At 47.7% G+C, this 461373-nt stretch carries 406 protein-coding genes, 4 pseudogenes, 2 riboswitches and 1 other annotated feature (1 of these 413 cut by a window edge); of the genes and pseudogenes, 310 read left to right on the top strand and 100 right to left on the bottom strand.

Annotation, left to right across the window (positions count from 1 at the left end; translation table 11 throughout):
- A pseudogene (locus C558_RS34560) lies at positions 1 to 504 on the top strand (type VII secretion protein EsaA); the annotation flags it as partial.
- A 55-nt stretch (positions 505 to 559) separates the two neighbouring features.
- Here C558_RS34560 and C558_RS33565 read toward each other — a convergent pair.
- The gene (locus C558_RS33565) at positions 560 to 808 is read right to left on the bottom strand and encodes a hypothetical protein (RefSeq protein ID WP_040674239.1); all 249 of its coding nucleotides are present in this window, start codon (positions 806 to 808) and stop codon (positions 560 to 562) included.
- A gap of 167 nt (positions 809 to 975) precedes the next feature.
- Positions 976 to 1247 (top strand) — a binding site (T-box leader).
- Positions 1248 to 1294: 47 nt separating this feature from the next.
- Between C558_RS33565 and metG the strand changes: the two genes are divergently transcribed.
- Entirely contained in the window at positions 1295 to 2935 is a 1641-nt protein-coding gene (metG, locus tag C558_RS0101520) for a methionine--tRNA ligase (RefSeq protein WP_018754445.1), read from the top strand.
- Between the two features lie 128 nt (positions 2936 to 3063).
- A complete protein-coding gene (locus C558_RS0101525) occupies positions 3064 to 4353 on the top strand; it encodes an NCS2 family permease (RefSeq protein WP_018754446.1) in 1290 nt (429 codons plus the stop codon).
- 211 nt (positions 4354 to 4564) lie between these two features.
- On the opposite strand, the gene C558_RS30155 is transcribed toward C558_RS0101525, so the two are convergent.
- Positions 4565 to 5083, bottom strand: coding sequence for a hypothetical protein (locus C558_RS30155; protein ID WP_018754447.1), 519 nt, complete (start codon positions 5081 to 5083; stop codon positions 4565 to 4567).
- Between the two features lie 157 nt (positions 5084 to 5240).
- Positions 5241 to 5996: a GTP cyclohydrolase II gene (locus tag C558_RS0101535; protein WP_018754448.1), complete on the bottom strand. Its 756-nt coding sequence runs from the start codon at positions 5994 to 5996 to the stop codon at positions 5241 to 5243.
- Between the two features lie 249 nt (positions 5997 to 6245).
- Between C558_RS0101535 and C558_RS0101540 the strand changes: the two genes are divergently transcribed.
- Positions 6246 to 7505 (top strand): MFS transporter, encoded by a 1260-nt coding sequence (locus C558_RS0101540; protein ID WP_018754449.1) that lies wholly within the window; start codon positions 6246 to 6248, stop codon positions 7503 to 7505.
- A gap of 88 nt (positions 7506 to 7593) precedes the next feature.
- Here the strand turns inward: C558_RS0101540 and C558_RS0101545 are convergent, their stop codons facing one another.
- A complete protein-coding gene (locus C558_RS0101545; RefSeq protein ID WP_018754450.1) occupies positions 7594 to 8088 on the bottom strand; it encodes a DinB family protein in 495 nt (164 codons plus the stop codon).
- A gap of 201 nt (positions 8089 to 8289) precedes the next feature.
- On the opposite strand from C558_RS0101545, the gene C558_RS0101550 reads away from it, so the two are divergent.
- Positions 8290 to 8709, top strand: coding sequence for a VOC family protein (locus C558_RS0101550; protein ID WP_018754451.1), 420 nt, complete (start codon positions 8290 to 8292; stop codon positions 8707 to 8709).
- Between the two features lie 144 nt (positions 8710 to 8853).
- On the opposite strand, the gene C558_RS0101555 is transcribed toward C558_RS0101550, so the two are convergent.
- Complete coding sequence (locus tag C558_RS0101555) at positions 8854 to 9360, bottom strand: vWA domain-containing protein (protein WP_018754452.1); 507 nt, start codon at positions 9358 to 9360, stop codon at positions 8854 to 8856.
- Positions 9361 to 9475: 115 nt separating this feature from the next.
- The gene (locus C558_RS0101560) at positions 9476 to 9679 is read right to left on the bottom strand and encodes a hypothetical protein (RefSeq protein WP_018754453.1); all 204 of its coding nucleotides are present in this window, start codon (positions 9677 to 9679) and stop codon (positions 9476 to 9478) included.
- A 165-nt stretch (positions 9680 to 9844) separates the two neighbouring features.
- Between C558_RS0101560 and C558_RS0101565 the strand changes: the two genes are divergently transcribed.
- On the top strand, positions 9845 to 10459 hold the full coding sequence (locus C558_RS0101565; RefSeq protein ID WP_018754454.1) for a TetR/AcrR family transcriptional regulator: 615 nt from the start codon (positions 9845 to 9847) through the stop codon (positions 10457 to 10459).
- A gap of 65 nt (positions 10460 to 10524) precedes the next feature.
- Positions 10525 to 13641 carry an MMPL family transporter gene (locus C558_RS0101570; RefSeq protein ID WP_018754455.1) on the top strand — a complete coding sequence of 1039 codons (3117 nt, stop codon included), beginning with the start codon at positions 10525 to 10527 and terminating at the stop codon, positions 13639 to 13641.
- Positions 13642 to 13976: 335 nt separating this feature from the next.
- Here the strand turns inward: C558_RS0101570 and C558_RS0101575 are convergent, their stop codons facing one another.
- On the bottom strand, positions 13977 to 14351 hold the full coding sequence (locus C558_RS0101575) for a VOC family protein (protein ID WP_026263673.1): 375 nt from the start codon (positions 14349 to 14351) through the stop codon (positions 13977 to 13979).
- 169 nt (positions 14352 to 14520) lie between these two features.
- Here C558_RS0101575 and C558_RS0101580 point away from each other — a divergent pair, with 169 nt between their 5' ends.
- Positions 14521 to 14784, top strand: a complete 264-nt coding sequence (locus C558_RS0101580) for a zinc ribbon domain-containing protein (RefSeq protein WP_018754457.1) — start codon at positions 14521 to 14523, stop codon at positions 14782 to 14784.
- Positions 14785 to 14907: 123 nt separating this feature from the next.
- On the opposite strand, the gene C558_RS0101585 is transcribed toward C558_RS0101580, so the two are convergent.
- From C558_RS0101585 to C558_RS0101605, 5 genes are all read right to left on the bottom strand, one after another.
- The gene (locus C558_RS0101585; RefSeq protein WP_156825955.1) at positions 14908 to 15582 is read right to left on the bottom strand and encodes a hypothetical protein; all 675 of its coding nucleotides are present in this window, start codon (positions 15580 to 15582) and stop codon (positions 14908 to 14910) included.
- Between the two features lie 49 nt (positions 15583 to 15631).
- Positions 15632 to 16078, bottom strand: coding sequence for a DinB family protein (locus tag C558_RS0101590; protein ID WP_018754459.1), 447 nt, complete (start codon positions 16076 to 16078; stop codon positions 15632 to 15634).
- Positions 16079 to 16098: 20 nt separating this feature from the next.
- Positions 16099 to 17190 carry a sensor histidine kinase gene (locus C558_RS0101595; protein WP_018754460.1) on the bottom strand — a complete coding sequence of 364 codons (1092 nt, stop codon included), beginning with the start codon at positions 17188 to 17190 and terminating at the stop codon, positions 16099 to 16101.
- Positions 17187 to 17870 carry a response regulator transcription factor gene (locus C558_RS0101600; RefSeq protein WP_018754461.1) on the bottom strand — a complete coding sequence of 228 codons (684 nt, stop codon included), beginning with the start codon at positions 17868 to 17870 and terminating at the stop codon, positions 17187 to 17189. Before C558_RS0101600 ends, C558_RS0101595 begins: the two co-directional genes overlap by 4 nt.
- A 91-nt stretch (positions 17871 to 17961) precedes the next feature.
- Positions 17962 to 18405 (bottom strand): SgcJ/EcaC family oxidoreductase, encoded by a 444-nt coding sequence (locus C558_RS0101605; protein WP_026263674.1) that lies wholly within the window; start codon positions 18403 to 18405, stop codon positions 17962 to 17964.
- Positions 18406 to 18537: 132 nt separating this feature from the next.
- Here C558_RS0101605 and C558_RS0101610 point away from each other — a divergent pair, with 132 nt between their 5' ends.
- The 6 genes from C558_RS0101610 to C558_RS0101635 all read left to right on the top strand — a co-directional run bounded on the left by C558_RS0101610 (position 18538) and on the right by C558_RS0101635 (position 24725).
- Positions 18538 to 19020 (top strand): MarR family winged helix-turn-helix transcriptional regulator, encoded by a 483-nt coding sequence (locus tag C558_RS0101610; RefSeq protein ID WP_018754463.1) that lies wholly within the window; start codon positions 18538 to 18540, stop codon positions 19018 to 19020.
- 71 nt (positions 19021 to 19091) lie between these two features.
- Positions 19092 to 19727, top strand: coding sequence for a TVP38/TMEM64 family protein (locus C558_RS0101615; protein WP_018754464.1), 636 nt, complete (start codon positions 19092 to 19094; stop codon positions 19725 to 19727).
- Positions 19728 to 19755: 28 nt separating this feature from the next.
- A complete protein-coding gene (locus C558_RS0101620; RefSeq protein ID WP_018754465.1) occupies positions 19756 to 20799 on the top strand; it encodes a YdcF family protein in 1044 nt (347 codons plus the stop codon).
- Between the two features lie 400 nt (positions 20800 to 21199).
- The gene (locus tag C558_RS0101625) at positions 21200 to 22162 is read left to right on the top strand and encodes an ABC transporter permease (RefSeq protein WP_018754466.1); all 963 of its coding nucleotides are present in this window, start codon (positions 21200 to 21202) and stop codon (positions 22160 to 22162) included.
- A gap of 18 nt (positions 22163 to 22180) precedes the next feature.
- On the top strand, positions 22181 to 23089 hold the full coding sequence (locus C558_RS0101630; RefSeq protein ID WP_018754467.1) for a carbohydrate ABC transporter permease: 909 nt from the start codon (positions 22181 to 22183) through the stop codon (positions 23087 to 23089).
- A gap of 37 nt (positions 23090 to 23126) precedes the next feature.
- Positions 23127 to 24725, top strand: coding sequence for an extracellular solute-binding protein (locus C558_RS0101635; protein ID WP_018754468.1), 1599 nt, complete (start codon positions 23127 to 23129; stop codon positions 24723 to 24725).
- Between the two features lie 73 nt (positions 24726 to 24798).
- Here C558_RS0101635 and C558_RS0101640 read toward each other — a convergent pair whose 3' ends face one another.
- Positions 24799 to 27075, bottom strand: a complete 2277-nt coding sequence (locus tag C558_RS0101640) for a helix-turn-helix domain-containing protein (protein ID WP_018754469.1) — start codon at positions 27073 to 27075, stop codon at positions 24799 to 24801.
- Positions 27076 to 27272: 197 nt separating this feature from the next.
- On the opposite strand from C558_RS0101640, the gene C558_RS0101645 reads away from it, so the two are divergent.
- The 7 genes from C558_RS0101645 (at position 27273) to C558_RS0101675 (ending at position 35623) form a co-directional block, all read left to right on the top strand.
- Positions 27273 to 28652, top strand: coding sequence for an alpha-L-fucosidase (locus tag C558_RS0101645; RefSeq protein WP_018754470.1), 1380 nt, complete (start codon positions 27273 to 27275; stop codon positions 28650 to 28652).
- 19 nt (positions 28653 to 28671) lie between these two features.
- Positions 28672 to 29958: an alpha-L-fucosidase gene (locus tag C558_RS0101650; protein ID WP_018754471.1), complete on the top strand. Its 1287-nt coding sequence runs from the start codon at positions 28672 to 28674 to the stop codon at positions 29956 to 29958.
- Positions 29959 to 29997: 39 nt separating this feature from the next.
- On the top strand, positions 29998 to 30876 hold the full coding sequence (locus C558_RS0101655; RefSeq protein WP_018754472.1) for a sugar phosphate isomerase/epimerase family protein: 879 nt from the start codon (positions 29998 to 30000) through the stop codon (positions 30874 to 30876).
- Between the two features lie 27 nt (positions 30877 to 30903).
- Positions 30904 to 32235 carry a glycoside hydrolase family 125 protein gene (locus tag C558_RS0101660; protein WP_018754473.1) on the top strand — a complete coding sequence of 444 codons (1332 nt, stop codon included), beginning with the start codon at positions 30904 to 30906 and terminating at the stop codon, positions 32233 to 32235.
- A 3-nt stretch (positions 32236 to 32238) separates the two neighbouring features.
- On the top strand, positions 32239 to 33273 hold the full coding sequence (locus C558_RS0101665; RefSeq protein WP_018754474.1) for a carbohydrate-binding family 9-like protein: 1035 nt from the start codon (positions 32239 to 32241) through the stop codon (positions 33271 to 33273).
- Between the two features lie 4 nt (positions 33274 to 33277).
- Complete coding sequence (locus tag C558_RS0101670; protein ID WP_018754475.1) at positions 33278 to 34309, top strand: glycoside hydrolase family 18 protein; 1032 nt, start codon at positions 33278 to 33280, stop codon at positions 34307 to 34309.
- Between the two features lie 495 nt (positions 34310 to 34804).
- Complete coding sequence (locus C558_RS0101675; protein ID WP_018754476.1) at positions 34805 to 35623, top strand: AAC(3) family N-acetyltransferase; 819 nt, start codon at positions 34805 to 34807, stop codon at positions 35621 to 35623.
- Positions 35624 to 35742: 119 nt separating this feature from the next.
- On the opposite strand, the gene C558_RS0101680 is transcribed toward C558_RS0101675, so the two are convergent.
- From C558_RS0101680 to C558_RS0101690, 3 genes are read right to left on the bottom strand one after another with little or no spacing between them, the layout of a single operon-like run.
- The gene (locus C558_RS0101680) at positions 35743 to 36735 is read right to left on the bottom strand and encodes an ornithine cyclodeaminase family protein (RefSeq protein ID WP_018754477.1); all 993 of its coding nucleotides are present in this window, start codon (positions 36733 to 36735) and stop codon (positions 35743 to 35745) included.
- Positions 36736 to 36783: 48 nt separating this feature from the next.
- Positions 36784 to 37680: a sulfite exporter TauE/SafE family protein gene (locus C558_RS0101685; protein WP_018754478.1), complete on the bottom strand. Its 897-nt coding sequence runs from the start codon at positions 37678 to 37680 to the stop codon at positions 36784 to 36786.
- A 5-nt stretch (positions 37681 to 37685) separates the two neighbouring features.
- On the bottom strand, positions 37686 to 38516 hold the full coding sequence (locus C558_RS0101690; RefSeq protein ID WP_018754479.1) for a TrmB family transcriptional regulator: 831 nt from the start codon (positions 38514 to 38516) through the stop codon (positions 37686 to 37688).
- A 213-nt stretch (positions 38517 to 38729) separates the two neighbouring features.
- Here C558_RS0101690 and C558_RS34140 point away from each other — a divergent pair, with 213 nt between their 5' ends.
- Positions 38730 to 38885, top strand: coding sequence for a hypothetical protein (locus tag C558_RS34140; RefSeq protein WP_169445275.1), 156 nt, complete (start codon positions 38730 to 38732; stop codon positions 38883 to 38885).
- Between the two features lie 6 nt (positions 38886 to 38891).
- Here C558_RS34140 and C558_RS0101695 read toward each other — a convergent pair whose 3' ends face one another.
- The 3 genes from C558_RS0101695 to C558_RS0101705 are packed head-to-tail and all read right to left on the bottom strand — an operon-like array spanning position 38892 to position 42177.
- Positions 38892 to 39641 (bottom strand): SDR family NAD(P)-dependent oxidoreductase, encoded by a 750-nt coding sequence (locus C558_RS0101695; protein ID WP_018754480.1) that lies wholly within the window; start codon positions 39639 to 39641, stop codon positions 38892 to 38894.
- Positions 39642 to 39660: 19 nt separating this feature from the next.
- Positions 39661 to 40620 (bottom strand): helix-turn-helix transcriptional regulator, encoded by a 960-nt coding sequence (locus tag C558_RS0101700; protein ID WP_018754481.1) that lies wholly within the window; start codon positions 40618 to 40620, stop codon positions 39661 to 39663.
- Between the two features lie 24 nt (positions 40621 to 40644).
- Positions 40645 to 42177 carry an MDR family MFS transporter gene (locus C558_RS0101705; RefSeq protein WP_018754482.1) on the bottom strand — a complete coding sequence of 511 codons (1533 nt, stop codon included), beginning with the start codon at positions 42175 to 42177 and terminating at the stop codon, positions 40645 to 40647.
- 320 nt (positions 42178 to 42497) lie between these two features.
- On the opposite strand from C558_RS0101705, the gene C558_RS34920 reads away from it, so the two are divergent.
- On the top strand, positions 42498 to 42626 hold the full coding sequence (locus C558_RS34920; protein ID WP_018754484.1) for a hypothetical protein: 129 nt from the start codon (positions 42498 to 42500) through the stop codon (positions 42624 to 42626).
- Between the two features lie 203 nt (positions 42627 to 42829).
- On the opposite strand, the gene C558_RS0101720 is transcribed toward C558_RS34920, so the two are convergent.
- Positions 42830 to 43843, bottom strand: coding sequence for a LacI family DNA-binding transcriptional regulator (locus tag C558_RS0101720; protein WP_018754485.1), 1014 nt, complete (start codon positions 43841 to 43843; stop codon positions 42830 to 42832).
- 224 nt (positions 43844 to 44067) lie between these two features.
- Here C558_RS0101720 and C558_RS0101725 point away from each other — a divergent pair, with 224 nt between their 5' ends.
- The 11 genes from C558_RS0101725 (at position 44068) to C558_RS0101770 (ending at position 54535) form a co-directional block, all read left to right on the top strand.
- Positions 44068 to 44982 (top strand): ABC transporter permease, encoded by a 915-nt coding sequence (locus C558_RS0101725; protein ID WP_018754486.1) that lies wholly within the window; start codon positions 44068 to 44070, stop codon positions 44980 to 44982.
- Positions 44983 to 44992: 10 nt separating this feature from the next.
- On the top strand, positions 44993 to 45880 hold the full coding sequence (locus C558_RS0101730; RefSeq protein ID WP_018754487.1) for a carbohydrate ABC transporter permease: 888 nt from the start codon (positions 44993 to 44995) through the stop codon (positions 45878 to 45880).
- Between the two features lie 52 nt (positions 45881 to 45932).
- Positions 45933 to 47492 (top strand): extracellular solute-binding protein, encoded by a 1560-nt coding sequence (locus C558_RS0101735; protein WP_018754488.1) that lies wholly within the window; start codon positions 45933 to 45935, stop codon positions 47490 to 47492.
- A gap of 23 nt (positions 47493 to 47515) precedes the next feature.
- On the top strand, positions 47516 to 48859 hold the full coding sequence (locus tag C558_RS0101740) for a glycoside hydrolase family 30 protein (protein WP_018754489.1): 1344 nt from the start codon (positions 47516 to 47518) through the stop codon (positions 48857 to 48859).
- A 64-nt stretch (positions 48860 to 48923) separates the two neighbouring features.
- Complete coding sequence (locus C558_RS0101745; protein WP_018754490.1) at positions 48924 to 50270, top strand: glycoside hydrolase family 30 protein; 1347 nt, start codon at positions 48924 to 48926, stop codon at positions 50268 to 50270.
- 100 nt (positions 50271 to 50370) lie between these two features.
- Entirely contained in the window at positions 50371 to 50526 is a 156-nt protein-coding gene (locus C558_RS33575) for a hypothetical protein (RefSeq protein ID WP_018754491.1), read from the top strand.
- Positions 50527 to 50594: 68 nt separating this feature from the next.
- Entirely contained in the window at positions 50595 to 51410 is an 816-nt protein-coding gene (locus C558_RS0101750; RefSeq protein ID WP_018754492.1) for a GNAT family N-acetyltransferase, read from the top strand.
- A gap of 137 nt (positions 51411 to 51547) precedes the next feature.
- On the top strand, positions 51548 to 52210 hold the full coding sequence (locus tag C558_RS0101755; RefSeq protein ID WP_018754493.1) for a FadR/GntR family transcriptional regulator: 663 nt from the start codon (positions 51548 to 51550) through the stop codon (positions 52208 to 52210).
- Positions 52211 to 52240: 30 nt separating this feature from the next.
- The gene (locus C558_RS30160; RefSeq protein ID WP_018754494.1) at positions 52241 to 53473 is read left to right on the top strand and encodes a CynX/NimT family MFS transporter; all 1233 of its coding nucleotides are present in this window, start codon (positions 52241 to 52243) and stop codon (positions 53471 to 53473) included.
- 138 nt (positions 53474 to 53611) lie between these two features.
- On the top strand, positions 53612 to 54124 hold the full coding sequence (locus C558_RS0101765; RefSeq protein WP_018754495.1) for a hypothetical protein: 513 nt from the start codon (positions 53612 to 53614) through the stop codon (positions 54122 to 54124).
- A gap of 102 nt (positions 54125 to 54226) precedes the next feature.
- Entirely contained in the window at positions 54227 to 54535 is a 309-nt protein-coding gene (locus C558_RS0101770) for an antibiotic biosynthesis monooxygenase (RefSeq protein WP_018754496.1), read from the top strand.
- A gap of 164 nt (positions 54536 to 54699) precedes the next feature.
- Here the strand turns inward: C558_RS0101770 and C558_RS0101775 are convergent, their stop codons facing one another.
- From C558_RS0101775 to C558_RS0101790, 4 genes are read right to left on the bottom strand one after another with little or no spacing between them, the layout of a single operon-like run.
- On the bottom strand, positions 54700 to 55305 hold the full coding sequence (locus C558_RS0101775) for a pentapeptide repeat-containing protein (protein WP_018754497.1): 606 nt from the start codon (positions 55303 to 55305) through the stop codon (positions 54700 to 54702).
- Between the two features lie 20 nt (positions 55306 to 55325).
- Positions 55326 to 55955 (bottom strand): pentapeptide repeat-containing protein, encoded by a 630-nt coding sequence (locus C558_RS0101780; protein ID WP_018754498.1) that lies wholly within the window; start codon positions 55953 to 55955, stop codon positions 55326 to 55328.
- A 22-nt stretch (positions 55956 to 55977) separates the two neighbouring features.
- Positions 55978 to 56823: a lipoate--protein ligase family protein gene (locus tag C558_RS0101785; protein ID WP_018754499.1), complete on the bottom strand. Its 846-nt coding sequence runs from the start codon at positions 56821 to 56823 to the stop codon at positions 55978 to 55980.
- Positions 56824 to 56864: 41 nt separating this feature from the next.
- Positions 56865 to 57053 carry a hypothetical protein gene (locus C558_RS0101790; protein ID WP_018754500.1) on the bottom strand — a complete coding sequence of 63 codons (189 nt, stop codon included), beginning with the start codon at positions 57051 to 57053 and terminating at the stop codon, positions 56865 to 56867.
- A 125-nt stretch (positions 57054 to 57178) separates the two neighbouring features.
- Here C558_RS0101790 and C558_RS0101795 point away from each other — a divergent pair, with 125 nt between their 5' ends.
- On the top strand, positions 57179 to 58978 hold the full coding sequence (locus C558_RS0101795) for an SgrR family transcriptional regulator (protein WP_018754501.1): 1800 nt from the start codon (positions 57179 to 57181) through the stop codon (positions 58976 to 58978).
- An 81-nt stretch (positions 58979 to 59059) separates the two neighbouring features.
- On the opposite strand, the gene C558_RS32300 is transcribed toward C558_RS0101795, so the two are convergent.
- The gene (locus tag C558_RS32300; RefSeq protein ID WP_018754502.1) at positions 59060 to 59509 is read right to left on the bottom strand and encodes a hypothetical protein; all 450 of its coding nucleotides are present in this window, start codon (positions 59507 to 59509) and stop codon (positions 59060 to 59062) included.
- 125 nt (positions 59510 to 59634) lie between these two features.
- Between C558_RS32300 and C558_RS0101805 the strand changes: the two genes are divergently transcribed.
- Positions 59635 to 59943, top strand: a complete 309-nt coding sequence (locus tag C558_RS0101805) for an MGMT family protein (RefSeq protein ID WP_018754503.1) — start codon at positions 59635 to 59637, stop codon at positions 59941 to 59943.
- On the opposite strand, the gene C558_RS0101810 is transcribed toward C558_RS0101805, so the two are convergent.
- Positions 59940 to 60722, bottom strand: coding sequence for a lipase family protein (locus C558_RS0101810; RefSeq protein WP_018754504.1), 783 nt, complete (start codon positions 60720 to 60722; stop codon positions 59940 to 59942). The two genes, C558_RS0101805 and C558_RS0101810, sit on opposite strands and share 4 nt — an antisense overlap.
- 133 nt (positions 60723 to 60855) lie before the next feature.
- Positions 60856 to 61833 carry a ring-cleaving dioxygenase gene (locus tag C558_RS0101815; RefSeq protein ID WP_018754505.1) on the bottom strand — a complete coding sequence of 326 codons (978 nt, stop codon included), beginning with the start codon at positions 61831 to 61833 and terminating at the stop codon, positions 60856 to 60858.
- A gap of 326 nt (positions 61834 to 62159) precedes the next feature.
- Here C558_RS0101815 and C558_RS0101820 point away from each other — a divergent pair, with 326 nt between their 5' ends.
- From C558_RS0101820 to C558_RS0101840, 5 genes are all read left to right on the top strand, one after another.
- The gene (locus C558_RS0101820; protein ID WP_018754506.1) at positions 62160 to 63122 is read left to right on the top strand and encodes an ABC transporter permease; all 963 of its coding nucleotides are present in this window, start codon (positions 62160 to 62162) and stop codon (positions 63120 to 63122) included.
- 30 nt (positions 63123 to 63152) lie between these two features.
- Positions 63153 to 64049, top strand: a complete 897-nt coding sequence (locus tag C558_RS0101825; protein WP_018754507.1) for a carbohydrate ABC transporter permease — start codon at positions 63153 to 63155, stop codon at positions 64047 to 64049.
- A 73-nt stretch (positions 64050 to 64122) separates the two neighbouring features.
- A complete protein-coding gene (locus C558_RS0101830) occupies positions 64123 to 65808 on the top strand; it encodes an extracellular solute-binding protein (protein WP_018754508.1) in 1686 nt (561 codons plus the stop codon).
- A gap of 206 nt (positions 65809 to 66014) precedes the next feature.
- Positions 66015 to 67598, top strand: a complete 1584-nt coding sequence (locus C558_RS0101835; RefSeq protein ID WP_018754509.1) for a response regulator — start codon at positions 66015 to 66017, stop codon at positions 67596 to 67598.
- A gap of 14 nt (positions 67599 to 67612) precedes the next feature.
- A complete protein-coding gene (locus C558_RS0101840) occupies positions 67613 to 69373 on the top strand; it encodes a sensor histidine kinase (protein WP_018754510.1) in 1761 nt (586 codons plus the stop codon).
- 88 nt (positions 69374 to 69461) lie between these two features.
- Here C558_RS0101840 and C558_RS0101845 read toward each other — a convergent pair whose 3' ends face one another.
- From C558_RS0101845 to C558_RS32970, 3 genes are all read right to left on the bottom strand, one after another.
- A complete protein-coding gene (locus C558_RS0101845) occupies positions 69462 to 72725 on the bottom strand; it encodes a DEAD/DEAH box helicase (RefSeq protein WP_018754511.1) in 3264 nt (1087 codons plus the stop codon).
- A gap of 118 nt (positions 72726 to 72843) precedes the next feature.
- A complete protein-coding gene (locus tag C558_RS0101850) occupies positions 72844 to 74130 on the bottom strand; it encodes an ammonium transporter (RefSeq protein WP_018754512.1) in 1287 nt (428 codons plus the stop codon).
- A gap of 340 nt (positions 74131 to 74470) precedes the next feature.
- Positions 74471 to 74602, bottom strand: coding sequence for a DUF4023 domain-containing protein (locus C558_RS32970; protein ID WP_018754513.1), 132 nt, complete (start codon positions 74600 to 74602; stop codon positions 74471 to 74473).
- Positions 74603 to 74713: 111 nt separating this feature from the next.
- On the opposite strand from C558_RS32970, the gene C558_RS0101860 reads away from it, so the two are divergent.
- The 7 genes from C558_RS0101860 to C558_RS0101890 all read left to right on the top strand — a co-directional run bounded on the left by C558_RS0101860 (position 74714) and on the right by C558_RS0101890 (position 81855).
- Positions 74714 to 75145, top strand: coding sequence for an EamA family transporter (locus C558_RS0101860; protein ID WP_018754514.1), 432 nt, complete (start codon positions 74714 to 74716; stop codon positions 75143 to 75145).
- Positions 75146 to 75499: 354 nt separating this feature from the next.
- Positions 75500 to 76579, top strand: coding sequence for a nitric oxide synthase oxygenase (locus C558_RS0101865; protein ID WP_018754515.1), 1080 nt, complete (start codon positions 75500 to 75502; stop codon positions 76577 to 76579).
- A gap of 26 nt (positions 76580 to 76605) precedes the next feature.
- A complete protein-coding gene (locus C558_RS0101870; protein ID WP_018754516.1) occupies positions 76606 to 77553 on the top strand; it encodes a 1,4-dihydroxy-2-naphthoate polyprenyltransferase in 948 nt (315 codons plus the stop codon).
- A gap of 34 nt (positions 77554 to 77587) precedes the next feature.
- Positions 77588 to 78274, top strand: coding sequence for a response regulator transcription factor (locus C558_RS0101875; RefSeq protein ID WP_018754517.1), 687 nt, complete (start codon positions 77588 to 77590; stop codon positions 78272 to 78274).
- On the top strand, positions 78271 to 80019 hold the full coding sequence (locus C558_RS0101880) for a sensor histidine kinase (RefSeq protein WP_018754518.1): 1749 nt from the start codon (positions 78271 to 78273) through the stop codon (positions 80017 to 80019). The genes C558_RS0101875 and C558_RS0101880 overlap by 4 nt, the downstream gene beginning before the upstream one ends.
- A 90-nt stretch (positions 80020 to 80109) precedes the next feature.
- Positions 80110 to 81057, top strand: coding sequence for a helix-turn-helix transcriptional regulator (locus C558_RS0101885; RefSeq protein WP_018754519.1), 948 nt, complete (start codon positions 80110 to 80112; stop codon positions 81055 to 81057).
- A 297-nt stretch (positions 81058 to 81354) separates the two neighbouring features.
- The gene (locus C558_RS0101890; protein ID WP_018754520.1) at positions 81355 to 81855 is read left to right on the top strand and encodes a DinB family protein; all 501 of its coding nucleotides are present in this window, start codon (positions 81355 to 81357) and stop codon (positions 81853 to 81855) included.
- A gap of 66 nt (positions 81856 to 81921) precedes the next feature.
- Here C558_RS0101890 and C558_RS0101895 read toward each other — a convergent pair whose 3' ends face one another.
- On the bottom strand, positions 81922 to 82335 hold the full coding sequence (locus C558_RS0101895) for a hypothetical protein (RefSeq protein WP_156825956.1): 414 nt from the start codon (positions 82333 to 82335) through the stop codon (positions 81922 to 81924).
- A 267-nt stretch (positions 82336 to 82602) separates the two neighbouring features.
- Between C558_RS0101895 and C558_RS0101900 the strand changes: the two genes are divergently transcribed.
- From C558_RS0101900 to C558_RS30170, 9 genes are all read left to right on the top strand, one after another.
- The gene (locus C558_RS0101900; RefSeq protein ID WP_018754522.1) at positions 82603 to 83232 is read left to right on the top strand and encodes an NAD(P)-dependent oxidoreductase; all 630 of its coding nucleotides are present in this window, start codon (positions 82603 to 82605) and stop codon (positions 83230 to 83232) included.
- A gap of 227 nt (positions 83233 to 83459) precedes the next feature.
- Positions 83460 to 84245, top strand: a complete 786-nt coding sequence (locus C558_RS0101905; RefSeq protein WP_018754523.1) for a VOC family protein — start codon at positions 83460 to 83462, stop codon at positions 84243 to 84245.
- Positions 84246 to 84377: 132 nt separating this feature from the next.
- Positions 84378 to 84605 (top strand): GNAT family protein, encoded by a 228-nt coding sequence (locus C558_RS0101910; RefSeq protein ID WP_018754524.1) that lies wholly within the window; start codon positions 84378 to 84380, stop codon positions 84603 to 84605.
- A 179-nt stretch (positions 84606 to 84784) separates the two neighbouring features.
- Positions 84785 to 85648 (top strand): carbohydrate ABC transporter permease, encoded by an 864-nt coding sequence (locus tag C558_RS0101915; protein ID WP_018754525.1) that lies wholly within the window; start codon positions 84785 to 84787, stop codon positions 85646 to 85648.
- A 22-nt stretch (positions 85649 to 85670) separates the two neighbouring features.
- Positions 85671 to 86537, top strand: a complete 867-nt coding sequence (locus C558_RS0101920; RefSeq protein WP_018754526.1) for a carbohydrate ABC transporter permease — start codon at positions 85671 to 85673, stop codon at positions 86535 to 86537.
- 30 nt (positions 86538 to 86567) lie between these two features.
- Complete coding sequence (locus C558_RS0101925; protein ID WP_018754527.1) at positions 86568 to 87749, top strand: efflux RND transporter periplasmic adaptor subunit; 1182 nt, start codon at positions 86568 to 86570, stop codon at positions 87747 to 87749.
- 38 nt (positions 87750 to 87787) lie between these two features.
- Entirely contained in the window at positions 87788 to 89149 is a 1362-nt protein-coding gene (locus C558_RS0101930; protein ID WP_018754528.1) for an ABC transporter substrate-binding protein, read from the top strand.
- A gap of 197 nt (positions 89150 to 89346) precedes the next feature.
- Positions 89347 to 90462: an alpha/beta hydrolase gene (locus C558_RS0101935; protein ID WP_018754529.1), complete on the top strand. Its 1116-nt coding sequence runs from the start codon at positions 89347 to 89349 to the stop codon at positions 90460 to 90462.
- 144 nt (positions 90463 to 90606) lie between these two features.
- Positions 90607 to 91356, top strand: coding sequence for a PP2C family protein-serine/threonine phosphatase (locus C558_RS30170; RefSeq protein ID WP_018754530.1), 750 nt, complete (start codon positions 90607 to 90609; stop codon positions 91354 to 91356).
- A 72-nt stretch (positions 91357 to 91428) separates the two neighbouring features.
- Here the strand turns inward: C558_RS30170 and C558_RS0101945 are convergent, their stop codons facing one another.
- Complete coding sequence (locus C558_RS0101945; protein ID WP_018754531.1) at positions 91429 to 93435, bottom strand: methyl-accepting chemotaxis protein; 2007 nt, start codon at positions 93433 to 93435, stop codon at positions 91429 to 91431.
- 327 nt (positions 93436 to 93762) lie between these two features.
- Between C558_RS0101945 and C558_RS0101950 the strand changes: the two genes are divergently transcribed.
- Complete coding sequence (locus C558_RS0101950) at positions 93763 to 95001, top strand: multidrug effflux MFS transporter (protein WP_018754532.1); 1239 nt, start codon at positions 93763 to 93765, stop codon at positions 94999 to 95001.
- 84 nt (positions 95002 to 95085) lie between these two features.
- Here the strand turns inward: C558_RS0101950 and C558_RS0101955 are convergent, their stop codons facing one another.
- Positions 95086 to 95283, bottom strand: a complete 198-nt coding sequence (locus C558_RS0101955; protein WP_018754533.1) for an alpha/beta-type small acid-soluble spore protein — start codon at positions 95281 to 95283, stop codon at positions 95086 to 95088.
- Positions 95284 to 95524: 241 nt separating this feature from the next.
- Between C558_RS0101955 and C558_RS30175 the strand changes: the two genes are divergently transcribed.
- From C558_RS30175 to C558_RS0101975, 4 genes are all read left to right on the top strand, one after another.
- The gene (locus C558_RS30175; RefSeq protein WP_018754534.1) at positions 95525 to 97024 is read left to right on the top strand and encodes an MDR family MFS transporter; all 1500 of its coding nucleotides are present in this window, start codon (positions 95525 to 95527) and stop codon (positions 97022 to 97024) included.
- 135 nt (positions 97025 to 97159) lie between these two features.
- Positions 97160 to 97993 carry a CPBP family intramembrane glutamic endopeptidase gene (locus tag C558_RS0101965; RefSeq protein ID WP_018754535.1) on the top strand — a complete coding sequence of 278 codons (834 nt, stop codon included), beginning with the start codon at positions 97160 to 97162 and terminating at the stop codon, positions 97991 to 97993.
- Positions 97994 to 98163: 170 nt separating this feature from the next.
- Complete coding sequence (locus tag C558_RS0101970) at positions 98164 to 99141, top strand: formylglycine-generating enzyme family protein (RefSeq protein ID WP_156825958.1); 978 nt, start codon at positions 98164 to 98166, stop codon at positions 99139 to 99141.
- A gap of 12 nt (positions 99142 to 99153) precedes the next feature.
- Positions 99154 to 99669, top strand: a complete 516-nt coding sequence (locus C558_RS0101975) for a P-loop NTPase family protein (protein WP_018754537.1) — start codon at positions 99154 to 99156, stop codon at positions 99667 to 99669.
- A gap of 31 nt (positions 99670 to 99700) precedes the next feature.
- Here the strand turns inward: C558_RS0101975 and C558_RS0101980 are convergent, their stop codons facing one another.
- The gene (locus C558_RS0101980; protein WP_018754538.1) at positions 99701 to 100225 is read right to left on the bottom strand and encodes a hypothetical protein; all 525 of its coding nucleotides are present in this window, start codon (positions 100223 to 100225) and stop codon (positions 99701 to 99703) included.
- Between the two features lie 237 nt (positions 100226 to 100462).
- Here C558_RS0101980 and C558_RS34565 point away from each other — a divergent pair, with 237 nt between their 5' ends.
- The 8 genes from C558_RS34565 (at position 100463) to C558_RS0102020 (ending at position 110648) form a co-directional block, all read left to right on the top strand.
- Complete coding sequence (locus tag C558_RS34565; RefSeq protein WP_018754539.1) at positions 100463 to 100567, top strand: DUF6254 family protein; 105 nt, start codon at positions 100463 to 100465, stop codon at positions 100565 to 100567.
- Between the two features lie 178 nt (positions 100568 to 100745).
- Positions 100746 to 101807 carry an amidase domain-containing protein gene (locus C558_RS0101990; RefSeq protein ID WP_245583712.1) on the top strand — a complete coding sequence of 354 codons (1062 nt, stop codon included), beginning with the start codon at positions 100746 to 100748 and terminating at the stop codon, positions 101805 to 101807.
- 95 nt (positions 101808 to 101902) lie between these two features.
- The gene (locus C558_RS0101995) at positions 101903 to 103414 is read left to right on the top strand and encodes an oligosaccharide flippase family protein (protein ID WP_018754541.1); all 1512 of its coding nucleotides are present in this window, start codon (positions 101903 to 101905) and stop codon (positions 103412 to 103414) included.
- Between the two features lie 104 nt (positions 103415 to 103518).
- On the top strand, positions 103519 to 104652 hold the full coding sequence (locus tag C558_RS0102000) for a glycosyltransferase family 4 protein (protein WP_018754542.1): 1134 nt from the start codon (positions 103519 to 103521) through the stop codon (positions 104650 to 104652).
- A 1-nt stretch (position 104653) separates the two neighbouring features.
- The gene (locus tag C558_RS0102005; protein WP_018754543.1) at positions 104654 to 105655 is read left to right on the top strand and encodes a phosphotransferase; all 1002 of its coding nucleotides are present in this window, start codon (positions 104654 to 104656) and stop codon (positions 105653 to 105655) included.
- A 225-nt stretch (positions 105656 to 105880) separates the two neighbouring features.
- A complete protein-coding gene (locus C558_RS0102010; RefSeq protein WP_018754544.1) occupies positions 105881 to 107623 on the top strand; it encodes an ABC transporter ATP-binding protein in 1743 nt (580 codons plus the stop codon).
- Positions 107610 to 109490 (top strand): ABC transporter ATP-binding protein, encoded by a 1881-nt coding sequence (locus tag C558_RS0102015; RefSeq protein WP_018754545.1) that lies wholly within the window; start codon positions 107610 to 107612, stop codon positions 109488 to 109490. The genes C558_RS0102010 and C558_RS0102015 overlap by 14 nt, the downstream gene beginning before the upstream one ends.
- Before the next feature lie 132 nt (positions 109491 to 109622).
- Entirely contained in the window at positions 109623 to 110648 is a 1026-nt protein-coding gene (locus C558_RS0102020; protein WP_018754546.1) for an FUSC family protein, read from the top strand.
- 128 nt (positions 110649 to 110776) lie between these two features.
- Here the strand turns inward: C558_RS0102020 and C558_RS0102025 are convergent, their stop codons facing one another.
- Positions 110777 to 112780, bottom strand: a complete 2004-nt coding sequence (locus tag C558_RS0102025; protein ID WP_018754547.1) for a CAP domain-containing protein — start codon at positions 112778 to 112780, stop codon at positions 110777 to 110779.
- A 348-nt stretch (positions 112781 to 113128) separates the two neighbouring features.
- Between C558_RS0102025 and C558_RS0102030 the strand changes: the two genes are divergently transcribed.
- The 4 genes from C558_RS0102030 to cydC are packed head-to-tail and all read left to right on the top strand — an operon-like array spanning position 113129 to position 119049.
- Positions 113129 to 114541, top strand: a complete 1413-nt coding sequence (locus C558_RS0102030) for a cytochrome ubiquinol oxidase subunit I (RefSeq protein WP_018754548.1) — start codon at positions 113129 to 113131, stop codon at positions 114539 to 114541.
- Positions 114528 to 115544, top strand: a complete 1017-nt coding sequence (gene cydB / locus C558_RS0102035; protein ID WP_018754549.1) for a cytochrome d ubiquinol oxidase subunit II — start codon at positions 114528 to 114530, stop codon at positions 115542 to 115544. The genes C558_RS0102030 and cydB overlap by 14 nt, the downstream gene beginning before the upstream one ends.
- Positions 115544 to 117271 carry a thiol reductant ABC exporter subunit CydD gene (gene cydD / locus C558_RS0102040; protein WP_018754550.1) on the top strand — a complete coding sequence of 576 codons (1728 nt, stop codon included), beginning with the start codon at positions 115544 to 115546 and terminating at the stop codon, positions 117269 to 117271. The genes cydB and cydD overlap by 1 nt, the downstream gene beginning before the upstream one ends.
- Positions 117268 to 119049, top strand: coding sequence for a thiol reductant ABC exporter subunit CydC (gene cydC, locus C558_RS0102045; RefSeq protein WP_018754551.1), 1782 nt, complete (start codon positions 117268 to 117270; stop codon positions 119047 to 119049). Before cydD ends, cydC begins: the two co-directional genes overlap by 4 nt.
- A gap of 59 nt (positions 119050 to 119108) precedes the next feature.
- On the opposite strand, the gene C558_RS0102050 is transcribed toward cydC, so the two are convergent.
- Positions 119109 to 119942 carry a LysR family transcriptional regulator gene (locus tag C558_RS0102050; protein ID WP_018754552.1) on the bottom strand — a complete coding sequence of 278 codons (834 nt, stop codon included), beginning with the start codon at positions 119940 to 119942 and terminating at the stop codon, positions 119109 to 119111.
- Positions 119943 to 120074: 132 nt separating this feature from the next.
- Here C558_RS0102050 and C558_RS0102055 point away from each other — a divergent pair, with 132 nt between their 5' ends.
- On the top strand, positions 120075 to 120815 hold the full coding sequence (locus tag C558_RS0102055) for an SDR family NAD(P)-dependent oxidoreductase (protein ID WP_018754553.1): 741 nt from the start codon (positions 120075 to 120077) through the stop codon (positions 120813 to 120815).
- 146 nt (positions 120816 to 120961) lie between these two features.
- Here C558_RS0102055 and C558_RS32305 read toward each other — a convergent pair whose 3' ends face one another.
- On the bottom strand, positions 120962 to 123460 hold the full coding sequence (locus tag C558_RS32305) for a galactose-binding domain-containing protein (RefSeq protein WP_051106826.1): 2499 nt from the start codon (positions 123458 to 123460) through the stop codon (positions 120962 to 120964).
- A gap of 708 nt (positions 123461 to 124168) precedes the next feature.
- Here C558_RS32305 and phnX point away from each other — a divergent pair.
- The 3 genes from phnX to C558_RS0102075 all read left to right on the top strand — a co-directional run bounded on the left by phnX (position 124169) and on the right by C558_RS0102075 (position 127081).
- Positions 124169 to 124999: a phosphonoacetaldehyde hydrolase gene (gene phnX, locus C558_RS0102065; RefSeq protein WP_018754554.1), complete on the top strand. Its 831-nt coding sequence runs from the start codon at positions 124169 to 124171 to the stop codon at positions 124997 to 124999.
- Positions 125000 to 125047: 48 nt separating this feature from the next.
- Positions 125048 to 126163, top strand: a complete 1116-nt coding sequence (gene phnW / locus C558_RS0102070; RefSeq protein ID WP_018754555.1) for a 2-aminoethylphosphonate--pyruvate transaminase — start codon at positions 125048 to 125050, stop codon at positions 126161 to 126163.
- A gap of 132 nt (positions 126164 to 126295) precedes the next feature.
- On the top strand, positions 126296 to 127081 hold the full coding sequence (locus tag C558_RS0102075; protein ID WP_018754556.1) for a DeoR/GlpR family DNA-binding transcription regulator: 786 nt from the start codon (positions 126296 to 126298) through the stop codon (positions 127079 to 127081).
- A gap of 186 nt (positions 127082 to 127267) precedes the next feature.
- Here C558_RS0102075 and C558_RS0102080 read toward each other — a convergent pair whose 3' ends face one another.
- Entirely contained in the window at positions 127268 to 127513 is a 246-nt protein-coding gene (locus C558_RS0102080) for a DUF4318 domain-containing protein (RefSeq protein ID WP_156825959.1), read from the bottom strand.
- 250 nt (positions 127514 to 127763) lie between these two features.
- Here C558_RS0102080 and C558_RS0102085 point away from each other — a divergent pair, with 250 nt between their 5' ends.
- The 3 genes from C558_RS0102085 (at position 127764) to ric (ending at position 130556) form a co-directional block, all read left to right on the top strand.
- Complete coding sequence (locus C558_RS0102085; RefSeq protein ID WP_018754558.1) at positions 127764 to 128729, top strand: LacI family DNA-binding transcriptional regulator; 966 nt, start codon at positions 127764 to 127766, stop codon at positions 128727 to 128729.
- Between the two features lie 154 nt (positions 128730 to 128883).
- Entirely contained in the window at positions 128884 to 129765 is an 882-nt protein-coding gene (locus tag C558_RS0102090) for a GNAT family N-acetyltransferase (RefSeq protein WP_018754559.1), read from the top strand.
- A 101-nt stretch (positions 129766 to 129866) separates the two neighbouring features.
- Positions 129867 to 130556: an iron-sulfur cluster repair di-iron protein gene (gene ric / locus C558_RS0102095; protein WP_018754560.1), complete on the top strand. Its 690-nt coding sequence runs from the start codon at positions 129867 to 129869 to the stop codon at positions 130554 to 130556.
- An 85-nt stretch (positions 130557 to 130641) separates the two neighbouring features.
- On the opposite strand, the gene C558_RS0102100 is transcribed toward ric, so the two are convergent.
- From C558_RS0102100 to C558_RS0102115, 4 genes are read right to left on the bottom strand one after another with little or no spacing between them, the layout of a single operon-like run.
- On the bottom strand, positions 130642 to 132198 hold the full coding sequence (locus tag C558_RS0102100; protein WP_018754561.1) for an MDR family MFS transporter: 1557 nt from the start codon (positions 132196 to 132198) through the stop codon (positions 130642 to 130644).
- 50 nt (positions 132199 to 132248) lie between these two features.
- The gene (locus tag C558_RS0102105; RefSeq protein WP_018754562.1) at positions 132249 to 132986 is read right to left on the bottom strand and encodes a bactofilin family protein; all 738 of its coding nucleotides are present in this window, start codon (positions 132984 to 132986) and stop codon (positions 132249 to 132251) included.
- Positions 132987 to 133016: 30 nt separating this feature from the next.
- On the bottom strand, positions 133017 to 133688 hold the full coding sequence (locus tag C558_RS0102110) for a polymer-forming cytoskeletal protein (RefSeq protein ID WP_018754563.1): 672 nt from the start codon (positions 133686 to 133688) through the stop codon (positions 133017 to 133019).
- Between the two features lie 11 nt (positions 133689 to 133699).
- Positions 133700 to 134326: a YhbD family protein gene (locus C558_RS0102115; RefSeq protein WP_018754564.1), complete on the bottom strand. Its 627-nt coding sequence runs from the start codon at positions 134324 to 134326 to the stop codon at positions 133700 to 133702.
- Between the two features lie 222 nt (positions 134327 to 134548).
- Between C558_RS0102115 and C558_RS30185 the strand changes: the two genes are divergently transcribed.
- The 4 genes from C558_RS30185 (at position 134549) to C558_RS0102135 (ending at position 137517) form a co-directional block, all read left to right on the top strand.
- Positions 134549 to 135391 (top strand): endonuclease/exonuclease/phosphatase family protein, encoded by an 843-nt coding sequence (locus C558_RS30185; protein ID WP_245583713.1) that lies wholly within the window; start codon positions 134549 to 134551, stop codon positions 135389 to 135391.
- A gap of 184 nt (positions 135392 to 135575) precedes the next feature.
- Positions 135576 to 135944 carry a GntR family transcriptional regulator gene (locus C558_RS0102125; RefSeq protein WP_018754566.1) on the top strand — a complete coding sequence of 123 codons (369 nt, stop codon included), beginning with the start codon at positions 135576 to 135578 and terminating at the stop codon, positions 135942 to 135944.
- Positions 135941 to 136831, top strand: a complete 891-nt coding sequence (locus C558_RS0102130; protein ID WP_018754567.1) for an ABC transporter ATP-binding protein — start codon at positions 135941 to 135943, stop codon at positions 136829 to 136831. The genes C558_RS0102125 and C558_RS0102130 overlap by 4 nt, the downstream gene beginning before the upstream one ends.
- A complete protein-coding gene (locus C558_RS0102135) occupies positions 136831 to 137517 on the top strand; it encodes a hypothetical protein (RefSeq protein ID WP_018754568.1) in 687 nt (228 codons plus the stop codon). Before C558_RS0102130 ends, C558_RS0102135 begins: the two co-directional genes overlap by 1 nt.
- 108 nt (positions 137518 to 137625) lie before the next feature.
- On the opposite strand, the gene C558_RS0102140 is transcribed toward C558_RS0102135, so the two are convergent.
- The 5 genes from C558_RS0102140 to C558_RS0102160 form a co-directional block, all read right to left on the bottom strand.
- Positions 137626 to 138915, bottom strand: a complete 1290-nt coding sequence (locus C558_RS0102140) for an MFS transporter (RefSeq protein WP_018754569.1) — start codon at positions 138913 to 138915, stop codon at positions 137626 to 137628.
- A gap of 102 nt (positions 138916 to 139017) precedes the next feature.
- Positions 139018 to 141333, bottom strand: coding sequence for an FkbM family methyltransferase (locus C558_RS32310; protein WP_018754570.1), 2316 nt, complete (start codon positions 141331 to 141333; stop codon positions 139018 to 139020).
- Positions 141320 to 142393 (bottom strand): tetratricopeptide repeat-containing glycosyltransferase family 2 protein, encoded by a 1074-nt coding sequence (locus C558_RS0102150; RefSeq protein ID WP_018754571.1) that lies wholly within the window; start codon positions 142391 to 142393, stop codon positions 141320 to 141322. The genes C558_RS32310 and C558_RS0102150 overlap by 14 nt, the downstream gene beginning before the upstream one ends.
- Before the next feature lie 175 nt (positions 142394 to 142568).
- Positions 142569 to 142865 (bottom strand): hypothetical protein, encoded by a 297-nt coding sequence (locus C558_RS34570; RefSeq protein WP_018754572.1) that lies wholly within the window; start codon positions 142863 to 142865, stop codon positions 142569 to 142571.
- Between the two features lie 316 nt (positions 142866 to 143181).
- Entirely contained in the window at positions 143182 to 143733 is a 552-nt protein-coding gene (locus C558_RS0102160) for a GNAT family N-acetyltransferase (RefSeq protein ID WP_018754573.1), read from the bottom strand.
- A gap of 218 nt (positions 143734 to 143951) precedes the next feature.
- Between C558_RS0102160 and C558_RS0102165 the strand changes: the two genes are divergently transcribed.
- Positions 143952 to 145679 carry an ABC transporter ATP-binding protein gene (locus tag C558_RS0102165; protein WP_018754574.1) on the top strand — a complete coding sequence of 576 codons (1728 nt, stop codon included), beginning with the start codon at positions 143952 to 143954 and terminating at the stop codon, positions 145677 to 145679.
- Complete coding sequence (locus C558_RS0102170; RefSeq protein ID WP_018754575.1) at positions 145676 to 147541, top strand: ABC transporter ATP-binding protein; 1866 nt, start codon at positions 145676 to 145678, stop codon at positions 147539 to 147541. The genes C558_RS0102165 and C558_RS0102170 overlap by 4 nt, the downstream gene beginning before the upstream one ends.
- Positions 147542 to 147593: 52 nt before the next feature.
- On the opposite strand, the gene C558_RS32315 is transcribed toward C558_RS0102170, so the two are convergent.
- From C558_RS32315 to C558_RS0102185, 3 genes are all read right to left on the bottom strand, one after another.
- Positions 147594 to 149273: a DUF4179 domain-containing protein gene (locus tag C558_RS32315; protein ID WP_018754576.1), complete on the bottom strand. Its 1680-nt coding sequence runs from the start codon at positions 149271 to 149273 to the stop codon at positions 147594 to 147596.
- Positions 149246 to 149824, bottom strand: a complete 579-nt coding sequence (locus tag C558_RS0102180) for an RNA polymerase sigma factor (RefSeq protein ID WP_245583714.1) — start codon at positions 149822 to 149824, stop codon at positions 149246 to 149248. The genes C558_RS32315 and C558_RS0102180 overlap by 28 nt, the downstream gene beginning before the upstream one ends.
- Before the next feature lie 268 nt (positions 149825 to 150092).
- Entirely contained in the window at positions 150093 to 151346 is a 1254-nt protein-coding gene (locus tag C558_RS0102185; protein WP_018754578.1) for a DUF438 domain-containing protein, read from the bottom strand.
- 219 nt (positions 151347 to 151565) lie between these two features.
- On the opposite strand from C558_RS0102185, the gene pepT reads away from it, so the two are divergent.
- The gene (gene pepT, locus C558_RS0102190) at positions 151566 to 152822 is read left to right on the top strand and encodes a peptidase T (protein ID WP_018754579.1); all 1257 of its coding nucleotides are present in this window, start codon (positions 151566 to 151568) and stop codon (positions 152820 to 152822) included.
- 57 nt (positions 152823 to 152879) lie between these two features.
- On the top strand, positions 152880 to 153257 hold the full coding sequence (locus C558_RS30195; protein ID WP_018754580.1) for a hypothetical protein: 378 nt from the start codon (positions 152880 to 152882) through the stop codon (positions 153255 to 153257).
- A 126-nt stretch (positions 153258 to 153383) separates the two neighbouring features.
- Here C558_RS30195 and C558_RS0102200 read toward each other — a convergent pair whose 3' ends face one another.
- Positions 153384 to 155534: a YhgE/Pip domain-containing protein gene (locus C558_RS0102200; protein WP_018754581.1), complete on the bottom strand. Its 2151-nt coding sequence runs from the start codon at positions 155532 to 155534 to the stop codon at positions 153384 to 153386.
- Between the two features lie 168 nt (positions 155535 to 155702).
- On the opposite strand from C558_RS0102200, the gene C558_RS0102205 reads away from it, so the two are divergent.
- Positions 155703 to 156227 (top strand): putative ABC transporter permease, encoded by a 525-nt coding sequence (locus C558_RS0102205; protein ID WP_018754582.1) that lies wholly within the window; start codon positions 155703 to 155705, stop codon positions 156225 to 156227.
- A gap of 484 nt (positions 156228 to 156711) precedes the next feature.
- Here the strand turns inward: C558_RS0102205 and C558_RS0102210 are convergent, their stop codons facing one another.
- Positions 156712 to 157380, bottom strand: a complete 669-nt coding sequence (locus tag C558_RS0102210) for a hypothetical protein (RefSeq protein ID WP_018754583.1) — start codon at positions 157378 to 157380, stop codon at positions 156712 to 156714.
- A 516-nt stretch (positions 157381 to 157896) separates the two neighbouring features.
- Positions 157897 to 160266, bottom strand: a complete 2370-nt coding sequence (helD, locus tag C558_RS0102215; RefSeq protein WP_018754584.1) for an RNA polymerase recycling motor HelD — start codon at positions 160264 to 160266, stop codon at positions 157897 to 157899.
- Positions 160267 to 160694: 428 nt separating this feature from the next.
- On the opposite strand from helD, the gene C558_RS0102220 reads away from it, so the two are divergent.
- The 3 genes from C558_RS0102220 to C558_RS0102230 are packed head-to-tail and all read left to right on the top strand — an operon-like array spanning position 160695 to position 164273.
- The gene (locus tag C558_RS0102220) at positions 160695 to 162173 is read left to right on the top strand and encodes an aminotransferase-like domain-containing protein (RefSeq protein ID WP_018754585.1); all 1479 of its coding nucleotides are present in this window, start codon (positions 160695 to 160697) and stop codon (positions 162171 to 162173) included.
- A 6-nt stretch (positions 162174 to 162179) separates the two neighbouring features.
- Entirely contained in the window at positions 162180 to 163094 is a 915-nt protein-coding gene (locus C558_RS0102225; RefSeq protein ID WP_018754586.1) for a D-alanine--D-alanine ligase, read from the top strand.
- A gap of 6 nt (positions 163095 to 163100) precedes the next feature.
- Positions 163101 to 164273, top strand: coding sequence for a pyridoxal phosphate-dependent aminotransferase (locus C558_RS0102230; RefSeq protein ID WP_018754587.1), 1173 nt, complete (start codon positions 163101 to 163103; stop codon positions 164271 to 164273).
- A gap of 67 nt (positions 164274 to 164340) precedes the next feature.
- Here the strand turns inward: C558_RS0102230 and C558_RS32320 are convergent, their stop codons facing one another.
- On the bottom strand, positions 164341 to 164721 hold the full coding sequence (locus tag C558_RS32320; protein WP_018754588.1) for a YxeA family protein: 381 nt from the start codon (positions 164719 to 164721) through the stop codon (positions 164341 to 164343).
- A 22-nt stretch (positions 164722 to 164743) separates the two neighbouring features.
- Positions 164744 to 164998 (bottom strand): hypothetical protein, encoded by a 255-nt coding sequence (locus C558_RS34145; protein ID WP_018754589.1) that lies wholly within the window; start codon positions 164996 to 164998, stop codon positions 164744 to 164746.
- A 286-nt stretch (positions 164999 to 165284) separates the two neighbouring features.
- Between C558_RS34145 and C558_RS0102245 the strand changes: the two genes are divergently transcribed.
- Both C558_RS0102245 and C558_RS0102250 read left to right on the top strand, forming a co-directional pair.
- Positions 165285 to 168503 (top strand): efflux RND transporter permease subunit, encoded by a 3219-nt coding sequence (locus C558_RS0102245; RefSeq protein ID WP_018754590.1) that lies wholly within the window; start codon positions 165285 to 165287, stop codon positions 168501 to 168503.
- A gap of 15 nt (positions 168504 to 168518) precedes the next feature.
- The gene (locus C558_RS0102250; protein ID WP_018754591.1) at positions 168519 to 169403 is read left to right on the top strand and encodes a TetR/AcrR family transcriptional regulator; all 885 of its coding nucleotides are present in this window, start codon (positions 168519 to 168521) and stop codon (positions 169401 to 169403) included.
- A gap of 65 nt (positions 169404 to 169468) precedes the next feature.
- Here the strand turns inward: C558_RS0102250 and C558_RS0102255 are convergent, their stop codons facing one another.
- Positions 169469 to 170482: a tagatose 1,6-diphosphate aldolase gene (locus C558_RS0102255; RefSeq protein WP_018754592.1), complete on the bottom strand. Its 1014-nt coding sequence runs from the start codon at positions 170480 to 170482 to the stop codon at positions 169469 to 169471.
- A gap of 434 nt (positions 170483 to 170916) precedes the next feature.
- Here C558_RS0102255 and C558_RS0102265 point away from each other — a divergent pair, with 434 nt between their 5' ends.
- From C558_RS0102265 to C558_RS0102305, 9 genes are all read left to right on the top strand, one after another.
- Complete coding sequence (locus C558_RS0102265; RefSeq protein WP_211220725.1) at positions 170917 to 171273, top strand: DUF2085 domain-containing protein; 357 nt, start codon at positions 170917 to 170919, stop codon at positions 171271 to 171273.
- 168 nt (positions 171274 to 171441) lie between these two features.
- Positions 171442 to 172941 (top strand): sugar ABC transporter ATP-binding protein, encoded by a 1500-nt coding sequence (locus tag C558_RS0102270; protein ID WP_018754595.1) that lies wholly within the window; start codon positions 171442 to 171444, stop codon positions 172939 to 172941.
- Positions 172942 to 172969: 28 nt separating this feature from the next.
- Positions 172970 to 173968 carry an ABC transporter permease gene (locus C558_RS0102275; RefSeq protein WP_018754596.1) on the top strand — a complete coding sequence of 333 codons (999 nt, stop codon included), beginning with the start codon at positions 172970 to 172972 and terminating at the stop codon, positions 173966 to 173968.
- Between the two features lie 71 nt (positions 173969 to 174039).
- On the top strand, positions 174040 to 175002 hold the full coding sequence (locus tag C558_RS0102280) for an ABC transporter substrate-binding protein (protein WP_018754597.1): 963 nt from the start codon (positions 174040 to 174042) through the stop codon (positions 175000 to 175002).
- A gap of 103 nt (positions 175003 to 175105) precedes the next feature.
- Entirely contained in the window at positions 175106 to 176710 is a 1605-nt protein-coding gene (locus C558_RS0102285) for a response regulator (protein ID WP_018754598.1), read from the top strand.
- Positions 176707 to 178479 carry a sensor histidine kinase gene (locus C558_RS0102290; RefSeq protein ID WP_018754599.1) on the top strand — a complete coding sequence of 591 codons (1773 nt, stop codon included), beginning with the start codon at positions 176707 to 176709 and terminating at the stop codon, positions 178477 to 178479. The genes C558_RS0102285 and C558_RS0102290 overlap by 4 nt, the downstream gene beginning before the upstream one ends.
- On the top strand, positions 178476 to 179465 hold the full coding sequence (locus tag C558_RS0102295; protein WP_018754600.1) for a substrate-binding domain-containing protein: 990 nt from the start codon (positions 178476 to 178478) through the stop codon (positions 179463 to 179465). Before C558_RS0102290 ends, C558_RS0102295 begins: the two co-directional genes overlap by 4 nt.
- Positions 179466 to 179593: 128 nt before the next feature.
- Entirely contained in the window at positions 179594 to 180361 is a 768-nt protein-coding gene (locus tag C558_RS0102300) for a DUF2087 domain-containing protein (RefSeq protein ID WP_018754601.1), read from the top strand.
- A 20-nt stretch (positions 180362 to 180381) separates the two neighbouring features.
- Positions 180382 to 180774: a GIY-YIG nuclease family protein gene (locus C558_RS0102305; protein ID WP_018754602.1), complete on the top strand. Its 393-nt coding sequence runs from the start codon at positions 180382 to 180384 to the stop codon at positions 180772 to 180774.
- Between the two features lie 91 nt (positions 180775 to 180865).
- Here the strand turns inward: C558_RS0102305 and C558_RS0102310 are convergent, their stop codons facing one another.
- The 3 genes from C558_RS0102310 to C558_RS0102320 form a co-directional block, all read right to left on the bottom strand.
- Positions 180866 to 181741, bottom strand: a complete 876-nt coding sequence (locus tag C558_RS0102310) for an SDR family oxidoreductase (RefSeq protein WP_018754603.1) — start codon at positions 181739 to 181741, stop codon at positions 180866 to 180868.
- 25 nt (positions 181742 to 181766) lie between these two features.
- Complete coding sequence (locus tag C558_RS0102315) at positions 181767 to 182246, bottom strand: hypothetical protein (protein ID WP_018754604.1); 480 nt, start codon at positions 182244 to 182246, stop codon at positions 181767 to 181769.
- A 142-nt stretch (positions 182247 to 182388) separates the two neighbouring features.
- A complete protein-coding gene (locus C558_RS0102320; protein WP_018754605.1) occupies positions 182389 to 182925 on the bottom strand; it encodes a MarR family winged helix-turn-helix transcriptional regulator in 537 nt (178 codons plus the stop codon).
- Positions 182926 to 183054: 129 nt separating this feature from the next.
- Here C558_RS0102320 and aspT point away from each other — a divergent pair, with 129 nt between their 5' ends.
- Both aspT and aspD read left to right on the top strand, forming a co-directional pair.
- Complete coding sequence (aspT, locus tag C558_RS0102325) at positions 183055 to 184737, top strand: aspartate-alanine antiporter (RefSeq protein WP_018754606.1); 1683 nt, start codon at positions 183055 to 183057, stop codon at positions 184735 to 184737.
- 63 nt (positions 184738 to 184800) lie between these two features.
- Entirely contained in the window at positions 184801 to 186426 is a 1626-nt protein-coding gene (gene aspD / locus C558_RS0102330) for an aspartate 4-decarboxylase (RefSeq protein ID WP_018754607.1), read from the top strand.
- A 48-nt stretch (positions 186427 to 186474) separates the two neighbouring features.
- Here the strand turns inward: aspD and C558_RS33580 are convergent, their stop codons facing one another.
- Positions 186475 to 186615: a hypothetical protein gene (locus tag C558_RS33580; protein WP_018754608.1), complete on the bottom strand. Its 141-nt coding sequence runs from the start codon at positions 186613 to 186615 to the stop codon at positions 186475 to 186477.
- 180 nt (positions 186616 to 186795) lie between these two features.
- Between C558_RS33580 and hrpB the strand changes: the two genes are divergently transcribed.
- The 11 genes from hrpB to lpdD all read left to right on the top strand — a co-directional run bounded on the left by hrpB (position 186796) and on the right by lpdD (position 198013).
- A complete protein-coding gene (gene hrpB / locus C558_RS0102340) occupies positions 186796 to 189324 on the top strand; it encodes an ATP-dependent helicase HrpB (protein WP_018754609.1) in 2529 nt (842 codons plus the stop codon).
- A 148-nt stretch (positions 189325 to 189472) separates the two neighbouring features.
- Positions 189473 to 189835, top strand: a complete 363-nt coding sequence (locus C558_RS0102345; protein ID WP_018754610.1) for a YojF family protein — start codon at positions 189473 to 189475, stop codon at positions 189833 to 189835.
- Between the two features lie 4 nt (positions 189836 to 189839).
- A complete protein-coding gene (gene bshB2 / locus C558_RS0102350; protein ID WP_018754611.1) occupies positions 189840 to 190478 on the top strand; it encodes a bacillithiol biosynthesis deacetylase BshB2 in 639 nt (212 codons plus the stop codon).
- A 197-nt stretch (positions 190479 to 190675) separates the two neighbouring features.
- Positions 190676 to 191629 (top strand): ABC transporter permease, encoded by a 954-nt coding sequence (locus tag C558_RS0102355; RefSeq protein WP_026263683.1) that lies wholly within the window; start codon positions 190676 to 190678, stop codon positions 191627 to 191629.
- On the top strand, positions 191619 to 192569 hold the full coding sequence (locus tag C558_RS0102360; RefSeq protein ID WP_018754613.1) for an iron chelate uptake ABC transporter family permease subunit: 951 nt from the start codon (positions 191619 to 191621) through the stop codon (positions 192567 to 192569). The genes C558_RS0102355 and C558_RS0102360 overlap by 11 nt, the downstream gene beginning before the upstream one ends.
- Positions 192563 to 193321: an iron ABC transporter ATP-binding protein gene (locus tag C558_RS0102365; RefSeq protein WP_018754614.1), complete on the top strand. Its 759-nt coding sequence runs from the start codon at positions 192563 to 192565 to the stop codon at positions 193319 to 193321. Before C558_RS0102360 ends, C558_RS0102365 begins: the two co-directional genes overlap by 7 nt.
- 27 nt (positions 193322 to 193348) lie before the next feature.
- Complete coding sequence (locus C558_RS0102370) at positions 193349 to 194308, top strand: siderophore ABC transporter substrate-binding protein (protein ID WP_018754615.1); 960 nt, start codon at positions 193349 to 193351, stop codon at positions 194306 to 194308.
- 236 nt (positions 194309 to 194544) lie between these two features.
- Positions 194545 to 195720, top strand: a complete 1176-nt coding sequence (locus tag C558_RS0102375; RefSeq protein WP_018754616.1) for an MFS transporter — start codon at positions 194545 to 194547, stop codon at positions 195718 to 195720.
- A 47-nt stretch (positions 195721 to 195767) separates the two neighbouring features.
- Positions 195768 to 196418 (top strand): DsbA family oxidoreductase, encoded by a 651-nt coding sequence (locus tag C558_RS0102380; RefSeq protein ID WP_018754617.1) that lies wholly within the window; start codon positions 195768 to 195770, stop codon positions 196416 to 196418.
- 235 nt (positions 196419 to 196653) lie between these two features.
- Complete coding sequence (locus C558_RS0102385; protein ID WP_018754618.1) at positions 196654 to 197571, top strand: EamA family transporter; 918 nt, start codon at positions 196654 to 196656, stop codon at positions 197569 to 197571.
- 70 nt (positions 197572 to 197641) lie between these two features.
- A complete protein-coding gene (gene lpdD, locus C558_RS0102390; protein WP_018754619.1) occupies positions 197642 to 198013 on the top strand; it encodes a prenylated flavin chaperone LpdD in 372 nt (123 codons plus the stop codon).
- An 80-nt stretch (positions 198014 to 198093) separates the two neighbouring features.
- Here the strand turns inward: lpdD and C558_RS0102395 are convergent, their stop codons facing one another.
- Both C558_RS0102395 and C558_RS0102400 read right to left on the bottom strand, forming a co-directional pair.
- A complete protein-coding gene (locus C558_RS0102395; RefSeq protein WP_018754620.1) occupies positions 198094 to 198882 on the bottom strand; it encodes an ABC transporter ATP-binding protein in 789 nt (262 codons plus the stop codon).
- A gap of 31 nt (positions 198883 to 198913) precedes the next feature.
- Positions 198914 to 199180, bottom strand: a complete 267-nt coding sequence (locus tag C558_RS0102400; protein ID WP_018754621.1) for a hypothetical protein — start codon at positions 199178 to 199180, stop codon at positions 198914 to 198916.
- A 241-nt stretch (positions 199181 to 199421) separates the two neighbouring features.
- Between C558_RS0102400 and C558_RS0102405 the strand changes: the two genes are divergently transcribed.
- Together C558_RS0102405 and C558_RS30210 are read left to right on the top strand one after the other, a co-directional pair.
- Positions 199422 to 200624 carry an MGDG synthase family glycosyltransferase gene (locus C558_RS0102405; RefSeq protein ID WP_018754622.1) on the top strand — a complete coding sequence of 401 codons (1203 nt, stop codon included), beginning with the start codon at positions 199422 to 199424 and terminating at the stop codon, positions 200622 to 200624.
- A 153-nt stretch (positions 200625 to 200777) separates the two neighbouring features.
- Positions 200778 to 201032: a hypothetical protein gene (locus C558_RS30210; protein WP_018754623.1), complete on the top strand. Its 255-nt coding sequence runs from the start codon at positions 200778 to 200780 to the stop codon at positions 201030 to 201032.
- Between the two features lie 75 nt (positions 201033 to 201107).
- Here C558_RS30210 and C558_RS0102415 read toward each other — a convergent pair whose 3' ends face one another.
- On the bottom strand, positions 201108 to 201725 hold the full coding sequence (locus tag C558_RS0102415) for a DUF3298 and DUF4163 domain-containing protein (RefSeq protein ID WP_018754624.1): 618 nt from the start codon (positions 201723 to 201725) through the stop codon (positions 201108 to 201110).
- 578 nt (positions 201726 to 202303) lie between these two features.
- On the opposite strand from C558_RS0102415, the gene C558_RS0102420 reads away from it, so the two are divergent.
- The 14 genes from C558_RS0102420 (at position 202304) to C558_RS0102485 (ending at position 219230) form a co-directional block, all read left to right on the top strand.
- The gene (locus C558_RS0102420) at positions 202304 to 203632 is read left to right on the top strand and encodes an FAD-dependent oxidoreductase (protein WP_018754625.1); all 1329 of its coding nucleotides are present in this window, start codon (positions 202304 to 202306) and stop codon (positions 203630 to 203632) included.
- Positions 203633 to 203822: 190 nt separating this feature from the next.
- Positions 203823 to 205130 carry an MFS transporter gene (locus tag C558_RS0102425; RefSeq protein WP_018754626.1) on the top strand — a complete coding sequence of 436 codons (1308 nt, stop codon included), beginning with the start codon at positions 203823 to 203825 and terminating at the stop codon, positions 205128 to 205130.
- Between the two features lie 131 nt (positions 205131 to 205261).
- Positions 205262 to 205945 carry a queuosine precursor transporter gene (locus C558_RS0102430; protein WP_018754627.1) on the top strand — a complete coding sequence of 228 codons (684 nt, stop codon included), beginning with the start codon at positions 205262 to 205264 and terminating at the stop codon, positions 205943 to 205945.
- A gap of 338 nt (positions 205946 to 206283) precedes the next feature.
- On the top strand, positions 206284 to 206475 hold the full coding sequence (locus C558_RS0102435; protein WP_018754628.1) for an S-layer homology domain-containing protein: 192 nt from the start codon (positions 206284 to 206286) through the stop codon (positions 206473 to 206475).
- A gap of 111 nt (positions 206476 to 206586) precedes the next feature.
- Complete coding sequence (locus C558_RS0102440) at positions 206587 to 207378, top strand: formate/nitrite transporter family protein (protein ID WP_018754629.1); 792 nt, start codon at positions 206587 to 206589, stop codon at positions 207376 to 207378.
- Positions 207379 to 207581: 203 nt separating this feature from the next.
- The gene (locus C558_RS0102445) at positions 207582 to 208544 is read left to right on the top strand and encodes a sugar kinase (RefSeq protein WP_018754630.1); all 963 of its coding nucleotides are present in this window, start codon (positions 207582 to 207584) and stop codon (positions 208542 to 208544) included.
- 15 nt (positions 208545 to 208559) lie between these two features.
- The gene (locus C558_RS0102450; protein ID WP_018754631.1) at positions 208560 to 209225 is read left to right on the top strand and encodes a bifunctional 2-keto-4-hydroxyglutarate aldolase/2-keto-3-deoxy-6-phosphogluconate aldolase; all 666 of its coding nucleotides are present in this window, start codon (positions 208560 to 208562) and stop codon (positions 209223 to 209225) included.
- Positions 209226 to 209335: 110 nt separating this feature from the next.
- Complete coding sequence (locus tag C558_RS0102455) at positions 209336 to 210631, top strand: MFS transporter (RefSeq protein WP_018754632.1); 1296 nt, start codon at positions 209336 to 209338, stop codon at positions 210629 to 210631.
- A gap of 96 nt (positions 210632 to 210727) precedes the next feature.
- The gene (fadH, locus tag C558_RS0102460) at positions 210728 to 211501 is read left to right on the top strand and encodes a 2,4-dienoyl-CoA reductase (protein ID WP_018754633.1); all 774 of its coding nucleotides are present in this window, start codon (positions 210728 to 210730) and stop codon (positions 211499 to 211501) included.
- 400 nt (positions 211502 to 211901) lie between these two features.
- On the top strand, positions 211902 to 212768 hold the full coding sequence (locus tag C558_RS0102465; protein WP_018754634.1) for a cation diffusion facilitator family transporter: 867 nt from the start codon (positions 211902 to 211904) through the stop codon (positions 212766 to 212768).
- A gap of 157 nt (positions 212769 to 212925) precedes the next feature.
- Positions 212926 to 214347 (top strand): ABC transporter substrate-binding protein, encoded by a 1422-nt coding sequence (locus C558_RS0102470; protein ID WP_156825980.1) that lies wholly within the window; start codon positions 212926 to 212928, stop codon positions 214345 to 214347.
- A 63-nt stretch (positions 214348 to 214410) separates the two neighbouring features.
- Positions 214411 to 215835, top strand: coding sequence for an ABC transporter substrate-binding protein (locus C558_RS0102475; RefSeq protein ID WP_018754636.1), 1425 nt, complete (start codon positions 214411 to 214413; stop codon positions 215833 to 215835).
- Between the two features lie 186 nt (positions 215836 to 216021).
- Positions 216022 to 217518, top strand: a complete 1497-nt coding sequence (glpK, locus tag C558_RS0102480) for a glycerol kinase GlpK (RefSeq protein WP_018754637.1) — start codon at positions 216022 to 216024, stop codon at positions 217516 to 217518.
- 35 nt (positions 217519 to 217553) lie between these two features.
- The gene (locus tag C558_RS0102485) at positions 217554 to 219230 is read left to right on the top strand and encodes a glycerol-3-phosphate dehydrogenase/oxidase (RefSeq protein ID WP_018754638.1); all 1677 of its coding nucleotides are present in this window, start codon (positions 217554 to 217556) and stop codon (positions 219228 to 219230) included.
- A gap of 366 nt (positions 219231 to 219596) precedes the next feature.
- Here the strand turns inward: C558_RS0102485 and C558_RS0102490 are convergent, their stop codons facing one another.
- Positions 219597 to 222074, bottom strand: a complete 2478-nt coding sequence (locus C558_RS0102490) for an Ig-like domain-containing protein (protein WP_018754639.1) — start codon at positions 222072 to 222074, stop codon at positions 219597 to 219599.
- A gap of 179 nt (positions 222075 to 222253) precedes the next feature.
- Here C558_RS0102490 and C558_RS0102495 point away from each other — a divergent pair, with 179 nt between their 5' ends.
- Together C558_RS0102495 and C558_RS0102500 are read left to right on the top strand one after the other, a co-directional pair.
- Entirely contained in the window at positions 222254 to 223918 is a 1665-nt protein-coding gene (locus tag C558_RS0102495) for a glutamine--tRNA ligase/YqeY domain fusion protein (RefSeq protein ID WP_018754640.1), read from the top strand.
- A 65-nt stretch (positions 223919 to 223983) separates the two neighbouring features.
- The gene (locus C558_RS0102500; protein ID WP_018754641.1) at positions 223984 to 224940 is read left to right on the top strand and encodes an alpha/beta fold hydrolase; all 957 of its coding nucleotides are present in this window, start codon (positions 223984 to 223986) and stop codon (positions 224938 to 224940) included.
- A 96-nt stretch (positions 224941 to 225036) separates the two neighbouring features.
- Here the strand turns inward: C558_RS0102500 and C558_RS0102505 are convergent, their stop codons facing one another.
- Complete coding sequence (locus C558_RS0102505) at positions 225037 to 226179, bottom strand: glycerate kinase (protein ID WP_018754642.1); 1143 nt, start codon at positions 226177 to 226179, stop codon at positions 225037 to 225039.
- A 64-nt stretch (positions 226180 to 226243) separates the two neighbouring features.
- Complete coding sequence (locus C558_RS30215; protein WP_018754643.1) at positions 226244 to 227173, bottom strand: carbohydrate deacetylase; 930 nt, start codon at positions 227171 to 227173, stop codon at positions 226244 to 226246.
- Between the two features lie 210 nt (positions 227174 to 227383).
- Between C558_RS30215 and C558_RS0102515 the strand changes: the two genes are divergently transcribed.
- On the top strand, positions 227384 to 228574 hold the full coding sequence (locus C558_RS0102515) for an amino acid deaminase/aldolase (RefSeq protein WP_018754644.1): 1191 nt from the start codon (positions 227384 to 227386) through the stop codon (positions 228572 to 228574).
- A complete protein-coding gene (locus tag C558_RS0102520) occupies positions 228562 to 229929 on the top strand; it encodes a D-arabinono-1,4-lactone oxidase (protein ID WP_018754645.1) in 1368 nt (455 codons plus the stop codon). The genes C558_RS0102515 and C558_RS0102520 overlap by 13 nt, the downstream gene beginning before the upstream one ends.
- A 39-nt stretch (positions 229930 to 229968) precedes the next feature.
- Here C558_RS0102520 and ytxJ read toward each other — a convergent pair whose 3' ends face one another.
- Positions 229969 to 230307: a bacillithiol system redox-active protein YtxJ gene (gene ytxJ / locus C558_RS0102525; RefSeq protein ID WP_018754646.1), complete on the bottom strand. Its 339-nt coding sequence runs from the start codon at positions 230305 to 230307 to the stop codon at positions 229969 to 229971.
- 149 nt (positions 230308 to 230456) lie between these two features.
- Between ytxJ and C558_RS0102530 the strand changes: the two genes are divergently transcribed.
- A complete protein-coding gene (locus C558_RS0102530) occupies positions 230457 to 231992 on the top strand; it encodes an aldehyde dehydrogenase family protein (protein ID WP_018754647.1) in 1536 nt (511 codons plus the stop codon).
- 174 nt (positions 231993 to 232166) lie between these two features.
- Positions 232167 to 233570, top strand: coding sequence for an L-cystine transporter (locus C558_RS0102535; RefSeq protein ID WP_018754648.1), 1404 nt, complete (start codon positions 232167 to 232169; stop codon positions 233568 to 233570).
- A gap of 54 nt (positions 233571 to 233624) precedes the next feature.
- Here C558_RS0102535 and C558_RS0102540 read toward each other — a convergent pair whose 3' ends face one another.
- Together C558_RS0102540 and C558_RS0102545 are read right to left on the bottom strand one after the other, a co-directional pair.
- Entirely contained in the window at positions 233625 to 234749 is a 1125-nt protein-coding gene (locus C558_RS0102540) for a response regulator (RefSeq protein WP_018754649.1), read from the bottom strand.
- A gap of 1 nt (position 234750) precedes the next feature.
- Positions 234751 to 237879, bottom strand: a complete 3129-nt coding sequence (locus C558_RS0102545; protein ID WP_245583716.1) for a sensor histidine kinase — start codon at positions 237877 to 237879, stop codon at positions 234751 to 234753.
- A 164-nt stretch (positions 237880 to 238043) separates the two neighbouring features.
- Here C558_RS0102545 and C558_RS0102550 point away from each other — a divergent pair, with 164 nt between their 5' ends.
- The gene (locus C558_RS0102550; protein ID WP_018754651.1) at positions 238044 to 238949 is read left to right on the top strand and encodes an HD-GYP domain-containing protein; all 906 of its coding nucleotides are present in this window, start codon (positions 238044 to 238046) and stop codon (positions 238947 to 238949) included.
- A gap of 15 nt (positions 238950 to 238964) precedes the next feature.
- Here the strand turns inward: C558_RS0102550 and C558_RS0102555 are convergent, their stop codons facing one another.
- The 4 genes from C558_RS0102555 to C558_RS0102570 form a co-directional block, all read right to left on the bottom strand.
- A complete protein-coding gene (locus tag C558_RS0102555; RefSeq protein ID WP_018754652.1) occupies positions 238965 to 239639 on the bottom strand; it encodes a M50 family metallopeptidase in 675 nt (224 codons plus the stop codon).
- A 71-nt stretch (positions 239640 to 239710) separates the two neighbouring features.
- Positions 239711 to 240025 (bottom strand): DMT family transporter, encoded by a 315-nt coding sequence (locus C558_RS0102560; protein ID WP_018754653.1) that lies wholly within the window; start codon positions 240023 to 240025, stop codon positions 239711 to 239713.
- Positions 240025 to 240357: a DMT family transporter gene (locus tag C558_RS0102565; protein WP_018754654.1), complete on the bottom strand. Its 333-nt coding sequence runs from the start codon at positions 240355 to 240357 to the stop codon at positions 240025 to 240027. The genes C558_RS0102560 and C558_RS0102565 overlap by 1 nt, the downstream gene beginning before the upstream one ends.
- Positions 240358 to 240380: 23 nt before the next feature.
- Positions 240381 to 240962, bottom strand: a complete 582-nt coding sequence (locus C558_RS0102570) for a TetR/AcrR family transcriptional regulator (RefSeq protein ID WP_018754655.1) — start codon at positions 240960 to 240962, stop codon at positions 240381 to 240383.
- Positions 240963 to 241122: 160 nt separating this feature from the next.
- Here C558_RS0102570 and C558_RS0102575 point away from each other — a divergent pair, with 160 nt between their 5' ends.
- The 4 genes from C558_RS0102575 to sdaAA all read left to right on the top strand — a co-directional run bounded on the left by C558_RS0102575 (position 241123) and on the right by sdaAA (position 244709).
- Entirely contained in the window at positions 241123 to 241458 is a 336-nt protein-coding gene (locus tag C558_RS0102575; RefSeq protein ID WP_018754656.1) for a nitrous oxide-stimulated promoter family protein, read from the top strand.
- A gap of 74 nt (positions 241459 to 241532) precedes the next feature.
- Positions 241533 to 243047, top strand: coding sequence for a cardiolipin synthase (gene cls / locus C558_RS0102580; protein WP_018754657.1), 1515 nt, complete (start codon positions 241533 to 241535; stop codon positions 243045 to 243047).
- A gap of 62 nt (positions 243048 to 243109) precedes the next feature.
- Positions 243110 to 243772 carry an L-serine ammonia-lyase, iron-sulfur-dependent subunit beta gene (gene sdaAB, locus C558_RS0102585; RefSeq protein ID WP_018754658.1) on the top strand — a complete coding sequence of 221 codons (663 nt, stop codon included), beginning with the start codon at positions 243110 to 243112 and terminating at the stop codon, positions 243770 to 243772.
- A 61-nt stretch (positions 243773 to 243833) separates the two neighbouring features.
- On the top strand, positions 243834 to 244709 hold the full coding sequence (gene sdaAA, locus C558_RS0102590; protein ID WP_018754659.1) for an L-serine ammonia-lyase, iron-sulfur-dependent, subunit alpha: 876 nt from the start codon (positions 243834 to 243836) through the stop codon (positions 244707 to 244709).
- Positions 244710 to 244729: 20 nt separating this feature from the next.
- On the opposite strand, the gene C558_RS0102595 is transcribed toward sdaAA, so the two are convergent.
- Positions 244730 to 246121 carry a sensor histidine kinase gene (locus C558_RS0102595; RefSeq protein ID WP_018754660.1) on the bottom strand — a complete coding sequence of 464 codons (1392 nt, stop codon included), beginning with the start codon at positions 246119 to 246121 and terminating at the stop codon, positions 244730 to 244732.
- 1 nt (position 246122) lies between these two features.
- Positions 246123 to 246830: a response regulator transcription factor gene (locus C558_RS0102600; protein WP_018754661.1), complete on the bottom strand. Its 708-nt coding sequence runs from the start codon at positions 246828 to 246830 to the stop codon at positions 246123 to 246125.
- 134 nt (positions 246831 to 246964) lie between these two features.
- Between C558_RS0102600 and C558_RS0102605 the strand changes: the two genes are divergently transcribed.
- Complete coding sequence (locus tag C558_RS0102605; protein WP_018754662.1) at positions 246965 to 248542, top strand: multicopper oxidase family protein; 1578 nt, start codon at positions 246965 to 246967, stop codon at positions 248540 to 248542.
- A gap of 324 nt (positions 248543 to 248866) precedes the next feature.
- On the opposite strand, the gene C558_RS0102610 is transcribed toward C558_RS0102605, so the two are convergent.
- Positions 248867 to 250678 carry a DEAD/DEAH box helicase gene (locus C558_RS0102610; protein WP_018754663.1) on the bottom strand — a complete coding sequence of 604 codons (1812 nt, stop codon included), beginning with the start codon at positions 250676 to 250678 and terminating at the stop codon, positions 248867 to 248869.
- Positions 250679 to 251070: 392 nt separating this feature from the next.
- Between C558_RS0102610 and C558_RS0102615 the strand changes: the two genes are divergently transcribed.
- The 5 genes from C558_RS0102615 (at position 251071) to C558_RS0102635 (ending at position 258722) form a co-directional block, all read left to right on the top strand.
- Positions 251071 to 252417 (top strand): sodium-dependent transporter, encoded by a 1347-nt coding sequence (locus tag C558_RS0102615; RefSeq protein ID WP_018754664.1) that lies wholly within the window; start codon positions 251071 to 251073, stop codon positions 252415 to 252417.
- A 43-nt stretch (positions 252418 to 252460) separates the two neighbouring features.
- Positions 252461 to 253810, top strand: coding sequence for a sodium-dependent transporter (locus C558_RS0102620; protein ID WP_018754665.1), 1350 nt, complete (start codon positions 252461 to 252463; stop codon positions 253808 to 253810).
- A gap of 277 nt (positions 253811 to 254087) precedes the next feature.
- The gene (locus C558_RS32325; RefSeq protein ID WP_018754666.1) at positions 254088 to 256517 is read left to right on the top strand and encodes a hypothetical protein; all 2430 of its coding nucleotides are present in this window, start codon (positions 254088 to 254090) and stop codon (positions 256515 to 256517) included.
- 151 nt (positions 256518 to 256668) lie between these two features.
- Positions 256669 to 258072: a sensor histidine kinase gene (locus tag C558_RS0102630; protein ID WP_018754667.1), complete on the top strand. Its 1404-nt coding sequence runs from the start codon at positions 256669 to 256671 to the stop codon at positions 258070 to 258072.
- Complete coding sequence (locus C558_RS0102635) at positions 258069 to 258722, top strand: response regulator transcription factor (RefSeq protein WP_018754668.1); 654 nt, start codon at positions 258069 to 258071, stop codon at positions 258720 to 258722. The genes C558_RS0102630 and C558_RS0102635 overlap by 4 nt, the downstream gene beginning before the upstream one ends.
- Positions 258723 to 258975: 253 nt before the next feature.
- Here the strand turns inward: C558_RS0102635 and C558_RS33585 are convergent, their stop codons facing one another.
- On the bottom strand, positions 258976 to 259353 hold the full coding sequence (locus C558_RS33585) for a hypothetical protein (protein WP_211220726.1): 378 nt from the start codon (positions 259351 to 259353) through the stop codon (positions 258976 to 258978).
- Between the two features lie 224 nt (positions 259354 to 259577).
- Here C558_RS33585 and C558_RS0102645 point away from each other — a divergent pair, with 224 nt between their 5' ends.
- Entirely contained in the window at positions 259578 to 261182 is a 1605-nt protein-coding gene (locus C558_RS0102645; RefSeq protein ID WP_018754670.1) for a DUF2339 domain-containing protein, read from the top strand.
- Positions 261183 to 261266: 84 nt separating this feature from the next.
- On the opposite strand, the gene C558_RS34155 is transcribed toward C558_RS0102645, so the two are convergent.
- Positions 261267 to 261413 (bottom strand): hypothetical protein, encoded by a 147-nt coding sequence (locus C558_RS34155; RefSeq protein WP_018754671.1) that lies wholly within the window; start codon positions 261411 to 261413, stop codon positions 261267 to 261269.
- Between the two features lie 156 nt (positions 261414 to 261569).
- On the opposite strand from C558_RS34155, the gene ychF reads away from it, so the two are divergent.
- On the top strand, positions 261570 to 262670 hold the full coding sequence (ychF, locus tag C558_RS0102655; RefSeq protein WP_018754672.1) for a redox-regulated ATPase YchF: 1101 nt from the start codon (positions 261570 to 261572) through the stop codon (positions 262668 to 262670).
- Positions 262671 to 262735: 65 nt separating this feature from the next.
- Here the strand turns inward: ychF and C558_RS0102660 are convergent, their stop codons facing one another.
- Complete coding sequence (locus C558_RS0102660) at positions 262736 to 263290, bottom strand: hypothetical protein (RefSeq protein ID WP_018754673.1); 555 nt, start codon at positions 263288 to 263290, stop codon at positions 262736 to 262738.
- Between the two features lie 271 nt (positions 263291 to 263561).
- Here C558_RS0102660 and prfA point away from each other — a divergent pair, with 271 nt between their 5' ends.
- Positions 263562 to 264632: a peptide chain release factor 1 gene (gene prfA, locus C558_RS0102665; RefSeq protein WP_018754674.1), complete on the top strand. Its 1071-nt coding sequence runs from the start codon at positions 263562 to 263564 to the stop codon at positions 264630 to 264632.
- A 51-nt stretch (positions 264633 to 264683) separates the two neighbouring features.
- Complete coding sequence (prmC, locus tag C558_RS0102670; RefSeq protein ID WP_018754675.1) at positions 264684 to 265553, top strand: peptide chain release factor N(5)-glutamine methyltransferase; 870 nt, start codon at positions 264684 to 264686, stop codon at positions 265551 to 265553.
- Between the two features lie 444 nt (positions 265554 to 265997).
- On the opposite strand, the gene C558_RS0102675 is transcribed toward prmC, so the two are convergent.
- Positions 265998 to 266354, bottom strand: coding sequence for a winged helix-turn-helix transcriptional regulator (locus tag C558_RS0102675; protein WP_018754676.1), 357 nt, complete (start codon positions 266352 to 266354; stop codon positions 265998 to 266000).
- A 140-nt stretch (positions 266355 to 266494) separates the two neighbouring features.
- Between C558_RS0102675 and hxlA the strand changes: the two genes are divergently transcribed.
- The 10 genes from hxlA to C558_RS0102725 all read left to right on the top strand — a co-directional run bounded on the left by hxlA (position 266495) and on the right by C558_RS0102725 (position 275213).
- Positions 266495 to 267127, top strand: a complete 633-nt coding sequence (gene hxlA / locus C558_RS0102680) for a 3-hexulose-6-phosphate synthase (protein ID WP_018754677.1) — start codon at positions 266495 to 266497, stop codon at positions 267125 to 267127.
- Between the two features lie 5 nt (positions 267128 to 267132).
- Positions 267133 to 267702, top strand: coding sequence for a 6-phospho-3-hexuloisomerase (hxlB, locus tag C558_RS0102685; protein ID WP_018754678.1), 570 nt, complete (start codon positions 267133 to 267135; stop codon positions 267700 to 267702).
- A 136-nt stretch (positions 267703 to 267838) separates the two neighbouring features.
- Complete coding sequence (spoIIR, locus tag C558_RS0102690; RefSeq protein ID WP_018754679.1) at positions 267839 to 268546, top strand: stage II sporulation protein R; 708 nt, start codon at positions 267839 to 267841, stop codon at positions 268544 to 268546.
- Positions 268547 to 268609: 63 nt separating this feature from the next.
- Complete coding sequence (locus C558_RS0102695) at positions 268610 to 269806, top strand: L-threonylcarbamoyladenylate synthase (RefSeq protein ID WP_018754680.1); 1197 nt, start codon at positions 268610 to 268612, stop codon at positions 269804 to 269806.
- Positions 269807 to 269929: 123 nt separating this feature from the next.
- Positions 269930 to 270490, top strand: a complete 561-nt coding sequence (locus C558_RS0102700) for a manganese efflux pump MntP (protein WP_018754681.1) — start codon at positions 269930 to 269932, stop codon at positions 270488 to 270490.
- Between the two features lie 55 nt (positions 270491 to 270545).
- Positions 270546 to 271121 (top strand): arsenate reductase/protein-tyrosine-phosphatase family protein, encoded by a 576-nt coding sequence (locus C558_RS0102705; RefSeq protein ID WP_018754682.1) that lies wholly within the window; start codon positions 270546 to 270548, stop codon positions 271119 to 271121.
- 52 nt (positions 271122 to 271173) lie between these two features.
- Positions 271174 to 271255: riboswitch (ZMP/ZTP riboswitch) on the top strand.
- Positions 271256 to 271406: 151 nt separating this feature from the next.
- Complete coding sequence (gene rpiB, locus C558_RS0102710) at positions 271407 to 271859, top strand: ribose 5-phosphate isomerase B (protein ID WP_018754683.1); 453 nt, start codon at positions 271407 to 271409, stop codon at positions 271857 to 271859.
- A gap of 42 nt (positions 271860 to 271901) precedes the next feature.
- The gene (locus tag C558_RS0102715) at positions 271902 to 272459 is read left to right on the top strand and encodes a TIGR01440 family protein (RefSeq protein ID WP_018754684.1); all 558 of its coding nucleotides are present in this window, start codon (positions 271902 to 271904) and stop codon (positions 272457 to 272459) included.
- 50 nt (positions 272460 to 272509) lie between these two features.
- Complete coding sequence (locus tag C558_RS0102720; RefSeq protein WP_018754685.1) at positions 272510 to 273760, top strand: serine hydroxymethyltransferase; 1251 nt, start codon at positions 272510 to 272512, stop codon at positions 273758 to 273760.
- Between the two features lie 181 nt (positions 273761 to 273941).
- Complete coding sequence (locus C558_RS0102725; RefSeq protein WP_156825963.1) at positions 273942 to 275213, top strand: MFS transporter; 1272 nt, start codon at positions 273942 to 273944, stop codon at positions 275211 to 275213.
- 26 nt (positions 275214 to 275239) lie between these two features.
- Here C558_RS0102725 and C558_RS0102730 read toward each other — a convergent pair whose 3' ends face one another.
- From C558_RS0102730 to C558_RS0102745, 5 genes and pseudogenes are all read right to left on the bottom strand, one after another.
- A complete protein-coding gene (locus tag C558_RS0102730) occupies positions 275240 to 275950 on the bottom strand; it encodes an ABC transporter permease (protein WP_018754687.1) in 711 nt (236 codons plus the stop codon).
- A complete protein-coding gene (locus C558_RS0102735) occupies positions 275947 to 276795 on the bottom strand; it encodes an ABC transporter ATP-binding protein (RefSeq protein ID WP_018754688.1) in 849 nt (282 codons plus the stop codon). Before C558_RS0102735 ends, C558_RS0102730 begins: the two co-directional genes overlap by 4 nt.
- Positions 276796 to 276935: 140 nt before the next feature.
- Positions 276936 to 277334: pseudogene (locus C558_RS35150) on the bottom strand (LytTR family DNA-binding domain-containing protein); the annotation flags it as partial.
- 381 nt (positions 277335 to 277715) lie between these two features.
- Positions 277716 to 278219, bottom strand: a pseudogene (locus C558_RS35155) (P-loop NTPase family protein); the annotation flags it as partial.
- Between the two features lie 75 nt (positions 278220 to 278294).
- Positions 278295 to 279731, bottom strand: coding sequence for a S41 family peptidase (locus C558_RS0102745; protein ID WP_018754690.1), 1437 nt, complete (start codon positions 279729 to 279731; stop codon positions 278295 to 278297).
- 325 nt (positions 279732 to 280056) lie between these two features.
- Between C558_RS0102745 and upp the strand changes: the two genes are divergently transcribed.
- The 69 genes from upp to C558_RS0103090 all read left to right on the top strand — a co-directional run bounded on the left by upp (position 280057) and on the right by C558_RS0103090 (position 356836).
- On the top strand, positions 280057 to 280686 hold the full coding sequence (gene upp, locus C558_RS0102750) for a uracil phosphoribosyltransferase (protein WP_018754691.1): 630 nt from the start codon (positions 280057 to 280059) through the stop codon (positions 280684 to 280686).
- Between the two features lie 97 nt (positions 280687 to 280783).
- Positions 280784 to 281923: a non-hydrolyzing UDP-N-acetylglucosamine 2-epimerase gene (gene wecB / locus C558_RS0102755; RefSeq protein ID WP_018754692.1), complete on the top strand. Its 1140-nt coding sequence runs from the start codon at positions 280784 to 280786 to the stop codon at positions 281921 to 281923.
- 201 nt (positions 281924 to 282124) lie between these two features.
- Positions 282125 to 282358 carry an AtpZ/AtpI family protein gene (locus C558_RS0102760; RefSeq protein WP_018754693.1) on the top strand — a complete coding sequence of 78 codons (234 nt, stop codon included), beginning with the start codon at positions 282125 to 282127 and terminating at the stop codon, positions 282356 to 282358.
- Complete coding sequence (locus C558_RS0102765) at positions 282351 to 282725, top strand: ATP synthase subunit I (protein ID WP_018754694.1); 375 nt, start codon at positions 282351 to 282353, stop codon at positions 282723 to 282725. Before C558_RS0102760 ends, C558_RS0102765 begins: the two co-directional genes overlap by 8 nt.
- Positions 282726 to 282754: 29 nt before the next feature.
- Positions 282755 to 283558 (top strand): F0F1 ATP synthase subunit A, encoded by an 804-nt coding sequence (gene atpB, locus C558_RS0102770; RefSeq protein WP_018754695.1) that lies wholly within the window; start codon positions 282755 to 282757, stop codon positions 283556 to 283558.
- 77 nt (positions 283559 to 283635) lie between these two features.
- Complete coding sequence (atpE, locus tag C558_RS0102775; RefSeq protein ID WP_018754696.1) at positions 283636 to 283860, top strand: F0F1 ATP synthase subunit C; 225 nt, start codon at positions 283636 to 283638, stop codon at positions 283858 to 283860.
- Positions 283861 to 283950: 90 nt separating this feature from the next.
- Complete coding sequence (gene atpF / locus C558_RS0102780) at positions 283951 to 284436, top strand: F0F1 ATP synthase subunit B (RefSeq protein ID WP_018754697.1); 486 nt, start codon at positions 283951 to 283953, stop codon at positions 284434 to 284436.
- Positions 284433 to 284969 carry a F0F1 ATP synthase subunit delta gene (locus tag C558_RS0102785; protein WP_018754698.1) on the top strand — a complete coding sequence of 179 codons (537 nt, stop codon included), beginning with the start codon at positions 284433 to 284435 and terminating at the stop codon, positions 284967 to 284969. The genes atpF and C558_RS0102785 overlap by 4 nt, the downstream gene beginning before the upstream one ends.
- A 31-nt stretch (positions 284970 to 285000) precedes the next feature.
- Positions 285001 to 286515, top strand: coding sequence for a F0F1 ATP synthase subunit alpha (gene atpA, locus C558_RS0102790; protein WP_018754699.1), 1515 nt, complete (start codon positions 285001 to 285003; stop codon positions 286513 to 286515).
- Positions 286516 to 286624: 109 nt separating this feature from the next.
- Positions 286625 to 287485 carry an ATP synthase F1 subunit gamma gene (gene atpG, locus C558_RS0102795; RefSeq protein WP_018754700.1) on the top strand — a complete coding sequence of 287 codons (861 nt, stop codon included), beginning with the start codon at positions 286625 to 286627 and terminating at the stop codon, positions 287483 to 287485.
- 24 nt (positions 287486 to 287509) lie between these two features.
- A complete protein-coding gene (gene atpD / locus C558_RS0102800) occupies positions 287510 to 288916 on the top strand; it encodes a F0F1 ATP synthase subunit beta (RefSeq protein ID WP_018754701.1) in 1407 nt (468 codons plus the stop codon).
- A 26-nt stretch (positions 288917 to 288942) separates the two neighbouring features.
- Entirely contained in the window at positions 288943 to 289347 is a 405-nt protein-coding gene (locus tag C558_RS0102805; RefSeq protein WP_018754702.1) for a F0F1 ATP synthase subunit epsilon, read from the top strand.
- 444 nt (positions 289348 to 289791) lie between these two features.
- Complete coding sequence (locus tag C558_RS33590; protein ID WP_018754703.1) at positions 289792 to 290151, top strand: hypothetical protein; 360 nt, start codon at positions 289792 to 289794, stop codon at positions 290149 to 290151.
- Positions 290152 to 290803: 652 nt separating this feature from the next.
- Complete coding sequence (locus C558_RS0102815) at positions 290804 to 291172, top strand: NADH-quinone oxidoreductase subunit A (protein ID WP_018754704.1); 369 nt, start codon at positions 290804 to 290806, stop codon at positions 291170 to 291172.
- Positions 291157 to 291675, top strand: coding sequence for a NuoB/complex I 20 kDa subunit family protein (locus tag C558_RS0102820; RefSeq protein ID WP_018754705.1), 519 nt, complete (start codon positions 291157 to 291159; stop codon positions 291673 to 291675). Before C558_RS0102815 ends, C558_RS0102820 begins: the two co-directional genes overlap by 16 nt.
- Positions 291672 to 292469: an NADH-quinone oxidoreductase subunit C gene (locus tag C558_RS0102825; RefSeq protein WP_018754706.1), complete on the top strand. Its 798-nt coding sequence runs from the start codon at positions 291672 to 291674 to the stop codon at positions 292467 to 292469. Before C558_RS0102820 ends, C558_RS0102825 begins: the two co-directional genes overlap by 4 nt.
- Positions 292470 to 292475: 6 nt before the next feature.
- Positions 292476 to 293576, top strand: coding sequence for an NADH-quinone oxidoreductase subunit D (locus C558_RS0102830; protein WP_018754707.1), 1101 nt, complete (start codon positions 292476 to 292478; stop codon positions 293574 to 293576).
- Positions 293576 to 294586, top strand: a complete 1011-nt coding sequence (gene nuoH / locus C558_RS0102835) for an NADH-quinone oxidoreductase subunit NuoH (RefSeq protein WP_018754708.1) — start codon at positions 293576 to 293578, stop codon at positions 294584 to 294586. Before C558_RS0102830 ends, nuoH begins: the two co-directional genes overlap by 1 nt.
- Positions 294587 to 294601: 15 nt before the next feature.
- Complete coding sequence (gene nuoI, locus C558_RS0102840) at positions 294602 to 295057, top strand: NADH-quinone oxidoreductase subunit NuoI (RefSeq protein WP_018754709.1); 456 nt, start codon at positions 294602 to 294604, stop codon at positions 295055 to 295057.
- Positions 295050 to 295568 (top strand): NADH-quinone oxidoreductase subunit J, encoded by a 519-nt coding sequence (locus C558_RS0102845; protein ID WP_018754710.1) that lies wholly within the window; start codon positions 295050 to 295052, stop codon positions 295566 to 295568. The genes nuoI and C558_RS0102845 overlap by 8 nt, the downstream gene beginning before the upstream one ends.
- A gap of 1 nt (position 295569) precedes the next feature.
- The gene (nuoK, locus tag C558_RS0102850) at positions 295570 to 295881 is read left to right on the top strand and encodes an NADH-quinone oxidoreductase subunit NuoK (RefSeq protein WP_018754711.1); all 312 of its coding nucleotides are present in this window, start codon (positions 295570 to 295572) and stop codon (positions 295879 to 295881) included.
- 18 nt (positions 295882 to 295899) lie between these two features.
- On the top strand, positions 295900 to 297780 hold the full coding sequence (gene nuoL / locus C558_RS0102855) for an NADH-quinone oxidoreductase subunit L (protein WP_018754712.1): 1881 nt from the start codon (positions 295900 to 295902) through the stop codon (positions 297778 to 297780).
- Positions 297781 to 299397 (top strand): complex I subunit 4 family protein, encoded by a 1617-nt coding sequence (locus tag C558_RS0102860; protein ID WP_018754713.1) that lies wholly within the window; start codon positions 297781 to 297783, stop codon positions 299395 to 299397.
- A 4-nt stretch (positions 299398 to 299401) separates the two neighbouring features.
- Positions 299402 to 300967 (top strand): NADH-quinone oxidoreductase subunit N, encoded by a 1566-nt coding sequence (locus tag C558_RS0102865; RefSeq protein ID WP_018754714.1) that lies wholly within the window; start codon positions 299402 to 299404, stop codon positions 300965 to 300967.
- Positions 300968 to 301394: 427 nt separating this feature from the next.
- Complete coding sequence (locus C558_RS0102870; protein WP_018754715.1) at positions 301395 to 304232, top strand: S8 family peptidase; 2838 nt, start codon at positions 301395 to 301397, stop codon at positions 304230 to 304232.
- A 29-nt stretch (positions 304233 to 304261) separates the two neighbouring features.
- Positions 304262 to 304507 (top strand): DUF1146 family protein, encoded by a 246-nt coding sequence (locus C558_RS0102875; protein WP_018754716.1) that lies wholly within the window; start codon positions 304262 to 304264, stop codon positions 304505 to 304507.
- Between the two features lie 257 nt (positions 304508 to 304764).
- Positions 304765 to 306105: a UDP-N-acetylglucosamine 1-carboxyvinyltransferase gene (gene murA / locus C558_RS0102880; protein WP_018754717.1), complete on the top strand. Its 1341-nt coding sequence runs from the start codon at positions 304765 to 304767 to the stop codon at positions 306103 to 306105.
- Between the two features lie 386 nt (positions 306106 to 306491).
- The gene (spoIID, locus tag C558_RS0102885) at positions 306492 to 307649 is read left to right on the top strand and encodes a stage II sporulation protein D (protein WP_245583717.1); all 1158 of its coding nucleotides are present in this window, start codon (positions 306492 to 306494) and stop codon (positions 307647 to 307649) included.
- A 391-nt stretch (positions 307650 to 308040) separates the two neighbouring features.
- A complete protein-coding gene (locus C558_RS0102890; protein WP_018754719.1) occupies positions 308041 to 308790 on the top strand; it encodes a M23 family metallopeptidase in 750 nt (249 codons plus the stop codon).
- 447 nt (positions 308791 to 309237) lie between these two features.
- Positions 309238 to 309525 (top strand): sporulation transcriptional regulator SpoIIID, encoded by a 288-nt coding sequence (gene spoIIID / locus C558_RS0102895; protein ID WP_018754720.1) that lies wholly within the window; start codon positions 309238 to 309240, stop codon positions 309523 to 309525.
- Positions 309526 to 309706: 181 nt separating this feature from the next.
- Positions 309707 to 310708: a rod shape-determining protein gene (mreB, locus tag C558_RS0102900; RefSeq protein ID WP_018754721.1), complete on the top strand. Its 1002-nt coding sequence runs from the start codon at positions 309707 to 309709 to the stop codon at positions 310706 to 310708.
- A 70-nt stretch (positions 310709 to 310778) separates the two neighbouring features.
- A complete protein-coding gene (locus C558_RS0102905) occupies positions 310779 to 311690 on the top strand; it encodes a flagellar hook-basal body protein (protein ID WP_018754722.1) in 912 nt (303 codons plus the stop codon).
- Positions 311691 to 311750: 60 nt separating this feature from the next.
- On the top strand, positions 311751 to 312599 hold the full coding sequence (locus C558_RS0102910; RefSeq protein WP_018754723.1) for a flagellar hook-basal body protein: 849 nt from the start codon (positions 311751 to 311753) through the stop codon (positions 312597 to 312599).
- A gap of 24 nt (positions 312600 to 312623) precedes the next feature.
- Complete coding sequence (locus C558_RS0102915; protein WP_018754724.1) at positions 312624 to 312872, top strand: DNA-directed RNA polymerase subunit beta; 249 nt, start codon at positions 312624 to 312626, stop codon at positions 312870 to 312872.
- 110 nt (positions 312873 to 312982) lie between these two features.
- The gene (locus C558_RS0102920) at positions 312983 to 313528 is read left to right on the top strand and encodes a CDP-alcohol phosphatidyltransferase family protein (RefSeq protein WP_018754725.1); all 546 of its coding nucleotides are present in this window, start codon (positions 312983 to 312985) and stop codon (positions 313526 to 313528) included.
- Positions 313529 to 313719: 191 nt separating this feature from the next.
- Positions 313720 to 314142 carry a 3-hydroxyacyl-ACP dehydratase FabZ gene (fabZ, locus tag C558_RS0102925; protein ID WP_018754726.1) on the top strand — a complete coding sequence of 141 codons (423 nt, stop codon included), beginning with the start codon at positions 313720 to 313722 and terminating at the stop codon, positions 314140 to 314142.
- Between the two features lie 63 nt (positions 314143 to 314205).
- The gene (locus C558_RS0102930; RefSeq protein WP_018754727.1) at positions 314206 to 315924 is read left to right on the top strand and encodes a phospho-sugar mutase; all 1719 of its coding nucleotides are present in this window, start codon (positions 314206 to 314208) and stop codon (positions 315922 to 315924) included.
- Between the two features lie 106 nt (positions 315925 to 316030).
- A complete protein-coding gene (locus C558_RS0102935) occupies positions 316031 to 318046 on the top strand; it encodes a DUF5693 family protein (protein WP_018754728.1) in 2016 nt (671 codons plus the stop codon).
- Positions 318022 to 319149, top strand: a complete 1128-nt coding sequence (gene csaB / locus C558_RS0102940) for a polysaccharide pyruvyl transferase CsaB (RefSeq protein WP_018754729.1) — start codon at positions 318022 to 318024, stop codon at positions 319147 to 319149. Before C558_RS0102935 ends, csaB begins: the two co-directional genes overlap by 25 nt.
- Positions 319150 to 319209: 60 nt before the next feature.
- The gene (locus C558_RS0102945; RefSeq protein WP_040674310.1) at positions 319210 to 319974 is read left to right on the top strand and encodes a WecB/TagA/CpsF family glycosyltransferase; all 765 of its coding nucleotides are present in this window, start codon (positions 319210 to 319212) and stop codon (positions 319972 to 319974) included.
- 117 nt (positions 319975 to 320091) lie between these two features.
- Positions 320092 to 321222, top strand: a complete 1131-nt coding sequence (locus tag C558_RS0102950; protein WP_018754731.1) for a glycosyltransferase family 4 protein — start codon at positions 320092 to 320094, stop codon at positions 321220 to 321222.
- 248 nt (positions 321223 to 321470) lie between these two features.
- Entirely contained in the window at positions 321471 to 325184 is a 3714-nt protein-coding gene (locus tag C558_RS0102955; protein ID WP_018754732.1) for an S-layer homology domain-containing protein, read from the top strand.
- Positions 325185 to 325314: 130 nt separating this feature from the next.
- On the top strand, positions 325315 to 325656 hold the full coding sequence (locus tag C558_RS0102960) for a hypothetical protein (RefSeq protein ID WP_018754733.1): 342 nt from the start codon (positions 325315 to 325317) through the stop codon (positions 325654 to 325656).
- 491 nt (positions 325657 to 326147) lie between these two features.
- The gene (locus tag C558_RS30225) at positions 326148 to 329174 is read left to right on the top strand and encodes an Ig-like domain-containing protein (RefSeq protein WP_018754734.1); all 3027 of its coding nucleotides are present in this window, start codon (positions 326148 to 326150) and stop codon (positions 329172 to 329174) included.
- Between the two features lie 186 nt (positions 329175 to 329360).
- On the top strand, positions 329361 to 331877 hold the full coding sequence (locus tag C558_RS0102970; protein WP_018754735.1) for a hypothetical protein: 2517 nt from the start codon (positions 329361 to 329363) through the stop codon (positions 331875 to 331877).
- Positions 331878 to 331886: 9 nt separating this feature from the next.
- On the top strand, positions 331887 to 332402 hold the full coding sequence (locus C558_RS0102975; RefSeq protein WP_018754736.1) for a hypothetical protein: 516 nt from the start codon (positions 331887 to 331889) through the stop codon (positions 332400 to 332402).
- Between the two features lie 50 nt (positions 332403 to 332452).
- On the top strand, positions 332453 to 332737 hold the full coding sequence (locus C558_RS0102980) for an alpha/beta-type small acid-soluble spore protein (RefSeq protein WP_018754737.1): 285 nt from the start codon (positions 332453 to 332455) through the stop codon (positions 332735 to 332737).
- A 177-nt stretch (positions 332738 to 332914) separates the two neighbouring features.
- A complete protein-coding gene (gene metK, locus C558_RS0102985; protein WP_018754738.1) occupies positions 332915 to 334117 on the top strand; it encodes a methionine adenosyltransferase in 1203 nt (400 codons plus the stop codon).
- Positions 334118 to 334363: 246 nt separating this feature from the next.
- Complete coding sequence (locus C558_RS30230; RefSeq protein WP_018754739.1) at positions 334364 to 338101, top strand: Ig-like domain-containing protein; 3738 nt, start codon at positions 334364 to 334366, stop codon at positions 338099 to 338101.
- 207 nt (positions 338102 to 338308) lie between these two features.
- Complete coding sequence (locus C558_RS0102995; protein ID WP_018754740.1) at positions 338309 to 341035, top strand: stalk domain-containing protein; 2727 nt, start codon at positions 338309 to 338311, stop codon at positions 341033 to 341035.
- A 57-nt stretch (positions 341036 to 341092) separates the two neighbouring features.
- Entirely contained in the window at positions 341093 to 342289 is a 1197-nt protein-coding gene (locus tag C558_RS0103000; RefSeq protein ID WP_018754741.1) for a sensor histidine kinase, read from the top strand.
- The gene (locus C558_RS0103005) at positions 342255 to 342983 is read left to right on the top strand and encodes a response regulator (RefSeq protein WP_018754742.1); all 729 of its coding nucleotides are present in this window, start codon (positions 342255 to 342257) and stop codon (positions 342981 to 342983) included. Before C558_RS0103000 ends, C558_RS0103005 begins: the two co-directional genes overlap by 35 nt.
- A gap of 149 nt (positions 342984 to 343132) precedes the next feature.
- On the top strand, positions 343133 to 343540 hold the full coding sequence (locus C558_RS30235) for a hypothetical protein (RefSeq protein WP_018754743.1): 408 nt from the start codon (positions 343133 to 343135) through the stop codon (positions 343538 to 343540).
- Between the two features lie 170 nt (positions 343541 to 343710).
- Positions 343711 to 345828: an ATP-dependent helicase ComFA gene (locus C558_RS0103015; protein ID WP_018754744.1), complete on the top strand. Its 2118-nt coding sequence runs from the start codon at positions 343711 to 343713 to the stop codon at positions 345826 to 345828.
- Positions 345825 to 346700 carry a ComFC family protein gene (locus tag C558_RS34410; protein ID WP_211220727.1) on the top strand — a complete coding sequence of 292 codons (876 nt, stop codon included), beginning with the start codon at positions 345825 to 345827 and terminating at the stop codon, positions 346698 to 346700. Before C558_RS0103015 ends, C558_RS34410 begins: the two co-directional genes overlap by 4 nt.
- A gap of 117 nt (positions 346701 to 346817) precedes the next feature.
- Positions 346818 to 347240, top strand: coding sequence for a TIGR03826 family flagellar region protein (locus C558_RS0103025; protein WP_018754747.1), 423 nt, complete (start codon positions 346818 to 346820; stop codon positions 347238 to 347240).
- Positions 347241 to 347461: 221 nt separating this feature from the next.
- Positions 347462 to 347731: a flagellar biosynthesis anti-sigma factor FlgM gene (gene flgM / locus C558_RS0103030; RefSeq protein WP_018754748.1), complete on the top strand. Its 270-nt coding sequence runs from the start codon at positions 347462 to 347464 to the stop codon at positions 347729 to 347731.
- A 39-nt stretch (positions 347732 to 347770) separates the two neighbouring features.
- Positions 347771 to 348271 (top strand): flagellar protein FlgN, encoded by a 501-nt coding sequence (locus tag C558_RS0103035; RefSeq protein ID WP_018754749.1) that lies wholly within the window; start codon positions 347771 to 347773, stop codon positions 348269 to 348271.
- A 30-nt stretch (positions 348272 to 348301) separates the two neighbouring features.
- Positions 348302 to 349855, top strand: a complete 1554-nt coding sequence (flgK, locus tag C558_RS0103040; RefSeq protein WP_018754750.1) for a flagellar hook-associated protein FlgK — start codon at positions 348302 to 348304, stop codon at positions 349853 to 349855.
- 41 nt (positions 349856 to 349896) lie between these two features.
- Positions 349897 to 350784, top strand: a complete 888-nt coding sequence (flgL, locus tag C558_RS0103045) for a flagellar hook-associated protein FlgL (RefSeq protein WP_018754751.1) — start codon at positions 349897 to 349899, stop codon at positions 350782 to 350784.
- Positions 350785 to 350804: 20 nt separating this feature from the next.
- Positions 350805 to 351380 carry a DUF6470 family protein gene (locus C558_RS32335; RefSeq protein ID WP_018754752.1) on the top strand — a complete coding sequence of 192 codons (576 nt, stop codon included), beginning with the start codon at positions 350805 to 350807 and terminating at the stop codon, positions 351378 to 351380.
- A 58-nt stretch (positions 351381 to 351438) separates the two neighbouring features.
- The gene (fliW, locus tag C558_RS0103055) at positions 351439 to 351864 is read left to right on the top strand and encodes a flagellar assembly protein FliW (protein ID WP_018754753.1); all 426 of its coding nucleotides are present in this window, start codon (positions 351439 to 351441) and stop codon (positions 351862 to 351864) included.
- Positions 351865 to 352092: a carbon storage regulator CsrA gene (csrA, locus tag C558_RS0103060; protein ID WP_018754754.1), complete on the top strand. Its 228-nt coding sequence runs from the start codon at positions 351865 to 351867 to the stop codon at positions 352090 to 352092.
- Between the two features lie 128 nt (positions 352093 to 352220).
- Positions 352221 to 353033 carry a flagellin N-terminal helical domain-containing protein gene (locus C558_RS0103065; protein WP_018754755.1) on the top strand — a complete coding sequence of 271 codons (813 nt, stop codon included), beginning with the start codon at positions 352221 to 352223 and terminating at the stop codon, positions 353031 to 353033.
- Positions 353034 to 353123: 90 nt separating this feature from the next.
- Positions 353124 to 354158 carry a glycosyltransferase family 2 protein gene (locus C558_RS0103070; RefSeq protein ID WP_245583718.1) on the top strand — a complete coding sequence of 345 codons (1035 nt, stop codon included), beginning with the start codon at positions 353124 to 353126 and terminating at the stop codon, positions 354156 to 354158.
- Between the two features lie 69 nt (positions 354159 to 354227).
- Positions 354228 to 355688, top strand: a complete 1461-nt coding sequence (fliD, locus tag C558_RS0103075) for a flagellar filament capping protein FliD (protein WP_018754757.1) — start codon at positions 354228 to 354230, stop codon at positions 355686 to 355688.
- 39 nt (positions 355689 to 355727) lie between these two features.
- Positions 355728 to 356084, top strand: coding sequence for a flagellar protein FlaG (locus tag C558_RS0103080; RefSeq protein WP_211220728.1), 357 nt, complete (start codon positions 355728 to 355730; stop codon positions 356082 to 356084).
- 6 nt (positions 356085 to 356090) lie between these two features.
- Positions 356091 to 356480: a flagellar export chaperone FliS gene (gene fliS / locus C558_RS0103085; RefSeq protein ID WP_018754759.1), complete on the top strand. Its 390-nt coding sequence runs from the start codon at positions 356091 to 356093 to the stop codon at positions 356478 to 356480.
- Positions 356477 to 356836 carry a hypothetical protein gene (locus C558_RS0103090; protein WP_018754760.1) on the top strand — a complete coding sequence of 120 codons (360 nt, stop codon included), beginning with the start codon at positions 356477 to 356479 and terminating at the stop codon, positions 356834 to 356836. Before fliS ends, C558_RS0103090 begins: the two co-directional genes overlap by 4 nt.
- A gap of 52 nt (positions 356837 to 356888) precedes the next feature.
- On the opposite strand, the gene C558_RS0103095 is transcribed toward C558_RS0103090, so the two are convergent.
- Entirely contained in the window at positions 356889 to 358835 is a 1947-nt protein-coding gene (locus C558_RS0103095; protein ID WP_018754761.1) for a glycosyltransferase family 2 protein, read from the bottom strand.
- 177 nt (positions 358836 to 359012) lie between these two features.
- Between C558_RS0103095 and C558_RS32340 the strand changes: the two genes are divergently transcribed.
- The 19 genes and pseudogenes from C558_RS32340 to C558_RS0103185 all read left to right on the top strand — a co-directional run bounded on the left by C558_RS32340 (position 359013) and on the right by C558_RS0103185 (position 381113).
- Complete coding sequence (locus C558_RS32340) at positions 359013 to 361115, top strand: glycosyltransferase (RefSeq protein ID WP_018754762.1); 2103 nt, start codon at positions 359013 to 359015, stop codon at positions 361113 to 361115.
- On the top strand, positions 361109 to 363208 hold the full coding sequence (locus tag C558_RS32345; protein ID WP_018754763.1) for a glycosyltransferase: 2100 nt from the start codon (positions 361109 to 361111) through the stop codon (positions 363206 to 363208). The genes C558_RS32340 and C558_RS32345 overlap by 7 nt, the downstream gene beginning before the upstream one ends.
- Positions 363209 to 363254: 46 nt before the next feature.
- Positions 363255 to 363701: an asparagine synthetase B family protein gene (locus C558_RS0103110; protein WP_018754764.1), complete on the top strand. Its 447-nt coding sequence runs from the start codon at positions 363255 to 363257 to the stop codon at positions 363699 to 363701.
- Positions 363634 to 363855: pseudogene (locus tag C558_RS34580) on the top strand (glycosyl transferase); the annotation flags it as partial. The gene C558_RS0103110 and the pseudogene C558_RS34580, both read left to right, overlap by 68 nt.
- Before the next feature lie 27 nt (positions 363856 to 363882).
- Positions 363883 to 364290: a glycerol-3-phosphate cytidylyltransferase gene (gene tagD / locus C558_RS0103115; RefSeq protein WP_018754766.1), complete on the top strand. Its 408-nt coding sequence runs from the start codon at positions 363883 to 363885 to the stop codon at positions 364288 to 364290.
- Positions 364291 to 364484: 194 nt separating this feature from the next.
- Positions 364485 to 364682: a cold shock domain-containing protein gene (locus tag C558_RS0103120; protein ID WP_018754767.1), complete on the top strand. Its 198-nt coding sequence runs from the start codon at positions 364485 to 364487 to the stop codon at positions 364680 to 364682.
- 250 nt (positions 364683 to 364932) lie between these two features.
- Positions 364933 to 365481 (top strand): ribosome hibernation-promoting factor, HPF/YfiA family, encoded by a 549-nt coding sequence (gene hpf / locus C558_RS0103125; RefSeq protein ID WP_018754768.1) that lies wholly within the window; start codon positions 364933 to 364935, stop codon positions 365479 to 365481.
- Positions 365482 to 365767: 286 nt separating this feature from the next.
- Positions 365768 to 368275 carry a preprotein translocase subunit SecA gene (gene secA / locus C558_RS0103130; RefSeq protein ID WP_018754769.1) on the top strand — a complete coding sequence of 836 codons (2508 nt, stop codon included), beginning with the start codon at positions 365768 to 365770 and terminating at the stop codon, positions 368273 to 368275.
- A 45-nt stretch (positions 368276 to 368320) separates the two neighbouring features.
- A protein-coding gene (prfB, locus tag C558_RS0103135) for a peptide chain release factor 2 (protein ID WP_156825966.1) occupies positions 368321 to 369428 on the top strand; the annotation gives its coding sequence in 2 pieces (ribosomal slippage) (positions 368321 to 368392 and positions 368394 to 369428; 1107 coding nt in all).
- Between the two features lie 87 nt (positions 369429 to 369515).
- Positions 369516 to 370406: a YitT family protein gene (locus C558_RS0103140; RefSeq protein ID WP_018754771.1), complete on the top strand. Its 891-nt coding sequence runs from the start codon at positions 369516 to 369518 to the stop codon at positions 370404 to 370406.
- 229 nt (positions 370407 to 370635) lie between these two features.
- A complete protein-coding gene (gene argC / locus C558_RS0103145; protein ID WP_018754772.1) occupies positions 370636 to 371685 on the top strand; it encodes an N-acetyl-gamma-glutamyl-phosphate reductase in 1050 nt (349 codons plus the stop codon).
- A 24-nt stretch (positions 371686 to 371709) separates the two neighbouring features.
- Positions 371710 to 372939 (top strand): bifunctional glutamate N-acetyltransferase/amino-acid acetyltransferase ArgJ, encoded by a 1230-nt coding sequence (argJ, locus tag C558_RS0103150; RefSeq protein WP_018754773.1) that lies wholly within the window; start codon positions 371710 to 371712, stop codon positions 372937 to 372939.
- Positions 372940 to 372971: 32 nt separating this feature from the next.
- Entirely contained in the window at positions 372972 to 373763 is a 792-nt protein-coding gene (gene argB, locus C558_RS0103155) for an acetylglutamate kinase (protein ID WP_026263695.1), read from the top strand.
- A gap of 49 nt (positions 373764 to 373812) precedes the next feature.
- Complete coding sequence (locus C558_RS0103160; RefSeq protein ID WP_018754775.1) at positions 373813 to 375024, top strand: acetylornithine transaminase; 1212 nt, start codon at positions 373813 to 373815, stop codon at positions 375022 to 375024.
- 23 nt (positions 375025 to 375047) lie between these two features.
- Positions 375048 to 375998 carry an ornithine carbamoyltransferase gene (gene argF, locus C558_RS0103165; RefSeq protein WP_018754776.1) on the top strand — a complete coding sequence of 317 codons (951 nt, stop codon included), beginning with the start codon at positions 375048 to 375050 and terminating at the stop codon, positions 375996 to 375998.
- 30 nt (positions 375999 to 376028) lie between these two features.
- The gene (locus tag C558_RS0103170) at positions 376029 to 377267 is read left to right on the top strand and encodes an argininosuccinate synthase (protein ID WP_018754777.1); all 1239 of its coding nucleotides are present in this window, start codon (positions 376029 to 376031) and stop codon (positions 377265 to 377267) included.
- A 234-nt stretch (positions 377268 to 377501) separates the two neighbouring features.
- Positions 377502 to 378917, top strand: coding sequence for an argininosuccinate lyase (argH, locus tag C558_RS0103175; protein WP_018754778.1), 1416 nt, complete (start codon positions 377502 to 377504; stop codon positions 378915 to 378917).
- A gap of 221 nt (positions 378918 to 379138) precedes the next feature.
- Positions 379139 to 379843 (top strand): PIG-L deacetylase family protein, encoded by a 705-nt coding sequence (locus C558_RS0103180; RefSeq protein WP_018754779.1) that lies wholly within the window; start codon positions 379139 to 379141, stop codon positions 379841 to 379843.
- 217 nt (positions 379844 to 380060) lie between these two features.
- Positions 380061 to 381113 carry a YeiH family protein gene (locus C558_RS0103185; RefSeq protein WP_018754780.1) on the top strand — a complete coding sequence of 351 codons (1053 nt, stop codon included), beginning with the start codon at positions 380061 to 380063 and terminating at the stop codon, positions 381111 to 381113.
- A gap of 66 nt (positions 381114 to 381179) precedes the next feature.
- Here the strand turns inward: C558_RS0103185 and C558_RS0103190 are convergent, their stop codons facing one another.
- A complete protein-coding gene (locus C558_RS0103190; RefSeq protein ID WP_018754781.1) occupies positions 381180 to 382199 on the bottom strand; it encodes an NADH:flavin oxidoreductase/NADH oxidase in 1020 nt (339 codons plus the stop codon).
- 181 nt (positions 382200 to 382380) lie between these two features.
- Here C558_RS0103190 and C558_RS0103195 point away from each other — a divergent pair, with 181 nt between their 5' ends.
- Positions 382381 to 382725, top strand: a complete 345-nt coding sequence (locus C558_RS0103195; protein WP_018754782.1) for a winged helix-turn-helix transcriptional regulator — start codon at positions 382381 to 382383, stop codon at positions 382723 to 382725.
- 57 nt (positions 382726 to 382782) lie between these two features.
- Here C558_RS0103195 and C558_RS0103200 read toward each other — a convergent pair whose 3' ends face one another.
- Both C558_RS0103200 and C558_RS0103205 read right to left on the bottom strand, forming a co-directional pair.
- Positions 382783 to 383889, bottom strand: coding sequence for a TFIIB-type zinc ribbon-containing protein (locus C558_RS0103200; protein WP_018754783.1), 1107 nt, complete (start codon positions 383887 to 383889; stop codon positions 382783 to 382785).
- 10 nt (positions 383890 to 383899) lie between these two features.
- Positions 383900 to 384973 (bottom strand): SPFH domain-containing protein, encoded by a 1074-nt coding sequence (locus tag C558_RS0103205; RefSeq protein ID WP_018754784.1) that lies wholly within the window; start codon positions 384971 to 384973, stop codon positions 383900 to 383902.
- A 189-nt stretch (positions 384974 to 385162) separates the two neighbouring features.
- Here C558_RS0103205 and C558_RS0103210 point away from each other — a divergent pair, with 189 nt between their 5' ends.
- The 3 genes from C558_RS0103210 to C558_RS0103220 all read left to right on the top strand — a co-directional run bounded on the left by C558_RS0103210 (position 385163) and on the right by C558_RS0103220 (position 387228).
- Positions 385163 to 385987 carry a TrmB family transcriptional regulator gene (locus tag C558_RS0103210; protein ID WP_018754785.1) on the top strand — a complete coding sequence of 275 codons (825 nt, stop codon included), beginning with the start codon at positions 385163 to 385165 and terminating at the stop codon, positions 385985 to 385987.
- 361 nt (positions 385988 to 386348) lie between these two features.
- The gene (locus C558_RS0103215) at positions 386349 to 386960 is read left to right on the top strand and encodes a DUF3990 domain-containing protein (RefSeq protein ID WP_018754786.1); all 612 of its coding nucleotides are present in this window, start codon (positions 386349 to 386351) and stop codon (positions 386958 to 386960) included.
- On the top strand, positions 386929 to 387228 hold the full coding sequence (locus tag C558_RS0103220) for a hypothetical protein (protein ID WP_018754787.1): 300 nt from the start codon (positions 386929 to 386931) through the stop codon (positions 387226 to 387228). The genes C558_RS0103215 and C558_RS0103220 overlap by 32 nt, the downstream gene beginning before the upstream one ends.
- 57 nt (positions 387229 to 387285) lie before the next feature.
- On the opposite strand, the gene C558_RS0103225 is transcribed toward C558_RS0103220, so the two are convergent.
- Positions 387286 to 387987, bottom strand: coding sequence for an NUDIX hydrolase (locus C558_RS0103225; RefSeq protein ID WP_018754788.1), 702 nt, complete (start codon positions 387985 to 387987; stop codon positions 387286 to 387288).
- A 16-nt stretch (positions 387988 to 388003) separates the two neighbouring features.
- The gene (mscL, locus tag C558_RS0103230) at positions 388004 to 388495 is read right to left on the bottom strand and encodes a large conductance mechanosensitive channel protein MscL (RefSeq protein ID WP_018754789.1); all 492 of its coding nucleotides are present in this window, start codon (positions 388493 to 388495) and stop codon (positions 388004 to 388006) included.
- 186 nt (positions 388496 to 388681) lie between these two features.
- On the opposite strand from mscL, the gene C558_RS0103235 reads away from it, so the two are divergent.
- Entirely contained in the window at positions 388682 to 389266 is a 585-nt protein-coding gene (locus C558_RS0103235) for a xanthine phosphoribosyltransferase (RefSeq protein ID WP_018754790.1), read from the top strand.
- A 1-nt stretch (position 389267) separates the two neighbouring features.
- Entirely contained in the window at positions 389268 to 390569 is a 1302-nt protein-coding gene (locus tag C558_RS0103240; protein ID WP_018754791.1) for a nucleobase:cation symporter-2 family protein, read from the top strand.
- A 296-nt stretch (positions 390570 to 390865) separates the two neighbouring features.
- On the opposite strand, the gene C558_RS0103245 is transcribed toward C558_RS0103240, so the two are convergent.
- From C558_RS0103245 to C558_RS0103260, 4 genes are all read right to left on the bottom strand, one after another.
- On the bottom strand, positions 390866 to 391771 hold the full coding sequence (locus tag C558_RS0103245) for a diacylglycerol/lipid kinase family protein (protein ID WP_018754792.1): 906 nt from the start codon (positions 391769 to 391771) through the stop codon (positions 390866 to 390868).
- Positions 391772 to 391904: 133 nt separating this feature from the next.
- Complete coding sequence (locus C558_RS0103250; RefSeq protein WP_018754793.1) at positions 391905 to 392183, bottom strand: hypothetical protein; 279 nt, start codon at positions 392181 to 392183, stop codon at positions 391905 to 391907.
- Positions 392184 to 392273: 90 nt separating this feature from the next.
- Positions 392274 to 392615 (bottom strand): hypothetical protein, encoded by a 342-nt coding sequence (locus C558_RS0103255; protein ID WP_018754794.1) that lies wholly within the window; start codon positions 392613 to 392615, stop codon positions 392274 to 392276.
- Positions 392616 to 392618: 3 nt separating this feature from the next.
- Positions 392619 to 393806, bottom strand: a complete 1188-nt coding sequence (locus C558_RS0103260; protein ID WP_018754795.1) for an MFS transporter — start codon at positions 393804 to 393806, stop codon at positions 392619 to 392621.
- A 233-nt stretch (positions 393807 to 394039) separates the two neighbouring features.
- Between C558_RS0103260 and C558_RS0103265 the strand changes: the two genes are divergently transcribed.
- The 9 genes from C558_RS0103265 to C558_RS0103305 all read left to right on the top strand — a co-directional run bounded on the left by C558_RS0103265 (position 394040) and on the right by C558_RS0103305 (position 401912).
- Entirely contained in the window at positions 394040 to 394960 is a 921-nt protein-coding gene (locus tag C558_RS0103265) for an ABC transporter ATP-binding protein (protein WP_018754796.1), read from the top strand.
- Complete coding sequence (locus C558_RS0103270) at positions 394960 to 395706, top strand: ABC transporter permease (protein WP_018754797.1); 747 nt, start codon at positions 394960 to 394962, stop codon at positions 395704 to 395706. Before C558_RS0103265 ends, C558_RS0103270 begins: the two co-directional genes overlap by 1 nt.
- A gap of 233 nt (positions 395707 to 395939) precedes the next feature.
- Complete coding sequence (locus C558_RS0103275; RefSeq protein WP_018754798.1) at positions 395940 to 396119, top strand: hypothetical protein; 180 nt, start codon at positions 395940 to 395942, stop codon at positions 396117 to 396119.
- A gap of 420 nt (positions 396120 to 396539) precedes the next feature.
- The gene (gene coxB / locus C558_RS0103280; RefSeq protein ID WP_018754799.1) at positions 396540 to 397574 is read left to right on the top strand and encodes a cytochrome c oxidase subunit II; all 1035 of its coding nucleotides are present in this window, start codon (positions 396540 to 396542) and stop codon (positions 397572 to 397574) included.
- Between the two features lie 47 nt (positions 397575 to 397621).
- A complete protein-coding gene (gene ctaD, locus C558_RS0103285; protein WP_051106831.1) occupies positions 397622 to 399472 on the top strand; it encodes a cytochrome c oxidase subunit I in 1851 nt (616 codons plus the stop codon).
- Positions 399469 to 400089, top strand: a complete 621-nt coding sequence (locus tag C558_RS0103290; protein WP_018754801.1) for a cytochrome (ubi)quinol oxidase subunit III — start codon at positions 399469 to 399471, stop codon at positions 400087 to 400089. The genes ctaD and C558_RS0103290 overlap by 4 nt, the downstream gene beginning before the upstream one ends.
- A 3-nt stretch (positions 400090 to 400092) precedes the next feature.
- A complete protein-coding gene (locus tag C558_RS0103295) occupies positions 400093 to 400410 on the top strand; it encodes a cytochrome C oxidase subunit IV family protein (protein WP_018754802.1) in 318 nt (105 codons plus the stop codon).
- A gap of 99 nt (positions 400411 to 400509) precedes the next feature.
- Positions 400510 to 401418 (top strand): cytochrome c oxidase assembly factor CtaG, encoded by a 909-nt coding sequence (gene ctaG, locus C558_RS0103300; protein ID WP_018754803.1) that lies wholly within the window; start codon positions 400510 to 400512, stop codon positions 401416 to 401418.
- A 29-nt stretch (positions 401419 to 401447) separates the two neighbouring features.
- Complete coding sequence (locus C558_RS0103305; RefSeq protein WP_018754804.1) at positions 401448 to 401912, top strand: DUF420 domain-containing protein; 465 nt, start codon at positions 401448 to 401450, stop codon at positions 401910 to 401912.
- Between the two features lie 148 nt (positions 401913 to 402060).
- On the opposite strand, the gene C558_RS0103310 is transcribed toward C558_RS0103305, so the two are convergent.
- Complete coding sequence (locus tag C558_RS0103310; RefSeq protein ID WP_018754805.1) at positions 402061 to 403446, bottom strand: peptide MFS transporter; 1386 nt, start codon at positions 403444 to 403446, stop codon at positions 402061 to 402063.
- Between the two features lie 386 nt (positions 403447 to 403832).
- On the opposite strand from C558_RS0103310, the gene C558_RS0103315 reads away from it, so the two are divergent.
- From C558_RS0103315 to C558_RS0103380, 14 genes are all read left to right on the top strand, one after another.
- Positions 403833 to 404555, top strand: coding sequence for a hypothetical protein (locus C558_RS0103315; RefSeq protein WP_018754806.1), 723 nt, complete (start codon positions 403833 to 403835; stop codon positions 404553 to 404555).
- 43 nt (positions 404556 to 404598) lie between these two features.
- Complete coding sequence (locus C558_RS0103320) at positions 404599 to 404988, top strand: GntR family transcriptional regulator (protein WP_018754807.1); 390 nt, start codon at positions 404599 to 404601, stop codon at positions 404986 to 404988.
- A 37-nt stretch (positions 404989 to 405025) separates the two neighbouring features.
- Positions 405026 to 405922 (top strand): ATP-binding cassette domain-containing protein, encoded by an 897-nt coding sequence (locus tag C558_RS0103325; RefSeq protein WP_018754808.1) that lies wholly within the window; start codon positions 405026 to 405028, stop codon positions 405920 to 405922.
- Positions 405923 to 405962: 40 nt separating this feature from the next.
- Positions 405963 to 406865, top strand: a complete 903-nt coding sequence (locus C558_RS0103330; RefSeq protein ID WP_018754809.1) for an ABC transporter ATP-binding protein — start codon at positions 405963 to 405965, stop codon at positions 406863 to 406865.
- Positions 406858 to 408162 (top strand): ABC transporter permease, encoded by a 1305-nt coding sequence (locus C558_RS0103335; protein ID WP_018754810.1) that lies wholly within the window; start codon positions 406858 to 406860, stop codon positions 408160 to 408162. The genes C558_RS0103330 and C558_RS0103335 overlap by 8 nt, the downstream gene beginning before the upstream one ends.
- Before the next feature lie 262 nt (positions 408163 to 408424).
- The gene (locus tag C558_RS0103340; protein ID WP_018754811.1) at positions 408425 to 409528 is read left to right on the top strand and encodes an ABC transporter substrate-binding protein; all 1104 of its coding nucleotides are present in this window, start codon (positions 408425 to 408427) and stop codon (positions 409526 to 409528) included.
- 21 nt (positions 409529 to 409549) lie between these two features.
- Positions 409550 to 410398, top strand: coding sequence for an ABC transporter permease (locus C558_RS0103345; protein WP_018754812.1), 849 nt, complete (start codon positions 409550 to 409552; stop codon positions 410396 to 410398).
- The gene (locus tag C558_RS30260; RefSeq protein ID WP_018754813.1) at positions 410395 to 411204 is read left to right on the top strand and encodes an ABC transporter permease; all 810 of its coding nucleotides are present in this window, start codon (positions 410395 to 410397) and stop codon (positions 411202 to 411204) included. Before C558_RS0103345 ends, C558_RS30260 begins: the two co-directional genes overlap by 4 nt.
- Complete coding sequence (locus C558_RS0103355; protein WP_018754814.1) at positions 411201 to 412223, top strand: ABC transporter ATP-binding protein; 1023 nt, start codon at positions 411201 to 411203, stop codon at positions 412221 to 412223. The genes C558_RS30260 and C558_RS0103355 overlap by 4 nt, the downstream gene beginning before the upstream one ends.
- A gap of 12 nt (positions 412224 to 412235) precedes the next feature.
- A complete protein-coding gene (locus C558_RS0103360; protein ID WP_018754815.1) occupies positions 412236 to 413027 on the top strand; it encodes a DeoR/GlpR family DNA-binding transcription regulator in 792 nt (263 codons plus the stop codon).
- On the top strand, positions 413024 to 413782 hold the full coding sequence (locus C558_RS0103365) for an HAD family hydrolase (RefSeq protein ID WP_018754816.1): 759 nt from the start codon (positions 413024 to 413026) through the stop codon (positions 413780 to 413782). The genes C558_RS0103360 and C558_RS0103365 overlap by 4 nt, the downstream gene beginning before the upstream one ends.
- A 2-nt stretch (positions 413783 to 413784) precedes the next feature.
- Entirely contained in the window at positions 413785 to 414735 is a 951-nt protein-coding gene (locus C558_RS0103370) for a sugar phosphate isomerase/epimerase family protein (protein WP_018754817.1), read from the top strand.
- Between the two features lie 232 nt (positions 414736 to 414967).
- Positions 414968 to 416047, top strand: coding sequence for a Gfo/Idh/MocA family protein (locus tag C558_RS0103375; RefSeq protein ID WP_018754818.1), 1080 nt, complete (start codon positions 414968 to 414970; stop codon positions 416045 to 416047).
- Positions 416048 to 416340: 293 nt separating this feature from the next.
- Positions 416341 to 419679: an NPCBM/NEW2 domain-containing protein gene (locus C558_RS0103380; protein WP_018754819.1), complete on the top strand. Its 3339-nt coding sequence runs from the start codon at positions 416341 to 416343 to the stop codon at positions 419677 to 419679.
- Positions 419680 to 419760: 81 nt separating this feature from the next.
- On the opposite strand, the gene C558_RS0103385 is transcribed toward C558_RS0103380, so the two are convergent.
- Together C558_RS0103385 and C558_RS0103390 are read right to left on the bottom strand one after the other, a co-directional pair.
- On the bottom strand, positions 419761 to 421317 hold the full coding sequence (locus tag C558_RS0103385; protein ID WP_018754820.1) for a response regulator: 1557 nt from the start codon (positions 421315 to 421317) through the stop codon (positions 419761 to 419763).
- On the bottom strand, positions 421280 to 423139 hold the full coding sequence (locus C558_RS0103390; protein WP_018754821.1) for a sensor histidine kinase: 1860 nt from the start codon (positions 423137 to 423139) through the stop codon (positions 421280 to 421282). Before C558_RS0103390 ends, C558_RS0103385 begins: the two co-directional genes overlap by 38 nt.
- A 148-nt stretch (positions 423140 to 423287) precedes the next feature.
- Here C558_RS0103390 and C558_RS0103395 point away from each other — a divergent pair, with 148 nt between their 5' ends.
- From C558_RS0103395 to C558_RS32350, 6 genes are all read left to right on the top strand, one after another.
- Positions 423288 to 424619, top strand: coding sequence for an ABC transporter substrate-binding protein (locus C558_RS0103395; RefSeq protein WP_018754822.1), 1332 nt, complete (start codon positions 423288 to 423290; stop codon positions 424617 to 424619).
- A 194-nt stretch (positions 424620 to 424813) separates the two neighbouring features.
- Positions 424814 to 425689, top strand: a complete 876-nt coding sequence (locus C558_RS0103400; RefSeq protein WP_018754823.1) for a carbohydrate ABC transporter permease — start codon at positions 424814 to 424816, stop codon at positions 425687 to 425689.
- Positions 425686 to 426510: a carbohydrate ABC transporter permease gene (locus tag C558_RS0103405; RefSeq protein WP_018754824.1), complete on the top strand. Its 825-nt coding sequence runs from the start codon at positions 425686 to 425688 to the stop codon at positions 426508 to 426510. The genes C558_RS0103400 and C558_RS0103405 overlap by 4 nt, the downstream gene beginning before the upstream one ends.
- Before the next feature lie 25 nt (positions 426511 to 426535).
- Positions 426536 to 428641 carry an alpha-galactosidase gene (locus tag C558_RS0103410; protein ID WP_018754825.1) on the top strand — a complete coding sequence of 702 codons (2106 nt, stop codon included), beginning with the start codon at positions 426536 to 426538 and terminating at the stop codon, positions 428639 to 428641.
- Between the two features lie 160 nt (positions 428642 to 428801).
- Positions 428802 to 430106 (top strand): L-cysteine desulfidase family protein, encoded by a 1305-nt coding sequence (locus C558_RS0103415; RefSeq protein ID WP_018754826.1) that lies wholly within the window; start codon positions 428802 to 428804, stop codon positions 430104 to 430106.
- 222 nt (positions 430107 to 430328) lie between these two features.
- Complete coding sequence (locus C558_RS32350; RefSeq protein ID WP_018754827.1) at positions 430329 to 433136, top strand: bifunctional diguanylate cyclase/phosphodiesterase; 2808 nt, start codon at positions 430329 to 430331, stop codon at positions 433134 to 433136.
- A 68-nt stretch (positions 433137 to 433204) separates the two neighbouring features.
- On the opposite strand, the gene C558_RS0103425 is transcribed toward C558_RS32350, so the two are convergent.
- The gene (locus C558_RS0103425; RefSeq protein ID WP_018754828.1) at positions 433205 to 434335 is read right to left on the bottom strand and encodes a cytochrome P450; all 1131 of its coding nucleotides are present in this window, start codon (positions 434333 to 434335) and stop codon (positions 433205 to 433207) included.
- A gap of 35 nt (positions 434336 to 434370) precedes the next feature.
- The gene (locus C558_RS0103430; protein ID WP_018754829.1) at positions 434371 to 434946 is read right to left on the bottom strand and encodes a TetR/AcrR family transcriptional regulator; all 576 of its coding nucleotides are present in this window, start codon (positions 434944 to 434946) and stop codon (positions 434371 to 434373) included.
- Positions 434947 to 435110: 164 nt separating this feature from the next.
- Between C558_RS0103430 and C558_RS0103435 the strand changes: the two genes are divergently transcribed.
- The 23 genes from C558_RS0103435 to C558_RS0103545 all read left to right on the top strand — a co-directional run.
- A complete protein-coding gene (locus C558_RS0103435) occupies positions 435111 to 436010 on the top strand; it encodes a DMT family transporter (protein WP_018754830.1) in 900 nt (299 codons plus the stop codon).
- Positions 436011 to 436031: 21 nt separating this feature from the next.
- On the top strand, positions 436032 to 436979 hold the full coding sequence (locus tag C558_RS0103440) for an acetylxylan esterase (RefSeq protein ID WP_018754831.1): 948 nt from the start codon (positions 436032 to 436034) through the stop codon (positions 436977 to 436979).
- 697 nt (positions 436980 to 437676) lie between these two features.
- On the top strand, positions 437677 to 439014 hold the full coding sequence (locus C558_RS32355; RefSeq protein WP_018754832.1) for a histidine phosphatase family protein: 1338 nt from the start codon (positions 437677 to 437679) through the stop codon (positions 439012 to 439014).
- Positions 439015 to 439115: 101 nt separating this feature from the next.
- Positions 439116 to 441617 carry a GH39 family glycosyl hydrolase gene (locus C558_RS0103450; protein ID WP_018754833.1) on the top strand — a complete coding sequence of 834 codons (2502 nt, stop codon included), beginning with the start codon at positions 439116 to 439118 and terminating at the stop codon, positions 441615 to 441617.
- A 250-nt stretch (positions 441618 to 441867) separates the two neighbouring features.
- Positions 441868 to 442086 (top strand): hypothetical protein, encoded by a 219-nt coding sequence (locus tag C558_RS0103455; RefSeq protein ID WP_018754834.1) that lies wholly within the window; start codon positions 441868 to 441870, stop codon positions 442084 to 442086.
- A gap of 108 nt (positions 442087 to 442194) precedes the next feature.
- Entirely contained in the window at positions 442195 to 443358 is a 1164-nt protein-coding gene (locus C558_RS0103460; RefSeq protein WP_018754835.1) for a serine hydrolase domain-containing protein, read from the top strand.
- Between the two features lie 49 nt (positions 443359 to 443407).
- On the top strand, positions 443408 to 444601 hold the full coding sequence (locus C558_RS0103465) for a serine hydrolase domain-containing protein (protein ID WP_018754836.1): 1194 nt from the start codon (positions 443408 to 443410) through the stop codon (positions 444599 to 444601).
- Positions 444601 to 445407, top strand: coding sequence for an ABC transporter permease (locus C558_RS0103470; RefSeq protein ID WP_018754837.1), 807 nt, complete (start codon positions 444601 to 444603; stop codon positions 445405 to 445407). The genes C558_RS0103465 and C558_RS0103470 overlap by 1 nt, the downstream gene beginning before the upstream one ends.
- Complete coding sequence (locus C558_RS0103475) at positions 445404 to 446186, top strand: ABC transporter permease (protein ID WP_018754838.1); 783 nt, start codon at positions 445404 to 445406, stop codon at positions 446184 to 446186. Before C558_RS0103470 ends, C558_RS0103475 begins: the two co-directional genes overlap by 4 nt.
- A gap of 6 nt (positions 446187 to 446192) precedes the next feature.
- Positions 446193 to 447197, top strand: a complete 1005-nt coding sequence (locus C558_RS0103480) for an ABC transporter ATP-binding protein (RefSeq protein WP_018754839.1) — start codon at positions 446193 to 446195, stop codon at positions 447195 to 447197.
- A 269-nt stretch (positions 447198 to 447466) separates the two neighbouring features.
- Positions 447467 to 447667, top strand: a riboswitch (cobalamin riboswitch).
- A gap of 210 nt (positions 447668 to 447877) precedes the next feature.
- Positions 447878 to 448237, top strand: coding sequence for a class Ib ribonucleoside-diphosphate reductase assembly flavoprotein NrdI (nrdI, locus tag C558_RS0103485; RefSeq protein WP_018754840.1), 360 nt, complete (start codon positions 447878 to 447880; stop codon positions 448235 to 448237).
- A complete protein-coding gene (nrdE, locus tag C558_RS0103490) occupies positions 448224 to 450308 on the top strand; it encodes a class 1b ribonucleoside-diphosphate reductase subunit alpha (protein WP_018754841.1) in 2085 nt (694 codons plus the stop codon). Before nrdI ends, nrdE begins: the two co-directional genes overlap by 14 nt.
- 39 nt (positions 450309 to 450347) lie before the next feature.
- A complete protein-coding gene (gene nrdF / locus C558_RS0103495) occupies positions 450348 to 451304 on the top strand; it encodes a class 1b ribonucleoside-diphosphate reductase subunit beta (RefSeq protein WP_018754842.1) in 957 nt (318 codons plus the stop codon).
- Positions 451305 to 451716: 412 nt separating this feature from the next.
- Complete coding sequence (locus C558_RS0103500; protein WP_018754843.1) at positions 451717 to 452442, top strand: TraX family protein; 726 nt, start codon at positions 451717 to 451719, stop codon at positions 452440 to 452442.
- Between the two features lie 254 nt (positions 452443 to 452696).
- Complete coding sequence (locus C558_RS0103505; RefSeq protein ID WP_018754844.1) at positions 452697 to 453428, top strand: hypothetical protein; 732 nt, start codon at positions 452697 to 452699, stop codon at positions 453426 to 453428.
- Positions 453429 to 453508: 80 nt separating this feature from the next.
- Positions 453509 to 453916, top strand: a complete 408-nt coding sequence (locus tag C558_RS0103510) for a BlaI/MecI/CopY family transcriptional regulator (RefSeq protein ID WP_018754845.1) — start codon at positions 453509 to 453511, stop codon at positions 453914 to 453916.
- Positions 453916 to 455808, top strand: coding sequence for a M56 family metallopeptidase (locus C558_RS0103515; RefSeq protein ID WP_018754846.1), 1893 nt, complete (start codon positions 453916 to 453918; stop codon positions 455806 to 455808). The genes C558_RS0103510 and C558_RS0103515 overlap by 1 nt, the downstream gene beginning before the upstream one ends.
- Positions 455809 to 456089: 281 nt before the next feature.
- Entirely contained in the window at positions 456090 to 457289 is a 1200-nt protein-coding gene (locus tag C558_RS0103520) for an ornithine--oxo-acid transaminase (protein WP_018754847.1), read from the top strand.
- 21 nt (positions 457290 to 457310) lie between these two features.
- Positions 457311 to 458210, top strand: a complete 900-nt coding sequence (gene rocF / locus C558_RS0103525) for an arginase (RefSeq protein ID WP_018754848.1) — start codon at positions 457311 to 457313, stop codon at positions 458208 to 458210.
- A 242-nt stretch (positions 458211 to 458452) separates the two neighbouring features.
- Positions 458453 to 459235 carry an MBL fold metallo-hydrolase gene (locus C558_RS0103530; RefSeq protein WP_018754849.1) on the top strand — a complete coding sequence of 261 codons (783 nt, stop codon included), beginning with the start codon at positions 458453 to 458455 and terminating at the stop codon, positions 459233 to 459235.
- 83 nt (positions 459236 to 459318) lie between these two features.
- Positions 459319 to 460227: a polyprenyl synthetase family protein gene (locus C558_RS0103535; protein WP_018754850.1), complete on the top strand. Its 909-nt coding sequence runs from the start codon at positions 459319 to 459321 to the stop codon at positions 460225 to 460227.
- 129 nt (positions 460228 to 460356) lie between these two features.
- Positions 460357 to 460536 (top strand): competence pheromone ComX, encoded by a 180-nt coding sequence (gene comX / locus C558_RS0103540; protein ID WP_018754851.1) that lies wholly within the window; start codon positions 460357 to 460359, stop codon positions 460534 to 460536.
- 47 nt (positions 460537 to 460583) lie between these two features.
- On the top strand, positions 460584 to 461373 hold the 5' end (the start) of the coding sequence (locus C558_RS0103545) for a histidine kinase (protein ID WP_018754852.1). The gene runs 1553 nt beyond the window's last position; the window shows 790 of its 2343 coding nt (coding positions 1-790); its start codon is at positions 460584 to 460586; its stop codon lies off the right edge, out of view.

A 461373-nucleotide genomic window follows, 5' to 3' on the forward strand; every position in this document is an offset into this window, starting at 1 on the left:
ATCGGTGGAGGTCAAGGAGGCGGCATCGGTGGAGGTCAAGGAGGCGGCATCGGTGGAGGTCAAGGAGGCGGCATCGGTGGAGGTCAAGGAGGCGGTACAGGTGGAAGCCAAGGAGGCGGCACAGGTGGAAGCCAAGGAGGCGGCACAGGTGGAGGCCAAGGAGGCGGCATCGGTGGAGGTCAAGGAGGCGGTACAGGCGGAGGCCAAGGAGGCGGCATGGGCGGCGGCCAAGGCTCCAATCAAGCCCCTAACCAAGCACCCAATAATGGCAAGAAGAACACAGCGCCTAAAGTACAAGAAAAGCCTGACAACAGCAATATTAGCAAAGATAACAGCAATATCGGTAAGGATAACAGCAATATCGGCAAAGATAACAGCAATATCGGTAAAGACAATAGTAATATTGGCAAAGATAACAGCAATACCGGTAAAGACAACGGCAATACTGGTAAAGACAATAGCAATATCGGTAAAGACAACGGTAAAATCGGGGATGAGGATTAAATCGTCTTCGGTAATCAGAGCGCCTTACCCCTCATGGGGAGGGCGTTCTTTGTATTTAATCTGCACTGCTTCCGCCGCTATCTCCGCTACTGCCGCTATCCCCGCCGCTATGGCCCAGTGAACTGCCACTATCATTTGGGGAGCTATCATGGTTATGATCGAAGTTCGTACTGCTAGAGTCCGCATAGAAATGGGAGCTCGAATATTCACTGCCTTCACTCGGTCTTTGCGATCCACGTTTGGCAATGATGACGATGATGAATACAACGAATGCCAATAAGATCAAGATGATCAGGTTATTCATAGGGAACACTTCCTTTTTTGCAATAATCACATTGTTATGAAGGATTATACCATTCTCGCTGAGATTCGCGGTGTAAAATTCTGTATTCGTTAGAATCGTAAAAATATGATGAATAGACTTGACTTCATAAGACAAATCCCTTAATATTCCAATAAATGAAAATGAATCTAAAAGCGAAGAAGAGAAAGAGTACCAATGGCGATGTCTCTGAACAGAGAGCTCCGGCAAGCTGAGAAGGAGCAGGGAATAACCTTGGGAATATGGTCTCAGAGCTGCGCATCGAATCCCCGCTTGGGGATGTAGGCTGCGCCGGGTCCTGCACCCGTTACCGTGCTAGGGTATAACCGCTGCTTGCTTGGCGCCGTACCCGAAGAGGTGACTGCTGGAAGGCAGGAATGAAATTGGGTGGTACCGCGTGAGTTGAACTCTCGTCCCTTTGTGGATGAGGGTTTTTTTGCGTTTTCTAAGAAAAAGGAGGCATGAAAGATGGAGTATGTATTTATTGGCGGGGCATGGCCTTATGCGAACGGTGATCTGCACCTCGGGCGCCTCTCGAGCCTGCTGCCGGGTGATGTGCTCGCGCGTTATTACCGTGCGAGGGGGAAGAAGGTCCTTTATGTATCGGGCAGTGATTGCCATGGGACGCCGATTGCGGTGCAAGCGGCGAAGGAAGGCATAGAACCGCAGGTAATCGCCGATCGTTACCACAGGCAATTCATTGAATGCTTTGCTAAGCTAGGTGTCTCTTACGACTGGTATACGCGTACAGATCAGGCTGGTCATCATCATGTTGTGCAAGAGGTATTCTTAGCACTTCTGCGAAAAGGAATTCTGTATCGTAAGACGGTCCAGCAGACCTACTGTGAGACGGATCATCGATTCCTGCCCGATCGATATGTCGAAGGGACTTGTCCGGTATGCGGTAGCACTGCGAGAGGAGATCAATGCGATGTCTGCTCGACACTGCTCGATCCAGCGGATTTGCTGGATCGTACTTGTAAGCTATGCGGTAATTCCCCTGTGGAGCGGGCAACGGAGCATTATTATTTCGAGCTCTCGAAATTCCAAGAAGAGCTCACCTTATACGCCCAACATGCCACGGGATGGCGAGATAATGCGGTGCAGATGACGCAGCGGTACTTCAATGAAGGGTTGCAGGATCGAGCCGTAACAAGAGATTTGGATTGGGGGATCGAGGTTCCTGTGCAAGGGTTCGAAGAGAAGAAGATTTATGTCTGGATCGAGGCAGTCTGCGGCTATTTGTCAGCGAGTAAGCAGTGGGCGAACGAGACCGGAAATCGCTGGGAACCGTACTGGATCGAAGGAGAAGGGGACGTGCTCGCCTATTATGTACATGGCAAAGATAACATACCGTTTCATTCCGTTATTTGGCCGGCGTTATTACGAGGCGTTGGTGATCTCCATTTGCCGGATCGGATCATTTCGAGCGAGTACATGACACTTGAAGGAAGAAAGTTCTCGACGAGCCGGAATTGGGCGATATGGGTACCTGATATGCTGCAACGGTATTCAGCAGATTCTATTCGCTATTTCCTTATTGCTAATGGTCCGGAGCGACGAGATACAGATTTCTCTTGGCGGGAGTTCATTTATAGCCATAATGGCGAGCTGCTAGGTGCCTTCGGCAATTTAGTGAACCGTACGCTCGCATTCATTCAGAAATCGTTCGATGCGCACGTTCCAGCCGGGCACATGGATCCAACGTGGAGAGAGGCGCTCGAAGAACTTTACCAACAATCTGGAACAGGCATTGAGGAAGCTCGATTCAAGGAATCCCTGGATCTCATCTTCGCCCACATTCGTCGTGCGAATAAATACTTCGATGAACGCAAACCCTGGGTGCAGGTCAAGGAAAACCGATCGGCGTGCAGCGATACATTATATACTTGCACACAAATCATCGCGAACCTTGCGAATTTGCTACAGCCGTTTATTCCTTTTGCCTGTGATAAGATTAGAGAATTCTTGTCGCTTAAGGATCCAGTCTGGCAGTGGATCTCAGTTCCGGACAATCAATGGATACAGAATCTCGAATTATTGTTTGAACGCATCGATATCCGTCAGATCGAAGAAGAGACGCGTCTTCTCAGCCAGCAGTCATTCTAAAAGCCTGACACTTTGTTAAATTATTACATTGTGTGCTTGAGATGTTCTTGTTACAATGTACAGCGAGATGTGAGATCTATACACATTTTGGGCGGGCGAGGGGTTTTACGAAGAAGAAGGTTCACCAAATGATTCAAAAATGGTTTCGTCTACAGGAACACGGTACGAACGTAACCCAAGAGATCATGGCGGGGATCGTCTCATTTTTTACAGTAGTCTATATTATTGTCGTCAATGCGTCGATTCTCGCGGATGCGGGGATTCCTTTTGAAATGGGCGTTGCGGCGACAGTATTTACATCGTTTATAGGTTGTCTCATGGTCGGTTTCTGGGCAAATACCCCGAATGTGCTTGTACCCGGTATGGGTGTGAATGCATTATTCACGTACACGATTGTACAAGGTATGGGGTTACCCTGGCAGGAAGCGTTGGCCGCCGTCTTCATTTCGGGCTTGGTGGTTACGGCCATTTCATTCACGTCTTTAACGGATTTGATTGCCAAGGCGATCCCGAATTCGCTGAAACATGCGATTACGGTTGGGATCGGGTTCTTGCTCACGTTCATTGGGATGGAAAAAGGCGGCTTGATCGTCTCTGGTAAGAGCACGCTCTTGGCGCTAGGCAGTTTTTCCGACCCGCACGTACTTCTGACGCTGGCCTCACTTGGGATTACGCTCTTCTTGTTCGTGCGTAATGTCCGGGGGAATCTGTTGATCGGTATCGCACTTGGCACAGCGCTTGCAGCGTTGTTCGGCGGACTGAATACAGGTTCTGGAGGTGAAACGGCCCTATCCCTTGCGGATTATGGTTCGTTCATCGGTGCAATGTCCTTCGACAGCATCGGTTCAATCGTCTTCTGGGTCGCGGTATTCTCGCTCATCTTGGTCGTCTTGTTCGAGAATGTCGGCTTGATTCATGGTCAGATGGAAATGATCAAGCGTCCTGACAAGTTCAAGCGTACGTTCCAAGCTAGTGCGGTATCTGCCGTGAGTGCTGGTCTGCTCGGTACGAGTCCGACGATTTCTTCGGTGGAGTCAGCAGCGGGGATTTCGGCTGGCGGGAGAACAGGATTAACCTCCATTACGACAGGGGTTCTGTTCCTTAGCTCGATCGCGGTCATTCCGCTCATCAAGATGATTCCGAGCTCCGCGATTGCGCCGGTGTTGATGATTATCGGAGGGCTAATGATCCAGGGCATTCGGGAGATCAAATTCGACGATATGACGGATTGGTTCCCAGCGTTTCTGACGATTGCAGCGATTCCGCTCACCTCGAGTATCGTGGATGGAATGGCATTCGGCTTCATCGCGTATCCACTCCTTAAGATCGCAACAGGCAAATGGAAGAGTGTTGGCATCGTATCCTACGTGATCGCAATGCTGTTTGTTATGAATTTTGTGCTTCATACTGCAGGTTAATGGAATAAGAAGTAGATGGTAAAGCCGCCTTCGTCAGAGGGCGGCTTTGCTGTGTTCGCAGCAGCTTGGAGTTAAAAGAAAAAGCACACCGGAACGATTAAGTCCTGGTGTGCTTTATTCGTTATCCCGCTTGGGATGTTTCTTTTCGCATTTCCTCCGCTGCAAGTGTTCGAAGACGATCATAGGTATACAGGCTGGTGCCTAGCATTTACTATTCTTGGCGCTCTGGATCGCGATCCGGGGCAGGCTGCTCCGGTGCATCTGCGTCTACAGGCTCAGAATCAACGGACTTGCTGTGCACGTGATCCGTACTTTCTTCCGAGGAGGGAGTGACGGCAATCGGCTCCTCAGCCACATAAATTTCTTCTTTAAACGGGTTGCCGCAATGACTGCAGAATTTTGCCTCGTAAGGAGCGGCTTCTCCACAGGAACAGAGTTTTTCTCCTTTGACACGCGCGAGTTCTTGTTCTAACGCTACAATTTGGATTTCTAAGTCGGAAATTTCACGGCATAGCCCCTTCATACGCCCTTCAGCGTCATCCATTGAAGTGGATGTGACGGTACTCATCCCGGATGCACGGTACACGAGTTCACCGAGCTGCTCATAGTGCTCCTGAATATCTTTGCGTTTGGACGCAATCTGGGTGTACAGCTTCGTGTACTCTACTGTTTGCTGTGCTTTATCTTTCACTTGGTTCAGACCGGATTTCATTTTATCGAATATGCTCATGGCTATTCCTCCTCTAAATACATACAGGTCGTGCATTTCCCTTATTATCCCATGCAGCAGTAGTCAGGGCAATAGAAGGACGAGCTGGCTACACGAAAAAAGACTGCCGTTCACCGAGGAGCTTCGTGGTGAATGACAGTCATTAGCGTAGACTTCATTATTCGGAGCCAGTCCGTAGATGGCCTGATCGAGCGACCTTGGTCTCCAGGTACCGCTCATTGAATTCGGACACATCACCCCAGAGAGGAACGCGTCCAGATAGGTTCGCGCCAGATTGCTGCAAAGCCTGCAGCTTTCTTGGGTTGTTCGTAATGAGTGTAACCGGTTTGGAACGCAAGGATTGAAGCACGAGAATCGCTTCTTCATAATTTCGTGAGTCATCGGAGAATCCAAGCTGTAGGTTCGCTTCAACCGTATCGAGCCCTTCTTCCTGCAGCAAGTAGGCTAGGGCTTTGCTGAAGAGTCCAATACCGCGTCCTTCATGATTCGCAAGATAGAATAGCGCGCCAGCGCCTCGCTTCACGATCATCTGCATCGATTGACGGAGCTGGAAGCCACAGTCGCATCGTTTACTTCCGAAGATATCGCCTGTATGGCAAATGCTGTGGAATCGAATGATGGCATCATCCGCATGTTCGAAATCGCCGTAGACAAGTACACTGGATTGCTGCATCTCTGCAAGTGAAGCTTGCGATAACCGAGCTACCAGGGCTTCAATCGGAAGCTCTTGTCCCGGGGTCGTATTCGGCAGTGCATCACTAGGCACCCAGCAATACCACTGAAAAATATGCGTCTCCCCATGTAGATTCACCGGCAGCTTGATTGGGCCGGCCAAATAGAGGGACTGGTTGGTATCTTGTATATAACGGACTTTATGCTTCAACACATCTGTGATTTTTTTGGATATAGTCATATCGCGTCGCTCCTAATTTTCAATCTTACTTATTGGTTACTTAATGTAAGTAAGTATATTATTAAAACCAAGTTGAGTCAATGGATTTAACGTTGGATGATTTTGTGCGGCGACTCTACTTTGCTACTTCTTAGTATAGTGATATAAGTCACAGGGAGCAAATAGGTGAATTGTGGTTCTTTTAATGCCAATTGGGGTACGTTAATGCGAGTGGTGTTCAAATGAAGAACAGATGTAGGAGGATTGCAGATGCAGAAGGCGCATTGGGCAGACCGTGCCGAACGGCTTACAGGCCAGTCATGGCTGCTGCTCGCGGTAAACGCATTGTTCGTGATTGCGAGCAGTCTATCGGGAACCTTCCTCGGTGTATACCTTTGGAAAGCAAGTCATAATTTTGCGGCGATCGGCTGGTTTACGCTCTTGACCCATTTGTGTATGGCGCTGACATTCTGGATTGCAGGGTATGTGGTGAAGAAAGGCTATTCCTTATTATGTTTTCGAATAGGGATTGCCCTCTCCGCGGGTTTCTATGCGATTGTCTTGCTTCTCGGGACGTCTGCCGTTCACTATATTTGGCTGTTAGGGCTTGTGCAAGGGCTTGCTACCGGGCTATTCTGGCTTGTGTTTAATGTAATTTATTTCGAGGTGACAGAACCCGATACACGGGATCGATTTAATGGTTGGATGGGGATATTCGGTGCGATTGCGGGGATGGTTGCACCTTGGTGCTCGGGGCTTCTGATTTCGCATATGAACGCAGAGCGTGGTTACCGTATGGTGTTCATGATCTCACTCGGTACCTTCATCGCCGGGGTTGTCGTTAGCTTATGGCTGCGTCAGCGGCGAACAGAGGGAGTCTACGAATGGAGACTGCCTGCCCGTATTCTGCAGACGAAGGGGACACCGTGGCGATCTATTCTCGGAGCACTGGCGGCGCAAGGATTCCGTGAATCTGTATTCGGAGTTATGATAGGTCTGCTCGTGTACATCCAGACAGGGAGTGAGATGAAGCTCGGTAACTTCACATTGATTACATCGGCGATTGCTTTCATCAGTTTCTATTTCGTGGGCAAATGGATTAAGCCGTCTTGGCGGAGCCCGGCCATGCTCCTGGGTACCGTGGCGCTGATCGTGGTGATTCTACCGTTCTTCTTCGGCATGAGCTACATGACGATGCTGATCTTCGGGATTGGGACTTCACTCTTTATTCCGCTCTATACGGTCCCCATGACCTCGGCGGTCTTCGACTTAATTGGACAGAACGAGGAGAGTGTGCGGCAGCGGGAGGAGTATATCGTGCTTCGCGAGTTGGGGCTGAGTGCGGGGCGTATCGTGAGCATGCTTCTATTTATTGTGACGGTATCTGTCAGTCAAGATCCGCTCGTCTTGAACATTCTGCTTCTTGTCGTGGGCAGTGCCCCCTTCGTATGTTGGTTATGTATGCGGGGATATCTCCGTTCAATGGCGGGGCAGAGAGAGAAGATGCCACGGAGAGAAGTTACTCGGTGAGGATTGTGGCAAGTATGGTACAGGCATCGAAGTGGATTAATGAAAGGAGTGGGATTGCCGCCACTCCTTTTTCTGTGGGGTGGGATGATTACGGATTGTGGATCGCAGGCTTATTGACCAATCCACGGCCAATCAGATTGGCGGAGATAGGTTTCTTCCCGATTTCTCTTGCCCATACGGATAATTGGCCCATATGATGGATCTCATGTGCGATAATATGGCGCGTGATTTCACCCCAGGTATCTGTCATGATGCTTCCATCCGGTCGTGTGTCTTGGAAAATCCGATTCTCCATCTGCTCGTTCCAGGCACTTACGAACTCGATCACCTCGGGGCGGAATACGGCTTCCAGCTCACGTACGCGTGCAATGCTCTGATAGTCATCGAAGCTTTCTTGGAAATCCGGTCTTCCTTGCATGGCGCGAATCCAGCTCCACTCGACATCGATGATATGGAAGAGTGTATGTAGAATACCTCCTACGCCACCGGTCCGAACTTTCAACAGCTCATCCAGCGGAACATCTTCACACCAGCGGAACCAATCGTCCCGAACTTGCCAATTGTATTCGAATAATGTTTTCAAGGTGATCCCTCTTCTCTCTGAGTAAGTTCCAGTTCTATCCTTTTAGTATACGGGAATATGTCCTGAACGTGGTTAGAATTTAAATGACTTGTAAAAATTGTTCAGCCCTCTTATCGGTGAGGGAAAATCAGGATATAATAATTTGAGATGGGACGGCTTGTCCGACCTATACAATGCTGCGAAAAGAGGATGAGGAGTAGTATGAATATTGCACCTTATATCAATCTGGATGGTCAATGTGCAGATGCCGTTGCATTCTATGAGAAGGCACTGCAAGCGAAAGTCAAAGGAATCATGCGTTTTGGCGATATGCCAAATGAAGAGCACCCGATCCCTGATGAAGCTAAAAATCGTGTGATGCATGCTGCGATAGAGATTGATGGCCATACTATCATGTTCTCAGATACTTTCCCTGGACAGCCATTTACATATGGAGATCAGCTGAGTATTGCGATCGTATCCAATGATATGGAACGATTGAAGTCGATCTATCATGCACTCGCAGATGGTGGACAGGTGATCATGGAACTGCAGAAGACGTTCTGGAGCCCGCTGTATGGCATGGTGAAGGACAAGTTCGGTATCCAGTGGCAGCTTAACGGCGAAGAGTGTAAAGAATAGTAGCATAAGAACATATAGGATAAGGAGAGGTGTCTCGCGCGCAGCGGGTGCCTCTTTTTTGTGCGTGCCAATCAAAAGGGATGCCTCTGTAACGACCTTTGCAGGTTTACAGGAGGCATCCCTTTTGTATGCGGTGTGTTCCGTTTACACGTAAGATCTCTTGCGGAAGAAGAGAAGCGCTGCACCACCGAGGATGAGCAGCATCGCAAGGATCGGTTGGCCTGTGGATAGTTTGCTTAAGATGGAACCGATCGTGAAGACCACGAAGAAGATCAAAGATAGTGCGAGTAGAATATTGATCGGAATGAGCAGATATTTGTTCCGGCTGCCCATCCAATAGAATTCGAACAATCCGACGGCAGGCGCGAGAATAAATCCTGGCCACATGATGCCCCAGCTGTCGAACAGCATGGAGATCTGACATACAATCCCTACGGTCATTAGAATCCCGCCCGGGATTAATAATCCAACCCCTCGGCGATCTGTTACGGAGAAATACAGCCAATGCAGGAATACACCAATCGGGATGATGAACATGGTAGGCCAGAAGTATTTGAATATCGTGCCCGTACCCCAAGATTCTCCGCCGCTTGTTACGAGCAGAATCCCGAGAACAATCAGAATGCCGCCCATTAGCCAATTTCGGTTCATTTTTCGTTCGCTCCTTATCATTTCGTACATGTCGTTGATTCTCATCTTAGCATGGGGGTCCCGTATTGTCCTCAGACTGGGGAGCGAAGGAACACTAGACCAAAGTCTAGGTTCGTTAATGCTGAGGATTCTTGAACTTATCCATCTGAATGGCAGTATCGATCGATGATTCAATGGACAAGATGCCGAGTACGGTAACGATACTAAATAGGATGCCGTAGAGCACGGTCTGGAAGGAAAATCCGAACATAGCTACGCAAGCGCCCCATTCCAAGACGACTGCAACCGTACTGAAGATAAGCTTCGTTTTCTTATTCATGAGATCATTCTCCTCTCCGTAATAATATTTACCTTATTTTAACAGTGGTTAGGGAGTTGTTACAAGGAAATGTTCATAGAACGTTCAATAAAATAGGGGTTGAAATGACAAAAATCACTAGCTATAATAAACTCATTCGAGACGAAAGTGAACGGGTGTTTACTAATGCAGTATTTAAAAGATGACGTCAAAAACAATATTCTTCGCGCAGCCTTGTCCGAATTTCTGGGGCATGGTTACATGAACGCGTCCATGCGTCAGATTGCGAATACGGCAGGCATTACACCGGGGAATATTTATCGATATTTCAAGAGTAAGGAAGATCTTCTTCACGAGCTGCTGCATCCTACATACGAGCAGTTCCTGCAATACCTCGCGGAGATTCAGCTGAATATTGAGCAGACCTGTACGAATGAGAATACGGATCCGATCGATTATATCAACATGATCCAGAATACATTGCTGGAGCTAATCAAAGAATCGAGCAGTGAGTTCCGGATTATGCTGAATTTAAGTGCGGGATCGAAGTATGAGCATGTGAAGCAGGATTTGATCGAATTTGTCATCCAGATTATCGAGAAGTTCTTCTTAGCGGCACGAGATTTGTCAGGACCATCTCTAGTGGAATTGAAAGACACGATTCGCATGATTTCATCCACCCTTATTGAAGGGGTATGTATGATCCTGCGCGATCATGAAGATGGGGCTACGGTTCAAAGGTTGGCAAATGAATTGTTGCACATTTACTCGGCTGGGATTTGCCAGAGACTCGGCCAGTAATTTTTTTGTTCTAAAAATGAACAGGCGTTCATTAACCTTTTAATGGATAGGGAGTGTGGAGAGAGATGATGAACAAAATTATTAAGTGGCGCTGGGGAATTCTTGCGGCATGGCTTGTTGTGACGGCACTGCTCGTCGCGTTCCAGCCAGATGTCAATGCGATTCTACGGCAGAGAGGTCAAGATCCGCTCACTGATGACAGCCCCTCGAAAGTGGCGGGCGCCCTGCTTAAAGAAATGAGTGGTGGCGGTACATCGCGGAGCAATATTATCGTCTTCCATACGGATCAGAAGATGACCGATGCCGAGATGAAGCAGATTGAGCAGGGCGTCGCTGATTTAACGGCCAAGAAGTCTGAGTTGGGACTTGAGAATATTCTAGATCCGTTCTCCATGCCAGATGCGAAATCATCCTTGATCTCGGACAATCAGACGACGCTCATGGTGAGCTTCGAGTTGGATCGCAAAGGGCGAGAGATCAAGGATATTAAGAATGAATTCGATCATGTGTTGAAGGGGATGGATGTCCCTTACTATTTGACAGGCGAGGATTTCATTCAAGAGGACTATATCAAAGCGTCGGAATCCGGCGTGGAGAAGAGTGCGATTCTAACGGTGGCTTTCATTCTGCTCGTCTTGATCGCCATGTTCCGATCGGTATTGATTCCATTTATTTCGCTCTTGCTCGTGGGCGTCTCCTACTTAGTCTCCATGGGGATCGCGTCACAAGTCATTGATAAGCTGAACTTCCCGGTGACGAGCATTACGCAGATGCTGCTCATCATGATCTTGTTCGGGATTGGCACGGACTATAACATCCTGTTGTTCAATCGGTTCAAGGAAGAGCTGGCACATGGACGTTCGACGAACGAAGCGATTATCGTCTCCTACCAGACGGCCGGGAAGACGATCTTCTATAGTATTCTGACCGTGTTCATTGCTTTTGCCGGACTTAGCTTCTCGAGCTTCGGGATCTATAAATCGGCGAATGTGGTCGCGATTGGGACGGCGGTGTTGGTCCTTGAGATTATGACATTGACGCCGTTCTTCATGAAGACGCTTGGTGTGAGGTTGTTCTGGCCTTCGAAGAACAGAGATGGACATAAAGAGAGCAAGTTCTGGGCGAAGCTGACGGGTATGTCGGTACGTCATCCGATTATTACGACAGTGATCATTATTGCGCTGATGATTCCTGTGCTCTTAACGAGCGGACAGAAGCTGTCCTTCGACCAATTGAAGGAGCTAGGTAATGGTTACCCTTCTACCCAGGGGTTCAATATTGTAGCGGAGAATTTCAGCCGCGGTCAAGCGCTGCCGACGACCGTTGTCCTGAAGAGTGATCAGGCATTAGATAATAACGATAACCTTGCTGTGATCGATAAATTGACGGATAAAATCAAAGGGATTGAAGGTGTGAAGAAGGTTGCGAGTGTAACGCAGCCGCAGTCCAAACCGATTGATGAATTCTATATTAGTTCACAGTCGGAATCGGTTGCGGAAGGGATTTCGGCAACCAAGGATGGCGTTGACAAAATTCAAGACGGGATTCATCAGATGAACGAGAAACTGGTGAGTCCAGATTTCTCCGATGTCACGAAGTTGGCATCCGGAACAGGTGAGATCTATAACGGTTACAATCAGATTACGGGAGCGATGAATCAAGTCGCTGCAGGAATCGATCAGGGTGCGAATGGTGCAGATCAACTGAAGAAGGGGATTTCCCAGCTGAAGACAGGGATGAAATCTGTCTCGAGCTCGACAACGGAACTAAGCCAAGGGATCTCGCAATTACAGCAAGGATACGGTTCTCTAGCTGATGGATATACACAGCTTGAAGCGAAGCTTCCTGGCATCCAGCAAGGACTTGCTGGCATGAACGGGTTGATCGGTGGGCTGGGTGCGAAGTATAGCCAGGTGAGTGAAGACCAAGACTATGCGAAGTTGAAGCAGACTGGGGCATCCCTCGAATCCGGCGTTGCTCAGATGGTTGGCGGAATGCAGGAACTGAACAAGAATTATGGGCAGCTGAATACTTCCTTCGCCAAAGCTTCCGCAGGACTCCAGCAAGTTGCGGCTGCACAGACACAGATGGCATCGGGGATGGATGAGCTCGAGTCAGGCGCTTCAGCGCTTGCGAGCGGCTTGCATAAAGGAGCTGCCGGCAATCGTCAAATTACGGCGAATATGAAGAAGCTTAATGATGGGCTTGCGAAAATTCAAGATGGACAGAAGAAGCTGGGCGTAGGGCTTACCAGCTTATCCGACGGCATGTCCCAATTGAAGGATGGCCTTGGTAAGAGTGGCAACGGTCTTGGAGATATCTCCGAAGGACTGGGTAAGACGGGCAATTTCATGACGGAGCTAAATAATGCGAAAACGTTCTTCATTCCGCGCGAAGCACTCACGAGCGAAGATTTCGGCAAAGCGGTAGATAACTTCATGTCGAAGGATCGTAAAATTACGAAACTGCTCGTTGTGCTTGATAATGACCCGTATTCCCAAGCGGCGCTAGGTACGATTGAGAAAATCAATGATGCCGTTGCGAGTACGTTGAAAGGAACGGTGCTCGCCAATGCACAGTTCGGCGCAGCGGGACCAAGCTCCACAACGTATGATGTGAACAATGCGCAGGTGGATTCCTTCAATAGTACAGCAATCATCGTTATTGTGGGAGTATTCCTCGTCTTGCTGCTTGTGATTCGTCAATTCTGGCCGGCGATTTATATCATTCTCTCGCTTGTTGCGTCCTATTATGTCGCGATGTCGGCATCGAACTTCATGACGGAATATATTCTGAAGGCGGATGGGGTATCGTCCTTCGTACCATTCTTCTCTTTCATTATCATCGTCGCGGTTGGCGTCGACTACAGTATCTTCCTCATGATGCGGTACAAAGAGTATGGTTCCATGGCACCGAGAGATGCCATCGTGCATGCAGCCAAAAATATCGGCGGCGTGGTCATCTCCGCTATGATCATCTTAGGCGGAACCTTTGCGACATTAATGCCATCCGGACTTGTTCTGCTTATTGAGCTAGCGACAGCGGTCATTGTAGGCTTGCTTGTCCTATGCTTCATCTTGCTGCCAATGCTGCTGCCAGCGCTGATGGTCCTTCCAGATGCGTTTAAGCGCAAGGGTGCGCGGGAGAAGGAGCAAGTGTATCAGAACTCGTTCGAATCATAAAATGAATATCTAAGAATGAAAAAAGTCTCCAGAGCCACGGCCCACGTGGTTTTGGAGACTTTTTTCGGTCAGAGGGCTATGCCGTCGGATGAGTCATCCCATGGCTTTTTTGACTTTTACAGATCGTGTTGAGTGGGCTAACGAATCGTATAATTCTTATTGACCGGAAAAATGGCGTTTTTTTAGGCTAACGAATCTGAGCAGCGCTATTGTGACTTTTTGGAGTGAATTTGCTCCTTATTATGCTGAATAGCGATTATGGAGTTCGTTACGATTTTAAATCGGCTCATTCGACACAAATAAGCGTTGCTGGATTCGTTAGCCATTTGTACACACTATTGGCGGAAATGATTCATAACCCAGTTGATGCCGTTGATGTGATCTGTGACTTCACCGTGCAGTGCTCCGAAGAATGTATCTTGCAGTTCAACGGTAGCTTGTCCGTTATCTGCTACTAATTTATCGTACATGCGGCGCATATCCGCTTCACTATCGATGTTCAGAATGACTTTGATGTTGTGGCCTTTTGGTACATGACCGCCATACGTACTGGAGAAATGCAGCAGGCTGTTTCCAATGTAGAGCTCTGCGTGTCTTAGAATACCTTGATGTTCATTGAGGACTTTCACCTCACCGCCGAATAGGCCTTGGTAATATTGTATGGATGCTTCGACATCTTCGACGACGAGAAATGGGCTTGCGCTTGTAATCATAAGAGGACTCCTCCTTCGCATTTAAGAAACCATTCGGTTTCGCTTTTTATTATATGAAACCTTTTGGTTGTATGTCAAATTGAAATTTCGATTGTGGTTAGACGAGCTGGGAAGTATACTTTGTGCAAGATCAAGAACAATGCAAGGAAAGGAACGAGGTGACAGAATGAGTACCGTCTACAAAAACTGTCAGAGCTGCGGGATGCCGATGTCTAGTGACGAGCGTGGCGGCGGATCGGAAGCAGATGGCACGAAGAGTACGATGTATTGCAGCCATTGTTATGAAAACGGGGCATTTACGCTGCCGAATATTACGCTAGATGAGATGCGTGAACGGGTGATCGGCAAGATGAAGGAATTCCATTTTCCAAGGTTTATTGGCAAGCTATTTACGCGCAACTTGCATCAACTGGAGCGGTGGAAGGGATAGAAGTGAAAAAGAAATGCCGTATTTTGCGGCATTTCTTTTCGTTTCATGGATTCTGCAAATCGGAAGAATTCTTCAATTGTAAAATCTTTTTTATTCAGGTATTCCTTGTTACCGAAGGTTATCTTATAATCTGCCTTCTTTTTGAAATCGCAACTCGTAACCGATGTGGGAATTTGTACGATAAAGAACCTTTGTTCCATCATGAAAAGTATGAAATTGATCGTGGAATCCTTTGTATTTCTCCAACGCTATCGTTGCGGGCATAATATAAATTTGGATGATCCCGTTTATAGCCGAGTTGTGATATCTTAGGACCAATCGCTGATGGATATGTTGAATTTCTCCGCTGAAATGGGTAATTTCAAAAGGGAAGTGAGCAGGCACATATATTTCTCTTTGGAATAACTGTTGGTAATCGTGGATGAGCTTCGCTTCGTCTACTAGCGGGTTGGCACCATCGAATACCGTTCGGATATTTGTGATTTTATTGTTCTCAACAGTTATCTCCCATATGAGGGCAAGCCGTTCACCACCTAACGTCTCATCTAGGAAATTCGCTGTCAGAACTTTGACATGCTTTAATGGAGAGTTAACCAATTGATAGCTAGTTATCGGACTATTTTCTCTGATTTCAGGAAGCGTCACTCCATATGACATATAAGATTGAGCTAGTGAATAGTCTTTCACACGTATTGCTTGAGCAAATTGCATAGATACATCTGTATTACGTGCTCCTGCTATTTCAATCGAGAGAAGCAGGCTTGCACATCCCATAAGTAACACAATCCATCTTTTCATCTTCATTTTCGTCACCCATGGTTACTATAACCAGAATGAAGATGGGATATTACCGCTCCCATATTTGCTCCAGATGATGCTCCAAGTGCTTCAGGTAGTCTTCAATAAGCCATTTCAACGTGACCATCTGTCCTTCGCCGATATCGCAGGTGTATATCAGCCTGTCTTCAGGAATGTGGGCAATAATGTTTACCACTTGCGTATTTAATGCAATCCATAGGTTCAAGATCTGTCCCATAGGCTGATTCTGATAATTCATGTGCTCCACCCATTGGTTCTGCGCATATTTAAGCACGACGTAGGGCTGAGGTTCATATTGTGCACGTACAAAACGCTGCATATTCGTTAGAGCAGAGTCGCACAGATGACCGAGGATTTCTTTTTTGGACCATTTGTGAGGTTGTGGTCGTATGGAAGATTTGAGTTCAGACAATGACTCGATCCTAACAGGAACTTCGGTAATCCAATGTTGTAATCTGTCTATTGTTGCTTTCATGTTTTTCCCTCTGTTTTTTGTTATTTTTGTGGTGCTTGTTCTTCAGGCGCCGGAAGGGCGACCGTAAATGTTGTTCCTTCTCCGAGCGCACTCTTCACCGTAATGCCCCCACCATGCATATCCACGATGCGTTTGACAATGGACAGACCAAGGCCGTTGCCGCCAATGTCCCGGTTTCGTGAGGTATCCGCTTTGTAGAATCGCTCGAAAATATGCTTCTGTGCCTTTAAATCAATCCCAATCCCCGTGTCTGTAATGTGTATGCGAGCAGGACCGTGACGGGGATCGTCGCTATCCACTCGTACAGTGATGAGTCCGTTTGCGGGTGTGAACTTGATGCTATTATGAATCAGATTGATCCATACCTGGCTCATCATCTCTTCATCCGCGATGACCATGCACTCAGGCATTTCCGCTTCGATCTCGATCTGCTTCTCCTGCCATTGCGGTTCACAGGCGAGGATCGTCGCTTTCAGCTGCAGATCAAGCCGATACGGCTTCGGATCAAAAGGGTGATGCTTCGACTCTAGCGACGTCAGCTTCAATAAGTTCTCGCTCAGCCTCGATAACCTCACGCTCTCCGTCTCAATGATGTCGAGATAATGCGCTCGCATGTCTGGCTCCAAATCCGTCCGTTGCAAAGCTCTTGCAAAGCCGCGAATAGAAGTGAGCGGGGATTGGATCTCATGCGAGACATTCGAGATAAATTCCTGCCGCATGTTCTCCAATTCATTCAATTGGATGGCCATATCATTGATGTTCATGATGATCCGTCCGAATTCGTCGTCTACTCGCTCTTGCGGGTTGATGTAGGCTGAGAAATCGCCCTTGGCAATTCGCTGCAGAGCTGTGATGACGAGGTTAAACGTCTTCTCGGACTTGCGCTTCGCATAGAAGGCGAGTGGGGTAGCGATCATGGCCATAATGATGAGAGCTGCCACTTGAATGAGAATAAAGCCCCAAAAAGGTGATGATGGCAGCGTAATATTCGTCCCACGCAGCCAATAATAGAGTCCATAAGCGGCCGCGCCGCTGCCGACGAAGAAGAGTAGAATTGTGATGCAAGCTTGCAGGATACGGAACCATATCTGCTCTCGAATGCGTTTGATCATGACTCGGCCTCAATCTCGAGACGATACCCAATGCCGCGTACTGTGCGAATGCGGAATCCATAGGCATCTTGCGGGAACCGATCCCGCAGACGATTCATATGCACATCGAGTGTCCTTTCATTCCCTTCAAAGTCATAGCCCCAAATGTCTTGGATCAGCTGTTCCCTTGTGAATGTCTTCTCCGGGTAACTCCCAAGCTTGAAGAGCAACTCGAATTCTTTGGGCGGCAGTGTGGTGGCCTCTCCGAGGCCATTTGTCACCTCAAGCGTATTGTGGTTGAGCTGCATTTTGCCCAAGGTAACCACGCGGGAAGCCGTAATCTGGTATCGCTTTAACAGCACCTTCACCCTTGCGACAAGCTCTAAGGGATCGAAGGGCTTGACGAGATAATCGTCTGTTCCTAGATCGAACCCCTTTAATTTCTGCGTTGTCTCTCCCTTCGCGGTCAACATGAGGAGCGGTATATCGTAGTGTCTCCGCAGTTCGCGGCACAACTCCCAGCCATCCATCTTCGGCATCATAATATCGAGAATCATCATATCGACTTTCGTGCGTTCAATCAGGTCAAGCGCTTCAAGACCATTCGTTGCTTCACAGGTCTGAAATCCCTCCTGCCGCAAGAACAGGCAGACTAGCTCACGAATATGCGCATCGTCATCGACGATCATAATGTTAGTCATGTATACAACCTCCTACCCAACTATATAAGCAGTATACACGATCTATTTAAACAACATTTAAACGAAATACGGAATGAAGCAGGGCGAAATGTTATTTCGAACGCATCATCCAGCGCCGAATCCAGTTCGGCCGCTTGATTCGGTAATTATGAAAAGCAGCCACCTTCCATTCACCATCGATTTTGACCAGCACATTGGTATTGATGGATTGACGGGCTTTCGGCGGTTTTTTGTGGAATCGCAGTTGCACGACTCCGGTTGCATGGGCGATCACCAGCTCCGGTGTTATGAATCGTAATGACATATCTGTGTCCTGATTTATCAACTTGGAGCCACGAAGTACGCCATCCCATAGTTTTTGGTGTACGGTATGAATGGCCTGTCGTCCTTTAAGATGCTCACCGCTAAACGTCACATAGTCCGCATCCTCTGAGAAGCATTGTCCATAGGCCGCTCCGTCTCCTGCATCCCAAGTTTGTGCCAAACGGTTGAATAGGTCGTGAATCGCCATTCGATCCTCCAATTGACTGTTCATTGGCTTCTCTGCTTATCATGATCCTGTGGTATACTAAATGAAATTTAACGTAATCCATTCATTAACTTATTAAGTTGAATTAAATATCTTAACTAATTAAGATATTATTCATCATAACAGGAGTGTTCTGCCATGTCAACGGATCATAAGCCCGATATGCCCCAGATTAACAGGGCGTTAATCGAACAAATACGAGAGAACAGCGCACGTGCTGTCCTATTCCATCAAGCGATTGCCGATGAATACGGATTAAATGCAACGGATCATAAGTGCCTGATGTTCCTTAGCCAAGGTGAAGGTGAAGGCGTTACCGCAGGACAGCTTGCAGAATTGACGGGTCTTACGACAGGGGCGGTAACGAGTATCATCGATCGGCTCGAGAAGGCAGGATTCGCGAGGAGAGAGAAGGATCCGAATGACCGCCGTAAAGTCATTGTGCGAGCCATCCCGGAGCAGGTTGCACGGATTGGCGAACGCTTCCGTTCCATACAGGACAACACATTGAAATTGTTGTCCCGCTATTCCGAGCAGGAGCTCCAAGTGATCCTCGATTTCTTGCAAGCTTCGAACCAGATGTCGATGGATGAAATAGAGCGTATTCATGGTAAGGATTAATTATATCTACGGATCTCTGTTCGGTGCTATAATAGGAGGAATGAAATCAAGAAGTAGGTGCATCGTAAGAGATGATTGCTGATATTCTATCCTATATATCTGACGGCAACTGGGTGGAGCTGCTGGAGAAGTATCGCTCGCTTGGGCCGTTTCCCGGAATCTTCTTAACCTTTATGAAGTCTTTCATACCGCCACTGCCGACGATTGTCCTGGTTGGGGGAAATGCGGCTGTCTATGGGTTCTGGCTCGGATTCTTATATTCGTGGATTGGACTTGTGAGTGGCTGTGCTGTCACCTACCTGATCGTAGCCAAAATATCCGGCTCCAGATTCGCAAAACGCTGGACGTCGAAGCCGAAGGTTCAGCGGGGGATGCGCTGGGCACGGCAGAATGCATTTAGTTACGTGTTCTTACTTGGCATATTACCTGTAGGTCCGTTTGTCGCCGTCACCGTTGCCGCAGCAGCGGCACGTATGCCATTCCGATCGTTCCTCTTAGCCTGTGGAATGGGCAAAGCGATCATGGTCCTGATGGTCTCCTATATCGGTTATGACATGAGAAGGTTCATGGAGCGTCCGATAGAGCTGTTGTATGTCGTTCTCTTCATTGTGGCATCCTTATGGGTAAGCAAGCGGATTGAGAAGCGATTCGCGCGTGCAGAAGAAGCGATCGATACGACAACGGTGCCGTTGGATTCGATGAAATGATTGTATAGAAGAGGTGTTCTAACGCAGCATGGGTTTTTACTTGTGGATTGTTCCAGTTCTTTCATTCGTTCTTTTCCTGTGGTTCTATCTAAGAGACCCGAGAAGAACGGTAAATGGTTTTTTATTTAACATTTTCATCTGCTCGACGGGAATTGCGAGCATTATTGCAGCCTTTGCGTCCGATCAGACATTTCTCAAGATTCTCGCAATTATCCCGATCGTCCTGATCGTGATCATGCTGACTTTTGGCGTGTACGCTCTGGTCATCGTGTTATTCATTAATGCAAGAATCCTGATTCGCAAAGAAGGCCGGAAGTTTTCGAATTATCTCACGTTGCTCTTGGGCATTGGTATTTTACTATTTATCATTCTTACGATCATCCAGCCGATCCGCTATTTACCGAAGGAGATTCAAATCTTGTATCCCGGGGTTATGTTCATTTTCCTCTACTTCCTGGTGAATTTATTCAGTTTCCTATCGGCCTATTTCCTGTATCAGTTCAATAAACCGAGATTGGATCAAGATTTTATTATCGTTCTAGGGAGCGGTTTGATTCGTAATCAGGTTCCGCCATTGCTCGCGAATCGCATTCTTAAAGCGATTGAATTTTATCGCAAGCAGGAAGCTGTCGGATCGCCGCCAACCATCATTTTATCGGGTGGCAAAGGGTCGGATGAGAATCTGTCGGAAGCTGAAGCCATGCAAGCCTATGCCGTAGCGCAGGGCATTCCTGTAGAGCACACCATCAAAGAGGATCAATCAACGAATACCTATGAGAATATGCGGTTCTCCAAGAAGATCATGGACGATCTAAAAGGGGGCAGCTATAACAGCATTTTCTCGACGAACAGTTTCCATCTGTTCCGTGCCGGAATGTATGCTCGCCAAGCGGGGTTATCCAGCCAAGGGATTGGTGCGAAGACAGCGCTCTATTATTGGCCGAACGCGATGATTCGTGAATATATAGCTGTTGTGGTGATGAATCGCAAGCGCCATGGCATTGTCGTAGGGATTGTATTGGGATTATCCATGATAGGCGTAGGCCTTCAATATTATTTTGGTAAAGGTTAGACGAAGGATGACCAAAGAGGATGAGTAGTCGTGCGACGAAAGCACGCTGCTCGTCTTTTTTTTGTTGTGGCGAAGGTTAAGTGCTGCATGTCATTCTTGTTATCGCTAACACAGTGCATTGTAAAAGCCTGATTTTTCGCTGTTTTTGCGATTGGCCAAAATTGCGAATGGCGTAATGGCGCGGTTTCTGAGCAAGAATAACACATTGTAAGTATGTGGAAACGATCTTGTGAAAATGATGAAAACGTATACTGTAAGCGTTCGCAGGTACCGTCCAAAATGACATATTTACGGTCATTCCAATCCTCGGTATGTTGGTTGTAAGCGCTAGCAAGGTTCGATTCCAAGTATGGATGACGATGCTAACGACAACTATATTCATCAGGAAGGGGTGACACCTATGCAGAATACCAATGGGGCCTTAACGAGCAACACACTTCCAACATTAAAGTCGAAAGACAAAAAATTGTGGAAGCGGATTGTTCAGAACTGGGAACTCTATGTATTCATTGCACCAGCGTTTTTGTATTTCCTGATCTTCCATTATGGTCCGATGTACGGCATACAGATCGCATTTAAAAACTTCATTCCGACAAAAGGGATTCTCGGAAGCCCGTGGGTCGGGTTCGATCACTTCACTCGATTCTTTGACTCCTATTATTTCTGGGACTTGCTATGGAACACACTAAGCATCAGCTTGTATGAACTTGTGGTCGGCTTCCCGATCCCGATCATTCTGGCACTTGCTTTCAATGAAGTGAAGAACGGTTTCTTCAAGAAAATGGCTCAGACCGTCACGTATGCGCCGCACTTTATCTCCGTCGTCGTCATGGCAGGGATGATCATTACGTTCTTGTCGCCTTCAACAGGGCTGATTACACACGTTATTACATGGCTAGGCTTCGATGCACCGCAATTCTTAACCGATCCCAAATGGTTTAAGACGATGTATGTGTTATCCGGTGTCTGGCAGAGTGCAGGTTGGGGAACGATCATTTATTTGGCAGCGCTCTCAGGCGTTGATCCACAGCAGCATGAAGCGGCGATCATCGATGGAGCATCTCGTTTCCAACGTGTGATTCACATTAACATTCCGACCATTGTACCGACGATCATGATTCTTCTCATTCTGAATATCGGCAGTCTGCTCGGTGTTGGCTTCGAGAAAATCTTATTGCTACAGAATCCACTTAATATGGAAGCGTCCAATGTCATTTCGACATTCGTCTACAAATCAGGTCTTGTGGATGCGCAGTACAGTTTCTCGACAGCAGTCGGTTTGTTCAACTCCGTAATTAACGCTATTCTATTAATTACCGTCAACCAAATCGTACGTCGCAGCAGTGAGAACAGCTTGTGGTAGAAAAGAGGGGTGAGACTGATGGTTTCCGGTGTTAAAGAAACTAGACGGGACAAAGTATTTCTAATTTGCAACTATATCTATGTATTCCTTGCGTTTATTATTGTGTTCTATCCTGTCGTCTATATGCTTAGTGCCTCGATTAGTGATCCGAAGTATGTCGGGTCCGGTGAGATGTGGCTGTTGCCGAAAGGCATAACCTTTGAAGGATATAAGCGAGTATTTGAGAATTCAGCGATTTGGACAGGTTATGGGAATACCATTCTGTATACGGCTATAGGGACATTGGTTAACTTAGCGGTCACCTTGCCAGCTGCATATGCACTCAGCCGCAAAGACTTCGTAGGACGCAACTTCTTCATGGGGATGTTCATGGTGACGATGTTCTTCGGCGGTGGCTTGGTACCAAGTTATTTGCTCATCAAAGAACTAGGTATGGTGAACTCTATGTGGGCGCTCATTATTCCTTCCGCAGCATCCATCTGGAATATTATCGTGTCGCGAACCTTCTTCCAGTCTTCGATTCCGAAGGAACTGCAAGAAGCGGCACAGATCGATGGATGTACGAATATGCGGATGTTCGTTAAGATTATTCTGCCATTATCGACGCCGATTATCGCGGTTATGGCTTTATTCTATGGTGTAGGCCACTGGAACAGCTACTTCTCAGCGATGATCTATCTCAACGACGCGGCTAAATTTCCGCTCCAGCTTGTATTGCGTCAGATTCTCGTTCTTCAACAGATGGCGGCACAAGGCGGCGGCGCGATCGACTTAGCATCAGCATCTGCGATGAATAATAAGGCAGAGGTTGCGGCATTGATGAAATATTCCGTCATTATTGTTGCTACGTTACCGATTATCGCCGTTTATCCATTCTTACAGCGTTACTTTGTTCAGGGTGTCATGATCGGTTCCGTTAAGGGCTGATTTTTTGATCCATATATGAAAAGGGGAGAGTATGAACATGATGAAATTACGTAAAGCATCTGCCGTATTACTATGCCTCACACTCGCAACATCTTTGTTAGCTGCATGTGGTTCCTCCAAAGAAGGAGAGAGCGCAGCAGGCGGGAACACGTCTGAAGCGGCTAAAGATGTGAAGAAAGAGGGGTTTCCGATCGTAAGCCAGCCGCTTACACTTAAGATGATGTCGCAAGATGCTGGGCTTGCGGATTGGAATAAAATGCCTGTCCTACAAGAGATGGAGAAATTGACAGGCATTAAGATGGAGTATCAGCTTTCGCCGCTCGATAGCTACGAGACGAAGAAGAACCTCGTATTCGCGAGTGGTAACTTACCAGATGTTTTCTTCGCGGCAGATTTGAAGCCGGCGGAGCAAGTAACGTATGGTACACAAGGCGTTCTTATCCCGCTCGATCCATATATTGACGGTGGATATGCACCGAACTTGAAGAAAATTTTCGACGAGCATCCAGAAATCCGCAAGTCTTTCACGACACCGGATGGTCATATCTATGCGCTTCCGAACATCGACTTGTCTGCTGTGTGGTACCGTGGACCGATGTGGTATAACGGCAAGTTCTTGAAAAAGCTTGGTGTAACAGAACTGCCGAAGACAACAGATGAGCTATACACATACTTGAAACGTGTTAAAGACGAAGATGCGAATGGTAATGGCAAACAAGATGAAGTGCCTCTTGCATCGGTGAAGCTTGACGATCTACGGATGTACTTCCTCGGATTCTGGGGTATTTACGGTGAAGCCTACTATGCAGATAAAGAAGGCAAAGTACACTACACACCACAAGAAGAAGGTTACAAAGGCTATCTAACATTCATGAACAAATTGTGGAAAGATAACCTCTTAGACCACGAGACATTCTCGCAAACAGATGAGCAGAAAAAAGCAAAAGGCAAAAACAATCAAGTGGCATTGTTCAGTGATTACTTCCCGTACTTCACCCTTGGCGGCGAGCCGAGCGAAGACAACCCAATGATGACGCCAGTGAAGAGTGAAATTGCCGACTCTCCTGTATACGGTAAGCATCCAGGACTTTCGACAAGAGGTACATTTGCGATTACGAGCAGCAACCCGAATCCAGAAGCAACCATGCGTTGGGTAGATTATATCTACAGCTATGAAGGTGCTACATTGTTCTCGCAAGGTCCTGAGAACCTCTTATGGAAATACAAGAACAAAGATACGCATGAGAAAGAGTGGCTTCCAGTACCAGGCGGCGGCGATCGTGAAGAATACAAAGGTACGATTACACCGAACTATGCGATCTTGATTCCTGGTATGAATTCCAGCGAGCTTACAAAAGGTTTAAGAAGCACATTTGATGAATGGATCGACAAAGAGAACAAAGAGAAGCTGGTTCCAATTGCGAAATCTCCATTCCCGAACGTGTACCTAACAGATGCGGAGCAGACGGAAGCAACGGCATTGTTATCGGATCTGAACACATACGTGATCCAGATGGAAGCGAAATTCGTAACAGGTCAAGAACCGCTCTCGAACTGGGATAAATATGTAGCACAATTGAAGAAAATGGGCAGCGACCGTATCGTTGAACTGTATCAAGCGGCTCACGATCGTTAAGATCGAATCCCTATATAGCCTCAAACCAACAAATCCCGGTTATGCTAAGGCATACCGGGTGTTGGTCTATCAGCTATGTGAGTTCATCGGGAGGCAGTTCATCGCCCACCTGGGCCGGATCGGCATAGAGCTTCCGGTACTGTCCGGGTGTATAACCGGTCTCCTTCTTGAACTTGCGAATGAAGTTTGGTGTGTCGAGGTATCCGACACGCATGATGATATCTTTTAACGGATCATTGGTTGTCTTCAATTGGTGCTGAACTTCCTCCATTCGTTTCTGCCAGATATATTGGATGAAGTTGATACCCACCTTCTCCTTGAAGGAACGACTTAGATGTGAAGGCGAAATCGTATATTCGTAGGATACCGATTCAAGGCTAAGCGAATGGTCCATATAATGTTCATCAATATAACCGACAATCTGATCCATGAGAGAATGTTCTTCCTTCTGATGGTTCTGCTCGACCTCTGAACATATTTTGGCAGCGAGCACATGGAAATGACGCTCTAGTTCATCCAAGGAGCTCGACATCATATTGGAGGCTACCTCCTGCATGACATTGTGAATGCCAAGCTCGGACGCTGTTTTCAGCATGGTATTCAGAATATCATAGCAAATGCAGCGGGTGAGCAGCGCTGAATGCTCTGATGTAAGAAGGTCACGGATCGCTGTGCTAATAATCTGTTCTGCGACATCATAGCTTCCCTGCTTCAGACTCTGCGAGAGCTTCAGCAGGACGGCATTCGGTATTAAGAACGTATGGTCAGGTGACCCGGATAATTTCTCGAAATACGTAACTACGCCTTGTCCGGTATGAAGTTCTACGGCTGAACAAGCTTCAATAAAGGATTGGTTCAGTTGGTCCGGGCTGGCATAACAGGTTCCGACGCCAAGAGCAGGAATTTCTTCGAACATCTCGAGCATATGGCTGCGTACGGCTTCGACAATGTAGCGGACATGCTGTTCGCTGGCAAGAAGATTATCGTGGTCGAAGCTGACCATAAGTGCAATCTGATTCAGCTGGGGCAGCTCTACGCCATAAGCATGAGCAAGCAGCTGCGGGAATTCGATGCGAGTAAGCAGCTCGACCATGGCTTGTCGATCTTGAATTTCGCTCAGTTCCTCTTCGGGTACTTCCCAACCGAAGACCATCACGAAGTGGTTCGGCTGATCAAGCCGCAGGTCAAAGGCTTCCAGAATATCAGGTGTTAAGCTTCGAGCACTCCCATATTTCAATATGGTTGATAAGACATGGTTGCGTGCATAGGGCTCTTGCAAGTCAACGCGTGAGCTGTAGTCTTGCAATGTACTGCGAATATGCTCCAGTTCATTACCCGTCGAACGAACCGATCCTGATTTGGCACTTGCTAGGTTGACGAGTTCAGAGATTGGGTGATATTGTCTTCTCGCAAGGACATAGGCCATCGCAGCGCCAATGCTCAGGGTAATGAAGAATAACAAGATAATGAAGCTGCGAACATGGATAATGCTGCTGAAAAATTGATCGCTGGCCATGAGTGTTACGTAAGTCCAGCCGTTCTTATCGGATTTGACCGACACAATCGAATGCGACTGGTTGTTAATCTTCTGATCATGAATGCCGGGCTTCAGCTTGGTCAAGGATTGGGTATCTTGGACGGAGAGCTTCTCGCCCGTTCCATAATGCGTCAGGACCTGACCATTGTTGTCATAGATGTAAGTCAATCCTTGATAATTGCCGAGTACGGAACTGATTAGACTGGCGAACTCCGATTCGCGAATCAAGTAGAGCACGCTTCCATGCGGATTCGTACTATTCGGTGTAATCGGCACGGTATAGGCTAGCATGGACTCCTGCAAGTAGGTATTCCTGTTCACTGTATCTGCGGGATGCATCAATGGGAATCTCGCTGTATTCAGCTCTTCCATAAGATCCTTGTGCGACCAGTTCGTGAAGCCATAACGGGCTGCGAACACATCGAGCGTGGACATCCCTTGCGAAGAGTAGATTCGATCATCGTTATGATAATATAAGAAAACTTCCGAGATAATCGAACTGGTAGCTTTATAGTTATTCAGTGCCGATATCGCTTCCATGCTGTCATAAGGGTCATGGACACGATAAGGTGTCAGTCGTTGATCATAAGAGATTCGCGAAGAAATTTCGCTAAGCTCCTTGATTCTCCCGTCAATAACCGTCTTGGTCTGGGTTAATTGGTTGAGGTGTGATTGCTCAATCTCCGATTGAAGATTATTTACGGCATTGCGATATATGAATACGGTTGCAAAAAGTAGAGGAATGAGGAGAATAAGTAGATAGGATCCAATAAACTTCAAGAATAACTTCGATTTAAAATAATTCCGTTGCATGCCTTGGTGGCCTCCTCTAGTTGCGTCCTACAAAAGCTGATTGGTAGCCATCGAAGTACAGGGATGAAAGGTGAACCAATCTTCATTCTATTCTATGATACCAAAAATTTTAGGTTTTGAGATAGGGTGAAGAATAAATTCAGAAATTTGCAAGAAATTGAGGCGAATAGATCGCCAGTATGGAGGATTCGTATCGTATGAGTGAGAATCATGTAGAGGATCAAATTGTCGAGCAAGGTGTTCACAACTATAGCAGCGAAGAGGAGTGGGTGAAGCCTACCGATCCCCTGCTGCTCGAACGTCTGGAATGGTTCAAGGATCAGAAGCTTGGACTGATGATGCACTGGGGTCCATACTCACAGCTGGGTGTCGTTGAATCCTGGGCCTTGATTGACAAGGACAAAGAATGGTCCCGTAACGAGATTGACTGGGATGTGACGGACGAGGAGCTGAAGGAGCAGTATTTTGCGCTGAACAAGACGTTTAACCCTATTCGCTTCCAACCGGAGCTCTGGGCTGAACTCGCTGCAGACAACGGCTTCAAATACTTGAACTTCACGACCAAGCATCATGACGGCTTCTGCATGTGGGATACAGAGACGACGGATTACAGCATTACGGATCCGAGTTGTCCGTTCAATACACACAAATATGCAGACATTTGCCAGCATCTGTTCGATGCGTTCCGTGCCAAAGGGCTTGCGATTTCCGCTTATTTCTCAAAGGCCGATTGGAACACGCCGACGTATTGGGCGCCGGGCATGGAGCGAAGCGATTTTACGACGCGCGGTCCTTCCTATGATCCGAAGGATTATCCGGAACTCTGGGAAGCATTCGTTCAATTCACGCATGAACAGATTATGGAGCTCATGACGCGTTACGGCCGAATTGATATGCTCTGGTTGGATGCGGGTTGGGTCTGTGAACGGAGCGGACAAGACATTCGCTTGGGTGAAGTGGTCGAACGTGCGCGTGAAATCCAGCCTTGGCTGCTCTCAGCTGACCGCACGGTAGGCGGACCCTACGAGAATTTGATTACGCCGGAGCAGACGCTTCCTGAACGTCCGCTGAACGTGCCGTGGGAGAGCTGCATAACGATGGGAAGTGCCTTCTCCTTCCGCTATGAAGATACGTACAAGCCTGTACGTCAATTGATCCATCTGCTCGTGGAAATTGTTGCGAAGGGCGGCAACTTGGCGCTTAACGTGGCACCGCAGCCGGATGGCAGATTGTCGAAGACAGCGATCTCACGCATCAAGGGTATGGGAGATTGGCTCAAGGTCCATGGTGAAGCGATTTACGGCACACGCACGTGCGCGCCTTATTCGGTAGGCAGCTACCAGTTCACGCAAAAGGGCGACACGACATATGCGTTCTATTTATACAAAGATGAGCAAGAGAAAGTTACTGAAGAAATGCATCTGCCGATTCAGCTCGAATCGGATAAGCGGATTGATCTGATTGGCGTTCAGGACAACTTGACCTATCGCCGGACAGAGCAAGGCGTCGCGATTCGTATGCCGAAGGTGGAGCAGCAAGATAAGGCACCGATTGCACATGTATTCCGAATTCAATAATTGAGAGGGGTAAGGAGAAATGCAAAAGTGGTTTGAGGATGCGAAGCTTGGGATTTTTATTCATTATGGGATTTATGCGGTAGATGGTGTGTCAGAATCCTGGTCGTTCTATAACGGACGGATTACGCACGAACAATATATGAAGCAACTAGACGGGTTCACGGCGTCGAAATTCGATGCGGAGAAGTGGGCGGATCTGTTCGAGAAGGCAGGCGCGAAATACGCGGTGCTAACGACGAAGCACCATGATGGTGTTGCACTCTGGGACACGCAGTACAGCGACTTGAACGTGGTGAAAAAGACCCCTGCGAAGCGCGACCTGATTAAGGAGTACGCGGATGCGATTACGAAAAAGGGTATTCGTCTCGGGATGTACTATTCCTTGATCGATTGGTCCCACCCGGACTATCCGAGCGTGTTCGAAGGCGGCAAGGTGCCGGAAGATCTAAGCAAAGTGAACAAACATTCAAGTCCGGTTGACGGCATTCAGGATGAGGAGAAATGGCAGAAGTTCTTGGAATTCAACAATAACCAGTTGCGTGAAATTCTCACGAACTATGGTAAGGTCGATTTGCTCTGGTTCGATGGAGACTGGGAGCGCAGCGCGGAGCAATGGAATTTGCCGGCGTTCAAAGATTACTTGCTGTCTTTCAACCCGGATCTGATCATTAACTCACGCCTTCAAGGACACGGGGATTACAAGACACCTGAGCAGGGAATTCCGATTACGCGTCCCGAAGGTCCGTGGGAGTTCTGTACGACGATTAACAGCTCATGGGGTTATCAGCATGCAGATGATAATTACAAATCGCTGAACCAGATCATTCGGATGTTCTGTGATTGTATCTCGATGGGCGGCAATATGCTGCTCGATATTGGACCGCTGGAGGACGGAACGGTCGATCCGCGTCAAGAAGCGATTCTGCTTGGCCTTGGCGATTGGATTCGTGCGCACGAAGAAGCTGTATTCGGTACCGACGAGGGCATTATGACGCGTTACTATTTGGGCGGAAGTACGATTTCGAAGGACAGAAAGACGCTCTACCTCTTCGTCTACGACGATCCAAAAGAGAATATCTGCCTAAAAGGCCTTTGCAATAAAATCCGTAAAGCTACGGTATTGCACTCGGGCAAAGAGCTGACGCATGAGATCCAAGGCGGCGTGCCATGGTTCAACATTCCGGGCACGACTTGGATTCACATGACACCGGAAGATACGCACGAGCAGGTGACGGTCGTGAAGCTCGAATTCGACGAGGAAATCGAGATGTATGGCGGATCCGGCGCGGTTGTAACACACAATTAGTTCATCGATCGTGTCTATGATTCCTAAGGAGGAAGAGCCATGAAAATCGGATTAAGCTCATATAGTTTGCTCAATGTGTTAAAGACGGGCGATATGACCATTCTTGATGCCATCCAGTGGATTGCGGATAACGGCGGAGAGCATATGGAGATTGTTCCGTACGGTTATACCCTGGTTGATAACCTGGAGCTAGCGGATGCTGTTCGGGAGAAAGCGAAGGAAGTCGGCATTGATCTGTCTAACTATTCGATGCCGGCTAATTTCGTGCAAGAGACGGATGAATTATTCGATGAGGAGATTGCCCGGGTTAAGCAGCACGTCGATCTTGTACACCGACTTGGCATGAAGCATATGCGGCATGATGTGACCGCATTTACAATTCCGCAAGAGAAGATGACCATTGCGTGGTTCGAGAAGAATCTGCATCTGATGGTGAAGGGCAGTCAGCTCATTGCCGATTACGCAATGCAGTACGGCATTACGACGACGATTGAGAATCACGGCTTTAGTGTGCAGGCTAGCGACCGGGTACAGCGTGTCTTGCACGCCGTGGACCGTCCGAATTTCAAGACGACGCTTGATATCGGAAATTTCATGTGTGTGGACGAGCATCCGATTATCGGCGTCAAGAAGAACTTGCCTTACGCATCGCTTGTGCATTTCAAGGACTTCTATTTCCGTCCATATGATCAGCACCCGGGTGATGGCGATTGGTTCTTGACTGCGCATGGGAACTATTTACGCGGAGCTATTGTTGGACAGGGGGATGTCGAGATTCGCAAAATCGTCAAGCTGATTAAGGAATCCGGCTACGACGGATACATTACGATTGAATTTGAAGGGATGGAAGAATGTAAATCGGCCTCCCGCATTGCAATGGACAACTTACGCCGCTTTTGGGAAGAATGCACCCTTTAAGCTAGGTGAATAAAGGAGTTAAAAGATATGGAACAATTCAGATTACCGAAAATTCCGATGCCGCAGCTGCCGCTGCCGAAATCGATTCAAGCGGTGCTGCAAGAAGCGGAAGAGAAGCTGGCACATCGCCCGAAGCTCTTGCAATTATTCAAGAACTGCTTCCCGAATACACTAGAGACGACAACGAAATTGATGGATGACGGTACGACGTTCATCATTACGGGCGACATTCCGGCTTCATGGTTGCGTGACTCTGTGGAGCAAGTGATCCACTATGTACCGTTCGCGAAGGAAGACAAGGATTTACAGCGCATCTTGAGCGGCTTGATCAAGCGCCATATCAACTACATTCATATTGATCCGTATGCGAATGCATTCAATGAGTCAGCGAATGACTGGCACTGGAACAAAGCAGACATCACGGAAATGTCCCCTTGGGTGTGGGAGCGCAAGTTCGAGATCGACTCACTCTGCTTCTCGATGAGACTTGCTTATATGTACTGGAAAGAGACCGAACTGACAGACATCTTCGATGCAGGCTTCAAGTCGGCGATGCGTAAAATCTATGACTTGTTCAAGACGGAACAGCGTCATTTCGAACTGTCGCCTTACCGTTTCACGCGGGATAACGGTATTCCAGAGGATTCCCTGCGCAATAACGGATTAGGCATGCCGGTGAACTATACGGGTATGGTATGGTCCGGCTTCCGTTCCAGCGACGATGCGTGCGATTTCCATTACAACATTCCGGGGAACATGTTCGCGGTTGTTGCCCTTCGCCATATGCAAGAATTCGCAGAATGGGTATTCCGTGATATGGACTTCTTGAAAGAACTGAAAGATCTGGAGAAGGATATCAACCACGGGATTCAATTGTACGGGATCTACCGTCATCCCGAGTTTGGACCGATCTACGCCTATGAGACAGACGGTTTCGGGAACTACTGCCTGATGGACGACGCAGGTACACCGGGCTTAATGTCGATTCCTTACCTGGGGTATGTTGGTGCGGATGATCCAATCTATCAGAATACAAGAAGATTTGCACTCTCCAAAGAGAACCCATTCTACTTCGAAGGGAAAGCGGCCAAAGGCATCGGCAGCCCGCATACACCGGAGGGCTACATCTGGCACATGGCGCTCTCTATGCAGGGCATTACGGCAACAACGAAGGAAGAGAAGCTTGAGATGATCGCGATGCTTGAGAGCACGGATGCCGACACAGGCTTCATGCACGAAGGATTCCACTCGGATGATCCGAGCGTTTTCACACGCAAATGGTTCGCATGGTCGAACAGTTTGTTCTCACAGCTTGTATACCAAGGGATGCAAGAAGGCTTGCTCGACGGGAGGGAATAATCCATGAATTATAGCGGAGTACCAGAGCCGAATATTACCTACGATCCGAAACATTATATGTGCAGACGTGCGGCGGGGCCGCTCGTCTTGGACGGTCGCGTCGACAAGCCATTCTGGGCGGCAGCGGACTGGACCGATGATTTCGTCGATATCGAAGGCGATCTTCGTCCAAGACCGTGGAAGCAGACGCGCGTGAAGATGCTGTGGGATGATGAATATTTCTATTTTGCAGCGGATATGGTAGAAGATCAGATTTGGGCGACGTTGACGGAGCGGGATTCGGTCATTTTCTACGATAATGACTTCGAGATCTTCATTGATCCAGACGGCGATACGCATCAATATTACGAATTCGAGATCAACGCGCTGAATACGGTGTGGGATCTCTTGCTCGTCAAGCCATATCGCGATGGCGGCCCGCCGGTGAATGGTTGGGATATTAACGGACTGAAAACCGCGGTATACATTGATGGCGAATTGAACAACCCAGCTGCGGAGAACCGGAGATGGAGCGTTGAAGTGGCGATTCCTTGGAAGAGCCTGAAGGAATGCGCGCCGGGAGGCCGCGGACCGCTCGCGGGCGAGTTCTGGCGCGTGAACTTCTCTCGCGTCGAATGGCGTACCGAAGTTGTGGACGGCGAGTACCGCAAAGTGATCAACCCGGAGACGGGCAAATCCTATCCGGAAGACAACTGGGTATGGTCCCCGATGGGGCTTATCAATATGCACTATCCGGAGCTGTGGGGATATGTCGTTTTCACGGACGAAAATGGTCCAACCACGTTCGAGATTCCGCAGGATGAGCACATCAAGTGGGAGCTGCGGAGATTGTATTACCGGGAGCGCAATTATTACGAGAGCCATGGCGCCTTTACAGCCGATGTGAAGCTGCTCATGGGTGAGGATGCATGGCGTATTCAACCGACGATTGAGCTTACGAGCCGAATGTTCCAGATTTCTACGCCTTCATCGGATGGAAGCGCAACGTTCTACATCCGTGAGGATGGGAAGCTCTGGAGAGAGAATGGAGGAAAATAAACGTATGGAACAGCAATACATTGTAGCAGGCTACGCCGCGGATGCGAAGCTTCCGGAGATGACGAAGGAAGACTTGAATAAATTGACGCACTTGAATGTCGCATTTGGACATGTGCGGAATGATGCCATTACGATCGAACAATTAAAAAATGCGGATGTACTGCGGAAGATCAAGCAGGAGCATCCATCGCTGAACATTATTCTATCCGTAGGCGGATGGAGTGCGGGCGGCTTCTCGGAAGCCGCTTCGACGGAAGCGGGCAGACAAAAGATGGCGAAGTCGGCGGTTCAGCTCTTAACGGATTTGCCGCTCGACGGCATTGACCTGGACTGGGAATATCCTTGCTATGGCGAGGCAGAGATTCATTCCAGCCCAGAAGATAAGACGAACTTTACACTATTATTGAAAGAAATGCGTGAAGCAATTGACCGCAAGGGTGCGCAGGATGGACGCCATTACTTGTTATCCATTGCTGCAGGAGCAGATCAGTATTATATCGATGGTACGGAGATGGATCAGGTGCAGCAGTACCTCGATTTCGTGCAATTGATGACTTACGATATGCGCGGCGGGTTCCAAGTCTTGACGGGCCACCATACAAATCTGTATACACCAACAGGCGATCTGTTCCGGATCAGTACGGAAGCTTCGGTGAACATGTTCATTAAGGCAGGCGTTCCGCGTGAGAAAATCGTTATCGGCGCGGCGTTCTACTCCCGTCTATGGAAACAGGTTCCGGCTCGGAATAACGGTCTGCATCAAATGGCTGGTACGACAGGCGGTTATGGACCAGACTTCACGGCGCTGGCTGCAGAATATATCGACAAGAATGGATTCAAGCGTTACTGGGATGAGGAAGCATGTGCGCCGTACTTGTTCAATGGCAACACATTCATCTCCTATGAAGACGAGGAGTCCATTGCGCACAAGTGCAAGTATGTGAAGAACAACAACTTGGGCGGCATGATGTTCTGGGAGTACGGTTGCGACGCAACGCATCGTCTGCTGCATGCTATTCATGAGGGTATGAAATAAGTAGAATTGGAAAAGTAGCTAGTGAGTGATATAACCTTGTCATGTTCGCGTATAGGGAGCTGGATAGCCTGCCTCGCGCGAATGTGACAAGGTTTTTGTATGTTGATACAGGATTGCTCCCGACCACCCCTTTGCCAACCCTGAGGCCTATCAGTAGGGTTATGATGGATATTTGCATTAACTTTGGCTCGGAATGACGAATTACATGCGCTATGTTGGATTCCATCCACTTTTTTGGGGGGCAATGAGCCCTAATGCGTCGATTCTGGCGATCTATGCTGCGAAATTCCAACATAGGTTAGCTACATAGCCGATATCGGCTTTGTATCCTGTATAGAATCCAACATAGGGCAAAGTGGGAGTTCGTTGGCGCGTCCGATTTATACACTATGGAACATGCTTGGGTTAAGGTAGAATAGTTAGTATAGTTTGCGCCTATCCTTATGCCGCTTAGGCTGGCAGAAGAGAGTAGGCCTGCAATGTGGAGGAATCATCATGAGTGAATTATCAATTATTGAATCTACACCGTCCCCCGTGACGGTTGCGTCATTATCACAAGATTTGATTCGCCTCGGCGTACAGGAAGGAGATGTCTTACTGGTTCATTCCTCATTGTCCAGCATGGGTTGGGTCTGTGGGGGCGCACATGCCGTTATTCTTGCGCTGCAGGAGGTGCTCGGGCCGTCAGGAACGCTAATCATGCCTGCGCATAGCGGTCAAATCTCGGATCCTGCGGCGTGGGAGAATCCTCCTGTGCCAAAGGGATGGATGGAGGAGATCTACGCTCATATGCCAGCCTTTGATCCGGGAATCACCCCGACTCTCGGGATGGGGGCCATTGCCGAACTATTTCGGACGATACCAGGCACACTGCGCTCGAGTCATCCGCAAGTTTCTTTCTCGGCGCGAGGGCCTTTAGCCAAGGGAATCACCGAGGATCATCCATTGACGCCGCAGTTCGGAACGGCTTCGCCGCTCGGTAAGCTCGTGGCGTATAACGCTAAAATTCTTCTTCTCGGCATCGGCTTCGACTCCTGCACGATACTTCACTTGGCGGAGGCGCTGCATCCAGCCATGCCAAGGAAGGAGATGGGTGCAGCGATCATGGAGGAAGGACAGCGCATATGGAAGTGGTTCGAAGACTATGACTATGATTCGGATGACTTTGCGCAGCTCGGTGCGGATTATGAAGCAGCAGGCGGTGAAGTCGCGAATGGGAAGGTTGCGAACGCGGATTGCAAGCTGTTGTCGGCAAATCCGGCTGTGGCGTTCGCATTTGAGTGGCTCTCGAAGCATCGGTTCTCGGAGAGTTAGATTTGACATTGAAATCCCCTATGATTTTGCCCGCCAGCATCATAGGGGATTTGATTTGTCTGCATGATCTCTTCGTGTTAAGGGTTTGTCCCTGTAATCAAATTCTCGCTATTGTGCAATTAGATCGTAACTTCAATCCCTACACCCATCTCCAGCGCTTTACGGTAAATCATCTGTGCGGTTACTACATCTAGCACTGCAGTGCCTACGGTTTTGAAGAGCGTGATGTCTTCCTCGCGTTCACGGCCCTTTATCTGACCAAGCAGTACTTGTCCTAATTCACCCGCGATATCCTGCCGGTTTATGATTCCTTTTTCCAACGGGATGATTATATCACCTGCCTCAGCCAAAACCCCTTCAATCGTATCGAAAATGATCGTATCCGCGCGCTTAACAATTTCCTCCGGCAGCTCCTGCATTTGTGGTGTATAGGCGCCAACGCCGTTAATGTGAGCGCCTGCCTTTATGCGTGTGCCGTCAAATACCGGACGTGGCGACGTCGTTACTGCCGTAACAATGTCTGCGTTCGAAAGCGCTGCGTTCAGATCCTCAGCAACTACGATCCGGGTATGGAAAGTGTCTGCAAATTGATTCCGCATCTGATCTGTAAAAGCGCGTGCCCGGTCGATATTTACGTCATATACGCGAACCTCCTCCAGTTCCCGTACATTCAGCATGGCCTCCAATTGCGTGCCGGCTTGTCCGCCTGTACCAATGAGCACCGCGGTCTTAGCATCCTTACGGGCGAGAAGGTCGGTTGCCGCACCTTGCACGGCGCCCGTTCTCAGCTGTGTTAAATATGTTCCGTCTATGATGGAGCAGACTTCGCCAGTCTTACCGTCGAGCACAATCATTTGAGCCGGAACCGACGATTTGCCGAGTTCAATATTGTTCGGAAACACCGACACGATTTTAATCCCTGCAGCCTCCAGCGGTTCCACGAAAGCCGGCATGAAGAGGCTCTGTCCTTGCTGTTTCGGCATATCAATATTGACGCGGAGTGGTACATTGCAGCTACCTGCAGAATACATGTTCAGCGCCAGTTTGGCAGCTTCAATCGCTTCCTTCATCGTAAATATCTGTTTTGTATGTTCTTTGGATATCATCAGCATGGTAAGCACCTCGTAGTAAGTATTTTAAATTTGACAGTAAGCCGCTTTTTAAGCCGTCGCTTCCTGCAGATGTTCCTCTTTTTTTCTGAACTCGGCAATAAGCATGCTTACGCCGCTATAAAGAAGTATTGCGGCAACGATCCATTGGAGCATCGATACGTCTAGGCCTTTGACAAGGTATACAGCAACCAGCACCCCAATCACACCAAAGGTCGAAGTGAACAGCGTAATTTTGCGGCTGTATTCACCATATTTAATGAATTGCATGCTGCCGATCGGCACGGAGAAGGTAGCCGCACCCATCATGATTGGAAATGCAATAGCAGGATTCAGACCCAAGGCGTACACGGTTACCATCGTTAGAGCATACGAGCCGATGCCAATATTGTTAAGCGCTCCATAGATGAACAGACAGACCGCCGCGATAACGAGCTTCGAACCGGTTAAGCCGGTCGCTGTTCCGCCCGAAGGGATGAGGCCGAATTTACCTGCTAGGATGAAGAAGGTAGCGATGACCAGCCCAGCTCCGATAAATCTGCGGATCACAGTCGGCGACAATTTCACGACAAACCGTGGTCCAATATATGCCCCGATAATTTGAGCGATGATACACACAGCCAATGTGAGTATATCTACATTAATTACTGTAATGAAGGCCAGCGCCATGACAGCGACGGGAATCACACACTGCGTATTTAACGTTCCCGGCAGCTTCTTGTCCGTTACCAGCTTTGTTTTTCGATAGAAAATCGACGAAATCGCAAAGTCTGAGACACCGAAGGTTGAGAAGAAGAAAATAACAGTCGATGAGATTGCTAGCATAAAGCCATTTCCAGGCTCTTTCCGGATTTCTTCCTTATGCTTGATGACGTCAAAGACGAAGCGGAAAGCAAAAATAACATTAATGATGACGATTAGCGTTATTATGATAGCTGTTGCTGACATAAGGTTCAGCCTTCTTTCTTATCGTTATGGTCATGGGGTTTGAATATACTTCGTATTCCTTGTAACTCCTTGCCGAACTGCTTTCTCGCATCTTCATCGAGGGCATCAATTAGCTTGAGGCAGTAAGCATCGTGGCTAATGTTTTCCTTAGTCAGGAATACCATCGGGAGACTTTGAGTCCAGATCACTTCGGCATTCTTATCATTCTGAATGTGTCCAAAGAGTACTTCTTTGGAATCAATTACAAGGTTAATCCATCTGCCGCCGCTCTCTTCGAGCTTCGCCTCTTCAAATCCATGTCTGTAGTAATAATGAAGCGGTACATCATAATCATGGTCTGTGCTGTACAGAATGATGACAGTTTGCTCAAGTCTTTTCTCCACAGCCTGCAGCTCTTCGAGAATATAAGGTAAATCTTCTCTCCACACTTGGATGTAAACGTCTGATTTCGCTTCCTCCAGCAAATGCCGGCATTTATTGAAAATATTGCTGTACCCGCGTATGTACCATAATGTCTCCAGATCCATCGTCTGGTTATAGCTTGTCAGCTCTTTCTGAACTTCGGCCAGATCCTCTTCGACGTTAGTTCTGATGTTGTTGATCAATTCCTCGATGGGAACGGCACTGTAATTTACCGGATTGGTCTGCTTGGATACGACAGCGCAACCCTTCTCCATAAGTATTTCTAACGTGTTGTACACCTTGGAGCGGGGGACGGAGGACCATTTGCTAATCTCGTATCCCGTGCCCACGCCATTTTTCAATAGGGCAATATACACCTTCGTTTCGGACTCCGTGAAGTGGAACAATTTTAGCAACTGAATGACTCTCTCCAAGCGAGCCCCCTCCTTTTCAAAATACAACTTTATTTGTGATTTAATTCACATGATTATTGATGACTTTTGATAGTAGCTACCCTCAAGAACTACTATATAGCATTCAGACGACTTTGTACATATTTTCACAAACAAATTCACGAGTTAGACATAAAATTGAAAGGAATGTTGTGTTCACTTACGTAGGTAGGGGTAACGTGTAACCTACGTAAGTTGGATTTACTGCTAATCATGCCTGCGCATAGCGGCCAAAATCTCGGAGCCTGCGGCGTGGGAGAATCCCTTGTGCCAAAGGCATGGACAGAGGAGATCTACGCTCATATGCCAGCCTTTGATCCGGGGATTTATCCGTGGTATCTATACGCTTAACTGCTATCATTCCATCGACAATCCACCGGTCACAGGGGTATAGGTCCCTGTCAAGAAACGAGCGTCATCACTTGCTAAGAATGCGATAACGCCCGCGACATCTTCCGGGTCGGCTACGCGCCCTAGCGGCGTAAATCCGCTGATCACGTTCTTCTCTTGCGCTGACAAAAACGCCGTAGCCTCTGTGTTTACAAGGCCGGGTGCAACGACATTGGCTGAGATACCATAGGGTCCGAATTCTTGTGCAATGTAGGTAGAGAACGTATCGAGAGCGCCTTTGGCCGTCCCGTGCGAAATCATGCAGGGGGAGGGGTCTTTGCCCAGTGTGCTGGATATATAAATAATCCGTCCGAACTTCTGCTCCATCATATAAGGAATGACGGCTTGGGTCGTCACGAATGCTGCCTGTAATTCACTATGGAATTTAGCAGCGAATGACTCCCAGGATAGCTCGGCAAACGCTTTGGCTTCAAAAGCCATACTCGCGTTGCTGACCAGAATATCAATACGGCCAAAGGATTGCTTCGCAGCGTCGGCAAGCTTCAAGACTTGATCTGCCTCGCGAACATCCGCTTGAATAGCAATGGCTTCCCCGCCGACGGTTCGAATTGCGGCTACCACTTCTTCAGCAGCTGCAACATTCGTTACATAATTGACGACGATCTTCGCCCCCCGTTCAGCGAGCAGCAAGGATGCTGCGCGTCCAATACCTCGCGAACCTCCGGTTATGATGGCTACTTTACCTTGAAGCATCATGTTGATTCCCTTCCTTCCGTCATTTGAATGATGAATACATCGCCGCGATTTCGAGAGCGGCTTTCTTCACTTCCGCAGCCAAATCAGCAGGTTCGCGCACAATGACATCCGTCTTGAAGTGGAGCAAGAAGCCGATTAGCCATTTCTGACGCGGAACAGTGGTGCGCACAAGCAGTGATCCTGAGGGAAGGCGTTCAATGTCCTGCTCATCAAAATGATCCATAGCCGCTACTTTGGCGTCGCCTAAGAATTCCAGGACAAGGCGACAAGTCTGTTCATGGCGATCCGCCCGCAGCTGCGCATCCATCCGTTCATTAAGCTTCGCAAGCGCGACATCTCTTCGGTCATACGTGTCGGGACGGATTTGAAGATGATGAATGCGAGAGAGCCGGAATGTCCGGTAATCCTCCCGGGTCAGGCAATAGCCATGAAGATACCAAGTGTACCGCTTGAGCACGAGACCAATCGGTTCAACGCAACGCTGCGTTTCTTCTCCTTGACCATCGGTATAGCCGAACTGAATCAGTTTGGTCTCACGGATAGCCTGCTGCAATGCTTCGTATTTGGCACGTTCCACCTCACTCTTCCGCCAAGGCGTGAAATCTACGATGAGTTGTTCCCGCTCAGATAGGCGCCCTTGTTCCGCTTGCGAGACCAGTGCGCCGACTTTATCGAGCAGGCGGTCCATATGGGAATGGTGAACCGCCTGTGTCGATTGAAGTCCGCGGAGCGCGGTAGACAGAGCAATGAGTTCATCCAAGGACAGCATCTGCCGATCCAAGCGGAAGCTATCCATGATCTCATAACCGCCTTCTGCGCCTGTATACGATATGATAGGAATTCCTGCGAGATTGAGCGATTCCAAATCGCGGTAAATCGTACGCAGCGATACCTCCATCCGATCAGCTAACTCTTGGGCTTGAACCCGTTTTCGATTGAGCAGCAGAATCGTAATGGCCATCAGTCGCTCGAGCTTCATGTCTTTTCCTCCATTTGTACAGAATTAATGCGTAGTCGCGTATCCGTCTTCCTCCGGGGATGGATCCAGCTTCTCTCTACTCATGAAGAAGGCTGCGATCAGTGCAAGGACGGCGGGAACGAGGCTCCACGTGAAGGTTGAGATGATTGAATCCGTTAATCCCAACTTGATGGTACTTAGCGTATTCCCATCGATGGACTTGCTGAGTGTAGGATTTAGTAGGACATAAGGGTCATTGTAATTAAAATCTGCAGGCATCTGTGTTGCTCCCTTGCTCGCAAACGTCTGGGTCAGCTTACTGGTAAGCAAATGATTCTGGATGATACCGAATATTGTAATCCCAAGTGTCATACCAAGTGAGCGGTTGAAGTTCAGTGTTGAACTCGCCGCGCCGCGTTGTGTGGCTGGGAACGAGTGGATGGCTGAACTGCTTAGTACCGAGAAGGATGTCCCGACGCCAAGGCCGACGAGAACCATATAGGTCGTAATGAGAACGCGTGGTGAATCCATCGTCAGTCCTGTTAGTAGAGCTAACCCCGCAATGAGGATGAAGAGCGGTGGAATTAAGATGGTCCGATAAGGTAATTTCGCCATTAGGAATCCACCTACAGTCGCCGTAACGACTGAACCGATCATCATCGGGAGCAGCACGAGTCCGGAGTTGGATGCTGTTCCTCCAAGTACACCTTGAATGTATATGGGAATGAACATGGCTGCAGACATGTATGCAGCACCGCTGAATATCGCGATCATATTGCTGGTTGTATAGAGACGATTCTGGAACATGCGAAAAGAGATGATGGGTTCAACAGCTCTTTTCTCCACGAATATAAGCAATACGGTAAAAACAACGAACCCTGCGAATAAGCCAAGGATTTGTGGGGAGCCCCATGCGTACTCTTTGCCGCCTAGCTCTAACCCAAGCATGAGGCAGATGACAGCCCCAATTAAGAGTAACGCCCCGAGAAAATCGATGCTTTGCTTGGCATGTACTGTGGATTCTTTGTAGAAGATCAAGACCAAGAGGAACGCAACGAGACCAAGCGGCAGATTAATGTAGAAAATCCATTCCCATTGCAAGTGATCTGTAATAAATCCACCCAGCATCGGAGCGACGACACTCGATAAGCCGAATAGAGCGCCGAACATGCCTGTCATTTTGCCTCGATTCTCTGGTGGAACAATATCGAACATGATCGTGAATGCGATGGATACCATCGCGCCTGCGCCAATCCCTTGGACCGCACGGTACAGACTTAGCTGTGTGATCGATTCAGCGGTTCCGCATAAGGCAGAACCGATCATAAAGACAATAATCCCGAAGATGAAGAAACGTTTACGTCCATACATATCGGAGAGCTTGCCGAAGATGGGCATGCCTGCCATCTCAGCGACCATATAAGCGGTTGTGACCCAGACGAATTTGTCGAGTCCGCCCATCTCGCCGACAATCGTTCCCATGGCGGTGGCGACGATGGTGTTATCCATCGAGGCCATCAGGATCGCGAGCAGCAGCCCTGCTATAATAACCCCTACTTTGTTGTGTTTCGTATTCATACAATTTCAATCCTTTCGGTTATGGTAACGGGTGAACCGTATTTGAACCCATCATACCCAACTATTGTTGACATCTGTCTGTCAGGGTTTCTGAACAAATTTTTTTAATTCTTTTTGGATCTACGAAAGTTATTCCTTTAATTCCACATTTTAGGTGGTCATATCTTGATTTTCCAAGTACAATGTTAAGCAATCCAGAATAGGAAAGGTGGAGGTTGTAGTATGATGACGAGTGGATCTGCTGCGGGTGGTGTTATTTTTGGGATCATTCCCATCTTGATGTTTCTTGTTAATGTGGGTTGCTCGGGCTAGGGATTTATTTGCTCATTCTACTCATTCGATTGGCCAAGCGGGGGATTGAATTGCTTGATTTGCAGATTGCGGAGAAGAGACGCACCGGACGCGATGATCTCAATCGTGGAGATCAAGGCGGTAATGAGTTTCTGTAAGAGATCACATCAAATATCGGAGGTCGATTGAAGATGTACGAAATATTGGGTCCACAGGATGAGGTGCACATCATGACCTATCGAATATCGAAGAAATATTGAATATCGTATAATTCCTACCGATCCAACACAAAGAACCTTCGTCCCTCTTCACATCGGGGCGGAGGTTCTTCACTTCCCATTGTAATTTTATTCGTCCAACGCTACTTACTCATCGGTACATTCGAAGAATTGCGAATGATCAGCTCGGAATCGAGCACAAATACGCGCTTCTCTGGATAAGTATCCTCATTCATCTGGTCAATCAATTTCTCAACGAGCAGTGCACCCATCGTATATTTCGGCTGATTTACCGTACTGAGCGTCGGAGTGATATATTTGCTAATCCGGTTATTATCGACGCCGACAACGGCGAGCTGCGTTGGAATGGTGAGACCGACTTCGGCGCAAGCTCGATAGACACCCAGTGCCATTTCATCGTTGGCAGAGTACACGGCCGTGAACTGCAATTTCTTCTCGAATAAGCGCATCATCGCTTCATAGCCGCCGACTTCGTTAAAGTTCCCGTTCTCGACGAGCTCGGGGCGGAATGGAATATGGTGATCTCGAAGGGCTTTCAAGTAACCTTCGAGTCGTTCGTAGCTATCGATCGCCGTCGGATAGCCGCTGAGGAACACGATATCCTGATGGCCTCCCTCGAGCAGATGTTCGACCACCGTACGAGAGAACTTCACATTATCTGTATAAATGCAAGGGATACGGTCATGCTCCACATGCCGACCGATGACTGCGATGAAGTAACCCTTGTCAGCGATTTGGAACAGCTGCTCGTCCGCTATGGATGGCGCCACCATAATGAGACCGTCAACCGTACGGTTCATGATCAGATTCAGATACTCCATTTCCTTCTCCGCCTGGTTCTCGGCATCACAGATGATGACGTTGTAATTACTGGCATAAGCCATATTCTCGATTCCTTTAATGATTTCCGTAAAATAGGACGTATTAATATCCGGTACGATGACCCCGATCATCCGTGTTTTCTGAGAGCGCAAATTTTTGGCTGCAGCATTCGGGTGGTAACCCAGCTCATCGATCGCGGTCATCACTTTGTTCTTCGTTTTTTCTGATACGGTGCTGGTTTGATTTAGAACTCTAGAGACCGTAGCGGGTGATACACCAGCCTTTTTAGCGACATCAATGATCTTTGCATCCATAAACGCACTTCCTCACAATTCCGATTTATTTTATGTTTGACAAACAAGTCATACTGTTATTATAATACAAAATGAAATCGATTTCAATATAGCCCTCAATCAGACATATGCTTCGAGGAATAAGGGGTATTTATATGAGTTGAACTTCACTTTTACGACAAAATGAAATCGATTTCACATATTACATATTGAATGATAACAGATGAGAAGGGGAGGAAAGATGGATGTCCGGATTTATTGCGGAGCTGCGTAAGAACAAAATATTATTTTTGATGATTGCCCCCGTACTGGTTTTTTTCGTCGTGTTCAGCTATTTCCCGATGGTCGGAGTCTACTATGCTTTTACCAATTACAATTTTGATGGCGGTTTATTCGGCAGTCCTTTCGTCGGCATGCAGAACTTCAAGTTTCTGTATGAATCCGGGGCACTGTTCTCACTGACCAAGAATACGGTTTTGTATAATTTAGCGTTTATTTTCATCGGGAATTTGCTTCAGATCGTCTGTGCGATCTTCCTTAGCGAGCTGACAGGGAAATGGTTCAAAAAGACGACGCAATCGATTATGTTTCTGCCATTCTTCATCTCATTTGTGCTCGTGGGGGCTTTTGTCTTCAATTTGTTCAACACCGAGACGGGCGTCATCAATGCGCTGTTGAAACAGCTTGGGATGCATACCTATGACTTCTATATGAATACCGAACCTTGGAAATATATTATTGTGTTCTTCAACGTCTGGAAAGGGCTAGGCTACGGTACGGTCATTTACTTGGCTGCGATTATGAGCATCAGTGATGAATACCATGAAGCTGCGAAAATTGATGGCGCGAATATTTTCCACCGGATTCGATATATCACGATCCCCATGCTCGTACCGACCTTTATCTTGCTAATCTTGCTTAGCTTAGGCGGCATTCTCAAAGGCCAATTCGACCTTTTCTATCAGATCATTGGCAGTAACGGTATGCTCTATGAGACGACGGATATTATCGATACCTATGTGTATCGCTCACTCGCCGTCAACTTTGATATTGGCATGGGTACAGCGGCGGGGTTATACCAATCCTTCTTCGGATTCGTGCTGATTATGAGTGTGAACTGGATTATCAAAAAAACACGCGAAGACTACGCGTTATTCTAGGAGGTGCACGATGAAAATTCGTACAGAGCGATCGACCTTGCTCTTCAATATCGTTGGATATGTCGTAATTAGTATCTTGAGCCTTCTATGTCTGCTTCCGTTCTGGCTTATTATATCCGGATCCTTCTCGTCTGAGGCGGAGATTGTGCGGGATGGATTTAAGATTTTCCCATCTGAATTCACGTTCAGCGCATATCAATCGGTCTTCAGCAACCCACAGCAAATTTTCAAAGCATACCTTGTCTCGATCAGTCTTACCGCAGTGGGTACGCTACTGGGATTATTCTTCATCTCCATGGCGGGTTACGTGCTCTCTCGCAAAGATTTCAAATACCGCAACTCGTTGGCCTTCTTCATCTACTTCACCACCTTATTCAGTGGCGGCATGATCCCATGGTATATCTTGATTGTGAAATATTTGGACTGGAAAGACAGTTATCTCGCTTTATTGGTCCCGATGATGATTGGCGCTTGGAATATCATTTTAATGAAAAATTTCATGAAATCGATTCCAGAGTCCATTGTTGAGTCGGCCAAAATTGACGGCGCAGGCGAGTTCACGATCTATTCGAAGCTCGTTCTTCCGCTATCCACACCGGGGCTTGCGACGATCGGCTTGTTCTTGGGGCTTGCTTACTGGAATGACTGGTTCTCTGCGAACATTTTCATTACGACGGAAGCCAAATATCCACTGCAATTTCTGCTCTACAAAATTCTAGCAAGTGCAGCGGTCTTGAAGACGAGTGTAGCTGCGAACTTATCGGCTGATTTCAAGCCTCCTACCGAATCGCTCAAGATGGCGGTCGCGATTGTCGTAACAGGTCCGATTATTTTCTTGTATCCGTTCCTGCAGCGTTATTTTGTCAAAGGCTTAACGATTGGCGCAGTGAAAGGTTAATCCCGGGCATCCGGCTAACATATCAAATCTATATCTATTGGGGGCGTTCGAAATGAAGCAAGGACTGACGAAGATGTTGTCTGTGTTCTTAATGGTTTCTTTCATGACAGGGATTCTAGCAGCATGCGGTGGCGGTAGCGGTGATGATGCAGCAACGAAAGCTGCAGCGCCGAAGACGGAATCGGGCAAGCCGGATATTTCGAAGAAAGTTGAACTGAACTGGTATCTCGTTGGGGATGCGGACAAAGACAGCCCGCAGGTTATTGAGAAGTGGAACCAGATGCTCGCAAAAGATCTGAATACAACCGTTAAATTGAATTTCATGACGTGGAATGATTGGCAGACCAAATACAATCTGTTGTTCGCATCGGGTGAGAAAATCGATATGGTCTTTGCCTCTTCGTGGTCGGATTTCTTCAAATTATCGAAGCAGGGCGCTTTCCTAGATCTGAAGGATCTGCTGCCTACATACGCACCAGAGACATGGAAGACCGTACCTGAACAAGATTGGAAGGATGTAACCGTCCAAGGCAAAATTCTAGCGGTGCCAAGCACATACCCCGAGTACACACCAGACGGGATCGTCTATCGCGATGACTGGAGACAAGAGCTCAATCTCCCAGAAATCAAAGATTTGGATACGATGGAGCAGTATTATGAAGGCGTGAAGAACGGGAAAAAGATTACGCCGATCAACGGTAAAGCGTGGAATGAGGTCAATACCTTGTTCCATTACTACAATGACTTTAAAAATATTGGCGGGGACAGCGGTATCATCGTAGCAAAATCGTATGATACGCCGCGTGATGTCGTTGCTTATCCATTCACAGATGAATTCGTCACCTTTGTGAAGCGCATGAAGACATGGGCCGATAAAGGCTTCTGGACTTCCAGTACGCTCGCGTCTCAACAAGAAGCAGGCGATTTCATCAAGGCAGGTACAGGAGCAGCTTATTGGAGGAATGCACCGGGAGCATCCGGCTTTATTATGGATGTGAAGAAAACTAATCCGAATATCAAGCTAGCGTACTTCCCATTCACGCACTTCCACAATTATGTTGTTCCGAACCTTGGTATCAATAACGGAATGGCGATTCCGAAGAGTGCAGCGAACCCAGAGCGCTCGCTGATGGTACTCGAGAAGCTTCGTAACGATCCAGAGTATTACAACCTGATGACGTATGGTATTAAAGGCCGTAACTACGATTTCACCGAAGACGGTTCAATTGTATCGCCAGCACCGGGTCAAGATCCAGCGAAAGTGAAAGGTTATGGTATCGCGAGCTGGGGTTGGAGAAATATCAAAAATGAACATCCAGCTAAAGACAGATGGGAAGGCGAAGCTAAGCTTATTGAGGAATTTAAGGCGATTAGCAAGCCGGATATTTTCGCGCCCATCTTGATGGATTATCAGCCGGTGAAATCGCAGCTTGCTGCAGTGAACCAGGTGTTCCAGCAATACGGTCAGCCGCTTATGATGGGATTGGTTCCCGACGTGGATGCAGCGATTGAGACCTATCGCAATAAGCTGAAGACGGCAGGCGTAGATACGGTGCTAGATTATGTAACGAAACAAGTTGCGACTTACGCGGATGAAAAAGGATTGAAATAGTCTTCTGAAGGAGAATCACGCTCATGAAACGGGTAGATGTATGGGAGACAACGATTGACCAGCAGAATCTTCTGGCGGTACAGCCGCAAATCCAGATGTTAGACGCATCTGTGGTTGTTGAAGCGTCGATCACGATTCATGTGAATGCACAGGAGAAGTATCAGATTATGGACGGGTTCGGAGCATCCTTCACGGATGCTTCCGCATACCTGGTGTATAACAAGTTGGAGCAAGGCGCACGTGAACGTCTGATGCAGCAATTGTTCAATGCGGAAGAAGGAATCGGCATAAGTCTGCTGCGGCAGCCAATGGGGGCGAGCGATTTCGCTTCGGTACTGTACAGCTATAATGATCTGCCAGCAGGCAGTCAGGATATGACGCTTCAGCATTTCTCAATCGAACATGATCGGGCGTATATTATTCCGCTCCTTCAAGAAGCGCTGCGAATCAATCCGCAGCTCAAAATTATGGCTTCCCCGTGGAGCCCGCCGGGTTGGATGAAGACGTCCGGACAGATGATCGGCGGGACCCTGAAGACGGAATGCTACGACACGTATGCAGCATATTTCGTTCAATTCATTCAAGCGTACGAGCGCGAAGGCATTCCCATCTATGCTGTCACGATACAGAATGAACCGGGCTATGAACCAAAGGAATACTCGGGGATGATCCTGAAACCTGAGGAAGAGCGAGACTTCATCGCACACCATCTCGGTCCCGCTTTCGAGCGTGAAGGGATATCGGCATTAATTCTATGCTATGACCATAATTGGGATGTGCCGGAGCATCCGCTTACAGTGCTTCATGATCCTGTGGCAAGACGTTATATTGCAGGCTCTGCATGGCATTGCTATGGCGGGGCGCATGAGGCGATGTCAATGGTAAGGGATGCTTACCCGGACAAAGGTATCTGGTTCACCGAAGCGTCCGGCGGTGCATGGGTTCCTCCGTTCCGGGAGGCATTCTTGGATCAGATGAAACATGTGATCCGCAGCACGCGGAACTGGTCCAAGTCGGTCGTATGGTGGAACATTGCGCTCGATGAGCATAATGGTCCAACCGTGTTATCGAACAGTACCTGCCGAGGACTTGTGGGCATTCATCAACAAACCGGAGAAATTACGGTTCATTTAGACTACTGTACGTTGGGTCATATTAGTAAGTTCGTCGTTCCAGGGGCGGTACGTATCGGCTCGGACACGGTCGTCGATATCGTGGAGACGGTAGCATTCCGTAATCCAGATGGTTCGACGGTGCTGATCGTATCGAATCGAACAGCTGAGGAACAGACCTTCCAGATCAAGGTGGATGGTGCCTCATTCATTTATTCGCTTTCCGACGAAGGTGCCGTCACGTTCAAATGGTAGATGGAATCGACGAGGGTTAGAATTCGCAGACAGACGATACCTACAACAAAGGAGATGTATGCCAATGACGGTTCTAAAAACTTATCTCACATCCAAAGATTCAGATGCGCGCCTCCAAGAGCAGAATACGGCGGTGGTATCACAGCGCCAAGCAGGCCAATCCGCAGATTTGGAGTTAGATCCTACGGTCAGATATCAAGAAATCCTGGGGTTCGGCGGTGCATTCACCGAAGCTGCAGCTTACACACTGTCCCGTATGAGCGAGGAGAAAAGAGCGGAAGCTCTTCGCAGCTATTATGATCAGGAGAATGGACTGGGCTACACGATTGGGCGTGTGCACATTCATAGCTGTGATTTTGCATTGGAGAATTACACGTATGTCGAGGATCATGACACGGAATTGAAGACCTTCGATATATCGCGTGATCACAAGTGGGTTCTTCCGCTCGTACAAGATGCGGCGAATGTCAAAGGCAGTCCATTCACGATGCTCGCCTCCCCTTGGAGTCCACCTGCTTGGATGAAGACAAACGGGGAGATGAATCACGGCGGTCATCTGAAGCCAGAGTATGCTGAGGTGTGGGCGCGGTACTACACAAAATTCATTCGTGCATATGAAGCCGAAGGGGTGCCCATCTGGGGAATAACCGTTCAGAATGAGCCGGATGCGGTTCAAATTTGGGATTCCTGCATCTATTCCGCAGAACAGGAGCGTGATTTCATTAAGAATCACCTCGGTCCTGTGATGCATGCGGAAGGATTGCAGGACGTGAACATCCTCTTCTGGGATCACAATCGTGATATTATCGTGGAACGTGCATCGGTGGTGCTCTCAGACTCGGAAGCAGCGAAATATATATGGGGTACTGGGCTCCACTGGTATGTTAGTGAGGCATTCGAGCATGTCGGCAAGGTCCATGAGCTGTTCCCTGACAAACATTTGTTGTTCACGGAAGGCTGCCAAGAGGGCGGCGTGAAGCTTGGTGAATGGTTCACAGGTGAACGTTATGGGCGTAACATGATCGGAGACCTGAACAATTGGACAGAGGGCTATCTCGATTGGAATATCGTGCTTGATGAGACAGGTGGACCGAATCATGTCAACAACTTATGCGATGCGCCGATTATCGCGGACACGGTGACAGACACCCTTCACTATAATAGCTCGTTCTATTATATCGGGCATTTCAGCAAATTTATTCGACCGGGAGCTGTACGGATCGGATTGCAGGCAGATCAGAACCCAGAGGGTGTATACGCGACGGCATTCCTGAACCCGGATGGCCGTATCGCAGTCGTCGTTATGAATGAATCGGATCACGACCATCCATTCACACTAGGCCATGGTGAACACATCGCTTCGCATACATTGCCAGCGCATTCCATCGCGACGTATGTCATGAAGTCCTAATTTATTTTTGAAGGATGAACAGTGTATTAGGATGCACTGTTCATCCTTTCTTTTGTGATAGGATGGATTTGGAATTCGTGGATCAATCAATGGTGTTCGTATGGGGGTATTAATTCCGTTATTTTCCAAGTACAATATTAATCAATTCGTCGGTTTGTTTGGCCTAGGCGTTTATTTGCTTATTCTACTGATTCGACTCGCCAAGCGAGGGATTCAGCTCCTAGATCTGCAGATTGCGGAGAGACAAAGAGTCTGACGCGCGGATTTCAATAAGGGAGAAAAGGATGACGTCGTATAAGGAAAGATGTCGGGGGTGGATCAGTTATGTTCAAGATTTTTGGACCGCAAGATGAGGTATTGCAATCGGTACCTTTTATACAGGATGAAGTGCAGTATACCCTAATACATACGATTACTTGCAGTGAAGATGCGATCTGCTATAAATCGCAGGATGGGCTTGTGATTTATGCGCAGACACCGGGTTATCGAGCATGGATTTGGATGAGTGACAAGCTTCGTGAAGCGGAGCGTGAGAGTCGATTGTTAGAATTGTGCGACGTATTACCAGATACGCCGATTCCGGGAATAGCTGGGGATCCGAATGTCGTAGCATTATTCTCAGCTTTGTATGCTGCGAAACATCACATTTCTCATCAACCTCGCATGGAGCTGCAAGCTTATCAATGTCCGAATGTCGTCAACCCTGAAGGTGTAGTGGGAGAGCTGCAAGTAGCATCAGCGAGGGATCTGCTGGAAGTTGCGCGATTTCTCGTGGAGTTCACCTATGATGCGTACGGGAAGACGGTTGAATTGTCATCGCAGCTGCAAGATGCTGATCGATTAATTGGATCGGGTAATTTATATGTCTGGAAGGTAGACGGCACCCCCGTATCGATGGCGAATATTGCGAGTCGAACACCACGCCACGCGCGAATTAATGCAGTCTGCACGCCACTGGCGCACCGAAAGAAAGGGTATGCGAGTGCGCTCGTCGCACAGGTGTGCCGCATTATTTTGGAGGAAGGACGTACCCCGATTTTGTACGCGGACGGGGCGAATCCTGATTCAAACCGAGTCTATCAGCATATTGGATTCCGAGTGAGCGGGAGGATTCGGGAGATCGATTTTATAAGGGAATAGAAAGAGTGAACTTGTCTTGGCTAAACGCCTTTCTTCCATCCGATGATGGACGGGGGCGTTTCTTTTCATTGTCAAATGTTTAAATCTGTGCTAATTTTGAACATAGAACCAATCATCCTATGTTTGGAGGTATTCGATTGAAATTACAGAAAGCCACTCGTGTCACATTAACCGAACAGATCGCAGCGCAGTTGGATCAATTGATTCAATCTGGTGCGTGGCCTGTAGGGCAGCGAATTCCTGCAGAACCGGAACTGGTAGAACAGCTCGGTGTTAGTCGCAATACGGTACGTGAAGCGGTCAAAGCGTTGATTCACGCGGGATTGCTGGAAGCACGGCAAGGAGACGGAACCTATGTATGCTCGAAGAGCGATCTAGGTGCAGCGCTGAATCGACGGTTCAAGAAAGCCGATTTAATCGAAATTATTGAGGTTCGGTATGCCCTTGAACAAGAAGCTGCACGACTGGCAGCAGAACGACGGACGGAGGAAGACGTCGTCTATCTGAAGCAATGTCTCGCGAATTACTTGGATTCGAGAGGGAAGTCGCACTATATTGATGTCGATATGGAACTGCATAAAGCCATCGTTCTTGCGACGCATAACACCATTCTCATTGATCTATACGAACATATGACGGATGCTGTGATGGCGACGATTCATCAGTCAACACAGGAGGAAATTGAAGAGCAGCATGTACAGGTCCACACCCAGTTGATTCACCACATTATTAACCAGGATGCCGAAGCGGCTGTTACGACCCTTCGTCATTTACTTCGAATTTCGGAAAGTGTCATTTAGACCGTTCGATATATAGATAGGAGTATTCATATGAGTTCACGCACAAGAAATTTGACCTTATTATTTGTATGTATTCTATTGGTTGCTGCAAATCTGCGAGCACCGATTACAGGGCTCGGTCCTGTTGTAGGATTGATTCGAGAGGATACGGGACTATCTGGCACGGTTATCGGATTGCTCACGACGCTGACCTTGATTGCCTTTGCCGTTCTATCCCCACTCGTCCCAGCAATTGCAAGACGGTTAGGGATGGAATTGACATTAGTCGTCAGTCTGTTCGTATTGTTGATTGGCGTTATCGTTCGTTCTTTGCCGTCGGCTGTCTCCTTATTCCTCGGAACGGCCTTATTGGGTCTTGCGATTGCCGTCGGGAATGTGCTCGTCCCTACGATGATTAAGCGAGACTTTCCTAAGAAGGTAGGGCTTATGACGGGAATTTACTCTTCCTTTATGAATTTATGGGCAGCGATCGCTTCAGGTCTTGCAATTCCGCTCGCGGAAGGCGCTAACCTCGGATGGCGAGGAGCGCTAGCCATATGGGGTGTCCTTACGGTCATAGCGTTGATCGCCTGGTTGCCGCAGCTTCGTCATCGGCAGGTTCCGCAGCAAGGCAGCCACAATGCCAAGGGTCCCCGTATTAATCTATGGCGCTCAGGACTTGCGTGGTACGTGACCTTGTTCATGGGGGTCCAATCGTTCTTCTTCTACGTGAATATTACGTGGCTCCCTGAAATTCTACATGCCCAAGGGATGAGTACGGAATCTGCGGGTTGGATGATGTTCTTACTGCAGCTCGTGAGTCTCCCGGCGTCCTTCTTGACGCCAATCATTGCAGCACGATTGAAGAGCCAACGGATCATTGCATTTCTCGTGGCTGCGGGATTTGGTATCGGATACGTATTACTGCTTATGGGGGGCTTGATCCTCAGTGTCGTAGGTACGAGTCTGATCGGGATTGCCGGCGGAGCTGGCTTCAGCCTAGCGGTCATGTTCTTCGCACTGCGTACACGTACTGTACAGGAATCGGCCGAAATGTCGGGCATGGCCCAGTCCGTAGGGTATTTTATTGCTGCGATTGGTCCGATGCTGTTCGGCTTGCTCCATGATCTTACCCAGAGCTGGACAGTCACGTATATCACGCTTTTCGTCATGGTGGCGATATTCGCAGTGCTTGGCTTCGGAGCGGGCAAGAACGCCTATGTTGTGGCAGCGCCGCAATCCAGCACGGCAGATACAGCTGTTCGTCCGCAGAAGACATCGTAATATCATAATAGGGTATGAAAAACCTCCGTCTCTAGACCGAGGTTTTTTCCTTTTACAGTCTGATTCTAATCCCAAGAAAAGATTGTACAATAGTAATACTGAAGACGGATTATGAGATAGAATAGGTGGGATGAGTAGATGATGCAATGGATGCATCCTTTGATGGCGTTTATGACGAGGCGGTTCGGGGGCCTTCAAGAGATAGATTACCAATGGCCTTCGCCGCAATTTCCAGTGATTAGTATCCGAAGTAATGCGAATCAGCACCGGAGTGGATTTGCTCCGCGTCCTAAGGTTGCGATCGGCTTGATTGCGATTGGCGACATTGCCGTGGGTCTAATCGCGTGCGGTGCAATTAGCTTCGGCATCCTGTCCTTCGGTGCAGTTGCACTCGGGATTTGGCTGGCACTAGGAGCCGTTGCGATGAGTGGTTCGCTCGCGGCTGGTGCCGTGGCGATTGCTTCCGGCATATCCGTTGGCGCCGTCGCGATTGGGGAATGGGCATTAGGCGCGGTTGCGATTGCCGAGAAAGCACTGGGGGTCGTCAGTATTGGTGAATGGGCTTTTGGAATCGTGGCGATTGGTGCGCATGGGTTCGGTCTTATTCCGATTATCGGGGATTTGTTCGAGTGGTTCTTCAATTTGTTCTAAGGCTAGATCATTCGCTATAATGGAATGGATAGGGAAATCCTGGTTCAAGGACCTATCGGGCCAGCCGATAAGCTCTAATCATTCATAGCGGAGGCGAGAGAGATGTTAGTTGTAACGAATACGATTCGGATCAAAGAAGGATTCGGCAGTAAAATCGCAGAGCGATTCGCACAAGCGAAAGGTGTACAGGCGATGCCTGGTTTTGTACGGATGGAAGCGTGGCTCGGTGCCGGACAAGAAGGCGAAGAAGAACTGAAGGTCTGCACCGTGTGGGAGAATGAAGAGGCATTCAAGAACTGGACATCCAGTGAGGCATTCCGTGAATCTCACCGCGGTGCTGGGGATAGTAAGGAATACATGCTCGGTGCTTCGCTGAATAAATACCAGATGGTTGTTAGTCACAATGCATAGCAGAGGAGGGGACCGATTGAGGTCTCCTTTTTTTCAAAATATAAGAATTTATAAGTTTCACAAATAAACTGTTTTTCTTATATTTCTCGCTTAAACGCTTCCCGTCCTTACAAGGACGACGAAGTCGTTTATGCTTGTCGATGGAGGTATGACGCTGCAACGCCTTAATCCACCTTGGCACCATAAGCACGTAGAAATTGAGCTGCCTGCGTAAAGTCCATGCGCGCACCCTTGACCTCCATGGACTTGAAATCAACACCATCCATTACGGCGCCACGAAGATCTGCTCCTTGCAGATTGGTTTTGGCCAAATGCGCTCGGGTGAGATCGCAGTCTCGAAGATTCGCTTTCTCCAGGTTCGCGCCGTAGAAGTCCGTCTCGACAAATCGAATGTCACGCAAGTCTTGCTTGGCGAGTCGGGTGTATCGAAGATTGGTATAGGACCAGTCGCCTTTCTCCAGCGTGATGCCGTCCATCTGGGTCTTGGAGAAGTCGGACCCGACCAGCTTGCAGTTCGTAAATTTGGCCACGAAGAGGTTCGCCTCATTGAAATTGCAGTTCTCAAAAGCCGTGTCGGTGTGGATTGAACCATTGAGCTGCGCGCCGTGAAAGTTGCATTCGATGAATCGGCAACCGGTCGTCGTGAATTCCTCCAAGGAGGTACCCTGGAACTTACAGCGTTCGAATGTGCAGCGAATCAGTTCGCCGAACCGTAAATCCCGACCGCTAAAGATGACTTCTTGAAAATGTTCGTCGACATACTGATACATGGAATCCCTCCTTATGTTGCTTATTTAATGACAAGTCCTAAGAGTCCGGCAAAAGAGGAAGCATGCTTCGGTGCGATGATACATCCTCTCAAATCCTCAATTTCCACGGCCAAACTGCTGAATTCACAGCTGCTTAAATCAACCCCCTCCAGCTTGGTGCCGGAAAATATGGCTTGATCGATGTGACATTCGTCGAATGCAGTTTTGATCATGGTGGACTGCCAATAGTCAGCCTGCTTGAAGGAACTCTCCTCGAACACAACCTGCTTGAACTTCGCTTGCCGGAAATTCGCATAATCGCCAATGCAGCGCTGGAACCTCACATTCTGGAAGCGGGTTCCGGTGAAGTCCGTCCCCATCAGCTTGCAATTCACGAACAAGCTCCGATGAATGAAGGCATCGGTCAGGTTGACGTTGGAGAGGTCACAGGATTCGAAAATCACGTCCGTAATCTCCATCATGGTCAGCGTTGACGTTGTGATCGTAACGTTCTTGAAGTGGACTTTCTCGAACGAAACCCTACTTGCATCCTGCTCCTCTATGGTGAGGTCGGATAGTACCCCAAGATGATATTCGTCCTTCGAACACAAGGTGAATATCGGGGGCAGTTCTGGGAGTTCTGCTGGGATTTTCGGTGCATCGATCTTCATCTCTCTTACGTACCTCCGATCTTTAGTGAATACCGTAACGTTCGCTCAAAGTCTTCGCCATCGCATGCACGACATCCGGGGAAGGAAGGGATAACGTAGAAGAAGCCATCTGCATGCCTTCCTTCGTCTGAAGGCTGCGAATGACTTGCTTCACCGCATCGGTGAACACGCGTGACGCATCTGCGCCAATGGTGGTCAGCTCTTGAAGACTAGCTGTACTCGATGCTTCCACGAGCGGGAAATCCAGCTGTGCAGGGTCGCCGCCGACCGTGGCACGATCGTAGAATCCGCGTGTCAGCTGTGTACGCGCTTGTCCACTTCCTTCCGCAATGACGAATGCCTGTACGATGTAAGCATGCGACTGTCGGCGCTGAGCAATGCCGCAGAACTTACGCCCATCGATACTAAGGTCGAAATCGCCTGGGCAGAAGGCACCTTGGATTTCCCCTTTTTCTACAAGTGCGCCAGTTGCTTGAAGAGCTTCACGGATCAGAGCATACATTTGTTCGAAATCGTTATGGAAGTGGCGTTCCGTCTCTGCGGTCTTTGGCAAGATCAGCGAAATATTGATGACACCAAGATCGAGCGGCACGGCTGCACCGCCCGTATTGCGTACCGCAGTCGAACGGCCTTGATCTTCAAGCCAAGCCCACGCGTCCGCCACCTGCGGCAATCGGCTGTCTCGCAGACCGAGCACGAAGGCGTTCGGATGGCGCCACAGATGGCAGATGGCAGGGCCGCCGCGTCCGGTCTGTCGGCATAAGATCTCATCCAGCGCGAAAGGATACAGCACGTTCGGTTCATTCAAGTCATTCGTTCGATCCAGCAGCAGCATGTTGCGTAGTCCGTCTAGCGGGTTGATCGTCATGGCAGAGGGAGCTCCTTTTGAACATCGAATCATACGTTCGGTTAGTTAGTTCTATTATGGAACAAATGTACGACATTCTGCAACGATTGTGCGATTCGTAACCACCAAGATTTTCTTGTGGAAGCCAAGTTCGCTTGGTGTCTGAGAATTCCACGTCGATCCTTCTGTGCTAATTCGGATTTCATAAATTCATCCAGCTGTTCTCTGACATATATATCTGACAGTGTCATATCCAAATTCCCCCTTTACTTGAGTTCATTATGCTCTCGCCAACAGGGGAGAAAAAGAGTATAGTTTTATCAAAATATTTCCTCTTTTAACATCATATTTTCCAAATAGGGGAAAGGAGGTACCTATGCTGCCCTTAGAGAGATACGCGGTATTATACGATAAATATGCGATGCCGATCGGGAAGGGCGCGGGGGTGGAGGTCTCGCTCGATCAGTTGGCCGAAGTGCTCTACTGCACGGTTCGTAATGTGAAGTTGATTATCCGAAGGCTTGAAGATGAGGGCTGGATTACTTGGCAAGCGGGAAGAGGACGCGGGAACTTGTCACGGCTAACCTTCCAAGTAGACAAAGACAGTCTACTACTGCAATTGTCGCAAGAGCGTGCGGAGCTGGGCGAATATAAACAAGCTTTTGATATGCTGCATACGTATAGTGATGGGACACAAGTGCTCAGTAAATTTGTCGATTGGCTCGACAGCCAATTTGGCTATAAGACGGAATCATGGGCGGGCAAGCCGCAAGCAGACATTTTGCGAATACCGAGCTATTATCAGATCCAGACGCTCGACCCGGCTGAACTCGTCTACGCTTTTGATAGTCATATGATTCGTCAGCTGTTCGACCAGCTCGTCTATTACAGCGAGGAATATAAGCGATACATGCCCTCCATCGCACACGCTTGGGAGCATAATGAGGATGCAAGTATTTGGACGTTTTATTTGCGCAAAGGGATTCTGTTCCACAACGGGCGCGAGTTAACGGCCGAAGATGTGGTCTTCTCGATGACGAGGCTGTCGGAGCGTAATAAAATCCAGAGCTGGATGCTGCGTACACTAGACCGAGCTGAAGCCCTGGGGTCTTATGTGGTTCGGATTCATCTCACTAGGCCGCATTGGTTGTTCCTGCGCATCCTCTGCTCAGCTTCCTTGTCCATTGTACCGTATGACTTCGGAGGGTTGACGGAAGAGGAATTCTGGTCTTTACCCATCGGGACAGGGCCGTTTCGGTTGAAGGAATGGAGCGAGAACCAATTTGTCTTAGAAGCGCATACGAGCTATTTCCAAGGCCGTCCGCATTTGGACGGCGTGATGTTGGCCTATGTGCCGAGGGAAGCTGCTCCGCGTACGAAGTCGAACAAGTGGCAGAAACTGCTCTACGGTCAGGATTCACTCCATCAAGAACCTAACGATGCATGGACGAAGGTTGAGTTGCTGCCTCGTGGTTGCAGTCTGGTGGTATGGAACATGCGCAAGCAAGGGCCGCAGCGGTCCATTGCGTTCCGTCGAGCGATGAATGCCATAATCGACAGGCAGCGGATGCTCGAGGAGCTGGGAGATAACTGGGTATATCCTGCCTATGGGTTCTACCCGAATGAGCAGACACCGCATGAGGGGGATCCATACGACCCCGATTATGCTCAGGTATTGTTGGCTGAGGCGGGATATGATGGTACGCCGATCACACTCATGACGCATGAGGGTCATGAGAAGGAAGTGCATTGGATCCAGCAGCATTGCGCGGCATACGGGATCGAGGTGCGTATTGAAATTGCCACTTGGCAGTCCATACGTGAACCGGAGGTGATGCATACGGCTGACGGCATCTTGAGCTGTATCGTGCTTGCGGAGGATGAAGTCTGCCTTCTTGAGATGTATGAGCAAGACGGGGGCTCTATCAAAGAATTTATGTTGCCTGAATTCCATCCTTGGGTACGGGAACGCATTGAGCAAGTATTGTCTACGCCGGATGAGACGGAGCGACGTGCTCGTCTATCTGCTATAGAGCGGCGTGCACGGGATGATGGCTTTATTCTGTTCTTATTGCATAATAAAATGGGTACCCATTCCCATCCAAGTGTGCGTGGCGTTGGATTAAATTCGCTAGGGTGGGTGAATTTTAAGGATGTCTGGGTCGCGTCGACATAGGGAGCAGCAACAATTCGCATCCTAACCAAAAGAGACTATCACATCAGTGATAGCCTCTTTTGTCTTTCCCTATGTATTGATCTACAGCTTCTTTATTTTGCCTACCGTGAACTTATCTCTGCCGTTCCAATCAGGCCGTTTGGCGACATTACGGACTTGGTTCGTCTGTTCATCATATTCATAGCCGTCCTCGAGGAATAGATGCTTGACTTCCAGCTTGAATTGAAGAGCACATTCTTTGCATAGATATCCGCGGTGGATTTGATGCTCGCAGAAATAGCAGTTATATCTCAAGTTCGGATGATCGAGCGAAAACAGCTTGCCTTCATTGATATATTTAATCAGCTTGCTAATCGGCACTTCGACGGCTTCACTAAGCTCATGGAGGCTGACGTTCCGATTGTTCTTCAGGTAGGTATTGCTTCGCTCAAGCTCGGATCGAATAAATGCATAACATTCCGGGCAAAATTCCGAAAAATATTTCTGAAAAATATTCCCGCAACGCTTGCAATTATCTACGTTCAATGACATTCCCTCACCTCAATTGCTTCATGAATTACTACTAGTATACCTGTACAGATAAGTAAAAGGATATAATGGGGAGGATTCCACACATTTTGCACGATACAATTCCTGAATCATCGAGGAGGAGAGACATGCAACCTTTTACTATATCTGTTATCGGCATCCTGCGCTCAATTCCTGAGGGTAAAGTGATGACATATGGACAAGTCGCCAGGGCAGCAGGGAGTCCGCGAGCCGCAAGACAAGTCGTGCGCGTGCTGCATACCTTAAGCGGGAAGTATGATCTGCCTTGGCATCGCGTTGTGAACAAGAGCGGAGGAATTGCGCTGCAAGACGATATTTCCCGTTCTGTGCAGCAGTCATTATTGGAAGGAGAAGGAGTGCATTTCGACACGGCAGGCTGTGTGAATCTTGAACGATACCAATGGGATGAGACTTAAACTGGACAGAAGCCGGGATTGCCCGTGCAGAGCTGACGCGCGTAGAGCGGGTCTTCTTTGGTGAGGGCTTCAAAATAACTGCCGATAATGTGATTATTGCCCGGTGACCCGTTCTGGAACAGCATCGACACGGAATGGCGGACATGCGTATAGAAAATTGTCTTTTTTCGTTTCGGGAGTTTATAGATAAACGGCGGGATATGGGTGACGGCATCGACCAGATTGTTGACGCGATAGCTGCCCTTCACTAGGCGGATAAAAGCTTTGGAGAAAGCGGGGTCCCCAACGCGCGGCGATCCGAACGTATAGACCCAAGGGGTCGTGAACGGCGTATTCGAGGCGACATCGATCGCGCAGAAGGTGGCGAGTGCACCTCCCAGGCTATGCCCGGTAATGTACACGGTTTTGCCCGCAGGGAGCTTGCCCAAGAGCTCTAGAATTTGCGTGCGCGCAGAAGTGTAGATATCAGTGAATCCTTTGTGCGTAAGCCCGGCGTTGTTGACGAATTTGAAAGGGGTCTGCACCGCGATGGCGTCGGAGATCCAATCCGAAGTCGAGACGGTTCCGCGAAAAGCGATAATGAGATCGGATTCGGATTCGAGCACAAAGCCGAAGCGCTCCCATTCGCCGCGGAAGGACTTGGCCGAGATTTCCGCCGTGGTTTGGTAGCCGTAGGGGACGACGAATTGGCCATTCGGGTCATTATACTGGTTGTAGGTCTGTTCACAGACAGCCGCTAGAAAAATAGCCATTCGCACCTGAAACCCGTTCGCACTCATCGTTATCCCCACCTCTCCCTACACTATATTAGATGTGGGCGTGTGAGGTGCCTATTTTTCCATGGATTTGTGCTTCATCCAAAAACGCCAAAAACCTTAGAAAGGTCTTTGGCGTTTACGTTAGCGATCTCTATTATTCCTTCACATATGCAATCGTGCTCCGAACCGTATTAATCGGACGAACCATCTTCTCAATCTGTTCACGTTTGGATTCGAGGAATGGTGGGAGTGACAGCTTCTCACCCAGCGTTTCATACGGCTCATCCCCCATAAAACCAGGTCCATCTGTAGCGAATTCGAATAAGATTTGCGGTGCAACTCTCGCATACAATGACTCGAAAAAGAAGCGGTCAACATAGCCGGAATTCGGGAATTTATAGCTGTCCAGACGACCAATCCACTCCTTCAATACCGAACGATCCTCGACGCGGAAGGCTGCATGATGAACGGTACCATACCCTTGCTGCGCCCGTGGAAGAATCACGTTATGCTCCACGACCACTTGCGCGCCGTTGCCGCCCTCGCCAACCTCGAACAAGTAGAGCGAATCTTCTTGTGCAATTTGCTTGAACATCAGTACTTTCGTAAGGACTTCCTTGAAAAACTCCACATCCGAGACGCGTACGAAGACGGGACCTAAGCCGGTAATAGCATATTCGAGCGGGATCGGACCTTTCTGCCACGGTGTACCGGATTCCACGCCGACATTGTGCTCATCAGAGATTAGTTGGTACTGTTGATCATCGAAGTCGACGAACGATAAGGTCTGCTTGCCGAAAAGCGGCTTGATGCCTGTATGCTGTACACCGAGGCGATCGAATCGGCGTACCCAATAGTCTAATGCGGCATCGCTTGGCACGCGGAACGATGTTTTGGAGATTTCATCTGTCCCATGCTGCCCTTTTGGAATGCCCGGGAAATCGAAGAAGGTCATATCGGTTCCTGCGCTGCCTTTGTCATCGGCGAAGAATAAGTGATACGTCTGGATATCGTCTTGGTTAACGGTCTTCTTCACAAGGCGCATCCCTAATACATTGGTGAAGAAATCATAGTTCTTCTCTGCGCTGCTTGTAATGGCTGTTACGTGGTGAATGCCTTTTAATCCGTTCATGATGTCATCCTCCATTATATGTTTAATTTTTGCATTTATCTTTATATCAAATATCTTTACTTGAAGATAATATAACGCTGTTTGCTGTTCTTGTCAACTAAATCGTTGTAAAACATAAATTTCATGGAAAAGTATCACATTTCGTTGATTGAGCACCTATAAGTGTAAGCGCTTAAACTTTACAATGGAAATACAGCATACGAGGACAGACAGACGTCAATGTGCTAGCTGTTTCGGAAGTTGCAGCAGTAGAGCCGTCAAGTGGTTCGCATGAATGATCACCGAACGCACTGTCATATAAGAATTCAGACGAGGGAGGCCATGACATGGCGCAAGTTCAACCAGAGTTAGACACGGATGTAGAGGTCCGAACAACGCAGCGCAGTCCACTCCGCCGGTTTTTGCAGCAGATTGATCTGCAGATGATGGTCATACCGGGGATCCTGCTCATCATTATTTTCAGTTATATTCCAATGTACGGCGTATTGATGGCATTTCAGGACTACAGCATCTTCAAAGGGTTCGCCGCCAGTCCATGGGTAGGGCTCAAGCATTTCGAAATGTTCTTCAACTCACCGGAGTTTTTCAACGTCATGCGGAATACGCTCGTCATCAGTCTCCTGAAGCTGTGTATTGGATTCCCGGCACCGATCATCTTGGCGCTGATGCTCAATGAGGTCAGACACATGCTGTTCAAGCGTGTCGTGCAGACGATTACGTATCTGCCTCACTTTATGTCATGGGTTATTGTTGCTGGGATCGTCATGTCGCTCTTGTCGACGGATAACGGTAGTGTGAACATTCTGCTCGAGAATCTAAATTTGGTCGATGAACCGATTAATTTCCTCTCGATTCCGAAGCTGTTCTGGAGCATCCTGGTGACGACGAACGTCTGGAAAGAGATTGGGTTCGGTTCCATCGTGTACATGGCGGCAATCGCGGGTATTGATCCGCATATGTACGAAGCAGCGTCGATGGATGGTGCCAGCAAATTTAAGCAAATTTATCTAATTACGCTTCCTTCTATCATGCCTGTCGTTATTATCTTCATGATTCTAGCGATCGGGAACCTGCTGAATGCAGGTTTCGAGGATATCTTGCTGCTCGGTGTCAATCCAGTCTTGCGGGAAGTATCCGATGTCATCGAGACGTACGTGTATCGGATCGGGATTCAGAACTCACGGTACTCGTATGCCACAGCTGTCGGCTTGTTCAAAGCCATCATTAGTGTAGGAATGCTCACCATAGCGAACTACCTTGCGCGCCGATCAGGCAATAGCTTGTGGTAAGAATGAAGACATCATGGAGGTGTGTCAAGAATGAATAGACTTGGAATATCGGATCGAATCATGTACATCTTTATATACGCGTTTCTTATTTTGCTTACTTTTGTAACATTCTATCCGTTCTGGAACGCGCTGGTTATCTCTTTCAACAAAGGTATGGATACGGCGATGGGCGGCGTGACGTTCTGGCCAAGGAGCTTCTCGCTGGAGAACTATGAAGTCGTCTTCAAAGATAAACGGTTATTGAACGGCTTTGGGGTCTCGGTGTTGCGTACCATTATCGGAACCATATTGTCGATCCTGATAACGAGTATTTTCGCCTTCGGTCTATCGAAGAAAGAGTTAATGGGCCGCAAGTTTTATATGATTCTCTGTATCATTACCATGTATTTCAGCGGCGGTCTTATTCCTACTTTCTTATTGATCCGCAGCCTTGGTATGATGAACTCTTTCTGGGTATTCATTATCCCGGGACTTATCAGCGTATGGAATATGATCATCTTCAGAACCTTCTTCAATGGGCTTCCGGCAGGGTTGGAGGAATCTGCGAAGATTGACGGCTGTGGCAACTGGGGGACGTTCTTCCGCATTGTACTGCCACTCTCCGGTCCGGTTATCGCAACATTATCGTTGTTCACGGCGATCTACCATTGGAACGACTGGTTCACACCGAGTATCTACATAACCAATGAGAACCTGCTTCCGATTCAGACGATGCTGAAGCAAATTCTGAACTCGAATATTATGTCTGAGCAGATGTCCAACTTGGATGCAGCAGCGCAAAGCCAAATGTCGAAGATGCAGAGTGTAACGAGCAAATCGCTCTCGATGGCGACGATGATGGTGGCAACTTTGCCGATTATTATGGTATACCCTTTCGTACAGAAGTTCTTCGTCAAAGGGGTATTGGTAGGATCCCTGAAAGAGTAGTAAGGGATGTTCGTGAGACGTTTGAAGCATTTGCTTTGGACATAAAACCAATTTTGAAAGGGGAAACAGTCAGATGAAGAACAAGAAAAAAATGATTATGTGTGTGTTATCTGCCTTCCTAGTCGTATCTCTTCTGGCAGCGTGTGGCGGCAACGCCGATACGAAGAAACAGGCGGAAGGGTCAGGTACTACGACGAATGAGGGTACAAAGACAGAAGAGGTAACACCAGCAAGCGATAAGTATGAGCTCGGCAAAGAGCCACTCGAATTCACCTTCTACGGGCACTATGATTGGTACACGATGCCTACGTGGGGACAAGATGAAGCAACCAAATGGATTAAAGAGAATAAAAAAGTCGACATCAAAGCGATTCAATCCGGCGGTAGCGCAGCACAGAAATTGAATACCATGATTGCAACGAACGAACTCCCAGACGTGATTTGGATGGACCGCGGTCCAGATGTGGAGAAGCTGCGTCAGGCTGATATGCTCGTGCCGTTCGATGATTATCTAGATAAATATCCGAATTTGAAAACGTGGTTCGCGGAGAATGGTATGAACATGCTGCGTTCCGAGGACGGTAAATTGTATCAGTTCCCGAACTGGTATACGAGCCAACCAAATGGTAACGCAGGTTATGTTGTGAATAAGAAGATCTACACCGAGCTTGGCTCACCGAAGATCGAGACAACAGAGGATCTGTACAACTATTTGAAGCAAGTGAAAGCGAAATATCCAGATGTCATTCCATTCGAGACAGGTCTTGCGAAAGACGGTCAAGGACTTGATATCCTGTACTCCGCGTTCAAAGCGGATAACAAAGGCTATTCTGCGAAGGGCCTCATGGCCGTTCCGGTAGATGGCAAATTGTCTTCGATCTTCAAGGATGAGCCGTACCGTCAATCGATGGTCTATGCATCCAAGTTGTTCCGTGAGAAATTAATCACACAAGATGCAATGACACAAACGAAGGACCAAGAGAAAGAGAAAGTGATGACAGGACGCGTCGCTGTCTATGCGACATCCAGCCCGACAGATATTGCACAGCTGGCACAACCAGACCTTGCGAAGAAAGACCCTAACGGCGGGTACATTATGATCCCTCCAGTTCATGCTGAAGGCGTACCTGCGGATCAAGTATTCCCTGGTTCGTACAAACAATTAGGATGGAACGTATCCGTTATTACCAAAGCAGCCAAAGATCCGGAAGCAATCTTCGCATTCTTGGATTGGTATACAGGCCCAGCAGGACAATCGGTTCAAATGTGGGGACCCGAAGGTAAGTACTGGCAGGGTGTAGAGGAAGATGGCTTTACGCCGAAATTTACAGACGCTTATGTGACGGATGCAGATGGTCTCGCGAAGCTTCAAGGTGAGACGGTGAACCTGATGTGGAACGGTAACACCGTATTCCTAGATAAGACGAAAGCGAAATACGAAGCAACATTACCACTTGAGAAACGCAGCTGGGCAACTCACTGGCAAAGTACAGTAACATGGAAATCGCAATCCGATGCGACAGAACTCGTGAACTTGTCTCCAATGCCTGAGAGTGAGGAAGGTATCGCACAGCAACGGATTAATGATATTTTCATAGAGTCCAGAGCGAAAGCATTGTTCGCGAAGAGCGATGCAGAAGTGCTTGCGATTCTAGACAAAGCGGCAGCGGATGCCGACACAGCAGGATTCCCTAAACTGTTAGAGTTCGAGACGAACAAATGGCAAGAGAACTTGAAGAAAATGAGCGGCGGTAAATAAGCATGACAGAAATGAGCTAAAGCGAAGGGTATACTAATCACATTAGTATACCCTCGTTTTTGTGAATATAAGAATTTATTAGTATCACAAATAAACTGTTCTTATATTTAAATTCAAGCGCTTTAACTTTAAGAGATGGTATACTTGGTAGAGTATTTTACATAGAACTCTAATGATCGAATGGACAATCAAAGGGGGCTGCATCCATGTACAAAGTATTGCTAGCGGACGATGAAATGCTTGATTTGGAAGGGATGAAACAGTTTATCCCTTGGTCAGAGCTGGGGATGGAAGTCGTCGGGGCCGTAAATAACGGATTCTCTGCATGCGAAGTCATGGAGAAGCAGTCCATTGATATATTAGTCACCGATATTAACATGCCGAACATGTCTGGACTTGAGCTGGCACGTCGTGCACTCGGATATAAAAGTGATTTGCGCATTTTATTCGTAAGCGGTTACCAGGATTTCCACTACGTGAAGCAGGCTTTATCCCTAAAGGCAGTTAGCTACGTATTGAAGCCGATGGATGATAACGAGTTGATTGCCTCACTGACTAGCGTGAAGCAAGCGCTGGATGAAGAGAAGCAGCGCCGTGATGCGGAGGAAACCTATCAGGATATGATCCCGATGGCGAAGAATGATCTGCTGATTCGCCTGTTCGAAGGGGAGTTGTCTTGGGGACAATCGGAGAAGCTGCAGAAGCTCGCGGTTTCCTATCGATTGAATCTGCTGCTGTGGCCGCTGCATGTTGTTGTGCTGGAGCTCGATGCTCTGGCATGGATGCCGGTTGAGCATGTGGGTGCGGCGCAGCAAGAGATGCTGAACTCGTTTCTCTATGAGATGAACGAAGTTGCCAAACGCCATGGCATGGAGCATGGATGCAAGCTGTCCAGATATCGCCTTGCGATTCTGATGCCGGATAGCGGGATACACGAATGCCTAAGTGATATGTATCGTACCGCCAAGGCGTTGTTCTCGGGTTCGATGACCGTCGGGGTTGGCGAAGCCGTTCATGGTCTGGATCAATTGAATATTTCCTATCAGCAAGCGCTGGAGGCGATTGACGGGAAAATGTTCTTCGGCAAGGGACAACGCATCGACTATGTCGATGTTCGTCGTGCACCTGCGCTGGACGATGCCCGGATCTTGGAATTCCGACTAGATGCCTTGTTCAACGCAATGTCGCACTATGAGTTGGTTCGTATTCACGATGAAATCGATAATTTGTTCTACTCGGTTAATGCGCTGCGCTCGAAGTTTACCGTCCACAACCTCGCCATGTACATGGTCTGGAAGCTGGATCAATATTTGCATACGCTGGGCGAAGATTTGTTCGAGATGTTAGGCATGCAGCTGCACAACCTGGATGTGCTCCTTCAATTCGATACGACGCTGGAAATTCGCTCTTGGTTCGTGCGCAAAGTGTTCGAGATCTCCGAAATCCTGCACCAGAAGGCAAGTTCGAAGAACAGTAAGTTGATTCGTGAGATTCTGAAAATGGTGAAAGACCAATTGCATGAAAATCTGACGCTTAAAGATATTGCGTATCAATTCTCCTTCTCCCCGAATTACTTGGGACATTTGTTCAAGGAAGAGGTCGGAAAGACCTTCAGTGAGGTTCTCATTCAGATGCGGATGGACCGGGCGCGCGAGCTGCTGAAGGACCCGGTGCTCAAGATCTATCAGATTGCGGATCAAGTGGGTTATCGGTATCTGCCTTATTTCAGTAGACAATTCAAGGATACGTTCGGGATGACACCGATGGAATATCGTAAACGCGAAGGGTAACGGGGGATAGTCGCATGCAAGTACAGACACAGAGGAAGAAATCGATGTACCTCCCGATCGGCTTCAAGCTCATGCTGACCTATATGTTGTTCATCGTGATTCCGGTCATCGTCATTGGATATGTATCGAATTCGATGTATCAGAATTCCATCCGCACGCAGACGGAGAACAATATTCAAGGCACATTGCTGCAGATTCGCGATAATATCGAATACAAGCTCGAAGATGTAAAGCGTGTCTCTTCGATGCTCTATTACGATTATTCCTTGGCAACGCAGCTACGAAGCTTCCGGGAAGGCTGGGAGAGCTATGAACGGACAACGAAGCTGGTCCTGCCGAAGTTCGATATTGCAGTCAATGCGACGGGGATGAATATCGCCATGTCCGTATTCCTTGGGAATGACTCGCTTCCGGAGGTCTATCACGGGTCCTATGAGCGAGAAAATCCCGATTTGCTCGGGCGTACTTATAATTTATATCATTTGGATCGGATTACGGAGAAGTCTTGGTACAAGGAGTTCCCTGAAGAGAAGTATGGCGAGACAATGGAGTGGCGACAGATCGAACGTGACGCCGAGTTCAACCGCATATCGCTATTGCGCCGTATGGTAGACAGCTTGGACCCCGTACGACTCAAAGAGTTCGGCTTCATGCGATTGAGCGTTCAAATTCCGGAGATTTTTAGAAGCGTCGACTTTGAGAAAATCGGAGAGGGCACCGTACTCTCGATTCGGGATGAGCACGAACGGGTGATGTATCAATCTGGGGCCTTGCCCAATCAGGTGCTTGAAGCAGAGAATCCTGCAACGCATTATCTGATGATTGAAGAACAATTAAGCAGTATCCCTTGGAAATTGGTGGCCCAGATTCCGACGACGATTATCGAACGTGATGCACATAAGATTCGGATATTCATTATGGGGGTATGCCTTGTCTGTCTGCTTGTATTTACGTTCCTCGGCGTATTCGTCTCGAAGTACTTCTCCGTACGGATTCAGAAATTCGTATCGGTGTTGAACGCCTTCCGCGAAGGAGATCTGCATAAACGCATGTCCTATCGAGGGCGAGATGAGTTCTCACAGATTGCAACGGCCTTGAACGAGATGGGTGAGAATATTGATGGGCTGATCAAGAAGGTCTATCTCACGCAGCTTCAGAAGAAGGAAGCAGAGCTCGAGATGCTGCAGTCACAGATTAATCCGCATTTTCTCTATAATACGTTGTCATCGATTAACCGGCTGGCGAAGTTCGGCGAGACGGAGAAGGTGCAGCAGACCGTACTGGAGCTTGCGAAGTTCTACCGTCTGACCCTCAATGAAGGACGGACGATGATCCCTGTGGCATCCGAGATTGAGCAAGCCAACGCGTATCTGGAGATTCAGAAGATCAAATACGGTGACCGGATGGAGATTATGTTCGATATCGATCCTGGTATTTGGCCGTACGAGACCATGAAGCTGATTCTGCAGCCATTCCTCGAAAATGTCCTGAAGCATGCATGGTGCGGGGATCGCATCCATCTGCGGATTGTCGGACAAATGGACAAGGGAGATATTCTATTCCGTGTTATCGACGATGGGATCGGCATGAAGCAAGAGCGCATCGACCAGCTATTTGGTCCTGAAGGACATATGAATGCGGGATACGGGGTTCGCAATGTCGATCAGCGGATCAAGCTGCAATATGGATCGCCTTACGGCGTATCGATCTATAGCCGCGTTGGGATCGGCACATCGGTGCAGATTCGAATCCCGGCGCAGCGAGGGAAGTCGTAATTCGATTCCTCAACGAATGATAAAAAAAGGATGATGCGCAGTGTGTTCCATACACTGCGCATCATCCTTTTTTAGTGTGCCGCCTGGATTAGATCATCAGAATCTCGCGAATCTCTTGCTCGGTTAACGCAGACAAGCCTTCATGCCCCGGTTGAATGACTTCGTCGATGAGGTTCATCTTGCGCTTCTGCAGCTCGTACATTTTATCTTCGACGGTGCCTTGGGCAACGAGGCGAATAACTTGGACGACTTTACGCTGCCCGATGCGATGCGCGCGGTCGGCCGCCTGTTGCTCCACCGCAGGATTCCACCAGAGGTCATAGAGAATAACGGTGTCGGCTCCCGTCAAATTCAGTCCGGTACCGCCTGCCTTCAGTGAAGCGAGGAAGAGGTCGCGCTCCCCGTCATTAAATCGGCGGCAGAGCTCTACGCGCTCCACGGCTGGCGTCTGGCCATCCAGATAGAAATACGGTATCTCTTGATGGGACAGCTTTCTGCCGATCATCCCGAGCATTTCAGTGAACTGGGAGAAGATGAGCAGACGTCTCCCCGTACCCCTACATTCTTCGATCATCTCGAAGAGCTGCTCGAATTTGGCGGAGCTCCCTTCGTAGCCCTCCATGAACAGTGCAGGGTGGCAGCAGATTTGGCGCAATCTCGTTAGACCGGCCAGAATCCGAATGCGGGTCTTGTAGAAGTCCTTCTCAGCGAGGTGCTTCAATGTTTCTTGCTGCAGCTCCGCCAAGAACGAAGCGTACAGCTTCTTCTGTTCCGGGAGCAGTTCGGATGCTTGTGTCGATTCAATCTTCGCAGGCAGCTCTTTCAGCACATCGGATTTCAACCGTCGCAGCAAGAATGGGCGAACGCGCTTCGCAATGGTGTCTCGAGATAAATCCCCGAAGGCTTTGAGTCCTGGCAACAGATCCGGAAACACGGCGCTGAAGATGGACCATAACTCTTCCAGCGTATTCTCGATTGGCGTACCCGTCAGTGCGAAGCGATAGCGGGCATCCAGCTCACGCACGGCTTGCGCCGTCTGCGTCGTATAATTCTTGAATGCTTGAGCCTCATCCAAGATGAGGGTATGGTATGAGCGCTTCGTGTAGAGCGAGACATCGCGTCGCAGCAGCGGATAGGAGGTGATGATCACGTCGACCTCTGAATCGTCAGCACGAATGATGCCACTGCGCTCCGATTTGCTGCCGTCGGCAATGATGGCTCGGATCTCTGGGGCGAACCGTTTGAGCTCATTCAGCCAGTTGTACACGAGTGACGCGGGACATATGATTAGTGCTTGCCGCTTCTCCCTTCGAATCTCGGATAAGACGGAGACGAGGAAGGTGATGCTCTGAATCGTCTTGCCCAGTCCCATATCGTCGGCTAGTATACCGCCGAAGCGGTAGTGGGCCAGTGTCTTCATCCACTGGAAGCCGTACGTCTGGTAATCCCGCAGTACCGTTGCGAGAGATTCCGGTACTGGGAAGTCCAGATGGTCCGGGTTCCGCATGTGCTCGAGCAGCTTGCGGAAGGACTTGCCCAGCTTCACGGACGAACTATGCTGCGTGGTATCCAGCAGGTGAAGTCCGCGAACGATTGGAACGCGAAGCTGTGTCCCTGTAATCTCGCTCTTCCGAATGCCGACTTCATTGATAAGATAGATTATTTCCTGGAATGCTGAACCCTCTAGCGGCATGAATGCCCCGTTCGGCATTTTATAATATTTGCGTTTATCTTCAAGTGCTTGGATGACCTTGCGTATCTCGGCATCGGAAATCCCGTCCAGTTCGAATTGGAACTCCAGCCAGTCGGTCCGTTCATCGGCATTTACCGTTATTCGCGGCGGCACACTCGGCAGGTGGAGTCTCACCTTGACTGCGGAAGTTGCGTAGACCTGCACGAGCTTCTCAAGCTCAGGCACGATCCGGTAGAGGAACTCATACTCATAATCCTCATTCTCCATATAATACCCTGCATCCGTCTTGGCGAAGGCGCTCTGCTCCAACAGGGCTAAGATGCGCTGCTCCTTCTCGCCGTCACGGATCAGAATCCGGTCGTCCCCGTGCTGCTGGCTTCGGTCTTCCAACGGATTGAAGATCATCTCTCCATAGTGGAATTCGAGGCCTGCGAGCAGCTTATCGTTTACTCGGTCAAGGAATAGCTTGGCCTTCAGCGGGGTATTGACGATTCGATCCGATATGGATTGTGCGATATGAACGGTGCCGAGCTTTCGAAGGCCGGGAACCACTTCCTCCATGAAGGATTCGATTTGCGCGCGTGGGATGTGAAGCCGCTCCTGACGAGCGGTATCGATGAGATGCCTTATTTCGGCGATGCGTCTGGCCTCAAGCGGCTGCATCTTCAATAGCTTCCCATCATACAAGAGTACATTGTAATCTTCCAGAACCGTAAGTTCGTCGAATCCTTGAATGTCGAGCTCGCAGCCTTCACCCGGTCCTTCGCCAAAAGAGAATCGGAGCGGAACCGGTTCATTCGAAAGCTCGATTCCTTCGTAGATTCTGCCCTCATGTTCAAGCTTAACGGAAGTTGCCAATTGCAAGAGGGATTGCAGCCTCTCCCACGAGAAGGGAGGGATCAAGATTGTTCGGCTATCGCTGGTTGGTCTGGTCGGTGTCGAAGAGATGAGCGTGCGCTCCTGATACAGCTTGTCTTGATTGTGGATGCGAATCAGCTCATGAAGGACCGCGTCATCATCTTTCGAGAATCTATACTGGGTGGGGTTATAGGTAAAATGTTTGGTGAATTCGTAGGATGCCCCACGCTCAATGTGTTCGAGGAATTCACGAATGCGCTGCACCATATAGAGTCGTTGAGGCCCTACTTTTAACTCGATACCGAACATAAACTTGCGAGCACCATAAGGGATCAGTCGGCAATGAAATTCGACTTCCAGTAGAGTTCTTGCATCAAGGAATGTCCCTGTCGCACTTGACCGAACCGGCTTGTCGCGGAACAATCCCAGCATGTTCTGCATGAATTGCTGATCGCGTGCTACGGTTTCAGAACCCCTTGGCATCAGAGTTCCGGTCGGCGCTGAGTCAATGCCGTGAAGAATATCATGAATTTGAATCAGGACCGCGGCTGCATGTTTGCAATAGTGATCATAGGAGTAGAAAGCAAGACAGCTGCACTCCGCATCAATTTCCCCGCTTGGTTCGATCTCGACCGTCACCTGATACGCACTGTTGCCTTGGACGGTGGCCGAATAATAAGGGGTTAGCGGATATTTGTTAACGAACTGCACTTTACCAGCTAGGCTGTAGGCTTCACCCCGCTCATAAGCAGACTCGCCGCATAATGCTCGAATTCGCTTCAGGGTCAACGGTACTTGCATCGCGAATAAATCCTTTCTCTATCTGAAATGATGGTGTATTTGAACATAATTAGATCCATCATAACAGAAAATACCGACTGCATGCTGCAGTCGGTATTTTCAATTCGAACGAGGTTGTTTAGGCGGAGTGTCCTTGGCTCGAGGTGTGTGCTAGTTCCTTCATTTGTTCAGGGTAACCATACGCGCCGTGTTCACTAAGATCGAGACCGATCGTCTCTTCCTCTTCCGTCACGCGAATGCCGATGGTTACTTTCATCAAGTAGAGGACCAGATAAGATACGACGAACGTAAATGCTGCACATACGATGACGCCGAGCGCTTGAACCCCTAATTGCTCGAATCCGCCGCCATAGAACAATCCGGCTTTACCAACGCCGACCTTGGCAGCCAGTTCAGGTGTAGCGAAGAAACCATTAGCGAGTGTGCCCCATACGCCGGCCATGCCGTGCGCTGACATCGCGTAGATCGGATCATCCATCCGAAGACGCTCGAACAGACGCATGCTAAGGAAGACGACAATCCCTGCGATCAAACCGATTACAATAGCGGCCCAAGATTCGACGAACGCGCAGGAAGCGGTTATTGCGACGAGACCAGCGAGTGCGCCGTTCAGCATAACGGAGATATCTGCTTTTCCCGTAACCATCCAGGAGATTAAGAGTGCAGCTACTGCACCTGCTGCAGCACCGAGCTGTGTGTTGATGGCGATGAATCCGAAGAAGCTTCCATCGCCTGCTGCAATCGTACTGCCTGCATTGAATCCGAACCAGCCTACCCAGAGGAGCATGACGCCAAGCGTTGTGAACACTTGATTGTGCCCCATAATATTGTTCGGTTTGCCGTTCTTGTTGTATTTGCCAAGACGCGGCCCGAGCAGCATGGTCGCAGCCATCGCCGCGACAGCGCCGGTAAGATGCACGACTGTGGAGCCGGCGAAGTCTTGATCCCCATGCTTCGCAAGCCATCCGCCGCCCCAGATCCAATGCGCAATCACCGGATAGATGATGGCTGAGAAGACAATCGCGAAGATCAGATAAGCGGATAGCTTGGCGCGTTCTGCGAAGCCGCCGAATGCAACGGACATCGAGATAGTGGCAAAAGCAAGCTGGAACATAAAGTTCACGGTCGGAGCCACAATACTGCCCTCCGGTACGGACATACTGCTGAATCCGAAGTAATCTCCCCATCCGATGAAGGGATTGCCTTGAGAGCCGAAGATAAAGGCGTATCCGACGGCCCAGAATACCATAGAGACGATACCGATGGTGAAGACGGTCTTCCCGGCAATGTGACCTGCATTCTTCATTCGTGTGGAGCCGGCTTCGAGCATAATAAATCCGCTCTGCATGAATAACACTAAAATTGCACTCAACATCGTCCATACTGCATTAATCCCTAATTCCATGTCACATTACCTCTCTCCTATAATAATGTAGTCAACCCACGTTGTTCCCAAAGACGGACAATCACTTCGTATAAATGATATTATGTTCGTATCTTATTGAATATGAAACAAAATGTCAATATAACTAACATCATAATATAAAGTATTATCTCATTAGTGCAAATCGAACCTAATTTTAATGTGTTATAGTCCGATAAATGTGAAAATACGGGTTATCTCAACGTTATTAATGAATACATGTTATGTTTTATTACATAAAAAGGTGAATGGAGATCAATATCTATAGAAAAACCGCCATCCATAGGATGGCGGCCTAGATCGTATATGGCATGACGCAATGTTATTTGTTGGTGCTGTGCTGTTTGCCGGGCAGTTTCTTCTCTTGGCTGCCTTGGCCATTATGCTGTTTGTTCTTGCGGTCCTTCTCTTGCGTATCATGCACTTTCTCTACAAAATCACGGGTACTGTCCACAGAAATTCCTCCTTGTTCAATAGTTTGCCTTGTTAATGTAACCATTATTGGAGAAAATCATCGGGAGATCGGGTAAGCTATAGTAGATACATAATTAAAGGATGTGTTCGAATGGGAAGTTGGTTAGTTTATGCCCTTGGTTCGGCTGTGATGGCTGCGCTCGTATCCATCTTCGGGAAGATCGGATTGAAAGGGGTCGATTCGAATACTGCGACGACGATTCGTGCAGTCATTATGATGTTGTTCCTCTTAGGCGTGCTTCTGTTCCAAGGAAAGATCTCGCAGATCGGCGACGTTCTGGCGAATAAGAAGGCCATGCTCTTCATTGTGCTAAGTGGTGTGGCAGGTGCGCTCTCATGGATGTTCTACTTCATTGCGATTCAAAAAGGGGATGTCTCGAAGGTAGCGCCAATCGACAAGCTCAGTGTGGTGCTTGCCGTTGCGTTTGCCTTGTTATTTCTAGGGGAGAAGTTATCTCTATGGGGCGGTGTTGGCATAGGTCTCATTGCTATCGGTGTATTAATCACAGCCTTTGCGCCATGAGGTCATTTTGCGTTTTTTTAACTTGAAGGGGTTGTTCAAAAAGTCATCATTTGATAACGAAGTCATTCAAGAAGCATAATCGACATCGAATCTTGCGTCCACCTTCGAAGTCCGGTACTCATTTAGGTTTCGCCTAAACTCCGTTCCTCTGAAAGTTTTTCGAAGAAAAACTCGCTACGTAAGCATTATCCGAGGGTTCTCTCAACCTAAGCTTACGCTTACGATGTAAGTTTTCTTTGAAAACTTTAAGGTGCTGAAATGCCGACTTTTTGAACACGTACTTGAAGGGGATTTCTTTATAATAAGTCAAGAAGTTTCATATATTCGGACAATGGGATAGGGGATTTAAACAAAATGAGTGGTCTTGTGAATCATGAAGAAGCAATGCAGTTCATACAAACCTGTTATTACGAATGGGGGAAATCTGAAGAGGAAGCGAAGGCACGCTGGGCCAATATTGAAGCAGAGATCGCCCGGCAAGGGACATATGAACATACCGATCAAGAATTAATCTATGGAGCCAAATTAGCATGGCGGAACAGCAATCGCTGTATCGGGCGCCTGTTCTGGGATACGTTGACGGTGCTGGATGCCCGGCATGTAACCACGGAGGAAGCGGTCGCAGATGCGTTGATTCAGCATTTGCTGTTCGCGACGAATGAAGGGAAAATCAGGCCGACGATCACGGTGTTTAGACCTGCGGCGGAATCGAGGGAAGAGATCCGTATTCTGAATCATCAGTTGATTCGCTATGCGGGATATACCACCGATGAGGGGATTGTCGGCGACCCGCATTCGGTTCCCTTCACGGCCTTGTGTGAAAGTCTAGGATGGCGGGGCCAAGGTGGAGCCTTCGATATCCTGCCCCTCGTTGTGAAGATTGGGTCGCGGGAGCCCAAGTGGTTCGAGCTGCCGGAGTCAGCTGTGCTGGAAGTGCCCATCACACATCCGGAGTGGCCTGCATTCTCAGACTTAGGACTGCGATGGTACGCCGTTCCGGCGGTGTCGGACATGCTGCTCGACATTGGCGGGATATCCTATCCAGCGGCGCCGTTCAATGGCTTCTATATGGGAACGGAGATTGGGGCGCGTAATTTCGCGGATACAGAACGGTACAATATGCTGCCGAAGGTCGCTGAGATTATGGGGCTCGACACGAGCAGTGAATCAACGTTATGGCGGGACAAGGCGCTCGTGGAGCTTAATGTTGCGGTGCTTCACTCTTTTCGCGAGCGAGGGGTGTCGATTGTCGATCATCATACAGCTGCGCAGCAATTTATGCGATTCGAAGCGAATGAAGCGAAGGCGGAACGCCCAGTGACAGGGAATTGGACGTGGCTCATCCCGCCGGTATCGCCAGCGACGACGCATATTTTCCACAAACCGTATCGCAATACGATTGTGAAGCCGAATTTCTTCTATCATCGGAAGTAGCTACAACAAGAGCAAGGGGTTTAGCAATGACATTAGGACGATTCTTACAGCTTGTGGAAATCAAGACGAAAGTGGCCAGCATGATTCCTTTTCTGATGGGGACGTTCTATGCGTTATATCGTTTTCATGCGTTCAATGGGATTCATTTCATGCTGATGCTTGTTTCTCTGCTTAGCTTTGATATGGCAACGACGGTTATTAATAACTATTATGATTATAAAAAAGCAATCAAGACGGAAGGGTACGGCTATGAGACGCATAATCCGATCGTAAAATACGGAATGCGGGAGCGAACTGTTGTCGGAATCATCGCGATACTGCTCATCTTGGCGGTAGGTGCGGGGATTCTGCTCGTTGCGGAGACGGGTTGGCTTATTTTCTTCATAGGCGGATTATCCTTCTGTGTGGGGATTCTCTATTCCTTCGGCCCGATTCCGATCTCACGTATGCCTCTTGGGGAGCTGTTCTCGGGTTTGTTCATGGGGTTCGTCATCCTCTTCTTATCTACTTATATCCATGTTCCTGGCAGTGAACTCGTAGAGCTTGCATTTGATCACGGCATCGCACATCTGAATATTCAGATTCTGGAGGTGCTCCTTCTGTTCGGAGTGTCAATCCCGGCGGTACTCGCGATTGCGAACATTATGCTGGCGAACAATATATGCGACATGGAAGATGATGTTGAGAATCGAAGGTATACGTTACCGGTTTATATCGGGAAAAGAAATGCATTACGATTGTTCCGATGGATTTATTACTCAGCTTATTTGGATATGTTTGTGTTGTTTTATCTCGGCGTGCATCCGATCCTCTTGCTGTTATTGTTAGGTACATTGATACCGGTGAATCGCCATGTGAACCAGTTCGAGAAGCTTCAGACGAAGAAAGACACGTTCGTGCTCGCGGTGAAGAACTTCGTGATCATGAATGCAGCGAGGATTGTCGTGTATGGCATTGCGATATGGATGGCGTAGCTATAAAAAAGCACGCTAGATGAGGAGGGGGATTATGGGGGATGTGGGCAAGTCGCCTGTTATTCTCATTGTGGATGACGAACAGCTGATTCGCGAGTTGGTGGCGGATTATCTAAGTGATGAAGGTTATTCGGTGCTGCAGGCGAAGAATGGCCGCGATGCCCTAAATATATTGCGTGAACAAGCCGTGGGTTTGGTCGTGCTGGATGTGATGATGCCGGGGATGAATGGGTTCGAGGTGTGTGAAGAGCTGCGGACGTTCTCTAGGGCGATCGTCATTATGCTAACGGCCAAATCGGAGGATGAGGACAAGATATCGGGGTATGAATGCGGTGTCGATGATTATGTGACGAAGCCGTTCAGTCCGAAGGTGTTGTCTGCCAAAATTAATGTGCTGCTGCAGCGGTTCAGAGCGGCAGACTCGGCGCTAGGGGCGGGGAAAGATGATTTTTTCGTGCTGGATGAGGCGGCGATGGAGCTGCGAATTGGCGGTGAGGTCGTAGCGCTGTCGAGTAAAGAGTTCGAGATCCTCGTCTATCTGGCAAAGCATCCGAATCAAGTGTTGACGCGGGATCGTCTGCTTGATGTGATATGGGGGTTTGATTATTACGGTGATGCAAGGGCGGTCGATACGAGTATCAAACGACTGCGGCGCAAGCTTGGCGTGGAATCGGAGCGGATCGTCACCGTGAGGGGAAGCGGGTATAAATATCAAACATGAAAAAATGGAACTCGGGTCGATTAACGACAAAAGTATATTGGACGACGGCTATCGGATTCCTTGGGTTCGTCACGTTGTTCATGGTTCTTCAGCTTGTGTTCTTCCAACCGTATTCTTTGAAAGTGCGCAGTTCGGAGCTTGAGAGTGATTTTCGAGGCATGTATGAAGAGCTTCAAGACCAGCCGCTGAATGAGCAATGGATGAATAAGCTAGCTGATTTTGATGTCGCACATTACTCGCTTACAGGGGTTGTTCATAAGCAGGGGAAGCTTGTTGATGTATATTTGGGAACGCGAGAATTAAAAGCATCTCCGCTAACAAAAGCGCAGATCGGCGAGCCAATGGAGGTTCAACTCATTATGGCGGATCCTTGGCAGAAGGTAACTCCTGCCGTGCCTGTGACCCCTACTGAGCCCATTGATACGGAGAATCCACAAAAGGCTGTGCCTATGCGCACGGTTGCTGCTGTTTCTTGGTACAGTCAGGACGCGATGCGTCTCAATGACTTGCTGCAGGAGAAGCTTGCAGAGATGCTGCTGCGTCCGATGGATCAAGGGATTACTTCGCAGTTGTTCAATCAAGGTGTAGGTGTGGATTCGAATAAAGAGCGGGTATGGGCTGCGATGGCCCCGTTGCCTCCGGAGAAAGGGCAAGAACGTTACTTGGTTACGGTGTCCACGTTAGAGCCGGTGTCGGATGCAACGGCGTTGCTCGGCGGGTTCTATAGATATTTCTATATTGCAGCGGTCATTATGATGATGGGTTTCGCATTCTTGTTCAGCCGGATGATCTCGAATCCGCTCGTGAAGCTGAACCATGCGGCGAAGCGTCTTGCGAAATTGGATTTCTCCGTACGTACGGATATGAAGCGTGAGGACGAGATTGGCGAACTTGCACAGACCTTCGATTATCTCGCTACAGAATTGCACGACACAATGGGGGAGCTCCAGGAAGCGAATGACCAACTACAGCTGGATATTGAGAAAGAGAAGCAGCTTGAACGGATGCGCAAACGGTTCGTCGCGAATGTCTCGCATGAGCTTAAGACACCGATTAGTCTGATACAGGGTTACGCGGAAGCACTGCGTGATAATGTAGGTCAGGGGGCGAAGCGTGATAAATATGCTACCGTCATTATTCACGAGTCGGAACGGATGTCGAGGCTTGTGAATGACCTGCTTGATCTCTCACAGCTCGAGAGTGGCAAATTCCGTCTGCAGTGGTCAGCTATACCGCTTCGGGAGCATATTCGGTTCGTGGTAGGGACCTTGGAGCAGATCGCGAATGATCGAATGATTCAACTGGAATGGTTGTGTTCGGAAGTTGAAGTGCTTGTCCGCTCAGATGCGCAGCGGCTGCAGCAAATTCTAACCAATGTGTTAACGAATGCCATCCGTTATACGGGTGCTGGAGATCGAATTCAGATTACGGTACGCCCTGTATCCGGCCCTGCTGAGGGGTGTGAGTTGCCTGGATCTCTCGATGGGGTCTCGATAGTGTCGTGGGTTCAGGTCTCTATCTTTAATTCGGGAATCCCGATTGCAGAGGAACATCTGCCGTATATATGGGATGCCTTCTATCGACCAGATGAATCCGGCATTCGTGGCGACACCGGGAATGGGATTGGATTATCAATTGTGAAGCATCTGCTCGAAATGCATGGCAGTATGTATTCGATTGGCAATGTAGAAGGGGGCGTCGAAGTCACGTTCATGCTGCCCGTCATGCCGCGATCGGAAGCATAGAGACGAGAGAGTCCCTCATAGGATGTTATAGAGTGCTTCGGTGTGAGCGGCTTGGCTGCACGCGCTGCAGCGGTCCTAGGAGGGAATCAGATGAATCAAGCAGAACGTCGGTTGGCCTTGATCGAGGTGTTGCAGCAGAGCGGTATGCAGCGCGCGAAAGACTTGGCCGCCACATTTAGGACGAGCGCGAGAACGATCTATCGGGACGTCGATGCGCTAATTCATGCAGGCGTACCGATTTACGGGGCGCCGGGACGAGGGTATGCGCTTGCGAATCAAGAAACGCTTCCGCCTGTGAGTATGACGGCTGAAGAAGCGTTGACGCTGTTGCTCGGCATCGATTGGATAGCAGGACAATTGGGGCGCGATTACCATGCTGCTGCTGAACAAGTCAGAAGTAAGGTGGAGGGCGTACTTCCAGGTGCGGTGAAGCGCAAGGCCGATCGCCAGCGTGCGGGGTTGTTGCGGGCTTCCATTCACCCACTGCATCAGGAGGAGACGCTTGGAACAATGGCGCTGCTAAGGCAAGCGATTGTGACGGAGACGACGGTAAAGTTTCGTTATGAGCGCCGGACACCCTACCCGGACGGCAGCTTGGAGACGGTTCGATCGATCGACCCATATGGCTTGGTCTTTGCAGCAGGCGCATGGAGTGTGGTTGGCTATTGTCACCTGCGACAAGGGATTCGCCAATTTCATATTGATCGCATCTATGATTTGCAGCTTGAACCAAGAATATTTACTCGACCTCTTGATGTGGAGTATCAACGTCCGGCTGTGAAAGGCCGTTCTATTGCTGTTGAGGTACGCTTCGCTGCCGATATGGCCCATGCGATTGCAGAGAGACTCAGCTCAGATGTGACGCGAATGAAGAGCACGCCTGAAGGATTGCTTGTCACACTTCATGTCGGGAAAATCGAAGAAGCCTGCGCATGGATCTTAAGCTGGGGAATCCATGCAGAGGTGATTGAGCCGGATGACGTGAAGGTGATGTTAGGCGAGGTGGCGGGTGTGCTCTCGCGACGCTATGCCCCGTGAGTCCCCTATGGATTGATCGCTAGTGAAATGTCAGCCCGAAATAATTGCCAAAAAGCAGTTAAATGGCCCGAGCAGGCGCGAAGAGATCGAAATAGCTGCTAAAAGGCAGTTGATTGGCCCCAATAGGCGCGAATTAGCAAATTTGTCCGAGTTCTAAATGTCGTGCAGGGATTAAAGTTTGCGCCACGAATATTTTAAGATGACCCCGAGAACACTGACAACCATCTGTCAGTGTTCTTGGTTTATAGTAGAGATAAGAAGAAGTTCATTGAAGAAAATTATGGGAGGTAATGAAGCATGTATCAATCGTTACAAAGTTTTATGGAGGAGTATCGACTCGAATCAGCTTCCACACAGAAGTTACTCGATGCCTTAACGGATGCGTCTTTGAAGCAGGAAGTAGCTCCGGGGTATCGGTCATTAGGCCAACTGGCGTGGCACCTCGTCCATAATGATGAGGGGATGCTGCTCTCTATGGGTCTTAAGTTTGAAGCGCCTGCTGCGAACAGCGAGCTGCCAATATCGGCTTCTGCCATCGCAGATGCATATCGGAGCGTGTCAACTGGATTGCTTCATGCATTGGAATCCCAATGGACCGATGCCAATTTGCAGGAGAAGAACAATATGTACGGTCAAATCTGGCCAAATGGACTGACATTGAACATTTACTTGAAGCATGAAATTCATCACCGGGGTCAGTTGACGATCCTAATGCGTCAAGCAGGTCTACAAGTGCCTGGCGTATACGGTCCATCCAAAGAAGAATGGGCGAGTATGGGTGTTGAAGCTCCAGTATAAGTTGAATAAATAGAAGCACGTCCCCTTACGACGGTAAGGAGGCGCGCTTTTTTTGTGTTCTGTCTCTTAAAGTGCTTGGATAAACCCTGTACCCTGGAAAAATTGATGTTCGTATTCGGTACTCTCCAAGTAGCCATTATACGAAATTTGCAATCGCTGATCCGTCTGTACGGTGCCCTTAACATAATTTGTGATCAGATTCTCACCCTGTGTGGTCGTTGCAGTGAGCTGCTCGGAATGATCAACGACATTTATGAATTTTCTCCCCATCGATCCGCCGAACATTACCTCTTGTATTTGGACCTTGGCTGTTGCTTTGGCTGTTTTCCCTTCCCCAAGATCGATTATCGCAGTAACCTGAAGGTTTTTGTTGCTTGTCTCTGATTTGGATGTTAGGCCGAGGTCTGTAATCTCCCAACCTGAGATAGGGAAATAGTCCACAGCAGGATCTACTGCCTTAAGCTCGACATATTGCGTCATATTAGATGTTTCATGGATTATGGGAGTCTCAGAAGGTCTTTTGCTTGAGGGTACGGTGATAAGCATAATGAATCCTATCACAACGCATAATAAAAGATAGTGTTTACGTCGTAATCCCAAAGATTCGCCCTCTTCTCATTTAGATATAATTTCCAATTATTGTATCATAAATCACGGGGTGTTGACAAAACATCTAAATGTAACTACAATGGTTACAGGTTGAGAAATTGAAATCAATATTTAAGATTCCATGAGGAGGTTATTCATATGAAAATTGCAATTGTAGGTGCATCAGGTAAAGCGGGAAGCCGGATTATGAAAGAAGCATTGGATCGGGGCCATGAGGTAACAGCGATCGTGCGCGATGCCTCGAAGGTAGCGGGAAATGCTGCAGTCATCGAGAAAGACGTATTCGATCTATCGGCAAGCGACCTTCAGGTGTTCGATGTTGTGGTGAATGCATACGGTGCGGCGCCGGGACAAGAGCATTTGCACGTCGATGCTGGCAATGTGTTGATCGCAGCATTGAAAGGCTCGAATACGCGTCTTATCGTTGTTGGCGGCGCGGGCAGCTTGTATGTGGATGAGGCGAAAACCTTGAAAGTGATGGATACGCCAGACTTCCCAGCGATTTATTTCCCAACAGCGTCTAATCAAGGTAAGAACCTGGATATTCTGAAAGAAACGACAGATGTGAAATGGACATTCATTAGCCCATCCGCATTGTTCGCATTAGGTCAACGCACAGGTTCTTATGTGAAAGGGAAAGATCATCTCCTCGTGAACAGCAAAGGCGAGAGTTATGTCAGCTATGAAGATTATGCGATCGCAGTGATCGACGAGATCGAGCATCCGCAGCATATTGGTGAGCGATTTACCGTTGTGTCGGAATCCTAAAATAGGTTACAATAGAAAAGATTACACCCCCGAAGGCCGAGGATATCGCAAGATATCTTCGGTCTTCCTCTGTTTTTTCAATATAATGGGAACACTCCTGCGAAAGATGTACCTCATCTCCTTCTTTAGCCTGAGAAAAACTTCTGCAAATATCCATCCATTAACGGAGGTTCAAGGAATACCCGGCTGGTAAAATAAGGGTATCAACGTCAAGGGAAGTGATACTCATGATTACACATTTCGCAGGACTGAGCTTAAATACGGTATCCATACAAGGCGTGAAGCAGTTCTACCATCATCAGTTAGGATTTCCGATTCAATCCTCATCGAAATATGCGATTACCTTTCAGCCTACACCGGACATGACGTTAACCTTTGAAGAGAGCCATGAACCGATATCGCCTGCACATTTTGCCTTCGAGGTTCCTTATTCGCAATTCGATGTCCTCGTGGATCAATTGCACGCGAGGGGGATCACGCTGCTGACTTGGCCAGATGGTGAAGCTGTTAAGGCGTTTGAGACGGGGATCAATGTCTATTTTCGCGATGGGGATGGGAATCTATTGGAGTTGATTGCACATCACTATGTGCAAGGGGATGTCATTGTGCCGAGCGGGGATTGGCAGATCCTCTATATGCGTGAGATTGGAATGCCTGTGGATGATGTGCGAGAACTTACGCAGTGGATGCGAGAAACGCTGCAGATGCGCGTAAGGGATGAGTCGGATTGGTTCAATTTCGTCATTGGCGGGACGGCGCATGCGGTCGTCGTATCGACGCAGCGGCGCTGGATTCCGATTCAAATGGTTGCTTTACCACCCCGAATGACGGTAACCTTCGGCGTACAGGATTTCGGTCGCCTCCTACAAATGAAGGAGCAACTGGACGATCAAGAAATCATCGAATGTTCGGAATCGGAGCTTATCATCAAGAGTTGTAATTATATCTTCCGCTTCGTTCCTTCGACACTCGCCATGGATATCCCGGAACGCCTGCATTTGCCCCATTTCTGATCATGCTCTATGCTTAAGGGTATATTTGTAAATCATCATGATCAGAGGTGGAACTATTTGTAATCCGTTATTAACCGTCCGTCGTCACGACATTCCAAGAGCTGCCGAAGTGCTGGCGCGAGGCTTCTGGTCGTGCAGGAGCCATACCGTGGACAAGGTTATGCATCATGGATCATGAAGCCGCTGCTTGCCGAATGCAATGCGAGGCAGATCCCGTGCACATTGGAGACGCAGACACCGAGCAATCTTCCAATTTATGAACGTTATCAGTTCCGTACGGTGCAGGTCATTCCACTGCAAGGCAGTACGCTAGAGCAATATTGCATGGTATATTCGCCGCCTGATGCGGTATCGACATAGAAATGAATTAAGAGACGTTTAGGGTCCTAGCCTGGATCTTAAACGTCTTTTTTTGTGCACAATTTCTGTGAATCATGGGGTTGCCACATAGGTGACACATACGGGTGATAGGATAGCTCTTGTACCAACGGAGTAATTCAAAATCACACTTCAATTCAAGGCGTATCGGAGGAGAAGTTATGCGTTATACACGTCGAGCACGTCAAGAGATTTATATCGCGTTGTTCTTTCTAGTGCCGAGTTTACTGGGCTTTGCAATTTTTTATTTGATCCCTTTCGTGGAGAGTATCGGAACGTCCTTTCAATCGTCATCGGGCGGATTCTCGCTGGAACAGTATGGCGCGGTGCTCGGGAGCAGTTCTTTCCGCAAGGCAGCGGGGAATACGATCTGGTTCACGGCCACCGCTGTTCCGCTCATCGTCGCATTATCCTTGCTCATTGCGATGTGGCTGAATCAGAAGGTGTACCTACGTAATGCCTTGCGAACCACTTATGTCCTTCCGCTCGTCGTTCCTGTCGCTTCGATCGTGCTCTTGTGGCAGATTACATTCGATTGGAATGGCGCACTGAATTCCGTATTGTCGTACTTCGGTGTTGAACGCATCGATTGGATGAAGTCGAATTGGTCCGGGACGGTCGTGATTCTGATGTATATCTGGAAGAACCTTGGCTATAACGTCATTTTGTTCCTTGCGGGGCTTCAGAATATTCCCACTTCGTATTATGAGACGGCGGATTTGGAGGGTGCAGGGAAGGTGAAGCAGTTCTTCGGGATCACCTTGGTGTATCTAATTCCTACAACATTCCTTGTGATCTTGATGTCCATTCTGAATTCCTTCAAGGTTTTCCGGGAGACCTATCTGCTCGCAGGCAATTATCCGCATGAGCGGATCTATTTTCTGCAGCATTACATGAATAACATGTTCGTCTCCCTCGATATGGAGAAGTTATCCGCAGCGGCGGTGATTATGGCGATTGGGATTCTCTGCATCGTCGGCATTCTGTTCCAGGTTGAACGCAGATTCCGTTCCTTCATGGAATAAGAGAGGGGAGGTAGAAGACAACATGCGAAATCTTAGATTATCCAGTGCATTACCCATTTTGCGAACGTTGTTCCTAGCATCACTTGCTCTGATTCTCGTGACGCCGATCTTGCTGACTGTGATTAATTCCTTCATGACAGAACATGAGATTACAGCCAATTATGCATCATTAGGTCAGACATCGATGAATACGTGGGTCACGCTGAAGCTTATTCCGGATTGGGTATCCTTTGACCAATATTTTACATTGTTATTAAAAACGCCGGAATTTCTACGGATGTTCTGGAATTCAGTCGGGCTGGTTGTTCCGATCATTGTGGGGCAGTTAATCTGTGCTTCTCTGGCAGCCTTTGCCTTTGCGAAGCTAAATTTTCCAGGCAGAGATTCACTATTCTTTATCTATTTAATTACTTTGATGCTGCCGTTTCAGGTAACGCTGGTACCGAACTATATGATGGTGGATCGTCTCGGTCTGCTCAATCACATGGGATCAATCATTCTCCCGGGTATATTCGCGCCGTTCGGCGTGTTCTTGCTCAGGCAGTTCATGCTGAATATACCTTCTGGTTATATGGAAGCGGCGAAAATGGATGGTGCGAGCACATTACGAATCTTCCTGAAGATCATCCTTCCGATGGTTCGACCTGGGATTGCGGCACTCGTCGTCCTCTTGTTCGCGGATTACTGGAACATGGTCGAGCAGCCGTTGATCTTCTTGCAGGATGCAGCACTCCAACCCTTGTCCTTGTTCCTAACAACAATTCAGAAGGGGGCCTTCGGGGTTAGCTTCGCGGCTTCTACGCTGTACATGATTCCGATGGTGCTGCTGTTCTTGTACGCAGAGCCGCATTTTGTGGAAGGAATCGAGATGTCAGGGATTAAAGGTTAAATCGATTTTGAAAAGTAGGAGGAATAACGTATGGGGGCACGGAGGAATAAGGTGATCCTTACCATTGCAGTCATCTTCTTAAGTGTTATGGCCATTTTGGCGTTTCTGAGCAATACGATATCAGCAGCTATGCTGCCTAAGGTGACGACGGAGCACGCATCGGTACAGGAACTCGAGGTGTCATTGTCTGGTAAAGGGACACTACAGCCCAAAGCACGGGAGGATGTGATGTCCGATACCGGGTTCGAGATTACAGGTGTCAAGGTAGAAGAAGGCGATAAAGTCAAGCGTGGTCAAGTGCTGTTCACCTTGGATGCGACGGATTTGAAGGATCAAATTGCGGATGAGCGTACGCGTCTTCAGCAGGCGGGACTCGGAACAAAGGCGCTGCAGCAGGCTTTTATTGATGCACAGCTCACAGGAGATCCCGTTGCGATCGACAAGGCGAAGCGTGATCTAGAGAGTGATCGTCTGAATACGACGTTGTCACAGCGGAAGATCGCCCGGATGGAGAAGGAGCTTGGGGAGAAGAGTCAAGTCACAGCGCCTTTTGACGGTATTATCAAGAAAGTGAACGCCCGAAAAGGTGACAAAGCAGCAGCGAGCAAGGCACTGGCTAGCGTCATGAATGCATCCGCAGGCTATCAATTCTCGTTTACCGTTCCGGAAGCGGAGGCGTCCATCTTAGCTGTAGATGAGAAGATCTCTGTGAGAGTGAAGCAATCGGGCGGCAAGGAGATCTCGGTCCAAGGGAAAGTAGCGGATATTAGCGACGCGGCTTCGGGTTCAGGTGATGGAGGCAATTCTGGCGATGACACGACGATGGGGGCTCCAAAGGCGGATCGTGGAGGATCCAGTGAAGGAAGCCAGGAGGATAGCGGACCGAAGATGAGAGTTACCATGGAGGTTAATCATCCGAAGCTGCACGGCGGGGAGTCCGCAAGCGTGAGTAAATCGAAACCTCTTGGCGAGAAAGGAATGGTCATTTCGAAAAAACGTCTAAAAACGGATTCCGATGGTTCGTATTTGTTGATTGTCCGTACGAAGAAAAGTCCGCTGGGCAACAGTTATGTGGCTGAGAAGGCCAGGGTGCGGCTTAGTGCAGAGATGAAAGATAAGGTCATTATATCCCAAGGGTTAAATTCGGACGATGACATCATCGTCGAGACTAGTGAACCATTGCAAGATGGCAATGAAGTTCGGGTGAAATGAAAGACTTGCAGCGTTAAGGGAAAAAGGGAGGAGAACTTATGATGAAGATAAAGCAATGGGGATTCATTGGATTGGCAAGTGTGATGATGTTGGCAGGATGCAGCAGCGGCAAGGAAGTAGGACCCAAATTGACAGAGGATGGTAAAAAGATCGTTGTTATAGGGACTCCCGGATCAACCCGGTTCTTGGAGGAGGCCGAGAAGAAGTTCGAAACTAAGCACCCGGATATCGATATTCAGATCAAGAAATATGGACCGGAAGAGAAGAAAAATGACGGTGGTGGCATGGCGACAGGACAAGTGATGACACGCGATGAATATGACCAATTCATTTCACGTCTGAATACGGAGGTGTTATCCGGCAAAGGTCCCGATATCATGGATACATCAGGTCTATCGCTCGGTGTCTATGCGAACAAGGGAGCGGTCATCGATCTTCATGAGATGATGAAGAAGGATAACGCGTTCAAGACATCAGACTATTTCGAAGGCTTGTGGAAGGCAACCGAGATTAACGGCGGATTGTATGCATTGCCGACACGTTATTTCGTGAACACGATGATGGTCAATACCAAACGGCTTGAGCAAGCGAATGTGAAGCTGGATGACGCCAAGTGGACATGGAATGATTTCTTCGATATTGCTGATAAGATCAAGAAGTCTTCTAGTGATGAAGTGTATGCGTTAGGAACAAATGGTCCGAAGGGGGAGCTGCTCTATTCCATCGTGGAGGCGGATTACGAGCGTTACGTACAGCACGATAAGAAGACGGCGAACTTTGATTCCGATGAATTTAGACAAATGATGCAGCATGTCAAAGGCCTATACGATAAGGGGTTCATCACGAATTATGATGGAGGTATAGACAGTATGGACAAATTGATGTTCGTGCAGAATACCTATATTACACCCGATATGTTGGCGGCATTCTCGTACACGCCAGGCTGGAAGAGCGTTCTTCCTCCGACAGCAGCAGGGACATCTACGGGGCTACCATTCCAACCGATGGGTTCCTATTCGATCAATGCCAAATCGGGTATGAAGGATGAAGCATGGCAGTTCTTGAAATTTATGGTCTCGCCTGAAATGCAGCAATCCCCAGAGCTTGGCGGAATCCCGATGCTCAAAGAACTTGTGAACACCAAATTCGAAGAGATTAAGAAGCAGGTCGCCGATGGTACATCGAAAATGGCTATTCAAATCAATGACCCGAAAGATTTCGCACGTCACGTGGATGAGATGAAATCTATGTTAGATAATACAGGCAAACCGTCGGCCATGGATCCGAAGATCAGTACAATTATTAGCGATGAGTTTAAAACCTTCATGGACGGTTCGAAGTCAGCGGACGAAGTTAGTAAATTGATTCAAAATCGTGTAACGACCTATTTGAACGAGTAGCCATGTTTGTTAGAGACGTCTCAAAAGTCATGCTTATGATTTAGGGGCGTCTCTTTGCATTGTCTGAATATCATAAAAATCAGCCCTATTTTGCATAAAAAAGAGGAAGTTCTGGCTGTATAGAGGTTGTATAATTAAGAATATTAGAAAGCGTTATCATTCAGATGTTTATGAGATATATAAAGGAGATGGCGAACATGGTGAAGAACGAAGTGTATGAACAATGGGTCAAGTCCTTGCAGGAACGTACGGAAGTGGTAGAACGGAAAGGGTCGGAAGTCATCATTAAAAGGCTACCGGATACAGATTCAGTTGGCGAGCTTGATCCGCGTGTGTACGAAATCAATGCAGAGGCTGCAAAAGCGATGGCTGGTGCGGAATTTCCAGATCCAAGTCAAATGGATATGGTCAGCTTCGCGCTCAAGATGCGTGAATTCATGGGTTGGAAGAACTTCGACGTCACAACGACGGAGATTCGTACGGAAGCCAGAATGATCCCGGGCACCGATGTCGAGATTCCGGTTCGTATCTATACACCAGCTGCTGTGGCAGGCAGACAAGTGCCTGCGATGATCTTCTTCCACGGCGGTGGATTTATGGGCGGTACGCTCGATGTGGTCGAGAATCCATGCAAAGTGATCGCGGAACGTGCTGAAGCAGTTGTTGTGAGTGTAGATTATCGCCTCGCGCCAGAGCATGCATACCCTGCGGGTCTGACAGATTGCTTCGATGTTGTAAAGTGGGTCTATGCGAACGCAGAATCGATCGGCGTCAACCGGGAACAAATCGCGGTTAGCGGTGATAGTGCAGGAGGCAACTTGGCAACGGTCTGTGCGATGAAGGATCGGGATCAAGGGACGAACATGATCAAGTATCAAGCGTTGATCTATCCAACCACGAATATGGCAGGCACGACAACAGATGACTTTGCATGGACGATCGATCAATATACCATCAATAATCATCAGGAATTGATCATGGGCGGGCTCATGGGCATGGGCGGCTCGACCAAAATGCTGGAGCATGTCTATGTGCAAGGTAACGAGCATGTGGAGCACCCGTACTTATCCCCATTACTTGCAGAAGATCTTAGCGGAATGCCGGAAGCCCTCGTCATCTCGGCGGAATTCGATTACCTGCGTTTAGAGAATGAGGCTTATGCTAGGAAGCTAGAGCGTGCAGGCGTGAAGACGAGTTGTATGCAATATAGCGGCATGGATCATGCATTTATGGATAAAATGGGTCAATACCCGCAGGCAGAGGATTGTATGAATGAGATTGCTAAAGGAATGAAGCGAGTATTCGCATCCTAGGAACCAGGAACCTTCAAGATCACGTTAAGTTGTGGTTTTGAAGGTTTTTGTTTATTTGTCGTTCGAATCGCACGAATGACATAAATGTGACATCCGACTAATAAGGTATTATATTGGCGGAGTTCGAAATAGGAGGGTTGCCCTTTGCGATGGATATCTGCAGCACGGTCGAGTGCGGGTGGAAGGCCACAGAATGAGGACAGCTTGTTGGAATGGGTACGAGATTGCAAGGGGTGCTATGTCGTCGCGGACGGCATGGGCGGCCACCGTGGAGGAGAAGTAGCTGCTTCCATTGTGACGAGTGCATTTGCGACGGCTTTTGCGGCTGTGGAGCCGCTGAGTCATGCGAGTTTAACGAAGGTGCTCCTACACACGCATGATGAAGTGAGACGAGCACAGCACGATATTCATACACTATCGGGGATGAACTCGACGGTTGTAGCGTTGTGTCGCCAGGATGAGACCGTGCTCTGGGGACATGTTGGTGATTCAAGATTATATCATCTGCGTGATGGGCGGATTATCGAACATACAAGGGATCATAGTGTCTGCCAATCGCTTGTGGATCGCGGTGAGATTATGCTGCAGGATATTCGATTCCACGAGGATCGCAGTCAGCTTTTGTGTGGCGTCGGCATGGCAGGTGAACTACGGGGGGAAGTCTTGCTGAAGCCTTGTTCGGTGCAACCGGGTGATGCTTTTCTGCTATGTACGGATGGATGGTGGGAGTACGTCATTGAACCGGAGATGGAGGTTGACTTTATGAAGTCTCAGAATCCAGCAGAGTGGCTGTCGCGCATGGAAGAGCGTATCGTGAAACATGCTCAAGTCGGCCATGATAATTATTCAGCCATTGCCGTGTGGGTAGTCGAATCGGAGTCTGACCATGAATAGGAGCATAAGTAAACCGCCTGACAATGCGTAGTGTGCTGCGCTGTCAGGCGGTTTACTTATGCTCGTTTTCGATTATACTTTGAACTTACTGACCATTTCTTGTAGTTCGTTAGCTAAGGTGCTGAGAGATTCGGAAGCCGATAGAATCTCCTCCATGGAATGGTGCTGATCATTCGCTGATTGTGAGATCCCACTTAGCTTATTTGCGGAGTCCTTCAGAATGACCGACATCTCATGGGCAGAAGCGGATACCTCTTCGGTTCCTGCGGAGATTTGTTCTGTGACAGCGGAAACCTCTTGAATCTGATCATTCACATGCTGGACAGAACGTTGAATGCGTTCAAAGGTCGTACCGGCCTTCTCGACTTGCACGACGCTCATATCCACTTCCGTCAGTCCGTCTTTCATCGAAGCTGCTGCTTGGTTGATGGATCGCAGGATCTCATGAATATGACTGGAGATATGATTCGTCGCATGCCCAGTCTCTTCAGCTAGCTTGCGTACTTCACCGGCTACGACAGAGAATCCTCTGCCATGCTCTCCGGCCCTTGCAGCTTCAATGGAGGCATTCAAAGCTAATAAGTTGGTCTGATTGGCAATCTCGGATATGAGCTGAACCGTCTGCTGAATGGCTTGGGATTTCGTCTCGAGTGACTCTATCATGGACGCCGTATTGGCGACGGTATGGCTCATTCTAGCCATTTGATCCTTGGCATGGTGAATCTCTTGATTGCCGACCGTGACCTCCTGTACGACCGATAGTGCCGTATCCGCTACGGTAGATGCAGAGACCGTGATCGTCTGAATGCCGGTTGCCATTTCTTCCATTGCAAGGCTTGTTTGTTCCGACCCTTGAACCTGAATATCCGATCCCCGTACAATGTCGTCTACTGACTTTACAATATGTTCAGACGATTGGGTCGAATCGTTCGCAATGGCGGTCAGCTCCTCGGAAGACGCGGCGACGTGCTCCGTCGTCTGCGTAATCTTGCGAATCATCTCGGCGAAGGAGCTGAGCATGAGATTGATATTTTCCTTGGCCTTCTCCAGCTCGTCTCTACCTTTCACTTGCAGCCTGAGTGTCAGATCGCCTTGGGATACCTTGGCCATCATATTGGAGATATCCAGGATCGGTCTTGTCATGTACGATGCGACGTATACAGCGATGAAGGATATGATAATCGCAGAGATCAGGATAACGAGAAGTGCTCTGATCTGAATTTGCTTCACGCCCTGGTACACATCTTTCTCAGGAGCCGTTACGATCAGCTTCCATCCTGCAGCTTGTATTGTCGAATATGCAGCAGATCTAGAGCCTTCCTTCTCGGGGTAGGCCATATGTCCATGTTCATTTTGGAATACGGAATTCTCATAAATAGAGACTTTCTCCGGCAGTGCGAATGCTTTGAAGTCTTTGCCGACCTTCTTCTCGTCCGGATGGGCGATATACATCCCATCGGATGACAAGAGATATGCATAGCTGGATTCATCTAGCTTAATACCCTTGATCCGCTCGAGCAGTGTGCTCGCATCGATTTCGGGTTGAATGGCGCCGATAAATTCGCCCTGATTGCTCAGAATAGGAATCTCGAGGAATATGGTATATTTATTTGAAATTGCGTTTTTATAGACATTGGACACCATGACCTTCTTGTCCTTCATGACCTGCATGACATTGTCGAATTTCGTTCCATCCAGTTTATCGCCATTGGTGTCGGTGAGTTGGGCGTTGCGGTCGATAAAGGTGATAACACTCACATCGGGGTCGCTTTGCTCCACCAGCGTCAATTTCGAGAGGATGTTGTTCACATCGCCGTTCTTAAAATCAGGGTTTTTCTGAATCAGTTCTTCGATTGAATTGATCTTCTCGTTGAGCCATGCGTTAATGAAATCGGCACCAATCTGGGCTGCTTGTGTCTGTTCATCGATGGCCTTCTGTTTGAGCTCTGTGGAGGCTTGAGCGCTTAGAATAAATGTTAAGGCAAGCATCGGAACTAATGAGAGGAATAAGAAGATTGCAATGAATTTTACTTTCAGGATACTGAGTTTACGTGCCCAATTCTTAAAACCTTTTGTCATGGTGTTCTCTCCTTCATGTCTTGTTGGTTCTGTCGATCCTGTGGTTGGAGGCTCTAATAGTAAATCATCGGAATATGTTTCCCATTTTTTTAGTTATTTTTGGATGGAATTTGGTAAGATGGGGTCATGTTTTGTTGAAAAGGAGATCGTAGTATGAGCGTTTTATTCTCGTCATGTTGATGGGGCTTACGATGTCGGGCGATTCTATCAGAAGCAAGCTGGATTACACGCGCAGGAGTCTAGCATATAAAGAAAGATTGATCATTTGGTAATCTGTAATTATAATAGTTACAGGAATCGTAGTAACTAGATAATGGAGTGTTAGAAATGAAAAATGTAACAAACGAGACGATTATAGCGGATTCACCCAGACGTCTCGCTCGATTATGGATTATCCTGCTGCTCGGAGGGTTATCTGCCTTCGCGCCGCTTACGATCGATATGTATTTGCCTGCGCTGCCGGAGCTTGCGCAGGATTTTGGTACGAACGCGTCATTCGCACAGATGAGCTTGACCGCCTGCATGTTCGGCATTTCCTTCGGGCAATTGATTATAGGCCCGTTAAGTGACCTGTGGGGACGACGTAATCCGCTGATGGTGGGGTTGATCATCTATGCTGTGGCATCCATCATCTGTGTGCTCGCGCCTTCAATTGAGTCGTTCATTGTTCTTCGGTTCATTCAAGGGGTAGGCGGTGCGGCGGGGATTGTCATCTCGCGTGCGGTTGTCCGAGATATGTATTCGGGCTCCGAAATGACTAGATTCTCTGCGATGCTGTCGCTCGTGAATGGCGTAGCGCCAATTATCGCACCGATCTCGGGCGGTCTATTGCTTAAGTTCACCTCATGGCGTGGTGTATTTATTGTATTGTGTGTGATCGGTGTGCTCATGTTCTTGGGTGTCATCTTCGGTCTCCGTGAGACACTGCCGTCGAACCGCCGGTTGAAAGGCGGGATTACAGGCACATTCCGTTCCTTCGGTTCTTTGTTCCGGGACCGTGTGTTTATGGGTTATGCCTTGTCGCAGGGACTTGTGCTGGGCGCCATGTTCGCGTATATCTCAGGCTCCCCGTTTGTCTTACAGGAGATTTACGGGGTGACACCACAGATGTTCAGCTTGATCTTCGCGATCAACGGGATTGGCATTATCCTTGCGAGCCAAGTGACCGGACGTCTTGCGGGTCGCGTTAGTGAGACGAAGCTGCTTCACTATGGCTTAGGACAAGCAAGTATCGCAGGCATTCTGCTGTTCGTGATGATTCTGCTCGATATCGGAATCATGGGCTTGCTCATCCCGCTATTCTTCGTCGTATCCAGCGTGGGGATCGTATCAACGGCGACCTTCACCCTTGCAATGCAGAATCAAGGCAAGGCTGCTGGTAGCGCATCGGCATTGATTGGACTGATGTCGACGATATTTGGCGGCATTATGGCGCCATTGGTTGGTATCGCAGGCAGTCATACGGCGGTGCCAATGGGCCTCATTATCGCATTACTTGGCGTGCTTGCGGTATTATGCTATGTCGTGATGGTACGCGGTGCGAAGCAATCGGTATCGATGAAATAACTCGTAACATCAAGAAGACCTCGCTTGGAGGATGGACGGTGGCGTTCAACCCAGGTGAGGTCTTTTTTTGATCTTCATTCCGACTTACCGCTTCGACAATTGCAATCCCATCTGTACAAGCCGCTTGGTCATGCCTCCGCCAATCGTGCCGATATCTTTCGTAGACATTTTGCCGTAATAACCGTCCTCAGGCAGCGAAATACCGAGTTCCTGTGCGATCTCCATTTTCATTTGGGCTAGCGCAAGCTGCGCCTCGGGTACCAATTTACTGTTTCTCGCCATGATGCATACACGCCTTTCAATTCAATTTTAGGGTTATTTTGTCAACAACGGATACGTTCTATACAAATATTTGGAAAATGAATGTAATGAAAAATCCATTTGCAGTAGGAGGTGAATTTCCGTCTCGAGACCGAGGTGGATTCACATCGGCGCAGTACAATAGAGAAGCAGTGCCAACATGGAAGAATGTTAGGCAGTTAGGCAGATCGGCATTGTAAGAACAAGAGATAGAGGTGGATCGGTGAAAGAGAATAACAAGACTTTGATTATGATTGGATTGCTCATTGGCATCATTTTCTCAGCGCTTGATGAGACGATCGTGACGACGGCGATGCCTACGATCATTCGTGATCTGCATGGGCTGCAGCTGTACGGTTGGGTTGCAGGGGTGTATATGCTTACGATGACGGCATTCATGCCGATTCTCGGCAAACTGGCTGATTTATTTGGGCGCAAGCGTATTTATATGATTTGTATGGGGTTATTTATCGGGGGATCGATTATTAGCGGACTTGCAACTTCGATGGACGTGCTGCTGATCGGCCGGGGGATTCAAGGGATTGGCGCTGGTGGCATGATGCCGCTCGCGATGATTATTCTCGGCGATACCTATCCACTCGAACAACGGGCCAAAATTCAAAGTATGATCGGACCTATTATGTTCCTGCCACAGCTGTTAGGCCCGATGGTGGGCGGCGTAATCGTCGATCAATTGAGCTGGCACTTCGTCTTCTTGATCAATATCCCCATCGGGATTGTATCGGCGATATTCATGGCGAAAGGGCTGCGCGAGAACCGGAGGGAAGGCAAGCCGAAGATCGACTGGGCCGGGGCGGCTGTGCTCCTCGCTGCACTGGTATCACTGCTCCTGACGCCTGTTCTGAAGGATACACAAGGCTATGCTTGGAGCTCTCCAGTTATTGTCGGCTTACTCGTATTCGGCTGTATAATGATTGGTCTTCTCATCTGGATTGAATCGAGAGTCGAGGAACCAATCATCCCATTACACTTGTTCAAGAATCGGAATGTTGTGGTGTTATCGACTCTTGTGTTTATCGTTGGTCTCGGCTTGATTGGCTGCTTCGCCTCCTTCCCGTTCTATGCGCAGAACATTATGGGGCTATCACCGACAGGAGCGGGATACTTGACGATGGCGTTCATGCTCGGTGCTATACCAATGAGTATGTTGAACGGCTTTACGCTGACGAAATTGCGTTATCGGAACGTATTCATCGTTTCATTTATTCTGCCGATTATTGCTTTCTTCTTCTTGTCGCAAATCAGCGTGGATACATCCATCGCTGCCATTATCATCTATTTCGTCATTATGGGTGCAGGACTTGGCGTATTGTTCGCGGGGGATAATCTGATCGTACAAGAATCCGTGAATAAGAACGAGAGCGGGATTGCCCTCTCGACGGTGCAGCTGTTTCAAGCATTAGGTACAACGGTTGGGATGAGCTTGTTCGGCAGTCTGTTGGCTTCACATATCACGAATGGGGTAAGCGCGCTGAAGCTTCCAGCTGGCACGGCGGAGAAGATCGCGACAGGCGGCATTCCGAAGGATTTGGCGCCGGATATCGCGGCTCAGGCGAAGACAGTCTTCGCAGGGGCATTCCAGAATTTATATATGATTGCGTTAGTGATGTCTGTTGCTGCGTTTGTCGTTTGTTTCTTCCTCAAAAACGAGATTCTGTCGAAGAAAGTAGCGGAGGAGAAGCTGGTCGCGCAGGATATGTAGTTGTTGTAGTGGGAGGCGTTCCTTTTTTGAAGGGGCGTCTTTTTTTATGAAAAAATAAAGTAAAATTGTCCACTAATAGTCTATAATTGGAAATGTAGTTAAATTGTTTCAAATATTTGATGGGAGCTGGTTCGATTGCGTAGATTTATGGTTCTTGGAAAAGTACTTCTTTCGCTTGTACTCTTTATGGGATTAGGCGGGATGGTGAGCAGCTTGGTCTTGGGGGCGCAATCCAGCAGCCCGGAATGGAAGCTAATCATCATAACAGGGATGAGCATGCTGATCCCTGCAATACTGATGTTTTTCCTGTTCGAGAGAGGTAAGGGGTGGTCGCTTGGATTTCGTCAGTCTCATTTGATGACACGTGCGCTACAAGGCATTGGACTCGGCATATTGCTTATCAGTATTGGGGCGGTAGCAATATGGATCTGTGGCGGCGTTGAGTTTCAATCGGTACATACGGATGCGGATACGTGGACTTCTGTCCTTGCAGGGGTAGGGTTGTTCGCCTTGGTCGCGATCAGCGAAGAGGTGTTCAATCGAGGGTACTTGCAAGGTCTTCTAGAGCATCAATATGGCGTTACTTGGGGTGTTGTGGTTTCTTCGATCATCTTCGCGCTGCTGCATGGGGCCAATCCGGGTATTTGGAGCACGCCTTTTACCATGATTAATATTTTCCTGATCGGTGTTTTCTTCGCGTTGACGCGAGTCATGACGGGCGGGATATGGCTCCCTATCGGATGCCACCTCGCATGGAACTTCTTCCAGGGGCATGTCTATGGGTTTGCGGTATCCGGTACGGACACCAAGCCTATCCTGTCCATCCTCGTAAACGGCAATTCGCTCGTATCGGGCGGTTCATTTGGTGTGGAGGGAAGTATCCTGACGACAATCCTAATGATCCTTGTCTGCGGGATTTGCGTGAAATTGTACGTACAACGGGAGCATAACATCCATCTTGCTTCTTGAGAAGAACCATTGTAGAAATAGGGATGATTATTGTACGCGAAAATAGGAAGATTTACAGGGGCTGCGGCATGCAGCTCCTTTTTGCGTGGAAAAGAGGTTGCTGGTGTATGCAGTACATGGGACAATGGGAAAAAGAGACATTCGAAGGTGTACCAAAGGGAGGAAACGCAATGACGACACCAAAAGGCACATGCTGCTCCGTTCGAAGAGATACTGTAGGTGTGGGGAATGATGAAATCGCTGTATCCCAAGCGGCAATGGAAGGTTCGGACACGTGTAAGAAGCATGCAAATACATCCAGGATGATTCTGCTTCAGGGCGGGGAGTTCCTGATGGGGACGAACGATGCAGAAGGCTTCGCGGCCGACGGGGAAGGACCTGTGCATACAGTGAAGCTGGATCCGTTCTACATGGATGCTTGTACAGTAACCAATGCGGAATTCCGCGAATTCGTGCAGGATACGGGCTACCAGACGGAAGCCGAACAGTTCGGCTGGTCATTCGTGTTCTATCAATTCGTCTCGGAGACAGTGAAGCAAGAGGTCGATAGTGCGGTACAGTCCGTGCCATGGTGGCTCAAGGTGGACGGCGCGTTCTGGGCGAAGCCGGAAGGCCGAGATTCCTCCATTGATGATCGATGGGATCATCCGGTCGTTCATGTGTCGTGGAATGATGCTCAGGCGTATTGCGCATGGGCTGGCAAACGTCTACCTACGGAAGCGGAGTGGGAGTTCGCAGCGCGTGGCGGGCTGGTGCAGCGACGTTATCCGTGGGGCGATTCACTGCTGGTGGATGGCGAACACCAGTGTAACATTTGGCAGGGACCTTTCCCCAAAATCAATCGGGCATCCGATGGCTATGCTGGGACGGCGCCTGTACGTGCATTTAAGCCGAATGGATACGGGCTCTACAATACCTCCGGAAATGTGTGGGAGTGGTGTGCGGATTGGTTCCGGGCAGATACGTATCGGCATAGCGAGTTGTTGAATCCGAAGGGACCTGCGCGCGGTGAAGCTCGCGTTATTCGCGGCGGCTCGCATATGTGTCACAAATCGTATTGCAACCGCTACCGTGTGGCGGCGCGCTCGTCGAATACACCGGACAGCTCGACGGGGCATATGGGCTTCCGCTGCGCGGCGGATGTGTGAGGAGATATAACAATGAAAATTGCAATCATAGGCTCCAGCGGTTCGGGCAAATCAACCTTCACTCGCGAGCTTGGACAAATATTAGATTTACCGATTCATTATTTGGATTTGTACTATTGGCAGCCTGGTTGGGTACCGACGCCAACCGAAGAATTCACTGCGTTGAATCGAAGCTTGGTCGCGAATGATACATGGATCATAGATGGGTTATATGGGAAAACACTAGACATCCGACTGCAAGCGGCGGATGTTGTTTTTTTCTTCGATTTATCTCCATGGATCACCACATATCGCGTCATTAAGCGCAGAATTCAATATCACGGGAAGACAAGGGTGGACATAAACGAAGGGTGTCCCGAGTCGATTGACTGGCCCTTTATCAAATTTGGATGGAACTTCCGCAGGGATAAGCGACCTGGTATCCTCGCCAAGCTTAAGGATCATGCCGAGAATACCAAGATCATCGTGATTCAGAGCCCTAAGGAAGCCCAACGGATATTAAATGAGGTGAAGGCTACGGGCAAATGATCGGTGTTGAGCATTTTTGGCATAAGATCGCTTACAGCTTCCCCAGCTTCCCCAGCTTCGCCAGCGTCTGCAGCATATGATCTAGCAAATTCGGAATATCCTCCATCTGGTCCTCGTTAATACGGCGGTTGAATCGCAGTTCGACGGTATTTTGATATATAGGGCGATTTTGCCCATATTCGAAGCTTAGTGTCTGCACGGCCGGCAGCTCAGGCTCCCAGATCTTCCGTACGACCTCAGCAATACGCTCACACTGGGAATCAGGATTCTCGATTTTCATATAGAATCGTATGCGAAGTGTACAAGCCGGCGTCTCACCAGGCATTTCTAGAATTTCAGCAGCAAGATCTTTCAGCGAAGTGTCGAGCCGGATCTCGGCTGTAATATCCGGATGATCGATGAGTACGAATTGAAGTGCAAATTCTCGTGCCATGACGGACAGCTCCAGACGGTCGACCCGGTCTGTGACACGGATGATCTCGTCCAGATTATCTAGATCGTAGACTTGGTTTTCTATAGCGACTTTTAAATTTTCGAATACAGTAGGGTCGAACATCACAGGAATGGGCCTCATTTCGTCTTGTTTTTACATAGGAATGATTCATGGTGTTAGCATACCAAATTTGTTGCTCCGAATGACATATTGATTCCCTTTTCTGCGCATATTAGTGACGTGCTCCGATAACTTCATCACGCAATCACTTGGGCACACTTGTTGTGAATCGGTTTTTGCCGCTGGAGACATTCTTGAAGATCGATTAAGCAAGTTCATCTCGAAGGAGGAATTGTAATTATGACAACTTCCAAACATCGTCGTGAAAATGCCGACAAAATCCGTAAGCAAACTCCGCATGCGCACGGAAAAATCAAGTCTTTTAAGGAATTATCGGAGTTCTAGATGAACAAGGGCGCCCATAACGGGTGCCCTTGTTGTACAACGGGCAGTCGCAGTGTTAGCGTTGCACGGGCTAAAAAGACGTGAAATTTTCAAGCGAATAGGGGAGAGCAAGTAAGTGTACAAGTATAGATTCAGAATAGGGATGATCTTTCTCCTTCTTGTTTGTGTTTCTTTCTCCATGGAACCTAGGAAGATGGTAGCGAATTCCGACGAGGAACGTAACGTTACTTCTTTTCTAAATGAATTGTACGCTCTTCGGGCGAATTTACTCATACATAATCATCAGGTCCAAATCGAGCAGCACTATGTTCACGGACATAAAGCCAGCGATTATGCGATGCGTCAAGAATTCAAGCGAGCGGAATACCTCCATACATGGGGGGAGAAAAGAGGAATGCAATTCATCGATGCCAAGTCGAATATTCGCATTACCCGGATTCATTTCGATGGAGATTTGGCCAGAATATCACTCGTTCAATCCTTGAAACTTAGTTATTTTTATTTACAATCGAATGCTCCTTCACAATCTTTTGGCATAGGGACAAGGCATGCGCTCACACTAAAGAAAAATAATCACGGATGGTTATTGTATAAGGAGTGGTATTTAGACCCTCTTGAAGAAAACCCCAATTTGATCCCTGTCACCTCAGATGGTTCCGCACTCCCTTTTGTTCCTAATCATCAGGACATCCCACCTGGTAGCAAATACAATCGCAAACGTGCAATTGCTTATGCCAACAAATATGCAGGAATCGCATGGGGGGCAGGAAACCGTCATCGATATAACCGAAGCTATAAAGATTACACCACGGCAGGTGGGGACTGTACGAATTTCGCTTCGCAAGTGATCGGCGATCCCAAGGAAGGCGGCGGGCTCCCAATGACAAGCAAGTGGCGTTATTTTTATGGCAAAGAAGGGAGTGAGTCTTGGATCCGAACGGATTCGTTCCACCGTTTCTTGATTCAATCTGGGTATGGGAAAATGATTGCCAGCGGTTTATTTAGCGACATCGTGAAACCAACGGAAAAGTTCCCTCATGGAGCTGTGTCACAGCTGTTACCTGGCGATTTAATCGGATTTGTCATGCATGGGGATGTAGATCATTTCTCCGTGGTGGTTGGCTATGATAATCAAGGATACCCGCTTGTTAATTCTCATACAGCAGATCGTTATCGCGTACCTTTCGATCTAGGCTGGGATAAGCATACCAAATACATTCTGATTCACATTCGGGATTGAAGCAATTCGCGGACTTGGGCCTCGACTGGACATACCTCTAACTTCATCGTCATAGGATAATGAGGACGAGTATGAAATAGAGGTGAAGTGAGACCATGCCGCTGCTGTTGAAACAACTGGCAATAAGGACCGGCTCTATATTTATTGTGAAAATGATGGGGCTCATCGGGCGGGTCTCTTTAATAAGACTTGTTGGTGCAGAAGGTATCGGGCTTTACCAAATTGCATATTCTTATTATGGCCTAGCATTGATGGTGATCGTTGGCGGGTTCCCAACGGTGCTGGCCATGCTTACAGCGAAGGACCCTGCACAGGGATGGTTCTGGTTCAGAAGAATCTCCCTGCTATTGATTGGTCTGGGTGGGGTCATTAGTTATGTTACGTTCTTGCTATCTCCTCAAATTGCTGAGATTCTTGGCAATCCAAATCTCCACTTCGCAATACGCTGCATTGCACCCGCACTATTTGTTGTCCCCTTGCTAAGCTTGTTAAGGGGTTATTTACAAGGATTAGAGCGCTATAGCGTCATTGCGTTCTCTGAACTCATCGAACAAGCAGTCCGAATGGGCGCCTTGGTGGTAATCGTTATTCTTTTGCTCCCTAAAGGTTCCCCGATCGCTGTAGGAGGCGGTATCCTAGGTACTTTCTTGGCGGCATTAGTTTCATTCTTGCTATTAATATTTGCTTGCAGGTTTATCCAGCAAGACAGCCTAGATAAAGGTTATCCGTACCAGCATCGTACAGATCGGAATTCCATGTTCTCCTGGATTCTCCATACTTCCCTTATCATTTCATTCACGAGGCTTCTAGTTCCACTGTCTGATTGTATTGATGCCATCATCATTCCGAATCGCCTGCAAGCAGCTGGTTTTACAGCATCGGAAGCAACATCGATCTTTGGGGTCATTACGGGGATGGCCATGATCGTAGTCTATATGCCGACGATCGTTACAGCAGCGCTATCCCATACCCTAACAATGAAGATTGTCAGCGACTGGAAAGAGGGACAGGTAGCAAAATTTTATGAACGAACCCGTTGTGCGCTTGAGCTTGGATGGGTGTGGGGTTGTACAGCGGGAATTCTCATCTTCACGTACAGTAAGTACATTTCATGGTATATCTTCGGTACATACGAAGCGTCGGAGCCTATACGATATCTGGCAGCTGTACCGCTTCTTGTCGGACTACGAGAATTAACGACGAGCATGTTATGGGCACAGGAACGCAAAAAGGTACCTCTTGTGGGCCTTATCGTAGGGATTTGCATAGCAATCCCCATTCAGTATTTTCTGGTAGCCGTACCTGGGTTCAGTTATGCTGGACCTTCAGTAGGCATTCTGTGTTTGGAGCTTGTTACCGTAAGCTGGAATATTGGGGCATTAAAGTTGAGTAGGGTAGGTATACGATTAAAACCTTTGATCGTCGATATGATCCTTTTGTTCATACTCATGTTAGTAGTTACTTTAGGGATGAATTCGCTGATGACGTATCATGTATCCAATACATTTCAACTAGCACTTGGTATAACGCTGTATAGTGGTGGGGCAGGACTCTATATCTTTTGGCGTTCTCGATCCATGAATGACGTTCTTTTTCAATCTAAATGAACAATGAAGTCTTTCCTAAACTTAAGAGTATTTTATGGATAGAAAATTCGTACATTTTTGTTTCTAAAGCATAAAATACTCGAAAGTATTACAGGAGGATTCCAATGGGCAGCAGAAATAGACTGAAATTATGGGTCATGACGAGTGAATATCACCCTCGCATTGTTGGCGGGCTCGGAATTGTTGCCACACAATTGACCCGAAAATTGAGCAAAACAGGTATGGATGTGACGGTGTTATGTACGAGTGAGGATGGCGAGAATCAGCTTGATAGATCGAGAGTGAATGGAAAAATTGGTATCATTAGGATTCCGAAAGACAAGAAGCATTACCGTAAGTCCTCTCGTTCGTTCAGACCAAAACCCCTATTAGGATTATCCACTTCGACAGCCTCTGACCCGCCAGACCTCATTCATGTTCACAGTACAGAATATGCAGCTGCTGCAAGGGCGGCGGCAAGCAAGTTCGGTATTCCTCTCGTGTATACCTGCCATTCCCTTGCATCCAAAGGGATTCATTCCAGACAAGGGAAGAATCAGACCCAATTAATTCGCAGTGCAGCAAAGATTGTCGTCCCAAGTAAATGGCAAGCAGCTGAAATTAAGGATTTATATCCAAAAAGCAGTCGGGGGAAGGTCAGTGTCATTCCTAATGGTGTGAAGAGCGTCAGGAGAAGGAGAAAACTAAAGGGTTCATCTCATGAATTGCTTTATGTTGGAAGGATAATTCCTGATAAAGGCATCAAATCCTTGATCAGAGCCATTGCTTTATTGTCACGTGCGCACAAGAATGTACATCTAACCATCGTTGGGAAAGGGAAATCGATGAAAAGTTCACGTGCCCTAACACGACGTCTAGGGATTTCGAAGAACATACACTGGATCCCTAACAGAAAGAACGAAGAAGTCCTTGCGATGTATTCTTCTTATGGTGCTGTTATTGTACCAAGCAAGAAAGAATCATTCTGTCTGGTTGCCCTGGAAGCCATGGCTAGCGGTGTCCCCCTCGTATCCACCCTATCTGGCGGGTTAAGTGAATTCGTAAATGCGAAGAATGCTCAAATTATACGATCCGTTGATAGCAAATCGATCGCTAAAGCGATCACATCGATGTGGAACAAGCCTGCCAAGACCAAGAAACGTATCAAAAACGCTCGACTCACTGCGAAGCGTTATCGTTGGCGTGCAATTGCCCGTCAGTACAAATCGCTATTTTTGAACATGACGAAGGTGATTTAATATGAATGAGCGGATGTTCAACATCGCAGATGGTTTTGGGCTTGAGGTCAGTCGTATGAAGAAAATCCGGAAAGGGATCTATCGCGTTATCACACGTGATCATCGGTCCTTTAGCCTCAAACGTATGCCCAAACGACTTGCACGGCTGAAATGGACGGATCGGGTGCTGCAACGGATCAGGAAGCGTGGCGTGCTGATTTCTTGGCGTAATCCTCAAACGCGAGCTGGAAGTAAGCTCTATGTTCTTTCCGCTAAGGGTACGCCCTTCGTACTAACGCCTTGGCTGTCGGGAAGAGAACCTTCTCCCACATCATTGAAAGATATGCGAGCTTGCGGTGCTGCATTGGCGCGAATGCATGAATCTGGGAAGGATGAAATCCTTGGTGGGATGAAATACAGCCGAATTAGGACCTGGAAATCTACGCTCCTAGCGCAGCACAAATTTCTGAAAAAAAAGATAAAAAAAGCGAAGCGGAATGAATTTCGGCCTTCGATTAATTCATTTGTGCAGGAGCATGGTGCAGAAATTTTACGTTACTCGAATCAAGCGAGGACATTGCTGCGACTTAGCGATTATCGTAAGTACTGCAAAAAGCCTGGTCAATTCGGTGTTCTGTGTCACGGAGATGGAGGCCCGAGCAATTTTATCTGTAATGCCAAAGGAACACATCTCATTGATTTCGAGACATTGCACATCGATTTACGCGCCTTTGACTTGTATCGCGTCATCTATAATTCATGCAAGGACTATCATTGGGATTTCGCGATAGCCAAGGCGATTCTGAACGGTTACCGTCAGGTCGCAAAACTAAGTAAACACGATTATGAACTCATTCGAGTATGGTTGCGATTCCCACTCACAACATACCTCGTGCTATCACCCTTCCCAAGATTCCCTCTGAACATAAAATATTTACGATGGGCGATTCGTTCCGAAAGACGAATTGGAACATTCCTGCAGAAGCTTGATAAATATGCAGTTAAGCATAGCACTTCATCATAGGTCTGAACGAGGTTATATCAGCGTAAAAAGTTGATTCGGATACAATGGCCTTGCTGCGGCAAGGTCTTTTTTTGTGCGGCGTGCCTGTGTGGGGGTCGGTATAGTAACACGTTAAAAGAGTCTTTATGGACGTTTTACTTTTCCAACATATAGGAGTATCGTGGAAGGGAAGGGTTTATTTAGATTGTGCTATGGATAGAAATCTACATTGGAGAGGAGAGACATATGAAGTTTCTTAAGCCTTATATTCGAAAGTATTGGAAGCTGTTTGGGATTGCGGTATTCTTCCTCATGATTGAGGCGTTATGCGATTTACTCCAACCGACGATTATGGCGAAAATTATTGATGACGGCGTAGCGAATAGTGAGATGAATGTTGTACTGCGTTTGGGCAGCCTCATGCTCATGATTACGTTGTTCGGCGCATTGACTGCGTCGCTGCGCAGCGTTATATCGTCCAGGGTATCACAGCGGTTCGGAGCAGAGCTTCGAGCGGATTTATTCCGTAAAATTCAGGGTCTGTCCTTCGAGAACATGGATCAGTTCGATCGCGCTTCGCTCGTCACGAGACTGACCAATGACGTCACACAAGTGCAGAACTTCGTCAACGGCTTGATGCGGATTTTCGTCAAAGCGCCGCTCGTCTGTATAGGCAGTCTGATCATGGCGGTGCGGCTCAATATGCAGCTGTCCGTGGTCTTAATCGTGGTAGTTCCACTCGTGGCTGTATTTATTTTTCTCAATATGAAAATTGGCTTTCCTTTCTTCGTGAAGGTACAGCAGGCGCTGGATAAGGTCAACGGCGTGATGCGCGAATACCTCTCCGGTGTGCGTGTTGTGAAAGCGTTTAACCGCTTCGATGTGGAAGTCGATAAATTTGAGCAAGCCAACCAAGGGCTTCAATCCCGGTCGACGACGGCGATGCGCGTCATGTCGGTGTTCAGTCCTCAGATTGTGCTTACGGTGAATCTCGGCATTATTGCGGTGCTCTGGATCGGAGGCCTGCGCGTGGATCAGGGGCAAATGCAGGTCGGCCATATTATCGCCTTCATTAACTATATGACACAAATTTTGTTCTCCCTCATGATGATCTCGATGATCTTCAACATGTTCGTACGTGCCAAGGCTTCCGCAGAGCGGATCGGCGAGGTGTTCTCCACATGGAATGCGATGACGTGGGACAGCAAGGTAGAAGGTCAAGCCGATCAGCGCGGTCGGATCGATTTCGACGAGGTGACGTTCGCGTATACGGGGACATCGGGGGACCCGGTGTTGAAGCAGATTTCATTCTCCTGTGCGCCGGGTCAGATGATCGGGATCATAGGCTCAACAGGTTCGGGGAAGAGCAGCTTGGTTCATCTTATTCCGAGGTTCTATGACGCAACATCCGGTACGGTCAGCGTCAATGGCGTTGACGTTCGTCAAATGGATCCGCAGAAGCTGCGCGAGACAATTGCAATTGTACCGCAGAAAACCGTACTATTCTCGGGGTCTGTAATCGAGAATATTCAATACGGCAAGGAAAATGCGACGCAAGAAGAGATCGAATTGGCTGCGCGGATCGCAGAAGCGCATGATTTTATCGCGGAATCGCCCGAAGGGTATCATTCCCGAATCGGGCAAGGGGGAGTCAATTTCTCGGGAGGTCAGAAGCAGCGATTGTCTATTGCAAGGGCACTTGTCCGTAAGCCGGACATTCTCATTCTCGATGATTGTACGAGTGCCGTCGATGTCGCGACGGAGTCCCGCATTAAGGCGGGGTTGAAGCAATACGCAGCAGGACTCACTTGTCTGCTGATCGCACAGCGCATTACATCGGTCATGGATGCGGATCGGATTATTGTTCTGGAGGACGGCGTCATCGTTGGGCAAGGGACGCATCATGAGTTGATGGCCGATTGTACGGTATATCAAGAAATATTCCAATCCCAATTGGGAAAGGAGATGAATCATTATGCCGCAAAATAGTGGCTCAGACCGCGCAGCAGGTACAGCAGCGGCAGCAGTAAGACCGGGGCCAGGCGGTCCGGGAGGAGGCTTCGGCCAACGCGGAGCGGGGAGAGCTGTCGTGAAGCCGAAGAATTTCAAGGCGACGCTCTCAAGGTTATGGCAGTATGTCGGGACCGAACGCCGCTGGCTGACGACGATCTTCATGTTCCTGGTTGTCGATGCTTTACTCATGCTGTTCGTCCCGTATTTGATCGGCAAATCAATTGATACGATGACGGGCCTAGAGGGCCGTGTAGACTTTGATCTGCTCGAAGTAATTATTATTGTACTCGCTTCGGCCTACCTCATAGATGCCGTCCTGACGCTTCTCCAAGGTTGGTTCATGGCGGGGGTCTCCCAGCGGATCGTAATGAAGCTGCGCAGCGCGTTATTCGCGAAGCTGCAGAAGCTGCCTGTCGCCTATTTCGATCGGCAGTCCCATGGCGAGGTCATGAGCCGTCTCTCGAATGATATCGATAATGTGAGCAACACGATTTCCCAATCGACGACGCAGCTGATGTCCGGGGCGATTACGATTGTAGGTTCGCTCGTCATGATGATCGTGTTAAGTCCGATTCTGGCCTTGGCGAGTCTCATCACAGTGCCGCTTGTCTATCTGCTGACCCGGACGATTGCACGGCGGACGAGTGTATTGTTCAAGGAACAGCAGGTTCAGCTTGGCAAATTAAACGGACATATTGAGGAGACGATTTCGGGCATTGAAGTCGTGAAGGCGTTCAATCATGAGGAACGTGCCATTGCGGACTTTGATGCGGTGAATGACCAGTTATTCAAAGTTGGGCTTAAGGCGCAAATTTGGTCAGGATTCCTTATGCCGATCATGAACGTGATCAATAACCTCGGGTTCGCCGCAGTTGCGATGGTCGGTGGGGCACTCGCTGTGAAAGGGATGATTACAGTCGGCGTTATCGCGGGCTTCATCAGCTATTCACGGCAATTCGTTCGCCCGCTCAACGACATGGCGAATATATTCAACGTGCTTCAATCGGGTGTAGCGGGTGCGGAACGAGTCTTCGAGGTGCTGGATGAGCAGGAGGAGCCCGAGGATGCACCGGGAGCCATTGAACTGCGGAATCCGAGTGGACATGTCGTCTTCGAAGATGTGCAATTCGGTTACCGCCCGGATGTGCCCATTCTAAGTCACGTCAGCTTTGAGGCGGAGCCAGGAAGTAGTACGGCGCTCGTTGGACCGACAGGTGCGGGCAAGACAACCATTGTGAACCTGATTACACGGTTCTATGATGTGACGGGCGGCCGTATCCTGATTGATGGCAGAGATATTCGGGATTACACGCGAGATAGCTTGCGACGCGCTTTCGGCTTCGTGCTGCAGGATACGTACTTATTCTCGGGTACGATTAAGGACAATATTAAGTACGGCAAGCCGGATGCGACGGATGCAGAGATTCGGGCGGCGGCTGCCATGGCGAATGCGGATGTATTCATTCAGCGGCTGCCGAAGAAATATGACACGGTACTCTCGGAGAATGGCGGCAATCTAAGTCAAGGTCAGCGGCAGCTGCTGGCGATTGCACGAGTGATTCTGGCGAAGCCATCGATCTTGATTCTAGACGAAGCGACGAGCAGTATCGATACGCGTACGGAGCTGCATATCCAAGATGCGCTGCTGAACATTATGCAAGGGCGGACCAGCTTCATTATTGCGCATCGGCTGAATACGATTCGAGATGCCGATACGATCATGGTCATTGACCATGGCTCGATTGCTGAGGAGGGTGGACATGACCAATTGCTGCAAGAAGAGGGCGTCTACGCGAGAATGTTCAACAACCAGTTCCGCAACCTGGAAGAGAAGCTGTCGTAATCTTATAGGTAGGGAAGCAGCAGATGGAGGGCGAGAGCCCTCCTTTTCTCATAACTTGCCAACGCGCTGATGCACCATGTAATATTAGGCTGTACAGAACTCAGCACGTTGACAGAGGGAAGGAGGTGCGACATGGCATTAGGACCGCGTGTATTAAAAACAGGAATTGCTGTCGCGATGGCACTATATATCAGTAAGTTTCTTGGATTCCAGACGCCTGTTATTGCAGCCGTTGCCGCGATCTTTGCTATGCAGCCTTCTATTTATCGTTCTTGGCGTTATTTCTTGGACCAGCTTCAGACGAATACATTGGGTGCAGCTATTGCACTTCTCGTCGGCATGGCATTCGCGAATGATCCACTCATTATTGGTTTAACTTGTATTATTGTGATCATGATCTGTCTGAAGATGAAAATGGAAGAGACCATTGGTCTGACGCTCGTGACAGTCATTGCCGTGTTGGAAGCTTCCGGGCAATGGGATTTCGCATTAAGTCGGTTCTTACATACGCTCGTCGGGATTGGTTCGGCTTTTGTCATTAACATTCTGTTCTTCCCGCCGAAGCCGAATGTACAGTTCTTGAAGCAGATAGATGCTGTGTTCAATCGGATGTCGCTGCTCCTTAGGACCGCCATCTCCGATGAGATGAAAGAATCCTCTTTCCGCTCCGAATATCAAGCGCTCGAGACGGAAATGTTGTCCTTGCATGATAAATTTAAATTGTTCGAAGAAGAGATCAAGAAGATCAAACGCGCCAAGTATCGCAGATCGCGGCAGATTGTTGTCTACAAACAGATGCTGAACACGCTCCAGAAAGGGCTTGAAGTGCTGGAGACGATCGATAATCATTACTTCCAATCCACACGAACGCCGGAGATCAATGCAGCCTTCGACAGACATTTAGAGCTGCTTGAGAAAGCGCATGAATTAGTCCTGTTGAAATTAGACGATAAAATGAAGCCGGAGCTTGAGAGCATCGAACAGATGGAGATCGAGAACGAGAAATTCCTCCAGACGGTCATGCAGGAAATTCATTTCGATGATGGCTCCCGCCGTTTATCGATTGTTGCAGCGGCCTGTTATGAATACGGGTATCAGATTGCCCGACTGGATCGACTCGCAGGACATGCAGATATTGAGGAGAAAGTTACGTCGTAGTTCTATATCTTTTCCTAGAATAGGAACAAAACCTGCGTGCAAGGGATGCTCATCAGGCAACCGGCACGCGGGTTTTGTTCTGTGTATAGAGAACGAACCGCTAACCGCGGTCGTTTCTCTTGTGAGGATTACGGCGTGAATTCGCTAATATTCATGGCGTTCTCTTCGACCGAAATCCAATACATCGCGCCTTCTGTTCTCAAATACAGATTCAACGCATCTTCTGTGTAAGGGCCGGACGTTATTTTGAAGTTGCCCTCACGGTCAATGGCTACTTGAACTTCTTCAATCGCCTTCGGCTTCTTCCCGCCAGTCTGAACCATCAATGTCGTCTGTTGCCCGGCGATGACGGTGAATTTCCCTTCGACGGTTAATGTGCGATCTGGATGATAGGTTGCAATAAGCGTGTAATCCTTGAGAACGGCAGGCTTCTTGTACGACTCTCGCTTCGGCAGAGGTGGCAAAAGTTCTGCTGGCGTTGGTTTGATTGGTCTTCCGCGTAGCGATTTCATTTTCGGCTTCAGATCAGCGAGCAGCTGTATGGCTTCCTGTTGTGTCATTGTGCCTTCGTTATTGAATCCGTAAATCGTTGAATCGGTATCCCCTTTGAGGTACCCCATGCCTAGCACGTACCAGATGGCGTTGTACTGTGTAAAATGAACCCCATCCACGGATGCGAGGACTTCGGCGATTTTCACGCGCGTAATCGGCTTGTCTCTAGCCGGAATGGATGTTAAGCCGAGTAACGGAATATTGCGGCTTGCGGCGATCTGGTAAGCGGCATCTGCCGCATGTTTCTTGCTCGCCGGGGCATATGCATCCACATCGACCTGATGCTGCTTCAGCAGCATTGTCCAGAATTCAGCTTCGGTCACCGCGGCGTCTGGTTTGCTCGCGGTTAGCGGTGGATAGGTCTTGGTTTTCAATTTCGGCAACACCTTAATCAGGACTCGCTCGGTGGCTAAGTTTCCGACATGCGCCGTGATGTAATAATTAGCAGCCTTGATTCCTTGGAAGCTGGAGGAGGATACGGGTTTTAACCCTGCCGGGTTATTGCTGACATAACGTACATGGCTTGTGATCGGTTCAGTAACGGAATCATCGTAGAAGCCCGTGACGCGTATAGACGTTTCTTCCCCTTCATTGATAACGAGTTCATCGGGAGAGCCGGCAATGCTCAATAATTTATGGCCCTCGCCCGTCTTGAAAGACCAGGATTGATGCTGGGTTTCGGACGAGCCCTCCGTTCGGTAAGCTAGCTGGACGCGATAGGTATGAAAGCCCTCCAAAATCGTTTTCGGATACAGGAAAAGCGTATTACCGCTATAGATTTCCTCATAGAATGGAATGGCTGCACCTTTCTCGTCAATTAAGCTTGCCTCGTGCCAATCGATGGCATCGATCGTTGTAGCCGAGATAATATAACCAGAATAATCCACACCCAACTGGCTCAGCGGATTGGGAACTTCGTTGCCGTAGAAGCCTACAGGGGCTTGGGTCATCCCTGGAAAAGGATAGGCGGCGATGCCGTTCTGAAGCGGTGCAGGCGCACGAGTGCCGCCTAGATTCACGACCGCGGTGCCGTCAACGAGTGCGATTCCGACTTCATTGTATTTGGGGCTAAGGATGATCGCGCGATGGTATGCGGTATCCAGCCACCCCTGCATGGCCTGTCTGCTCGTCTTCTGCTTGAAATGCATGACTTCGCCTGAGCTGCGGTAGGTGCCCGCCTGATTCCATCCCGCCGCCTTCATGCGATCCATTGCGCTCGTGCCGGTGAATCCTTCCATGCCTTGTTTCTCTTGATGGGCACTTAGAGAGACCTTCTTGTCTCGTTCGTGCCGGTTGTAATAGGCGGCGTGGCTTCTTGCAGCTTGTGTAATCTCCTTGCTGAGTACGAGGGCAGGCACGCCAACTTGGGCACGGATTTCATTCAGCATCGCTAGCGCGTCGAGTTGATCCTGTGCATCGCTGGACGAATCCGTGCTGGCTGCTGCTCGAGTCTGTTCTAGAAGAGCGGATTGTACGAAATACATGCCGAGCGTCAGCAGCAAGATGATGCTGAGGCGGGCGAACTTGCGGCGATGCTGCCCGTGCGCTTGGATGGTGTTACTTGGTGTGTCGGTAGACATTTGAATGATTTTCCCCCTGTCGAATGATGTCAGTTCTATATGAGACAGTTCGACGCCGCCTAATTATTACCTTCTTTGGGTATGGGTTTTTGGAGTTTCGCATTTTCGTGCTCCACCTCTCCCGGCTACTCGTCTCTCAATGCAAGTGCATTTAATCGTCTTTTCCGTCTTATTCGGGATATTGTGTGACGAAATCGGGAATGTTCCCTTGCGAAAACGGATTCGCGCGAAATAATGTGATAAAAATCACATTAGAATATTCGAGGCCATGACAGAATACAGGAAGGAAGTGGGGCGGGGAGCCTTCGCCTCCAAATTAAAATGTTATCGAAAGGTGGATATGAACGGATGGATGCTGTATTTCTGGCAAGATTACAATTCGCATCGACGACAATCTTTCACTTTATCTTCGTACCGATATCCATTGGTCTTGCGTTAACGATTGCGATTATGCAGACCATGTACGTCGTTAAAGGCAAAGAAGAATACAGAAGCATGGCGAAATTCTGGGGAAAATTATTTCTCATTAACTTTGCAGTTGGGGTTGTTACGGGGATTCTGCAAGAGTTCCAGTTCGGTATGAACTGGTCGAACTACTCGAGGTTTGTCGGAGACGTCTTCGGGGCGCCGCTGGCGATCGAAGCATTGCTCGCGTTTTTCTTAGAATCGACGTTTATCGGTCTATGGATTTTCGGATGGGATCGACTATCGAAAAAGGTGCATTTGACCTGCATATGGCTCGTTAGCATCGGTACGGTGATGTCCGCATTCTGGATCCTACTTGCGAACTCGTTCATGCAGCGTCCAGTTGGATTTCAAATTCAGAATGGCCGCGCGGAGATGAATGATTTCTGGGCACTGGTGACAAATGGTCAACTGCTTGTGGAATTTCCGCATACGGTTCTAGCTGCTTTTGCAACAGGCGCGTTCTTGATCACAGGGATTAGTGCTTACAAGCTGCTGAAGCGTCAAGATGTACAATTTTTCAAGAAGTCTTTCCACATTGCGATTATTATTGGCCTGATCTCCTCCGTCGGCGTTGCGCTATGGGGACATCAACAAGCACAATATTTGATTCATACACAACCGATGAAAATGGCTGCCAGTGAAGCCTTGTGGGGCAAGAGTGGCGATCCTGCGGGTTGGACGGTCTTCGCGACCATTGATCCGAAGAAGCAAGAGAATGGGATGGAGATTCAGATTCCGTACCTGCTGAGCTTCTTGTCGTATAGTAAATTTTCCGGTGAAGTTAAAGGGATGTTAGAACTGCAAGCGGAGTATGAGGCGACTTATGGTCCGGGGAACTATATTCCACCGGTACGCACAACCTTCTGGAGCTTCCGTATCATGGTCGGAGCGGGTACACTAATGATTCTATTTGGTCTATATGGTACGTATCTGGCATGGCGCAAGAAGCTGGAGCAGCCGAACAAATGGTTCATGCGTTTGATGGTCTTAGGCATTTCGTTACCGTTTATTGGGAATACGTTCGGATGGATTATGACGGAGATTGGGCGCCAGCCATGGACGGTCTTCGGATTAATGCGTACGGAAGATAGTATCTCACCAAGCGTGAGTGCAGGTGAAGTTCTGTTCTCGGTGATTGCTTTTTCAACCATTTACATGATTCTGGGGATTATCCTCGTCTATCTATTCATCAAAGTGATTCGCAAAGGGCCATATGCGCCGGATGATCACCATGATGAACATGCCCACGATCCATTTGATAAGGAGGAGGTGAAGCAGCATGCACTTACTTAATGATCTCTGGTTTGTACTTGTAGCTGTGCTGTTCATTGGGTTCTTCTTCCTCGAAGGATTCGATTTCGGTGTCGGGATGTCGACCAAATTGCTCGCGAGAACGGATGGAGAGCGACGCGTGTTGATCAATTCGATCGGACCTTTCTGGGACGCGAATGAAGTCTGGCTGATTACCGCAGGGGGCGCAATGTTCGCGGCTTTCCCGAACTGGTATGCGACCTTGTTCAGTGGATATTACACGCCGTTTGTGTTCCTATTGCTAGCTCTGATTGGGCGCGGGGTTGCGTTCGAATTCCGTGGCAAAGTCAAACATGAGAAGTGGAAAAAGACGTGGGATTGGGTGATTTTCCTCGGCAGCTTATTGCCGCCGTTACTATTTGGGGTTGTCTTCGCAGGCTTGATCAAAGGGCTTCCGATTGACGCACAGATGGAAATGAAGGCGGGCTTGTTCGATATGGTGAACGGGTACACGCTCGTTGGCGGTCTAACGGTGGTTATGTTGTGTCTTGTGCACGGCTTGATGTTTACAACATTGCGTACAGTGGGAGACTTGCAAGTAAGAGCGCGTAAGCTTGGACAGATGCTGCTCATTCCACTTGGGGTGTTGCTGGCAGCCTTCGGGATCATGACGTATACAATGACTGATGTGTTCGAAGTTCGCGGCGGCATTCTTGCAGCGGTCGGCGTCGTTGGCCTCATTGCGTTCTTGTTGTCAGGTTACTTCATGAAAGTGAAAAAAGACGGCTGGGCGTTCGGGATGACGGGTGCGGTGATCGTGTTGTCGGTTGCATCGGTATTTATTGGTTTGTTCCCGCGTGTTATGATTAGTTCGATTGATCAAGCGTTCAACTTAACAATCGATAATGCAGCATCGGGAGCGTACTCCCTTAAAGTCATGACGATTGTAGCGTTAACCCTGCTGCCATTCGTATTGGGTTATCAGATTTGGAGTTACTTCGTATTTCATAAACGGGTTCACGAGAAGGAGCACTTGGAATACTAATGGGAAAAGACATAATGGGATTGAAGGGGGCAAAGTCGGTGCTTGCGCTGACGGCCTTCCTGACCCTTGTTCAAAGTGTGTCTATTATATTGCTGGCGACATGGCTGGCGGAGGTCATCTCCGCCTTGTTCGCTGGACAACCGCTGCAGGAACAGTATGGCAAAATGGCCATGTTCCTGTTTGCTTTTATATTGCGGCAAATCACGGGTCTTGCGATGCAGAAGTTAGCCTATCGGTTCGCGGAGACGACGGGCAGAGATTTGCAGCAGCAGCTGCTGCAGAAGCTGTTCGAGCTTGGCCCTCGGTTCGCGAAGAAGGAAGGAACGGGCAACCTCGTGACGCTCGTGCTCGATGGCATAACGCAGTTCCGCACCTATCTGGAGCTGATCGTTCCGAGGATGATGGGCGTGGCGATTACGCCTGCGCTCATTGTCCTCTTCATCTTCGTGAAGGACCCAACAGCGGCGCTTATCCTGATCGTAACGTTGCCGATTCTGATCGCCTTCATGATCTTGATTGGGCTCGCGACGAAGAAGCATACCGAGAAGCAGCTTGAGACCTACCGGAAGCTATCGAATCACTTCGTCGATTCCTTGCGCGGACTCGAGACGCTGAAGTTCCTCGGCCGTAGTCGATCCCATGGGGATACGATTGAACAGGTGAGTGACCGCTATCGCAGCGCGACAATGAAGACGCTGCGGATGGCATTTCTCTCTTCTTTTGCGTTGGATTTCTTCACAATGCTGTCGGTTGCTTCGGTGGCGGTCAGCTTAGGGCTGCGGCTCATTAATGGCGAGATGGGGCTTGAAGTTGCGCTGCTCGTGCTGATCCTTGCGCCGGAGTATTTCTTGCCTGTGCGAATGGTCGGAGCGGACTATCATGCGACGCTCAAAGGGAAAGAAGCCGGCAAGGCCATGCAAGCGATGATCGCGGAGGAAGGGCTGAAGGTCGGGGAATCCGTACTGCCGGTTGGCTTTACATGGACGAAGGACAGCGTTCTGTCGTTATCGCATGTGAATGTTCAGCATGAAGCAGAAGGGCCGAGTTCCTTGCAGGACGTATCGCTTGAGATCGCAGGCATGAAGCGCATCGGGATCATTGGGGAGAGCGGCGCAGGTAAATCGACGCTCATCGATGTACTTGGGGGCTTCTTGCAACCGAATGTGGGAACCTTCCGATTGGATGGCGTGACCATCCCGGGGCTGCATGATGCAGCATGGCGCGGAGAGACGACGTATATTCCGCAGCACCCGTATATTTTCGATATGTCGCTCGCAGATAATGTGCGCTTCTATCGTCCTGAGGCTTCGGATGAAGAGGTGGCGGAGGCGATTGCGGCCGCAGGACTTCAAGAACTGGTGGCACAGCTTACGCATGGCATGAACGAGGTGATCGGAAATGGCGGTCGGCAGCTCAGCGGCGGGCAGGAGCAGCGGGTTGCGCTGGCACGGGCTTTTCTAAGTGATCGATCGGTCATTCTGTTGGATGAACCGACAGCTCACCTAGACATTGAGACGGAGATGGAAATCAAAGAGACCATGCTTCCGCTGTTCGCCGATAAGCTCGTGTTCCTCGCGACGCATCGATTGCATTGGATGACGGATATGGATCTCATCCTGGTGATGGATCAGGGACGGCTGGCTGAGATGGGGACACATGAAGAGCTGCTCTTGCAGCGCGGCGTCTATTACGGACTGATGACTGCGGAAATGGAGGGGATATTGTGAGAGAAGAATCGTGGTTCCGCCCTTACATTCGGCAACACGGATGGCGATTCGCCATTGTCATTGCACTGTCCCTCCTGACTGTGCTGGCAGCGAGCTCGCTCATGTTCACGTCAGGCTTCTTGATTTCTAAATCGGCGCTCCGTCCGGAAAATATTCTGCTCGTCTATGTCCCGGTTGTCTTAGTGCGTACGTTCGGGATCAGTCGGGCTGTCATTCATTATGTGGAGCGTCTGGCCTCACATGATGCCATTCTACGTATCTTATCGAAGATGCGGGTGCGGTTGTATCGCATGCTCGAACCGCAAGCTTTGTTCATCCGTTCGCGGTACCGGACGGGGGATGTGCTTGGGGTACTCGCGGACGATATCGAATATTTGCAAAATGTCTATTTGCGCACCGTATTTCCGACGGTTGTCGCGCTTATCATGTATATTGCTGTAGTCGTCTTGCTAGGTTGGTACGACATCGGCTTCGCGTTCTTGATGGGGTTGTATTTGTTCGTTCTTGTCTTCGTACTGCCTGGCGTATCATTAAGGATCACGTATGCGCGGCATGAGCAGATGAAGCAGCAGCGCAGCCGGTTATACCGTAAACTGACGGATGCCGTGCTTGGCATGGGCGATTGGATGATTAGCGGGCGTGCTGCGCAATTCGCGGCGGCCTATGAGGCCGATGAACAGCGGGTAGCGGCGATTGAACGATCGCTTAGCCGCTGGGCGCGCGGACGGATGTTCATCGCACAATGTATCGTGGGACTCACGGTGGTATCGATGGCATATTGGTCTGGACAACAGGCTGCCTCGGGTTCGTTCACCGTGACGTTGATCGCGGCGTTCACGCTCGTCGTGTTTCCGCTGATGGATGCGTTCCTGCCGGTCTCGGAGGCGATTGAGAAGATTCCGCAATATCGGGATTCGCTCGCACGTCTGAATGAGATGAGAGATGACGGCGGGGACCTTGGAGTGGATCCTTCTGCGACAGGATTACCGCTTCCTGCGGGGCAAGCTGCGTATATTCAGCTTACAGATGTCTGTTATCGTTATCCATCATCGGAGCAGCTGGCAAGAGAGGTTGCCGATCCGCAGGTTTCAAATTGGACGCTGGAGGATATCCAGCTTGATCTGCCGCAAGGGAAGCGCGTAGCGATCATCGGCCGCAGCGGCGCAGGGAAATCGACGCTGCTCAAGCTTGTGCAAGGCGCACTGGTGCCGAATAATGGCGAAGTGCTGATCAATGGCGTTCCCGCTCATCATTATGGGGAGCAGATTGCCTCGGTTGTCTCGGTGCTGAATCAGCGACCGCATCTGTTCGATACGACGGTGGCGAACAACATTCGCCTCGGACGGCGCGATGCCTCAGACGAAGAGATCGCGGTGGTTGCGCAACAGGTCAAGCTGGACCAGCTCATTGCATCGCTGCCGGAAGGGTATGCGACGCCGATGCTCGAGACCGGGCAGCGGTTCTCCGGCGGCGAACGGCAGCGGATCGCCCTCGCGCGCGTACTGCTGCAGAACACGCCCGTCGTCATCCTCGACGAGCCGACGGTGGGCCTTGATCCGCGCACGGAGCGCGATCTATTGCAGACGATCTTCCACGCACTGCAAGGCAAATCGCTGCTCTGGATCACACACCATCTGGTGGGTGTGGAGCAGATGGACGAAGTTATCTTCATCGAAGATGGGCGCGTTGCGATGCGAGGTACGCACGCAGAGTTGATGGAGCGGGAGCCGCGGTATGCGAAGCTGTACCGGTTGGATCGTCCACAGATTCATATATAATGCAAAAGCGGTACCTGCGATGGAAGTCGTAGGTACCGCTTTTTTTGTTTCCGTTGATTCTATGAATCTTTCTCCATCATCTGGATGAAACTCGTAAGCGCAATCGATCTAGCATGGGTTCGCTTGACGATAAATTGAATCCCGACGTGGCGCAATCCATCAGGTAGAGGAATACAACTCACATCTGGCGGGACGACACTCTTCGGCAATAAGGAGGTGCCCATGCCTTCTTTGACACCTGTCAGAATGGCGTTCAGCGTATCGAATTCCATGACAGACACAGGCTGGTGATTCTGTCGATCGAACCATTCAAGCAAGCGTCGTCGGTATGGACAATCGGGAAAAGCATTTACAATAATAGGTTGTTCCAGCGGATGAGGGTCACTCGATGACGATATGAGAACGAGCTCTTCTTCCCAGTGCATGACAGCTTCGACGTGCTCATCATGGAATTGATCGCTAATGAACGCACCATCGAGCTCGCTATGTGCGACATGTCGAAGCAACTCCATTTGATTACCAGTCTTCATGGATATCTGTACTTGCGGAAAGTCGCGGTTATATCGGCTAAGCAGGACGGGCAGGCGCTGAGCGGCAAAGGTCTGTGTAGCCCCGATCCGCAGGACAGCTTGGGCTGGCGTCGCAGCTATCTCTTTTTTTCCATCTTCCAGTAAGTTAATCACTTGGTCTGCGTAGTGGAGCAGCTTCTCGCCTGCAGGCAGGAGGGTTACACCTTTATTCGTTCGTTCGAATAGGGGGACGCCGAGCTCCTGCTCCAGCTTTTGAATGCGAAGTGTAATATTGGATTGTACGTAGCCTAGTCGATCCGCTGCTCTAGAGAAGGATAATTCTTCGGCAACACATTGGAAAATTCGAAGCTCAGGACTTTCCATGACAATCCCTCTTTTCCCGGTATCAGTTTTATTAATAGTCAGTATGATATCTAACAATTATACAACGAGATCAAAGGGAAGTACGATGGTAACAGAAGGACAGCAACGAAAGGAAAGGATCGGTGAGTCTCAATGGAATTGCAAAATAAAGTGGTGTTAGTAACGGGTGGAGGAACTGGCGTAGGTCGGGCAACTAGTATCCTGCTTGCGAGAAAAGGGGCCATCGTCGCGGTGAATTATTCCAGATCGGAAGCGGAGGCTCTTGCAACCGTCCAAGTGATCCGGGACAACCAGGGTCAGGCCATCGCCGTCAAAGCGGATGTATCCAATGAGCAAGAGGTGCAGCAGATGATTGCGGACATTGCGCATAAGTATGGGACTGTGCATTACCTGGTGAACAATGCGAGCATTACGGCGCAGCTTCCGATGAGCGACCTGGATGCCGTGACGGATGAGATGTGGGATCGTCTGCTCGCCGTGAATGTCAAAGGGATGTTCTATACGGCGAGAGCCGTGGCTCCGTATATGAAGAAGAATGGAGAGGGTGCGATCGTGAATCTCGGCAGCGTCGCGGGAACGACAGGGCTCGGCTCCTCGCTGCCTTACGCCGTATCCAAAGCAGCCGTGCACGGACTGACCAAGTCACTCGCCCATGCGCTTGCGCCAGATATCCGCGTTAATGCGATTGCCCCGGGCGCAGTCGACACACGATGGTGGGCAGGCCATGAGGCGAAAATGCATCGGTTAGCAGGTAGCATCATGCTGCAGCGGATATCGACACCGGAGGATATTGCGGAGTCAATCGTCTCCATGCTGCTGCAGAAGTCACTGACGGGCCAGATCATCACCGTGGATAATGGTCAGACGATGTAGAACGAAACCTTGCGAGCGGCACCATTGGATGAATACAGAGGGACGGGGTACAAGCTAAAACCAGCCCAGCACAGTGTCCCGTGCATGGGCTGGTTTTGTTATTAGGGTAAGAACCCGATATCAGGTTTTACGCGTTGCGAATCGAATCAGCTGCCGTATACTGCGAATTCATAAAGGGAGTACCAGTAGCCGGTGCCTTGATTTGTCGCAAGCATCCTGACATACCTTGCATTTAGCGGTTCGAAGTAGATGTCGTCGATGCCGCCATCGCCCTCCGATGTCACATACACATCTGACCAGTTGAGTCCATCGTTCGACAACTGGATCCTGTAGCCCTTCGCATAGGCAAACTCCCAGTTTAGCTTGACATTATTGACGCGGTACTGCTGTCCGAGGTCGACGTAGATCCATTGCGGGTTGGAATATAGACTGGACCATCGGGTCGTCAGGCTGCCATCTACCGCTTTATCGGCCGTGTATGCGGCTGTCTCGTTGGAAGAGGAGGTTGCCGTTTTGTTCAGCGCTAGATTCGGTTTGCCGTAAATCTGGAATTCGTACAAGGAATAGCCGTAGAAGGAGTAGGCTCTTTGCGTCCCGTACATCCGGACATATCTCGCGTTAACCGCAGCAAAGGAGATATCGTCGATACCGCCGTCGCCCGTTGTCGTCGTGTATACGTCCGTCCAATTGGCTGCGTCGTTGGATACTTGGATCTTGTAGCCTTTGCCATAGGCCAGCTCCCAATTCAAGATGACGCGATTCAGGTTATAAGCCTGCCCGAGGTCGACCGTAATCCATTGCGGGTCCGCGAATGTGCTGGACCATCTCGTCGTTCCGTTGCCGTCCACCACATTGTTCGCCGTCAAGGTGGCGTCCTGATAGGTTGATGACGTAGCTGTCTTGTTCAATGCTAGATTGGTCGTTAAGCCGGATCCTACGCTATCTCCGAATACTTGGAACTCATAAATGGAGTAGCCGTACATCGTCCCCCGTTCCGTCGCACTCATTCTCACATACCTTCCCGTTGTAGGCGCGAAGCCGATATCGTCGACTCCACCGTCGCCTGTCGTTGTCGTATAGACATCCGTCCAATTGGTGGCATCGCTGGATACTTGGATTTTGTAGCTCTTACCGTATGCGTACTCCCAGTTCAGCCTGACGCGGTTGACGTTATAGTCCTGCCCGAGATCGACGTAGATCCACTCATTGTTTGAATTCTGCTGGCTTGACCACCTGCTGCCGAACAAATTGTCGACAGCCTTGGAAGCGGATACGGAAGAACTCTGGCTGGAAGAGGCGACGGCCGTTTTGCCGGATGCCAGGTTGGTTGGAATTGTGTACGTCCCTTTGGTGAATTTGTAGATGTCTTCATACATCTGTCTACCGTCATAAATGCCGTTTATGCCGCTGTTGTTCTTGTTTTTATAGAAGTTATATATCGCGAAGATATCTTGGTACCAGCCCTTGACCGCTCCCGACATATATCCGTATTCCGCGCCAGCTTTTAAGTAATTATCGAACCGGTTTTTGAAGTCGAGGTCGTGCATCGCCCTTTCGTCAAATTCCATCTCGATGCCTTCATTGTAGGTCTGGGCTTGGGTGGTTACCGCCGTCATTCTCGAATAGTCTGAACTTGGAACGAAATAGTGGTTGGGCTGCTGAATGCTGAAATCGAAGGTGTAGTTATGCCAGTTGTTGCTCTGCCCGGCGCCAAAGTACGGAATCCAGCAAAATTTCAGGCCAAGCGTATGGAGATAGTTGCCCGAGTTGTTGATCGCATTCACTTCATCATACGGGGAGTAGGGGTAGATATCTTCGTTGAACCAGTAGAACCCCTTTAATTCAAGGTTGCTGTAATTTGCTTGGTTCCATCTGCTTCGTACGGTGTCGATATACCATTTGATTACCTTGGTCATGTTGCTCGGCGTCGAATTCAGGTTTTCGCTGATTCCGTCGTTATCGACATCCCCGAAATTGGTGATTTCGCTGTTGGGGTAAGGGATCATAATGTATACTTTGGATTTATAACTTGGTTGGTTGAGTGTGGTCGCAACCTGTTGGGTGGCCTGATTCAGGGCATCTAGTTGTTGATTGGCGGTGAACAGGCGGTTCATGTACCACTCCCAATCCGTCTTATAGGTCCACTTGGCAGAGTCCGCTGTATCGCCGAAATCTCTATAATCGGGGGTATTGATTCCTAGGAACAGAAATGAGTCGAAAAAAGTGTCGTCCATCGTGTTACTGCTGTTGTAGTGCGCAACATAAGGCAATAATGTATTTTTGTCATACGTGCCGAGTTCTTTTCCCTCGTATGTCGTTCGTCCGCCGTAATATCCCGTATACAACAGGGCCATATTCTTCACGTTACCGGATGCTGCGGTATTCGGAGGGAAATATCCCGTCGCAGCGGCAGCAACGGCTTCGGTATCGAGTGGCTGCTCAAGGTCTGGTGAAGGCTCCGGTTGCGGCTCGGGCTGACTAGGAATTTCGGGTAACGTCTGTTGATCCCCGGGCTGCGTAGCCTCTGGCGGCGTATCCCCTTCTGCCTTCGCTACCGATGGATGAATCGATAAAACAATCGAGAAGATTAGCGCAAATAGTAACAACAACGAAATTCGTCTTTGATGCCCCTGACTACGTTTCATTTTTCATCCCCATTTCTTAGATTGAAATGATAGTTACGTTGTTACAAGTCGAGTACATGGGATTTGCCCGGGCGCCCATTCACTCCAAGAGGCCTCTTCACAGTTAATACTATGAGACAAATTCATGCGTGCTAAATAGATATTTTATTACTTTTGATATACACTTCTTTACTTTCATTACATTTTCTCACCTAAAAATAAAAAACCTGCCATCAACCTGACAAAATATTGGTAAAATTTATAATTTTTCAAGGTGTCATCTTAGATACTGTGCAAATACGTCGTCGTGGTCAAGCTTCGTTCGGAGCCTGCAGTCGCTTCATCTCTAGCCGATCGCTAAGGCGGCGTTCTTATTTCGAGAGAGTGATTTGAACAAGGGCTTCAGCCAGCTGATAACGTGATTGAGATTTACATGTAAGGTGGATTATATCCCCTCCAAGTTGACAGACCACGCGCATTGGATTTCATATGCGTTGTGAGCGGCTTGGAGGGGATTTTGTTTTCGGGCCCCGGGTTATTTAGCGCCCGGACAAGGCATTATGAATTTTACGTAAATATGGCTGTAGGCAATTGACACTACCCTAGTGGTGTCTTATGATTTGATCATAAACACAGGTAAAAACAACTAAAAACAATTAAATAAAACTAATGGATTAGGTATTAATTGTTTTCCAGGCGAATCTAATCATATAAAAGGAGTGTGTGGCGATGGCATTACCGTATCAAGGGAAAATAAAAGGCGTTATATTTGACTGGGCAGGGACGATGGTGGACTATGGTTGTTTTGCTCCATTGCTTGTATTCGTCAATGTATTTAAGAAGTGGGAGATTGAGATTACAGCCGAAGAAGCGCGTGGGCCGATGGGCATGCTGAAGCGTGATCATATTAAGGCGCTGCTCGCGATGGAACGTATTGCGGGATTGTGGCAGGAGCGCTACGGAAGAATGCCGGAGGAAGCCGATGTCGATGCGCTTTACGCTGATTTTGAGCCGATGTTGTTCACAGATTTAGCAAGTTATACCGATCCGGTACCGGGAGCATTGGAAGTCGTTGCGAACCTTAGAGAACGCGGTCTTAAAATTGGCTCAACGACGGGCTATACGGCAGAAATGATGGAGATCGTCGCGGCAGAAGCGAAACGCAAAGGTTATTTCCCAGATACACTCGTCACACCAAATGATGTGTTCGCAGGACGGCCTTACCCTTGGATGTGCTACCGCAACGCGGAACTGCTCGGCATCTATCCGATGGGAGCGATGGTCAAAGTCGGGGATACAATCAGCGATATATTGGAAGGCGTGAATGCCGGCATGTGGAGTGTAGGCGTCATCCAAGGCGGCAGCGAGTTAGGTCTGAGTGAGGCAGAAGTAGCAAATATGCAGGCAGAAGAACTGGAAGCTCGGATGCAAGTGGTTGAAGAGCGGTTCAAGGCCGCAGGCGCGCATTATGTGATTAAGCAAATCGGAGAATTTCCAGCCTTAATCGACCGTATTAACGAACGTATTGCTCAAGCTGAGGTCGTTGAGGTGTTGGTTTAGTTACAGACCGATGCTATCCATCATTTCATAATCGAGGAGCGTAACGATATGAATACTGAACTGTTAGATGATAATCCGTATTTGCTGCTCACCCCAGGTCCGTTATCGACGAGCAAGAGGGTCAAAGCTGCGATGCTCAAGGACTGGTGCACATGGGATCGCGATTATAATGATCTGGTACAGAGCATTCGTCGCCGGCTTGTTACGCTTGCAACGCAGCGTATTGAAGAATATTCCGCCGTGTTACTGCAAGGCAGCGGTTCGTATTGCGTGGAATCAGTGATCGGAAGCGCACTGGGCAGTACGGACAAATTACTTGTCATGACGAATGGTGCTTATGGCAAACGGATCGTTCAGATGGCTCAAGTGCTAGGGGTTCAGGTTGTGGTGCTCGACAGCGGCGAAGTCTCTCTTCCGGATTTGGATGATCTGGAATCGATGCTTCAGCAGGATCCTTCGATTACCCACGTAGCGATGGTCCATTGTGAGACGACCACGGGGATTCTGAATCCTATTGCGGAGGCGGGCCAGATTGTGAAGTTACACAATAAAGTGTTCATCGTGGATGCGATGAGCAGCTTTGGCGGCGTGCCGCTAGATGTGGCTGAGCTCGGTATCGACTTCTTGATCAGCAGCGCGAACAAGTGTATTCAAGGGGTTCCGGGCTTCGGATTCGTCATCGCACGCATCGATCGGCTTCAGGCTTGCCAAGGTCAAGCGCGTTCACTCTCGCTGGATTTGTATGATCAATGGCATCATATGGAGCAGAATGGCGGCAAATGGCGCTATACATCTCCGACGCATGTCGTGAGAGCATTTGATGAAGCGATGCTGGAGCTTGAAGAAGAAGGCGGCGTTGCAGCAAGATATGCGCGTTATCGTCAGAATCAGCAGACCCTTGTGCGAGGCATGCGGGATCTGGGCTTTGAGACGCTTTTGGCGGATGAAATGCATTCTCCGATCATTACATCATTCTATTATCCAGACGCATCGTTCAAGTTCGAAGACTTCTATAAGGAGCTCAAAGCTCAAGGATTCGTCATCTATCCAGGTAAAATCTCCAACGCGGACACGTTCCGCATCGGCAATATTGGCGAAGTCTATCCCGGTGATATGGAGCGGCTTGTATCTGCTGTTGGTCGTGTGGAGTCGAAAAGCTTGTAGATGATTGATAAGTCTGTCAAGGGCGATGCGAGTGCAATACTTGCATCGCCCTTCTACATGTTCTGGATAGCGAAGCCGTTGTTCTAAAGTTATAATGTGTAAGATAAGTTGTATGACGGAGGGGATTCGCAGTTGTCGTTGATTGGCGAAGAACGTAAAGGAATCATATTAGAGCAGTTGAACGCAGAGGGACAGGTTAAGACATTTGACCTCGTGCAGAAGTTAGGTGTGTCCTCGGAGACCATTCGTCGGTACTTGGAGGAGCTGGAGCTCGAGAACCGGTTGAAGCGGGTATACGGGGGCGCGGTGAAGATTAACCTCCTCGGCGAAGAGCCTTCCTATCTCAAGCGCGAAGTGATTTATGCCGAGGAGAAACGAATGATTGGGAAGGCTGCGGCCGCACTGGTGGAGGATAATGACGTCATTTTTATTGATGACGGGACGACGCCGCTTGCGATGATTGATTTTCTGATGAATAAGAATAACCTGACGGTGCTAACGATATCGATTCCGGCGCTGCATCAGCTGATTGAATACAAGAATAAGGAACTGTTCAATGGCGAAATCTATCTGATTGGGGGCAAAGTGAATTCGAGGCATTCTCGAATTACCGGCTCCATCGCCGAGAAAATTGTGGATCTGTTCCATGCGGATAAGGCGTTCATTTCCATCGATGGGATGGTGCTGGGCAAGGGGATTACCGCCTTTGATGCAGAACGTGGGCAACTCGTCAGTAAGATGATGGGCAATTCCAGGCAATCCATTGTCATGACCGATGGCAGCAAAATAGGACTTACTCAGCTCTATCGTATCGCGGAATGGCGAGATATGAATACGGTGATTAGCGATGTTCATATGCCGAAGGATTGGGTCAAACCGCTTGAGAAGTTTGGCGTGGATTGGATCGTGGCGCAGTAATATGTGCTGTACGGCAGGATGTGCAGTGTGTAGAAGGTGGAAGAGCTATCTCCTTCAGTGTAGGTTGGCTGCTATCATGGATTTTAGCATCAACTATGACCTAAACTGCGCCTATATCAGAGTTATCATAGCCCCGACAATGAAAAAACGAGCCGTTAGCTTCTCTTCTAAGGCTCGTTTTGTAAATTATATTTCTTTGAAATGAAGTACAAAGCCTGCTCTTCCAGCGTTTTCAACTTGGCATTGATAGACGACATGGTCGATCGTGACTACGGCAGGTCTATTGTATTCTATAAACGTATAGGTTACATTCTCTTTCTTACAATAACGTTCAATTTCATCTAGGAACTCTTGTTTGTTCTTGGGCGGATGATCCAATTCGACTGAGAATCCCTTCTTCATAGCCTTGTCCCATAGAGATTTCAACATCATAACACCTCTTCCATTATCGATGACATTTCATTTAAGAATCGTAGTATACCTCTATTATACCCCCTGTTTTCTGATATTCACATTGTTTTTCATCACTTCTTTACATAAGCTGGATCGACTGCTCCTGAGTAAGCCGAAGTGAATACAATTGTATTGATGTTCGGATTGGCGGTCCACTGTGATCGCCAATCTTTTGTGGTATATTTAATTTACATGAAGTCGGAAGGTTTGATAGATAGGGGCGAATGTATTGGTCAGTATTAAAGATATCGCTAAAAAAGCAGGGGTTTCCGTCTCAACGGTATCTTACGCACTGAATGGGAATCCGAAGGTAACCGAGGAGACGCGTGCTCGAATCCTGGTGATCGCTAAAGAATTAAATTATGTTCCGAATGCGGCGGCCAGATCCCTGAAGAAGAAGGAGTCCCGAATTATCGGTGTGTTCTTAACCGATTTCAACGGTGCTTTCTATGGCGGTCTGCTGCAAGGCATTAAGGAAGTTCTGAATGATAAGGAATATGATCTGGTCGTGTGCAGTGGAAAGGAATCTCATCGGATGCTGCCGGAGCGGATTATTGACGGTGCCATCATTCTGGATGAGCAGTTCAATAGTGAAGAGCTGCTGCAGTATGCAGATCGTGGACATAAAATCGTGGTGCTGGACCGTGAGCTGAGCCATCCGAACGTGAATCAAGTGCTGTTGGATAATAAGGCAGGCGCGATGCTAGCGACGGAATATTTGCTTGAACAGGGGCATCGGAGAATCTATATCGTGAACGGCCCGAAGGGATCTTATGATGCTAGACAGCGTCTCCAAGCGTCGAAGCAGACACTCGATCGCCACCCGAAGGTAGAATATATCGAGATCGACGGCGATTTCAACAAATCCGCAGGGGAGCAAGCGGCGAAGCTGATTATCGATGCGTACACAGAGCCTGTTGCGGTATTCTGTCTGAATGATGAGATGGCGATTGGATTCTACAACTACGTAGCTTCAACGAAATATCGCATTGGGGAGCATATTCATATCGTCGGGTTTGATAACATCGAACTAACGGAATATACACAGCCGCGTCTTGCGACCATTAACTATTCGAAGAAAAAATGGGGCGCGCTCGCAGCAGAACAATTGATTAAGCTGCTGCAAGGCGAAACCGTGGAGAATGAACGGATTTATGTGACGCTCGTGACGGGGAATTCGGTTGGGCGTGTTTAGAGGGATAGCGAAGAAGGCTTATCTTCAAGCGATTTATATCGCTTAGGATAAGCCTTCTTTTTTCAATGGGAAGATTTATGGTCTATGGCATCGATTAATCCAGAAGGGGTTGACCATAGGTGTAAAATAGGGAATAGATGGGAGGGTTTACCTGATGGAAATACGGAAAAGACAAGGATTGACCGAGCAAGAATTGCATGACATCCGCATATTGGCGGATATTTGTGATGCGCTGGATGGAATTAAGCTGAAATTGAACTGGGTATCCTTACAGACGCGGCCCACACAAGAGACGAATGATTTTCTCATTTATGAGAATGGCGATCTGGTCGGGTACTTAGGCATTTATAGCTTCCAATCTTCGGAGGCAGAAATTAGCGGAATGGTTCATCCACTCTACCGGAGACGGGGAATGTTCACACAGCTTGTGGATGCGGCAGTGGAGGAGTGCAGACAGCGGGGATTCGGCAATATTCTCTTCATTAATCATCATCGTTCTACGGCGGGGCAAGCATTCCTGGTCGCGCGGGGCACGAAGTATAAGGTATCTGAGCACTGGATGCGTTGTGAGCGGACGGATGCAGATCTTAGTGGCTTTCATGTTCGTGGCATGAGCGAGAACAACATCCAACTTCACGTCGCGCGAGAAGCGGATAAAGAGCTGTTGGTTCAGCTTAATGTTGACGGATTCGATATGAAGGAAGCGGATTCGCGGGATTATGTAGAACGTACCTTCAATAGCCCACTGGAATATACGTATATCGCAGAAGCTGAAGGCCAGCCGATCGGCAAGCTGGGTCTTACCTTCGAGGATGGCAGTGCCTTTATTTATGGGTTCTGTGTGAGTCCGCTCCAACGGGGGAAAGGGAATGGTCGACGTATTCTTGTCGAGCTCATGAACATGTTACAGCGCGAACAAGGGAAGACGCGGTTCGAACTCGAAGTCGCTGTAGAGAATGCGCGCGCGCTTGGCATTTATGAGGATTGCGGATTCCATGTGATTAGCGCGAACGATTATTATGAATTGATTTTATGAAAAATGGGGCCAGAGTGACTGAGATCACGATGGCTCTTTGTCTTCCGTCGTATGATGATCTTGCATGAACCAAGATCTATTGAACTGGAGGCGAATCCCTTATGATTACACAAGAAATGACCGTTCGTGATGCGGTATTGCAATATCCAGCTGCGAGTGATGTGTTCAAGCGGCTCAAAATTGATTTTTGCTGCGGTGGCAACCGTCCGATCCAAGAAGCAGCGGAAGAACGCGGACTGGATGCGGCGGCCGTTGTTCATCAGCTGAATACGATGAAGCAGGATGCACCAAGTATAGGAATCGGGATGGATTGGCAGTACATGTCCTCACGGGCGTTGATTGAATATATTGTGAAGAAGCATCATCAATATTTGCGAGTCCAACTGCCGCAGATCGCTGCGAATGTGGAGCGCGTCTATCATGTGCATGGCGGTGATCAACCGCATCTTGTTCAGATGGCAGAGCTATTCCGCCAGCTTCGAGCAGAGCTTGAGGCGCATATCGCCAAGGAAGAGGAGACTTCCTTCCCAAGCATCATTCGAGCAGAAGAAGATGCGAATGCTGTCTCGCATGCAGATGTACGGGCAGTCGTGGCAGAACTGGAAGGCGAGCATGATGGTGCCGGGAACCTGCTGAAGCAGCTCCGTCTCGTCACGAATGATTTCACCCCGCCTGAGCACGCTTGTACGACCTACCGGATCACTTATGCCCGCTTGGAAGAGTTGGAAGGGATGACGTTCGAGCATGTGCATCTGGAGAACAATGTGTTATTCCCGCGGTTTGATCTGTAATCGATCCATGTGATATGAATAAAGGCACTCCTTCCAGGATCCATGATATGGAACCCTGGGGAGTGCCTTCTTGTATTCTAAAAGATTATGAGCTGGTTGTTGCTCTCGCTTCCGCTTCCGCCTTCGCTTCAGCGGCTTGCTCTTGGTAGCTCTTCATGCGATCGTTCGTCATGTAGAAGGTGAATAGCAGCGCGAGGACAGTCGGAATGAGTGCCCACATAAATGTCTGCACGATCGATGAAGAGAGCGCATGTGTAATTTTATCTAGAATATCCGGAGGAATGCTGGCCCGTGCTTCTGGCGATAGAATCGCTCGCGGATCGGATAGCATATCCATGCCTTGCGGTGCCGAATCCATTCCGGCAAACGAGGATTTCAGGCCATCCGTGAAGACATTCTTCTGCACCATACCGAAGATCGTAATGCCGATCGTCATGCCAAGGGAGCGGATGAAGGCAATCGTAGAATTCGCGGAACCGCGCTGTGATGCATCAAAATGATGAATAGCCGCCATCCCAAGGACGGAGAATGATGCACCGAGCCCAAGTCCTGTAATAATCATGTAGAACGTGATCATGCCTCGTGAGGTGTCCGTCGTGATCGTTGTGAGCAGCGCAATCCCGATCAGGAAGATGAGCATGAATACGACCATGACCTTCCGATACCCGAATTTGACCGATGACATGGCTCCGACTTGTGCTGAGACCGTCGTTCCGAGCATCATCGGCAGCAGAATCATGCCGGAGTTCGTGGCTGTACCGCCTGTCACGCCTTGGACGAAGATCGGAATATAGACCGCCGCCGCAATGAACGCCGCACCGGAGAACAGACCGATGATCGTACTAGACGCGAACAATCGATTCTTGAACATTGAGTACGCGATGATCGGTTCTTTGGCAGTACGTTCAATGAACAAGAAAATGATGAATAGGACGGCGAATCCTGCGAACAGGCTTAAGATAACCGTGGAATCCCATGCATACGTACCTCCTCCGAACTCTAACGCGAACATGAGGCAGATAATGGAGCCGACCAATGTCGTAGCACCTGCCCAGTCGATTTGCAGCCGCGAATGTTCATGCGATTCGTGATAAAAGAGCACGACGAGCAGTAGGGCAACCGCTCCGAGCGGCACATTGATGAAGAAGATCCAATGCCATGTGAAGGTATCGGTGATGAATGCACCAAGCAGCGGTCCGAAAATACTGGATAGACCGAAGACTGCCCCGAATAATCCCCCCATTTTACCGCGTTTCTCAGGAGGGAAAATATCGAACATGATCGTGAACGCAATCGGGACGAGCGCTCCGCCGCCAATCCCTTGAATAGCACGGTAAATGCTGAGCTGCGTGATGGTCTCAGCGGTTGCACATAGAATCGAGCCCGCTAAGAAGAAAATGAGTCCGAAGATGAAAAACCGTTTGCGTCCGTACATGTCGGACAGTTTGCCGAAGATGGGCATGCCGGCCATTTCCGCCACCATATAGGCCGAGGTGACCCATACGAATTTATCCATGCCGCCAAGATCGGAGACGATGGTGCCCATGGCCGTCGATACGATGGTGTTATCCATCGAGGCCATGAGAATGCCGAGCAGTAGGGCTGTTACGACAAGCCCTAAATTATTTTTTCCTTTAACCACGGGTTATTCCTCCACGTTATATATTGTTCATGGCTTTCATGGGAAGCCATCTATGTCTGTATGCATTGCTCCACGGAAGCATCGGGCGCCTGTTGGTAGCTGCTGCGGTATTCCACCCGTTCAATGATACAGCCGCTGCCGATAGTGACGCGATTGCCGCGGACGATTTTGGCGGACGTATTCTCCAGGTGAATGTCATCTCCTTCAATACTGTCTGCGATTAATCGCGAATCCGGCTGCGTTTTGAAGATGTCGAGCAGTGATTTCAGCATACTGGCCATGCCTTGCGGTTTACGCACGTTAATCTGTTCACCGCCGATTTCACGCGCTCGTGACGGCCAATAAAGATCGAGATCCATTTGGCCGACGTTCAACAGTCCTTGGATCTCGAATGCCCCTTTGCCGCGCAGGTGGTCAATGGCACAATCGCCATCGACGCTGATGAGGCCATGGAGTTTAATCTCTTCGCTCGTTAAGTTCTGTCTGACGATGACATGGCCGCCGATTTTGGCATCGTTCAGGGTAACGTTGCCCATCGCCTTAAGTTCACCATGAAGGTTCAATCGATCGGTTGTGATATCACCGTTCACGACGGTGGTCCCTGTGATACGGGTGATTTTGCCTTCGAATGCACCCGATACATTCGTATCGCCTGTGCAGCGGAAGATTTCACAGCTAATATCACCGGTAATCTGAACCTCGCCTGTTATGCTGACATTCCGATAATAACCGCCAGCGGCACTAGAAGAGCCCGTTATACGAAGATCTCGAACGTTATTGTTGCTCATTGGTTTTGCCTCCTTTTGTCAGAATTCCCGTTAGATCTGGGTGTGATATTTTACTTTGGAGCTAGGATGAATATGAAGTTCGTCTTTGTATTCGACGCGCTCGATAATACAATCGGGACCGATGCTGATGCGGCCTCCGCGGACGACAGTTGCAGTAGCATGCTCGAGCGAGATGTAGTCTCCTTCGATGGTCGTTGCCGTGACATGCGTGTTCATGAAGACACCGAGCAACTTCGTCATGAACTGAGAGCCTGCATGTTTAATTGTTATTTGTTCGCCCACAATTTCATGCGCCGAACAACCGCCTTGCGCAGTAATCTCGATGATATCAGCGTTCAGCATACCTTGAATGATAAAGATGCCATTCGATTCGAAACGTTCGGCTTCGCAATTGCCATGGATCTTGATATGTCCGTTCATCTGGATGTCTTCCCCTGTGAGTTTGCCTTGAATCGTAACCTTGCCATCAATCCGCAGCTGATCGGCATGCGCAGCGCCTTTAATTTTCGCAATGCCGTTGATGCTGGCACGTTCTGAACGTAAATTCCCTTCGACTTTACTGGTTCCGTTGCAGCTGAATTCCATGCAAGTCACGTCGCCGTGGATTGTCCCCATGCCATCGATAGAGACTTGGCGGAAGCTGCCGCCGTTGGAGCTTGCGATGCCATTGATCTGGATATCGCCGCTTGGATAATCATTCATATACCTTCCTCCTATTCAGATAATCGTGTTTTGAGCGCTTCGATGGAGTTGGATAGGGCGATACGTTGGACGAGTTTGGCATGGTCCTCCAGGTACACTTCGCTGCTGCCTGAGATGAGCAGGAATGTCGCAACCCCCATTTTGCGGATAAAAATCAGGTCACAGCTCTTTCCATCGAATTTCTTATAATGATCATTCAGTACCTGCAGTAGAATGCGGCCTTCATCAAGGCTCATTTCACCGGTCTGCAGCATCTGATTCAGGACATAAAGGGCAATTAATCGCTCATAGGTGAGCACTTCTGCCTCCCCGAACTGTGCTGTGAGCAGCTGCCACGAGACATCAGATACAATACTGCGTTTCTTCAGGTCTGCGCTGTACAAGGCCATCTCGGTCAAGTTGGGTGAGAAGAGATCTGCGAGATCATCGAGCGATGCATTGTCTTTCAGGTTCAAGATCTTATCGATCCGATCTAATATTTTATCTTTGGGAAAAAAGGTCTCTTGGCCCGTAAATGTAGATTTGCGGATAAACCAATCCTCAGGGATGAGGTCCTTGCGTTTCCATCGATATAATTGACCATAGGAAATGCCAGTGAGCTCCAGCAGGTCTTTTTTAGATATGAGATTGTCTTCCATCGGGTTGAACCTCCTTCACTCGCGTCAGTAAAACAATGTTACGCACACATCGTAACACTGTTTCGTTGACAGTGCAAGAGGCAGGCTTGAACTTTTGGGTGAGGAGGCATACAGTAACAATATTGGAATTGTTTTTATATGATGAATCATTCTTTTTTCTAAAGTATATGAATGAGGTGAAGAGGCATGAAGGAACAAGCGTTGATGCACGAAATGAGATGTATGTCGTTCAATATCCGTAATGCATATGGGGATCAAGACGAGAATGCTTGGTCGACGCGTGCGCATATGGTGGCAGGGATGATTCGTTTTCATCGTCCAGACATTGCGGGCCTTCAAGAAGTACTGCTGAGTCAGGTTGAGGATTTGGAGCGGTTGCTTCCGGAATACGGTTTGGTAGGCGTAGGGCGAGATGATGGAGATAAGGCAGGGGAATTCGTCAATATCCTGTACCGCAAGCACCGGTTCGAGCTGCTCACGAGCGGTTCGTTCTGGTTGTCAGAGCAGCCGGAGCAGCCAGGTTCCATGGGGTGGGATGCAGCTTGCACACGTGTAACGACGTGGGCGAAATTCCGCGATCGGCAGGATGGTGCAGAATTCGTACATATGAACACACACTTTGACCATGTTGGCGTTGTTGCTGTAGAGCAGAGCGCTTATCTGCTGCGCGAACGGGCTGCAGGAGTGGCAGGAGCGAATCCGGTCATCATAACAGGAGACTTCAATTGTACTTCTTCTTCGTTGCCGTATCGCATCATGTGCGAGGAAGACGGAGGCCTGTTGAAGCTGCGGGATGCTTCCGTAGTGTCCGCGTACCGCCACTTTGGCCCAGGCTTTACGTTCCACGGATTTGATTGTCAAGCGATGGCGGCGCAGATGTTCCCTCGGGAGTTCCAGCATACGCGCGACGCAGCGTTTGAATTCGATTCGCCGATTGATTTTATTTTCGTTAATGAACAGGTATCGGTGCAGACGTATGGCATTCTAGGCGACCATCTAGCAGGTAAATTCCCTTCGGATCATTTGCCGATTATGGCGGATATTGCTTGGACCATCGAGGGATAACCAATAAGAACAAAGAAACCTTTCTTTAGTGATGGGGGTAGAGTTACCTCCGTGTCACCAAAGGAAGGTTTCTTTTTTGTCTTCAAACTACTTAAGGCTATTTTTGGAAAATAGGATTGACAAAAGAGTTGATTACTTATATAGTTAGTTACATGAGTAATGAACCAACTTGGTGGTGATAAAAATGATATCGATGGATGACAGTCGTCCGATCTTCATGCAGATCGCAGAACGGATCGAGGATGACATTATTGAAACAAGATTGCCTGAGGAGTCGCAGGTGCCGTCAACGAACCAATTTGCTACGTTCTATCAGATCAACCCGGCTACTGCTGCGAAAGGCGTCAATTTGCTAGTGGATCAAGGTATTCTATATAAAAAGCGAGGGATCGGGATGTTCGTAGCAACAGGTGCACGCGCGCAATTAGTGGAGAAAAGGAAAGATCAATTCTATGAACAGTATGTCGTTGCTATGATGCAAGAGGCTGAGAAGCTCGGAATTACAAGCGAGCAGTTGGCAGAGATGATTCGTACAGGGAGGAAAGGATCATGAGTCGTATAGTCGAGGTAAAGGGATTAACGAAAGTATATGGTAATTTCGAAGCCGTCAAGGATGTGACGTTCACGATTGAGGCGAACAAAATCTATGGTCTACTCGGACGGAACGGAGCCGGCAAGACGACAATTATGCATATGATTACGGCGCAGCAGTTCAAGACGAGTGGGGAGCTGAAGGTGTTCGGCGAAGAGCCCTATGAGAATAATCGTGTGTTAAGCCAAATCTGCTTCATTAAGGAAAGTCAGAAGTACCCAGATAATTACCGCGTCATCGATGTGCTGGAAGTGGCGTCCATGTTCTTCCCGAATTGGGATCAGGCCTTTGCACATGAACTGATCGAAACGTTCCGTCTGCCGCTCAAGCGGCGGGTGAAGAAGCTGTCTCGCGGTATGCTGTCTGCGGTGGGGATCATTGTAGGGCTCGCGAGTCGTGCACCGCTTACGTTCTTCGATGAGCCTTACTTGGGACTCGATGCCGTTGCACGGGAGCTATTCTATAATCAATTAATTCAAGATTATGCGGCATATCCACGTACTGTGGTGCTGTCGACGCACTTAATAGACGAAGTCAGCCAGCTACTCGAGCATGTGATGGTGATCGACCAAGGGAAGCTGATCCTGAATGAAGACACTGAAGTATTGCGCGGGCAGGCGATCTCTGTGGCAGGAACAGCATCGCAAGTGGAGGAGTTCATTCGAGGGAGAAAAGTGATTCACCGCGAGCCTTTCGGCGGACTGCTTACGGCAACCGTGATGGGAGCCGGAAGCACGGAGGATCGCAAACGGGCAGAATCGTTTGGATTAACCATTACGCCTGTATCGTTGCAGCAGCTCATCGTTTATTTAACAGGCGGATCGGTAAGAAAGGCTGGTGAGGCATAATGAATCGTTCGATAGGTGTAATGAAAATGCATCTTCGTGATAAACTTGGCTACTTGTATTTACCATGGATCATCTGTCTGGGCTCCTTCTCTGTTAATTTACTCATTGGTGGCTTGATCCAAGAGGAGAAGGGCTTCTACTCCGGCGGGGTGATGTCTATCTTTGTTTATATGCTTGTCGCGGGGATTGTTGTGGTACCTCAGACGATTCCATTCGCGCTCGGACTTGGGGTGCGGAGATCGGATTATTTCACCGGCACAGCGAGTACATTAACCCTACTGAGCTTCGTCTTCTCCATCGTACTGTCTTTGCTCTCCTGGATCGAGGCGGCCACATCCGGCTGGGGCGTGAAGCTAGGATTTTTCCATTTGCCTTATCTATATGTGGGAAGCTACTTGCAACAGTTCCTTGTGTTCTTTTTGATCATGCTCATGTTGAGCTTTTGGGGGTTCATTATTGCATGCTACCATCGTCGATTCGGAAAAGCAGGAACGTTCACATTATTCATCGTATTGTTCTTGCTTAGCAGTTTATTCTCATTCTATATGACGTATTTTGGGGACTGGATGGCCGTGTTCCAGTGGTTCGCGGACAAAACAGCGCTGGACCTAGCGATTCGCACCATACCATTCTCGATTATTTTCGCCGCTTTGTCGTATTTGTTCTTGCGTCGTTCGACAGTGTGATCATGTAAATCATTGTCAAAGACCGCCTTCCGGGAAGGCGGTCTTTCGTATGTTCAACAAGCGACTTGTCTTGTGTGAAAACGGATATAGGAACGTGGTGTTGCGGCATTATTTCGATGCCGTGGGTAGGCGTGGAACATTGCGGGACTTCGCTAATTCAGACTTGCGCTCTCTGAACATGAAGTAATACAAGGCCGAAGCGCAGATATAGAGCGCGCCCGTCATGCAGAAGGTCACGACGTACCCCCAATACTTGCCGTAGGTGCTGAGCAGGTGCGATTGCACAGGACCCATCGTAGCCCAGCCGAGCATGAAGGCGGTCTGCGTCATGGAGTTCGCGATGCCGCGCCGTGCATCTGAGATGCGATCCACCATAATCGATGATTGAATCGGATTCGCGGCGTTCATCAGTGCTTGCCGGAATAAGAAGCTGATGCAAGCAACGAGGAAGATATTCGTGAAGCCTGTGAGCAGCAAGAACGGTAGAGACAGCATCTGGAAGTAGACGACCGCGCGCACTTGTCCCACACGCTGTGCCAGGTACGGTCCAATCAGCATCGATATGATCGTCATCACTTGTCCGAGGGAGATGAGGATACCGACGGCGGTCAGGGATACGGCGAATCGATTGGTGAAATAGAGATTCAAATAAGGCACGACGAGCCCAGAGCCAAATCCGACGAGTAGTTGGGCGGTGGTAAATTTGCTGATCGTTTTCCAATCTCCACGCGGAGCGGGTGGAACTGCAACCGAGGCAGACGGATCTGGCTTCATGGCAGCCTGCTGCTTCACGGAATCCTTGACCAACAGAAGCGGGATAAAGGCAAGGCAGCTCGCAACGCCACCAGTCAAGAGTGCAATCTGTAAACTAGAGATCTTACTGACTCCCGCAGTTTGGAGTACGTCAGCCCAGAGTCCTCCGCCGATGCTGCCAACAACTTGTGCTGCGAGAACCATCGAAGAGTAGTAGCTGAACAGCTTGAGCCGATGCTCTTTGCCCGCATTCTCAGCGAGGAAAGGGATCGCGATAATCTGGAAGAAAGCCATGAACAATCCGGCAGATACGGCATAAATCATGAGTGCCGACTCCCCGCTTGCGAAGGCGCGGCCCATGAAGCTGATCCCCGTGAATAGAGCGCCGATGATCAATAGCGACTTACGGCTTGTACGATCACTTATGAGACCGATCGGAATAAAGATAAGCGCTGTAGCTAAGGATTGAACACTGACAATCGTCCCGTTCATATCATCTTGATAACCCAGCGCTTGAATATATAAATTGTATAGAACACTGAACATGCCCGTGCCGATCTGAAATAAGATATTGGCGATGAAGAATAGGCGGATGTTACGATTCCACGCGTTCCAGGTCGTCGTAACGTTCTGAATAAGTTGCATGAAGTGATCCTCCGATAGTCCATGTTAGTTATTTCCATCATAACAAGACGGAAGGAGGATGCATAGTTAAAAATAAATGAGAATAACTAGCTTGCTCGGACGTTATGTTGTTAGATTGCAGCGATGCTCCGGAATCGCGATATAATCATTCTGATACCCCGTCGGATCGGGTTCATCGAGCGTCACCATTTCCCCTGTCCAAGGCTGAATTTTGAACCATTGGTAATGAGGTAACAACGTCATGATGGCATGCAGATTATAGCGGGCATAGCTGTGGTATTCCAGGAAAATGACTGGCTTCGATTGCCTGATCGTATCGAGTGCTCCACAAATGACCTCGAATTCATGGCCTTGCGTATCGATTTTCATGACCTGCACACGTTTCTTCGCTGCCTGATCTAGTTGTTGATCGAGTGTCGTGATGTTCACTTGAACACGTTCCACGGCGTTCCCCATCTCGGAATGATATAGAATCCCTGACATGCCTCGATTGTAGCAGGAATCATCCTGCATATAGAAATCGATCTTTCCCTTCGTATTCCCGACAGCCAGCTCAAAAGCTTGAACATGGTTAAAAGCATTCAATTGAATACTCTCCTCAAGCTGCTGATACAACGATGGGTGTGGCTCGAAGCATAGGCATGTCGCCTCAGGGAACTCGCTTGCAAGATAGAACGTATGATAGCCAATGTTCGCACCAATATCGATAAATACACCGTCAGGCTGCTGCATATATTCACATATTTTGCGAATAAGGAAGGGCTCCCAGCTCCCTTGTGCACACAGCGTTTCTTCAATAAACCCAGGCAGTTTCAACGCCAATGTAAAGAGTTCTCCTCGACCATTCAATAGATCGACTTCGACTTCAGGGCCGAGCGATTCAAGGACGGATGGCTCCTCCGGAGATAAGCTAGGCTTATCTTCTTCAACAACGGGCGGGGCAGAAGTATTTGCGGTCATGCTTCTGAGTTCATTCTCGAGGAGCTCTTTGTTGCTCAGGATGTATTGATCTAGCGGACTAAAGGCCCGTGCAGCCTCGTTATGCGCGTAGGATTGGGCAAGATTGCCGAGCCGATAGTTGATGACACAGAGTTGGAGATGCGGCAGCCAAGTACGGCATGCTTCATATTCTGGATCATCATTGTTGTCAGAGATGGAGATTTGATCGATGTTCAGAGCCAGTTCATACCAGAACCTTGCTTGATTCAGATCGTTTCTCTTCAAATATTGATATCCGAGCCGGCAGCAGAACTCCGCACGAGGCGCATCAAGCTCAAAGGCTTGGTAGACATAATTCCGTTCCATATCTAGGTTACTGAACTCATAATAGGTGTGCGCAAGACGCCCGCAGGCAGCTAACTTCTCATCCGTAGTAGCAAATACAGAATGAAGCACTTGCAGGTCGCCGGGCTCATTCATATATTGATGAATGGCGTGTTGATAGAGCTCCAGATAACGCTCTGCCATTGAGGTGCTGGAATAATGTTGTTCCACGTAATCACGCAGTGATTCTGGGGAAGGGAAGCAGCTCTTACGCAGGCGATCTTGCATCTCAGCGATGGATCGGCAGATCAGTTCAGGCATGCCTGTGAGTACTTCGGGTACCGCCCCGTTCGCTAGAGCCAGGACGGGTGTCCCGCAAGCCATCGCTTCAATCATGACGAGACCGAAGGCTTCCTCACAACAAGTCGGGAATAACATGCATTTCGCTTGTTGCAACAGACGAATGCGATCTTCTCCGCCGACCTCGCCAATATATTGTAAATTCGGATTCCGCTTAAGGCGGGGCTCGATATATGTCGTGTAGTAGCTTGAATCAAAGATGGGACCCGCAATAATGAGTCGATGCCCGGTGCTCTCCGCCATGTCAATGGCTTGCAATATCCCTTTGTGCCAGCTGAGCACGCCCAAGTACAGCAAGTAATCCTGCTTCACAGCAGGGTCGGCTAGCGGATAGTCATCGATAGGAAGACCGTTGTAGGCATATTCGCCTTGATCGGTGCCCGCGACGAGACGGGAGTGTTGACTAACGTAGACAGGGAAATCCACGGGGTTATGGACGGTAGCATGGAAGGTACAGAGTGTCGGGACGGGCAGCCGTGTCATGCCGACGGCGGATTTATGCGTGTGGTCATGGATAATATCAATAGAGGAAGGCAGCGTCCGGGCGACGAATGCAGCGATCGACTGCGGATTCGCATCGGTATGTTCGTAGGCAATCAGATTGGCTTGCGTCTTGCTCCCAGCAGGGGCATAGAGATAGACTTCATGTCCATCTGCGACTAGCGCTTCGGTCAAGGAATGAACGACGCGTTCTATACCGCCGTATTTTAGCGGGGGGACCGGGTAATAATCGGGAGCGACTTGGACAATGCGCAATTTCTTGCGAGTCGGGGCAGGGGGGCTAATTGTGGACATAGAGATCCTCCAAAATGGCTTTGTTATTCCGAATACTCTCATCATTCGGCCGATAATGCCTTGCCACCTCATTATGGTCATAAGAAAGTTCGAAGTTACCGAGGCGATAATAACAGACACATAGCTGAACGTGGGGAATCCAAGTCCAGTAGGCATCATCGAAAAATCCAAGGCTCTCAGGCTTTGTTAATTTGGTGGCTAAGGTATACCAGAATACGGCTTGCGTGAGCTCGTCATGGTGTAGCTTGTATGCGCCTAGACGACAGCAAGCTTCTGCGCGCGGCGGGGCATAATCGAATGATTTCCAGAGCATTTGAAGCTCAAGTTGCTCTTCATTGCGTTGATGATAAATGTCAGCGAGCTTCAGGCAAGAAGAGATGTTGTCCTCAATCCAACCGGCTCCCGTATCTAGAAATTGATGGTATTGTTGTGCGGCAAGCTCATATCGCTGATGATCCACCAGCTCATTGGCATAGTAGTACATATCCCGAGGGGAGAATTGCTCTCCTCGTGCCAGCCGATTCTCAAAAATTCGAATATTGCGATCCGAGTGCTGATGCACGCGGCAATGGGTGATGATCACGTCACTATTCAACGTCTTGCCATGAACAGCCAAATATTCATGAACGGGACCGTGCCACTGGAAGTTGCAATGTCGCTGCACGAGCCGATTTCTTCGAAGTTCGACAGTGACGTTGCCATGATCGTCAAAAGCGTAGTGATAGATCATCGTGACGGAGTGGATGTCGTCATCTAACGATTGTTTGAGCTGCAGGAGCTTCTGACGATCTGCTTCGAGCAGTACATCATCTGCATCTAGCCATAGAATATGGCTCATGGTGGCTTGTTGGAAGGCAAAATTGCGGGCAGCCGCGAAATCATCAATCCATTCGAAATCGAAGATGCGGTCCGTGTACTGGCGAACAATGTCCTTTGTTCCGTCCGTTGAGCCGGTGTCGACAATATTGATTTCATCGGCAATGCCGAGGACGGATTCCAGACAGTTGCCGATGGTCGACGCCTCATTTTTCACAATCATACAAAGACTGATCGTTATCATACAGTCCTCCTTTTTGTGCACATAGGCATTGGTTTGTATAACATATATATTCCGGCTCAAGGAAATGGGTTAATGCTGGGATAGGTTTAATATGTAAAAAAGAGCCACAGGTTGCGGCTCTCAGTAATCCAGCGAGTTGAAGTGACATTTGTGCCTGTCGGTCCCGTTGTTCCAGTCACACCTGAGGGCCCGTCGATCCAGTCGGCCCAGCAACACCGGTCATCCCCATAACCCCTGTGGGTCCTGCCGGTCCCGCGGGACCTGTTCCGCCCATCGGCCCTATTGGCCCTTGCGGTCCCGCTAGACCTTGATCACCGACGGGGCCGGTTGATCCTATGTCCCCCGTCGGCCCTTGCGGCCCGGTTACCCCCGTTGGTCCTGTCGGTCCAGCTCGACTTTGGCTAGAGGGTCCTGTGGATTCTGGTACTTCCGTTTGTTCAATAATATTCTTTTCTGTTTTTAATTCGATCACAACGGTTGGAGATCGCCTTGGTTTGTGTTTCTTTTTAGGTTTGTGTATCTTCGGGCTTAATGGAACAGTGCGATCTGCTCCTTTTCGATTTTTCGGTTTGCTCGGACGAATGTGTATCACCACCCGTATAGTAAAATGTAGGATTTTAGAAAACGGAAAGACAGGTAAACGGCCTAGATAAAACCTCCTATTCAATATATTCAGGCTATTTGCCGCGGTGATAGATACCAGTCTAATATGACAAAAGACCCGTGAGCACGAGCTTGTCACGTGATCGTGTGACAAACGGATACTCCGGGTCTTTTGGATAGGATGATTAGAGGGTAGGTAAATGCTGTTCGAAGCAATGGAAACCATTCGGATGCGTACCTTGGTGCACATAGCCGAGGCTGCTGTAGAATTGGTAGAGGGTCTCGTTGGTTGCAATGCAATCCAGGCGAATGCGATCTTTACCCTCGAAGTGTATGCCGTTCGCTGCCCACCGCATCATAGCTTCGCCGAGTCCTGTTCCCGCATAATCCCGATTAATCGCCAGTCGATGAAGATAGATTGCTGTGTTGTGATCGTCTACGGTATCCCATAGCTCTAGATCCCAAGGGCTTGGTGTTGTGAGAAGGATGACGACACCTGCCAGCTTATTCACCTCGACATCTCTGAAAATAAACACATCGCCCCGCGCAATGGCATCAGAGGTGCCATGGACATCTTCACCCGTGAGCAGTCCGCTCCATTGGGTGGATCCTTTACTTTGCAGCCAAGAGGCTGTCTGGCGCAGCAATTCGGTAACAGACTCGGAATCCGCTGGTCTCGCTTGCTCTGCCTGAATTCGTTCGCGAACCCAAGTCTCTTTAATAGTGAATCGGCTCATATCATTTGCTCCCTCTCTCACGAAAAATTCTCTAACGGTTGGAATAGAATATAGAAGCAGTATACAACCTATATAATATTTTTTAAATCTTCATGTCCAATTTATTTCCAAATAAGTGTGTGGGATTGTTGGTTGACATGAAAATATTTACGTGTATATAATTAGACCATCTAATAAATAGAATAACGAAATATTGTGGATCTAGGAGATGACCATGCATGCTCAAGTTGTTTCGATTTCTGAAGCCGTTCTGGCTTCCCATTGTGTTTGTGCTGATGCTCGTGTTCCTGCAGTCTCTATCTGAATTGTACCTGCCAACCTTGATGGCGGACATTGTGGATACGGGTATTGTTAAAGGTGATACGAATTACATTATGAGCATAGGCGGATTCATGCTGCTCGTTGCTGCGGGCGGAGGTTTATGTGCGATTGCGGCTAGTTATTTATCGGCGCGCGTTGCGTCGGGGTATGGCCGTCAGCTGCGCAGCAGAGTGTTTAAGCATGTCGAGAATTTCTCATTGCAGGAGTTCGACAAAATTGGTACGGCTTCGCTTATTACGCGGACGACGAATGATATTACGCAAGTTCAGACGGTGCTCGTGATGATTCTGCGTATGATGGTGATGGCGCCGATGATGTGTATCGGGGGGCTGATTATGGCCATTTCCAAAGATGCGCATTTAACTTGGGTGCTCGCCATAGTTATTCCAATCTTAGCCCTAGCCATCTTCGCAGTTGCGAGTCGCGGGATTCCTTTGTTCAAAGCGATGCAGAAGAAGCTCGACCGCTTGAACCTTGTACTGCGTGAAGGATTGACAGGGATTAGGGTTATTCGTTCCTTCAACCGGATCAACTTTGAGAAGGAACGCTTCCGCGATGCGAACGCGGACTTAACGAATACGGCGATCCGTGTCAATCGGATCATGGCTTTTCTGATGCCAGTTATGATGATTGTCATGAACTTCTCGTCGATTGCAATTATCTGGTTCGGAAGTAAACGTATCGACACGGGGCATATGGCAGTCGGCGATTTGATGGCGTTCCTGCAATATGCGATGCAGATTATGTTCTCGCTATTGATGGTATCGATGATGTTCGTCTTGATACCACGGGCTTCGGCATCCGCAGCACGGATTAATGAAGTGCTCGATATGAAGCCGGAGATCGAAGATCCTGCGCAAGGTAGAAGCACCGATGGACGTCGTGGATATATCGAATTTAATGATGTCACGTTCAGTTATCCAGGGGCCGAGCAGCCAGCATTATCGAATCTGTCTTTCCGTGCAGCTCCAGGGCAAGTAACTGCGATCATTGGCGGAACAGGTTCAGGGAAATCAACGCTGCTAAGTCTAATGCCGCGGTTCTATGATGTCGATAGCGGGGCTGTGGTGATCGATGGGGTAGATGTGAAGCAACTGACTCAAAGCGAGTTGCGTTCGAAGATCGGATTTGTGCCGCAGAAAGCCGTGCTCTTCACAGGAACCATCGCCGAGAACATTCGTTACGGAAAAGAGGATGCGACGGATGAAGAGGTGCGGCATGCCGCTGCTATTGCACAAGCGAGTGATTTTATAGGTGAGATGACCGATGGTTACGATTCCTTGATTGCACAGGGCGGGACGAACGTATCGGGCGGTCAGAAACAACGGCTTGCAATTGCACGCGCACTGGTTCGCAGACCAGAGATTTATTTGTTCGATGACAGTTTCTCCGCATTAGACTTCAAGACCGATGCGAAGTTACGGGCTGCGCTTCGTGGGGAGACGACGGAGTCAACGGTACTTATCGTGGCTCAGCGGGTCAGTACAGTCATGGATGCCGACCAGATTATTGTGCTTGAAGAAGGACGCATTGCAGGCATCGGTACGCATCGTGAGCTCTTGGATACGTCGGATGTCTATCGTGAAATTGTATCCTCACAGCTGTCAGAGGAGGAGATCGCATGAGTAAGGAAACTCAAGGCCAGAAGCATGGCGGACACGGCCCGATGGGTGGCGGTATGGGCATGGGTATGCCCGTACAGAAAGCCAAAAATTTCAAAGGCACATTAAAACGATTGATAGGATATATGGCTCCACGTAAATATCAGTTGATTGCGGTATTGATCACGGCGATCTTGAGTACGGTCTTCAGCATTGTCAGCCCGAAAATCATGGGGAATGCAACGACCAAATTGTTCGAAGGACTGATGGGCAAATTAAACCACGTACCGGGTGCTTCGATTGATTTCACGTATATCGGGGACATTCTATTCATCTTGGCAGGCCTTTATATTGTGAGTGCTGCGTTCTCCTATTTGCAGCAATATATTATGGCGGGTGTGTCGCAGAAAATCGTATTTGATATGCGGGCACAAGTGAATGATAAGTTAGCGCGGCTGCCGCTCAAATATTTTGATGGTCGCACGCATGGTGAGATTCTAAGCCGGGTTACGAATGATATCGATAATATTAGTACAACGCTGCAGCAAAGTTTGACGCAGCTCATTACGTCGATCATTACGATTATTGGGGTCATTGTGATGATGCTGACGATTAGCCCGCTGCTGACGCTCATTACGGTCATTACGCTGCCGCTCAGCTTCTTGGTAACGATCATGATCGCGAAGCGGTCACAGGTCTATTTTGCAGGACAGCAGAAATCGCTGGGTGAACTCAACGGTCACGTCGAAGAAATGTACACCGGGCATCGCATTGTCAAAGCTTTCGGACGCGAAGAGAAGTCCCTAGCGAAATTTGAGGAAATAAACGAGGGGTTGTACCGCTCAGGATGGCGCGCCCAATTTATTTCCGGGATTATCATGCCGCTGATGAGCTTTATCACGAACATTGGTTATGTGCTGGTCTGCGTGGTCGGCGGGGTGCTGGTGACCAAGAAATCCATCGAAATCGGGGATATTCAGGCCTTCATTCAATATGCTAGACAATTCGGACAACCGATTGCTCAGACGGCGAATATCGCGAATATTATCCAGTCGACGATTGCTTCGGCGGAGCGGGTATTCGAGGTGCTGGATGAAGAAGAAGAGGTGCCGGAAGTGGCGAAGCCAACGCTTGTCAATGAACCGAAAGGTTTCGTGAAATTCGAGCATGTGAAATTCGGTTATAAGGCGGATGAAGTACTGATCGAGGACATGAACATCGATGTGTTGCCAGGGCAGACGATTGCGATTGTAGGTCCGACGGGCGCAGGGAAGACGACGCTCATCAACTTGCTCATGCGCTTCTATGAAATCAATGATGGCAAGATCACGATCGACGGTGTGGATATTCGGGATATGAAACGTGGCGATCTGCGCGGGATGTTCGGAATGGTGCTGCAGGATACGTGGCTGTTCAACGGGACAATCCGCGACAATATTGCTTACGGTCGAGAAGGTGCGTCCGAGCATGAGATCATTCGTGCTGCAAAAGCAGCGCATGCGGATTTCTTCATTCGTACGCTGCCGGACGGATACAATACGGTGCTGAATGAAGAAGCATCGAATATCTCGCAAGGGCAGAAACAGCTCCTCACGATTGCTCGGGCCATTCTTGCCGATCCAGCGATTCTGATCCTGGATGAAGCGACAAGTAGCGTGGATACGCGGACGGAAGTCTATATTCAACGGGCGATGAAGGAATTGATGAATGGCCGCACGAGCTTCGTAATTGCCCATCGTCTGTCGACGATTCGCGATGCAGATCTTATTCTAGTGATGAATCATGGTACCGTTATTGAACAAGGGAACCATGATGAGCTGATCGCACAGGGCGGCTTCTATGCGGATCTGTACAACAGTCAATTTACAGGCAAGTCGATTAGTTAGATAGGTGTTAGTATGCGAAAAAGGCTGCCGTAGGGCAGCCTTTTTTTGCGTGTTACGGTTGAATTTGGATCTCAGCTTCACGGCTCGGATCATGATAGAGGTAGATGCCCGGGTTGATTTCGATCGTGGAATCGCGTGGGATATCTTTGTAGCGTTCCACTTTTTTGCCGATGGCGTTCGGCCCTGCAGGACGGTATTCTGGGAGAATCTGGTTGTCATTACCCTTAAGCCGCAGGACGCTCTGGCTGATCAGATAAAAAACGGGTGAAGGAGAGCTTGACTCGACGATGAGGTCTTCTCCATCGCGATAGTAAGTATATTGAATGTCGAAGCCTTCCGGCATACGGACGGAGGCTTGCTGCTTCTCTTCCCTCGGTGTCTGCAGCGTGATCCAATTGCGGGAGGTATCCCTCTTGTCAACGATCGGTTTCTTCAGGATCAGCTTCATCGGTACGCCGGACCAGTCTTGGTACCATCCTGGAGTTTCAAAACCGAAGTACTCCCCAGTTAGCTCGTTACGTTCATTTGTGATGGGTGAGACCCATCCTTTGATGGTCTGATCGCCGACTTTCAGCGTAATGTCTTTGAAAGAGACGTCTCCGATCTTGATCCATCGGTCGCGGCCAGTCATGGTCCGTTCGAATGGGATTTGGATGCTGAGCGGTGCGACGACAAGTTTCTGTAGTGAAATCGCGGAATGTTCTAACAGCTTAGCATCCGGCGTTAACGGCTGGGTGTAGATCTCTTCGCTCGCTTTCTTGCCATCGACGGCAAAATGGAAATCCCAAGTACCGTCGTAACGTTGTGCCTCAGCGAGGTACGAAACATTCCAAACAGCAGATTTCAGCTGCTCGTCGTTCAGTTGATATACATTTTCCAAGAGCATTTCATTTCCCTCCGAAGGGAGAAGGGTTCGGGACACCGTGTTAACCCGCTGACCCTGCAGTGACAACTCTAATCTGGGGTCATTTCTGCTCGCTTGCTCCATCGGTTCGGCTGTTGCGATGGTGTAGCGAATGGCCACTTTGCCTTGATCTCGAATGATCGACTGCACAGTGATTGAAAGATATGGCTTCGATGGCAGGTCCAGCTTCTCATTCAACTTACCGTTCCAGGGGACGGGTACAGACTCCGTCTGGTAGAAAATCAGGTCCTTGGCGCTTAAATGATAGTCCTTCTGCTTCGACTTCAAGGTATCATTCAGCGTGTACATGCCGAGCAGCTTGCCACTGTCTTTGTCTTTGCTGAAATAGCCGTGAATTGGCTTTGCTTTTTGTCCATATTCAGATAAGGTTGTGCTGTCAAAATCAATGACTTCGTACTTCGGCATATTTGGTATATCGAGCGAGACGAGGATTTTCATCTGATCATTGTCCGTTACGACCCCATGCAGGTTCATGGTGACGCCCTGCTGTGTCTCCCGAAGATCATATTGCTGCCCGATTCCGTTCTTCAGCGCCGAATGTACGGTCTGCGTGCCGAATAGATTGCTCCAATTGATCTTTACGTCTGCGAAGACGGGGACAGATACCGTCAGGCAGCAGGCAATGACGATGGCGGCGGGCGCCCATTTGCGTGTAACTGTTCTTCGCGTATTGGATGGGTCCGCATGACGGGCTTTATGGGCTGCAACCTTCCGTTCAATATTGGCCCACATCGTCTCATAATCGGGTGATTGTTCATCATTTTTTTTAAGCCGTTCTTTTATTTCGTTTTCACGGATGGGGTACATGTCCATGCATCTCCTTCGCTTATGAGATTAGGGGCGTCCTTCATGAAGCTGCGCAGCATCTGTAATCCACGATTGACCCGGGATTTCACCGTGCCCTCGGGGACCCGGAGTACTTGCGCCGTCTCGGCGATGCTCATATCGTTCCCGATTCGGAGCACGACTGCAACGCGCAGCTTGTCGGGCAGCTTGCTAAGTATGGCACTGAATTCGTCTGCGATCTCGACCTGCTCGTAGTGCTCCTCGATTTTCATCGATGGGCGGGTTAGGGAGAGCAGGAAGGATAGCTTCTCTTTGCGCTTCCCATTTAGTCGGCGCTTCAATACCGTGTTGCACTCGTTCACAGCGATTCGCATTAGCCAAGGTTTGATGTCCCTTATTGCGGTGCGATCTACGGTCATGGCTTTGAAGAACACTTCTTGGCAGACGTCCTCAGCATCCGCCTGCTGCTGAAGCATATGCCTGCATAGCCGATAGACTTGTTCTTTGTACGTCTCGAACATTTCCCGATCGTTCAAGGCCTCGAGCACCTCCTCGTTCAGTGTGAGTTTCATAGGCTAAGACCATTAAGGTGTCAAAAAGGTTCCCTAGCAGATAAATGATGAAGCGACGAGCGGCGTGGATAAGCGGACTGAAGTATAGATCAACGTGTGATGAAGGAACTCATGAATGGCCGCATCGGCTTCACGATTGCCCATCGCCTGTCCACGATTCGAGAAGCAGATCTGATGATGTATTGATCGAGGATCACTATTATATGTTTAATTATAAAGGGACTGCTCTTTGTCGACATCATCGACTTCAGGGCAGTCCCTTGATCTATTATGAGAGAATCCGTTTTTGACCATCAAGTTCGCGTATAGGCGCAATATTTTGCGTGAATTCCAACGTCCCTTGATAGGTTCCTGCATCATCACGTACAGCGAAGTACCGGATCAAGACGAACTTATCCTGAAAAGGAATCCAGAAATCTTCGACATCTTTGGTTCCAGCTTTAAATTCTTCTAATAGCTGATTGACCACGTGAACGCTTTGCGGTGGATGGCAGTTCTGAACCGTACGACCGATGACGGCTTTGGTGCGTGCGAATATTCTCTCTTTGCCATGGGAGAAATACCGAACGACATCGTCCTGATCGATAAAAGTAATATCAACAGGCAAGTGGTTCATCATCAGCTCCAACTGCTTAACGGATAAGATTCCTGTCTCGAGTCGAATGAATCCATCGGAAGCAGGAGAAGGTTCATCTCCTTCGGATGGAGCACCTTCAAGTGGGTGGCGAGTCGGCTTCCATTCTGCAGTCGGGGCGATCAAGCAGAATCCGATTTCTGCACTTTCCTGCGCGATTTTAAGCCATTCATCTTCGGTTAGTGTCTCAAGAGCCATAGGGAATAGGATGTTCTCTTCTTTCGTAATCATTTGAATGACTTCTTGTATTGCAAGTTTGAGTGAAGCAATAACCGCTTGTTTGTCTCCGTTATATGCAAATAGCTGCTCGCGTGTATCTTTGATGATACGTCGGATTTTATCGTCAACGCCCCACATGACTTTAGAGGGCCCGGTAATCCCGTATTGTTCGAGATAAGGGAATAATAAATTTTCTTTACGACTGTAATGTTTGTCAACGTCCAATAATAGATTGAGATCCTCAATTAGTTTGAAGATGTGATCTTTAGAATCATCTTTCTGAAATTGCTCCAGGTGTAGTTCAATCTTGAATTGAACAAGCCATTCAAGTTCTTTATTCTCTAGCTTGAAGGTATGAATAGGATGTCCGGGTTGTTCTTCGGGCCGATCGGAACGGTGAATCTCATCAATGGATCCATCGAAGATTGAAGCATGCACAGAGCAGAGGCGTTGTACCTCCGATACAGGGATCCCATCTTCTTTCATCAAGGCTTCTTCCAATTGCGAAATTTCGGCGACGCTAATATGTCCGACGGCTTGCTTGAAACGTTCGCGAACCTCTTCTTCAGGTGCGCCTTGATGCAGCTCGTGGATGATGTCCTTTAGTAGTTGTTGGCGTTCGGATGCAGTCTTCGCCTGTTGTTCACGATTGTTTATCATTTCACTCATCGGAATACCCTCCCAGTGTTGAGAATGTCATTGGCTCTGACCCTACAATAACAAAGGAAGTGGAAGCGAGGTTTGATTCAAATCACATTTTGAAAAAAACTTCGAAATTGCTAGTGGGCAGCCTTTAATGCGGTACAGATTAATGCTCCCAAGAAGTGGTATGATAAGGATATTACGGTTTGGAGTTTGTGTAATGAAATGAGAGGAGATCGATACATAATGAATTTAGCACATTTAAAGTCCGAAATGATGGAACGGTTTATTTCTTACGTGAAGGTCGACACACAGTCGAATGAGGACAGCACGACCTGTCCTTCGACGCCGGGACAGCTTACTCTTGCAAACCAACTGGTCGATGAATTGAAGCAGATTGGTATGGAGGACGTGACGATCGACGAGAACGGTTATGTCATGGCGACACTCCCATCGAACTCGGATCACGATGTGACGACGATTGGGTTCCTAGCTCATGTGGATACGGCAACAGATTTTACAGGTGCTGGTGTCAATCCGCAGATTATCGAGCGTTATGAGGGCGGGGACATTGTCTTAAACAAAGAGCTGAAGGTGATCCTCTCGCCAACCAAGTTCCCAGAACTGGGCAACTACCACGGGCACACGGTGATTACGACGGATGGGACAACCCTGCTTGGCGCTGATGATAAAGCCGGCATTGCCGAGATTATGACAGCGATGGCGTATCTGATCCAGCATCCAGAAATTAAGCGCGGTAAGGTTCGGGTTGCCTTCACACCGGATGAAGAAATCGGCAGAGGTCCTGACAAATTTGATGTAGCAGCCTTTGGCGCGACCTATGCGTATACGATGGACGGCGGCCCACTAGGCGAGCTGGAATTTGAGAGCTTCAATGCAGCAGCGGCGAAGATTACGGTTAAAGGCTCGAATGTCCACCCCGGTACGGCCAAAGGGAAGATGATCAACTCGGCCAAAATCGCAATGGACATCCATGCACGACTGCCCCAAGAGCAAGCGCCGGAACATACGGAAGGCTACGAAGGCTTCTACCATCTGAGCTCTTTCCAAGGCGATGTGGAACAGTCCAAATTGAGCTATATTATACGGGATTTCGATACCGAGCAATTTGAGGCGAAAAAAGAAAAGCTGGCGGAGATCGTGAGCGAATTCCAAGACAAGTATGGTGCGGACAACGTGATTCTTGAGATGCGCGACCAATACTACAACATGCGGAATAAAATCGAGCCCGTGAAACATATCGTAGATATTGCCCATCAAGCGATGGAGTCGCTCGGAATCACGCCGATTGTCATTCCAATTCGGGGTGGTACGGACGGCTCGCAGCTATCCTATATGGGATTGCCGACACCGAACATTTTCGCAGGCGGAGAGAACTTCCACGGGAAATTCGAATATGTGTCCGCAGACAATATGATTAAAGCGACAGAAGTGATTGTCGACATTATACAGCGGTTCGAGCAGCAAGCAGATAAGCAATAGATCAAGGGACCCGTTCATTTGTGTGGGGGGATAGATATCCGTTGGGGAAAGAGTGAGTTGTCACTAATCGTTCTCACGATAGTCATCCTGTTATGGGGTGTTGGCTGCGGCAAGCAGGTAGAACCAGAGCCGGAGTCCATCTCGAATTCATGGGCTTTTGAACTTATTCGTTGGCATGATGTGACCTACCGACTTACCGATGAGGTAGTAGAGTCTATTGGAGAGCCCATTGGAGTTGTAGAAACGTACGCATTGGATGAGCTGGCGAGCACGGATGAAGGCGTTTTTTCAAATGCTTTCATCGTTGGCACTCGAATCTATTCGATCGATCAAGTCAGTACCGAGGATGCGATTGCGGTCGAGCAGGACGGGAAGTGGGTTCGATTATTCAATACGGAGAAATTCGGATGGAAACTCCCAGAGAAAAGATCGTGATATGTTTAAAAAAGGCTGCCGCAGGCGAAGGATTATTTTCGCGATGCGGCAGCCTATTTAATTTCGGGTCCTTCGCAACACTGAATCACTTCGAAGGTAAAGCAACACGTTGTGGGGTTATTTTCGTTAGTGGATCAACTTACTCTTTTTCGCCTTCTGAACCATGCCTGCGCTGATCTTATTAATTGGTGTTTTCAATGCGAGACCCAGGATAAGCGCGATCCCAGCAAAGATCAGCAGCATCCAGAAATCCATCTGGACGATGTCCCAGAGAATGCCGCCTGTTGCCTCGCGCATCATGCTGATCGCATAGGTGAACGGGAGGAACGGGTGGATCACTTGGAAGAAATGCGGCGTGACTTGAATAGGGAAGGTGCCGCCTGCCCCAGCTAATTGCAAGACGAGCAGGACAATGGACATCGCCTTGCCGACATTGCCGAAGATGGAGACCAGGGTATAGACGATCAGCATGAAAATGATGCTGAGGAACACCCCGAACAGCACGAACCATAGCTTCTCGCGAACGAAGACGCCGAGGAGGTAAATATCCCCGAGCGTGTCGATTAACGATTGTAGAATCGCGATGGTCATGAAGGTTAAGTATCGACCGAAATAGATTTGATAGCCGCGGAATTCGACGCCTTCATGGTGTACCTCGACAGAGAGCAACGAGACGAGCAGCAGCGCACCAACCCAGAGAGATAATGTGGTGAAGAAGGGCGACATCCCTGAGCCGTAATTCGGAATGGGAAAAAGCTTGTTCTCTTTCAGCACGACAGGCTTCGCGAAGAAGGAGCTCTCCTTCTCGAAATTGTTCTGCAGCAGGTCGATAATTTCTTCAATATTGCCATTCTTCTCGAAGTCTCGAATTGTATTCGCAATTTGGGTAATCTTGGATTTAATCATCGGCAGATCTGCGGTGACGACCTTAATCCCTTGATTACCGAAGGTGAGTCCTTTATTTGCATCATTGAGCAGTTTCTCAATATCCGGCACACGGGCGGATGCTTGCCCCAGTATTGTATGAATCTGATCGGTCGATTGTTTGGCTTGTTTCACGGTGTTCACGATGTTCGGAGTAATCTCGGTATCGAAACGATCGATGAGATCGCGTAGATCTGTGGCTGCCCCATCAGACAAGGTGTTCAACCGGTTGAGTAACGTATCGGATACGGCTTCCCCACGACTAACAGCGGATTGAATTTCTTTAACGGTCGAGGCTTGTTTTTCGAAATTATCATGGATGCGCTGGAGCCGAGCGATCGTCCTGTTGAATAGCTTGCCACGCGAGATTTGGTTCAACTGTTCGAACCAGGATTGCGCACCGCTTGCCAGACGAGCGGCCCCATCAAGACGGGACGCAGCGTGCTGAAGCGCTAGATTGACGGCAGAAGGGCCTGCCGTAGTATCTTTCAGTACGCCGGTTAGATCTTTTGTTGCTAACGCAGCTTGCAGTAGAGAATTGAGGTCTTGTTTGACAAAAGGAGCAGCCGCTTCAATGCCTTTCTGGCTATAATCAAGCAGTTCGCTCACATTCTGGCTGAACTGTTTGCCTTTCTGCGCTACATCGGCGAGGATCGGCAGACTGTGCTGCGATTCTTTGACAATGCTCTGCGCGGTCTCGACGTCCTGGAGCGCAACTTTCAAGATGCGCTCCAATTCAGGGAAACCCTTCTCAACCTTAAAGACAAGGTCGCGCACCTTCTCAATCGTGGGCAGCTCTTTGTGGAGCTTGACGCCAATTTCATTGAATTTCTTGAAGATCGCTTTATTCGCTTCTTTCACGAAGTTGGAGCTAACCTCTTGAATGATGGAGGATGCGCCGCTTGATGTGATTTTGGGTGCGATGGCATTGATCTTTTCATTGACGTAATAGTCAATCTCCGCTTTGATCGGCTCCTTGGATAGGACGGTGGCAATGCGGGCGGAGAACGATTTGGGGATGATGATGCTCGCATAGTAATCGCCATGCTCCGTACCGGAAATGGCTTTCTTCGTATCGACGAATTCCCACCCAATCTGATGATTCTCTCGTAAGGAGGCGATGACTTCTTCACCAATGTTGATGGGCTTGTCCATGATCGTAGCGCCTTGATCATCATTGGAGACGGCCACCTTAATTCCCTTGGTATTCCCATAAGGATCCCAGGAGGCTTCAATATTGAACCAAGCGTAGAGCGAGGGTAATATAATGAGCCCCAAAATCATCACACCCGCTGCCCAATTTGTGCATATATGACGCAAATCTGTTCCGTAGATTAGAAATATTCGGCGCATAAGTCCCCCGTTTTCCATGGTATGGCATCATTTCTCATGAGTTCAGTTTAAATCTTACGGGTGGGCTTTATGCATGATGTAGGAAATCAGTTCGCCGAAAGGATATTTTTGGAAAAATATCGCATACTAAACTAACTTTAATGATAGAGAGTGACGGTGTGCGTTCAAATGGTGAATGTTGCGGAGATATTCTTTTATTTTATCGGCTATGCCTTTGGTGGATGGTTGCTGGAGAATGTGTATAGCTGGGTGACGACAGGGGTGTTCTTCAAGGAAGGGTTCCTCTATGGTCCGCTGAAGCCGATGTATGGATTCGCGCCAGTACTTATTGTGTATTCGATGAATGAATCGACGCATTGGAGCTTCTTGCTGCTACTATGCCTCATCATTCCTACAGTGATCGAATATGCGAGTGGCGTGCTGCTGGAGCGATTGTTTCATCAACGTTACTGGGACTACAGACATCTGCCGCTGCAGCTGCAAGGACATATTTGTATGTCGTTTTCGATTTGTTGGGTGCTCTTATCACTGGTTGTGGTTGTCGTGCTGCATCCATTATTTCAAACGCTGTATTCGCATGTATCGGTTGTGTGGGGTACACTCTGGCCAATGTTCGCGCTAATCTTGCTGGCAGATCTTGTAGTGACTGTGCGGAATCGCAGTCGAGCGGTGCATGGGCATCAGCCGGTGTAGTGAGGTGTAGGGTGCTTGTGATATGCGTATCTGTTAGTTGAAGTGTGCTCAGGTAAGGGTTCGGATACAAAGGTGCTGGCCGGATGCCGGATGCAATAGGTGATTAACTCAGTTGTCTACCGACCGCTGTCATGAAGCACCACCGCGCGCTGGGAGCTGCGCGCAGTGCGAGATGTGTGCACTAGTGAGCCTATCATGGAGTTTCGCACTAACTTTGGGCTGAAATGTCCCTGTTGTACTGCTATGTTGGATTATTGTAGGATAAGGTGCCGATTCTGTTCGTTATTGGCGTGTTATAGCAAAAGTTACTGCAAGAATCCAGGATAGACGGCACGTTAGATGAAAATAAGTTCCTATCCTGTATGAAATACAGGATAGGATGGCGCTAGATAGCGCAGTAAGCTTGAACTCGCTGTTTCAACAAGAAGGGCTAACCTAAGATAGTTAAAATAAGGGAGAGCAGGAAGAGGACAAGCTCCTCCTACTATAGGAGTTGCTCTAGCGCGCTTTCTTGTATTTCATAATAACGCATGGTTTGACCTCTGGAGGAGGGCGATAGCAACCCTTTATCGGTGAGCGATTGAAGGTGCTTGCGCGAGGTGCGATAATCAAACCCCCAAGCATGACTCACGTCCTTAGGTCGAATGGGTCTGCCGAGCTGCCATGCGAGGTGGAGAATTTCTTTCTCTACTCTGGTTACCTTATCGATCGGGTTGTTGCGCAGTGAATAGGGTCCGATCGCAAGTTGCAGCAATGTGCGGCAAATCTCCGGGTGCTGCTGCACATCGTCGAATGAGAAGTGGATCATCCGCCATCCTAATCCCGTAAGGAATGTGTCACGGTTCAGAGCGTAGCTAAATCTCTCGCGATCCATATCTTTGACATGACTCTGGTAGCCGTCACATTCAATACCGAATCGTCCAAACGGGGTGATAAAGGCAAAGTCAAGAAAATGCGACTTACGCTTCCAATCATAGACTTCGTATTCTGGATGCAAATGATCGAAATTCCCGAAGAGCGGCCACCATATATTTTGGAGCACCAGCTTCTCGGCATATTGATGCCCACGGATTAATCTCCCTTTCCGTTCACCTGTGCGATTTTCAATGTGTTGGCGCAGAAATGCTTGGTGCGCTTGTTCAAATAAGCTCAATTTATTCGCCTCCTTCATGGAAATGCATACAAAAAAAGAACGTCCATCTGCCTTCCGGCTATGGACGTTCTTCGTCTGTTTATATTTTACTGGGTGGATGAAGCGCAGTCCAGCCTAAATTCGAGATGGGCACTTGTGCTGCGTGTCCATCATGGAATTTTGCATTAATTTGTGCCATATGCGACCACTGAGATCATCTATCGTGGATTCCTGCAGTAACTTTGAGTGATTTCCTTAGAAATACGACTCATTCCTGACTCTATAATGCAGGAATACATGATAGGTGGCCATATGCATGAATTTCGGCTTCTATCCTGTATGAAATACAACATAGACCACGCAGCAGAAGTGTATGGTGCGAGTTGGCGCAGGGGATAGGGTCCAGATCCATCGACGCTGATGCTCAGTACCTTTTCGGTAAGTTCAAATCCCCCGGCACCACTTCAACGGGTAAGCGAAAGTGATGCCCCTACCTTGAATTCTACGCGATTGCCAGAATGGCTGCCAGTTAAGGACCTACATGTTCGCCTTCTCCACCACATACGTCGATGCATCCACCTCAGCAACAAATGGACTCACATCCCCAATTGCATAGAGATGAAGCTCATGCATCGCTCGTGTACACGCTGTGTAGAACAGCTTCCGTTCACGCTCATGCGCATATTGTGCAGCTGAGGCGTTGTATAGAATAACAGCGTCGAATTCCATCCCTTTGGCAAGGTAGGAAGGGATGACGACAGTCCCACCTTCGAAGGCCGCCGTCTCTTTGTCAATCAGGCGAAGCGGCGTATGCGCATGCAGTGTATCGTAAGCTTCTTGGCATTCCGCCACGGTCTTGCCGATGATGGCGATGCTATTCAAGCCTTCCGCTTGAAGTGCAGCAATTCGTCCGGTGATGTGATCTGCAAGATCTTCTACGCCTGCAGCATAGGTCAGTGTCGGTAAGCGACCATCACGATTGAACGGTTCAATCTGCTCGCCGCCTGGAATCATGCCTTGCGTGAACTCGGCAATCGGACGTGTTGAACGATAGCTGCGCTTCAGCACATGCGTCTCGGTATGCTCAGGCTCGAACAACGCCATCAGCGAGGCGAAGCCCCCTGCATCTGCGGCATGTGTATAGATCGTCTGATTGAGATCGCCAAGCGCTGTAATCTTGGCGAACGGGAACAGCTGCTTCAAGAAGGCGAACTGGAACGGCGAATAGTCCTGCGCTTCATCAATAAATACATGGCGAATCGAAGTATTCGCGTGGAAGCCTTGCAGTAATTCCTTTAGATATAAATACGGCGTCGCATCTTCATATGACAGCTTGGATTCTTCGAGCCCCGCTAACGTATGCTCACAGATGAGATCCCACTGTGCTGAAGAGATATCAGCATTGCTCGCTTTCAGACGACCAACCCATTGTTCGTCACGGAATATCTGACGATAGACGGCAGGAATGTCAATGAAATGGAGAAGCTTCACGTGCCGGCGAAGCTTCTTAAACCGATCTTGGACGATCATAGTCGCAAGCGCGTCACGTTCCCGATCATAGTCATCGAAGGATTCCGCCGTGTACTGCTTTTTCTGGCGCAAGCGTTCGAAGGCCTCGGCATAGGCGTCTTTATCAAGTAATTCAATAGCCTCTTCGACCCAGCGTTTCTTCTTCTCTCGTTTCATCAGCTGCGTTAACTCACGGAGCAGAGACTCTGCGACGAGCTTCATCCGATTCGGAATGCGCATGGAATGGTCGAGTGCATAGAATTGATCTGCAATCGATTCGGCGGAGATGAGTTCCCGCCCGCGGAATCGGATCGGTTTGAACTTCATACCAGCTTGCTTCAAACCATCGGCATATTGCTCGATGAATGTCATATAGGAAGCTGATGTCTTATATCGAATGCTTGCGAGACGCGCTTGATCCTGCGGAGCATCGGTAGCATTTAGCGTATATTCCAATTGCTCGAATGGATCTTCAATCTGGAAGGACCCTGATAGACGTTTCTCCAGATATTGCTGGAACGTCGTCTGCTGCATATTATTCTCGCCAAGCTCCGGCAGGACGGTTGAGACATAGCTGTTGAACAGCGGATTCGGTGAGAATAGCACGATCTGCTCACTGCTCAGCGTGTTCCGGTACCGGTATAACAAATATGCGACACGTTGCAGAGCAGCGGAGGTCTTGCCGCTCCCGGCAGCACCCTGTACGACGAGAAGCCGGCTCCGCTCATTACGGATAATCCGATTCTGCTCCTGTTGTATCGTCGCGACAATCGTCTTCATCTGATTGTCGGCATGTTTGCCGAGTACCTCTTGCAGCAGTTCGTCACCGATCGTTACACCGGTATTGAATAGACTGCGGATCGTGCCATTTCGAATAATGAATTGCCTCTTTAGGTCCATAACGCCGCGGATTGTACCGCTCGGTGTCTCATATTCCGCAGGACCTGGAGGGTAGTCGTAATACAGACTGGAGACAGGAGCGCGCCAATCATAGATCAGATATTGTTCACCGCTGGAATCGAGCAGGGAAGCAATGCCGAGATAGATCTGCTCCGTGTGAGGATCACCGTCCTCGGTAAAGTCAATGCGTCCAAAATAAGGCGATTGCTGCAGCTTCGTCAGTGTCTTAAGCTGCTCGCGTGCATGACGGTGCGTCGATTCTCGTTCGAAGAGCACCTCAGCTTGCTGCTTCATGCTCGCAAACGTCTCCGCCGCTTCCGCGGAATCCTCGAAATTGACCGTGACATCATCCCAGAAATTTTTGCGAATGTCGACGATTTCGTCCCTGGCGTGCAGCACCTGCTCCTGCAGCTTCGCGATTCGTTGATCGATTTCGGTGACGACCTGCTGGACACGGTCTTGTTCCTGCTGCTGCCAATCTTGCTCTGCTGTACCCATTCGATTCACTCCTTTGGTTCTATAATTGTGGAAATCCCATGTTGACAGTCCCTAATTCGCTATGCTATAATTAATTTAGAAAAGACTGTGAACGGAACGTAAACTCATAAAAATAAAACGTTGCTCTCCATTTTAACATGGGGATTTTTTTAGTTCAACCTATATTTTGTGAGACCTTGTATTGTTAGGATGAGTCACGCAAAGAGTATAATTCTCTTTGCGTGACTCATTTTTTATTTATATTAATTATATAGTTCATGGATTAATCCTCCTAATTTACAATTGCTTGGGTTAGAATGCTGGTTATCTATAGATACCCGATTGTGAAGGAGATGAAACAGGGGAGCCACGCACGCATCGAAAGTCGCCTGCTGTGGTTCTTTTGCTGTATCGGCAATTATGACATGATAGGGATAGGAGGTGTGGGGATGTATTCTGATTTCAAGTTCGCGGATAATCGGCCTGTGTATATTCAGGTCAAGGATTATATGAAGCGTCTAATACTAAAAGGTGCGTTGCAGGCGAACCAGAAGCTCCCGTCCACACGAGAATTGAGCGTATTAATGAATGTTAGCCGCAACACGGTCTTGACCGCATACTCCGATCTGGAGGAGGAGGGCTTCATCTACGCGTTGAAGGGCAAGGGCAATTACGTGGCTTCTTCATCAGGAGAGGTTAAGACTCCGGCAGGCGAGGAAGCAGGACATCAGCTGGATTGGAGCCAGCGCATCAATGATTATGCGCGATTGGCTGAGCAGGAGGACCTGATGAAGCATGGCATACGGGCAGAAAAGGGTTCAATTCTATTCACGAGCATCGCTCCGGATGAGAAGCTGTTCGATCTGAATAATGTGAAGCGGGCGTTCCTTGATCGGATGTCGATTGAGGGGGAAGTGCTTCTCAACTACGGGTACGCCAAGGGCTACAAGCCGCTCATTGACTATCTGCTGCGGTATATGGAGAACAAAGGCGTTGATCTGACGGGTAAAGATCTTCTCATTACCGATGGTTTCACCGAAGGCTTCGACCTTGTGCTGACCGGCCTTGGGAAGTCCAGCGGCCATGCCATCTGCGAGAATCCGACCCATCATACTGCGCTTAAAAATATGAGGCTCCATCAGTTCGCCATCACAGGTATCCAGATGGAACCGGACGGAATGAATCTGGAGCAGTTGGAGCGGGAGCTAACGGCACAGCGCTTCGATCTGGCTTATCTGGTTCCCTCCTACCATAATCCAACGGGGATTGTCATGTCTCCAGAAAAGCGAGTGGAGGCCATTCGGTTATTAGGCAGGAGCCAAGTTCCTATTATTGAGGATGGCTTCAACGAGGAGCTCAGGTACTCAGGCTCCCATGTGGCGCCATTGATCGCAAGCGTCGGCAAGAGCAATAATGTCATTTATATAGGCAGCTTCTCCAAAATACTATTTCCCGGTCTGAGGGTTGGTTGGGTGCTGGCGGACAAAGTATTGGTCAGCTACTTGGAGAGCGTGAAGCGGGCGCGCAGCATTCATACCTCTACGCTAGATCAGTCTTTGCTGTACCAGTATCTTCATAATGGCAACTTCGAAAAGTATTTGAAGCGTGCGCGGGCGGAATACAAAAGAAAATACGAGCTCGCCTTGCACTGCTGCAATACGTATATTCCATTTGCTCGATTATCTGGAGATGGAGGCCTACATTTGTTCATCGAGTTCGAACCGTCCTTCCAGGCTAGGGAACTGTTAGAGGCATGCACGGAAAAGGGTGTGGTGTTCACGCCAGGTGATATATTCTACGTCAATGGCAGAGGGCAAGGCAGTCATACGATGCGTCTAGGTTTCTCCAGGGTAACGGATGAAGACATTGTAAAAGGGATTCGAATCATAGGCGAGACAGCTGGAGCAATTAGACAAACGAGAGGATGAAGGTGTGTGAAGATCGGCGTAATTATGGGAGGGTTATCATCGGAACGGGAGATTTCACTCCTTACAGGGCAAGAAATGATGGGTAACCTGGACAAAGTTAAGCATGAGGTATATCCAATTGAGATCAACGGTAAGCGGGATCTAATCGACAAAACAGCAGGGCTGGATCTAGCGTTGCTCGCCCTTCATGGGAAATACGGGGAGGACGGAACGGTCCAGGCAACGTTGGAATCGCTCGGTATTCCTTATACGGGAAGCGGTGTCCTAGCTAGCAGCGTATGCATGGATAAGGAGATGTCCAAGAAATTAATGCGCTGTGAGGGGCTTCATACCGGGGAGTCGGTCCAAGTAAGCCATATGGATGAGTTAGAAGCAGTAGATGTTGATCGTCTAGGGTATCCGGTGGTAGTGAAGCCGAATTCGGGAGGCTCCAGCATTGGCATTCAGATTGTCGAGCATCCCGGAGCACTATCGGCAGCTGTGCAGGCCGCTCTGGAATGGGATGATTCTGTAATGATCGAGCAGTTCCTTGCAGGAGAGGAAATTACTTGTTCCATATTGAACGGTGAGCTGCTTCCAGTCATCTCTATTCGAGCCAATGCAGGAACTTTTTTTGACTATACATCCAAGTACGAGGACGGCGGGGCTGACGAACGAGTCATTCAACTGCCGCAAGAGGTTCATGAGCGGGTTGAGGCTGCAGCGCTGTCTTGTTATCGGGTACTAAGGTGCAGCGTGTACGCTCGCATCGACATGATTGTGAAAGACGGCATCCCTTATATTCTTGAAGTGAATACGTTGCCTGGCCTGACGAAGAATAGCTTGCTGCCCAAAAGTGCGGCTGCAGCCAATATTTCATTCCCTGAGCTATTAGAGCTTATTATGATATATTCCTTGGAACAAAGAGATAGAAAGGAGTAGGACGATATGAACGGAACGAGTGCATTCTTGTCCCCATTGGCGCGTACGATGCCGCCGTCTGGGATTCGACAGTTTTTCAACGCAGTCAATGCAAATCCACGTGTGATCTCACTTGGCGTAGGAGAACCAGACTTCCGGACACCCAAGCACGCCAGGGAGGCATGCATGCGCATGCTGGAGGCGGAGAACATGACCTATACGCCGAACGAGGGGCTAATGGCACTTCGGGAGGCTATAGCCGACTATTTGTACGAAGGCTGGCGGTTGGCCTATGAGCCTTCTAAGGAAGTACTGATCACTGTTGGCGGCAGCGAGGCGATTGATCTAGCGCTTCGCGCATTGATCACTTCCGGCGACGAGGTTCTCGTTCCTGTTCCTAATTATGTTGTCTATACACCTATTGCCCTTCTGAATGGTGGAACGGTGGTCGAGATCCCCTTATCTGCCTCCAAAGGCTTCAAGCTGACGGCAGAAGCTTTGCGTCAAGCGATAACGCCGCGTTCCAAGGTGCTTGTTGTTAATTTTCCGAACAACCCGACCGGAGCTATTATGACGTATGACGATTGGTTGCCGATTGCCAAGCTTATTGAAGAGCATAATCTAATCGTATTATCCGATGAGATTTATGCCGAGCTCACCTATGAACAGAAGCATATCAGTCTCGCTTCTCTGCCGGGAATGAAGGATCGCACGATTGTGATCAGCGGATTTTCCAAAGCTTTTGCAATGACGGGGTGGCGGATCGGCTACGCCTGCGGTCACTCTGATTTAATCGGTGCAATGACGAAGATTCACCAATATACCGCGATATGCGCGCCAGTTCTTGGGCAGATTGCTGCTCTGGAATGCTTGCGTGGCTGTATGGAAGAGAAGGACAGGATGATTCAGTCCTACGATCAACGCAGACGCAAATTCGTTCAAGGGTTAAAAGATATCGGCCTGCCCTGTAAGGAACCGGAAGGGGCCTTATATGCTTTTCCGTCCATCGCTCATACGGGAATGAGCTCTCAACAGTTTGCGAAGAGATTGCTTGAGGAAGCTAACGTTGCGGCAATTCCAGGAGATGTGTTCGGACCGGGGGGAGAAGGACATCTGCGCTGCTGCTACGCGGCCTCCTCCAGTCAATTGGCTGAGGCTTTGCAGCGTATGGATTATTTTCTGCGAAGTCAGAAGATATAGAATTCCCAATAGGTTAGAAGCGTAATAACAAAACCCGGCAGCTAAGCTGCCGGGTTTATTTGCTTTGTTATTTTGCCGCGAGTAAAGGTTTTGCTGCCGAAGGGATATCGCTCGCTTGGACCTCTTCCCAATGGGTCACGACATCAGCTTTGATCGTAACGGCGAGATAAGCATCCTTGCGTAGTACTTTGTTTGCTGTAAATTCAAGATCCTGCTTTTTTCCGTCTTTATCGACGCCAGACAGGTTATAGAGATATCGGGTATGTTCTCTGCCGTCTGAATCTTTATCGGTCTTTTCCTTATAGGAATCACCGACGATCGTGAAGTAATCATTACCTTTCAGGAAGGGATTGTGCTCGGGCGCATATTTCGATACGGCTGCAGCGCCCCCGAGCATCACGATGAAGATTACGGCAAGAACAAAAATGAATTTGGTCGATGTTTTCATAGGTTGAATCTCCCTTCTGAAATTAAATGTATTGCTCTTGATTATTGAAACGATGCTGTGGCGGTTGTGGACGCTCTTTGCGCACGAACATATAGACGATGATGCCGATAATAGGGAACCAGAATAAGACGGCTGTAATGATCCAAGCGACCGTGTTATCTTGATAACGTTCGGAAGCATCTCGGAAAGCCCAAATCATGAGTGCGATATGAATAACGAATAGAAATGCGGGAATAAGAAACAATGCTATACCTGCGAGAATAATAAGTGTGTGCATAGTGATCTTCCTTTCAAAATGGGATAAGTCAGCGCCATGTTTCGTGTGGATATGGTGCCAAACTGTTGTCTCGTTGTGATGTATTAAGCTTACGACGGAATCAAATGGGGAACCATAGATTTAACTTTCATGATTCTTACATCTTTGTAATTTAGGCATGCTAAGTATTGAACGGTCATTCAACTCGCGTAAATTTGATTAATGGAAATCGATTAGATATACTAAATATTAGATTGAACAACCGGTCAAATGGTTGAAAAAGAGAATGCTTAGGGGAGGAAGAAACGTGAAGAGTATTATCCGTTTTTCGTTGAATAACAAATTCGCGATTTGGATCCTGACCATTATTGTCACGGTGGCAGGATTATATGCGGGAATGACGATGAAGCAAGAGACGCTTCCGAATCTGGATCTGCCGGTACTACAGGTCATGACGGTGTATCCAGGCGCAGCGCCGGAAGAGGTCGTCGATAAAATATCGAAACCGCTCGAACAAAGGTTCAAAAATTTATCCGGTGTAAAAACCGTGACATCGACTTCGATGGAGAACGTGTCCGCCATCACGGTGGAATATGATTATGGACTAGATATGGAGAAGGCCGCCTCGGATATTCGCGAGGCAGCATCGACGGTACCGATGCCCGACGGGGCGCAAGATACATCGATTTCGCGAATAAGCATGAACACTTTCCCAGTCATTACGCTCAGTGTATCGGACGAATCTTTGTCGATGGAAGAGCTGACGAAGGTCATCGAGAACGAAGTGAAGCCAAGCTTCGAAGGCCTGAATGGGGTCTCCGATGTTTCGATTGCTGGACAGCAGTTGAAGGAAGTACAGCTGACGTTTAATCAGGCCAAAATGAAGGAGCTCGGTCTTTCAGAAGATACTGTAAAAGGGATTGTGCAAGGATCGGCGCTCAATGTGCCGCTTGGTCTCTTCGAGATGGGCAAATCCCAAAAGACAATCGTTGTCGACGGGAATGTGCAAAGCTTGGATGATCTGAAGGCAATTCGTATTCCACTCATCCCAAGCGCAGCAGGAACACCAAGCGGAGCACAAGGTGCACCAATGGGCGCAGGTAAAGCAGGAATGCCGGCAGGTGGCGCAGCGGGGAATACAGCAGCTGCAGGACAAATGCCTGCAGGCGGGGCACAGGCAGGTGCTGGAGCAGCGGCAGGGATGCCTGCGGGCTTGCCGACTGTCGCCTTGAAGGATATTGCAGATATTCAATTGGTGAGCAAAGCTGAATCGATCTCTCGCACGAACGGCAAGGAATCGATCAGTATTCAAATTGTAAAAGCCGCGGATGCGAACACGGTTGAAGTCGTGAATGCCGTGAAGAAGCAGTCGGAAAAGTTCGAGCAAGATTATAAAGGGATGAAACTCGTTGTTATGCTCGATCAAGGGAAACCGATTGAGCAATCTGTATCCACGATGTTGAGTAAGGCTGCATTCGGTGCATTATTCGCGGTCATCATTATTTTGTTGTTCTTACGCAACTTCCGGACAACAATCATATCCATCATTTCGATTCCATTGTCCTTGCTTATTGGGATACTCGTACTGCGTGAAATGGACATTACGCTGAATATGATGTCGCTAGGCGCCATGACGGTAGCCATCGGACGGGTCGTGGATGACTCGATTGTCGTTATTGAGAATATATACCGAAGAATGACGTTAAGCTCCGAGAAGCTTAAGGGTAAAGCATTGATCCTGGAAGCGACGAAAGAAATGTTCATGCCGATCATGTCTTCGACCATTGTAACGATTGCCGTATTCCTGCCATTAGCGCTTGTTAGCGGCATGGTTGGTGAGTTATTCATGCCATTCGCGCTCACGATGGTGTTCGCATTGCTTGCTTCCCTGCTCGTAGCGATTACGATCGTACCGATGCTGGGACATCAGATGTTCAAGAATGGCATCAAGAATGCGAAAAATCATGATGAGAAGCCTGGCGTTTTGGGGAATTTCTACAAACGTGTGTTGACGTGGTGTCTGAACCACAAGCTCATTACATTCGGCGCAGCGATTCTATTGCTTGTAGGCAGCTTGTTCTTAACCAAAGCGGTCGGTGTGAGCTTCTTGCCTGAACAAGAAGAGAAGATGGTCATGGTCACGTACTCCCCAGCACCGGGAGAACTCCGTGCAGATGTCGAGAAGCATGCGCTTGAAGCTGAGAAATTTATTATGAAGCGTGAAGGCGTCGAGAAGATACAATATTCGATTGGCTCTAGCGGCAACCCGATGATGAGTATGGGTGGCGGGTCTTCGAATTCCGCGTTGTTCTATGTGATTTACGATCCAAAGACGAAGAACTTCGCAGAGGAGCAGAAAGCACTCGTCGAAGGAATTAAGCAAGCGGCTCCGTCCGAGGGGCAGTGGAAGCAGATGGACATGGGTGCTGGCAGCTTTGGCGGCAGCAAGATGACCTTGACGGTATACGGGGATTCCCTGGCCGACATTAAGCCAGCTGTTGAGAAGATTGAAGAAGTTATGAAAAAGGATAAGACGTTCGAAAAAGTCGAGTCTAGCATGAAGCAGACGTATGCGCAGTACACGCTTGTTGCGGATCAAGAGAAGCTCAGCAAGCTGGGCTTGACGGCAGGGCAAGTTGCGATGAAGCTAAGTCCTGTTCGGGAGCGTCCTGTGCTAACGACGATTGAGAACGAAGGCAAGGAATACAAGGTCTACGTTCAAGTAGACGAGAAGAAATATGCGAATATTGATGATATCAAAAATACGAAAATCACATCCCCACTTGGTATGGAAGTACCGATCAAAGATGTTGTAGAAGTGAAGGAAGGCGAATCGCCGAACACAATTACACGCAAAGATGACCGGATGTTCGTCAGTGTCACAGCGGATATGACAACGGCGGATGTGTCCAAAGCATCTACGAATCTGAAGACGAGTATTGACGCACTGAACCTGCCTTCGACAGTTAAGGTTGAATTCGGCGGTGTAACGGAGCAAATTACAGAGACCTTTACTCAACTCGGTCTTGCAATGGCTGCAGCGATTGCGATTGTCTACTTCGTCCTTGTCGTGACATTTGGTGGCGCACTCGCTCCACTGGCGATCCTATTTTCCTTGCCGTTCGCGATCATTGGCGCACTTGTAGCGCTCTGGCTTGCAGGCGAGACCATCAGTGTATCCGCGATGATGGGCGCATTGATGCTCATTGGTATTGTCGTGACGAATGCGATCGTATTGCTCGACCGTGTTATTCATAAAGAGCGAGAAGGACTCACGACGCGTGAAGCACTTCTCGAAGCAGCAGTGACTCGTCTTCGCCCGATCCTTATGACAGCACTTGCGACGATTGGTGCATTAATTCCGTTAGCGCTCGGATTTGAGGGTGCAGGGATTATATCGAAAGGTCTTGGGGTAACGGTCATCGGCGGTCTGACAAGTTCGACACTGCTCACCCTTGTGATCGTGCCAGTCGTGTATGAATTCTTAATGCGGTTCCGCAAAAAAGAACGCGAGGAAATGATCTAAGGAGACGTGTTCAAATTGAATTCAAAACGAGTGCTGATATTAGAAGCCGCGATGAAATGCTTTGCGCAGAAAGGGTTTCATGCGACATCGATTCAAGAGATTGCGGACGTGCTCGGCATCGCTAAAGGCTCGCTGTACTTCTACTTCAAGTCCAAGGAAGATGTGCTGATCTCGGCCTTTGAACATTATTATGATCTCATGACACGCGAAATGTTGTCCGTGGCGAAGGATCAGAGCCTCTCGCCACGGGATCGATTATCGAGACAATTGCTGCTCCAGCTCGAGCAGATCATGCAGCATCAGGAATTCATCGTGATGATGATGAACGAGCAGGCGATCCAGATTAATGAAGAGATGCATCGTTTCATGTTCAAGTCGAAGTCCACGACATTATATTGGTTCTATGAAAGTATCGTGGAGATCTACGGCGACGAGGCCAAACCGTATGCGATTGATGCGTCAACGATTATCCAAGCAATCGTGGCTGATTATACGAGTTACATGCTGCTCTATCGCAAGAAATTTGAACCGGTCCGTCTAATCGCCTTCTTCATGGAGCGATTGGATGATGTGGTGCAAGGGATGATGAAGCAGGGTGGGAAGCCGATCCTGTCCATGGGCAACATGCGTAATTTCATGAAAATGGCGGAGGAAGGGCGAGGAAAGCTGATCTCGCCCGTGGATCAAGCGTTAAATCAGTTACGACAGCTTGTAAGTGACATGCCAGGCACGTCGCCAGTACAGGCCGAACTCTTGGCTTGCTGTGATGTAATGGATGAAGAATGGGCCAAGCCGGGACCACAGCGGCTCATTATGAAAGGGCTGATCGCGTATCTGCGTACGTTCGAGCAGCCCGAATTGCTTCCGTGCCTCCATGCGCTGGAGACGGAACTGAAATAAATAGAAGAGGCGGTCCTTAAATCAAGGGCCGCCTCTTTTTTCTTCAATTTATTAGAAAGGAATGGTTAACCAATCACTTCGATATCATCTAGCGATGATCCATACACGGACCACCATGGTTTAGCGCCACGCTCGAGCTCAGCATTAAGCAGATCGATATTCTCTTTCCCTTTCGTTTGCAGCCAAGTGGCAAGCCCTGCATCTCCGCCTTCACCATACGCAGCGACACCGTCGAACCAAGTGGCTCGGCCGCATAAGACGCCGCAGAAGTTCGCGCCTGCTGTGGCCGCGAATGCAACTGTCTCCCGGAAGAGTTCGGAGGTGACGCCAGCGCTAAGGTAAATGAAAGGAACAGTCGCAAGGTCGGAGGCTTCCTTGAAATGGGCGGCTGCTTCAGCTTGCGTATAAGCAATCTCACCTTTCGCAAATCCTTCGACATAGTTGAAATTGACCGGAACTTCGAGCTTCAGCACGTCAATGGCATAACGAGGCTTCGTGAATTCTTTGATCGTCTCTTTAACTTTAGCCGGCTTCAATCTCGCAAATTCCAAGCTCTTGTCATCGGCAATGTCCGAATCATAGACGATCGGCTCTACGAAGAGCGGAATATCGACGGCTTTGCACTCCGCGCCTATACGTTCTAGAAAGGCATGCTTTTGTTCGTTAATCTCAGCAGGTTCATTCGGATCGTAGTAGACTAATATTTTGACGGCATGCCCGCCGTGTTCTTGAATTCGTAGCGCAGACAGATCTGTGATGAGGTCAGGCAATCGACCCGGTTCAGTAGCGTCGTAGCCTGTTTTCTCGTAAGACAAGAGGAGTCCAGCATCTGCAGCTTTGGTCTTGATTCCTTCGGAACCCGTCTCCAGATCGAGTAGAATCGCACTAACATAAGGAGTTAGCTCGCGAGAGACAGCTGCTTTGAAGGCATGGACTTGCTCGATGCGATAATCGTCGCCTTTAACCTTCTGAATCATCTTCTTCATCGATCCCCGTTGGTCAATCGCTAAGGCGGCAATAACGCCTTGTTCATTGGACAATTGCTGTAATCCTTCGAATTTTCCGCGTTGCATTTGCATGGTTGTCACTCCTTATTTGTAGAATTCATATATGTGTAAATTTCAACATGAATCAACATTTTTTTCAAAGATATCGCGCATTTTCATCGCGCGTAAACTGGGATTATGATATGTTATAACTATGGATTTTATCCATAAATTCCCTCATTCAGTCGTTGCTTGAACGGGAGGAAGGTACATAATAAGTTGTTGGAGAGTTTAAGACATGAGAGGGGAATGAAGATGGGTTGTCCAAAGTGTGGCAGTGATCAAATCCAAATTATCTCGGAGACGGAGACGAAAGGTTTCGGTGCAGGGAAAGGGTGTCTTGGATTTTTGATACTCGGGCCAATTGGCTTTTTGTGTGGGCTATGCGGGATGGGGAAGAGCAAGTCGAAAGCATCCCGGATGTGTGTATCATGTGGAGCCAGATTTAAGTAATGGGACCGACCACTTTGTCACGAAAAGATGCGATTTGGCTGCGTCTTATGCGGATTGGCTGCCAATCCGGTTGTCATCAGCGAGCGGACCGCAGCTTTGCCTGGCAAGGTTATCAGTTCCCGATCTGCGCACGTTGTACGGGGGTTATTCTTGGTCAAATCGGTATGGTCATTCTTTTGCTGATGTCCGTTCGGATCACACTTGGTGTCAGCGTGATTGGTCTAGGTATTATGTTCATCGACTGGCTGCTTCAGCGGCTTAAGGTGAAGGAATCAACCAATTGGCGGCGATTGATTACCGGAATACTAGGCGGATGCGGACTGATTGGGTGTTATGCTTGGTTATTTACATGGATTCGAAGTTTATGGTAAGTCGAAAGAAGCGTTTTATCGTTCAAGTAAGGGACGATCGGAACGTTTCTTTTTTATTTTTAGAGCATGAAATCATAAAATAATAAACTTTTTTGCAGAGATTATTCCATTTCATGTCAGTGACTTTGGTCCTACAATAAGTTTACAAGATAGCGGGGGGATATAACGATGAGCGAAGCGCTGCTGCGCATGGAAGGAATCGACAAGCATTTTCCAGGTGTACACGCCTTAGACCGATGTCAGTTCGAGCTATTGACCGGTGAGGTGCATGCGCTTGTCGGGGAGAATGGAGCTGGCAAGTCGACGATGATGAAAATCGCGACAGGCGTTTATAAGAAGGATGCGGGACGCATTCTTTTCAAGGGACAGGAAGTGGACATTCCGGATACGCGGACCGCGCAGCAATTAGGGATTAGCATTATCCATCAAGAGCTGAATCTCATGCCGCATCTGACGGTGGCACAGAACATGTATATCGGTCGTGAACCGCGTTATCTCGGGTTGTTCGTCGATGACCAAGAGTTGAATCGACGTGTACAGGTGCTGCTCGATCAGATGAATGTGAAGATAGATCCGCGGACCAAAGTATCGGAATTATCAGTTGCAAAGCAGCAAATGGTGGAGATTGCGAAGGCGCTGTCCTTTCAAGCAGAAGTCCTGATCATGGATGAGCCGACGGCAGCATTAACAGACTCGGAAATTCAGGAGCTGTTCCGTATGATTGAACAATTGCGCCAGAAAGGCGTTGGCATTGTATATATATCGCACCGAATGGAAGAGCTTAAGCAGATTACAGACCGGATTACGGTCATGCGAGATGGCTGTTATGTGGATACCGTCCACACGGAATCAGTAACGATCGATCAGATCATTAGCATGATGGTAGGTCGCGAGCTCTTTAACAAGGCACAGATTGAAGAGACTTCTTCGGATGCCGAGATGGTGCTCGAAGTGGAGGGGATTTCTCGTGGTAAGGAGCTTAAGGATATTCATTTCCATGTGAGAAAAGGAGAAATTGTCGGGTTCGCCGGACTCATGGGCGCAGGTCGAACCGAGGTCGCACGTGCGATATTCGGAGCGGATCCCGTGGATGAGGGGAAGATTCGCATGCAAGGACAGCAGGTGCGCATACGAAATCCGCATGATGCAGTAAGACACGGGATCGGTTATTTGTCCGAAGACCGCAAGCGGTACGGGCTGCTCGTGGATATGGATATACGAGAGAATATCGCGATCTCGAACTATGCCAGATTCAGAGGGCTTGGATGGATGCGAACGAAGGAGATGCACCGAAACGCAGAGTTCTATACCGAGGCCTTGTCCATTAAGACCCCGGGTGTACATCAGACCGTGAAGTTCCTCTCTGGCGGCAATCAGCAGAAAGTCGTTATTGGGAAATGGCTGACACGGGATTGTCAGGTGCTTATCTTCGATGAACCGACGCGCGGGATTGATGTTGGTGCTAAGGCGGAAATCTACAAGCTATTAGAACAGTTGGCAAGCGAAGGGAAGTCGATCATTATGATCTCTTCGGAGCTGCCGGAGATTCTGCGGATGAGCCATCGTGTAATCGTTATGTGCGAGGGGCGGATTACCGGCGAGTTGAGTAGAGAAGAGGCGACACAGGAAGAGATTATGCGGCTGGCTACGATGCGAATCAGTGGATAGAGAAGGATAACGGGAAGGGGTTCATGTTATGAAGGGTACTACCATTGTAGAGAAACAGCCAGTTCAGACGCACCAGAAGAAGGCTACTGCAGGGTCTGGTGCGAAGCAGAAGATTCTAGCCTTCGCCAGCTTGATTGTATTGATTGTCGTCTTCTCTTTATCGTCTAGCAATTTCTTCGTCTTCGATAATCTGGTAGGGATCATGCTATCGACGGCCGTCATTGGCGTGCTCGCGCTCGGTTCCACCTTCGTTATTATCACCGGAGGGATTGATCTCTCGGTTGGTACGGTCATGACGTTCTCGTCGGTCATGGCAGGCGTGATCATTAATTTCTGGCATGTACCGCTGCCGCTCGGTGTTGTTGGGGGGATTCTAGCGGGAGCGATCTGCGGATTAACGAGTGGCCTCATGGTCGCGAAGATGAAGATTCCGCCGTTCATCGCGACACTTGCCATGATGATGATTACGAAGGGGTTATCTCTTGTCATTTCGGGAACCAAGCCGATCTACTTCAATGATTATCCGAATTTCGCCAAAATTTCGATGGGGAAGCTGATTCCAGGCATTCCGAATGCGATTCTGATCTTCCTAGGGCTGGGCGTGATCGCGAGCATTATTCTCACGAAAACCTTAATCGGCCGTTATACCTTCGCGCTCGGTAGTAATGAAGAGGCGACACGCTTATCCGGGGTGAATACCGTTCGTTGGAAAATCGTGATTTATACGATGACAGGGGTATTCAGTGGCATTGCAGGTATCTTGATGGCATCACGTCTCAATTCCGCTCAGCCTGCACTCGGCAGCGGCTATGAGCTCGATGCGATTGCAGCGGTCGTGATTGGCGGTACATCCCTGAGCGGCGGCGCCGGTTCGATTCTGGGTACCGTCATCGGTGCGTTGATCATGAGTGTATTGACGAATGGGCTGCGCATTCTCTCGGTTGCACCGGAGTGGCAGACGGTGATCGTCGGGTTTGTCATTATTCTTGCGGTGTATGCGGATATTCTTCGTCGCCGGAAAAGGTAAGCTGGGTAAGGTATCTTCTCTGCGGTGCAGGGTGATATAGGAACATGATAATAATTGAGGGGGAAACGAACATGAAACGGAAACAATGGTTCATCCTGCTGGCGATGATGTTGTCTTTGACAACTGTACTAGGCGCTTGTTCAAGTGGAGACAAAGGGGACGGTAAGACATACATTCCAGTCATCTCGAAAGGGTTCCAACATCAATTCTGGCAAGCGGTGAAGAGCGGTGCGGAGAAAGCGGCGAAGGAATTCGACGTGAAAATTACCTTCGAAGGCCCGGAGACCGAATCGCAGGTCGACAAACAAATTGAAATGCTGCAGACGGCATTAGATAAGAAACCAAGCGCTATCGCGTTCGCGGCGCTGGATAGCAAAGCGGCATTACCGCTGCTGGAGAAAGCGAAATCGAACAATATCCCGGTCATTGGCTTTGACTCCGGGGTGGATAGCGATATCCCAGTCGCTACAGCTGCGACGGACAACGTCAAAGCGGCTGCACTTGCAGCAGATAAGATGGCAGAATTTATCGGCGGTTCTGGTGAAGTGGCCTTGGTCGTTCATGACCAGACGAGCCGCACGGGCATCGATCGCCGCGATGGCTTCAAGAATCAGATCGAATCGAAATATCCCAATATTAAAATCGTCGATATCCAATACGGCGGTGGGGACCAGTTGAAGTCGACCGACCTCGCGAAGGCAATTATGCAGGCGCATCCGAACCTTAAAGGCTTCTTCGGTGCCAATGAGGGCTCTGCAATTGGGGTTGTCAATGCCGTGAACGAGCTGAAGAAAAATGGCCAGATTACGATTATCGGTTATGACTCCGGGAAGCAGCAGACGGATGCTGTACGCAGCGGAACCATGGCAGGCGCGATCACACAAGATCCAATCGGTATTGGATACTGGTCAGTTAAAGCCGCTGTCATGGCGATAAAAGGCGAAGCGGTAGACAAAAACATCGATACCGGCTTCCACTGGTATGACAAGAACAACATCGATTCCGATGAGATCAAACCGCTGCTGTACGATTAATCGAATCCGAATACATCCGAACAAATTAGAGGTTGCCCATCGGGGCAGCCTCTATTATGCTATTGCTAAGATATGACCAATCCGAGAGCAGAGGGGGCACGTCATGTATCGAATCATCTTGGTGGACGATGAAGATGAAGTTCGCGAAGGTATTAAGCGAAAGACCAATTGGCAGGCTTGCGGATTTGAATTCATCGGTGATTATGATAATGGAAGAGACGCACTTGCGGCGATTGAGCAGCAAAGACCGGATGTTATTATTACGGACATTTGCATGCCATTTATGGATGGTCTGGAGCTGACGCGCGAGGTGTTCGAGCGTTATCGAGATGTCAAAGTCGTGATTGTCACCGGCTATGAAGATTTCGATTATGCGAAGCAGGCCCTTCAGCTAAAAGTGAATGACTATTTGCTCAAGCCGATTAATTCGAAGGAATTCAATGAATTTCTAGGTAAGATGAAGCAGGAGCTTGATATTGAATGTAAGCAGCGAGAAGACCTGAGCGCACTACGAATTCAATTGAATCAGAGCTTTCCGCTGCTGCGGGAACGGTTCTTGGAGAGTCTTACGGCATCCCGGATGAAGCGGGAGGTGTTCGAGCCGAAGCTACAGCATTTCCAGATTACCTTGCCCGGTCCGACCTATATCGCATTGGTAGGTGAATTGGATACGAAGGTGAGCGATAACAAAGGCGATGATGCGCTGCTGCGGTTCGCGGCATTTAATATCATGCAAGAGCAGCTCGAGCAAGAAAATGGCGGAGTCGTCTTCCAGACACGGGATGATAAAATAGCAGCCATCCTGTCCGGACCCCTTGAAGAGTTGGAAGTGAAGGCACAGCTCTGGTCAGAGCAAGTCCGCAGCAGTATTGAACGGTACTTGAAGCTGACGCTCACGATTGGAATCGGGCGTAAATGTACAGATCTCGCTGAAATTTCAAAATCATTTCAGGAAGCGCTATCATCGCTTGATTACCGGTTCTTGCTCGGCAAGGATAAGGTGATCTCCATTCAGGATCTCGAGTATGGCAATGGGTGGGATCACACAAGGTATACAGCTTGGGAGAGAAACATGCTCGCAGCGATGAAAACGGGTAAGAGTCACGCTGTCTCTGGGGTGCTTCGTGATTGGTTCGATGAACTGAAGAGCTTCTCCTGTCCGATAGATCAATGCCGGAGCACGATTTATCAGCTGCTGGTCTCCCTTATGAACTTCGTCGCAGACATCGGATTCGAGTTATCGACGATGCTGCAGGGCGATCCTTTCGCACAAGTGAAACATTTCCGTACGCTCGACGAGGCACGGGCTTATCTGGAAGAACTGTGTCACAACATGATTCAGCAGTTATCCGAGCAGCGTTCTACGATGGCGAGCTCCCAGATGCAGTTGGCCGAAGCCTATATTCGAGAGCAGTATGGGGATGAGAATTTCTCGCTCAATCAATTATGTAATCATATATTTATGAGTATAAGCTACTTCAGCGCTACCTTTAAACAGCATACCGGCGAGACCTTTGTGGAGTATCTGACCCGTGTGCGGCTTGAGAAAGCCAAAGAATTGCTCACCATTACCAACTTGAAAACCTACGAAATCGCAGCCCGCGTCGGGTATGGCGATCCGCAATACTTCAGCGTTATCTTCAAGCGGAATATGGGAATGACGCCGAAGGAATTCAGACAGACGAACAAAGGGAGCGGCGTCGTATGAACGGCTGGAATCCGCTCAGACACCACAGTATCCACACCCATATTGCCATTGCATTCTCCTGCCTCATTTTATGTACAACGGCACTCCTCAGCTATAGCACCTACAAGCTCTCCTCAGACGCCGTGACCCACAACTCCTTAGAATACACCTCTCAGCTTATTGAACAAGTCAAAGTGAACATTCAGACCTACATCAGCAATATGGAGAGTATCGCTGCGCTTGCGATGCGAAGCAACGATTTGCAGCGGTATTTGAAGCAGAACGAGCCTGCCTTCGTGAAGCCTCTAATGAAGAAACAGGTGAGCCAGTATTTCAATTCGATTGTCACCTCCAGAGATGATATCTCTTCGATCCTGTTTATTAGCGACCGAGGCGATGAGATCGTATCGAATCGTGAGCAGGCCGATTTCAATTCGATTGCACAGATCAAGGAGCAGGACTGGTATAAAAAGGTCATTGGGACAGATCAGGCCTATATCTCTTCATCGCATGTGCAGCGTATTTTTCGTGATGAGTATCGATGGGTTGTATCGATCAGCAGAGAGCTGCCTGCTACAGATGACACGATCGGTGGTGTCTTGCTTGTCGATCTGAATTACAAGCTGATTAATAACCTCTGTAAGCAGATCGAGCTCGGGAAGCGCGGGTATGTCTTTATCGTGGATCCGACGGGCGATCTCGTCTATCATCCACAGCAGCAGCTCGTCTATTCGCAGCTCAAGTCGGAACAGCTGGATAAGGTATTACAGACGTGGAATGGCTCGATGACGTTGGGGGAGGGGAGTGACAAGAAAATCTATACCGTTGATACGACGAGTTTTGGCTGGAAAATTGTCAGCGTCACCTACCCAGAAGAGCTTGTCGGAAATAAGCGGCAAATTCAGTATACTTCGGCACTATGGGGGATCATCTGTCTTATTGCGGCGCTCGCCATCTCCATTGTGCTCTCCTATGCTCTCACGAAGCCACTGAAGAAGCTTGAAATGAACATGAAGCTCGCAGAACGAGGAGATTTCGATATTCGGGTCGAGATTGATAACACGAACGAGATTGGCAAGCTGGCGCGAACCTTCAATATTATGATCAGTAAGATCAAAGAGTTGATGAACCAGGTTGTTGAGGAGCAGGAAATGAAGCGGGTGAGTGAACTGAAAGCACTTCAAGCCCAAATACAGCCGCACTTCCTGTATAACACATTGGATTCGATCATTTGGATGGCCGAGATGGGCAAGATGGAGGAAGTCGTGGATATGACTTCGGCATTGTCCAAGCTGCTTCGCTCGACGATCAGCAAGGGGGATGAACTCATTCCGATCTCCGTCGAGCTGGAGCATATACATAATTACTTGACCATTCAGAAGATGAGGTATCGCAAAAAATTCACCTATTCGATTGATGTCGACGAGGACATTGGCAACTGCCAAATTCTGAAGCTCGTGCTTCAGCCGATTGTTGAGAATGCGATTTATCATGGGATGAAGCATAAGCCAGAGACAGGACATATCCGAATCACCGGTAAAAGAGTGGATAACGACATTGAATTGCAAGTGATCGATGACGGGATTGGGATGGATTCCGAGCAAGCTGGAACATTACTGGAACGTAAAGTGGCAAGCAAGAGCGGAAATGGTGTTGGGGTTGTGAATGTGGATCATCGGGTCAAGCTGAATTTTGGAGCAGCTTACGGGCTCAGGTTCGAGAGTGAACTGGAAGAGGGGATGATCGTAACTTTACGGATTCCCCTGCTGCGATTGGAGGGTGATGCATGAGAAGGGGATGGACACGCATTAGACTCATCTCGGTTGTGCTCCTCGGAGTTATCGCCATGGGCTGGGTCGGATTCCGTATTGTATCGCATGAACTTGGCTCGGGACAGAAGACAATTATTTACGTGCCGAAGGCAATCGATCCGACAATAGAGTTCTGGCAGGTGATGCGCCAAGGTGTGGCTAGCGCCGCGAAGGAATTTGATGCTGAGATCGAAGTGATGGGGACGAGGGCGGAAGTGGATGTGGATGAACAGATTGCGCTGCTGCAAGAAGCGATCAAGAAGAAGCCGAAAGCCATTATTCTGGCTGCGACAGACTACAATCGAATTGTTCCCGTTGCGAAGGAAATTGTGGCTGCTGGCATCACGCTCATTACGGTTGACTCAGGTCTCAATGGCGGGATCTCGAAGAGCTTCATCGGAACGGATAATACCGATGCAGGCAGGCGGACGGCAGAAATCTTGCGTACGCATGTAGATTCGCATGCGGAGATTGCGGTGATTAATTTCGTCAAGGAATCGGCTACGGCAATGGAGCGAGAGAGCGGGGCGCTTGAGATTCTGCATCGATACGGGAACTACACCCTGCTCGGCCCGTACTACAGCAATGGATCCGTTCAGACCTCTTATGATATTGCGAAGTCGCTGCTCAAGACGAAGCCGAACTTGAAGGCGATTATCGGATTGAACGAACCAACCACGTACGGCATTGGCAAAGCGATTCAAGATCTGAAGATGCAATCGCAGGTCGTTGCTGTCGGCATCGATAGCTCGATGGGTGAGATTCGGATGCTAGAGGACGGCGTACTGCTGGCGACGGTCATTCAGAAGCCTTTCAACATGGGGTATTCTGCCGTAAAGACGGCGGTAGAGGCCATAGATGGGAAGCGTGTGAGCCCGCGAATCGATACGGGTTCGAAGGTGATTACCAAGGAAAATATGTATTCGAGCGAAAATCAGAAGCTGTTGTTTCCGTTTGTAGAATAGCTGGAACCCGGTCTGTGAAGGCCTGGGAGATACTACGAAAGAGGTTTTCTCATATCGGACATTGATATATTATAAACATTTTGTTATCATATCTATATAAATTACAAACGTTATTAGGATGTGTTTATGTGAGTGAAGTAAATGAATTGTTCTGGAGCGCTACTGTTGAACAATTGAAGCAAGGTTATGTCTATGATGCAGCTCAGGATCAATATATATGTCTTGTATGTGGTGAAGCATTCACCACCGGAATTATCTATACCGATGAAGGTGTCATGTATGAAGCGAAGAAGTTTGCTCAAGTGCATGTTGCTCGGCAGCATGATTCCATGTTCGAGGTCTTGATCGGCATGGATAAGAAGCTGACGGGACTTACCGATCTCCAGAAAGATTTGGTGCAGCGCTTCTACGACGGCATGAACGATAATGAAATCGTCAAAGAGCAGGGCGGCAGTGCCTCGACGATTCGCAACCACCGCTTCTCGATGCGAGAGAAGATGAAGCAAGCCCGGATCTTCCTCGCGATTATGGAGTTGGCGGAGGGGAAGGGCGGCGCAGAGCGGCCCAAATTCATGGCGGTGCCGCGTACGGCGACGAGCCTGGATGAGCGGTATGCCATTACGGAGCAAGAACATGAGTCTATCATTAATAAGTATTTTCCAGACGGTACAGATGGCAAACTCACAGAGTTCCCGCGTAAGGAAAAACGCAAGATGTCGATTCTAATGCATCTCATGCAGCGGTTCGAACGGAATCGCAAATATACGGAGCACGAAGTGAATGAAGTGCTGAAGACAGCAAGTGACGACTTCGTTACGCTCCGCAGATACCTCATCGAATACAGCTTCTTAGATCGTCTTGAAGATGGGAGCTCCTATTGGGTGAAGGTTCAATAAAGCTGGAAGGAAGGTTGAACATGACAGAGAAACAAACACGCAAACAACTTGCGAAGCAAATCGGACAGACGCTGCGTCCAATGGGCGTGTATCAAATTCAAAATAAGGAAAATGGCAAAATTCTACTCGGCAGCAGTATGTATCTCGACACGATCTGGAATCGGCACACGTTCCAGTTGAAAATGGGGTCGCATATGAACAAGGCTCTGCAGCAAGATTGGAATCAATATGGGGAGGAAGCCTTTACGTTCGAGGTGATCGAACAACTCAAGCCCTCTGTTGAGACGTATTCCACGGAGGAGGAGCTTAAGGAATATGAGTCGGAGATTAAAGTGCTAGAGGAATTGTGGGCTGAGAAGCTGCAACCCTACGGAGACCAAGGGTATCTCAAAGCACCTCGGGTAAAAGGATAGACCAATTCATAGGATATGAAAATCCCCCTAACCTTGAACGAATACGAGTTAGGGGGATTTTTCACGATCATATCTTCAACCTACTTCCTGGTTAACGTCTTGCCTGAAAACTATTTCTATTCTCCTGTAGAAAAGCATCTAAAGTACGGGGTTCTCTGCCGAGCAGACTTTGTACGGTATTCGTAGGCTTCTCCGGTACAGCGGTAGACATCGTTTGAATTTCCACGACGTGTTCTGCGAGCCAAGGCGGCATGTGTCCATGTACGATCAAATCGCTCCGCAGCGCCTCGGGCTTCAGGTTGATGAATCGGATCGGCCGATTGAGCAGGGTAGACAGTTTATCTGCGATCTGTGGGTAAGTGAACGTTTCTGACCCTGTCAGTGTATAGATGCCGCAAGCCGGCTTTTGATTGGTCAGAGCTACTGCAGCAACATCAGCAATATCTCGGCAGTCAATGAAGTTGCATGGCGAATCTCCGATACAGCCGAAGAAGACATCTTGGGTTGTAATGGTTGGTGCGAGACGCAGTAAATTTTGCATAAACGCATAGGGACGCAGCACCGTATAGATCAAGCCGGATGCAACCAAAGCTTGCTCGATTTCGGCATGCCAGCCCGCCACAGCGACAGGAGAACTCTTCTCATAAGCTGGACTGGATATTTTGACGATATGTTCGATTCCTTCTTGAGCAGCGATCTGAATGATCGATGTTTCTAGTTCGACTTGTCTTGGACTGTTGGACAAAGCGAGGAATAGTTGACTGGCTCCTTCTAATGCACGGCGCATCGATTCGGGATCATTCGCATCGGCAGCGCAAATCTCAACCTTAGACAACCCTAAATCCCCCATTTGTTGACGAAGCTTATCAGGCTCCCTAGTCAGTGCCCGGACTGGCACGCTAAGCTCCATCAAACGTCTCAAAAGTTCATTTCCAATTGTACCTGTTGCTCCAATAATAGCGATCATCTTTAAATCTCTCCTCTAAATGAATTTATTTGGTGATTGAAGCTCGCCACCGCCAACTCATGGTTGTGCAGGCAATTGCCCCTGATAGTGGAAAATCAAACCCGATTTGATCGAACCCAACCCAATGATGATTCGGATTGATAAGGTCCAGCAGAATCGGAGTCCCCCACGCCGCGAATAGACCGAACAATGCACCTACAAGTGCAAACGCCCCTACGACAACCACGCGTGGTGCACCCGCGACCCATCGTTTACGGCTCCCACGGCTATTCAGCCAGAGGCCGACTAATAAAGCTACTAGCAAGGATGTTCCTCCAATCGTCGTTAAAGCTCGTATTTGCAGCACCTTGTCGGCCGTGACGAGTCCCCCAATGCCTGCCATGATGGCAGGGGCCAGATAAGCCGGAATCAATTCGCGCCACAGCACAAAAGGCTTCCTGCGAGAACGGGCGGATCGAATCCCATAAACCTCTTCTGATTGATGTGGGTCATTCATGTTGCGCATGTTATTACTCCTTTCTTGTTTAGATCGAACAGCATTGTTTTATATAATTAGGAGCCTAACTATATGGTGGTTAAAAAGGGCTAGCTAACCTAGCCCGTTTTTCCTCTCTGGGATGTGCTCCTATGATTTGGGTTCTGTTGATTCAAAGTGATTCGTCCGTAAGCGCCGAGATTCCTTGCGTAACACGCCCTAGCAGATCGAGAAACACGGTTCGCTCTTCGATGCTTAGTAAGCCGACCATAGCTTCGAGTCTAGCGTAATGCTCCGAAGCCATATCACGCAGCTTCTTCGCTCCTTCCTCTGTTAAGACGACCGACTTCTGACGGCCATCGACAGAGCTCGTACGACGAGATACAAGTCCATCCCGTTCTAGAATCTCGATTAAGCCAGTGACGGTAGCGCGTGTGACGCCTAGATTTTCCGCGAGCTGTGAGGGCAGCTCTTCTCCATCGTTATCTTCAAGATCTGCGAGCAATCGATATCGCCCTGTCGATAATCCGAATCTGGAGAAATGGATTTCTGCGGCATGCCCAAGCTTGGCTCCTGCTGCCATCAAACGGGCTGCGACGAGCACGGCTTGTGCATCTACGTCTAGATCGTAGCGCTCAACCTGGCGCTGCGTTTGTGCAAGCGAGGGAATAAGATTCATGTCAGCTGATTCTTTATTGTTATTGGCCATGAATATAGTATGGCACCTAACTATATGTGTGTCAACTCATTTGTGCTGATTCTTCTTGCATGATGCGTTGTAGAGTAGGAAACGCTAAGAGGAAATGTTGTCAAATTAGGCAGTGAAAGGCGGATTGGAATGCAATGGGTGCATGATTTGTTTCAGAAGTATCCGGAGCTTGCTGTGTTTCTGACCCTAGGCGTTGGATATGCTGTTGGCCGAATTAAAATTGGTTCTTTCCGTGTTGGAGCGGTGACAGGGGTTCTGCTGACAGGTGTGCTCATCGGTCAATTGGACATTACGATCTCACCGACGGTCAAATCGATTTTCTTCCTCCTCTTCCTGTTCGCGATGGGGTACCGTGTTGGTCCACAATTCGTTCATGGGTTGAAGAAGGACGGGCTGCCGCAAGTGCTATTCGCCGTCATTGTCTGTGTTACGGGACTGGCAGCTGCGTATGTTGCTGCACGAATCTTGGGATATAACTCGGGTCAAGGCGCAGGCTTGCTCGCAGGCTCCCTAACCCAATCGGCGGTCATTGGGGTCGCCTCGGATGCGATCAATGGATTAAAGCTTGCTGCAGCTGAACAGAAATCGATGATCAGCTTCGTCGTCGTCGGTTATGCGATTACGTACATATTTGGAACCGCTGGGGCGGCTTGGTTCTTGTCTGCCATGGGTCCCAAAATTCTAGGGATTAACCTTGCCGAAGCATGCAAGCAGCTTGAAGAAGAGGTTGGCGTGACACAGGAAAATCCAGAGATTAGCTCGGGCTACCGCTTCAATGTCTATCGTGCCTATGTCGTAGAGAACGAGCATTATATTGGACAGACCGTCGGTGATATAGAGCAGCGATTCAAAGGAAAGGACAAGCGGATCTTCATTCTTCGAATCAAGACCAAATTAGGGATGATCGATGCGACGCCGAACATGGTCCTGGAAGCGGGCGATATTGTCGTGATTGGGATGACCAAGCGCAACATGGATCTATTCGTGGATGACGTCATAGGAGAAGAAATGTTCGATGAAGAGTTGTTTGACTTTCCGATTGAAACATTGGAGGTAGTGGTGACGAGCAAAGCCGTTATCGGTATGACGACCCATGACGTGAGCTTCAAGATGTTATCCCGCGGCGTTTATGTCTCAGCGCTGAAACGGCAGGGTGAAGAGCTTCCGCTGCGCCATACGAAGCTGCATCGCGGGGATGTGCTCGTGATCGTTGGTCCTCAGTCGGCGGTGGAGGCGGTTGCCAAACGTATCGGTTACGCTGCGCATAAATCAAGCGAGACCGACATGATCTTCGTCGGATTCGGCGTGCTGCTCGGCGGTCTGATTGGTATTCCAACGGCACATATCGCAGGGATTCCGATCAGTCTGACGACGAGTGGTGGGGCGCTCATTATGGGGCTCATCTTCGGCTGGCTGCGATCCTTGCACCCGACCTTCGGGCGCATTCCAGAAGGGGCCGTCTGGGTCTTCAACAATGTCGGTTTAACGACCTTCGTTGCGGTCGTCGGTATCTCGGCGGGGCCCGGGTTCGTCTCCGGCATTAAGCAGTCAGGACTCAGTATGTTCATAGCAGGTATCTTCGTGACGTTAATTCCGCTGCTCGTCGGACTGCTAATCGGCAAATACTTCTTCAAGTTCCATCCGGCGATTACGCTTGGCGCCTGCGCAGGGGCGCAGACGACTACGGCTGCAATCGGTGCGATCACAGAAGTCGCGAAGAGCCAAGTCCCGGTTCTAGGATATACGGTGACGTATGCCATCGGGAATATCCTGCTCACCATTTGGGGCGCCATTATCGTAGCCCTACTCTAGACATATGATCACGAAGAAAGACAAGAAGAGGGTCCGACAACGAGAAAAGGAGAGATACTTGATATGACCGATAATATGCAGCGTCGCGAGATTGAGGAGCGATACGGCAAGCTCAGTCCTTTTGAGCTGAAGGATAAATTAATTAGCTATGCAGAAGAGGGTTCACGTAAGAGTACGAAGATCATGTTAAATGCAGGCCGGGGAAATCCGAACTGGATCGCCAGCACGCCGCGGGATGCTTTTTTTACATTAGGGCATTATGCGGTGACGGAAGCGAAGATGACGTGGGAGGATGGCGACTTGGCAGGGATGGCGAAGAAGCCGGGGATTTATAATCGGTTCATGGCCTATGCCGATCAACATCCTGATTATCCGGGCATGGATTTCTTACGGAAAGCCGTCGAATTCGGAATTGTGACGCAAGGGTTTGATCCTGATGCCTGGGTGCATGAGCTTGTAGATGGCATTATCGGCGATAATTATCCCGTTCCCGATCGGATGCTGCGTCATATGGAGGAAATCGTCAACGACTATATTATTCAAGAAGTATATGGGGATAAGGACATCGGCAAATTTGATCTTTTTGCCGTCGAAGGGGCGACGGCAGCGATGTGTTATCTTTTCGATACGTTAGTTGCGAATGCGCTGCTTCATCCTGGGGATCGGATTGCGATTATGGTTCCGATCTTTACGCCGTATTTGGAGGTTCCGCATTTGCCGAGATATCATTTCGATACTGTCGAGATCCATGCGTCTGAGCTGCGGGAGGATGGATCGCATACCTGGCAATACCCGACTTCTGAGCTCGAGAAGCTGAAAGATAAGACGATCAAAGCACTGTTCATTGTGAATCCGAGCAATCCACCGTCCGTCGCGATTCGTCCAGAAACGGTCCGTGAGCTGAAAGAAATCGTCTCGGAGCACAATCCGGAATTGATGATTATTTCGGATGATGTGTATTGTACCTTTGTGAAGGAGTTCCGTTCCTTAATGACGGAAATGCCTTATAATACGGTCGGTGTCTATTCGTTCTCAAAGTATTTTGGCGTAACGGGTTGGCGGCTTGGAGTAGTAGCGGTTCATGAACATAATATTTTTGATGAGAAATTAAAAAACCTGCCAAAGGTTGAAACTGATCGGCTCGCGGTTCGTTATGGCGCCTTAACGGAGCACCCGGAAGAAGTGCGATTCATCGATCGAATGGTCGCCGACAGCCGTGCCGTCGCACTGAATCATACGGCAGGATTATCCACCCCGCAGCAGGTGCAAATGGCGCTCTTCTCGATTTTTTCCTTGCTGGATCGAGAAGACGTCTATAAGAGGCAGACGATGGATATCTGTCGAAGAAGACAGAGGCTGTTATTCGAAGGGCTTGGTGTGGAGCTGCGGGAAGATCCGCATGATGCAGCGTATTATTTCGAGCTCGATTTGATGGAATGGGCGCAGCGGAAGTATGGGCAATCTTTTGCCAATTACTTAATACAGAACTATTCCTCGCTCGATCTACTCTTCCGGCTTGCTGAGGAGCATTCGATTGTGCTCTTGAATGGCGGCGGGTTCCGAGGGCCGGAATGGTCCGTTCGTTTCTCCCTCGCTAATCTAAATGATGAAGCCTATCTGCATATCGGTCAGATGGTCCGTCAGACGTTTGAATCCTATGTCGCTGCATGGAAAGCAGCAGAGAATTAACAAAAGAAACGCCTTCGATGTCTATCGTAGACACGGAGGCGTTTGTTGTCATTCATGAAAGATGATGTCGAGCAATGATTGGACGATACCGATATCATCTGTAATGAGGAACGCTGGAAGAAAGGCGATTACCAGAAACACCAGCATAATAGACAGGATAAATTTCAACGAAACATTCAGAACGGCCATGGTGCACCCCTCCCATCTAACAAATTTTCCTCTTGTTCTAATGTATGCTTTGAAATGTTGAGAAGACCGGACAGGTTGCGAAAATCCACGGCCTGGGCTGAGGCTATTTGACTGAATAACTATGATATGATGATTATGAAGGTGTACAATGGATGAGAAGGGTTTGTGGGAGTGAAGGATATGGTTAGCTTGCCAATACATGCGGTGATTCCGCAATTAAGAGAATCACTTGAAATACATCAGAATACGGTGTTGATTGCTGCACCGGGTGCCGGGAAAACGACGCAGGTGCCTCTTGCACTGCGAGATGAAGGCTGGCTCGAAGGTCGACGGATTATTATGCTGGAGCCTCGCCGCATTGCGGCTAGAGCATCTGCAAGATTTATGGCATCAACACTTGGGGAGCAGGTAGGGGAGACCGTTGGGTATCGTGTTCGTCATGATACACGCGTCGGTCCGAAGACGCGTATCGAGGTAGTGACCGAAGGGGTTCTCACGCGGATGCTGCAGGAGGATCCAATGCTATCGGATGTAGGGCTTGTCATCTTCGATGAGTTCCATGAGCGGAGTTTGCATGCGGACCTCGGGCTCGCACTTGCACTAGAGGCGCAGAGTGTGTTTCGTGAGGATCTGCGAATTCTGGTCATGTCAGCGACGCTCGATGCAGAGCCGGTGGCGGCGATGTTAGAGAATGCTCCTGTCATTACGAGCGAAGGACGTGTCTTCCCTGTGGAGACCGTCTATACGGATCGTCGCAGTGATGCTCCGATGGAAGCTGCGGTTGGCGCAGCCGTCATTCGCGCCTTGGGACAGGATGAAGGCGATATTCTCGTCTTCCTGCCTGGTGCGGGCGAGATCCATCGCACGATGCGTTGGTTGGAGGAGCGGGTGCGGAGCATGTCGTTCCGCGTTCGAATTGCACCGTTGTATGGCGGGCTTACGCAAGATGAACAGGATGCGGCCCTGCTACCGAGTGGATCGGGGGAGCGGAAAATCGTACTCTCAACCTCGATTGCGGAGACGAGTCTGACCGTCGAGGGCGTACGCGTCGTGATCGACAGCGGGTATATGCGCGTGCCGCGGTTCTCGCCGCGAACAGGCATGTCGCGACTCGAGACCGTGCGTGTCTCCCGCGCTGCCGCGGATCAGCGTCGCGGCCGGGCTGGGCGCGTCGCGCCGGGTGTCTGCTACCGCCTGTGGACGGTAGCAGAAGATCGCGAGCTAGCGGCGCGTACGACGCCGGAGATGCTCGAAGCTGATCTGGCACCGCTCGTGCTCGAGCTAGCAGTGTGGGGCACGAGCCCTGCGGCGCTGCGCTGGCTCGATGCGCCGCCCGCGCCGGCCCTTGCGCAGGCGCACGAGCTGCTGCGCTGGCTGGGTGCGCTGGGCGCGGAGGGCGCCGCGACCCCGCACGGGCGCAGCCTCGCGGCGCTGCCGCTGCACCCGCGGCTCGCGCACATGGTGCGCTGCGCGGGGCCGCTCGGCCGCGCCACGCTCGCGTGCGAGCTCGCGGCGCTGCTGAGCGAGCGCGACATCGCGCGCAGCGGCGGCGCAAGCGCTAGCGCGGCTGGCGCAGGCGCACGAGCGCCCGGCGCCGACATGCGCCTGCGCGTCGAGGCGCTGCGCGGCACGGCCCCGCCGCAGCTCGCGGTCGACGCGGCCGCGTGCCGCCGCGTGCGCGCCGAAGCCGCCGCACTGCAGCGGCAGCTGGGCGCCGCCGCGGACCGCGCCGAGGGCGATGCGCTCGCCGATTGCGGCGTGCTGCTCGCCTTCGCCTACCCGGACCGCATCGCCGAGCGGCGGCCGGACGGCCGCTACCTGCTGCGCTCCGGGCGCGGCGCCATGCTTCCGGGGCCAGAGCCGCTGTCGCAGGCGCCGTACCTTGCGCTGGCGGAACTCGCTGATTATGGCGTGGACAGCCGCATTCAGCTCGCGGCGCCGCTCTCGCTCTTGGATCTGGAGCAGCATTTCGCCGACCAGATCGAAGAGGAGCGCCTCGTCGCGTGGGATGCGGATGCGCGGTCAGTCCGCGCGCGGAGACGATTGCGCTTCGGCGCAATCCGCTTGAAGGAGGCGCCGCTGCCGGATCCCGATCCGGATGAGGTGCTTCGCGCTCTGCTCCAAGGGGTGGAGCAGGAGGGATTGCGCGTGCTCCCTTGGTCGAAGGCCGCGACGCAATTCCGCGAACGGCTGCAATTCATGCATGACCATGAACCGGACAGCTGGCCGGATGCGACGGATCAAGGGCTGGGTTCGACGCTTGCCGAATGGCTCGGACCGCATTGTTATGGCATGAAGAAGCTGTCCGATTTGAATCAGCTGAATATGGTTCATATCCTGGAATCGCTGCTGAGCTGGGAACAGCGCCGGGAGCTTGATGATTGTGCACCTACGCATATTACCGTTCCTAGCGGTTCACGCATTCCCGTGGATTATCGTAACCCTGAGGCGCCAATCCTTGCCGTACGTCTGCAAGAGATGTTCGGTCTGCAAGATACACCGCGTATTGCACACGGGCGCGTGCCGCTTACGCTGCATTTGCTCTCGCCTGCGCAGCGCCCGGTTCAGGTCACGCGAGATTTGGCAAGCTTCTGGCGGGATGCCTATTTTGAAGTGCGCAAAGATTTGAAAGGACGTTATCCGAAGCACTATTGGCCGGATGATCCATCTGCTGCCGTTCCGACGAACCGCGTTCGTCCGAGGACGTAGTAAGATTTTTCAAAATATAAGAATTTATAAGTTTCACAAATAAACTGTTCTTATATTTCTCGCTTAAACGCTTCCCGTCCTTACAAGGACGACGAAGTCGTTTATACTTGTATATATTACAGAGGTAGAGATGAGGAGGGGACGCCGGATGAAATCGATTGAACCAGCCCGTATTCAACAATTGCTCGATCAATTGAAGGGGCAAGAAGTCTACATCCATTTAGAAATGACGACAGGTGCTTATGCCGCACATCGCGGGGAAGCCAAGCTGGCTGCGACAGCGTTCATCACCAATGCTACCGTGACATACAGCCAGGGCCTCATTGCAGGAGATGGCCCATATCGTGTAGGGCTTAAGACAGCGCATGGGTGGGTCTTCGCCCAAGGACTTACGCATTGGGATGAGACAGAGACCTCGCGTCTTATTGCCGCAGGCCACGATCCCGATGGGAAGCTGGTTGTTGCGCTGCAAATCGCACAAGAGCCATTCTCAAGCCATGAGGAGGACTGAACACATGGATCCGAAGCAAATATTAGTCGTACTGGCGCATCCCGATGATGAAGGGATTATTGGTGGAACACTCATGGAGCATGCGCAGCAAGGCGCGAAGATCACTTACATTTGTCTGACGCTCGGCGAGATGGGACGGAATATGGGCAAGCCACCTTTTGCGACACGCGTATCGCTCCCTATGATTCGCCGACAGGAACTGAAGGAAGCTTGCCAGCTCATTGGCATTCAAGATGTCCGCGAGTTCGGCTTGCATGATAAAATGGTTGAATTTGAGGATCAAGAGGCTGTTGCAGACCGTGTCCGCGAAGTGATTGAGGAAGTGAAGCCTGATCTTATCTATACGTTCTATCCGGGGCATGGCGTACATCCAGACCATGATGCTTGCGGGGCGATCACGATTCGCGCCGTTGCGAAGCTGCCTGCCGATAAGCGTCCGGTTACGCGCTGTATTGCGATGACACCGGGAAGCTATGCGGTACTTGGACAGCCGGATTTCGTGAATGATGTGAGCGATATCGTTGATCTGAAAATACAGGCGATTGGCGCACATAAGACGCAATTTCAACTTATGCTCGGCAATTATAGTCAAGAGACCAAAGATCGCCATCGCCATGAGCGATTGTGGGTCTATCGCTTCTAAGCAACATCCTTATTCTTATTCATATTTCTTTTTCGATGAACGTCTCCAGGTGGGGGCGTTCATTTTTTTGTCACAAGTTTTATGGGAGAGCGGTTGATCCGCTATGCAGGGTTCTATATAATGATAACTGTTCTCATTGATAATGATATTCATTACCGTTTCAGAACTTATCACGGCAAAAGGAAGATTCAATCATGTTGAAATTGAGGGTCTTAATCCCTGCCTTTATTGTGCTCTCTATCATCTCGGTATTCGTGGGCGTCAAAGATATATCGCTGCTCGATTTGTTCTCGCTTACCGAAGACCAGATACATATATTGCAGATCAGCCGGTTGCCCCGTCTGATCAGTATCATACTAGCTGGCGTCAGCATGAGTATCTGTGGATTGATCATGCAGCAGCTCAGCCGTAACAAGTTCGTCTCGCCGACAACAGCTGGTACGATGGATTCGGCAAGATTCGGGATCCTCATCGCAATGCTGCTCTTCACATCCGCCACGCCGCTGCAGAAGATGCTGGTGGCCTTTGCCTTTGCCTTGATCGGGACGTTACTCTTCATGAAGATTCTCGATCGGATTAAGTTTAAGGATACCATTTTCATCCCGCTCGTCGGGTTAATGTTCGGGAATATCGTGAGTTCCGTCGCGACCTTTTTTGCCTACAAATATGATTTGATCCAGAACATGTCTTCTTGGCTCCAAGGGGATTTCTCCATGATCATCAAGGGTCATTACGAGCTGCTCTATATTAGCGTTCCGCTGATGATCGTTGCCTATCTGTTCGCGAATAAGTTCACCGTGGCAGGCATGGGGGAAGAATTCTCGACGAACCTGGGTCTTCATTACAAGCGGGTGGTGAATTTCGGATTAATTATCGTCGCACTCTCGACAGCATCTGTGGTGTTAACCGTTGGGATGATTCCGTTCCTTGGGCTGATTATTCCGAATATCGTTAGCCTGTACTATGGGGATCACCTGAAGAATACGCTGCCGCACACCGCGTTGCTCGGCGCTGTATTCGTCTTATTTTGCGATATATTAGGTCGGATCATCATTTATCCGTTCGAAATCTCGATCAGTCTGATGGTTGGGATTATCGGGAGTATCATTTTCGTGTATTTATTGATGAGGAGAAAGGCATATGGCTTATAAACGGAAGACGATCTATCTCGCGGTGTTTGCACTTGCGCTGATTGCTACATTTATGTTGATCAATGTCGGGAGCAACTGGGGGTACGTCATTCCTCGGCGTGTGACGAAGGTATTAGCAATTATGCTGACAGGGAGCGCGATTGCGTTCTCGACGGTGGTGTTCCAGACCATTACGAATAATCGAATCTTAACCCCGAGCATTCTCGGTTTGGATTCGTTGTATATGCTGATTCAGACCTCCGTTATTTTTCTGTTAGGTTCATCAGCGCTTACGATGGTTAGTAAGAACATGCATTTTATCATTACCGTCATGGTGATGGTGCTGTTCTCTGGCTTGCTGTATAAATTCATGTTCCGACGCGATCAACAGAATATTTATTTCCTGTTATTGATCGGGATCATCCTCGGGACGTTGTTCCAGAGCTTGACGACATTTATGGAAGTGCTGATTGATCCGAATGAATTCATGATTGTGCAGGACCGGATGTTCGCGAGCTTCAACAACATCAATACGGACGTGCTTCTGATTGCTGGCATCTTAATCGTTGCCGTTACGCTCTATTTCCTGAAATTCATGAAGTATTTGGATGTCATCTCGCTTGGTCGGGATCAAGCTGTGAATCTGGGTGTGCCTTACGATTATGTCGTGAAACGATTGTTGATTATCGTCGCCATTCTCATTTCGATCTCTACGGCTCTCGTCGGTCCGATTACATTCCTCGGTCTTCTAGTCGTGAACGTGACGTATCAATTCCTGCGAACCTATCGGCACAGCTACTTGATTGGCGGTTCCATGCTGATTGCGATCATTGCACTCGTCGGTGGACAGCTTATCGTGGAACGTGTATTCACGTTCTCGACGACGATCAGTGTCATCATTAATTTTATCGGCGGTGTGTATTTCATCTATCTGCTGCTAAAGGAGAATAAATCGTGGTAGAAGTCAGTAATGTCTCCAAGTCATACGGCAATAAATCGGTTGTCGATCAAGTATCGGTCTCCATACGTAAAGGGCAAGTGACATCCTTCATCGGTCCGAATGGGGCCGGTAAGAGTACGCTCTTGTCGATGATCAGCCGCCTGATTAAGATGGATAGCGGTAAGGTGAAGATCGAAGGCAAGGAGATCAGCGAATATAAGAGCAATGATCTTTCGAAGAAAATTTCCATTCTGAAGCAGTCTAATCATATTACGTTAAAACTCACGATTCGCGAGCTTGTGGCCTTCGGCCGCTTCCCTTATTCGCAAGGGCGGTTAACGGAAGAGGACTGGAAGTTCGTCGATGAAGCGATCGATTACATGGATCTGCGTGAGCTGCAGCATCATTACCTCGATCAACTTAGCGGCGGTCAAACTCAGCGTGCCTACATTGCCATGGTCATTGCACAGAACACCGAGTACATCCTGCTCGACGAGCCGCTGAACAATCTGGATATGAAGCATTCGGTTCAGATTATGAAGACGCTACGAAGACTCGTGGATGAGCTGGGCAAGACGGTTGTGATCGTGATTCATGATATCAATTTCGCTTCCTGTTATTCAGATTATATCGTGGCCTTGAAGGATGGAAAGATTGTCCGAGAAGGGCCTACGGATGAGATTATTAGCACGCCCGTCCTTCAGGAAATCTATGATATGGACATTCCAATTCAGGAGGTGGAGGGCCGTAAAATCTGTGTTTACTTTTCTTAATTAAAATAAATCAGTTGAGGTGGAATTATGAAAAAAACATTCGTATTCTTATTTACAATCGTATTAGCGACAGCTCTTGCGGCTTGCGGTACGAAAAATGCATCAGAGCCAGCTAGCGGCAACAGCACCGAATCACAGCAGAGTGAAGAAATGACGATTAAACATCAACTGGGCGAGACCGTCGTGAAGAAGAATCCTTCTAAAGTCGTCGTGTTCGATTTCGGTACACTGGATACATTGGATAAGTTAGGTGTTGAAGTAACAGCCGTTCCTCAGACGAGCATCCCATCTTACCTAGAGAAGTATAAAGATACGAAGTATGTTAATGCAGGCGGATTGAAAGAGCCAGATTTCGAGAAGATCTCTGAGGTGAATCCGGACTTGATCATCATCTCAGCTCGTCAGGCAGATTCCTATGAGGAATTCAAGAAGTTAGGCCCGACAATTTACATGGGCGTGGATACAACGAAATACATGGAATCCTTTAAGGAAAATGCGAAAACGCTTGGACAAATCTTCGGCAAAGAAGCTGAAGTCGATAAAGAATTAGCTTCGATCGATGAGAGCATCAAAGCGCTCAATGAGAAAGTAACTGCGAACAAGAAGAATTCATTGATCATCCTTGCGAATGAAGGCAAAATAAGCGCCTATGGGCCGGCTTCAAGATTCGGTATTATTCATGATGTGTTTGGCTATCCAGCCGTGGATCCTTCACTGGATCCGAAGCAGACGCACGGTAACAGCATTTCGTATGAATATATCGCTGAGAAGAACCCTGAAGTATTATTCGTTGTAGACCGCAATAAAGTTGCAGCGAAGAACAGTCAATCCTCTGCGCAAGAAGCGATTGAGAACGATATTGTGAAGAAGACAACAGCGTATAAGGATGGCAAGATCATCTACTTGAATCCAGATTACTGGTATTTGTCCGGAGGCGGCCTTGCTTCGGTCTCTGAAATGGTGAAGGAAATCGAAGCTTCGGTGTAGTATTCGAAGCAAGTCAGCATAATATTAACGTATACGAGCCCAGTATCTTTACGATACTGGGCTTTCTTCAAATGACAACCTGACATACGGCCCCGCGCCCCGCGCCCGAAATAACTGCAAAAAAGCAGTTAATGGAGTGATTACCATACCGAGTGTTAACACATTCATCCCGTGCACAATGGAGACCATTATGGTAGGATAGTGTGCGACAGTTGGTCAAGCGGGAGGAAGCATCTTTGAGAATACTATTGAAATGTTTACAGGCGATCTTCTATTCAACCAATGCGATTCTGATTCCCTATTTGCCGCTTCTGATGAAGTCTCATGGATTTAGTCCCATGGAGACGGGAAGCCTACTTGCTATAGGGCCTTTTATTGCGATATTCGCACAGCCGCTTGCAGGAATGATCAGCGATAAGATCGGTGCGATTCGTCCGATCCTTATTGCGCTTTGGACCTTGATGGGCATCAGTGCGCTTCTCTTATTTACGACGGGGGAACAGTCCGTTGCTGCGGTTGCGGTCGTGGCCCTCAATGTATTCTTCTTGCCAGCGGTATCGCTGCTTGATGCCTTAATGGTGAAGAATGCGGAACAATTGAATGAGACCTACAGTTCACTGCGATTATGGGGCTCAGTCGGCTTTATGCTGACGCTTATTATTGTTGGCGGGCAGTTCGATGCGTGGGGTGGCGTTCATGCGTTAGTCTGGATTTTCGCGCCAATCTGGATCGGGGTGTTCGTGATCTTCCTGATCATGCGTGAACCAAAGATAGAGCATACGGCTGGGGAGAACTCCGAAACTAGACTTTCTCGGCCTATGCTGCGCCGGGCCCTGTTGAATCCGTCGTTATTTATCTTCTTAGGCTTAATTTTCTTGGTTGCTATCCCACATCGGATGAATGACACGCTCTTGTCCTTGCATATGGAACATCTGGGTGCCAACTCAAGTCAAATTTCCTGGGCATGGGCGGTAGCTGGAGCGAGCGAGGTCATTGGATTCTATGTGATGGCTAAGATCATTCGAGGCGATCGATTGAAGCAATTGCTCGGTTTAACAGCCCTCTTATACGCGATCCGTTGGGGGTTGTATATGTTCATTACCGAACCGTGGGCGATTGTGGCCTTGCAGGTTACACATATGTTCACGTATGTTGTGATTTGGGCGGGTTCCATTGAGTATATCTCGACGGCATTGCCGAAGCAGATTGTCGCTACCGGACAGGCACTGCTGAGTATGGTATTCATCGGTCTAGGTGGACTGGCCGGGGGTTCGATCGGTGGAGCGATTCAGGAGCACATCGGGGAATCGGCCATGTATGCGATGGGCGTCGTGTGTGCTGCGGTGGCTTGGATTGGATTCATGGTGTGGAGCCGCCGAAGTAAAGTTGAAGCAGTGCTCCAGGAAGCGTAGTATGTACAACATAATATATAAATGACATAAGGCTGGTGTGACACGATATGAAAGTAGAAATATGGTCAGATTATCAATGTCCGTTCTGCTATATGGGCAAACGGCAATTTGAGGAAGCACTCAAGCAATTCCCGCATCAAGACGCCATTGAGATTGTATTCAAGAGCTTCGAGCTTGATCCCAATGTACCTGTAGAGCCGAAGGAAACGATTGATGAGATGCTCGCGTCAAAATACGGCATGTCCATTGAACAGGCAAAGGCGATGAATTCTGATGTTGCTGCTCGTGCTGCTGAAGTGGGATTAACGTATGTATTCGATGAAATGAAGCCATTAAATTCGTTCAGGGTACATCGCCTGACACATTTCGCTGCAACTCGTGGACTGCAGCAACAATTGACCGAGAGGTTATTCGCTGCGTATTTCACCGAATCGAAGTCGTTGGGTGACATGGAGATGTTATTAGCTCTAGCTGTAGAAGTTGGATTAGATCGTGAAGAGGCCTCAGCGGTGCTGGCTAGCGATGAGTTCGCTAATGAAGTCCGCGCGGATGAACAGGAAGGAAGTCGTTTGGGCGTCCAAGGCGTACCGTTCTTCGTATTCAATCGCAGATACGCGGTATCAGGGGCGCAGTCGCAGGACGTCTTCAGAGACGTCCTTCAGAAAGCATGGGATGAATCGGCGACGAGTGGCAACTAACCAATACCTTCATATTGACCTGAAGGGTTAATCATCATACAATAGACATCAACAGCAAGCATCATATGGCTTTTAAATTCACGCGTGGACATCCATGTCGTTGAAGGCGAAATTTTAACAAAGCGTGATCCGCTTTGGTTTCATTCGCCCCTTGTTCAGTTATTGAACAAGGGGCTTTTGTTCGTGTTTTCTTAGGAAAATTGACATCATTGTTGATACAGAAAGGGGTCATTTGATGGAACGATTCAAATATTCGACGCTCGTATTCCTTGGCGCATGCAGTTACGGGGTGTTATCCACGATTCTTAAGCTCGGACTCGGTGCTGGGTTTACCGTACCGCAAATTCTAGGCGGGCAATATTTCTTCGGATGGTGTATCCTGCTTATTCTTATGCTGCTATTCTCCAGGGTAAAGGTTCAAATTAAGCAAGTTGGAGCCTTGCTGCTGGCAGGGATTCCAATGAGTTTGACGGGGCTTTTCTATAGTGTGGCTGTAGCCCAGCTTCCAGCATCACTTGCGGTGCTCTTATTATTCCAATTTACATGGATAGGTGTTATTCTCGAAGCCATCTGGGAACGTAAATTTCCGAGCCGCGGTAAAATCATCTCCATTATCGTGTTGATTCTGGGTACGGTACTCGCAGGAGGCGTATTGGAACAAGCAGGGGGCAGCTATACGCCGCTTGGCATTACAATGGGCTTGTTATCTGCGCTAACTTTCGCAATCTATATCTTCGTGAGCGGTAAGGTGGCGACGAATGTTCCGGTATTATCGAAAAGTTTCATTATGGTTAGTGGTGCGGTCATCGTGCTGTTCATCGTTCTTACACCAAGCTTCTTGTTCGACGGTTCGATCGCACAAGGCGCATGGATCTATTCGGTACCACAGGCGCTCTTAGGCAGCATTATTCCGGTCATATTCTTCGCCATCGGCGTGCCGAAGGTTGGACCGGGGCTTGGAACCATTCTAGGCGCAGCGGAACTACCGGCAGCGGTCATCGTTTCCGTCCTCGTGCTGCAAGAGCAAGTGTCCGGACTGCAGTGGACAGGTATTCTTCTTATTATGGTGGGGATTGTGATTCCGCAGTTCACTTCCTTCGGGGGCAAGGATGATCTGCAGCCGCGTAAACTTCGAGAGTCCAACTCGATTTGATCATCGATCATTGGCATGATACGATTACCGAAATGGCCTCATCAGTTAATGGTTGAAGGAGCGTATTTCGATGTTTGAACAATCGATTATTCCTTGTGTAGGCAGCGAGATTACATTCTCGGTTGTTGCCCAAGGGGAGGATTTATGCGTGACGATTGCAGGGGGAACCAAGCCGCATATCGGAGCGGTCGCCCTTGCTCAAGTTCGTCCTAGTCTAGCGGATTCGAGCCGTTTGAGTGCTTCGGTATCCGTACTGACATTGCTCGGGCACAAGGAAGATGAGATCGCCAAGTACGTTGCACAGCAAATTGCTGTCGCACGCGGGGCGAATGTGGTTGTATCCTGCGGCGTGCATATCGATCACGCAAGTCTGGACCAATTGCAAGAAATCGATCAGGCGATACGAACGTGGTGTGCGGACTTTGTCCGCCAAATCAGTTGATTTTCTAGAAAATACACAAAGCTGCCATGCTAATGCTTGGCAGCTTTGTTGTCGTATAAGTGATGTTCGGGCAAGGTATCCTAAATATCAGCGGCAAGGGTGAGCCACTTGCGGTTATGATGTTCTTGAACTTCAACTGGAGTATCGAAGAAATCGCTCAATACATCGGACTGCAGACAGTTCGTCGTCTCATCCGCTTTGTAGATCGCTCCATTTTTCACGAGGAGCGTATGTGTGAAGCAGGGAGTAATCTCTTCAATATGGTGCGTAACATACAGCAGTGTAGGTCCGCCGGGCTGCTCTGTTATCCGCTCAATCATTTGCAGCAGCTGTTCCCGTGCGAAGATATCGAGTCCTGTACATGGCTCATCTAATATCAAGAGGTCTGGATTTGCCATCAATGCACGTGCGATCAGAATTTTCTGGCGCTGCCCTTGCGATAAGGTGTCGTATGTACGTGCAGCCAACGTAGAACAGCCTAGGAAACCCATTAATTCTTCGGCTTGCTTCAAATCCTGTTCTTCGGTTTTGTCATACAGACCGATGGTTGCAAACTTGCCGCTGAGTACAATGTTAAGCGCGGTCTGATGACCATACAGCTTCTGCTGCAGCGACGTACTGACCCAGCCAATGCGTTTGCGAAGCTCTCGAAGGTCTACTTCACCAAATTTATGGTCCAGTACTTCGACTTCACCGCTAGTTGGCCAGATATAGCCATTCACGATATTGAGCATCGTTGTCTTGCCTGAACCATTCAGGCCCACGATACACCAATGTTGTCCATGCGCTACTTCCCAGTTCATATCACGTAATATCATAGTCGTGTCACGCCGCCATGATACATTGTTCAGTGATATAATCATGCCCAAGTTCCCCCTCCTTATGCACGTTCTGCACCGCTTATTCTTTGGCTAGCGCTTCCTCCGCTGCATCTAAGATTAGATTGAACAAATCATCATCCGTCTCAATGAGGCTATCTGCTGCCAGTAATTCCTCTTCACTTCCAGATTCTTTGGCGAAATTCAAGCTGTAGTCCCAATCGATGCCTCTTTTGCTGTGTAAAGAAATTTCGTATAGGGACGCATGTTGTTCGAGTGTGAATTGAACAGACCCGAAGTATCCTTCTTCACGCTTCTCCATCACGGCGTTTACGATTGTTAATTTCATATGGTTTGCCACCTGTTCTTATGGATTCTTTAATACTCAATTACGGTTATTATATCATTTCTTGGTAAATTTCACGATTGTAACGCAGGGATTTGATCTACTGACGGCGTCTTAACTATGGAAGGGGTACGAACTCGACCAAAGTCTAGGAAGAAATACCGCTTTAAGTCAGTGTTGAAACTTCTCATAACGGACTACAATGTTATTAGGATCAAGTATTAAAAAAGGAAGGAAGCTTGAGATGATACGAAATGAAGCCGCGGCGATGCCATCGCGAATTTTGGTTCTATCCGGTCCTCTGGGACACGGACATTTGCAGACAGCAAAATCAATTGTAGAAGCTTCGCAGTTAATTCGCAGCGACATTGAAGTAGAAATTGTGGATTATATGGAGATTACATCACCGCATTTGCATCAGGTTGGTGCATTCTGTTATGCCCAATGGGTACGGACATTCCCGAGCATTTACGGTTACTTATATAAGAAGACACGGCATGAGAATTTTATGGTCAAAGAGGCGAAGCGTGTTCGAGGATCGAGCCTGCGTGCGCTTTTGAGACTGATTGAAGAAAAGAAGCCTTCGGTGATCGTCAGCACATTCCCGCCGGCAGCGGTTGCGGTATCCAAGCTGAAAATGCGCGGCTCTATTAACTGTAAGACCGCAACGGTCATTACGGATTATACGGACCATAGCTTCTGGCTAAACCCTGGAACGGATTTGTATTTGGTTGGGTCGGAGCGCGTAGCGCGTTCCTTAATGAAGCAAGGGATTGCCCGCTCGACGATTGAGGTCACAGGAATTCCCGTACGCCCGAAGTTCTATAAGACGTATGACCGTGAACAGCTTCGGCGTAAATATCAATTGGATCCGAATAAATTAACCGTCCTGCTCATGGGCGGAGGCTGGGGATTAATCCCGGACGCCGTCTTGCGTTCGATGCAAAATCCAAAGTGGAAAGACCGCGTACAATTCGTCGTGATCTGCGGTGCGAATGAGAAGCTGCGGCATCGACTCCAGGGCGTTGCCGATCATAGCGAAGTATCGATTACGGTCCTTGGTTATGTGGAGCAGATTCATGAGTGGATGGCTTGCTCGGATCTCATGATGACGAAACCAGGGGGGATCTCGACCAGTGAGGCACTCATGCAGCAGCTGCCGTTATTGCTGTATAAAGCTTTGCCAGGGCAAGAGGAAGATAATGTTCAAGAGCTTGTTGAGACGGGGATGGCCGTATATGCACCAACAGAAGCGGAGCTTGAAATGCAATTTACGTGGATGATGACAGATCCAACTCGGATCCGAGAAATGCGTGCGCGGGCCAAATCCTTGCGGAAGCATTCCCCGTACCATGCATTATCTGCCATCCTGACCTTAGAAGAAAGTTCACCATTATCCATATCGATGTACGAACGGGCCCCTTTACAGGTTAATCCGCTCGTCTAACCATACCAAGAGGATTAACCGATCATCATTTTGCCTTCCGGGCGTCGGTATCCTCTTTTTTGTATAAAAAAATGAAATGTAGAGTGGGACAAAGTATTCTAACTTGCTAATCACCTTCATATAGTAAGAGTACCAAGAGAGGAGGTGATTCGGATGTTACAAGAAGAACTCAACGAGGAGTTGGAAGCGGTTTCCGAATCTGAGGCAGAAGAGGCTGCCGAGGAAGAAGCAGAGGCTGAGGCGGAAGTGGCAGAAGAAGAGGCGTCTGCGGAGAGCGTCGAAGAGGAAGCTGAGGAATCGGAAGAATCGGACGAAGATGCCGAGGCGTCAGATGAGGACGCGGAAGCGGATGAGGAATCAGAAGAAGATTCGGAAGACGAAGCAGCGGAGGAATCGGAAGAAGCTTAGTCGCTGCGGCTTCGTTCAAGAATGGCGAACACCCCCAATCGGTCATTGGTTGGGGGTGTTCGTTCGTTGTGTTCCTTAACTCGCGGAGAGGATGCCAAGAGGACCATTCTCATTGATAATATCTTGTATTTGATAGACGGAGATGGGGAACATCGGGAATCCATAATAATACGGTGTAATTTCATACAATTCGAAATATATGACGAGTGATTTGTCCGCAACATAATAGTCTTGATCCGGTCGAATGCTGGTGAACGGTTCGAGCAAATCGATCTTACGTTCCTTGATTTGAACGCAAATGATGTCTGACAGCCGCGCTACATAGTTACTGCCTGGCTTGAAGAGTTCAGCAAGGCTGTAGAACTTGCCGGTCTTCACATTGCTTGTTAATGATTTCTGGTAGGTCATGCCATGGGCTTGGTGGTCATAGAATGCATAGTTGCTTTGGGTTAGGCTCAAAATAGCTCTTTCATTCGTTTTGATCTCGTAGCCGCCCTGCATGTCAGATTGGGGTGTGTTTGGATCAAAGTTTTGCATTTTGATAAGGGATTCGGTTTGATTCTTAATCGTTGTGTTCATTCGTTTCTCAACGACGGAATTCGGTAAGTTAATGATTTGCGGGTAATATATTTTTACGTTTTTGGATTTAATCGAAGCGGTCTTCAGTTGCACGGGGAAAGAGAATGGATCCATGGGGTTCATCCTTTCATGGGGACAATCGCCTATAAGTTCTGGCATTTTATCCTATGTCGTTAGGGTCAAAGTGCAACTTGTCCTCCGCTAATGATGGCAAAGTATCGTCAACTCAAACATACTACGTTATATTTTCGAGGGGATTTTCTACATTTTGGGCCCTTAAGTGAAAGGGATAGTGCGTTCGTCACATTCAATATGTGAAATAATGAACAAAGTTTGAACGTTATAAAACACCACTTGTTTTTCTGGAGAAAGTGCTATATGATTGGTTCATCAACAAGTTGTGAAAAAAGTCACATTAAATCTTAAGAGATTGTGGTAAGGGATTCCGGTTGTAAGCAGCCATGAGATTTAAGCAACGTGCAGTATAGAAGTCAAGGCGATCACATCGTGCACCCTCAGAAGTGAAAAGTTTCACGATCTAGGATGAGTAACGATAGACGAACGATTCCAAATAGGTCATGGAACGTCAGGATGGGTCACCATGAACTGCTCGTATCATAAAATGTGAATCTATTCACAAATTAAATGAAGAACTACCCATTAGAGGTTACCATATCGAGGAGGCGTTATTTATGAAAATCGCAGTTATCGGATGTACACACGCAGGAACAGCAGCCATTGTGAATGCAGCAAATTTGTATCCAGAAGCAGAAATTACTGTTTATGAAAGAAATGATAATATCTCGTTCTTATCGTGTGGGATTGCACTTTATGTCGGCGGCGTTGTGAAGGATGCGGAAGGTTTATTCTACTCCTCGCCAGAGAAACTGGCTGAACTGGGTGTAACGACAAAGATGCGTCATGATGTGATCGCGGTTGATACCGATAACAAGATCCTTCGTGCACAGAATTTGGAGACGAACGAAGAAGTGGAAGATACGTTCGACAAGTTGATCATTACAACAGGCTCGTGGCCGATTCTACCGAAGATTGAAGGCTGGCAGCTCGATAATATCGTACTCTCGAAGAACTTCAACCATTCGAATACGATTATTGAAAAAGCAAAACAAGCAGAACGCATTGTCGTCGTCGGTGCAGGATACATCGGAATTGAACTTGTGGAAGCATTCGAGATGAACGGCAAACAAGTAACCTTGATTGACAGCACCGAGCGTGTGCTCAGCAAATATCTAGACCCTGAGTTCACGGCACAGACGGAAGAGACGTTGAAGTCGCACGGCATTGAGCTCGCACTAGGACAGACGGTCACACGGTTCGAAGGCGAAGCGGGCAAAGTGACGAAGGTCGTGACAACGAAAGGTGAATACGAAGCAGATCTCGTCATCTTGTGCATCGGCTTTAGACCGAATACGGAACTCTTCAAAGGACAGCTCAAGATGATGGACAACGGTGCGATCATCGTGGATGCATATATGCGTACGAGCCAGCCAGATGTCTACGCCGCAGGCGATAGCTGTGCGATTGTCTACAATCCAACAGGTCAGCATGCTTATATTCCACTCGCAACAAATGCTGTACGGATGGGAACGCTCGTCGCTCGCAACTTGGTAGAGCAGAAGATTGCCTATATGGGAACGCAAGGTACGTCGGGAATCAAAATCTACGAGGAGAACATTGCAACAACAGGCTTAACGGAGACTGCGGCTCTCGACATGGGGATGAATGTGAAAAGTGTTACAATCAAAGAACATGATCGTCCTGAATTCATGCCAACGTATGAGGATGTAACGCTTAAAGTCGTCTACGATGCGAAGACACGCCGCATTATCGGAGCACAGCTGATCTCGAAGGCGGATCTAACCCAATCGGTGAACACCATCTCGGTCTGTATCCAGAATCAGATGACGGTGGATCAACTCGGATTTGTGGACTTTTTCTTCCAGCCACACTACAATAAGCCGTGGAACTTCTTGAATACAGCGGGATTGCAAGCACAATAATTTAAGAGAATAAAGGGCGAGGGGCTTCGATGAATCGATAGCTGCCTTGCCCTTTTTGGCATGCTCACAGGTTATGTTTGTCATATAAATCCAGTTGTTATATGCAATCATTTGTGGTTAAATATTTGTAGTTTTGTGCAAAAAATCTGATTCTTTCAGAAAATAAGGCAAGAGATTACAGGGGGATCTTATGAACAACGTAGTAAGTCAGAACAGTCTTGAAGGTGAGCCAACCGAGACGCGAGGACAGCGAATCAAGACACTCGCAGGCTCCATCCTTGGGTATGCGGCAGAAGGGCTCGATATGCTGCTTCTCTCATTTGTACTTGTATTTATTATTAAAGATTTCTCGCTAACAACGGTGCAAGCCGGGAATTTGACATTAGCAACGACGATCGGGATGTTGGTCGGTTCATACTTGTTCGGTTTCCTAGCGGATCTATTTGGACGGATTAAGATGTTGTCGTTGACCATTCTATTGTTCTCGGTTGCAACAGCGCTCATCTATTTCGCGAATGACTATTGGCATTTACTCACACTGAGATTTTTCGTTGGTATGGGTGTCGGTGGGGAATTCGGTATTGGGATGGCCATCGTAACAGAGACATGGTCCAAGAAAATGCGTGCACGCGCAACATCGGGCGTCGCATTTGGTTGGCAGCTTGGCGTATTGTGCGCTTCCTTTCTACCTGCATTAATCGTGCCACAATTCGGCTGGCGTGCAGTGTTCTTGTTCGGATTGATTCCTGCATTGCTCGCGATCTTCGTGCGTAAGAGCCTCAGTGAACCGAAAATGTGGGAAGCGAAGCAAAACCGTAAAAAATTATTACTTCAAAAAGAACGTGAAGGGACGATTCTTCCTGAAGAGCAAGTGGAATTGAACGGGATGAAGAAGTTCCCATTGCGCAAACTTTTCGCGAATAAAAAGCTGACGATGACAACGATCGGCCTTATTGTCATGTCCTTTGTTCAGAACTTCGGCTACTATGGGATCTTTACTTGGATGCCGACGGTATTGTCTGAGAAGTATGGATTTACCCTCGCGAAGGCGAGCGGTTGGATGTTTATTTCGACGATTGGGATGTTGATTGGGATCGGGGTATTCGGTGTCCTAGCGGATCGCATTGGTCGCCGCAAGACTTTCACCATCTACTATATTGGTGGAACGATCTACTGCATTATTTACTTCTTCGTCCTTAACGATGCTACATCCTTGTTATGGGGAAGTGCGCTGCTTGGTTTCTTCGCGAACGGGATGATGGGCGGTTTCGGTGCGATTCTGGCAGAACATTATCCATCAGAGGCGCGTTCGACGGCGGAGAACTTTATTTTCGGTACAGGACGAGGTCTTGCAGGCTTCGGGCCAACGGTAATTGGCGCAATTGCAATCGGGGGGAATATCATGGGGGCGATGTCCTTGATCTTCTGCATCTATCCGATCGGTCTACTCTTCATGCTCTTGTTCGTACCAGAGACGAAAGGCAAAGCGTTGGATTAATTTAACGAAGTTCGCAAGGCTAGTCAGCACTTGGAAGTCTGTGATATAGTGGTATGTGCTTTGGTAAAAAATGAGTCCCAAAGCCGCGGTTCGTAACCATCCCGCGTTATCAAAACTAGGAGGAGAGGCAATTGTTTAATTTGGGTTTCGGGGTTTGTTTTGCCCTGGTTAATTTCGCACTATTTCTAATCTGTTATCGATTTTTCGGTAAAAAAGGGCTGTACGCTTGGGTCGGGGTTGCCACGGTCATCGCCAATATTCAAGTGACGAAAAATATCGAGATGTTCGGCTTTGTTATGACACTCGGGAATACGATTTACGGCACAATTTACTTGACGAGCGACTTGCTGAATGAGAAATATGGCGAGAAGGAAGCGAAGAAAGCCGTGTGGTTCGGGTTCTTCACATTAATTACGACGACGATTATGATGCAGATGGCCTTGCAGTTCAAGCCACATGAGTCCGGTATGGAAGCGCAGTCCGCGCTTGAGATGATCTTCGGCTTAATGCCACGATTAGCGCTCGGAAGTCTTGCAGCCTACTTCATTAGTCAGTTCTTGGATGTACGCATTTATACGTTCTTGAAAAAAATGTTCAATAAGCCGAATCAGCTCTGGATCCGGAGTAACGGTAGTACAGGAATCAGTCAATTGGTCGATTCCGCCGTCTTCTGCACGATTGCGTTCGCAGGTGTGTATTCTTGGGATGTCTGGTTCGATATTTTCATTACGACATATGTGCTTAAATTTATTATATCTGTCGCTTCGACGCCGGCTTTATATATCGCGCGAGGCTTTAAGTTTAAGGAAGAATAGGGGAGACGCCGCATGTTCAGGGGAGCTGAACATGCGGCGTTTTTTTTTTTTTTTTTTGTGCTTCGAAGTGAACAGATCACCTGAGGGTGGGGAGGGGTGTCCCTCTCCAGCCGACTCTTGTCCGCCCATTCCTTGATTAGATAGAAGGATAGAATGGGCTACCAAAGGCCGGACGCAGGCTCTTCCGAGGGACACCCCTCCTCCCTTGTTAAAGGTGATCAACGTTCAAATGCAAAAAAGCCGCATGCGCGGGGAGGGAAAAGAAGGGAAGAGCAGTCGGGCTTTGCTTTCGCATAATACGCCTGGAATCACAACACACTAATCCCAAAACCTGATGGATGGGGTACGGATGGACCTTTAAACCGGATGCGCGAATTACACGTGCAGAATTTACGAAAATCGTGGTGAATGCCTTCTGCTTGAAGCCGAATGTTGGAAAAGTGTTCGAGGATACTAAAGGGCATTGGGCGAAACTGCCCAAGTTGACACATAGCAATCCGGAAAGACGGTTCAAGGGTATAAAATGCTAGAAATTGTTGCCGTCCCTACATTGTGATTTTTATAACTTTCTCAAAGGATCGACAGAGGTACAATGAAAAAGGCCAAAATTTTAAATATTATTATCGAGGAGGCCTTGATCGATGTCTTATTACAAACCGAATGAAATTGCTGAAATGACTGTCGATACCGGGGTGAAAAAAGCAAATAATCCAATATCAGCCGTGCTAACGCTTGGTTTTCTCGGTGGAGCCTTTATTGCTATTGGGTATTTGCTCTATATACGCGTTATTGCGAGTGCGCCTCCGGCATGGGGTAGCTTTACTTCATTCATCGGCGGCAGTGTGTTCCCCGTTGGTCTGATCTTGGTGTTATTAGCCGGGGGAGAATTATTAACGGGGAATATGATGGCTGTGCCGCTCGCTTGGTTCAAACGCCGCATTTCCGCCGGAGCGATGATCCGGAATTTAATTCTTATTACGCTAACGAACTTCGTTGGTGCGATCTTTATTGCGTATGCTTTCGGGCATGTCGTTGGTTTAACGGAGAGCGGACCTTATTTAGAAGCAACCGTGAGCATCGCGGGTCATAAGATTGAAGCGACGTTCCTCCAAGCGTTCGTCTCGGGGATTGGTTGTAACTGGCTTGTTGCACTCGCTGTGTGGCTGTCATACGGTGCGAAGAGCTTTGGCGGCAAAATATTAGGGATTTGGTTCCCGACGATGGCTTTCGTCGCGATTGGATTCCAACACGTCGTGGCTAATATGTTCGTCATTCCAGCAGCGATCTTCGCGGGTCACTATACATGGGCAGATTATTTTGGGAACTTCGTGCCTGTGTGGCTCGGCAATTTGGTCGGCGGGATGATCTTTGTCGCTGGTTTCTATTACGTTGCTTATTTGCGCAGAGAAGAGAATATGACATCCAAGCCTTAAGTGAACGAATACGCATGGAACAGAAGCCTTCGGATTCCACGAACACATGTGGAGCCCGGAGGCTTCTTTACGATAACAAGAAAAAAGGCAAATATATGTCAAAAAGATATGAAAATCCATCATAGAAGTATCGACTCTAGTAAGCTATACTATAAGGCAGTAATTCTAGCTAGACACGAACTGATCGAAGATGAGGTGTCCATATGGAACGAAATGAAAGATCACTCGACGTCGTTACGTTCGGTGAATCGATGGCTTTATTCATGCCTACCGGGACGAAAGGAATCGCGTATTCGAACCAATTCGAGCGTCTGTTCGGCGGGGCGGAGAGCAATGTTGCTATTGGTCTTGCTCGGCTGGGTCACAAGGTGGGATGGTGCGGGAGCTTAGGAGCCGATCCGTTCGGCAAAATCATTGCGAAGACGCTTCGCAGTGAAGGCGTCGATGTATCGCGCGTGCATTTCTCCGACTGCGCAGCAACGGGACTCATGTTCCGTGAGGTGGTAGCGGGTAAATCATCTGTCTATTACTACCGCCGGGATTCGGCTGCCAGCCGGATGACGCCTGCGAATTTGGATCCAGCCTATGTGGGACAAGCACGAATCCTACACATTACCGGGATTACCGCTGCGTTAAGCGAGCCGTGCCGTGATACGCTGAGAGAAGCGATTCGAATTGCGAAGGCGCAAGGGGTTAAGATCTGCTTTGACCCGAATTTGCGGTTGAAGTTATGGAGCATTGACGAAGCGAGACCGGTTCTGCTAGAGCTTGCAGAGCTGGCCGATTATTTCTTACCAGGTCTAGACGAATTGAAGCTGCTCTACCAGACGGAAGATTTCGATACCATTATCGCAAGGTTGAAAGCGTTGCCAGGTGTTGCGGTGGTGAAAGGCGGCGATGATTGTACGTACCTGCTCGAAGCGGGTGAAGTGCACGCGATTCCCTATTTCCGCGCACCACACATCGTAGATACGGTAGGTGCTGGCGATGGATTCTGTGCAGGGTTTATTGCGGGTATTGTACGCGGAGAGTCCTTACTAGAAGCGGTACGTCTTGGAAATCTAATCGGGTCGATGGTAATTCAGATGGAAGGCGATTGGGAGGCGCTTCCGACCGCGGAAGAGGCCAATGCCGTCTTGCATAATATTCAGCATATTGAACGCTAGGAGGCTAGGTGAGAGATGAAAAAACTGAGATTGGTGCAACAAATCGTAGACGGTGGTGTCGTTGCGGTACTGCGTGGGAATTCACCGGAGGAAGTCGTAAGCATGGCGGAACAAGCTATCAAAGGAGGAATCAAGATCATCGAAATTACGATGACTGTTCCATTCGCATTGCAAGCCATTGAGACATTAGCGAAACGTTATTCAAGCGCGGATCCCTCTGCAGACAATTATGCGGTGATCGGCTCTGGCACGGTATTGGATCCAGAGACGGCGCGTGCAACCATTCTGGCAGGTGCCGAGTTCGTCGTTGCGCCTTGTCTGAATGGTGAGACGATCAAGTTGTGCAATCGTTATCGTGTGCCGATGATGCCTGGTGTGATGACGATTCAGGAGATCCAGACAGCGCTCGAATTAGGCGCAGATGTGGTGAAATTATTTCCGGGTAACCTCTATTCGCCATCGATGATCAAAGCGATCAAAGGACCGCTTCCTCAAGCGAATGTCATGCCAACGGGCGGGGTATCGCTGGATAATTTGGGAGAGTGGATTGAAGCGGGTGCGGTCGCTGTCGGCATCGGATCTGATCTAACGAATGAAGCGGTGAAAACAGGCGATTATTCGATCATAGCTGCGAAAGCGGCCCAATATATCGCTGCATATGCGCAAACGAAGCGGAATTAATCGTTATTTGATCATTTCAGCGTATCGACCTTATCCACTATAGACCATAGAATGAAGGGGTAATCACAATCATCACGTATGTATTGACTAACAAGGAGTGCTGAACCCAGATGAAATCCTTACGCATGAAGCGTAATGCAAGATCGTTCTCAGATTATCGAAAAAATTTATGGGTGTTAACGTTGGAAGGTGTTCCAGCGATTATTATGTTGACCCTGTTAGGAGGGCCTTTCCTAACAGGGTATTTGCTGCACCTCGGTGCAACGTCCCAGCAGATCGGGCTTGTGCTCTCGATGGCGAGCATCGTCAATGTGGTTCAAGTGTTCGTCGCTTACTGGATGCAGCGGATTACGAACCGTTATTGGGTGCTCGTCACGTTCAGTGCGATCCACCGGATTGGCTGGGCGGCAACGGGATTGATCCCGTTTATTTTCCCTAGCGATTACTGGATTCCCGTGTTTCTTACGATGTATTCGATTGCATTCCTCGGGAATGCGATTTCGGGTCTCGTCTGGACGTCGCTCGTCGGTGATATGGTGCCGGCAGGGATTCGCGGGCGGTACATGGGCATTCGGAACACAATGCTGAATGCGCTAGGCAGCTTGGTGTTGTTCATTGGGGGACAGGCGTTGGATCGGTTCCCGGGGCAGCAAGGCTTCAATTTATTGTTCATCGCAATCGGGATTTGTACGGTGCTCAATATTATCGCTTTTGCCAATTATCCCAAAATTCCGCTCGCCAAGTCGACGGAGTCTGAGTTTCTGCCCATGCTGAAGAAGCCATTCCAGGATCGGGCGTTCCTGCGCGCCGCGCTGTTCATTTCATTGTGGCTGTTCCTGCAAGGCATTATTGTGCCGCTGTTCTCGTATGTGATGCTGCATATTCTGCATATCAGCTACAATTGGATCTCCATCATTACGGTCGTTCAGACGGCCTTCATGATGATCAGCTTCTACATATGGGGCAACCTGAACATGAAATATAGCAACAAAAGGTTGCTCTATTGCACGCTGCCCATCATTGCTTCGGCTTGTATGCTGTGGAGCTTCATCTCTGTATTTCCTGCTGTTGCGGTTCTGATCGCGATCCATGCTCTACTCGGGATCGGAATTGGGGGATTCAACCAGTTATCCTTCAACTTCATTATTGGGGATACGCCCAAAAGCGAGCGTCCGATGTTCATCGCCGTCTATTCTGCATTAACGGGCTTCGCCGCCTTCCTAGGTCCGATCTTGGGTGGATGGCTCTATGAGATGCTGCGAGAAATGCCGGCGTGGATGCAATCGTATGGACTCTCGACCTTGGTGGGCTTTATGATGCTCCTATTGGGTCTGATCTTAGGACGGGTTGTGCTTCGAGATTCATACGCACCGCGTCCAACAGAGGTCGCACGTGAACTGACATGATGTGCTCGCGAAGCTCATATAATACATGGAAAGGCTGTCGAACGGACGTTTCGGCAGCCTTTTTCTTGAAGTTATTTCGTTCAAGGGGGCGGTGGAATGAACGGGAAGGTCGTGATCGTCACAGGCGGGTCGAGCGGTATGGGCAAAGCGATGGCTGCTCGATTCGTACAATTAGGGGCTTCGGTTGTAATTACAGGACGTACGCCGGAGAAGCTAGAAATTGCGCAGCGCGAAATAGCGATGTTCAGCGATGGGCAGGGGTGCGTTCATCCGGTAACGATGGATGTCAGGAAGCCTGAAGACGCGGTGCGGATGGTGCAGGAGACGCTGCAAGTTTATGGTCAGATCGATGCATTAGTGAATAATGCAGCAGGCAACTTTCTCTGTCCCGCAGAATTGCTTAGCGTCAATGGCTGGAATGCCGTCATTCAGATTGTGCTGAACGGCACCTTCTATTGCAGCCAGGCGGTTGGTAAGCACTGGATTGCAACTGGAACCGCAGGATCTATCTTGAATATGGTAGCGACTTATGCTTGGGATGCCGGACCAGGCGTCATTCATTCCGCCTGCGCGAAGGCAGGCGTGCTCGCTATGACCCGGACGCTCGCCGTGGAATGGGGCCGGGCCTATGGCATCCGCGTGAATGCAATCGCACCCGGCATGATCGAGCGCACAGGCGGCGCAGAGCGTCTGGTCTCGAGCGTGGAGGCTGGGGAACAGCTCAAGCATCGCATCCCGGTGGGGCGCTTCGGCACGCCAGAGGAAATCGCGGGCCTCGCAGCGTTCTTGCTCTCTCCCGATGGCGCCTATGTGAACGGCGCGTGCTACACGATGGACGGCGGGGCGTCATTGCAGCAGACGTTCATTTGATCGGTTTCTTCTTACTCCTCCTGCTCCCTCTCTAAATATGACCTACGCCTTCTTGGGGTGGGGGAGCTCGACTGCATATTGCAATTACGGAGGGCAGGGGGTATCCGATGCAGAGCGAGAGCGTCCGCCTTTGAATACTGGGAAACATCTACTATAGTCCAATCAAAGTTTCCCGGTATTCAACAGCGGCGAAATCGGATACCCCCGTACCGGAGTGTTCATGCAATATGTTTTCGGCGATTTCCCCCACCCCACAAAGGCTCGTCATATTTCCCTCAACCAACTTCTTTGACCCCGTCAACGTTAATAGTCACAACCCAACACTGTTTCTCTAGACCCACACGGGTTTCATCCGTTACGATAGTTCTATCGGAATTGATGAAGACGTGGAGGGTTACCCGTGACAGAAGCATATCGAGATTTACAACAAGGAGAGCGCGGGGCTTGGACGAGTATCATTGCTTATCTGGGTCTCGCCGCGGTAAAGCTGATTATTGGATGGTTATTCTATTCGGAGGCGCTGCTAGCGGATGGATTAAATAATAGTACCGATATTGTCGCATCGATTGCGTTATTAATCGGATTACGGATTTCCCGCAAGCCGCCGGATGAGGATCATCCCTACGGGCACTTCCGTGCGGAGACGCTCTCCGCATTAGTTGCCTCTTTTATCATGATGGCTGTAGGTCTTCAGGTGCTGTATCAAGGGATTACCAAGTTGGCAACAGGAAGCAGTCAGATGCCGAATATGCTTACCGCATGGACAGCGCTAGGGTGTGCGGCTGTGATGTATGTGGTATACCGCTCGAATCTTCGACTTGCGAACAAAGTAAACAGCGAAGCTTTGAAGGCAGCAGCGCAAGACAATCGGTCGGATGCCTTGGTCGGCATTGGTGCATTCGTCGGGATCGTCGGCACGAACCTTGGCTTGCCATGGCTGGATGTGGTAGCGGCAATTGTGGTCGGATTGATTATCTGCAAGACCGCGTGGTCGATTTTCCGCGGCACGGCGCATTCCTTGACAGACGGTTTCGACGAACAGGAGCTGGAGCAGCTCAAAGAGACGATCATCACCACACCGGGTGTGGAGCAGCTCAAAGATATCCGTGCTCGTCTACTAGGCAACCAAGTGCTCGTCGATGCTACGGTGCAGGTAGATAATGATCTGAATGTGACAGAGAGCCACGAGATTACGGAACGAATCGAACGGCAAATGCTAGAGAAGCATAATATCCAGCATGTGCATATTCATATTGAGCCGATTTGATAGAAGCAGTCCTTCATGGGACTGCTTTTTTCTATGCCGTTTTTTAAGAATCTTTAAGAAAAACTAATCTAATCTTTAGGAAATGTAAGGCAAATTTACCTATTATTCGTATATAATTAGGATAATCTTGTCAGTTCATAGAGAAGAAAGGAAGTTAATGATGCGCAAAACGTATAGTTTGCTGCTAGTCAGTCTTCTGACGATGGCCCTATTATTGGCGGCATGCTCTGGGGAGAAGGCTGCACTTGAACCGTTAGATGCAGAGCAGAATGTGAAGTTGAAGGTTATTTTCTGGGAAGAGGATTATTTCTATCAGGAATACGGCAATTATTTTACGATGAAATATCCGAATGTTGAATTTGAAGTCATCTCCCAGAATCAATTGCAGAAAGAAGTATCTGAATCAGGCGAGGACTATCAAGAAGCGATGAATAAGTTCATTGAGAAGAATCAGCCGGATATTTTGATGCTGCAACCGGACCAGTATGAGAAATTCTCAAGCGAAGGCAAGTTGTATGAGCTGGACACGATTATCAAGCAAGAGAAGTTCGATACGGAGAATATCATTCCGGCCGTGATGCAGATGCTCAAAGATAAGGGCGGCGGCAAAATCTACGGTTTAGCTCCAACCTTTGGCGCACAAGTTATCTTTTACAACGTAGATCTTTTCCAGAAGAATGGGGTAGAACTGCCGAAGAATCAGATGACATGGGAAGAGCTCTTTCAATTGGCGCAGCGGTTCCCGACCAGCGGGGCGGAAAAAGACCGCATTTATGGCTTGGGCATGGAATATGGCGGGTTCTCCAGCCTGCTTATGAATGTGGGATCAACAGAGAACTTACGATGGGTTGATAAATCAGGGAAGAAGATTCAGTTAGAATCGGAGAGTTGGAAGAAGGCCTTCAACCTGGTGACGCAAGGCATGAAGTCCGGGGCGATCTACCGCGAGAAACCGCAAGATAATCAAGCGCAGACGATGGAGAGCTACTATGCTCGGAATCCGTTCACGATGGGAAAAGCGGCGATGACGATGGGCGGTTCTTGGTATACTAATCAGCTTCGCCAAGCGAAAGATCAAATAAAGGATTACAAGCCTTTTGAGTGGGGAGTTGTGACAGCGCCTGTCAGCCCTTCAGATCCGAATGTGACGGATAACATGTATCTAAGTGAGATCATGGCAGTTAATGCGAAGTCGACGAACACGCGCGCTGCCTGGGAATTTGTAAAATTCATTAATGGTCCAGATATGGCCCGCATGCAATCAAGACAGATGAGCGGTAACCTGCCGACGCGCAAGGATTTCATCAAAGATAAAGAGAATCATGATCTCTCAGCCTTCTACATGCTTACGCCGAAATTTACATCCTATAATTCGAAAGAGTATCAGGTGCCAAGCAATTTCTATATGATGCAAAATCAAGTCCTAGAGACGCAGTCCAATCTATTCCTTGATAATAAGCAGTCGGCAGAGCAGACCCTGGCAAATATCCAGAAGCAGCTGCAGGATGGACTAGATAAAGGTTGGCAAGAGGACGAGGCGAAGAAGAAAAAAGAGAAAGAGAAGGAAGCTAAAAAGTAAAGAGCCATACACGTACATACTTAAACGGTTAATTTGTCAGTCAATAGAGAAGAAGGGAAGTTAATGATGCGTAAAAAGTTTAGCTTGCTGCTGGTCAGTCTTCTAGCATTGACCCTATTATTGTCTGCTTGCTCTGAGAAGCTTGCACTTGAACCGCTGGATGCAGAGCAGAATGTGAAGTTGAAGGTATTATTCTGGGAAGAGGATTATTTTTATCGGGAATATGGTAATTACTTCACCATGAAGTATCCGAATGTTGAATTCGAGGTCATCTCGACCGCGAAGTTACAACAAGAAATGGAGAAATCGTATGAGGACTATCAAGAGGCCATGTACAAGTTCATCGAGGAGAATCAGCCGGATATATTGATGCTTCAGCCAGATCAGTATGAGAAGCTTGCGAGTGAAGGGAAATTATACGAGCTCGATACCATTATGAAGCAAGAGAAGTTCGATACGGAGAGTTTCCTGCCTTCTGTCATGCAAATGCTCAAAGATAAGGGAGGCGGCAAAACGTATGGGCTTACTGCGACCTTTGGAGCGCAAGTGCTCTATTATAATGCAGATTTGTTCCAGAAGAATGGCGTAGAACTGCCGAAGAATCAAATGACGTGGGATCAGGTGCTGCAATTAGCGCAGCGTTTCCCAACGAGTGGGTCTGATAAAGATCGAATCTATGGTCTTAAAATGCAAGGGATGGGTGGAGCATCTGATCTCGTCATGAACTTGGGCCGAACGGAGAATCTTCGCTGGGTAGACAAAGAAGGCAAGAAAGTTCAGTTCGAAGCAGAGAGCTGGCGGAAGGTCTATCAGCTTGCTACGAATGCGTTAAAATCAGGGGCGATATATCAGGAAAATAGAGATATGCCGCAGTCGGGCGATACGATGGAAAGCTATATGTCCCGTAATCCTTTTACGGTCGGGCGAGCTGCGATGACCGTCAGCAGCTCATGGTATATGAATGAAATCAGTCGCGCGAAGGACCAGATCAAGGATTTCAAACCGTTCCAATGGGGCGTCGTCACGGCACCCGTCAATCCTGCTGAGCCGAATATGACAGACAATATGTATTTAAGCGAAATTATGAGTGTGAATGCAAAATCAGCAAACACACGCGCCGCATGGGAGTTCGTAAAATTCGTTAACGGTCCAGAAATGGCACGTATGCAATCGAGGCAAATGACGGGTAATTTGCCGACACGCAAAGAGTTTATCAAAGACAAAGAGAATCATGATCTATCCGCATTCTATCTGCTTACACCGAAATTCACAACCTACAATTCTAAAGAGTATCCCATGCCGAATAGTTTCTATATGACGCAGAATACTGTTATTGATGAACAAACGAAACAGTTCTTAAATAATAAACAGTCGATGGAACAGACTATCGCCAATATCCAGAAGCAGTTGCAGGATGGCTTAGACAAAGGCTGGCAAGAGGACGAAGTGAAGAAGAAAAAAGATAAAGAGAAGGAAGCTAAGAAGTAAGTTCTCCTATATACATGTCAACCTATCTTGAAATGGATCGTTGTGCCGCAACTAAAGGGTGCCGCGGTCCTTTCGTTTTTTTCGCCAAACATTCTGTGCGAGGGTTCGATTAGAGGCTATAATAAATATGATTGTAGAAAGATCGGAAAAACTTGGCACACGGATTAAGATGAGGGGGAGTCATTCATGGAAGAAACCTATATTTTGACGCTCGATCAAGGGACGACAAGCTCTCGTGCCGTCTTGGTGAATCAAAATGGCGATGTCGTGGAGATGGCGCAGCAGGAATTTATGCAGTTTTTTCCGAAGCCGGGTTGGGTTGAACATGATGCGAGTGAAATTTGGGTCTCCGTGCTCGGAGTGATGACGACGGTGCTCGCCAAATCGAATATTAGACCAGATCAAATAGCTGGCATTGGGATTGCGAATCAGCGCGAGACGACGGTCGTCTGGGATCGGCATACCGGAAGGCCCATTTATCCTGCAGTCGTATGGCAATCGCGGCAGACGGCGGAGATCTGTGAACAACTGAAGGATGAGGGACATGAAGATCGAATTCGGGCCAAAACCGGGTTACTGATCGATCCGTATTTCTCCGGAACTAAAGTGAAATGGATACTCGACCATGTCGAAGGAGCGCGGGAGCGTGCGGAGCAAGGGGATCTATGCTTCGGAACGATTGATACATGGCTCATTTGGAAGTTGACGGGCGGAAGTGTGCATGTGACGGATTATTCGAATGCTTCACGGACACTAATGTACAACATCCATGAATTACGTTGGGACGATGAACTATTGCGGATCTTGGATGTACCAAGAGCCATACTGCCGGAGGTACGGTCCTCATCTGAAGTCTATGGGGTAACAGCAGGCGGTCTATTATTCGATCATGGAATTCCCATCGCAGGCGCTGCCGGCGATCAACAGGCCGCTCTATTCGGTCAGGCTTGTTACGAAGTGGGCATGGCGAAGAATACGTACGGTACCGGATGCTTCATGCTGATGAATACGGGTGAGCAGGCGATTGCCTCGGCGAAAGGACTGTTGACGACGATCGCTTGGGGGATCGATGGACGTGTGGAATATGCGCTGGAGGGCAGCGTCTTCGTCGCGGGATCTGCATTACAATGGCTGCGTGACGGACTTCGTATGATCAAGTCTGCGAAGGATTCCGAGATGTATGCAGGGCGTGTCGATTCGACCGAGGGCGTGTACGTTGTTCCAGCCTTCGTTGGGCTGGGTACGCCATACTGGGACAGTGATACACGCGGCGCAGTATTCGGATTGACGCGTGGAACGTCGAAAGAGCACTTCATTCGTGCGACCCTCGAATCGCTTGCCTATCAGACGAAGGACGTCTTAATGGCGATGGAGGAGGATTCGGGGATTACGCTGAAATCGTTGCGTGTAGACGGTGGTGCGGTGCAGAACCATTTCTTGATGCAGTTCCAGAGTGATATGCTCGGCGTTCCCGTTGAGCGGTGTGCGAACCCGGAGACGACAGCCCTTGGTGCAGCATACTTGGCGGGGCTTGCCGTTGGATTCTGGCGGGATCGCAGTGAAATCGCGGGACAGTGGAAGAAGGAGCATGTCTTCATGCCTGCGATGGAGCGGGAAGTGCAGGAGCGGCTATATACCGGGTGGACCCGTGCGGTTCAAGCGGCGATGATATTCAAAAATTAGCAGTATGTGATGACAATGAAAAGGTGGTGGGCCGAATGGGAAAATCGTTGTCTAGTGATCAGCGCGAAAGACTGCTTAAAGAGATGGCTCAGCAAACCTTCGATGTACTCGTCATCGGCGGTGGTATTACGGGTGCAGGGATTGCGCTCGATGCTGCATCACGCGGTCTGAAGACGGCGCTAATTGAGATGCAGGATTTTGCTGCGGGTACGTCCAGTCGGTCAACGAAATTGGTCCATGGCGGACTTCGATATTTGAAGCAGCTTGAAGTCAAGGTTGTTGCTGAGGTGGGGCAAGAGCGAGCCATTGTCTATGAGAATGGTCCCCATGTAACAACGCCGGAGTGGATGCTCCTGCCGCTCTATGCAGGTGGCACGTTCGGGAAATGGTCTACTTCGCTAGGTCTTCGATTCTATGATTATCTAGCTGGTGTGAAGCGGCATGAGCGGCGGCGGATGCTGACACGGGAAGAAGCGCTAGAGAAGGAACCACTCCTGAAGCCGGAGGGACTTCGGGGCGGCGGAATCTATGTGGAGTATCGGACGGATGATGCACGATTAACGATGGAAGTCTTGAAGAAGGCTGTTGAGCTTGGTACCTATGCGGTGAATTATACGCAGGCAACGGCATTTCAATATGATAAGGGCCAGGTGTCCGGCGTACAGACGGTGGATAAGATAACGGATCAGAGCTTCTCGATCCAAGCTCATACGATAATTAACGCTGCCGGACCTTGGGTCGATGATCTTCGTGCCATGGATCATTCACGGATGGGATCGAAGATTTATCATACGAAAGGTGTTCATCTTGTGTTCGATCAATCGCGATTCCCACTTCGCCAGGCGATTTATTTTGATACACCAGATGGTCGGATGGTCTTCGCTATTCCGAGAGCGGGTAAGACGTATATTGGCACAACGGACACGGAATACAACGGGGACATGACCAAACCGCGGATGACGGTACAGGATCGCGATTATTTGCTCGCAGCAGCGAACGGCATGTTTCCCTCGCTAGAACTTACCGTGGAAGATGTCGAGTCCAGTTGGGCAGGGCTTCGGCCGCTCATACACCAAGAAGGGAAGAGTCCGTCGGAAATATCGCGCAAGGATGAAGTATTTCATTCCCCTTCTGGCCTGATCTCCATTGCTGGGGGCAAATTAACGGGATATCGCCATATGGCTGAGAATGTCGTAAATGCTGTGGTGGAGCGACGGATCGAATCAGGACTCGATACGGCAGAACGTCCATGTAAGACGAAGCAGCTGCCGATATCCGGCGGGGAATTCGGAGGTTCGAAGCAGTGGGAAGCCTTTGTGCGTGATCGGGCGCACCAGGGGAGAGCTTTTGGTCTGACGCTGGAGGAGGCCGAACGATTAACACGTCGCTATGGTGCGAATGTAGATGTTATATTCGATCTGGTGCCTGCTTGCCAGAAGGAGCTTCGGCGCTATAACGATATGCCGCTTGGTCTTCTTGCAGAGCTATCCTATGCGATCCAGTATGAGATGGCTGTGACGCCAGCTGATTTCTTCATACGCCGTACAGGAGCGATGTTGTTCGATGTGGAGTCGGTACGGAAATGGCGAGAACCCGTTATCCGTTACATGGCCATTCAATTGAATTGGTCCTTTGAAGAGCGGGAGAGATATAGCTTGGAGCTCAAGCATCTGCTGCAGGAAGCGGTGTCTGCTGCGAGTCGAGATGAATAGAGAACAGCCGCCCAGTGCGCTGCAGATTGCAGTGTGCTGGGCGGCTGTTTTTTGTATTAGGTGCTCAGTTACGGCCGAGATCATCCTCCACCTTTCGCATCGCTGGCACCCCCCATCACACTTTCTATCCTGTATATTTGCACGAACTTTGGCTGGAATGGCCGCCGGTGGTGATCTATGATGGATTTCTGCATGAATTTTACTCGAATATGCAGCTGAAACCCCTAATTTTCCGCTATATCATGCAGTAAATCTGTAGGTATCGCGAAATGTCGGCGCTATGCTGGACGAAATCCATCGTAGCAACGATCCAGCTGTCAAAAGAACGAAAAAAAGGCGAGGGCTTCATTGCCCTCGCCTGCGTTATTATTGAACAACTAAGTAAACTTTCGTATTCTTGCCGCCGTAGGTTACCGTGAGGGTGGTCTTGCCTTTACCGTTCACAGTGATGATGCCATCGATGATGTCTGCCACCTTAATGTTGGAAGATTTCCAAAGACCTGCTGCAGATACATCAAGGCTCGAGCCGTCTGCATAGTAGGCAGTCGCTTTGACGTTAGAGGACTTATCGGATACTTTCAAAGACAGGTTAACAACATCCGTCTTCAAATACTTCAACTGGTCGACTTCGACATCAAGCGAAAGGCTCTTGGTGCCGTACTTTGCCGTTACTTTGGCTTTACCGTAACCAACCGGGGTTACTTTGCCATCCACTACGTCGACGACACGGTAATTGCTTGTCTTCCACTCGGCTTCTTTCGTGACATCTTTCTTGGTCTTGCCGTCTGAGAACGTTACTATCAGTGTTACATCAACCGACGCTGGCGCATTTGGATCATCGCTCTTGCTCTTCATAGACAAGAACTTCTTCGATAATTCGATCTTCTGAACCACTTCTACCTCAACCGGGATTGAAACCGATTTACCGCCGTATTTTGCAGTAATCGTTGCTTTACCGGAAGAGAGAGCTGTAATCGTGCCGTTCGAAACAGTGGCGATTTTCTCGCTGCTGGAGCTCCATTCTGCTTTATCTGGGAGCACTATACTATCTTTACCAGAAGGATCCCACGAAGTTAGTTTAACTTCAGCCGTCTCGTCGATCATCATGTAGATCAATTTTTTATTTGCTTCGAGCTTATCAGACTTCGCAACGTCTACTTTCACGGATGTCGACTTCGTGCCGTACTTCACAGTAATTGTAGCTGATCCCTTGTCCAAAGCCGTAATGGTTGCTTTGCCTGTTACGGCATCATAGGCTACCTCTGCAACCTTCTCATCGCTGGAGGACCATACGGCTGCTTTATCTTTTAACTCCGTACCCGTGTTGCTGTTCCCCTTTAAGGCTATGACCATTAACTGTTTTGTGCCTTTCGGATCCAGGGAAAAGGATTTGATCTCTTCCTGATTCGTTATTTCCTCAACGATTTTCAGTTTACGCGGAACGTCAATGTTAACGGTAAAGGAAATCGATTTGCCGCTATATGTCGCGGTGATCTTGGATTCACCTTGTCCATATGACGTAATTTTCGCGGATCCGCCATCCATACTAACGATCGCGATATTTTCATTGCTGGAAGTCCAAGTTGCTTTGGTTGTAAGGTCACCTGTCGTACCGTCCGCGAAGACGGATTGAAGTTTAACATTGATTGAACTATTCTTATCCATCGCAATTGAATCATCGATAACGACATTGTTAGACAGAACCTCCAATCGACGAGGAACTTCAACATCGACTGTTAGTGAAGCTTCTTTATCGCCATATTTGGCTTTAATCGTCGCTGTACCTGTCTTTAGAGCTGTCAATTTGCCTTTGTAAGCGTAGACGATGCTCTCATCGCTGGATGACCATGTCGCTTTGTCTGTTACAGGTACACTTGTTGGAGCAGCGCCTGCTGCTTGTGCGTATGTAGCTTTAAGTGTAACATCGTAGACGTCATTTACTTTCAGGAACAAGTTCTGAACACTAAGTTCAAGCTTGCTCGTCTTATCGACATCGACTTGAATTTGAGTTGTCTTTGAACCATATTTCGCAGTGATTACAGCTTTACCTGGTGTATAGGCATTCAAAATACCATTGATAACGTCAGCGACCTTCTCATTGCTTGACGTCCACTCCGCTTTGGTGGCAACATCGATGGGCGTTCCGCCATCGGGATATGTCGCGTTCAATACGATAGCTTTCTTCTCGTTAACAAGCATATTCACTTCAGGGGTTAAGGTATCTAATCGTTGGACAAGCTCTACGGTAACATCGATCGTTACAGACTGGTTACCGAATTTCGCAGTCACTGTTGTCGTGCCTGAGTCATGACCCGTAATCTTACCATTCGCTACCGTTGCAACTTTATTATTCGCACTGGTCCATTCGGCAGTATTAGCCGCATTAGGATTTGTGGCTCCGCCTTCATAATAGGCTGTTAATTGTAATGTAATCTCGCCATTCGTGCGCAAATCGACTTTTTGTTGATTGACGGAAAGTGTTGTGACTTTTTTGGTAACCTCTACCGTCAAGGAGGATGTCTGTGTTGTGGCACCTGCTCCGAACTTACCCTCGATAACCACGGTACCTTCCTTAACCGCTTTAATAACACCATTGGTAATCGTTGCAATCGTGTTATCGCCACTGCTCCAGGTCGTCGCGAGCGTTACGTCTTTGGAGTTGCCATCAGAATAGACGGCAGTTGATTTTATGGCTTTCGAGCTTCCTGTCTCAAGTGATAATTTCGTATCAGACAATACTAAATTTACTAACGTCGGATCTGCAGCTGCCGCCGCTACCGGCTGTGCCCAACTCACCATCCCGAGCATCAAAATCATACATAGCAATACTTTAAGCTGTTTCAATCGTCTGTCCTCCTATATCCGAGTTTTATACTTTTATATCGGCTGTAAAACGCGAAAATTTGATAGAAATCGTCAGTTTGTGTAATTTTAACATTTTGCGTCAGAGTTGAACTCTTGGGCCGTAATGGGTATATTTATTTAATATATGTAGGAATGGAATAGATGAAGGGATGGTCAGGATGGAGAACGAAAACAAGCCAACAACATCAAATTTTATCAAAAATATAGTGAGTGATGATCTACAGAGCGGACGTGTCCAAGAGATCATTACCCGTTTTCCTCCGGAACCGAACGGTTATTTGCACATTGGACATGCCAAGTCGATCTGTCTGAACTTTGAATTGGCGGATGAGTATAAAGGAAAAACCAATTTGCGTTTTGATGACACGAACCCGGTGAAAGAGGATACAGAGTACGTAGAAGCCATCAAGGAAGATGTGAAATGGCTTGGGTTCGAGTGGGATGGATTATTCTTCGCGTCGGATTATTTCGATGAAATGTACAACCGTGCGGTATTGCTCATTAAAAAGGGGAAAGCTTTTGTCTGCGATCTAACGCCTGAGCAAATGCGCGAATATCGCGGTTCTCTAACAGAACCGGGCAAAGACAGCCCTTATCGTACACGTTCCGTGGAAGAGAACTTGGATTTGTTCACGCGTATGCGTAATGGCGAGTTCGCGAACGGTGAGAAAGTATTGCGCGCCAAAATCGATATGAGCTCCCCGAACATCAACCTGCGGGATCCGATCATTTACCGCATTTCGCATACCGAACATCACAACACAGGCGACAAATGGTGCATCTATCCGATGTATGCCTATGCGCATCCACTGGAAGACGCAATTGAAGGCGTAACGCATTCCATCTGTACTTTGGAATTCGAAGATCAACGTCCATTGTACGATTGGGTCGTAGCAGAGTGTGAAATGGAACATGTTCCGCATCAATATGAGTTCGCACGCTTGAACTTAACGAATACGATTATGAGTAAACGTTATTTGAAGCAATTGGTGGATGAAGGCCATGTGGTAGGCTGGGACGACCCTCGGATGCCGACGATTTCCGGTCTACGCCGTCGTGGTTATACACCAGAGTCGATCCGTGAATTCTGCCGCAGCATCGGTGTGGCGAGAAGCAACGGGGAAGTGGATTCCAGACAACTGGACTTCTTCATTCGTGAAGATCTGAAGCTGAAGGCTCCGCGCACAATGGCTGTCGTTAGACCGCTGAAGGTCGTTATTACGAACTACCCTGAAGGCCAAGTCGAAATGCTGGAAGCGGAAAATAACGTGGAGAATCCGGAAATGGGCAATCGTCAAATTCCGTTCTCACGTGAAATTTATATTGAACAAGATGATTTTATGGAGGTTCCTCCAGCGAAATATCATCGTCTGTATCCAGGGAATGAGGTTCGCTTGAAGCACGCGTATTTCATTACTTGCAACGAAGTGGTGAAGGATGCAGAGGGAAATGTGATTGAGCTGCATTGTACGTACGATCCAGAGACGAAGAGCGGCAGTGGATTTACAGGGCGTAAAGTGAAAGGGACGATCCATTGGGTTGAAGCAACACAAGCCCGTCCAGCAGAATTCCGCCTTTATGAGCCGTTAATTCTACCGGAAGAAGAGCGTACCGGCGAGACGTTCATTGAAAATTTGAACCCGAATTCGGTCGAAACGGTTCAAGGATTCGTTGAAGCGAATATGTCGGAAGCAAAAGGGCAAGATAAATTCCAGTTCTTCCGTCATGGATACTTCAATGTGGATCCGAAGGATTCGACAGCTGACAAAATCGTGTTTAACTTGATTGTGTCGCTCAAGAGTTCTTTTGATGTGAAGAAGTAAATAAGATAGTTAGGGTAAAAGCCAACTTTTTAGTTACCTCTTATAGCTGAAGGAAGATGATGGTTATGATGGGCATACGAATTGTTATGGCGGCTGCGATTGCAGCTGCCCTTTTGTTCATGGGAGCAGGGAATTACTTCTATAACTTCGCCATTCGTCGCAGTAAGAAGGAATTCATGGAGAAAAACACGGATTTAGCCGATCTGCCGGGCAAACCGTGGGAGGATCGGTCCTCGTGGATGGAGGCTCAGCCGTATGAGACGCTGCGAATGACATCGAAAGATGGAATCCAGCTGACAGGCTACTATTTGGCGGCCCCTTCACCAACTAACAATCTCGTGATTCTGGTCCATGGCTACACGGGTAAAGGTAAGGATATGGCATGCTTCGCGGAGCTCTATCGGGAGCAGTTCGGCTATCATGTATTCATGCCGGATCTGAGGGGGCACGGTGAGAGCGGAGGTAATTATATCGGATTCGGCTGGCATGATCGGTGCGATGTGCTGCGATGGATCGATATGATGCTGGAACGGCATGGTCCACAGGTTAAGATCGTGCTGCACGGGGTCTCCATGGGAGGTGGAACCGTGCTCATGACGAGCGGTGAGTCCTTGCCGGATCAGGTGAAATGCATCGTATCGGACTGCGCATACAGCTCGGTCAAGGATATTCTGTCCTATCAACTGAAGCAGATGTTCAAGCTGCCTGCGTTTCCGTTGATTCATGTGACAAGTCTGATCTGTAAGTTCAGGGCCAATTATTTCTTCGGTGAGGCCTCGGCGATTGAACAAGTGAAGAAGACGAAGAAACCAGTCTTGTTCATACATGGGGGCAAAGATGATTTCGTGCCTACCTTCATGATGTATCCACTCTATGCTGCATGCAGCAGCGAGAAACGGATGTTTCTCGTCCCCGATGCCGGACATGGAAATGCATATTGGACGGATGTCGATGGATACAAAGAACAGGTGCAAGAATTTGTACGGAAGTACGTTCAGATTCAGGGTCCGATGAACGTTTAGCTTCGTGCGGGGCTTTAAACCGCCGACGAAAAAATAGAACCGTTACCAAACTTCTCTGGGGGGTTTGGTGACGGTTCTATTTGTTATGACATGGGGTCATGAAAGACGCTGCCCGCATTGCAGTACCCTTGCGATGTGCTGCGCAGTCCGTTCCAGATTGGAGGAGGCCTGTAGACAGGCTTCCTCCAAGGTGCAGACTCCGGGGACGAGAGAGAACAGCATATCCATCCCAAGTAGCTGCAGTGATTCAGAGCCAGGGCCCAAAGAACCGCCAATCGCAATAACAGGAACGCCGTGCGAATGCGCGATGCGGGCGACGCCGCTTAATGTTTTGCCGTGCAGGGTCTGTTCGTCTATCCTACCCTCACCGGTAATGACAAGGTCTGCATCTTGGATATGGCTAGGTAGTCCTACGGCGTCGATAACCATATCGACGCCGCGCTGCAGCTTGCCTCCGAGGAATGCAAGCACGCCTGCGCCAAGTCCGCCTGCTGCTCCGGCTCCGGGCTTGTCTGCTACATCGCAGTGAAGATCTTCACGTATTCGCCACGCAAGATGGGTCAGGGCCATATCGAGCTGTTGTACCATCGCGGGCGTAGCGCCCTTCTGCGGTCCGAAGACAGCGGATGCGCCTTGCTCTCCGATTAGTGGATGATCGACATCGCAAGCGGCAATGAATTCCGTGTGTGCAAGCCGAGGATCGACATCGTGAAGAAGAATGTGGTCCAGCTCTGCAAGGCTGGCGCCACCAGGCGCAATCTCGGTGCCGTCATGCCGGACGAAACGAAAGCCCAGTGCCTGAGCCATCCCGACACCGCCATCATTGGTGGCACTGCCGCCAAGGCCGATGAGGATCCTCCGTGCTCCGGCATCAAGCGCGGTACGGATAAGCTCGCCCGTGCCGCGTGTTGAGGTGAGGAGCGGGTTCCGTTCTGCAGGAGAGACCCGTGCAAGGCCAGATGCGGCTGCCATTTCAATAATGGCTGTGTTGCCATCGCCGAGCAGGCCAAAATGTGCTTCAATAGGGCGTCCGAGCGGATCGCTCACTCGGGCTGGAATCAGCTGCCCGCCAAGGGCATCCACGAGTGTCTCCATCGTCCCCTCGCCGCCATCCGCTAAGGGGACCTGCACAATTGTGGCTTCTCGGAACACCGCTTGGAAACCGCGAGCTATCGCGACTGCTGCGGCTTTGGCCGACAAGCTTTCTTTATATGAATCAGGAGCTATAACGATTTTCACTGGGACCTCTCCCCTTACTCATCAATCGAATGTACGCTCAGTATAGAAGATTCTGAGGCAGGCATCAATAGAAGCCCCGGGTACGCCATTTTTTTGCTTTGACACGTGCTTCTACACGTTGCTTTTTCCTGCGAACTAGGCGGGAACGGGGGCGGGAAGAGCGGCGTTTGGGCTGTGCTAACAAGTTGGATAAGGTGCTGTTCTGTTCGGGGAGCGGTTCGGGTTCTGGCGGCATATGGAAGGTCGGCGGATCGGGTAATTGTCCATAATGAATGAGATGCAGTCCGTAAGCACGGATGACGGTTCCGATTTCCCGGTGGGTGAGGTGAGTGAGCTCTGCTTCCCGTTCCCCAATCATTGTGCTGTGCCGTTTCAATTCTTCATCGACATATCCAGGATGGCACATGATCTCGGTGGTTCCGTCTTGGATCCATTGTATATGACGAATGAGGCGCACGACGCTATCCGGTTCATTGTATTTGTCACGAATGAGCGTATCTGTTGTTCTTACTGGGACCGGGGGTGTTACCCAATCTTGTGATAGATCGCAACGGACGGGAACGAGCTCCCGGAAGGCTAGTCTCGCAACAGCATGATAGACATGGAGCAACTCCAAGTGGATGTGCATATGCGAATCAATATGTGTCGGATAGATGCCTTTTCGCCGCATAAGCTCCCACTGGGCATGAAGTTCGCGTTCCACATCTTCTTCACGCCATTCATGACTTTGGTTATGAAAGGAGCCGTGTGTATTCACGAGCGATGGTACTAGAGATGGCGGCGTGATGGGCTTCCCATCCGATAGATTGAAATGGAGACCTACACCGAGTCGGGGGTTCCGCTTGGCCTGAGCAACCGCGTCCTTTAATCCCGGTTTGTTCACAATGAGGGATGCGCTTGTCACTATGCCGGCCTGATGGGCTTCAATAATCCCGCGATTTACACCTCGTGAAAGTCCGAAATCGTCTGCGTTAATAATGACATATTTGGTCATGCAAAGGCCTCCCATTAGCCGACTCATTAAAGTTTGTGTTCAAATTTATTCACCAATCAGAATGTTCAGATTCTGATGTGGACAATAGCTGACTTTTTGATTTCAAATTGAAGGAAAAATACCTGTAAAATAAAGGTTTATCTCTCTGTTGTTAGAATATTTATTAATACATGAAATTGTGCATCTATCCGGGTAAAGGGGACGAAAGATTTGCGTGATTATCATTACTATAAAAAAGTGTGTGCAGGTTTACCGATGCCGTTTGCCTTCGTGGATCTAGATTTATTACAGGAAAATATGCAGCGCATCATAGACCGATCGAATGGCAAGAACATTCGCATCGCGAGCAAATCGATCCGCTCTGTGGATGTGCTAAGGCGCATTCTGGATGCGAATGCGCAGTTCCAAGGCGTGATGTGCTTCACGGTGCCCGAAGCACTCTATCTCGCGCAGCAAGGCTTTACTGACTTGCTGCTGGGTTACCCCGCGGCGGACTCGCGTTTGCTCGAGTCCGTCGCCATGCATCAGCGTGAAGGGCGCAGCATCACGCTGATGGTCGACTGCGAGGCGCATGTCGAGCAGGCGGAAGCAGCCGCCGCGAGATACGGCGTGCGGCTGCCGCTCTGTGTGGACATCGATATGTCGATCGATGTCCCGGGGCTGCACTTCGGCGTATGGCGCTCGCCCATACGCCGGGCGATTGATGCGCTCAGCCTCGTTGAGCGCATCGCAGGCTCGAAGCACGTCGTGCTCGACGGGCTCATGGGCTACGAAGCGCAAGTGGCCGGCATGGGCGACCGCGTGCCGGGCCAAGCGCTCAAGAACGCGATCGTGCGGCAGCTGAAACGCCGCTCGATCCGCGAAGCCGCTGCCCGGCGGGCGGAGCTGGTCTCGGCGATTCAGCGCCTCGATCTCCCGCCGCTGCGGTTCGTCAATGCAGGCGGCACGGGCAGCCTGCATACGAGCAGCGCAGAGCCAGCCGTTACCGAAGTGACGGCTGGCTCCGGGTTCTATTCTCCCGGTCTGTTCGACCACTACCGGGACTTCAGCCTGCACCCCGCGGCGGGGTACGCTATCGAGATCGTGCGCCAGCCGCGCGGAGATCTCTATACTTGCTTAGGCGGCGGGTATACCGCTTCAGGCGCCGCGGGCCGTGATAAGCTGCCGCGTCCGTATTTGCCGCAAGGAGCGAAGCTCCTCGCGATGGAAGGCGCCGGCGAAGTCCAGACGCCGATCCGTTATAACGGACCGGAGGAGCTGGAGCTCGGCGACCCGATCTTCATGCGTCACAGCAAAGCAGGCGAACTCTGTGAACGCTTCACACAGCTTTACTATATATCGAACGGCAGTATTGTTGGAGAAGCCACGACATATCGGGGGGACGGGCAATGTTTTCTGTAGATTTGAAGGCGCGTAATACAAGAGTGTGGCGCAACTGGTCGGGACTCGTGCGAAGTGTACCGCGAAGTATCGTATATCCGGCGAGCGTGGAAGAAGTGATCGCGATCGTCAAGTCTTGCGCGGCCGAAGGAAGGAAGCTGCGTGTCGTTGGATCAGGACATTCCTTTACCCGACTGGTCCAGACGGATGACGTGCTCGTCTCGCTAGATCAATTGCAAGGTGTCATTGCTGTGGATCAAGAACGGGGCATTGCCGAGGTCTGGGGCGGTACGAAGCTGGACCGTCTGGGCGAAGAATTGCACGCGCATGGGGTCGCGCAAGAGAATCTTGGCGATATTAATGCGCAATCCATTGCGGGGGCGATCAGCACGGGAACGCATGGTACGGGAGAGCGCCTGGGTAGTCTAGCAACCCAAGCTGTTGGACTGACGGTGGTGACGGCAGCTGGAGAGATTCTAGAATGTACGCCTGAGCAGGATGAAGATCTTTTTCGTGCGATGCAGGTATCCTTGGGGATGTTCGGCATTATCGTGAAGCTGAAACTCCAGGTTGTGCCGACCTATGTGCTGCGCTATTCGAGCAGAAAAATGTCTTTCACAGCGTGCTTGTCTCAGCTTGAACAGTTGAAGTTGGAGAATCGCCATTTCGAATTCTACTGGTTCCCGTATACCGATGTGGCCCAAGTGAAGCTGACGAACGAAACCGATGAAGTCCCTGGAACGCCGAGCAGGTGGAGCTATTGGAAAGTGATGCTGATGGAGAATGCGCTGTTCTGGGCCTTGTCGGAGTGCTGTCGCTTCATTCCACGCCTCTGCCAACCGATAAGTCGATTATCTGCTGCCGGTGTGCCAAATGTGCAGGCAGTAGGCTACAGCCACCGTATTTTCGCAACGCCAAGGCTTGTGCGGTTTTACGAAATGGAATATAGCGTACCTGCAGAACGAATGAAGGTTGTGCTGGAAGAAATTCGCGATGCTGTTGATCGTGATCAATTTGCTGTTCATTTTCCGATCGAATGCCGATATGTACGTGGAGATGACTTGTGGCTGAGTCCGGCGAATAGCCGTGATTCTGCTTATATTGCCGTACATATGTACCGAGGGATGGCGTACAAGGAATATTTTGCGAAGGTCGAGGAGATTTGCAGGCGGCATGGCGGTAGACCGCATTGGGGTAAAATGCATACGATGCAGGCGGAGCAGTTCCGCATGGTATATCCGAAGTGGGAGGCCTTCATGGACCTGCGCGAGCAGCTTGATCCAGAGGGCATGTTCTTAAATCCCTATCTGGCTGATATGATGGGGCAGCGTGATCAGGCACATGAGCTGACGACACTAGGAAGTGTGAGTAAATAAAGAGCCCCAAATCCACTAAAGGATTCGAGGCTGGGAATACTAATCAAGCACGGCTGTAATATGTTCTTTGGTAACGGACCAGTGCGAGGTTGTCCAATATTTTTCTTTGTTTTTGATGAAAATAACTTGAGGGGATTCGTGCTTCACTCCTAAATCTCCAGCGATTTGGTTGGATACCGGACGGCTCTCAATGACTTTGACAAGCGTGTAATCAACGTCTTGATTTGGCTGTCCTGTGATGTATTCGTCGAATTCCCGCAGCGCATTTGCGCTTACTGGACAGGTGGTGCTGTGCTTGATGATGAGCTGACCGCGCTCTGCGGAGCGTTGCAATACATCGTTCCATTCGCTCTCTGTCGTGATTTCTTTCCAGTTCATAGGGACACATCCTCTCAGGGTTTCAGATCATGCTAATGATTCTATCACAGGCCTACACCGATCATCAAATTCGATCTAAACATATATATCTTTGCCCGCAAATGCTATAAGATATTTAATAAATTACAATTCAATCAAGGGGGATGGCGATGCGCGCGTTAAAAGCAATGAACCCAGCTACAGGTGAGGAAGGAGAAATAATACAGACGATTGAGCCTTATCAAGTGGAAGAAGTTATGGAGGAGGCTTGGGATGCTTTTGAGGACTGGAGCAGCAAATCGGTCCAAGAACGTGTGTCAACCTTGCGTACCCTACGCATTTATATATCCGATCATGCCGACGAGATCGCACAGAGCGTGTCTTGGAGCACCGGCAAGCCGAAAATTGAAGCGCTAACGAACGAAGTGCTTGTGCTATTGGACTGGATTCACCACACCGAACGAACAGCCGTCAAAGAATTGAAGACGCGCAAGGTGAAGACGCCGATTACGCTTCTCGGGAAAAAATCATACATCGCGTATGAGCCGCGAGGGGTCGTACTCGTTATTTCACCATGGAACTACCCGTTCTATCTTGCGATGGTGCCTGTTCTTAGTGCGCTGATTGCAGGGAACGCGGTTATCATTAAACCGTCGGAAGTGACGCCAGCGATTGGTCATCTCATGGAGCGAATATTCACAGCAGCGGGCTTCCCGAAGGGGCTTGTCCAAGTCGTCCAAGGGGACGGTGCGATTGGCGCGGCGCTGGTTGCAGCCAGTCCGAACTATGTATTCTTTACAGGTTCGGTTGCGACAGGCAAGAAAATTCAAGTCGAAGCAGCCAAGCGGCTTATCCCGACGACGCTCGAACTCGGCGGCAAAGATCCGATGATCGTCTTCGAAGATGCTCATCTCGAACGAACCGTGCGTGGCGCCGTATGGGGATCGCTTGCGAACAGCGGGCAGGTCTGTATGTCCATCGAGCGAATTTATGTCGAAAGACCGATTTATGATAAATTTATTGCGCGGCTGAAGCGGGAATTGGAATCGCTGAAGCAGAACAATCGTGAAGATACGGATCTTGGTTCCATGACGTTTGCGAAGCAAATTGATATTGTGCGTGGACAGATTGACGATGCGCTGGAACAAGGGGCGGTGCTCGAATTCGGTGAGCGGCCGGTCGAATGGAAGATGAAGAAGTCAATGCATCTCCGTCCGATCGTGCTCACGCATGTGCGGCATAGTATGCGTGTGATGCAGGAGGAGACGTTCGGCCCGGTGCTCTGCATTATGCCTTTCGATAAGGAAGAAGAGGTCATCGAGCTTGCGAACAGCACAACATACGGACTGAATGCGAGTGTCTGGACCAATAATCTGGAACGGGGCCGCCGGGTTGCGAATGCACTGCAATCTGGAGCTGTCTGCATTAATGATGTGAATGTGAGTATCGCGAATCCGAATTTGCCTTTTGGCGGCGTCAAAGACAGCGGAATTGGGCGCTCTCATGGATCTCTTGGACTCCAAATGTTCTGTCACGAGAAATCGATCATCGAGGATCCGGGTCGTAACAAGGGAGAACTGCACTGGTATCCCTATGTGGGCAAATATCCGTTGTTCCTGCGAATGATTCAAGGCCTATATGGAAGGAACCGGAATTATGTGCAGTTCATACGCGCATTTTTAAGTCTATCGAAGAAATCTCGCTAATAAACTAGAAGACGAAAGAGACGAACGTTATCGTTCGTCTCTTTTTTTACAAAAAAATTTATTTTTAATTCATACTTTACAGGTCGGAATTATTATGTTAGATTAATCTCATTAAATAACAAATCACCGGATTGAACCATTAGATTAAAGGGAAATATGGGGAGGATGTTCGATATGGAAGTGTTGTCAACCATCGTAAATGTTGTTGTTCTTATCGCACTAATAGGTGTACTCTTGTACATGCAGAAGAAGCATGTTAGTTTCTCGAAGCGGGTATTTACGGGTCTTGGACTCGGAATTCTGTTCGGGGTATCGCTGCAGCTGATCTTCGGAAGATCGTCGGATGTGATCAAAGATTCTGTGGATTGGTTCAGCCTTGTCGGTAACGGTTATGTGAAGCTGTTACAGATGGTTGCGATTCCGCTGATCATGGTATCGATCATCTCCGCGATTATTAAAGTTAAAGCGAAGAGCGGCGTAGGTAAGCTAAGCACATTGATTATCGGTCTATTGTTATTCACAACAGCGATTTCTGCTGCGGTTGGTATTTCGGCGGCACTCGGATTTAACTTGAAGGCTGTGAACATTGAGCAAGGGGAGAAGGAACAGAAGCGCGGCGAATACTTGAACGGTAAACTCGCTGACGTAGAAGATAAGACAATTCCTCAACAAATTCTAGATGTGGTTCCATCCAATCCGTTCGACGATATGACAGGCTCGCGTCCAACATCGACGATTGCGGTTGTTATCTTCGCGGCTTTCATCGGGATTGCGGTTCGCGGAATTGCGAAGAAGAAACCGGCGGAAGCGGAGTTATTCACGAAGTTCGTGGAAGCTGTCTATGCGGTCGTTATGCGAATTGTCACGATTGTACTACGCCTAACGCCTTATGGAATTCTAGCGCTGATTGCCAAAGTCACAGCGACGACGAACTATGCTGAGATTGCTAAGCTTGGACAATTCGTTATCGCATCGTATGTTGCATTGATCGTGATGTTCATCATTCACTTGATTATCATTGCGTTAAATGGTTTGAATCCTGTCACTTATGTACGCAAAGCATTGCCTGTACTGTCCTTCGCATTCACATCCCGTACAAGTGCCGGCGCATTGCCGCTTAACGTGGATACGCAAGTGAAGAAGCTAGGCGTGTCGGAAGGGATCGCGAACTTCTCCGCATCCTTCGGTCTATCCATTGGACAGAACGGCTGCGCAGGGATTTACCCGGCGATGCTCGCGATAATGATTGCCCCAACGGTTGGCATTGATCCATTCAGCTTCAACTTCATTGCAACATTGATCGCAGTCGTAACGATCAGCTCCTTCGGGGTTGCTGGTGTAGGCGGCGGTGCAACCTTCGCAGCGATCATCGTATTGTCGACGATGAACTTGCCGGTTGCTCTTGCAGGTCTTCTAATCTCCGTCGAGCCATTGATCGATATGGGTCGTACAGCATTGAACGTCAGTGGTTCCATGACGGCGGGGCTGGTCACGAGTAAAGTGACGAAAGATCTGGATGTGAATGTCTATAACGCGCCAAGCCGTGTAGAGGACGTTGATGGAGGCGTAACAGCTTAATCGGATATATCAATAAGGCAGAGATCCAAGTCATGGATCCCTGCCTTATTTGTGTCACATCGCCCTATGAAGCTTACCCCAGTTTACAATCTCCTCTGGAAGCCCTATCCCCATCTCGGCGAGGTATGCGCGTTCGTAATCGGCGTATTTTTTCTCCATCTGATCTTTCCGATCACTCGTGAAATAGACTTGCAATTGATATAAATTCATTTCTTCATCGAGCGGGTAAATGCTAAAAAAATGGTTAAATCGTTGATCGGCCATCTTCCAGTTCTGCTGCTCTACGTCATACAGAATGAGGCTGCGCATATAAGCGAGATATTGCTGTCTGTATTTCTCCTCAAGCGCGGTCTTCCAGATATACGCTTTGCGGTCCAGTAATGGTCCCTGATAGAGGGAACATCGTTTTTCCGTTATTAGCAGATCCACCGATTGGGGTTGAGGCTGCATTGCCTCATGGTCACGTTTATATTCGAGCAGATCATAGGTTTGTTGATGGGTTTGGAGCAAATAGCCCTCATTGATTTTGATGATCTCTAGGTGAATCTCCTGTTCTTTCAATAGCTTCTTCAGACGGTACAATGTATTGTGCAGGTTATGCAGGACCCGTTCTTCTTCGAGGTCGGGCCATAGCAGTTCAACCAAATGCCACTTACTAATTTCGTAATTCGGATGACAGAGGAAATAAGCAAAGAGCTCCTCGGTTTTGCGTGTTGGGAAGCGGACAAGCTCACCTCGAGGATTCCGCACCTCCAGTCCTCCAAAGCATTTGATGGTAGCCGCCTGATTCACAGAAGGAGCAGGGGGCACAACAACCGTTCGCTGTTTATGGAGTCGATTCGTTACGCGTTCGATCGCACTCTTCGTCACTGGCTTTAAGATGTAGTCTGTCGCCTGCACTTGGAAGGCTTCTAGCGCATAATTTTTGTAAGCTGTTGTGAAAATAATCTGTGTGTGCTCCGATACCTCATTAATCATCTGCGCCAGCTCGAGCCCGTTCATTCGCGGCATCTCGACATCTAGAAATGCAACATCGGGCTGCAGGGTCGCGATCTGCTCCAGCGCTTCTAGCGGACTGCTGAAAGCACCGATGATCGTGTAGTGAGGGTTCTGCCCAACAACATGCTTCATTAATTCAAGGATCGGTTTCTCGTCTTCGACGATAATGGTCTTGAACATATTACTTCCCTCCATCGTGCATCACCTTCGGGCTCTCGTCGTGATATTCCTGCTGCGTCAGTGGTAAATAGATGGTGACTTGCGTTCCGCTGCCTAACTCGGAATGAATCGATACCGAGGAGCCTGGAATTGAGGCAATCCGTTTCTTAATATTGTGAAGGCCGATCCCACCAGTGCGTCCTTTGCCTGTCTGTAGATGGTAGAGTTGATCGTCGGATATTCCAGTACCATTATCTTCGATCATGATCTTGATATATTGGTCGCCTTCTGAAATGTTCAAGCTAACATGACCGTACCCCTCTTTCTCGAATAATCCATGCCGAATCGCATTCTCTACGATGGGCTGGATGCATAACGATGGAATTTCTATATCAAGCAAGTCATCGTCTACATGAACAAAATAATCGAATCGTTCCCCGAAACGTGCTTTCTCAATTTCCACATACGCATGAATTAATTCGAGCTCGCGATGAAGGGGGACGAACAATCTTGTACGGTCCATGTCCAAGATATATCGCAAATATTGGCTCAGCATGGATAACAAATCAGCGGCTTTCTCCCCGTCGGTATAGCAGAAGGAGATGACGCTGCTGAGCGCATTGTACAGAAAATGCGGTTTAATTTGTGCCTGGTGGAAAGCCAGTTCATTCTGAATCGCTTCACGGATGGCTTTTTTCATCGAAATTAAGTTCTGAACACGTGCCATCAGGGTCTCCGTCTCGAACGGCTTCGTAATAAAATCATTGGCCCCTGCACGCAGACCGAGTGCGATTTCTTTCGATGATTCTTGGGCGGTTGCGAACAGGATGGGTAGATCAAGTATCGAATATTGCGCCCGGATCGACTGACTGAGCTCGATCCCGGACACCTTCGGCATCATCATATCGACAATGGCGAGATCAATTTGAGCATGGCTGCTTAATTTGAGTAGGGCCTCTTCTGCTGAGAATGCGGTAATCACATTATAGTGATTACGATTTAGTATATTGCGCAAGGTATGGATATTCTCGACTTCGTCATCCACGATTAAGACGGTATGATCATGCTGATCCGTAATGTCCAGCGGCTCGTTGTCTATCTCTTCACGGGTAGCGGCATATTGATTCCATTTTATCTCGGTCTGCATCTGGAATTGTTCCACGGCAGGCAGGGTAAAGGTGAATCGTGTGCCAATATCGAGTAGGGACCATTCCACATAAATCTCGCCCTCCATCAGTTCGACCAGCTTGCGACTAATATATAGCCCGAGCCCCTCATGCGTATATTCCTCTTGCATTAAGAAGGAATCAAGCTGCCCATAGTTGTTGAAAATGGTCTCGTGTCGTTCAACAGGGATCCCTGTCCCGGTATCCTCCACACTGATCAGAACATCCGAGTCTGTCTGCAGCGCCTGAATTTTGATGACCCCTGAATCCGTGTACTTGATTGCATTTTGGACGAGATTATACAGAATTTGACGCAAGCGATTCTCATCAGCAAGCACCCAGACATCGGCATCAACGTCATTAACGAATTGAACTTGCTTCCCATGCAATTCGAATTGCAGAACTTCGAGCACAATTTGTGCGACCACTTTCAGATCTACAGCTGTGGGATAGAGCCGCAGCTCGCCATGATTCAGTCGCGTGACATCAATCAGATCCTGAATCAGCATCGACAGCTTAAGGGATGTATCTTTAATTAGCCACAAATTCTGTTTCTGCTTGCTGGTCAGCATCTTCTTATCATCATCCAACAGATGAGAGGTGATATTCATAATGCCATGCAATGGTGTCTTAATCTCGTGCGACGTATGCGTCAGAAATTCATCCTTAAGGCGATTAGAGAGCGTCAGCTGGTGCGTGAGCACCTCCGTCTTCTCATAGGCGTTCGTAAACCGCAAGGCGAGCAGGATATTCATAAAGATAATGAATCCAAGTATGCCAAGGATACCAAATACTTCACTATGAACTTGATATTCGGCGTAGAGCACGCTAAATACCAAATAGATGCCTAATGACAGAACGGATCCGATAAATAGAATCAGTTCTTTACGGTCAGCATGATCCCGATCCTTGCGAAGGAATAGGTAGACCATGCGGCAGAATAAGAACAACGTCACGACAGCTATGTATTGAAATCCATACACCTTCATATCAATAAAGACCGGATAGGGCAGGAGCAGGACTGCAAGCAGATAAGCCATAAGCGGTGAGATAACGAGCAGAAGTCTACGCCTGGACATCAGCCTCGAATCAATGGAAAAGAAGAAGATGATGATCAAGATCGGACCTAGAAATTCACTAAGTTCAAGCAACTTATAGGTAAAAACAAACGGCAAATTTGGCAGAAATCGCAGCGCGATTTTTTCCCCCAGAAGCAGATGAGTAACGAGCAGGTTAAGCAAATAGAGACCGCTGTAGAGATAAGGCTTCTCCTTTCTGCGTAAGAGATAGAAGCTTATATGATAGATGCCGAACATCCCTAAGACGAGAATTGTGCCCAGACTTGAGCCAAGCTGAATACCGCTCAGGGTATTGATATCCTCGTAGTGTCCGAACTGAATCGCATTCACAATCCCGCCATTGACGAACATGAAGTTCGCCGTCTGAACGACAATATCAATTTTCGAACCTGTTACATGAAAATAAGCGGTATAGGGCGTATTCCCTGGCGCATGCAGTTCTGCTCGACTCGCAGGCGTGCCGCTCTCTCCTAGCAACTGACCGTTCAGATAGAGGCGATGCGACATGCGAATGTTATTCACTTTGATCCCGTAAATTTGCTCACGGTTAGGAACGATCACTGCCAGGTGATAGGTCCCGTAACCTTTCTTGCTCATCTGGTCAGGGGCTGGTTCACCAGACCAACTCTGGGGCACGGTTAAATCGATGGATGCTTCCGTAAGACTACCGCCATGACTGAAATCCTCAGGCTCCAGCAATTGATGCTTGTAGAACGTCCATTCTCCGTTTAGACTGACCACACCCTCCTTTTGGAAATCCCATTTCGATAGGTCTAACACGCCGTGGACAGCCTTAGGCGCGCTGGAATTGGTTAGGCTAAGCGAATACACACCAACAAAAAATGCGATAGATAGAACAAATATAAATAAAATGCCAACGAGTGGACTAAAGTGACTTTTTCGCAATGTATCTTCCCCATCCATATTATGACTATCCAATGTATTCTATCATTCCATACTCACGAAATTCTCACAAGATATTAGAATGACGAAGGAGTGTACCGTTTGTGAGAAATTTGAGAGATGGAATTGGTAGAGTAGAGATAAACAACAGAGAGGGAGAGATTCGTATGGTCCGTCATATTGATACAATGATTGAACCTGTATCTGCATTTGCAGGTGATCCTGATCATGAATTCGTGAAGCAAATGGATGCCAGCGTAAGTCTAATGAAGGATATGACTCGGTTTATTATACCGACGAAGAAAATACCGCTGTATGAGATGCGCAACCACTTCTTGCCGGTTATGCTGCAGGCAGCGGATGTGACGAACGTTGCGAGTCTACTGGCAGCACTGCAGTCCAAAGATGATTATCTCTATCGACATCTGATCGGCGTGGGAGTGATTGCTACGTTAATAGGGAAGTGGATGGGGATGAATGAAGGGGAGCTATCGTCGCTCTCGATGGCGGCCCTTTTGCATGATATCGGGAAGCTTAGGATTCCGGAGGAGATCTTGAATAGACCGGGGAAACTGACGGTTGAGGAGCAGAAGCTTATGCGCAAACATACGATATTCGGCTATAAAATGCTGATCGAGACCGTCGGGTTGAATCACCGGCAAATGCTTGTCGCACTTCAACATCATGAACGGCAGGATGGCAGTGGATATCCCTTTGGGGTTGGCGCAGCCAAAATTGACATTTACAGCCGTGTCGTCGCGATTGCAGACATATTCCATGCCTTGTTATCGCACAGAATCTATCAAAGTGCACACTCTTTCCACGATAGTCTCCATCAATTGAAACAAAATGCCTTTGGAACTCTTGATCCGCAGATCTTAGGAGTATTCGTCCATAAATTGATGCTGTCGCTGATCGGGAATAAGGTCGTCTTAAGTGATGGAAGAATCGCAACGATCGTGATGATGAATCCAATCGATCCGTTCTATCCGCTAGTCCAGACCGATCGTGAATTCATTGATCTTAGTAAAGGCGTTCATTTGAAAATAAAGCAAATCATTGCTTCATCGTGAAACTAGAAGGGCATATTAGGCTGATTTGCGGAATTCTTTCATGAATTGTCCCAAAGAAACACGTGCACAGATGAGCGCTATGATAGCGAATACCAAGGCCCAGATGACAGCGGGGATAAAGGTTGCTTCACTCAAATTCGTCGCATCCCCTGCATATCCCGGTGAATGGAGTGCGGTGAACACGAGGTAGAGCGGGGCAATGACAGATTCGACCAGGCAGATGAATGCAATGAGTACGAAATACAGATCGCGAACCAAGAGCCATGGAATCCACAACATGATGAGATTGATGGCGAGAAAACCGATGCCCCAGAGGACCCCAAACCCATTACGAATAAAGAAAATTAAATTAATGAGTGTAATAACGCTCAGTAAAATCAGCCCTACACGAGCTTTGTCGCGAGCATAGAGGGTGAACAGTACCACCGTGAACAGGGAGGACATCGTATAGCCAGCCATGGAGATCGGAATGTCACGCCATGAATCCGAGAACTCGATATAGGTTACCCCGCTATGGTCGTTAAATAAATGAATATAGAGCACTTTACCCGACAACAACAAAGTGACGAGCGCGTGCCCAAATTCGTGGATCATCGTGTCTACATTTCTAAAATAAGAATTAAACGGAATGATATATGTTAGGACTGCTGCAATAACGATAAAGATGATTGTCGTTCCCCATTTACCCATATGGCTCGCACACCTCATTTAATGAATACTTCGATTTTTAGCATAGATGATGTGCGGCGGGTTGTAAACGATTAGGTCAACAATTTAAGGCCAACCGCAGAACAGAGGACCATAGAAATGAACAGAATCCGGCGCCACTCCTTGGATTCGCCATAGAAGAACATTCCGAGCAGTGCCCCGCCTGCCGTACCGATTCCCGTCCAGACGGCATAGGCCGTACCCATGGAGATGGAGCGCATGGAATAGGACAAGAAGCCGAAGCTGCATGCGAAGGTGATGGCAAGGAGTACGTAAGAGATGAATTTACCGTCGCGATTGATCTTGTTGATCGCCATCACGCCCGCCACCTCACAGAAGCCTGCAATAATAAGAGATAACCATGCCATTATGCTTCAGCCTCCTTCGGTTTCGTAATGGATTTTAAGCCGACCACGCCAGCTACTAGCAAGGCAATGAGCAAGATTTTAATTAAGTTGAAAGGTTCGCCGAAAAACAACATTTCCGCAATGACAGCTCCAGCTGTACCCAGCCCCGTAAATACTGCGTAGACCGTTCCAAGCGGCAATGCTTTGGATGCCCGCATAAATACCGTAAAACAAATTGCAATGATAATGACGGTGCCAAGCCATTCATACCAGGTCGAAGCATGCTTCAATCCGGATACCCAGACCACTTCGAGCATGGAAGCGATCAGCACCATGAGCCAATGTTTATTCATGATTCATTCCCCTATCTGTTGTTCTAAGCTGAAGATATACCTCTCCAGAAAACCATCCATGACGCATTAAGGCGTCGTTGATAACGTTCTTTGCCGCTATATAACAGCTCGATTTGCAGCCCATCTGATAGACACAGGAAAGCGGATGCCGCATGTGCCGCCCCAATCCCGCGAAGTTCTCCTTGGTCACATGAGGCTTGAAGCGTCCTCACCAGCGCCTGCTCCCATTGGTCGATATGCGCATAAACCTTCTCTGAGACTTGATCGCACAAACTCTTCGGTGGAATGAAGGATACCCGCAGCAAGAATTTAGCGGCTTCACTCTGTTCATACCGATGAAGCTGGTAGTCTAAGACGCCATGCAGGCGTTCTTCTAACGTAATGTGCGAATGATCGTGCATATATTGGATCAGCGCTTGATATTCCTCGTGAAGCACCTCATCCAAGACATGCAGGAATAAGTCCTCTTTTCCCTTGAAATGCGCGTAAATGGAAGGCTTCTTAATCCCGACGTCTTCAGCGATCTGTGAGAGAGAAGCTCCACTATAGCCATGGACGGCGAAATGTTCTAAGGCAACTTGTTGAATACGCGCTGCGGTGGACATGTACGACGTACCTCCTTGTGCTGTCTACCTACCGTTCGTTAGGCACAATGCAATATAGCACATGAAATGTTCGAATGTCAATGCATAGTTGATAGAAGTCACTGCCGAACTTGGGGGACTCAAGGTAGATTGAGAATGGTAGATGAAGAAAGGAGCGTGAATGGGTATAGTGAACACTGGCCCACGTATTCAGCAAGAGAAAATAACGGTTGATCAAATGATTCGAATCGCTTGTCGAGGTAAACACCACCGTAAGGAAGAGCTATGTGATTCATGCCAGCAATTGCTTCAGTACGCACATGTGCGGCTCAATCATTGTCGCTTCGGAGAACAGAAGAGCACCTGCGGCGCATGTTCTGTGCACTGCTATAAGCCGGCAAAGCGCGAGGAGATTCGAGCGGTCATGCGGTATGCGGGACCTCGCATGGTGCTGCATCATCCGATGGCGCTCTTACGCCATACGATCCATGGATTGATGCGCATGCGTAAGAAGTAATTCCCTTCCATCCGCCTACAGCATGGGGTATAGTATTAATGCAATGGCACAACCCCATGGAAAGAGGAATTGAAATGAATCGCATATTGAAACTGCTTATCTTCATCCTCGTATGCGTGATGTTCGTGTACTCGAGCATCGGTTTATTCGGCTATACCGTACCTGCTGCAGTCAGTATTTCCACCTCGCTTACGGTAATATTTATCGGGCTAATTATTTTTATGGAGAATCGGCATCCTTCAAGCACGATGGCATGGATTTTGCTACTAGCATTATTGCCGGTTGTTGGATTTGTTTTTTATTTGATCTTTGGCCAGACGTATCGAAGCAAACGGCGCAAATATGTTGAGAAGGGGATGCAAAATCAAGAAGCCTATCAGCATTACAAACAACAAATTCTTCGCAATGAAGAAGAAATCAAAGATTACTGCGAGAATCAGCAGAAGATGTTTCGGTTATCTCTAAAGCTCGCTAAGAGCACGATTTCGTTCTCAGGCAGCAGCACCGAGGTACTCACGAATGGGAAGAAAACATTCGATGCGCTTATTCGGGAGCTGGAGCTCGCGCAGCATCACATCCATATGGAATATTACATTTTTCGAAATGACCACATTGGAACGCAGATTAAAGATATTCTCGTTCAGAAGGCGAGAGCAGGGGTAGAGGTTCGTTTCCTGTACGATGCGGTGGGGAGCTATCAACTGCCGTCATCTTTTCTCCAAGAAATGCGGAATGCGGGAATCGAAGTGATGTCCTTTATGCCGGTGAAGTTCCCGACCTTCTCGAATAAGCTGAACTACCGCAATCATCGTAAAATCGTGGTCATTGACGGGAATGTCGGATTTATGGGCGGATTAAATGTGGGAGACGAATATTTAAGCCGCAGCAAGACGTACGGATTCTGGCGGGATACGCATATGATAATTAAGGGGCAAGCGGTCCGATCGCTGCAGATTATTTTCATGCAGGACTGGCAGTACATGACCGGCAAGTCGTTCATGCTGCCAGAGTACTTCTCCCCTGCGGAGGTGGAGAGCACGCCTGGTGCGGTGCAGATTATTCCGAGCGGCCCGGATAGTGAATGGACGACGATGAAGAGCTTGTTCTTCTCCATGATCACATCGGCGAAGGAGTCCATCTGGATGGCGACACCATATTTTATCCCTGATGAAGATATATTAAGTGCATTGCGGATCGCCGCGTTGTCAGGGATCGAAGTGCGTATTCTTTTCCCAGCCAAACCAGATAAATGGCTTCCGTTCCTTGCTTCACATTCGTATTTCAGTGGATTAATTGATGCGGGTGTCGAAATTTATGAATATGAACGCGGTTTCTTGCATTCCAAATTAATGATTATTGATGGTGAGACGGCATCCATTGGTACGGCGAATATGGATATGCGCAGCTTTCATTTGAACTACGAAGTGAATGCGCTCTTAGTGCGTACAGCAAGTGTGCAGCGGATGGTGCAGGATTTTGAACGTGATATGACGTTTGCAAGCCGTATTGACTCGAAGAAATTCGCGAATAAGAAGGTGGTTGTCCGTTTCCTGGAGTCGGCCGCAAGGCTGTTCTCTCCGTTGCTATAAGTTAACAGGGGTATGGCGGGCAGATTGAGTTACTTTAATAGGAAGAAGGGGTGAGCGGGATCATGAAATATAACAGCGTATTCGATATTATCGGGCCGATTATGGTCGGTCCTTCGAGTTCCCATACCGCGGGTGCGGCGATCATCGGTCGTCTGGCTCGCAGTGTGTTCGGAAGAGAGCCGAAGCGGGCGGATATTCATTTGTACGGCTCTTTTGCAGAGACCTATCGCGGGCATGCGACGGATGTGGCCATTGTAGGTGGGCTGCTTGATTTCGATACGAACGATGAGCGTATTCCGAACTCGTTACAGCTGGCGAAGGAAGCGGGACTTGTTGTTGAATTTCATAAAGAAGAGGCGGTCCCGGAGCATCCGAACACGACGAAAATTCGCTTGGAAGATGAGCGGGGATCCCTTGAGGTCATTGGCATATCGATCGGTGGCGGCAAAGTAGAGATTACGGAATTGAACGGCTTCAAGCTGCGGCTGAACGGGATGTATCCGGCGATTCTTGTGCTGCATGATGATCGATATGGCGTGATCTCAGGTGTGACGAATATTCTGACACAGCATCGTGTGAATATTGGGCATATGGAAGTATCGCGGAAGGAAAAAGGCCAAATGGCGCTCATGGTCATCGAAGTGGATCAGAATTTGGAGGATGCCATTCTGGATGAGATTCGGAAGCTAGATCATGTGACCCAAGTGACGCGGATGAGCCCATAACGGGATTGAGAAATAGAGGCAATAAGGAAAGTAACATTTGAATGAGGGGAGTCGAAGGGACATGTTCCGAAATGTAGCAGAGCTCGTAGAAAAGGCACAAAGTCAAGGCATTTCGATTGCAGAGGTCATGATTCAACAGGAGATGGAGTTCGCGGAGCTCAGCCGCGAAGCCGTCGTCGCTCGCATGGAGCGTAATTTGGATGTCATGGAACAAGCCGTCGATAAAGGGCTGGCAGGCGTACAATCCTTGTCTGGATTGACGGGTGGGGACGCTGTCCTTATGCAGCAATACATTGCAAAGGGGAAGACCTTATCCGGGCCATTCATCCTCGATGCGGTATCGAAGGCGGTCGCGACGAATGAAGTGAATGCGGCGATGGGGATGATCTGTGCGACGCCAACGGCAGGTTCGGCAGGTGTCGTGCCGGGAACATTGTTCGCTGTTCGGGAGACACTAAAGCCGACGCGTGAGCAAATGGTTCATTTCTTGTTCACGGCAGGGGCATTCGGCTTCGTAATCGCGAATAACGCGTCCGTATCGGGTGCGGCAGGCGGTTGTCAGGCGGAAGTAGGCTCTGCGACAGGGATGGCCGCAGCAGCGCTTGTGGAACTGTCAGGCGGAACGCCGGAGCAGTCTGCACATGGAATGGCCATTGCATTGAAGAATTTGCTCGGACTCGTGTGCGATCCTGTAGCAGGACTCGTCGAAGTGCCCTGCGTGAAGCGGAACGCAATGGGGGCAGCCGTCGCGATGGTTGCGGCAGATATGTCGCTTGCAGGCATCAAGAGCCGTATCCCGGCTGATGAAGTCATTGAAGCGATGTACCGCATCGGACAAGGTATGCCAAGCGCGCTTCGCGAGACGGCTCGCGGCGGATTAGCTGCGACACCGACAGGCAAGAAGCTGGCTGAACAGATATTTGGCGAGAAGCAGTAAAAAGGGAGCCGCTGTTCGTTTCAATGGGGCCGATAGGGTAAGGTGAGAATGAAGCAAGCCCCTTGTCCATACCGGCTCTTCACTTCAATCTGGCCATGATGCAATTCGATGAGCTTGGACACAATCGACAGACCAAGTCCGCTGCCGCCGTGCTGGCGGGATCTGGATTTCTCCACACGGTATAGCCGGTCGAAGAGGTAGGGAAGCTCGACTTCTGGAATGCCGATGCCCGTGTCTTGAATGGATATCCGGCATTGCTCCGTACCTGGCTCGATTGACGCTGTAATAGAACCTTGATCGGTATAACGAATGGCATTGTCGAGTAGATTCATCAGGATCTGCTCTAGACGTCCTTCATCGCCCCAGATTTGGATGACGGATGCTGGTGTCTGCAAGCAAAGTTCAATGCCTTTCTGGGAAGCATTCAGAGATACATTCGAGAGAACGCGTTCCATTAATGGGACGAAGTTCAAAGTTTCGGGTTCCAGACGGATCTGGCCGTCCTCCAGCTTCGATAATTCGAACAGATCATTAATTAATCGATTTAATCGCTTCGCTTCATGATGGATAATCATGAGGTATTGCTGTTCTTCCTCCTCGCTCTCATAGAGCCTCTCCGCAACGACCCGTGCATAACCCTCTAAATAAGTAATTGGGGTCTTCAAATCATGTGATATATTCGCAAAAAACTCACTCCGCGTATTCTGATACCGCTCCAAATCCCGTGCCATATCATTGATCGATGCGGCAAGCGCACCGATTTCGTCTTTGGAGCTGACCGTTACGCGCGTGTCCAAGTGACCGATCGCAATATTGCGCGTCGCGGTCACCATCTGTTGTATGGGCTTCGTTAATTTGCGTGATAGAACAAACGAGAAGGCTAGACCGATCACCATGCCAACGATACATAGAATCAGTAGCAGTTGTCGGATGTTATGGAGGAACGCAACAATCGGTGCGAGGGAGGCAGTCATAATGACACTTCCTTGGAAGATGTCGCGATCCATTAATGGCAGTCCTGAGATGATAAAGCCTTGGCCTGCCGCAGTCGTAATCTCGGTATCGATAGATTGGCCCTTCTGTAGCACCTGCAGCATGGAAGGCGTTAGATATTGTTCCAGCGGCTGCTCCATGTTGGAAGATCGGCTAGCAATTGCGCCAGTCGCATCGAGCACGTGAATGCCGACCTTGGAGAATTCGGCCATCGTTGTGATGGCATCAGGATTGATGCCATGCTGCGTATTTGCCATTTTCAGAAAATGGGCCGCAAGCTCCATATTCTCCTCATGGGATTTCTGGATATAGAATTTCGTAATGACGCGATCTGTCACAAAGCCAAGCAGGGCGAACACGAGCAGGAAGATGGAGAGCATTGTAACGCCGAGTTTTATATCTACACGATTCCACTTCACCTTAGTGTCCTCCTGATTGGAATTTGTACCCTACACCCCATGCCGTCTGTATGGGTGAGAATGATAAATTTGCACGGTGCGCTTTTTCACGGATGTTCTTCACATGGTTATCGACCGATCGAACATCCCCGTTGTAATCGAAGCTCCAGAGCTGTTCGACGATATGGTCGCGCGTAAAGACCCGATGCGGATTCGAGGCAAGCAGATATAGAATATCGTATTCTTTGGGCGTGAAATCGACGAGCTGGTTCTGAATATGAATCTCACGGCGGTCAGGGTAGATCGTCATGTCTTCAAAAGACAGCGGCCGTGTGATCAGTGAAGGCGTTGGTATATTCAACTGCTGTACGCGGCGGAGCAATGCACCTACGCGGGCGACGAGCTCGCCTGGATCAAATGGTTTGATTAGATAGTCATCTGCACCGAGATTGAGCCCTGTAATCCGATCCTTGGTCTCACTACGTGCGGTAAGCATCAGGATCGGCAGGGTTTGAATGCGGCGGATTTCGGTACATACCGCATAGCCATCCATTTCCGGCATCATAATATCGAGAATGACGAGATCGATCGGCTGCCGGTTCAGCCATTGCAGTGCCTCGATTCCATTCTGAGCTTCATAAATGAGATAACCTTGTCTCTTGAGATAAATCCGTATTAAATTACGCATTTGGGGTTCGTCGTCGACGACGAGGATATGGTTAGCGGTCATTCGCTTCAACCTCCATTCATGAGCTCCCTCTCCATTATAACGAGGAAATATGTACATTTTGTATGTGATCTACATCATTTACACATAATTGTTCGATATAATCCGACTCAGAAATGAACGAAGGAGATGAAATGATGAAGGGAACATATAAGCTTGGTATGCTGCTCGTGATCGGCACGCTTGCGGTTCTGCTTGCGGGCTGTAAGGATCAGAGCACCGAAGTGACAGCACCTGTAGAGGTATCCAGCAATAAGACCATTACATTGACGGCGCAGGCAAGCACGCTGGAGGTGAAGGATGGGGTGAAGCTTCCGGTCTGGACCTACAACAATCAAGTACCGGGGCCGCAGATCCGTGCTAAAGTTGGCGATACGATTCATGTCACGTTGAAGAATGAACTGGATGTGCCTGTATCGATACACTGGCACGGCTATCCGGTGCCGAATGAGATGGACGGTATTCCAGGTGTGACGCAGGATGCCGTAGTCCCTGGCAAGAGCTTCACGTATTCTTTCAAAGCGACGGTTCCCGGAACCTATTGGTACCACTCCCATCAGGACAGTGTGAATCAAGTGGATAAAGGACTGTATGGCACCCTGATCGTAGAGGATCCGAAGGAGAAGTACGACCGGGATTATACACTCGTATTGGATGAATGGGTCAATGACGGAAAGTCAGAGACAGACAGCAATGACATGGCAGGTATGGACCATGGGAATATGGATATGTCGGGCATGAGTGAAGGCGGCATGGAAGGCATGGATCATTCGCAGATGGGAAGCGATTCGAAGGGTTCTGAGGATTCATCGATGGCGGGTATGGCCGGGATGGACCATGACATGAGTATGTACAATATATATACGGTTAACGGGAAAGCCGGGGCGAGTATACCTGCACTTGAGGTGAAGCAAGGGGAGCGCGTCCGTGTCCGGTTCGTTAACGCGGGCTACATTGAACATAAAATGCATCTGCAAGGCCATGATTTCAAAGTCATTGCGACAGATGGGCAGCCGATTATGAATCCCGCGTTGATCCGCGACCAGCTCCTGGCGATCGCACCTGGCGAACGATATGATGTGGAGTTTATAGCGGATCAGTCCGGTAATGTGCTCATTGATGAGCATGGGGTGGATGCGCGGTCTGACAATATGCGTGTCGCGATTGCCTATGAGGGAAATAAGGGTAAGACTTCACCGTCTGATGCTTCGCAATCCTTTCCCGTATTTGATCTGACGAAGTATGGCGAGAAGCGTGATGCCGCGGCGAAGCTATCGCTGAATACAGCTTTTACACAGGAATTAACCCTGCGTCTGAACACGGCGATGAAGGGTGGGAAGATGGTCTATATGATCAATGATAAAGTGTTTCCAGACACGGATCCGATTCCGGTAAAGTCGGGGGACAAGGTAAAAGTAACGTTGATGAATGAATCCAAGACCGATGACCATCCGATGCATCTGCACGGTCACTTTTTCCAAGTGCTCAGCAAAGACGGCAAGCCTATTGAGGGATCCGATCTCGTAAAAGATACGTTAAACCTGAAGCCGGGAGAGCAATATGTGATTGCATTTGAGGCGGATAATCCGGGAGAGTGGATGTTCCATTGCCATGATCTGCACCATGCTTCCGCAGGAATGGTAACCGAGGTGAACTATTCGGATTATAAGAAGGCGTACGTACCAGACCCGAGTGTAGGGAATATGCCGGAATAAGATATATGAAAAAAAACACCCTCTTGCGACATGATCACTTGTAGATAAGGGATCAAGACGCAGAGGGTGTTTGTTGTTATTGAAGAGTTAGTAGCAGTAAAACGGCGGTTTATGTTGGATTTTGTCCAAGATAAGACGCTGAATTGCGGCTATTGTTCCTCTATATTGTATTTGTGTAGGATAGAAGCTTTATATCGCCACATGTTCCACTTATACTGCCTAAAGTTCGTGCAAAAATACAGGATAGCGCGCTATTGGAGGATAATAACCCCTTAGTTAATGTAAATATCCATGATAGCGGGTGCTCGAAGTTAGACGTGTAATCTATCTTCTGCCGCGCCCGCTGTTGCCACCACGACTACCGCGGCCTGAATCTTGGCGTCCGCCACGTCCCGCTGGTTGTGTAGAGCGACTACTGCTGCGCTCACCGCGCCCTGCGGATTGCGCCGCGCGCCCGAAGTCGCGCTCACCGCGCCCCGCGGATTGCGCCGCGCGCCCGAAGTCGCGCTCGCCGCGCCCTGCGGATTGCGCCGCGCGCCCGAAGTCGCGCTCGCCGCGCCCTGCGGATTGCGCCGCGCGCCCGAAGTCGCGCTCGCCGCGCCCCGCGGATTGCGCCGCGCGCCCGAAGTCGCGCTCGCCGCGTCCGGCAGATTGAGCCGCGCGTCCGAAGTCGCGCTCACCGCGTCCCGCGGATTGAGTCGCGCGCCCGAAGTCGCGCTCACCGCGTCCCGCGGGTTGAGCCGCGCGCCCGAAGTCGCGCTCACCGCGTCCCGCGGGTTGAGCCGCGCGCCCGAAGTCGCGCTCGCCGCGTCCCGCGGATTGCGCTGCGCGCCCGCCGCTGCGCTCCTCGCGCTGTGCGCCACGGCCTGCTGCGCTGCCGCGGGAAGCCCCGCGCTCGCTGTTGCGCCCTGCGCCTCGACGCTCACCACCACCACCACGACCCGCCTTCGGCGCGTCCGTGCGGTTCTGGCGTCCCGCTTTGGCTAGGGATGCCTTCGCGTCGCCCGTGCGCTCAAGCCCTGCGGCACCGAGCTGGCGCTTCGGCAGCGTCATGCGGATGCCGCGCTCGATGACTTCTAGCGCTCCGCGATCATGCGATGTCACGAATGTAATCGCGGTACCTGTATTCCCGGCACGGCCTGTCCGTCCAATGCGGTGAATGTAGAGCTCAGCGTCAGCCGGGATATCATAGTTGAAGACATGCGTGACGCCTTCGATATCAAGGCCGCGTGCAGCCATATCTGTCGCGACGAGGATTTGCAGCTTCGCTTCACGGAATTTCTTCATGACCTGTTCACGCTTCGCTTGCGTCAGGTCACCGTGAAGTTCGTCCGATGCGTATCCTTGCTCTTGCAGCTCTTGATTCAGCTTGCTCGCCCGGCGCTTGGTCCGGCAGAACACGACAGCTAGATACGGATGCTGCTGCTCGATCAAGGTGCAGAGGTCGTTGAATTTCGAGCGATCCGACACCTGCATCGCAATTTGAGTAATTTCCGTTAATGTAACTTGTTTCGCTTCCACTTTCACATGGTGCGGCTGCTTCATATAAGCTTGTGCTAATTGACGCACTTGCTGCGGCATCGTCGCAGAGAAGAGTAATGTCTGACGACGTGTAGGCGTCTGAACAATAATATCCTGAACATCCGTCAAGAAGCCCATGTGCAGCATTTGGTCCGCTTCATCCAGGACGAGCATTTTCAGCTTGCCGAGCGTGATCGAACCGCGGCGAAGATGGTCGAGCAATCGCCCAGGCGTTGCTACAACGATGTGGACAGCGCCTTCAAGCTTACGCAGCTGTCGTTCAACATCTTGTCCACCGTAAGCTGCGAGGACGCGTGCACCTACGACGGGAGCAAGCTTTTTCAGCTCCGATGTGATCTGGATAGCAAGCTCACGCGTCGGTGTCAGGATAAGCCCTTGTACACCGTCATTATTTACATTAATACGCTCGAGCATTGGCAATACGAATGCGAGCGTCTTCCCCGTACCTGTCTGCGCTTCGGCGATGACATCATGTTCATTTTGTATAAATGGAATGGACTCTTCTTGAATAGGTGTCGGGGATGAGATCCCGAGCTCCTGCAGCTTCAGGACGAGTTCCGTTCGAAGGCCTAATTTGTTAAATGGTTTTGTCATGAGATTGATGAGCTCCCTTATCATAAATTCCTGTTGCTATTGTAACATGCGCGGCGTCTTAAGCAAGCAGCGGCGGCATCTTCCGTTTTCTTGTTACCGCGGTACAGCATATATCCTTTACTGTGGTTGGGTGGATTTGGTATGTATTGTTTTCCAGTTATCTATTGACTATTATCATTGAATCAGGGCATACTGTGAAAACATTCTCATAGAAGAAGTTCATAAGCTAACTTCGTTTCATCCGAACTAAGTAATTGCATATGAGGTAGTTTACTGCAAAATCGATAAGGTACAAGTATGATAATTATTTGAACCATATCATATGAAGGAATTAATGAATCAAGCAGTGTTTTCCCACACTACATCTTAGATTACACAATAAGGGGTTATTTATGTCAAAGAAGTCACAGCAGCGCAACAACACGGATCAATTCTCATCTTTTGGTTTCATTATGGCTGCAATCGGCAGCGCCGTAGGTATCGGGAACATGTGGAAATTTCCCTATCTTACCGGGAGTAACGGAGGGGGAGCCTTCCTCTTTGTCTTTATCATTTGTTTAGTCTTGGTAGGTATTCCGATTCTACTCGCAGAGCTATCTTTGGGTCGTGCAGGTCGCGGCGATGCGATGACTTGTTTTCAAGTATTGGCGGTTAAGCAGCGCAAGTTGTGGGCTAGCTTTGGGCTGTTATCCATCATCGCGGCATTTATGATCTATTCGTTCTATATTGTTGTTACGGGTTGGACGTTCAACTATGCGGTAGTATCATTCTCCGGTGCGTTATATCGTCAACCGGATTTTGCTGCGTATTTTAAGGAGTTCTCAGGAGGGGGCTGGCCTCTCTTCTATATGATCGTGACCGTCGTGATTGCGGCTCGCGTGCTGATGAAAGGCGTGTCCAAGGGGATTGAACTGTTCAATAAAATTCTGATTCCCGTCCTAGGCGTCTTACTTGTTGTATTAATGGGGGTATCCTTAACGCTTCCTGGTGCAAAAGCAGGCGTTGAGTTTTTCCTAAAACCTGATTTCTCGGAGCTATCGATTCAATCGACGCTCGTCGCACTTGGACAAGCGTTCTTCTCGTTATCACTAGGGATGGGGGCGATGGTCACGTACGGCGCTTATGTGGAGAAAGATCAATCGCTAGGCAAAGCAACGCTCGCCGTGAGTGTCGGGAACATTATCTATGCGGTTATCGCGGGACTTATTATCTTCCCGATGACCTTCTCGTATGGACTCGAGCCTACGGCAGGCCCAGGGCTGATCTTCGTTGCATTGCCAGCGGCTTTTGCGAATATGCCATTTGGACATATGCTCGGCGGTTTGTTCTTCCTGCTTATCGCATTCGCAGCGTTGACATCCTGCGTATCCGTTCTGGAGGTTATTATTGCGTTCGTCATCAAGCATTTAGGTTGGACACGTCGTCGTGCCGTCACCGTGCTGTCCTGCTTATCAGCGATTCTTGCGATTCCGATCTCCCTATCCGTCGGTGGTCCTATCGCGGAATGGAAGTTATTCGGCTTCAATCTGTTCGATTTGTTCGATTATATAGCATCGAATATATTCCTGCCGATTGCCGGGTTAGGGGTTACATTATTCATTGGTTATATCACCAAAGCTGGGGCGCAAGAAGCGAACCTGCAGCCGGGAATGAACAAGGTATGGCTCACCTTACTGCGTTATGTGGTCCCCGTCTTCGTGGTCCTTATCTTCCTGTATTCCACAGGGCTTATTGCATAATACTTCACGACAACTCGTGCAGACAGGAGAAATTGCATTTATTATGGCGAACAACAGAACAGCGCTTGAGACAAAACAAGCCACAGATCAATTCAGTAGTGCCGGCTTTATTCTAGCTGCGATCGGCAGTTCCGTCGGCCTTGGAAACATGTGGATGTTCCCTTATATTACGGGACAGAACGGAGGCGGAGCTTTTGTTCTCCTCTTTTTCTTATGTCTCCTCGTCGTCGGGATGCCTGTCTTGTTGGCAGAGCTTGCGATTGGGCGGGGTGGGCGCGGGGATGCAGCTTCCTCATTCCGTAATCTAACCACACGCAGAATATGGCATAAGAGCGGAATTTTCCTTGTTATCGGCGCATTCTTGTTATTTACGTTCTATAGTGTCGTTGCCGGTTGGACGCTGCAGTATACGCTGCAATCGTTTGTTGGTGATCTCTATTCGAATCCGAATTACACGGAGACATTTGCGCAATATACGAGCGGATGGATGCCAATATTCTGGCAGATTATAATTTTCATCATTACAGGCTGGATTGTAGCCAAAGGGATCTCCGGCGGGATTGAGAAGTTCAATAAAATCGTACTTCCAGCACTATTGATCATCTTAGTCGTTCTTATGGTGCGCGCGTTATTTTTACCTGGTGCAGGGGAAGGGGTTTCTTTCTTCTTGAAGCCCGATTTCTCGGAATTGACGGTGGATTCCTTACTGCAAGCACTGGGTCAAGCGTTCTTCTCGCTCTCACTTGGGGTCGGGGGGATGATGACGTACGGTGCTTATGTGGAGAAGAATCAGTCGCTCAGTCAAGCAACCGTAGCGATTACGGGGGGCAGTGTGGTGTATGCGTTGATTGCCGGACTCATTATTTTTCCGACCACCTTCTCCTTCGGCATTGCGCCAAGCTCAGGGCCAGGACTTGTGTTTATCGCGCTTCCTGCTGCGTTCTCATCGATGCCTTTCGGGCACATGTTCGGGGCCTTCTTCTTCATTCTGCTCGCCATTGCGGCGTTGACTTCAGCAATTTCGATGGTTGAGGTACCCGTTGCATATTGTATGAATCGTTGGCAGTGGAGCCGGAAGAAAGCAGCCACGCTTGTACTAATTGTTTGTTATGTGTTTGCGTTACCCTGTGTTCTCTCCGCAGGCGGTGTGCTTAGTTCTTATACGTTAGGCGGCAAAAATGTCTTTGACTGGATGAACTACATCACCTCGAATATTATGCTGCCGCTCGGCGGACTCATGATTACGATCTTTGTCGGTTACGTATGGACGAGGTCGGTGGAAGAGGCAGGGCTTAGCTCGGGATGGTTCAAAGCTTGGATTTTCACACTGCGGTATATTGCTCCATTATTAATTATATTGATCTTGTTATCATCGATTGGTCTATTGAAATAAAGCGAGAACCGAGTAGCGTCTACAGCCCTTTTACGTGGTTAGAGTAGACGCCTTTTTTATGTGTATACATAGAGAATTCTAACGCATCTTGTTCAGATGAAATTAAGATTGAGTTAAACTGGGGGAAAATTTTTTTATGTATTTTCTTGCAACATTTTGTGGAACCCTCCCGTTAAGGAGTATGTATGCAAGAGCACATCATAGAAACATGGCCATGAAAAGAATGAAACACCAAGCAGCAACCATAAAATTTAGATGACAATGGAGGAATTACATCATGAACAAATTTTACAAAGTACTCGCTACGGCAACAATTCTAGCAATGGCAGCAGTCCCTGTGGCAAGCGCGCATCAATCGCAGCAAGTACCTAGCATTGCGGTATGCCCTCCAGGTCCAGTTGATCAAGCGGATCTGAAGAAAGATGTATCTATCTTGAATGCGAATGCGAAGAGCAACCAGAACAAACACGACAAAGAACATAACGAGAACAAAGAAAATAAAGAAAACAAACATAATGAAGATAAAGAACATAAAGAACATAAAGAACATAAAGAACATAAAGAAGATAAAGAACATAAAGAGCAAAGACAAGTTCTTGGTACAGTCGGCCAAATTACGAACTATACAAATAATCAGAACGGCAAGTACATAACAGTAGTCGGGAGAGGCGTTACGGCGAAAGATCAAAGCGATATGATTCTCGCGATCACAAAAGATACAAAGATTATTAATTCCAAGGGGAAAAAGGTTAGCATAGATTCCATCATCAAGGGTGGAAAAGCGGTAAAAGTATTCTATGGTCCAGTGATGACAAAGAGCTTGCCGCCAAGAGGCACGGCGATAACGGTAATCGAACAAGATCAAGCGATGAACGGTGTTATTGGTAAAGTTACGGAAGCGAAGAATAGCAAAGTCGTCGTGACAGGCAAGAACATTTATAATGGCAAAGAAGAGACGATTGTGCTTCAGCTTACAGGCCACACGCCAATCGTGGATCAAAACGGCAAGAAGATTGAGCGCAAAGACATTACAAAAGGTATGAGCATTGAAGCGTTCTACGGCCCGCATACAACAAAGAGCGTTCCTGCACAAGCGAAAGCGAGCTACATTATTGTGAATAAGGAGCAACAAGTGCAAGAGCTTGGAACAAGCGGCGTGATCGTGGAGAAGAATGACAGTCAAATCACGGTTGTAGGTACGCCTGCAGCGCAAGGTGGACAGAAGGAAATCAAGCTTAATGTGACTGATAACACAGTTATCGTGAATGAAAAAGGCGAGAAGCTGACGAAAGATACACTTAAAGCGAACCAAAACGTAGATGTCTTCTACGGACCAGCGATGACATTCAGCTTGCCACCAATGGGCAATGCAACGAAAATCGTTGTTAAAGGACAAGAATCGGTTAAAGCCGAGGGAACAATCGAGAAATCGGATTTTGCCAAAGGTTCGCAAATTTATCTGAACGTAAACTCGGATGACAACAAGGTGAATGATATTGTTCTAAATATCAACAAAGATACGAAAATCGTGAACCTTCATGGCAACCAAGTGGAATTGAAGCCAGGCATGAAAATTGTTGCTTTCCATTCTCAAATCATGACGATGTCGATTCCTGGAATCACAGATGCTAATATGATCGTTATTACTGAGGAACAACAAGTACAATTGCCAGGTACTGACGGCATCGTGACAGATGTGAACGGGGACCGCGTGACGGTTGTCGGCAATCCGCTTGAGCAAGGTGGACAACAACAAATTATTCTTACTGTCGATAAAGATACAGTGATCGTGAATGAAAAAGGCCAAGTGCTCAGCAAGGATGCTATCAAACCGAATGTAAGTGTCGAAGCAACGTATGGCCCAATCATGACGGCGAGCTTCCCAGCGATGTCGCATGCGAGCAAAATTGTTGTTAAAGGTCAGGAGACTGTAAAAATCGAAGGTACAATCATGAAGGATCGTACAAACGATAAGCAGCTCTATGTGAACGTGAAATCCGATAATGAAACGTCGAATGACGTGATTCTGAACGTTACAAAAGATACAAAAATCGTGAACATCCATGGCGGCGAAGCAAAATTGACACCAGGAACGAAGATCGTTGCGTACCACTCGCCAATCATGACGATGTCGCTACCAGGCATCACGAATGCGGAGTTGATCATCGTAACTGAAGCACAGCAAGAGCAATTGCCAGGTACAGACGGCATCGTGACAGATGTGAACGGAGATCGCGTGACGGTTGTCGGCAATCCGCTTGAGCAAGGTGGACAACAACAAATTATTCTTACTGTCGATAAAGATACTGTGATCGTGAACGAAAAAGGCCAAGTGCTTAGCAAGGATGCGATCAAACCGAATGTTAGTGTAGAAGCAACGTATGGCCCAATCATGACGATGAGCTTCCCAGCGATGTCGCATGCGAACAAAATTGTTGTTAAAGGTCATGAGACTGTGAAAATCGAAGGTACAATCATGAAAGATCGTACGAACGATAAGCAGCTGTATGTGAATGTGAAATCCGATAATGAATCGTCGAATGATGTGATTCTGAATATCACGAAAGAAACGAAAATCGTGAATATCCATGGCGGCGAAGCGAAATTAACGCCAGGAACGAAAATCGTAGCTTACCATTCGCCGATCATGACGAAATCTCTTCCAGGCATCACAAATGCAGAATTGATCATCGTTGTCTCTGAATAATCACTATCGTACAACAGAGCAGCCGCTCCCAGAAATGGGGCGGCTGTTTTTTGATGAGAAAATTGCTGAAGTGAGGGATTTCTTATAGGCGCTAATTCCACCAAGATATGTCAGGGAATGTTTAGTGATTATGTTATAATGATGAAAATGCATGGTTTATGAGGACGGGGAATATCATTTGATTTTTGTGCTGATTGTATTGTGGATTGCGTCTCTATTATTACTACTATCCGGCTGGCGCAATCGCTCGGCCCGCTGGCTGAGCAGCGTCGCATTCTGCGGTGGTTCGGGTGCCCTGGCATCCGTGCTGCAAGAAGTGATACGGCCTGTCGTATCGGTTCTTGGGGGAACAGCAACAACGGATGAAGGTCTCTATATCGCTATGACGGTCTTCTCGTTAATTAGCTATTATGGATTGCCCTACTGTTATGTAAGATTCGCGGGAACATACCATGGATTACCGCAACTGCAGCCGAAATGGCGCTCGCTCCATTGGCTCTTGCTATTACCTGTCGTAGGTATGTTCCTCATTCATCACTATTATCCACCAGATTATAACGTGCTTGTCTACTGGGCGGTACCTTATATTGTCATCGGGACAGTGCTTATTGTGCGTAAGCGCGGTGTCCAGCCGTGGGAGCAGCGTTCCCATCAGGTGACGATGATAGCGGTCGTTCCTGCTGTCTTATTCGCGATGGTGATGAATTATGTGATGCCGGCGCTTGGCATCTACGAGATGTGGCGGTATAACGTCTGGACGATCACACTTGCTTTTCTGATCTTCGTGACCGCTTTGTTCAAATCGGGCTTCCTTGGGGTCCAGCTCTATATTGAGCGCCGCCAAATGGATCGGACGCTCCGAGCGATTACTTCCGGGACAGCGATTCTAAATCATGCGATTAAGAATGATATTGGCAAAATCCAGCTCTACTGCGACAAGCTTATCTCTTCGCCAAACAAAGATTCTCAGGATGAGCTGAGGCAAGATGTGAAGGTGATAGCGCGTGCTGCGACACATATTCAGGAAATGGTGAGCCGTGTGCAGCATAATACACAGGATTTGGTCCTCAGACCGGAACCGGTACAACTTGAGACATTAATCTCGGAGACGATCGAGATGCTTCGTCCAAAGCTTACGCAATCGGGTATCGAGGTCAGCACGTCATGGGGCGATGATCAAGCGTTGATGGAACTTGTCATTGATCGCGCTCAAGTTCATGAGACACTACATAATATTATGATGAATGCCATTGAAGCGATGCTGCAAGGGGGCAAGCTGAGAATTCTACGGAATGAGACCAAGCGGTTGTGGATCGTAAGCATTGAAGATACAGGGGACGGTATTCCGAAGGAACATCTGGGCAAGGTGATGAACCCATTCTTCACGACGAAGGCAAGCAGCTCGAACAACTTTGGGCTGGGACTGGCTTACTGTTATCAAGTGATGAAGAAGCATGGCGGGACGATGCGAATCGAGAGCCGTCCATCGGGCGGAACAACAGTCTATTTACATTTTGCCAAAAATAAACGAGCAAGTCGGGAGGCTGGAGCATGACAATGATTCGCGTGCTCCTCGTGGAGGATGACGAGGATTGGAGAAGGGGGTTGTCCGCTTATGTCACGAAAGAGGCGGATATGGAGGTCATTGGTACGGCTGCAAACGCGGCTGATGCACGTACGCTTGCTCCAGCCTTGAACCCGGATGTCATCCTCATGGATATCATGCTGGTTGATTCGATGGAGGGGATTGCATTAACCGCCGAAATTAGTGCGTTGTGTGAGGCGAAAATTATTATGCTCTCGTCGTTGACGGAGAAGCAGGTGATCTTCGATGCGTTCAAAGCGGGGGCGGTTAATTATCTGGTGAAGTCCGACTTTGGGGCGATTCCTGGGGCGATACGTGAGGCTTATCGTGAGAGTTCGCCGATTGACGCGCAGGTTGCCGAGCAAATCCGAGAGGAGTTCCGCCGCTTGAAGCAGATGGAACAAGAGTATGAGGCGAAGAAGCTGAAGGATCTGATCACGCCGGCCGAAATTCAAGTCTTGTCGATGATCGACCAAGGTTATACGCAGACACAAATCGCCGATAAATTCGTGATCTCCATTCGTACCGTGAAAAATCACGTAAGCCATATTCTGAAGAAGCTGCCAGGCAAGAGCAGTAAAGAAGCGGCTAAGAAGGCGAAGGACATGGGCTTGTTTTAGGTAAAGGAGTACCTGCTTGATGTAAGAGCAGGTACTCTTTTTCATGTATGCAATGAATAGTGGATCGGGGAGGGTATCTCTTTCCAGTCGATTCTTGTCCGCCCTTTGCGATGATTGGAATAGTCGGTGGCAAAGGGCTCCCAAAGATCGAACGCAGGCTCTTCCAAGAGACACCCTCCTCCTACGGGTTATTCATTGAACAGGCCATGATGCCCGTACCTACCCTTAAATCAGGGCAGGTACGGGATGGGGATTAGCGGGATTTACGGTTGCTGCGAGTGCTTTTACGAACGGCTTTAGTACGGGCACGCATGCCACAGTGTACGTCTGATTCGGTGACGTGGCAGAAATGTTGCGGGACAGGGATCGTGTGATGTTGGTTAACGACATTGACTGGATGAACGATCGGTTGTGTTGCTGTGTGGTACTTGTTGTTAACAACCGTTTGCGTTGGAGCTACAATCGCTGGCAATGTGGATGGTTGCATAGGCATAGGCATAGGCATAGGCTGCATTGCGTAAGGGCTAACATTCGATGGACCCATGTTAGATGGACCCATGTTGGATGGACCCATGTTCGACGGGCCTACGTTCGCAGGACTAACATTAGAAGGATATCCCATTGGTTTCATGTTGCTTCCACAATTACGTTTCATTTTTAAATTCATCTCCTTTAGCCGAATTAATATACAATACGTAATACGCCTCCGCCCTGCTTGTTCATTTGCCCCTGGTATAACAGTTTATTTTTTGTGGTGAAGGTACTATAAGAAGATGGTACTATTCGTTATCGGATTCCAAGCTACAATGGAATTATGACCAGGTCATAAAGTTCCAGGTGAGGAGAGGGTAACGGATGATTCATCGAATAGAGCGGAACTGGCCGACATTGCTCGGCGCAATATTCATATTCATTGCATTAATCACATTGCTCAAATATTCCATTGATCTCGACTTCATTCATGATTCGACGAAGATTGGCGCAGGTATTCTGGCGGGGTGCGGACTGGTCGTGGCAGGTCTTCGTGGGGCCCTGCGTTCTAACACGGTCATCAGTGAGGTGTTTACGGGACTCGGTATCGCACTGCTCTATATGACCTGCTCCTTCGCAGGTGTCTATTATAGTCTGTGGGACTCGATGGTTGTCTTGTTATCCATGCTCGCAATCACCGTTGGTACATGTACCTATGCAGTTCGGTTCAACTCTCGACTCTTGATGTCCATTGGGCTGGTCGGAGCGATTTTGTCACCTATTGTCATGCAGCCGGTGACGGATCAAGTATTCTCGTTGTTCCTCTATCTGCTCGTTATTAACTCAGCATTCTGGTATATCAGCGTCATGAAGAAGTGGCTCGAGCTTCGGTTAGTTAGCTTTATTGGCACATGGATTCTCTATGCCGTGTATTTCATCTTGTTCCATCCGGACGTCGATAGGTTCTGGAGTAAGCCTTTTTTATATGCTCTTGCCGCATACGGCTTTTATTTCATCGCCATGTTCATCGCTTCGTATAAGGAACAGCTGAAATTCAATGGCTTGCATGTGTACTTGGGAATTGCAAACGCAGTGATCTTCGGGTTATGGTCGCTCGTGCTGGTTCGAGGCTTCGTGTCATTCGCGGTACCTATGTTCGTGATGGGTGTTCTGTACATTGCAGCGGCCATTGTGGTGCAGCGGCTTGTAAAGGTATGGAGTATGCCAGTCATGACGAAGCTTTTTGGCGGATTGCTGCTTGTCATTATTGCAACATCGCAATTCGGCAAAGGATGGGAATATAAACCGCTGATTAGCGTCTATCTCTGGGTCTTCATTGCCGCAACTGTACTGGTTACTGCGAAATGGTGCGCGATAGAGGGGCTTAAATACGCAAGCGTGACGATCTGGGCTTCCATTGGTCTCTATTGGTACGTTGTCACGTGGAGTACGCCGCGCGGGGAATGGTTCGGTGTATTCATCCCTTTTCTGAACTGGGGAGCAGTTGCATGGATGCTGCTTGCTTTATTCGGCTTCTATATGTCGCTTCATTTGGATGTGAAGGGGTTAAGTTCGTGGGGACAAAAAATGATGTCAACGGTATTGTCCCTTATGAGCCATTTTATTGTAGGGGGCTTGCTAACGGTCCAAGTTCAGACGTTATTCGAAGTGTACGAATTCCGGGGTGTGGGATTAACATTATCGATCTCATGGGCACTCTACTCCTTGCTCTTGTTCCTCTGGGGAGCGTACAGTAATCAATGGTTCTTCCGGATTTTCGGTACGGCTGTGCTCTTGCTTGTTGCTGCAAAAACGATGATTATCGACCTTGCTGAACAAGCGACGATTTACAAAGTGGTCGTGTTCCTTGTGTTAGGGGGAATCTGCTTCATGATCTCCTACATTAATTCCAAGTGGAACCCTCCGCAAGTGCCAACAACGCCTGCTCAGCCGCAACCAGAAGAATTGAATTGGGAAGATGATCTATAAATTCATACGCCAAAAAACAAAGTGCCAAGGTCACTTAAGACGCGGGCACTTTGTTTTTTTGAATGCAGGACTAGCCGAACAGGGTTAATCCGTTTTCTTCTTCTTCCCTGTGTTGAAAGGTGTGACCGACTTGGCTCCTTCAATCGTATCATTGACGAAGGCCATGTCTTGATTTTTGGCTTTCATGTTCGTGGTACCGGTATAATTGCCCTTGTGTGTTTTATTTTCCATTGTGCGCTTCACCCCGGTTATGAGATAGTTAAGACGATACAGTTAAAGTCTAGCCAATGACTAGGCTTTTTATGTGTTTGTGGTTATAATGATAAAGATATTTTAGACGAATATGTTATAATGATTAGATGAACCTTGAAGGAGTTGCGAATAGATATGGCATTGAAAGCGGGAATCGTTGGTTTGCCGAACGTAGGTAAATCGACTTTGTTTAATGCAATTACACAAGCAGGTGCGGAATCAGCGAACTATCCTTTCTGTACGATTGATCCGAACGTGGGCGTCGTTGAAGTACCGGATGAGCGCCTAGATAAATTGACAGAGTTGGTTACACCGAATAAGACGGTACCTACAGCATTCGAATTTATCGATATCGCTGGTATTGTGCGCGGTGCGAGCAAAGGGGAAGGACTAGGGAACAAGTTCCTTGCACATATCCGTGAAGTCGATGCGATCGTACATGTGGTGCGCTGCTTCGTAGATGAGAACATCACGCATGTCGACGGCAAAGTTGATCCAATCAGCGACATTCAGACGATCAACTTGGAGCTCGTGCTTGCGGATCTTGAGAGCGTTGAGAAGCGTATCGAACGTTCCAAGAAGAATATGAAGGGCGGTAACAAGCAGTACGCAGCCGAAGTGGAAGTGCTGGAGAAGGTAAAAGAAGCTCTCTATGCAGACATGCCTGCCCGCAGCGTGGAATTAACGGATGATGAGAAATTGGTGATTCGTGATCTTCACTTGCTTACGATGAAGCCTGTTCTATATGCGGCAAATGTGAGTGAAGATGGCGTCACAAGTGCTGACGACAATGAATATGTTATCAAAGTAAAGGAATTCGCAGCGGCCGAGAATGCAGAAGTCGTGCCGATCAGCGCCAAAGTAGAGGCGGAGATTGCAGAACTTGAAGGCGAAGACAAAGCGATGTTCCTCGAAGAATTGGGTCTTGAGGAATCTGGTTTGAACCGTCTTATCAAAGCGGCTTACCGTCTACTTGGATTGTATACGTATTTTACAGCGGGAGTACAGGAAGTTCGTGCTTGGACGATTCGTAAAGGGATGAAAGCACCGCAAGCGGCAGGTGTCATTCATAGTGACTTCGAACGCGGCTTCATCCGTGCAGAGGTTGTATCCTATGATGATCTCGTTGCAGCAGGTTCGATGAACGTTGCGAAAGAACGCGGACAGCTTCGTCTCGAAGGTAAAGAGTATGTTGTTAAAGACGGCGATGTTATGCATTTCCGGTTTAACGTATAGAACTTGTATACCTTTTCTAAGGCTGGGGGCAGATGCCCTCAGCCTCCTCACTATTTGGGGACGCCTCAAGGGACGAAGTAGCTGCGTAAGATCAGGTAGTCGATGGAGAGGGATTGGAATTTCTGACCTTCAGGGCTATTCGGATCATAGGGATTGGACTGCGGCAGTATCCCCAGCCAGACGTAGGATTCGTTACTCTTCAGCACTGTCCCTGGGATCGGCCCATCTTCGGCACGCAGCTTCTGATAAGCTTTGCGAGAAAGGCGTGTGATGGTTAATAAAGGCGCTTCTTTTTGGGTGAACTTACCACCCGGTGAGAAGACGAATACCGTCTCCCATTCCGCTGTTGGAATTTCTTTTCCTCTACGCTCGATCGCAATGAAATTATTTTTCCATTTGGTAGGTAAATTAAATTTGAACTGACATTGTTCACTATGAAATACATTACCTGTATACTTAATCGGCTTCGGGGGTTGGTCGTACATGAGGTGTTCCTGCTCACTCGGTTTTTCCGGTTCTTTGGTCTCTTCCTTATTTGGTTCAGGTTGACAGCTAGTCAGGAGAATCAAGATGATTAGGGCGAGCGCAATACGGAAAGGACCGTTCTTCGATGGTTTCATTGAACGTAAGTCCTCCTTTTATTCTGGTGACTATCATAACACGTAGTATGGCAATTTTCCGCTTGAATTTATGCTGGCTTGGATAATTGACGAATTTTGCAAGAGATGACTAGGTTTTTCGATGGTTTCTGGTTATAATGGTTAAGGACTTTGGGTCCGTACGTAAAATGTGAGAGAGTCAGGTGATTCCGGTGTAGATAGACAATATGCTGGAGACCGTTCAAATAGATAGCATATGTAGAAAATAATCAATAATTGAGGTGATTCCATCATGATCGATAAATTGCAATCGTTAGCAGATCGTTATGATAAATTGAGTGAGTTATTGTGTGATCCAGATGTGACGAACGATTCGAAGAAGCTGCGTGAATATTCGAAAGAGCAGTCCGATCTGCAAGAGACGTATGAAGCGTACACAGAATATAAGACCGTCATGGAAGAGCTCGAAGCGGCGAAAATGATGCAAGCTGAGAAGCTCGACGATGAGATGAAAGAAATGGTCAAAATGGAGATTGATGAGCTTAGCTCTCGTCAGAAGGAGCTGGAGGAGCGTATTCACATTCTCTTGCTGCCAAAAGATCCGAATGATGATAAGAACGTTATCGTCGAGATCCGCGGTGCGGCAGGCGGCGATGAAGCGGCGTTATTCGCTGCGGATTTATATCGGATGTACACGCGTTATGCAGATGCACAAGGCTGGCGTGTTGAATTGATGGATGTGAACATGAACGACCTTGGCGGCTACAAAGAGGTTATCTTCATGATCAATGGTAAAGGTGCTTACAGCCGTCTGAAATACGAGAGTGGCGCACACCGCGTACAGCGTATTCCGGCAACGGAATCGGGCGGACGTATTCATACATCGACTTCAACGGTCGCTGTGCTACCGGAAGTTGAAGATCTCGATATTGAAATTCACGATAAAGATATTCGCGTAGATACGTTCTGTTCGAGTGGTGCGGGCGGTCAGTCCGTTAATACGACGAAATCGGCCGTTCGTGTAACGCATATTCCAACAGGGATCGTGGCAACATGTCAGGATGGGAAATCGCAGAACTCCAATAAGGATAAAGCATTGCAAGTATTGCGCGCTCGGATCTTCGACGTGATGCGTCAAGAAGAAGAGGCAAAATATGCAGGCGAGCGGAAGAGCAAAGTCGGAACGGGCGACCGTAGTGAGCGTATTCGTACGTACAATTATCCGCAGAGCCGTGTGACGGATCACCGTATTGGCCTAACATTGCACAAGCTGGATGCTATCATGAACGGTGACATGAATGAGATTATTTCATCGTTGACGCTTGCCGAGCAGGCTGAAATGATGGAGAAAGTCAACGCGTAACAGCTCCGCTCGAGAGCATGATCTTTCGTAGAGAAAAGAGCGTGGATATAGATGAATGGTACAATTCGCGAAGCCTTGCTAGAGGCTTCTTCTTTTTTAGCACAGCATCAAGTGATGGAACCGTCGCATAATGCGGAGCTCTTGCTCTGCCACTTGCTTGGCTTAGGCCGTGCAGAGTTCTTTATGCGAATGACGGAGCTGTTCCCGGTGGAACATACGGCGGCATGGCAAATGGTGCTGGCGCGCAAAGCGGCCGGTGAGCCTGCACAATATATCATAGGGGAGCAGGAGTTCTATGGGCTTCCTTTTGAGGTAACCCCTGATGTATTGATTCCGCGGCCGGAGACGGAACTGCTCGTCGAAGCGATCGTGAAGGAGGGGCGCCGTCTCTGGCCTGACGGCGAGCCGACGGTCTGCGACATCGGCACCGGGAGCGGAGCGATTGCGGTGACGCTGGCGGTTCAGTGTCCGATGTGGCAGGTTAACGCATCGGACATCTCAGGCGCTGCGCTGGCTGTAGCGCAGCACAATGCAGCGCGCCACGGCGCAGCGGCGCGCATCGCGTGGCACAGCGGCGACCTGTTGGCGCCGCTGGCGGGCATGAGATTGGACATCCTGGTGTCCAATCCGCCTTACATCCCCGCGGAGACGATCGCGGGGTTGCAGCCCGAGGTGCGCGACTTCGAGCCGCGCACCGCATTGGACGGCGGTACGGACGGACTCGATCCGTACCGCCGTATGCTCGCGCAGCTGCCGCTGCTGGCAGCCGTGCCGCGCGTCGTGGGCTTCGAGCTTGGGCAAGGCCAAGCTCGTGAGGTCGCCGCCTGGATGGAGGCGGCGGGGCATTGGGACACGGTGTACATCGTGTCTGATTACGCGGGCATTGAGCGGCATGTGATCGCGGTGCGTGAGCAGGCATAAGCGTGTTATGAACGGTATATAAGAAAAAGGGGCTGTCCCACATTGTTCGTATGGCGGGGGAATGCCCCGAATTTAAGCGAAAGGACCTCAAACTCCACTGTGATGTGGGGCAAGAGGTCTTTCTTTTTAATACACAATATTCATCACTATGTGGGGGGCGTATCGTCTTGTCTAGCTGTCCGTCACGCAAGCTCTATACTGGATTATTGCACTAATTTCCGTACAATTTTCCCCAATACAGTGCCTATGTTGGAAAATTGCACTGTAGCTGTTGAATTTCAAGGTATATCGTAGGAATTAGCCTACGTATCCTGCAAATATCCAACATAGGTGCGTAATAGGCACTTATTGATGCTCTATCCTGCATATATCCAACTTAGGCCACACCGCAGGACGTGGCATCCCCATGGCCTTCAGACGACGATCTCCGAGGATTTCACCACCTCAGTCCTTCCACACCACTTCTTCGCCATACTCCTTGCCCCACTTGTACATCATCTGCAGAATCGGCATCAAGCTCTCACCATAGGCCGTCAGTGAATATTCCACACGCGGCGGAACCTCCGCGTACACTTTGCGCGTGACGAGTTGATCTTCCTCCAGTTCACGGAGCTGATTGGTCAGCATTTTTTGCGTAATCGAGGGGATGCGTTTCTTGAGTTCGCTGAAGCGCAAAGTGCCATCTAGTCCCATATGCCAGAGGATGATGAGCTTCCATTTGCCGCCGATGACCGCTAAGGTAAGCTCCTTCTCACAGTTGATTTCTTTGAGATTGATTCGTTCTTTAAGTTCCGTTGCCAAGGCGGTTCCCTCCTCCAATAGTATCCTTCAAGTAACTACACCACTTCAAAGTGCGTACTTCCTTTTTGATCCGTCTGACTCTAGAATATACCTAGTTTCCCGAATAAACAATCATGGATATTATGGAGGTATATAACATTATGGAATTACAATTAGCGCTGGATCTCGTGAACATTCCTGAGGCAATCGAAGTGGTACGTGAGGTTGAAGCATTTATCGATATCGTAGAAATTGGCACACCTGTCGTCATTAACGAAGGTCTTCACGCGGTAAAAGCGATGAAAGAGCAGTTCCCGAATTTGAAAGTATTGGCTGACCTCAAAGTCATGGATGCAGGCGGATATGAAGTGATGAAAGCATCCGAAGCAGGTGCGGACATTATTACGGTACTTGGCGTATCCGATGACTCGACAATTAAAGGCGCTGTGGCTGAAGCGAAGAAACAGAACCGTAAAGTGATGGTCGACATGATCAATGTCAAAGACATGGAGACACGTGCACAAGAGATCGACGCGATGGGCGTAGACTACATCTGCGTGCACTCCGGTTACGACCACCAGGCGGAAGGCAAAAACTCATTCGAGGAATTGAATGCCATCAAACGCGTTGTTAAACAGGCTAAAACGGCTATCGCAGGCGGCATCAAGCTCGATACCTTGCCAGAAGTGATTCAAGCGAACCCGGACCTCGTTATCGTTGGCGGCGGGATTACAAGCCATGCGGATAAGAAATCAGTGGCTGCCGAAATGCGTCAATTGATTCAGCAAGGGTAACGCCGATGTCGATGCAGACAACGATGCAGAGCTATGCGACAGGGATTCTAGAAGAGCTCTCGCGCACCGTTCAAGCGGTGGATGAAGCATCCATGAACGCCTTGATCGCTCAGATTGTTCGTGCGGATCGGATCTTGGTTGCGGGGGCAGGTCGGTCGGGATTGATGATGCGTGCCTTCGCGATGCGGCTCATGCATCTCGGATTCAATGCTTATGTTGTCGGGGAGACGGTGACGCCGGGCCTCGGGGAGAATGGGCTGCTTATTATTGGTTCAGGATCGGGGGAGACGAAGAGTCTCGTTGCGATGGCGGAGAAGGCGAGAGCCATTGGCGCATCTGTTGCGGCCATCACGATTCACCCGGGATCAACCATTGGCGAGCTTGCACATACCATCATTCAAGTACCGGCTGCGTCTAAGGAGAACACCTCTCTGGCGCGTGCGACCATTCAGCCGATGGGGGCTTTGTTCGAACAGTCGCTGCTGATTATATTTGATGCGATCATCCTGCAGTTGATGGGCATCGGAGAAGTTGATAATACGGCGATGCTCGGGCGGCATGCCAATTTGGAATAGGGAAAAGGGACGCGGTTCTGCGTCCCTTTTTTGCATGGATTTATTTTTTCATAGAATGCTAGGTTGATAGGTTTATCCCCCTCTGTTCTGGACATACTGAGAAATACCAAAGGATAGAGCGGGGAGGCTTCATCACATGGCAAATCTTATTCAGATTCTTAAGAAAAAAAGCACTTATTCGATCATGATTATTCTTATTCTATTAGGTTGGTTCTTAAATCTGGTAGGTTCGGCAGCTGTCGTATCGGCGGCTTCAACAGAGGTAGGGGCAACGCAAGAAATTCCGAAAGAATCAATCCGGCTGCGCATTCTTGCGAATTCGGATTCGGCGTTCGATCAGAAGGTTAAGCGCGAGATTCGTGATAAAGTCGTAGATCAAGTGAACACTTGGGTAGCAACATTAGAGGATCCACAGAGTTTGAAGCAAGCGCGTGCGAAGATTAAGGATCACCTGTCCGATATTGAGAAATTGGTGGGCAAGGAGCTAGCGGCTCGCGAGCAGGATTACGGGTATAAGGTTGAACTTGGCGTGGTGCCTTTTCCGACGAAGATGTACGGGGATCAAGTCTATCCTGCTGGGGATTATGAGGCTCTCCGCATTACACTGGGTAAAGGGGAAGGTCAGAACTGGTGGTGCGTGTTGTTCCCTCCACTTTGCTTCATCGATGCAGGGACAGGAGAGGCTGTTGCACAAGCTGCGGATACGGAAGGTGCGCCGCTCGTGGCTGACGGAGGATCGACATCGACGACTCCAGCGGATGGTGGCGGAGAGACGGAAGTACGCTTCTTCTTATGGGATTGGATTGTCAAAATATTCGACTTTATCGCGGGGTTGTTCAGCTAGAACGGTTGATTGTCAAATTGTGATATAATAAAGGTTAACTTATTAGTAAGGAACTGAGCGCTCATGCAAGCAAATGAAATGATACGCAACACAACATATTGGGAAGTTCGAGATCTTGAGGCCTCAACCGAGGCACTGGATGAAGCGGCGGAGATTCTCGCATCGGGCGGGACGGTCGCTTTTCCGACAGAGACGGTATATGGGCTTGGTGCAGATGCGCGAAGTACAAGTGCGGTCGAACAGATTTTTGCCGCTAAAGGAAGACCATCGGACAATCCGCTCATTGTACACATCGCGAATATTGCCGACCTAGACACGCTCGTCTTGCCATACAATTCGACGGCACGTCAATTGATGGACCGTTTCTGGCCCGGACCGCTCACGATCGTATTGCCTGTACGTCTAGGCGTCATCTCCCCCCGCGTAACTGCGGGGTTATCGACGGTTGGCGTGCGCATGCCGGCGCATGATGTCGCACTCGCGTTGATCGCGCGTGCAGGCTGCCCCATCGCGGCGCCAAGCGCGAATCGCTCGGGGCGCCCAAGCCCGACGCTCGCCGCGCACGTGCGTGAAGACCTTGCGGGCCGTATCGACGGCATCGTCGATGGCGGGCCGACAGGCGTCGGCGTCGAGTCGACGGTCGTCGAGCTTATCGGCGACCGCGTCAACGTGCTGCGCCCGGGCGGCATCACGGTCGAGGCGCTGCGCGAGGTCGCGGCCGAGGTCACGATCGACCCGGCGCTCACGCGTACGTCCGACATCGCGCCAAGCGATGCCATCGCGGCATCGACGGAGCAGATTACGGACGCGAGTCGCCATGCTGGCGACAGCGCCTTAGCGCAAGGCACAGCGGAGCACGCCGCTCCTGCGGACGACGCAGGCCATACCCCACGTTCGCCGGGGATGAAATACGCGCACTATGCGCCGCGCGGGACCATGAGCATCGTTAAGGGCGATGCGCCAGGACAAGTCTCGGCTTGGATTCAAGCCGAGCTCGATGCTGCATCGCAGCGCGGGGAACGCAGTGGCGTACTTGCCTTCGACGAGCATATCGCCGCGTATCGCGCGGATGTCGTCGTCTCCTGTGGCAGCTTGCATGCGTTGGAGCATGCCGCGCAGCGACTCTATGCCGCGCTGCGTGAATTCGACGAGCAGGGCGTCACGTTGATTCTCGCCGAAGCTTGTCCCGAAGACGGGATTGGCCTTGCGGTCATGAACCGGCTCGTGAAGGCTGCAGGTCACCGAATCATCCAGCTCTAAATTTCGGTTACTCATCCCCTGTTCTACTGCGTTGTTTCCCCCTTGTCCCACAATTTCAATGTATCTTTCCGGCCCTGTCCGCATATGGTTGTACAAGATCACATGGACAATGGAGGAACGTGGATGGAAACGGGCATAGCAATTTGGGGCGAGCTAATCACCATACTGGTCATGGCCGTTGCGTTAGGGTTTGACGCCTTCTCGCTCGGACTGGGTATCGGTATGAAAGGGATTCGCGTGCGAGAGATTATTAAGATCGGGGCCGTTGTTGCGATCTTCCATATCTTGATGCCGCTTGCTGGGTTGTACATGGGGCGGTATTTGGGGGCGCTGCTCGGTAATGTTGCGACGCTCGCTGCAGGCGGGCTGCTGCTATTGCTCGGTGGACATATGATATATAGCTCCCTGCGGGGAGATGCCGTTCAATCCATTAATTATCGCAGCAGTTGGGCGATTGTTTTATTTTCCCTCTCCGTGAGTATCGATTCCTTCTCCGTAGGTGTATCCTTAGGCATGTTCCCTATTAACTTATGGCTGACGATTTTATCCTTTGGACTGTGCGGCGGGATTATGTCGATCCTGGGGCTTATGCTTGGCAGCCAAGTTAGTCATCGTCTAAGCGAATATGGCGAGGCGTTTGGCGGTGTTATTTTATTTACATTTGGCGTATTATTTATTTTATAATTTGAATTCGATGAGACGAATTTAATCTAGCAAGCAAAAAGGAGATGAGCGTGTGATGAACATCTTATTCGTATGCACCGGGAACACATGCCGGAGTCCGATGGCAGAAGCGCTGCTGCGCAAGCTTGCGAAGGATGCAAATCTGGATATCGAAGTTCGTTCGGCGGGTGTTGCAGCGTCGCAGGGCGCGTCCATCTCGAGAAATGCGGTTACGGCGTTACAAGACCATCAGATTGCTGCTGCGGGAGCTACGTCTACCCCGCTGACGGATAGCGAAATCGAATGGGCAGATCTGATCCTGACGATGACGAGCGGACATAAGCAGCACGTTGTTCAACAGTTCCCTGGCTCGATTGAGCATACTTATACGCTCAAGGAATATGTGGAAATGGACGAGCAAGTCATTGCAGATTTGATTACGCTTGAAGAGCGCATTGCTGACTGGCAGATGAAGCATGCCTTAGGTGAGCCGATTCCGGATTCGGACCGAGCAGCCATTATTGCGCTGCAACAGCGCATTCCCAGCTTTGATATAAGTGATCCGTATGGCGGTTCTCTGGGAGAATATCGTCATTGCTTGGCCGAAATTCATAGCGCATTAATGAAGCTGCTGAAGCGTGCACAAGGCTGAAAATGCCCCATTGATTTTCATGATCGTTTGAGATATGATGATCCTATCGAGACAGATCCGATGTAACTGGCGACGAAGTGGATATTACCACGGTGGAGCATCGGAACATACGGCCGGTCGCCTGGGCAAAAGAGCAAAGACGTGGATTCGACGCGTCATGCTCTTTTTTTCGTTTTTTCCCCACAAATTAGGTATACTATAAGAGGTTGTTCAATAAGTCAGCCGGTTTTTTGAACACATATTGTTATGGAATACGATTACGATGGGGTAGCAGGAGGAACGACTATGAAAATCGCTATTGGCGCAGACCACGCAGGAACGCTTCTCAAAGACGGGCTAATTCAAGTTATACGTTCATTAGGACATGATGTGGAAGATCTCGGTTGCAATTGTACGGATTCAGTTGATTATCCGGATTATGCGATTGCTGTATGTGAGCAAGTAGTGAAGGGGCAAGCTGATCGTGGAATTCTTGTCTGTGGGACAGGAATTGGCATGAGCATCGCAGCGAATAAAGTTCCAGGTATCCGTTGTGCATTGGTGCATGATCTTTTCTCCGCAAAAGCAACGCGTGAACATAATAATACGAATGTACTGGCAATGGGTGAACGCGTGATTGGTCCTGGCATTGCAGAGGAAATCGTGAAAGTATGGCTCGATACACCGTTTAGCGAAGGGCCGCGTCACGTGAACCGTGTGAACAAAGTGAATCAAATCGAGCAGCAATATCGCTCCTAGAAGACTCTTTTTTAGTGGAAGAAGTGAAAGGAGACGGTTACGATGAATCAACAAGGACAAGAATCTATTCAGCAGCAAGTCGAGCAGATCCTACGTGAGCTTGTCGAGGCGGCACCGATTCGAGCAGGCCAGATCGTCGTGATCGGCACGAGCACCAGCGAAGTCGTAGGTCAGCGTATCGGGACGAGCGGTGCCGAGGCGATAGCGGCCGAATTGTATGCTGGGCTTGAGAAGGTTCGCAGCGAAATTGGCTTCTATCTCGCCTTTCAATGCTGTGAGCATTTGAATCGAGCGCTTGTCGTCGAACGCGCAGCGGCAGAATACTATCGGCTCGATGAGGTGTCCGCGGTACCAATTGTGAAAGCCGGCGGATCGATGGCGTCATATGCGTATCGTCATCTTACGGAGCCATGTCTCGTGGAGACCATCGAAGCGCATGCGGGGATAGACATTGGGGAGACGCTTATTGGTATGCATTTGCGCCGCGTCGCTGTTCCTATACGTCCATCGATTAAGCAGGTGGGGCAGGCACGCGTGACGATGGCCCGAACGAGGCCGAAGTTAATCGGCGGCGAACGAGCAGTTTATACGTGCAATTAGCACTAAATATATTGGAGCCTTGCTCCGCTAATCATGAGGAGGAATTGGAAATGGTAGATCATTTGAGACAGGCAGACCCTGAAGTATTAAAAGCAATGGACTTGGAGCTTCAACGCCAGCGCAACAACATTGAGTTGATCGCATCAGAGAACATCGTGAGCGAAGCGGTTATGGAAGCGATGGGAACCGTTCTTACGAATAAATATGCAGAAGGCTACCCAGGGAAACGTTATTATGGCGGTTGTGAACATGTCGACATCGTGGAAGATATCGCTAGAGACCGTGCCAAAGAATTGTTCGGTGCTGAACATGCCAACGTGCAGCCTCACTCCGGTGCACAAGCGAACATGGCGGTATACCTAGCGGCATTGAAACCTGGCGATACGGTTCTCGGTATGAACCTTGCCCATGGCGGTCATTTAACGCATGGTAGTCCGGTCAATGCATCCGGAATACTCTATAACTTTGTTGCTTATGGCGTATCCGAAGAAGATTTCCGCATCGATTATGATGATCTGCGCAAAGCAGCATTCAAACACAAACCTCGCATGATCGTAGCGGGTGCAAGTGCGTACCCACGCATTATTGATTTTGAGAAAATCGCAGCGATTGCGAATGATGTGGGCGCATTGTTCTTCGTCGATATGGCGCATATTGCAGGTCTAGTGGCTGCAGGATTGCATCCTAGCCCAGTGCCTCATGCACATTTCGTAACAACAACGACGCACAAAACATTGCGCGGACCTCGCGGTGGTATGATTCTTTGCCGCAAATCATGGGCACAAGCGATTGATAAAGCGGTATTCCCAGGTTCGCAAGGCGGACCACTTATGCACGTGATTGCTTCGAAAGCTGTTGCGCTTGGTGAAGCATTGCAGCCATCCTTCAAGACTTACGCACAGAACGTGGTTAACAACGCGCAAGCGCTAGCAGCCGGATTGGTAGAAGAAGGCTTGAACTTGGTGTCCGGCGGAACGGATAACCACTTGATGCTGATTGATACACGCAACTTGAACATTACAGGTAAAGATGCAGAGCATGTGCTAGACTCCGTGAACATTACTGTGAACAAAAATGCAATTCCATTCGATCCAACGAGCCCATTCGTAACAAGTGGTATTCGTATCGGTACACCTGCCGCCACTTCCCGCGGTATGGATGAAGCAGCGATGAAGACCATTGCGAAAGTGATTGCATTGACGCTGAAGAACCCGAAAGACGAAGCTGTATTGGAAAAAGCACGCGGTATGGTACGTGATTTGACAGCGCAATATCCGCTCTACCCGAACTTGAAATACTAATCTTAAAAAGTAGATTGAAGACCGACTCCTCACTGATAGGGGTCGGTTTTTTTGACATTATAGAATATTAATAGGTTTGGGGTCCCTGCAAAGTACCTGAATAAGCATCGAAGCAGTGGCCCCGCTTTGTGGGGGAATTTTGTGGGGATGAAATTTATTGACACGTCACAACCCTTTCGCTATGCTGTCAAAAACAGGAAGACGGGTGAAGCGGTTGGAGAACCAACGAAGAATACAAGCGCTTGCATGGATTACTGCGATTTGCTTATTAGGGGATTCGATGCTCTACGTTGTGCTCCCCATCCATTGGAAGGAAATCGGCTTGTCCTCGTTATGGGAGGTCGGTATTCTACTCTCTGCGAATCGATTGATTCGGCTGCCGCTTAATCCGTTGATTGGCTGGTTGTACCGTTCCATCTCTACTCGTACGGGGGTATTGCTTGCCGTTAGTCTCGCCGCGATTACGACAGCCTCTTATGGCATAGTCGGAAGCTTCTGGGTGCTTCTCTTGATGCGGATATTATGGGGCATTGCTTGGAGCTTTTTGCGTCTCGGAGGATACCTGACGGTGATGCAGCTCTCCGATTCCGGGAATCGTGGGCGATATATTGGTACATATAATGGAATTTCAGGTATTGGCGGTCTTGTCGGCATGTTGGTGGGTTCCTTTGCAGTCGATCATTTCGGTATGCGAGCTGTATCGCTCATTTTTGGCGCGATTGCCCTGCTGAGTATTCCTTATGTCATTCGTCATATCTCAGACTCACGAATTGAGATTCACACGGACCTATCGCAGGGTGCGCCGAGAATGAGCCCATGGAGAGTGCCAACCGTGTTATGGATGCTCGTCACGGGTCTAGCGACAGCGCTAGTCTTCCAAGGAATGTTCAATGCCACGTTAAGTCGACTCATTCAAGTGCATGAATCCACGTTCGTGACGATTGGGGTCTTTACGATTGGAGCAGCTTCGCTTACAGGTATCCTGCAAGCCATTCGTTCGAGCTGGCAGCCGTGGCTGGCGCCCCTGATTGGCAGAGGCTTTGACCGCGCAGCACGTCCGCATCGTGTCGTTGCTGCTGTACTGCTCGCGTCGGCGTGTCTGCTTGCCATGCTCCCGATGCCAATGCCGTTTGGTGTCTGGATCGTCTTGCTGCTTGGCCTGCAGCTGGTCATTAGTGCCGTGACCACCGTCGTAGATTCGTTCGCGACCGAGGTCTCAGCCTCGCAACCGTCGAAAGTGGCCATCATGACAGCCTACACTGTAACGACGGATCTTGGAGCCTCGATTGGGCCAACGCTTGCCTACACCTTGGATGCAGCAACGGGGACGGCTTCGATCTACTGGTGCGCTGCTGTCATTGTCTTAGCGATCAGTCTTCGATGGCTGATTCCTATCCCCGCATCGTCGAATCGCAATCAACACAACAAGGGCTCTGAATCCATCGCGGATTAAGAGCCCTTCCCTTCGTGCATATCGTATTAGTCAAATCTACGTTTCCGGTAGATAATCAGGCAGGCTGGGATCGATAGAGCGGTCCAGATCAAGATGTTCAGGAAGTCGCCTTGAATAGCGCTGAATCCATTTCCCTTCGTGATTTCTGTTAAGGCATGGATCAGATGATCTGTTGGTAAGTAAGATACGATGGTTTCCAAGAACTCATTTTTCAACATGGGTGCGAACATCGGTCCGACCATGAAGATCAATAGGACCGGTAAGCCAGAGATTGACGTCTCTTGTACCGTACGTGAAATGAGACCGATAATGGTACCAATCGCGATGAACATGATAAGTGCTAAGAGGAACATAAGAACTAACCAGAGATAGTCCATCGTTAATGTAGGGCCTACGACGACCACGCTAATGGCAACGACCACGATCGAGATGAGCATTGTGATGAAGCTTTTGCCGAATAAGATTTCAATGGCAGACGCTGGGGACAGCATCAAGACGCGAAGCGTATGCTTCTCTTTTTCCTCGGATACCATGCTGGCTTGGACGAAGGCTGCCGTCATCGACAGGACGAATAGAATCGGCATGCTTAATAGAATACCGGCTTCCATCCCCATTCTCTGGAACAGTAAAGTGAACATGATTGGCATCGCAGCCATTAATAAGACTTGCGGATTTTTAATCGCATCTTTCCATTCTTTTTGAACAATCGCTTGAAATCTTCTCATTGAAAATGTCATTGTAAGTTCCCTCCCGTAAGTTTTACGAATATATCTCCTAATGTTGGTTCGTTGGAATGAATGGATTGTAATTGGCCATTCACCATGTATTCATTGATTTTCTCGATGCCTGCTGCATCTTGAACGATAATTTCTTTTCCGTTGTGTTCTGTGACGACGGTAATGCTGTGATCGCTATACATAAGACGTAAGTTCTGCGGCGTATCGAGTGCCGAAATTTCACCTTCGTGGATAAAGGCAATGCGGTCGCAGAGCTGCTCGGCTTCCGACATATCATGTGTCGTTAAGAAAATCGTTGTCCCGGCGGCATTGAGCTTACGTAAGCTGTCATGAATGTGCAACGTATTTTTCGGATCGAGTGCCGATGTTGGTTCATCCAAGAATAATAGATCCGGCTTGTGGAGCAGTGCTCTGGCGAGCGTGACCCGCTGACGCATCCCTTTCGAGAGTTGCTTCACGAGAGCTTTCTTATCTTGAAGCAGGTTCACTTCGCCCAAGACTTCATCAATGCGCTTCAGGGGCACATCATATAGTTTGCAGAACAGCTCCAGATTGTCGTACACGCTAAGTCGTTCGTATAATCCGCTATTATCGGTTAAGATGCCGATTCGATTTAAATGAGAGAAATCTTTGGTTCTTGTGATGTCTTTCCCGAATACATGAACCTCGCCAGCCGAGAGTGTGAGTTGCGAAGTAAGTATTTTAATGGTAGTTGTTTTACCCGATCCGCTTGGACCGAGGAACCCGAAAATTTCACCCTTGCGTACGTTAAATTCAATATGTTTGAGTGCTGTCTTGCTGCCGAATGATTTCATTAATTGTTTGACTTCAATGATATTCTCCATCGCTTAATTCCTCTTTTCGCTTAGGTCTCTTGCTTACATCCCCAATATTAGAGAAAAACCCGAGAACCCGCATTATATATGGGATGAAAAGAGTATACGAGGGGTTGAAACCTGCAATTTCGGACTTGAATGAATCACATTTAGATGCCAATTAGCGCACGTAATTCATCGAATTTCCCCTTCGATAACGGAATGGAAGACTTTGATTTATCGTCCAAAATAAGACTGTAGCTGTTCCGTGTCCACGTGATCACTTCACGCACATGTTGGAGGTTCACGATGTAGGATCGGTGACAGCGGAAGAAGCCGAATAGCTTGAGCTTCTCTTCTAAATCCCCCAGTTTGATGGTGCAGGCAAATACGCCTTCATTCACATGGAGCTGAGAGACTCCCTCATTGCTCTCGATGAACAGAATTTCGGTCGGATCGAATAAGATGATCTTGTCATTCACCTTGGCGGGAATTTTCTCGATTCGCATCGGGTAGGTCTGGACAGGTGATTCGCTAGGAGCTACCCGGACTTCATCGTGCTCTGCATCGGACTCTCCAGCAGGTGCAGGCGATGCATCCGCGATCGGTAAGTTGGAAGCTATATCCGCTTGTTCAATGCTTGTTGTCTGTTCTAATGGCGTCTCATCTGTCACGGCTGTGTCGGATGGGCTTGATGGCTCGGGTTCGCTAGCGCCCTCAAGCTCGATTTTCTTGAATTGCTGACCTTTCAGGGAATAGACCTCGCTTGTGATCGAAAGGGCATCTTCCATCGACGAAGTCGTCATGAAGATCGCCGTTCCCTGTTCTTGAAGATGTGCGATCACCTGACGGACGATAATACAGCTCTCGAGGTCAATGTTCTGCTCTAGTTCTTCCAGAATAAGCAGTTCAGGGCGATGAATGATGCTGCGGCCGAGATGAAGGCGTCGTTGCTCAGAGAACGTCAGCTTGCCGCAAGGCAGCTCCTTCTTGTCCCATAATCCGATTCGGCGGATGATTTCATCGATGGAGCTCGCATCTACACCGTACAATTGGCAAAAGAAATGCAAATATTGATGCACTTTCAGTCGTTCGTAGACACCATCATGACGCAAGCATACGCCAATCTGCTCCGGCGTCTTGCGATGGACAAGATGGAGTTCGACGCCATTCCATCGCGCGCTTCCATTGGAAACGGGTGTTAGGCCAAGTAATAACTCGATGAGTTGAAATCCGATATCGGGATTGCATTGTATCGCAGCACATTGCCCGGCTTCCAAGACCAAGTCCATAGTAGGGATAATGGTGTTGTTGCCTGACATTTTGCTTAATTGATGGATATGAAAAGATTTGATTGTCATGCTGAGGACCTCTCTATCTAATTCGAAATAAGTGCAATCTAATGATAGCGGAAGAATAGAGGAACGAAAAGGAAAAGGATGTAAATCATTCATTTCTTAGGAAACTCAAAAAGGACAGGCGCATTGGTAGGCCTATCCTTTGCATTCATATATTCGATGATGTTCTGTTTACCCGATCTGCAGCGTCAATGTACCGTCCTTATAGTTCCATTGGAAGGCAGGGAATTTCGACTGGATGGCACCGAGCTCCAGGTAGGTCTCATTTTTCTCGCTCCACACCGATTGGGAAGCTGCGGTGAACGTCAATTTGCTCGAATCAGATTTTTGAAGCGTGAGCGTCTGAGTGGTTTTATCCCACTTTGGCTCTGCATTCGTGAGCGCCGCGACAATGCGTGATGGGAGGTAGACCTTGTTTCCTTTTTGAATAACAGGAATCGGTTCAAGCGTGAGATCCTCGAACGCCATAAGTTGATTATTCTTGATCGTAACGGTGAGTTTGCCGTTATTGACGACCTTCATCGCTGTTAATAACTGTACGTTGTTACCCGTTCGCATGATATCCGGCTTGAGTCCTTTTCCATTGAAGTCCGTCATGTTCGGCGTTACATACTGCTGGGTTGTCAGTTTGAGCAGCCCCCCATCGGACAATGGGATGACGGACTGGATCCGCCCCTTACCAAAGGTGGTTGTGCCGACTAAGGTTGCAATGCCATGGTCATGCAAAGCCCCGGATAGAATTTCAGAAGCGCTGGCAGAATTCTTGTTTACGAGTATTGCGACAGGCATAGGAAGACTTGAGCCGTTCTGAATTTCTGTAGGTTGCAGCTTGCCGGTGTTATCTTTCGTATACATCAAGATGCCTTTCTCGATGAAATGTTCTGCAATATGCTGGGCAGACTCGACATAGCCGCCTGGATTGTTACGTAAGTCGACGATAAGTGACTTCATGCCGCGCTGTTGCAGCTTGGAGAGGTGTTCGGCGAACTCTTCATCGGCCTTGCTTGTGAAGCTCGAAATCTGAATATAACCGATGTGACCCGGCAGCAGAGCGCTTGCAACCGCAGGTATATGGATTGCCTCACGCTTGATATTGAAATCCATCAGCTTACCGCTGCGTTTGATCGTAACGGTTACCGAAGTACCGGCTTTACCAAGGATGTATTTTTGCACAAGGGAGCTGTCAGTAATCGCCTTGCCATCCACTCGGGATAGGATATCGCCTTTCTGAATGCCTGATTTCTCGGCAGGAGATCCCTTGAATACACGCATAATGGCGGCTTTTCCATCTTCAAAGTGAGTCTCGATACCGATCCCTTCATATTGAAGGTTGAGTTGATTCTGGAACGCCTTACTCTCTTCAGGGGTAAAGTATTGCGAGTAGGGATCGTTCAGCCCAGAGACCATGCCTTTTAACGCTTTTTGGACAAGTTCTTCCTTTTGTGCATCGGTGATATTGTAAGCGTCGATATATTGCAAGACTTCATTCAGGATCGCCGTTGAATTCGAAGTAGATTCGGCATACGTGCGTTCAGGAAGGATTGTTGCTGCCGTGAGTAGGGATAGAGATAATGCCATCGTTATAAAAATACGGTTGATTCGGGACATTGCTCAGTTCAATCCTTTCTTCAATTCTTTGAATGAAAATAGCTATGCTTTCACTTATATCACCAACGGAGAAGGGGTGTCAATTTAGATAAGATGCGGGGAAGGTTGGCAATATGATGAATAAGGTTTCCTTGCAATGCGAACAAATAGTATTATGCTTATTGGGAAGTTGTCAAAATTTCTCTTAAAAAATACATAACATGACAAAGATCAGCAGGTATTGCGTGCAGTGTAAAGCCTAGAATGGTATAATATCGAAGGTTATGTTGCTGCAATCATCGAAGAATCTGCAGACGAGAGCAATTGACAATCAGGAGGAAGAAAAATGGCTAAATTAGTAATTTGCGATCACCCTTTAATTCAACACAAACTGACTTTTATTCGAGATGTAAAAACAACAACAAAGGACTTCCGTGAGCTAGTCGACGAAGTTGCGATGTTAATGGCGTACGAGATTACACGCGACCTTCCGCTCGAGACGATTACGGTAGAGACACCTGTGACATCGACGGAGACCAAAGTCATCGCTGGACGTCCACTTGGACTCATTCCGATTCTGCGTGCAGGCCTTGGGATGGTAGACGGCGTATTGAAGCTCGTACCGAAAGCAAAGGTAGGACATGTCGGCTTATTCCGCGATCCAGAGACATTAATGCCTGTCGAATATTATGTGAAACTGCCAACGGATGCAGAAGAGCGTGAGTTGATCGTCATTGATCCGATGCTCGCAACAGGCGGGTCCGCGATTGCAGCGATTGATGTATTGAAGAAACGTAACTGTACACAAATCAAATTGATGTGTCTGATTGCAGCGCCAGAAGGTGTGAAAGCTGTTCAAGATGCGCATCCGGACGTGGATATCTATCTTGCGGCACTCGATGATCATTTGAATGATCATGGTTATATTGTGCCTGGTCTTGGGGATGCAGGAGACCGCTTGTTCGGAACGAAGTAGAGTTAGAGGTTGTTCAAAAAGTCATCTTTTGATGTGATGAAAAGCCGACTTTTTGAACACGTATGATAAGGTAAGACTATGAGGCGAGGTGTAACACATGGAGAAAATTAAAGTCATGACGGTGTTTGGCGTACGGCCAGAAGCGATCAAAATGGCTCCGCTCATTCTTGAGCTGGAGAAACATCCGGACCAAATCGAATCTATCGTCTGCGTGACGGCACAGCATCGTCAGATGCTTGACCAAGTATTGGAAGTGTTCAATATCCATCCAAATTTTGACTTGGATGTGATGAAGGACCGCCAGACGCTTAACGAGATTACGATTCGTGTCTTGCAAGGATTGGAGCCTGTGCTTCAAGAAGCCAAACCGGACATTATTCTTGTTCACGGGGATACGCTAACGACGTTCCTGGCAAGCTATGCGGCATTCATGCAGCAGATTAAAGTTGGACATGTGGAGGCAGGACTTCGCACGTGGAATAAGATGTCGCCATATCCGGAAGAGTTGAATCGCCAGTTAACGGGTGTGATTGCCGATTTACATTTTTCGCCAACCAAGATATCCGCCAATAACTTGTATAATGAAAATAAATCAGAGTCCATGGTATTTGTCACAGGCAATACGGTAACAGACGTGTTTCAATATACTGTACAGCAAGATTACACCCATCCCGTACTCGAGTGGGCGAAGGGAAAAAGATTGATTTTGATGACGGCACACCGCCGTGAATCGCAAGGTGAGCCGCATCGGAATATTTTCCGCGCTGTCAAACGCATCGCTGATGAGTTCGAAGATGTGGCGATCGTCTATCCTGTCCATCTAAGTCCAGCGGTAAAAGAGCCGGCTTATGAAATCTTGGGCAATCATCCGCGCATTCAATTGATTGAGCCGCTTGATGTCGTAGATTTACATAACTTTTATCCGCATACGCACTTGATTCTGACCGATTCGGGAGGCTTGCAGGAAGAAGCGCCGTCCTTTGGAGTTCCGGTACTTGTTCTGCGAGACACAACGGAGCGCCCGGAAGGGATTGAGGCAGGGACATTAGAGCTTGTAGGCACAGATGAAGAGCATGTCTATCAACGCACACGTACGTTGCTGACGGACACGGCTACGTATGACCGAATGAGCGGAGCGGTCAATCCGTACGGCGATGGAAAAGCCTCGGAACGCATTGTTCAGGCGATTTTGTATCATTTTGGCAGAACAACAGAGCGACCTGAGCAATTCCAATAAAAGTTCATAAAGTTGTAATATTTGCGAACAAATGGCTCGCAAATACAGCATACAGTGATACTGTACGGTTTTGGTGAATCAAAAACCCTATAATATCAACGTTTCTAGGGCTTCGTTCAAACACTTTTAACATATAAATGAATTGACAATTCCCATTTTTTTTAAGTAAAATAAACTGGGATTCTAAGGATTGATTGGTAGATGACAACGTCGAAAAATGGCGGATCACCATGGCGAGCAATGGGGCTTGTAACCTTGCTGGGACTGGATCTTGCCGTATGTACACTAGCCGGATACTTCTTTGGAAAATGGCTAGGAGAAAAAGTTGGAAGCGTTCCATTGTGTACAGCAGCAGGGGTTTTGCTTGGTCTTATCATCGGTGTGAGCAATGTCATTGTTCTGATCAAAAAGGTGTTGGAGGATTCAAATGGATGACTTGTCGATCCACCTTAAGGCGCTCCAACGAGTGACTTTCATTTTTTTAGCAATTTGTCTGACGGGCTGGGCTTTAATTCCATCTGTGCGTAGTATTGCAGCTGGGCTTGTGCTTGGCGGAGTTGTGAGCTTGGTGAACTCCTATTTTCTAGCTTATAAAATTAGAAACGTAACCAAGAAGGTACTCGAAGAGGGACAGAAACGCGTGAATCTCGGTCTCCTGACTCGGGTGGCGATGGCCATATTGGCTGTGATGGTTGCTGTAAAGTCTGACAGCGTTAATGTTTATGCAACAGTAGCAGGTCTGCTATTCGCGCAATTCATTATATTGTTCATTGGGTTTACGCAAACGCGCAAAAACAAGTAGACGTTCTGGCTGAGAAAGGGGTGAGAAACATGCATGAAGCACCAATAATTAAACTTGGCGGTTTTAACATCGATATTTCGATCGTAACCATGTTAATTGTTACTTGTGTGGTTGTATTTATTCTAGCGCGACTAGCGGTACGTAATTTATCGGTTGAAAATCCAGGGAAGCTGCAGAACTTTATGGAGTGGGCTGTTGAGTTCGTTCAAGGAATGATCTCCAGCACGATGGATTTCAAAAAGGGTAAAGTGTTCGTATCATTAGGTATGACGCTAATGATGTTTATTCTCGTAGGGAACTTGTTAGGCTTGCCTTTCGGGATTGTGACGGAATATTCTGAACCGGGGCATAAAATCTTCGGCCAAGAGATTACGACGGTGAACGCAGCGGCGTTCGAGGCCATTCACGAGAAGAAGCCGGATGTAGAACATCCTCATATCGGAGTCGCTTGGTGGAAATCCCCGACGGCGGATGTGAACGTCACAATGGGCTTGGCGTTTTTGATTTTCTGTATCGTCCATTTCTTAGGGATGACGAGAAATACGAAAGCCTACTTTAAGAGTTATATCGAGCCTTTCCCAGTGTTCTTCCCCATTAAGTTCATTGAGGTCTTCTCGAACTTATTGACGCACGGTATGCGTCTATACGGGAACATTTTCGCAGGTGAGGTACTCATCTCCGTATTGCTCGGAGCTGGCGTATTCGGGATTCCAGGATTGATCATTTGGCAAGGCTTTAGTATCTTCGTCGGATGTATCCAGGCCTTCGTATTTACGATGTTGACCATGGTATACATTTCACATGCAGTTGAGGATCATAGCGCAGAGCATTAGGACTCCATTCAAGCTAATTTATAGCTTGGTTGTAGATACAAAACAAAAAACATTATTCTTGAGGAGGATATATTATTATGGGAGCATCAGCATTTATCGCAGCGGCAATTGCAATCGGTTTGGCAGCACTTGGAGCAGGTATTGGTAACGGTTTGATCGTAAGTAAAACAGTTGAAGGTATTGCGCGTCAACCAGAATCCGCAAGCAAATTGCAAACAACAATGTTTATCGGGGTAGGTTTGGTCGAGGCGATGCCGATCATCGCAGTCGTACTTGCATTCTTGTTCTACGCAGGAGCTTAATAAAACAAGATATAAGGTTTGGCGGGGAGGCTTAGGCTATCCGCGCCTTCCTTTTGGTTGATTAACCGCTTCAGAAAGGAGTGACTAGGTTTGAAAATTGAATGGACATCGACAGTGTTTACGTTAGTCGCGTTTATTATTTTGTATGTTCTGTTGAACAAATACGCGTTCAAACCGTTATTCAGCATCATGGAGAAACGTAAAGAACTCGTACTCGGACAAATGCAGGACGCCGAGGAAAACCGCAAACAAGCGTCGCAATTGCTTGAAGATCAGAAAGCTGCGCTTCAAGCTGCGCGTAAAGACGCTTACGATATTATTGAGCAAGCAAAAACAACTGGATCGAAGCAGGCTGATGAGCTTATCGCTACAGCGAAATCGGAATCGAACCGTCTGAAAGAAGAGGCTGTTCGCGATATCGAGAGCGAGAAGAACAAAGCGGTTGCTGCACTTCGCAGTCAAGTTAGTGGCATGTCCGTCATGATCGCATCCAAAATTATCGAGAAGCAAATCGATGAGAAATCGCAAGAGCAATTGGTTGCAGAGTACCTTAAAGAGGTAGGGGACAAAGCATGAGCCAAGACCTTGTTGTAGCGAAAAGATATGCCAAAGCATTATTCGAAGTTGCTCAGCAGAACAACAACATTGCTCAAGTCGAAGAAGACTTGAAAGCTGTTGTAGCAGCGATTGATGGTAATGTGGATATTACTCGTTTTTTGAATGCGCCTAATATCGACCTTTCGGTCAAAGTTGACGTTATTCATAAAGCGGTAGAAGGCAAGCTGGCTGAAGCAGTCATTAGTCTTATTTCCGTTCTAATTAAGAATAGCAGACAAGATACCCTCGGCGCAGTGTTACAAGCTTATATCAAAGTTGCGGGTGAAGCATTAGGTCAAGATGACGCGGTTGTCGTGTCCGCCTATGCTTTGAGCACACCGGAAATAGAGTTAGTAGCCGGCCATTTCGGTAAAATCGTGAATAAAAAGATTCGCGTTCAAAACGTAGTCGACAAGAGCATCATCGGCGGGATCCAAGTTCGTATCGGTGATCGTCTGTACGACGGCAGCTTGTCCGGCAAATTGGCGCGTTTGGAAAAATCGTTAAAGTAATCTCAAGCACTGTAGATAGGGGTGAAGCGAATTGAGTATTAGACCTGAAGAAATCAGCACGCTGATTAAAAATCAAATTGATCAATATAAATCCGAGATTCAAGTTGTCGATGTAGGTACGGTCATCCAAGTTGGTGACGGGATCGCTCGCGTCCACGGGCTTGAGAATGCGATGTCCGGTGAGCTTCTTGAGTTCTCAAACGGCGTTGTAGGTATGGCATTGAACCTCGAAGAGAACAACGTTGGGGTCGTTATTCTTGGACCTTATACGGACATTCGCGAAGGAGACCAGGTTAAACGTACAGGCCGTATCATGGAAGTTCCAGTCGGCGAAGCATTGCTTGGTCGCGTCGTGAATTCGCTCGGATTGCCTGTAGACGGCAATGGTCCGATTGCAACGACGGAATTCCGTCCTGTTGAGAACAATGCACCAGGCGTAATCGACCGTAAATCGGTTCATGAGCCAATGCAGACAGGGATTAAAGCGATTGACTCGATGGTACCAATCGGCCGCGGACAACGTGAGTTGATTATCGGTGACCGTCAGACGGGTAAAACAGCAATTGCGATCGACACGATCATTAACCAAAAAGGCAATGGCGTGAAATGTATCTATGTTGCAATCGGACAGAAGCAATCTACGGTTGCGAACGTGGTAGAAACGCTTCGCCGCAACGGTGCAATGGATTACACGATCGTTGTAACAGCTTCCGCATCTGAGCCTTCACCACTATTGTTCTTGGCTCCTTATGCAGGTGTTGCAATGGCTGAGTACTTCATGTACAAAGGCGAGCATGTCCTTATTATCTATGATGACTTGTCCAAGCAAGCGGCAGCTTATCGTGAGCTTTCCTTGCTACTCAAACGCCCTCCAGGTCGTGAAGCGTATCCAGGGGACGTATTCTACTTGCACTCCCGTCTACTAGAGCGTGCGGCGAAACTCAGCGACGAGCTAGGCGGCGGTTCGATTACGGCGTTGCCATTTATAGAGACACAATCTTCCGACGTATCGGCGTACATTCCGACGAACGTTATCTCCATCACAGACGGACAGATCTTCCTTGAGTCCGACCTCTTCTATTCGGGTCAACGTCCAGCGGTTAACGTTGGTATCTCCGTATCCCGCGTAGGGGGTTCCGCGCAGATTAAAGCGATGAAGAAGGTTGCCGGTACACTCCGTCTAGACCTTGCTGCTTATCGCGAATTGCAAGCATTTGCTCAGTTCGGTTCCGATCTGGATAAATCGACGCTTGCTCGTCTGAACCGCGGTGCCCGCATGATGGAAATTCTAAAACAAGGTGTTAACCAACCGATGCCGGTTCAGAAACAAGTTGTAAGCTTGTTCACGGCAACGAAAGGTCACTTGGATGATATCCCAGTTAACGATGTTCTTCGTTTCGAGAAAGAATTCTTATTCTACTTGGAGTCGAATGAGCCAGCAATTCTTCAATCTATTGTCGATACCAAAGACATTACAGCGGATAATGAGAAGGCATTGATCGATGCGATCAATAAATTCAAAAAAGGCTTTAACGTCTCGGCGTAACGAGAACCGAGCCTGCTCGGATCGGTATCCTGTATTAACTTGGCTTAGGACAAGGTCGCTCGCTTATTAGCACTAGACCTTGTCTGCTAAGTTTGAAAGAGGTGAAATCATGGCAAAAGGAATGCGCGATATAAAACGCCAGATTAAAAGCGTTCAGAATACAAAGCAAATTACGAAAGCAATGGAAATGGTCGCAGCTGCAAAGCTAAGAAAGGCGCAGGAGAAGGCGGAAGCCTCACGCCCATACGCTGAGAAGCTTAAAGAAGTGGTCGGCAGTATTGCAGCAGGAACGCAAGGGATAAAACACCCGATGCTGCAAAGCCGCGATGTGAAAAAGACGGGTTATCTCGTCATCACATCCGACCGCGGACTATGTGGTGGCTCCAATACCAACGTCATTCGTACTGTAATGAATACGATTCGTGAAAATCATAAATCGCATGATGAATACTCGTTGTTCGTCATCGGGCGTAAAGGACGCGACTATTTCCGTCGCAGAGAACTTCCGATTGTTCAGGAAGTGACGGAGTTGTCCGATTCTCCGACTTTTTCGGATGTCAAATCGATCGCTTCCAAGGCGGTACAATTTTTCGAAGAGGAACAATATGATGTGCTCTACATTTTCTACAATGAATTTGTGAATGCATTGACTCAAGTTCCTGTGAAGAAAAAGCTGCTCCCGCTTGACGAAGTGAAGGTTGAAGGAAGCGTATCTAGCTATGAATATGAACCTTCTGCGGAAGAAGTGCTTGATGTGCTGCTTCCTAAATATGCAGAGACTTTAATTTATAGTGCGGTACTTGATGCAAAAGCAAGTGAGCTGGGCGCGAAAATGACAGCAATGGGTAGCGCAACGAAAAATGCGACGAAGATGATCAATGAATTGACATTGACGTATAACCGTGCGCGTCAGGCTGCGATTACGCAAGAAATTTCCGAGATTGTGGCTGGAGCGAACGCTCAGTCTTAATAGATGGGTTTAGGAGGGTAAAGCATGAAAAAAGGACGCGTTATATCCGTTACGGGTCCGGTTGTTGACATTGAATTCGAACGTGGTCAATTGCCGGAAATTCTGAACGCGATCAAAATTGAACAACCAGCGAAATCCGAGCACGAAGTTTCTATTAACTTAATCGTAGAAGCTGCGACTCACTTAGGTGATAACATGGTTCGCTGTATCGCGATGTCCACAACGGATGGTCTTGTTCGCGGTACAGAAGCTGTAGATTTAGGTGCTCCAATTTCTGTTCCTGTAGGTGAAGCAACACTAGGCCGCGTATTTAACGTACTAGGTCATGCGATTGATAACGCTGGTGATGTGAGTGCGCAAGTGAAGAATCCAATCCATCGTCAAGCTCCGTCATTCGATGAGCTTTCTGTACAAGCGGAAATTCTTGAGACAGGTATCAAAGTTATCGACTTGCTTGCTCCATATGCAAAGGGTGGTAAAATCGGTCTCTTTGGTGGTGCGGGTGTAGGTAAAACCGTTACGATTCAAGAGTTGATCAACAACATTGCGCAAGAGCACGGCGGTATTTCCGTATTCGCAGGTGTTGGTGAGCGTACACGTGAAGGTAATGACTTGTACCACGAGATGAAGGATTCCGGTGTTATCAACAAAACAGCGATGGTGTTCGGTCAAATGAATGAACCTCCTGGTGCGCGTCTTCGCGTAGCCTTGACGGGTCTGACAATGGCAGAATACTTCCGTGATCAAGAAGGCAAGGACGTACTCTTGTTCATCGATAACATCTTCCGCTTTACACAAGCAGGTTCTGAGGTATCAGCACTACTCGGACGTATGCCGTCCGCGGTAGGTTACCAACCGACACTTGCAACGGAAATGGGTCAATTGCAAGAGCGTATTACATCGACGAAGAAAGGTTCTGTAACATCGATTCAAGCGATTTACGTACCTGCCGATGACTATACGGATCCAGCTCCAGCTACAACGTTTGCTCACTTGGATGCAACGACGAACTTGGAGCGTAAAATCTCCGAGATGGGTATCTTCCCAGCGGTAGATCCGCTCGCTTCCAGCTCCCGTATCTTGGCGCCGGATATTGTAGGGGAAGAGCACTATAACGTAGCACAAGGCGTTAAACGTATTCTTCAACGTTATAAAGAATTGCAAGATATTATCGCGATCCTCGGTATGGATGAGCTTAGCGAAGATGATAAATTGACAGTTTCACGTGCACGTAAAATTCAACGTTTCTTGTCTCAGCCATTCCACGTGGCAGAACAATTTACTTCGATTAAGGGTAAATATGTTCCAGTTAAAGAAACAGTGCGCAGCTTCAAAGAAATTCTTGATGGTAAACACGATGATCTTCCGGAAGCGGCATTCATGTATGTCGGTACGATCGAAGAAGCCGTGGAAAAGGCTAAAACGCTGTAAGTATGTAAGTTTTAGGAGGGTTCCATGTGAGTACCTTTTTATTGGAAGTTGTAACTCCCGAGCGTAAAGTGTACGCGAAGGAAGTCAATATGGTTATTGTGAAAGGGATGGAAGGTGAGCTTGGTATTCAAGCGAACCACGTCCCGCTCGTAACACCTTTGAAGGTTGCTCCAGTGGTCATCAAAATGAACGGCAAAGCGGAAGAAATTGCAGTTCATGGTGGATTTGTTCAAATTGGTAAAGAAAAAGTGGTCATTCTTGCTGAAACGGCTGAACTTCCAGGGGATATTGATTATAACCGTGCGAAGGCAGCAAGAGAACGGGCAGAACGCCGACTTGCCAATAAGAAAGACCATATTGATCATCGCCGTGCAGAGCTTGCTCTCCAAAGAGCGCTTGCTCGTATCGAAGTGAGTGAACACAAAATCTAGCTATCTAGCTTCCCCCTAAATCCCCCTTCACCATTGAAGGGGGACCCCAGGGCGCTGACGCCCCTGGACCCCGTAAACTGGGCGATATGAGCTGCGGTTGCGCGGGTTTAGGTGCGGATGGTGGGTGGAGCGCTACTAAAAAGCCTGATTTATATTGCCTTATGGCAATATAAATCAGGCTTTTTTCGCTTTCAATTGGCGGTGTTTAGTTTCTTCAAAGCGGATTGGTGGAATGAGCGGCGATTGGTGGGTTGTGAGGTAATACGTGCAAGGAACGCTCACTGTGCGACTGTGCTGCCTGCGGCATCCCCAGCGCACCCGCTTACTCTCAGGATTTGCATGTGGTACTTTCGAAGAGAGCGGGGAGCGGAGAGCGGAGAGAGCGGCGGTTGGCGGGTTGTGAGCGCGAGTGTGCAATGAGCGCCCCGGTACGGCCGTTTTGCTATGCAAAACCAGCGTCCCTACTTCATTTCAGGATTTGCGAGCATATTCGTAAAAAGGAGTACGAGGGCGGAGAGCAGCTATTGGGTAAGCAGAGTAAAAGGCGAGAATGACACGCACGCCTGCATGAATGCAATATTGAGCCGGACGCACTTTTTCTCGCCATTTATCTTTTTTTTAAATACTATCTTTGAGAAGTACTCATCATATGATGATAATGATAATGATGGTGATGATGGACGAAGTGATGAGCTTGTGGATGACTTTGGGTATGAAATTGGGGATGATGCATCATGTGTTCATGACCTTGATGTAAATGGGATTGTGGATCGGGATCCCTTTGTTGAGATCCTTGAACACTAAGTTTTTCTTGATTCATTGACTTTCTCCTTTCACCTTTGAATAATTCATATTATGTCTGCACAGGATTAGTGACACTTGACCTAAATGAATTGGGCTACTTATAGTCGCCTTTAAGGGGATTTACTGACGAAGCACCCTCTAACGGACCCATGAGCGCTTATTAGTAAAAGTTCGAGGTTCACGACGTTGGCACAAAGGACGAGCCAATAATTGCAAGTGTTAACCGAGGAAGAGCACGAATTCCAGTTTTCATGGGACAGGAATACTGCATTATCGGTTGGAGAGCGGAGCGCTCGCCTTTGAAATCGGGAAAATACAATAACTCGCCCAATCACATTTCCCGATTTCAACAGCGATGGAAACCGATACACCTGCGTTCCCCCACTACATTTTCATCTCCATCACGCTCCATCGAGCTACCAGCATCCTTTCAGTCACAAACTCTTCACGAATTTGCATTCTCTCCCCCGCATATATAGCAAGTACAAGGGTTGTTAGACACATTAAAAAATACGCCGAAAACTACAAATGAAAACCCAGGTTTTGGATAGACGATATTGGTAGGTTTTGTTATAATTGTTACGGGTTTATTACAGTTTTTTTCGTTTTGTATAATAAAATTATATAGTTGTGAACGGAGGCGAGAGAGGACATGGAATACTCGAATAACTATGTCATTGTAGCGATCTTCATTGCGCTGGGAATTTTGCTACCAGTGGTAGCGCTTACAGTGGGAAGATTTCTAAGACCTAGCAAACCTACCGAAATCAAGCAATCGACCTATGAGAGTGGGAACGAGCCGGTAGGGGTAGGGCAGGTACGATTTAATATCCGCTATTATCTATTCGCACTGATGTTTGTTATTTTCGATGTGGAGACCGTGTTTCTTTACCCGTGGGCCGTGGCGTATCAGCAGCTTGGACTCTTCGTACTTGTTGAGATGTTGATATTTGTCGCATTGTTGCTTGTGGGGCTTATATACGCTTGGAAGAAGAAGGTGCTCAAATGGAACTCAATTTAGAATCGATTAGTCCTGAGGAACGTCAGGAGCTAGAAAGAAATGTATTCATGGGAACACTGGAACAATTGAAGGCGTGGGCGCGAAGCAACTCGCTCTGGCCGCTTACGTTCGGGCTTGCATGTTGTGCGATTGAAATGATGGGAACGGGAGCATCCCACTATGATTTGGACCGATTTGGCGTTATATTCCGAACATCGCCTCGTCAATCTGACGTGATGATCGTAGCAGGGACGGTAACGAAGAAAATGGGTCCTTTATTGCGTCGTTTGTACGACCAAATGCCAGAGCCGAAATGGGTTATCGCAATGGGATCATGTGCAACGGCTGGCGGTCCTTATGTGAAATCGTATGCCGTGATGAAAGGCGTGGATCAAATTGTACCGGTCGATGTTTACATCCCGGGCTGCCCACCGAACCCGGCTGCTTTGATCTATGGCATTAATAAATTGCAAGAGAAGATTCGTTATGAAGCGAAGACCGGGAAGCAGGTGACGAACCAATGAGTGATGAGCAAGAGGTGAAACCTGACAAACCGGAACGCAAGATCATGACGCCGGAAGAACGCGAAGCGAAGGTCAAGGCGGCTGCCGAAGCACGAGCAGCACGCGAACGTGCGAAGGCTGAAGCTGGAGGCGGCGACGTACCGGCACCAGAAGCGGCGGCAGATGGAGCTGCTGGAGCCACACCAGAGCGCAAAGTGCTAACGGATGAAGAGAAAGAAGCGAAGGTCAAAGCTGCAGCTGAAGCGAGAGCAGCCAGAGCCAAGGCCAAGGAAGAAGCCGAGGCAGCTGCAGCAGAGGCTGCGCCGAAGGAGCCTTCCCATAACCAGCCTCGCTTAGATCATGCCATTGCGATTCTGAAAGAAAAAATAGCCGAAGATGTGGTGGAAGAGTCCTCGATTAACGAGAATAACAACCACTTGCCGACACTTACGATTAAGAACGAACATTGGTATACATGTGCGGAACTTCTCAAGCATGATCCGGAGTTTCAATGCGACTATCTTCGGAATGTGTCGGGTGCGGATCATGAGACGCATATGGAAGTGGTCTATCATATGGTATCCATCACAACGCAGCACGAATATTGCATTCGTGTAAAGACGGATCGTGATCAGCCGTCCGTCGATTCGGTGACGCCGATTTGGCAAACGGCCAATTGGAATGAGCGTGAAATCTATGACTTACTCGGTATCGCATTTCCGGGTCATCCCGATTTGCGCCGAATTATGATGTCCGATGATTGGGTAGGGCATCCACTGCGCAAAGACTATGTACCGCTAGATTCGGAGGTGTAATCACGCGTGATTCGGACAGAAGAACTTCTATTGAATGTAGGACCGCAGCATCCCAGTACACATGGTGTATTTCGGATCGTCGTGAAATTAGACGGAGAAGTGATTAAAGAAGCAACGCCCGTGATGGGCTACCTGCATCGTGGTACGGAGAAGCTGGCAGAGGATTTGAACTATACGCAGATCATTCCATATACCGACCGTATGGATTATGTGTCAGCCATGACGAACAACTATGTGCTCGTGGATGCGGTGGAGAAAATGATGCAGCTCGAAATTCCGGAGCGTGCTGAGTTTCTAAGATTGATCGTGATGGAATTGCAGCGTCTTGCCAGTCACATGGTATGGTGGGGGACCTATTTGCTTGATATTGGAGCCATGAGCCCTTTCTTATATGCATTCCGGGATCGTGAGATCATCATCGATTTATTTAACGAATTGTGTGGAGCACGACTTACCTATAACTACATGCGTGTAGGCGGTGTGAAGTGGGATGCGCCAACTGGCTGGATCGATAAGGTTCGAGAGTTCATCCCTTATATGAAGAAGAAGCTTGTTGAGTACGATAATCTCGTGAGCGGTAACGAGATCTTTCTGCAACGGATTATCGGGGTCGGCAAATACGATGCGCAAACGGCCATTGATTATGGTTTAAGCGGGGCAAATTTGCGTTGTACCGGGGTGAATTGGGATCTGCGGAAAAATGAGCCGTACAGCATCTACGACCGGTTCGATTTCGATGTACCGCTCGGTACCAATGGCGATTGCTATGACCGCTATGTCATTCGAATGGAAGAGATGCGCCAGACGTTGCGTATCCTGGAGCAAGCGATTGAGCAATTCCCGAAAGACGGCGAGATTATGGGCAAGGTTCCCCGTGTCATCCGTCCGCCGGCAGGCGAGATCTATGCGCGTATTGAATCGCCGCGCGGTGAGATTGGTGCTTATATCGTCTCTAAAGGAAAAGCAGAACCGTATCGCTTGAAGTTCAGACGTCCTTCCTTCGTGAATCTGCAGATTTTACCGAAGCTTCTCGTCGGGGAGACCATGACGAACCTCATTACGATTCTAGGCGGCGTTGATATCGTCGTTGGGGAGGTTGACTGTTAATGGGCGCTTGGTTGCAAGAATCGTTAACATGGACGAATTTTGCTATATTTCTAGCCTGGAGCATTGTATTTCTATTTATCGTATTGGGGTTTGTAACCTATGCCATATACTATGAACGCAAAGTCATAGGCTGGATGCAAGGGCGGATTGGTCCGAACCGGGTTGGTCCATTCGGATTGTTCCAGACCGTTGCAGATATCCTGAAGCTGCTTATTAAAGAGGATACGATCCCACGAAAAGCGGATCGTTGGTTGTTCATCCTTGCACCCGTTATTACGTACGTTCCTGCATTTGCGGTTCTAGTCACGATTCCTTATACGAATTCACTTTATTTTACAGACCTCAATGTAGGCTTGTTGTATTACGGCGCGTTATCTTGTATTTCAACGATTGGCATCATTCTGGGCGGTTGGGCTTCCAACAATAAATACTCCTTACTCGGCGGCATGCGCTCAGCAGCCCAGATGATTAGTTACGAGATTCCACTGGTTATATCGGTGGTTGGTGTCATTATGGTCAGTGGCAGCTTAAGCTTGCGTACCATTGTAAATGGGCAAGGCGATGCGTTCTGGCAGTGGAATTTCCTTCCGCAGATCATCGGATTTGTGGTGTTCATCATCGCAGCGGTCTCTGAGCTTAACCGTACACCATTCGATTTGCCGGAAGCTGAGTCTGAGCTCGTTGCAGGGTACCATGTCGAGTATAGTGGATTCCGATTTGCATTCTTCATGCTCGCAGAATATGTATACATGTTCGCTATTGCATCGCTTACGACGGTTCTATTCCTCGGTGGATGGCATGCGCCGCTTCCGTTCTTAACGTTCATCCCAGGAGTGATCTGGTTCATCCTGAAATTCACATTCTGTGTGTTCTTCTTGTTCTGGCTACGCGCAACGATGCCGCGTATTCGTGTGGATCAGCTCATGAGCTTCGGTTGGAAAGTGCTGCTCCCACTATCGCTCCTGAATGTGTTCATTACGGCTATCTACATGGAACTATTCATCAAATAGAAGGGGAGAGTACCGATGAAGGGATTGCTTAAAGGGCTGGGAGTCACGTTCAAGACGATGACCTCCAAAAAAGTAACCTATAAATACCCGGATGTACCGCTCGAAATGCCGGATCGCTTTCGTGGTATTCAATATTTTGAGCCGGATAAATGTATCGTGTGCAATCAGTGTGCAAAGATCTGTCCGACAGAATGCTTGACGCTGACAGGCAAACCGAACCCGGATCCAGAGAAAAAAGGGAAAGTCATCGATACGTTCGATATTAACTTTGAACTCTGCATTCTGTGCGATTTATGTACGGAAGTGTGTCCGACAGAAGCGGTTGTTATGACGAATAACTTTGAGCTAGCGGCATACAGCCGTGATGACCTGTTCAAAAATAAAGAGTGGTTGTACGAGAATAACAACCATATTCGTAAGGAGAATAACTCGGCGATGACGACGAGGGGGGGCGTCAAGAAAGATGTTTGATTTGAGCTTCCAGCTTACGGGCGAATATGTTGCTTTCTTTATCCTTGCAGTTTGTATTATCGCAGGTGCCGTCTTAATGCTTAGTTTCAGTAAAGTCATTCACATGGTGGTCTCACTCGCTTTTGCTTTTATCGGGCTTGCCGGGATGTATGTACTCTTGAATGCGGAATTCGTGGCTTTCGTGCAAGTCCTCATCTATGCGGGAGCGATTTCGATCCTGATGATCTTCGGTATTATGATGACGCGGCATGATCAGAAGGATGAAGAGATCCGAAGACCGTGGCACGAAGCAATTACGGCGGTTGGATGTCTAGCCTTGTTCGGATTGTTGTTCTACGCCATTCGCGCGACAGAGCTGCCTGCTGCGGCTTGGGATCCTCCGAAGGACAATACGCTGGAGATCGGTAAGCTGCTCTATACGGAGCACGTGATACCGTTCGAATTGATGTCGGTGCTGCTCACGGTTGCTTTTATCGGGGCGATTGTGATTGCCAAAAGGGAGGAGGACTAAGATGAGCGGAATGTTAGGTTCGTATCTGATGCTCGCTGCCATTTTGTTCTGCCTTGGTCTGTACGGTGCATTAACGAAACGGAGCGCTGTTGTCGTCTTATTATCCATTGAATTGATGCTGAACGCGGTGAATTTGAACCTCGTCGCTTTTTCGAAATATGGGGTTGTTCCTGGACTGAAGGGCCAAATCTTCTCGCTCTTTAACATCTCGATTGCTGCTGCGGAAGCTGCAATAGGTATCGCGATCCTCATCGCGCTATACCGGAATAAGGGAACAGCGAATGTGGATGAATTCAATGAGATGAAGCGATAACCAATAGGAGGAAATGCAATGGAATTTGTCTACTCGCAATATGCCTTTGTCGTTCCGATCCTCCCGCTGATCGCCTTCCTGATTCTTACGGCACTTGGTCGGCAGATGAAAGAGATCGGTGGATGGATCAGTATAGTATTTACGCTCGCTTCATTTATATATGCATTATTAATAGGAATCGAGCGAATCGGCGGTCAGGCAGAGGATTATACCAAAAATATGGATTGGATCCGATTCGGTGATGTGAATCTAACAGTCGGGTTCGAAGTCACGAACCTGAATGCGCTCATGCTCATGATCGTGACGTTCGTCAGTTTACTCGTTAATGTCTATTCCAGAGGATATATGAAAGGCGATGACCGGATCAATATTTTCTTCGCGTATGTCTCTCTGTTCACCTTCTCCATGTTGGGGTTGGTCATTTCGTCGAATTTACTAGAGCTCTATATCTTCTGGGAGCTTGTAGGGGTTTGTTCCTTCCTGTTGGTTGGGTTCTGGTATCAGAAACCGGCAGCCAAAGCAGCTGCCAAGAAGGCTTTTATCGTAACACGTATTGGGGATGTAGGCCTATTTATCGCGATCTTGCTGCTCTACGTCTACATGCCGGATCATGCACTAGATTTCGCATCCATCCATAATGTGTTCACACAGCCTGAGGTGATGACCGCTGCTGGCATTAGCGCGGGGATCTCTACGCTTATTGCGATTCTAATCTTCGTAGGCGCGATCGGCAAATCCGGTCAATTCCCACTACATACGTGGTTGCCTGATGCGATGGAAGGTCCAACACCGATTAGTGCGCTGATCCATGCCGCGACGATGGTTGCAGCGGGTGTGTACTTGGTGGCGAGAACCTTCGAAGTGTTCCATGCCTCACCGGCGGCGATGGAAGTCGTCGCATATGTCGGCGGGTTCACGGCGATCTTCGCAGCGACAATCGGGATTGCGCAGAATGATATCAAACGGATCCTTGCGTACTCGACGGTCAGTCAGCTCGGCTATATGATGATGGCACTGGGAATCGGGTCCGTAACAGCAGGGATGTTCCACTTGTTTACGCACGCATTCTTCAAAGCATTGTTATTCCTTGGTGCAGGTAGCGTGATTCATGTGGTTCATAAGCAAGATGTCAATGAATTGGGTGGCTTAGGCTCCAAAATGAAAATAACGGCATGGACGTTCGGTATTGGCGCATTAGCATTATCGGGTATTCCGCCATTCTCCGGATTCTGGTCGAAGGATGCAATTCTGACCGCAGCATGGGAAGGGCACAAAGGATTATTCGTTATCGGGCTCATTGCTGCGTTCTTCACCGCGTTCTATATGTCGAGACTCTTCTTCTTGGTCTTCACGGGCAAATCGGAAGCCGCTAAAGATGCGCACGAATCTCCAGCGACAATGACGATTCCACTCGTATTGCTCGCCATTCTAGCTGTCGTAGCGGGTTTCGTCTTCACACCATTTAATAGCTGGTTCGGAACATGGCTGGAAGGCACGGAGACGAAGGAGCATGCGAATGTGATCGTCATGATCCTATCGACGGTCGTTGGGTTGCTTGGCATTGGACTCGGCTGGCTCATTTATCGTCAAAAATCAATCTCGCGGGATGCGATTGCTTCCAGTGCGCCATGGCTTACGAAATTACTCGCGAATAAGTATTATATCGATGAAGTCTATCAAGTGATCATTGTAGCACCACTGCGTGCGATCGGACTCGCGCTCTCCGCTTTCGATCAATGGATCGTGGATGGTATCGTTCGCGGCGTAGCCGGGTTGACGGTCCTAACAGGACGGACATCGACACGGATGCAGAACGGCCAGGTGCAGACTTATGGATTGATTACACTGCTCGGCTGCGTCATTCTGATCTTGGGTATTGTCGGAAGGAGGTTATGGTAGATGATTGCCAATATTCCGATTCTTACGCTCATCGCCTTGTCTCCGCTGCTCGGGGTACTCATTTTATTATTCATGCCGCAGGATAAGAGCAGAGCGATGAAAGTGATTGCCATCGCTTCAACGGTGCTTACACTCGGTCTTGCCACTTGGATGTATGCAGCCTATGAATACAGCGGTAAGGGCACGGCCTATGAAGAAAATGTACGATGGATCAATATTGCGCTGAACAAAGAGTTCATGGCTGACCAGTTTGCATCGTACAGTATTCAATTTAATTATCATCTTGCGATGGATGGCATATCGCTTCTCCTCGTCCTACTGACGGCGGTCGTCAGTGTGATGGCAGCACTTGCTTCGTTTCACATTAAGAAGCGCACGAAAATGTACTTCATCTTATTCTTACTTCTTGAAGTGGGCATGTTCGGCGTATTTATGGCGAGAGACCTGTTCTTATTCTTCTTATTCTTCGAAGTGACCTTGGTCGCAACGTATTTCTTAATCGGGATTTGGGGTTACGGAGGCCGCGAGCGAGCGGCGAATAAGTTCTTGATCTATAACGGCTTTGGATCTGCGCTCATGCTGATCGCATTCGTCCTATTAATTGCAACGGCAGGATTTACGATCGATACCACTGCGAATGCGCAAGGGCACTATATGTATTCTGGCAGCTTATCGACCATTATGCAGAACCTGTTGGATCCGAATTCCTATGTCAATATGAATCCAGAGCAAATGACGAGTGCTTTCTTCATGTCGGAAGGGATGAAGACAACTATTTTCGTCTTGCTCCTTGTTGCCTTTGGTATCAAGCTTCCATTCTTCCCGTTTCATACGTGGATGCTCAAGGTGCATAATGAAGCGCCACCAGCCGTCGTTATGATTCACTCGGGGATTCTGCTGAAGATGGGAGCCTATGGACTCATTCGATTTGCACTCTTCTTGTTCCCGCATCAGGCGGAATCGTGGTCAACGACGTTAGCTATTCTTGGGGTTGTGAATATTCTGTACGGTGCCGTGCTGGCTCTCGTCCAACGGGAGTTCAAGCTTGTTCTGGCCTATTCGAGTATCAGTCATATGGGTGTTGTTCTTCTAGGACTTTCGGCACTGAATGAAATCGGTCTGCAAGGCGCGATGTATCAGATGATCTCGCATGGATTTATCTCCGCATTGTTCTTCTTGATTGTCGGCAGTCTCTACGAAAGGACGCTTACGACGCAGCTGGATGAGCTTGGCGGACTTGCGCGAAGCATGCCTTTCATGAGTGGGATTCTACTTATTGCAGGTCTTGCATCCTTAGGTTTGCCTGGTTTATCGGGATTCGTTGGAGAATTTCTCTCCTTCCTAGGCTTGTTCAGTACGATGAAAGTTGTTGCGGTTGTAGGTGCACTTGGAATTATTCTAGGCGCTGTCTACGTCCTACGAGGGGTACTGGGTATCACCTATGGTCCGATGGAAGACCGTTATATCGGCATCCGTGATGCTCGTCTAATTGAGGCTGTGCCCATGATTGCTCTGACTGCATTGATCGTATTGCTCGGTGTCTATCCGACGATACTCATTGATCCGCTGCAGCATAGCTTCGACCAATTTCTAGAACTTATCAAGGTAGGAGGTTAGTCCCATGAATCCAACTGAAACGATCATGCCACTGCAATGGGCCGATCTTGCCACCTTGGCACCGGAATTAACATTGGTCATCGCGGCAATTCTCCTATCTCTGCTAGATTTATTCTTACCGAAAAGGGTCAATCGTGATGGGCTAGGTGTATTCTCCTTGGTAGCTGTACTGATCTCCCTCGGATTTGTCGTCTGGCGGATGATCGATATGAGCAGCGGGGCAGAGACGGCTTCAACAGCTCAGGCGCTGCATCTACTGGGGCAGAGTTACCGGGTTGATGATTTTGCGAATCTGCTGAAAATTATTTTCTTAGGCGGAACGGCACTTATTATTTTCATGAGTCTAGGATCGATTCGTGAGGAAGAGATTCCGCATAAGGGTGAGTATTACTACTTACTACTGCCTGCGGTACTCGGTGCGATGATGATGGCATCCTCTGGCGATCTGATTACGCTATATGTTGGGCTTGAATTGTTGAGTATCACTTCCTATGTGCTCGTAGCGCTTAAGAAAAATGATCTCAAATCCAATGAGAGTGCATTCAAATATGTCGTACTTGGAAGTATCTCTTCCGCCTTCATATTGTATGGTATGTCCTTTCTCTATGGGATGTCAGGATCGACGGATCTTGCTACGATTGCTCAGATGTTATCGCAGCATTTGGACGATTTCAAAGTCTTAATCTATGTCAGCTTCTTCTTGATGCTCGCAGGATTCGGGTTCAAAATCGCGGTTGCCCCATTCCACGTATGGGCGCCAGATGTGTACCAAGGGGCGCCGACGCCAGTTACTGCGTTCCTCGCGGTCGTTTCCAAGGCAGCTGGCTTTGCGATTTTATTCCGAATCGTCTATAACGTATTTTTCCCGCTCGCGAGCCAAGAATATCTGTATATTAGCAGTGATGTCATGCTCACGCTCCTGATCGTCGCTGCGATCGCGATGGTTATCGGGAATACGGCAGCACTTCGTCAACGGAATATGAAGCGATTGCTGGCCTTATCCGGTGTTGCGAACGCAGGGTACTTGCTCGTACCGATCGGGTTATCCATGACACCGCTGCATGTCTCGAATTTCTCCGAGTTCGCGTTTTATCTTATTGCCTATCTATTCATGAACATCGGCGCATTCGCCGTGGCGATGATTGTGAGTCGGGATGCGGGCCATGATGAGATCAGCGGCTTCGCAGGGTTGTACTACCGGGCTCCTTTTACCGCGGTGGGAATGACGATCCTGCTCCTGTCCTTTGCGGGCATACCGCTTACGGGCGGGTTTATCGGAAAGCTCTTCATTGTTCTCGGGGCCGCACAGATGAAGGCCTATTGGATCGCTGCGATCATGATCATTACCAGCGTCATCTCACTGTACTACTACTTCGGAATCATCCGTCAAATGTATATGCGTTCGGTGGGTGAGATGCCTTCCATTCGATTCCCAGCACCACTTGGGATTACGGTATGGATCTGTGTTGCTGCAACGATCTATCTCGGGGTTATGCCGAATACGGTGCTAGATGTGATCAATAAATTTTTTGCCCTTTCGTTTGATTTATTCATTCGAGTAGGGAGTTAGTCGATAAAAGTATTGAAGAGAGCCTTCCTTCGCGGAAGGCTTTTTTTGCCAGATGCAATCTTCTACAAAGTAAAAGGGGATTAAGTCCGGCGTATCGAAGAAGTAGAGGTACCTATTTTTAGAGGTTGTTCAAAAAGTCATCATTTGATCACGAAGTCATTCAAGAAGCATAACCGTCATCGAATCTTGCGTTCACCTTCGAAGTCCGGTACTCATTTAGGTTTCGCCTAAACTCCGTTCCTCTAAAAGTTTTTCGAAGAAAAACTCGCTACGGAAGCATATGCCCTTCAGGTTCTCGCAACCTTAGCATATGCTTACGATGTAAGTTTTCATAGAAAACTTTCAGGTGCTGAAATGCCGATTTTTTGAACACTCATTTTTAGAAGAAACATGAGATAGGTAAATGGATGGTAGAATAGGAGAAGCAATGAAAAGATTACGATACCGCATCGTCGTCGTAGTGATGTGTATGCTGCTACTGCAGTACATGAGTGAAGCAACAACAGGGATGATGACAGCAAAGGCAGAGCAGTCGCAGCTGCATTCAACGAATAGCAATCAGATTGCGCAGGAAGCACAAATCGAAGAAGATCAACCGAAATCCTGGATCGTAAAATGGAAAGGCTCGTCCCAAGATCAGGGTTTATTACATGATACAGAAGTTCTAAGCAAGCAAGAGGCTGTAAATGTCTATGTTGTACGTCTGAAGCAGGGGATTGAACCGATGGCTTGGTTGGCACGGGCTAGAGAATCTGCCGAAGTGGAGTATGTGCAGTCGAATAATCCGGTAACGGTGCTCAAGGTGCCGAACGATACCCATTATGAGAGTCAGAAATATTTGCGCCAGATTCATGCTGATTCGGCTTGGGAACAAGTCACAGGTAACACCAAGCTTACGATCGGCGTCGTGGATACCGGGGTGGATTTGAAGCATGCGGATTTGCGAGATAATTTGGTGGATGGCGTTAATCTGATTAAGCCTAGCCAGCTTCCGCAGGATGATAATGGACATGGGACGAGTGTCGCGGGTGTGATTGGAGCCGTGGGGAATAACCGATTGGGCGTTAGCGGCATATTATGGGATGCAAGAGTAATGCCGATTAAGGCGCTGGATTCCTCGGGATCGGGTGATGAAGATAAGCTCGGCGAAGGGATTGTCTATGCGATTGAACATGATGTGAAGATCGTCGTGCTATCCGTAGGCTTGTATCGGTATTCAACCTATATGCAGCAAATCGTGCAATACGCAGAGAGCAAAGGGGTATTACTCATCGCAGCAACGGGGAATGATGGAGCGGAGTTGGCCGGAAAAGTAGCCGTGAAATATCCTGCGGCATATCCCGAAGTGATCGCTGTCGGTGGGACAGCTGATTTGAAGACCGCAGAGCCACGCTCGAACTATGGTCCAGAAGTGGATGTCGTTGCTCCATGGCGGGTCTATACCACAGCGTTAGGTGGAGGCTACACAAGCGATGAAGGAACTTCGATGGCTGCGCCGCAAGTTGCAGCTGTCGCAGCGATGATCTGGTCCAAATATCCGGATATGAAGCCTTATCAGATTCGCAATTTAATTCGCCAGTCGGCACAGGATCTTGGAACGATGGGATGGGATGCGAAGACGGGGTACGGTCTACTCCGCGCAGATCGGGCATTGACGATGAAACCAAAGGAGGATATTTACGAGGATAACGGAAGTCGTGAGATCGCGAAGGCGTTTCCGATTGATACTTCGATGTCTGCTGTACTGCAAGGAGAGGATGAAGATTGGTTCTATGTCAATGCACCTTATGATGGGACCTTGACCCTTCAGACACAACTTATTCAGGGCGGAACGCCACTGCAGCTGACCTATTACACTTCGACGAAAGCCGGAGGAACCAAAGTTGCAAGTCTAACGAATACGAAGACACAGATTCCAGTGAAAAAGGGCAAAAATATTTTGCAATTTAAGCTGACAAATATGAAGTCCAAAACACCTGTAACGTACAAATTGATTTCAAGATTTACGATATACAGTGACCCATACGAGCATAACAATAAGCAATACCAGGCTTTTACACTTCCGACACGAAGTCAGGAGGTCATTGGAACCTTCCATCAGGACGGAGATGAGGATTGGTTCGTGTTCCGTGTGACGGATCAAGGAACATTACGGCTCAAGCTCGATAGTGATACGGCACGTATCGATCCGGCGATGGAGATCAGCGGTCCTGGGATGGAGAAATTAACAATCGATTCTTTCAGTGAGGATAGCTCAGACAGTGAGAGCATTACGCTTGTGGATATCAAGCCGGGTCAGTATTATATGCGGGTCTATAATGCGATTTCGCCAAAAGCAAGTGCTGTTGCCGGTGAATATAAGCTATCCATCCAATACGTTACGCAATATACGGATCCCAATGAACCGAATGACAAGAGCTATCAAGCGGTAACAGCAGTGTCAGATACCGATTATATGGGCGTATTCGGATCGAATACAGATGTGGACTGGTTCGAATATCGTGTAGACCAGAAGAGTTATGTGGAGCTAAGTGTTAGAGGCATTCCTTCGAACCGTGTTGTTACAATGAACGTATATGATCGCAAGCAGAAGGCATTATTCAAGATGTCGAATAGCTTAGGTAATACATCGCTCAAATCAGCACGAATCATGGAGCCGGGAACGTATCTCGTACGATTGTCGACCAATCAAATGTTTAATGGACAATACTATCAATTCAAAATGCATGCAGAAACACTTATAGCCGGATTTCGAGATATTAAAGGCCACTGGGCGGTTCCAGCGATTACGGCTTTGACGGAGCGGCGATGGATTGGTGGGTATGATGGGTATCGCTTCGAGCCAGATCGAGGGATCACTCGGGCGGAAGCAGTCTCCATCCTAAGCAAGGCTTTTAAGTTCAAAGCAGGGAATGCGGTTCAGTATAGCGATGTCAATGTGAAGCATTGGGCGTATGCCGATATCGCCAAAGCTGAAGCAGCAGGGATTGTACATGGTTATCAGGATGGCACCTTCGCGCCGAACCGGTTCGTTACACGTGCGGAGATGGCAGTGATGATCGGTAATGCGATGAAGGAGAAGCCGAGAGGAAGCGGTAAAGGTCCTTTTACCGATGTGAGTGTGAATCACTGGGCTGCCCCGATGTTGAGTCAAATGAAATCACGTGGATATTTGAAAGGTTACAGTAATGGATCTTTTAAGCCGGACGCTTCGGCGAGCCGGGCTGAATTCACGACCATGTTATACGAAATTTTGGTTAAATAATGGGTTGAAATCGGAAGGAGGAGCTGCGCATGGATGATTCGATGACATCGTTGGTTGGTTTAAGTGGATTGGTCGGTATTATCGTAACGTTAGGCTGTATTGGACTCGCCTGGTGGGCGCTTCAAGCGGTGAAGTTTGATTTGTTCTTGAGGAATGCCAAGGGGCCCCAAGGAAAGCTGTTACACGTGTTCCTATCGGTGATTATCGGTCACTGGGTGTCTGAATTCGTGCTCCAATATTGGGAGTGGACACAGCGGCTTAAGGGTTTGTTCTAAATTGAGCCATGATTAATCTGCAGTCTGCAAGTTGTGTCGAATAACATCGAACAATTGTGTGAAGACTGGTAAATAAGAAAATGAATAGAAATGTTACGATTTTGTAACTATTTTAATAAGTTCTTGATATGATCGCGAAAATAACCCTTGTAAGTCTTTAGGGTTGAATGGTAATATGAACTTTGAGCAAAACAGGCGTGTCATTATCTTTGTTATTTTGGAGAAAATGGTAAAAATTTATCGCGGAGGGAACCAGAATGAGCAAATTTATCGTCCGCGGCGGCAAACGGTTAACCGGAAGTGTTCGCGTCAATGGTGCAAAGAACTCTGTTCTTCCGATAATCGCTGCCTCTCTACTGGGGGAAGATGGAGTAAGCGTGATCTATGACGCACCTCCTCTTGACGATGTTATGACGATCAATAAAGTACTAGGGGTATTAGGGGCAGAGGTTACATATCTCAATGAAACGATCCGTGTCAATGCACAGAACATTGAGTCATGCGAAGCACCTTATGAATATGTTCGTAAAATGCGTGCATCGTTCCTTGTTATGGGACCTTTATTAGCACGATTGGGCCACACTCGTATTTCATTGCCAGGCGGCTGCGCGATCGGCACAAGACCGATTGATCAGCATTTGAAAGGCTTTGAAGCGATGGGTGCGGAAATTGGCCTTGGCCAAGGGTATATCGAAGCGAAAATTAATGGCCGGTTACGCGGTGCGAAGATCTATCTTGATGTCGCAAGTGTAGGGGCAACTGAAAATATTATGATGGCAGCGACGTTAGCTGAAGGCGTGACGATCATTGAGAATGCAGCCAAAGAACCTGAAATCGTGGATCTCGCGAACTATCTGAATGCGATGGGTGCGAAGGTGCGTGGCGCAGGAACGGGAATCATTCGAATTGAAGGTGTTGAGAAGCTGCAAGGTGCGGAGCATACGGTAATCCCGGATCGTGTTGAAGCGGGAACGTATATGATTGCTGCAGCGATGACAGGTGGCGATGTCTACGTCGAGGGTGCTATTGCCGATCATTTAGGACCAGTTATTTCGAAGCTGCAAGAGATGGGCGTAACGGTAGAGCCAGACGAGAATGGCATTCGTGTTACTGCGGATCGTCCACTTCGTTCAGTTGATGTGAAGACTTTACCTTACCCAGGATTCCCGACAGATATGCAATCCCAGATGATGGCGTTGCTACTCATCTCCGAAGGGACATCGGTTGTAACGGAGACGGTGTTCGAGAACCGCTTCATGCATGTGGATGAGTTCATGAGCATGCGCGCATCTATCAAAGTCGATGGCCGTACGGCTGTCGTTAGCGGGGGATCGAAGCTCTTCGGTGCGAAAGTAACGGCAACGGATTTACGTGCAGGTGCAGCTTTAATCTGTGCAGGATTGGTTGCAGAAGGTACGACGGAAGTGAGCGGCGTGCATCATATCGACCGTGGCTACGTGAACTTGGCTGAGAAGCTCTCGAAATTGGGTGCAGATATTTATCGTGTATCCTACGATGAATCTAAGCTGAATCCACTCGAGGTGGAGAAGAAAGAAGAGAAGAAACCGCTGTTCCAAGTGCAGCCTACTTGGGCATAACTTAACCTTTGAATGTAGAGACCGAGATGACGATTTGTCGTTTCGGTCTTTTTGTGTTGTTGCAACGGAGTCGGAGTGAGGCTTTAGAATAAATCGTGAAATACTAGGGTGGTTCTTTTTGGGGAATACTAGATTGGGATGTGTTGGACATCTTATTTAGTACTAGATCATAGAACGTGAATCTAAGCACGGTAAGGTGAAATCGATTCTATTCGAAGTTCTAGCATGTCTTCTCGCTTCATACTAATAAGTAGAGTAGAAAGACAAGCAGACGGAGGAACCTAGCAATGACACGAATGACGGTGAAGCTTTCAGAGGATCACGCCCGTCCTGCGGAGGACGGGCCTAAGAGCAGCGCCAGCGCACGTGCGGACCGCACTGTGCGCGTGAGCGCTAGCCCCACCGCGGGCGTGCAAGCACCCGCCCGCGAACCCCGCGTCCCGCGCGGCGAAGTCGTCGCCCGCGCGGGACGCAAGCCGCCGCGCAGGCTGACGCGGCGGGGGCCGCTCGCCTGGGCGGCGGGAATGCTCCTGCTGTGCATGATCATTCCCGCGCTGCTCGTGCAGCGGCAGCACACCCCTGTGACGGACGAGACAGTCGCCGTCCGTGAACCCAAACCCGCGCCGAGCCCGCCTCTGCAAGAGGCTGTGCCGCGCGAACCGCTTGTCCGCGTCTACCTCGCGGGCGACCAAGCGATCGAGAAAGTCACGCTCGAACAATATGTCCGCGGCGTTGTTGCCGCCGAGATGCCGAGTGAGTTCGAGATGGAAGCCCTCAAAGCGCAGGCGATTGCAGCGCGCACCTTCATTGTTAGACGGATGGCGGATCAAGATACAACCGGCGTTCCTGTGAAGGGGGCGGATGTGACAGATACCGTCACCCATCAAGCGTATTTGCCGATCAAGACACTCAAGTTGAACGAGAACCGCAAAAAGCTCGCTCGGTTGAGCCAAGCCGTCAGTGAGACACGCGGAATCGTCATGACTTATAAAGGTTCACCCATCGAGGCATCCTTCTTCTCGACGAGTAACGGGTATACCGAGAATTCCGAAGATGTGTGGTCGAATAAAATACCATATCTGCGCAGCGTGTCGAGTCCATGGGATAAGGCGATTGCGCCGCATTACACGGATACCGTCCGTATGACGCTCGATCAATTTATGAGACGATTACGCGTGTCACTGCCTTCCTTACCGGCTTCGGCAAGTGTGGCGCGGAAACAGCAGGCTTATGCGAACGCCGTCGAGCCTCGCGTATTATCCAAGACCGAAGGGCACCGGATTAAGCTCATCCGGATTGGCGGCAAAAATTACACGGGCAAGGAAGTGCGAGAGAAACTGGGCCTTCGCTCAAGTGAATTTACATGGAAGATTCGTGATGGCAATATCGAGATCACGACATACGGTTATGGCCATGGTGTGGGGATGAGTCAATGGGGAGCGAATGGGATGGCAAAAGAGGGCGCGTCGGTAGAAGAGATTCTAAGACACTACTATACGGGCATCTCTTTGGAACAATCTGCAGAGTTCCTGCCTCAGGAATAACTAGCAGGCGGGGGTAGATGTATCTATCTTTAACAAGCTTGTCTGGGCTTCAATTCAATAGCCCCGCAAGCCCCCTTGCTCCCCCGAATTGCAGCATGTTGCCAAGTCCCTTCTTCTATATGAAATTAAAAAGGAGAAGAAGGTGTTCCACGTAAGAGTTTACGTCCGGCCTTTGGTAGCCCATTCCATCCATAACATCTAATCAAGGGAATGGGCGGACAAGAGCCGGCTGGAGTGGAACACCTCTTCGGATCTACTTTTCATATCATTAGAATTACCTTCTCCCAAAACATGCTCGTAATTCCCCTCCACTATGAATCTTAAAAATTACTTTTCCAATCACGTATAAAAGAAAAAGCCTTGGTAACAATGGTTATTGAGGTGATAGAGAATGAATAATGAACAAAACAAAAACAAAGCAGGTCATGAAGAATCTCCTAAAAACTCACTAGGGGTAACGGGCGCGAAGCCTTCTTCATGGAAAAGAGCAATGTCGAAGAAATGGGTATTTCCAGCAGTGTACATGGCAGCAATCGCAATCTTATTGACCGTATTGGTCGTCTACCAGGGGGCTAGATCCAAAACTAGTCCAGACCTCAGCACGAGCACCATCACCGAGAATGTAGACGGTACAAAGACAACGGATGCGACCACGGATGGAAAAACACCGGATGCGACGGAAGTTGCTACGAACAGCGAACCAATCGCATGGCCTGTCGAGAATGAGAAAGATGTAAAAGTCGTTATGCCGTTCTATGATACGAACGATTCCTCTGAAGTACATAAGGATGCAATGGTCGAATACAACGACACATTCATTCCGAATGTGGGGATCGACTTAGCACGTAAAGACGACAAACCTTTCGAAGTTCTTGCTGCACTCAGCGGTAAAGTAACAAGAGCAGATAAGAACCCTGTTGCGGGTCAAGTGGTCGAGATTCAAAGTGCTGATGGTACGAAAACGATCTATCAGAGCTTGACAGACTTGAAAGTGAAGAAAGATATGGAGATCAAGCAAGGCGATGTGATTGGTACAGCCAGTCGCAACGAACTCGAGAAAGATCTTGGCGTTCACGTTCACTTTGAAGTCCATAAAGACAACAAGCCGGTCAATCCACAGACTCTATTAGGCAAACAATAAACAATGCTATAACGTCAAACCAAACAGCCTTCATTCGGCTTATGCCGGATGGAGGTTTTTTTATTGCCATAAAGCGTCGAACTTCATGCTTACAAAAATGTTAGCGATCTTGTAAGTCAATTAAATGGTTGGGCACGAGAAAAAGTTCCTCGTCGTAGATGATATGAATCCAACTTTTCAGCTGAGCGTGTTCAGCTTGTTGAAATCAAGTAAGTAACTTGAATCAAGTTCAAGGTGAGAGCATCCTTAGGGTATCCCGGGATGAGCTCGCCTTTTTGGCGTGCAAAGTCAGTCTGGTCAAGAGATTGCAGCCTTTTTACAGAATCGAATTCATGGTTTTCAGAAAATAATTGTACAGATTTCAGCTTGTCTGTCTTGGAAACAAAGAATATATAGGCACGCCCCTCATATAATGTACCAAACTATCTCGAGTAGGGAGGCGGGAGCGTGCACGACTACATCAAAGAACGCACCATTAAAATAGGCCGTTGTATCGTGGAAACGAAGAACACGGTTCGAACCATTGCGAAGGAATTTGGAGTGTCAAAAAGCACGGTGCACAAAGATTTGACCGAACGACTGCCGGAGATCAATTCGGAGCTTGCTGACCAAGTAAAGCACATTTTGGAATACCACAAATCGATTAGACATCTGCGGGGAGGAGAGGCAACTAAGATTAAGTACAAGAAAACGAGCAACAAAAAGCGCGAAGTGATCGTCGCAGGCAAGTCTTAGAACCGTGAGGAGTGAAGTCGTAATTGCTCATATAATCTAAAGTGTGGTAATTTATAGAGGTATGACATTTTTTGAAGGAATTTCCCGGGTAATGTCGAATGCTTTTATATTATCGTGGGTTCAAAAGGTGATTTTGAACTGCCTTTATTAAAACTGTATACTTTGGAGGACATGGTCAATTATGCTTAGCAAGGATATCGGGATCGATCTCGGCACAGCGAACGTGCTGATTCACGTAAAGGGTAGAGGTGTCGTGCTTGACGAACCTTCCGTCGTAGCAATCGAAAGTGAAACAAAACGGGTACTAGCGGTTGGTGAAGAAGCAAGACGCATGGTCGGTCGTACACCGGGTAATATCATTCCGATACGCCCTCTGAAGGACGGAGTTATTGCCGATTTTGAAGTTACGGAAGCGATGCTTAAATATTTCATCGATCGTGTTGGCGGTCGCAAATGGTACAGTCACCCGCGCATACTGATCTGTGCGCCGACGAATATAACTTCGGTTGAACAGAAGGCGATTCGTCAGGCGGCAGAGCGGTGCGGTGCGAAGGAAGTTTTTATGGAAGAAGAACCGAAGGCAGCAGCAATCGGGGCTGGAATGGATATATTCCAGCCTAGCGGGAACATGGTTGTTGATATCGGCGGCGGGACAACGGACGTAGCTGTGCTCTCCATGGGCGACGTCGTTACCGCCTCTTCTATTAAAGTCGCAGGGGACAAGTTCGATGCTGCGATCATGAAATATATTAAGAATAAATATAAATTGTTAATTGGAGAACGGACTTCCGAAGATATCAAGATCAATATCGGAACAGTCTATCCGCATGGACGCCAATCCGAGATGGACATTCGTGGGCGTGATATGGTATCTGGACTTCCGTTTACGGTGACGATTAATTCGAATGAAATACGGGAAGCGCTCTGGGAATCGGTAACGAGCATTGTCGTAGCAGCGAAGTCGGTATTGGAACGGACACCGCCGGAATTGTCTGCCGATATCATCGATCGCGGGGTTATCCTAACAGGCGGCGGCGCATTATTGGACGGATTGGACGAGCTGCTCGCCGAAGAGTTGAAAGTGCCGGTGCTTGTTGCTGAGGACCCGATGCATTGCGTAGTTAAAGGTACGGGAATTATGCTCGATAATTTGGACAAGGTCGTAAAGAAAAACTTCAGATAAACCGATATATGCTTTATACGTAGATTTGAGTGTGTATAGCATCAATCGATTTAGATGAGGGGGATCCACGATGCTTCGAGGTTTATATACGGCTGCCGCAGGGATGATTAGTCAGCAGCGTAGACATGATACAGTAACTAATAATATCGCCAATATTAATACACCGGGGTACAAACAAGTCAATGCTGTGGAACGGTCTTTTCCAGAGATGCTCGTCTCGTTAATGGGGGGCGATCATAACCCGCGCGGCTCCTTAGGGAAGCTGAACACAGGTGTGTTCGCGGAGGAGAGTCTGCCGCAGTATACGCAAGGCGATGTAACGGAGACAGGAAATGGTTCGGATTTTGCTCTGCTTGCGGATCTTGAAGCAATTGATCCGAGTACCAATGAGCCGATTGTCTTTGATGCGAATGGCCGGAAAGTCCTAGATAACGGCGAAGTGAAGTACAAGCCTCAGGCGTTCTTTGCAGTGCAGAATGCAAATGGCGAGACGCGCTATACCCGAGACGGAAGATTCAAGGTTGATAAGGATGACAATCTGCTTAGCAGTACAGGGTCACTAGTCCTCGGTGCAAACGGTCAGCCGATTAAGTTAAAAGATCAATTGGGGAATTCAGTCCCAATCTCGAACCTCCGTGTAAATGCGAAGGGCGAGTGGCTGGATAATGCAACAGGACAGCCTGTGGTGGGGATGAATGCGATTGGGATTACCCGGATAGAGAACCCGAATTTGCTGATTCGCGAAGGCGATGGCAATTATAAATTCACGACCGAAGAAGATGCTGCGAATAATGCAGGACCACTTGGGCTGAGAGATGCTGTGGAAGTGCGCCAAGGATCGGTGGAACGATCGAACGTTGATTCCGCGCAATCCATGGTTGACATGATGGCTGCAGCACGTGCTTATGAAGCGAACCAGAAGATCATTCAGTATTACGATCGCAGCTTAGATAAAGCCGTAAATGAAGTGGGACGTGTCTAGAAGTAGATCATTCTTTGGTATCGCGGAGACTTCCGCTTCACGTGAAAGGGGTACATATCAATGAATAACTCAATGATTTCCGCTATGGTATCGATGACAGGCATTCAGCAGAAGCTCGATATCATTTCCGATAATATGGCGAATTCGAATACGACGGGATACAAGGCGAAGAAAGCTTCGTTCGAAGACGTACTGACGAATATCCAGCAGCATGACTCGAAGATGAAGCAACCGGGACGTTCGACACCACTTGGGTTTACGCAGTCTTGGGGAACACGGATGACCGCACTATCGGAAGATGCGACACAAGGATCACTAAAGGTAACGGACGTTCCGACAGACCTTGCGGTGGAGGGCAAAGCGATGTTCGAGATTGAGTTGGACGCGCAAGGTAATAAGGCTTGGACCCGTGACGGATCCTTCAAACTTAGCATGGTTGATGGTGATCTGGAGAATGCTTACTTGACGACTGATCATGGATATATGGTTATGGATACCAACGATGATCCGATTCGTATTCCGAATGGCTATGTGATGCAAGTGGACCCCAAAGGACATATTACGGCTCTGAAGCCGGGTTCTTCGGATATTCAAGATATCGGGTTTTTGAAAGTAGTTGAACCAACGCAGCCGAATCTGCTCCAACAGACCGAACAGAATTTATATGTGCTCCCCGTTGGGGCGCAGAATACGATTATGCAGACTGTAGACCTAGCCAATATGGATCCTTCTGATCCATTTACGCGGAAAGACATTGCGATTCGGCAAGGTGCTCTAGAGCAATCGAATGTCAATCTTGCGAATGAAATGGTTGATCTCATGCAAGTACAACGCGCGTATCAATTGACAGCAAGAGCCTTAACATCCAGTGATACGATGATGGGACTCGCGAATAATCTGCGCGGCTAGCGCAGTTGAAGTGGGGATAGTCCAATGAATGAAGCTAGTAATGAAATGAGACAGGATGCTCGTGTGAATAAACCAAAACAGACGACGGTGAAGAAACGTAAGCGTAAGCCCGCATGGCGAGCTTGGCGTATTCTGATCTTTATTGCGGTATGGGTTATTGTGATTTATGCCGGGTTATCCGTCGGTTATGTGATCGTTGGCAAACGACCGCTTGGAGATGTATTTCAATGGGCAACATGGCAACATGTATTCGATCTCATCTTTGCCAAATAGAGCATAGGCCATTTTGGCCAGTATGAAACTCCTCCTACCGGGGAGTTTTATTTTTATTACCAGAGTTGTATAATGATTGGGAGAACTGAGACAATGGAGGGGACCCTAGTTTGAATGTGCCCAATTTAATGACGTTGGCCCGCTTTATGCTAATCCCCATTTATATCTTGGTCTTCGCTTATGGGGCTAGATATATCGCATTTCTCATCATTCTGGTAGCGGGACTAACGGATATTGTAGATGGCTATATTGCGCGTAGAACGAATCAAATTACCAAAGTAGGTGTCATGTTAGATCCCCTCGCAGATAAGTCCATGATGCTCGCCGTGATGGTTTCCTTGCTATGGTCAGGAGATCTCTCTTGGAGTGCAGCGGCGGCGATGGCCGTTCGTGATTTGGGTATGATTGTTGGGTCTGCCTTTTTTCATTTTAGGGGACTTCAGACCGTTCCAGCGAATTGGATGGGGAAGCTGACTACGGTATTGCTATACGTCGCAATCATGTGGATTTTCTTCCAGTTCCCATATGCTGAAATGCTGCTATGGGGCGTGATCATCTTTTCATTTGTAACTTCCATCATGTATATCATACAATTTAGAGGGTTAAATCAAGTGGAAGCCCCGATCTCATCCGTCAATAAGGGTGAACGTCTTTAAGTGCTTCTACATTCATGAGCATCTTTACAGGTCAAAAAGAGCTTATTCAGAGGCTAGTTATGCACTCGAAATAAGCTCCTTATCTTAACCTTCACATTCTGCAGCACATGAAGGACGATGGTAGCTTTTGCATCGCATGGGGTTTTTATTCATACGCTGATCGGGCGTGAATTTCGAAAGGGGCAAAAATCGTGTTAAATACGCAACAAATTCAAGAAATTATTCCTCACCGTTACCCATTCCTACTCGTAGATCGCATTATCGAAGTGGAAGAAGGCAAACGTGCAGTAGGGATTAAGAATGTAACGATGAACGAGCCGCATTTTGCAGGCCATTTTCCTGGACATCCTGTCATGCCGGGCGTGCTTATTGTTGAAGCTCTTGCTCAAGTGGGTGCAGCAGCAATCCTAATGAAAGAAGAGAATAAAGGTAAAATTGGATTCTTGGCTGGGCTGGATGGATTCCGTTTCCGCGATCAAGTCACGCCTGGCGATACACTGCGTCTTGAAGTGGAGATCATCCGCTTGAAGGGGCCAATCGGTAAAGGAAAAGCTGTCGCGACCGTTGGCGATAAAGTGGTATGTGAGGGAGAAATCATGTTTGCCCTTGCTTAATGGCAAAGGTGAGTATGTACTCAATAGAGATAAAACCTAAAATACGGAAGGAGCTTATTTCTAATGACAACTGAAACACTTACTGCGCAAGAAATATATGAAAGCTGGCTTCAAGATACACTCATTGATGAAGTGACCAAGCAAGAATTACATGCAATTGCTGATCAACCAGGTGAAATTGAAGAACGATTCTATAAAGAATTAGAGTTTGGTACGGGCGGCTTGCGCGGCATTATGGGTGCGGGAACGAACCGGATGAATAAATATACCATTGGACGTGCGACCCAAGGCTTTGCGTCATTCATTCTGGGGCAACAGGCAGGGGCATCCGAGCAACCTTCCGTTGTTATTGCTTACGATTCGCGTAATCATTCGCCAGAGTTCGCGCTCGAGGCGGCGCTCGTGTTAGCAGGGAATGGGATTGTAGCTAAAGTGTTCAAATCGCTGCGCCCAACACCACAGCTATCGTATGCGGTTCGCGCACTGCGTGCAACGGGTGGGATTGTCATTACAGCAAGCCATAACCCGCCAGAATATAATGGCTACAAAGTCTATAACCGAGAAGGCGGCCAGCTTGTCCCTCATGAAGCGGAGCAAGTTATCGCTGAAATTGGGTCTGTACCTTCTTTTGCAGCCATTCGCAGCATTTCAAGAGAAGAAGCAGAAGCGAAAGGCTTGCTCGTATGGTTAGGGGATGCGGAAGATCAAGATTACATCCAGACGGTTGCCGCTGAGAGCCGTAATCGTGCATTGATTGCTGGAGAAGGCGGACTCGGGGAGAATTTCCGTATCGTCTATACGCCATTGCATGGATCAGGGAATATGCCTGTACGCCGTGTGCTCGAGGAGATTGGATTCCAGCATATTCATGTTGTAGCCGAGCAGGAGCAGCCGGATGGTAACTTCTCAACTGTGAAATCGCCGAACCCGGAAGAGCGTGAAGCCTTTACGCTTGCAATGAAGCTTGCGGAAGAAGTGGATGCTGACATTATTGTAGGTACGGATCCCGATGCTGACCGGATGGGTGCTGTTGTGAAGAATGCAGATGGCGAGTATGTTGTCCTTTCAGGCAATCAATCGGGTGCGATCATGGTCAATTATTTGCTTAGCCAACTCCAAGCGGCGGGGCAATTGCCGGCGAATGGTGCTGTAGTGAAGACGATCGTAACGAGTGAGATGGGTGCGGCGATTGCACGTCACTATGGTGCGACCGTGATGAATACGTTGACAGGCTTCAAATATATTGGCGAGAAAATGTCCGAGTTCGAGCAATCAGGAAATTATACATATTTATTTGGTTACGAAGAGAGCTACGGCTATCTTGCAGGAAACTATGCGCGAGATAAAGATGCGGTCATTGCCGCAATGTTGATCTGTGAAGCGGCTGCTTATTATAAGAGCCAAGGGAAGACGTTGTACGACGTGCTGCATGAATTGTACGAATCCTTTGGATATTTTATGGAGAAGCTAGAGTCACGTACGCTGAAGGGAATTGACGGTGTTGCGCAGATTCAAGCGATCATGACAACATGGCGCGAGCAAGCACCGAAATCGATTGCAGGTGTGAACATCAACGAATGCATCGATTATTCTGCTGGCGTTGACGGCTTACCGCCTGAGAATGTACTCAAGTTCATTCTAGAGGATGGGTCGTGGTTCTGCCTTCGCCCATCGGGCACAGAGCCTAAGATCAAGATCTATTTTGCGGTTCAGGACGAGTCCTATAGCGAGTCTGAAGCGGCGCTAAACCGTCTTGTCGAGGCTGTTGTAGAGCGCTTGTAGCCCTAAGTACCATTTAAACGCATCAAACTTACGACCTCTCCGGAAAATCTTCGATTTTTCTGGAGAGGTATTGAAATTTTATGTACATCATTTAGGAGGTTTTTCTGTGCTTCAACGTTTGCATCCTTGGAATACACGTGTTCGCTCATGGTTATGGTGGATTGTTATTGTGGCCATCATCGCTGCGATGCCTGTTGTCTATGACCGTATCCAGACGGAGAATACTTCGAAAAAAGTTGAGATTGTTTTTGATTATCGCGATTTATTAGATGTCGCTGCGGTTCAGCCGAACCCGGACGCTTTTGTTCAAGAATGGCTTGGTAAATTGAAAGATGCTGGCGTTCAATCCATGTCAATGTACGAGAGTACACTATCTGAATTCAAGTCCAGCCGCAAGATTCAGCTCTTTAATGCGAATGAGTTGGCTTTATTAACAGGACAGCCTGTCAATTTGCAGCAGAACTATACGAACTTGTTGTTTACAAGTGCAGAGAATGAGAAAGCTTTGGCGCCGATCATTCGGGATACGTTTACCCGTCTAGGTTACGAAGTAAGATCATGGTCCTTCAAGGATCAGAATGGGCTTGTGATTGAAGCTTCACCAGATCAGGCTCTGATCAAACCGATGCCACAAGATCCTATGACGATGAAAATGCTCCACGATCGTGGATTTCATATCGTACCGCGTCTGACGGATGCTCTTCCGTACGATTCGCAGAAGACAGAACAATTGCTATCGACCTATTCCGATTTGGGCGTTAGCCGGATTATTTTCGATGGGGAGTCGGTTACAGGATTTACGGATGAAGCGGACAAAGGCACGCTCACGGATTTTGCGAACCGATTGAAGGAACATAATATTGGGATTGCTACAATTGAGAATTTGAAGAAGCCGCAGAAGGGCATCCAAAAGCTCTCCTATCTGATCGATTACAATGTAGTTAGACTTTACTCATTGAGTGAACAGGATTCTTCCTTATCGCCGGCGACCATCTCTGATCGCTTCTCACTTGCGACGAAGGACCGTAATATCCGTATGTTGTATCTGAATACAGCTCCAGCGAAGGATTTGACGAAGGCGGAATTGACGAATTCCCTCGATAATCTGGTGCGCAGCTTACAAGCACCGGGGCATGCGATCCGTGATATTGAGAAACATGGGTTTACGATGGGACAAGCTGAGCCTTTCCAAGTAGCAGACTCAAGCTTGCAGCATTATTTGAAGCTTATCGTGGTGCTTGGAGCGGTTGCGTTTATTGCGTTACTAATCTCGTATTTCATACCACTTTTGATGACGCCGGCGTTCATTCTTGGGCTGATCGGTGCAGCGGGATTGTACAAATTGAAGCCGGCTATGCTCGAACAAGCATTAGCGCTTGGCGTCTCGATCAGTGCACCGACGATTGCGATTATTCTCGTTATTCGTAAGACGCAAAGCCTTCGGGAGGGCAACAGCAACTTATCAAGTGGGACACGTCTTGTTCATACCCTTATTCAGTATGTGAAGACAGCGATTATCTCTTTGATGGCTGTTCCATTTATGATTGCGCTGCTCAACAATATCAGCTACAGCTTGGTATTGAACCAATTCCGCGGCGTAAGTCTGCTGCACTTGGCTCCGATCGGGCTCGTGGCATTGTATGTATTCTTGTATTGCGGGGATTCCGTGGTCAAAGAAATACGCAGATGGCTTCGTATGCCGATTACGGTTATTATGGTCGTTGCATTCGTATTCGCAGCTGCAGCAGGGTACTACTATTTAACGAGAACAGGAAATAGCGGTAATGTATCTTCATTAGAACTGACTTTCCGCTCGCTGCTTGAGAATTTGATGGGCGTTCGTCCACGGAATAAAGAATTTTTGCTTGCGCATCCGTTATTTATGGCGGGACTCTTCATTTCACTTCGTTATGCGTGGGGACGTTTCTTCTTTATTATTGCAGTGATGGGGCAATTATCGATGGTCGATACCTTCGCGCATATTCACTCGCCAGTCATTATTTCGTTCATTCGTGGATTATTAGGTCTTGGTCTTGGCTTAATTATCGGGTTGGTCGCAATTCTGGTCTGGCAAATCGTTGAAAGGTGTTGGAAAAAATGGTCGCCACTCCTCGAAGAATAGTCATCTCAGGATATTACGGGTTCAACAATAGCGGGGATGAAGCGGTGCTCAGATCCATTTTGACGGCGCTGGAACAAGAATCGAAGGCTCAAGGGGTTCCGATTGTTCCAATTGTGTTATCGATTAATCCGCGGTTAACGAAACGTCTATACCAGGTTCAAGCGGTACATCGGATGGACTTCCGTAAAGTGTTCCGTGCGATTTGGACGAGCCATGGTCTTATCAGCGGCGGGGGAAGCTTGCTGCAGGATGCGACAGGCTCGAAGACGATTCCGTATTATTTGGGTGTCATTAAGCTCGCGCAGTGGCTTCGGAAGCCGACGTTTATTTATTCGCAAGGCGTAGGACCGGTGAATCGGAAGGCTTTCTTCCCGTTTATTCGTAACGCCTTCCAGCGCAGCAAATTCGTCTCGGTTCGTGATATCGAATCGGGCGAACTTTTGCAGTCGATGGGACTTGCTGAAGAGCGTATTCACGTGGTTCCTGACCCAGTAATGGGTTTGCCGATTTCCATAGATCCTGAAATCCATGCGGAAGAGTTGGATGCGAGTGAGCTGACGCTGCCTATGGTGGGCGTCTCCGTACGGTTCTGGAAAGAGGATCGTGGCGACATGCATCGAATTGCGGATGCGCTTCGATTGTTATGTGAGGAACGTCCTGTCCATTTGCGATTCCTGCCGTTCCATCTGCCAAGTGATGAAGAAGCTTCAAGGTATATCATCGAACGGATGGGGGATCTTACGGAATTAGGGTGTCAAGTTTCCATCTGTCCGCCGCATGAGCAACCGCAAGCGATGTTAGCGGAAGTAAGTCGGTGTCAGCTGCTCGTTGGCATGCGATTGCACTCTTTGATCTATGCGGCTTCGCAGCAAGTCCCGATGGTCGGAATTTCGTATGATCCGAAGATCGATCATTTCTTGCATCGGTTGCAGATGGAGCCAGTAGGTACGACAGATGTCTTGAATCCTGACCTGATGTCGGCCGAAGCTTCCTATCTATTAAATAACCGAGCGCAATGGCAAGCTGAGAAACGTGAATCTATCGAAAATTTAAAACAACAAGCGAGCGAACCTGCAGAACTAATCGTTGAATATTTCCGTTAATAAGGTAGGGAGCCGCTGAGATCATATTATCATGACCCAAAGGATGAGTTATTCGTGAACATGAGCAGTCAACAGCAAGCAGTAACAGTGGAGAAATTGCCGATCTTCGGCGTACCGTTCTCAACGATGAATATGCAGGATACGGTGCGATATTTAACAGAGGCGATTGAACGGCGTGAATCGAATCACGTTATTACGGCGAATCCGATTATGGTGATGGCTGCAGTGAATGATCCTCAAATGCTGCAAATCATGCAACGGGCCGATCTCGTCGTCCCGGATGGTGCTGGCATTGTATGGGCAGCGAATTATGTGAATCGTCCGCTTCCGGAACGTGTTACGGGGTTTGATCTCCTGCATCATCTCATGAAGCTCGGGGATGAGCGTGAGTGGCGTGTGTTTCTATTAGGCACTTCGCAGGAGATTATTACCGAAGCTGCGCGTAGACTTGCTCTGCAATATCCGAATGTGCAGATTGTAGGCGTACGGAATGGATTTTTTGGCGAGGATGAGGATCACGAAGTGGTGTCACAGATTCAAGAGGCTGCGCCGGATATCCTGTTCGTTGCACGTTCTGCTGCGACACAAGAGCCGTGGATTGCTAAGTATCGGAATGAATTGAATGTTCCGGTTATGATGGGGGTCGGCGGCAGTTTTGATGTCATTTCCGGTAAGCTCAAACGAGCACCGCGGCTATTCCAAAAAATGCGGCTTGAATGGTTCTACCGTCTCATGAAGGAGCCTTGGCGATTCAAAAGAATGCTTGCGCTCCCGGAATTCATGTGGAAAGTGATACGCGAGAAAGAAAACGTCACAAAACCATGAGATTATCGATGAAATCCTCTGAAAATCTCTTCGAAATGGATAAAAACAGGGATAGCATTTCGAATATGAACAGAGTATAATTCATTCCGGTAGATAAAATGGGGGTTGAAAAGACCAATGGGAATGGTTTACGGAATCGGCTTTATATTAGCATTAGGGTTAGCGCTCGTGCTTACGCCGCTAGTGAAGAAATTTGCAGTGAAGGTCGGCGCAATGGATATGCCGAATGCTCGTAAAGTGCATACACGCATTATGCCGCGATTAGGCGGACTTGGAATTTTCTTCGCATTTGGAATTGCTTTTCTATTACTGTTGCCTTGGTTGCCAGACAATATGTTTGCAAGCAGAGAAGGTAATCTCGTAAAAGCGTTGTTCGCAGGTGGATCGATTATTGTATTGATCGGTGCACTCGATGATAGATTTGAATTATCCGCTAAAGTAAAATTACTAGGGCAGATTATTGCTGCATGTGTCGTGGTCTTCGGCTTCGGCATTACAGTAGACTTCGTCAATATCCCTTTCGGCCATGGTTACTTTTCGATGCCGGACTGGGTCGCGATTCCACTAACAATCGTCTGGATCGTTGGCGTGACGAATGCGATTAACTTGATCGATGGACTGGATGGTCTTGCAGCAGGTGTATCGGGTATTGCGATTTCTACAATACTCGCGATGGCCTTCATCATGGGCAACACGACCGTTATCCTAATTAGTCTTTTATTACTAGGAAGTATTGTAGGGTTCCTATTCTTCAACTTCCACCCGGCAAAGATCTTCATGGGTGATTCGGGATCCCTGTTCCTTGGATTCAGCCTTGCGATGCTCTCGATGCTCGGGTTCAAGCAGGTGGCGGTTGTATCCTTTTTAACACCGCTATTCATTATCGGGGTGCCGCTCTCGGATACATTCTTCGCAATTATCCGTCGTTGGCGGAACAAGAAACCAATCTTTGCGCCAGACAAAGGACACTTGCATCACTGTCTACGTGAGCTAGGACTAAGTCACCGCAAAACCGTGCTAGTGATCTACGCGATTGCCACCTTCTTCGGTGTACTCGCGGTAATCCAATCCGTTGCCGCTGCGCATGCAGCGAACTGGGTGACATTCATCGTCGCATTCATCTTAATCTTCCTCTTGCAAATCGGCGCCGAAGTCATCGGCATCGTGGACAAGTCGAAGAAACCGGTCATTCACTTCTTCAGCCGAATCTTGATGAAGACCGAGACAGAAACGCAATCGAAATCATAATATTATAGAATATTCTTAAGAGCCCCTATCGCTTAGCGATTAGGGGCTTTCTGTATTTCCGGGGCCCCCGCAAAGTACCTGAACCGGCTTCGAAGCCAAGTCCCCACCTGGTGGGGTTATTTCGTCATCTACTTTTTCCTACCAAATCTCTAAAAATTCGGCACGATGTGACCGATAACTACACTACATAGACTAATCCATGGAGGGTATTTGAATTCATCGTTAATCTACTAAAGGAGGACATACTTTTGAAGAAGATATTATCAATGATTATGGCGATCGCACTATTGGTGACGCTGATTCCGTTCTCGCCGGATAAGGCGGAGGCTGCGGATTCAGCAACGGATTATTTCCAGATCGCGAATTATAGTACGTCAGCTACTGCTCCAAGTGAAGTGAATACCGAGTCGATTGACTTAACAGGAACTTTTATAGGGGTTGCACCAAGCAGTATTTCGTATGAGGCGGTTACGGTTGTACTAGAAGGATCTAACATTGTAGAAGTTTCTAATAAGCGGGGGACGGATGTTAAGCCAGAAATTATTAATAACAATGCATTTCGTTTTGCATCCGTAAAGTTGGAGCCAGGACTCAATCAGATTACGTTGAAAGGGACCAACTCGGTAGGGAATATCGTAAGCGGGGTCGTATACGTCAGATATACAAATGCACCTATGCTGTATGATATAAAAGCACCAGATGGCCGTTTACTCCGGGATACGACAGACCCAACGGTCATTGATACTAAATCCATTATTCTGAAGGCTGAGAATGCGAAGGAAATTTACGTTAATGGTAAGAAAATGTATTCAGGAGATGGGAAAAGTTTCGTGGCTTCTGACCTTCCACTTGAATTTGGAAGAAATACTCTTGTAATTAGAGCGAATAATGGTACAAAAGAGATTATTGAAACTCGTGACGTTATTTATTATGCAGGCGTTCCAACTGCATTTGATACAAAAATCGGTGGAACAAGTGTTAATCGTGGAAGTGTCGTGAACAATCCAACGGGGGAAGTTGCCGGTTCAATTGCTTTCCGTCAAGATTCAACGGTTACGGATCAGGTAGATAAACTTAAAGTCTCATTAACCGACCCGAAAAGTGTTTTGGTAGAGCTAAATGCAACTGTTACATCTGTGAAGAAGGATGGACGGTTTATTGTCTTTAACTATACTACAGGCGTGGGGAGTAACTTAACAGTAAGTGAACCCGGTTTGCATCAATTGCAAGTTAAAGGCGATTATGGGAAGCAAACATCTGCTTTTGTGATCGATTTTAATAATAGAACTACTAATGATGTGTTTATTACAGATGTTAAGCAAATTTTTAATGTCATTGATGATAAGACGAATGTTACTTATGACAAAAGTGCTCCTCTAACTGATAATACGATGTTTATGAGTTTACCTGTATACATTCTTGTGAAGACGAGTGGAGCTACCAGTTCATTAAAAATGGAATCAGTTATTAATGGATTACCATCGGGCGCGTTTATCAAAGATACTCGGAAACTTTTAAATGGTGCAGCGAATGAATATGTATTCAAAATAGAAGGCATGGCTCCGGGACAGCAACGTTTAGAGATAACTCCAGATAAGGCTGCTGATAAAAAAGTGTTTACAGTAACCTATGTCTCAGCGCCTTACTTAGAAATCATTAATATTCCTAACGGCAAAACGATTTATAAGGCGGATCAATTCGATAAAATTGTTGTGAAACATACGAATTTTTCGAGCACGGACTTAGCGAATATTAAATTAACGATTAACGGTAACCAGAAACCATTTACCTATACAACAGTTAACGGGAATTTAGAGTACACAACAGCACAAGCGGACCGAGATTTAATCGTTCCAGGACAGAATAAAATAACCGTCTCTGGTGTTGCGAACGGCGTACCTGTATCGACAACAATTTCGTTGTTCCTTTTCGCGAAGTATTCACCTGAGATTACATCCATGTTCCCGATACCTTATATTGTAGATCCTTCTGGTGCGCCGATTCCGCAGACAGGAGATCCGAATGGTTTGTTTAAGCTTGTATCGGATCGTAAATATTCAACTTCCGAAAAAGCATACGAAATGTTATTCACAGTTCGAAGTGCGGATAGTTTTGAAGTTAAAGTTGATGGAAAATTCTATGCTTCTGCAAAACTTGAGGCAGCTGGATGGAATATTGACCCGAAGGTGTTCCAACTTGTTTCATTCGAGCCAGTACTTGGAGATGATGTGAATAAGACACCTGTTACGGATGAGAACGGTAAAACGGTGTATCTGTACCATTTCCGATTAATTAAAAAACCAAATGATACGACAGATGCATTGAGCTTACCGAAAACTGGTGAGAAAAGTATTATGATTACAGCTCGTAAAGGCTCAGCTAATGTCTCACAAACGATAACTATCGTTCGTGAGAGTGGGGCATACATTATCCGTTCTCCGAAGCTTCCTGAAGAGAGTGTAATCAATCAGAACTTTTTGAAGGTTAGTATTGAGGCGGATGGGGCAACACAAATCTTGCTTGGTAAAGAAGTAATGAAAAAAGATTCTATTTATGATATCTTCCGTGCTGAGGTCAAGAACTTAAAAGTCGGGAAGAATACGATTAAATTTACAGTAGTCCAAGGAAATCAGAAGACGAATGGTCAATTTACCGTCAATTATGCTGGAGAGAAACTGGTAGGTGGCCTTTTTAAGACAAATATTCCGACTTCAGGCAAGTTATCTTTGTTTAAAGGCGATGTAGCACTGGAGCTTCCTAAAGGTACTTTGTTGAGAGAGTCGAATACGACGCCAGGCCAAGCGCCTCCTGAAATCAATATGTTCGATAGTCAACAAATTCTCTTCGGTATTGCAGATCGTAAAGACGGTCGGATTGTGAAGAAGTATAATGCAGTTGGTGAAGAACTATCGGGTCGCCCGCTTGATGGTACAATGAAAGACATTCCTGCAGATCTAAGTGCGACACAGTATCTAACCCTTCCAAGCCGTTATAGTTATGCATCAGATTTATACTGGATGGATGCAGGTTATTTGAAGAAGGATAGCCAAGGAAATGTCACGGAGGTCGTAGAAGGTAGTCTCCCGTACAAAGCAGTTAGCGATCCAATGAGAGAGCCTAATTTCTATGAGCGTGCTAACAGTCAATGGATGGAGCCCACACAACGTGGGACAATTAAGTTGAAATATGATCCAAAGATTGTTGATGCGATTTCCAGTAATTTAGCCATTTGGCGCTGGGTAGACCGCGATCAGAAGTGGGTTAACCTAGGGGGAACAATCAACGCGAGCAGTAAGACAATCAGCGCCCCATTCGATGGGTTTGGATATTATGCTGTATTTGGAATACGTTACACATTCGATGATGTTATTGGTCATCCATATGCACGGAATAGTGTAGAGTTAATGCTGGCTAATGGTATTATGAAGCCTGTATCCTCGGATGAGTTCGGTGTTTATAATAACGTGTCACGTGGTGAGTTCGCAACAATGCTAGTTAAAATGCTGGATATTCCATTAGAGTATGATGTGAATAATCCGACGTTTGAGGATGTACGCGATTTCGGTAATGTTGATTCTTTATGGGATTTCAGATATGTAGAAACAGCAGTTCGCAAAGGTATCATTCGTGGTGTTGCACCAAGAATATTTGATCCTAATGGGGATCTGACGAGGGAACACGCTGCTACCATGATTGCACGGGCATTGAATCTGAAATTAGCTACACCAGAGAAAGATCTTCCGAAGCTACAAAAGCAATTTACAGATGCTGGAACAATTGATTTTTACATGATTACCGCAGTATCTGCGATTACTAAGGCAGGGTATATTGAGGGTGTTCCTAGTCAAGTGGAGGGCCAGAAGAAACCAACCTATCGTTTCGTGCCTAAATCGAATTTGAAACGTGCGGATGCTGCTGTTATTGCAGAGCGTATTATGAAGAAGTTGAAGAAAATCAAATAGGAATATGTGAAGGGAGCGTTTTTGGCTCCCTTTCGCTATTCATGATTTTAATGTTAAATTTTAGGTACACTTTGTAATTCTTCTCACTTTGGGATACAATAATTGAAAAACGACTAAGGGAGTTCGACATATGAATAAAATTTTGGCCAAACCGCAAGTAGATTATCAAAGAGCGAAAGCTAAATTCGAAGAGAAATCGCAGGTTATGCAGAAACGTATCGAAGAAACTCGAGTGCTGCGTGAGATTACACAAGAGGTTATGGAAGAGCTCGTTCAGGAAACAGGCTTCCACGATGCGTTTAATGCGCTGACAATAGCGGAGAATGAATTGATCAGCTGGTCTCATACGACAATCAAACGTGAGAAGACTTACCTTGATAATAAAGATAGCTTTGATCGGATGTATCAGAACCTGGATACCAATCCTCAAGCACGCGCTACAATCATTGATCTTGCGATGAGAATTCGATAAGATTCACATAACTATTTTATATTTAAATAGCAAAAGACACCTTGACACCTGCAAGGTGTCTTTTTTATTCCTATATTATTTACAGTTTTTTCATGATGACTGTCGTATAGCAGAATGATATACTAACAACCGTGGCTTTTTTATATGGAAAATGTTGATGTTGAAGCTGATAGCAAGTTCTGATTATCTTTTAAAATTTTTTTTGAGAAACCGCAACTTTTTAGAAACTCAGACGTCTAACATTATGTGAATACAACAGAGCAGCGAATAATCGACTCTAGCTTCGCAAAACAGTCATTTTTTGACAAAGTAATAGGTTAAGATTTGAAATTATGCCTTTACGGCAGTATATCCGCATTGTATAATGTTAGGGTGGGTTACAAATCTACATCTATTTATCATGTTAATTGTTTACTAGTTTCTGTGACTATCATGTTACAGACATGAATTATAGGAATTTTGCTCAACTCGAGGAAGGGGGTGAATCGGCGATGAGTAACAAGAGCTACAATTTATCTAAAAATTATAAAGTGAAAGATATTCAAGGAGGAGAAATAAAGGTTATGAAGAAATTTTTATCTATCGCATTATCCACAGCAATGGCATTCTCGATGTTCGCATCTGTAGCATTCGGTGCAGACAACAAAGAACTTTCTACACAAGACAAATATGATGCACTTACTAAAGCAGGTATCTTCTCTGGCTACCCAGACGGTACTGCAGGTCTTGACAAAAACATGACTCGCGGTCAATTCGCGAAAGTTGTTGCAAAACTTCTTACTCTTGAAGATGATGCAGCATCCGCTTCCAAGTATGTTGACGTAAAAGCTAACAACTGGGCAGCTCCATTCATCGGTTCCGTATCCAAAGCTGGATTGATGGAAGGTTCGAAAAACCAAAAAGGTCAATTGGCATTTGATTTCAACGGTAACGTAACTGTTGAACAAATGGCTAAAGTCCTTGTAATTGCATTGAAACTTGAAGTTCCTGCAACTGCTGAAAACGGCGCTTCCGTATGGGCTAAAGGTTATGTTGATGCAGCTGTTAAAGCTGGATTGATCCCTGCAGACGCTAACTTCAAAGCGGCAGCTACTCGTGAACAATTGGTTCTTGCTGCTTACACAGCAAGCGTTGAAATCGAGAAAGCAAAAGTTTCTTATGAAGTAAAAGTTGTTGATGCTAACAACATCCAAGTAACTTTCTCTGATGCAAAAGACAAACCAGAATCCTTCAAACTTGAAAAAGCTCTTGAAGCTAACAAAGAGAACACTGTAACAGTTAAACGTGCAAATGGCGAAGAGAAAACTCTTAAGTTCACTTGGACTGTAACTGATGCAACTAAAGTTGAATCTGTTAAAGCAGATAACCTTCGTGAAGTTCAAGTAGCTTTCGACGGTGAAGTTGACTCCATCACTGCAAACGATGAAAGCAACTACTCGCTTAAAGGTGATGGCAACCCTAAAGTCATCTCCGTATCCTTGTCTGCTGACAAGAAAGTTGCTACATTGACAGTAGAACGTGGCGATGATAAGACTCGTGCTTTGACAAACCAAAAAGAATACAAACTATCTGTAGCTAACGTGCGTGCAGGAAGCAAAGTAATTACTGCTAACGATGTTGCGTTCACACCAGTAGACGCTACATTGCCTGTAGCAACTAAAACTGAAGCTTTGGGTAACAAAGCAGTTCGTATTACATTCAGCGAACCAATCCGTGTTGCTACTTCCAACAACTTCAAAATTGATGGTAAAAATGTAGCAGGTACTGTTGACATCACTGGAAGCACTGTTATCTTCAAACCATTCAACAAAATGGAAAATGCTGAACACACACTAACTGTTAGTGGTGTAGAAGACTACTCTGGTTTGAAAAACCTATCTACAGATCTTAAGTTTACGGTTGTTGAAGATACAACACCTCCAACAATTTCTTCTGTAGTTAAGGCTTCTTTCGAGAAAGTTACTTTGAAATTCAGTGAAGCGATCGATAAGTCTACTGTATTGGCTTCTAACGTTTACTGGACACAAGGTGATAGCAAGAAACGTGCAAGCAAAGTGAACGTTATTGCAGATGATACGTATGAATTCGAATTCAACACATCTGATCGTTTGTTGTACACTACTAACCTGTATGTAACTGGCGTGAAAGACTACTCCGGTAACGTGATTGCTAACGATGCTAAAATCGAAGTTAACCCTGTAGTAGATACAACTCGTCCAGAAGTAGTTACAACTGAACTTAAAGATGATATGAAGACTATCACTGTTAAATTCTCTAAATCACTTGATAAAGATTCAGCTCAAAAAACAGCTAACTTTGTTGTGAAAAATAGCGATGGCAAAGAAGTATCTGTATTGAAAACAGCTACTCTTGGCACTGATGGTAAAACAGTAACTGTTTACCTTTACCAAAAACTAGAAGGTGGCAAAAAATACACATTAGAAGTTAGTGGAGTTTCTGACAACACTACTTTGAAAAATGTTATGATGCCATTCACGAAAGCTCTTGATGTTGCTGATAAAGCACAGCCAAAAGTTGATGGAGTTACTTATGATGGTCAAAAGGTTATCGTAACTTATTCCAAAGCAATGAAACTTGACGGTGAAGGATCGATCACTGAAAAGAAAAACTATCTGTACAAGGATAAAGATGGTAAACCACAAAGCCTTCCAAGTGGTGCATACATCGATACTACACCTGATGGTAAATCGGCAATTATCGTGTTCCCATCTGAGTTGAAACCAGGTGTAGATGTTACAGGAATTAAAGTTCAATTGGTTAAAGATGCAGCAGATAACTTTATCGAGGGCTTCTCTACTGATATGCTGGCAATTACACAAGCTAGCGCAATTGGATTTGGTACTGACGCACCAAAATCTACTTCAAATGTGAAAATCGAAGTACCATTTAACCAAGTATTGCAATCCGGTAGTGCTTATGCATCTGACTTTAATGTGAAAACTAAGTCTTATCAACTTGATGTAATCAATGCTGAAGTTGATGGTAAAAATGTTGTGCTCACATTGTCCGATAACACTAAACTTGATGCAGACGGTCTTTACAAAGGTGAAGCACTAGATGTTACTGTTAAAGCTAATAGCAGCCTTGCTACACCAGCTGGCAAACAAGTAACTGCTGCAATTACATCTGCTATCGTTCTTGATGGAATTGCACCATCTGTTGATAGTGTAAGTCTTCAAGCAACTGCATCTGTTACTCAAGGAACTTATGTAGATGTTAAATTCACTGAAGCTGTTGTTCTTGTACCAAACGCAAAATATGACTTTGAAGTTAAAATTGATGGCGATGTAGTATCCCCTGATGTCTTCAATGTTACTGCAGTTGATGCTAAGACAGTTCGCGTAACTGTTCCTTACAACGCTAAACAATTGGGTAAAATGTTTGATGTTCGCGTTAAACCGAACGCAATCTTCATTAAAGATGCTACTCGAGGAAATGTAGTAAGCGGTAGCGATAAGTTCTCGCAAGCGTACATTCCAGAGACAGCAACTAACTAATCTTTATTAAAAAAGGACCTGCACAAGCAGGTCCTTTTTTTTGTCTAACCCTGTTTACGGAATTTAAGTAATCTCATTAAAATTACGAAAAACCATGGTTTATATAACAAAATCGAAACTAATAGCGTCTATGATGCGTTTATAATATAGATTAGTATATTGCTTTATATTAAGGAGGAAATGCAATTGAATAGACCAAGTAAGATTGCGCTCGTACTTGCAGCTGCAATTTTTATGGGACAATCCATAGCTGGATTGCCCACGACCAATGCGGCACCTGTTACTAACAATAAAAACACTTCTTTTTCATTAGCCAATTTGAAATCTGTAAGTCTTTCTGCGAAAAGCTCAGTTCGACTAACGGACATTAATTTATTGACTCAAGATGATGGGAACGTCCTGTCCTATACGTTGACGTATAAGAATGGTGATAACAAAGAATTATCACTTATTGATTTTTGGACACGGGTAAAGACAAAAGCAGGTACTTCCTTCTCAAGTAACTTAATGACAAAGGATAAAGATAAGAAGAAGATTGCACCGCAATCTGAAGTGAGTATTACATATTATTCCAAGGTCGGTAATATCTCTAAGATAAGTGATTTTAATATTGAAATGGTGAAGTGGGATTTTAGTGCCGCGAACTATGAGAAGAAACTCGGCGTTTTCAATGTCCCTGCAGCTTACAATACGGAAACACCATCCGGTAAGGCAAAGGCAATGAAAATAAATGATGTATCTGTTAATGCCATTATCGATCAGTCGTTTATGTATAAGTCTGATAATTATTACTATGTTAATGTATCGTTAAGATTAAAAAATATGGGGATCAAGGTTCTCGAGGATACTAAGTATAAGTTCGTAGTGAAAACACCGGATGGTGGCAATTATCCATTACAAGCAGATACAACAGGAACTGATTTTAAAATACAACCCAAAGATAGCAAGACATTAAATCTAATTGCTCTCATTCCCGCGAGTGCAAAAACAGATAAACTGCAATTACAAATTCTTCAAGATGATTCAACGGAAAAAGGAGTAAATTCTGCAATTGCTGTAGCAACCTTCCAACTTCCAAGTCAATCGAAGAATACCAACCAAGGTAATGAGGTAGAAAAGAAGATTAAGATCGGTAACAGTACTGTTGTATCTAAGATTTCTGATGTATGGCTCAATCAGAGCAATTCGGAATCTCAAGCAACGATTAGCCTTAATATTAAGAATTCGAGTGCTCAAACAGTCACGATTCCAAAATACAACTTTGTTGTCCATACAGGTGAGGGTTACACACTCCCACTGACCACAAAAGCGTTAGATAATGTTATTCTGAAACCACAAGAAGAAGTGAATATTCGATTAAATGTTAGCCTTCCTTCTTACATGCAGTTCAAGAATTTGAAGTTATTCATGAACCAACCTACAGACCCTGCTCAGAAGGATGCGATTAGTTATCCGGTAGCGATATTCAGTGTTCCTGAAGTAGAAGCTAATCAAACTTCAGTTGGCTCTAGTTATTACATTCAAAACGCTAAAGGCAACTTTAGTCTGAAGTTGAGCTCGATTCAGCGCTTGCCTTGGTCGGATGGCGATATGATTACGGCCAAAATCAAAATTAAAAATGATAGTCTCATTAAATCTATCGAAATCCCTAAAATTGAAGGCCTATTTAAGATTGATGGCATTCAAAATGCAGATAGCTCCAAAATGGTTCAAAGTAATAGCAGCTTACTCGTAGGACCAGGGAAAGAATTGGATCTATACCTCTCAACGAAGGTTCCATATGATTTATCCTTTAATCAATTGCAAATTTTGTTGAGTGAGAAACTTGGAGAGAACTCAAATGATTTAATTCAATTATCTAACACAGGATCAATCAGCAAAATCCCGACGATAGAGAATGGTAAGATCTATACGGTTGATACAGCAGGGAAGAAATCAGAAATCATTGAGCGTCGTACAGTTATTTACCCTGGAACTGGCTCGAATATTATCTATACGGAGCTAGAAATGAAAAATATCGAAGATAGACAAGCAGATCTATCTCACATCGTTGGTTTCTATGCAACAGACAACAACCAATACTATAAAGCCTCTGTTAGCCAAGTAGATCATTCTACAAGTCCTGATGGTAGAAATATAGTGATGTTGTGGACGAAGTTACCTAGAAGTGTTGATAGTAGCAAGTTGAAGCTAATTATCGGAGAAGGTGTGTCTGACGATAAGATGACACCACCAAAAGGCGATGCTACAGGATATGTAAATGCAGTGAAATTTGAATTAAGCCAGACGAAGATTGAATCAAAAATTAACCTTATGGATCTTGATTTGTTCCCTTACAAGCTATCGATTAAGAATTTGGCAGGTTCATTATCAGGTACATCATCCGTAAGAGTAGATTTCGATTATGACTTGTCTAGAAACCAAGATTACGAAATGGGTGAATACGGACATAAAGTCGTGATGGAACTGCAAGACACATCAACTGGTAAGTTGATCAGTAAAGAGCTTACATTGGAATCTGGGGAACTAAAAGTAGGAACGAACTTAAGTGGTTCGGCAAGTTTCGATAATGAAGCATTTGCGAACCTGAAGTCTGGATCCTTCAAAATCAACATCTACGATCAATTCCAAGGTGAAAAAGTGTTGATAGCATCGCAAGGTTACTACTATAGTACGCAAAACCTGAATCGAAACCATGATTAGGAGATTCAAATGAACAAACTACAAAAATATTCATCATTAAGTATTACTGTAATTGCAGGAGTTCTCTTACTAGGCAGTGTCATTTCCACCAGCGCCGACGGAGCCACAGTTAGTGGCTCTCAGCCGGGCTCTGTGGATGATCCCGTCGTAACCAAGAGTTACGTTGATGAGCAGGTCCAGAAGCTTGTAGCGGCTGAACTAGCGAAGCAGACGGGTGGGGCCGGAAAAGACACGGATAAGAACGCTGAAAGCAATGAGTTGAAGGTTGTAACAATTAAGAGCGGAGAGAAGCTTATTGCAAAAGCCGGAGCGGAATTTATTGTACGCGCTGGTAAAGCTGTGGTATATAGCCCAGATGCGAATGGAATATCTGACCTGACAGATGGTAAAGATATTTCCAATGAGCAAGCCGTTGTGAACAATCATTTGCTGCTATTTCCGCGGGATGGACGCGGTGTGATGCCAGATGCGAAGCAGAAAAACGGTCTTACCGTGATGGTGCGTGGCGGATACGATATTAAATAAGTGAGGCATACTAAGGCTGCAACTGAATCCACTACGGAGGTGTAGCTTTCATGTCAAGCCGAAATCGTAAACTGGTACCAGCCAGCCGTGATGCGTTGTATCAAATGAAGTATGAGATTGCTGCAGAATTAGGATTAAGCGTGGCCAACCCGCAGAGTCGTTCAAGTGATTTCTCTTCGGAATTTGCTGGAGAATTAGGCGATCAGATGGGTGGCCAAGCTTATGCAACGAAGGATGATTGGGGACACCTGTCGTCGAGGGATGTAGGATTCGTCGGCGGCGGAATTACCCGGAGATTAATTCAGGAAGCACAGCGCACATTACTTCAAGTATAACCATAGTATACTGGCATGATCTTACATTATTCATTCGTTGACATTGTAGTCCAAATGAAGTAATATTTTTGTCGAAGGATGTAATACAACCTTTTCCAACCGGGAAAGGTCCTTTTTATGTGTAGGTATTATAGATTAATGCCATAATAATATTATTGAGTTGGAGGTTGAAAACTGATGTCTTTAAATGGACGACGCTTATTTACTTCAGAGTCGGTTACCGAGGGACATCCGGACAAAATTTGCGATCAAATTTCGGATGCGGTACTGGATGCTTTTCTAACAAATGACCCGAACGCTCGGGTAGCGTGTGAAGTTTCTGTTGCAACAGGCCTTGTGCTTGTTATTGGAGAAATCAGCACCAAATCGGAATATGTGGACATCCCAGCCATCGTACGTAATACGATTAAGGAAATTGGGTATACACGTGCGAAATATGGCTTTGATTATAATACATGTGCCGTTCTGACTTCCCTAAATGAGCAGTCGGCAGACATCGCTCAAGGCGTTAACGCAGCGCTTGAGGACCGTGACCCCGCTCAAATGGACCAAGAGACGGCAAGTATCGGTGCAGGTGACCAAGGTTTGATGTTTGGTTTTGCAGCGAACGAGACACCTGAATTGATGCCATTACCAATTGCTTTGTCCCACCGTATCGCTCGTCGGTTGTCCGAAGTGCGTAAGGATGGTACATTGGACTACCTTCGTCCTGATGGCAAAACGCAAGTTACGATTGAATATGTTGATGGTAAACCTGTACGTGTAGATACAATCGTTGTATCGACGCAGCACGCAGAAGAAGTCACTTTGGAGCAAATCCAAAAAGACATTAAAGAACAAGTTATTTTGCCTGTCGTTCCAGCAGAATTGCTCGATGATAAGACAAAATACTTCATTAACCCAACAGGACGCTTCGTTATCGGCGGACCACAAGGGGATGCAGGTCTTACAGGACGTAAAATTATCGTGGATACGTACGGCGGTTATGCTCGTCATGGCGGCGGCGCATTCTCCGGTAAGGATCCTACGAAAGTTGACCGTTCTGCAGCTTATGCAGCGCGTTACGTGGCGAAGAACTTGGTTGCAGCAGGCCTTGCAGATAAATGTGAAATCCAACTTGCTTACGCGATTGGAGTAGCTACACCGGTATCCATTAATGTTGATACGTATGGAACAGGTAAAGTGAGCGAAGAGAAACTGGTTGAACTGATTCAGAACAACTTCGATCTTCGTCCAGCAGGCATTATCAAAATGTTGGATCTTCGCAAACCGATCTATCGTCAGACTGCAGCATATGGTCACTTCGGCCGTACCGATGTAGATCTTCCGTGGGAACGCGTAGACAAAGCGGAATTGTTGAAAGAACAAGCGAACGCTTAATCGAATAAATAAACCTAAGGGTTGAAGAACTGCCCCTGTGTGCTTGTCACGCAGGGGTTTTTGCATTTTATCGCCAAGAATGGGGTGTTCTATCTAAACTTATAGAGTGATTCTACCGAAAATATAATTACGAGTGTCTATTTTATGATATGAAGAACTTTCATCCATAAGAATTAGGCCGTTTCTACATACAATCACATGCGAATTAGCGTGATCAATGGAACAATACATAGGGGAGCGGATGAAATGAGAAAGAAAGTATCTTTATGGTTGGCTTGTGTGATGGTGATACAGTTGGTCATTGGACTGTTACCTGTGTCGGCAGCTGGAAGCCAAGGAAAAGCGGGGAGCAAGTCTGCGGTAAAAGTAGCGAGTGTGACGAATGCGGTATATTCGGCTCCTCAAATCTTGAATACGATACCCGCACATAATGCATCAGAAGTTAGTGTAAATACGCGATTGGATATTGTGTTTGATCAGCCTGTAACGAAAGGATCGGGTTATATTACGATTGTGGATCAATCCGCAAGTAGTGAATATCAGAAGATCGACGTGAATACGAGTGAAGTAAGCATTAGTGGTAAATTTGTATCTATTTCGAATAAAGCACTCGTCGCTAATAAGAGATATTACGTTACGATCGACCCGGGTGCAATCAAGAACACGACCGATGGTGGAGATTTGCCATTTGCAGGATTATCGGGGACATCATGGTCGTTTAATACGGTGAGATTGGTAGATACTACAGCGCCAGTCGTAACGAGCTACTATCCAACGAATGGCACGAATGTGTCTTCTGCATCCTCGCTAACCCTGACTTTTAATGAAGTCGTTTACCCAGGTAGCGGGAATATTAGAATTTTCAACGCTAGCAACCAGCCTGTAGATACGATCTCTGCCAATTCATTGCAAGTGACTGGCGGGGGCACAACGGTTATCCGGATTAACCCAACAAGTGGTGCTTTGAACAGCAACACTAGTTATTACGTATTAATCGATGCAGGTGCTTTTACGGATCAGGCGTATAACCCGTACGCAGGAATTTCGAGTTCCTCAACTTGGACATTCCGTGTAGCTACGGATACGACGAAGCCGTATGTCATTAGTCAGTCGCCTTCGGACGGATCAAGTAATGTGGCTATTGGAGCAACAATTTCATTAACCTTTAGTGAAGATGTTCAATTGAACACCAGTACCATATCGCTGCGTCCAATTAATACGAATGCAAACACAATTACAGGTCGTACATCGCTAAGTTCCGATCGTCGTACGGTGACCATTATCCCTCAGTCCAGTATGGGGTTCAGTACGACTTACGCGATTGATATTCCGAGTGATTTTGTGAGGGACTTGGCAGGTAATCCGAATGACGCTAGATGGGGAACAAGTTATTGGACATTCACAACGACAATTCAGGATAATACAGCACCAGTGTTACAATCGATAAAAATGTATAACAATAATGCCATCGTCCTACAATATAATGAATATTTAGATCAGAACTCAGAGCCTTATACATCAAATTTTACAGTAAGTATAAATGACGAGAGTCGAGGCGTATCCAGCGTTAGTGTAAGTGGAGATCGCGTGTATGTATACTTGCAGAGCGGCGTTGCCGTAGGTCAATATGTTAAGGTGACTTATTCACCTGGGGTAAGGCCAATTCAAGATTTAGCAAGAAATAAAGCAAGCAGCTTCTATAATCAAGTTGTGCAGAATACAGTCGAGACGACATTACCAAAGGTTACGAGTGGTTACATTTCCGGTCGTACGCTAAGTTTGACGTTCAGTGACTCTATAAATAACCTCTCATCTTACGCATATACGCAATTTACAGTAACAGCGAATGGCAGTACGAAAAGTATTAGCAGTAATTCAACATATAATAGTTCCAGTATTACTTTAACACTCGATAGTTCGGTAAGTAATGGCGAAGTCATTAAAGTAAGTTATTCACCCGGATCTTATCCATTGATGAGTTATTATGGTACACCGATTAGTTCATTCTCGGATTTCTTTATTCGCAACTACAATGATAATGTAGCGCCGAAGCTGGAGTCGACGAGCGTAAATGGTAACAAGCTAGTCTTGACTTATAATGAAGCCATTGATAGTTCTTTTGTGCCTATGAAGAGTCATTATTCTGTCTTGGTAAACGATAAACCAATATATGTGACAGCCATTAGCATTAACCAGAACATTGTTGAATTGACGCTGGCATCGAGTGTAGCGACGAATCAGACAGTCACAGTGTCCTATGCACCTGGGGACCCAAGACTCCGTGATTTGAATGGTAACTACGCGCCTGCATTCAACCTCGAGAAAGTAGGGTATGGAAACAACACAGGTATTCCTTATGTCAAATCTGCTGTGTTGAATGGAGATATTATTACGCTTACCATGTCTGAGAAAGTATCTACAGCATCAACCTTAGGCTCATCACAGTTTTCTGTACGTGCGAATAATGCTGCGGTGACCGTCAATGCTGTGACTTTAAATACTTACAATGATACGATAACGATTCGATTAGGGTCGACCATTCCTTCTTCCGGGCAATCTGTAATAGTGAGCTACACTCCAGGTTATTATCCAATCAAAGACCTTGATGGTAATGAACTAAAAGCTTTTACGAATATGGCAGTGACGGGTCCGTCAGGAACAACAGGGGTTACAGGCTCTGATCTTCTGAAATCTGAACAGGGTTATAATCCGTATGCAAGTACGCTAAATATACTGAAATCAGATGTTGCACAGATAAGTTCAGATCGTTCTCGCTCAGGTCAGCCGATTAATCGGTATACATTGGATGGGGCAAAACTCAAAGAAGCATTCTTATATGTAATTAAACAAGACCCGTCGTTAAATAAAGTAGTAACTTTTGATGTGTCAACTACTGAGCGTGCTGCTGCAGTTGCTATACCGGTGCAAACTTTGGAAGAGATTCGTTCACAGAATATGAATACATATCTCTCGATTCGATTCGGAGAAGCGACCTATACGCTACCACTTAAGAGTATGGATGTAGGGCAGCTTACAAGAGGCTTAGGTTCATCGGGTAACAATGTTTTAATTTTGATGCAAATTGAGAAACAAAGTTCGGGCAATTCGGCAATTCCAATTGTATCTCAGATCAATAAAGGAAGTATTCAACCCGTATCGGAGCCCTATGACTTTCATATCTCTGGTATTATTGCGAACAGCTCATCTCAGCAGTCACAGGACATGAATATTCGTATGGATCACATGCTGAAATTGAGAACAGTTGCAAAAGAAGATCAGTCGGCTGCGATTCGTTATGATAGTGTTGCGGGACAAATTAGTTATGTACCGACATTATTCGGGAAAGACACCTCAGCGACCTATGCGACCTTCACCGGCCCTAGCAACGACATGTATCGGATCGTAAGCAATAACGCGTACTACGCTGATGTACAGACCCACTGGGCGAAAGCAGATATTACGCAGCTTGCCTCGAAGTTCGTTGTAGAAGGACGTTCGAGTACGGCATTTGTGCCGAACGCTTCGATCACACGTGCGGAGTTTGCCGTATTCGTGGCGAGAGCGCTTGGATTGTCTGGCGATAAAGCATCCGCAGCAAGATTCAAGGATGTATCATCAAACACGATGGAAGGTGCCTATATCGGTGCTGCATCCAAAGCCGGAATTATTCAAGGGAATACGGACGGGACATTTAAGCCGAATAACTTAATTACGCGTGAGCAAATGGCGCTGATGGTTGTTCGTGCGATGGACCATGTCGGCAAAGGGGTTGTACTGGATACAGATTCTAGTACGCTTCTGAAGAAGTTTTCGGACCGCGGCAAGATTAATAAGAGTGCTCAAATCGCCGTTGCGAAGGCACTGCAATCCGAGATTATTGCCGGGATGACAGCGAACACGTTCAATCCGCAAGGAAATGCAACGCGTGCGCAAGCTGTCGTGATGTTGAAACGAATGATGCAATCGATCCAATATTTAAACTAGCAAAACAATGAAATAGAGCTAGAATGAGAACCGCCGAGAGAGATTTCGGCGGTTTTTTGGGCTATTTGGCTCATTTCCTAGGAAATGACGTAACTTTTTGGCGAAAAAAGAGTCTATTATAAGAGAGTAATCTCGAAATAGAAGAATATATCGAATAATGGTAGATGATTTTGACAGACCATGGGATGAATAGGAGAGCTACGAAACATGATGCAGAACAGCAATAACACGGTGCGCAGAGGCGTATACGTGATCGGGAAGAAAGTGTTTATATTAACGGTTGCAGGCGTGTTGCTCTTGCAGCCTATTTGGGCGGATAGCAGCGTATATGGGGCTTCGAGCTCTAGTAGTGGGGTATCAACCACAAGTAAGAAAATAAACGATCATATCGTCCAGGTTCAATCCGGAATGATCACTTCTGGTGCGAAGATGGTTGAATACCAATGGTCAGGGACACGTTCGAATAAGAACGTAACGGCGAAAGTCAATGTGATCGAAGTTGATCTTACGAATCCCAATGTCAAGATGGATGTTATGACGGGACAGAATGGTCAGTTTACAACGACACAATCGGTAGGCGGCATGGCAAAAGAGACGGGGGCAGTCGCTGGGGTGAACGGGGATTATTTCCAGACAGGTTCAGGTGCTGATCGTGCCCCTCTAGGTGCGCAAGTTGCTAACAATGATTTTATGTCGAGTCCCTCGCAATTGAGCGGAATGTATGCCTTTGCACTAACAGCGAATCGGGAGCCTGTGATCGATCTCTTCACGTTCGAAGGGCAAGTGACAGCACCAGACGGTACGACTTTCCCTCTTGCAGGTGTAAATAAAGCGAGTTATATGACAGAGCCGAATAACGCCTATAGCCATGCGAATGCCATGTATGTGTACACAAGCGCTTGGAAGTCGCTGAGTCGCCCGACAGATCCATCGACAACGCCTACCGAAGTGTTGGTGCAGAACGGCGTCGTGATGCAAATCTCAGAAGGCACGCGTCTTGAAATGCCGGTACCAGGCGATGGATACATTCTGCGTACACATGGACAAGCAGCCAATTTCATTCGTGAGCATGTTCAGATTGGTCAGAAGCTGCAGGTAGACTATAACCTCGTGGCGTCATCGAACGGGCAGAAAGTCGATCCAAATTCGCTCCAAATGATGATCGGTGGGCATACGCTGCTCGTCGAGAATGGGAAACCATCTGCTTTTACACGGAGTACAAGTTCAATTAGCGGCGGAAGCGCACGTGCGCGTACGGCTGTAGGATATTCCCAAGATAAGAAGACCTCGTATGTCGTGACCGTGCAAGACAATGGAACGAGTTCTGGCATGACGCTCAAAGAGCTACAAAACTTCATGAAAGATATCGGCATCTGGAAAGCCGTTAACTTAGACGGTGGCGGCTCGACGACGATGGTATCTAGACCTCTTGGGGATACAGATACCTCGCTCACGTTCGACACAGAGTATGGTAAAACGCAACGTGGGGTTGTGAACGGTCTTGGGATCTATACAACAGCGCCTCAGGGTGAGCTGAAGGGTCTCATGGTTAGTGGACAGAATACCCTATTCGTCGGTCAAGAAGCTACGTATGCACTCAAAGGGTATGACTCGTACTACAATCCTTATGATACATCTAATCTTGCTGTGAACTGGAGTGCTTCATCGGAAGCGATGAAGTGGACAGGTCAGAATTTCAAAGCGATGAAGTCAGGGAAGACGGAAGTCACTGCGAAATCCCAGAATGCGAAGACCAGCATGAACGTTGAAGTGGTCGGTGGCAACCAACTGGCGGAAATGAATCTGAGTAACGCCGTCGGTACACTTGAAGCAGGTACTCAGAATGCAACAGACATTACGGTGAAATTAATCGATGGCCGTACGTTGTCGCTTCCAGCAGAATCCGTGAAGTGGGAGTTCATTGGGTTCAAAGGCTCTGTGAAAGGGAACACCATTACGGTCGATGAAGTGAATAAAGATGCCCAAATCGGCTATGCGATTGCGCGGTATGATGGCTTTAGCGCATTGATGACATTGCAAGCTGGAATGACAAAAATGTGGGAAGATTTCGAGAATGTGAAGTATCCGATTCAGTTCACAGGTTCTCCAGCGGAAGTGCAAGGCAGCGCAGCGGTTGTGACTGGTGTGACTGGACGCGAGAAGTCCAAAGTGCTCGATTTGCAATACGATATGACGAAGGCATCAGGTAAATTGTATGCCTATGCGGAATTGAACGGCAAGAATGGTAAAGCATTAGAAGGCAGCCCAAGCTCGATGAGTATCGATGTGATGGGGGATAACAGTCTGAACTGGCTGCGCGCAGAATTCGTTGATGCGAATAATCAATCCATCTATGTGGATCTAGACAAAGCGATTGACTGGTCAGGATGGAAAACGCTCAATATTGATCTCAGCTCTTCCAAGCTAAACAGCTCTATGAAATTGAAGCGGGTCTATGTCGTGAATGTACCGGAAGGACAGGATGAGCGGCAGTTAACGGGTGAGGTTGCTTTTGACAATATTCAGTTCAAGTCACCTGCATCTAGCAACTCTCTCGCTTTACCAACTCCAACCGTTGTACTCAAGGTGAGCAATACGACGGCAGTCGTGAATGGGAAGAACAAGAAGATTGAAGTTGCACCTCTTGTGAAGGAAAACGTGACTTATGTGCCAGTTAAAGTCATCTTGGATGAGTTTGGCGGAAGTGCGCGTTGGGAATCTTCGATCAAAAAAGTCATGGTCCTACGCGCTGATCGGATGATGGAACTATGGGTGGGTCAAAAGGATTATATTGCCAACGGAAAACGCAATACTTCGGAAGTGTCGCCGATCATCTACAAAAATCGTACCTATGTCCCATTACGTCTCGTGTCGGAGCAAATCGGCCTTAAAGTCGAGTGGGATGGCAAAAACAAGTCCATTACATTACAATGATGTGGTATGATACTATTAACTTCTTGGACATTGTGATAGAAATGGAGTAGATCTCTTGTGGAGCAAGTTGATGTGATCGATCGTGTCATAAAGAATGCGATTAGCGTGATGGAGAGCAGCAAATATCAAATCTTTGAAATTCTGGATAACGCGCGTTCAGAGATGCGTTCGCTCAATCAGGAGCTACAACATGTCATGAAGGAAGCGGGGGAGACCGTGGATCGGGTGGATATTCTTGAACGAGATTATCGACTGGCGCGGATTCGCCTGACTGAAGTTAGCCGTGATTTTGTACGGTACACCGAGGCCGATATTAAAGCTGCATATGAGAAGGCAACACAGATACAACTCGATCTCATGATTTTTCGTGAAAAAGAAATATATCTCCGTGCTCGCCGCGATGATCTGCAGAAACGGGTACGTAATGTGGAGAAATCGATCGAACGGGCCGAAACTATAGGTTCTCAAATGAATGTGGTCCTGGAATATTTGTCGGGTGATCTGAATCAGGTCACCCGAATTCTCGAGTCTGCGAAGAACCGTCAGCTCATCGGACTCAAAATTATTGTGGCGCAAGAGGAAGAGCGGAAGCGGATTGCTAGAGAAATTCATGATGGCCCTGCGCAGTCGCTGGCAAATCTAGTGCTTAGGACGGAAATTGTCGAAAGGATGATGCATAAGCAGGATTTTACCCAGGTATTGGACGAAATAATAGATTTGAAATCACAAATCCGTTCCGGTCTGGAAGAAATTCGCAAAGTGATCTTTAACTTGCGGCCTATGGCCCTGGATGATCTAGGACTTATTCCGACGCTGCGTAAATTTGTGCATGATTTTGAGGAGAAGACTCGCATCCGTACGACCTTTGAAGTAAGAGGGAAAGAGCTTCGTCTAAATTCAGGAATGGAAGCTGCCATATTCAGATTGGTTCAGGAAGCATTTACGAACACGATGAAACATGCTCATGCTTCTTACGTTTCACTTGATATTACATTTCAAGTCCAAATGGTTAAGCTTGTGATCCAAGACAATGGTCAAGGATTTAATAAAGATCTATTGTCGGAGAAACAGAAAAAGCATACGCATTTTGGTCTGATTGGAATGCAAGAGAGAGTTGAATTATTAGAGGGGAGGATGGATGTCGAATCCACCGAAAATGTGGGAACGAAGATCATATTCGTCATCCCTACGAATGCTAACAGTAGAGAGGAGTTGCAGGATGGATACGAAAACAACAGGTACGACAAAAATTAAAATTTTATTAGCTGATGATCATCAGCTTTTTCGTGAAGGTCTCAAAAGAATTCTGAACATGGAAGATGACCTCGAGGTGATCGGTGAGTGTGGGGACGGTATTCAAGTCCTTGAATTCTGTAATCATACCAAGCCAGAAGTGGTATTAATGGATATTAATATGCCGATCGAGAATGGTGTTGTTGCAACCGAACGATTACGCGAGATGTTCCCTGATATTAAAGTGTTAATTCTATCGATTCATGATGATGAGAGCTATGTATTTGAGACGCTGCGTAAAGGTGCCTCAGGGTATCTGCTTAAAGATATGGAAGCTGAGTCATTGATCACAGCGATCCGTTCGGTCATTATCGGCCATGCTTACATTCATCCGAAGGTGACTGGGAAATTGATTCAACAGTTACGTCGGATGACGTATTTGGATGAAATCGGCGTCATGAGCGATGGCAATGATGTAGCTCGCGAAGCTGGGGTTAAATTCATGGCATCGGATGATCACCCATTGACACGCCGTGAGGCCGAGGTGCTTCGTTTGATGGCAGAGGGTAAGAGCAACAAGATGATTGGCGAATATCTCTTTATTAGTGAGAAGACGGTGAAGAACCATGTGAGCAGTATCCTGCAGAAGATGGAAGTGGATGATCGTACACAAGCGGTTATTAACTCCATTAAACAGGGCTGGGTGACGTTGTAAAGCAAGATCTTTCTTCGAAGAACACTTCGGGTCCCGTTGAGTGATTCGAGGTACATAAGATAACCCCACATGGCATCAAAGATGAGTTCTTGTCCGAAGAACCGGCTTCTTCCATAGCGCATATAGTGTACTATGGGAGGTGAGCCTCGATGTTACTAACGTTATGTCTGATTATTGTATGTTATGCTGTGGCCGTCGCGGCAGTCCATGTTGCATGGCATTGGCATAAGAAACGTGGTCTCGATGCTACGGGACGAGAATTGGAGTATGTGCTGGTTACCAAGCAAAATCAATTGCAGATTGAATGGGTCATTAGAGCACTCATGATGTATGCAGGACTGCGGGGCGGAAGGTTACGGTTGACGATTATTGATGATCAATCGACCGATTTAACGATTCCGATCGTGAAGCGATTAACGATGCATCGAAGTGTCGATGTGTTGATTATAGATGCATCGGATTGGGATTCGAACGCTGTTATGCAGCATATGCGCCAGCCTATTCGTATTCGGTTGAATGAAGCGGAGGATTGGGCAAAAATACCCTTTGCTGGATGAGTGTAGTAACCGGTTACAATGAATAAGGTTTTATGTTGTTGATGATTAAGGCGGTAAAATAGTAAATGAGTGTGAAGCACACCTCATTCAGCGAAAGCTGAGGGGGTGTGCTTTTTTGCGTTTAAAGCTCCACGAAGATATGAAGTTCAGTTGGACAGGGGGGGTACGAAATGCGAGCTTATGTATATACCGTACGGGTTGGAGACAAGTGGGTGTGTCGATTGTCGCTGGATTGGCGTGTAGATTTGAGGTTTTGGTACGGGAAGAAGGCTGGACAGGCAGGAGGAATTGAGGGGAGAAATGGAGGTGAAGATGCGAGGCTAGGCGAGAATAGAGCTTATGAAGGGCGGGGTGTGGAGGTATGGATGACTGTGTCGTCAATTCCTCTTGGCCTGGCAGTATATGTTACGGAGCAATGGGAGATGGGGCCATTGGAACCAAAGCGTCTAATTCGATTATTGCAAGAAGCGGATCCCCAGGTGATGGAGTGGGTTTCTCAGGGGGATTTGCAGATTAAGCAGGTTAAAAGGGAGGATGTCTGTCGGAGTGCGCAGAGGTTGCAGGAAGTGGCGTGTTTGGGAGTTAGCGATTGGGGTGTTGGGAGTAAGAGCTGGAACGGGAATGGAAATGGAAATGAAGGGATGATTATGGAGGGGGTTTGGAATGGAGACCTGTGGGATGATATCGACTGGGGTAGTCTGAAGCGGGTTGCGTTGCGATTGGCTGTAGGGATACAGGGGCGCTCGCTGTTGGCGCATGAATTGCAGGACTATCTTACAACCCACGGGATGGAGGATGCTGCGCTGTATTGGCGTACGCTTGCGCAGCTCGCGTACGTACAGGGTCTAGTGGAGCTGCGGAGCGGACTAGTCGTCCGCGAAGCGCCGCGTCGCTTCCCGCTGCTGCGTCGCCAGCGGGAGCTCCGCTGCCTGCGCTGCGGTAGCCGCGCAGGCTCGCACCGCCGCACGGCATGCGCCACGTGCGGCAGCCCTGGCTGCGCCTACTGCGAGGCCTGCCTCGCAATGGGGCGCAGCCGGGCTTGCGTGCTGCTGCTGCATGGCACCGCAGCAGCGCGCCTTGCGGCGCACGGCGCCGCCGGCACGGTCGCGGCGGGCTGTGCCCGCGCCGCTGGCCGCGCGCACGCGCACGCCACCGAGCCCGGGGCGCGGTGGCGGCTTAGTGAAGCGCAGCACGACGCTTCGTGTGCTGCGCTTCACTTCCTGCAGCAGCCGTGCGCCGCTGCAGGGAACACGCCCGCCGCCCGTGGCGGGGCGGGCGTGCCGTCTTTCCTGCTGTGGGCCGTAACCGGCGCAGGAAAGACCGAAATGATTTTCCCGCTCATCGCTCATGCGCTTGAGCGGGATCAACGCGTGCTCATCGCGACGCCGCGGCGCGATGTTGTGCTAGAGCTCGCGCCAAGGCTCGCGCAAGCCTTCCCAGACAGCCGCCTAGCGACGCTCTACGGCGGTAGCTCGGATCGCTGGATGTCAGCGGAGATCACGCTCTCCACAACGCATCAATTGATGCGGTTCTATCACATGTTCGATCTAGTGATCATCGATGAGCTCGATGCCTTTCCGTATCACAACAATGAGCAGCTGCAATATGCAGCGAAGAAGGCATGCAAACCGGATGGACGCTTCATACTTCTCTCTGCTACTCCGCCAGATCGAATGCAACGGGACGTACGTCAAGGACGGCTGCCTCATGCCAAAGTTCCAGTACGATTCCATCGACATCCGCTACCTGTACCGAAACGCCTTACCTTAAAACCGCTTAGATTGTATTTGGAGCGGAGGGCATTACCTATCCCACTCATCAAAGCGTTAACCACCTCCATTACACGAGGGGCACAGGTCTTTATTTTTATTACAAGAATTAAGCAGGTCGATCCCTTAGTAGACTTGCTTCGTCGCCATTTCCCGAATCTGCCGATTGAAGGCACATCCTCTGAGGATACGGAGCGCGCTGAGAAGGTAATACGATTCCGTCAAGGTGTCAGCCGAATGCTCGTGACGACTACGATCTTGGAACGTGGCGTAACCATTCCGAAGAGCGATGTTTTTATTTTGGATGCAGATAGTGCACTCTTCGACGCTGCTTCTTTAGTCCAAATGGCAGGAAGAGCAGGTAGATCGTTGGAGGATCCAGCTGGAAATGTCATGTTCTGTGCATCGTCATGGAACAGGGCCCAGCAACATGCGGTTCGCCAAATTACGTCGATGAACCGAATCGCCCGGCGGCAAGGGTATCTGAACACTACATCGCAGAGGAGAAAGGGAATATGAAATTATTCAAAAATTTATTCCGGTCTCTTCCAACCTTGCTTGCTCCGAAAATCCAAAATTGTCTATCCTGTCATCGCGCGATTCATCGTTCAAACAACCATAACGCAGTCCTAGGTATTCCTCATACAGACGCAATGGTACGAGCGCTGCGACGATCAACCAATCCGTTCCACGACCTGTGTGACACATGCTTGCATTCCATGCCATGGATCCGCTCTATTCGATGCCCTGTCTGTGGCCGAGCAACCGGATGTCCGGATTGCAGTCGTCGTGGTAAGGATCATACCTATTTTCAACAAAATCGAAGTGCTGTTGCCTACAGTCCTCAAATGCGGGATTGGTTAGCTGCTTATAAATACCGGGGCGATGAGAGGTACCTCCCTTTGCTTGGTTCGATGCTGTTAACGGCTTACTATCAACTGTGTGGCGAACAAACGAGAGATAACATGCCAGTCAAGTATGACTGTATCACTTATGTCCCAGTCAGCCCATCTCGCTTGCAAGAACGCGGCTTTAATCAGGCTGAGCAATTCGCTAGAACCCTTCACGCGTATACCGGAATCCCTGTCATTGCATTGCTTCAGAGGAATCGTCATACCGTCAAACAAAGTATGAAATCCCGCGGAGACCGGATTGAAGATATGAAGGATGTATTTTCGCTACATATCGACTCTAGACAGCAGCTCTTCTCAAAGCTCAATCTGAATCATATGACAGCCCAAACCCAATTGAGGCCAATTAGAATCTTGCTCATTGATGATGTATACACAACAGGAAGCACGGTAAATGCCTGTGCCAAGTCCCTATCGGAGCTATCGAACGATTTGAATACAAGCATACTAATTTCAAGTCTTACATGGGCGCGATCTTAGGAATCTATAAAGGTTTGACGGGAGAATGACGATAATATTAGTAATAGAAAAACTGCCCAATACTTTGATAAAATAGACATATTATAGGTAGTATTGCAATGAAGGGAAGGTTCACCCATGAATGTAGAAAATTGCCCGCGCTGCGGTAGAATTTTTGCCAAAGGGATTCGTGATATTTGCCCGAACTGTTATCGGGATATTGAAGAAGAATACGAGATTTGCGTGAAGTATTTGCGCGAGCATAAAGAAGCGACCATGCAGGTACTCTCGGAAGAGACAGGAGTGTCGATTAGGCAGATTACGAAGTTCCTTCGCGAGGGTCGGATCTCTATGAAAAATTCGCCGAATATGTCCTATCCCTGTGAGTCATGTAATACGCCAATTCGTGAAGGGCATCTATGTGATGCATGCCGGAGCCGACTTACACGTGATATCACCCATCTATCCGAAGATGAGCGTAGAAGGGAACTTCAGCAACAGCAGCAAAATAAGGACGCGCATGCATATCGCGTAGTCGATCGTTTTAGAGATCGCGAATAGACGTAGGAATGGATATCAACGAAGAGCCGCGGAAGGGGAGTTGCCGCTGCTTTTTTTACTTAAATGGTAAGCTTTCTGGAACATGGAACGATAGTCATACTGAAGCATTTTACAATGATGTCTTTCATGTTATTGGCGATTTTTCTATAAAATAATGTAAACCAATGACCGATAAATAGTATAACAAGAGAACGGTTGGACGATGAAGGAGGGAAGCAATCATGAAAATTAATGAATCCCAAAGAATTAGTGCGATGAATCAATATCAGCGCAATACGGAAGCGCGAGGCCACGTGAATAAGAAAGCACGCCAATTGGATGAGGTATCGATATCCCCTGAAGCAAAGGAAATGCTCGATGCGCAGTCCCGTGTATCAGATCCTGAGCATGCCAAGCGCATAGAACAGTTGAAGCAATCCGTTGCGACAGGTACTTACCATGTCGATGCGAATAAGATTGCGGAGAAGCTGTTGCCTTATTTCCGCAAATAGTGAAGTAACAAGAATGAAGAAGGAATGTGGTGAACGAACTTGGCGATTCAGACATTGATCGATATCTTAGAAGAGATGAATGCGCAGCATACACTGATGCTGGAGCTTGGAGAACGGAAGAAACAAGCGATTATCCAGGATGATGTGGAAGAACTGACGCGAATCGTCAATAAAGAAACGAAGTTCATTAAACAGATTGTTGAACTGGATGCAGCTCGCCAGCAGGCAGTATATGAATTTCTACAGGAAAAAGGGATTAAATCGAATCTCAATCTGAATGTAACGGAGCTGCTTCGGATGGTGTTCCACCCGGAAGAGAAGCGTAGACTGATGGATGCGCAGCAGAAGCTGACGAATACATTGAATGCGCTCAAACAGCTCAATACATTGAACCAACAATTGATAGAACAATCATTGACGATCGTGAACTATACGCTCGATTTGGTAACAGGAGGCCCGGAAGACGAAGTTGTCTATCAACATCCGGGTCATCCGGGTTACTCTCCGAAGCGTAAAGGCATTTTCGACTCAAGGATTTAACCATATAGGAAGATACGAAGGAGGGAATTTATGGCTTCAACATTTCATGGGATCGAGACGAGTAGACGTGCTTTGTCCACACAGATGGCATTTATGCAGACGATGGGTCATAACGTAGCGAATGCGAACACGGAAGGGTATTCTAGACAACGGGTGAATGCTTCTGCTTCGCGTCCGATTGAGGCACTTGGATTTACGAAGAGTAATGCAGCTGGCCAATTGGGTACTGGGGTTCAATATGACAGCATTACGCGCGTCCGCGACAAATTTCTAGATGATCAGTTCCGCAATGAGAGCAAAGACTTCGGCAATTGGAACGTGCAGTCCGATACACTGGGCAAGCTTGAAGCCATTATTAACGAGCCGTCCGATACCGGTATTCGTACCGTATTGGATAACTTCTGGAAATCTTGGTCGGATCTGAGTCAGAACCCTGAGAATGTGACGGGACGCAAAGTTGTTCGTGAGAACGCTATGGCGTTAGCGGACGCTTTTAATTATACGAGTAAGAAGTTAAGCGATTTGAGTGCCGATCTATCGAATAACATTGAAGTGAAATCGAATCAGATCAATTCGATCACATCAACGATCGGGAAATTGAATGATGAGATTCATCGTCTTGAAGGACTGGGCGATCATGCGAATGACCTCCGAGATCAACGTGATTTGTTGACGGATCAGTTGTCACAAATTGTGAATATTCAGGTAACGGAAATGCCAGATGGCTATACCATTAACATGGGTGGCATTAATCTTGTTACATTTGATACAGCAACACCGACGACAGCTGCTTCCCTGGCGGATGCGGTTGGCTCTGGCGATTTGAATAGTGGGGAGGTCTTCGGGACCATTACGGCACGTGACCGTTATGTGGCCGACTATCAGAACCAGTTAAATACGCTCGCGAATACCATTGCGAACGGAGATGTGCAGATCACGATTCCTAAAGGATCTGTTCTCCCACAAGGTACGGTATTGAATGGGACAACCTATACCGGACCATTAGCTTCGGATATTACCGTAACGGTGCAAGGTCTGAATGGACTTCAGAAGCTTGGTTATACCTTGAACAGCCCGTTACAGCAGGGAGTCGACTTCTTTACTTCTAAGGATGGTTCACCGATTACGGCCGCGAACTTTCAGTTGAACAAGATCATCGCTGATGATCCTGGACGGATAGCGACATCCATGCGTTCTGAGACTACAGCATCAGGTGAAGTTGTTGTCAAAGGGAACAACGTTCTCGCTTTATTAACTTCGCAGTTGAAAGATTCTTCTTTTACCTTCGGTGCTGTAGGTTCAGGTACTGTCGTCTCGAATGGTACGGTTGATGACTTCTTCCGTTCCATCGTGGGTCAACTGGGTGTTCAGGCAAGTGAAGCGAACCGCAACACAACGAACCAGAAAGCATTGGTAGATCAGATCGCTTCTCACAAAATGTCGGTGAGCGGCGTATCCATAGATGAAGAGATGTCCAATATGATCATGTACCAACATGCCTATTCTGCAGCAGCTAGAGCGATGACGACTTTTGACCAAGTATTGGACAAAGTAATTAACAACATGGGAATCGTTGGTCGGTAATCACTGAGCACGGGCCATGAATCACGATAGGGGGAGAAAGAATGTCTATACGTGTAACACAAGGTATGATGACGAATCAGTTATTGCGTAACATTACGAGTAACTATAACAATATGAACAAGTATCAAGAACATATGTCAACAGGCCGCAAAATCAATAAGCCGTCTGACGATGCAGTTGGCATTACCTATGCTTTACGATACCGTAGTGAGCTTGCAATGAACGAGCAGTATCAGAAGAATATGGATGCTGCGAAATCTTATGTGGAGCATACGGATACCGTCATGGGGCAGATTAATGATCTTATGCAGCGTGCCAGTGAATTGACGGTCCGCGGCGTAAGTGGCTCGAACCCGCAATCCGCGCTGGACGCCATTAGTGCGGAACTCGGTGGGCTTTATGATACATTACTTACCCTTGGAAATGATCAGATGAACGGCAAATATATTTTTAATGGACAAATGACGGATGTTGAACCTTATCAGGCAGGCGGTGAATCTACAGATACTCAGAAGATTAACTTCCAGTCCGCAGCGGGAGTTTTGATTCCGATCAATGTATCAGGAAATGAAGTGTTTGGTGAGGGTACAGACCCTGACAACATGTTCACAGTGATTAAATCTATTCAGACCGCATTTAAGAACGGAGATCAGACCACAGCGCGTGGGCTTATGAGCCAACTGCAGGGGAGATTTGATAAGTTCCTAGATGTTCGCTCTGAAGTAGGGGCACGTTCGAACCGTATTGATCTCATGGATAACCGCCTCAAAGATTTAAATACGAACCTGACAGAGCTGCAATCCAAGACGGAAGATGCAGATATGGCCGAGACGATCATTAAATTACAAACCCAAGAGAGTGTTTATCAAGCTTCTTTGTCTAGCGGCGCGAAAATTATCCAACCGAGCTTGCTCGACTATCTGAGATAAGTTAGATAAGGGGGAGCATTATGGAGCTTCAACGCTTATCGATTCGCCAGACTTACGGCAGATTAGGGATGGACACGGAGAATGCTCAGCAGACGATTGAGTCCCCTCGCGGTGAATTATCGATCGAGACGAAGCAGCCTGTGATTCAGGCGAACTATGAACCAGGTACCTTGACCATTGATTCATCTGCGGCGTGGGATGCCCTGGGTAAGGGATCGCACATGCAGTGGTTGAATCGGATTTATAGCCAGATGGATCAAATCGCTCTGCAAGCGATCGCAAAGCAGGTTGAGGACGGTCATCGTATGGGCATGATTACGAATAAGAAGAACGCTTTTGCGGATATCGGTAAGAGTGCATCGCAAGAGAAGTTAGGGCCGATTCAGTATGTAGGAGAAGCATCGTTCTTAAATGTGAAAATGAACTATGAGCCGCATCCCTATCAGCCGGATGTGCAGCCTGCAGGATTTAACATGAGCTACACGCCGCAGAAGGTGCAAGCGCAGTACCAAGCAGGGAAAGTGAATATCCATGTCGAACAACCTTATACCATCAATATCCGCGTATCGGATTATTCATGGGACTGGGAATCATGATACCTACGAGACTATAGCACTGCTATAGTCTTGTGTTTATTTTCAAGGAGGAGACAACATGCTGCAAGAATTAGACGGGAAGATCATACAACTGGATGGGACGCTGCTTGGATTCGAATCATTGAATCAATTTACCATCCGTACTATCGAGGGAAATCCGCTGTTTGCCCTGCTTCAATCGGAAGAGGAGGAAGGGGTTGGACTTGTTGTCGCTTCGCCATTTAACTTCTTTAAGGAGTTCACGTTTGAGATCCCTGAACAAGAAAAGGAACAATTACAACTAGAACAGCATGAGGATGCGCTTGTCCTTGGTATTTTGACCCTTCGTAATCCATTTAAAAGCTCTACGATGAACCTCATGGCACCGATTGTCGTGAATATCGCGAATATGAGAGGTATGCAGCTTGTCCTGCCTCCAAAGTACGACTACAGTGCAAGAACTCCTATCTCTGAAAAGATCGCGGCAGAAGGCGGTGGCCAATAGATGCTCATTTTAACTCGGAAGAAAGGCCAGTCGATCATTATCAATGATGATATCGAGATCATTATCTCTTCTGTCGATGGCGATCAAGTTAAAGTCGGAATAAATGCCCCGAAGCATATGAAGATTTACCGCAAGGAAGTCGTTGAAGCCATCGAACAGAGCAATAAGGAAGCCATCTCTTCCACTATGACTATGGACCTATTGAGAAATTTGATAAAAAACGAATAATTTTTTGGATTTTCGACGAAATCCTCTAAACAAACCTAAATCACCATCCGATATATGTATCATGAGGCTTAAAGCACTCACAATCCACATGGAAGTGGAATATCACAATTTCAGGGAGGAAATATCCAATGATTATCAATCACAATCTTAACGCAATGAACGCACACCGCAACTTGCAAGGCAGCAACATCGCTCAAGGTAAATCCAGCGAGAAATTGTCTTCCGGTTACAAAGTAAACCGTGCAGCTGACGATGCAGCAGGTCTTTCGATCTCCGAAAAAATGCGTACACAAATCCGCTCTTTGAACCAAGCACAAACTAACGTTCAAGATGGTATCTCTCTTGTACAAACAGCTGAGGGTGCAATGAACGAAGTATCCGATATGCTTTCTCGTATGAAAGAACTTTCTGTTAAAGCGGCAAACGGAACTTACAATGGTTCTGACTTGAATGCTATCGATGCAGAGTACAAAGCTTTGAGTTCTGCAATCGATAACGTTGCTACAAAGACAGAATTTAACGGAATTAAGTTGTTAAATAGCAGCAGTGCAAAAGTTCAAATCCAAATGGGAGATAAAAATATTGATACTATCAATTTCTCTCTACAAGACATTCAAATGACTGCACTTGGTATTAATGGTACAGATTTGAAATCCGCTTCAACTGCAAGTGCTGCGATGACTAAACTTGATGGAGCAATTGGCAAAATTAACACTGCTCGTTCTGCATTTGGTGCGGTTCAAAACCAAATGGAACACACATTCAACAACTTAGGTGCAACAACAGAGAACTTGCAAGCAGCTGAATCCCGTATCCGTGACACTGATATGGCTAAAGAAATGATGAACTATACTAAATTGAACATTTTGCAACAAGCTTCCACTTCGATGCTTGCGCAAGCTAACCAAGCTCCACAAGGCGTTCTTCAATTGCTTCGTTAATTTAAACATTAACGCTAAGTCAGAAGCCCATTACTTTGTAATGGGCTTCTATTTCATAATTAGGAGGATCTTATGCTTGTTAGCGTATGTATGATTGTAAAAGATGAAGCATCCAATATTGTTAGAGCACTAAGTAGTATTCCGAGTTCCTACGAAAAAATTGTCCTAGATACAGGGTCAACAGATGATACAGTTTCTCTGGCAAAAAGCCAGGGTGCGAAAGTGTTTTTTCATCCATGGAATGATGATTTCGCAGAAGCTCGAAATGTTGCTTGTTCTTATTGCACGGGGAAATATATTCTTGTTATGGATGCTGATGAGAAATTACCTGTTTATGTGGATAGAAATATTCAAGAATTCATCCAAGCTCATCCTAACCATCCAGGAGCTGTAGTCCTTGAAAATATGATTGATCAAGAAATTAATCGACATCGTATGGTGCGTTTTTTTCCTAATCATTCGAAGTATCAATTCAAAGGTGCAGTACATGAGGGGCTTTTTCAAAATGAAGAGCCGGCTGATTATCTTCCTATGGATCTGACGATACAGCACTTTGGATACGAATCAATCTATTATCTAGACAAAGGGAAAGCTGAGCGATATCTGCATCTCTATCAAAAGCATCTTGATCAATATCCCGACGATGGATATATGTTATATCAAACAGGGAAGCTATATTATAGTATGAAGCAGATAGAGACGGCAGAATATTATTTACAACGTGGATTGATGCAACATGAGCGTAATCGACTTTATTTTCCTGTCATGCTAGTCATGTTAGGCTACGTGCTAAAAGAACAAGGGAAGTCACTAGAAGCAGAGCAATTATTGAATCCATATCTGACGTTATATCCCGAGTTTCCTGATCTCCCCTTCTTGCTAGGCTTGCTTGCTATGGATACAGGAAAAATTGATTGTATCGAACGATTTTTCCTTTTGGCCCTAACAATTGGTGATTCCACTAAATACAGTTCTGTTTTGGGTACAGGTTCATTCAAGGCCTCATTTAATTTGGGCTTATTTAATGAACTGACAGGACAGAAGAGCAAGGCTAAGCAATATTATGAATATAGCGCCAAACAAGGGTTTAAACCCGCACGAGATAGGCTAGTATTTTTAGGATAGGTCTTTAATTCCTAGTCAAATATTTCGATATATAGTATAAGGAATAACTAGACACGGGAGGTTATTATCATGCCAATACGTATTACGGGAATGGGTTCTGGGCTAGATATTGATAAACTTGTTACGGACCTTATGAAAGCTGAGCGCATCCCATTAGATAAGTTGAAACAGAAGAAAACATTAGTCGGTTGGACAAGTGATTTGTATCGTGAGGTTAATACGAAATTAACATCATTAAGAAAAGCTGCAAACAATATCAGATTAACCGGTGATTGGCAAAACAGTAAAGCATCATCATCTAATGATAATGCTGTTAGTGCTACTGCCCAAGCAGGTGTCCCACTTACAAGTCATAGTGTATTTGTCGAAAAGTTAGCTACAGGAGCAATGATTACAGGGGCTAAGCAGGCAGATAACTTCGATCCTTCAAAGGTAGTTATAGGTGGTAATGGTACGGAAAATTTAATTATTAACGGAAAACCCATAGAATATAAAGCATCAGACACACTTAAGAGTGTAATGGATAAAGTGAATGCATCAGATGCCGGGGCGCGGATGTATTATGACGAAATAACAAAGCAAGTATCAATCGTTTCGAAAGATACAGGAGATTTGGCGAAGCTCGATTTAGCTGGCTCGACTGGTCCAATATTAGGGGTTGTAGGGATTTCTACTACTTTAGCAAATGGTCAGAATGCAAAAGTGATCTTTGACAAGGGCAAAAATAGCCCAACAGATCCAGGGATTACAATTTCTTCAGCTTCTAACACATTTACGGCTAATGGAATTACTTATAGTTTTAAAGAAGTGACCACAGAAGCAATAAAAATAAATGTTTCAGGCAACGATGATGGAATGATTAATCAGATTAAGGAGTTTGTAGATCAATATAATGCAACGATTGACTTATTAAATGAACGAACCAAAGAAAAAAAATCTAAGGGTTTTAATCCATTAACAGAAGATCAAAAGTCTGATATGAAAGAAACAGACATAAAAAACTGGGAGGAACAAGCAAAGAAAGGGCTATTAAGCAATGATGAGATTATTAAATCAACACTTAGAGATTTAAGATCAATAATAAATGGTGTTGTTTCCTCAAACCCAAAAGATTTTAAAACGCTGTCTGATATTGGAATTGATACGATGCCATATAATGCAGCTTCGCCGAAGGATTCAGGTAAGTTAGTTATTGACGAATCGAAACTGCGCAAAAAAATATCAGAAGATGCCGGAAGTATTGTTGCGTTATTTACTGATCAAAACAATGGGATTGCTAGTAAAACTTATGATCAGGTAAATAAGTCCATTTCTGGATTGGTTGAAAAGGCTGGAGGGGTAGGATCTCCAGCTGAAAATCTTACAACATTTTTAGGAAAACAACTTACAGATATTAATAAACAAATTACTTCATTCGACGCAAAATTGGCGAGGAAAGAGGAATATTATTATAAGATGTTCGCCGCAATGGATTCAGCAGTTTCGAAAAATAATTCACAATTAAATTGGCTCATGCAAAATGGTAGATAAAAAGAGAGGATCGTGAATCAGTTGTTGGATAAATCGGTAATGAATTCTATGTCGGGCATCCGAGTTCAGTCAACCGTAGATATTAGCAACAATACTGAGGGCAAATCAAGTGTTGATAAAGTCATTACATCGACAGAATTATTACATAAGAAAGCAAATGAACTATCCATATCGGATGCAGCACTTCAAAAAGCCTTAGAAAAAGTTAATAAAGTACTTAAGGGAATCGAAACCCGTCTAGAATATAGTGTACACAAAACCACTGGCGATATTATGGTAAAAGTTATCAACGAAGATACGAAAGAGGTTATTCGAGAAGTTCCACCTGAAAAGATCATCGATCTTGTCGTGAAGTTACAGGAATTATCCGGGTTAATTATAGACGAAAAGAGGTAATGACCCTTGATCAATCATCAAGCGCAAGAAACGTATTTACGTATGCAAGTTCAGACAGCTGCACCATGGGAGTTAACAACTCTTTTGTTTAGCGGGTGTATAAAGTTCATGAAGCAAGCAATGGATGCGATTAATCGCAAAGATTATGAAGCGAAAAATCTATATATTAAGAAATCCGTTGATATTATTGATGAGCTTACGATTACACTAAATCGAGATTATGATATTGCTCATCAATTGGCCTCATTATATACGTATATGAAGGATCAGTTATTTCAAGCCAATATTAAGAATCATGTAGATTTCATCCAAGAATGTGTTGTAATGCTCACAGAATTAAGAGATACATGGGTCCAAGCGATGAAGACACTGCATACATCAAGGGTGAATGCATGAGTGTAGTAATCGATCAAGAAAAAATATTTCGTTTGAAGGATATCTCCATTGAGTTATATTCACTCGATTTAGAAGATGGAGAAAATCTGGAAATGCTCTCTCTTCTGCAGGAAGAGCAAGAGAAGTTGAGAGAAGAATTAACGGATTGGATGCCGAGATTCATGAAAGATGAAAATTTAAAAGAGGTTATTCAAGAATGCATTTTCCTTGAACAGCGCCTAGGCGAAAAGTTGATAAACCAGCGAGCGCAGGCACAAGACCAGATACTACGCATGCAAGCTGGTACACGCTCTAAAAATGCATACAGTAGCGTATTTCATCAAACGGAAGGTTATTTTGTCGATAAGAAGAAATAGAGAGAAAGGCAATTCAATGTGACCAATGCTCGGTCGCAAGAATTGCCTTTTTTTATGCAAGCAAGTGGCGAATGATCGGGACACCTTTATGCTCAGGTAAGTGATCCATGAATAGCCGTTTATATATTTGTTTTTCGGAAGGATCATCCAGGAGAGAGAGTGTTTGAATGTACAATGGGATATTCTTCGGTGACAACTCGATAGCTTTTTTTAGAAATTCTAACGCTCCGGTTGAGTCACCCTGATTTAAATATAATTGAGCAATATTTTCATACCCTTGTGCAGATAATTCATCTTTTTGTATTAGAGTATCATAGTAATCTAGGGCTAGCTCCAAATGACCTTGACTATAGAAATAATTACCTAGTGAATTTGCCAATACTTTAAACTGATCCGGGAGTAGCTGAATGATATAATCATATGCTTCGTAATAGCCATATTTAAATAGATCCGCCAGTAATTCCCCGATCTGCTGAAGATCTTCTTGGGAATTAAATTTGATTTGATCGCTGTTTCCATCGATCATTTTGCGGCATGCATCTATTAGGGATGAATCTACAGATTTTGACGAATCTAAGAGATGCTTATCATGCCATGCCATTGATGCAAGTGCCACAAGATGATTATTATACTTTGATGATATATCACTCAGACTATTGCTGGACATTAATTCAATAAAGCCTTTTTTATTATTGGTTAGGATCGCATATTGAATGTGATATGTCGATTCATTGAGGATGCCCGATGCCATGCACTTCTCATAATAGTATTTACTTAACGCGGAATGAGCAGCCAATAACGACGCCTGAAACAATCTTAGTTGATTGGCTGGTTCATTCTCAGGCAGTAGCTTGTCGAGAAATCCTATGATGGTTTCCGGACCATCCGTTTTTGAAAGTAGTTGAATTAATAAGTAGAGGTGCGTAAGTTCATCACATTTTAACTCTATTAATTTGATGAGATCAGAAACTGTTTCTTGGTAATTATGCATACGTATATGAAGAGATAACATTTTTTTGTACGGTTTGATGCTCCCGTAGGCTGGAGTAAGCAGCCAGTAGTTATTGCCGTCCTTAGAGTTTTGATTGGCAAGAGAAATACAATGCTTATAGGTCTGCAGTGCATTTTCATACATACCAAAATGTTCGTAAAAGTTTCCTTTTAAATAATGAAAATCTACGTATTGTGGCCAACGTGTAAGGCATTCTTCGTTCATTTGGATAGCTTCTTTAAAATAACCTAGTAGTGCAGAAATAGATATGATTTTAAATTTACAATGAATGATAAAAGCTTGATTGTAGGTCCTTTTCGTATCGGCTCGTTTGTAATAATAGAGCGCTTTTTTATAATCCTGTAGACCATCGTATTCATTTCCAAGTGTGTAGTAATCATATTCCTCAAATTTTTTCTGCTTCCCCATTGCAGTGAAGATAGACAGATTTCGTTCTGATTTATTTTTGGCTTCTTTCGTCTCTTTGGTATATCCCGTATGAAAAATACTGAATGAGTATCGAGGTGTAGGGATCTCGCCATGCGCGTAAATGACCTGCTCATGAATCGGGCGGTAGAAGTACACATCTGGATGATTATTAATGATTCTGGCTGCAAAGGATTCTACATAATTCCCTGATTTGGACTGATTCAAAATATTGAAGATCGGTAAAATGAATGATTTCGGTTTAGTGTGATCTTCCGACATTAACATTTCCCGTAATTCTTCGTGTTTGTCAGGCTGCACGTATTCGTCAGCATCTAAAATAAGAATCCATTTACTCGTTGCTTTTCTAATCGCCTCGTTTTTTGCTGCAGAAAAGTCATTAACCCACGTGAAATCAAAGACCTTATCCGTAAATTCTAAAGCAATTTCCTTTGTCGAATCCATTGATCCTGTATCTACAACGATGATTTCATCGACCAATCCTTGTACACTCTCTAAACAACGACGAATAACTTTTTCTTCGTCTCTTGCAATCATACATAGTGATAGTAGTTTATTCATGCCTTCCTCCTGTTGAAAAACATTTACTTATACAGTATATCGGCCGTTATCGCTTGGCAAATTAATAAATTTTAATAGCTTATCTATGAATTTAGGGTATGAAATGGCTAAGTTTTATGTAGAATTATGTCGATATAACTACTATATTATCTTCACCATGAATTTGGGGGAATCATTATGAAGACTAGCATCGTCATTGCTACGTTTAATAAACTGGAATACAACCAGCTTTGTATTGAAAGCATTCGTAAGTATACGAGCCATCTCGATTACGAGATTATTGTTGTTGATAATAATTCCACGGATGGAACCGTGGGTTGGCTAAGAGAACAAGAAGATATTGTCACTGTATATAACACAGAGAATATGGGTTTCCCTAGAGCATGTAATCAAGGAATAGAATTGTCTAGTGGAGATGCTATATTACTTCTTAATAACGACACCATCGTTACAACTAATTGGCTTGATAATATGATTATTGCGCTTACAAGTGACGAATTGATTGGAGCAGTGGGTACTGTTACGAATAATTGCTCTAATCTGCAGGATATAGCAGTCAATTATGATAATCTTGAACAAATGCAAGATTTTGCACAAAAGTTCAACAACTCTAGCTCCTCATTATGGGAGGAACGCCCTAGATTAATTGGGTATAATCTTTTAATTAAGAAATCAGTTCTTGAGATAATTGGAGATTTAGATGAACGATTTTCACCGGGTAATTATGAGGATGATGATCTCTGTCTAAGAATCAGATTAGCAGGATATCGATTGATGCTTTGTAAGGATACATTTATCCATCATTTTGGTAGTACATCTTTTAAAGAAAATGCCGATAAATATGATGCTTTACTCAGTACGAATCAACAGAAATTTGAAGATAAGTGGGGTTTTTCACCGTTATTCCTAGCCAATTTAAACTTGAATGCGATTAATCAGTTGCAGTTAGACCCAAATCGACATATACGAATATTAGAAGTTGGGTGTAAACTGGGGACTAATTTAATGGAGATGCGTAATCGCTATCCAAAAGCTGAGTTATATGGCATAGAGCTAGATGAAACTGCTGCATCAGTTTCATCAATGATTGCTAAGATAAATGATTTTTCTTTGGATGGAATTCTATTTGATGTGATATTAATTAGTGAAAACGTACTTTCCTGGGTAAATGTAGAGGATGGCTTGATATTATATTCCGAATATTTAACTAATGATGGACAACTGGTCGTTTCGATACCCAATGTATCATCTTATTCAGTAGTACATGATTTATTACGAGGTCACATTAATCGTGATTGGATCAAAACAATTCAATTGGCAGAGATTGAACCTCTTTTTAAGCGCATAGGATTTAAACAGACGAAAATGACAGGAATAATAGACTCGCTGGATAATGTTGGGCGGAAGACCATTGATCAAATTGCAGAGATTCATGGTAAACAAAGTTCAATTCTATTAGAAACGTCGTGCTATCTTATTAAGGCATCGAAAAAAAGTATAGAAGAAGAGATAAAGTCGACGATTAATGCACTTATACTAAAAGAGTCTTTACCATACTATACCAAGAAGCTTGTTGAATATGATTCAGATCAAGTAATTGAGATTATCCAGTCATCTAATAATGATCAGATCATTGAAATACTCAATTATTTATCGGCATATATCATTGAATACGCTACTGTAAAAGATTCATTACCCTACTTGAATTATGCATTTGAATTAAAACCAAATGTACATTCTACTTTGATGAACCTGGGATCAGCTATGCATTTACTTGGTAACAACAATTTAGCGCTCGAATGGCTAAGTTTGATAGAGAATAAAGATCAGTATGTCTTGAACTGGATCGAGAAGATTCAACAGGAAGAGAAGATTTTATCGTATGGGAAATATAGATTAAAGTTCTTACTGCGTCGGATTGAGAATGATATGCTTGAAACAGAATCGATGCAAGAGATCATTCAGATTATGACAAACAATACAATAACATTAGATCAAATTTACCAAGTAATAGATAACGATATTATTGAAAAGGTAATATTACTCAATAAACTGGCAGCGTTTTGCTATGAAAATCAGTTAGTCCAATGGACAATCCCGTTATTAGAAAAAGCCTTTGAGATAGATCAAACGCATCAGGTGACATTGACTAATTTGGGTGTAGTCATGTTTAATATAGGGGATTTTGAAATGGCTTTCCATTTGCTTATGCAATTGGATGAGAAAACTGATGATATTCTTCAGATGATTGCGTGTGCTAAGGAGGAGACCCATTGTTAGACGAACATAAGGTATGTTTTATCACGTGTGTCAACGATTTTTCGTTATATGAAGAGTCGACTTGTTATATTCAGGGATTAAATGTCCCAGAGGGAATGACTGTTGAGATTCTATCTGTTACTGATGCTAAGAGTATGACATCAGGGTATAACGAGGCTATACGAAAAACCGATGCAAAATATAAAGTTTACTTGCATCAAGACGTATTTATTATTAATAAAAATTTTATTAGTGATATTCTTGAGGTGTTTAGTAAAAATATTAATTTAGGTTTATTAGGGGTTGTAGGTTCTAAGACGATGCCCTCTAACGGTATTTGGTGGGACTCGTCACAGAAAGTGGGATCTGTGTTTGATAGTCACACAGGATCGATTGAAAAGTTGGAGTTTGAAACTCCTATTAATGAATACGAAAAAGTTATCGCATTAGATGGGTTGATTTTAATTACACAGTATGATGTAGCATGGAGAGAAGATCTATTTGATGGCTGGCATTGTTATGATGTATCTCAGTGCATAGAATTTATTAGAGTTGGCTATGAAAACGGAGTAATAAGGCAAGAAAAGCCATGGTGTATTCATGATTGCGGTTATGTAAGTGTAAAGAACTATGAAAATGATAGAAAAAAATACTTAGAAGAGTATACTGATATTGAGGAATCATACATTGAGAATATACATTCAATAGATGCTGTTTTAGCGCGTTTATACACAAACCATCAATATGATTCTATCGTAAAAATAACAAGTAATATATTAGATACATCTGGAGCGACTCCTGGGATTTTTATTTATCGGGCTAATTCGATGAATAATATGGGAAGATTTGATGAAGCCGTTCTATGCTTGGAACAATCTTTGATAATTTATCCTAATCATTACGAACTAACCTTAGCTTTAGCTAATGTGCTTGAAATGAATCATAATTCTAAAAGAGCAATTTACTATTTAAGGAAACTAATAGCGGTGGGATATACCCAATTAGCTAATAGAGTAAAAATGTTGCAAAAAGAAGCAGGTTATCCAAAATTATTACTTTGGAGTAAACATACTACATCCGGATGTAATGTAAGAGCATTATTCAGTAGATTACCCGACAGAATTAGAGAGCAATGTCAAGTTGATTTCTATGCTGAAGAAGTAGTTCCCCAAAATTATATGGAGTATGATGTAATATTTACTGCACATGGCAATCCATTAGCCAATAATTTGCAATACGCTATTGAATTATGGCATGGTTTTCCAATTAAAGGGTTGGGAAATATGGAAAAAAGACCCCACTTTAGTCCTTTTTTAATAAGTAATAATTGGAAGAAAGTCGATACAGTAATCTCTTATTCTACTATGTTTAATACGATATTTAATGGTTGCTTAGGATTGTATGAGCATCAATATTATATCGCAGGTGCCCCAAGAAATGATTATTTGTTTGAATCTAGTGGAAAAAAACATTTAGAAAGAATTTTAGATTCAGATTTATCAAGTTATAAAATAATAATGTATGCTCCTACCTTTAGAAAAGCTTCTGTCGATAATATACGAAACGACGGTGAACGGTTAACAGATAATATTTTTGGATTCAATCACTTTAATGAAAATCAATTCTCTGATTTTTTAATAGAACATAATATTATTCTATTAATAAAACTACATCCTGTTGAAGAAGAAATGTTGAAAGAAAAAATAAGTGAGCGAAACATGAAAAACACAATTTTAATGACAGATCAAATACTCAATAACAACGGAATTGATTTTTACGAGTTTATGAACTGTGTAGATGTGTTAATTACAGACTATTCATCATTGTATTTTGATTACTTATTATTAAACAGACCTATTATTTTTGTTCCAACTGATATTGAAGAATATACTGATCGACGAGGGTTTTTAATGGAGCCCTATGAAGAGTGGACACCTGGTGACAAAGTATTTTCACAAGATGACTTAGAATATTCGATTTTAGATGGATTACGGGACAATAAAAGATATGAGAGAGAAAGAAATCAGATATGTAATTATATTAATAAATATAATGATGGAGAAAGCTCTAAAAGAGTATGGGATTTTGTTGAGAGAATCTTATGCATTGAATGACTAACGTATGAAAAAAATTTTGTATTTTAGAAAGTAGTGAATATTTATGTGTGGTATTTTATTCTCGGGCACAGGAAATAAAGGGAAAGAAAACTTTTTGAATGCATTAAAATTAATAGTACATAGGGGACCTGATGCACCACTTGGATTTTATCAACATGAGGATTATATGCTAGGACATAATAGGTTAAGTATAATAGATATAAATGAACGATCTAATCAGCCATTTTTCTCAAAGGACAGAAGATACATTATTGTATATAATGGTGAGATTTATAATTTTAGAGAGCTAGCGAAACAACATTCAATTAATATGGTTACTGAATCCGATACTGAACTTTTGCTTGAGATGTATATTAAGTTTGGATCGCGGATGTTAAACTGGTTGAATGGGATGTTTAGTTTTGTGATTTTAGATACATATAAAAGTTGGAGGATTAGGAGCATGCACTCTTATCTCAAGATATGCATTAGAAAAAGGTGTTTCTTTTAAAGAAATTCCGAACCTATCCTTCTGGGGAGAAGATAGACATTTCTGTATTAGAGCTGCTGCTATAGGGTTTAAAATGTACGTAGATACACATTTGCCTGCTCTTCATTTATATAGAATGGAAGATTTGGCGAAAGTAACGGAATATAAGATTAAGGGGAAAGAATTGAAAGGAATTTAAGTGATGAAGAAAATAATAACTTACGGTACCTTCGATTTATTGCATTACGGTCATATTCAGTTACTGAAACGTGCAAAAGCATTAGGGGATTACTTAATAGTTGGGTTATCATCTGATGAATTCAACAAATTAAAAGGAAAGAAGTCAGTTCTATCGTATCAAGAAAGAGTGGATCTATTATCTGCCATTAAATATATTGATGAGATCATTCCAGAAAATAATTGGGAGCAAAAATCAAGAGATGTTATTAATAACAATGTATCTATTTTTGTAATGGGAGATGATTGGAAAGGGCAGTTTGATGATTTGAGTGAATACTGTGATGTTCTGTACTTAGAAAGAACTCCAGAAATATCATCATCTAGTATTAAGCAAAATATCTTAAATAAAGAAAAGTTAATAAAAATGTAGAATCTAAATAATTAATCGAATGATTTAGGGCTGTTACTTTGCATCTATAAGAGAACAGCCCTAAATAAGCTGGGCACAAATGTAAACCCTTACAAAATATCTCCCAAAATCATTGACACCGCTTCCATACGGTGGTATATTCAACCTTGTGGACGTACTCCACTTTCATTTGAAGACGAAGGGAATGTATTTGAATGCAAGGTAAAGTGAAATGGTTTAACGCAGAAAAAGGTTATGGTTTTATCGAAACTGCTGACGGTGGGGACGTATTCGTACATTTCTCCGCGATCCAATCTGAAGGCTTCAAAACTTTAGAAGAAGGTCAATCCGTTGAGTTCGACATCGTTGAAGGTGCTCGCGGACCACAAGCAGCTAACGTAATTAAATTATAATCATACCGGCAGTGATGCCGAGCTACATAAGGTTCGATGGTTAAATCGATAGTTTAGCTAGAGAAAGCCCTAGACAAGTTCTAGGGTTTTTTGTTGCTTCTAGAACTTTTGCAACACTTCTGTAATAGTTCTGAACAGTCTTTGACAAGCACCCATCAAAGGAAACAACTACGCCACTTTCATTGTAAAGGAATTTTGAAGTATGCCCAGAGCTGTGTTATAATAGAGCTAAGCAAAGGAGGAGTGCCCTATGAAATACAGCATTCGAGGCCAACATATCCAAGTGACAGATGCTTTAAGAGAGTATGTAGAGAAAAAGCTAAGTAGATTGGAAAAGTATTTTGAAGTGCCGCCTACCTCTGAGGTACATGTTACATTGAGCGTAATCAAGGACAAACATAGCATTGAGGTTTCGATTCCTCTACCAGGCTTGATGCTCCGCGCCGAAGATAAGACAGATGACATGTATGCTTCGATTGACGCTGTGATCGATAAGTTAGAGCGTCAAATTCGTAAACACAAAACTAAATTAAACCGCAGATTCCGTCAAGAGGGCAGCTTGAAGTCCCTAATCGTTGATGGAGGCTCCACAGCAGTTGCACTAGAGGATGAAGAGGATACTCTCGAGCTGGTGCGTACGAAGCGTTTTACATTGAAACCGATGGATGTGGAAGAAGCGATCTTGCAAATGAACATGGTGGGACATAACTTCTTCGTCTTCTCCAATATGGACACGAATCAAGTGAATGTCGTGTACCGTCGCAATGATGGCAAATACGGCTTGATCGAGCAGGATTAATCATAGTTTCAACAAACATTGAAATGAATATACATTGAAGTGAATTACAAAGCTTGACTCCTTCCGGGGAGTCAAGCTTTTTCTAGCTTTAGGACCCATAGGAATTACAATTTTAAGATATACACAGAATGGAAATATTTTTGATGGAAAGTTTTCGAAACAATCCGGCCTGTTAGCGCGTAAGTATATACGTAATGTCCATACTCGATTGTTGCGACAATACCCACAAACTGTTACAATTTATTGCAAACCATCTGTTTGTACGAAATACGAAAGGGGTCTACCCATGCTAGGACTTGTTAAAAAGATATTTGGCGACCAGAACGAGCGCGAAGTGAAACGCCTCATGAAGACGGTTGACCAAATCAACGAAATGGAACCGACGTACAAGGCGCTTTCGGATGAAGAGTTGAGAGCGAAAACGGAGGAATTTAAAGCGCGTCTTGAAAAAGGCGAAACGCTAGATGACATATTGCCAGAAGCTTTTTGCGTGGTGCGTGAAGCTTCGATTCGGACGCTCAGTATGCGCCACTTTGATGTACAGTTGCTCGGCGGTATGGTCCTTCACGAAGGCAAGATCGCAGAGATGAAGACAGGGGAAGGGAAGACGCTCGTAGGTACTTTGCCAGTCTACCTGAATGCATTGCTCGGTAAAGGCGTACACGTCATCACCGTCAATGATTACCTCGCACAGCGGGATAGTGCATTGATGGCTCAAATTTATGAATTCCTTGGCTTGACGGTTGGGGTTAACCTGAACGGGTTGAGTCATGAAGATAAGCAAGCTGCCTATGCTTGCGATATTACGTACGGAACGAACAATGAGTTCGGATTTGACTACTTGCGGGACAACATGGTGCTCTATAGCGAGCAAATGGTTCAACGCCCATTATACTTCTGTATTATTGACGAAGTGGACTCCATCCTCGTCGATGAGGCGAGAACACCGCTCATTATCTCAGGACAAGCCGCGAAATCGACGGAGCTGTATTTTGCTGCGGATCGATTTGTTCGTCGTTTAACGGCAGAAGAGGATTACACGGTTGATATTAAAGTGAAATCCGTTGCGTTGACGGATGTCGGTGTTGGGAAGGCAGAGAAAGCGTTTGGCGTCGAGAACTTGTTCGATCAAAGCCATGTGACATTAAATCATCACGTGTTACAAGCGTTAAAAGCGAACGTGATCATGCGTCGTGACGTTGACTACGTCGTTCAAGATGGCGAAGTCTTGATCGTCGATGAATTTACGGGCCGGATCATGCAAGGACGTCGTTACAGCGATGGTCTTCACCAAGCGATTGAAGCGAAGGAAGATCTCGATGTTCAGAACGAGAGCATGACGCTTGCGACGATTACATTCCAGAACTACTTCCGGATGTATCGCAAATTGGCGGGGATGACGGGTACGGCGAAGACGGAGGAAGAAGAATTCAAGAAGATTTATGGTCTTGAAGTTATTCAAATTCCGACGAACCGTCCGAATGTACGTAAAGATATGCCGGATGTCGTCTATAAGACGGAAATGGGTAAATTTAAAGCGGTTGTCGATGAAATCGTGGAACGTCATAAGAATAAGCAACCGGTGCTTGTCGGTACCATTTCGATCGAGAACTCTGAGCTTCTCTCAGAAATGCTGAAGCGCAAAGGTGTACAGCATAAAGTCTTGAATGCGAAATACCATGCGGAAGAGGCGGAGATCATCTCGGATGCAGGGATTGCGAACTCCGTTACGATTGCGACGAATATGGCAGGCCGTGGTACGGATATTTTATTAGGTGAAGGTGTCTCCGATTTTGGAGGTCTGCATATTATTGGTACAGAGCGCCATGAGAGCCGTCGGATCGATAACCAACTCCGGGGTCGTGCGGGACGTCAAGGGGACCCAGGTTCCTCGCAATTCTACTTGTCGATGGAAGATGAGCTCATGAGACGTTTTGGTGCAGAGAACATCTCTGGTATGATGGATCGTCTGGGATTCGATGAGGAATCACCGATTGAGAGCCGTCTTATTACACGTGCGGTTGAGTCCGCTCAGAAACGTGTTGAAGGCAGCAACTTCGACGTTCGTAAAATTGTCCTTCAGTATGATGATGTGATGAACCAGCAGCGTGAGATTATTTACAAGCAGCGCCGCGAGATTCTGTTCTCCGATAATATTCGTGAAATTGTGCTCGATATGATCAAGCCGACCATCGAACGTATTGTCGAAGCACACTGTTCGGAAGATATTCCAGAGAACTGGGAACTGGATGAAGTTGTAGAATGGGCGAACAACACGCTCCTCGAAGCCGACCAAATTTCGAAAGACGACATTTGGGGCAAGGAAAAAGAAGAGATCGTGGAATTCATCATGGGTCTTGTTGTAGAGCGCTATACAGCACGTGAGGAAATCATGGGCGAAGAAATGATGCGTGAGTTCGAGAAGGTTATCGTGCTTCGCGCCGTGGATAGCAAATGGATGGATCACATTGATGCGATGGATCATCTGCGTCAAGGGATTCACTTGCGTGCATATGGTGGTACGGATCCGCTTCGCGAGTACCAATTTGAAGGCTTCGAAATGTTCCATGAGATGATTAGCCAAATCCAGCAGGATGTGGCGACGTATATCATGAAAGCACAAGTAGAACGCAACCAAGAGCGTCAGGCTGTCGTGGAAGAGAGCCAAATTTCGACGAACAGCAGCAGCGAACCTGCGACGAAGCAACCAGTGCATAACGAGCCGCAAATCGGACGCAACGATCCATGCCCATGCGGTAGCGGTAAGAAATATAAGCAATGCCACGGGAAGTAATCTTCCCGTCTAACGACGAATGTGAAGCCAGATGAGGTGGATGGAATGATCGAACCAAGCGTGAAACAGGATTTACGCGAAATTGCAAAGAGATTATCTGACCTTAGGGGGTCTCTTTGACTTAGATATGAAGCAAGAGATGATTGAAAATTTCGAGGTTAAGATGGCTGCACCCGATTTCTGGGACGACAATGAGCGTGCTCAAGGCATTATTGCTGAGCTCAATGTGGTCAAATCGGCCGTCGATCAATATCAATCATTGAATCAAGAGTATGAAGATACGACGATGATGCTCGAGCTTGCGGCAGAAGAGCAGGATGAAGATTTGGCGAAAGAGCTATATGTTAATGTGGCAGGGCTGATGAGTAAGCTGGAGAATTTCGAGCTTCAGCTGCTGCTGAACCAGCCGTATGATAAGTTCAACGCGATTCTTGAGCTGCATCCGGGAGCGGGTGGTACAGAGTCCCAAGATTGGGGCCAAATGCTGCTGCGGATGTATACTCGCTGGGCCGAGAAGCGGAACTTCAAAGTCGAAGTGCTCGATTATCTTCCGGGTGATGAGGCAGGGATCAAGAGCGTAACGCTCTTGATCAAGGGCTTCAACGCATACGGCTACCTCAAAGCAGAGAAGGGCGTACACCGTCTCGTACGGATCTCACCATTCGATGCATCGGGTCGCCGTCACACCTCTTTCGTATCCTGCGATGTTGTGCCAGAGATTTCAGATGATGTCGTAGTTGATATTCGGACAGAGGATTTGAAGATCGATACGTACCGTGCGAGTGGTGCGGGCGGTCAGCACATTAATACGACGGATTCCGCTGTTCGGATTACGCATATCCCGACAGGCGTCGTCGTAACGTGTCAGACCGAGCGTTCACAGATTAAGAACCGTGAGCGGGCAATGACCGTACTTCGTTCCAAGTTATATGAGCGTAAGATCGAGGAGCAACGGAAGCAGCTTGATGAAATTCGTGGAGAACAGTCGGATATCGCTTGGGGAAGCCAGATTCGTTCCTATGTATTCCATCCTTACAGCATGGTGAAGGATCATCGCACATCTGTGGAGACAGGTAATGTCGGCGCAGTGATGGACGGCGATCTGGATGCCTTTATTGATGGATACTTGCGCAGTCAGATTCGGCACGAATAAAGATAGCCAGAAATTCCTACACTTCTGTATAGTGTGGGAATTTTTTGCGCTCGAGTAATGAAGGAATACGAAATAGGAGCGAACAGCATGAATGTGAGGAAAGTAGACAAAAGGAACGAACGGATTGTAAAGCCGTTGCATCCGGTATTACTCGGCATTATTGAATATACGCTTGTCATTATCGGAAGCTTTAGTATTGCTGTGAGTTTTAACATATTCATGCTGGCGCATCAAATCGCCTCTGGCGGGGTATCAGGGATCTCCATCCTGGTGCAGCACTTTACAGGAATTCAGCCGGCTTATACGCAGTGGATCATTAATATCCCGTTATTTATTATTGGCGTCATGCTTGTAGGCAAAAATTTTGGTCTCAAGGTGCTCGTCGGGACGTTCATCCTTCCATTATTCATCCTCTTAACGAAAGATTGGCCAACGCCTACGGATAATCCACTGCTCGCATCCATCTATGGGGGACTCGGAATCGGACTTGGTCTAGGGCTCGTATATCGAGCGAGAGGGTCAACGGGTGGCTTGGATTTGGTCGCGCAGTTGATCAACCGGTTTACAGGGCTAAGTTACCACCTCGCTGTACCAATGTTGGACGGCATTGTTATTTTAAGCGCTGGAATCTTCTTATCGCCAGAGAAGGCGCTCTATGCACTAATTGGTCTATTCGTAACGAGTAAGACGATCGACGCCATCCAGACCGGGTTCAACGTCTCCAAGGTTGCCTTTATCATCTCCAATGAGGCAGAGAAGCTGCAGCAAGCGATTCTAAATGATTTGGACCGCGGATTAACCGAGCTGGACGGGCGAGGCGGCTTCACGGGGGAAGAGCGCAAGATCTTAATGGTCGTTCTATCGCAGACGGAAGTGAGTAAGCTGAAAGTGCTAGTGAAGATGGTCGATCCATCCGCATTCGTTATTATTAGTGATACGAAGGAAGTCTTAGGTGAAGGGTTCAAACTTCATACATAATTCATATTTTATCAGAGTCGTAAAATCTGTTCGTGCCTTGCCACGATTGGGTTTTGCGGCTTTTTTGTGTTGGTCGAAGCTATCGAAAATAACCGTTGTATAAATATAAATAGAGGTGTATAATGATACGTAATTTCAAATTCGGATAGCATTTCCAAGCAAGTCTACGAGATGTATAATGGAAAATATTGCACATGACATATAGTAGTATATCGGGGAGGAATGAACCATGAATACAACATTACGCGCAGCGATAGTCGGTTCGACGGGGTATGGCGGCGTAGAGCTGATCCGTTTCTTGATCGGACATCCGAAGGTACAGATTACATCTGTTATTTCATCATCTAGCAGCGGAGAGCGCCTATCGGACGGCTTTCCACATTTGACAGAGATTATTACAGATTCACTGGATGCGGTGGATATCCCGCTTATTGCGGACAAAGCCGATGTTGTATTCACAGCGACGCCGCATGGGGTGAGTGCGAAGCTTGTACCGCAATTACTTGAAGCTGGTCTGAAGGTCATTGATTTATCGGGTGATTTCCGGTTAAAAGATGGCGCAGTCTACGAGAAATGGTATAAACACGCGCCAGCGGATGAAGCGTTGTTGGCGCAAGCCGTCTATGGGCTCAGCGAAGTGTTCGGAGATCAGGTCGAGGGTATTGATTTCGTATCGAATCCAGGGTGCTATCCAACAGCAACGTTGCTTGGTTTGATCCCTGCTGTAGCGGCAGGGTGGATCGATCCGAAGAGCATCATTATTGATGCCAAATCGGGCGTATCGGGTGCAGGACGAGGAATAAGCCTAATGGCGCACTACGCAGAGATTAATGAGAACTTCAAAGCGTACAAAGTGAACAAACATCAACATACACCAGAAATTGAGCAGGTATTGAGTGTGCTGGCTGGGGAACCTGTGACCGTGACGTTCACGACGCATATGGTACCGATGACGCGCGGCATTATGTCGACGATGTATGCCACATTGAACGGAACGCATACCGAAGCGGAACTGGTCGAGTTGTATAGGCAGTATTACGAAGGACGACGGTTTGTCCGTGTTCGTGAAGCAGGCGTATGGCCGGCGACGAAGGAAGTTTACGGCTCTAATTATTGCGATATCGGCTTCTCCGTCGATGAGCGTACGGGACGCGTGACGATCATTTCGGTCATTGATAACATTGTCAAAGGCGCTGCAGGGCAAGCAATACAGAATTTAAACATCATGATGGGCTGGGATGAGACGTTAGGACTTTCCCTCACGCCTGTCTATCCATAAGTAGAAGGAATGGGGAGAAGAGACATGGGCGTACAGCATTTTACGGTGGTGGAGCATGGTTCGGTTACCATCCCGAAGGGATTCAGAGCAGGGGGCCTGCATTGCGGATTGAAGAAGACGGAACGGAATGATCTAGGGGCTATCCTCTGTGAGGTGCCAGCGACGGCAGCGGCGGTCTATACGACGAACGTATTCCAAGCGGCACCGCTCAAGGTAACGCGTGAGAGTATTGCGTTAGAAGGCAAGCTGCAAGCCGTTATCGTGAACAGCGGGAACGCGAATGCGTGCACAGGGCAGCAGGGCGAGCAGGATGCATATCAAATGCGTAATGAAATTGCTGAACAGCTCGGCGTTCCGAACCATTATGTCGCGGTTGCTTCGACTGGCGTTATTGGCGAATTGCTTAAGATGGACCGTGTGAGTGCGGGGATTGCACAACTACCAGTGCGTCTATCCAGTGATGCGAAGGGTGCGGAAGATTTCAGCCAAGCGATTCTTACAACGGATCTGGTGAAAAAAGAAATCTGCGTTGCCGTGCAAGTTGGCGGACAGACCGTCCATATTGCCGGTGCAGCCAAAGGTTCAGGCATGATTCATCCGAATATGGCGACGATGCTGGCTTTTATGACGACAGACGCGGTGATTGATCAGGCTGCATTGCAGCAGCTGCTCGGTCAGACGACGGATGTCACATTCAATATGATTACAGTAGATGGCGATACAAGTACGAATGATATGCTCGTGGCAATGGCAAGCGGTCTTGCGTGTAATGAGACACTTCAGCAGAATCACCCGGATTGGGAAGCTTATGCGGCAGCGTTCCGCCATGTGTGCGAACACTTGGCTCAAGCGATTGCGAGAGATGGCGAAGGAGCGACGAAGCTGGTTGAGGTGAACGTGAGCGGCGCTGTATCGGATCAATCCGCACGGGCGATTGCGAAGACCGTCATTGGTTCGAGCTTGGTGAAATCGGCGGTATTCGGTGCAGATGCGAACTGGGGACGCATTATAGCGGCAGTGGGCCGTGCAGGCGAACCTGTCAATCCAGAGACCGTTGATATTCGCCTCGGCGACATTACGGTACTAACGCAATCAAGACCGGTTCCTTTCGATGAGGATATCGCGCTTGAATATTTGAAAGGCAGCACGGTAACGATCCATGTTGCACTTAACAACGGCGAAGGTGTCGCGACAGCATGGGGCTGTGATTTAACGTATGATTATGTTCGCATTAATGCGGCATATCGGACGTAGGCACGGAGGACAGAAGAGCGATGACGAAACAGATGAATACACGATTTGTTATGAAATGCGGAGGCAGCACACTGGCTGCGTTGCCGGATGCATTCTTTGAGGACTTACGCAGGCTGCAGGCGGACGGCATGATTCCGGTCATTGTGCATGGCGGCGGTCCGGCGATATCAGAGACACTGACGAAGCTCGGAATTGAGACGGAATTCGTAGGCGGACTGCGCAAGACGAATGATGCGGTGCTGGATGTCGTCGAGATGGTGCTTGCAGGGCAGATTAATAAAGAAATTGTTCGCAAAATCGGAAAGAGCGGCGCGAAAGCGTTAGGGCTCTCCGGTGTGGATGGCGGCCTGATGCAGACGGTGCCCGTATCGAATGCGGCTGAGGTTGGGTTCGTAGGGGATGTCGTTGGTATCCGAGCAGAAATCATCGAAGGCATTATTGGTATGGGCTATATGCCGGTAATCGCTCCGATCGGGATTTCGGCAGATGGTACGCAGCGCTTCAATATCAATGCCGATACGGCTGCTGGGGCTGTCGCTTCACATCTTGGTGTGGCACAGATGATCGTCGTGACGGACGTCCCTGGGATTATGAAGAAAATCAATGGTGAACTCGAGGTCCTGCCGAAGATTACGGTAGCTGAGATTGAAGAGATGATTACAACCGGTGAAATATATGGCGGAATGATTCCGAAAGTCCGCGCTGCGATGCAATGTATCCAAGGCGATGTGAAGGAAGTTGTTATTGTGAATGGCACAGAGCCGAACGTACTAAGCCGAACATTGCACGGTGAAGCGATTGGAACGCGAATTGTGACCGCATAAATAGATGATGCTAGGAATAGGCAAGGCGATTTGAGAGGAGGAATTCACGATGAGTGGAACGCAGGAACAAGGTCAAGGTCAGGTACAGAGCTCTCTATTTCCAACCTATGCAAGATATCCGATTTCCTTGGTCAAGGGAGAAGGGAGCTATGTTTGGGACCAGGAAGGTCGCAAATATCTTGATTTCACGAGCGGTATTGCTGTCAACGGTCTAGGGCATGCACCGAAGCAAGTGAAGGAGAAGCTGGTTGCCCAGTTAGACGAATTGTGGCATGTGTCGAATATCTACCAGATCCCGAATCAGGAAAAAGCAGCGCAGCTGCTTACTGCGAATAGCTGTGCGGATGCAGTATTCTTCTGCAACTCCGGTGCGGAAGCGAATGAGGCAGCGATTAAGCTTGCACGTCGTTATCATCAGAAGGTGCTCGGGAATGGACGGTATGAAGTAATTACGTTCACGCAATCCTTCCATGGACGGACGCTTGCGACCTTAACGGCGACAGGACAGGATAAAGTGAAGGAAGGCTACTTGCCGTTGCCTGAAGGCTTCAAGCATGTGCCGATGCATGATGAAGAGGCGCTCGAAGCTGCGATTGGCGAGCATACTTGTGCGATCATGCTTGAATTGGTGCAAGCCGAAGGCGGCATCGTTCCTGTGGAACCATCATTTGTACAGTACATTGTGAAGCTGTGCAAAGAGCATAGCCTGCTGCTCATCATTGACGAAGTTCAGACGGGAATAGGTCGTACGGGCAAACTATTTGCCTATGAACACTACGGCATTGAACCGGATATTTTCACATTAGCGAAGGCGCTCGGTAGCGGGTTCCCAGTTGGTGCCATGCTTGGCAAAGCTTACTTGCGTGATGCATTTACAGCGGGCAGTCATGCTTCTACCTTTGGTGGAACGCCAATTGCGATGGCTGCGGTGATTGCAACGCTCGAGACGATCGTAAATGAAAGCTTGCCGGAACGTGCTGCAGAGATGGGCGACTACCTAATGCAGCAATTGCAGGAGAAGCTCGAAGGGAATACGTATGTGAGCGGCATTCGCGGAAAAGGTCTGATAATCGGCATTGAATGTATTGAGCCAGCAGCAGCTATTATCACAGAAGCGCAGCAGAAGGGGCTACTTACCGTATCTGCAGGGCCGAATGTCGTTCGGTTATTGCCGAATCTCCTCGTCACGCGTGAAGAAATCGATACAGCCGTTGGCATTCTAAATGAACTATTAACCGCAAAGGCTGCGGTGAAACAATAGAAATTGGTGCAGGAGTGATAGATATGAGCACAACACAAGAACTTGGCATTAACTTGAAAGGCCGGGATTTTCTCGGCCTAGGCGATTTTTCTTCCGAAGAGATTCGTTATCTGATTGATCTAGCAATCGAACTGAAGAAGAAGCAGAAGAACGGTGAAGTATATCAACCGCTAAAAGGTAAAACGCTCGGGATGATTTTCGAGAAGTCATCCACGCGGACACGTGTTTCGTTCGAAGTTGGGATGTATCAGCTTGGCGGGCAAGCATTGTTCCTGAGCAAAAACGATATTCAAATGGGCCGCGGCGAGACGATTCACGATACAGCGAAGACATTGTCTCGTTATTTGGACGGCATCATGATCCGTACGTTCGCACACCGCACGATTATTGATCTGGCGCGTTATGCGACCGTTCCGGTGATTAATGCTTTAACGGATTTATCGCATCCTTGCCAGGCGTTAGCGGATTACCAGACAATTCTGGAGCACAAGGGCAAGCTTGCGGGTCTAAAAATGGCTTATGTTGGCGACGGCAACAATATGGTGCATTCCTTAATGATCGGCGCAGCGAAGCTTGGACTTCACATCTCCATTGCATCGCCTGAAGGCTATGACATGGATGAGATGATTATTAGCCAAGCGAAGGATATCGCAGCGAGCACAGGCTCCAAAATTGTGATTACACGCGATCCGAAGGAAGCGGTCCAAGATGCAGACGTCATCTATACGGATGTATGGGCGAGCATGGGCTTTGAGTCGGAGCAGCAAGAGCGCGAAGCTGCGTTCAAGGACTTCCAAGTGAATGAAGAGCTTGCGAAGCATGCGAAGCCTGACTATCTCTTCATGCATTGCTTGCCAGCACACCGCGGGGAAGAAGTAAGTGCGGGTGTCATTGACGGCGAGAACTCGATTATTTTTGATCAAGCAGAAAATCGGCTGCATGCCCAGAAAGCGGTTATGGCGGCGATCCTATAGAAATTTTGTAATCATGGGGGAGAATGGACAATGGCAAAAGAAAAAATCGTACTGGCCTATTCGGGCGGTCTGGATACATCCGTTATTTTGAAATGGTTAAAAGAAACGTACGACGCGGAGATCATCGCTTTCACAGCTGATATCGGGCAAAAGGATGAACTCGATGGACTCGAAGCAAAAGCGCTAGCGACAGGTGCTTCCAAAGTGTACATTGATGATTTGACGGAAGAGTTCGCCAAAGACTTCATCTATCCGATGTTCCAATCGGGTGCGTTATATGAAGGTCAATACTTGCTCGGCACGAGCATCGCACGTCCATTGATCGCGAAGCGCATGGTTGAGATCGCTCGCGCTGAAGGTGCAACGGCCATCGCACACGGTGCGACAGGTAAAGGGAATGACCAAGTGCGTTTCGAATTGGCAGCGGCGGCACTCGCGCCTGAGATCAAAGTAATCGCGCCATGGCGTTCTGAAGAGTTCCGTAATCAATTCCCAGGTCGTGCAGAAATGATCGCATACGCGGAGAAGCACGGCATTCCGGTTCAAGCGTCGGCAGCGAAACCTTACTCCACAGACCGCAACTTGCTGCATATCAGCTTCGAGAGCGGCATGCTGGAGGATCCTTGGTTCGATCCAAGCGCTGAAGAGAACAAAGATATGTACGTTCTCAGTGTGTCCCCTGAGGATGCACCGGATCAAGCTGAATACATTGAGCTGGAGTTCGAGCAAGGCGATTGCGTTGCGATCAATGGTAAGAAGCTTAGCCCATTGCAAGTGATGGAGCAGTTGAACGAAATCGGCGGCAAGCACGGCATCGGACGCGTGGATATGGTCGAGAACCGTTTCGTCGGCATGAAGAGCCGTGGCGTGTATGAGACACCAGGCGGCACAATCTTGTTCACAGCACATCGCAAAATGGAATCCTTAACGATGGACCGTGATGTGATGCATTTGAGAGACTCCTTGATCTCCAAGTATGCAACACTCGTATATAACGGCTTCTGGTTCGCACCAGAGCGTCTCGCATTGCAAGCATTAGTAACGGAGAGCCAACGTAACGTATCGGGTACCGTTCGTCTGAAGCTGTACAAAGGCAACGTAATCGGCGCAGGTGTAAAGAGCCCTGTGAGCTTGTACAACCCGGATATCGCGACGATGGAAGCAGATCCAACACAAGCGTATGATCAAGCAGATGCGACAGGTTTTATCCGTCTGAACGCGTTGCGTCTGAAAGTAGGCTCCGGCGTGGAGCAAAGCGCGAAGCGCTAAGATGGAGAGAGCGATGGGGGTGGAGTGTTTATCTATATCCTATTAACCTCGTAAGTAGCACTGGCTCTTGGAGAGTGAAACGCTCGCCTTTGAAATCTGAAAATGTCCTCTAACAGTCCAATCAAAATTTTCAGATTTCAACAGCGACGGAAAGAGAAAGTGCTGCGGTAGAGGTCCATAGGATTTATAGATTTCAACTCCACACCCCTTCGCGAACGGAAGGGGATTCTTATCATGAGTAAACTATGGGGCGGCCGCTTCACGAAGCAGACCGATCAGTTGGTAGAAGAATATACAGCCTCCATTATGTTCGACAAAGAACTGGCAGAGGAAGACATCCAAGGCAGTCTGGCGCATGTAGCGATGCTCGGCAAATGCGGCATTTTGCCAGAGGAAGATGTGGAGAAAATCCGCGAAGGCTTGCTTAAAGTACAAGGCTTGATTCGCCGTGGCGAGATTGAATTCTCCGTCTCCGACGAAGATATCCATATGAACATCGAGAAGACCCTGATCGATGAGATCGGACCGGTCGGTGGGAAGCTGCATACCGGACGCAGCCGGAATGACCAAGTGGCGACGGACATGCACTTGTATTTACGGAAGCGGGTCGTCGAGTTTGTCGGGCTATTGGGTAAATTGCAAGAAGCGCTATTGACGCAGGCCAAAGCCAATCTCGATACGATTGTGCCAGGCTATACGCATTTACAGCGGGCGCAGCCGATTCTGTTCGCACATCATTTGATGGCGTATGTCTCGATGTTCGAGCGCGACATTGAGCGTCTCCAAGACAGCTATAAGCGCATCAATGTACTTCCATTAGGTGCAGGTGCACTGGCGGGTACGACATTCGCGATTGACCGTCATTTCGTGGCCCAGCAGTTGAACTTCGATCGTGTCTACGAGAATAGCCTAGATGCTGTAAGTGACCGCGATTTTATCATCGAATTCCTAAGCAACGCTGCGATGGTGATGATGCACTTGTCGCGCTTCTGCGAAGAGCTAGTCCTCTGGTCGAGTACCGAGTTCCACTTTGTTGAGCTGGATGATGCATTCTGCACAGGCAGCAGCATTATGCCGCAGAAGAAGAATCCAGACGTTGCTGAGCTGGTTCGCGGTAAAACAGGACGTGTCTACGGTAATCTTTTCGGCCTATTAACGGTCCTTAAATCGTTGCCGCTTGCGTACAACAAAGATATGCAAGAAGACAAAGAAGGTATGTTCGATACAATTCGTACGATGCAAGGTGCCTTGCAATTGTTCGCGCCGATGGTGGAGACCATGAAGGTCAACAAAGAGCGGATGCGCCAAGCCGTGAATCAAGACTTCTCGAACGCGACGGACATTGCGGACTTCCTCGTGAACAAGGGACTTCCATTCCGTCAAGCCCATGAAGTCATTGGAAAGACAGTGTTGTACTGTATCCAGAACAACAAATATCTCCTCGACTTGTCTTTGGATGAGTTTAAGCAATTTTCAGACTTGTTCGATGATCGAATTTACGAGGTATTGCAGCCGCAGCAAGTGGTGAATGCCCGTAATGTATACGGCGGTACGGCAACGGTTCAAGTGGAAGCTGCGATCACGCGTGCCGAGCAGGCGTTAGAGCAGACGGTTGCTTGGGTTGACGAATATTCGAAGAAATGCAAATAGAACGATCGATAGGACCGGAGGCGGGAGCCTTCGGTTTTTTTGTCAGCACTATTTCGAGCAATGAAACAAGGGAACCCCTATTTTATGGAGTTCCCTTGATTGGTTCCAGAAATTGAAGCCTCTCTCCTAGAGAAGTTTTGTTGTCAGTGTGATTGAAGAGGTATAATGGATCTATCGTCAATAATGAAATATCTAGAGATACAGGGAGGGTGAATCGTCGGATGACAACGCCTAAAGTAGGATTTATCTATGCGCACCCCGATGATGAGACATTCGGGTGTGCTTGCCTCATACGGGAGCTTGCCGATCAAGGTGGCGAACCCGTACTGCTCTGCGCCACGCGTGGCGATGCGGGGAAGACCGGCCGATTAGGGGAAATGACGCGTGAAGAGCTTGCAGTATTGCGTGAACAAGAGCTTCGCGCAGCCGGTGATATTATGGGGCTTACGGTGATTCAGCATTTGGGCTACCCAGACGGTAAGCTAAAGGATGTTCCGAGAGAAGAGCTTGTGGAGCATATCGTCCATTTTATCCATACGCATCAGTTGGCGGTTGTAGTGACATTCCCTGAAGATGGGATAAGCGGTCATTTGGATCATGTCGCGATTCATCATGCGACGAATGAAGCGATTTTTAGTGGACGCTGCCCGAGTGTTCAGAAGCTATATTACAATGCTCCATTTACGATGCGTGGAACTGCAGATGGCGTCACACTACAGATTTCGGTGGAACCGCATTGGCCCATGAAAGCGGAAGCGTTACGGGCGCACCAATCGCAGATCTTTTCGATTGAGCGGGTATTCGGTAATCTAGAGCAAATTCCTGAGAATGAGCTTACGCGTGGAGAGCCTTTTGTTCTCGCTTGGGAAAGAGGGACGCATTGGCCGAAGAAGCACGAAGCAACGATTTATGACGATTTAATCTAATTATCGGTGATGAGGAGACAGCGAAGGCTGTCTTCTTTTTTGTTCTAAACCGTCTATTTAGGATCGATGAACTTGTTCTCTGCCTCTATCATAAGTTTTACTAATGATACATATAGCAGATCGGTATTTCACATTACGTAACCCGAAGCTTATAGTTGAACTGTAGATGAACGATCAGCACGTGAAATAAGCGATATATAGACAGGGGGTACACAGCATGGAACAAGCACAAATTCTTGCTGTTCAGCAAAAAAGAAAAATACCGTTCGGATTTATGGTTGGGATAGGATTAACATTTGTAATTGCTATCGTGGCAAAATGGTTATCGGCGCTCCCGTTCCTAAATATTATGGGCCAGCTCGTTATTGCACTGCTGATCGGGATGGTCTTGCGATCAATGATCGTCGTGCCGGAACGCATTGCCGTTGGAACGAACTTCTCGAGTAAAAAACTGCTTCGCTTTGGGATTATTTTGCTAGGGATGCGATTGAATCTTGTGGACCTTGTCCATGCGGGGCCGAAAGTTCTTTTGCTAGCTGTTGTGGTGATTCTATTTACCATCCCGGTTGTCTATGGGCTCGCACGACTTTTCAAAGTGGAACAGAGGCTGAGTATTCTAACGGCATGTGGTTCGGCAATCTGCGGGGCTGCAGCGGTGGTTGCGATCGCTCCTCAGTTGAAGGCGAAAGAAGAAGAGACAGCGATTGCAGCAGCAGTCGTGGCGATTCTTGGGACAATCTTTACGCTAGCTTATACATTATTGTACCCGGTTCTTGGACTATCTGATTTAGGATACGGCGTGTTCTCGGGGGCAACGCTGCATGAGATTGCTCACGTGATTGCAGCGGCAGCACCGGGAGGGAAAGCGGCAGTCGATCTGGCCGTCATTGAGAAATTGACGCGCGTTGCTCTGCTTGTGCCTGTAGCGATCGTGATTGGTATTGTAGCGAGCCGATTAGAACGAAAGCAGCGTGGGGATCAAGGGAAATTCGAATGGCGTTCGATCCCGATTCCGTGGTTCATCGTAGGGTTTCTAGCTGTGAGTGGCATCCACTCGCTTGGGATCATTCCGACGGCGGTCGCGGATTTCATCGTGGTTCTTGCTTATATGCTCATCGCCATGGCGATGGCGGGGCTCGGGTTAAGTGTAGACTTTGGTTCATTTCGACGCTTCGGACTGAAGTCGTTCTGCGCAGGTCTTATCGGCTCAATTTTGCTCGCAGGACTAGTGTACGGGCTTATGCATTTGCTTCATATGGCATCACTATAACGTTAATAAAGCGGAGATCCAGTATTGCTGGACTCCGCTTTTTCGTATGAATTAGCATCGTTACGATTAATAACCTCTTACATATTGCTTCGGAGGTACGACATCCTTCGATACCGCCTGCATCGCATGCAGTGCCCAGTAAGGATCCCGCAGCATGCCGCGGCCTACAGCGACCAGATCGGCATCTTCGTTCGCTACAGTGGCTTCTGCCAGCATCGGATCATCGAGGATCCCAACAGCAATGACAGGGACATTCAATGCTTCCTTAATCGTGCGTGCCATTGGAACTTGATAGCCAGGATAGTTGCCTGGCTTCTTGCTGCCCGCAGGCGCTTCGCCACCCGTGGAGATGTGGAAGAGATCCACGCCAGCTTCTTGATATTGACGGCAAATCTCGATCATATGGTCGATGTCATAACCGCCGTCCATGTATTCGATCACGGAGACGCGCATAATGAGCGGCATGTCAGCCGGCATGACACTTTTCATCGCTCGAATAATTTCGACGCCAAATCTTGCGAAATCTTGCCCGTATTCATCCGTACGCTGATTGAGCGCAGGGGAGTGGAATTGGTGGATGAGGTAGCCGTGTGCTCCGTGAATCTCAATGGTATCCACGCCAGCTTCGACGGCACGACGCGCAGACTCTTGGAACTTGCTGACCATCTCTTTTACTTCATCGGTCGTGAGCGCACGAGGGGTTTTATCTTTCTCTGTCACCGGGATGGCTGAAGAACTGACAGGAACGAGCGCATCCATCGCTTTGCGTCCCGCATGGGCGATTTGGATACCGATTTTCGTTCCGTATTTATGCACCTCATCGATAATTCTGCGATAGGCTGGAATTTGATCATCCGACCATAATCCAAGATCATAGTTGGAAATTCGTCCATCGGGTTCAACATCCGTCATTTCCATAATGATTAATCCAGTTCCGCCTACGGCACGAGATACGTAGTGGACGAAATGCCAGTCTGTCGGTGTACCGTCCATTGCTTCAACGGAATATTGGCACATCGGAGGCATGACGATTCTATTTTTTAATTCAAGGCCTTTCAGGCTGTATGATGTGGTTAAATGTGGCATGGTATTCTCTCCTTTGTATCTATTGGAATGAGGTTCTTTAACTTGCAGCTGCTGTAATTGAATTATAAATAAATTACTTTAAAAAAGGAAGTAGTGATATTTTTTACATATAGTTTCCCTTAGGGAAGTATTGTGATATATTCAGGTAAAAGCGCGAAAATAAGTAGAGGAGGGCGACCCCTTGGATGGATCAGAACACCTTATTTTAACCAAAGCCCCGTTCGGTAAAACATGTGCCATTGAGAAAACGCTTGATGTGATCGGGACGAAATGGACCTTCTTAATTCTTCATGATTTATTGATCGAAGGGACGATGCGGTTCAGCGACATTCTGAAATCGATGGATGGCATTAGTCCGAAGACGCTAGCGCTCAGACTCAGAGAATTAGAGCATCACGGTCTGCTGACGCGTACGGTGTATCCGGAAGTACCGCCACGGGTGGAATATACATTGACGGAGAAAGGGAGGCAGCTGGAAGGTGTGTTTATTGAGATGAAGCGGTTTGGTTTGAGTTTAATCGATTAATATAGACGCAGCCAAAAAAAGAACACGATGGGCGAACCCATGGTGTTCTTTGTCTTATCAGGCTGGTGGTGCTTGTTGAGCAAATACGGCTACCAGGATTAAGGCGACTAGAATGCAGAACAGCGTGAAGAACGTAATCTTCCAGCCGCTGCGCGGCACCTTGCCTGATACTTTACCGGTCTCGCCGTTCACCATGTACCGAAAGGTTTTTTTCTTATACGTATAAGTCGCGTTCCATAATGGCAGTAAGATATGTTTATAGGTCTCGTTGGACGTGCGCGTCGAGATGCTCAGATTCCGAATCTCATCCCCGCCGATTTCATCCCGGATTTCGCGCTCCAGCTGGTCATCCATGCGAGATGCCGCCTCATCCCAGCCTTCGCGCAGAGGGACGGTATACCGTTCCGCGATAAACCCGCTCAAGTATTCCGGCTGGTAAGGAATGAGCTCTTTTAAACCGAAATCCTGGAATCGATCGAGCAGGTTCGTATCATGCTGATGAGATGCCGGGATAAGAATATCATCGAAGGAACGATCATAATCGCCGCTCGTCCAATGCCATACGGTATAGCGAACTTGCTCGGTGTATGTCTCCGTCTTCCCGTCGACGACACGGGTACGCGTCTCTGTCCGATAATGGTACACGCCTCGTTCTGCCGAATAAGAGGACTCGGTATCTGCATCGAATGTCCAGAAAGGGATATAGATTCCAGAGACGTTCGAGCGCGTATTTTGCTTCTTGAAGGCATTCGGTACGAACCATTTCTTCTTTTTCCATTTGAGAAAAGCGATGTTGGCTTCATCTTTGGAAATGTGAAAAGGCATAAGCGATTCGGGCCGAATCCCCGTTGGATCGCCCTGCGTTAGCACCTTCGGCGACCCACAAAATGCGCAGAGTCCAGCGGTCTGTTCCGCAGGGATGAGCATCTGAGCGCTGCAATTCTCGCATTTGACGACTTGCTGTTCGGTGCCCCAGTCCATGCGCGAAGCGTCGGAATCATCGAGGAAATCGAGCTCGTATTCGTAGATTTCCTCCTCGTCATGGGTGATCGGGGTCAGCGTGCCGCAATACCCGCATTTCATCTGCTGGCTCTCCGTGTCGAACGTCATCTGCGCCCCGCAGCTCTTGCATGGAAATCGAATCGGTGCTTCTGATGCAGCCATGTCGTTCCTCCTATACCTTATTTCCGCAATCGGAACAGAACTTCACGCCGGAGGCAAGCGACTGACCGCATTCGGAGCAGAATTTCTTCTCGGGACGAGGCGTACCGCATTCCGGGCAGAACTTGTCGGTCGGCTTCATGCCATGGCCGCAGGCACCGCAAGGCTCTTGGCTCGCAGCGGCGGGCTGCGCCGGTTCACTCGCTTGCGGTGGATTCGGTGCGCTGGAAGGAGCATTCATCGCTTGTTGGAACATTTGCCCCATCGCCATCCCTGCACCCATCCCAGCCCCGGCACCGGCCAATCCATTGCCCGGATTGTTCGCCGCATCCCGGATCGATTCGGCCGCTTGGAATTTCATATATTGATCCAGGTTCCCTGCGACGTTCATGGAAGATTTACGGTCGATCATGCGTTCAACCTCTTCTGGCAAGGAGATATTCTCGATGAAGAAGCCGGTTAAGGACAGCCCAAACCTATTAATCGTCGGTTCAAGCTTCGAGCGTGTTGCCTCGCTAAGCTCGTCGTAATGCAGCGCAAGATCCATAATCGGGATGCGTGATTCAGCTAACAGATCGCTGACGCCTGAGATGATCATGGACCGAAGGTATCCGCCAATCTGATCGGGGCTGAAGGAAGGTTGCGTGCCGAAAATTTCTTTTAAGAAGAGTGCAGGATCCTGTACGCGAAAAGCATAGCTCCCGAAACCACGTAACCGTACGGCGCCTAAATCTGCATCACGCACAATAATCGGGTTCTGAGTTCCCCACTTCTGATCGGTGAAGTTCCGGGTATTTACGAAATAGACGTCGGCTTTGAACGGAGAGTTGAAGCCGTATTTCCAGGATTTCAGCGCGGTGAGTAAAGGCATATTCTGCGTGCTGAGTGTGTAGGTTCCAGGACCAAACACATCGGCAATCTGCCCTTCATTTAGGAAAATAGCTGCTTGGGATTCCCGAACGATCAGCTTCGCTCCCATTTTGATCGCATGATCATAAACCGGAAATTGATGTACGACTTCATCGGTCTGGTCGATCCATTCGATGACCTCAATGAACTGGCCTTTAATAAACGAGAACAATCCCATGCTTCTACCTCCATTGAATAAATCATGTATTTTGATAAATATGAATATATAAGTTTCTTGCGACTAGTCGTTTCTACCTATTATAACCAAATTGAGCGCTGCCGTCCTGCAAAATCTATCACTTTCGCTCGAACCTTGTCCGATATGATATAATTTCTTGGACATGGAACAGTTGGGGGACATAAGGTGATGGAGCAGTTAGTACAACATTTAAAAGTATTAGGTTTTACGGAGATGGAATCCAAAATGCTTATCGTCCTTGCAGAGCAAGGCTCGATGTCAGGCTATGAGGTAGCCAAGCGTCTTGGTGTATCCCGTTCGAATGTATATGCCGCTTTGCAGAAGCTGGTGGATCATGGGTTTGTGCTGTGCAGTAAGGGGGAGCCAACGCATTATACGTTGCTTCGTGTGGAAGAACTGACACGTATGATCGGGGATCAATTGCAGAATTCCATTCGTCATGTTGAACAGATGATGCCGAAGCAGTCGAGTGATGTGACGGAGTTTTATAGTCTAGATAGTGAGAAGAAGGTTATTGAACGCGTTCGGCAAGAGCTGGGACGGGCGAAGCAAGAGATTATTGTGGATGTCTGGGCCGAGGAGGCAACGCTGTTCCGTGAAGAATTAGAGCAAGCCGAGAAGCGCGGCGTCAAAGTCTTCTGGTCTGTAGTAGGCAGCGCGGAGGAGCATAGGCTTCGGAGAATGCAGCTTCAGCTTCATTCCTCGTTAGAGGGGGATGGATCGAAGGCGGATCTGCACCCAGGGCGTAAATTCTCGATTGTCATTGACCGCAAATGGAGCATGCTTGGCATGCGGGGGGAAGAGATCCCGACGAAAGCGGTTGTGACGGAACATCCGGCGCTACTCGAGTTGCTGCTTAATCATTTCGCGCAAGAGCTGGTGCTCTTCGAAGTGGAGCATGAATTAAGTCCTGAGCTGCGTGAGCGGTTCGGTACGAACTTTGAAGGCATTTACCGGAAATATTTTCAGAGCGGTCTTGCGAATGTGAAATAGCTTATTTGTTCAAAAAGTCGGCTTTTCAGCATCTGAAAGTTTTCGAAGAAAACGTACACCGTAAGCATATGCTCAGGTTGTGAGAACCTGAAGCTAATGCTTACGATGCCAGCTTTTCTCTGAAAAGCTCTCAGAGGAACGGAGTTTAGGAGAAACCTAAATGAGTACCTGAAATGTTTCCGAAGGAAACATACTTCGTAAGCGTAAACGCTTCGAGGGTGAACGCAAGATTCGATGTCGAATCCGCTACTTGAAACACTTCGTGATTAAAAGCCGATAATTAGGAAAATAAAGGAATATTGGCACCTCCTATGGAATATGGAACTAAATGACGAGTTTAGTTCAATCAGGAGGTTGCCGGATGAATATCATCACCCCGCAAAGGTTGTATCACGGTACGACGGATCAATACGTGCCATCCTTTCAGAATAAATTGCTGAATAGTCAGTATTGGCGTCCAGGACGCGATTTCGGAGAGGGCTTCTATACCACGATCTCTGCAGCACAAGCGAGAAGATGGGCGCATAAAATATCGCGAAGCTCCGTTTTAAGCCAAGTGCGAGCTTGCGTACTCGAGATCGAGCTGCTGGCGATGCCGGTGGACATCGAACCCCGTATCTTCTTGAGTGATTCGATCGCATGGGCCGAGTTCATCATGGCGCACCGCAATGCCGATGTGAAAGGACAGGATCCTTGCACACAGCACCCGGATATTATTATTGGACCGATGGCGGATAGTGACACTGGTAAAATCATGCAGGAAGCGATACAATTAAATAGAGACGCTCAATGGTTCTATGACCAAATTACGAGGTCGATGCGAGGCAGAAGACTAGATTCGCTATATTTGGGCAATCAAGTCGTATTTTCGTCAGAAAAATGGGAGTCATTTCTTCGTCTTGTTGGATATAATATATATATAGGAGGAAGGTGGGTCTATCATGAAAACGCAAGTGCGACTGAACACTTATGAACGTGGAATTGTCAATGCATTGATGACAGGCTTTGGATTTACGGCAAGAGCAGCACGTGAGCTGGTGGTTCAATATATAAGTGTCATTCGTAAACTGGGCGGTTATGATCCCTGCTATGACCATGCTGAACGATTGGTTCAGGCACGTCAACTCCAAGTTACGCCAGAGGCATGGCTAGAGCGAATTCAGGCTATTGACCGCGAAGTCGCGAAGGACAAAGGCATACCGCATCTCGAACGCAGCGAGCCGTATGCTCGCGTAAGATAATATAGAAACCCCGCAAAGGCCTAAGATTCATGGGCACTTGCGGGGTTTCGTTGTTTTTTAGAGCGCGGCTAATGCCGTCAGCACGCGCTCGTAGTAGGCATCGCCATGGGGCACGAAGTCGTGCCGCCCAAGGCGAACGCTACAGGCGGAGAGCGCCGTCACGCCGTCGGCGCTCTCCGCCCCCGCAGGGTCGAGCTGGCCTGGCCGCTCGCCCAGCGGGAACGCGATGCCGCGCGCGTCGACCGACTCGCGCACGCCAGCGAGCAGTTCAAGCATCTCGCGCAGCGATGCTTGGTAGAGCCCAGCCACTTCCGACGCCTGGAGGCGGTAGGATGTGAGGGGTTGATCGCAGCGTACGCCGAATAGGTGGCAGTACTCGCGATCGATGAATGAAACACCGCGTACTTCGCCGGTGTTCTCGTATTGCGCCTCCCCGAGCGGGGTGAGAGCTTCGAACGCGACCGCGAGGCCAAGCTCTTCTTCGAGCTCTCGCGCTGCCTGACGCACGGTCTCGCCGGCTGCGAGATGCCCTGCTGCCGTAATATCGTAGTAGTTCGGGAACGTGTCCTTCAGCGCGTTGCGCTGCTGGAATAAGACTTGACGATCGGCACCCTCCCCGCTAACGATCCAGCAATGGAAGGATTGATGCCAGTAGCCCTTCGCATGTACTTCGGACCGCGCCGCTACGCCGAGATGATTCATGGCTTCGTCATAGATATCGAATAGCTCTTCATCTTTCGCATTTGTGATTGCCGCCATGCCGTTCGTATCTCCTTTATACTCCCGCAGAAGGCTCCGTCTTCGTCAATTGTGATGTGCAATGTCCGCAGCGTGTAGCTTGTACCGGAATCGAAGAATAGCAATAAGGACAATCTTTCGTTGTTGGCTCTGCAGCCACTTCTTCTTTTATCTGTTCACGCTTCAGCATGTTGATCCCTTTGACCAGCATGAAGACGCAGAAAGCAATAATGAGGAACTCTATAAGTACATTAATAAATTGACCATAAGCAATGACGGCCATGCCTGAATCTTTTGCTTCTTTGAGTGTGCTAACCTCATGTCCATTGATCATCTTGGTCGCCTCAAGCGGAATATATAAATCTTTAAAGTCAACCGCACCAAGCAATCGTCCAATCGGTGGCATAACGACATCATTGACGACCGAAGTTACAATTTTACCGAATGCTCCCCCAATAATAACCCCGACTGCGAGATCAATCACATTCCCACGAACGGCAAACTCTCGAAATTCTTTCATGATTTTCATTGAATCCAATCTCTCCTTTACCCATACTAGCTAATTCCAATATTAACATTATAGGGTGTAATTGATTTGTTTAAAACAAGGTAATCCTAGAAAATACCGTCAAAAACCGAACGAATCCTCTTTCACCATGTCGAATTATGCGGTATACTTCTACTTTATAGTGTACAAATAACGGAGGGAACCATTGTGAAATTGCTGCGTGATAAAGTCATCTCAGATGGCATCGTACTCAATAATCAAGTTTTGAAAGTAGATTCGTTCTTGAATCATCAGATGGATCCTGTGCTCATGCAGGAGATGGGCAAGGAATTTGCTCGACTATTCGCAGAGCAGGGCGTGACCAGAGTTTTGACGATTGAATCCTCAGGGATTGCGCCTGCGATCATGACGGCATTAGAGCTAGGCGTTCCATTAATTTTTGCACGCAAGCAGAAATCACTAACACTTCGCGAAGATATCTTCACAGAGAAGGTCTATTCCTTTACGAAGCAAGAGACGAATGAAGTGACCGTATCCAAAAAATTCATCCATGCAACGGATCGCGTACTGATCATCGACGACTTCTTGGCCAATGGGGAAGCGGCATTCGGTCTAGCGCGTATCGTCGAGCAAGCAGGAGCGAGCGTTGCGGGAATCGGTATTGTGATCGAGAAGGCCTTCCAGCCCGGTGGGAAGAACCTTATCGAAGCGGGTTATCGCTTGAAATCCCTCGTTCGCATTGCTGGACTGGAAGATGGACAAGTCCAGTTCGTAGAAGAGGATGAAGCGTAACATGCAACTGAATCGCCATCCGCTCAAGACCTTATCTCTTGGGTTTCAACATGTCTTAGCCATGTATGCTGGCGCCGTTATTGTACCGCTTATTGTAGCGGGAAATCTCGGGATGAGTCAAACAGAATTGACATATCTGGTCGGTATTGATCTATTAATGTGCGGTGTGGCGACATTACTGCAATTATGGAATAACCGGTTTTTCGGTATCGGATTGCCTGTCGTTCTGGGCTGTGCTTTCCAAGCGGTAGCACCCATGATTACGATAGGAAAAGTGTATGGCATTTCCGCAATCTATGGCGCTATTATCGCATCAGGCTTGTTCGTCGTGCTTCTCTCCGGCTTATTCGGCAAATTAATTCGATTTTTCCCGCCTGTCGTAACCGGTTCGGTCGTGACCACGATTGGAGTTACCTTGATTCCTGTTGCATTGACTGATTTGGGCGGTGGACAAGGGGCGGAAGATTTCGGAAGTCCACAGAACTTAATACTCGGATTTGGCGTTCTCATCGTCATTATCCTCATCAATCGCTTCACCCGAGGATTTATGCGTGCGATCTCGATCTTACTTGGTTTGGTGCTGGGTACAATCGCTGCTGGCTTTATGGGCAAAGTTAATCTTCATCCGGTGCTCGAAGCAAGCTGGCTGCATCCGATCAAGCCGTTTTATTTCGGTAGACCGACATTCGAGCCGTCTGCTATTCTGACGATGATTATCGTCGCGATCGTAAGTATTGCGGAGTCGACAGGGGTCTTTATGGCACTCGGCAAAATTATGGACCGTGAGATTACATCGAAGGATTTGGCGAAAGGGTACCGCGCAGAAGGTCTTGCGATCATGCTTGGCGGTATATTTAACGCTTTTCCTTATACGACTTATTCGCAGAATGTAGGTCTCATTCAGATGAGCCGCGTGAAGACACGAGATGTCATTGTGACGGCAGGGGGGATTCTCGTCCTACTCGGATTCGTACCGAAAATCGCCGCGATGACGACGATTGTCCCGACCTCCGTTCTAGGTGGCGCAATGATTGCGATGTTCGGAATGGTCGTGTCATCCGGGATTCGGATGCTCGGATCGTCGGTTGATCTGAACAATCATGAGAATTTGCTGATTATTGCTTGTTCGGTTGGGATGGGTCTTGGGGTTACGGTTGTGCCGAATCTGTTCCACGCGTTGCCGGGTGAATGGAAGATTCTAACGGAAAACGGTATCGTTGCAGGAAGTTTTACAGCGATCATTCTTAACATTCTATTTAATGTTCTGCGTCGGAGCAAACCGACAGATACGGAAGAAGTATAAACGCAACCCCTCTAAGCGGTAGACGCAAAGAGGGGTTTTTCATGCTTTTCTAAGTCTTTCCTGTATATCTGCAGTGTAGAGCCGATATTTTCATGCAACTGCAGAGCTAAGTTGTATAATTGCAGGATAGCGGGCGCAAAAAGCACGAATCAGCGCTTGAGAGTCTAAAAGTTACTGCAAATATACATCGTAGGTAGGAGTTACGGTCGAAATGTAATCCCTACAATGTATCAAATCCATGATAGGAAGGGCAGTGGCATTATTAATTAAATAGATATGAGTGCGTACGAAGCATGCTAACCGTGCGCCGTCATCAATTGAAGCGCACCTGGCTGGATCTCAGCGGTAAGCGGCGTTACCGCGACTTGTTCACCGTCGCCGAAGCCGATGCGCTGCAGCTCGGATTGAATCTCAATCTTCGAGGCACGGAGCATTGTGACGAACGGGAGCTTCGTATGTCTACCGAAGAGAATAGTAGGGAATAGTCGCAACAGCTGCCATTTCGTGCAGCGATACACGACGCATACATCTAACAGGCCGTCGTCCGTACGAGCTTCCGGACAGATCCGCAATCCGCCGCCGTAGGAGGTCGTATTCGTGACCGCGACCAGCCAGGCTTCATTGAATATCTGTGCTGTGCCGTCGTCCAATAGCAGTTCAAGCCGTGCAGGTTGATAGTGGAACAACGTTTGCAGCACGCCGATAATATAAGCAAGCCGTCCGATGCCTAGGCGGTTGCACCAAGCTTTGTAGCCGCTCGCGTTCACCGCGTTCGCGACCTCCGCGTCGAAGCCGACCGCGAGCGCCGTCAGCGTGCGCTCGCCGCCGGCCGTGCCGATCAGGTCGATGCTGCGCATACGACCCGACAGAGCCACATCCAGCGCAGCCAGAGGCTTACGCGGGATGCCGAACCCCCGCGCGGTATCGTTCCCCGATCCCGCAGGGATGACCGCGAGCGGAATGCCGCTCGCGGAGAGCAGCGGCACGATACTATGGATCGTGCCATCACCGCCGAGCACCGCCACGAGCGTGGGCGGATGCTCTTCAATCGCATCGCGCACGCACTGCTGCGCCTGTGCCGCGCTAGAGGTGATGGCGTAGCGATAGGGGACGCCTCGCGCCTGTAGGACAGGCTCGATCTGGCCCCATACGCGTCCGCCTGCACCGTTGCCGGCTTGTTCATTGATGATGAAGAAATACAAGTAAAATCGCTCCCCAGTTGTCATGTCTTGAGATCATTATAGGAACAGACCTGGGTACGCGCAATCCTAAACTCTTATGAACGTTAGAAGGCCTCCCGTCCGAAGAGGGGAGGCGCTGCTGCTAATCGTGAATTTATTTATCCGATTGATCTTGATGGAGCCTTGGATGAACTTGTTTCTTTTGGTTTTCGATTTCATCTTTTTTGGGTACCAGCCGCGGGTCCGTCTTACCTTCGTGGTGGTTACCGAACATATACTCTTTGAGTTCCCATTCGGTTGTTCCGAGAACGAGATTAGCCGGGAAAGTCTGTCCGCGATGGAGATGCTCTTCTTGTCCTAATTCATTCGTATAGATGCCGTCAACTTCAACCCGTTCGTGCGTGACGGGATTCATGTCTTTCTCCTTGCCCATGCAATCTAGCCCCTTTCAATCAAAGGTAATCTTACTGAACTCATTACCCTTAACTTCCCCAGCCAATCGCAGAGCTATGCATCAGGTACCTTATAACAATCGTAATCCGCAGGAAGGACAATCGATATGCCGATCCGTCACCAAGGAATGGCAAGCGGGGCATGTATCCTCGAACGGTCCGAGCTCCTTGGCCACCCGTTCAGCTTCGCGTGACCGAGCTTCTTCCTCTACCTTCTGCTTGTCCGAAGCTTGTGGGCTGCCACCGAATAGGGCTTCCACATACTTCTTTATTTCTGAATGTTTGTCTGAGTCGTCCGTCGTCGCTTTAATAATAATAAAAAAAATGATGAGGATGATAACAACAACCGCGATGGACAGTGTTGTGCCGATCCAGTTCACTGTATCGCTGTAGTGCGGCGCTTGCTCAGACATCGGTTACTTCCTCCTTGTAGGTTGGTGTGCAAGTAATCGAAATGGAAAGAATACGTAGAACAGGGCAATGAGCCCGAAAAGAATGGAACTAATGAGAACGACCTTCTGTGTACTCATAACGGAAGCGAGATAACCACCAAGCACCGGACCAATCATGACGCCTATGCCTTCGACCGTCGAGAATATCCCCCAACCGAGTCCTTGCTGCGCCGGTGGTACATATTGTGCCAGCAGCGCATTCCATGCAGGAAGCACGGCAGCGTAAGAGATGCCGAGTACAATGGCCCATACGTAAGCCATGCCAAGGCTAGGACCTTGAGAGATGGAGAAGAGGGCAAAGGCGAAGATCAAGAACCCCAGCACGAGGAACCATTTCTTGCCGAACCGATCGGACAATCGTCCCATTGGAATCAATCCGATAACGGTACAAGCTCCACCGAAGAGCAGGAGCAGCGTATATTCCGTATTCGTGAGATGCAGCGATTCTTCTGCGAAGCTCGGCAGGATCGGCACGATCATACTCGCCCCGGTCGTCTGCAGAATCATCCCTGGCAAGAGCGGCTTCATAGCCCGAAGTCGATCCTTAAGAATCATAAGCTGCTCACGGAACGGGATGGCCCTGACTTGATTGACTTTCTTATTCGTCATGAACAAGGATAGAATCCATGCCAAGATGGAGAGCGCGACGAGAATCCAATAAGTAAGGATGGGATGGTGTTCGATAACAAGATTGCAGACAACAGGCCCAAGACCCATGCCGACAAGCCAGATCGTATAGAGAAAACCCATTTGCGTGGCGCGGTTCTCTTCCGTCACTTTGGTAAGACAGACAATCCAGATGGGAGAGATGCCGATACCATAAAGAGCTGAAGCTAGAACGAAAACCCATGCCGTATGGGCATATTGGAATAGAAACATCCCAGCACATGTGATTAGCAAGCCGGTATGAACAATGAAGCGGATCGAGAATCGATCGAGCAAATAACCGATCACAGATTTGAGTACCGTATCCGTCAAATAATGGGCAGTCACAGCGACGCCGATCATTGCAACAGGGATGAAGAGAATATTTTTACCGTAAATCGGAATGAAACTGATGAGTGCCGCACCGCGAACGAACTCAACAAGGAATAGAATGGTGGCGAGCAGCCACATTTCAAGTCCCATGGACAATGTATTCTTTTTCAGCATAACAACGTATAATCTCCTTTAAATGATGCAGCTCATGGCAGCGATATCCAATAATTTTAATATACACGATGGGCGTTCAAATGAAAAATAATCAATCATTACAGAAATGTAAGGTTACCATCCTTTTCTGAAAGGTAAATCAGTGTTTCAGATCGAATAGAAGCTTTATACTTGGAAATAAGTGAAATGCATGGTTCATGCAAGGTAAATTGACTAAAGCGAGGTCGACGAACATGTCTAATGATAATATTGTGGTTCAGCTCGAACATGTAAGCAAAGTAATTGGCGGAAAGACAATCATTAACGATTTATCCTTTTCCGTTGAGCGCGGCGAAGTATACGGATTTCTAGGCCCGAACGGTTCCGGTAAAACAACAACGATCCGCATGATGCTCGGACTCATCTCGATGACGAAGGGTGAAATCTACATTGAGGGTCATAGTGTACGTAAAGAACGATCGAAGGCCGTGTCCTATGTTGGCGCAATTGTAGAGAATCCTGAGATGTACAAATATATGACGGGGTATAAAAATTTGATCCATTTTGCCCGGATGAGCGCAACGCCGGTAAGCAAAGAGCGGATTCAAGAAATAGTGAAGCTCGTCGATCTGGAGAAGGCGATTCATCAGAAAGTGAAAACTTATTCCCTTGGGATGCGGCAGCGTCTAGGGATTGCGCAGGCACTCCTGCACGAGCCATCGATTCTCGTCTTGGATGAACCGACGAACGGACTTGATCCAGCAGGGATACATGAATTGCGCGATTACTTGCGTAAGCTAGCTTCCGAAGAGAACATTGCCGTCGTGGTCTCCAGTCACTTGTTATCCGAGATCGAGTTGATGTGTGACCGTGTCGTCATTATCCAGAATGGTCAGTATGTTGATGAGCGTACGATTAAAGGCGTTGATTTAACACATCAAAAGCAGCCGGTTGCGATTGAAGTGGATGACCGCGTGCTTGCGAAGCAGCTCCTTGAACCTTACGACATTATTAATATCGAACAGAATATTGTTGTCGTTAATTTGGAGAAGGGTCAGATTCCTGATGTTATCGCACAACTTGCGCAGCATCATGTACGGATCTATCAGGTGGCGACGCAGAAAGAATCGCTCGAAGATATGTTCTTGTCGTTGACCAAAGGGGGAGAACGTTAATGTTTATGAAGTTATTTCAGAATGAATGGATGAAGATGAACAGCAAGAGACAAGGGTTGTACTTCAACCTGTTCATCATCGCGTTGATGGGCGGAATTGGGCTGGTCATTAAGCTCTTCGTTAAAGGTGCTTCGGAAGAGATGGATGCTTACATGTTCTTGTCCTTACTGTCCCAAATGATGCCGATGATCATTATGCTGTTCGGGGTTGTCATCGGGGCGCAGATTGTTACGGATGAATTCAAGGATGGTACGATTAAGCAGCTATTGATCCGTCCAGCGAGTCGAGCTTCTGTGCTCATGTCCAAATATGTTGCAGCGATCGGGATGTTCTTATTGACTTATGTCGTGATGATCGTTGCAGGATTTGCGATTGGTGCCGTACTTTTTGGTGTAGGCGAAGGTTCCATTGTTGATCAGATTGTCTCCGTATCGTATGGCATACCTTTCTCGATTTTCTTGCTCACGGTATCCTTTGCAGCCGGCGTATTTACGACAAGCCTTGGATTATCCATCGGAATCGGACTCTTCATCAATATCTTCAGCAGCATGTTCGGCTTAATGGCAGGTACGAAGGAATGGTCCAAATATGTCGTGTTGAAGTATACAAGTCTTGCGCCTTATGCCAAAGGAGCCGTGGATTCATTAGGCGTGAATATGTGGTTTGCTCTGACAATACTCATTCTCTCGATTGCACTATTCGCAATTTTGAGCATCGTTCGATTCAAAACAAGAGAAATTAATTAATTAATATTAAATTTAGAATCGCTGTCCGTCCTTATGGGACGAGGGCAGCGGTTCTTTTTGCGCTTCCCTCAATAAATGGAATTTTTATAATCCACTGTAAACTTGGCATGGTTATGATATAATATTCTTTAGGAGGGTTTTTCCAATAAAAAACGTAATATGTGGAAATGGTGAATCTTTTCCGCGTTCTCTAAAACGGAGCATGTCTACAAAGCTTTGGGAGGGAATTTTTCATGGCAACGAAGGGACACAATGAAGTAAGGGAAAGTATTAAAGAAATGGCACGTATTTTCCGACCTAAAGATCCTCGTAAGTTTGTGAAAGAATATATCCGAAAGTACCATATTATGGGAGGCTATGAAGAAGAGCTGACCACGATTGTTGAACATGAATTGGTAAAACTACAGTCTTAATCAAATACAGACCGCCTACGCGAATGAAAACATTCGTACAGGCGGTTTTTTTTGTGAAATTTGCATATACCTATATAATGTAAAATTCGATTTCAGGTTTTCGCGAAGTGTGTCGATAAAGTGTTGTGATGTGGTGGATTACGGAAGAATTTGGAGTCAAAACGGAGGGGTCTAGGTGTTGTGAAAGCGGAACGAAAATATATTGAAAGCGCATACAAATCGCGTAGTGGTGCGACTTTTCTGACTTTTAGAACAATTTGTGAACTGGTGTATAAACATTGACAAAAATTCCCCCGGAAATTATAGTTAATTACGTGATACTGTTAATTGACAAGCGATTAGCATCCGTGTTAAAGCACGTAGATTGCTTATTTTGGGGAACGTCGCAATCTATGAAAATGTAAAAAGTGGGGTTGATCAATGATGAATCGGTGGCATGCAGTAAAGCGGCTCCTTCCAATTTTGGCAGGTTTGACGCTTTTACTTTCGGCTTGCGGCCGTGCGGATCTGTCTACGTTACAGCCGCAAGGACCTATTGCAGAGAAGCAATATGATTTAATGAAATTATCAATTGGTATGATGACCGTCGTAGTCGTGATCGTGTTCTTGATCTTAGCCTACGTGCTCATTCGCTTCCGTAGACGCCCAGGGCAGACGGAAATACCGAAACAAGTCGAAGGCAGTCACAAATTGGAGATCATTTGGACCGTAATTCCGATCATCCTATTGGTGATTCTTGTTGTGCCTACCGTCAAGTACGTGTTTGAGTTTGCACAGGATTACACGAAGGATAAGAATGCGATTCAGGTGAAGGTCACCTCGCACCAATATTGGTGGGAATTTGACTATCCTCAGCTCGGAATTAAGACCGGTCAAGAACTTGTGATTCCGACGACGAAGAAAATTTCTCTTCAATTAAACACGGTTGACGTGCTTCACTCATTCTGGGTTCCATCTTTGTTCGGTAAGATCGATACCAACCCTGAAGGTAATACGAATAAAATGTACTTTGAAGCGCCAAAAGCTGGCGTTTACCGTGGGAAATGCGCGGAGTTATGCGGTCAGTCTCATGCCTTGATGGATTTTAAAGTCAAAGCAGTAGATGAAGCGAAATTCGATGCATGGGTTCAAGAAATGAAGGCTCCAGCTGTATTGCCTCAAGATCCTGCGCTCGCAGCAACATTCGAGAAGAAATGTCTTTCTTGCCATGCTGTAGGGGATAAAGGCGGCACACTTGGTCCGAACTTAACAGGCATTGGTAATAAACAAGCGGTTGCTGGTGTATTACTGAATGATGAGGCGCCTGTTGAAGAGAACTTGAAGACATGGATTAAAGATCCAGTGAAAGTAAAACCAGGCTCCAAAATGCCTAAAGTTACTTTGACACCAGAAGAATTGGATGGCATTTCGAAGTATCTTGCGAATTATAAATTACAATATGACAACGGGAAGTAAGGGAGGCAATAACCTTGGCTCATTCGGTAAAAAGGTATCACGGGTTAATGGATTGGCTCACAACCGTTGACCATAAGAAAATCGGTATTCTGTATCTTATCGCCGGCGGATTGTTCTTTCTAATCGGCGGTATTGAAGCGATTCTCATTCGGATTCAGTTGATGCAGCCGAAAATGGATTTTGTATCCGCACAGACATTTAATGAATTGATCACGATGCACGGAACGACAATGATCTTCCTTGCGGTCATGCCAATCATCTTCGCCTTGATGAATGCGATTATTCCGCTTCAGATCGGTGCGCGTGACGTAGCGTTCCCGTTCTTGAACTCACTCGGATTCTGGACATTCTTCTTCGGCGGCTTGCTCTTGAACTTGAGCTGGTTGGTTGGCGGAGCACCAGATGCAGGTTGGACGTCGTATATGCCGCTTGCAAGTAATACATACAGTAACCACCACGGGGTGGATTTCTACTCCATCGGGTTGCAGATTGCCGGTATCGGTACGTTGCTCGGTGGGATTAACTTCCTCGTTACCATCATTAACATGCGTGCGCCAGGCATGACCTTCATGCGTATGCCGATGTTTACATGGGCGGTATTCATTACTTCAGCATTGATCTTGTTCGCATTCCCTGCGATTACTGTAGGTTTGGTTCTACTTACATTTGACCGCCTATTCGGTGCGAATTTTTTCGAAATCGCCAATGGCGGTAACGCAGTGCTATGGGAGCATATCTTCTGGATCTTTGGCCATCCTGAAGTATATATCCTGATTTTGCCGGCATTCGGTATTATTTCAGAAGTTATCTCAACGTTCTCAAGAAAACGGTTGTTCGGATACAGCTCCATGGTATTCGCGACGATTTTAATCGGGTTCTTAGGATTCATGGTATGGGCCCATCACATGTTCACGGCAGGTCTAGGACCTGTAGCGAACGCATTGTTCTCAATTGCGACGATGCTCATTGCCGTACCAACAGGGATTAAGATCTTTAACTGGTTGTTCACGCTATGGGGTGGTCAGTTAACATTCAATACGTCAAGTTTGTTCGCTATTGGATTTATCCCAACATTCGTCATGGGTGGGGTCACAGGGGTTATGCTTGCATCTGCGCCAGCTGACTTCCAGTACCACGATTCCTACTTCGTCGTAGCGCATTTCCATTACGTTATCGTCGGTGGTCTCGTATTCGGACTATTCTCAGGTTTGTTCTACTGGTGGCCGAAAATGTTCGGACGCGTATTGAACGAGAAGCTTGGTCAGTTGACGTTCTGGACATTCTTTGTCGGGTTCCATATGACATTCTTTATTCAACATTTCTTGGGCTTAATGGGGATGCCGCGTCGCGTGTTCACGTACTTGCCGAACCAAGGTTTTGATACGATGAACTTAATCAGCACCATCGGCGCGTTCTTGATGGGTGTAGGTACGATCGCATTCTTGATCAACATCGCGGTTACAGCTGCGAAGCCGAAAAATGCACCAAACGATCCTTGGGTAGATGGTCGTACTTTAGAGTGGACGATTCCTTCTCCTGCACCGGAATATAACTTCAAACAAACGCCGCTCGTGCGTGGTTTGGATGCTTACTGGAAAGAAAAAATGGCGGGTAATAAGGAAGTTCCAGCAGCTGAGCCTGTTGGTTCGATCCATATGCCTTCACCATCGATTATTCCATTCATGATGTCGGTTGGATTGTTCATCGCAGGCTTTGGATTCATGTTCGCGAAGGATGAGTTCGCAAGCAGCTTCGTAGGCATGTTGTTCAACAATTATATCGTTGCAATTCTCGGTTTGGTTATTACATTCGGCGGTATGTTCTTACGTTCCGTATTTGATGATCATGGTTGGCATATTGAACCGGAGGAGCTTGAAGATAAGGGGGTTAAAGCATGAGTTCGCACGCAGAACATTTAGACGGCCAATTGCCTCATGAGCCGGAGAAGGCGACCCTGGAAGGACGCAACAAAGTCCTTGGATTCTGGTTGTTCCTCGGCGGGGAATCGGTATTGTTCGGAACTTTGTTCGCGACGTTCCTTGCCCTTCGCGATCAGATCGCAGACGGTAAACCGGGAACAGAGTTGTTCCAATTACCGACAGTGGCTCTGGCTACGTTCATACTCTTAACGAGTAGTTTGACGAGCGTATTCGCTACCCAAGCGCTTCATCGTCACAATGTCAAAGCAATGATCAATTGGTTGATCGTTACTGTTATTCTTGGATTAGGGTTCTTGGGTCTAGAGATTTATGAGTTCTTCGAGTATGTGCATGAAGGGCATAAATTTACGACAAGCGCATTCAGTTCTTCGTTCTATACGCTAGTTGGTTTCCACGGTGCTCACGTAGCATTCGGGGTTGTATGGATCGGAATTCTCATTGCTCAAATTTTCAAAAAAGGGTTAACGGTCGTAACCGCCCCTAAAATTTATGTAGCAGGTATCTACTGGCACTTTATCGATGTCGTGTGGGTATTCATCTTCACAGTTGTTTACTTGATGGGAAAGGTGGGCTAACGAATGTCAACACAGCATTCCGCTTCTGACTCGGCGAAGCACCGTCATCGCCACGAGGGACCTGGAAAACATATCGTAGCATTTATTTTCTCCATTGTTCTGACCTTAATCGCCTTCGCAGCGGTGATGGCAGGAGAAGTGAACAAGACATTTACGTACATCATCATTATCGTGATGGCTGTCCTGCAAGTCATTGTTCAATTGGCTTACTGGATGCACATGAAAGACCGCGGGCATTTGATGCCAATCATTTTCCTTTTTGGCGGAGCTTTGATTGCCTTTACAGCTATTATCATGGCCGTATATTGGGTTTGGTGGTAAAATAAGTAGAGGGGGGCAGTCATTGCTGCCCCTCTTTTCATGGATGAAGCCCGTCCCTCTCGGACGGCAGTGTCCGTTCAATTAAGGAGGGATCAAGGTATGCTCGGCTTAGAATATTTTAGCTTCTCGGATTTATGGAGTCCTTGGTTTTTAATGCTTATGATCGTGATTACAGCTGCATATTTTGTGATCATTGGTCCGCTTCGTACTCGATTTACCGAAGAAGGGACAACGAAGTTAGGGCAGAAAGTATGTTTTGTAGCTGGGATGGTGTTATTCTATTTGGCGCAAGGTGGTCCGGTCAATTTCTTAAGCCATTTGATGTTCACGTTCCACATGCTCGCGATGGCATTATCTTATATTATTGTGCCACCGCTCATTATACTTGGAATTCCAACGTGGTTATGGCGCTCGGTATTCCGCTATCGCCCGCTGCATAAATTGAAGTTTTTAATGCATCCCATTTTCACCGCAGTGCTGTTCAATGCGCTGTTCTCACTCTATCATGTTCCCGCTGTTCACGATTATGTCATGCTTCATTTTGTAGTCCATCGGATCTATTATGTGGTATTATTAATTACCTCGATGATGATGTGGTGGCCAATTCTCAGCCCGATTCCAGGTGGCAAGCTGCAGGATGTTAGTAAGATGGCGTATATCTTTGTGAATAGTGTCTTAATTACACCGGCTTGTGCTTTGATTATTTTCGCTGGAGAACCGATGTATGCGACGTATAATGATCCGAATGTATGGGCTCAGGCCATGGGATATTGCTTCTCGGGCGATCCGAAGGTTCTGCTCGAGTTGTTCGATGGGCCTACGTTCTTTAATATCTTAGATCCGATGCAAGATCAACAAGTGGGCGGCATCATGATGAAGTTCATTCAGGAGCTTGTGAACGGATCAGCACTGGCTTATATTTTCTATCATTGGGTAAGAAGAGAAAGCCGGGACGATGATATGGACGAACTACCGATCATGGGCTCGGAGAATTGGAATAAAGCATAAGGTGATGAGGAGTAGAACGGAGGGTTTGCGTGGATATTTTTACGATTTTTCCGACGATTAGTACAAGTTTTATTGTGATTAGTGCGATACTCGTCGCGATCGGTTGGGTACAGATTATTAAGGGCAAGCGGAAGGAACATGAGAAGACGATGATCGCTGGAGCGATTGCGGCGTTGTTGTTCTTCATCATCTACATGTCGCGTACGGTCTTTGTTGGTAATACGGCATGGGGTGGGCCAGATGATCTGAAATTATATTATCAGGTGTTCTTGATCTTCCACATTACGCTTGCAACAGTGGCTGCGGTGTTCGGTCTAACGACACTCACCTTGGCATTCAAGAAGAATTTCGGGAAGCACCGCAAATGGGGGCGCGTCACGGCTGTTACTTGGTTCTTTACAGCGATTACAGGCGTTGCGGTCTATGTGCTACTGTATGTTCTCTATCCAGGTGGTCACACTAAACCTGTGATTGATGCCATTTTTGGTTTCTAGAAAAGAATAAGTGTTCCAAGGTAATAAAGCCGATGAATTCTTGCATTGCAAGAGCTCATCGGCTTTTTGTATAAGCGAATATAAGTTTCTGGGGTCCCCGCAAAGTAACTGAATCGCTTCGAAGTCAAAGCACCACTTTGTGGGGTATTTATTCGGCCATTCGAGTTAATGTTTTCGATAGCAATAAGAGGATGATACCGAGAACAATGGATAGGCCGCCAATTGTGCTGAATACATTGAAGTATCCGAGTGTATTGATCTTGGATGCGAATTGTCCACCGACGATGTTTGCGATCCCCGTACTCGCAAGCCATACTCCCATGAGCAGCGAAGTGAGCTTGACGGGTGCGATCTTGTTCACGAGTGATAGTCCGACAGGGGACAGGAAGAGTTCCCCAACCGTATGGAAGAAATATGTTGCAATAATAAATAGAATGTTCGCCTTCTGCACGATATGTTCACTATCGCTGCCTGTACGTAGCACGGCAAGGATTAATACGGTGTAACCGACACCAAGTAAGATCATGCCAAGACCCATTTTCGTCGGGATATTAAGGTCGCCGCGTTTGCGCTGAGACAGCTTCATCCAGAGCATTGATACAACGGGAGCAAGCAGGATGACGAATAACGGATTGATCGACTGGAACCAAGCGGTAGGAACCTCCCAGCCGAAGATCGTCTTATCGATAAATTGATTCGTATACAAGGTGAGCAAGCTGCCAGCTTGTTCAAATCCGGCCCAGAAGAAAATCACGAAGCAGGTAATGATTAGGATTACCGTAGTCCGCTGCTTCTCTTTTGGCGTTAATGGGGCAGTGGATTTCTTCCCGCCCTTGTTGATGGCAGCCATATCGCTTACAGGCTTCGTACCGAGATCACCTAGGTAACGCGGAGCGAGAATATTGAAAATAATCTGCCCAATAACCATTCCAATACTGGATGCAAGGAATCCGTATTTGTAGCCATATACGATCGTATCCATCATGTTCGTCTTGAAATAATTCTCGGCAAGATAGCCGCAGATGAGTGGAGAGATGAGTGACCCTACATTAATCCCCATATAGAAAATCGTGTAGGCCGAGTCGATACGTCGGTCGTTCTTCGGATACAAATCCCCGACAAGGGTAGAGATATTTGGCTTGAAGAAGCCGTTCCCAATAATAATTAGCGCCAGACCGCTATACAAGGCGGGAACACTCTGTGAAGCGAACAAAGCAAAGTTGCCGAGTGCAATAGCTATACCACCGATCGTGATCGCTTTGCGACGGCCTAGATACCGGTCGGTTAAATATCCGCCTAGTAGCGGCGTGAAATAACAGGCGCCAGTAAAGAATCCATAGACAGAGATCGCAGAGCTCTCGGAGAACCCCAGCCCGCCGCTAATGAATGCTGCAGTCAAATAGAGGACGAGCATCGCCCGCATGCCATAGTAACTGAACCGTTCCCACATCTCGGTGAAGAACAGAATATATAAGCCTGGTGGATGCTTTTCCTTGTGTGCATGATGAGGAAGGTCGTTTTGTAGGGTGGTCAAGATGGTTCCTCCGTTTCGTCTGTATACAGTAAGACATTATATCTTTAGTGCATTAAATTTAATGTTTAGTTATAGTTATCGATTTTAGTTGGTTTTATGATCAGCAGTCAAGGCGATGCATCACACCCATTTAAGTTTAAACTTTGGAATACCATAAATCTTGAATAGAGGTTTCTTGCATAGGGAATAAGAAACCCCTTGCTGTGAAAGGAATGAATTCGTTTACATAAATTATTGAAAATGGAACGAAAAATTATGGATCAAAAGTGTGGTGGAAAGTGTTGACAGTGCGATAAGCACACTATATACTGTGTATAAAGATATATACAGTATAAACACTGATGAAACATAAATTACTTAGTCAAATGCTTGAGAGGATGATATACGTGCAAGTCATACGAGATGCATGGTTTTTAACGAAAATGGAATATGGGGGATTAAGGTATAGAAATCTATTCTCGTTCATCATGATTGCCTATATTACGCTGATGGCGATTCCACTGACTCGTGGCATTCATGCGATAGATAAGGAACCGTCGCTCGCATACGTCTTCATTGATTTCTATTTCTTAACGCTTGTACCCATATTCGGTTTTTTCTTCAACAAGAAATCGATCAACTATCATCGAGACGATTCCTATACCGTAAATCTGGCGCATTTGCGTACGATGCCGATTTCGTTCGAAGCCATGATAGCCAGCCGGATTATCGAGATGATTATACCGTTAGCCGTGAACGGAACGATATTTTTTACCGTACAGTATCTGTTCGCGGAGCGAGTATTTGATGGCATGACCTTGGCACAATATATAAGTTATGCAGTGATGTGGTTAGGATATGCAGTATTGGTATCGGCGGTATATATTTATTCCGAACTAACGCAAAGCGGCAAAAGATATCTCATGGTAACGATCGTCATGATGGTCTGCAACGTCGCCGCAGCTCTCATTTGTTGGTTCGCCAAAGTTAGCGTAATGGTGTTCACGGTAGACATCGCGAAGCAAAGTCCGGTGTTAACGCCAATCATCATGGTCATAGCAAGTTGGTTGGCTATGTATATATCCTTGACCGCCGTCAGACGGAAGTTGAAGATACGAGACCTAATGTAGCCATAAGCCATAACAAGAGATTCGGAAGAGAAGAGGTGGGAAGGTGTGGATCCCCATTCAGATAAATGAGAATAGTGCAGAGCCTTTGTACCACCAGATTGAAGTGCAGCTTCGGTCATTGATCTTAAGCGGCCAAGTGGAGGAAGGGACACTGCTGCCATCGATCCGAGAGTTCGCGAATGATCTGAAATGCAGTGTGATCACCGTCCGTCGCGTCTATCAAGATCTTGAATCTGAAGGGCTGCTGCGTACAAAGCAAGGCACAGGAACCTTTGTAGCCAAGGTTGGATCCGATGAACGAGACAGACATCGTAGAACAGCGGTAGTTGAGGCGATGGAATCGGCCGTGGATGTTGGCATGCAGGTACAATGTACGAAGGAAGATCTCAAGGCGATTTTCAAAGAAGTATTAGATGCGAAATATAAGGGATAACGGCAAAAAATGCAATGATTGAATATGGGGTGAGCGCATGGAAAATATGGTTGTTCGTATGAAAGGCATTGTGAAGGAGCGAGGGACGCTCCAGATTGGGCCGATGGATCTGGACTTTCCGAGCGGCTATGTGACCGCAATCGTAGGGTCCAATGGTTCAGGGAAGAGCACCTTGATGAATATGATGATGCAGCTCGTCCATCCCGATCAAGGGCAGATTGAACTGCTTGGTCATACGCTTGCAGGAGAACATCAGTGGGAGTTAAAGAAACGAATTGGCTATGTGATGGAGAAGTCATGGAACGATCAGAATGCAGATACGCTCGAGCGGATCGTCACAGAAATGAAATATTGGTATCCAACATGGAACCAGGCGCTCTATGAACGAATGGTTGACGTGTTCGAGATCGATCCGAAGCAGCGGTTCGGCAAAATGTCTAAGGGAACCCGCAGGAAGTGTGAGTTCATTATCGGATTTGTCCATGAGCCGGAATTACTGCTGCTGGATGAGCCTTCTTCCGGATTAGACCCTTTGTCATGGAAGTTCATGTTAGATGAGATTAGAGCGTATATGGATCGTGGAGATCGTGCTGTTATTCTAGCCTCACATATCATCGATGAAGTCAAACGATTAGCCGATTATGTTGTGTTTATGCACAAAGGGAAATTGCTGGGTAGATATGAGAAGGACCAACTGATTGATGACTGGAAGGCTTTGTGGGTAGAAGCTTCGCCAGAAGTGGTGGATCGGGTATCGTTAAGACGGCTTGGCGGTGTGATGGCGCTGGAGAATGAAAGCCGGAATGTTGTTAAAATTGTAACGTTAGATGTCTCGATGACTGAGATGGCGCTAGAGCAAGCTGGGCTTCGTGTACTTCGTACCGGTGGCGTGGAGTTGGATGAAATTTTAACGTATTTGATTCAGCAATCTTAAGTATATTTTTTAGAAGGATTCGGATGAGGAGGTTAATGGGATGAATGCATTGCAAGTGGAACAAGTGGTTAAAGTTTATGGGGACAAACGTGCGGTGAATCAGATCAATCTTGAAGTGGGCCGAGGCGAAATTTATGGGCTTTTAGGTGCCAATGGTGCGGGGAAGACCACGACGATGCGGATGGTGCTAGGTCTAATCTATCCTGATGAGGGCAACATTCGCTATAACGGGAAGGGATATAGCAAGGAACTGAACCGTTTGATGGGTTATTTGCCGGAAGAACGGGGATTGTACCCGAAGATTAAAGTCAGTGAGCAGCTCGTTTATTTGGCACAACTGCGCGGGATGTCGAAGGCGGATGCCGACCGCAGCTTGAAGTATTGGCTAGATCGCTTCAACGTACCAGAATATTACGATAAGAAGATCGAAGAGTTATCCAAAGGAAATCAGCAGAAAATGCAGTTTATCGCGGCGGTGATTCATAAGCCACAAATCATCATTATGGATGAAGCGTTTAGTGGTCTCGATCCGGTCAATGTGGAGCTGTTAAAGGAGACGGTCAAAGAGGTTCGCGACGAAGGAGCGAGCATTCTGTTCTCGACGCATCGCATGGAGCATGTCGAAGAGCTATGCCAGAACATCACGATCCTGCATAAGTCGAACACGGTGCTCCAAGGGAATCTGAAAGAAATCAAAAGCCAATTCCCGCGTGAGAGTGTCATGCTTGGAACAGATGGAGAAGTGACTGGGCTCCAGCAAATTGCAGGTGTTACGAAGGTGGATCGCCTAGAGACGGGCTACAAGATTGGCATTTCGGATGAGCAAGCAGCGCAGGAGATTCTTAGAACGGCGATGCAGCAGCGCACGGTGAATCGCTTCGAAGTGGTGGAACCGACGTTGAACCAAATCTTTATTAAGGCGGTGGGTGAGCGTCATGAGTAATATGAAGACAATCGTAGGGTTTACCTTTAAAAATAAAGTAAAAACAAAATCGTTCATCGTCACGACAATCATTCTCATATTACTCGTGACGGCAGGGATCAATAGTTTCTATGTGATGTCGCTGTTCAATAAAGACGAAGGCGGCCCGGCAAAAGCGGAAGTCGTCGCTATGGTCAATGACACAGAAGGGGTCGCACCTGCATTACAGGCATATTATAAGAAGCAGTCAGACTCCAAATTGTCCATTCAAGTAAATGATGGTTCGGGTGATCCGGCAACGGACGAAGCGAAGCTGAAGCAGGATCTTGCAGCGAAGAAAATTGCAGGGTATTTGGTCGCAAGCGAAGGGAAAGCGGGAGAATTTCCGAAATTCATCTACAAATCTAGCAATATCCGAGTAACTGGAGATTCGACGACGAAATCGCTCGAGACCGCACTTGGCTCGGTGAAGACGGACTTCATCGTGGCGGATTCCCTTACCGATGCGCAGAAGAAGCAGTTGTCTGAACCAATCACGATGAGTCTGGAGCAGGTCGCTGTAAGTGAAGGCAATGCTGGAACGAATCAGACGGAGGAACAGAAGATTGCTGCGAATATCCTGGTGTATGTGATGTTGTTCTTGTTCTTCATGACGGCTTACATGACCGGTAATATGATTGCAGCGGAAGTTACGGCAGAGAAGAGCTCGCGCATCATGGAGATCTTGATTACAAGTGTGTCGCCGTTATCGCAAATGTTCGGGAAAGTGATGGGGATGTTCCTCGTCGGTCTTACGCAGATTGCCGTTTTCGTCGCTGCTGTCGCAGTGAACGTAAACTTGCCGCATAACGTCGCGGTCTTAAAAGAAGCCCATATTGATATGTCGCAAATTGACCCGATGCTCTTAATCTATGGACTTGTATTCTATATTCTAGGCTACTTCTTGTTCGCGGTGCTGTTCGCAGCGGTTGGTTCAATGGTCAGCCGTACGGAAGACCTTGGTCAGGCAATCATGCCGATTACACTGTTATCACTGGCGTCATTCTACATCAGTATGTTCAGCCTAGCGACACCGAACACGATGCTGGTGAAGGTCGCATCCTTCATTCCGTTCACGTCGCCAACCTCGATGATCTTGCGTCTTGGTCTTGGTGAGGTGGCTTACTGGGAAGTATGGCTCTCGATCGTCCTTTTGCTTGTAGCGATCTTCATCTTCGGCTGGCTCTCTGCGAAGATCTATCGCACGGGTGTACTGATGTACGGCAAACGTCCATCGTGGAAAGAGCTTCGCAAAGCGATGAAGGCGTATAAGATTTAAGGTGATAGGTTTATAGTAGAGAGAGGACAGACGAATGATTGCATTCGGCCTGTCCTTTTTGTTGGCTTTAAATATTGACATAGTGTATTCAAGTATTAAAGATTACTTTTCCCATGGATGAGAAATGGGGGAGAAGTAATCTTTTTTTCTTTACAAAATATTTACGTTCAGTTGATTTGTTGAAAACATTGCGATTCTACAATCAAATTGTCCTTAAAAACAACTTAAACACACAAATAACCAAAATACGGAGGAATTCATTGTGAAAAAACATCTTTCATTGAAGTCTGCCTTAATGATCAGCTTGATGGCTTTGAGCATCTCGGCGTGCGGTACGCCTCAACAATCCGCTCCATCGAGCACTCCGGCACCGGCCAAAGAACAGACTTTGGAAGAGATTCAAAAGCTGGCTAAGCAGGAAGGCAAAATTGTCAGTGTCGGGATGCCTGATGACTGGGCCAACTGGAAAGAAACGTGGGGCAATATCACTTCCAAATACAGTTTAACGCATTCGGATACGGATTTGACAAGTTCAGAGGAAATCGCCAAATTCGATGCTGAGAAAAACAACCCAACGGCGGATATCGGGGATGTAGGCATGGCATTCGGTCCGATCGCCGTGCAAAAGGGCGTGACCATGCCTTATAAAACTTCTTACTGGAACGAGATTCCGGATTGGGCGAAGGATAAGGACGGCCACTGGCTGGTTGGTTATCAAGGGACAATCTCCGTACTTGTTGATAAATCGCAAGTGAAAAATCCGCCAAAAACATGGGACGACATCGCAAAGGGCGATTATAAAGTTCAGATCCCGGATGTTACTAAGTCTTCACAAGCACAGATGGGCGTACTGGCAGCGGCGATCGCGCACGGGGGTAATGAGGGCAACATTCAGCCTGGATTGGACTTTTTTGCGAAATTGGCCGAGCAGAACAGATTGGTTACCAAAGACGTAACCAAAGCCGATTTGGAAAAAGGGGAAGTGCAAGTTGCGATTCTTTGGGATTTTGTATCTTTGGGCTTTAAAGACCAAATCGATCCGAGCCGGTTCGACGTCAACATCATGAAGGAAGGCAGCGTCATTGGCGGTTATGCAACGATCCTTAACAAGTATGCGCCACATCCGAATGCCGCGAAGCTTGCCCGAGAATATATTCTGAGTGACGAAGGACAGATCAATCTAGCCAAAGGCTACGCTCGTCCGATTCGCAGCAATGTCAAATTGCCGGAAGATGTCGCCAAGAAGCTGATTCCGAGCGAACAGTATACAAATGCGAAGCCGATCACGGATTTTAAATCATGGGATGAAACAGCCAAGCAATTGCCGCAAATGTGGGAAGAACAAGTTTTGGTTAACATTAAGTAACGAGAAGTGAGGTTTGTCCGAATGAATCATAAAGTTACGCTGTTCGCTGTCATTGCGCTGCTTCCATTTGCTCTGCTGATCGTCGGGTTCGAGCTGCTACCTCTGACTGCTATGATCCGCGACAGCTTTCTTGCTGATGATGGGGTCACATATACGTTCAAACAGTATATTACGGCTTTAACCAATCCTTATTATACAAAAGGAATGCTGAACAGCCTGCTCATTTCTGTATATGCGAGCTGCATCGGTATGGCGATCGCAATCGCCGCCTCCTATTCCATGACGCGAATGCCTGCAAAGATCCAGTCCATGCTGGTGACCTTCTCGAATTTAACGTCTAATTTTTCCGGCGTGCCGCTGGCCTTTGCTTTTATTATTTTGCTCGGTAACAGCGGCGTGTTTACGCTCCTTTTTAAAGAGTGGGGATGGAACATCACGGATTCATTCAATTTATACAGTTGGAGCGGTTTGGTGGCTGTATATGTTTATTTTCAAGTACCTTTAGCTATATTGCTTCTATACCCGGCCTATTCCGGTATTCATAAACATTGGCGTGAATCCGCTTCGTTGCTCGGAGCATCGGCTTTTCAATTTTGGCTGCGAATCGGACTCCCTGTCATGATTCCCAGCATAGTCGGTACATTCAGCATTCTACTTGCCAATGCCATGGGCGCCTATGCAACAGCTTATGCGTTAGTAGGGGGCAGCTATAATTTGCTGCCCATCCGCATCGGCGCGCTCGTAGCGGGGGATGTTGTCACAAGACCTCAACTCGGCAGCGCGCTCGCTGTAATTTTAGGAACGATGATGGTTGTCGCGATGTGGTGTAATGAACGAATGATGCGGCGATTCAGGAGAGACTTGCGATGAAGAAAAAATGGGTGCATATCATTATCATTTCGGTGGTCTTTCTATATCTCTTCTTGCCGCTCGCGGCAACGTTCTTGTATTCGATTGCCAAAGAATGGCATAACACGATTCTGCCGGTATCGTATACGTTCAGTGCGTATGAGAATTTGTACACGGATCCCCGATTTTTACAAGCAGTCGGGCGAACGCTTCTCATCTCTGGTATAACCCTTGTTTTAAGTGTAGTTACGATGGCGACCGCCACTTTTGTCGTATTCATGTATTTGCCTAAAATGGAGCGAGTCCTGCAGGCGCTTGTGATGATCCCCTTCGCCGTTCCTGGTGTGGTTGCTGCCGTAGGGTTGATCAAGGTGTACTCCAGCGGGCCGATCATCTTGTCCGGGACGATCTGGATCTTAATCGGAGCGTATTATGTACTGGTTCTTCCTTATATGTATCAAGGTATCCGAAACAATCTGCGCACGATTGACGCGAAAAGGCTGATGGAAGCCGCTGAGGTGCTTGGCGCGAGCAAAATCAAGGGTTTTGCATTCGTCATCATGCCTAACATGGTAACGGGCATTCTCTTATCCGCTCTATTATCGTTCTCGATCCTGATCGGTGAATTCGTTCTAGCCAATTTTCTAATCGGTGGATACTATGAAACGATTCAAGTTTATTTAATGAGACGTTTGAATGAAAACGGCCACTTAGCTAGCAGTATTGTGATTACGTACTTCCTTACAGTGGCGGCGATTTCTTGGATGATGCTGAGATTAGGCAGGCGTTTTGGGAAGACAGAAGAAATCAAGGAGAAGATATCATGAGCTACGTCCAAATCGATCAGGCGTTTAAGCAATATGCAGATTCTACCGTACTGAAGCAAGTATCTCTACAGATTGAAAAAGGTGAATTGGTTACCCTGCTTGGACCAAGCGGCTGCGGGAAGAGTACGCTGCTCCGTTCCATCGCCGGTCTGGAAAAGCTGGACGGCGGGACGATCAACGTTAACGGGAACGATATTTCCCACCTCCCGCCGCAATTTAGAAATGTGGGCATGGTTTTTCAATCTTATGCGCTGTTCCCTAATATGACCGTCTTCGATAACATTGCCTTCGGTCTTAAAATGCGAAAATGGCCTCGAAAAGAGATTACCGACAAGGTAAAACATATTATCGAGTTAATCCATATGTCCGATAAAGCATCTTCCTATCCGCACCAATTGTCCGGCGGTCAACAGCAGCGTGTAGCGCTTGCGAGAGCGCTTGTTACAGAACCGGACATTCTGCTTTTGGATGAGCCGCTAAGTGCGCTGGATGCCAAAATCAGGAAAAGCCTGCAAATCGAACTGCGAAACATTCAGCGGGAATTGAAAATGACGATGATTTTCGTTACGCATGACCAGGAAGAAGCGATGACGATTTCCGACCGCATTTTTATTATGAATGGCGGGGAAATTGTTCGTCAGGGCAAGCCGGAAGACATTTACGCATCGCCAAAGAATGAGTTCGTCGCTAGATTTATTGGCAGCTATAACGTATTTACGAGTCAGGAACTTAACTGTATGACGGGACATTCTTTCAAATCGGGCAACTATGCCATTCGACCGGAGGTTATGGAACTGCATCCGCATGACTCGTTATCCGAGCAGCAGAAGTCCGGTATGTGGATCTCAGGGATCATCCGCAATATGACCATCCGTGGCAATGTACGGCGTTACACGATCCAGGCACAGGATATAACCTTATGGGTGGACGAACTGAATGTACCTCAAAAAAGCGCTTTGGATGAGGGGTTGTTCATTAAGGTATGGCTCTCGGAAGATGAATGTAACTTACTAGAATAGAAGGTGATTGATATGTCGGTTCTGTCGATAGAACGTAAAAACTTAATTCTTGATCGATTGCAGGCTTACGGGAAAGTGAACGCAGCGGAATTAGCTAAGCTCATTGACGTATCCATGGAAACGATCAGACGTGACCTTGATATGCTGGAGAAGGAAGGATTGCTTAGGCGTGTACATGGCGGCGCCGTCAAAATCAATTATCAGTTGGGAGAACCCCCGTTCTATCAGCGGAAAAGTGTCAGTCTAGAAAGCAAGAAGAAGATAGCCCAGAAAGCCGTTCAACTGGTCAGAGACGGAGACACCATCGTCATGGGGGGAGGGACAACGATCCTGGAGATGGCTCATGCGCTCCGCGGCGTCAATCGAGTAACGATTCTAACCAATTCCGTACCTACGTCACATACGCTCATGGACTCATTAAATCAAGGTTTATTTCACGGAAAAGTGATTTTAATAGGTGGGGAATTGAATGAGGAACAGTATTCGACCTATGGATCTGTTTGTGAGAAAATGCTGGATCTGTTTTGTGTCAATAAAGCTTTTATTTCGCCGGGAGGTCTCTCGCTTGCAGGTGTTATGGAATATTCGCTAGAAGAATCGTCGATATCGGCCAAGATGATTCAGGTCGCAAAGGAGAAAATTATCCTTGCGGATCATTTCAAGATCGGTGCAGAAGCATTGTGCAAATTCGCGCAGCTTGACCAGATAAACGTTATCGTATGTGACCAACAAGCGCCGCAATCGTGGAGCCCTTCCTTGGAGAATGTTGAATGGATTACGGCGGATGAGGAGACAATCAAGTGAAACAGATTAAAGGGATTTTATTTGACAAAGACGGAACTTTAATGGATTTTTACTCCAGTTGGGTCTTGGTGGCCACGCAGCTAGTGGATCGTTTGTTTGAAAAGCTAGAAATCACCTATTGCCCTGAACTGAAGAATGATTTGCTCTTTTCGATCGGTCTTCATGAAAATGAAGTCGATCCCCGTGGATTTCTTGCCAGCGGCACGACACAGGATATGTACGGCGCGTTTGTTAAGGTGCTTATAAACGTGGATGTGAGTCAGGAGAAGCTGAATGGGCTGTTAGATTGGATGACAGAAGAGCTTTTCAGCTTAATCAAAGCCAACCGGGACAATCTAAAGCCGACAGCCGATTTGCCGGGTTTACTTGTGCAGCTCCGCCGGCATGGTATAAAAATAGGCATCGCAACAGCGGATGATAGAGATTCTACGAAGTTCTTTTTGGATAAGATCGGCATTCAAAGTTATTTTGATTTTATCGGCACATCGGATTATTTCGAGAAAAAGCCAAATCCAAGCATGATTCAAGCATTTTGCGAGATTGCGAATATCAGCGCTGAAGAAGTGGCTGTTGCCGGCGATACGGTTGTCGATCTTCAATTTGCAAGAAACGGTTCGGCGGGACTCGCGATCGGTGTTCTCTCCGGTGTCAGCGGAACTAGCCAGCTGAGCGGACTAGCGGATCTCATCATAGATTCAGTCGGGGATATCGTTACGGAGAATGGTGGATTAATTTGGCAGAATAAGGAGGCGTGATCATGAAAATTGGGTTGGAAACGGAAAGTTATCACCTGCAGTTCATTTCAGGCCGCATGGATGTATTTCAATTTATCCGCAAGACAGCCGAATTGGGATTAGACGGGGTCATGCTGAATATTAATCCTTGGCCGGGGCTGCCGGGATGGGGAGTTCTGGAATCATTTGATCCCGAATATTTGGCGAAAGTCAGCAACGAAATCCGGAAATACGGATTTTTTGCTGAAATCGATACGCGAGGAACGGATCCGGGGTATTTAACGCAAGTGATTGAAGCTGCTCATCAAATAGGAGCCGACGTCATTCGGACTTACGTGTGCACGGACGGATTTGATCCGGATCAATTGAGTAGAGCTCCGCAAGACATTGCACAGCTTGTCCCGTTGCTGAAGAAATACAGAATTCGACTGGCTGTGGAGAACCATGAGGAAGAACTTGCGGATGAAGTCATTCAAATTATCAAGAAGGTGAACAGTCCTTGGGTCGGCGCTCACTGCGATATCGGCAACGGGATGATGGCATGGGAAGATCCGGTTGAGGCTGTCAGGGCATTGGCACCATATGCATTTACGACCCATTTTAAAGACCACATCATTATTCATGATGGCGAGGATTACCGCGTATGTGGTGTTCCGGTGGGAACGGGCCATATTGATACGGAAGCATGCTTCAAAATACTTGTTGACCAATCGACCTTAACCCGCATTAATGTGGAGATGTGTTTTCCTTATGCTGTTTCTTTCAAAAGAGAGTCCGGAACAGGGGGAGTATCGCAGGTCGGTGAAGGCGCGTTTAAGGTTGAGCAGCCTCCATATCCATTAAGCCTGATTAAACCGTTGGATTATTACTATCCGCCTGAAGAACTATTGGAGCAAATGATTGAAGATCAAGAGAAGGGTACGGAGCAATCCGTTAAGTATACGTTGTCGTTAAGAGATAAGTATTGTCGATGAAAAAGGGATGGATCTCAAAAATGAACGTTCTTCGCTGCCTGTTAGACCGATTAAGGATCTAGCAGGCTTTTTGCTATGATTCGACTGGTAGGAAGTTCAACGATAAAAATAACAGGATAGTTCATGTTTTATAGAGATAATTCATTTTAACCGCGATTCTAATCCTTTACGATAGAGGTATGAAGTTTTCAAATTATATCGCTGCTAAGAGCGAAAGGAAGAAGGGGAAATCTTGAGCTCAAACACCATTTCTATTGTGATCGTCGGCTATGGCGGCATGGGAAGCTACCATGCGAAACATTTGATTGCTGGAAATCCGCGTCTGAAGGTCACAGGAACGTATGATGTCCTGCCGGAGCGTCAAGCGGCTTCAGAGCAGGATGGATATCCAGCGTATGCAAGCTATGAAGAAGTATTAAACGATGCGGCCGTGGATGTTATTCTGATCGCTACGCCGAATGATGTTCATAAAGAACTGGCTATCGCGGCTATGAAGCACGGCAAACATGTCATCTGTGAGAAGCCTGTCACGATATATGCCGAAGAATTTGAAGAAATGATGGCGGTTTCAGAAGAGACGGGACGCGTACTCATGGTACATCAGAACCGCCGTTGGGACGAGGACTTCCGCATCATTAAAGCCATGTACGATAAGAGAACGATCGGTGATTTGTTCCAGATTGAATCAAGAGTACATGGTGCGAATGGTATTCCTGGGGACTGGCGCCATTTGGAAGCGCATGGCGGCGGGATGCTGCTTGATTGGGGCGTTCATCTACTAGATCAGTTTTTATTCATGATTGATAGCAAAATTACTAGCGTATCGAGTCGCCTCAGCTTTATTCTGGGCGATGAAGTCGATGACGGATTTGATGCCATCCTTGAATTCGAGAATGGTGTAACGGCCATTGTTGAAGTGGGTACGACCAATTTCATTACACTTCCACGCTGGTATGTGAAAGGTACGGAGGGAACGGCCGTCATCGAAGATTGGTCGCTCAAAGGACGTGCTGTCGTTCGCAACAATGAAGTGGGTAAAGTAGAACCGAAGCCGATCCAAGCCGGTGTGGGGCTGACGAAGACGATGGCTCCGCCTTCCGAGGAAGCAACGATCACAACAACCTTGCCAGCAGCCTTTGAGCATGCGAGCAGCTTCTATGATAACTTTGCAGCTGTGGTGCAAGGTACAGCGGAACCGATCGTGAAGAACCACGAAGTACTCCGTGTGCTGAATTTGATTGAGAACATCTTTGAAGCGGGGCGTACCCGTGAAGTGATTAAAGACTTCGATACGTATGTCTCGAACAAATAGCAATCTTTCAAAGCCAGTTAGATCAGATCTTGATCTAACTGGCTTTTTTGGTGTGTCACGCATGGCGATTAACTAGGGGGTGGATGTTCAGTATTATCCACCTCTGGAGGTCAGTTTTGTGCATTTTACTCGTAAAGAGCATGCTCTAGAATAGTTTTTGCAGGATTGATTTTAACAAAATAAGGGTTATAACCAAACTTGTGGAAATGGGGGTAGGTGCGTGTAAACGTAGACGAAGTGATTCCTTCTTGTTGTGCTAATAACGGTATGACTTAAAAAAGGAGCTGAAGAAAATGCGTCGTTTTTCAATATTGGTTCTAATCATGACATTAATGGCCGGTACTTTTAGTTTTCATGTTACTGCTTCTGCTACGGCAGGACAGTACGTTTTTGAAGCTGAAAACATGGCGTTAACGAATTTCACGACAGATACCGTGACATACATGAACTATATCAATCATCAGCCCCTCGAAACGATGACATTTGTTCAAGGCGCAGTAGGTCAGACAAGTTCGGCCAGTACGGTATTTAACGGTACATCCGGTACTTATGATATCATTACGCGTTTTGTCGGGCAGGTCCCGAGTGGAGTCAGTTATACGATCGCAATCAACGGCAGCACCGTTGATCAATGGGGCTCTTCGCAAAGAAACGGCCCAGATTATACAGACCCGCGTAACATCGATAACCATACATCCAGCAAGGTTACACTTAGTTCGGGTGATGTCATCAAGTTGACGGCTGTGTCTACCAGTGAAGCAGCGCGTGTTGACAAGTTGACCGTTCAGACGTATCAAGGGCCGCCTACAAGCACGTTAGCCCTTAATTCTCCGAACGCTGTTCTAAACAACGGTTTTAACTGGGCGAAAAATCGGGCACTTGGCCTCACCTTTTACCCTGGCAACCCGATGCTGGGACACGAGTCTGAATGGTGGCGGCTTACTGACTCTACGCACACCACCCTCACACCCGGCTATTGGGGAGCCTACTTGAACCGTGAAAGCTTTTATAATCGAGATATTTCGCATCAGTCGGATGCAGGGCACTTGCTCGGTTTGGGCGATGAAACCTTTAATATGATGAAGACATTTGCCGGCGATATCACATTACCGGGCCAGAATGGCTGGCCGCTGTGGGCGCATAGTTCCTATGGCATCATGTATTACATGGATGGTACGGGATTTAGAGAATTGCCGTCACCTTTTGATGTCATGCATAAGGCCTATCAACAATATCTTTGGACGGGAGATTCCAAGTGGATCAACGATCCGACCTTGTCTGCTTACTATGATTCTACCGTTGGACCATTCCTCACCGATCATGGTGTCGTCTGGAATGAAGCCAATCCATCCATTGAACAGCCTGTTGTGAAGATGAAGCCAGGTGAATTCACGTCTACTTACTATGAACATACTCCGCAAGATACTGCGAACAGACTTGTTTCTGCCGGCGATTCTCTTGCATTGGAATACCAATCGCTGCTAGCGTATTCGCAAATACTGAAGGCTAAAGGAGATACGGACGGCAGCACGCTCTGGAAAAACCGTGCGGACCGTTTGAAAGCCTATTATGAGGCACACTGGTTTGATGCATCTACCGGTCGGTATATACGAGGGATCGATGGAAGTGGTCGCCCCAAGAGTGACTGGGGTCAGGAGAACAGCTTTTTCATGCCGCTGAAAGGGCTTGGCGACTTTGGTCCACGAACAAATACGTATCTGGATTACATTAGTGCGAACGATGACAGCATGAATGTCGAAGCCACCACCTATCTTCCAGAGATGTACTACAATTACAACAGATATGCAGAGGGCTGGGCCTGGTTAAGCAAAATTTTGACTCAAAAAGATACCTATCCGGAGGTTGCTTTCACCGCGATAAGCAATATCATGGTCGGCATGATGGGCGTTCAGCCGGATGCCCCTGCACACAAAGTGGCTACCGTATCACGTCTTACCGCCGATGTACCATGGGTGGAAGTGAACCATATCAAGGTTGGAGCAAACGATCTCAACATCAAACATAATGGACTTACAAACTCTACATTGACGAACAATTCAGGCGGTGCCATAACGTGGGAAGCTCAATTCTATGGAACCCATGCCACGATTTATGTTAATGGAACCCCATTTACGGCTCAAACGAAATCACTCTACGGTCAAACGATATCCTACGTTGAGGTGCAGGTGAACAACGGGGAAACATATCGTGTCGGACCTCAAATGATAGATTATACACCTCCGACAGCGCCTATCAACTTGAAAGCAAGCAATGTAACCCAAAACAGTGCGCAGCTGAATTGGACGGCATCCACGGACGACGTCGGGGTAACCGGCTATGATATTTACAGCGGCTCAACCGTCATCGGGAGCACAACCTCTACCAACTACACGGTTACAGGTCTTGCTGCGGATGGCGCCTCCTATACCTTCACCGTTAAAGCGAAGGATGCAGCTGGTAATGCGTCTGCTGCCAGCAATGCGGTAGATGTAACGACACCGATTTTGCCGCAGGTTTTTTTGAGCGATCTGAACTGGTTATCAGCAACAGCAGGCTGGGGAACGGTGCAAAAGGATAAGAGCGTGGGGGAAAATACGATCACGCTGAACGGAACTACCTATGCCAAAGGAATTGGAACCCATGCCGCAAGCTGTATTACCTATAACCTAAATGGAAAATATGCAAGATTTACCTCAGACGTTGGGGTTGACGATGAGAGTACGGTCGGTGGTACCGTCGTTTTCCAGGTATGGGGAGACGGCAACAAACTATTTGACAGCCAGACGATGACACCAACAAGCGCAACCCAATCCATTGACATTAGTGTAGCAGGAGTCAACCAATTGCTGCTTACGGTTACCGATGCCGGAGACGGCAATAGTCATGACCATGCTGACTGGGCTAATGCTGAGCTCTTCCGAAATGGCTCCGATACGCAGGCACCGACGGCGCCTACGAATCTTGCTGCAAGTCATATCACTCAGAATAGTGCAGCGCTCAACTGGACAGCATCTAACGATAATGTAGGAGTATCGGGCTATCAGATATACAATGGGAATACGTTAGCTGGTACGTCAACAACGACAAGCTTTCAGGTTATAGGACTTACTGCAGGAACAACTTATAGCTTTACGGTAAAAGCGAAGGATGCGGCTGGTAACTTGTCTGCTGCCAGCAATACGGTAGATATAACCACACAGGGCACGCAGCAGCCAGAAACAGTTTTTTTGAGCGATCTTACCTGGGAATCTGCAACAGCAGGTTGGGGGACGGTACAGAAGGATAAGAGCGTGGATGGAAATACGTTAACCCTGAACGGAACAACCTACGCCAAAGGACTCGGAACCCATGCCGTAAGCAATATTACATACAACCTGAACGGACAATATACAAAATTTCAATCGGATATAGGGGTTGATGATGAGGTTGGAGCGAATGCAACGGTCGTATTTCAGGTATGGGCAGACGGCAGCAAAATATTCGACAGCCAGACGATGAATCCGACAAGTGCGACCCAATCCATCGACGTAAGTGTAGCAGGCGTTAACCAATTGATGCTTACTGTAAGCGATGCGGGAGACGGGATCAACAGCGACCATGCGGATTGGGCCAATGCAAGGCTGCTGAAATAACACACATAGCAACTCGGTCTGAACAAGGAAAAGGTGCTCCCTCTTTGATCGTAAAGAGAGGAGCACCTTTTTAGCTTGAATCTATCCCTTCTTGTGAATGGATTCCCAATATTCAGAAGGGTTTAATCCGGTCCAGTTCCGGAATACACGGCTGAAATAATGCTGATCGGTATAACCGATAATTTCGGATATATCTTTGAAGTCCATATCCGGGTTGTGTTCGATCAATCGCTTGGCCTCTTGAATCCGCAGTGAAATGAGATACTGCAGTGGAGGAATCCCTTTATATTTCTTGAATACCCGAATGATATAGGAGGCGTTAAATTGGAATTTATGTGCCAAATGATCCACATTAATGGCTTTGGTAAAATTCAAACGAATGTAATCCTCCAGCATGGTATACAGTTCCTCAGCCGAATCAAGCTTCCTTTGCGTGGGCAAGTGATGGATGAGCAGCCGTAGAACGTCCTGATATAATTCATCGATATCCTTGGCAGCGGCGACGATATGATAAATGCCTGATTCAATCGCAGCCGTGGTTTGTTTAGGTTGATCATCCTGAGGTTCGAATAGGAGTCTGGCCAGCTGAATCAGTGATCTCTCAAGTTGATCCTGCGTAAATTTTTGTGGCTTCCATGCCTCAAAAAGACGTGAGAGCTCCTGGATAAGCGGATCAAATTTTCTTTGTTCAACAAACCTTTCTATTGTGCTTGTGGTAACCGGATCTAAATGGCTGATCCGTCTCTGCAGTGGCTCTGTGTCGTGAGTTAAAATGATCGATGATTGACAGGGAATAAGACCTTTATTGAGCGATTTTCGAAGTTCCTGAGCAGTTTCCCATAAATTGATAAAGTGGACAGGCTCATTGTGTGTGCAGAGGGTGACGGGAATCCCATGCTGAATAAAGGTGGTAATCCCATTTTGAATCTCAATGGTCCTATTCGTCGTCGCTTCATGAGGGTTCCATGTCATGATGAGAAACTTGACATTACAGCTTTTATCATCGATGACCCACCATTTTGCTGCAGATGCCAGATGCTCATTGATGAACTGTGTCCACTCTACCATGTCCCAGATCCTGTTGATGTGATGCACGTCCATTTCATCCATGGTGTGCCTGTTCAGATTGCCAAGACAGATGAGATACAGCATTAATTTGCTGTTTTCTAAGGTAGAGGGAACAGATAGACTCGGCCCAAGTCCGTTTAAATCTTGCGTAATGATGTTCCTTTCTTGGATCATGTTGCGCTGTTCGAGTTTGATCTTGATCTCATCGAGTGTGTCTTGCAGGCTTTCTCCGGTCATCGGTTTCAGAAGATAATCAAATACACCAAGCTTTAGCGCCTGCTGCGCAAAGCTGAAATTATCGAAGCCGCTCAGTATAACGATATGGACTTCGGGAAAGAGCTTTTTCACCTGACGCGTTAATTCAATCCCATCCATCAGCGGCATTTTCACATCGGTAAACAGGACATCCGGTTGATAGGTTTTCACAAGCTCCAGCGCGTCTTCCCCGTTCATCGCTGTGGCGACGACTTGGAAGCTGGGGTCGATCTGTTCTATTTTTTCCGCAATGTGCTCCAGAATAATGGGTTCGTCTTCAGCAATCAAGACTTTGAATGCGTGATCTCTCGGCATTGACATCCTCCTCTGAACAGGGTCCTCCAATCCGTACCATTGCACCTTCGGAAGTGTTCAATAATTGAAAGACGGCTTGGTCATTATAAAATAACTTTAATCGATGATTTATGTTCAATAGTCCGATATGAGGGTCATGGTCTTCCTTGGGTTGTTCAAAATGTTCAATTTTTGCAGCAATATCCGTTAACATCTGCTCATCAAAGCCGATCCCGTTATCCGTAATTACGATCTCCCACCCGACATCACTCATTTTCCCTTCAATGTGAATGTGCCAAGGGGGTCTTTTGTTAAAAGCATGTTTAAAACAGTTTTCAACAAGGGGTTGGATGATGAGTCTTGGAACGCGGATCCGATTCATCTCCATGGGGACATCGATGCTGCAGGTAAAATGATTGGAATGGCGGGTCTTCATTAAGTTCAGGTACTTCCGGGTATAGTCCATTTCCTGCGCAATCGTGACAGGAGCCGATCCCTCAACCGCAATGTATCTTAGCATGCCAGAAAGATCGCTGCACATCTTTACAATTTCCTGTTGGTGATTGTTGTCTGCTTTGATGCTGATGACGGTCAGCGTATTATATAGAAAATGCGGATTCATCTGAGCCTGCAGGGCCAGCATTCGCGCCTTAATCTCCTGGGATCTCGCCTCTACGGCTTCCTGCAATGACGTTTCGAGTCTTTCGCACATCTGTACAAAAGCCGATTTTAGCTCCTCAAGCTCATTCAGATGAGAGGGAGTGTCCGGCATTTTTTGGGGCGGGAGCGTCTGCAGATTCAAGCTAGCAATCGATTTTCGAATGGCTTTGAGGGGAGTCGTCAGTCCTCTGGACACATAATAGGTCAACATCATCGTAAGCAGTAGTGCGGCAATGCCAATCAGAATGATTTGATTGCGAAATGCTTGTATAGGCTGTAATAAAGCGATTTCAGATTCGACGAGCAGCACCGTCAAGCCGCTGAATTCGGATCGTGAGTAAGCGACAATTTCGGAAGATGGAGTGGATGATGTGTCGTGAATCATTGATAGAGATGAAGGTTTCAAGATCCCGCTTGAATTTGCAAGTTTGCTGACCTCTTTCCAATGGGTCTCGGTTGGAAGCAGCGAACCTTCAAATGGATAAATCAAAGCGCCATGCTTGTCATACACATATACCTTGGTCGAAGGAGGAGTTTCTTCCCCAGGAATCGCAATTGACCGGTTGACAATATTTTCGAAAATGCGGTAGTCCTGCTGAACCTCTACAATGCTGTCAAGCGGTTCGCCCAAAACCTCGGTAAAGGCCCTGTTGAGGGACAAGACCGTTGTGTTCGTATGATCCCAATCGTTCTTGCGCGGAGGAATGATGGCCCTGCGTCCATCCTCAACCAGCGTGTCATGAATCCAGGCTCTGGTTATGAATGTTTCGGGAGATAACTGCAATACATCGAAGTTTTTGCCAAATTCTATGAATCTTCCATTTATGCCAAAGATATGAATTTGATAGAACTGGAACGGATAACCGGTAATTGAAAATAAGGTATTATTGAGATTCCTTCTGTTATAGAGCTCTTTGGAGGGATTATCTGCGTTTTCAAAAAAATAGGTTCGTAGATTGTCGGATGTAATGATTCGCCCGGCAATCGCATCCATGCTGCGAAGCTCAGCATCAAATTTATCGGAGATGTTCAGGGACAGCTGATGAATGGATTCCGAAGCTTTTTGCTCTAAAGTTCGGGAAACATACAAATAAAAAGAAGCCGAAAAAATGACGATGATGAATGTAATAAGGCCAGCATATACCAAAAACAGCTTGGCTTGCACCGTTTTGATTCGATTCATTCGTCTAATCCTCCCATCATGCAAACGCAGTGGTCAATTTTATCCACATCATGCAGTCACTATTCTTCATTCCCTTTCACGCTATCCATGATTAATAATAAGAATGTACCGTACAACAACACAATAATAAATAAAGGGAGGTTTGTAAATGCACCGTTTGAAACCGCTTAAATTATTCACTGTAACCCTCGTGGCACTCCTCAGTATTTCCGGATTAATAGGGTGTTCCACGCAAAAGGATCAGCCAACCGGGGGAGACAACAAAGAACAGGCTGCTGCTCCTAAGAAAGATATTACGATTACGTTCGTAGGTTCACAAAACTGGTTGAACAAGGGCTCCAAAATCGATTCAGAACTTAATGAAGCATTTACACAGGAAACGGGAATTAAAGTGGACATGCAAGTCATTCCAGATGATCAGTATGCGAATGTTCTCAAAACGAAGCTTGCATCGGGTGAAGCACCGGATATTTTCATGGTTAGTGCTGGAGTTGGTGCCCAAAAGTTCCTTCCGGACAAATATTTCGCGGATCTATCGAATGAGAAGTGGGTATCTCGCTATGTGCCATATGCCAAAGCGGGCAGCACCATCGACGGCAAGGTCATGGGCTTCATGACCTGGTCCGTAGACGGATGGGGAATGCTTTACAACACGAAAATATTTGAAAAAAATAATTTGACAGTGCCTAAAACATTTGATGAATTTACGAAAACGTTGGATACATTGAAGGCAAATAACATTACGCCTGTCTATGAAGTAGGTAAAGAAGCTTGGCATTGGGGCATTTGGTTATCGCAAATGGGACCAATTGCCGAGAAAAACAATCCTGGTCTGTATGAGAAATTAAATTCGAATCAGATCAAGTATGCAGATGTTAAGGAATTTGAAACTTTCCTGACTCAATTTAAAGAGATGTATGACAAAGGTTATTTTGGTAAGAATCCGATATCGAACACGTGGGATTCCGGCTATGAAGCGATGGGTAAAGAGCAGGCGGCTTCATTCCTGGGCTATACTTCTTATCAGAATGAGGTAGCTGGTAAATTTGCAGACTCGGGCGCAAATGATTGGAAAATGTTTCCAATCCCTATGGCGGGAAATAACGTGTTCTCACATTCTGCCGGCGGTAACATGCGTGTAGCGTACAAAGATTCGAAGAACCTGGATAGTGTAAAAGCATTTTTTGATTTCTTGGCTAGACCTGATAATTTGAAGAAGTATTACGAAGCTCGCCCTGATATTCAGCCTGCGCCTTCTTTCACGGATGTGCCGGCCAAGCCGACAGCGAGCGGAAAATCGCTCCTTGAAAATGCACCTGGCGGGGATGGAATGGATATGGAATACGGCGTGCTGTATTGGGACAATACGACAGTCGGCAAATACATTCAGGATATGATGCTGGGAGGATTAACGCCTAAGCAAGTATTGGAATCTATTGATAAAGACCGAGCAAAATTGTTTAGTGCGACAGCCAAGTAATGAAATAGATAAAGGCGAAGATGTCCGGCTTATGAAACTGGGCATCCTTCGCCTGTACAAAATATAAGAATTATAAGTTTTGTTAATGACTTATTTACTCTTATATTTCTCGCTTAAACGCTTTGTGTCCTTGAAAGGACGCCGTAGGGTTTATGCTTGGATGGTGGGCATAAGTTTCGGAGAGGGGAACCCATATGTATGCATCAAAACTGTATTCGTGGAAATTTATCGTTCCTGCATTTTTGTTATTTTTTGTATTATTTCTAGTTCCCAATCTTATGGGATTCTATTATTCGCTGACGAACTGGAATGCCATGAGCGATCAAGTGAAATTTATAGGTCTGGACAATTTCATAGAGGTTTTTACGGATAAGTCGAACTTTAGGTTCATTTATAACACGCTTATGTTTGCTATTGTCACATCGATTTTAAAAGCGGTTATCGGATTAGGACTGGCATTGATGCTGAACGAAGGCGTGAAATCCAAAAATTATTTAAGAACGATCTTCTTCATGCCCGTCGTGATTTCTAATTTAATTGTGGGGCTTATTTTTCAACAAATCTATAACCCCGACACCGGCATTCTAAATGGATTTCTAGAAGCGATTGGCCTTGGCGCGTTCAGTCAGTCCTGGATCGGCGATCCCAAGCTTGCGATCTGGTCCAGTATGGGCGTTGAGATCTGGAAAGCGTCTGGCTTTAATATGGTCATTTTTCTGGCAGGTTTACAGATGGTGCCTAAAGATATGTACGAAGCAGCTGATATGGATGGCGCTAATTATTGGAATAAACTGATTAAAGTCACTATACCTTTCTTAATCCCCTCCATCACCATCAATATGATGCTGAATGTGATCTCGGGTTTAAAGGTGTTCGATGTTATTTTCGCTTTAACCAATGGCGGTCCGGGAAGGGCTTCTGAAGTCATTAACTTAACGATATTCAACCAATTTGGGTTAGGAACCTACGGATATGGCACTGCGCTGGGCGTCATTTTATTTTTGTTCTTGGCGGTCATTTCTATTGGCCTGGTAAAAATATTTACACGACCTGAGGTGAGCGGGAGATGACGAGAAGAACTGCGACGATCAACGGCTTGAAAGAGATTAGCATGTGGATTTTAAGTCTAGTGATCCTTGTTCCTATCGCTATGCTGCTTTTGAACTCCGTAAAAAATGTGACGGAATCGGCTGCGATGAGCTTAAAGCTGCCTACCTCATTTCATTTTGATAACTTTATAACTGTGTTTAAGGATGGGAAAATATTCAGCTCGTTTGGTAACAGCTTGCTGATTTCTTCCGTTACATCGGTGATTACGATCATTACTTCTTCGATGGCAGCCTTCGTCATGACCAGAAATCGAACGAGACTGTATCGATATGTATATATCCTTTTTCTCATAGGCTTAATTGTGCCGATGAACTATATTACCACCATGAAAGTACTGCAGATGCTTCATATGATTAATACGTTTACAGGCATCATCCTGCTGTATTCGGCGACGTTCATTCCCTTTACCGTATTCCTGTTTTACGGCTTTGTCGGAGGAATCCCGAAAGAACTCGATGAATCGGCGGTGATTGACGGCTGCGGAGGGAGCGGTCTGTTTTTCCGGGTCATTTTCCCGCTGATGAAACCTGTGTCGGTGACAGCGCTGATTATTAACTTTTTGAACTGCTGGAATGACTTTGTGCTTCCCCTTTATTTTTTGAATTCTTCAAGCAAATGGGGAATGATCATGACCATGTATAATTACTTCAGTCAATATATTAGTTCGTGGAATCTAGTATCCGCAGCGATGCTGATCAACTTGGTTCCCATTCTGACGGTTTATGTGCTAGGCCAGAAATATATCATTTCGGGGATGACAGCGGGAGCTGTGAAAGGGTAATGTATTGGAAAAAGGGGGACTGAGGATGTCAATATTCACCATACCTGAGCGAAAAGCTTGGGTCCTACGGACAAACCATGCCGATTATGCCATCGGTGTCGATGAAAGCGGAGCGCTTCAGCATCTATATTGGGGCGAGCCATTGAACTTGCTGGACGAGTATCCGAGCACGGCAGGTCAGCATGCCTGGATCTGGGAGCCGGAGGAAGGCAACAGCAGGGAAGAATGTATGCCGTGGGGCAAACGAAGCTTTGCAGAGCCAGGCTTAAAGGTCGAATTTGCAGATCGAACGCGGGATCTCGTCCTCACGTTTGACGGGGCCGGCATCGAAGGGGATACACTGCGAATTGCCTTGAAAGATGTTCTAAAGTCATTGCAAGTCACGGTCAGTTACCGCATCTATGACGAGTTTGATGTGATTGAGCGATCGGTGGAAGTGACGAATACAGGCGAGGGCCCGGTGAATATCGAGCAGGTGATGAGCGCGATTTGGCATCTTCCTGTGTATCCATCCTATAGGATAACGTATCTGACAGGTCATTGGGGGGCGGAGACGCAGCTTCGCCGGGAAATGCTTCAAGAGGGGAAAAAAGTAATTGAAGCCCGCAGAGGCATTACGGGACATAACAATAATCCGTTTTTTGCCGTTGATTTTGGCGACACGACGGAAGAATACGGTCTTGTGTATTTTGGAGGACTTGCCTTTAGTGGCCATTGGAAGATTGTCGCTGAGCGAACACCGTATCAAACGCTGCAGATCGCGGCGGGTATTCATGACTTTGATTTTCGCTGGCTGCTGGAAGCGGGCGAAACCTTCGTATCACCCGTGAGCGTGGGCGGGTTCACCACCAAAGGGTTCGGTGATGCGAGCCACAAGCTGCATGGCTATCAGCAAAAGCACGTTTTACGCAACAGCGGGCAGCTTCGCAAAGTTCTATATAACTCCTGGGAAGCGACTAGTTTTGATGTGAACGAAGAGAACCAGAAGCAGCTTGCGGAAAAGGCTGCGCGGCTTGGCGTTGAACGCTTCGTTGTCGATGACGGCTGGTTCGGTAAGCGCAATGATGACAAGGCTGGTTTAGGGGACTGGTATGTGAACAAGACCAAGTTTCCGAACGGGCTGCAGCCGCTCATTGACGATGTCACGTCGCTTGGCATGGACTTCGGCATCTGGGTCGAGCCTGAAATGGTGAATCCGGACAGCGACCTGTACAGGCAGCATCCGGATTGGGTCTATCACTTCACGGATCGTCCGCGTACGGAGGGCAGAAATCAGCTTGTTCTCAATTTAGCCCGCGAAGATGTGCAGGCATTTGTCTATAACGCGGTTGATGAATTGCTGTCTACACATGCCATTTCGTTCATCAAATGGGATATGAATCGCTACTTTAGCGAGCCGGGTTGGCCGGGCGCGCCAGATGGCCGCGATCGTGAGATCTGGGTACGACATGTGAACGCGCTTTATGATATTTGGCGGCGGCTGCAGGAAAAGCACCCTCATGTGCAGTTTGAGTCATGCGCTGGAGGCGGCGGACGCGTAGACATGGGGATTATGCGGTTCGCGGATCAGTTCTGGACCAGTGACAACACCGATGCGCTTGACCGGCTGCGGATTCAATGGGGATACTCGCACGCGTATACGGCGAAGTCGATGGTATGCTGGGTGACCGAACCGGTGAACTACATGAATGGACGCCGAATTCCTCTTAAGTTCCGTTTTCATTGTGCCATGATGGGAACGCTGGGCATCGGCATGAACTTGAACCATCTGACCGAACAGGACATGGTAGAGGCCGCAGGTTATATCGCGCAGTATAAAGCCATACGGCCTATCGTTCAGGAAGGGCTCTGCTATCGGCTTTCCCCGCCAGAGCAGTCGGATCTTACTTTGGTGCAGTACGTAGGGAGGGATGGGCAGGAAGCGGTCGTGTTCGTGTTCCGGCATGCACAGCAATTCGGACATCCCGCTCTTCCCGTGAGACTGCGCGGACTGGAGCCGTTCATACCGTATCGAAATGAAGAAACGGGCGAAGTCCGAAGCGGGCAAGGCTGGATGTCGCGAGGTATACTTCTAAGCTTAACAGGAGACTATGATAGTGCGATGATCAGACTGGTCCAAGTACAGGACTAGAAAGCCCGGATAATAACACAATTTCAGATACGCCCTGATGGATTCGATGCTCTGAACCAACAGGGTTTTTCGTTATTTTAGAAAAAAGATGTCGATTAGCGATGAATAATAATTTATGATCCATATAGAGGGTAGAAAATTTAAGAACAGGGTGGGTACCATGACGAATCTGAATGAGCAAATTACGCAGCTGCTGCAGCAAGAGCTTGTCATTGCGCTAGGATGTACCGAGCCGGTTGCGATTGCATGGGCGGCGTCCGTCGCGAGAAGTCATGTGCACGGTGAAATGACGCATATGGATGTGACGATCAGCTCGAATGTGATGAAGAATGCGATGGCCGTTGGGATTCCTGGTATGAAGCAGACGGGAATTGATTTCGTCGCGGCGTTGGGAGCCATCGCAGGGGATCCGAATCGCAAGCTCGAAGTGCTGACGGGTGTTCCTGCTGAGGCAGAGGGTAAGGCTGAAGCCTTCATCGCAGCCAATAAAGTACAAATAAAGCTAACGGATTCGCCGAAAAAATTGTATATCGAGCTATGCGTGCATAGTGCGACTGAACAAGCCAAAGTCATCATCGAAGATGTGCATACGAATATTACGCGTATAGAAGTCGGGGATGATTTGATTTTCGCTAAAGCATGTGAATACTATCATGAACAAGAAGATCAAGAATCCGATCTATACAGCCAGTTGAGCCTTGAGCGGATTTATCAATATATTCAGGACATATCTCTTGACGATCTGGAGCTGGTAAAAGAAAGTATTACGTTAAACCGAGCGATTTGCATGGAGGGACTGAAGGAGAGCTACGGTCTCCAAGTCGGGAAGATTCTCAAAGAGAACGTAACCAAAGGGCTACTATCGGATGATGTGATTACGCATGCGATGGCGCTCACCTCAGCAGGATCGGATGCACGAATGGCTGGCGTCATGATGCCGGTGATGTCCAACTCGGGGAGCGGGAATCAAGGGATTGCCGTCACGATGCCAGTCGTCGCTGTCGCTGAGAAAATAAAAGCCAGTGAAGAAAAAATGATTCGCGCGGTAGCTTTTAGCCACCTGCTCGCGATCTGGATCAAATCCAAATTTGGGCGCCTATCTGCACTGTGCGGTGTGACGGTGGCAGGAGCGAGTGCGGCGGCAGCCATAACGTATTTGCTGGGCGGTGATGTGAATCAAATGTCATTTGCGATGCAGAACGTAATTGGCAATGTCACCGGGATGCTGTGTGATGGCGCGAAGGCAGGCTGTGCCATGAAAGTATCGACTTGTACGGGAGCAGCGGTACAATCCGCATTACTCGCGACGTCTGGCATGAGGGTTCCTGGAACGAACGGGATCATTGGTGAGGGATTGGACGAGAGTATCGATAACTTCTGTCGACTTGGGAATGAAGGCTCCTTGAAGATGGATGAACTCATACTAGACATGATGCTGAATAAACGCAAAGAAGATAATGAATAAGCGAAAGATCGCCTTGATCTTGTTCGATGTTGATCTGAAATAGAAGTTCGAATAGGAATCCTGAAGGGTCAACATTGTTGATTCTTTCAGGATTTTTAGGTATACGGATAGTCCAAATATTCGGACAAAAAAGGGATTGGTTTGCCAGGGGAATTGTGGTAAAGTCAGTGGGTTGATGTCGGATTTTACCGAAATCACCAATCGTTCAATAGGGGAAATCTTATGGAGAAATTAACGCAGACATATAGTGTGGCGCTTGTTATTGTATCTTATTTGATTGCGGTCATAGCATCTTACACGGCACTCGATTTAGGGCGGCATGTGAATGATGCGCGCGGGAAAAGCCGCTTGTTCTGGTTGATCGGCGGTGCTTGCTCCATGGGGCTCGGCATCTGGTCAATGCATTTCATTGCTATGCTGGCGATGCATCTGCCAATCGAGGTTCATTATGACGTGATGAAAGTCTTCATCTCGATTATATATGCGATCGTTGCTTCCGGTATTGCCTTATATGTCGTGACAGGTAAGCGGCTTACGATAGGCCGTCTGACGATAGGTTCCTTGTTCATGGGGGCAGGGATTGCGTCGATGCATTATTCGGGAATGGCCGCGATGGACATGCCTGCCACGATCCACTATAACAAATTCTGGTTCGTGGTCTCGATTCTGATGGCGATTCTGGTATCGACTGTTGCCTTGCTAATTACATTCAAGCTGCGCACAGCGCGCAGTAATCTCATGGGCACGCTCATTAAGCTGCTAAGCGGATGTGTCATGGGGGCGGCCGTTGCAGGTATGCACTATACGGGCATGTATGCGACGACCTTTGTCTCGCATCATGACCATATTGATCATTCATCGATGTCGATGAATTTTACGCTTATGGGCTATGTGATCGGTATTGTGACGTTAATCATTCTGAGTGCGACGTTAGTTACGGCGTACCTCGATCAAGTATTGACGGCGAAGACGAGAAAAGTGATGGAGAGCGATGAGCGGTATCGTTCTTTATTTGAACATAATTTAGACGGGGTCATGTCCTTTACGAAGGATGGTGGGTTCGTGAATATGAATCCAAGGGCCACTGTCATAACAGGTGAGCAGAAGATCTCGTTCACTGCGTTCTTATCAATGTGCCGCCCGGAAGATGTAGCGGGTTTGGAACGTTGTTATGAGCGGACTCTTCAAGGTGAAGCACAGAAGTGTCAAGCGGTGATGACGAATCGCCATGGGGACACATTAGACCTGAGCATAACGCCCGTTCCTGTATTTCTCCATGAAGAGATTGCAGGCGTGTTCATGATCGTTCGGGACATCACGAAGCGGAAGCAGACCGAACGCGAGCTGCAGGAATCGGAAGAGAAATTGCGCTCCGTCATTCAATCGGCCACAGATGCGATTATCATATCTGATGATCGCTCCATGATCATCTCGTGGAATAAAGGCGCCGAGACCATGTTCGGGTATCAGGAGCATGAAGTGTTAGGTAAGCCACTATCCACAGTCATTCCAGAAGGATTCGGCTCCGCGCATGAGAGTAGTGTCGAACGATTCGTCCACACGGAGATTCCAAAGGTCACTGGAGCAACGGTTGAATTAGTTGGATTACGGAAGGATGGTACGGAGTTCCCGCTCGAGCTCTCCCTTGCCTCGTGGAAGACGGGGGATCAAATATTCTTTACGAACATTATCCGAGATATCACCGAACGGAAATTAGCGGAACAGAAAATCAACCATATGGTCTATCACGATTCACTAACAGGATTGCCGAACCGTAGATATTTCGAAGAGAAGCTCCAGAAGGCGGTTGCTACGGCAATGGAAGAGCAGCGGGAAGCTTTCGTGATGTTCCTGGATTTAGACGGGTTCAAGCTGGTGAATGATTCGCTCGGACATGACTTCGGCGATTTGCTGCTGAAGGAGGTCGCGGGCCGAATCCTTCAGTGTGTGGAAGGGAATGGCGTCGTATCCAGGCTTGGGGGCGATGAGTTTACGATTATTCTTGAAGATATTACAGAGCAGGAAGCCCTTCACATCGCCGATCAGATCATTCATTTGATCGAAATGCCGATTCTTATCGATGGGCATGAGCTCTATGTCACGACGAGTATCGGAATCTCGCGTTATCCCGATGACGGAGCCGATTCGCGAACGCTTATGAAGCGTGCAGACACGGCGATGTATTCGGCCAAAGAGCAAGGAAAGAACAATTATCGGATCTATGCGCCGGCGATGCAGCTGGTAACCGATCAGAAAATATTCCTTCAGAACGAATTGAATCGTGCGTTAGAGAATAAGGAGCTAATCCTCTACTATCAACCGCAGATTAGTATGAAGGACGGATCGATTGCAGGGATGGAGGCGCTTATCCGTTGGAATCATCCGACGAAAGGCATCATCCCGCCGGATCAATTTATTGCACATGCCGAAGAGACGGGGTTAATCGTTCCCATTGGGGAATGGGTGCTGCGGACCGCTTGCAGACAGAATAAAGAATGGCAGGTTCAAGGGTTCCCGCCGATGCGTGTCGCTGTGAATCTATCCGCCCGTCAGTTCTTGAAGAAGAACCTGGTGCAATTCGTGGAGAATGTTCTTGAAGAAACTGGACTTGCGCCGGATTATTTGGAGCTTGAGATCACGGAAGGTACGATGCTGGATGTTCAGCGTTCAACCGATGCGCTGGAGAAGCTCAAGAAACTGGGCGTCCATATCGCCATTGATGATTTTGGAACCGGGTATAGTTCATTATCTTATCTAACGAATTTCCCATTGGATAAGCTAAAAATTGATCAGTCCTTTATTCGCGATATGCCGACGAACCTGAATAATAAAGCGATCGTCTCGACGATTATTTCGATGGCTCGCCATTTGAATTTACAGGTCATAGCGGAAGGCGTTGAGACGGAGGAGCAGCTGCATTTCTTGCGCGATGAAATTTGTGATGAAGTCCAAGGGTACCTATTCAGCAAGCCTTTGTCAGTTGAGGAAATGGAACAGTATTTCATTAGAAGTATGGTTGAGGTCAGATGAGGCCATGATCCTTGCTCATCATGACAATAGGGAGACCCTCCGAATGCGGAGCGGTCTCCCTTTTCGATTTATGCGATGAAGAATGGCAAGGATTTTAGCCCGAAGATCATCGTGCTATCCGCTCGTTCTAACGTCATACGCTGATCACGTCGGAAATTCGGGAAGCGTTCGAAGAGGATTCGCAGCGCGATTCTAGCTTCCAGTCTGGCTAGCTGCGCACCTAGGCAGAAATGGATGCCGTGCCCGAAGGCCAAGTGTGGATTAGGGCTACGATGAATGTTAAATGTATTCGGTGATTCGAAGACGTCTGGATCATGGTTCGCCGATCCGATCCAGATGTTGATCTGTTGACCCGGGAGCAGTGAATGCCCGCGCAGCTCTGTTGCTTGCTTCACTTTACGGCTCGTGACTTGAACCGGTGAGCAGTAGCGAAGCACCTCTTCGATCGCTTGCGGGAAGAGGGTAGGGTCCGCCATCAGCTGATCCCGCGCGTCTCGTTCACTATCGAAGCAGAGCATCGACGAAGAGATCAAGTTGGTCGTCGTCTCATTTCCTGCCACGAGCAGCAGCACGCAGAATCCAATGATCTCAAGGTCAGTCAGCTGTTCGCCATCGACATGGGTATGAACGAGGCTGCTAATGAGGTCTTGCTGTGGTGCTGTACGCCGATCATTGGCAATGGCGGTGAAATATTCACTCATCTCTTGTTGGCATGCTACGAAGGCCTCGTAGTCGTTTCCGACAAGTGCGATGGACCATTCCCTGAACTGTAACCGATCCGCAGCGGGTATCCCGAGCATTTCGGCGATAACAATCATCGGGAGCGGACTTGCGAAGTCATGGACGACATCCATGCTGCCGCGCTGCTCGATCTGATCGCATAACTCATGGGAGATAGCAGTGATTTTAGGACCTAGAGCTTCGATGACCTGCGGGGTAAAAGCCCGCGAGACGAGCATGCGAAGCTGCCTATGCTTCGGTGGATCAAGGAAGAGAATGCTGGCATCGATCGGCTCTCTTACGGTGTCGTTCAACTGAGAGGAGAAGACTTCATGATTCGTGAACATGGCTTTGATATCCTCATACCGAAATGCATCCCAGTTATTGTACTCCTCGTTGAAGGATACGGGCGTATTCGACCGCATTTGCTCGAACCAAGATAACGGGATTAATTCATTGTTTGCCTTTAACCATTCCATAGTATTCACCAGCGCCTTCTGATCAGAATAGGGGTTTACGTTGTGGTCAGGAATAAGCCTGTCGTCATCGTCGTGTACATAAACTGCTCCAGCTGTTCCCGGGTTAATTCATCCTGATGATTCATGTAATACCTGCATCCACTGTCGATCATGCCAATCAGCGCGGATGCAGCGAGCCTGCAGTTCCCATCACGCATGACACCGGAGCGTTGAGATTGTTCCAGGCTATCGGCGACGAAATAAATGTAATCCAGCCGCATCTTCCGCACTTCCTCCAGTACCTCCGGATCGAGCCCATTGGATAATTCGTTGAATACGATGTGGGCGAAGCCGCTCGACTCTAAGAAAATATCGAGATTATGCTTAATGATCCGCATGATTTGTTCCTCGAGGGGGAGGTCCGCATAGAGATCCGCATGGACACGATCCATTAGTTCCGTCAATCCATCGGCGACGATCGTCTTGAACAATTCGGATTTACTCTTGAAATGATAGTACAGGGTTCCCTTCGCGACATTCGCCCGTAGAGCGATTTCATCCATACTTGCGCGGTGGAACCCGTGTTCAGAGAATACAGCTTCTGCTGCTTGAATAATTTTGATTCTACTCATGGGTTGGTAGCCTCTCTACGTGTCTTGATTAAGTTGAACTGACTAGTCAGTTCAATGATATCTCATTGGAAAATTATAGTCAATCCATCCTGCCAGACGCTAGAAAAATTTTAAAAAAGGAGTATAGTTATGGAGGTACAACAGAGAGAAAGAAGGCGCATCACGTGGCTCACACGAAAGCATCAACAAAAACAATTCTATCGATTGCATTTCTAGTCTTGATCTGGGGGTTATCGTGGTCCATCTATAAAGTAACGCTGCACTATACGCCGCCGATTTTATTCGCAGGGATGCGTTCATTCCTAGGGGGATTGTTACTGACTCTTTTCTTACTGCCGACGTGGAAAAAATTGAAGTGGCGTGAGAACTGGTTCCGGTACGTCATTTCAGGGCTACTAAATGCTGCATTTTTCTACGGGCTGCAGACGGTGGGGCTCATCTACTTGCCGGGTGGTTTATTCTCCGTGCTCGTCTATTTTCAGCCGGTATTGATAGGTCTCTTCGCATGGATGTGGCTGGGTGAGCGGATGACATTCGTCAAAGTCGCAGGGCTTCTGATCGGATTTATCGGGATCTTGGCCGTGAGCTCAGGCAGCTTCACAGGACAAGTCTCCTTCGTGGGCGTAGCCTTGGCTTTATTAGCTGCAATCAGTTGGGCGCTCGGCGTGATCTACGTCAAGAAAGAGAGCGGGAAGGTCGATTCCATGTGGATGGTCGCTTTTCAATTTATGATCGGTGGGGGCCTATTAACGGCGCTCGGTACGGGGGTTGAAAGCTGGTCTAGTATCACATGGAACGGAACCTATCTCATAGGATTGGGGTTCGGCGCGACCCTTGGGATTCCGATCGCTTTTGTAATCTATTTTCATCTGATGAATACGGGAGAGGCGAGCAAGGTCGCATCTTTTACGTTCCTGGTTCCACTCATTGCGGTCCTTACGGGAACGGTGTTCTTGCATGAACCTTTTACCTACTCCTTACTGCTAGGTTTGGTCTTGATTGTCATCAGCATTTATTGTGTGAATTATTCGAGTAAGAAGAAGGAGATTGCGTTACTAGAGTAACGATTGGAGGTCATGGTCACGATGAATTTTATCGAGAAAAAGCTTGCTGAATTGCATCAATACATGCCGGATCAGACGGCACCAGAGGATCTGGATTCATTCTGGGAACGTACCTTACACTTCGCCTCACAGAAACCGTTGAATGATCGCCGGGAGCAGGTAACTTGCCTCTCCCCATATATGACAACATACAAGGTCACTTACGAAGGCTATGATCAGACACCGATTCACGGGTGGTACATCCTGCCGAACTTCGTTGGAGTAGACGCACGGGACCTTCCTTGTGTCGTACATTATCACGGTTATCATGGAAGTAAATCCGTACCCGAGAACTATGCGAACTGGCTGATGATGGGCTTTGCCGTCTTTGCGATAGATGTGCGTGGGCAAGGCGGCGAGACAGGGAACCTGCTGCCGCAGTCGTATGGCATGACCAAAGGATGGATTACACAGGGACTTCTCGCTCCCGAACAGAGCTATTACCAAGCGATTACCGTCGATGCGCTTCAGGCGCTCACATGGGCTAAGCAGCAGCCGGAAGTCGATGCTTCACGCATTGTTGTCGCGGGGGCAAGTCAGGGCGGAGGACTCGCGCTGATCACGTCGGCACTAAGTGATATCCCATGCAAAGTCATCGCAGATATTCCGAACATGTGCCATATGGATTTTGGCATTTTCAATTCTGTCGGTTCGCTGTCAGAGGCGGCATCCTTTGTCATGACTTACCCTGAACATTTGCAGGAAGTCATGCGGACGCTCAGTTATTTCGACATTCTCAATCTGACGGATCGTCTCACGAAGCCGATCTTCATGTCGGTTGGATTGAAAGATCCGATCTGCCAGCCCGAGACCGTCTTCGCGGTCTATAACCGAATAACATCGCCGAAGGAAATGCATGTCTATCCATTTAACGGTCATCATACGAGCGGCGATCATTTCGGCAAAATCATTCGTTTCTTACGCGGTTAATCATCTCTTGCACTTCTTTATGCGAAAGCTTGCTGATTCCCTCCAAGGGGAATCCCAGCAGGCTTTTTTTATGGCGGCGATGCATCCATTGAGATCCTCAAATGATATAAAGGGATTTCGATGGTATCGAATCATGTGCTCTAGAGTACCGAACACAGCAAGAAATCAATTATGAAACGAGGATCATAGGGGCATTGGAGCATGTAAGCGTGGCCGACAGCAGAGCTAGAATGGGAGCGGGATGAAGGGGTAACGCAGCGTGATTCTAGTTACTCCTCATGTGGAGCTCTCTAACGAACCATAATGTTCTTATATCAGCGAAAATGAAGCTAAATCAAATCTAACGAACTCAATAAGCGCTATTCAGTTTTCCAAGGACGAAATAATCCCTTTTTGCAAGGAATAACGCTTCTGAGATTCGTTAGAATGATAGATCACGCGATTTATACCTAATAAGACTTGTACGGTTCGTTAACCCTAGCTCAGATGTTAAGAATCACTCCGATGCATTCCGCGTCATCGTCACCAGCCCCCACAGTCGTTATTTATGCTCTTTAGTGTCCCCTTCAGATCGGATAAAGAAATAGATAAAAATTGCCCTAATACACCATAAAATATGGATATTGTGTGTAGAAGGTTCTTTTCTATAATAACAATTGTAAACGCTTTCTAATTATCTGTTGAGAGGGGATCAACAATGAAGAAGAACATGATGCGATTGTTGTCTATCATGATGGCGGCATTTCTATTCACGACATTTACAGCGGGATCGGCAGCGACAGCAGCGGCGACTAAGCCAGCGGAACAGAAGAATGAGGGAGTGACCTTCTACCTCGTACGTCACGGGGAGACGCTGTTCAATGTCCAAGGCAAGATGCAAGGATGGTCGGATGCGCCATTAACCGAGGAAGGGATCCATGTCGCAGAGAATTTAAGCAGAGGTTTGAAGGATATTCCATTCGTAGCAGCATACAGTAGCACAAGCGAACGCGCGATGGATACGGCGAACATTGCGCTGAAGGGTAGAGGTATTCCGCTCACGACGGATAAGCGTTTGAAGGAGTTTAACTACGGCGAGTGGGAAGGCGCGAAGGGTGAAGACATCCTGAAGAAGCATCCGGATATGTTAACGAACCCGAACGTATTCAAGCAAGCGGGCGGTGAGAGCACACAGGAAGTGATTGACCGGATGACGGCAGCGCTCACAGACATTGCGGAGAAGCATAAGTCGACAGGCGGCAATGTGATGGTCGTAGCGCATGGCATGGCGACGGTGAATCTCCTTCTCGCGTTAGATAAGAATGCATGGGGTATGAAGGCGCTGCCGAATTCCAGCGTGACGACGATTCAGTGGAAAGACGGCAAGTTTAAAGTGCTCAAGGTGGGCGACATGAGCTATGCCGAGAAGGGCGAGAAGAAGCTTCGGTTCTATTTCGTACGACATGGCGAGACCCTTTTTAATGTGCAAGGCTTGATGCAAGGGTGGTCCGATTCTCCGCTTACGAAGGAAGGCATTGAAGTTGCGAAATATTTGGGCAAAGGTCTGGAGAACGTTCCGTTCTTAGCCGCTTATAGCAGCACGAGCGAACGCGCCGTCGATACAGGCATGTTAGCCCTTGACGGACGGGATCTTCCGCTGCAGCTCGATAAACGCCTCAAAGAATTTAATTATGGTGAATGGGAAGGCATGAAGGGGGAGGACATCTTCAAGGCCAACCCGGATATGCTCACGAACCCGAACATCTACAAGAAAGCGGGAGGTGAGAGCACGCAAGAGGTTGTGGATCGGTTCAAGGATTTCCTGAGCAGTGTTGCGGCGAAATACAAAGATGCGAATGGCAATATTATGGTCGTAACCCATGGGATGTCCACCGTGAGCCTCGTCAATGCACTCGATCCAAAAGCTTGGGGCATGAAGGCTTTGCCGAACTCCAGCTTGACTATCATTGAGTATGAGAATGGTGAGTTCAAAGTAGGCAAAGTTGGCGATCAAAGTTATGTCGAGAACGGGAAGAAAGTACTAGGACACGAATAGCAGGATGAAGAGGACAGGTCATTTGACCTGTCCTCTTTGCTAAGTCATACTAGGAATACTAGTTATTCGTAGATGACGAGAGAAGCTATGAGGTGATCCGTATGGATTATATTTATGAGAGCATCCCGTTGGATGCGAAATTAAAGATCAATATTTTTCTGCATCGTGCGAAATATGTCCATGATCATTGGCACGATAGCCTCGAGCTGTTCTTCGTGTTGAAGGGTAATGTCGATATGTACATTCAGCGCAAGAAATATACACTTCATGAAGAAGATATGATCCTCATTAACAGCAATGAGATTCATTCGATCATTGCCGATGAAGATAACCTGCTGCTTGTGCTGCAGATTCCGCTTTCTTTCTTAAGCGATCATTTCGGACAGGCGGAATCGTTATCGTTCCATCTGAAATCGTTCATGTATGCGCCGGATGAGCAAGAGCGATTCAATGAGGTACGGATGCTTCTCGCCGAAATGATGTGGGTCTACAATAAGGAAAGCTACGGTTACGAGCTTAAGATGAAATCGCTGTTATTCCAGCTCCTCTATTTGCTCATATGGAAATTCAAAGAGGGAGAGAGCGAAGACAGCGCGAGGATTAGTCCGAAGCACATGGAACGAATGCTTCGCATTGCGAATTATATTCAAGTGAATTACATGAAACCTTTGAATTTGAACGAGCTCGCTGCGCACGAATATCTGTCTGTGCCCTATCTGTCGAATTTTTTTCAGAAGCATATGGGTCAGTCGTTCACGAAATATGTGAATCAGATTCGTCTCAACCATGCGGTGAAGGATATCGCTTATACCGATTATTCGATTACGCAGATTGCGATGGATCATGGGTTCCCGAATCTGAAGTCTTTTCACAAAGCCTTCAAGGATGTCTACAATATAACACCGAACCAGTATCGGAAAGAGCTGCAGGACGAGCATCATATGGAACGGAAAGTGACCACAGGCCAGAAAATCTCTTCCTATTTGGAGTTTGATCGCGACAATGCTTATGGGGCGTTGTTCAAATATTTGCCGGATCGTAATCGGGATCGGGTCGATCGGACATCGGACAAGGGTGTTGTTACACGGGAAATTCAACTCCAGCTAACCGGAAGCCCTAAACTGATGAAGCCCTACTGGCAGAAAATCTGCACGATCGGCAAAGCGAAGGAAGGGCTCTATTACGAGGTGCAGCAGCATCTACAGTCGATTCAGTCGATGATGAAGTTCGAATATATTCGATTCCATGGCATCTTCGATGATGAAATGATGGTATACCGTGAAGATCAGGATGGGAATCCGTTGTATAATTTTTTCTATGTGGATCAATTATTCGATTTCCTCCAGAGCCTCGGGCTCAAGCCTTATATCGAGTTCGGATTTATGCCAGCGGATCTGGCGAGTGGCGATCAGAGTATCTTCTATAAGAAGAGTAACGTGAGCAAACCAAAGGATTTGGACAAATGGTCAGAGCTTATCAGGCAATTTATGATGCATTGTGAGCATCGGTACGGACTTGAGACGCTTCGCACTTGGAAATATACATGCTGGAACGAGCCGGATCTCTACCTGTTCTGGACGGACACGGTGGAAGATTATTATGCGATGTATGAAGCGACCTACCGTACGGTTAAGTCGATCTGCCCGGACTTGAAGTTCGGGGGTCCTGAGATCATCTCGGATACGATCTACCAAGAGGATTGGCTAACATCGTATTGGGCCTTCTGTCGGAGCTATGATTGCATGCCGGACTTTTTTTCCTTCCATAGTTACCCGACAGGTGTTCAAGGAGAGAGTGGGGAAATCAAGTGGTTCCAAGCCAGCAGGGCGAATGACTATCTAGCCGAGACGCTGGCTGTCTTGAAGAAGAAGCTTCGACAGGAGAAGATCAAGATGCCCGAGATCTATATTACCGAATGGAATGCAACAGGGGATCATCGGGATCTGACGAACGATACTGTCTTCAAAGCGGCTTATATCGCGAAGAATATTGTCGAGAACATGGAGGATATAACAGGGCTTGCGTATTGGACCCTTACGGATCATCTGGAAGAGCTGCCGCCCCCACGTGAGACCTTTCATGGGGGACTTGGGCTGATCACGAATAACGGGATCAAGAAACCGGGGTATTATACTTATCACATGCTAAGCCAGCTGGGAGACCAGCTTCGGGATCGCGGCAGAGGGTACTGCCTGACCCAGCGGGGGGATTGCTACCAATTGTTGATGTATCATTACTGCCATTACGACAAGCTCTATGAGATGCAGGATTCGCTTGGGATCGAATCACTGAACCGGTATCATGTCTTCCAAGATATGAACGACCTGGAGATGAGCTTCACTTGTGAAGGGATCCCAGCGGGGACCTATGAACTTCGCAGCATACATGTCAATCGTGAACATGGAAGCGCTTATGATACGTGGCTTACCATGGGGGCGCCAGCGGAACTGTCGCGGGGTATGGTCGATTATTTGAACCAGAAGGCCGTGCCTTTGCAAGAATATAAGATCATTGAACTAGACGGCACTACTGCGACATTCAAGTATACATTGAGTCCACATGAGGTTCGATTCTATGAACTGAGGCCGTTGCGACATTTTTAAGAAGGTCTCGATAGAGGTTTTCTCAATGAAAAAGGAAAGACATTTTCGATGGGGTTCGAAGGTGTCTTTTTTGTTGTTTGATGAGAGCGGTTCCATATGGCTCCGGATAAGCAGAAAAATTGACATGGTTTAGATCGGAAAGTTGACTGAGGTGGAATTCTATATAATTCGAATTGTAAGGGATTACATGGAGGAGTGACCAACCATACAGCACGAGCGGATACACAAATTGATCGTTGGGGGGATCTTCATGAAGCCAGAAGTTTCATGGAAAGAGCGTAAAGAGGCTGCCAGTCGCCGAAATAACTGCAAAAATGAAGCTAATATGCTCGAAGAGGCTGTCCGGCGCCGAAATAACTGCAAAAATGCAGCTAATATACCCGAAGAGGCTGCCAGTCGCCGAAATAACTGCAAAAATGCAGCTAATGTGCTCGAAGAGGCTGTCCGGCGCCGAAATACGTTTTTTTAGAGAGTATACAGACATATATGATATTTCCTATTTACGGAAATAGAGGGATTCGATAGAATGATACCAGTATTTTCAATTCTATATTCGCAGTTAAGGGAGGAATTCGCATTGATCACAACAACGCTATCCATCCATGAAGGCAGAACCGATGCTGCACCGGACGCGGTAGGTCTTGATGCAGCACGGCTGCAGCTGCTTGATGAGCATTTCCGTGGGCTTATTGAAGCGGGTCGCATTCAAGGGGCAAGTTACTTGGTTGCCCGTGACGGCCAAATTGTCGTTCATCGTTCCCAAGGTCATCTGACATATGAAGAGAACAGTCCAGCACTTCTACCGAATTCGATTCGTAAAGTTTATTCAATCACGAAAGTGTTTACCGCCATTGCCATCGCACAATTAGCAGAAGAAGGGAAGCTCTTCTACCAACAGAGTGTGAGCGAATGGATCCCTGAGCTGAATACGGATCAGCATCGCGGCATTACGATTTGGCATCTGTTAACCCATACATCAGGTCTTATGGGCGATCCTGGCGTCCAGACAGAGCCTTACACGCTTCCTTGGTACGAGTGGTGGCTGCATGAGAAGAAGTCTAGTGCAGATGCATGGACGCTCGAAGAAGGGATAAAGACGATTGTCAGCGGGCGGATGTATTGTAAACCCGGTGAACAATGGAATTATTGTACGGCAGGGTTTGCGCTGCTCGGTCTGGTTATCGAACGTGCGTCAGGCATGTCTTATGAGCAGTATGTTCGCGAACGGATTACGGAGCCTCTAGGGATGGAACGTACATTCCTGCGTGTTCCGGAACATTTGCGAGCAGAGACGTGTATTGTGAATCCTTGGCAAGAAAAAGAAGTGCAAGATTCCTTTGACCGGACAGGGATTCCAGCAGCGGCTGGTAATGGTCTATTCTCAACCCTTGAGGATCTGTGGAAGCTTGGACAAGCCATGTTAGATGATGGGCAACTTCATGGACAACGTATTCTTGGACGCAAAACAGTACGGATGATGGTCTCGAATCAGCTTAATAACGTTCCATCGACGTGCTGGGGCGATAAAAATCCTAATTTTCAGATGGGGCTCGGCTGGAGTCTGAGTCATCAAGATATTTGCTCACCAGGAACGTATGCACATGAGGGTGCAGGACATTGCGGTCTATTCATTGATCCTATTGAACGGCTCGTCTATGCATTTATGGTACCTAGCCAAACGGGTTGGGTGCCGCAAGCCATCATTAATCCGCGAGCGATTATTTGGTCAGCACTGCTATAGTGAGCGACGATAAACCTGAAATGGAAGAAAGAAAGGACGGGGAAACGATATGAGCCTTGGTATACATCATGGACTGACCGATATTTCACCTTCGGAAGCAGGGTACCGAGAGAGTACCTTGCAACAGCTCGACACATTCTTAATGGGATTAATTAATGAAGGGAAGCTGCAATGCGCTTCCTATATGCTCGCGCGCGGCGGACAGACTTTCGCGGTACGTGCGCTAGGCGCGCTTCGGCACACAGACCCTGCAAGTGAATTGCAGCCGCAGTCGATCCGGAAGATTGCTTCGGTCACGAAGTGGTTCACGCTCGTCTCGATCATGCGGTTAATGGAAGAAGGGAAGCTATATCTAACACAGCCTGTGAAGGATTGGTACCCAGAATTTGATCATCGCCATTATGAACGGATTACGATTACACATTTATTAACACATACATCGGGGCTCGCACCGGACCCGGGTTATTTCACCGAGCCCTATCCGTCTGGTCCTTGGGATATTGAATTTGCATTTGGCGATGATTCGGATGCTTCGAAGCCAGAACGTACAGAAGCGGAGGACATTGCTTATCGCAGGTCTAGGTGGATCAAGTCTGTACTAGCAGGACCACTGGTCTGTCAGCCAGGGGAGAGTTGGAACTATTCCTCGACCGGCTTTTCGATCTTGGGGGATATCATTAGCCAGATCACGGGGATGTCCTACAACGATTATGTGCGTCAGACGATTCTGGAGCCGCTCGGGATGCATCGGACGTTTTTCGAAGTGCCTGTGGAGCTTCATCATGAAGTATGCACGGTTGACGACTGGGATTTAAATCGATTAACAAGGACAGAGAATAGGGGCTGGTCACCGCCTCGGGCAGGTGGTGGGTTGTATTCGACCCTTGCAGATATGAATCGCTTCGGACAGATGATGCTGAACCAAGGAACCTATCAAGGAGCGCGTATTCTTAGCCGAAGGTCCGTAGAACGTCTCGCACAGAATCAATTTCCGGCAGGTATTCCAGCCTTCAATTGGGGGGACCGGTTGAAGGATATGCCCTATGGACTTAGCAGCCAGCTAGGACGTGTGTTCGATCCGTTCAAGTCTGGGACGTTCTATCATGAAGGGGCAGGGCGCTGTGCACTAATGGTCGATGCAGAGGAAGATTTCGTCGTCTCGTTCTTCGTACCGACAGCGAATGGCTGGGTTCCCGAATCGATTGTTAGCATTAAAAATATGATCTGGTCGGGATTGCAATAATGCAATCCTTACGGTTCGTACGTGCGGTAGCCTTCGCGACGTACAAAGAATGGGCGGCTTACCGCTCGCATATGGCAGTTTCAATCTTCATCGGTCCTGTGTACTTTCTAGTACAGTATTTCATCTGGCATGCGGTTTATGCATCACAAGATATATTGAACGGATTTACACTGTCAGAAATGTTGACATATTACGGTGTCATGTCTGTTATTACCTATTTGACGTTCGATTTCGCCGATTGGAATCTACAGATGCTCATCCGTACAGGGAAATATGTCACGTTTATTTTACGTCCAGTCTCTCATGTAGGGTTCGCATTGGCTCAGAAGGTTGGTCATCGCACGCTCGGGTTCTGGATGGAATTCATTCCAGTTTTTCTGATTTATCTCTTTATTTTCAAAATCAAGCTGCTGCCTCCGCAGCCGTTCTGGGCAGTGCTCTCCATTATTTTAGGTTTCTTGATGACGTTTTTCGTCAATTACTCCATTGGATTAACCGCCTTCTGGCTGACGAATGCGGAAGGAGTCAGGCGTGTATTCTTACTGATGCGTGACATTACCGCAGGTGTATTCGTGCCGCTTTCCTTTTTTCCAGACGGATTGCAGAATGTTCTCTTTTACTTGCCATTCCAGTTCATGCAGTATGTCCCTGTACGCGTCTATATTGGCAGCTATGAGCTTGCTGGGATCACGATGTCGATTCCGCAGGTTGTCGGGTTGCAGGCGATCGCAGTGCTCTGCATGTGGGGTGTATGTCAGCTCCTGGTTCACCTGGGTGCCCGGAAATTTACGGGGGTGGGGGTATGAAGTCATTGCTCGCTTGTTATAGGGCGGTAATCAAGACGAAGCTGGCAGAACGGATGGCTTATCGAACGGATTTTGCCATTAGCGTGCTGCTTATGCTCTTAGGTGATTTTATGATCCCATTGGTCACTCTGCTTGTCTATCGATCAGGAGCAAGCTTTCCGGGATGGACACTACAGGAGGCGCTGCTTATTCAGGCCGTGTTTACACTCGCCAAGGGGGTCGCATTTCCATTTTTCTTTGGAATTGTATCGACGACGCTCTATCATGTCCGTGAAGGTTCGTTCGATGTCTTCCTGCTGAAGCCGCGGCCAATTCTATTTCTTACGATGATGAATGCTTTTGATTTGGACGATTTCGGTCGTCTAATTAGCGGTGGTGTATTATTTGGTCTCGCTTTGTCAGGGGTGCCTGCACCTAGTGCATTGCATTGGATTCAGTTCGCTGTCCTGTTCCTCTGCTCACTGCTTGTCTTATTTGCGTTCTCGTTGTTCTTGTCGGGACTACTGTTCAAATGGGTAGGCAGCAGTCGTGTTTATGATATGTTCGATTCCATGTCGATGTTTGGAATGTATCCGGGAACGATCTTCTCGAAAGTGTTCCAGCAACTCTTCACGTATGTCATTCCGATTGCCATGATAGGTTTCCTGCCAGCGTCTGCGCTGCTCGGAAAAGGTGCGGATGGGGCGTGGCTATCGATGGGGATGAGCATTGTTTTCTGTGGAGCAGGTCTTATGTTCTGGCATGGTATGCTTCGCAATTATACGAGCGCAGGGGGGTGACACGAAATGATTGAAGTCCACAATTTATATAAGACCTATACAACGTATACCCGTGGGTCGTCGTTTAAGGAAACGCTGCGCAGTCTATTTGAGCGGGAGACCGTCCTCGTACCTGCAGTCAAAGGGCTAACCTTCAAGGTAGAACCTGGAGAGATCGTTGGCTTTCTCGGACCGAATGGTGCGGGGAAATCGACGACACTGAAGATGCTCACGGGGGTCCTGCACCCTACCTCAGGGGATGTCCGTATCTTAGGGTGCACACCGTGGAAACAACGCAAGCGATATGTGCGCAACATTGGAGCGGTATTCGGGCAGAAGTCCCAATTGTTATGGGATATCCCCCCACTTGACGCGTTCTATATGAACAAAGCCATTTATGCGATCGAGGATGCCGAATTTGAAGAAACACTGCACAGACTTTCCAGGCTGCTTGAGGTCGAGGAGATTATGCGGAAGCCGACAAGGCAGCTGTCGCTCGGAGAACGAATGAAATGTGAGTTCATTATGGCGATGTTGCATCGCCCATCCGTGGTGTTCCTCGACGAGCCTACGATCGGGCTGGATGTCATCGCGAAGGAGAAAATTCGCAGCTTTATTCAGGAGATGAATGAGCAAGGCGTTACGTTTATTTTAACCACACATGATCTAGAGGATATTGAACAGCTTGCACGTCGTGTTATCGTCATTAATGATGGCGAAATCGTGTTTGATGATTCGATCATGGCGCTGCGCAATTTTCTCGGCGCGAAGAAGAAAGTTCGGATCGTCACCGAGCAGCCTGCGGATTGGTATGGGATTGAGGGTGTTACCGTGCTTAAGCTGCATTCAGCCAAAGATGCGGAGCTGGAGCTCGACACGGATTGTCTACCGCTCAAGCGGTTCATTCAGCTGATGAATGAGCGCTGCACGCTGCAAGATATGACGATCGATGCGCTGCCGATTGAACAGGTGATCAAGGAGTTGTATGGGCATAAAGAACGGATCGAAAAGGTCAGTGTTTTAACGGAATAAGAATTGTAATGAATATCTCTCTAACACACAAGATGTAGATGTTGAAGTTGATTTGTAGGAATGACGATCACGTGGAGGAGTCTTACTTCCGTCTTGGTGACGGTGTAAGGCTCTTCTCTATTTTTATCTTAAATTTATCTAAAATATAATATTTTTTATTGAATAGAAACCCTTATTTTACGCCGATTGTATCCCTTTCCAACGCAAAATATAGGCATGTTATTGTATTGACAAGCACAATATATTGATGTAAATTGATTAAGCACAACTACATATCGTGATGTACAGGTTTTTTGCACCTCTAGTCTTAGAGTGCAAAGATTAATAGGGAAGTCCGGTTGAAATCCGGCGCGGTCCCGCCACTGTAATAGAGGAGCGGTTGCTAGAGAGCCACTGATTAGTACAAATCGGGAAGGCGGCAATCACGATGATCCTTGAGTCAGGAGACCTGCCTGTCATCTGCACATGTCATCCCTACGGAGATAGGAACGTGCTGGCGTCGTCTTAATGAGTGAACTATCGTTAAGGTGCGTTCGGTTCATTGTGCCGGATGCGCTTTTTTTAATGAGTAAAATGTATAAGTTTTGAGGTCCCCACAAAGTACCTGAGTCGGATTCGAAGGTAGTGTGTCACTTTGTGGGGGTATTTTATGAGCATAAGAGAGAGGACTGAGTTACGAAATGGTCATCGCATTTGATTCTAAGACCGGGAACGTAAAAAGATTTGTACATAAATTGAACATGAGGACTGTGGAGATCGACGAGCAGACACAGATGGATGAGCCATTCGTGCTGATTACGTATACGACAGGGTTCGGTCAAGTTCCAGATAAGGTACAATCTTTTCTACAGAAGAACGGTTCGTATATGAGAGGCGTATCGGCAAGCGGGAACCGGAACTGGGGAACCAGCTTTGCGAAGAGCGCAGATACGATTGCGATGATGTATGATGTACCAGTCATTTCGAAATTTGAACTATCGGGCACGACAAATGATGTGCAACGGTTTGTAGAGGGAGTGAATAGCATTGCGGCATATTGAGTTAAATAACCAGTTGATGCTTCGTGACGCGGACGGATTTTTCCGATTGGATCGTGACCATGAGGCGGTAACAGCATTTATGGAAGAAGTAGAAAGTAAGAGCTTGCGGTTCGAGACGATCCATGAGCAAGTTGAATATATGATTGCGCATGAATACTACGAGGATGTTTATGAGAAATATACGGCTGCCCAGGTCGAGGAACTTTTTGAACTAACGAGAGCATCGGGGTTCGAATTCCAGTCCTACATGGCAGCTTCTAAATTTTATGTCGACTATGCCTTGAAGAGCAATGACCACACACAATACCTTGAGCAGTATTCAGATCGCGTATCGATGGTATCTCTACATTTAGGTGATGGCGATTTCGACAAAGCCAAACGTCTTGCGGTTGCGATGATGGAGCAGCGCGTACAGCCTGCAACACCAACATTCCTGAACTCCGGTAAGAAGCGCCGCGGTGAGATGGTATCGTGCTTCCTACTCGAAATGGATGATGCACTTAACTCCATTAACTATGTGCTTGGCACATGTATGCAATTATCGAAAATCGGTGGCGGCGTGGCCGTTAACCTCTCGAAGCTCCGCGGTCGCGGAGAGGCGATCAAAGGCGTCGAAGGCGCAGCGAAAGGCATCATGCCTGTCCTGAAGCTAATGGAGGATGCATTCTCCTATGCGGATCAAATGGGACAACGTAAGGGCTCTGGCGCAGGGTACTACAATATTTTCGGATGGGACGTTGTCGAGTTCCTTGATTGTAAAAAAATCAATGCGGACGAGAAATTGCGGATCAAGACGCTCTCGATCGGGCTGATCGTTCCGGACAAATTCTACCGTCTAGCGGAAGAGAACCAACCATTGCACGTATTTGCACCTTATTCGGTCTACAAAGAATACGGCATTCATCTGGATGATATGGATCTGGATCAGATGTATGATGAATTACTGGCGAACGATAAAGTGAAGAAGAAAGTCATCATGAGCGCACGCGATATGCTCGTGAAGATCGGGATGATTCAATTAGAGTCCGGTTACCCGTACATTATGAATAAAACCAATGCGAATGAAGCGCATGCCCTCAAAGGCATCGGTTCGGTTAAGATGTCCAACCTATGCACGGAGATCTTCCAACTGCAAGAGACATCCGAGATCGGCAACTATGGCGAAGGCGATGTGATTCGCCGCGATATTAGCTGTAACTTAGCGTCATTAAATATCGTGAACGTGATGGAACACGGCAAGATCAAAGAATCCGTTCATGAAGGGATCGAAGCACTAACGGCGGTTAGCGACATGACGAGTATTCCAAATGCACCAGGTGTACGTAAGGCGAACACGGAGATGCATTCCGTTGGTCTAGGCGCAATGAACTTGAATGGTTATTTAGCGAAGAACAAGATCGCCTATGACAGCGATGATGCGAAGGAATTCGCGAGTGCGTTCTTCATGATGATGAATTACTACTCCTTGGAGAAAAGTATGGAAATCGCCCGCGATCGCGGCGTGACATTCCGTGAATTCGACAAGTCGGAATATGCGAACGGGAACTACTTTACAAAATATGAAGAGACAGACTTCCGCCCACGCTCAGAAAAGGCTCTGAAGCTGTTCGCTGGCATGGAGATTCCATCACCTGAGGATTGGACGGCGCTCAAAGCCAAAGTTCAAGCCCACGGCTTGTACCATGCTTACCGGTTGGCTATTGCGCCAACGCAAAGTATCTCTTACATTCAGAATGCAACTTCGAGCGTTATGCCGATCGTTGAGCACATCGAGACACGGACGTATGCGAACTCAACAACTTACTACCCAATGCCGTACTTGGCAAAGGATAACTATTTCTACTATAAATCCGCGTATCAAATGGATCAGTTCAAGGTTATCGATATCATTGCGGAAATTCAGCAGCATGTGGATCAAGGGATCTCGACGGTTCTGCACGTGAATAGTAATGTAACAACACGTGAGCTAGCTAGATACTACCTCTACGCGGCACGTAAAGGGCTGAAGTCGCTCTATTACACGAGAACCAATCATTTATCTGTAGAAGAATGCATTAGCTGTTCGGTATAATAGAGGTTCATAGGTTCATGAACTAGGGGGAAGAAAGACATGAAAGCAGTCAATTGGAATCGTCCGGATGACGATTTTACAGCAATGTTTTGGAATCAGAATATTATGCAGTTCTGGACGGATGAGGAGATTCCACTCTCGGATGATAAAATGTCCTGGGTGGCGCTGAAGCCAGCAGAACGTGATACGTATATGAAAGTGCTCGGTGGCCTAACGCTTCTGGATACGATTCAGGGCGGCGTGGGAATGCCGAAGATCCTTGAGCATGTGGATGGTTTGCAGCGTAAAGCGGTACTCGCGTTCATGGCCATGATGGAGCAAATCCATGCAAAGTCCTACAGCAGCATCTTCACAACGCTAGCAAACAGTGAGGAAATCGATCAACTGTTCAAATGGGTGGAAGATGAGCCGCATCTACAGAAGAAAGCGAAGCTGATCTCCGGGTATTACACATCGATCGTAACGCCACGCGATCTGTACATGGCGATGGCCGCTTCCGTATTGCTCGAGAGCTACTTGTTCTATAGCGGATTCTTCTATCCGCTCTACCTTGCCGGCCAAGGTAAAATGACGAGCAGCGGCGAGATCATCGACTTGATCATTCGCGATGAGAGTATCCACGGGGTTTACGTGGGCGTCTTGGCGCAAGAAGTATTTGCGAAGCTAACAGCTGAAGAACAGGAGGTATGCACGCGCGAGCTGTATGATCTGCTGGAGCAGCTGCAAGCGAACGAGGAATCCTATACGGATTCGATCTACACCGCGATCGGCTTGGCGGCAGATGTGAAATCGTTCGTACGTTACAACGCGAACAAAGCCCTCATGAACCTCGGTCTTGAGCCAAAGTTCGAAGAAGAAGAAGTAAACCCGATCGTATTGAACGGGTTGAGCACGAAGACGAAGCAGCATGACTTCTTCTCGAAGAAAGGGAACGGCTACGTTCGGACGACGAATGTGGAGCCGCTTCGCGACGAAGACTTCGTATTTGAATTTTAAATGAGATATGAGCCATCTGGACTTGTTCCAGATGGCTTTTTTGCGCATGAAGGGTGATGAATCATCCACGTAGGTCCGGCGGGATATCTCTCTCCAGTCGGCTCTTGTTCGCCCATTCCTTTGATCAGATTTTAAGGATGGAATGGGCTGCCAAATGCCGAACGTAAACTCTTACGAGAGATATTCCCTCCTCCCTCATAGGATGATTCATCGCGGGAAATTCAGTGCAAGAACAGCCATCTGCAAAGACTCCGGATGGCTGTTGAAGGTGGGCAGGGGAGAAGATGAATGAGCTCATGTCAGCTCATTGTAAGAAACATGAAGGTATTCATTCCTAATATTATTGTGCAGGGGATCTGTCCTAGTCACACGTCTAAAAACATAGAGTAGGACAGACAGGAGGAAAGACAACATGCAATTCCTAAGATTAAATGCATTTCAACTCAAGATCATCGCCATGGTCTTCATGGTCTTCGACCATGTTCATCAATTTATACCGGATATGCCGATGTGGCTCAATTATTTTGGTAGATTGGTATCCCCGATTTTCTTCTATTTTGTGGTCGAAGGATTCTTCTATACGAGAAATCGCATGCGATATGCAGGCAGACTGTTCGGCTGGGCTGCCGTCATGTTCGGCGGGTCTCAATGGCTAGCATGGTGCTTTCCACAGAGTACCCCAATTCATAACAATATTTTCTTATCGCTTGCCCTTTCGGTTGTCATGATGATGGGATTGGAATGGGCGAAGTGGGATCGTAAGGGACTACTCCTTGGTGTGCCGCTTGCTGTTGTCGCTGCCGCGGTTGCTTTTCTATATTCCGAAGCATCGCTATATGGCGTGGTCATGACGTTTGTATTCTATTTCTGCCGTAACCGAAAAGGGCTTATGGCTGCATTGTATGTGGGTGTATGCTTCGTCCTGACGATTGGGCTCGGAATGGATTTCACCTACGAGGCGCTGTTTCTCTTCGATGCGCAGTGGATGATGATCTTCGCGATTATCCCTATCCTCATGTATAACGGGGGACGTGGACCGAATACGAAGTTTACGAAATATATGTTTTACACGTTTTATCCGGTCCACATTTGGATTCTATTTATTGTAGGGTATTTCGTCAAGCTTAACGGCTTATGAGGCAATCGGTGTTATCTTCACAGACCCTTTGGAATGCTTGAGGTTCATCGAGGAATAGATAGATTTGATGCACAGACTGTCGTTTGCCGAATAGGCGAAGGATGGTCTGCTGTTTTTTTGCTGGATTCGAATGTAGCAAAAAACGTGTTGACATTACAAAACTACAGTTGTAGTATTAAATAGAACTACAATTGTAGTATTAAAGTGCAACTGCAGATGTATCTTAAAATAATAATGTGTAAGGAGTATTTCAAATGAAAGTAGCATCAAAAGTAGCAATCGCAACCCTTAGCAGTATTCTATTGTTGGGTTCTTCTATGAACTTCACGGTGGAGGCGGCATCCTCCAAGCCATCCCCAAAAACAGCTACCCAAAAAGTAGCCGGCAAAGCTCCAACGGCAGAGGAAAAAAAATTCATCGAACAAGAGATCAAAAGAGTGAAGGAGCTGGTGATTAAGACAGGTGATACATATGTCTTGTATCATAAATACAAGGCGCTTAATAGCGGACTTGATCTTAGCTATTGGGGACTGACACAGGAATACACCACATATGAAGACTATCTAAAAAAAGCTACGACCTTGAAGGGTGCCATCTTGCAGGAGCCTTCCAACTTACCCGAGGGATATACGTTCTCCAAAGCTAGAATTGGAGGTCCATTGGGAGGAAAGTTCATTGATGATTTGAGAGCAGAAGGCAAGAAGAGTGGAAAGCCCATTTATATGAAAAAGATGAATTGGAATGAGGCGGAAGACATCCGACTGGAGTACACGAACGGGGATGATACGTTGGCCTTTAATAAATACACCGTAGAAACTAAGGACAGAAAAAATAAAGGTTATTTTGACGATAAGTTCCCGGCGAATGTTTTTCCAAAGTATGTTTACTGGCAGGATGGCAGCAAGTTCGGTTACTATATTTCAACCTCATCGGATATTTCAAGAGAAAAGAAAATCGAAATTCTGAAAGCTGCGGTAAAAAAATAATATTTTGAACTCGCGTTGCATGATTTATTGCAACTCGTTTTCTATAACGTCTGAGCAATATGATTTAGGAGGTTTCATGCATGAACCAAATACCATCCATTACGGATGCTGAGCTCGAAATTATGCGGGTATTGTGGGCAAATCCGGATTGCCCTTCCAGCGAGGTCGTACAACAAATGACAGATCGAATGGGATGGAGCCCAAATACGGCCAGGACGCTCCTGAATCGATTGGTGCAGAAGGAAGCGGCGGGAGCGAAGTTGGAGAAGGGTTCAAAGCGCACGCAACTGTTCTACCCTCTCATCAGTGAACAGGAGTACCTGCAATTCGAAACTACATCCTTTATGAGAAAGCTGTATGGCGGGGCATTAAAGCCGATGCTGGCGAATTTTTTACAAGACAAAAAGCTGAATGCACAGGAAATTGAAGATCTGAAGGCATTATTTGACAAGAACCGCAACGACGATGAAGAAAAGAGAGAGATGTAATGAGCCCCTCACTGCATACAAGTTTATTTTCGATTTTTGGTTGGGTAATCCGTGGATCGTTCATGGCCGGCATCCTGATTGTATTGGTCTTGATCCTGCAATTCTTATTGAAAAATAGGCTTGAAGGCAGGTGGAAATATCTACTATGGATACCTGTAGCAGTTCGCTTATTACTCCCATGGGCGCCTGAATCTTCGCTTAGCCTATACAATTTCATATCTCTGGAGTCTTTCATGCCCGGAATGCAACAGCAAACGTCAAGTCCTTCAGCTTGGCACGAATGGTGGAGAGGACTGGGGAGTAATCGTGAGACTGGCCACGAAGAGCGTACATTGACACTGGAGAAGAGCATGGTAGGGGGGAGCGCGGAAGGGGCGAGTTATCCACCTGAACCGGGAACTGTGCAGAGTATTTTGTGGTGGAATGAGATGAAGTCGATGAGCCTCGCCAATGTATTGACACTGGTTTGGCTTGCAGGTGTACTACTTCTTGCCGCGAAAACGGTATACGACCAGCTTCGATTGAGACAAGTCCTTCGTGCAGGCAAATCCATTGAGACACCTTTATTATCCGCTGTGTTTCACGAGACGAAGCAGCTTATGGGTGTGAAACGTAAAGTACGGTTTATAGCTTCGGAGGGCATTCCCGGACCTGCAGTGGTTGGATTTACTAATCCAGTCGTCGTCATTTCTCCAAGCTTGCTTATGACACTGAAAAAGGATCAGCTTCAATATATTCTGGCGCATGAGTTCGCCCATATCCGCCGCTGGGATGTCGCAGTGAATTGGATCATGCACTTCATCCTCATCTTCCATTGGTTTAATCCGCTAGTATGGTTTGCAATACGAAGAGCAAGACAGGATCAAGAGATGGCTTGTGACGCATGTGCGTTGAATCGGATCAGACCGCAGCATAACAGTGCATACGGGCAGACGATCATCCATGTGCTGGAGCATTTTGCAGGCAAACATCAACAGCCGGGGATTGCCGGTCTGTCCGCGACGCATAAACAAATGAAAAGGAGACTTATTATGATCAAACAATTCAACAAAAAATCCTATCGTCTATCCATTTTGGGGATGACAATCATTCTCGCGCTTGGCTGCGTGACGCTGGTCAATGCTAAGGGGAAAGATGTAGGGAGCACACCACAAGCAACTACCGTACAATCGGGGCAGGATCGTAAAGACGTTGATATCATCTATCCCGATGAAGTTATGGGTTCTTCGGTGAACCGTGAGCTGTACAAACAAGAAATGGATAAAGCGATAAAAAAAGCAGCTGCTGCAGCCAAGGCTCTAACTGCAGAGGAAAAAACGTATATCGAAAATGAGATCAACCGCGTGAAGGAATTGGTTAAAGAGACTGGTGATACATATGTCATCTATCATAAATATAAGGATTTAAACAGCGGATTGGATCTTAGCTTTTGGGGACCGAACCATGAGTTTTCTTCTTACGAGGATTACTTGAAAAAAGCTTCGACCTTGGAGGGCTCCATCATGCAGCAGCCTTCCAACCTGCCAGCGGGCTATACGTTTACCAAAGCGATCATTGAAGGTCCGACAGAAGGAAAGTTCATTGATGATCTAAGGAATGAAGGGAAAAAGAGCGGCAAACCGGTTTACACGAAAAAGCTGGATTGGAAAGAGGCTGCAACGATCCGACTGAAGTATACGAACGGAGAAGATACGTTGACGTTATCGAAGTATACGGTGGACGAGGATGGCAGCAAGGACAAAGGGTTCATTGACGATGACTTCCCTGCGCACATTTTTCCTAAATACGTGTTCTGGCACGATGGCGGTAAATTCGGATACAGTATTTCGACTTCATCGGATTTATCCAGGAAGCAGAAGATTGAAATTCTGAAAGCAGCGGTGAAAAAATAACATAGCTCTTGTGAGACAAGCCCATGTAGCCCTAGAAATAGGGTTGCATGGGCTTGTACACGGTTGAAATGGTTGACATGAATGGCTCAATATGATTGAAAATTGCTTATCACCTGGGCATGGGTGCTATCCAAATATAATGGTGATCTTGCCATGTTCTGTGAACGACAATTATACCCCAGGGGGATGTTCCCTGGGGTATTTGTTGTGCACGAATAAATGGCCCGCGTGAATATATTATAGGAGTGAGATAAGAAATCAGCCCAAAGGGAGGAATGTCCATGTCACAATCAGATTTCATCATGGCACAGACGGACCGATATGGCGCGCAAAATTATCACCCTTTGCCTGTCGTCATTGGGAGAGCGGAGGGCGTATGGGTAGAGGATATGGAAGGGCGGCAGTACATGGACATGCTAAGCGCATATTCAGCGATGAACCATGGCCATCGCCATCCGAAAATTATTCAGGCCTTGAAGGATCAGGCGGATCGCGTTACACTTACGTCCCGCGCATTTTATAGTGAGACATTAGGGAAGTTCTATGCGAAGCTTGCCGCTTATACGGGTAAACCCATGCTGCTGCCGATGAACACGGGGGCGGAAGCGGTAGAGACGGCGATCAAGGCAGCGCGACGCTGGGCGTATCAGCACAAGCAGATACCGGCAGATCAAGCTGAAATCATCGTGTGCAGCGATAACTTTCATGGGCGTACCGTAACGGTAACGTCGTTTAGCTCAACGGATTCCTATCGTGAAGGATTTGGTCCCTTCACACCGGGATTTCGGGTGATTCCATACGGTGATCTGGAGGCGTTAGAGGCCGCGATCACGCCCAATACAGCTGCTTTCCTTGTCGAGCCGATCCAAGGGGAAGCAGGTATTCTGATGCCGCCAGCTGGATATTTGCAGCAGGCCTACACATGCTGCCGGCAGCATCACGTCTTATTCATCGCGGACGAGATTCAGACCGGATTTGGTCGCACGGGACGCAAGTTCGCTTGTGATTGGGAGCAGGTTGTTCCCGATGTATATATTGTTGGTAAAGCGCTAGGTGGAGGCGTCATGCCGATCTCGGCTGTCGCAGCTAACGAAGAAATTCTGGGTGTCTTCGAACCCGGTTCACATGGTTCTACCTTTGGTGGTAATCCACTCGCTTGCGCCGTAGCCATCGCAGCACTGGATGTGTTGGAGGAGGAACGTCTTGCAGAACGATCCGAAGCACTTGGGTCTTATTTTATGGGTGAACTTGCTAAGCTCGAATCGCCGTACATCCACCAGATTCGAGGTCGAGGCTTGTTCATTGGCATGGAATTAACGGTCCCCGCAAGAGCTTATTGTGAAGCGCTGAAGGGGCTAGGCGTTCTTTGCAAGGAGACACATGAACGGACGATTCGATTCGCCCCGCCGCTCATCATTACGAAGGAGCAGCTCGACTGGGCTCTCATAAGAATTGAGCAAGTCATAAAGAAGCGTGCCTAACAGGTAGAGGAGGTTCTGAGTATGGCTAATCCAAGAGTAACGATCATTCGTGTGCCATTCGGACTGGGGGCAGGACGCCCGGGTGCGGAATTTGGGCCAGAAGCCATCTTACAAGCAGGGTTAATGGAGCGGCTCGAACAGGATGGTATCGAAGTAGCTGCTGTTAGCGAAATCAAGCCGCCTTCTACCACATCAGCGGAGGTTAACCCGAAGGCGAGGTATCTTCCTGAAGTGATGGATGTATGCGGAAGACTCGCAGATCGGGTTGCTAAGGCGATAACCGATTCGACGTTTCCTCTGATTCTGGGCGGAGATCATAGCATTGCAGCGGGGAGTATCGCAGGGGCGACACGGATGCGCCCCAAGCTGGGTGTCATTTGGTTCGATGCGCATACGGACCTAAATACGGTCCTAACGAGTCCCTCGGGGAATGTGCACGGCATGTCACTTGCGGCGGCGCTAGGATGGACCGATTGGCGAATTGAAGATGCGCAAGGCCAATATACCCTGGTCGATCCATCGCATGTCGTGTTTGTTGGGTCGAGGGACTTAGATCCAGGCGAGAAGGACTTTATTCGCAGTAAGGGCATCGCCTGCTATACGATGCATGAGATCGATCGTATGGGTATGGAGGCCGTCATACTTCAGGCTATTCGCATCGCGAGTCATGGGACGGACGGCGTACATTTAAGCTTCGACATTGACAGTGTAGATCCAAGGGAAGCTCCTGGAACTGGGACGCCTGTACGTGGTGGTGTAAGCTATCGCGAGGCACATTTGGCACTTGAATTGCTGTCGGAATCCGGTTGTGTTACTTCTGCGGATTTCGTTGAAGTGAATCCCACGTTAGACGTAAATCAACAAACTTCGACATTAGTCATGGAATTGATCTGTTCCTTGTTCGGAGAACGAATTCTCTAGTCGTGTACTGGATTTATAGGATAGTTCTATCTGGGAGAATAGACGCATTAAAAGGTTCTTTTGGGATTATTCGACAAATTTCTTGCGGTCACCGCAATTTAATCTTGCGCGGTTGGCGGTTCGTCCCGCAAAGAAAAATTAGGGTGTTTCACAAATAGTTTTCGGTGCAGAAGTCCTATATTTTTTTTATGCTTAGAGTAGTGAAAAGATAAGCACCGAGAATATAGGAAGAAGGGGCAATCATGAGAAAAGAGAATGTTTATCGGTTTATCATTGGGCAGCGGCGATCGGTCATACATCAAGAGCCGGCAATTCGGATTAAACATCCGGCAAGCGATCTATCCGTCCCACGTGAGTTCTGGAACCAAGTTCGTGTGCGCTCAGATATTGCACCGGCGAAGGCTGCGAGCGAAACCGATCAAGCAGAAGTCAACGTTGTCTATATCCCGCAAGGAATCACAGGATCTGCCACATACATTCTTCATAGCCAAGGGGTTGGTGTCATTATTGACCCCGGTTCACGATTTAAGAAAATTTGGGCGGCTGTTGAACGGATTGGGGTAGAGATTAAATATATTGTAGTAACACAAGCGCATGCAGATCATATGATCGCGTTGGAAGAATTGAAGAGAGCGACAGGTGCACAGGTAGCGATGCATGAATACGACAAATGGGCCGTCTCGAAGCAAATCTATCGGGATAACTTCTTAATGGAGTATCGCCAGTCGTATGCTGATATCGATATCGGTCTACAGGATGGCGACCTGATGCATTTTGGAGGCAAGACACTAGAAGTTATTCATACCGCCGGACAGACGCATGGCAGCATTTGCGTGAATTGCGATGGATATGTTTTCTCCGGTCGATTGATGTTTCAAGTTCTCGAGGAAGGGCACGGCACTCTCGATGTTCGCTCGAACGATGCGCAAGCCTATCGCAAGGTCATTCATCGTATGAATAAGAGTTTCATGGCTTATGCAGCGCAAGGCAAGCCCGTTTTTGTCGAATATGCAGGGCAGAAATAATCCAAAATCTGCAATTGTTCTAGCCTAATCGTGACATACGCGATAAAATGGGGTTAATTATATCGAGGTTAGGGGCTATCTTTGTGGACAGATTGCATATGGAATCAGCAATGAAGCAGGTCATACATCGCCATGTTACGCCACCTGCACTACGGGATCTGATGGAATCTTATGTTGCATACAAAATGACGGAATCTACCGTGTTCGGGGAACTGACATTATTGCACTACAGCATGTTCGGAGGGACTTCAGAAGAACGGTATGCAGGGGCAGCAGCGATTGAATTCCTTGTTCTTGCGCTGGATATCTTTGACGATCTACAGGATCAAGATAATGACCGCGTCCCATGGATGAAGCACAATCATGCGCAATCTATGAATGCTGCGATCGGATTTCTAGCACTTAGCACGAAGGTCATTATAGATTCGAAGTTCGATGAGGCCCGCAAGTCGATCGCAGTCGAACTACTCCATCATCGACTGAATCAATCTGTCGGAGGGCAATACATCGATGTCGATAATGCCATTACCGAAGAAGATGAATGCTTTGCAATGATGCGAGCGAAGTCGGGTGCACTTGTGGCTTGCGCTTGCCAATTAGGAAGCGTACTTGCGACAGGAGAAATGAATGATCAAGTTGGCGCTTATGGAGAGTTGTTCGGCATGTCCGCGCAGCTTCGCAATGATATGGAAGGTATCTTGCGATGGGATACCAGGAATGATCTTATTCATCGGAAGCGGACGCTACCTGTTCTTTATTTGCTAGATGATTCGGCGCCGGAGCTTCAAGTCCTTCGGGATTATTATGCAGGACAAGCAACTGTCGACCAGCTATACGCGAACAAACACGTCATTATGGACCAAATTGAGCGCGGCGGCTGCATCCCATATACCCAGGTACATATACAATTTCTTCAGCAAGAATGTCATACCTATATTGAGGGCCTATCCATTGATCTTCATTGGAAGCAAGAACTGGAAAGTTTTATATAAAACTACCAATCGCGCAAGCACCGCAACGTGCATTGCGGAAAACCGCAATAACGTTTGCGAACTCAAATGAAGACGATGATGGTATAGTAAAAATGTAGTGAAAAAATAGTCGAAAAGGTGGAGTTGTAAATGATTAAACAAATGATCAACTACCTCACGAATAACCCGCAAGTACCACAACTTGTTATGAATGGACAAGCAAGTCTCGTTGGTGTATCACCAGCGCAACAAAAGACAATTGTCGACACCATAACTGGCGGCAAATGGACTGAAATTGATGGCGTAAGAAGAAGCTACTGGTTCGCGTAAATAATATTTGATTGGAGCAAAAGATGGGTTACGTTAGGAAATATCGAATGTTCTTCATACTAATTGCAGCAACACTTCTCGTGATGTACTTTTTGTACACAGATTTGAGGGTCGCCTATATTGGTATGGAAGTGGAGAAAGCAAACGACAACCAGTGGATCATATGGAATGTTGAACCCGACGGATTAGCCTATAAAGCAGGAATTCGGCAAGGTGATCATGTTATTTCAATCGATCATACGAACGTCGAGCATTACCCTAACAAAAGAATGTTGACTTCTATTGATTATATTGAGACCGAACGCAACGGGCAGGTCATGCATTACCAGTTCGATGATGCGGTCAAACAACCGGTATCGATGGAACAGACAATCTTACCCATCTGTTTGTATACGGTATTATTTTTACTATCCATATTTTTATTGCATAAGAAAAGAGAGGATGCTGCGGCACATCTGCTGATCCTCTTTTTTCTCGCTGTAGCGATAAGTTATGTGAGTGCAGGGGCGTCCGCACGTAAAGATTATGTGGGCATGCTTACGTTATGGGTTACCATCTTGCAAATTCCAGTCATATTTCTCCACTTTCTGTATCGGTATTTCAATCAGAGAGAACTGGAGATTGTGAAATTCTATGTGATTGTCGGTATGTACTCGGTTAATGGGATTATTCTAGCGATTATCAGCTTGCTTGTATTCACAAATCTAGGGAACTATTTTTTCGGCAGACTCGCGATGCAGGTTCTGCTCATTTCGTTCACGATCGGGACGGTCATCAGTATTCTCGTCCTAATCATTAGTTATCGCAAATATCGTAACACGACGTATCGTCCGCTGT

The organism is Paenibacillus terrigena DSM 21567 (assembly GCF_000374845.1).
GTDB classification, from domain to species: domain Bacteria; phylum Bacillota; class Bacilli; order Paenibacillales; family Paenibacillaceae; genus Paenibacillus_K; species Paenibacillus_K terrigena.

Coding starts and splice junctions, on each gene's coding strand:
- C558_RS33565 (WP_040674239.1), bottom strand. CDS start 808: ATGAATAACCTGATCATCTTGATCTTATTGGCATTCGTTGTATTCATC.
- metG (WP_018754445.1), top strand. CDS start 1,295: ATGGAGTATGTATTTATTGGCGGGGCATGGCCTTATGCGAACGGTGAT.
- C558_RS0101525 (WP_018754446.1), top strand. CDS start 3,064: ATGATTCAAAAATGGTTTCGTCTACAGGAACACGGTACGAACGTAACC.
- C558_RS30155 (WP_018754447.1), bottom strand. CDS start 5,083: ATGAGCATATTCGATAAAATGAAATCCGGTCTGAACCAAGTGAAAGAT.
- C558_RS0101535 (WP_018754448.1), bottom strand. CDS start 5,996: ATGACTATATCCAAAAAAATCACAGATGTGTTGAAGCATAAAGTCCGT.
- C558_RS0101540 (WP_018754449.1), top strand. CDS start 6,246: ATGCAGAAGGCGCATTGGGCAGACCGTGCCGAACGGCTTACAGGCCAG.
- C558_RS0101550 (WP_018754451.1), top strand. CDS start 8,290: ATGAATATTGCACCTTATATCAATCTGGATGGTCAATGTGCAGATGCC.
- C558_RS0101555 (WP_018754452.1), bottom strand. CDS start 9,360: ATGAACCGAAATTGGCTAATGGGCGGCATTCTGATTGTTCTCGGGATT.
- C558_RS0101560 (WP_018754453.1), bottom strand. CDS start 9,679: ATGAATAAGAAAACGAAGCTTATCTTCAGTACGGTTGCAGTCGTCTTG.
- C558_RS0101565 (WP_018754454.1), top strand. CDS start 9,845: ATGCAGTATTTAAAAGATGACGTCAAAAACAATATTCTTCGCGCAGCC.
- C558_RS0101570 (WP_018754455.1), top strand. CDS start 10,525: ATGATGAACAAAATTATTAAGTGGCGCTGGGGAATTCTTGCGGCATGG.
- C558_RS0101580 (WP_018754457.1), top strand. CDS start 14,521: ATGAGTACCGTCTACAAAAACTGTCAGAGCTGCGGGATGCCGATGTCT.
- C558_RS0101585 (WP_156825955.1), bottom strand. CDS start 15,582: ATGAAAAGATGGATTGTGTTACTTATGGGATGTGCAAGCCTGCTTCTC.
- C558_RS0101590 (WP_018754459.1), bottom strand. CDS start 16,078: ATGAAAGCAACAATAGACAGATTACAACATTGGATTACCGAAGTTCCT.
- C558_RS0101595 (WP_018754460.1), bottom strand. CDS start 17,190: ATGATCAAACGCATTCGAGAGCAGATATGGTTCCGTATCCTGCAAGCT.
- C558_RS0101600 (WP_018754461.1), bottom strand. CDS start 17,870: ATGACTAACATTATGATCGTCGATGACGATGCGCATATTCGTGAGCTA.
- C558_RS0101605 (WP_026263674.1), bottom strand. CDS start 18,405: ATGAACAGTCAATTGGAGGATCGAATGGCGATTCACGACCTATTCAAC.
- C558_RS0101610 (WP_018754463.1), top strand. CDS start 18,538: ATGTCAACGGATCATAAGCCCGATATGCCCCAGATTAACAGGGCGTTA.
- C558_RS0101615 (WP_018754464.1), top strand. CDS start 19,092: ATGATTGCTGATATTCTATCCTATATATCTGACGGCAACTGGGTGGAG.
- C558_RS0101620 (WP_018754465.1), top strand. CDS start 19,756: ATGGGTTTTTACTTGTGGATTGTTCCAGTTCTTTCATTCGTTCTTTTC.
- C558_RS0101625 (WP_018754466.1), top strand. CDS start 21,200: ATGCAGAATACCAATGGGGCCTTAACGAGCAACACACTTCCAACATTA.
- C558_RS0101630 (WP_018754467.1), top strand. CDS start 22,181: ATGGTTTCCGGTGTTAAAGAAACTAGACGGGACAAAGTATTTCTAATT.
- C558_RS0101635 (WP_018754468.1), top strand. CDS start 23,127: ATGATGAAATTACGTAAAGCATCTGCCGTATTACTATGCCTCACACTC.
- C558_RS0101640 (WP_018754469.1), bottom strand. CDS start 27,075: ATGCAACGGAATTATTTTAAATCGAAGTTATTCTTGAAGTTTATTGGA.
- C558_RS0101645 (WP_018754470.1), top strand. CDS start 27,273: ATGAGTGAGAATCATGTAGAGGATCAAATTGTCGAGCAAGGTGTTCAC.
- C558_RS0101650 (WP_018754471.1), top strand. CDS start 28,672: ATGCAAAAGTGGTTTGAGGATGCGAAGCTTGGGATTTTTATTCATTAT.
- C558_RS0101655 (WP_018754472.1), top strand. CDS start 29,998: ATGAAAATCGGATTAAGCTCATATAGTTTGCTCAATGTGTTAAAGACG.
- C558_RS0101660 (WP_018754473.1), top strand. CDS start 30,904: ATGGAACAATTCAGATTACCGAAAATTCCGATGCCGCAGCTGCCGCTG.
- C558_RS0101665 (WP_018754474.1), top strand. CDS start 32,239: ATGAATTATAGCGGAGTACCAGAGCCGAATATTACCTACGATCCGAAA.
- C558_RS0101670 (WP_018754475.1), top strand. CDS start 33,278: ATGGAACAGCAATACATTGTAGCAGGCTACGCCGCGGATGCGAAGCTT.
- C558_RS0101675 (WP_018754476.1), top strand. CDS start 34,805: ATGAGTGAATTATCAATTATTGAATCTACACCGTCCCCCGTGACGGTT.
- C558_RS0101680 (WP_018754477.1), bottom strand. CDS start 36,735: ATGCTGATGATATCCAAAGAACATACAAAACAGATATTTACGATGAAG.
- C558_RS0101685 (WP_018754478.1), bottom strand. CDS start 37,680: ATGTCAGCAACAGCTATCATAATAACGCTAATCGTCATCATTAATGTT.
- C558_RS0101695 (WP_018754480.1), bottom strand. CDS start 39,641: ATGATGCTTCAAGGTAAAGTAGCCATCATAACCGGAGGTTCGCGAGGT.
- C558_RS0101700 (WP_018754481.1), bottom strand. CDS start 40,620: ATGAAGCTCGAGCGACTGATGGCCATTACGATTCTGCTGCTCAATCGA.
- C558_RS0101705 (WP_018754482.1), bottom strand. CDS start 42,177: ATGAATACGAAACACAACAAAGTAGGGGTTATTATAGCAGGGCTGCTG.
- C558_RS0101720 (WP_018754485.1), bottom strand. CDS start 43,843: ATGGATGCAAAGATCATTGATGTCGCTAAAAAGGCTGGTGTATCACCC.
- C558_RS0101725 (WP_018754486.1), top strand. CDS start 44,068: ATGTCCGGATTTATTGCGGAGCTGCGTAAGAACAAAATATTATTTTTG.
- C558_RS0101730 (WP_018754487.1), top strand. CDS start 44,993: ATGAAAATTCGTACAGAGCGATCGACCTTGCTCTTCAATATCGTTGGA.
- C558_RS0101735 (WP_018754488.1), top strand. CDS start 45,933: ATGAAGCAAGGACTGACGAAGATGTTGTCTGTGTTCTTAATGGTTTCT.
- C558_RS0101740 (WP_018754489.1), top strand. CDS start 47,516: ATGAAACGGGTAGATGTATGGGAGACAACGATTGACCAGCAGAATCTT.
- C558_RS0101745 (WP_018754490.1), top strand. CDS start 48,924: ATGACGGTTCTAAAAACTTATCTCACATCCAAAGATTCAGATGCGCGC.
- C558_RS33575 (WP_018754491.1), top strand. CDS start 50,371: ATGGGGGTATTAATTCCGTTATTTTCCAAGTACAATATTAATCAATTC.
- C558_RS0101750 (WP_018754492.1), top strand. CDS start 50,595: ATGTTCAAGATTTTTGGACCGCAAGATGAGGTATTGCAATCGGTACCT.
- C558_RS30160 (WP_018754494.1), top strand. CDS start 52,241: ATGAGTTCACGCACAAGAAATTTGACCTTATTATTTGTATGTATTCTA.
- C558_RS0101765 (WP_018754495.1), top strand. CDS start 53,612: ATGATGCAATGGATGCATCCTTTGATGGCGTTTATGACGAGGCGGTTC.
- C558_RS0101770 (WP_018754496.1), top strand. CDS start 54,227: ATGTTAGTTGTAACGAATACGATTCGGATCAAAGAAGGATTCGGCAGT.
- C558_RS0101775 (WP_018754497.1), bottom strand. CDS start 55,305: ATGTATCAGTATGTCGACGAACATTTTCAAGAAGTCATCTTTAGCGGT.
- C558_RS0101780 (WP_018754498.1), bottom strand. CDS start 55,955: ATGAAGATCGATGCACCGAAAATCCCAGCAGAACTCCCAGAACTGCCC.
- C558_RS0101785 (WP_018754499.1), bottom strand. CDS start 56,823: ATGACGATCAACCCGCTAGACGGACTACGCAACATGCTGCTGCTGGAT.
- C558_RS0101790 (WP_018754500.1), bottom strand. CDS start 57,053: ATGACACTGTCAGATATATATGTCAGAGAACAGCTGGATGAATTTATG.
- C558_RS0101795 (WP_018754501.1), top strand. CDS start 57,179: ATGCTGCCCTTAGAGAGATACGCGGTATTATACGATAAATATGCGATG.
- C558_RS32300 (WP_018754502.1), bottom strand. CDS start 59,509: ATGTCATTGAACGTAGATAATTGCAAGCGTTGCGGGAATATTTTTCAG.
- C558_RS0101805 (WP_018754503.1), top strand. CDS start 59,635: ATGCAACCTTTTACTATATCTGTTATCGGCATCCTGCGCTCAATTCCT.
- C558_RS0101810 (WP_018754504.1), bottom strand. CDS start 60,722: ATGAGTGCGAACGGGTTTCAGGTGCGAATGGCTATTTTTCTAGCGGCT.
- C558_RS0101815 (WP_018754505.1), bottom strand. CDS start 61,833: ATGAACGGATTAAAAGGCATTCACCACGTAACAGCCATTACAAGCAGC.
- C558_RS0101820 (WP_018754506.1), top strand. CDS start 62,160: ATGGCGCAAGTTCAACCAGAGTTAGACACGGATGTAGAGGTCCGAACA.
- C558_RS0101825 (WP_018754507.1), top strand. CDS start 63,153: ATGAATAGACTTGGAATATCGGATCGAATCATGTACATCTTTATATAC.
- C558_RS0101830 (WP_018754508.1), top strand. CDS start 64,123: ATGAAGAACAAGAAAAAAATGATTATGTGTGTGTTATCTGCCTTCCTA.
- C558_RS0101835 (WP_018754509.1), top strand. CDS start 66,015: ATGTACAAAGTATTGCTAGCGGACGATGAAATGCTTGATTTGGAAGGG.
- C558_RS0101840 (WP_018754510.1), top strand. CDS start 67,613: ATGCAAGTACAGACACAGAGGAAGAAATCGATGTACCTCCCGATCGGC.
- C558_RS0101845 (WP_018754511.1), bottom strand. CDS start 72,725: ATGCAAGTACCGTTGACCCTGAAGCGAATTCGAGCATTATGCGGCGAG.
- C558_RS0101850 (WP_018754512.1), bottom strand. CDS start 74,130: ATGGAATTAGGGATTAATGCAGTATGGACGATGTTGAGTGCAATTTTA.
- C558_RS0101860 (WP_018754514.1), top strand. CDS start 74,714: ATGGGAAGTTGGTTAGTTTATGCCCTTGGTTCGGCTGTGATGGCTGCG.
- C558_RS0101865 (WP_018754515.1), top strand. CDS start 75,500: ATGAGTGGTCTTGTGAATCATGAAGAAGCAATGCAGTTCATACAAACC.
- C558_RS0101870 (WP_018754516.1), top strand. CDS start 76,606: ATGACATTAGGACGATTCTTACAGCTTGTGGAAATCAAGACGAAAGTG.
- C558_RS0101875 (WP_018754517.1), top strand. CDS start 77,588: ATGGGGGATGTGGGCAAGTCGCCTGTTATTCTCATTGTGGATGACGAA.
- C558_RS0101880 (WP_018754518.1), top strand. CDS start 78,271: ATGAAAAAATGGAACTCGGGTCGATTAACGACAAAAGTATATTGGACG.
- C558_RS0101885 (WP_018754519.1), top strand. CDS start 80,110: ATGAATCAAGCAGAACGTCGGTTGGCCTTGATCGAGGTGTTGCAGCAG.
- C558_RS0101890 (WP_018754520.1), top strand. CDS start 81,355: ATGTATCAATCGTTACAAAGTTTTATGGAGGAGTATCGACTCGAATCA.
- C558_RS0101895 (WP_156825956.1), bottom strand. CDS start 82,335: ATGACGCAATATGTCGAGCTTAAGGCAGTAGATCCTGCTGTGGACTAT.
- C558_RS0101900 (WP_018754522.1), top strand. CDS start 82,603: ATGAAAATTGCAATTGTAGGTGCATCAGGTAAAGCGGGAAGCCGGATT.
- C558_RS0101905 (WP_018754523.1), top strand. CDS start 83,460: ATGATTACACATTTCGCAGGACTGAGCTTAAATACGGTATCCATACAA.
- C558_RS0101915 (WP_018754525.1), top strand. CDS start 84,785: ATGCGTTATACACGTCGAGCACGTCAAGAGATTTATATCGCGTTGTTC.
- C558_RS0101920 (WP_018754526.1), top strand. CDS start 85,671: ATGCGAAATCTTAGATTATCCAGTGCATTACCCATTTTGCGAACGTTG.
- C558_RS0101925 (WP_018754527.1), top strand. CDS start 86,568: ATGGGGGCACGGAGGAATAAGGTGATCCTTACCATTGCAGTCATCTTC.
- C558_RS0101930 (WP_018754528.1), top strand. CDS start 87,788: ATGATGAAGATAAAGCAATGGGGATTCATTGGATTGGCAAGTGTGATG.
- C558_RS0101935 (WP_018754529.1), top strand. CDS start 89,347: ATGGTGAAGAACGAAGTGTATGAACAATGGGTCAAGTCCTTGCAGGAA.
- C558_RS0101945 (WP_018754531.1), bottom strand. CDS start 93,435: ATGACAAAAGGTTTTAAGAATTGGGCACGTAAACTCAGTATCCTGAAA.
- C558_RS0101950 (WP_018754532.1), top strand. CDS start 93,763: ATGAAAAATGTAACAAACGAGACGATTATAGCGGATTCACCCAGACGT.
- C558_RS0101955 (WP_018754533.1), bottom strand. CDS start 95,283: ATGGCGAGAAACAGTAAATTGGTACCCGAGGCGCAGCTTGCGCTAGCC.
- C558_RS0101970 (WP_156825958.1), top strand. CDS start 98,164: ATGACGACACCAAAAGGCACATGCTGCTCCGTTCGAAGAGATACTGTA.
- C558_RS0101975 (WP_018754537.1), top strand. CDS start 99,154: ATGAAAATTGCAATCATAGGCTCCAGCGGTTCGGGCAAATCAACCTTC.
- C558_RS0101980 (WP_018754538.1), bottom strand. CDS start 100,225: ATGTTCGACCCTACTGTATTCGAAAATTTAAAAGTCGCTATAGAAAAC.
- C558_RS34565 (WP_018754539.1), top strand. CDS start 100,463: ATGACAACTTCCAAACATCGTCGTGAAAATGCCGACAAAATCCGTAAG.
- C558_RS0101990 (WP_245583712.1), top strand. CDS start 100,746: ATGGAACCTAGGAAGATGGTAGCGAATTCCGACGAGGAACGTAACGTT.
- C558_RS0101995 (WP_018754541.1), top strand. CDS start 101,903: ATGCCGCTGCTGTTGAAACAACTGGCAATAAGGACCGGCTCTATATTT.
- C558_RS0102000 (WP_018754542.1), top strand. CDS start 103,519: ATGGGCAGCAGAAATAGACTGAAATTATGGGTCATGACGAGTGAATAT.
- C558_RS0102005 (WP_018754543.1), top strand. CDS start 104,654: ATGAATGAGCGGATGTTCAACATCGCAGATGGTTTTGGGCTTGAGGTC.
- C558_RS0102010 (WP_018754544.1), top strand. CDS start 105,881: ATGAAGTTTCTTAAGCCTTATATTCGAAAGTATTGGAAGCTGTTTGGG.
- C558_RS0102015 (WP_018754545.1), top strand. CDS start 107,610: ATGCCGCAAAATAGTGGCTCAGACCGCGCAGCAGGTACAGCAGCGGCA.
- C558_RS0102020 (WP_018754546.1), top strand. CDS start 109,623: ATGGCATTAGGACCGCGTGTATTAAAAACAGGAATTGCTGTCGCGATG.
- C558_RS0102025 (WP_018754547.1), bottom strand. CDS start 112,780: ATGTCTACCGACACACCAAGTAACACCATCCAAGCGCACGGGCAGCAT.
- C558_RS0102030 (WP_018754548.1), top strand. CDS start 113,129: ATGGATGCTGTATTTCTGGCAAGATTACAATTCGCATCGACGACAATC.
- cydB (WP_018754549.1), top strand. CDS start 114,528: ATGCACTTACTTAATGATCTCTGGTTTGTACTTGTAGCTGTGCTGTTC.
- cydD (WP_018754550.1), top strand. CDS start 115,544: ATGGGAAAAGACATAATGGGATTGAAGGGGGCAAAGTCGGTGCTTGCG.
- C558_RS0102050 (WP_018754552.1), bottom strand. CDS start 119,942: ATGGAAAGTCCTGAGCTTCGAATTTTCCAATGTGTTGCCGAAGAATTA.
- C558_RS0102055 (WP_018754553.1), top strand. CDS start 120,075: ATGGAATTGCAAAATAAAGTGGTGTTAGTAACGGGTGGAGGAACTGGC.
- C558_RS32305 (WP_051106826.1), bottom strand. CDS start 123,460: ATGAAACGTAGTCAGGGGCATCAAAGACGAATTTCGTTGTTGTTACTA.
- phnX (WP_018754554.1), top strand. CDS start 124,169: ATGGCATTACCGTATCAAGGGAAAATAAAAGGCGTTATATTTGACTGG.
- phnW (WP_018754555.1), top strand. CDS start 125,048: ATGAATACTGAACTGTTAGATGATAATCCGTATTTGCTGCTCACCCCA.
- C558_RS0102080 (WP_156825959.1), bottom strand. CDS start 127,513: ATGATGTTGAAATCTCTATGGGACAAGGCTATGAAGAAGGGATTCTCA.
- C558_RS0102090 (WP_018754559.1), top strand. CDS start 128,884: ATGGAAATACGGAAAAGACAAGGATTGACCGAGCAAGAATTGCATGAC.
- ric (WP_018754560.1), top strand. CDS start 129,867: ATGATTACACAAGAAATGACCGTTCGTGATGCGGTATTGCAATATCCA.
- C558_RS0102105 (WP_018754562.1), bottom strand. CDS start 132,986: ATGAGCAACAATAACGTTCGAGATCTTCGTATAACGGGCTCTTCTAGT.
- C558_RS0102110 (WP_018754563.1), bottom strand. CDS start 133,688: ATGAATGATTATCCAAGCGGCGATATCCAGATCAATGGCATCGCAAGC.
- C558_RS0102115 (WP_018754564.1), bottom strand. CDS start 134,326: ATGGAAGACAATCTCATATCTAAAAAAGACCTGCTGGAGCTCACTGGC.
- C558_RS30185 (WP_245583713.1), top strand. CDS start 134,549: ATGTCGTTCAATATCCGTAATGCATATGGGGATCAAGACGAGAATGCT.
- C558_RS0102125 (WP_018754566.1), top strand. CDS start 135,576: ATGATATCGATGGATGACAGTCGTCCGATCTTCATGCAGATCGCAGAA.
- C558_RS0102130 (WP_018754567.1), top strand. CDS start 135,941: ATGAGTCGTATAGTCGAGGTAAAGGGATTAACGAAAGTATATGGTAAT.
- C558_RS0102135 (WP_018754568.1), top strand. CDS start 136,831: ATGAATCGTTCGATAGGTGTAATGAAAATGCATCTTCGTGATAAACTT.
- C558_RS0102140 (WP_018754569.1), bottom strand. CDS start 138,915: ATGCAACTTATTCAGAACGTTACGACGACCTGGAACGCGTGGAATCGT.
- C558_RS32310 (WP_018754570.1), bottom strand. CDS start 141,333: ATGTCCACAATTAGCCCCCCTGCCCCGACTCGCAAGAAATTGCGCATT.
- C558_RS0102150 (WP_018754571.1), bottom strand. CDS start 142,393: ATGATAACGATCAGTCTTTGTATGATTGTGAAAAATGAGGCGTCGACC.
- C558_RS0102160 (WP_018754573.1), bottom strand. CDS start 143,733: ATGAGCCGATTCACTATTAAAGAGACTTGGGTTCGCGAACGAATTCAG.
- C558_RS0102165 (WP_018754574.1), top strand. CDS start 143,952: ATGCTCAAGTTGTTTCGATTTCTGAAGCCGTTCTGGCTTCCCATTGTG.
- C558_RS0102170 (WP_018754575.1), top strand. CDS start 145,676: ATGAGTAAGGAAACTCAAGGCCAGAAGCATGGCGGACACGGCCCGATG.
- C558_RS32315 (WP_018754576.1), bottom strand. CDS start 149,273: ATGTACCCCATCCGTGAAAACGAAATAAAAGAACGGCTTAAAAAAAAT.
- C558_RS0102180 (WP_245583714.1), bottom strand. CDS start 149,824: ATGAAACTCACACTGAACGAGGAGGTGCTCGAGGCCTTGAACGATCGG.
- C558_RS0102185 (WP_018754578.1), bottom strand. CDS start 151,346: ATGAGTGAAATGATAAACAATCGTGAACAACAGGCGAAGACTGCATCC.
- pepT (WP_018754579.1), top strand. CDS start 151,566: ATGAATTTAGCACATTTAAAGTCCGAAATGATGGAACGGTTTATTTCT.
- C558_RS0102200 (WP_018754581.1), bottom strand. CDS start 155,534: ATGCGCCGAATATTTCTAATCTACGGAACAGATTTGCGTCATATATGC.
- C558_RS0102205 (WP_018754582.1), top strand. CDS start 155,703: ATGGTGAATGTTGCGGAGATATTCTTTTATTTTATCGGCTATGCCTTT.
- helD (WP_018754584.1), bottom strand. CDS start 160,266: ATGGGTACAGCAGAGCAAGATTGGCAGCAGCAGGAACAAGACCGTGTC.
- C558_RS0102220 (WP_018754585.1), top strand. CDS start 160,695: ATGTATTCTGATTTCAAGTTCGCGGATAATCGGCCTGTGTATATTCAG.
- C558_RS0102230 (WP_018754587.1), top strand. CDS start 163,101: ATGAACGGAACGAGTGCATTCTTGTCCCCATTGGCGCGTACGATGCCG.
- C558_RS32320 (WP_018754588.1), bottom strand. CDS start 164,721: ATGAAAACATCGACCAAATTCATTTTTGTTCTTGCCGTAATCTTCATC.
- C558_RS34145 (WP_018754589.1), bottom strand. CDS start 164,998: ATGCACACACTTATTATTCTCGCAGGTATAGCATTGTTTCTTATTCCC.
- C558_RS0102255 (WP_018754592.1), bottom strand. CDS start 170,482: ATGCAAATGCAACGCGGAAAATTCGAAGGATTACAGCAATTGTCCAAT.
- C558_RS0102270 (WP_018754595.1), top strand. CDS start 171,442: ATGAGCGAAGCGCTGCTGCGCATGGAAGGAATCGACAAGCATTTTCCA.
- C558_RS0102275 (WP_018754596.1), top strand. CDS start 172,970: ATGAAGGGTACTACCATTGTAGAGAAACAGCCAGTTCAGACGCACCAG.
- C558_RS0102280 (WP_018754597.1), top strand. CDS start 174,040: ATGAAACGGAAACAATGGTTCATCCTGCTGGCGATGATGTTGTCTTTG.
- C558_RS0102285 (WP_018754598.1), top strand. CDS start 175,106: ATGTATCGAATCATCTTGGTGGACGATGAAGATGAAGTTCGCGAAGGT.
- C558_RS0102290 (WP_018754599.1), top strand. CDS start 176,707: ATGAACGGCTGGAATCCGCTCAGACACCACAGTATCCACACCCATATT.
- C558_RS0102295 (WP_018754600.1), top strand. CDS start 178,476: ATGAGAAGGGGATGGACACGCATTAGACTCATCTCGGTTGTGCTCCTC.
- C558_RS0102305 (WP_018754602.1), top strand. CDS start 180,382: ATGACAGAGAAACAAACACGCAAACAACTTGCGAAGCAAATCGGACAG.
- C558_RS0102310 (WP_018754603.1), bottom strand. CDS start 181,741: ATGATCGCTATTATTGGAGCAACAGGTACAATTGGAAATGAACTTTTG.
- C558_RS0102315 (WP_018754604.1), bottom strand. CDS start 182,246: ATGCGCAACATGAATGACCCACATCAATCAGAAGAGGTTTATGGGATT.
- C558_RS0102320 (WP_018754605.1), bottom strand. CDS start 182,925: ATGGCCAATAACAATAAAGAATCAGCTGACATGAATCTTATTCCCTCG.
- aspT (WP_018754606.1), top strand. CDS start 183,055: ATGCAATGGGTGCATGATTTGTTTCAGAAGTATCCGGAGCTTGCTGTG.
- aspD (WP_018754607.1), top strand. CDS start 184,801: ATGACCGATAATATGCAGCGTCGCGAGATTGAGGAGCGATACGGCAAG.
- C558_RS33580 (WP_018754608.1), bottom strand. CDS start 186,615: ATGGCCGTTCTGAATGTTTCGTTGAAATTTATCCTGTCTATTATGCTG.
- hrpB (WP_018754609.1), top strand. CDS start 186,796: ATGGTTAGCTTGCCAATACATGCGGTGATTCCGCAATTAAGAGAATCA.
- C558_RS0102345 (WP_018754610.1), top strand. CDS start 189,473: ATGAAATCGATTGAACCAGCCCGTATTCAACAATTGCTCGATCAATTG.
- bshB2 (WP_018754611.1), top strand. CDS start 189,840: ATGGATCCGAAGCAAATATTAGTCGTACTGGCGCATCCCGATGATGAA.
- C558_RS0102360 (WP_018754613.1), top strand. CDS start 191,619: ATGGCTTATAAACGGAAGACGATCTATCTCGCGGTGTTTGCACTTGCG.
- C558_RS0102370 (WP_018754615.1), top strand. CDS start 193,349: ATGAAAAAAACATTCGTATTCTTATTTACAATCGTATTAGCGACAGCT.
- C558_RS0102380 (WP_018754617.1), top strand. CDS start 195,768: ATGAAAGTAGAAATATGGTCAGATTATCAATGTCCGTTCTGCTATATG.
- C558_RS0102385 (WP_018754618.1), top strand. CDS start 196,654: ATGGAACGATTCAAATATTCGACGCTCGTATTCCTTGGCGCATGCAGT.
- lpdD (WP_018754619.1), top strand. CDS start 197,642: ATGTTTGAACAATCGATTATTCCTTGTGTAGGCAGCGAGATTACATTC.
- C558_RS0102400 (WP_018754621.1), bottom strand. CDS start 199,180: ATGAAATTAACAATCGTAAACGCCGTGATGGAGAAGCGTGAAGAAGGA.
- C558_RS0102405 (WP_018754622.1), top strand. CDS start 199,422: ATGATACGAAATGAAGCCGCGGCGATGCCATCGCGAATTTTGGTTCTA.
- C558_RS30210 (WP_018754623.1), top strand. CDS start 200,778: ATGTTACAAGAAGAACTCAACGAGGAGTTGGAAGCGGTTTCCGAATCT.
- C558_RS0102415 (WP_018754624.1), bottom strand. CDS start 201,725: ATGGATCCATTCTCTTTCCCCGTGCAACTGAAGACCGCTTCGATTAAA.
- C558_RS0102420 (WP_018754625.1), top strand. CDS start 202,304: ATGAAAATCGCAGTTATCGGATGTACACACGCAGGAACAGCAGCCATT.
- C558_RS0102425 (WP_018754626.1), top strand. CDS start 203,823: ATGAACAACGTAGTAAGTCAGAACAGTCTTGAAGGTGAGCCAACCGAG.
- C558_RS0102435 (WP_018754628.1), top strand. CDS start 206,284: ATGGGGTACGGATGGACCTTTAAACCGGATGCGCGAATTACACGTGCA.
- C558_RS0102440 (WP_018754629.1), top strand. CDS start 206,587: ATGTCTTATTACAAACCGAATGAAATTGCTGAAATGACTGTCGATACC.
- C558_RS0102445 (WP_018754630.1), top strand. CDS start 207,582: ATGGAACGAAATGAAAGATCACTCGACGTCGTTACGTTCGGTGAATCG.
- C558_RS0102450 (WP_018754631.1), top strand. CDS start 208,560: ATGAAAAAACTGAGATTGGTGCAACAAATCGTAGACGGTGGTGTCGTT.
- C558_RS0102455 (WP_018754632.1), top strand. CDS start 209,336: ATGAAATCCTTACGCATGAAGCGTAATGCAAGATCGTTCTCAGATTAT.
- fadH (WP_018754633.1), top strand. CDS start 210,728: ATGAACGGGAAGGTCGTGATCGTCACAGGCGGGTCGAGCGGTATGGGC.
- C558_RS0102470 (WP_156825980.1), top strand. CDS start 212,926: ATGATGCGCAAAACGTATAGTTTGCTGCTAGTCAGTCTTCTGACGATG.
- C558_RS0102475 (WP_018754636.1), top strand. CDS start 214,411: ATGATGCGTAAAAAGTTTAGCTTGCTGCTGGTCAGTCTTCTAGCATTG.
- glpK (WP_018754637.1), top strand. CDS start 216,022: ATGGAAGAAACCTATATTTTGACGCTCGATCAAGGGACGACAAGCTCT.
- C558_RS0102485 (WP_018754638.1), top strand. CDS start 217,554: ATGGGAAAATCGTTGTCTAGTGATCAGCGCGAAAGACTGCTTAAAGAG.
- C558_RS0102495 (WP_018754640.1), top strand. CDS start 222,254: ATGGAGAACGAAAACAAGCCAACAACATCAAATTTTATCAAAAATATA.
- C558_RS0102500 (WP_018754641.1), top strand. CDS start 223,984: ATGATGGGCATACGAATTGTTATGGCGGCTGCGATTGCAGCTGCCCTT.
- C558_RS30215 (WP_018754643.1), bottom strand. CDS start 227,173: ATGACCAAATATGTCATTATTAACGCAGACGATTTCGGACTTTCACGA.
- C558_RS0102520 (WP_018754645.1), top strand. CDS start 228,562: ATGTTTTCTGTAGATTTGAAGGCGCGTAATACAAGAGTGTGGCGCAAC.
- ytxJ (WP_018754646.1), bottom strand. CDS start 230,307: ATGAACTGGAAAGAAATCACGACAGAGAGCGAATGGAACGATGTATTG.
- C558_RS0102530 (WP_018754647.1), top strand. CDS start 230,457: ATGCGCGCGTTAAAAGCAATGAACCCAGCTACAGGTGAGGAAGGAGAA.
- C558_RS0102535 (WP_018754648.1), top strand. CDS start 232,167: ATGGAAGTGTTGTCAACCATCGTAAATGTTGTTGTTCTTATCGCACTA.
- C558_RS0102540 (WP_018754649.1), bottom strand. CDS start 234,749: ATGTTCAAGACCATTATCGTCGAAGACGAGAAACCGATCCTTGAATTA.
- C558_RS0102550 (WP_018754651.1), top strand. CDS start 238,044: ATGGTCCGTCATATTGATACAATGATTGAACCTGTATCTGCATTTGCA.
- C558_RS0102555 (WP_018754652.1), bottom strand. CDS start 239,639: ATGGGTAAATGGGGAACGACAATCATCTTTATCGTTATTGCAGCAGTC.
- C558_RS0102560 (WP_018754653.1), bottom strand. CDS start 240,025: ATGGCATGGTTATCTCTTATTATTGCAGGCTTCTGTGAGGTGGCGGGC.
- C558_RS0102565 (WP_018754654.1), bottom strand. CDS start 240,357: ATGAATAAACATTGGCTCATGGTGCTGATCGCTTCCATGCTCGAAGTG.
- C558_RS0102570 (WP_018754655.1), bottom strand. CDS start 240,962: ATGTCCACCGCAGCGCGTATTCAACAAGTTGCCTTAGAACATTTCGCC.
- C558_RS0102575 (WP_018754656.1), top strand. CDS start 241,123: ATGGGTATAGTGAACACTGGCCCACGTATTCAGCAAGAGAAAATAACG.
- cls (WP_018754657.1), top strand. CDS start 241,533: ATGAATCGCATATTGAAACTGCTTATCTTCATCCTCGTATGCGTGATG.
- sdaAB (WP_018754658.1), top strand. CDS start 243,110: ATGAAATATAACAGCGTATTCGATATTATCGGGCCGATTATGGTCGGT.
- sdaAA (WP_018754659.1), top strand. CDS start 243,834: ATGTTCCGAAATGTAGCAGAGCTCGTAGAAAAGGCACAAAGTCAAGGC.
- C558_RS0102600 (WP_018754661.1), bottom strand. CDS start 246,830: ATGACCGCTAACCATATCCTCGTCGTCGACGACGAACCCCAAATGCGT.
- C558_RS0102605 (WP_018754662.1), top strand. CDS start 246,965: ATGAAGGGAACATATAAGCTTGGTATGCTGCTCGTGATCGGCACGCTT.
- C558_RS0102610 (WP_018754663.1), bottom strand. CDS start 250,678: ATGACAAAACCATTTAACAAATTAGGCCTTCGAACGGAACTCGTCCTG.
- C558_RS0102615 (WP_018754664.1), top strand. CDS start 251,071: ATGTCAAAGAAGTCACAGCAGCGCAACAACACGGATCAATTCTCATCT.
- C558_RS0102620 (WP_018754665.1), top strand. CDS start 252,461: ATGGCGAACAACAGAACAGCGCTTGAGACAAAACAAGCCACAGATCAA.
- C558_RS32325 (WP_018754666.1), top strand. CDS start 254,088: ATGAACAAATTTTACAAAGTACTCGCTACGGCAACAATTCTAGCAATG.
- C558_RS0102630 (WP_018754667.1), top strand. CDS start 256,669: ATGGTTTATGAGGACGGGGAATATCATTTGATTTTTGTGCTGATTGTA.
- C558_RS0102635 (WP_018754668.1), top strand. CDS start 258,069: ATGACAATGATTCGCGTGCTCCTCGTGGAGGATGACGAGGATTGGAGA.
- C558_RS33585 (WP_211220726.1), bottom strand. CDS start 259,353: ATGAAACCAATGGGATATCCTTCTAATGTTAGTCCTGCGAACGTAGGC.
- C558_RS0102645 (WP_018754670.1), top strand. CDS start 259,578: ATGATTCATCGAATAGAGCGGAACTGGCCGACATTGCTCGGCGCAATA.
- C558_RS34155 (WP_018754671.1), bottom strand. CDS start 261,413: ATGGAAAATAAAACACACAAGGGCAATTATACCGGTACCACGAACATG.
- ychF (WP_018754672.1), top strand. CDS start 261,570: ATGGCATTGAAAGCGGGAATCGTTGGTTTGCCGAACGTAGGTAAATCG.
- C558_RS0102660 (WP_018754673.1), bottom strand. CDS start 263,290: ATGAAACCATCGAAGAACGGTCCTTTCCGTATTGCGCTCGCCCTAATC.
- prfA (WP_018754674.1), top strand. CDS start 263,562: ATGATCGATAAATTGCAATCGTTAGCAGATCGTTATGATAAATTGAGT.
- prmC (WP_018754675.1), top strand. CDS start 264,684: ATGAATGGTACAATTCGCGAAGCCTTGCTAGAGGCTTCTTCTTTTTTA.
- hxlA (WP_018754677.1), top strand. CDS start 266,495: ATGGAATTACAATTAGCGCTGGATCTCGTGAACATTCCTGAGGCAATC.
- hxlB (WP_018754678.1), top strand. CDS start 267,133: ATGTCGATGCAGACAACGATGCAGAGCTATGCGACAGGGATTCTAGAA.
- spoIIR (WP_018754679.1), top strand. CDS start 267,839: ATGGCAAATCTTATTCAGATTCTTAAGAAAAAAAGCACTTATTCGATC.
- C558_RS0102695 (WP_018754680.1), top strand. CDS start 268,610: ATGCAAGCAAATGAAATGATACGCAACACAACATATTGGGAAGTTCGA.
- C558_RS0102700 (WP_018754681.1), top strand. CDS start 269,930: ATGGAAACGGGCATAGCAATTTGGGGCGAGCTAATCACCATACTGGTC.
- C558_RS0102705 (WP_018754682.1), top strand. CDS start 270,546: ATGAACATCTTATTCGTATGCACCGGGAACACATGCCGGAGTCCGATG.
- rpiB (WP_018754683.1), top strand. CDS start 271,407: ATGAAAATCGCTATTGGCGCAGACCACGCAGGAACGCTTCTCAAAGAC.
- C558_RS0102715 (WP_018754684.1), top strand. CDS start 271,902: ATGAATCAACAAGGACAAGAATCTATTCAGCAGCAAGTCGAGCAGATC.
- C558_RS0102720 (WP_018754685.1), top strand. CDS start 272,510: ATGGTAGATCATTTGAGACAGGCAGACCCTGAAGTATTAAAAGCAATG.
- C558_RS0102725 (WP_156825963.1), top strand. CDS start 273,942: ATGCTGTCAAAAACAGGAAGACGGGTGAAGCGGTTGGAGAACCAACGA.
- C558_RS0102730 (WP_018754687.1), bottom strand. CDS start 275,950: ATGACATTTTCAATGAGAAGATTTCAAGCGATTGTTCAAAAAGAATGG.
- C558_RS0102735 (WP_018754688.1), bottom strand. CDS start 276,795: ATGGAGAATATCATTGAAGTCAAACAATTAATGAAATCATTCGGCAGC.
- C558_RS0102745 (WP_018754690.1), bottom strand. CDS start 279,731: ATGTCCCGAATCAACCGTATTTTTATAACGATGGCATTATCTCTATCC.
- upp (WP_018754691.1), top strand. CDS start 280,057: ATGGCTAAATTAGTAATTTGCGATCACCCTTTAATTCAACACAAACTG.
- wecB (WP_018754692.1), top strand. CDS start 280,784: ATGGAGAAAATTAAAGTCATGACGGTGTTTGGCGTACGGCCAGAAGCG.
- C558_RS0102760 (WP_018754693.1), top strand. CDS start 282,125: ATGACAACGTCGAAAAATGGCGGATCACCATGGCGAGCAATGGGGCTT.
- C558_RS0102765 (WP_018754694.1), top strand. CDS start 282,351: ATGGATGACTTGTCGATCCACCTTAAGGCGCTCCAACGAGTGACTTTC.
- atpB (WP_018754695.1), top strand. CDS start 282,755: ATGCATGAAGCACCAATAATTAAACTTGGCGGTTTTAACATCGATATT.
- atpE (WP_018754696.1), top strand. CDS start 283,636: ATGGGAGCATCAGCATTTATCGCAGCGGCAATTGCAATCGGTTTGGCA.
- C558_RS0102785 (WP_018754698.1), top strand. CDS start 284,433: ATGAGCCAAGACCTTGTTGTAGCGAAAAGATATGCCAAAGCATTATTC.
- atpG (WP_018754700.1), top strand. CDS start 286,625: ATGGCAAAAGGAATGCGCGATATAAAACGCCAGATTAAAAGCGTTCAG.
- atpD (WP_018754701.1), top strand. CDS start 287,510: ATGAAAAAAGGACGCGTTATATCCGTTACGGGTCCGGTTGTTGACATT.
- C558_RS33590 (WP_018754703.1), top strand. CDS start 289,792: ATGCAAAACCAGCGTCCCTACTTCATTTCAGGATTTGCGAGCATATTC.
- C558_RS0102815 (WP_018754704.1), top strand. CDS start 290,804: ATGGAATACTCGAATAACTATGTCATTGTAGCGATCTTCATTGCGCTG.
- C558_RS0102820 (WP_018754705.1), top strand. CDS start 291,157: ATGGAACTCAATTTAGAATCGATTAGTCCTGAGGAACGTCAGGAGCTA.
- C558_RS0102825 (WP_018754706.1), top strand. CDS start 291,672: ATGAGTGATGAGCAAGAGGTGAAACCTGACAAACCGGAACGCAAGATC.
- nuoH (WP_018754708.1), top strand. CDS start 293,576: ATGGGCGCTTGGTTGCAAGAATCGTTAACATGGACGAATTTTGCTATA.
- nuoI (WP_018754709.1), top strand. CDS start 294,602: ATGAAGGGATTGCTTAAAGGGCTGGGAGTCACGTTCAAGACGATGACC.
- C558_RS0102845 (WP_018754710.1), top strand. CDS start 295,050: ATGTTTGATTTGAGCTTCCAGCTTACGGGCGAATATGTTGCTTTCTTT.
- nuoK (WP_018754711.1), top strand. CDS start 295,570: ATGAGCGGAATGTTAGGTTCGTATCTGATGCTCGCTGCCATTTTGTTC.
- nuoL (WP_018754712.1), top strand. CDS start 295,900: ATGGAATTTGTCTACTCGCAATATGCCTTTGTCGTTCCGATCCTCCCG.
- C558_RS0102860 (WP_018754713.1), top strand. CDS start 297,781: ATGATTGCCAATATTCCGATTCTTACGCTCATCGCCTTGTCTCCGCTG.
- C558_RS0102865 (WP_018754714.1), top strand. CDS start 299,402: ATGAATCCAACTGAAACGATCATGCCACTGCAATGGGCCGATCTTGCC.
- C558_RS0102870 (WP_018754715.1), top strand. CDS start 301,395: ATGAAAAGATTACGATACCGCATCGTCGTCGTAGTGATGTGTATGCTG.
- C558_RS0102875 (WP_018754716.1), top strand. CDS start 304,262: ATGGATGATTCGATGACATCGTTGGTTGGTTTAAGTGGATTGGTCGGT.
- murA (WP_018754717.1), top strand. CDS start 304,765: ATGAGCAAATTTATCGTCCGCGGCGGCAAACGGTTAACCGGAAGTGTT.
- C558_RS0102890 (WP_018754719.1), top strand. CDS start 308,041: ATGAATAATGAACAAAACAAAAACAAAGCAGGTCATGAAGAATCTCCT.
- mreB (WP_018754721.1), top strand. CDS start 309,707: ATGCTTAGCAAGGATATCGGGATCGATCTCGGCACAGCGAACGTGCTG.
- C558_RS0102905 (WP_018754722.1), top strand. CDS start 310,779: ATGCTTCGAGGTTTATATACGGCTGCCGCAGGGATGATTAGTCAGCAG.
- C558_RS0102910 (WP_018754723.1), top strand. CDS start 311,751: ATGAATAACTCAATGATTTCCGCTATGGTATCGATGACAGGCATTCAG.
- C558_RS0102915 (WP_018754724.1), top strand. CDS start 312,624: ATGAATGAAGCTAGTAATGAAATGAGACAGGATGCTCGTGTGAATAAA.
- C558_RS0102930 (WP_018754727.1), top strand. CDS start 314,206: ATGACAACTGAAACACTTACTGCGCAAGAAATATATGAAAGCTGGCTT.
- csaB (WP_018754729.1), top strand. CDS start 318,022: ATGGTCGCCACTCCTCGAAGAATAGTCATCTCAGGATATTACGGGTTC.
- C558_RS0102945 (WP_040674310.1), top strand. CDS start 319,210: ATGAGCAGTCAACAGCAAGCAGTAACAGTGGAGAAATTGCCGATCTTC.
- C558_RS0102950 (WP_018754731.1), top strand. CDS start 320,092: ATGGGAATGGTTTACGGAATCGGCTTTATATTAGCATTAGGGTTAGCG.
- C558_RS0102960 (WP_018754733.1), top strand. CDS start 325,315: ATGAATAAAATTTTGGCCAAACCGCAAGTAGATTATCAAAGAGCGAAA.
- C558_RS30225 (WP_018754734.1), top strand. CDS start 326,148: ATGAGTAACAAGAGCTACAATTTATCTAAAAATTATAAAGTGAAAGAT.
- C558_RS0102975 (WP_018754736.1), top strand. CDS start 331,887: ATGAACAAACTACAAAAATATTCATCATTAAGTATTACTGTAATTGCA.
- C558_RS0102980 (WP_018754737.1), top strand. CDS start 332,453: ATGTCAAGCCGAAATCGTAAACTGGTACCAGCCAGCCGTGATGCGTTG.
- metK (WP_018754738.1), top strand. CDS start 332,915: ATGTCTTTAAATGGACGACGCTTATTTACTTCAGAGTCGGTTACCGAG.
- C558_RS30230 (WP_018754739.1), top strand. CDS start 334,364: ATGAGAAAGAAAGTATCTTTATGGTTGGCTTGTGTGATGGTGATACAG.
- C558_RS0102995 (WP_018754740.1), top strand. CDS start 338,309: ATGATGCAGAACAGCAATAACACGGTGCGCAGAGGCGTATACGTGATC.
- C558_RS0103005 (WP_018754742.1), top strand. CDS start 342,255: ATGGATACGAAAACAACAGGTACGACAAAAATTAAAATTTTATTAGCT.
- C558_RS30235 (WP_018754743.1), top strand. CDS start 343,133: ATGTTACTAACGTTATGTCTGATTATTGTATGTTATGCTGTGGCCGTC.
- C558_RS0103015 (WP_018754744.1), top strand. CDS start 343,711: ATGCGAGCTTATGTATATACCGTACGGGTTGGAGACAAGTGGGTGTGT.
- C558_RS34410 (WP_211220727.1), top strand. CDS start 345,825: ATGAAATTATTCAAAAATTTATTCCGGTCTCTTCCAACCTTGCTTGCT.
- C558_RS0103025 (WP_018754747.1), top strand. CDS start 346,818: ATGAATGTAGAAAATTGCCCGCGCTGCGGTAGAATTTTTGCCAAAGGG.
- flgM (WP_018754748.1), top strand. CDS start 347,462: ATGAAAATTAATGAATCCCAAAGAATTAGTGCGATGAATCAATATCAG.
- flgK (WP_018754750.1), top strand. CDS start 348,302: ATGGCTTCAACATTTCATGGGATCGAGACGAGTAGACGTGCTTTGTCC.
- flgL (WP_018754751.1), top strand. CDS start 349,897: ATGTCTATACGTGTAACACAAGGTATGATGACGAATCAGTTATTGCGT.
- C558_RS32335 (WP_018754752.1), top strand. CDS start 350,805: ATGGAGCTTCAACGCTTATCGATTCGCCAGACTTACGGCAGATTAGGG.
- fliW (WP_018754753.1), top strand. CDS start 351,439: ATGCTGCAAGAATTAGACGGGAAGATCATACAACTGGATGGGACGCTG.
- csrA (WP_018754754.1), top strand. CDS start 351,865: ATGCTCATTTTAACTCGGAAGAAAGGCCAGTCGATCATTATCAATGAT.
- C558_RS0103065 (WP_018754755.1), top strand. CDS start 352,221: ATGATTATCAATCACAATCTTAACGCAATGAACGCACACCGCAACTTG.
- C558_RS0103070 (WP_245583718.1), top strand. CDS start 353,124: ATGATTGTAAAAGATGAAGCATCCAATATTGTTAGAGCACTAAGTAGT.
- fliD (WP_018754757.1), top strand. CDS start 354,228: ATGCCAATACGTATTACGGGAATGGGTTCTGGGCTAGATATTGATAAA.
- C558_RS0103080 (WP_211220728.1), top strand. CDS start 355,728: ATGAATTCTATGTCGGGCATCCGAGTTCAGTCAACCGTAGATATTAGC.
- C558_RS0103090 (WP_018754760.1), top strand. CDS start 356,477: ATGAGTGTAGTAATCGATCAAGAAAAAATATTTCGTTTGAAGGATATC.
- C558_RS0103095 (WP_018754761.1), bottom strand. CDS start 358,835: ATGAATAAACTACTATCACTATGTATGATTGCAAGAGACGAAGAAAAA.
- C558_RS32340 (WP_018754762.1), top strand. CDS start 359,013: ATGAAGACTAGCATCGTCATTGCTACGTTTAATAAACTGGAATACAAC.
- C558_RS0103110 (WP_018754764.1), top strand. CDS start 363,255: ATGTGTGGTATTTTATTCTCGGGCACAGGAAATAAAGGGAAAGAAAAC.
- tagD (WP_018754766.1), top strand. CDS start 363,883: ATGAAGAAAATAATAACTTACGGTACCTTCGATTTATTGCATTACGGT.
- C558_RS0103120 (WP_018754767.1), top strand. CDS start 364,485: ATGCAAGGTAAAGTGAAATGGTTTAACGCAGAAAAAGGTTATGGTTTT.
- hpf (WP_018754768.1), top strand. CDS start 364,933: ATGAAATACAGCATTCGAGGCCAACATATCCAAGTGACAGATGCTTTA.
- secA (WP_018754769.1), top strand. CDS start 365,768: ATGCTAGGACTTGTTAAAAAGATATTTGGCGACCAGAACGAGCGCGAA.
- C558_RS0103140 (WP_018754771.1), top strand. CDS start 369,516: ATGAATGTGAGGAAAGTAGACAAAAGGAACGAACGGATTGTAAAGCCG.
- argC (WP_018754772.1), top strand. CDS start 370,636: ATGAATACAACATTACGCGCAGCGATAGTCGGTTCGACGGGGTATGGC.
- argJ (WP_018754773.1), top strand. CDS start 371,710: ATGGGCGTACAGCATTTTACGGTGGTGGAGCATGGTTCGGTTACCATC.
- argB (WP_026263695.1), top strand. CDS start 372,972: ATGAATACACGATTTGTTATGAAATGCGGAGGCAGCACACTGGCTGCG.
- C558_RS0103160 (WP_018754775.1), top strand. CDS start 373,813: ATGAGTGGAACGCAGGAACAAGGTCAAGGTCAGGTACAGAGCTCTCTA.
- argF (WP_018754776.1), top strand. CDS start 375,048: ATGAGCACAACACAAGAACTTGGCATTAACTTGAAAGGCCGGGATTTT.
- C558_RS0103170 (WP_018754777.1), top strand. CDS start 376,029: ATGGCAAAAGAAAAAATCGTACTGGCCTATTCGGGCGGTCTGGATACA.
- argH (WP_018754778.1), top strand. CDS start 377,502: ATGAGTAAACTATGGGGCGGCCGCTTCACGAAGCAGACCGATCAGTTG.
- C558_RS0103180 (WP_018754779.1), top strand. CDS start 379,139: ATGACAACGCCTAAAGTAGGATTTATCTATGCGCACCCCGATGATGAG.
- C558_RS0103185 (WP_018754780.1), top strand. CDS start 380,061: ATGGAACAAGCACAAATTCTTGCTGTTCAGCAAAAAAGAAAAATACCG.
- C558_RS0103190 (WP_018754781.1), bottom strand. CDS start 382,199: ATGCCACATTTAACCACATCATACAGCCTGAAAGGCCTTGAATTAAAA.
- C558_RS0103200 (WP_018754783.1), bottom strand. CDS start 383,889: ATGGCTGCATCAGAAGCACCGATTCGATTTCCATGCAAGAGCTGCGGG.
- C558_RS0103205 (WP_018754784.1), bottom strand. CDS start 384,973: ATGGGATTGTTCTCGTTTATTAAAGGCCAGTTCATTGAGGTCATCGAA.
- C558_RS0103210 (WP_018754785.1), top strand. CDS start 385,163: ATGGAGCAGTTAGTACAACATTTAAAAGTATTAGGTTTTACGGAGATG.
- C558_RS0103215 (WP_018754786.1), top strand. CDS start 386,349: ATGAATATCATCACCCCGCAAAGGTTGTATCACGGTACGACGGATCAA.
- C558_RS0103220 (WP_018754787.1), top strand. CDS start 386,929: ATGAAAACGCAAGTGCGACTGAACACTTATGAACGTGGAATTGTCAAT.
- C558_RS0103225 (WP_018754788.1), bottom strand. CDS start 387,987: ATGGCGGCAATCACAAATGCGAAAGATGAAGAGCTATTCGATATCTAT.
- mscL (WP_018754789.1), bottom strand. CDS start 388,495: ATGAAAATCATGAAAGAATTTCGAGAGTTTGCCGTTCGTGGGAATGTG.
- C558_RS0103240 (WP_018754791.1), top strand. CDS start 389,268: ATGCAACTGAATCGCCATCCGCTCAAGACCTTATCTCTTGGGTTTCAA.
- C558_RS0103250 (WP_018754793.1), bottom strand. CDS start 392,183: ATGGGCAAGGAGAAAGACATGAATCCCGTCACGCACGAACGGGTTGAA.
- C558_RS0103255 (WP_018754794.1), bottom strand. CDS start 392,615: ATGTCTGAGCAAGCGCCGCACTACAGCGATACAGTGAACTGGATCGGC.
- C558_RS0103260 (WP_018754795.1), bottom strand. CDS start 393,806: ATGCTGAAAAAGAATACATTGTCCATGGGACTTGAAATGTGGCTGCTC.
- C558_RS0103265 (WP_018754796.1), top strand. CDS start 394,040: ATGTCTAATGATAATATTGTGGTTCAGCTCGAACATGTAAGCAAAGTA.
- C558_RS0103270 (WP_018754797.1), top strand. CDS start 394,960: ATGTTTATGAAGTTATTTCAGAATGAATGGATGAAGATGAACAGCAAG.
- C558_RS0103275 (WP_018754798.1), top strand. CDS start 395,940: ATGGCAACGAAGGGACACAATGAAGTAAGGGAAAGTATTAAAGAAATG.
- coxB (WP_018754799.1), top strand. CDS start 396,540: ATGATGAATCGGTGGCATGCAGTAAAGCGGCTCCTTCCAATTTTGGCA.
- ctaD (WP_051106831.1), top strand. CDS start 397,622: ATGGATTGGCTCACAACCGTTGACCATAAGAAAATCGGTATTCTGTAT.
- C558_RS0103290 (WP_018754801.1), top strand. CDS start 399,469: ATGAGTTCGCACGCAGAACATTTAGACGGCCAATTGCCTCATGAGCCG.
- C558_RS0103295 (WP_018754802.1), top strand. CDS start 400,093: ATGTCAACACAGCATTCCGCTTCTGACTCGGCGAAGCACCGTCATCGC.
- ctaG (WP_018754803.1), top strand. CDS start 400,510: ATGCTCGGCTTAGAATATTTTAGCTTCTCGGATTTATGGAGTCCTTGG.
- C558_RS0103325 (WP_018754808.1), top strand. CDS start 405,026: ATGGAAAATATGGTTGTTCGTATGAAAGGCATTGTGAAGGAGCGAGGG.
- C558_RS0103330 (WP_018754809.1), top strand. CDS start 405,963: ATGAATGCATTGCAAGTGGAACAAGTGGTTAAAGTTTATGGGGACAAA.
- C558_RS0103335 (WP_018754810.1), top strand. CDS start 406,858: ATGAGTAATATGAAGACAATCGTAGGGTTTACCTTTAAAAATAAAGTA.
- C558_RS0103345 (WP_018754812.1), top strand. CDS start 409,550: ATGAATCATAAAGTTACGCTGTTCGCTGTCATTGCGCTGCTTCCATTT.
- C558_RS30260 (WP_018754813.1), top strand. CDS start 410,395: ATGAAGAAAAAATGGGTGCATATCATTATCATTTCGGTGGTCTTTCTA.
- C558_RS0103355 (WP_018754814.1), top strand. CDS start 411,201: ATGAGCTACGTCCAAATCGATCAGGCGTTTAAGCAATATGCAGATTCT.
- C558_RS0103360 (WP_018754815.1), top strand. CDS start 412,236: ATGTCGGTTCTGTCGATAGAACGTAAAAACTTAATTCTTGATCGATTG.
- C558_RS0103370 (WP_018754817.1), top strand. CDS start 413,785: ATGAAAATTGGGTTGGAAACGGAAAGTTATCACCTGCAGTTCATTTCA.
- C558_RS0103380 (WP_018754819.1), top strand. CDS start 416,341: ATGCGTCGTTTTTCAATATTGGTTCTAATCATGACATTAATGGCCGGT.
- C558_RS0103385 (WP_018754820.1), bottom strand. CDS start 421,317: ATGCCGAGAGATCACGCATTCAAAGTCTTGATTGCTGAAGACGAACCC.
- C558_RS0103390 (WP_018754821.1), bottom strand. CDS start 423,139: ATGAATCGAATCAAAACGGTGCAAGCCAAGCTGTTTTTGGTATATGCT.
- C558_RS0103395 (WP_018754822.1), top strand. CDS start 423,288: ATGCACCGTTTGAAACCGCTTAAATTATTCACTGTAACCCTCGTGGCA.
- C558_RS0103400 (WP_018754823.1), top strand. CDS start 424,814: ATGTATGCATCAAAACTGTATTCGTGGAAATTTATCGTTCCTGCATTT.
- C558_RS0103405 (WP_018754824.1), top strand. CDS start 425,686: ATGACGAGAAGAACTGCGACGATCAACGGCTTGAAAGAGATTAGCATG.
- C558_RS0103410 (WP_018754825.1), top strand. CDS start 426,536: ATGTCAATATTCACCATACCTGAGCGAAAAGCTTGGGTCCTACGGACA.
- C558_RS0103415 (WP_018754826.1), top strand. CDS start 428,802: ATGACGAATCTGAATGAGCAAATTACGCAGCTGCTGCAGCAAGAGCTT.
- C558_RS32350 (WP_018754827.1), top strand. CDS start 430,329: ATGGAGAAATTAACGCAGACATATAGTGTGGCGCTTGTTATTGTATCT.
- C558_RS0103425 (WP_018754828.1), bottom strand. CDS start 434,335: ATGGAATGGTTAAAGGCAAACAATGAATTAATCCCGTTATCTTGGTTC.
- C558_RS0103430 (WP_018754829.1), bottom strand. CDS start 434,946: ATGAGTAGAATCAAAATTATTCAAGCAGCAGAAGCTGTATTCTCTGAA.
- C558_RS0103440 (WP_018754831.1), top strand. CDS start 436,032: ATGAATTTTATCGAGAAAAAGCTTGCTGAATTGCATCAATACATGCCG.
- C558_RS32355 (WP_018754832.1), top strand. CDS start 437,677: ATGAAGAAGAACATGATGCGATTGTTGTCTATCATGATGGCGGCATTT.
- C558_RS0103450 (WP_018754833.1), top strand. CDS start 439,116: ATGGATTATATTTATGAGAGCATCCCGTTGGATGCGAAATTAAAGATC.
- C558_RS0103455 (WP_018754834.1), top strand. CDS start 441,868: ATGAAGCCAGAAGTTTCATGGAAAGAGCGTAAAGAGGCTGCCAGTCGC.
- C558_RS0103465 (WP_018754836.1), top strand. CDS start 443,408: ATGAGCCTTGGTATACATCATGGACTGACCGATATTTCACCTTCGGAA.
- C558_RS0103470 (WP_018754837.1), top strand. CDS start 444,601: ATGCAATCCTTACGGTTCGTACGTGCGGTAGCCTTCGCGACGTACAAA.
- C558_RS0103475 (WP_018754838.1), top strand. CDS start 445,404: ATGAAGTCATTGCTCGCTTGTTATAGGGCGGTAATCAAGACGAAGCTG.
- C558_RS0103480 (WP_018754839.1), top strand. CDS start 446,193: ATGATTGAAGTCCACAATTTATATAAGACCTATACAACGTATACCCGT.
- nrdI (WP_018754840.1), top strand. CDS start 447,878: ATGGTCATCGCATTTGATTCTAAGACCGGGAACGTAAAAAGATTTGTA.
- nrdF (WP_018754842.1), top strand. CDS start 450,348: ATGAAAGCAGTCAATTGGAATCGTCCGGATGACGATTTTACAGCAATG.
- C558_RS0103500 (WP_018754843.1), top strand. CDS start 451,717: ATGCAATTCCTAAGATTAAATGCATTTCAACTCAAGATCATCGCCATG.
- C558_RS0103505 (WP_018754844.1), top strand. CDS start 452,697: ATGAAAGTAGCATCAAAAGTAGCAATCGCAACCCTTAGCAGTATTCTA.
- C558_RS0103510 (WP_018754845.1), top strand. CDS start 453,509: ATGAACCAAATACCATCCATTACGGATGCTGAGCTCGAAATTATGCGG.
- C558_RS0103515 (WP_018754846.1), top strand. CDS start 453,916: ATGAGCCCCTCACTGCATACAAGTTTATTTTCGATTTTTGGTTGGGTA.
- C558_RS0103520 (WP_018754847.1), top strand. CDS start 456,090: ATGTCACAATCAGATTTCATCATGGCACAGACGGACCGATATGGCGCG.
- rocF (WP_018754848.1), top strand. CDS start 457,311: ATGGCTAATCCAAGAGTAACGATCATTCGTGTGCCATTCGGACTGGGG.
- C558_RS0103530 (WP_018754849.1), top strand. CDS start 458,453: ATGAGAAAAGAGAATGTTTATCGGTTTATCATTGGGCAGCGGCGATCG.
- comX (WP_018754851.1), top strand. CDS start 460,357: ATGATTAAACAAATGATCAACTACCTCACGAATAACCCGCAAGTACCA.